437 protein-coding genes, 1 tRNA gene, 2 other RNA genes, 20 pseudogenes and 1 riboswitch (2 of these 461 running past the window's edge) are annotated in these 443,214 nt (G+C 59.4%); of the genes and pseudogenes, 232 read left to right on the top strand and 228 right to left on the bottom strand.

The features are described from left to right. Positions 1-987 carry the final stretch of a TonB-dependent receptor gene (locus HEQ17_RS10225; RefSeq protein ID WP_296293726.1) on the top strand. The gene continues 1,152 nt to the left of window position 1, outside the view, so 987 of the gene's 2,139 nt are visible here — the last part of the coding sequence; its start codon lies off the left edge, out of view; its stop codon occupies positions 985-987. A gap of 14 nt (positions 988-1,001) precedes the next feature. Further along, positions 1,002-1,868, top strand: a complete 867-nt coding sequence (locus HEQ17_RS10220; protein WP_296292644.1) for an alpha/beta hydrolase — start codon at positions 1,002-1,004, stop codon at positions 1,866-1,868. A 122-nt stretch (positions 1,869-1,990) separates the two neighbouring features. On the opposite strand, the pseudogene HEQ17_RS10215 reads toward HEQ17_RS10220, so the two are convergent. Next, positions 1,991-2,134: pseudogene (locus tag HEQ17_RS10215) on the bottom strand (pseudouridine synthase); the annotation flags it as partial. On the opposite strand from HEQ17_RS10215, the gene yaaA reads away from it, so the two are divergent. The 4 genes from yaaA to HEQ17_RS16050 all read left to right on the top strand — a co-directional run bounded on the left by yaaA (position 2,133) and on the right by HEQ17_RS16050 (position 4,533). Continuing rightward, on the top strand, positions 2,133-2,909 hold the full coding sequence (yaaA, locus tag HEQ17_RS10210; protein WP_296292643.1) for a peroxide stress protein YaaA: 777 nt from the start codon (positions 2,133-2,135) through the stop codon (positions 2,907-2,909). The pseudogene HEQ17_RS10215 and the gene yaaA overlap by 2 nt on opposite strands. Beyond that, positions 2,906-3,751: an NADPH-dependent 7-cyano-7-deazaguanine reductase QueF gene (gene queF / locus HEQ17_RS10205; RefSeq protein WP_296292642.1), complete on the top strand. Its 846-nt coding sequence runs from the start codon at positions 2,906-2,908 to the stop codon at positions 3,749-3,751. Before yaaA ends, queF begins: the two co-directional genes overlap by 4 nt. Before the next feature lie 87 nt (positions 3,752-3,838). Beyond that, entirely contained in the window at positions 3,839-4,090 is a 252-nt protein-coding gene (locus HEQ17_RS10200; RefSeq protein ID WP_296292641.1) for a YlcI/YnfO family protein, read from the top strand. Positions 4,091-4,191: 101 nt separating this feature from the next. Next, positions 4,192-4,533, top strand: coding sequence for a chlorhexidine efflux transporter (locus HEQ17_RS16050; RefSeq protein WP_366938063.1), 342 nt, complete (start codon positions 4,192-4,194; stop codon positions 4,531-4,533). On the opposite strand, the gene HEQ17_RS10195 is transcribed toward HEQ17_RS16050, so the two are convergent. Together HEQ17_RS10195 and HEQ17_RS10190 are read right to left on the bottom strand one after the other, a co-directional pair. Further along, the gene (locus HEQ17_RS10195) at positions 4,425-4,745 is read right to left on the bottom strand and encodes a type II toxin-antitoxin system PemK/MazF family toxin (RefSeq protein ID WP_296293725.1); all 321 of its coding nucleotides are present in this window, start codon (positions 4,743-4,745) and stop codon (positions 4,425-4,427) included. The genes HEQ17_RS16050 and HEQ17_RS10195 overlap by 109 nt on opposite strands. Continuing rightward, the gene (locus tag HEQ17_RS10190; RefSeq protein WP_053173840.1) at positions 4,739-4,993 is read right to left on the bottom strand and encodes an antitoxin; all 255 of its coding nucleotides are present in this window, start codon (positions 4,991-4,993) and stop codon (positions 4,739-4,741) included. The genes HEQ17_RS10195 and HEQ17_RS10190 overlap by 7 nt, the downstream gene beginning before the upstream one ends. Positions 4,994-5,076: 83 nt before the next feature. On the opposite strand from HEQ17_RS10190, the gene HEQ17_RS10185 reads away from it, so the two are divergent. Then, positions 5,077-5,325: a hypothetical protein gene (locus HEQ17_RS10185; RefSeq protein WP_296292640.1), complete on the top strand. Its 249-nt coding sequence runs from the start codon at positions 5,077-5,079 to the stop codon at positions 5,323-5,325. A gap of 76 nt (positions 5,326-5,401) precedes the next feature. On the opposite strand, the gene HEQ17_RS10180 is transcribed toward HEQ17_RS10185, so the two are convergent. Beyond that, positions 5,402-5,755, bottom strand: coding sequence for a helix-turn-helix domain-containing protein (locus HEQ17_RS10180; protein WP_090142112.1), 354 nt, complete (start codon positions 5,753-5,755; stop codon positions 5,402-5,404). Then, a complete protein-coding gene (locus tag HEQ17_RS10175; protein WP_296292638.1) occupies positions 5,736-6,125 on the bottom strand; it encodes a type II toxin-antitoxin system RelE/ParE family toxin in 390 nt (129 codons plus the stop codon). Before HEQ17_RS10175 ends, HEQ17_RS10180 begins: the two co-directional genes overlap by 20 nt. Before the next feature lie 241 nt (positions 6,126-6,366). Between HEQ17_RS10175 and HEQ17_RS16045 the strand changes: the two genes are divergently transcribed. From HEQ17_RS16045 to HEQ17_RS10165, 3 genes are all read left to right on the top strand, one after another. Next, complete coding sequence (locus HEQ17_RS16045) at positions 6,367-6,513, top strand: hypothetical protein (RefSeq protein WP_366938039.1); 147 nt, start codon at positions 6,367-6,369, stop codon at positions 6,511-6,513. A gap of 46 nt (positions 6,514-6,559) precedes the next feature. Continuing rightward, entirely contained in the window at positions 6,560-6,787 is a 228-nt protein-coding gene (locus HEQ17_RS10170; protein ID WP_296292637.1) for a CopG family transcriptional regulator, read from the top strand. Between the two features lie 191 nt (positions 6,788-6,978). Beyond that, positions 6,979-7,269, top strand: a complete 291-nt coding sequence (locus tag HEQ17_RS10165) for a hypothetical protein (protein WP_296292636.1) — start codon at positions 6,979-6,981, stop codon at positions 7,267-7,269. Between the two features lie 97 nt (positions 7,270-7,366). Here the strand turns inward: HEQ17_RS10165 and HEQ17_RS10160 are convergent, their stop codons facing one another. Genes HEQ17_RS10160 through HEQ17_RS10150 form a run of 3 tightly spaced genes read right to left on the bottom strand, consistent with a single transcriptional unit; the run spans position 7,367 to position 8,526 of the window. Beyond that, the gene (locus HEQ17_RS10160; RefSeq protein WP_296292635.1) at positions 7,367-7,768 is read right to left on the bottom strand and encodes a type II toxin-antitoxin system MqsA family antitoxin; all 402 of its coding nucleotides are present in this window, start codon (positions 7,766-7,768) and stop codon (positions 7,367-7,369) included. A 2-nt stretch (positions 7,769-7,770) separates the two neighbouring features. Continuing rightward, positions 7,771-8,073: a type II toxin-antitoxin system MqsR family toxin gene (locus HEQ17_RS10155; RefSeq protein ID WP_296293724.1), complete on the bottom strand. Its 303-nt coding sequence runs from the start codon at positions 8,071-8,073 to the stop codon at positions 7,771-7,773. A 45-nt stretch (positions 8,074-8,118) separates the two neighbouring features. Continuing rightward, a complete protein-coding gene (locus HEQ17_RS10150; RefSeq protein WP_296292634.1) occupies positions 8,119-8,526 on the bottom strand; it encodes a type II toxin-antitoxin system VapC family toxin in 408 nt (135 codons plus the stop codon). Positions 8,527-8,634: 108 nt separating this feature from the next. Here HEQ17_RS10150 and HEQ17_RS10145 point away from each other — a divergent pair, with 108 nt between their 5' ends. From HEQ17_RS10145 to HEQ17_RS10135, 3 genes and pseudogenes are all read left to right on the top strand, one after another. Next, a complete protein-coding gene (locus HEQ17_RS10145) occupies positions 8,635-9,840 on the top strand; it encodes a Fic family protein (RefSeq protein WP_296292633.1) in 1,206 nt (401 codons plus the stop codon). Then, a pseudogene (locus HEQ17_RS10140) lies at positions 9,837-9,956 on the top strand (transcriptional regulator); the annotation flags it as partial. The gene HEQ17_RS10145 and the pseudogene HEQ17_RS10140, both read left to right, overlap by 4 nt. Beyond that, positions 9,942-10,262 (top strand): helix-turn-helix transcriptional regulator, encoded by a 321-nt coding sequence (locus tag HEQ17_RS10135; protein WP_296293723.1) that lies wholly within the window; start codon positions 9,942-9,944, stop codon positions 10,260-10,262. The pseudogene HEQ17_RS10140 and the gene HEQ17_RS10135, both read left to right, overlap by 15 nt. Here the strand turns inward: HEQ17_RS10135 and HEQ17_RS10130 are convergent. Then, the gene (locus tag HEQ17_RS10130; RefSeq protein WP_296292632.1) at positions 10,191-10,469 is read right to left on the bottom strand and encodes a hypothetical protein; all 279 of its coding nucleotides are present in this window, start codon (positions 10,467-10,469) and stop codon (positions 10,191-10,193) included. The genes HEQ17_RS10135 and HEQ17_RS10130 overlap by 72 nt on opposite strands. After that, positions 10,441-10,731, bottom strand: coding sequence for a BrnT family toxin (locus tag HEQ17_RS10125; protein ID WP_296292631.1), 291 nt, complete (start codon positions 10,729-10,731; stop codon positions 10,441-10,443). The genes HEQ17_RS10130 and HEQ17_RS10125 overlap by 29 nt, the downstream gene beginning before the upstream one ends. A gap of 43 nt (positions 10,732-10,774) precedes the next feature. Here HEQ17_RS10125 and HEQ17_RS10120 point away from each other — a divergent pair, with 43 nt between their 5' ends. The 5 genes from HEQ17_RS10120 (at position 10,775) to HEQ17_RS10100 (ending at position 13,311) form a co-directional block, all read left to right on the top strand. Next, positions 10,775-10,918 carry a hypothetical protein gene (locus HEQ17_RS10120; protein ID WP_296292630.1) on the top strand — a complete coding sequence of 48 codons (144 nt, stop codon included), beginning with the start codon at positions 10,775-10,777 and terminating at the stop codon, positions 10,916-10,918. 10 nt (positions 10,919-10,928) lie between these two features. Beyond that, positions 10,929-11,063: a hypothetical protein gene (locus HEQ17_RS10115; RefSeq protein ID WP_296292629.1), complete on the top strand. Its 135-nt coding sequence runs from the start codon at positions 10,929-10,931 to the stop codon at positions 11,061-11,063. 180 nt (positions 11,064-11,243) lie between these two features. Then, positions 11,244-11,984, top strand: a complete 741-nt coding sequence (locus HEQ17_RS10110) for a type IV toxin-antitoxin system AbiEi family antitoxin domain-containing protein (RefSeq protein ID WP_296292628.1) — start codon at positions 11,244-11,246, stop codon at positions 11,982-11,984. After that, positions 11,981-12,901, top strand: coding sequence for a nucleotidyl transferase AbiEii/AbiGii toxin family protein (locus HEQ17_RS10105; RefSeq protein ID WP_296292627.1), 921 nt, complete (start codon positions 11,981-11,983; stop codon positions 12,899-12,901). The genes HEQ17_RS10110 and HEQ17_RS10105 overlap by 4 nt, the downstream gene beginning before the upstream one ends. Positions 12,902-13,038: 137 nt before the next feature. Beyond that, complete coding sequence (locus HEQ17_RS10100; RefSeq protein ID WP_296293722.1) at positions 13,039-13,311, top strand: C-terminal helicase domain-containing protein; 273 nt, start codon at positions 13,039-13,041, stop codon at positions 13,309-13,311. A gap of 162 nt (positions 13,312-13,473) precedes the next feature. Here HEQ17_RS10100 and HEQ17_RS10095 read toward each other — a convergent pair whose 3' ends face one another. The 3 genes and pseudogenes from HEQ17_RS10095 to HEQ17_RS16040 form a co-directional block, all read right to left on the bottom strand. After that, positions 13,474-14,979, bottom strand: coding sequence for an AAA family ATPase (locus HEQ17_RS10095; protein WP_296292626.1), 1,506 nt, complete (start codon positions 14,977-14,979; stop codon positions 13,474-13,476). 70 nt (positions 14,980-15,049) lie between these two features. Further along, positions 15,050-15,388, bottom strand: coding sequence for a type IIL restriction-modification enzyme MmeI (locus tag HEQ17_RS10090; RefSeq protein ID WP_366938062.1), 339 nt, complete (start codon positions 15,386-15,388; stop codon positions 15,050-15,052). Beyond that, positions 15,374-15,694: pseudogene (locus HEQ17_RS16040) on the bottom strand (type IIL restriction-modification enzyme MmeI); the annotation flags it as partial. The gene HEQ17_RS10090 and the pseudogene HEQ17_RS16040, both read right to left, overlap by 15 nt. An 81-nt stretch (positions 15,695-15,775) precedes the next feature. On the opposite strand from HEQ17_RS16040, the gene HEQ17_RS10085 reads away from it, so the two are divergent. Beyond that, complete coding sequence (locus HEQ17_RS10085; RefSeq protein ID WP_296292624.1) at positions 15,776-16,999, top strand: ISL3 family transposase; 1,224 nt, start codon at positions 15,776-15,778, stop codon at positions 16,997-16,999. A 15-nt stretch (positions 17,000-17,014) separates the two neighbouring features. Here the strand turns inward: HEQ17_RS10085 and HEQ17_RS10080 are convergent, their stop codons facing one another. Then, a complete protein-coding gene (locus HEQ17_RS10080; RefSeq protein ID WP_296292623.1) occupies positions 17,015-19,177 on the bottom strand; it encodes a DNA methyltransferase in 2,163 nt (720 codons plus the stop codon). A gap of 120 nt (positions 19,178-19,297) precedes the next feature. After that, positions 19,298-19,573: a HigA family addiction module antitoxin gene (locus HEQ17_RS10075; RefSeq protein ID WP_296293721.1), complete on the bottom strand. Its 276-nt coding sequence runs from the start codon at positions 19,571-19,573 to the stop codon at positions 19,298-19,300. Positions 19,574-19,774: 201 nt separating this feature from the next. Between HEQ17_RS10075 and HEQ17_RS10070 the strand changes: the two genes are divergently transcribed. Further along, on the top strand, positions 19,775-21,181 hold the full coding sequence (locus HEQ17_RS10070) for a Fic family protein (RefSeq protein WP_296292622.1): 1,407 nt from the start codon (positions 19,775-19,777) through the stop codon (positions 21,179-21,181). A gap of 269 nt (positions 21,182-21,450) precedes the next feature. Here the strand turns inward: HEQ17_RS10070 and HEQ17_RS10065 are convergent, their stop codons facing one another. The 4 genes and pseudogenes from HEQ17_RS10065 to HEQ17_RS10050 all read right to left on the bottom strand — a co-directional run bounded on the left by HEQ17_RS10065 (position 21,451) and on the right by HEQ17_RS10050 (position 24,009). Continuing rightward, positions 21,451-22,065 (bottom strand): phage virion morphogenesis protein, encoded by a 615-nt coding sequence (locus HEQ17_RS10065; RefSeq protein WP_296292621.1) that lies wholly within the window; start codon positions 22,063-22,065, stop codon positions 21,451-21,453. A gap of 73 nt (positions 22,066-22,138) precedes the next feature. After that, complete coding sequence (locus HEQ17_RS10060) at positions 22,139-22,618, bottom strand: PBECR2 nuclease fold domain-containing protein (RefSeq protein ID WP_296292620.1); 480 nt, start codon at positions 22,616-22,618, stop codon at positions 22,139-22,141. Between the two features lie 174 nt (positions 22,619-22,792). Further along, a pseudogene (locus HEQ17_RS10055) lies at positions 22,793-23,089 on the bottom strand (histone deacetylase family protein); the annotation flags it as partial. Then, on the bottom strand, positions 23,086-24,009 hold the full coding sequence (locus HEQ17_RS10050; protein WP_296292619.1) for an NYN domain-containing protein: 924 nt from the start codon (positions 24,007-24,009) through the stop codon (positions 23,086-23,088). The pseudogene HEQ17_RS10055 and the gene HEQ17_RS10050, both read right to left, overlap by 4 nt. Positions 24,010-24,280: 271 nt before the next feature. On the opposite strand from HEQ17_RS10050, the gene HEQ17_RS10045 reads away from it, so the two are divergent. The 5 genes from HEQ17_RS10045 (at position 24,281) to HEQ17_RS10025 (ending at position 27,720) form a co-directional block, all read left to right on the top strand. Next, on the top strand, positions 24,281-24,538 hold the full coding sequence (locus HEQ17_RS10045; protein ID WP_296292618.1) for a type II toxin-antitoxin system Phd/YefM family antitoxin: 258 nt from the start codon (positions 24,281-24,283) through the stop codon (positions 24,536-24,538). Between the two features lie 61 nt (positions 24,539-24,599). Then, a protein-coding gene (locus HEQ17_RS10040; RefSeq protein WP_296292617.1) for an IS3 family transposase occupies positions 24,600-25,795 on the top strand; the annotation gives its coding sequence in 2 pieces (ribosomal slippage) (positions 24,600-24,855 and positions 24,855-25,795; 1,197 coding nt in all). Positions 25,796-25,836: 41 nt separating this feature from the next. Then, positions 25,837-26,130, top strand: coding sequence for a hypothetical protein (locus HEQ17_RS10035; RefSeq protein ID WP_296292616.1), 294 nt, complete (start codon positions 25,837-25,839; stop codon positions 26,128-26,130). Position 26,131: 1 nt separating this feature from the next. Then, positions 26,132-26,458, top strand: a complete 327-nt coding sequence (locus tag HEQ17_RS10030) for a hypothetical protein (RefSeq protein WP_296292615.1) — start codon at positions 26,132-26,134, stop codon at positions 26,456-26,458. 66 nt (positions 26,459-26,524) lie between these two features. Next, a protein-coding gene (locus tag HEQ17_RS10025) for an IS3 family transposase (RefSeq protein ID WP_296292614.1) occupies positions 26,525-27,720 on the top strand; the annotation gives its coding sequence in 2 pieces (ribosomal slippage) (positions 26,525-26,780 and positions 26,780-27,720; 1,197 coding nt in all). Between the two features lie 148 nt (positions 27,721-27,868). Here the strand turns inward: HEQ17_RS10025 and HEQ17_RS10020 are convergent. From HEQ17_RS10020 to HEQ17_RS10005, 4 genes are all read right to left on the bottom strand, one after another. Next, positions 27,869-28,711, bottom strand: coding sequence for an enoyl-CoA hydratase-related protein (locus HEQ17_RS10020; RefSeq protein ID WP_296292613.1), 843 nt, complete (start codon positions 28,709-28,711; stop codon positions 27,869-27,871). Beyond that, positions 28,677-29,924, bottom strand: a complete 1,248-nt coding sequence (locus HEQ17_RS10015; protein WP_296293720.1) for a DNA polymerase IV — start codon at positions 29,922-29,924, stop codon at positions 28,677-28,679. The genes HEQ17_RS10020 and HEQ17_RS10015 overlap by 35 nt, the downstream gene beginning before the upstream one ends. A 123-nt stretch (positions 29,925-30,047) precedes the next feature. Next, entirely contained in the window at positions 30,048-31,205 is a 1,158-nt protein-coding gene (locus HEQ17_RS10010) for an alpha-hydroxy acid oxidase (protein ID WP_296292612.1), read from the bottom strand. Between the two features lie 138 nt (positions 31,206-31,343). Beyond that, positions 31,344-32,186: a class I SAM-dependent methyltransferase gene (locus HEQ17_RS10005; RefSeq protein ID WP_296292611.1), complete on the bottom strand. Its 843-nt coding sequence runs from the start codon at positions 32,184-32,186 to the stop codon at positions 31,344-31,346. A gap of 204 nt (positions 32,187-32,390) precedes the next feature. On the opposite strand from HEQ17_RS10005, the gene HEQ17_RS10000 reads away from it, so the two are divergent. Then, complete coding sequence (locus HEQ17_RS10000) at positions 32,391-33,407, top strand: metal-dependent hydrolase (RefSeq protein ID WP_296292610.1); 1,017 nt, start codon at positions 32,391-32,393, stop codon at positions 33,405-33,407. On the opposite strand, the gene HEQ17_RS09995 is transcribed toward HEQ17_RS10000, so the two are convergent. The 5 genes and pseudogenes from HEQ17_RS09995 to HEQ17_RS09975 all read right to left on the bottom strand — a co-directional run bounded on the left by HEQ17_RS09995 (position 33,404) and on the right by HEQ17_RS09975 (position 35,707). Beyond that, on the bottom strand, positions 33,404-34,030 hold the full coding sequence (locus tag HEQ17_RS09995; protein ID WP_296292609.1) for a pyridoxamine 5'-phosphate oxidase family protein: 627 nt from the start codon (positions 34,028-34,030) through the stop codon (positions 33,404-33,406). The two genes, HEQ17_RS10000 and HEQ17_RS09995, sit on opposite strands and share 4 nt — an antisense overlap. Before the next feature lie 113 nt (positions 34,031-34,143). Beyond that, a pseudogene (locus HEQ17_RS09990) lies at positions 34,144-34,492 on the bottom strand (DUF86 domain-containing protein). Further along, a complete protein-coding gene (locus tag HEQ17_RS09985; RefSeq protein ID WP_296292608.1) occupies positions 34,489-34,779 on the bottom strand; it encodes a nucleotidyltransferase family protein in 291 nt (96 codons plus the stop codon). Before HEQ17_RS09985 ends, HEQ17_RS09990 begins: the two are co-directional and overlap by 4 nt. A 51-nt stretch (positions 34,780-34,830) precedes the next feature. Then, positions 34,831-35,370: a DUF924 family protein gene (locus HEQ17_RS09980; RefSeq protein ID WP_296292607.1), complete on the bottom strand. Its 540-nt coding sequence runs from the start codon at positions 35,368-35,370 to the stop codon at positions 34,831-34,833. Between the two features lie 40 nt (positions 35,371-35,410). After that, positions 35,411-35,707 carry a helix-turn-helix domain-containing protein gene (locus HEQ17_RS09975; protein ID WP_296292606.1) on the bottom strand — a complete coding sequence of 99 codons (297 nt, stop codon included), beginning with the start codon at positions 35,705-35,707 and terminating at the stop codon, positions 35,411-35,413. A gap of 274 nt (positions 35,708-35,981) precedes the next feature. On the opposite strand from HEQ17_RS09975, the gene HEQ17_RS09970 reads away from it, so the two are divergent. Continuing rightward, positions 35,982-36,302: a type II toxin-antitoxin system Phd/YefM family antitoxin gene (locus HEQ17_RS09970; RefSeq protein ID WP_296292605.1), complete on the top strand. Its 321-nt coding sequence runs from the start codon at positions 35,982-35,984 to the stop codon at positions 36,300-36,302. Continuing rightward, entirely contained in the window at positions 36,295-36,681 is a 387-nt protein-coding gene (locus HEQ17_RS09965) for a type II toxin-antitoxin system RelE/ParE family toxin (RefSeq protein ID WP_296292603.1), read from the top strand. Before HEQ17_RS09970 ends, HEQ17_RS09965 begins: the two co-directional genes overlap by 8 nt. Positions 36,682-36,759: 78 nt before the next feature. Here the strand turns inward: HEQ17_RS09965 and HEQ17_RS09960 are convergent, their stop codons facing one another. Then, a complete protein-coding gene (locus HEQ17_RS09960; protein WP_296292602.1) occupies positions 36,760-37,755 on the bottom strand; it encodes a hypothetical protein in 996 nt (331 codons plus the stop codon). Further along, positions 37,752-39,644, bottom strand: a complete 1,893-nt coding sequence (locus HEQ17_RS09955; RefSeq protein WP_296292601.1) for a hypothetical protein — start codon at positions 39,642-39,644, stop codon at positions 37,752-37,754. The genes HEQ17_RS09960 and HEQ17_RS09955 overlap by 4 nt, the downstream gene beginning before the upstream one ends. Before the next feature lie 211 nt (positions 39,645-39,855). Here HEQ17_RS09955 and HEQ17_RS09950 point away from each other — a divergent pair, with 211 nt between their 5' ends. Then, complete coding sequence (locus HEQ17_RS09950; protein WP_296292600.1) at positions 39,856-40,827, top strand: IS481 family transposase; 972 nt, start codon at positions 39,856-39,858, stop codon at positions 40,825-40,827. On the opposite strand, the gene HEQ17_RS09945 is transcribed toward HEQ17_RS09950, so the two are convergent. From HEQ17_RS09945 to HEQ17_RS09920, 6 genes are read right to left on the bottom strand one after another with little or no spacing between them, the layout of a single operon-like run. Further along, complete coding sequence (locus HEQ17_RS09945; RefSeq protein WP_296292599.1) at positions 40,787-41,926, bottom strand: metallophosphoesterase; 1,140 nt, start codon at positions 41,924-41,926, stop codon at positions 40,787-40,789. The two genes, HEQ17_RS09950 and HEQ17_RS09945, sit on opposite strands and share 41 nt — an antisense overlap. Positions 41,927-41,934: 8 nt before the next feature. Further along, positions 41,935-42,729 carry a Dam family site-specific DNA-(adenine-N6)-methyltransferase gene (locus tag HEQ17_RS09940; RefSeq protein ID WP_296292598.1) on the bottom strand — a complete coding sequence of 265 codons (795 nt, stop codon included), beginning with the start codon at positions 42,727-42,729 and terminating at the stop codon, positions 41,935-41,937. A gap of 53 nt (positions 42,730-42,782) precedes the next feature. After that, positions 42,783-42,971: a hypothetical protein gene (locus HEQ17_RS16035; RefSeq protein ID WP_366938038.1), complete on the bottom strand. Its 189-nt coding sequence runs from the start codon at positions 42,969-42,971 to the stop codon at positions 42,783-42,785. A 21-nt stretch (positions 42,972-42,992) separates the two neighbouring features. Continuing rightward, on the bottom strand, positions 42,993-43,208 hold the full coding sequence (locus tag HEQ17_RS09930; RefSeq protein ID WP_296292596.1) for a DUF2283 domain-containing protein: 216 nt from the start codon (positions 43,206-43,208) through the stop codon (positions 42,993-42,995). Then, positions 43,205-43,438 (bottom strand): hypothetical protein, encoded by a 234-nt coding sequence (locus tag HEQ17_RS09925; RefSeq protein WP_296292595.1) that lies wholly within the window; start codon positions 43,436-43,438, stop codon positions 43,205-43,207. Before HEQ17_RS09925 ends, HEQ17_RS09930 begins: the two co-directional genes overlap by 4 nt. 3 nt (positions 43,439-43,441) lie before the next feature. Then, positions 43,442-45,346: a glutamine--tRNA ligase/YqeY domain fusion protein gene (locus HEQ17_RS09920; protein WP_296292594.1), complete on the bottom strand. Its 1,905-nt coding sequence runs from the start codon at positions 45,344-45,346 to the stop codon at positions 43,442-43,444. 163 nt (positions 45,347-45,509) lie between these two features. Between HEQ17_RS09920 and HEQ17_RS09915 the strand changes: the two genes are divergently transcribed. After that, positions 45,510-45,926 (top strand): hypothetical protein, encoded by a 417-nt coding sequence (locus HEQ17_RS09915; protein WP_296292593.1) that lies wholly within the window; start codon positions 45,510-45,512, stop codon positions 45,924-45,926. Positions 45,927-45,951: 25 nt separating this feature from the next. Here the strand turns inward: HEQ17_RS09915 and HEQ17_RS09910 are convergent, their stop codons facing one another. The 8 genes from HEQ17_RS09910 to HEQ17_RS09875 all read right to left on the bottom strand — a co-directional run bounded on the left by HEQ17_RS09910 (position 45,952) and on the right by HEQ17_RS09875 (position 52,788). Beyond that, positions 45,952-46,353 carry a type II toxin-antitoxin system VapC family toxin gene (locus HEQ17_RS09910; RefSeq protein WP_296292592.1) on the bottom strand — a complete coding sequence of 134 codons (402 nt, stop codon included), beginning with the start codon at positions 46,351-46,353 and terminating at the stop codon, positions 45,952-45,954. A gap of 2 nt (positions 46,354-46,355) precedes the next feature. After that, positions 46,356-46,562 carry an AbrB/MazE/SpoVT family DNA-binding domain-containing protein gene (locus tag HEQ17_RS09905; RefSeq protein WP_293750641.1) on the bottom strand — a complete coding sequence of 69 codons (207 nt, stop codon included), beginning with the start codon at positions 46,560-46,562 and terminating at the stop codon, positions 46,356-46,358. A gap of 127 nt (positions 46,563-46,689) precedes the next feature. Further along, complete coding sequence (locus HEQ17_RS09900; RefSeq protein ID WP_296292591.1) at positions 46,690-47,205, bottom strand: TIGR02281 family clan AA aspartic protease; 516 nt, start codon at positions 47,203-47,205, stop codon at positions 46,690-46,692. Positions 47,206-47,215: 10 nt separating this feature from the next. After that, entirely contained in the window at positions 47,216-48,556 is a 1,341-nt protein-coding gene (locus HEQ17_RS09895) for a M48 family metalloprotease (RefSeq protein ID WP_296292590.1), read from the bottom strand. A 99-nt stretch (positions 48,557-48,655) separates the two neighbouring features. After that, positions 48,656-49,471 carry a LytTR family DNA-binding domain-containing protein gene (locus tag HEQ17_RS09890; protein ID WP_296292589.1) on the bottom strand — a complete coding sequence of 272 codons (816 nt, stop codon included), beginning with the start codon at positions 49,469-49,471 and terminating at the stop codon, positions 48,656-48,658. A 123-nt stretch (positions 49,472-49,594) separates the two neighbouring features. After that, entirely contained in the window at positions 49,595-50,728 is a 1,134-nt protein-coding gene (locus HEQ17_RS09885; protein WP_296292588.1) for a histidine kinase, read from the bottom strand. Between the two features lie 39 nt (positions 50,729-50,767). After that, a complete protein-coding gene (locus HEQ17_RS09880; RefSeq protein ID WP_296292587.1) occupies positions 50,768-52,285 on the bottom strand; it encodes a carotenoid oxygenase family protein in 1,518 nt (505 codons plus the stop codon). A gap of 8 nt (positions 52,286-52,293) precedes the next feature. Next, positions 52,294-52,788 (bottom strand): DUF2141 domain-containing protein, encoded by a 495-nt coding sequence (locus tag HEQ17_RS09875; RefSeq protein ID WP_296292586.1) that lies wholly within the window; start codon positions 52,786-52,788, stop codon positions 52,294-52,296. Positions 52,789-53,025: 237 nt separating this feature from the next. Here HEQ17_RS09875 and HEQ17_RS09870 point away from each other — a divergent pair, with 237 nt between their 5' ends. Continuing rightward, on the top strand, positions 53,026-53,850 hold the full coding sequence (locus HEQ17_RS09870) for an undecaprenyl-diphosphate phosphatase (protein ID WP_296292585.1): 825 nt from the start codon (positions 53,026-53,028) through the stop codon (positions 53,848-53,850). Positions 53,851-53,956: 106 nt separating this feature from the next. Here HEQ17_RS09870 and HEQ17_RS09865 read toward each other — a convergent pair whose 3' ends face one another. From HEQ17_RS09865 to mutS, 3 genes are read right to left on the bottom strand one after another with little or no spacing between them, the layout of a single operon-like run. Continuing rightward, positions 53,957-54,757 carry an alpha/beta hydrolase gene (locus tag HEQ17_RS09865; RefSeq protein ID WP_296292584.1) on the bottom strand — a complete coding sequence of 267 codons (801 nt, stop codon included), beginning with the start codon at positions 54,755-54,757 and terminating at the stop codon, positions 53,957-53,959. Further along, entirely contained in the window at positions 54,757-55,584 is an 828-nt protein-coding gene (locus tag HEQ17_RS09860) for a proteasome-type protease (RefSeq protein ID WP_296292583.1), read from the bottom strand. The genes HEQ17_RS09865 and HEQ17_RS09860 overlap by 1 nt, the downstream gene beginning before the upstream one ends. An 11-nt stretch (positions 55,585-55,595) precedes the next feature. Further along, positions 55,596-58,268 carry a DNA mismatch repair protein MutS gene (mutS, locus tag HEQ17_RS09855; protein ID WP_296292582.1) on the bottom strand — a complete coding sequence of 891 codons (2,673 nt, stop codon included), beginning with the start codon at positions 58,266-58,268 and terminating at the stop codon, positions 55,596-55,598. 207 nt (positions 58,269-58,475) lie between these two features. On the opposite strand from mutS, the gene HEQ17_RS09850 reads away from it, so the two are divergent. Beyond that, on the top strand, positions 58,476-59,807 hold the full coding sequence (locus tag HEQ17_RS09850; RefSeq protein ID WP_296292581.1) for a hemolysin family protein: 1,332 nt from the start codon (positions 58,476-58,478) through the stop codon (positions 59,805-59,807). A 67-nt stretch (positions 59,808-59,874) separates the two neighbouring features. On the opposite strand, the gene HEQ17_RS09845 is transcribed toward HEQ17_RS09850, so the two are convergent. Further along, positions 59,875-60,840: an inositol monophosphatase family protein gene (locus tag HEQ17_RS09845; protein ID WP_296292580.1), complete on the bottom strand. Its 966-nt coding sequence runs from the start codon at positions 60,838-60,840 to the stop codon at positions 59,875-59,877. Positions 60,841-60,989: 149 nt separating this feature from the next. Between HEQ17_RS09845 and HEQ17_RS09840 the strand changes: the two genes are divergently transcribed. Both HEQ17_RS09840 and cysE read left to right on the top strand, forming a co-directional pair. Continuing rightward, positions 60,990-61,733, top strand: coding sequence for an RNA methyltransferase (locus HEQ17_RS09840; protein ID WP_296292579.1), 744 nt, complete (start codon positions 60,990-60,992; stop codon positions 61,731-61,733). Positions 61,734-61,744: 11 nt separating this feature from the next. After that, positions 61,745-62,512, top strand: a complete 768-nt coding sequence (gene cysE, locus HEQ17_RS09835) for a serine O-acetyltransferase (RefSeq protein WP_296292578.1) — start codon at positions 61,745-61,747, stop codon at positions 62,510-62,512. A 3-nt stretch (positions 62,513-62,515) separates the two neighbouring features. On the opposite strand, the gene dnaG is transcribed toward cysE, so the two are convergent. Further along, positions 62,516-64,576, bottom strand: coding sequence for a DNA primase (gene dnaG / locus HEQ17_RS09830; protein ID WP_296292577.1), 2,061 nt, complete (start codon positions 64,574-64,576; stop codon positions 62,516-62,518). Between the two features lie 128 nt (positions 64,577-64,704). Here dnaG and HEQ17_RS09825 point away from each other — a divergent pair, with 128 nt between their 5' ends. Then, positions 64,705-66,363, top strand: a complete 1,659-nt coding sequence (locus HEQ17_RS09825; protein ID WP_296292576.1) for an acyl-CoA synthetase — start codon at positions 64,705-64,707, stop codon at positions 66,361-66,363. 44 nt (positions 66,364-66,407) lie between these two features. Here the strand turns inward: HEQ17_RS09825 and HEQ17_RS09820 are convergent, their stop codons facing one another. The 5 genes from HEQ17_RS09820 to HEQ17_RS09800 all read right to left on the bottom strand — a co-directional run bounded on the left by HEQ17_RS09820 (position 66,408) and on the right by HEQ17_RS09800 (position 70,883). After that, positions 66,408-66,953: an NUDIX hydrolase gene (locus HEQ17_RS09820; RefSeq protein ID WP_296292575.1), complete on the bottom strand. Its 546-nt coding sequence runs from the start codon at positions 66,951-66,953 to the stop codon at positions 66,408-66,410. Positions 66,954-67,074: 121 nt separating this feature from the next. After that, positions 67,075-68,391 (bottom strand): TRAP transporter large permease, encoded by a 1,317-nt coding sequence (locus HEQ17_RS09815; protein ID WP_296292574.1) that lies wholly within the window; start codon positions 68,389-68,391, stop codon positions 67,075-67,077. After that, positions 68,388-68,795: a TRAP transporter small permease gene (locus tag HEQ17_RS09810; RefSeq protein ID WP_296292573.1), complete on the bottom strand. Its 408-nt coding sequence runs from the start codon at positions 68,793-68,795 to the stop codon at positions 68,388-68,390. The genes HEQ17_RS09815 and HEQ17_RS09810 overlap by 4 nt, the downstream gene beginning before the upstream one ends. Before the next feature lie 211 nt (positions 68,796-69,006). Further along, a complete protein-coding gene (locus HEQ17_RS09805; RefSeq protein ID WP_296292572.1) occupies positions 69,007-70,041 on the bottom strand; it encodes a TRAP transporter substrate-binding protein in 1,035 nt (344 codons plus the stop codon). A gap of 143 nt (positions 70,042-70,184) precedes the next feature. After that, positions 70,185-70,883, bottom strand: a complete 699-nt coding sequence (locus HEQ17_RS09800) for a fumarylacetoacetate hydrolase family protein (protein ID WP_296292571.1) — start codon at positions 70,881-70,883, stop codon at positions 70,185-70,187. A gap of 90 nt (positions 70,884-70,973) precedes the next feature. Between HEQ17_RS09800 and HEQ17_RS09795 the strand changes: the two genes are divergently transcribed. Continuing rightward, positions 70,974-71,411 carry a MarR family winged helix-turn-helix transcriptional regulator gene (locus HEQ17_RS09795; RefSeq protein ID WP_296292570.1) on the top strand — a complete coding sequence of 146 codons (438 nt, stop codon included), beginning with the start codon at positions 70,974-70,976 and terminating at the stop codon, positions 71,409-71,411. Positions 71,412-71,419: 8 nt separating this feature from the next. Here HEQ17_RS09795 and HEQ17_RS09790 read toward each other — a convergent pair whose 3' ends face one another. After that, positions 71,420-71,722, bottom strand: coding sequence for an antibiotic biosynthesis monooxygenase (locus HEQ17_RS09790; RefSeq protein ID WP_296292569.1), 303 nt, complete (start codon positions 71,720-71,722; stop codon positions 71,420-71,422). Between the two features lie 91 nt (positions 71,723-71,813). Then, a complete protein-coding gene (locus HEQ17_RS09785; RefSeq protein WP_296292568.1) occupies positions 71,814-71,987 on the bottom strand; it encodes a hypothetical protein in 174 nt (57 codons plus the stop codon). 30 nt (positions 71,988-72,017) lie between these two features. Between HEQ17_RS09785 and HEQ17_RS09780 the strand changes: the two genes are divergently transcribed. The 4 genes from HEQ17_RS09780 to HEQ17_RS09765 all read left to right on the top strand — a co-directional run bounded on the left by HEQ17_RS09780 (position 72,018) and on the right by HEQ17_RS09765 (position 75,708). Beyond that, positions 72,018-72,863 (top strand): GNAT family N-acyltransferase, encoded by an 846-nt coding sequence (locus HEQ17_RS09780; protein WP_296292567.1) that lies wholly within the window; start codon positions 72,018-72,020, stop codon positions 72,861-72,863. Continuing rightward, positions 72,860-73,084 carry a hypothetical protein gene (locus HEQ17_RS09775; RefSeq protein ID WP_296292566.1) on the top strand — a complete coding sequence of 75 codons (225 nt, stop codon included), beginning with the start codon at positions 72,860-72,862 and terminating at the stop codon, positions 73,082-73,084. The genes HEQ17_RS09780 and HEQ17_RS09775 overlap by 4 nt, the downstream gene beginning before the upstream one ends. Positions 73,085-73,156: 72 nt before the next feature. Then, a complete protein-coding gene (gene ppk1, locus HEQ17_RS09770) occupies positions 73,157-75,241 on the top strand; it encodes a polyphosphate kinase 1 (protein WP_296292564.1) in 2,085 nt (694 codons plus the stop codon). Positions 75,242-75,246: 5 nt separating this feature from the next. Next, the gene (locus HEQ17_RS09765; protein WP_296292563.1) at positions 75,247-75,708 is read left to right on the top strand and encodes a histidine phosphatase family protein; all 462 of its coding nucleotides are present in this window, start codon (positions 75,247-75,249) and stop codon (positions 75,706-75,708) included. 21 nt (positions 75,709-75,729) lie between these two features. Here HEQ17_RS09765 and HEQ17_RS09760 read toward each other — a convergent pair whose 3' ends face one another. The 6 genes and pseudogenes from HEQ17_RS09760 to HEQ17_RS09735 all read right to left on the bottom strand — a co-directional run bounded on the left by HEQ17_RS09760 (position 75,730) and on the right by HEQ17_RS09735 (position 80,923). Next, positions 75,730-76,188: a hypothetical protein gene (locus tag HEQ17_RS09760; protein WP_296292562.1), complete on the bottom strand. Its 459-nt coding sequence runs from the start codon at positions 76,186-76,188 to the stop codon at positions 75,730-75,732. 90 nt (positions 76,189-76,278) lie between these two features. After that, on the bottom strand, positions 76,279-77,781 hold the full coding sequence (locus HEQ17_RS09755; protein WP_296292561.1) for a Ppx/GppA phosphatase family protein: 1,503 nt from the start codon (positions 77,779-77,781) through the stop codon (positions 76,279-76,281). A 113-nt stretch (positions 77,782-77,894) separates the two neighbouring features. Beyond that, a pseudogene (locus HEQ17_RS09750) lies at positions 77,895-78,188 on the bottom strand (arsenical-resistance protein); the annotation flags it as partial. A gap of 83 nt (positions 78,189-78,271) precedes the next feature. Beyond that, positions 78,272-78,604: a helix-turn-helix domain-containing protein gene (locus HEQ17_RS09745; RefSeq protein ID WP_296293719.1), complete on the bottom strand. Its 333-nt coding sequence runs from the start codon at positions 78,602-78,604 to the stop codon at positions 78,272-78,274. 23 nt (positions 78,605-78,627) lie between these two features. Next, positions 78,628-79,878 (bottom strand): organoarsenical effux MFS transporter ArsJ, encoded by a 1,251-nt coding sequence (gene arsJ / locus HEQ17_RS09740; protein WP_296292559.1) that lies wholly within the window; start codon positions 79,876-79,878, stop codon positions 78,628-78,630. 1 nt (position 79,879) lies between these two features. Further along, the gene (locus tag HEQ17_RS09735) at positions 79,880-80,923 is read right to left on the bottom strand and encodes an ArsJ-associated glyceraldehyde-3-phosphate dehydrogenase (protein ID WP_296292558.1); all 1,044 of its coding nucleotides are present in this window, start codon (positions 80,921-80,923) and stop codon (positions 79,880-79,882) included. Between the two features lie 182 nt (positions 80,924-81,105). On the opposite strand from HEQ17_RS09735, the gene HEQ17_RS09730 reads away from it, so the two are divergent. The 10 genes and pseudogenes from HEQ17_RS09730 (at position 81,106) to phoR (ending at position 92,962) form a co-directional block, all read left to right on the top strand. Next, entirely contained in the window at positions 81,106-83,331 is a 2,226-nt protein-coding gene (locus tag HEQ17_RS09730; protein WP_296292557.1) for a PhoX family phosphatase, read from the top strand. 477 nt (positions 83,332-83,808) lie between these two features. Continuing rightward, positions 83,809-84,876 (top strand): annotated as a pseudogene (gene ltrA, locus HEQ17_RS09725) (group II intron reverse transcriptase/maturase); the annotation flags it as partial. 231 nt (positions 84,877-85,107) lie between these two features. Continuing rightward, the gene (locus HEQ17_RS09720) at positions 85,108-86,178 is read left to right on the top strand and encodes a PQQ-dependent sugar dehydrogenase (RefSeq protein WP_296292556.1); all 1,071 of its coding nucleotides are present in this window, start codon (positions 85,108-85,110) and stop codon (positions 86,176-86,178) included. A 206-nt stretch (positions 86,179-86,384) separates the two neighbouring features. After that, positions 86,385-87,407, top strand: a complete 1,023-nt coding sequence (pstS, locus tag HEQ17_RS09715; RefSeq protein ID WP_296292555.1) for a phosphate ABC transporter substrate-binding protein PstS — start codon at positions 86,385-86,387, stop codon at positions 87,405-87,407. A gap of 145 nt (positions 87,408-87,552) precedes the next feature. Continuing rightward, positions 87,553-88,506 carry a phosphate ABC transporter permease subunit PstC gene (pstC, locus tag HEQ17_RS09710; protein ID WP_296292553.1) on the top strand — a complete coding sequence of 318 codons (954 nt, stop codon included), beginning with the start codon at positions 87,553-87,555 and terminating at the stop codon, positions 88,504-88,506. Between the two features lie 54 nt (positions 88,507-88,560). Further along, entirely contained in the window at positions 88,561-89,418 is an 858-nt protein-coding gene (gene pstA / locus HEQ17_RS09705) for a phosphate ABC transporter permease PstA (RefSeq protein WP_296292552.1), read from the top strand. Between the two features lie 21 nt (positions 89,419-89,439). After that, positions 89,440-90,219, top strand: coding sequence for a phosphate ABC transporter ATP-binding protein PstB (gene pstB, locus HEQ17_RS09700; protein ID WP_296292551.1), 780 nt, complete (start codon positions 89,440-89,442; stop codon positions 90,217-90,219). 13 nt (positions 90,220-90,232) lie between these two features. Further along, the gene (gene phoU / locus HEQ17_RS09695) at positions 90,233-90,931 is read left to right on the top strand and encodes a phosphate signaling complex protein PhoU (protein WP_296292550.1); all 699 of its coding nucleotides are present in this window, start codon (positions 90,233-90,235) and stop codon (positions 90,929-90,931) included. Further along, positions 90,928-91,623, top strand: a complete 696-nt coding sequence (phoB, locus tag HEQ17_RS09690) for a phosphate regulon transcriptional regulator PhoB (protein WP_296292549.1) — start codon at positions 90,928-90,930, stop codon at positions 91,621-91,623. The genes phoU and phoB overlap by 4 nt, the downstream gene beginning before the upstream one ends. 13 nt (positions 91,624-91,636) lie before the next feature. Beyond that, a complete protein-coding gene (gene phoR / locus HEQ17_RS09685) occupies positions 91,637-92,962 on the top strand; it encodes a phosphate regulon sensor histidine kinase PhoR (RefSeq protein WP_296292548.1) in 1,326 nt (441 codons plus the stop codon). A 395-nt stretch (positions 92,963-93,357) separates the two neighbouring features. On the opposite strand, the gene HEQ17_RS09680 is transcribed toward phoR, so the two are convergent. From HEQ17_RS09680 to trxA, 4 genes are all read right to left on the bottom strand, one after another. Next, positions 93,358-95,103 carry a hypothetical protein gene (locus tag HEQ17_RS09680; protein ID WP_296292547.1) on the bottom strand — a complete coding sequence of 582 codons (1,746 nt, stop codon included), beginning with the start codon at positions 95,101-95,103 and terminating at the stop codon, positions 93,358-93,360. Positions 95,104-95,246: 143 nt separating this feature from the next. Next, positions 95,247-95,510, bottom strand: coding sequence for a type B 50S ribosomal protein L31 (locus HEQ17_RS09675; protein ID WP_296292546.1), 264 nt, complete (start codon positions 95,508-95,510; stop codon positions 95,247-95,249). 84 nt (positions 95,511-95,594) lie between these two features. Then, a complete protein-coding gene (gene rho, locus HEQ17_RS09670) occupies positions 95,595-96,857 on the bottom strand; it encodes a transcription termination factor Rho (protein WP_108352340.1) in 1,263 nt (420 codons plus the stop codon). A 246-nt stretch (positions 96,858-97,103) separates the two neighbouring features. Beyond that, positions 97,104-97,436: a thioredoxin TrxA gene (gene trxA, locus HEQ17_RS09665; RefSeq protein ID WP_296292545.1), complete on the bottom strand. Its 333-nt coding sequence runs from the start codon at positions 97,434-97,436 to the stop codon at positions 97,104-97,106. A gap of 104 nt (positions 97,437-97,540) precedes the next feature. On the opposite strand from trxA, the gene HEQ17_RS09660 reads away from it, so the two are divergent. Further along, the gene (locus HEQ17_RS09660; RefSeq protein WP_296293718.1) at positions 97,541-98,851 is read left to right on the top strand and encodes a TIGR03862 family flavoprotein; all 1,311 of its coding nucleotides are present in this window, start codon (positions 97,541-97,543) and stop codon (positions 98,849-98,851) included. 7 nt (positions 98,852-98,858) lie between these two features. Then, the gene (locus HEQ17_RS09655; protein WP_296292544.1) at positions 98,859-99,233 is read left to right on the top strand and encodes a hypothetical protein; all 375 of its coding nucleotides are present in this window, start codon (positions 98,859-98,861) and stop codon (positions 99,231-99,233) included. 81 nt (positions 99,234-99,314) lie between these two features. On the opposite strand, the gene ffs is transcribed toward HEQ17_RS09655, so the two are convergent. Then, positions 99,315-99,411, bottom strand: an RNA gene (gene ffs / locus HEQ17_RS09650) — signal recognition particle sRNA small type. A 153-nt stretch (positions 99,412-99,564) separates the two neighbouring features. Between ffs and dnaX the strand changes: the two are divergent. The 4 genes and pseudogenes from dnaX to HEQ17_RS09630 all read left to right on the top strand — a co-directional run bounded on the left by dnaX (position 99,565) and on the right by HEQ17_RS09630 (position 103,709). Further along, positions 99,565-101,533: pseudogene (gene dnaX, locus HEQ17_RS09645) on the top strand (DNA polymerase III subunit gamma/tau). A 42-nt stretch (positions 101,534-101,575) separates the two neighbouring features. Then, the gene (locus tag HEQ17_RS09640; RefSeq protein WP_100117600.1) at positions 101,576-101,899 is read left to right on the top strand and encodes a YbaB/EbfC family nucleoid-associated protein; all 324 of its coding nucleotides are present in this window, start codon (positions 101,576-101,578) and stop codon (positions 101,897-101,899) included. A gap of 10 nt (positions 101,900-101,909) precedes the next feature. Then, on the top strand, positions 101,910-102,500 hold the full coding sequence (recR, locus tag HEQ17_RS09635) for a recombination mediator RecR (protein WP_296292543.1): 591 nt from the start codon (positions 101,910-101,912) through the stop codon (positions 102,498-102,500). A 141-nt stretch (positions 102,501-102,641) separates the two neighbouring features. Further along, positions 102,642-103,709: an ABC transporter substrate-binding protein gene (locus HEQ17_RS09630; RefSeq protein WP_296292542.1), complete on the top strand. Its 1,068-nt coding sequence runs from the start codon at positions 102,642-102,644 to the stop codon at positions 103,707-103,709. An 8-nt stretch (positions 103,710-103,717) separates the two neighbouring features. On the opposite strand, the gene HEQ17_RS09625 is transcribed toward HEQ17_RS09630, so the two are convergent. Together HEQ17_RS09625 and gloB are read right to left on the bottom strand one after the other, a co-directional pair. Continuing rightward, entirely contained in the window at positions 103,718-105,319 is a 1,602-nt protein-coding gene (locus HEQ17_RS09625) for a transglycosylase SLT domain-containing protein (protein ID WP_296293717.1), read from the bottom strand. Then, positions 105,316-106,089, bottom strand: a complete 774-nt coding sequence (gene gloB, locus HEQ17_RS09620; RefSeq protein ID WP_296292541.1) for a hydroxyacylglutathione hydrolase — start codon at positions 106,087-106,089, stop codon at positions 105,316-105,318. The genes HEQ17_RS09625 and gloB overlap by 4 nt, the downstream gene beginning before the upstream one ends. Between gloB and HEQ17_RS09615 the strand changes: the two genes are divergently transcribed. The 4 genes from HEQ17_RS09615 (at position 106,088) to HEQ17_RS09600 (ending at position 111,954) form a co-directional block, all read left to right on the top strand. Beyond that, positions 106,088-106,906: a methyltransferase domain-containing protein gene (locus tag HEQ17_RS09615; RefSeq protein ID WP_296292540.1), complete on the top strand. Its 819-nt coding sequence runs from the start codon at positions 106,088-106,090 to the stop codon at positions 106,904-106,906. The two genes, gloB and HEQ17_RS09615, sit on opposite strands and share 2 nt — an antisense overlap. Beyond that, entirely contained in the window at positions 106,893-107,351 is a 459-nt protein-coding gene (gene rnhA / locus HEQ17_RS09610) for a ribonuclease HI (protein ID WP_296293716.1), read from the top strand. The genes HEQ17_RS09615 and rnhA overlap by 14 nt, the downstream gene beginning before the upstream one ends. A 126-nt stretch (positions 107,352-107,477) precedes the next feature. After that, positions 107,478-108,884 (top strand): efflux RND transporter periplasmic adaptor subunit, encoded by a 1,407-nt coding sequence (locus HEQ17_RS09605; RefSeq protein WP_296292539.1) that lies wholly within the window; start codon positions 107,478-107,480, stop codon positions 108,882-108,884. Further along, positions 108,871-111,954: an efflux RND transporter permease subunit gene (locus HEQ17_RS09600; RefSeq protein WP_296292538.1), complete on the top strand. Its 3,084-nt coding sequence runs from the start codon at positions 108,871-108,873 to the stop codon at positions 111,952-111,954. Before HEQ17_RS09605 ends, HEQ17_RS09600 begins: the two co-directional genes overlap by 14 nt. A 62-nt stretch (positions 111,955-112,016) precedes the next feature. Here HEQ17_RS09600 and glp read toward each other — a convergent pair. The 5 genes and pseudogenes from glp to HEQ17_RS09575 form a co-directional block, all read right to left on the bottom strand. Continuing rightward, positions 112,017-113,307: pseudogene (glp, locus tag HEQ17_RS09595) on the bottom strand (gephyrin-like molybdotransferase Glp). A gap of 46 nt (positions 113,308-113,353) precedes the next feature. Continuing rightward, positions 113,354-113,986 carry a molybdenum cofactor guanylyltransferase MobA gene (gene mobA / locus HEQ17_RS09590; protein ID WP_296292537.1) on the bottom strand — a complete coding sequence of 211 codons (633 nt, stop codon included), beginning with the start codon at positions 113,984-113,986 and terminating at the stop codon, positions 113,354-113,356. Positions 113,987-113,991: 5 nt separating this feature from the next. After that, positions 113,992-115,125 carry a GTP 3',8-cyclase MoaA gene (gene moaA, locus HEQ17_RS09585; RefSeq protein ID WP_296292535.1) on the bottom strand — a complete coding sequence of 378 codons (1,134 nt, stop codon included), beginning with the start codon at positions 115,123-115,125 and terminating at the stop codon, positions 113,992-113,994. A gap of 76 nt (positions 115,126-115,201) precedes the next feature. Continuing rightward, entirely contained in the window at positions 115,202-116,635 is a 1,434-nt protein-coding gene (locus HEQ17_RS09580) for an aldehyde dehydrogenase family protein (RefSeq protein ID WP_296292534.1), read from the bottom strand. 119 nt (positions 116,636-116,754) lie between these two features. Next, on the bottom strand, positions 116,755-118,824 hold the full coding sequence (locus HEQ17_RS09575) for a sodium-translocating pyrophosphatase (protein ID WP_296292533.1): 2,070 nt from the start codon (positions 118,822-118,824) through the stop codon (positions 116,755-116,757). 218 nt (positions 118,825-119,042) lie between these two features. Between HEQ17_RS09575 and ppa the strand changes: the two genes are divergently transcribed. Beyond that, complete coding sequence (ppa, locus tag HEQ17_RS09570; RefSeq protein ID WP_296292532.1) at positions 119,043-119,579, top strand: inorganic diphosphatase; 537 nt, start codon at positions 119,043-119,045, stop codon at positions 119,577-119,579. A 126-nt stretch (positions 119,580-119,705) separates the two neighbouring features. Here the strand turns inward: ppa and HEQ17_RS09565 are convergent, their stop codons facing one another. Then, positions 119,706-120,767, bottom strand: coding sequence for a DUF4325 domain-containing protein (locus tag HEQ17_RS09565; RefSeq protein ID WP_296292531.1), 1,062 nt, complete (start codon positions 120,765-120,767; stop codon positions 119,706-119,708). A 266-nt stretch (positions 120,768-121,033) separates the two neighbouring features. On the opposite strand from HEQ17_RS09565, the gene HEQ17_RS09560 reads away from it, so the two are divergent. After that, a complete protein-coding gene (locus tag HEQ17_RS09560) occupies positions 121,034-122,224 on the top strand; it encodes an ATP-binding protein (protein WP_296292530.1) in 1,191 nt (396 codons plus the stop codon). 118 nt (positions 122,225-122,342) lie between these two features. Here the strand turns inward: HEQ17_RS09560 and HEQ17_RS09555 are convergent. From HEQ17_RS09555 to HEQ17_RS09545, 3 genes and pseudogenes are all read right to left on the bottom strand, one after another. Next, positions 122,343-122,570, bottom strand: a pseudogene (locus tag HEQ17_RS09555) (hypothetical protein); the annotation flags it as partial. Between the two features lie 7 nt (positions 122,571-122,577). Beyond that, positions 122,578-122,985 carry an SNF2-related protein gene (locus HEQ17_RS09550; protein ID WP_296292529.1) on the bottom strand — a complete coding sequence of 136 codons (408 nt, stop codon included), beginning with the start codon at positions 122,983-122,985 and terminating at the stop codon, positions 122,578-122,580. A gap of 229 nt (positions 122,986-123,214) precedes the next feature. Next, on the bottom strand, positions 123,215-124,408 hold the full coding sequence (locus HEQ17_RS09545) for a GNAT family N-acetyltransferase (protein WP_296292528.1): 1,194 nt from the start codon (positions 124,406-124,408) through the stop codon (positions 123,215-123,217). A 4-nt stretch (positions 124,409-124,412) separates the two neighbouring features. On the opposite strand from HEQ17_RS09545, the gene HEQ17_RS09540 reads away from it, so the two are divergent. Both HEQ17_RS09540 and HEQ17_RS09535 read left to right on the top strand, forming a co-directional pair. After that, positions 124,413-126,086, top strand: coding sequence for an NAD+ synthase (locus HEQ17_RS09540; RefSeq protein ID WP_296292527.1), 1,674 nt, complete (start codon positions 124,413-124,415; stop codon positions 126,084-126,086). Between the two features lie 35 nt (positions 126,087-126,121). Then, positions 126,122-126,460, top strand: coding sequence for a P-II family nitrogen regulator (locus HEQ17_RS09535; protein ID WP_296292526.1), 339 nt, complete (start codon positions 126,122-126,124; stop codon positions 126,458-126,460). 44 nt (positions 126,461-126,504) lie between these two features. Here HEQ17_RS09535 and HEQ17_RS09530 read toward each other — a convergent pair whose 3' ends face one another. From HEQ17_RS09530 to HEQ17_RS09510, 5 genes are all read right to left on the bottom strand, one after another. Next, positions 126,505-127,116 carry a TIGR00730 family Rossman fold protein gene (locus HEQ17_RS09530; RefSeq protein WP_296292525.1) on the bottom strand — a complete coding sequence of 204 codons (612 nt, stop codon included), beginning with the start codon at positions 127,114-127,116 and terminating at the stop codon, positions 126,505-126,507. Positions 127,117-127,123: 7 nt separating this feature from the next. Further along, entirely contained in the window at positions 127,124-127,663 is a 540-nt protein-coding gene (locus HEQ17_RS09525; RefSeq protein WP_296292524.1) for an RDD family protein, read from the bottom strand. Between the two features lie 109 nt (positions 127,664-127,772). Then, entirely contained in the window at positions 127,773-128,273 is a 501-nt protein-coding gene (locus tag HEQ17_RS09520) for a DUF3106 domain-containing protein (protein ID WP_296292523.1), read from the bottom strand. A gap of 259 nt (positions 128,274-128,532) precedes the next feature. Further along, positions 128,533-128,973 carry a DUF3619 family protein gene (locus tag HEQ17_RS09515; RefSeq protein ID WP_296292522.1) on the bottom strand — a complete coding sequence of 147 codons (441 nt, stop codon included), beginning with the start codon at positions 128,971-128,973 and terminating at the stop codon, positions 128,533-128,535. Next, positions 128,970-129,536, bottom strand: coding sequence for an RNA polymerase sigma factor (locus HEQ17_RS09510; RefSeq protein WP_296293715.1), 567 nt, complete (start codon positions 129,534-129,536; stop codon positions 128,970-128,972). Before HEQ17_RS09510 ends, HEQ17_RS09515 begins: the two co-directional genes overlap by 4 nt. Positions 129,537-129,836: 300 nt before the next feature. On the opposite strand from HEQ17_RS09510, the gene HEQ17_RS09505 reads away from it, so the two are divergent. The 6 genes from HEQ17_RS09505 (at position 129,837) to HEQ17_RS09480 (ending at position 137,276) form a co-directional block, all read left to right on the top strand. Further along, positions 129,837-131,606, top strand: a complete 1,770-nt coding sequence (locus HEQ17_RS09505) for an acetolactate synthase 3 catalytic subunit (RefSeq protein ID WP_296292521.1) — start codon at positions 129,837-129,839, stop codon at positions 131,604-131,606. 133 nt (positions 131,607-131,739) lie between these two features. Further along, on the top strand, positions 131,740-132,231 hold the full coding sequence (ilvN, locus tag HEQ17_RS09500) for an acetolactate synthase small subunit (RefSeq protein WP_019429372.1): 492 nt from the start codon (positions 131,740-131,742) through the stop codon (positions 132,229-132,231). A 40-nt stretch (positions 132,232-132,271) separates the two neighbouring features. Then, a complete protein-coding gene (ilvC, locus tag HEQ17_RS09495; protein ID WP_296292520.1) occupies positions 132,272-133,288 on the top strand; it encodes a ketol-acid reductoisomerase in 1,017 nt (338 codons plus the stop codon). A 118-nt stretch (positions 133,289-133,406) separates the two neighbouring features. Further along, positions 133,407-134,216: a CDP-diacylglycerol--serine O-phosphatidyltransferase gene (pssA, locus tag HEQ17_RS09490; RefSeq protein ID WP_296292519.1), complete on the top strand. Its 810-nt coding sequence runs from the start codon at positions 133,407-133,409 to the stop codon at positions 134,214-134,216. 197 nt (positions 134,217-134,413) lie between these two features. Next, the gene (locus HEQ17_RS09485) at positions 134,414-135,952 is read left to right on the top strand and encodes a 2-isopropylmalate synthase (protein WP_296292518.1); all 1,539 of its coding nucleotides are present in this window, start codon (positions 134,414-134,416) and stop codon (positions 135,950-135,952) included. A gap of 118 nt (positions 135,953-136,070) precedes the next feature. Beyond that, positions 136,071-137,276: a serine hydrolase gene (locus tag HEQ17_RS09480; protein WP_296292517.1), complete on the top strand. Its 1,206-nt coding sequence runs from the start codon at positions 136,071-136,073 to the stop codon at positions 137,274-137,276. A gap of 43 nt (positions 137,277-137,319) precedes the next feature. On the opposite strand, the gene HEQ17_RS09475 is transcribed toward HEQ17_RS09480, so the two are convergent. From HEQ17_RS09475 to aat, 3 genes are all read right to left on the bottom strand, one after another. Continuing rightward, positions 137,320-138,099: an IclR family transcriptional regulator gene (locus HEQ17_RS09475; RefSeq protein WP_296292516.1), complete on the bottom strand. Its 780-nt coding sequence runs from the start codon at positions 138,097-138,099 to the stop codon at positions 137,320-137,322. Between the two features lie 74 nt (positions 138,100-138,173). Then, a complete protein-coding gene (locus tag HEQ17_RS09470; protein ID WP_296292515.1) occupies positions 138,174-138,911 on the bottom strand; it encodes an arginyltransferase in 738 nt (245 codons plus the stop codon). After that, complete coding sequence (aat, locus tag HEQ17_RS09465; protein ID WP_296292514.1) at positions 138,908-139,687, bottom strand: leucyl/phenylalanyl-tRNA--protein transferase; 780 nt, start codon at positions 139,685-139,687, stop codon at positions 138,908-138,910. The genes HEQ17_RS09470 and aat overlap by 4 nt, the downstream gene beginning before the upstream one ends. A 57-nt stretch (positions 139,688-139,744) precedes the next feature. Here aat and pgeF point away from each other — a divergent pair, with 57 nt between their 5' ends. After that, the gene (pgeF, locus tag HEQ17_RS09460; protein WP_296292513.1) at positions 139,745-140,533 is read left to right on the top strand and encodes a peptidoglycan editing factor PgeF; all 789 of its coding nucleotides are present in this window, start codon (positions 139,745-139,747) and stop codon (positions 140,531-140,533) included. On the opposite strand, the gene HEQ17_RS09455 is transcribed toward pgeF, so the two are convergent. Beyond that, entirely contained in the window at positions 140,441-140,764 is a 324-nt protein-coding gene (locus HEQ17_RS09455) for a hypothetical protein (protein WP_296292512.1), read from the bottom strand. The two genes, pgeF and HEQ17_RS09455, sit on opposite strands and share 93 nt — an antisense overlap. 88 nt (positions 140,765-140,852) lie before the next feature. Here HEQ17_RS09455 and phaC point away from each other — a divergent pair, with 88 nt between their 5' ends. The 12 genes from phaC to ccmI all read left to right on the top strand — a co-directional run bounded on the left by phaC (position 140,853) and on the right by ccmI (position 152,071). Beyond that, on the top strand, positions 140,853-142,568 hold the full coding sequence (gene phaC, locus HEQ17_RS09450) for a class I poly(R)-hydroxyalkanoic acid synthase (protein WP_296292511.1): 1,716 nt from the start codon (positions 140,853-140,855) through the stop codon (positions 142,566-142,568). Between the two features lie 23 nt (positions 142,569-142,591). Further along, on the top strand, positions 142,592-143,773 hold the full coding sequence (locus HEQ17_RS09445; protein ID WP_296292510.1) for an acetyl-CoA C-acetyltransferase: 1,182 nt from the start codon (positions 142,592-142,594) through the stop codon (positions 143,771-143,773). Positions 143,774-143,808: 35 nt separating this feature from the next. Next, positions 143,809-144,546, top strand: coding sequence for an acetoacetyl-CoA reductase (gene phbB, locus HEQ17_RS09440; RefSeq protein WP_296292509.1), 738 nt, complete (start codon positions 143,809-143,811; stop codon positions 144,544-144,546). Between the two features lie 228 nt (positions 144,547-144,774). Next, positions 144,775-145,440 (top strand): cytochrome c biogenesis heme-transporting ATPase CcmA, encoded by a 666-nt coding sequence (gene ccmA, locus HEQ17_RS09435; RefSeq protein WP_296292508.1) that lies wholly within the window; start codon positions 144,775-144,777, stop codon positions 145,438-145,440. A 20-nt stretch (positions 145,441-145,460) separates the two neighbouring features. Then, positions 145,461-146,156, top strand: coding sequence for a heme exporter protein CcmB (ccmB, locus tag HEQ17_RS09430; protein WP_296292507.1), 696 nt, complete (start codon positions 145,461-145,463; stop codon positions 146,154-146,156). A gap of 10 nt (positions 146,157-146,166) precedes the next feature. Beyond that, on the top strand, positions 146,167-146,925 hold the full coding sequence (gene ccmC, locus HEQ17_RS09425) for a heme ABC transporter permease CcmC (protein ID WP_296292506.1): 759 nt from the start codon (positions 146,167-146,169) through the stop codon (positions 146,923-146,925). After that, a complete protein-coding gene (gene ccmD / locus HEQ17_RS09420) occupies positions 146,922-147,161 on the top strand; it encodes a heme exporter protein CcmD (protein ID WP_296292505.1) in 240 nt (79 codons plus the stop codon). The genes ccmC and ccmD overlap by 4 nt, the downstream gene beginning before the upstream one ends. Beyond that, positions 147,158-147,604 (top strand): cytochrome c maturation protein CcmE, encoded by a 447-nt coding sequence (gene ccmE / locus HEQ17_RS09415; RefSeq protein WP_296292504.1) that lies wholly within the window; start codon positions 147,158-147,160, stop codon positions 147,602-147,604. Before ccmD ends, ccmE begins: the two co-directional genes overlap by 4 nt. 27 nt (positions 147,605-147,631) lie before the next feature. Then, entirely contained in the window at positions 147,632-149,632 is a 2,001-nt protein-coding gene (locus tag HEQ17_RS09410) for a heme lyase CcmF/NrfE family subunit (RefSeq protein ID WP_296292503.1), read from the top strand. Further along, complete coding sequence (locus HEQ17_RS09405; RefSeq protein WP_296292502.1) at positions 149,629-150,246, top strand: redoxin family protein; 618 nt, start codon at positions 149,629-149,631, stop codon at positions 150,244-150,246. The genes HEQ17_RS09410 and HEQ17_RS09405 overlap by 4 nt, the downstream gene beginning before the upstream one ends. Then, positions 150,246-150,752: a cytochrome c-type biogenesis protein gene (locus tag HEQ17_RS09400; RefSeq protein ID WP_296293714.1), complete on the top strand. Its 507-nt coding sequence runs from the start codon at positions 150,246-150,248 to the stop codon at positions 150,750-150,752. The genes HEQ17_RS09405 and HEQ17_RS09400 overlap by 1 nt, the downstream gene beginning before the upstream one ends. Then, on the top strand, positions 150,752-152,071 hold the full coding sequence (gene ccmI, locus HEQ17_RS09395) for a c-type cytochrome biogenesis protein CcmI (protein WP_296292501.1): 1,320 nt from the start codon (positions 150,752-150,754) through the stop codon (positions 152,069-152,071). Before HEQ17_RS09400 ends, ccmI begins: the two co-directional genes overlap by 1 nt. A gap of 98 nt (positions 152,072-152,169) precedes the next feature. Here ccmI and hemE read toward each other — a convergent pair whose 3' ends face one another. After that, on the bottom strand, positions 152,170-153,312 hold the full coding sequence (gene hemE, locus HEQ17_RS09390; protein WP_296292500.1) for a uroporphyrinogen decarboxylase: 1,143 nt from the start codon (positions 153,310-153,312) through the stop codon (positions 152,170-152,172). A 146-nt stretch (positions 153,313-153,458) separates the two neighbouring features. Here hemE and rfbA point away from each other — a divergent pair, with 146 nt between their 5' ends. Both rfbA and rfbC read left to right on the top strand, forming a co-directional pair. Further along, on the top strand, positions 153,459-154,331 hold the full coding sequence (gene rfbA / locus HEQ17_RS09385; RefSeq protein WP_296292499.1) for a glucose-1-phosphate thymidylyltransferase RfbA: 873 nt from the start codon (positions 153,459-153,461) through the stop codon (positions 154,329-154,331). Positions 154,332-154,469: 138 nt separating this feature from the next. Continuing rightward, complete coding sequence (gene rfbC / locus HEQ17_RS09380) at positions 154,470-154,994, top strand: dTDP-4-dehydrorhamnose 3,5-epimerase (RefSeq protein ID WP_296293713.1); 525 nt, start codon at positions 154,470-154,472, stop codon at positions 154,992-154,994. A 195-nt stretch (positions 154,995-155,189) separates the two neighbouring features. Here rfbC and HEQ17_RS09375 read toward each other — a convergent pair whose 3' ends face one another. Both HEQ17_RS09375 and radC read right to left on the bottom strand, forming a co-directional pair. After that, positions 155,190-156,188 (bottom strand): adenosine kinase, encoded by a 999-nt coding sequence (locus HEQ17_RS09375; protein WP_296292498.1) that lies wholly within the window; start codon positions 156,186-156,188, stop codon positions 155,190-155,192. 42 nt (positions 156,189-156,230) lie between these two features. Then, positions 156,231-156,902 (bottom strand): DNA repair protein RadC, encoded by a 672-nt coding sequence (radC, locus tag HEQ17_RS09370; protein ID WP_296292497.1) that lies wholly within the window; start codon positions 156,900-156,902, stop codon positions 156,231-156,233. Positions 156,903-157,032: 130 nt separating this feature from the next. Here radC and HEQ17_RS09365 point away from each other — a divergent pair, with 130 nt between their 5' ends. The 5 genes from HEQ17_RS09365 (at position 157,033) to HEQ17_RS09345 (ending at position 160,360) form a co-directional block, all read left to right on the top strand. Next, positions 157,033-157,476 (top strand): FKBP-type peptidyl-prolyl cis-trans isomerase, encoded by a 444-nt coding sequence (locus HEQ17_RS09365; protein ID WP_296292496.1) that lies wholly within the window; start codon positions 157,033-157,035, stop codon positions 157,474-157,476. Continuing rightward, on the top strand, positions 157,476-158,453 hold the full coding sequence (ispH, locus tag HEQ17_RS09360) for a 4-hydroxy-3-methylbut-2-enyl diphosphate reductase (protein ID WP_296292495.1): 978 nt from the start codon (positions 157,476-157,478) through the stop codon (positions 158,451-158,453). Before HEQ17_RS09365 ends, ispH begins: the two co-directional genes overlap by 1 nt. Continuing rightward, on the top strand, positions 158,446-159,753 hold the full coding sequence (gene serS / locus HEQ17_RS09355) for a serine--tRNA ligase (RefSeq protein WP_296292494.1): 1,308 nt from the start codon (positions 158,446-158,448) through the stop codon (positions 159,751-159,753). Before ispH ends, serS begins: the two co-directional genes overlap by 8 nt. A 28-nt stretch (positions 159,754-159,781) precedes the next feature. After that, positions 159,782-160,234, top strand: coding sequence for a hypothetical protein (locus HEQ17_RS09350; protein ID WP_296292493.1), 453 nt, complete (start codon positions 159,782-159,784; stop codon positions 160,232-160,234). Positions 160,235-160,270: 36 nt separating this feature from the next. After that, positions 160,271-160,360, top strand: a tRNA-Ser gene (locus HEQ17_RS09345). Between the two features lie 71 nt (positions 160,361-160,431). Here the strand turns inward: HEQ17_RS09345 and HEQ17_RS09340 are convergent. Further along, the gene (locus tag HEQ17_RS09340) at positions 160,432-160,797 is read right to left on the bottom strand and encodes a hypothetical protein (protein WP_296292492.1); all 366 of its coding nucleotides are present in this window, start codon (positions 160,795-160,797) and stop codon (positions 160,432-160,434) included. Positions 160,798-160,913: 116 nt separating this feature from the next. Beyond that, positions 160,914-163,169 carry an FAD-dependent oxidoreductase gene (locus HEQ17_RS09335; RefSeq protein ID WP_296292491.1) on the bottom strand — a complete coding sequence of 752 codons (2,256 nt, stop codon included), beginning with the start codon at positions 163,167-163,169 and terminating at the stop codon, positions 160,914-160,916. Positions 163,170-163,290: 121 nt separating this feature from the next. Between HEQ17_RS09335 and HEQ17_RS09330 the strand changes: the two genes are divergently transcribed. Beyond that, a complete protein-coding gene (locus HEQ17_RS09330; protein WP_296292490.1) occupies positions 163,291-163,959 on the top strand; it encodes a TetR/AcrR family transcriptional regulator in 669 nt (222 codons plus the stop codon). A gap of 285 nt (positions 163,960-164,244) precedes the next feature. Beyond that, a pseudogene (locus HEQ17_RS09325) lies at positions 164,245-164,610 on the top strand (integrase core domain-containing protein); the annotation flags it as partial. Between the two features lie 216 nt (positions 164,611-164,826). Here HEQ17_RS09325 and HEQ17_RS09320 read toward each other — a convergent pair. From HEQ17_RS09320 to HEQ17_RS09300, 5 genes are all read right to left on the bottom strand, one after another. Next, on the bottom strand, positions 164,827-165,207 hold the full coding sequence (locus HEQ17_RS09320) for a DUF2149 domain-containing protein (protein ID WP_296292489.1): 381 nt from the start codon (positions 165,205-165,207) through the stop codon (positions 164,827-164,829). After that, positions 165,200-165,733 (bottom strand): MotA/TolQ/ExbB proton channel family protein, encoded by a 534-nt coding sequence (locus HEQ17_RS09315; RefSeq protein ID WP_296292488.1) that lies wholly within the window; start codon positions 165,731-165,733, stop codon positions 165,200-165,202. The genes HEQ17_RS09320 and HEQ17_RS09315 overlap by 8 nt, the downstream gene beginning before the upstream one ends. 16 nt (positions 165,734-165,749) lie before the next feature. After that, entirely contained in the window at positions 165,750-169,853 is a 4,104-nt protein-coding gene (gene cobN, locus HEQ17_RS09310) for a cobaltochelatase subunit CobN (RefSeq protein WP_296292487.1), read from the bottom strand. 11 nt (positions 169,854-169,864) lie between these two features. Further along, entirely contained in the window at positions 169,865-172,000 is a 2,136-nt protein-coding gene (locus tag HEQ17_RS09305) for a TonB-dependent receptor (protein WP_296292486.1), read from the bottom strand. Between the two features lie 136 nt (positions 172,001-172,136). Beyond that, positions 172,137-173,378: a GTP-binding protein gene (locus tag HEQ17_RS09300; protein ID WP_296292485.1), complete on the bottom strand. Its 1,242-nt coding sequence runs from the start codon at positions 173,376-173,378 to the stop codon at positions 172,137-172,139. A gap of 59 nt (positions 173,379-173,437) precedes the next feature. Here HEQ17_RS09300 and HEQ17_RS09295 point away from each other — a divergent pair, with 59 nt between their 5' ends. Beyond that, positions 173,438-173,896 carry a transcriptional repressor gene (locus HEQ17_RS09295; RefSeq protein WP_366938037.1) on the top strand — a complete coding sequence of 153 codons (459 nt, stop codon included), beginning with the start codon at positions 173,438-173,440 and terminating at the stop codon, positions 173,894-173,896. Between the two features lie 104 nt (positions 173,897-174,000). Here HEQ17_RS09295 and HEQ17_RS09290 read toward each other — a convergent pair whose 3' ends face one another. Both HEQ17_RS09290 and HEQ17_RS09285 read right to left on the bottom strand, forming a co-directional pair. After that, entirely contained in the window at positions 174,001-175,215 is a 1,215-nt protein-coding gene (locus tag HEQ17_RS09290; RefSeq protein WP_296292484.1) for an IS256 family transposase, read from the bottom strand. Between the two features lie 187 nt (positions 175,216-175,402). Beyond that, positions 175,403-176,005, bottom strand: a complete 603-nt coding sequence (locus HEQ17_RS09285; RefSeq protein WP_296292483.1) for a TetR/AcrR family transcriptional regulator — start codon at positions 176,003-176,005, stop codon at positions 175,403-175,405. A gap of 98 nt (positions 176,006-176,103) precedes the next feature. Between HEQ17_RS09285 and HEQ17_RS09280 the strand changes: the two genes are divergently transcribed. Continuing rightward, positions 176,104-177,299, top strand: a protein-coding gene (locus tag HEQ17_RS09280) for an IS3 family transposase (protein ID WP_296292482.1) whose coding sequence is annotated in 2 segments (ribosomal slippage) — positions 176,104-176,359 and positions 176,359-177,299 — 1,197 coding nt in all. Because the reading frame shifts where the segments join, the coding sequence is not laid out codon by codon here. A 743-nt stretch (positions 177,300-178,042) separates the two neighbouring features. Here HEQ17_RS09280 and HEQ17_RS09275 read toward each other — a convergent pair. Beyond that, positions 178,043-179,017 carry a sodium-dependent bicarbonate transport family permease gene (locus tag HEQ17_RS09275; RefSeq protein WP_296292481.1) on the bottom strand — a complete coding sequence of 325 codons (975 nt, stop codon included), beginning with the start codon at positions 179,015-179,017 and terminating at the stop codon, positions 178,043-178,045. 126 nt (positions 179,018-179,143) lie between these two features. Here HEQ17_RS09275 and HEQ17_RS09270 point away from each other — a divergent pair, with 126 nt between their 5' ends. After that, positions 179,144-180,031: a LysR family transcriptional regulator gene (locus tag HEQ17_RS09270; RefSeq protein WP_296292480.1), complete on the top strand. Its 888-nt coding sequence runs from the start codon at positions 179,144-179,146 to the stop codon at positions 180,029-180,031. 409 nt (positions 180,032-180,440) lie between these two features. Here HEQ17_RS09270 and HEQ17_RS09265 read toward each other — a convergent pair. Next, positions 180,441-181,580, bottom strand: a pseudogene (locus tag HEQ17_RS09265) (IS630 family transposase). A 229-nt stretch (positions 181,581-181,809) separates the two neighbouring features. Between HEQ17_RS09265 and HEQ17_RS09260 the strand changes: the two are divergent. Then, positions 181,810-181,998, top strand: coding sequence for a hypothetical protein (locus tag HEQ17_RS09260; RefSeq protein WP_296292479.1), 189 nt, complete (start codon positions 181,810-181,812; stop codon positions 181,996-181,998). Between the two features lie 579 nt (positions 181,999-182,577). Here the strand turns inward: HEQ17_RS09260 and HEQ17_RS09255 are convergent. The 5 genes and pseudogenes from HEQ17_RS09255 to HEQ17_RS09235 form a co-directional block, all read right to left on the bottom strand. Continuing rightward, the gene (locus tag HEQ17_RS09255; RefSeq protein ID WP_296292478.1) at positions 182,578-183,183 is read right to left on the bottom strand and encodes a response regulator transcription factor; all 606 of its coding nucleotides are present in this window, start codon (positions 183,181-183,183) and stop codon (positions 182,578-182,580) included. Between the two features lie 87 nt (positions 183,184-183,270). Beyond that, positions 183,271-184,584 (bottom strand): tryptophan--tRNA ligase, encoded by a 1,314-nt coding sequence (locus tag HEQ17_RS09250; RefSeq protein WP_296292477.1) that lies wholly within the window; start codon positions 184,582-184,584, stop codon positions 183,271-183,273. A gap of 47 nt (positions 184,585-184,631) precedes the next feature. Then, positions 184,632-185,294: a site-2 protease family protein gene (locus HEQ17_RS09245; protein WP_296292476.1), complete on the bottom strand. Its 663-nt coding sequence runs from the start codon at positions 185,292-185,294 to the stop codon at positions 184,632-184,634. A gap of 102 nt (positions 185,295-185,396) precedes the next feature. Next, positions 185,397-185,768 (bottom strand): annotated as a pseudogene (locus HEQ17_RS09240) (M20/M25/M40 family metallo-hydrolase); the annotation flags it as partial. A 175-nt stretch (positions 185,769-185,943) separates the two neighbouring features. Next, positions 185,944-186,921, bottom strand: coding sequence for a GMP reductase (locus HEQ17_RS09235; protein WP_296292475.1), 978 nt, complete (start codon positions 186,919-186,921; stop codon positions 185,944-185,946). Between the two features lie 212 nt (positions 186,922-187,133). Between HEQ17_RS09235 and HEQ17_RS09230 the strand changes: the two genes are divergently transcribed. Both HEQ17_RS09230 and HEQ17_RS09225 read left to right on the top strand, forming a co-directional pair. Next, the gene (locus HEQ17_RS09230) at positions 187,134-189,560 is read left to right on the top strand and encodes a UvrD-helicase domain-containing protein (protein WP_296292474.1); all 2,427 of its coding nucleotides are present in this window, start codon (positions 187,134-187,136) and stop codon (positions 189,558-189,560) included. 26 nt (positions 189,561-189,586) lie between these two features. Beyond that, positions 189,587-190,063: a peptidylprolyl isomerase gene (locus HEQ17_RS09225; protein WP_296292473.1), complete on the top strand. Its 477-nt coding sequence runs from the start codon at positions 189,587-189,589 to the stop codon at positions 190,061-190,063. Positions 190,064-190,101: 38 nt separating this feature from the next. Here HEQ17_RS09225 and HEQ17_RS09220 read toward each other — a convergent pair whose 3' ends face one another. The 4 genes from HEQ17_RS09220 to HEQ17_RS09205 all read right to left on the bottom strand — a co-directional run bounded on the left by HEQ17_RS09220 (position 190,102) and on the right by HEQ17_RS09205 (position 193,428). Beyond that, complete coding sequence (locus HEQ17_RS09220; protein WP_296292472.1) at positions 190,102-190,896, bottom strand: BPSS1780 family membrane protein; 795 nt, start codon at positions 190,894-190,896, stop codon at positions 190,102-190,104. Positions 190,897-190,900: 4 nt separating this feature from the next. Further along, on the bottom strand, positions 190,901-191,863 hold the full coding sequence (locus tag HEQ17_RS09215; protein ID WP_296292471.1) for a homoserine kinase: 963 nt from the start codon (positions 191,861-191,863) through the stop codon (positions 190,901-190,903). 124 nt (positions 191,864-191,987) lie between these two features. Beyond that, positions 191,988-193,184 carry a type II toxin-antitoxin system HipA family toxin gene (locus tag HEQ17_RS09210; RefSeq protein WP_296292470.1) on the bottom strand — a complete coding sequence of 399 codons (1,197 nt, stop codon included), beginning with the start codon at positions 193,182-193,184 and terminating at the stop codon, positions 191,988-191,990. Then, positions 193,177-193,428 (bottom strand): helix-turn-helix transcriptional regulator, encoded by a 252-nt coding sequence (locus tag HEQ17_RS09205; RefSeq protein WP_296292469.1) that lies wholly within the window; start codon positions 193,426-193,428, stop codon positions 193,177-193,179. The genes HEQ17_RS09210 and HEQ17_RS09205 overlap by 8 nt, the downstream gene beginning before the upstream one ends. A 262-nt stretch (positions 193,429-193,690) precedes the next feature. Here HEQ17_RS09205 and polA point away from each other — a divergent pair, with 262 nt between their 5' ends. Continuing rightward, the gene (gene polA, locus HEQ17_RS09200; protein WP_296292468.1) at positions 193,691-196,543 is read left to right on the top strand and encodes a DNA polymerase I; all 2,853 of its coding nucleotides are present in this window, start codon (positions 193,691-193,693) and stop codon (positions 196,541-196,543) included. Between the two features lie 80 nt (positions 196,544-196,623). On the opposite strand, the gene HEQ17_RS09195 is transcribed toward polA, so the two are convergent. After that, the gene (locus HEQ17_RS09195) at positions 196,624-197,274 is read right to left on the bottom strand and encodes a glutathione S-transferase (protein ID WP_296292467.1); all 651 of its coding nucleotides are present in this window, start codon (positions 197,272-197,274) and stop codon (positions 196,624-196,626) included. A 104-nt stretch (positions 197,275-197,378) separates the two neighbouring features. Here HEQ17_RS09195 and HEQ17_RS09190 point away from each other — a divergent pair, with 104 nt between their 5' ends. Both HEQ17_RS09190 and HEQ17_RS09185 read left to right on the top strand, forming a co-directional pair. Then, the gene (locus tag HEQ17_RS09190; RefSeq protein WP_296293711.1) at positions 197,379-198,260 is read left to right on the top strand and encodes a dienelactone hydrolase family protein; all 882 of its coding nucleotides are present in this window, start codon (positions 197,379-197,381) and stop codon (positions 198,258-198,260) included. Between the two features lie 98 nt (positions 198,261-198,358). Further along, positions 198,359-199,192: a ZIP family metal transporter gene (locus HEQ17_RS09185; protein WP_296292466.1), complete on the top strand. Its 834-nt coding sequence runs from the start codon at positions 198,359-198,361 to the stop codon at positions 199,190-199,192. A gap of 60 nt (positions 199,193-199,252) precedes the next feature. On the opposite strand, the gene HEQ17_RS09180 is transcribed toward HEQ17_RS09185, so the two are convergent. From HEQ17_RS09180 to HEQ17_RS09170, 3 genes are read right to left on the bottom strand one after another with little or no spacing between them, the layout of a single operon-like run. After that, entirely contained in the window at positions 199,253-200,110 is an 858-nt protein-coding gene (locus HEQ17_RS09180) for a sulfurtransferase (RefSeq protein WP_296292465.1), read from the bottom strand. A gap of 17 nt (positions 200,111-200,127) precedes the next feature. Continuing rightward, the gene (locus tag HEQ17_RS09175) at positions 200,128-201,015 is read right to left on the bottom strand and encodes a DMT family transporter (protein ID WP_296292464.1); all 888 of its coding nucleotides are present in this window, start codon (positions 201,013-201,015) and stop codon (positions 200,128-200,130) included. A 13-nt stretch (positions 201,016-201,028) separates the two neighbouring features. Next, positions 201,029-202,156, bottom strand: coding sequence for an aromatic ring-hydroxylating dioxygenase subunit alpha (locus HEQ17_RS09170; protein WP_296292463.1), 1,128 nt, complete (start codon positions 202,154-202,156; stop codon positions 201,029-201,031). A gap of 266 nt (positions 202,157-202,422) precedes the next feature. On the opposite strand from HEQ17_RS09170, the gene HEQ17_RS09165 reads away from it, so the two are divergent. From HEQ17_RS09165 to HEQ17_RS09120, 10 genes are all read left to right on the top strand, one after another. Further along, a complete protein-coding gene (locus HEQ17_RS09165; protein WP_296292462.1) occupies positions 202,423-202,677 on the top strand; it encodes an exodeoxyribonuclease VII small subunit in 255 nt (84 codons plus the stop codon). Further along, entirely contained in the window at positions 202,674-203,579 is a 906-nt protein-coding gene (locus HEQ17_RS09160) for a polyprenyl synthetase family protein (protein WP_296292461.1), read from the top strand. The genes HEQ17_RS09165 and HEQ17_RS09160 overlap by 4 nt, the downstream gene beginning before the upstream one ends. Position 203,580: 1 nt before the next feature. Further along, positions 203,581-205,428 carry a 1-deoxy-D-xylulose-5-phosphate synthase gene (gene dxs / locus HEQ17_RS09155; RefSeq protein ID WP_296292460.1) on the top strand — a complete coding sequence of 616 codons (1,848 nt, stop codon included), beginning with the start codon at positions 203,581-203,583 and terminating at the stop codon, positions 205,426-205,428. Between the two features lie 185 nt (positions 205,429-205,613). After that, on the top strand, positions 205,614-206,693 hold the full coding sequence (locus HEQ17_RS09150) for a TRAP transporter substrate-binding protein (RefSeq protein WP_296292459.1): 1,080 nt from the start codon (positions 205,614-205,616) through the stop codon (positions 206,691-206,693). Between the two features lie 91 nt (positions 206,694-206,784). After that, positions 206,785-207,909 carry a substrate-binding domain-containing protein gene (locus HEQ17_RS09145; protein WP_296292458.1) on the top strand — a complete coding sequence of 375 codons (1,125 nt, stop codon included), beginning with the start codon at positions 206,785-206,787 and terminating at the stop codon, positions 207,907-207,909. A 128-nt stretch (positions 207,910-208,037) separates the two neighbouring features. Then, positions 208,038-208,637, top strand: a complete 600-nt coding sequence (locus HEQ17_RS09140; RefSeq protein ID WP_296292457.1) for a TRAP transporter small permease subunit — start codon at positions 208,038-208,040, stop codon at positions 208,635-208,637. Then, positions 208,637-210,436 carry a TRAP transporter large permease subunit gene (locus HEQ17_RS09135; protein ID WP_296292456.1) on the top strand — a complete coding sequence of 600 codons (1,800 nt, stop codon included), beginning with the start codon at positions 208,637-208,639 and terminating at the stop codon, positions 210,434-210,436. The genes HEQ17_RS09140 and HEQ17_RS09135 overlap by 1 nt, the downstream gene beginning before the upstream one ends. 129 nt (positions 210,437-210,565) lie before the next feature. Continuing rightward, positions 210,566-211,309, top strand: coding sequence for an ABC transporter permease (locus tag HEQ17_RS09130; protein WP_296292455.1), 744 nt, complete (start codon positions 210,566-210,568; stop codon positions 211,307-211,309). Then, positions 211,306-212,034 (top strand): ATP-binding cassette domain-containing protein, encoded by a 729-nt coding sequence (locus tag HEQ17_RS09125; protein ID WP_296292454.1) that lies wholly within the window; start codon positions 211,306-211,308, stop codon positions 212,032-212,034. Before HEQ17_RS09130 ends, HEQ17_RS09125 begins: the two co-directional genes overlap by 4 nt. A gap of 14 nt (positions 212,035-212,048) precedes the next feature. Beyond that, the gene (locus tag HEQ17_RS09120; protein WP_296293710.1) at positions 212,049-212,846 is read left to right on the top strand and encodes a substrate-binding domain-containing protein; all 798 of its coding nucleotides are present in this window, start codon (positions 212,049-212,051) and stop codon (positions 212,844-212,846) included. 12 nt (positions 212,847-212,858) lie between these two features. Here HEQ17_RS09120 and HEQ17_RS09115 read toward each other — a convergent pair whose 3' ends face one another. Next, positions 212,859-213,977, bottom strand: a complete 1,119-nt coding sequence (locus tag HEQ17_RS09115; RefSeq protein ID WP_296292453.1) for a helix-turn-helix domain-containing protein — start codon at positions 213,975-213,977, stop codon at positions 212,859-212,861. Positions 213,978-214,130: 153 nt separating this feature from the next. On the opposite strand from HEQ17_RS09115, the gene HEQ17_RS09110 reads away from it, so the two are divergent. From HEQ17_RS09110 to HEQ17_RS09090, 5 genes are all read left to right on the top strand, one after another. Further along, a complete protein-coding gene (locus HEQ17_RS09110) occupies positions 214,131-214,607 on the top strand; it encodes a 4Fe-4S dicluster domain-containing protein (RefSeq protein ID WP_019427650.1) in 477 nt (158 codons plus the stop codon). A 23-nt stretch (positions 214,608-214,630) separates the two neighbouring features. After that, positions 214,631-216,478, top strand: coding sequence for an aldehyde ferredoxin oxidoreductase family protein (locus tag HEQ17_RS09105; protein ID WP_296292452.1), 1,848 nt, complete (start codon positions 214,631-214,633; stop codon positions 216,476-216,478). A gap of 111 nt (positions 216,479-216,589) precedes the next feature. After that, positions 216,590-217,930, top strand: a complete 1,341-nt coding sequence (locus HEQ17_RS09100; RefSeq protein WP_296292451.1) for an FAD-dependent oxidoreductase — start codon at positions 216,590-216,592, stop codon at positions 217,928-217,930. Between the two features lie 15 nt (positions 217,931-217,945). Further along, positions 217,946-218,200 carry a MoaD/ThiS family protein gene (locus HEQ17_RS09095; RefSeq protein ID WP_296292450.1) on the top strand — a complete coding sequence of 85 codons (255 nt, stop codon included), beginning with the start codon at positions 217,946-217,948 and terminating at the stop codon, positions 218,198-218,200. Positions 218,201-218,226: 26 nt separating this feature from the next. Continuing rightward, positions 218,227-218,526 carry a hypothetical protein gene (locus HEQ17_RS09090; protein WP_296292449.1) on the top strand — a complete coding sequence of 100 codons (300 nt, stop codon included), beginning with the start codon at positions 218,227-218,229 and terminating at the stop codon, positions 218,524-218,526. Between the two features lie 89 nt (positions 218,527-218,615). Here HEQ17_RS09090 and HEQ17_RS09085 read toward each other — a convergent pair whose 3' ends face one another. The 7 genes from HEQ17_RS09085 to HEQ17_RS09055 all read right to left on the bottom strand — a co-directional run bounded on the left by HEQ17_RS09085 (position 218,616) and on the right by HEQ17_RS09055 (position 224,733). Then, a complete protein-coding gene (locus HEQ17_RS09085; protein WP_296292448.1) occupies positions 218,616-218,885 on the bottom strand; it encodes a BrnA antitoxin family protein in 270 nt (89 codons plus the stop codon). A gap of 363 nt (positions 218,886-219,248) precedes the next feature. After that, the gene (locus tag HEQ17_RS09080) at positions 219,249-220,133 is read right to left on the bottom strand and encodes a hypothetical protein (protein ID WP_296292447.1); all 885 of its coding nucleotides are present in this window, start codon (positions 220,131-220,133) and stop codon (positions 219,249-219,251) included. A gap of 225 nt (positions 220,134-220,358) precedes the next feature. After that, positions 220,359-220,748 carry a fluoride efflux transporter CrcB gene (gene crcB / locus HEQ17_RS09075; RefSeq protein WP_296292446.1) on the bottom strand — a complete coding sequence of 130 codons (390 nt, stop codon included), beginning with the start codon at positions 220,746-220,748 and terminating at the stop codon, positions 220,359-220,361. Between the two features lie 34 nt (positions 220,749-220,782). Further along, entirely contained in the window at positions 220,783-221,799 is a 1,017-nt protein-coding gene (locus HEQ17_RS09070) for a recombination-associated protein RdgC (protein ID WP_296292445.1), read from the bottom strand. Between the two features lie 105 nt (positions 221,800-221,904). Beyond that, positions 221,905-223,200 (bottom strand): TRAP transporter large permease subunit, encoded by a 1,296-nt coding sequence (locus HEQ17_RS09065; protein ID WP_296292444.1) that lies wholly within the window; start codon positions 223,198-223,200, stop codon positions 221,905-221,907. Continuing rightward, positions 223,193-223,693 (bottom strand): TRAP transporter small permease, encoded by a 501-nt coding sequence (locus HEQ17_RS09060; protein WP_296292443.1) that lies wholly within the window; start codon positions 223,691-223,693, stop codon positions 223,193-223,195. Before HEQ17_RS09060 ends, HEQ17_RS09065 begins: the two co-directional genes overlap by 8 nt. Before the next feature lie 65 nt (positions 223,694-223,758). Next, on the bottom strand, positions 223,759-224,733 hold the full coding sequence (locus tag HEQ17_RS09055) for a TRAP transporter substrate-binding protein (RefSeq protein WP_296292442.1): 975 nt from the start codon (positions 224,731-224,733) through the stop codon (positions 223,759-223,761). Positions 224,734-224,975: 242 nt separating this feature from the next. On the opposite strand from HEQ17_RS09055, the gene HEQ17_RS09050 reads away from it, so the two are divergent. Together HEQ17_RS09050 and HEQ17_RS09045 are read left to right on the top strand one after the other, a co-directional pair. Next, positions 224,976-225,509: a winged helix DNA-binding protein gene (locus tag HEQ17_RS09050; RefSeq protein ID WP_296292441.1), complete on the top strand. Its 534-nt coding sequence runs from the start codon at positions 224,976-224,978 to the stop codon at positions 225,507-225,509. A 31-nt stretch (positions 225,510-225,540) separates the two neighbouring features. Further along, entirely contained in the window at positions 225,541-229,203 is a 3,663-nt protein-coding gene (locus HEQ17_RS09045; protein ID WP_296292440.1) for a hydantoinase B/oxoprolinase family protein, read from the top strand. A gap of 83 nt (positions 229,204-229,286) precedes the next feature. Here the strand turns inward: HEQ17_RS09045 and HEQ17_RS09040 are convergent, their stop codons facing one another. The 10 genes from HEQ17_RS09040 to gyrA form a co-directional block, all read right to left on the bottom strand. After that, entirely contained in the window at positions 229,287-229,631 is a 345-nt protein-coding gene (locus HEQ17_RS09040; RefSeq protein ID WP_296292439.1) for a helix-hairpin-helix domain-containing protein, read from the bottom strand. Between the two features lie 114 nt (positions 229,632-229,745). Then, positions 229,746-230,915, bottom strand: a complete 1,170-nt coding sequence (gene lapB, locus HEQ17_RS09035; protein WP_296292438.1) for a lipopolysaccharide assembly protein LapB — start codon at positions 230,913-230,915, stop codon at positions 229,746-229,748. Beyond that, positions 230,905-231,213, bottom strand: a complete 309-nt coding sequence (locus HEQ17_RS09030; RefSeq protein WP_296292437.1) for a lipopolysaccharide assembly protein LapA domain-containing protein — start codon at positions 231,211-231,213, stop codon at positions 230,905-230,907. Before HEQ17_RS09030 ends, lapB begins: the two co-directional genes overlap by 11 nt. An 82-nt stretch (positions 231,214-231,295) precedes the next feature. After that, positions 231,296-231,622 (bottom strand): integration host factor subunit beta, encoded by a 327-nt coding sequence (locus HEQ17_RS09025; RefSeq protein ID WP_296292436.1) that lies wholly within the window; start codon positions 231,620-231,622, stop codon positions 231,296-231,298. Positions 231,623-231,716: 94 nt separating this feature from the next. Continuing rightward, positions 231,717-233,396 (bottom strand): 30S ribosomal protein S1, encoded by a 1,680-nt coding sequence (gene rpsA, locus HEQ17_RS09020; RefSeq protein WP_296292435.1) that lies wholly within the window; start codon positions 233,394-233,396, stop codon positions 231,717-231,719. A gap of 217 nt (positions 233,397-233,613) precedes the next feature. Continuing rightward, complete coding sequence (locus HEQ17_RS09015) at positions 233,614-235,617, bottom strand: bifunctional 3-phosphoshikimate 1-carboxyvinyltransferase/cytidylate kinase (RefSeq protein WP_296292434.1); 2,004 nt, start codon at positions 235,615-235,617, stop codon at positions 233,614-233,616. Between the two features lie 3 nt (positions 235,618-235,620). Continuing rightward, the gene (locus HEQ17_RS09010; protein WP_296292433.1) at positions 235,621-236,517 is read right to left on the bottom strand and encodes a prephenate dehydrogenase/arogenate dehydrogenase family protein; all 897 of its coding nucleotides are present in this window, start codon (positions 236,515-236,517) and stop codon (positions 235,621-235,623) included. Between the two features lie 7 nt (positions 236,518-236,524). Further along, positions 236,525-237,625, bottom strand: coding sequence for a prephenate dehydratase (gene pheA, locus HEQ17_RS09005; RefSeq protein ID WP_296292432.1), 1,101 nt, complete (start codon positions 237,623-237,625; stop codon positions 236,525-236,527). A gap of 36 nt (positions 237,626-237,661) precedes the next feature. Further along, positions 237,662-238,753, bottom strand: a complete 1,092-nt coding sequence (gene serC, locus HEQ17_RS09000; RefSeq protein WP_296292431.1) for a 3-phosphoserine/phosphohydroxythreonine transaminase — start codon at positions 238,751-238,753, stop codon at positions 237,662-237,664. Positions 238,754-238,756: 3 nt separating this feature from the next. After that, positions 238,757-241,456 (bottom strand): DNA gyrase subunit A, encoded by a 2,700-nt coding sequence (gene gyrA, locus HEQ17_RS08995; RefSeq protein ID WP_296292430.1) that lies wholly within the window; start codon positions 241,454-241,456, stop codon positions 238,757-238,759. Between the two features lie 230 nt (positions 241,457-241,686). Here gyrA and ompA point away from each other — a divergent pair, with 230 nt between their 5' ends. The 5 genes from ompA (at position 241,687) to HEQ17_RS08970 (ending at position 245,773) form a co-directional block, all read left to right on the top strand. Further along, positions 241,687-242,355 carry an outer membrane protein OmpA gene (ompA, locus tag HEQ17_RS08990; protein ID WP_296292429.1) on the top strand — a complete coding sequence of 223 codons (669 nt, stop codon included), beginning with the start codon at positions 241,687-241,689 and terminating at the stop codon, positions 242,353-242,355. Between the two features lie 91 nt (positions 242,356-242,446). Continuing rightward, on the top strand, positions 242,447-243,157 hold the full coding sequence (ubiG, locus tag HEQ17_RS08985; RefSeq protein WP_296292428.1) for a bifunctional 2-polyprenyl-6-hydroxyphenol methylase/3-demethylubiquinol 3-O-methyltransferase UbiG: 711 nt from the start codon (positions 242,447-242,449) through the stop codon (positions 243,155-243,157). 2 nt (positions 243,158-243,159) lie between these two features. Next, positions 243,160-243,825: an HAD-IA family hydrolase gene (locus HEQ17_RS08980; RefSeq protein WP_296292427.1), complete on the top strand. Its 666-nt coding sequence runs from the start codon at positions 243,160-243,162 to the stop codon at positions 243,823-243,825. A gap of 13 nt (positions 243,826-243,838) precedes the next feature. Next, positions 243,839-244,227, top strand: a transfer-messenger RNA (tmRNA) gene (gene ssrA, locus HEQ17_RS08975). A gap of 73 nt (positions 244,228-244,300) precedes the next feature. Then, the gene (locus tag HEQ17_RS08970) at positions 244,301-245,773 is read left to right on the top strand and encodes an amidase (protein WP_296292426.1); all 1,473 of its coding nucleotides are present in this window, start codon (positions 244,301-244,303) and stop codon (positions 245,771-245,773) included. Between the two features lie 42 nt (positions 245,774-245,815). Here HEQ17_RS08970 and HEQ17_RS08965 read toward each other — a convergent pair whose 3' ends face one another. Genes HEQ17_RS08965 through HEQ17_RS08955 form a run of 3 tightly spaced genes read right to left on the bottom strand, consistent with a single transcriptional unit; the run spans position 245,816 to position 250,213 of the window. After that, positions 245,816-247,090 (bottom strand): HlyD family efflux transporter periplasmic adaptor subunit, encoded by a 1,275-nt coding sequence (locus HEQ17_RS08965; protein WP_296292425.1) that lies wholly within the window; start codon positions 247,088-247,090, stop codon positions 245,816-245,818. Continuing rightward, positions 247,087-249,468, bottom strand: a complete 2,382-nt coding sequence (locus HEQ17_RS08960; protein ID WP_296292424.1) for an FtsX-like permease family protein — start codon at positions 249,466-249,468, stop codon at positions 247,087-247,089. The genes HEQ17_RS08965 and HEQ17_RS08960 overlap by 4 nt, the downstream gene beginning before the upstream one ends. Positions 249,469-249,475: 7 nt before the next feature. Further along, on the bottom strand, positions 249,476-250,213 hold the full coding sequence (locus tag HEQ17_RS08955; RefSeq protein WP_296292423.1) for an ABC transporter ATP-binding protein: 738 nt from the start codon (positions 250,211-250,213) through the stop codon (positions 249,476-249,478). Between the two features lie 174 nt (positions 250,214-250,387). Here HEQ17_RS08955 and HEQ17_RS08950 point away from each other — a divergent pair, with 174 nt between their 5' ends. Continuing rightward, positions 250,388-250,822, top strand: a complete 435-nt coding sequence (locus HEQ17_RS08950) for a host attachment protein (RefSeq protein ID WP_296292422.1) — start codon at positions 250,388-250,390, stop codon at positions 250,820-250,822. On the opposite strand, the gene HEQ17_RS08945 is transcribed toward HEQ17_RS08950, so the two are convergent. Both HEQ17_RS08945 and metK read right to left on the bottom strand, forming a co-directional pair. After that, entirely contained in the window at positions 250,817-251,449 is a 633-nt protein-coding gene (locus HEQ17_RS08945) for a phosphoribosyltransferase (RefSeq protein ID WP_296292421.1), read from the bottom strand. The two genes, HEQ17_RS08950 and HEQ17_RS08945, sit on opposite strands and share 6 nt — an antisense overlap. A 158-nt stretch (positions 251,450-251,607) precedes the next feature. Continuing rightward, complete coding sequence (gene metK / locus HEQ17_RS08940) at positions 251,608-252,789, bottom strand: methionine adenosyltransferase (RefSeq protein ID WP_296292420.1); 1,182 nt, start codon at positions 252,787-252,789, stop codon at positions 251,608-251,610. 188 nt (positions 252,790-252,977) lie between these two features. Between metK and HEQ17_RS08935 the strand changes: the two genes are divergently transcribed. Together HEQ17_RS08935 and HEQ17_RS08930 are read left to right on the top strand one after the other, a co-directional pair. After that, positions 252,978-253,199: a SlyX family protein gene (locus HEQ17_RS08935; RefSeq protein ID WP_296292419.1), complete on the top strand. Its 222-nt coding sequence runs from the start codon at positions 252,978-252,980 to the stop codon at positions 253,197-253,199. Between the two features lie 18 nt (positions 253,200-253,217). Next, positions 253,218-254,267 (top strand): RNA methyltransferase, encoded by a 1,050-nt coding sequence (locus HEQ17_RS08930; RefSeq protein WP_296293709.1) that lies wholly within the window; start codon positions 253,218-253,220, stop codon positions 254,265-254,267. Here the strand turns inward: HEQ17_RS08930 and HEQ17_RS08925 are convergent. From HEQ17_RS08925 to HEQ17_RS16025, 4 genes are all read right to left on the bottom strand, one after another. Continuing rightward, positions 254,248-255,144, bottom strand: a complete 897-nt coding sequence (locus HEQ17_RS08925) for an EamA family transporter (protein ID WP_296292418.1) — start codon at positions 255,142-255,144, stop codon at positions 254,248-254,250. The two genes, HEQ17_RS08930 and HEQ17_RS08925, sit on opposite strands and share 20 nt — an antisense overlap. Next, complete coding sequence (locus HEQ17_RS08920) at positions 255,141-255,671, bottom strand: methylated-DNA--[protein]-cysteine S-methyltransferase (protein WP_296292417.1); 531 nt, start codon at positions 255,669-255,671, stop codon at positions 255,141-255,143. Before HEQ17_RS08920 ends, HEQ17_RS08925 begins: the two co-directional genes overlap by 4 nt. Beyond that, complete coding sequence (locus HEQ17_RS16030; RefSeq protein ID WP_366938036.1) at positions 255,668-256,933, bottom strand: AlkA N-terminal domain-containing protein; 1,266 nt, start codon at positions 256,931-256,933, stop codon at positions 255,668-255,670. Before HEQ17_RS16030 ends, HEQ17_RS08920 begins: the two co-directional genes overlap by 4 nt. 111 nt (positions 256,934-257,044) lie before the next feature. After that, on the bottom strand, positions 257,045-257,194 hold the full coding sequence (locus HEQ17_RS16025; RefSeq protein WP_366938061.1) for an Ada metal-binding domain-containing protein: 150 nt from the start codon (positions 257,192-257,194) through the stop codon (positions 257,045-257,047). A gap of 211 nt (positions 257,195-257,405) precedes the next feature. Between HEQ17_RS16025 and HEQ17_RS08905 the strand changes: the two are divergent. The 3 genes and pseudogenes from HEQ17_RS08905 (at position 257,406) to HEQ17_RS08895 (ending at position 261,260) form a co-directional block, all read left to right on the top strand. After that, positions 257,406-258,810, top strand: a pseudogene (locus HEQ17_RS08905) (phosphomannomutase/phosphoglucomutase). Between the two features lie 23 nt (positions 258,811-258,833). Beyond that, positions 258,834-259,907 (top strand): glycosyltransferase family 4 protein, encoded by a 1,074-nt coding sequence (locus tag HEQ17_RS08900; protein ID WP_296292416.1) that lies wholly within the window; start codon positions 258,834-258,836, stop codon positions 259,905-259,907. A gap of 6 nt (positions 259,908-259,913) precedes the next feature. After that, positions 259,914-261,260 carry a 3-deoxy-D-manno-octulosonic acid transferase gene (locus tag HEQ17_RS08895; protein WP_296292415.1) on the top strand — a complete coding sequence of 449 codons (1,347 nt, stop codon included), beginning with the start codon at positions 259,914-259,916 and terminating at the stop codon, positions 261,258-261,260. A gap of 25 nt (positions 261,261-261,285) precedes the next feature. Here the strand turns inward: HEQ17_RS08895 and HEQ17_RS08890 are convergent, their stop codons facing one another. The 3 genes from HEQ17_RS08890 to HEQ17_RS08880 are packed head-to-tail and all read right to left on the bottom strand — an operon-like array spanning position 261,286 to position 262,837. Next, complete coding sequence (locus HEQ17_RS08890; protein WP_296292414.1) at positions 261,286-262,020, bottom strand: metal ABC transporter permease; 735 nt, start codon at positions 262,018-262,020, stop codon at positions 261,286-261,288. After that, positions 262,020-262,496 carry a zinc ABC transporter substrate-binding protein gene (locus HEQ17_RS08885; protein WP_296292413.1) on the bottom strand — a complete coding sequence of 159 codons (477 nt, stop codon included), beginning with the start codon at positions 262,494-262,496 and terminating at the stop codon, positions 262,020-262,022. Before HEQ17_RS08885 ends, HEQ17_RS08890 begins: the two co-directional genes overlap by 1 nt. Further along, positions 262,415-262,837: a hypothetical protein gene (locus tag HEQ17_RS08880; protein WP_296293780.1), complete on the bottom strand. Its 423-nt coding sequence runs from the start codon at positions 262,835-262,837 to the stop codon at positions 262,415-262,417. The genes HEQ17_RS08885 and HEQ17_RS08880 overlap by 82 nt, the downstream gene beginning before the upstream one ends. A gap of 87 nt (positions 262,838-262,924) precedes the next feature. Here HEQ17_RS08880 and HEQ17_RS08875 point away from each other — a divergent pair, with 87 nt between their 5' ends. After that, complete coding sequence (locus HEQ17_RS08875; protein ID WP_296292412.1) at positions 262,925-263,296, top strand: transcriptional repressor; 372 nt, start codon at positions 262,925-262,927, stop codon at positions 263,294-263,296. Between the two features lie 89 nt (positions 263,297-263,385). Here HEQ17_RS08875 and HEQ17_RS08870 read toward each other — a convergent pair whose 3' ends face one another. From HEQ17_RS08870 to HEQ17_RS08840, 7 genes are all read right to left on the bottom strand, one after another. After that, on the bottom strand, positions 263,386-264,699 hold the full coding sequence (locus HEQ17_RS08870; protein ID WP_296292411.1) for a TolC family outer membrane protein: 1,314 nt from the start codon (positions 264,697-264,699) through the stop codon (positions 263,386-263,388). A gap of 72 nt (positions 264,700-264,771) precedes the next feature. Next, positions 264,772-265,101 (bottom strand): rhodanese-like domain-containing protein, encoded by a 330-nt coding sequence (locus HEQ17_RS08865; RefSeq protein ID WP_296292410.1) that lies wholly within the window; start codon positions 265,099-265,101, stop codon positions 264,772-264,774. Between the two features lie 7 nt (positions 265,102-265,108). Beyond that, positions 265,109-265,768: a protein-L-isoaspartate O-methyltransferase gene (locus tag HEQ17_RS08860; RefSeq protein ID WP_296292409.1), complete on the bottom strand. Its 660-nt coding sequence runs from the start codon at positions 265,766-265,768 to the stop codon at positions 265,109-265,111. Between the two features lie 42 nt (positions 265,769-265,810). Then, positions 265,811-268,966, bottom strand: a complete 3,156-nt coding sequence (locus tag HEQ17_RS08855; RefSeq protein ID WP_296292408.1) for an efflux RND transporter permease subunit — start codon at positions 268,964-268,966, stop codon at positions 265,811-265,813. 13 nt (positions 268,967-268,979) lie between these two features. Then, positions 268,980-270,155, bottom strand: a complete 1,176-nt coding sequence (locus tag HEQ17_RS08850; protein ID WP_296292407.1) for an efflux RND transporter periplasmic adaptor subunit — start codon at positions 270,153-270,155, stop codon at positions 268,980-268,982. A gap of 27 nt (positions 270,156-270,182) precedes the next feature. Beyond that, positions 270,183-270,827, bottom strand: a complete 645-nt coding sequence (locus HEQ17_RS08845; protein ID WP_296292406.1) for a TetR/AcrR family transcriptional regulator — start codon at positions 270,825-270,827, stop codon at positions 270,183-270,185. 132 nt (positions 270,828-270,959) lie between these two features. Next, positions 270,960-272,147, bottom strand: coding sequence for an acyl-CoA dehydrogenase (locus tag HEQ17_RS08840; protein ID WP_296292405.1), 1,188 nt, complete (start codon positions 272,145-272,147; stop codon positions 270,960-270,962). 101 nt (positions 272,148-272,248) lie between these two features. Here HEQ17_RS08840 and HEQ17_RS08835 point away from each other — a divergent pair, with 101 nt between their 5' ends. The 3 genes from HEQ17_RS08835 to HEQ17_RS08825 are packed head-to-tail and all read left to right on the top strand — an operon-like array spanning position 272,249 to position 274,000. Continuing rightward, entirely contained in the window at positions 272,249-273,139 is an 891-nt protein-coding gene (locus HEQ17_RS08835; protein ID WP_296292404.1) for a LysR family transcriptional regulator, read from the top strand. Between the two features lie 28 nt (positions 273,140-273,167). Next, positions 273,168-273,701: a peptide-methionine (S)-S-oxide reductase MsrA gene (gene msrA, locus HEQ17_RS08830; RefSeq protein ID WP_296292403.1), complete on the top strand. Its 534-nt coding sequence runs from the start codon at positions 273,168-273,170 to the stop codon at positions 273,699-273,701. A gap of 59 nt (positions 273,702-273,760) precedes the next feature. Further along, complete coding sequence (locus tag HEQ17_RS08825) at positions 273,761-274,000, top strand: hypothetical protein (protein WP_296292402.1); 240 nt, start codon at positions 273,761-273,763, stop codon at positions 273,998-274,000. Positions 274,001-274,032: 32 nt separating this feature from the next. Here the strand turns inward: HEQ17_RS08825 and pdxH are convergent, their stop codons facing one another. Beyond that, the gene (gene pdxH / locus HEQ17_RS08820; RefSeq protein ID WP_296292401.1) at positions 274,033-274,665 is read right to left on the bottom strand and encodes a pyridoxamine 5'-phosphate oxidase; all 633 of its coding nucleotides are present in this window, start codon (positions 274,663-274,665) and stop codon (positions 274,033-274,035) included. Positions 274,666-274,738: 73 nt separating this feature from the next. After that, positions 274,739-275,362, bottom strand: a complete 624-nt coding sequence (locus HEQ17_RS08815; RefSeq protein ID WP_366938035.1) for a gamma-glutamylcyclotransferase — start codon at positions 275,360-275,362, stop codon at positions 274,739-274,741. Positions 275,363-275,461: 99 nt separating this feature from the next. Between HEQ17_RS08815 and HEQ17_RS08810 the strand changes: the two genes are divergently transcribed. The 3 genes from HEQ17_RS08810 to eda all read left to right on the top strand — a co-directional run bounded on the left by HEQ17_RS08810 (position 275,462) and on the right by eda (position 278,298). Then, positions 275,462-275,644 carry a hypothetical protein gene (locus HEQ17_RS08810; protein ID WP_296292400.1) on the top strand — a complete coding sequence of 61 codons (183 nt, stop codon included), beginning with the start codon at positions 275,462-275,464 and terminating at the stop codon, positions 275,642-275,644. Between the two features lie 168 nt (positions 275,645-275,812). Continuing rightward, positions 275,813-277,654, top strand: a complete 1,842-nt coding sequence (gene edd, locus HEQ17_RS08805) for a phosphogluconate dehydratase (RefSeq protein WP_296292399.1) — start codon at positions 275,813-275,815, stop codon at positions 277,652-277,654. Then, complete coding sequence (gene eda, locus HEQ17_RS08800) at positions 277,645-278,298, top strand: bifunctional 4-hydroxy-2-oxoglutarate aldolase/2-dehydro-3-deoxy-phosphogluconate aldolase (RefSeq protein ID WP_296292398.1); 654 nt, start codon at positions 277,645-277,647, stop codon at positions 278,296-278,298. The genes edd and eda overlap by 10 nt, the downstream gene beginning before the upstream one ends. Here eda and gloA read toward each other — a convergent pair. Together gloA and HEQ17_RS08790 are read right to left on the bottom strand one after the other, a co-directional pair. Next, positions 278,283-278,693: a lactoylglutathione lyase gene (gloA, locus tag HEQ17_RS08795; RefSeq protein WP_296292396.1), complete on the bottom strand. Its 411-nt coding sequence runs from the start codon at positions 278,691-278,693 to the stop codon at positions 278,283-278,285. The genes eda and gloA overlap by 16 nt on opposite strands. A 94-nt stretch (positions 278,694-278,787) precedes the next feature. Continuing rightward, a complete protein-coding gene (locus tag HEQ17_RS08790; RefSeq protein ID WP_296292394.1) occupies positions 278,788-279,582 on the bottom strand; it encodes an SDR family NAD(P)-dependent oxidoreductase in 795 nt (264 codons plus the stop codon). Between the two features lie 203 nt (positions 279,583-279,785). Between HEQ17_RS08790 and HEQ17_RS08785 the strand changes: the two genes are divergently transcribed. The 4 genes from HEQ17_RS08785 (at position 279,786) to HEQ17_RS08770 (ending at position 281,664) form a co-directional block, all read left to right on the top strand. Further along, positions 279,786-280,163, top strand: a complete 378-nt coding sequence (locus HEQ17_RS08785) for a VOC family protein (protein ID WP_296292393.1) — start codon at positions 279,786-279,788, stop codon at positions 280,161-280,163. A gap of 28 nt (positions 280,164-280,191) precedes the next feature. Next, entirely contained in the window at positions 280,192-281,070 is an 879-nt protein-coding gene (locus HEQ17_RS08780; RefSeq protein ID WP_296292392.1) for a pirin family protein, read from the top strand. Positions 281,071-281,141: 71 nt separating this feature from the next. Further along, a complete protein-coding gene (locus HEQ17_RS08775) occupies positions 281,142-281,387 on the top strand; it encodes a type II toxin-antitoxin system Phd/YefM family antitoxin (RefSeq protein WP_296292391.1) in 246 nt (81 codons plus the stop codon). Then, the gene (locus HEQ17_RS08770) at positions 281,377-281,664 is read left to right on the top strand and encodes a type II toxin-antitoxin system RelE/ParE family toxin (protein WP_296292390.1); all 288 of its coding nucleotides are present in this window, start codon (positions 281,377-281,379) and stop codon (positions 281,662-281,664) included. Before HEQ17_RS08775 ends, HEQ17_RS08770 begins: the two co-directional genes overlap by 11 nt. A 36-nt stretch (positions 281,665-281,700) precedes the next feature. On the opposite strand, the gene HEQ17_RS08765 is transcribed toward HEQ17_RS08770, so the two are convergent. The 3 genes from HEQ17_RS08765 to HEQ17_RS08755 form a co-directional block, all read right to left on the bottom strand. Continuing rightward, positions 281,701-282,342 carry a 2-dehydro-3-deoxy-6-phosphogalactonate aldolase gene (locus tag HEQ17_RS08765; protein WP_296292389.1) on the bottom strand — a complete coding sequence of 214 codons (642 nt, stop codon included), beginning with the start codon at positions 282,340-282,342 and terminating at the stop codon, positions 281,701-281,703. Positions 282,343-282,427: 85 nt separating this feature from the next. Beyond that, complete coding sequence (locus HEQ17_RS08760) at positions 282,428-283,354, bottom strand: 2-dehydro-3-deoxygalactonokinase (protein WP_296292388.1); 927 nt, start codon at positions 283,352-283,354, stop codon at positions 282,428-282,430. Further along, entirely contained in the window at positions 283,351-284,313 is a 963-nt protein-coding gene (locus HEQ17_RS08755; protein ID WP_296292387.1) for a sugar kinase, read from the bottom strand. Before HEQ17_RS08755 ends, HEQ17_RS08760 begins: the two co-directional genes overlap by 4 nt. Positions 284,314-284,394: 81 nt before the next feature. Between HEQ17_RS08755 and HEQ17_RS08750 the strand changes: the two genes are divergently transcribed. Then, complete coding sequence (locus HEQ17_RS08750; protein WP_296292386.1) at positions 284,395-285,675, top strand: alanine racemase; 1,281 nt, start codon at positions 284,395-284,397, stop codon at positions 285,673-285,675. 67 nt (positions 285,676-285,742) lie between these two features. On the opposite strand, the gene denD is transcribed toward HEQ17_RS08750, so the two are convergent. Both denD and HEQ17_RS08740 read right to left on the bottom strand, forming a co-directional pair. Beyond that, positions 285,743-286,747 (bottom strand): D-erythronate dehydrogenase, encoded by a 1,005-nt coding sequence (denD, locus tag HEQ17_RS08745; protein ID WP_296292385.1) that lies wholly within the window; start codon positions 286,745-286,747, stop codon positions 285,743-285,745. Positions 286,748-286,759: 12 nt separating this feature from the next. Continuing rightward, positions 286,760-288,508: an IlvD/Edd family dehydratase gene (locus HEQ17_RS08740; protein WP_296292384.1), complete on the bottom strand. Its 1,749-nt coding sequence runs from the start codon at positions 288,506-288,508 to the stop codon at positions 286,760-286,762. A 194-nt stretch (positions 288,509-288,702) separates the two neighbouring features. Here HEQ17_RS08740 and HEQ17_RS08735 point away from each other — a divergent pair, with 194 nt between their 5' ends. From HEQ17_RS08735 to HEQ17_RS08715, 5 genes are all read left to right on the top strand, one after another. Continuing rightward, the gene (locus HEQ17_RS08735) at positions 288,703-289,539 is read left to right on the top strand and encodes a FadR/GntR family transcriptional regulator (RefSeq protein WP_296292383.1); all 837 of its coding nucleotides are present in this window, start codon (positions 288,703-288,705) and stop codon (positions 289,537-289,539) included. Next, on the top strand, positions 289,523-290,074 hold the full coding sequence (locus HEQ17_RS08730) for a TRAP transporter small permease (RefSeq protein ID WP_296292382.1): 552 nt from the start codon (positions 289,523-289,525) through the stop codon (positions 290,072-290,074). Before HEQ17_RS08735 ends, HEQ17_RS08730 begins: the two co-directional genes overlap by 17 nt. After that, positions 290,071-291,369, top strand: coding sequence for a TRAP transporter large permease subunit (locus tag HEQ17_RS08725; RefSeq protein ID WP_296292381.1), 1,299 nt, complete (start codon positions 290,071-290,073; stop codon positions 291,367-291,369). Before HEQ17_RS08730 ends, HEQ17_RS08725 begins: the two co-directional genes overlap by 4 nt. Positions 291,370-291,409: 40 nt before the next feature. Then, positions 291,410-292,417: a TRAP transporter substrate-binding protein gene (locus HEQ17_RS08720; RefSeq protein ID WP_296292380.1), complete on the top strand. Its 1,008-nt coding sequence runs from the start codon at positions 291,410-291,412 to the stop codon at positions 292,415-292,417. Between the two features lie 66 nt (positions 292,418-292,483). Next, positions 292,484-293,674 (top strand): mandelate racemase/muconate lactonizing enzyme family protein, encoded by a 1,191-nt coding sequence (locus tag HEQ17_RS08715; RefSeq protein ID WP_296292379.1) that lies wholly within the window; start codon positions 292,484-292,486, stop codon positions 293,672-293,674. A gap of 48 nt (positions 293,675-293,722) precedes the next feature. On the opposite strand, the gene HEQ17_RS08710 is transcribed toward HEQ17_RS08715, so the two are convergent. Both HEQ17_RS08710 and HEQ17_RS08705 read right to left on the bottom strand, forming a co-directional pair. Then, positions 293,723-294,472, bottom strand: coding sequence for an SDR family oxidoreductase (locus tag HEQ17_RS08710; RefSeq protein ID WP_296292378.1), 750 nt, complete (start codon positions 294,470-294,472; stop codon positions 293,723-293,725). Between the two features lie 145 nt (positions 294,473-294,617). After that, positions 294,618-295,160, bottom strand: a complete 543-nt coding sequence (locus HEQ17_RS08705) for a gluconokinase (protein WP_296292377.1) — start codon at positions 295,158-295,160, stop codon at positions 294,618-294,620. Positions 295,161-295,464: 304 nt separating this feature from the next. Here HEQ17_RS08705 and HEQ17_RS08700 point away from each other — a divergent pair, with 304 nt between their 5' ends. Next, positions 295,465-295,848: a hypothetical protein gene (locus tag HEQ17_RS08700; RefSeq protein WP_296292376.1), complete on the top strand. Its 384-nt coding sequence runs from the start codon at positions 295,465-295,467 to the stop codon at positions 295,846-295,848. A 65-nt stretch (positions 295,849-295,913) separates the two neighbouring features. Here HEQ17_RS08700 and HEQ17_RS08695 read toward each other — a convergent pair whose 3' ends face one another. Continuing rightward, positions 295,914-297,716: a DEAD/DEAH box helicase gene (locus HEQ17_RS08695; protein ID WP_296292375.1), complete on the bottom strand. Its 1,803-nt coding sequence runs from the start codon at positions 297,714-297,716 to the stop codon at positions 295,914-295,916. 338 nt (positions 297,717-298,054) lie between these two features. Here HEQ17_RS08695 and HEQ17_RS08690 point away from each other — a divergent pair, with 338 nt between their 5' ends. From HEQ17_RS08690 to ettA, 13 genes are all read left to right on the top strand, one after another. Then, the gene (locus tag HEQ17_RS08690; protein ID WP_296292374.1) at positions 298,055-299,062 is read left to right on the top strand and encodes a tripartite tricarboxylate transporter substrate binding protein; all 1,008 of its coding nucleotides are present in this window, start codon (positions 298,055-298,057) and stop codon (positions 299,060-299,062) included. A gap of 192 nt (positions 299,063-299,254) precedes the next feature. Further along, complete coding sequence (locus HEQ17_RS08685; RefSeq protein ID WP_296292373.1) at positions 299,255-302,068, top strand: type I restriction-modification enzyme R subunit C-terminal domain-containing protein; 2,814 nt, start codon at positions 299,255-299,257, stop codon at positions 302,066-302,068. After that, positions 302,065-303,363, top strand: coding sequence for a restriction endonuclease subunit S (locus HEQ17_RS08680; RefSeq protein WP_296292372.1), 1,299 nt, complete (start codon positions 302,065-302,067; stop codon positions 303,361-303,363). Before HEQ17_RS08685 ends, HEQ17_RS08680 begins: the two co-directional genes overlap by 4 nt. Before the next feature lie 14 nt (positions 303,364-303,377). Then, entirely contained in the window at positions 303,378-304,772 is a 1,395-nt protein-coding gene (locus tag HEQ17_RS08675) for a P-loop NTPase fold protein (RefSeq protein ID WP_296292371.1), read from the top strand. Beyond that, a complete protein-coding gene (locus HEQ17_RS08670; RefSeq protein WP_296292370.1) occupies positions 304,769-305,641 on the top strand; it encodes a GIY-YIG nuclease family protein in 873 nt (290 codons plus the stop codon). Before HEQ17_RS08675 ends, HEQ17_RS08670 begins: the two co-directional genes overlap by 4 nt. Next, a complete protein-coding gene (locus tag HEQ17_RS08665) occupies positions 305,638-307,521 on the top strand; it encodes an ATP-binding protein (protein WP_296292369.1) in 1,884 nt (627 codons plus the stop codon). Before HEQ17_RS08670 ends, HEQ17_RS08665 begins: the two co-directional genes overlap by 4 nt. Before the next feature lie 35 nt (positions 307,522-307,556). Continuing rightward, positions 307,557-308,357, top strand: a complete 801-nt coding sequence (locus tag HEQ17_RS08660; protein WP_296292368.1) for a DUF3037 domain-containing protein — start codon at positions 307,557-307,559, stop codon at positions 308,355-308,357. Positions 308,358-308,608: 251 nt separating this feature from the next. Continuing rightward, positions 308,609-308,851 (top strand): AbrB/MazE/SpoVT family DNA-binding domain-containing protein, encoded by a 243-nt coding sequence (locus HEQ17_RS08655; protein ID WP_296292367.1) that lies wholly within the window; start codon positions 308,609-308,611, stop codon positions 308,849-308,851. 63 nt (positions 308,852-308,914) lie between these two features. Further along, entirely contained in the window at positions 308,915-309,484 is a 570-nt protein-coding gene (locus HEQ17_RS08650; RefSeq protein ID WP_296292366.1) for a nucleotidyltransferase domain-containing protein, read from the top strand. After that, positions 309,481-309,933, top strand: coding sequence for a DNA-binding protein (locus HEQ17_RS08645; RefSeq protein ID WP_296292365.1), 453 nt, complete (start codon positions 309,481-309,483; stop codon positions 309,931-309,933). Before HEQ17_RS08650 ends, HEQ17_RS08645 begins: the two co-directional genes overlap by 4 nt. Next, positions 309,930-311,435, top strand: coding sequence for a class I SAM-dependent DNA methyltransferase (locus tag HEQ17_RS08640; RefSeq protein ID WP_296292364.1), 1,506 nt, complete (start codon positions 309,930-309,932; stop codon positions 311,433-311,435). The genes HEQ17_RS08645 and HEQ17_RS08640 overlap by 4 nt, the downstream gene beginning before the upstream one ends. Before the next feature lie 8 nt (positions 311,436-311,443). Next, positions 311,444-312,394, top strand: a complete 951-nt coding sequence (locus HEQ17_RS08635; RefSeq protein ID WP_296292363.1) for a 3'-5' exonuclease — start codon at positions 311,444-311,446, stop codon at positions 312,392-312,394. An 83-nt stretch (positions 312,395-312,477) separates the two neighbouring features. Then, on the top strand, positions 312,478-314,139 hold the full coding sequence (gene ettA, locus HEQ17_RS08630) for an energy-dependent translational throttle protein EttA (protein ID WP_296292362.1): 1,662 nt from the start codon (positions 312,478-312,480) through the stop codon (positions 314,137-314,139). Positions 314,140-314,203: 64 nt separating this feature from the next. Here ettA and HEQ17_RS08625 read toward each other — a convergent pair whose 3' ends face one another. Next, positions 314,204-314,830, bottom strand: coding sequence for a response regulator (locus tag HEQ17_RS08625; RefSeq protein WP_296292361.1), 627 nt, complete (start codon positions 314,828-314,830; stop codon positions 314,204-314,206). A gap of 197 nt (positions 314,831-315,027) precedes the next feature. Here HEQ17_RS08625 and HEQ17_RS08620 point away from each other — a divergent pair, with 197 nt between their 5' ends. The 4 genes from HEQ17_RS08620 (at position 315,028) to HEQ17_RS08605 (ending at position 319,649) form a co-directional block, all read left to right on the top strand. Then, on the top strand, positions 315,028-316,746 hold the full coding sequence (locus HEQ17_RS08620; protein WP_296292360.1) for a long-chain fatty acid--CoA ligase: 1,719 nt from the start codon (positions 315,028-315,030) through the stop codon (positions 316,744-316,746). Then, on the top strand, positions 316,743-317,762 hold the full coding sequence (locus tag HEQ17_RS08615; protein WP_296292359.1) for an LLM class flavin-dependent oxidoreductase: 1,020 nt from the start codon (positions 316,743-316,745) through the stop codon (positions 317,760-317,762). Before HEQ17_RS08620 ends, HEQ17_RS08615 begins: the two co-directional genes overlap by 4 nt. A 27-nt stretch (positions 317,763-317,789) precedes the next feature. Next, the gene (locus HEQ17_RS08610) at positions 317,790-318,809 is read left to right on the top strand and encodes a methionine synthase (protein WP_296292358.1); all 1,020 of its coding nucleotides are present in this window, start codon (positions 317,790-317,792) and stop codon (positions 318,807-318,809) included. Between the two features lie 72 nt (positions 318,810-318,881). Continuing rightward, on the top strand, positions 318,882-319,649 hold the full coding sequence (locus HEQ17_RS08605; RefSeq protein WP_296292357.1) for a 2OG-Fe dioxygenase family protein: 768 nt from the start codon (positions 318,882-318,884) through the stop codon (positions 319,647-319,649). Between the two features lie 95 nt (positions 319,650-319,744). Here HEQ17_RS08605 and bktB read toward each other — a convergent pair whose 3' ends face one another. The 4 genes from bktB to HEQ17_RS08585 all read right to left on the bottom strand — a co-directional run bounded on the left by bktB (position 319,745) and on the right by HEQ17_RS08585 (position 323,895). Then, on the bottom strand, positions 319,745-320,929 hold the full coding sequence (bktB, locus tag HEQ17_RS08600; RefSeq protein ID WP_296292356.1) for a beta-ketothiolase BktB: 1,185 nt from the start codon (positions 320,927-320,929) through the stop codon (positions 319,745-319,747). Between the two features lie 140 nt (positions 320,930-321,069). Continuing rightward, positions 321,070-321,825, bottom strand: a complete 756-nt coding sequence (locus HEQ17_RS08595) for an SDR family NAD(P)-dependent oxidoreductase (RefSeq protein ID WP_296292355.1) — start codon at positions 321,823-321,825, stop codon at positions 321,070-321,072. A 34-nt stretch (positions 321,826-321,859) separates the two neighbouring features. Continuing rightward, entirely contained in the window at positions 321,860-323,227 is a 1,368-nt protein-coding gene (locus HEQ17_RS08590; protein WP_296292354.1) for a cytochrome c, read from the bottom strand. Beyond that, a complete protein-coding gene (locus tag HEQ17_RS08585) occupies positions 323,224-323,895 on the bottom strand; it encodes a c-type cytochrome (RefSeq protein ID WP_296292353.1) in 672 nt (223 codons plus the stop codon). The genes HEQ17_RS08590 and HEQ17_RS08585 overlap by 4 nt, the downstream gene beginning before the upstream one ends. 210 nt (positions 323,896-324,105) lie before the next feature. On the opposite strand from HEQ17_RS08585, the gene HEQ17_RS08580 reads away from it, so the two are divergent. Both HEQ17_RS08580 and HEQ17_RS08575 read left to right on the top strand, forming a co-directional pair. Then, complete coding sequence (locus HEQ17_RS08580) at positions 324,106-324,624, top strand: GNAT family N-acetyltransferase (RefSeq protein WP_296292352.1); 519 nt, start codon at positions 324,106-324,108, stop codon at positions 324,622-324,624. Positions 324,625-324,690: 66 nt separating this feature from the next. Then, entirely contained in the window at positions 324,691-325,647 is a 957-nt protein-coding gene (locus HEQ17_RS08575; protein ID WP_296293706.1) for a tRNA-dihydrouridine synthase, read from the top strand. 49 nt (positions 325,648-325,696) lie between these two features. On the opposite strand, the gene HEQ17_RS08570 is transcribed toward HEQ17_RS08575, so the two are convergent. Then, complete coding sequence (locus HEQ17_RS08570) at positions 325,697-326,068, bottom strand: Hpt domain-containing protein (RefSeq protein WP_296292351.1); 372 nt, start codon at positions 326,066-326,068, stop codon at positions 325,697-325,699. A 56-nt stretch (positions 326,069-326,124) separates the two neighbouring features. Continuing rightward, positions 326,125-327,003 (bottom strand): NUDIX hydrolase, encoded by an 879-nt coding sequence (locus HEQ17_RS08565; RefSeq protein ID WP_296292350.1) that lies wholly within the window; start codon positions 327,001-327,003, stop codon positions 326,125-326,127. A 154-nt stretch (positions 327,004-327,157) separates the two neighbouring features. Between HEQ17_RS08565 and HEQ17_RS08560 the strand changes: the two genes are divergently transcribed. The 11 genes from HEQ17_RS08560 to HEQ17_RS08510 all read left to right on the top strand — a co-directional run bounded on the left by HEQ17_RS08560 (position 327,158) and on the right by HEQ17_RS08510 (position 338,437). After that, positions 327,158-328,084, top strand: coding sequence for an SDR family NAD(P)-dependent oxidoreductase (locus HEQ17_RS08560; protein ID WP_296292349.1), 927 nt, complete (start codon positions 327,158-327,160; stop codon positions 328,082-328,084). Positions 328,085-328,316: 232 nt separating this feature from the next. Next, entirely contained in the window at positions 328,317-329,066 is a 750-nt protein-coding gene (locus HEQ17_RS08555) for a hypothetical protein (protein WP_296292347.1), read from the top strand. A 107-nt stretch (positions 329,067-329,173) separates the two neighbouring features. Then, a complete protein-coding gene (locus HEQ17_RS08550) occupies positions 329,174-330,292 on the top strand; it encodes a tetratricopeptide repeat protein (protein WP_296292346.1) in 1,119 nt (372 codons plus the stop codon). 50 nt (positions 330,293-330,342) lie between these two features. Beyond that, positions 330,343-330,651, top strand: coding sequence for a hypothetical protein (locus HEQ17_RS08545; protein WP_296292345.1), 309 nt, complete (start codon positions 330,343-330,345; stop codon positions 330,649-330,651). Next, complete coding sequence (locus tag HEQ17_RS08540) at positions 330,539-331,294, top strand: class I SAM-dependent methyltransferase (protein ID WP_366938034.1); 756 nt, start codon at positions 330,539-330,541, stop codon at positions 331,292-331,294. Before HEQ17_RS08545 ends, HEQ17_RS08540 begins: the two co-directional genes overlap by 113 nt. A gap of 508 nt (positions 331,295-331,802) precedes the next feature. Continuing rightward, positions 331,803-332,432: a uracil phosphoribosyltransferase gene (upp, locus tag HEQ17_RS08535; protein ID WP_296293705.1), complete on the top strand. Its 630-nt coding sequence runs from the start codon at positions 331,803-331,805 to the stop codon at positions 332,430-332,432. Between the two features lie 116 nt (positions 332,433-332,548). Further along, on the top strand, positions 332,549-333,550 hold the full coding sequence (locus tag HEQ17_RS08530; protein ID WP_296292343.1) for a BMP family protein: 1,002 nt from the start codon (positions 332,549-332,551) through the stop codon (positions 333,548-333,550). 65 nt (positions 333,551-333,615) lie between these two features. Continuing rightward, positions 333,616-335,184: an ABC transporter ATP-binding protein gene (locus tag HEQ17_RS08525; RefSeq protein WP_296292342.1), complete on the top strand. Its 1,569-nt coding sequence runs from the start codon at positions 333,616-333,618 to the stop codon at positions 335,182-335,184. Next, positions 335,181-336,242, top strand: coding sequence for an ABC transporter permease (locus tag HEQ17_RS08520; protein ID WP_296292341.1), 1,062 nt, complete (start codon positions 335,181-335,183; stop codon positions 336,240-336,242). Before HEQ17_RS08525 ends, HEQ17_RS08520 begins: the two co-directional genes overlap by 4 nt. Then, positions 336,239-337,162, top strand: coding sequence for an ABC transporter permease (locus tag HEQ17_RS08515; RefSeq protein ID WP_296292340.1), 924 nt, complete (start codon positions 336,239-336,241; stop codon positions 337,160-337,162). The genes HEQ17_RS08520 and HEQ17_RS08515 overlap by 4 nt, the downstream gene beginning before the upstream one ends. After that, the gene (locus tag HEQ17_RS08510) at positions 337,163-338,437 is read left to right on the top strand and encodes an amidohydrolase family protein (protein ID WP_296292339.1); all 1,275 of its coding nucleotides are present in this window, start codon (positions 337,163-337,165) and stop codon (positions 338,435-338,437) included. 51 nt (positions 338,438-338,488) lie between these two features. Here the strand turns inward: HEQ17_RS08510 and HEQ17_RS08505 are convergent, their stop codons facing one another. The 6 genes and pseudogenes from HEQ17_RS08505 to HEQ17_RS08485 form a co-directional block, all read right to left on the bottom strand. After that, positions 338,489-341,611 (bottom strand): efflux RND transporter permease subunit, encoded by a 3,123-nt coding sequence (locus tag HEQ17_RS08505; RefSeq protein WP_296292338.1) that lies wholly within the window; start codon positions 341,609-341,611, stop codon positions 338,489-338,491. A 92-nt stretch (positions 341,612-341,703) separates the two neighbouring features. Next, positions 341,704-342,885 carry an efflux RND transporter periplasmic adaptor subunit gene (locus tag HEQ17_RS08500; RefSeq protein WP_296292337.1) on the bottom strand — a complete coding sequence of 394 codons (1,182 nt, stop codon included), beginning with the start codon at positions 342,883-342,885 and terminating at the stop codon, positions 341,704-341,706. Positions 342,886-342,948: 63 nt separating this feature from the next. Continuing rightward, complete coding sequence (locus HEQ17_RS08495; protein WP_296292336.1) at positions 342,949-344,349, bottom strand: efflux transporter outer membrane subunit; 1,401 nt, start codon at positions 344,347-344,349, stop codon at positions 342,949-342,951. Beyond that, positions 344,346-345,083, bottom strand: coding sequence for a CerR family C-terminal domain-containing protein (locus HEQ17_RS08490; protein WP_296292335.1), 738 nt, complete (start codon positions 345,081-345,083; stop codon positions 344,346-344,348). The genes HEQ17_RS08495 and HEQ17_RS08490 overlap by 4 nt, the downstream gene beginning before the upstream one ends. Positions 345,084-345,218: 135 nt before the next feature. Continuing rightward, a pseudogene (locus HEQ17_RS16020) lies at positions 345,219-345,370 on the bottom strand (esterase-like activity of phytase family protein); the annotation flags it as partial. Then, positions 345,355-345,519, bottom strand: a complete 165-nt coding sequence (locus HEQ17_RS08485) for a hypothetical protein (RefSeq protein ID WP_296292334.1) — start codon at positions 345,517-345,519, stop codon at positions 345,355-345,357. The gene HEQ17_RS08485 and the pseudogene HEQ17_RS16020, both read right to left, overlap by 16 nt. Before the next feature lie 130 nt (positions 345,520-345,649). On the opposite strand from HEQ17_RS08485, the gene HEQ17_RS08480 reads away from it, so the two are divergent. The 3 genes from HEQ17_RS08480 to HEQ17_RS08470 all read left to right on the top strand — a co-directional run bounded on the left by HEQ17_RS08480 (position 345,650) and on the right by HEQ17_RS08470 (position 349,265). Then, positions 345,650-346,888, top strand: a complete 1,239-nt coding sequence (locus HEQ17_RS08480; RefSeq protein ID WP_296292333.1) for an FAD-dependent monooxygenase — start codon at positions 345,650-345,652, stop codon at positions 346,886-346,888. After that, entirely contained in the window at positions 346,885-348,090 is a 1,206-nt protein-coding gene (locus HEQ17_RS08475; protein ID WP_296292332.1) for a lytic murein transglycosylase, read from the top strand. Before HEQ17_RS08480 ends, HEQ17_RS08475 begins: the two co-directional genes overlap by 4 nt. Before the next feature lie 203 nt (positions 348,091-348,293). Further along, positions 348,294-349,265 carry a Bug family tripartite tricarboxylate transporter substrate binding protein gene (locus HEQ17_RS08470; protein ID WP_296292331.1) on the top strand — a complete coding sequence of 324 codons (972 nt, stop codon included), beginning with the start codon at positions 348,294-348,296 and terminating at the stop codon, positions 349,263-349,265. Between the two features lie 180 nt (positions 349,266-349,445). Here HEQ17_RS08470 and kynA read toward each other — a convergent pair whose 3' ends face one another. The 6 genes from kynA to HEQ17_RS08440 form a co-directional block, all read right to left on the bottom strand. Beyond that, positions 349,446-350,327, bottom strand: coding sequence for a tryptophan 2,3-dioxygenase (kynA, locus tag HEQ17_RS08465; protein WP_296292330.1), 882 nt, complete (start codon positions 350,325-350,327; stop codon positions 349,446-349,448). 10 nt (positions 350,328-350,337) lie between these two features. Then, positions 350,338-351,624, bottom strand: coding sequence for a kynureninase (gene kynU / locus HEQ17_RS08460; RefSeq protein WP_296292329.1), 1,287 nt, complete (start codon positions 351,622-351,624; stop codon positions 350,338-350,340). A 23-nt stretch (positions 351,625-351,647) separates the two neighbouring features. Continuing rightward, positions 351,648-352,286 carry an arylformamidase gene (gene kynB / locus HEQ17_RS08455; RefSeq protein ID WP_296292328.1) on the bottom strand — a complete coding sequence of 213 codons (639 nt, stop codon included), beginning with the start codon at positions 352,284-352,286 and terminating at the stop codon, positions 351,648-351,650. A gap of 63 nt (positions 352,287-352,349) precedes the next feature. Beyond that, positions 352,350-352,658, bottom strand: coding sequence for a YkgJ family cysteine cluster protein (locus HEQ17_RS08450; protein ID WP_296292327.1), 309 nt, complete (start codon positions 352,656-352,658; stop codon positions 352,350-352,352). 1 nt (position 352,659) lies between these two features. Continuing rightward, entirely contained in the window at positions 352,660-353,598 is a 939-nt protein-coding gene (gene argF, locus HEQ17_RS08445; RefSeq protein ID WP_296292326.1) for an ornithine carbamoyltransferase, read from the bottom strand. Further along, positions 353,595-354,797, bottom strand: coding sequence for an aspartate aminotransferase family protein (locus tag HEQ17_RS08440; protein ID WP_296292325.1), 1,203 nt, complete (start codon positions 354,795-354,797; stop codon positions 353,595-353,597). The genes argF and HEQ17_RS08440 overlap by 4 nt, the downstream gene beginning before the upstream one ends. Positions 354,798-355,008: 211 nt before the next feature. On the opposite strand from HEQ17_RS08440, the gene HEQ17_RS08435 reads away from it, so the two are divergent. Further along, a complete protein-coding gene (locus HEQ17_RS08435; protein ID WP_296292324.1) occupies positions 355,009-355,329 on the top strand; it encodes a DUF3579 domain-containing protein in 321 nt (106 codons plus the stop codon). A 294-nt stretch (positions 355,330-355,623) separates the two neighbouring features. Here HEQ17_RS08435 and rpsT read toward each other — a convergent pair whose 3' ends face one another. Further along, a complete protein-coding gene (gene rpsT, locus HEQ17_RS08430) occupies positions 355,624-355,926 on the bottom strand; it encodes a 30S ribosomal protein S20 (RefSeq protein ID WP_296292323.1) in 303 nt (100 codons plus the stop codon). 172 nt (positions 355,927-356,098) lie between these two features. Here rpsT and murJ point away from each other — a divergent pair, with 172 nt between their 5' ends. Together murJ and HEQ17_RS08420 are read left to right on the top strand one after the other, a co-directional pair. Beyond that, the gene (murJ, locus tag HEQ17_RS08425) at positions 356,099-357,664 is read left to right on the top strand and encodes a murein biosynthesis integral membrane protein MurJ (protein WP_296292322.1); all 1,566 of its coding nucleotides are present in this window, start codon (positions 356,099-356,101) and stop codon (positions 357,662-357,664) included. Positions 357,665-357,674: 10 nt separating this feature from the next. Next, entirely contained in the window at positions 357,675-358,541 is an 867-nt protein-coding gene (locus HEQ17_RS08420; protein WP_296292321.1) for a tetratricopeptide repeat protein, read from the top strand. A gap of 70 nt (positions 358,542-358,611) precedes the next feature. On the opposite strand, the gene purM is transcribed toward HEQ17_RS08420, so the two are convergent. Continuing rightward, positions 358,612-359,664: a phosphoribosylformylglycinamidine cyclo-ligase gene (gene purM / locus HEQ17_RS08415; RefSeq protein ID WP_296292320.1), complete on the bottom strand. Its 1,053-nt coding sequence runs from the start codon at positions 359,662-359,664 to the stop codon at positions 358,612-358,614. Positions 359,665-359,819: 155 nt separating this feature from the next. Here purM and HEQ17_RS08410 point away from each other — a divergent pair, with 155 nt between their 5' ends. From HEQ17_RS08410 to folK, 5 genes are read left to right on the top strand one after another with little or no spacing between them, the layout of a single operon-like run. Then, positions 359,820-360,911: an AI-2E family transporter gene (locus HEQ17_RS08410; protein ID WP_296292319.1), complete on the top strand. Its 1,092-nt coding sequence runs from the start codon at positions 359,820-359,822 to the stop codon at positions 360,909-360,911. After that, positions 360,908-361,594: a DnaA regulatory inactivator Hda gene (gene hda / locus HEQ17_RS08405; protein WP_296292318.1), complete on the top strand. Its 687-nt coding sequence runs from the start codon at positions 360,908-360,910 to the stop codon at positions 361,592-361,594. The genes HEQ17_RS08410 and hda overlap by 4 nt, the downstream gene beginning before the upstream one ends. Continuing rightward, positions 361,591-362,259 (top strand): HAD family phosphatase, encoded by a 669-nt coding sequence (locus tag HEQ17_RS08400; protein WP_296292317.1) that lies wholly within the window; start codon positions 361,591-361,593, stop codon positions 362,257-362,259. Before hda ends, HEQ17_RS08400 begins: the two co-directional genes overlap by 4 nt. Beyond that, positions 362,256-363,815, top strand: coding sequence for a polynucleotide adenylyltransferase PcnB (gene pcnB / locus HEQ17_RS08395; RefSeq protein WP_296292316.1), 1,560 nt, complete (start codon positions 362,256-362,258; stop codon positions 363,813-363,815). The genes HEQ17_RS08400 and pcnB overlap by 4 nt, the downstream gene beginning before the upstream one ends. Positions 363,816-363,829: 14 nt before the next feature. Next, positions 363,830-364,321 carry a 2-amino-4-hydroxy-6-hydroxymethyldihydropteridine diphosphokinase gene (folK, locus tag HEQ17_RS08390; protein WP_296292315.1) on the top strand — a complete coding sequence of 164 codons (492 nt, stop codon included), beginning with the start codon at positions 363,830-363,832 and terminating at the stop codon, positions 364,319-364,321. An 85-nt stretch (positions 364,322-364,406) separates the two neighbouring features. Here the strand turns inward: folK and HEQ17_RS08385 are convergent, their stop codons facing one another. Both HEQ17_RS08385 and HEQ17_RS08380 read right to left on the bottom strand, forming a co-directional pair. Continuing rightward, positions 364,407-364,853 (bottom strand): hypothetical protein, encoded by a 447-nt coding sequence (locus HEQ17_RS08385; protein ID WP_296292314.1) that lies wholly within the window; start codon positions 364,851-364,853, stop codon positions 364,407-364,409. Continuing rightward, the gene (locus tag HEQ17_RS08380; protein WP_296292313.1) at positions 364,850-365,368 is read right to left on the bottom strand and encodes a GNAT family N-acetyltransferase; all 519 of its coding nucleotides are present in this window, start codon (positions 365,366-365,368) and stop codon (positions 364,850-364,852) included. Before HEQ17_RS08380 ends, HEQ17_RS08385 begins: the two co-directional genes overlap by 4 nt. Positions 365,369-365,506: 138 nt before the next feature. On the opposite strand from HEQ17_RS08380, the gene rpsP reads away from it, so the two are divergent. From rpsP to rplS, 4 genes are all read left to right on the top strand, one after another. Beyond that, complete coding sequence (gene rpsP / locus HEQ17_RS08375) at positions 365,507-365,758, top strand: 30S ribosomal protein S16 (RefSeq protein ID WP_296292312.1); 252 nt, start codon at positions 365,507-365,509, stop codon at positions 365,756-365,758. 16 nt (positions 365,759-365,774) lie between these two features. Continuing rightward, the gene (rimM, locus tag HEQ17_RS08370; protein ID WP_296292311.1) at positions 365,775-366,386 is read left to right on the top strand and encodes a ribosome maturation factor RimM; all 612 of its coding nucleotides are present in this window, start codon (positions 365,775-365,777) and stop codon (positions 366,384-366,386) included. A gap of 26 nt (positions 366,387-366,412) precedes the next feature. Continuing rightward, positions 366,413-367,210 carry a tRNA (guanosine(37)-N1)-methyltransferase TrmD gene (trmD, locus tag HEQ17_RS08365; protein ID WP_296292310.1) on the top strand — a complete coding sequence of 266 codons (798 nt, stop codon included), beginning with the start codon at positions 366,413-366,415 and terminating at the stop codon, positions 367,208-367,210. Positions 367,211-367,326: 116 nt separating this feature from the next. Beyond that, positions 367,327-367,710, top strand: a complete 384-nt coding sequence (rplS, locus tag HEQ17_RS08360) for a 50S ribosomal protein L19 (protein WP_296292309.1) — start codon at positions 367,327-367,329, stop codon at positions 367,708-367,710. A gap of 171 nt (positions 367,711-367,881) precedes the next feature. Here the strand turns inward: rplS and HEQ17_RS08355 are convergent, their stop codons facing one another. Further along, positions 367,882-369,966, bottom strand: coding sequence for a DEAD/DEAH box helicase (locus HEQ17_RS08355; protein WP_296292308.1), 2,085 nt, complete (start codon positions 369,964-369,966; stop codon positions 367,882-367,884). Between the two features lie 260 nt (positions 369,967-370,226). After that, positions 370,227-370,811: an oligoribonuclease gene (orn, locus tag HEQ17_RS08350; RefSeq protein WP_296292307.1), complete on the bottom strand. Its 585-nt coding sequence runs from the start codon at positions 370,809-370,811 to the stop codon at positions 370,227-370,229. A 94-nt stretch (positions 370,812-370,905) separates the two neighbouring features. Here orn and HEQ17_RS08345 point away from each other — a divergent pair, with 94 nt between their 5' ends. The 3 genes from HEQ17_RS08345 to rsgA are packed head-to-tail and all read left to right on the top strand — an operon-like array spanning position 370,906 to position 373,472. Next, the gene (locus tag HEQ17_RS08345) at positions 370,906-372,165 is read left to right on the top strand and encodes a M48 family metallopeptidase (protein WP_296292306.1); all 1,260 of its coding nucleotides are present in this window, start codon (positions 370,906-370,908) and stop codon (positions 372,163-372,165) included. Continuing rightward, on the top strand, positions 372,162-372,473 hold the full coding sequence (locus tag HEQ17_RS08340) for a 4a-hydroxytetrahydrobiopterin dehydratase (protein ID WP_296292305.1): 312 nt from the start codon (positions 372,162-372,164) through the stop codon (positions 372,471-372,473). The genes HEQ17_RS08345 and HEQ17_RS08340 overlap by 4 nt, the downstream gene beginning before the upstream one ends. 6 nt (positions 372,474-372,479) lie before the next feature. After that, positions 372,480-373,472, top strand: coding sequence for a ribosome small subunit-dependent GTPase A (gene rsgA, locus HEQ17_RS08335; protein ID WP_296292304.1), 993 nt, complete (start codon positions 372,480-372,482; stop codon positions 373,470-373,472). Between the two features lie 30 nt (positions 373,473-373,502). Here the strand turns inward: rsgA and HEQ17_RS08330 are convergent, their stop codons facing one another. Together HEQ17_RS08330 and HEQ17_RS08325 are read right to left on the bottom strand one after the other, a co-directional pair. Then, a complete protein-coding gene (locus tag HEQ17_RS08330) occupies positions 373,503-374,465 on the bottom strand; it encodes a CobD/CbiB family protein (protein WP_296292303.1) in 963 nt (320 codons plus the stop codon). Continuing rightward, positions 374,462-375,166, bottom strand: a complete 705-nt coding sequence (locus HEQ17_RS08325; protein ID WP_296293704.1) for a CoA pyrophosphatase — start codon at positions 375,164-375,166, stop codon at positions 374,462-374,464. Before HEQ17_RS08325 ends, HEQ17_RS08330 begins: the two co-directional genes overlap by 4 nt. 209 nt (positions 375,167-375,375) lie before the next feature. Between HEQ17_RS08325 and HEQ17_RS08320 the strand changes: the two genes are divergently transcribed. After that, entirely contained in the window at positions 375,376-376,275 is a 900-nt protein-coding gene (locus HEQ17_RS08320) for a hypothetical protein (protein WP_296292302.1), read from the top strand. Positions 376,276-376,395: 120 nt separating this feature from the next. Here HEQ17_RS08320 and HEQ17_RS08315 read toward each other — a convergent pair whose 3' ends face one another. The 5 genes from HEQ17_RS08315 to HEQ17_RS08295 form a co-directional block, all read right to left on the bottom strand. Further along, positions 376,396-377,403 (bottom strand): class 1 fructose-bisphosphatase, encoded by a 1,008-nt coding sequence (locus HEQ17_RS08315; RefSeq protein ID WP_296292301.1) that lies wholly within the window; start codon positions 377,401-377,403, stop codon positions 376,396-376,398. A gap of 42 nt (positions 377,404-377,445) precedes the next feature. Beyond that, positions 377,446-380,157 (bottom strand): aminopeptidase N, encoded by a 2,712-nt coding sequence (gene pepN, locus HEQ17_RS08310; protein WP_296292300.1) that lies wholly within the window; start codon positions 380,155-380,157, stop codon positions 377,446-377,448. A gap of 33 nt (positions 380,158-380,190) precedes the next feature. Further along, positions 380,191-381,295 (bottom strand): peptide chain release factor 2 gene (prfB, locus tag HEQ17_RS08305; RefSeq protein ID WP_296292299.1). Its coding sequence is split into 2 segments (ribosomal slippage): positions 380,191-381,213 and positions 381,215-381,295, totalling 1,104 coding nucleotides; the frame shifts between segments, so codons are not numbered across the junction. A 105-nt stretch (positions 381,296-381,400) separates the two neighbouring features. Then, a complete protein-coding gene (locus HEQ17_RS08300) occupies positions 381,401-381,916 on the bottom strand; it encodes a hypothetical protein (RefSeq protein WP_296292298.1) in 516 nt (171 codons plus the stop codon). 39 nt (positions 381,917-381,955) lie between these two features. Beyond that, complete coding sequence (locus tag HEQ17_RS08295) at positions 381,956-382,870, bottom strand: alpha/beta hydrolase (protein ID WP_296292297.1); 915 nt, start codon at positions 382,868-382,870, stop codon at positions 381,956-381,958. Between the two features lie 142 nt (positions 382,871-383,012). On the opposite strand from HEQ17_RS08295, the gene HEQ17_RS08290 reads away from it, so the two are divergent. The 5 genes from HEQ17_RS08290 to HEQ17_RS08270 all read left to right on the top strand — a co-directional run bounded on the left by HEQ17_RS08290 (position 383,013) and on the right by HEQ17_RS08270 (position 387,382). Further along, positions 383,013-384,716, top strand: coding sequence for an AMP-binding protein (locus HEQ17_RS08290; RefSeq protein WP_366938060.1), 1,704 nt, complete (start codon positions 383,013-383,015; stop codon positions 384,714-384,716). Positions 384,717-384,808: 92 nt separating this feature from the next. Next, entirely contained in the window at positions 384,809-385,867 is a 1,059-nt protein-coding gene (locus HEQ17_RS08285; protein WP_296292296.1) for an aldo/keto reductase, read from the top strand. A 9-nt stretch (positions 385,868-385,876) separates the two neighbouring features. Continuing rightward, the gene (locus HEQ17_RS08280) at positions 385,877-386,368 is read left to right on the top strand and encodes an aminoacyl-tRNA deacylase (protein WP_296292295.1); all 492 of its coding nucleotides are present in this window, start codon (positions 385,877-385,879) and stop codon (positions 386,366-386,368) included. 28 nt (positions 386,369-386,396) lie between these two features. Further along, positions 386,397-387,026 (top strand): glycerol-3-phosphate 1-O-acyltransferase PlsY, encoded by a 630-nt coding sequence (plsY, locus tag HEQ17_RS08275; protein WP_296292294.1) that lies wholly within the window; start codon positions 386,397-386,399, stop codon positions 387,024-387,026. Next, complete coding sequence (locus HEQ17_RS08270; protein ID WP_296292293.1) at positions 387,023-387,382, top strand: RidA family protein; 360 nt, start codon at positions 387,023-387,025, stop codon at positions 387,380-387,382. Before plsY ends, HEQ17_RS08270 begins: the two co-directional genes overlap by 4 nt. Before the next feature lie 45 nt (positions 387,383-387,427). On the opposite strand, the gene HEQ17_RS08265 is transcribed toward HEQ17_RS08270, so the two are convergent. Further along, positions 387,428-387,913 (bottom strand): YajQ family cyclic di-GMP-binding protein, encoded by a 486-nt coding sequence (locus tag HEQ17_RS08265; RefSeq protein WP_296292292.1) that lies wholly within the window; start codon positions 387,911-387,913, stop codon positions 387,428-387,430. Between the two features lie 40 nt (positions 387,914-387,953). Between HEQ17_RS08265 and murB the strand changes: the two genes are divergently transcribed. Further along, complete coding sequence (gene murB, locus HEQ17_RS08260; protein ID WP_296292291.1) at positions 387,954-389,015, top strand: UDP-N-acetylmuramate dehydrogenase; 1,062 nt, start codon at positions 387,954-387,956, stop codon at positions 389,013-389,015. Positions 389,016-389,192: 177 nt separating this feature from the next. Here murB and HEQ17_RS08255 read toward each other — a convergent pair whose 3' ends face one another. Beyond that, on the bottom strand, positions 389,193-390,344 hold the full coding sequence (locus HEQ17_RS08255) for an IS4 family transposase (RefSeq protein ID WP_296292290.1): 1,152 nt from the start codon (positions 390,342-390,344) through the stop codon (positions 389,193-389,195). A gap of 66 nt (positions 390,345-390,410) precedes the next feature. Between HEQ17_RS08255 and HEQ17_RS08250 the strand changes: the two genes are divergently transcribed. The 3 genes from HEQ17_RS08250 to HEQ17_RS08240 all read left to right on the top strand — a co-directional run bounded on the left by HEQ17_RS08250 (position 390,411) and on the right by HEQ17_RS08240 (position 394,159). Continuing rightward, complete coding sequence (locus HEQ17_RS08250; protein WP_296292289.1) at positions 390,411-390,782, top strand: hypothetical protein; 372 nt, start codon at positions 390,411-390,413, stop codon at positions 390,780-390,782. A 293-nt stretch (positions 390,783-391,075) separates the two neighbouring features. Continuing rightward, entirely contained in the window at positions 391,076-393,073 is a 1,998-nt protein-coding gene (locus tag HEQ17_RS08245; RefSeq protein WP_296292288.1) for a gamma-glutamyltransferase family protein, read from the top strand. A gap of 237 nt (positions 393,074-393,310) precedes the next feature. After that, positions 393,311-394,159 carry an alpha/beta hydrolase gene (locus HEQ17_RS08240; protein ID WP_296292287.1) on the top strand — a complete coding sequence of 283 codons (849 nt, stop codon included), beginning with the start codon at positions 393,311-393,313 and terminating at the stop codon, positions 394,157-394,159. A gap of 90 nt (positions 394,160-394,249) precedes the next feature. Here the strand turns inward: HEQ17_RS08240 and HEQ17_RS08235 are convergent. From HEQ17_RS08235 to yjgA, 11 genes and pseudogenes are all read right to left on the bottom strand, one after another. Next, positions 394,250-394,521: pseudogene (locus HEQ17_RS08235) on the bottom strand (integrase core domain-containing protein); the annotation flags it as partial. A gap of 37 nt (positions 394,522-394,558) precedes the next feature. Beyond that, positions 394,559-394,813 (bottom strand): annotated as a pseudogene (locus HEQ17_RS08230) (transposase); the annotation flags it as partial. A gap of 148 nt (positions 394,814-394,961) precedes the next feature. Then, on the bottom strand, positions 394,962-397,589 hold the full coding sequence (locus HEQ17_RS08225; RefSeq protein WP_296292286.1) for an EAL domain-containing protein: 2,628 nt from the start codon (positions 397,587-397,589) through the stop codon (positions 394,962-394,964). A 1-nt stretch (position 397,590) separates the two neighbouring features. Continuing rightward, entirely contained in the window at positions 397,591-398,826 is a 1,236-nt protein-coding gene (locus HEQ17_RS08220) for an ABC transporter substrate-binding protein (protein ID WP_296292285.1), read from the bottom strand. Further along, on the bottom strand, positions 398,819-400,753 hold the full coding sequence (locus HEQ17_RS08215) for a glycosyltransferase (RefSeq protein WP_296292284.1): 1,935 nt from the start codon (positions 400,751-400,753) through the stop codon (positions 398,819-398,821). The genes HEQ17_RS08220 and HEQ17_RS08215 overlap by 8 nt, the downstream gene beginning before the upstream one ends. An 8-nt stretch (positions 400,754-400,761) precedes the next feature. After that, positions 400,762-401,217, bottom strand: coding sequence for an HlyD family efflux transporter periplasmic adaptor subunit (locus HEQ17_RS16015; protein ID WP_366938059.1), 456 nt, complete (start codon positions 401,215-401,217; stop codon positions 400,762-400,764). Then, positions 401,201-401,254 (bottom strand): annotated as a pseudogene (locus HEQ17_RS16010) (hypothetical protein); the annotation flags it as partial. The pseudogene HEQ17_RS16010 and the gene HEQ17_RS16015, both read right to left, overlap by 17 nt. Positions 401,255-402,017: 763 nt before the next feature. Then, positions 402,018-402,536 carry a Crp/Fnr family transcriptional regulator gene (locus HEQ17_RS08205; protein ID WP_296292282.1) on the bottom strand — a complete coding sequence of 173 codons (519 nt, stop codon included), beginning with the start codon at positions 402,534-402,536 and terminating at the stop codon, positions 402,018-402,020. 384 nt (positions 402,537-402,920) lie between these two features. Continuing rightward, positions 402,921-405,338, bottom strand: coding sequence for an RNA polymerase sigma factor RpoD (rpoD, locus tag HEQ17_RS08200; RefSeq protein ID WP_296292281.1), 2,418 nt, complete (start codon positions 405,336-405,338; stop codon positions 402,921-402,923). A gap of 262 nt (positions 405,339-405,600) precedes the next feature. After that, positions 405,601-406,197 (bottom strand): molybdopterin adenylyltransferase, encoded by a 597-nt coding sequence (gene mog, locus HEQ17_RS08195; protein ID WP_296292280.1) that lies wholly within the window; start codon positions 406,195-406,197, stop codon positions 405,601-405,603. After that, complete coding sequence (gene yjgA / locus HEQ17_RS08190) at positions 406,190-406,849, bottom strand: ribosome biogenesis factor YjgA (protein WP_296292279.1); 660 nt, start codon at positions 406,847-406,849, stop codon at positions 406,190-406,192. The genes mog and yjgA overlap by 8 nt, the downstream gene beginning before the upstream one ends. Positions 406,850-406,871: 22 nt before the next feature. On the opposite strand from yjgA, the gene pmbA reads away from it, so the two are divergent. Further along, complete coding sequence (gene pmbA / locus HEQ17_RS08185; RefSeq protein WP_296293702.1) at positions 406,872-408,374, top strand: metalloprotease PmbA; 1,503 nt, start codon at positions 406,872-406,874, stop codon at positions 408,372-408,374. Positions 408,375-408,387: 13 nt separating this feature from the next. Next, positions 408,388-409,278, top strand: a complete 891-nt coding sequence (locus tag HEQ17_RS08180) for a DMT family transporter (protein ID WP_296292278.1) — start codon at positions 408,388-408,390, stop codon at positions 409,276-409,278. Positions 409,279-409,320: 42 nt separating this feature from the next. Here the strand turns inward: HEQ17_RS08180 and HEQ17_RS08175 are convergent, their stop codons facing one another. The 5 genes from HEQ17_RS08175 to HEQ17_RS08155 form a co-directional block, all read right to left on the bottom strand. Beyond that, on the bottom strand, positions 409,321-409,767 hold the full coding sequence (locus HEQ17_RS08175; RefSeq protein ID WP_296292277.1) for a GatB/YqeY domain-containing protein: 447 nt from the start codon (positions 409,765-409,767) through the stop codon (positions 409,321-409,323). A gap of 116 nt (positions 409,768-409,883) precedes the next feature. After that, positions 409,884-410,096 (bottom strand): 30S ribosomal protein S21, encoded by a 213-nt coding sequence (rpsU, locus tag HEQ17_RS08170; protein ID WP_019428257.1) that lies wholly within the window; start codon positions 410,094-410,096, stop codon positions 409,884-409,886. 152 nt (positions 410,097-410,248) lie between these two features. Next, on the bottom strand, positions 410,249-411,490 hold the full coding sequence (locus HEQ17_RS08165; RefSeq protein WP_296292276.1) for an NAD(P)/FAD-dependent oxidoreductase: 1,242 nt from the start codon (positions 411,488-411,490) through the stop codon (positions 410,249-410,251). A gap of 94 nt (positions 411,491-411,584) precedes the next feature. Next, positions 411,585-411,812: a hypothetical protein gene (locus tag HEQ17_RS08160; protein ID WP_296292275.1), complete on the bottom strand. Its 228-nt coding sequence runs from the start codon at positions 411,810-411,812 to the stop codon at positions 411,585-411,587. Positions 411,813-412,067: 255 nt separating this feature from the next. Beyond that, positions 412,068-412,370, bottom strand: coding sequence for a hypothetical protein (locus tag HEQ17_RS08155; RefSeq protein ID WP_296292274.1), 303 nt, complete (start codon positions 412,368-412,370; stop codon positions 412,068-412,070). Positions 412,371-412,535: 165 nt separating this feature from the next. Here HEQ17_RS08155 and HEQ17_RS08150 point away from each other — a divergent pair, with 165 nt between their 5' ends. From HEQ17_RS08150 to HEQ17_RS08135, 4 genes are all read left to right on the top strand, one after another. Continuing rightward, the gene (locus HEQ17_RS08150; protein WP_296292273.1) at positions 412,536-412,784 is read left to right on the top strand and encodes a hypothetical protein; all 249 of its coding nucleotides are present in this window, start codon (positions 412,536-412,538) and stop codon (positions 412,782-412,784) included. Positions 412,785-412,796: 12 nt separating this feature from the next. Continuing rightward, entirely contained in the window at positions 412,797-413,126 is a 330-nt protein-coding gene (locus HEQ17_RS08145; protein ID WP_296292272.1) for a type II toxin-antitoxin system PemK/MazF family toxin, read from the top strand. A 346-nt stretch (positions 413,127-413,472) separates the two neighbouring features. Continuing rightward, positions 413,473-413,649 carry a type II toxin-antitoxin system CcdA family antitoxin gene (locus tag HEQ17_RS08140; RefSeq protein WP_296292271.1) on the top strand — a complete coding sequence of 59 codons (177 nt, stop codon included), beginning with the start codon at positions 413,473-413,475 and terminating at the stop codon, positions 413,647-413,649. 8 nt (positions 413,650-413,657) lie between these two features. Further along, a complete protein-coding gene (locus HEQ17_RS08135; protein ID WP_296292270.1) occupies positions 413,658-413,933 on the top strand; it encodes a CcdB family protein in 276 nt (91 codons plus the stop codon). Positions 413,934-413,989: 56 nt separating this feature from the next. Here the strand turns inward: HEQ17_RS08135 and cobA are convergent, their stop codons facing one another. Both cobA and ybiB read right to left on the bottom strand, forming a co-directional pair. After that, entirely contained in the window at positions 413,990-414,769 is a 780-nt protein-coding gene (gene cobA, locus HEQ17_RS08130; RefSeq protein WP_296292269.1) for a uroporphyrinogen-III C-methyltransferase, read from the bottom strand. Continuing rightward, a complete protein-coding gene (ybiB, locus tag HEQ17_RS08125) occupies positions 414,766-415,665 on the bottom strand; it encodes a DNA-binding protein YbiB (protein WP_296292268.1) in 900 nt (299 codons plus the stop codon). Before ybiB ends, cobA begins: the two co-directional genes overlap by 4 nt. Positions 415,666-415,773: 108 nt before the next feature. Between ybiB and HEQ17_RS08120 the strand changes: the two are divergent. From HEQ17_RS08120 to HEQ17_RS08085, 8 genes and pseudogenes are all read left to right on the top strand, one after another. After that, positions 415,774-416,565, top strand: a pseudogene (locus HEQ17_RS08120) (class I SAM-dependent DNA methyltransferase); the annotation flags it as partial. A 55-nt stretch (positions 416,566-416,620) separates the two neighbouring features. Further along, positions 416,621-417,658 carry an IS630 family transposase gene (locus HEQ17_RS08115; protein WP_296292267.1) on the top strand — a complete coding sequence of 346 codons (1,038 nt, stop codon included), beginning with the start codon at positions 416,621-416,623 and terminating at the stop codon, positions 417,656-417,658. 19 nt (positions 417,659-417,677) lie between these two features. Next, positions 417,678-418,433, top strand: a pseudogene (locus HEQ17_RS08110) (N-6 DNA methylase); the annotation flags it as partial. Further along, on the top strand, positions 418,423-419,721 hold the full coding sequence (locus HEQ17_RS08105) for a restriction endonuclease subunit S (protein WP_296292266.1): 1,299 nt from the start codon (positions 418,423-418,425) through the stop codon (positions 419,719-419,721). The pseudogene HEQ17_RS08110 and the gene HEQ17_RS08105, both read left to right, overlap by 11 nt. Position 419,722: 1 nt before the next feature. Beyond that, positions 419,723-420,484: a DUF3800 domain-containing protein gene (locus HEQ17_RS08100; protein ID WP_296292265.1), complete on the top strand. Its 762-nt coding sequence runs from the start codon at positions 419,723-419,725 to the stop codon at positions 420,482-420,484. 85 nt (positions 420,485-420,569) lie between these two features. Then, on the top strand, positions 420,570-420,791 hold the full coding sequence (locus tag HEQ17_RS08095) for a hypothetical protein (protein ID WP_296292264.1): 222 nt from the start codon (positions 420,570-420,572) through the stop codon (positions 420,789-420,791). 151 nt (positions 420,792-420,942) lie between these two features. Beyond that, complete coding sequence (locus HEQ17_RS08090; RefSeq protein WP_296292263.1) at positions 420,943-422,091, top strand: Fic family protein; 1,149 nt, start codon at positions 420,943-420,945, stop codon at positions 422,089-422,091. A gap of 23 nt (positions 422,092-422,114) precedes the next feature. Continuing rightward, positions 422,115-425,315 carry a type I restriction endonuclease subunit R gene (locus HEQ17_RS08085; RefSeq protein WP_296292262.1) on the top strand — a complete coding sequence of 1,067 codons (3,201 nt, stop codon included), beginning with the start codon at positions 422,115-422,117 and terminating at the stop codon, positions 425,313-425,315. Positions 425,316-425,317: 2 nt separating this feature from the next. Here HEQ17_RS08085 and HEQ17_RS08080 read toward each other — a convergent pair whose 3' ends face one another. Next, positions 425,318-426,007: a substrate-binding domain-containing protein gene (locus tag HEQ17_RS08080; RefSeq protein ID WP_296292261.1), complete on the bottom strand. Its 690-nt coding sequence runs from the start codon at positions 426,005-426,007 to the stop codon at positions 425,318-425,320. 88 nt (positions 426,008-426,095) lie between these two features. On the opposite strand from HEQ17_RS08080, the gene tsaD reads away from it, so the two are divergent. From tsaD to HEQ17_RS08060, 4 genes are all read left to right on the top strand, one after another. Then, positions 426,096-427,145: a tRNA (adenosine(37)-N6)-threonylcarbamoyltransferase complex transferase subunit TsaD gene (gene tsaD, locus HEQ17_RS08075; RefSeq protein WP_296292260.1), complete on the top strand. Its 1,050-nt coding sequence runs from the start codon at positions 426,096-426,098 to the stop codon at positions 427,143-427,145. A 156-nt stretch (positions 427,146-427,301) separates the two neighbouring features. Further along, positions 427,302-428,558, top strand: coding sequence for a branched-chain amino acid ABC transporter substrate-binding protein (locus HEQ17_RS08070; RefSeq protein ID WP_296292259.1), 1,257 nt, complete (start codon positions 427,302-427,304; stop codon positions 428,556-428,558). Positions 428,559-428,626: 68 nt separating this feature from the next. Beyond that, positions 428,627-428,736, top strand: a riboswitch (TPP riboswitch). Then, positions 428,726-430,111, top strand: coding sequence for a sodium:solute symporter (locus tag HEQ17_RS08065; RefSeq protein WP_296292258.1), 1,386 nt, complete (start codon positions 428,726-428,728; stop codon positions 430,109-430,111). It overlaps the preceding riboswitch by 11 nt. Before the next feature lie 156 nt (positions 430,112-430,267). Next, a complete protein-coding gene (locus HEQ17_RS08060; protein WP_296292257.1) occupies positions 430,268-430,678 on the top strand; it encodes an aldehyde dehydrogenase family protein in 411 nt (136 codons plus the stop codon). Between the two features lie 56 nt (positions 430,679-430,734). Here the strand turns inward: HEQ17_RS08060 and HEQ17_RS08055 are convergent, their stop codons facing one another. From HEQ17_RS08055 to HEQ17_RS08045, 3 genes are all read right to left on the bottom strand, one after another. After that, complete coding sequence (locus HEQ17_RS08055; protein WP_296292256.1) at positions 430,735-431,529, bottom strand: dienelactone hydrolase family protein; 795 nt, start codon at positions 431,527-431,529, stop codon at positions 430,735-430,737. 89 nt (positions 431,530-431,618) lie between these two features. Beyond that, entirely contained in the window at positions 431,619-432,005 is a 387-nt protein-coding gene (locus HEQ17_RS08050; protein ID WP_296292255.1) for a hypothetical protein, read from the bottom strand. Then, the gene (locus tag HEQ17_RS08045; RefSeq protein ID WP_296292254.1) at positions 432,002-432,679 is read right to left on the bottom strand and encodes a transglutaminase family protein; all 678 of its coding nucleotides are present in this window, start codon (positions 432,677-432,679) and stop codon (positions 432,002-432,004) included. Before HEQ17_RS08045 ends, HEQ17_RS08050 begins: the two co-directional genes overlap by 4 nt. 96 nt (positions 432,680-432,775) lie before the next feature. Here HEQ17_RS08045 and HEQ17_RS08040 point away from each other — a divergent pair, with 96 nt between their 5' ends. The 7 genes from HEQ17_RS08040 (at position 432,776) to HEQ17_RS08010 (ending at position 437,398) form a co-directional block, all read left to right on the top strand. Next, a complete protein-coding gene (locus HEQ17_RS08040; protein ID WP_296292253.1) occupies positions 432,776-433,669 on the top strand; it encodes an MBL fold metallo-hydrolase in 894 nt (297 codons plus the stop codon). 31 nt (positions 433,670-433,700) lie between these two features. Further along, a complete protein-coding gene (locus tag HEQ17_RS08035) occupies positions 433,701-434,516 on the top strand; it encodes a fumarylacetoacetate hydrolase family protein (RefSeq protein WP_296292252.1) in 816 nt (271 codons plus the stop codon). 99 nt (positions 434,517-434,615) lie between these two features. Next, the gene (locus tag HEQ17_RS08030) at positions 434,616-434,912 is read left to right on the top strand and encodes a type II toxin-antitoxin system RelE/ParE family toxin (RefSeq protein ID WP_291912309.1); all 297 of its coding nucleotides are present in this window, start codon (positions 434,616-434,618) and stop codon (positions 434,910-434,912) included. A gap of 3 nt (positions 434,913-434,915) precedes the next feature. Further along, positions 434,916-435,206, top strand: a complete 291-nt coding sequence (locus HEQ17_RS08025) for an addiction module antidote protein (protein ID WP_296292251.1) — start codon at positions 434,916-434,918, stop codon at positions 435,204-435,206. A 218-nt stretch (positions 435,207-435,424) separates the two neighbouring features. Continuing rightward, positions 435,425-435,856 (top strand): translesion error-prone DNA polymerase V autoproteolytic subunit, encoded by a 432-nt coding sequence (umuD, locus tag HEQ17_RS08020; protein ID WP_296292250.1) that lies wholly within the window; start codon positions 435,425-435,427, stop codon positions 435,854-435,856. A gap of 16 nt (positions 435,857-435,872) precedes the next feature. Next, the gene (gene cho / locus HEQ17_RS08015) at positions 435,873-436,748 is read left to right on the top strand and encodes an excinuclease Cho (RefSeq protein ID WP_296292249.1); all 876 of its coding nucleotides are present in this window, start codon (positions 435,873-435,875) and stop codon (positions 436,746-436,748) included. A 74-nt stretch (positions 436,749-436,822) separates the two neighbouring features. Then, positions 436,823-437,398, top strand: a complete 576-nt coding sequence (locus HEQ17_RS08010) for a pyridoxamine 5'-phosphate oxidase family protein (protein WP_296292248.1) — start codon at positions 436,823-436,825, stop codon at positions 437,396-437,398. Between the two features lie 6 nt (positions 437,399-437,404). On the opposite strand, the gene HEQ17_RS08005 is transcribed toward HEQ17_RS08010, so the two are convergent. The 8 genes from HEQ17_RS08005 to HEQ17_RS07970 all read right to left on the bottom strand — a co-directional run bounded on the left by HEQ17_RS08005 (position 437,405) and on the right by HEQ17_RS07970 (position 441,705). Beyond that, positions 437,405-437,821, bottom strand: a complete 417-nt coding sequence (locus HEQ17_RS08005) for a dihydroneopterin aldolase (protein WP_296292247.1) — start codon at positions 437,819-437,821, stop codon at positions 437,405-437,407. Positions 437,822-437,836: 15 nt separating this feature from the next. Further along, a complete protein-coding gene (locus HEQ17_RS08000) occupies positions 437,837-438,193 on the bottom strand; it encodes an HNH endonuclease signature motif containing protein (RefSeq protein WP_296292246.1) in 357 nt (118 codons plus the stop codon). A 129-nt stretch (positions 438,194-438,322) separates the two neighbouring features. Then, a complete protein-coding gene (locus tag HEQ17_RS07995; protein WP_296292245.1) occupies positions 438,323-438,643 on the bottom strand; it encodes a BrnA antitoxin family protein in 321 nt (106 codons plus the stop codon). Next, the gene (locus tag HEQ17_RS07990) at positions 438,636-438,947 is read right to left on the bottom strand and encodes a transcriptional regulator (RefSeq protein WP_296292244.1); all 312 of its coding nucleotides are present in this window, start codon (positions 438,945-438,947) and stop codon (positions 438,636-438,638) included. The genes HEQ17_RS07995 and HEQ17_RS07990 overlap by 8 nt, the downstream gene beginning before the upstream one ends. A 112-nt stretch (positions 438,948-439,059) precedes the next feature. Then, positions 439,060-439,587: a heme-binding protein gene (locus HEQ17_RS07985; protein ID WP_296292243.1), complete on the bottom strand. Its 528-nt coding sequence runs from the start codon at positions 439,585-439,587 to the stop codon at positions 439,060-439,062. Between the two features lie 180 nt (positions 439,588-439,767). After that, a complete protein-coding gene (locus HEQ17_RS07980) occupies positions 439,768-440,778 on the bottom strand; it encodes a DUF533 domain-containing protein (RefSeq protein WP_296292242.1) in 1,011 nt (336 codons plus the stop codon). 181 nt (positions 440,779-440,959) lie between these two features. Further along, complete coding sequence (locus HEQ17_RS07975) at positions 440,960-441,262, bottom strand: type II toxin-antitoxin system RelE/ParE family toxin (RefSeq protein ID WP_296292241.1); 303 nt, start codon at positions 441,260-441,262, stop codon at positions 440,960-440,962. After that, positions 441,259-441,705 carry a hypothetical protein gene (locus tag HEQ17_RS07970; RefSeq protein ID WP_296292240.1) on the bottom strand — a complete coding sequence of 149 codons (447 nt, stop codon included), beginning with the start codon at positions 441,703-441,705 and terminating at the stop codon, positions 441,259-441,261. Before HEQ17_RS07970 ends, HEQ17_RS07975 begins: the two co-directional genes overlap by 4 nt. Positions 441,706-441,884: 179 nt before the next feature. On the opposite strand from HEQ17_RS07970, the gene HEQ17_RS16005 reads away from it, so the two are divergent. Further along, a complete protein-coding gene (locus tag HEQ17_RS16005) occupies positions 441,885-442,226 on the top strand; it encodes a hypothetical protein (protein WP_366938033.1) in 342 nt (113 codons plus the stop codon). 371 nt (positions 442,227-442,597) lie between these two features. On the opposite strand, the gene HEQ17_RS16000 is transcribed toward HEQ17_RS16005, so the two are convergent. Further along, positions 442,598-442,774 carry a hypothetical protein gene (locus HEQ17_RS16000; protein WP_366938032.1) on the bottom strand — a complete coding sequence of 59 codons (177 nt, stop codon included), beginning with the start codon at positions 442,772-442,774 and terminating at the stop codon, positions 442,598-442,600. Here HEQ17_RS16000 and HEQ17_RS15995 point away from each other — a divergent pair. After that, positions 442,691-443,214, top strand: partial view of a DUF4113 domain-containing protein gene (locus HEQ17_RS15995; RefSeq protein WP_366938058.1) — the 5' portion only. The gene runs 40 nt beyond the window's last position; the window shows 524 of its 564 coding nt (coding positions 1-524); it begins with the start codon at positions 442,691-442,693; its stop codon lies off the right edge, out of view. The two genes, HEQ17_RS16000 and HEQ17_RS15995, sit on opposite strands and share 84 nt — an antisense overlap.

Here is a 443,214-nt window from a genome sequence, read left to right as displayed (position 1 = left end):
GCACGCACCCTCAGATGGGCCGCATACGCCCAAGACGAGTTCAAGATCAATCGCCATTGGTCAGCCTATGCCGGTTTGCGCCATGAGGCCATTTCCACCGAGGCCACCGATCTGACAGGCCTCAAAACCAACAACAGTTCGGTCTGGACGCCTTTGTTGCACGCTTTGTGGAAGCCTGACCCCGCCAAGCGCGATCAGGTGCGCATGAGCTTGACGCGCAGCTACAAAACCCCGACGCTGCACAACCTGATGGCACGCCCGATCAGTTCAGGTGAGGTCAACAGTCGACCCACACGGCCTGATCGCATTGGCAACCCCAACCTCAGGCCCGAGTTGGCCACCGGCATCGATGTCGCTTTTGAGCGCTATCTGACGGGTGGCGGTTTGCTCAGTGCAAATATTTTCCGCAGGGAAATCACCGACCTGATTCGCTACACCGTGAGCGAGCAAATCGGTCCTGTCTGGGCACCGAAACAAACCCGTTGGGTGTCTTCGCCCATCAACCTTGGCGATGCCTCTACCCAGGGTTTGGAGTTGGAAGCAAAGTTCCGGCTCGACCAGGCCTTGACCGACGCCTTGCCCATCGACATCCGCAGCAACGTCAGTTTCTTCAGCTCGCGAGTCAAGCAAGTGCCAGGCCCCAACAACCGCCTAGACCAACAGCCTGACATGACCGCCAACCTGGGCGCTGATTACCGAATTCGGCAGATCCCCTTGACCTTGGGAGGCAACCTCAACTGGAACCCCGATTACGACACCCGCCGCACCGAACAGCAAATGTTTTACCAAGGCATCAAACGGGTCGCTGACATCTATGGACTTTGGCGCATCTCGCCTGCCAGTGCCGTGCGGCTGACCGTGAGCAATTTGCAGCCGCGCGACTACATCACCGCCAGCACCTTTGACAATGGCACGTTCAGGGAGGCATCGCGCAACACCGACCGCAATTGGCGCAATGTTCAGTTGCGCCTGGAGCTCAAAATCTGAAAGCCACCAACCATATGCCTATCCAAGACGCTGCATGGCATGACCGGATGTACAACAACCGGGCGCTGGTCCCCGACTTTGCCGAGCATTTTGCGCATTGGCAAAACGCCTCTGAGCAAGCTCGCCAAAGCCTCAAGGCGCTGCTCAATGTTCGGTATGGCCATGGCCCGAACGAAACCCTGGACATCTTTCCGGCTGCGCGTGCCGATGCGCCAGTGGTGATCTTCATCCACGGCGGTTATTGGCGCAGCCTGGACAAGTCAGACCACTCTTTTGTGGCCCCGGCTTTGCGCGCCATGGGGGCTTGCGTGGTCGTCGTCAATTACGCCTTGTGCCCCGGCACACCCGAGCAACCCGTCACCATCCCCGACATCGCCTTGCAGATGACCAAAGCCACCGCCTGGGTCTGGCGGCACATTGCCGAGCATGGCGGGGACCGCAGTCGCATCACCGTGATGGGCCACTCGGCAGGCGGGCACTTGGCAGCCATGATGCTGGGCTGCGATTGGAAAAAAGCAGGCCGTGACTTGCCAGCAGGGCTGGTGCGCAAAGCGCTGTCCATTTCGGGGCTGTTTGATTTGGCCCCGCTGCGCAAGACACCTTTTTTACAGGCTGATCTGCGCATCACCCCGGCCCACGTGCGCATGGCCAGCCCCGCCCAATGGCAGCGCCCAAGGCAGGGCATTTTGTACACCGTTGCCGGGTGTGACGAGAGCCCCGAATTTTTGCGCCACAACCGCTTGATTCACCAAGCTTGGGGCCCCAAAACCGTGCCCGTGTGCGAAGACTTGGCGGGCCTCAACCATTTCAGCATCGTCACCGATCTGACGCGGCCAGGCACTCGCCTGAATGCATTGGCCCAGCAGTTGATCTCTGCTTAAAAAAAGCCCTGCACTTTCGGGGCTTTTTTCGATCCAGCTTGATGTTCGCGACCTTGATTTGCGCGATGTCGATCAGGCTCAGCTCGGTGGGCGACAACCATCACTGCCCTAACTCGGGCATTCCAGACGTGTTGCCCAATTTGGTCGCGCAGGGTTTGCAGCACAAAGCGGGTTTCGCCCTTGTCCAGTGGGGTGCGATGCACCAACCAGCCGGCGGGCTTGTTGACGATGGCGAGATAATCGTCCAAGTAAAGGATGTCGAGCATGTTGTTCTTATTGTCACCCGCCAAATCTCTGGACTACGAAACCCCCGCAGCAGGCGTGCCGCACACGCTGCCCCAGTTCGTGCCGCAATCGCAGGCCCTGATTGAGGTGCTGCGTCAAAAGTCGCCCCAGCAAATCGCCGAGCTGATGGACCTGTCGGACGCGCTGTCGGCCCTGAACGTGGCCCGCTACGAAGCCTGGACGCCCAAGTTCACCGCCCAAAACGCCAAGCAAGCCGTGCTGGCCTTCAATGGCGATGTGTACGAAGGGCTGGACGCCAAGACCTTGTCGGCGCAAGACCTGGACTGGGCGCAAACCCATGTGGGCATTTTGAGTGGCTTGTATGGCGTGTTGCGCCCGCTGGACTGGATGCAACCCTACCGCCTGGAAATGGGCACCACGCTGCAAACCGACAAGGGCAGCAACCTGTACAAGTTTTGGGGGCCGCAAATTGCCGAGTACCTGAACGTCCAGCTGGCCAAAGACAAAACCCCGGTCATCGTCAACCTGGCCTCGCAGGAGTACTTCAAATCGGTGGACCGCAAAACCCTCAAGGCGCGGGTCATCGAATGCGTGTTTGAAGACTTCAAAGGCGGCCAATACAAAATCATCAGCTTCAACGCCAAGCGGGCGCGGGGCCTGATGGCGCGGTTCGCCATCCAAAACAAGATCACCCATCCCGAAGGCTTGCTGGGCTTTGACCTGGAAGGCTACGCGCATGACGCGGCTGTGTCCGAGCCGGACCGTTTGGTATTTCGCAGAAAAGTACAAGCATGAACTCTCCAGAGCAATCGCAACTGGGCAAGTCCAGCGCCTATGTAGACCAGTACGATGCGGGTTTGCTGTTCCCCATTCCCCGCGCCACCAAACGCGCCGAGATCGGCGTCACCGGCCAGCCCGTGTTTTTTGGGGCCGACTTGTGGACCGCGTTTGAGCTGTCCTGGCTCAACACCAAAGGCAAGCCGCAGGTGGCGCTGGCGCACATCACCGTGCCTGCCGAGAGCACGCACATCGTGGAGAGCAAGTCCTTCAAGCTGTATCTGAACAGCTTCAACAACACCCGCTTGGACAGTGCCGACGTGGTGCGCGACATGATCCGCCGCGACATCAGCGCCGCCATCTGGCACGGCGGCGCGGTGCAAGCCAGCGTGGGGGTGAAGCTGCTGTTGCAAGAGCAATTTGACGCCGAACCTGTGCACGAGCTCGACGGCCTGAACCTGGACCGCATGGACATCGAGTGCACCCGTTACGAGCCTGCGCCGGACCTTTTGAGCGCCAAGACCGACGAACTGCCCGTGAGCGAAACCCTGGTCAGCCACTTGCTCAAAAGCAATTGCCTGGTCACCGGCCAGCCTGACTGGGGCAGCGTGCAAATCACCTACAGCGGCCCGCAGATCGAGCAAGCGGGCTTGCTGCAATACATCGTGAGTTTCCGCAACCACAACGAGTTTCATGAGCAATGCGTCGAGCGCATCTTCATGGACATCTGGACGCGCTGCAAACCCACCCAGCTCACGGTGTATGCCCGCTACACCCGGCGCGGCGGGCTGGACATCAACCCCTGGCGTACCAGCGCCCCGGGCAAGTTGCCACCCAATGTGCGCACGGCGCGGCAGTGAACTCGGGATTCATGGACACGGGCCAGCATTTGACCAAGTTCGGAATCGGTGTCATGACACCACGGCAATTTTTTCAAGGAGCCTGATATGGGAACTCAAAGCAATTACGCCCTGCGTTTGCCGCTGTCGTTAAAGGCAGGGGCAGAGCAACTAGCCCGTGAAGACGGCACAACCTTGAACCAATTCATTGTCAGTGCCGTGGCAGAAAAACTCTCGGCCATGAAAACAGCCGACTACTTTGCCCAACGTGCCCAACGTGGCGATGTGAATGCCGCATTGGCATTCTTAAGCCGTCAAGGCGGGCAAGCGCCTGAAGAGCAGGACGTGTTGCCTTCTTGAGGCCTGCACGCCTTGCCGCCCACCTCACCGCACTCTCCACCGCGTTCCCCATGATGACCCCCACCACCCGCCGTGTTCTTCAGGCCCTTTTGTAAGAGGCCATCGCCATCGCCGTGGTCGGACCCGTGTTGAGCCTGGCCTTTGACAAGTCGCCCGCTTCCACATTGGGCCTGGCGGTTGTTTTGTCGAGCATTGCGCTGACGTGGAATTACGCATTCAACTGGCTCTTTGAGCGCTGGGAGTCGCGCCAATCGGTGCGCGGCCGTTCCTTTGTCCGGCGGCTGGCCCACGGGGCCGGTTTTGAAGGCGGTTTGGTCATCATTCTGTTGCCCTCTTACTCCGCAAACACTTCTTGCAGCGTGGTCAATGCGGCAGTCAACGTCTTGGCTGACACAGCGCCCAGCCGCTTGACCAAGCGCAGCTTGTCAACCGTCCGAAGCTGATCCAACACGATCAAACCCTTGGTTCCAGCGTGGGTGACAGGCACCCGGAACGGCGCGGCAAAACCCTTGGAGGTCATGGGTGCCACCATCACGGTTCGCAGGTTGTCATTCAACTCCGCCGGTGACATCACAACGCAGGGCCGCGACTTCTTGATTTCGCTGCCCACGGTCGGGTCCAGGTTCACCAGCCAAATGTCGCCGCGCTTCACCAGCCCAACTCCTCATCGTCCAAGTTGCCGAACTCACCCATCAAAAGCGCATCACCACCTTTGGCGGAAACGGCTGCGGCAGCCGCTGCCCAGCCAGCACGCACGGACTTGGCCGGCTTTCGCAACACGATGGAGCCGTTTTCCACTTCGATGGTGGCTGTGGCCTGTCCGTCCAGCCCGACCTGGGCTAGAAACGGCTTAGGCAACACCACGCCTTTGCTGTTTCCGATGTTCCGAATTGCAATTTCCATGATAATCCTCCAGTTGCAACAATGTTAATCCATGCGAAGTGGATGGGCAAGACCTAGCGTTGTAACAATGTGACCACATCATTGTGACGAAAAAGTCCCTGCACTTGTTTCAGGTGGGCAAAAACGCTTGCGTGTTCAGCAATGCGCCCGGCTATTCGGGCACACATTCGGCATCAGACATCCGCCGCATGAACGTGGGCATGACCCGCGCACGGCGCAAGCTGCTGCAGGTGGGCGACTCGTCCACGCTTTGCAGGCATCCGTTTTTTGTGGAGATGCTGACGTATGTGAAGGGGGTGGGGGGCTACCGTACGGCGCATGAGATGGCCTAAAGGTGCCCGCTTTCGAGCTGTTTGCCGTCAGAGGCTTGCAGCGCAAGGGGGGTACAAGTTGTACCCCAGTTGGCAACTAGGCCGCTGCCCGTGATCGGCGAGCAGCACCTGCGCGCTTGTTGAGGGTGACTTCACCTCCCAAGTGGTCGATCACCACGGACGGGCGATCAGGAAACTTGGCCACCAGTTCCAGCTTACCGCCCATGCTCTCCACATAGTGGCGCATCGTTGAAAGCAGCATGTCGCTGCGCTTTTCCAAACGAGAAATGGTGTCCTGACGCACCCCCAAGGCGGCAGCCATTTGCTCTTGTGTTTGCTGAGCTGCATGGCGAAGGTCTTTGAGTGTCGCCAACTCCATGGCCCGATCCTCTACCCGTTTTTTGCGATCTTTGGGCAGCGCAGCCATCACGTCATCGAGTTTTCTTGCCATTTTTGGACTCCTTGGTTGATTGACTCAAAGTGCCCAGATGATCGTCGTAACGCGCATCGGCCACCATGAGTAAGCGCTTGTAAAACCTGCGCTGATCTGCCCCACCTTTATCTCCACCCACAAGCAAGATGGCTTGTCGGCGGGGATCGAAGGCAAAGGCCACTCGCCAAACCTGACCATTCCAGGAAAACCGAAGTTCCTTCATGTTGCTGTGTCGTGAACCCTTCAGGGTATCGACAGTAGGCCTCCCCAAATCAGGACCAAACGCAGCCAGCAACTTGGCATGTGCCAAAAGTTCGTCTTGAAGCTCCTCGACCAAAGCTTCGAACTCAGCGTCGAAGGCGTCGTGAAACAGAACAGTCCAAGTCATTGCAAAATTATGGACTTAAAGACATATGGTGTCAAATCCATCTTGAGCGGCAAACAGAACTTTCCGCTGGGTCAATACATTTGACGGCTGTGTGCTGACCCGCTGCTGCAACGCAGGCTCAGCGTGGGCACCGTCGATTCGTTTCAGGGCCAAGAGCGCGGCATCTCTGCCATCACCTTGACGCGCAGCAACCCCCAAGGCGAAATCGGCCGAGATTGGCTTCCTGTCTGACATCCGCCGCATGAACGTGGGCATGACCCGCGCACGGCGCAAGCTGCTGCAGGTGGGCGACTCGTCCACGCTTTGCAGGCATCCGTTTTTTGTGGAGATGCTGACGTATGTGAAGGGGGTGGGGGCTACCGTACGGCGCGTGAGATGGCCAAAATAAGCCCGCTGTGATACATTGAATACATGTATTCAGTGAAGGATTTGATATGGCAACTTCAATTCGTCTTGCCCCAGAGACCGAGCAAAGGCTTGACTACCTCGCATCCCAAACTGGTCGCACCAAGGCCTTTTACCTGCGCGAAATCATCGAGCAGGGCATCCAAGAAATGGAAGACTACTACCTCGCTGCCGATGTGCTTGCTCGTGTCCGTCAAGGGAAAGAACCGGTCCATTCCGCTCCCGATGTGAGACGAGACCTTGGCCTGGACAATTGAATACGCCGATACGGCCAAAGGTCAGCTGCGCAAGCTCGACAAACAGACGGCGCGGCGCATCGTTGACTTCATGGACGAGCGCATCGCCTGACTCACCCGAAGGCGCACGCCTAGATGTGCTCTCGACCTTGATTGAGGCCTATGAGCAAAAGCACCATGCGATTGATTCGTCAGACAAAGGAGGAGTCGACGTGAAAAGCCTGAAAGACCTGAAAGCCGAACGGCTGGCCAACCCCGCCGTTCGCCAAGCCTATGACGCACAAGCGTCCGAGTTTGAGCTGGCCCGTGAACTGATTGCAGCACGCACGCAAGGAGACCTGATGCAAGGCGATACCGATGTTGCCTCGATTCAAAAAGCGAGCAAAACGCTGGATCGTCTGCTTGCGGTTAAGGGTGTTGATGTGGACGCCGTCGTTGCTGATTTCAATGCGGCACGACAACGTGCCCAAACCCCCAAGAATCCCAAATCCAAAGCAACATGAGTTTTGAGCGATCGTTCAGGATCGACAACATCTTGATCCGTGCGGTGCTGCGCCAATCCACCAGTGCGCAAATCCTCTGCCAGATCAATGAAGGGCGTTACGCCGCTCTGACTTCGTTTAGCAAATCGGGGTGGCGATCCAGTACCTTGAGCAACTTAACCAAGGCCAGCGGTGGTTTGGTCTTGCCGTTCTCGTAGCGAGAAAACGCATTCACGCCACCGCCAAAAATATCGGCCGCTTCACGTTGGTCCAAGTCGAGCTTCTTGCGCACTTTGGCAATGTAGCTGGGGTCAACATAAGCAGCGTTCACTTGCCTTTGATGCACCGCAAGCAACTCGCTGTATCGGTCACCGTGTTCGCGGTTCAAGACGACTTCGCCGCAGGCAGGACAAAAATCACCCGTCACGTCGGGAATGGCGGTGCTTTCGCCCTTGTAGACATAGGGTATGTCGCGGGTATCGTGGATCAGTTCAGCCGCTCCACAGCATGGGCATTTCATGGTCACAGCTCCTTGAATGAAACAATTAAAACGTCGTCGATAACAGTCAGCTTGAGATACACCTCAGCGCCGTTGGGGGTCTTGGCGTGGTACACGTCCTGCCAAATCCGGTGATCCGCATGTGTCGTCATGCTCTTGTAGAAGTTGGCAGAGGTCAGAGACATGACGACTGCACACATTCCGGCCAAGTCGCTGATGCCAAGCTCAAGAGCACCACCGAACGCGCTTGTTGTCGCCCTGACATGACCACCCTCGACCAACGCATGGACAACGGCCAGCTTGCAGTGAGGGGTACTTTTCTCTATGGCAAATTATAACCAAGTAGGTTTATTTGGCAAATAGGTTAAAGATCAAGCCATCCAGTCTTCCAGCTTCAAACCCGCCACCCGCTTGAAGTGCCGTGTGTTGTGGGTCACCAAGGGCAGGCCCAGCGCCAATGCATGCGCGGCGATTTGGGTGTCCATTTCGCAAATGGGCTGCCCGGTTTGCTGCAGGTGGGCGGCAATGTCTCCATAGCGGTCTGCGGCCTCCAGTGTCCATGGCAACACGGGAATCTCATTGAGCAGCAAATCGATGGTTCGGCGTCGTTTGTCATCGACTTGCAGCAGTGCCAGCCCAAACCGTGTTTCGGCGCGGGTGATGGCGGAGATAGCCACTTCTTGCTTTTTGAGCGCCGTCAACATGCGCTTTTGCAGCGCGGCAGAGCTGTTGCGCGCAAAGTAGCCCAAGATGTTGGTGTCGACCAAAAACTTGATCACCCAGCAATTGATTCAGTCCAAGACAAAAACCCACAGCTGAATTGATCTTGACACCGTGCACGATACGATTTTTATTCCATTCAAATCATATATTGATATGATTAAGCCATGAAATCATATCAACGTTGGATTTGGCAGCTGCCAGAGTGGCCAGCATTGGCGTTCGACGCGCATCGAATCCAGGCGGCATTGGCGGCCGCAAGAACATCCCAAGGAATTCTTCTTGGCAAAGCCGAGGCGATTGGCCTGGAAGGCTTACAGCCCCACATCCGCGACTCTCTGACACAAGAGGCATTGACCACTTCAGCGATTGAAGGCGAGAAGCTGGACCCCGAAAGTGTTCGTTCATCCGTGGCCCGGCGCTTGGGGCTGGATACGTCTGGTGCCCCCGTGCGCGAAGGCTGGCGCAACATCGAGGGACTGATCGATGTGCTGCAAGACGCCACCCTCAACACCGACGCGCCATTGACGCTGGAGAGGCTGTGCAGTTGGCACGGGGCGCTTTTCCCGACAGGGTTTTCGGGCATGCAGCGCATTGATGTGGGCGAACTGCGCTCTGTGCCCATGGAAATCGTCAGCGGCGCCGTGGGCCACAGCAAGGTGCATTACGCCGCACCACCCGCTGAAGGCCTGGCTAGCCAAGTGGACGCTTTTTTGAAATGGTTCAACCAAACCCAGCCCAAAGTCGGGCCGCAGCCCATGGACGGCTTGGTGCGTGCCGCTGTCTCGCATCTGTGGTTCGAGACGCTGCACCCGTTTGACGATGGCAACGGTCGTCTAGGCCGGGCCATCTTGCAACTGGCACTGGGCCAAGACATGGGCCAGCCCGGACGCATCGTGACGCTGTCCAGGCAAATCGAGTCGTGCAAAGACCAGTATTACCGCGAGCTAGAGCGGGCACAACGCTCCAAAAGCATGGACGTGACGGCTTGGGTCGAATGGATGCTGGAGCAAGTCACGCTGGCCAGTGAGTTCGCCAACCGCACCATCGATTCGGCCATTCAGCGCATTCGGTTTCAGACCCAAATGTCATCGGTCTCGCTCAATGAGCGTCAGCAAAAAACCATGAAGAAGCTGCTGGATGCTGGCCCCAAGGGTTACGAAGGCGGCATGACGACGCGCAAGCACGAGCGGATTGCGCAAACCTCAACACCCACCGCCGCCCGAGACCTCATCGATCTGGAACGGCTGGGGCTGCTCACCCGGTACGGTGATGGTCGATCAACACGGTATTACCCCGCGATGGAAGGCTGGGCCGAGGACGATGCCAAGTTGGGCAAAGCCAGCATGGCAGCCGACAGACCGGTTGATTGAAAGTGGATCTAACTGAGGCCTATGAGCGCAAGCACCATCCGATTGATTTGCCCGACCCCGTAGAAGCCATCAAGTTCCGCATGGACCAAGCGGGGCTTTCAATCAAAGACCTGAAAGCCGAACTGCTGGCCAACCCCGCCGTTCGCCAAGCCTATGACGAACAAGCGCCCGAGAATGAGCTGGCCCATGAACTGATTGCAGCGCGCATGCAAGCCGGCCTGACGCAAGGCGATGTGGCCGCACGCATGGGCACGACCCAAAGCGTGGTGGCACGCATCGAAAGTGGCAGGGGCACGCCATCCATGCGAACAGTCCAACGTTTTGCCAGTGCGGTGGGCGATTCGTTAAACCTAGATCGCTGCGCGCTTGTGCACTGTGCGTTTCGCCTTGCTTGCAGCGGTGCCCTGAGCTTCGACGTATGAATCCAGCAACCGGCGGATCATGCGCTGGTACTGGGTGTGGTGCTTGGTCGCCTCAGACTTGAAAAACTCCACGCTGCTCTTGCTCAGGGCCAGCGTGACTTTCACGCCATCTTCCTTGAACGCCAGCTCGGCAGGTGACGGCAGAAAATCCGCAACCACCTCAACATCGCCCATGGGCTCATCCGTGTAAACGATCTTCTTTTTCATAAATTGCCTTTCCTTTACGCCAATAGCCTGCCCCAATGATTCGAATGACTTTGCGTCTGTAGGTGAAGCGCACCGTCAAGATGCCGCCACCCGCTTTGCCGATGCAGTAAAAACGCTCTTCGGTTTCACTGTGCGCCAAGTCTTTTGCGATCACGCGGTGCGGATCAGCAAATGCCGCCTGCGCGTCCCGGAATGACACCTGATGCTTGGCCTGGTTTTCAGCATCCTTGATGTCATCCCATTCGAATTGAGCTGCAGTCATGATTCATCGTAGCATTAAGCCATAAAAAAAACCATACGTTCGTATGGCTGATATCCTGATTCTGAAACGCAGGCTCAGCGTGGGCACCGTCGATTCGTTTCAGGGCCAAGAGCGCGGCATCTCTGCCATCACCTTGACGCGCAGCAACCCCCAAGGCGAAATCGGCCGAGATTGGCTTCCTGTCTGACATCTGCCGCATGAACGTGGGCGTGACCCGCGCACGGCGCAAGCTGCTGCTGGTGGGCGATTCGTCCACGCTTTGCAGGCATCCGTTTTTTGGGGAGTTGTTGGCTTATGTGAAGGGCGTGGGGGGGCTACCGGACGGCAGTTGAGATGGTCAAACGGATCTGAAGGAAGCCAGACAGACTGGCCTGGTTGAATGCAGACTCGACATCAGATGTTTGAGATACTTCAAGAAATTCACTTCTAATGATGTTTTTCTAAAATATTTCAAACAAATGTCCTGCAGAACTCTTGCCGATGTTTGAAATATTTGAGATAGTTCACTTTAAATGAGAGTTTCTAAAAATATTTCAATCAAAGAGCTGCTGAGCCAACTCGAATGGGACACGCCATACAGTTCCCGCGAGTTGCAGACGCTGGGCTTGGATTCGACGGCTGCGGCCCGTTTGGCCCAGGCAGGCTGGCTCAAAAGATTGGGACGCGGCGTGTACCAAGTGCCCAACGCCAAATTGGACATGAACAAAACACTGGCGCACCTGTCGCTTGAGGTTCCGCAATTGCATGTTGGCGGCAAAACCGCTTTGGCCTGGCGCGGAACACGCCACAACCTCGCCCATCAGGAGCGCTTGAACTTATGGGGCCACAAAGCGGCACGGCTACCCGCATGGTTCACAGAACTGTTCAACGCCAACTACCAGTCAACCCGGATTTTTGACGACGCACTGCCCAAAGGGTTCGGCCTGGCACCCCTACCCGCAGGACACCCCAAAGTGATGGTTTCTGTTCCGGAGAGAGCGTTGCTGGAACTCTTCAGTGACACGGGCAAGCTCCAGTCTCTGGAAGAAACCTTGAACGTCGCTGAAAGCGCTCGGCACCTGCGCCCGGAAGTTATGGACACATTGCTGACCCACACCAAACGTGTCAAGGTGGTGCGACTGGCCAAGGCCTTGGCCGAAAGCCTTGATTTACCTTGGCTTGAGATCGCCAAGAAACACAACGAACGGCTCGGAAGTGCAAGCCGCTGGGTTGCTGTGACCAGGGACAAAAAAATTCTTCACCTCAAAAAATGAACCCCGCCTACGTACAAACGGTCAACCTGCTGCTGGACATCGCACCCGCCGTGTTTCAAACCCCGCGATTTGCGATGAAGGGAGGCACGGCACTGAACTTGTTCGTTCAGGACTTGCCACGACTGTCAGTAGATATCGACGTCGTCTTCATCAACCACCAAGCCGACAGGGACAACGCACTGAAAGAAATCGCCCAAGAGCTGCAGCGCATTGAGGCAGCAATTGCTGCAATGGGTTATGAAACCCGAACCAGGAAAGTCCAAGGGGGTGACGAAGTGAAGCTTGACATCTTCAGCGCAGAAGCTGCAGTCAAGGTTGAAGTGAACTTCGTTTTTCGGGGAACAGTGCTACCGATACAGACACGTTCACTGTCAGAAAAAACACAAGCCCTGTTCTCCAAAAATATCCAGGTTCCAGTCCTCTCCCCCTCTGAACTCTATGGCAGCAAACTGGTCGCAGCGATGGACAGACAGCATCCACGCGATTTTTTCGACGTTCTCAAAATGTACGAAAGCCATGGCTTAACGCAAGAAATTTTGGACTGCTTTGTGGCCTATCTGGCTGGGCACAACAGACCCGTGCACGAGGTCTTGTTTTCCAATGCTCAACCAATGGAAGCGCCTTTCAAGAACGAGTTTGTGGGAATGACTTCAGACCCCATCCACTTGGATGATCTGCTCCAAACCCAACAACGATTGATGGCCGAACTTCCTCGGGCGCTCACGCAAAATCACAGAAATTTCCTTCTGTCGCTGCTGGAAGCCAAACCGGATTGGTCGCTCCTGCCGTTCAAGCATTTGCAAGAATTGCCTGCCATCCAATGGAAACTGCAGAATTTGACCCAACTGAAGTCAAAAAACCCTGCGAAATTCCAGCTTCAACGCGAAGCGCTTGATGAGCGATTCAAACGGCAATAGCCGTTTTTCAATCCATGCTTGTGGATAGCCCTTTGCCTGATCCCTGATGTCTGAGGCCGCCAGTTTCGACCCGTGACAAAACGTCACAGGTTGGCCGCCCTCCGCATTGAGCCGCTGTTTAAGTTTGCGCCAATACCCTGCAACGCAGGCTCAGCGTGGGCACCGTCGATTCGTTTCAGGGCCAAGAGCGCGGCATCTCTGCCATCACCTTGACACGCAGCAACCCCCAAGGCGAGATCGGCTTCCTGTCTGACATCCGCCGCATGAACGTGGGCATGACCCGCGCACGGCGCAAGCTGCTGCTGGTGGGCGATTCGTCCACGCTTTGCAGGCATCCGTTTTTTGTGGAGTTGTTGGATTATGTGAAGGGGGTGGGGGGCTACCGCACAGCCTATGAGTGTCTGTCCTGAATGGTTTAGGTTGCTAACCAGACAAGGTGATGGGCCCTTGATGCGGTATTGCCAAGCGAGTGCAGGATGGGATAGGAAAATCCCATATTCAAGAAGTTCAGTGAGATATCTGATGGACCGGCTGGATTTAGGGTAAGGGCAAGGGTATGGCTGATCCGACAGCTAGTCTGGCAGGGCGGTGAAATGGGCAATTGCCCGTTTTATTAAAGCCTGTAGATCCTCTGAATGCTTTTGATACTCCGGAGAATTGCTAAACGCTTCAAAACAACGATTCCTCGCATCATTTGCATCCGCTGCAAGACCAAGTTCTACCATTGTGCTGAAAAGAGTGTGGTGATCAATATGGCTTAGAGCCGCCTCTAGATTTCCGTTTGGATTTGTCGACAAATAGGCACGAACTAGAAATTTCTCTGGTTTGTCGTAGGGGTAAATGAACACCGAAAATTCATTATCATTCTCGTGAAAATTTGAGTATGCCGAGTCATTTTTGTAGTCACCATCAAAGACTGCACAGAATCCGAGCTTTGCTCTAAGGTGTTTAAAGTTCCGTTGATGCCTTGTGTAGTCATTCTTAACCTGATCAATTGGACCTGAAGGAATCACATTAATTAATCGCTGTGCATGAGACTCGGATTCTGTAATCGCTAAGATTTGCTTAGTGATCAAGAATTGAGCGAGATCGTCCTCGCAATAGAGTTGGACAAGAGGGTGAGCTACCGAGTCCATCTTGCTACTCGCCGCTTGCATCGAAATCCCAGATGAGCATCTCCATTGGTCATTAACGCTCTCAATAAAACGGCGGGATTTTGCATCCACGGCTGAAAAAGCTGTTGGTGAATGCGTGGTAAAAATTATTTGTTTTTTGTCGATCCATGACACTATATGGACGATGTCTAGCACCTTTCTCAAAACAGAAGGATGAATTCCCGCCTCTATTTCCTCAATCAAGATGAGGCTGTTCTTCGGGCTTTCAATTAGATCCTTAAGTAAGTAGATCACCGCCTCCTCACCAGTGGCAGCGTTGTAAGTTGAGTACACCACTCCAGGACGCTCAATGACGAAACAACGTCGATTTAGGTGCCACCCAGCCTCAGAAATCGAGGTGACTGGCGTGTCGAATATGTATGAGAACGCTTGGGCAATGTCTTGCCTGAGTGGAGTGGCTGCTGCTGTGTTTGCTTTTCTAAGTAGTGAGTCCGAAAATGCACGCGCTGGTAGTAAGCGTTCCAAGTCAATGAATCGTACTTCACGACCACGGATTTTTGCATTCGAGCGCTTATTGTCTGAACTCTTTTTTCCGATGCCACTCCATGCACGAGAGGTATGCAGGCGTTTTCCAGTACCTTGAAAAATTCTTGCAGCGTGCCTCCATTCCATTCCATATTGGTAGTCAGCGTTGATAGTTTCATGTGAGGTGAAGGATAGGACATCATTCCATCCATGCTCACGTATACCAATACTTGACGATGTTGCATCTGGACGTAGAAAATTTTCGTGGCTGCATGCCATTAGTAAGAGTAGGCTTGTTTTGCCTGATCTGTTGACTCCGGCAATAGCTGTAATTGGATGAGTGAACTCGATATTGAGATTAACAATATGTCGAAAACGAGTAACGTGAATAGACTGGGTAAACCAAGTAAAACTTTTATTTGGATTATCAAATGTCATTACGTCACACTCCATAAGCTTTTGCTTCGTTGTACGTAGGTTTTGTATCTGCAATGCCACTTTTAACTCCCTATGGTTTTCGTGTTTTTTTGGCTGCTGGCGCGGGCAGCAAGCTGGTGACGCGTTGGTACAGCTCGAACAGGAAGGCCACGCGTTCGGCGTCGGAGGCGTAGGTCTTTTTGCCGCCGCTGGGTTGGTAGGCGGCGTCTACTGCGGCGTCTAGTTTTTGGTGGGCCTTGAGCAGGGCCGGGGGCATGGTCAGTGGGTCGTACAGGTCGGCGAGGGACGCGTCTGCAAATTGGGCGCGGGCGTCGAGCACGCCTTTTGCGGCTTGTTCGATGGCGTTGCGGTGTTTGTCGCTGAGTGCCTCACCTGCGAAGCCGGGCCAAGGGTAGTTGTTGTAGACGATAGTGTTGGAGTACCGGAAATCACTTTTCAGTCGCCCGCAGGTGAAGCGCATGAAGGCGTTGTGCATGGCGCTGGTCATGACGCCGAAGTGAAACAGCGATGCAGATGGAATGATCAAGGTCGCATCGCTGGCGATGGTGGAATGTTCAATAAATCCGATTGGTAAATAGGCTCTTTTCTCCGATGAAACGCGGGGAATCAATAGGTAGCTACCGTATTCCGGCTGACGAATCTCACCAAATAAGGTCGGGGTACCTGCCAGATCTTGCGTGGCTTTTCTTGTGCTGGCCGAACGAAGTGTTTTTACTCTTTGGGTTCTTCATCAATTGCACTGTGATTTTCCCCTTGCTGCAGGACAATCCAGCGATTCACTATTTCCGACTTGAACATGAAAGATAACGCACTGTATGAGCATCTTCTCGGACTGAAGGCCCCATGGTCGGTCAAGAAGGTGGACCTGTCCTTGGCCGACCAGCGCGTGGTGGTTGAAGTGGTCTTGAAGAAAGGCCAGGTCTGGGGCGACCCCACCGATGCCACCAAGAGAGCGCACATCAATGGCTGGACCGAGCGCCAGTGGCGTCACCTGGACACCTGCCAGTTCGAGACCATCATTAAGGCGCGTATTCCCCAACTTAAGTTCAGTGACGGTACGGTCGAAGAACTGACGGTGCCATGGGCACAGCGCTACAGCCGTGTGACCACCTTGATGGCAGCCTTCGTTATCAAGCTGCTTGAGGCCTGTCCCACTACGCAAGCAGTCTGTACGCTGACCCGGTTGTCCTGGAGTACGGTCAATGCCATCATGGTCAGCGCCGTGGAGCGCGGCATGTTGCGACGTACGGAGCAAGAGATTACGTACCTTGGCATAGATGAGAAGAGCTCTGAGAAGGGCCACACCTACGCCAGCATCCTGACCGACATTGACCGCTCGCGCGTACTGGACTTGGTGCCTGAGAGGAAACTGGTGGCGGCCGTGAGCCTGTTGGAGACACTTACTCCAGCGCAACGCGCGTCGGTCAAGGCGGTGGCCATGGACATGTGGCCAGCGTACATGAGTGCAACCAGGCAATGCATGCCGCAGGCAGACATCGTGCATGACAAGTTCCACGTCTCCAAGTACCTCGGTGAGGCGGTGGATGCGGTCAGAAAGCAAGAGCACCGCAAGCTGTCCCAGACAGGTGACTCGCCTTTGAAGGGCAGCAAGTGGGCCTGGTTGAGGAAATACCCAGATGGTCGAAGTGCTGAGGCTGTTTCGTTTCGGGTCTTGAACCAGCTTAACTTGAAGACGAGCAGGGCCTGGCGCATCAAGGAGAACTTCGGCCAGTTCTGGAGCTACAGCTACAAGGGCGCTGCCAAAAGATTCTTCAAAGCCTGGTCGAGCAACGCGATGAGAAGCCGTCTGGCGCCTGTGAAGAAGGTCGTCAAGATGCTGCGCCGCCACGAGGAAGGACTGCTCAACTACAGTCAGCATGGAATTAGCAACGCCTGTGCAGAAGGCTTCAACAGTGCCATCCAACTGATCAAGGCCAATGCCCGAGGGTTTCGTAACTTCACCAATTACCGGGCGAGGATTTTGTTTCATTGTGGCAAGCTGAACTTGGCTATGGCTTGAATAATCACAGTGAATTCAACGAAGCTCCACTCTTTGAACGCGATCCATCACCTGTGGCATCTTCCGCAATGCGGCTGGTGGACAATTTTTGAGCCACAAACACCAGCGCGGAATTTTGTTGATGAACTCTTCAGCACCAAGGAAAGGCCGTATCCAAGGCGCAGCGTCGGGACATTCGATCAGCAGTTGTTCTTTTTCTGGATCTGTGAGGAAAAAATTACCCCCGTCGTTGGCCATGGAGCCAAACACGATCGGTGCAACATTACAGATGGGCGTACGACGAGATGGCAGCACCACGTCTGGTGCATCGACCAGGTATGGGTTGATGTTTTTCACCTCGACTGCCAAAGGCTCACCATTGACGATTGCATATTCATAAATGGTTTTAGGTGTTGAGTTGGTGAGTGAGAAGCCTAGGATGACGCAGTGCACAGCAGCATTGCCGGACGCTTCGTTGCTCCATTTGAATGTGCGATGAGCGAAATTGATCTTTATCCCTTGCGCGATCAACCAGCCCCAAAGTACGCCAACTTGTTCTCCTTGGACGATGCTGTTGGTAGATACAAAACCAACGTTGAGCATTGGATTTGCCTTGGCGTAGTTGGCCGACTTGATGTACCAAGCTGCAACGAAATCCAATACGCCGCCGCTTTCAAGCGGTTGGTATATCGGTGCAACATCGGCTTTTTGTTCTGGTGTTTGGTATTGCTTGCCAAGAAACGGCGGATTGCCCAACACATAACTGCACCGCTCCGCAGGCAGCACCTCGTTCCAGTCCAGCCGCAGCGCGTTGGCGTGGCGGATGCCGGGTGTGCTTTTGAGCGGGATGCGGGCAAAGTACTGGCCAAACTCCACGCTCACGCGCAGGTTCATTTGGTGGTCCACCAGCCACAGGGCCACTTGCGCAATCTGCGCCGGAAACTCTTCGATCTCGATGCCGTAAAACTGGTCCACGTTCACGCCAATCAGGGCGTGCACGTCCACCGTCATCTGGCCTTTGTGGGCGCTCAGTTCGTGGCTGGCACGCAGCACTTTCAGCTCCAGCTCGCGCAGTTCGCGGTAGCTGATGACCAAGAAGTTACCGCACCCACAGGCGGGATCAAAAAACGTCAGTTGCCGCAGCTTTTTGTGAAACTCAAACAGCTTGTTGCGGTGGCCCTTCACGCGTTCAAACTCGGCGTGCAGCTCGTCCAAGAACAGCGGCTTGATGAGCTTGAGGATGTTGGCCTCTGACGTGTAGTGCGCCCCCAGGTTGCGGCGGGCCTTCTCGTCCATGATGCTTTGGAACAGGCTGCCAAAGATGGCGGGGCTGATGGCCGACCAGTCGAGCGCACAGGCGTCCAGCAGGGCTTCGCGCATGGCGGTGCTGAAGTCGGCCATGGGCAGGGTTTCTTCAAACAGTTTGCCGTTGATGTACGCAAACTGGCCCAGTTGCTCGTCGATGTTTTTGCTGCGTTGGCCCTCGTGCGTGTTGAGCACCTGAAACAGTTGCCCCAGGCGCGGCCCCAGGTCCGAGCCGTCGGGCGCGGTGCGTTCTTCGACAAAGTCGCGAAACGATTGCGCGGGCTGAAAGATGCCGGTGTCGTCGGCAAACAGGCAAAACAGCAGGCGCACCAGCAGCACCTCCAGCGCGTGGCCGCTGTAGCCGCTGGCTTTCAGGGCGTCGTGCAGGCGGCCCATGCGTTCGGCGGCCTTGATGTTGACCGGGTCTTCGGCCTGGATGTCTTGCACCTTGTAGCCCGCCAGCAGGCCAAAGAGCTTGACGTGTTTGTGCAGGTGCTGGAGTTCAAACTCCACCGTCTCGTGGGTCTTGCCTGAGGCCAGGCGGCACACCCGAAAGCGGGCAAAGTCGCAGACCACCACCAACTGGGGCAGGTCGCGCTCGGGCAGGTTGTGCAGGTAGCCAATGGCCTGGTCCAGCGCGTCGTCAAGGCTTTTGCCGCGTGACTTGTGCTCCACCAGCAGCACGCCGGGCCAAAACAAATCCACAAAGCCTTGCGCACCGCCGAGCTTTTTGACGTTCAGCTCGAAGGTGGCCACGCGTTTGTTGGTGATGCCAAAGATTTCAAAGAAGTCGATCCAAAAGGGCTTGGCCTGGCTGTCTTCGTTGTAGGCGTCGGCCCAGGTCTTGCTAAAAAGCAATGCCCTGGATTTGATTTCGTTCCAGTTAAGACCCATTTGGTACTCACAAAGTGAGATTGGATCGTAACTGAAAGTTTTTTTATTTTTATAGGTGGTAGCGCTATGGAAGTGACGGCATGCTCATTTCCCGGCCTGAGGGCCGGGGATTCTTGCGGATCAAGCGGCCAAGCGCTCAATCTTGGGGCGCTTGACCTTGCCCGCTTGATAAAGGTCGTGTTGCATCTGCATGCCTGCCCACATTTCGGCACTGGTGCCGAAGGCTTGCGCAAGGCGATAAGCCATGTCGGCAGAGACTCCGGATGCGCCAGACACCACACGCGAGAGCGTGACTCGGTTGACGCCCAGCTTGACGGCGGCCTCGGTGATGGTGATATTGCCCAGATATTCCCGAAGGACTTCCCCTGGGTGCGGGGGGTTGTGCATGCGAGTCATGATGGCCTCAAAAAAGCGTTGCAGGCTATTGTGACGAACTGTGATGATCATTTGTGGCGCTTTGGAGTGTGTAGCGCTTTGCGCTACAACTTGATCAATAAACCGCATCCGTCACGATATCAAGTTTGTTGATGTACAAATCAAGGGTGGCTTGCTGCACCAACTTGCAAAGTTGGCGCGATTATTTATAATCGCGCCAACATGTCAGACTTCAACCATCAACTTTTAACCGCCATTCAGGCTCAGCCGGAGGGTTTATCGCTTGCGCAAGCCAGTGCGGCATGGCCCGATGTGCCGCGCCGCAGCTTGCAAAGGGCCTTGGCGCAAGCGGTGGCTGGTGGTCAAATTGCGCCAATTGGCAAGGCCCGCGCCACCCGATATGTGGCCAATTTAGAAATCGCGCCAAAAGTGTTGGCTTACGCTTTGCCCACTTCCGTGGGTTTGTCAGAGTCGTCCGCTTGGCGCGCCGAAGAGGAACTCTCCACGGGCCAGTGGCCGCTGTCGCCTGACAGCAAAGACATTCGGGCTTATCTGGCCAAGCCCTGGGGCACGCGCCAGGCGGCGGGTTACCAGTCCGAGTTTTTGCAGGCCTACCAACCCAACGCCACGTTTTATTTGCCCCAGCCTGTGCGGGCGCAGTTGCACCGCATGGGCCGCACCGGGCCGGGGCCGCAACCTGCGGGCACTTATGGCCGTGCCGTGCTCGACCGTTTGCTGATCGACTTGTCTTGGGCATCCAGCCATCTGGAGGGCAACACCTATTCGCGCCTGGACACCCGCGCCCTGATCGCGCACGGGCAGCAGGCCCAAGGCCACGGCGTGACCGAAACGCAGATGATCCTGAACCACAAGGCCGCCATCGAGCTGCTGATGGACAACGTGGCCGCGCCGCAGTTCAGCCGCTATTTGTTGATGAACTTGCACAGCGCTTTGTCAGAAAACCTGCTTGAAAGCCCCGAGGACGAAGGCCGTCTGCGCTTGCATCCGGTGCAAATTGGGCAAAGCCCATACCAGCCGCCATCGGGCCAGTCGCTCATTAGCACTTTGCTCGATGAAGCGCTGGCCAAATTCAACGCCATCGAAGACCCATTCGAGCAGTCGTTTTTTGCCATGGTGCACTTGCCGTATTTGCAGCCTTTTGCCGACTGCAACAAGCGCACGTCGCGCCTGCTGGCCAATTGGCCGCTGCTGCGGGCTAATTTGTGCCCGCTGACGTTTTTGGGCGTGTCGCAGGCTTGGTACACCGCCTCGGTGCTGGGCATTTACGAGATGAACCGTGTGGAGCTGCTGCGCGACATGTTCATGTGGGCGTATGAGCGATCGACCAAGGAGTATTTGACGGCCAAGTCCAGCGTGGTCGAGCCCGATGTGCTGCGCTTGACTTACCGCGAGGCCATTCGCCAGATCGTCAAAGACGTGGTGCAAAACCCCGAGCAAGACCCGCTGAAGCGGGTGGCCAGCCAAGTGGATTTGGCCGCGCCTGGCCCGGATCGTGAAAATGTTCGGGCCTTGGTCATGCAAGAGCTGCGCCGTTTGCACGAAGGCGTGTTGGCCCGCTATGGTTTGCGCCCGCAAGAGCTGGAGCGCTGGCGCAGCATTCAGGGTTAAGCCGCTGACTGGCCAATGCCTTTTGCAGGAGAGTAGGGAGGCAGGAGAAACTGGACGGCGGCTGGAGGGAAAAATTGGCCTCAAAGCCGCATGAATACTAGGATTGCGGCTTTTGAATGAAATCCTTGAATTCTGGACAGTTTTGGGAGGTCTGTGGGGATTTTTGATGGAAAAGAGCGGGAAATTGTTTTCAGGGGTGAGTGAAAAATCCCAGTTGATGTGTCTTTGAATTGGGTTTGAAGGAAGTTAGAAGGCCGCTTGTGCGGCCTTTATTTTTGGGCGGCCGCAGTTGCCAAGTGTTCGGCCACGATGCGGGCGGCAATGGATTGGTCGCTGGCCGGAAAACCGATCAAGCGGCGGGCCGGGACGCCCGGATGTGTGACCCGGGAAAATACGCCGCCACCAAACGCCAGCGCTTTTCGGTTTTTTGGGCGGATGGTGTACGAGCCTTTGCCCTCGCCGTGGGTGCCGGTACCGAAGTGGTGCCAGGCGGCTTTGTGGTCGTTGGTGCCGACTCGCAGCTCGCCGCCGGTCACTTGGTAGCTGAAGCGGAGCAAGTCCCCATATTGATAGAGGATGCGGGCAGCTTTGTTGGCCATGATCTTTTGGCCTGCCGCGATGTTTGAGCTGGCCCCGCGTTTTTTGTTGCCGATGCTTGTGACGCGCTGCTGTTTGGCTTCGACCGCACGGTACAGCGTGGACTTGGCCAGCGGTGCCCACGGGTTGCCGTCCGGGTCCAGGCCTTTGGCGTGGCGGTCCTGGTTGGCATTGAGCAGCGACTCGCCCACGCTGGACAAAATGAGGCCGGGTTGGGCGATGGTCTTGCGCAGCGACTTCAAGACGTTGGCGTAGGGTTCAATTTGCAGGTCGATCACATAATGCATACAATCTCCTTGTGGTGGCACCAGACTCGGCTATGCACCGTACTGCACAACGCGGTCACCACACGACGGCCCCTCACGGGGCCGTTTTCTTTTGGTGAATCAGTTTGCCGAGGCGTACTTTGTCCAAGTAGCCCATGGTGTTTGGGGTGAAGGTGGTCGCACCTGTCCAGCCGTTACCGCCCCATTCAAAAATGGCGATCCCAGTCTGTTCTTTGCCATCGACCTCAAAAACTTTGATGTAGCGGCGCTTCAGACGCCACTGGCCGGTGGCCCGGCCTTCGGGTGACCAATCAGGTGCCCAGTGCCACCACACTTCGTCGGGTTCGGCCAGCGCGTAGGCCAGCAGGTTGAGGTCTTCAATGCGTGCGCCTTTGCCCGAAGACGCCAGCCATTTGAACGGGCCGTTTTCTTTGTCGGCCCCAGCCGTAAAAAGCGCCCGGCTCACGGTGATGGGGGTGCCGGTGACGTCTTCAAAGATGGCCCCTTGTGCTTTTGTGGCACCAAGGAGCGCACCCCTGTGCGCGATGGTCTTCGGGGCGTGTGCCACGCCCATCGCCCACGGGGTGGGCTCCTACAAAACCTGTGAATGCTCAGCCTTTCAAACCTTGCAGCATATTCACGGTGTTCACGCCCACCTCTTCCGCTGCGTAGCCGCCTTCAAACGTCAACACCGTGGGCAACCCCAGTTGCGCGGCGGCGAGTCGGTGCGAAAAGCGTGCTTAGAGGCCAGCGGCCAAACCGAGGGCAGGGCGTCGCGCTCGGCATTGGCTGGGTCCTGCGCCACCCAGTCGTCCCAGGCCCGCGCCAAAAAAGCCAGATAGTCCGGCGCATGAACGCGGGCCATGGCGGCGTGCACATCCAGCGCTGCATCGGGGCTCATCAACTGCCCCACCGGGCGACGCTGCAGTTCATCGAGCACATAGCGCAAACGGTCGGGCACTTCATGGCAATCGACCAAGCGGCCCCGGAACATTTCCTGGCGGCCTGCGTGTTGGGCGTGGTGCGTGTTGTGGAAGATTTTCATGAGGGTGATGGGTCAAAGGGTGTTGATCTGCTGCCATGCCACTGGGTCATGAAATCCAGAACTTTCTGGCCATTTTCTTCGTCGCTGAGCATATCCAGGGGCAGTGCGTTGCCCCAGTAGGCATTGGGTTGCTGTAGCCACTTGTAAACGTCGCTCGATCTCATGCCGTTGGCGTTGCTGATTTGCAGCGCCTGCGCGATGCGATCAGGACGCGGATACCAAGAGATGGGCTTGGTGTAAGGGCGTCTGGCGGGGATGACGCGAGGCAGCTCGCAGCTTGCCAACTCATCTTCGGTGATGTGGCTTCGTACCCACAGGGCTTGGTCGTTCAATTCCTGATTGGGGGTGCGTTGGTGATGACGAGTTGGGACCACAAGTCCAATTTTCACGGGGGTTAACGTGTTGATCATCTCCAGCGCAGGCTGGATGTCGGTGTCATTGGTGACGATCACGGCATGGTCAATCTCGCCTAGGATCGCATCTTTGAAGGCGTGCAATGCCAGGCTGACATCGCTCTTTTTTTCTTCAACTTTCCAGATGTTCACTCTTTGACAGTCTCGCGGCCATCGCTCTGGGTTTTGAGGGTCAACGCGTTTGGCGTGGGCCTCGTTCAAGGCGTAGTTGCCTTTGATGATTTCAAGTGAATCTTGGGAGTGCTTGGCAAGAGCCCCCAAGTAGCTTCTTTGGCTGGTGCGACTGTCAGGGTCTTGGGCTACTTTTTCCAGAATTTCGGCGGTGAAATACTTGATGCTCAGATTCTCAAGGTCAAGCCGTAGTTGCACGCCGTTTGACTGGGCTGTGATGGATGGAAGCACCTTGTATTTGAACAACTTCACCAGGTCAAGCCATTTGTGGCTTGTGCCCTTCAGGCAGCCGTAATAGAAGTTGTAGCCGTCGATGTAAACGCGGGTACGAAGCAAAAGGACCCCCTGAAACGAAAAAACCGGCTTTCGCCGGCTTTTTCCCCCGTGCCCCAGATGGTCATGCCACGCTAAGAGCTCGGGTTAGTTGTTGACGAAATTATGCCGCAATTTTTGATGATGTCTTCCTGGGTGTGATCATCCTTTAAAAAATAAACTTATAGTGTATTTTTTATGCTCAATAAGACCAATTTAGAGGTGTTAACGCCCGGTTTGACAGGCGTGGGAATTGCGATCAAATTGGACAGATGATCAGTTGAAGGGGGGCGAGATGCAGACATGGCCAGTACAAGACGCGAAAGAGCGGTTCAGTGAATTTTTGGATGCTTGCCTGCTTGAAGGGCCCCAAATGGTCACGCGGCACGGTACCGAAGCGGCCGTGCTGGTGTCTGTACAAGAGTGGCGGCGGTTGCAGTCGGTTGCGCGGCCTTCCTTAAAAGAACTACTGCTTTCTGACCAGACCCGCGCTAACATGGTTGTTGCGCCACGCGGGCAAGCCAAGCGTCGATCTGTAAAGCCGATGCTGTGACCTTGCCCCCGAAAAACGTACTGCTTAGCTGATGGTTAAAAATCAGTTCAAGGAGAACGAAATGAGTGAAACGAGAAAACGGGCCAAGTACACGCTGGAATTCAAGATGGAGGCGGTCAGGCTGGTCAAAGGCGGACAGGCGGTATCGGTCACGGCCAAAGTGTTGGGCATCCCCAAAGCAAGCTTGGACAACTGGGTCAAGCTCAGTGCCAAGGGCCAACTTAAAGGCGCGGGGGATAAGCCTGTCAGTGCGGAGCAAATGGAGCTGGCCCGCCTTAGAGCGCAATTGGCCCGCGTGACCATGGAGCGCGACATCCTAAAAAAAGCCACGGCGTACTTCGCTCGGGAATCACTGTGAAGTACGCCTGGATAGCCAGCAACAAAGCCCATTGGCCCATCTCCTTGGCCTGCGAAGTGCTTGGCGTGAGCGCCAGCGGCTACTTTGAACATGGCCGACGCAAGAAGTTCCCCAAACCCAGTAAGCCCGGTGCTCACAAACGCATGAGCGACGAAGCACTATTGGCGCACATGCGCGCCATCCATGCAGAAGTCAAAGGGGAATACGGCTGGCCCAAGATGTGGAAGGAATTGGTGGCGCGTGGGCATCGGGTCGGCAAAGAGCGGGTACGCCGCTTGATGCAGTTGCACGGCATCCGTGCCAGGTGCAAACGCAAGTTTGTCGTTACCACGGATAGCAAACACCATCTGCCCATTGCGCCTGACTTGGTCAAACGCAACTTCACCCCGACAGCGCCCAACCAGGTCTGGACGGGCGACATCACCTACATCGCCACGGACGAGGGTTGGTTGTACCTGGCAGCTGTCATTGACCTGTTCAGCCGCCAGGTGGTGGGATGGAGCATGCAGCCGCACATGCAAAGCAGCCTGGTGACAGACGCGTTAAAGATGGCATGGTTCCGGCGTCAGCCAGCGCCAGGCCTGATCTTCCATTCGGACCGAGGCAGCCAATACTGCGGGCATGAGTTCCAGGGCACGCTGGCGGGTTACAAGATGAGAAGCTCCATGAGTCGCAAGGGAAACTGCTGGGACAACGCACCCACGGAGAGTCTGTGGGGCCGACTCAAAGTGGGCAGGCTATACGGGCAGAGGTTTGCAACCCGCAGACAGGCGATGGATGAGGTGATTGACTGGCTGACGTTCTACAACCACCGGCGGTTGCACTCCACGTTGGGCTACGTCAGTCCGATGCAGTTTGAGAAACGCTGGGACGCGGCACAGCGATTGAAGGCCGCATAATAAAGCGGCTAAGAGGTACGTCAAACAGGGGCAGGTTCAAGGTGCAACAAAATCCCCCAACGTTGCCGAATGGCAAAAATCCCGACTACATCGTCAATGGGCAAGTGTTTGATAACTATGCGCCCTCTACAAGCAGTGCGCGAAATGCTGCGTCGGAGATACAAGGCAAAGTTGCCAAAGGACAGACCGAAAATGTAGTCGTCAATTTGTCGGATACGACAATTACGCCTGCTCAGTTGCAAGCGCAACTTACCAGCTATCCAATCCCTGGGCTTAAGCAAGTAGTTGTCATCGACCAAGCTGGCAAGGTTGTTGTTGTTAAGGTGCCGAACTAATATGTCAGTTGATCTATTTTGCTATTCGTCGTTGCCCGTAGTGCATGTGGCAAAGGTGCTTGATTCGTTGATAGCCGAGCATCCTGGCCTCTTCTATTCCAGAACCTCTGCCTGCCAAACTCGATTCATCGTTTACGAAGTGTCTGAGGCCAACGAAGTTCAAAAAGAGATTGCTCTTGAGCATGGTCTTGTTGCAGCTTCTGAATTCATGATCAGTCTTAACGATAAAGGCTCGTCAAACTTGGTTCGGACAGTGTTGGTACTTGTAAGGGCTGCGCTCGGTACTGAAAACGTAATCATCATGTCCGATGGTGTGTTGCGACCCTGACCTGACCTTGCCCCCGAAAAACGTACTGCTTAGCTGATGGTTAAAAATCAGTTCAAGGAGAACGAAATGTGTGAAACGAGAAAACGGGCCAAGTACACGCTGGAATTCAAGATGGAGGCGGTCAGGCTGGTCAAAGGCGGTCAGGCGGTATCGGTCACGGCCAAAGTGTTGGGCATCCCCAAAGCAAGCTTGGACAACTGGGTCAAGCTCAGTGCCAAGGGCCAACTTAAAGGCGCGGGGGATAAGCCTGTCAGTGCGGAGCAAATGGAGCTGGCCCGCCTTAGAGCGCAATTGGCCCGCGTGACCATGGAGCGCGACATCCTAAAAAAAGCCACGGCGTACTTCGCTCGGGAATCACTGTGAAGTACGCCTGGATAGCCAGCAACAAAGCCCATTGGCCCATCTCCTTGGCCTGCGAAGTGCTTGGCGTGAGCGCCAGCGGCTACTTTGAACATGGCCGACGCAAGAAGTTCCCCAAACCCAGTAAGCCCGGTGCTCACAAACGCATGAGCGACGAAGCACTATTGGCGCACATGCGCGCCATCCATGCAGAAGTCAAAGGGGAATACGGCTGGCCCAAGATGTGGAAGGAATTGGTGGCGCGTGGGCATCGGGTCGGCAAAGAGCGGGTACGCCGCTTGATGCAGTTGCACGGCATCCGTGCCAGGTGCAAACGCAAGTTTGTCGTTACCACGGATAGCAAACACCATCTGCCCATTGCGCCTGACTTGGTCAAACGCAACTTCACCCCGACAGCGCCCAACCAGGTCTGGACGGGCGACATCACCTACATCGCCACGGACGAGGGTTGGTTGTACCTGGCAGCTGTCATTGACCTGTTCAGCCGCCAGGTGGTGGGATGGAGCATGCAGCCGCACATGCAAAGCAGCCTGGTGACAGACGCGTTAAAGATGGCATGGTTCCGGCGTCAGCCAGCGCCAGGCCTGATCTTCCATTCGGACCGAGGCAGCCAATACTGCGGGCATGAGTTCCAGGGCACGCTGGCGGGTTACAAGATGAGAAGCTCCATGAGTCGCAAGGGAAACTGCTGGGACAACGCACCCACGGAGAGTCTGTGGGGCCGACTCAAAGTGGGCAGGCTATACGGGCAGAGGTTTGCAACCCGCAGACAGGCGATGGATGAGGTGATTGACTGGCTGACGTTCTACAACCACCGGCGGTTGCACTCCACGTTGGGCTACGTCAGTCCGATGCAGTTTGAGAAACGCTGGGACGCGGCACAGCGATTGAAGGCCGCATAATAAAGCGGCTAAGAGGTACGTCAAACAGGGGCAGGTTCAGGCGCAGGTGCTCGTCGAGCAGCGCATACACATCTGGCCGAGCGGGATCGTCGGGTGCAATGGTCATGGGCATGGCAGGTGGTGTTCTCGCGTTGTGGCTCAACTCGCTTCAGCCAAATTCCCGAAACCCCTTGAGCGCTGGCAGCGGCGCAAAGTTCGCCTCGCGTTTTTGTTGCATGGCGCTGATGGCCTCGCGCACGTTGGCGTTGCTCCAGATCGCGCCTTGCAGCCAGCCCATGTGGCGCAGGCTGTCTTCGGTGCTGTGGTCGCGGGCGTAGTGCAGCACTTGCTTGGTGCCCCAGATGGCCACGGGTGGTTTGCTGGCGATTTCTTTGGCGGCTTGCAGGGCAGCGGCCACGGTGGCTTCGTGGGTGGGCAGCACCTCGTTCACCAGGCCGTGGGCCAGGGCTTTGTCGGCACTCAGGCGCCTGCCGGTGTAGGCCAGTTCTTTGACCAAGGCCATGGGCAGCAGTTTGGGCAGGCGCTGCAAGGTGCCCACGTCGGCCACCATGCCGATGTTGATTTCTTGAATGCAGAAGAACGCATCGGCCGAGGCATAGCGCATGCAGCAGGCGGTGACCATGTCCACCGCGCCGCCAATGCAGCCGCCGTGGATGGCTGCGATCACTGGGATGCGCAGTTCTTCGAGCAAGGTGAAGGTGTGCTGCATGTCGGTCAGCAGGTCATAAACGGCCGAGCGGCCTTCGGCGCTGGTGTCGTCCATCTGGATGGCGCTGCCAAAGGTCTGCAGGTCCATGCCTGCGCTGAAGTGTTTGCCCGTGCTGGAGATGACCAGTGCCCGCGCCGTGCCTGCCCTGTGGATGTCGGTCAGCACCTCGTGCAGTTCGCGCCAAAAGGTCGGGTGCATGGTGTTCATCGCCTCGGGGCGGTTCAGCACCAGGTGGGCAATGTGGTTTTCAGTCGAGAGGGAAAAGCAGCTGAGTTTGTCCATGGTCATTCACTTGAGGGGGGTCTTGGTCGGGTGTTTGACTATAAGCGGCGTCGGGGGTCTGCGCTGTCCCGGCTTTGACCAACGAGCCCACCCGCACCCCCAACAGCCGCAGGCGGCGTGAAAGGTCCACCCGCTTGAGGCATTGGCCTGCGATCAGCCGGATGTGTTTGGCGTCTGCCGTGTATTTGGTCAGGGTCTGGTCTCGCGTCACGGCCTGAAAATTGTCGTACCGCAGCTTGATGCCGATGGTTTTGCCTTCGTAGCCTTTGCGCTGCAAGTCGGCGGCCACTTGCTCGCACAGGCGGGTGAACACCGCACTCAACTCGGCGCGGTCGCGCACGGCGTGCAGGTCGCGCTCAAAGGTGGTTTCGCGGCTCATGCTGACGGGTTCGCTCTCGGTTTCCAGCGGGCGGTCGTCGCGGCCCCAGGCGGCATCAAACAGCCAGGCGCCGTAGCTTTTGCCAAAGTTTTCCACCAGCCAGTGCGGCTCACGCGCCGCCAGCTCGCCAATGGTGTGGATGCCAAAGCCCTTGAGCTTTTCATCGGCCTTGGGGCCCACGCCGTTGATCTTGCGGCAAGCCAGCGGCCAGATCAGGGTTTGCAAATCGGCCTCGTGCACGATGGAGATGCCCTTGGGTTTGTTGAACTCGCTGGCCATTTTGGCGATGAGTTTGTTGGGCGCCACGCCGATGGAGCAGGTCAGGCCCGTGGCCTCAAAAATGCTTTTTTGGATCAAGCGTGCCAGCACCCGCCCGCCTTCGCGCTGGCCGCCGGGCACGTCAGTGAAGTCGATGTAGACCTCGTCCACGCCCCGGTCTTGCATGATGGGGGCGATGTCCAGAATGATGCTTTTGAAGGTGCGCGAAAAGTGCCGATACCGCTCAAAGTCCACCGGCAACAAAAGGGCCTGCGGGCACAACTTGGCGGCTTTCATCAGGCCCATGGCCGAGCCGATGCCGAACTGCCGCGCCGCATAGGTGGCGGTGGTGATCACGCCGCGCCCGGTGTAGCCCTCAAGGCGCGGGAAAAAGTCGACCGGGATGCGGTCCAGCCGCTTGGCAAAGCTCTCTTCGGTCCATTCGCCATCCGGGTAGGCCGCTTGCAGTTTGGCCAGCAGGTCGTCTTCTTTGCGGCGGCCACCACCGATGACCACCGGCAGACCCTTGAGCTGTGGGTAGCGCAGCAGCTCGCAGGACGCGTAAAACGCGTCCATGTCGAGGTGGGCAATGCGGCGGATGGGCGGGGCCACGGCGCTTGAAACGGGTGAATCAGTCACCCGTCAAGCATAGCGCGCCCCCAAGGGGTTTTGCGCTTGCCAAACCCCTGCCGGGCTTGTTTATTGGCCCGTAGGAAAGGTGCCTGGCAGCAAGATGCTTTTGTCCACCGTGTCCATTTGCGTGCGACCGCAAAAGGCCATGGTCAGGTCGAGTTCTTTGTGGATGATTTCCAGCGCTTTGGTCACGCCCGCTTCGCCCATCGCGCCCAGGCCATACAGCATGGAGCGGCCAATGTAGACGCCCTTGGCACCCAAGGCGCGGGCTTTGACCACGTCCTGGCCGCTGCGGATGCCGCCGTCCATGTGCACTTCAATGTTCTGGCCCACGGCATCCACGATGGCGGGCAGGGCTTCGATGCTGGACTGTGCGCCGTCGAGCTGGCGGCCGCCGTGGTTGCTGACGATCAGGGCGTCCGCGCCCGATTGCACCGCCAGGTGGGCATCATCCACGTCCTGAATGCCCTTCAAAATCAGCTTGCCACCCCAGCGTTTTTTGATCCATTCGACATCGCCCCAGTTCAGGCCGGGGTCGAACTGCGAGGCGGTCCACGAAGACAGGCTGCTCATGTCGGCCACGCCTGTGACGTGGCCCACGATGTTGCCAAACTGGCGGCGCGGTGTGCCCAGCATGCCCAAGGCCCAGCGGGGCTTGCTGGCGATGTTGATCATGTTGGCGAGCGTCAGCTTGGGCGGTGCAGACAGGCCGTTTTTCAGGTCCTTGTGGCGTTGACCCAAAATTTGCAAGTCCAGCGTGAGCACCAGCGCGCCGCAGTTGGCGGCTTTGGCGCGGTCAATCAGGCGCTCGATGAAGCCCTTGTCTTTCATCACATAGAGCTGAAACCAAAAGCCTTCACCGGCATGCTGGGCCACGTCTTCGATGGAGCAGATGCTCATGGTGGACAGGGTGAAGGGCACGCCAAACTTTTTGGCCGCGCGGGCGGCCAGGATTTCGCCATCGGCGTGCTGCATGCCCGTCAGGCCCGTGGGCGCAATGGCCACGGGCATGGCGACTTTCTCGCCCACCATGGTGCTGGCGGTGCTGCGGTTTTCCATGTTCACGGCCACGCGCTGGCGCAGCTTGATCTTTTGAAAATCGCTTTCGTTGGCCCGGTAGGTGCTCTCGGTCCAAGAGCCGCTGTCCGCGTAGTCATAAAACATGCGCGGCACGCGCTTTTCGGCCAAAACGCGCAGGTCTTCGATGGTGGTGATCACGGACATTGGGGGGCTCCTGGGTTTTTATCAAGCAGAACTGACCCGCATCGTAGCGGTTGACTTGCTGCCCAGCTTGTGAAACGCGGGACAGTGCAGTTGAAATTTATTCAGGCTCTGCCGCCCACAGCCAAGCCCTGTGACGCTTCAGGGCTCGCTCAGTTGCAGGTGGGCCACGCCGTACATGGGGCCACCGGTCCAGGGTGTCATGCACATTTCGGTCCAGCAAGAGACCCAGCCATAGGCTTCGGCCAATGTGTGCTGCGACAGCAGCTCCAGCCTGGGGTGCAAATGCGCCACATCCAGGGCATTGCGGGCTCCCCACAAAAATTCTGCCCCCGTGCCCGCCACGCTGGGGACCAGGTCGGCATGGCCGATGCCCAGCGGTGTCATGAAGTCGCAAACCAGCTCCGAGCCTTCGGGGGCGTTTTCGCCAATTTCGCGCATCACAGCCTTGACTTGTGTAGGTGTCAGGTACATCAGCACACCCTCGCACACCAGCAGCAAGGGCTGGTGTTTGTCGATATCGTTCAAGGGCAAGCGTTGCCACCAGCCCGGTTGGGTCAGGTCCAGGCTGCCATCGTGGGCCGCCTCGGAATGGCAGCGCAGCAGCGCATGGCGCAGCGTCACCACATCCTCCAGATCCACGTCCAGCCAGCGGTTGTGGCCGTTGTTGAACCACTGAAAATAATCCGACAAGCCGGCCCCCAAGTTGATGCCATGCGCTTGCGGGTAATGTGCAAAAAATGCGGTGCCAATTTTTTTGATGAGCTGGGTGCGCCACAGGACGTTCAAGACCGAAGGGTGGTCCTGTAAAAGCGCCAGGGCTTGCTCCTCCATGTTTTGCAACATTTGCTGGGCCTGGGTGTCGCAGGGGTCCAACCACGGATAAATGGAAGACCCGCGTGCACGGGCCACCAGCGGAATCAGCAAAGTGCTGGGTACTGCGCCCAACAAGGGAGCGGCGTCGAAGTGGACATCTTCTTTCATGCTGAGTCTCCTGTGGGCTGGAACCTTTCTTTGTAGGCCTCTTGCAGACCCTTGTGTCTGATGTGCATCAAACGTTTTCTCTAAAAGTGGAGGGGTATACCGCAGGGTATGGGTCTCAACGGCCCCCCCAGCGATCAGGATTTGCAAAAGCCATTAACCTCTTGACTTTCACCAAGCCAGCAATCCCCTTTTTTCCTTCGCGCCATGGATTCCGTCACACAAGTTCTTTTGGGCGCCTCGATTGGCGTGGCCGTCATGGGGCGGCGCACCGCGCTTTGGAAATCTGCCTTGTGGGGCGGTGTGGCAGGTTTGCTGCCCGACCTGGACGTGTTGCTCGACCACGGCGACCCGATCCTGAACATGATTCGGCACCGTGCCGAGACGCATGCCTTGTTGTTGCTGACGCTCTTTGCTTTTCCGATGGCTTGGGGGGTCAGCCGCATCCACCACCAAGCCCGCTTGTATGGCCGCTGGTGCTGGGCGCTGTGGCTGGCCCTGGTGACACACCCTTTGCTGGACCTGATGACGATTTACGGCACCCAGGTGTTTCAGCCTTTTACGGACGAGGCCTATGGGCTGGGCAGCATGTTCATCATCGACCCGGCGTATTCATTGCCCTTGCTGGTGGGGGTGGTGGCCGCGTGCCGTGTCCAAAACGTGGGCAGGGCTTTGCGCATCAATGGCTGGGCCTTGGCCTTGAGCACCGCTTATTTGGCGTGGAGTGCGCTGGCGCAGTGGGGCGTGACACAGCACGCCCGCCAATCGCTGCAGGCGCAGGGTTTGCCCAGCCAGCAACTGCTGGTCACGCCCGCGCCATTGAGCACTTTGCTGTGGCGCGTGGTGGCCATTGACGGTGATCAATTCCATGAAGGCTTTTATGCGCTGATGGACGGCAGCAGGCCCATGCGCTTTGTGGCCCATGACCGGGGTGCCGCCTTGGCCGCGCAAAACGCCGACCACCCGCAGTTGCAGCGCCTGGCGCGGTTCACCGATGGGTTTTACAAGGTGGCTGATGTCAACGGCCGCTTGGTGATCACCGACTTGCGCATGGGGCAAGAGCCTGCCTATGTGTTTTCTTTTGACATAGGCCCGCCCCTGCAAGCGGGCCAAACCCACACCGTGGCGCAACAGCAAAGCCGCCGCATGGATGTGGGCGCGGGTTTGACATGGCTGGGCCAGCGGCTGTGGGGGCACGATGTGCCGCCGCCGGGCGGGCCTTAGAGCGTTTGCCGGTAGCGCTCCATCAGCTGGGCGTGGGTTTCGGATTCGATCTCTTCGCCTTTGAAGGCGCGGATTTGGTCGCGCAGCATCTCGGTCATGTTGGGCATTTGCGCTCGGTCCACCTGTCGAGAAGCGTCCCAGAGTTGCGAGCGCATGAAGGCCTTGGCGCAATGCAAATACACCGACTCCACCGCCACGCGAATGACCACAACCGGCGCACGCCGCGCATCGGCGCACAGCGCCAGATCGGCCAGGTCGGTGGACAACACGGCGCGGCCATTGACGCGCAAGGTCTCGTCAAAACCCGGCACCATGAACAGCAAGCCCAAACGCCCGGTGGCGATGATGTTCTCCAGCGTGTCCAGCCGGTTGTTGCCCGGTGCATCCGGCAGCAGCAGCGTGTGCGCGTCGGGCACCTTGACGAAACCCGGCTCGCCCCCGCGAGGCGATGCGTCCATGTGCCCACCCGCATCGCTGCTGGCCAGCACCACAAAAGGCGACAAGCCTACGAACTGCTGCGCATGCGCGTCCAGCGCGGGGATTTCTTTTTTGAGTGCACGCTCTCGGGCGGGGCCGTAGAGCTGGCGCAGGGCGGTGAGGGTGGTGATGTGTGGGGCAGCCATAGGTGGGTTGCTTCTGTGTGGCGATGTACCCAAATTGGGTTGGTTCATACCCATTTTGGGTATTTGGCAAGGGCGAGCTATGGATATTTAGGCCACCACGGTTGGGTACGCGCTTATTTGTCCTGTATCAGTTCCAGCTGGACTTTGAGTGTGGGCAGGGCTGTTTGCAACGTGCCCCAAACCACGGCAAGGTCGATGTCGAAATAACCGTGTGCAATGCGGTTGCGCATGCCGCGCATGCTTCGCCATGGAATTTGCCGCATGCTCTGCGGCAAATTCAGGGTGCTGGTCCATGACCTTTGTGGCCGCTTCACCCAACACAATCAGGCTCATCACCACCGCCTGCTGGGTGCGCTTGTCCTGCTCGAAATCGGGTTGCGCCATACCTTCTGTGAACGCCTGTGCGTCAGCGATCGCTTGGCGCATGTGACCCAAATAATCGGGCAAACGGTTGATCGTCATAGCGGCCGGGCTTCTTGCACTACAGCATCCCGAAACTTGGCGGGCAAGTCTTTGGGCGTGAGCACATCCACGGACACGCCCAACAAGGTTTGCAACTCGTCTTGCAAGCCACCGAGGTCAAAAAGCGTGGTGCCGGGCAGAGGGTCGACCAACAAATCCAAGTCACTGCCCTCAATGTCATGACCATGCAAAGCCGAACCAAACACGCGCGGGTTGGTCACGCGGTAGCGTGCTGCGGCTTGGCAGACGGCGTCGCGATGTTGGCTGAGTGCTTGGGAGGGGCGCATGGGCGGTAGTTTAAAGCGATTGACCGCCGCTGCCCACTCAGGGTGGCTCGTCTAAAACCCCGACCCCGGCTCACTCAAAAACGCCAGCTCCTCAGGCGTGGACTCGCGGCCCAGGATGGCGTTGCGGTGGGGGTAGCGGCCAAAGCGCTCGATGATGGCTTGGTGGCGCTGCTCGAAGCGCAGGGTGTCTCCCATGCCCAGCTGATCAAACAGGACCACCGCTTGCGCATGCACCAGGGCGGACTCGCTGTGCATGTAGGGCATGTACGCAAAGCTGCGCTGCGCCAAGGGCAGGCTGCGGTCTTGCCCGCTGGCCACCAGCTCTTGTGCCAGCGCCAAGGCCAGCGCGTCTTGCGCAAAGGCGCGTGGCGTGTCGCGGTACACATTACGCGAGAACTGGTCGAGCACCAAGACCTCGGCCAAGCGCCCCTCGGGTGTGGCGCGCCAGGCAAACAACTCACACCGCGCCGCAGCATCCAGCGTGGCACCGAAGCGGGTGCGGATGGCTTCATCCAATGCGGCGTCTTTGGCGAAGTGGTGCTTGGGGGTGAGTTCGGTGAACCAGAAGTGGAGGACAGTTTGTGGGTTCATTGCGATAGCGCTGTTGGACGCAGCCAGAACAGCCATTCCATCAAGCCGCCCGCTTCACAGACAGCTTGACGGTGTAACCCAATTTCGCCGCCACGTTGACGAGTGCGTCAAGCGTGAATTTATGGGTGCGGCCCTTCACCAGATCGTTCATGCGCGGTTGGCTGATGCCAGCGCGTTGTGCGGCTTCGGCTTGGGTGATGTCGAGTTTGAGGATGACCTTGCGGATGTGCGAGACCAAATCGGCACGCAGCAACAGGTTTTGTGCTTCGGGTTCGGCAAAGCCAAGATCGTGAAAGACGTTGTCTCTGCCAACGACCATGTTCAATTTGTTGCTCATGACTGTTTGCCTTCTCGACACTGGGCGCGTTTCATTTTATATCCGTTTTGATAATTTCATAAGGACGGTGGCGTGCTTCCGACCATACCCCTCCATCCCCCAAATAAGGCAAAAATGAACCCAAAGGCAATCTATTTGCGTGATGCTTTTGCCTTTTATGAGTGCTGTATGCTTCGCTGCGTGAATGGGCTTCCACCGTCCAAATTCAGTTTTCAGGTTGGTCACGTATTCGCTTTAAAATGCGCAGAATTCTGCAATGTCCAAGGAGACAGTCATGGGTTTTTCTGCCAGCGATGTCGTGCCATTCACGCAAGCACGTTCCCATCTGTCCGAACTGGCCGACCAGGCCAAGGCTGGCGCAGAAAAGATCATCACCAAAAACGGCGAGAGCTACGTCGCATTGATCGATTCGGACCGACTGGACTACTACCACCGGCTGGAGCGCGAACGCATCCACCTGCTGTTGATCGACGACGCCAAGCGCGGCTTGGCCGACATCGCAGCGGGCCGCACGGTTGAAGCAGACGCGGCCCTGGCCCAGCTGCAACAGCGGCGCAAGACCGCCACCAAACTCCCCGCCAAGCAACGTGGCTGACCCGCTGTACCGGGTCGAGCTGACCGCCAGTTTCTTGGAGCGCCTGGACGCCATTGAGGCGTTCTTGGTGGAAGCGGATGCTGGCTTTGCGTTCGATGACTTGCTGGCCGAGATTCGCGCCACTGTCATCCCCAACCTGCGGCGCTTTCCGCGCATCGGGCGGCGCTACCTGGCCAACCCACCGCAGTCAGCCGAAGCGCTGGCGCTGCTGGCGGCCATGCCTGCGGGAGCGCCGGACGCGCTGCGCGAATACCTGCACGGCGACTTTCTTGTGCTCTACGCAGCCATGGAAGCCCAAGAGACGGTGGTCCTGCTGACCATTCGGCACCACCGGCAACTCTCGTTTGACTTTGTTCGGCTGTGGCCGAAAGCGCCTTGACTAGGGTGGACTCGTTTTTGGGCAAATGGAAAGATTTGACATCGCCGGTGTATGCCGCGTCGGTGTAGCCGCGCATCTTCAGGATGGGTGAGGTAATTCGGCTTGGTCAGAGGTGTTCGCAGCAACTGGCAGTGAAGGAAAGACAATTTGAAGTCCTACCTCGACGTGACTTGCAATTCGCTCGCAGGCCTTAATTCCGCTGCCTTGACTGACGCGCCATACAGCCACTTCTTTTTTCATTGCGGCAATTAATAGTGAACAAAGAACGAATATCTTGGGGCCAAATGGGACTAAGACAACACTGTGCGAATCACCTAATCCCCGCACAACTGACTCTAGTCGAGAGATGATTGACGTTGGTGAGCAAACATCGTAGTCTAAAACTTGGCCTGAATTCATTTCTGATAGCAGTAAGTTATTTGCTTCTCGAACTGCAATTTTGTATTTTTCTATAGGGGAGCTTGGTGAAAAAGCCCATACTTCGCCAGCCTGTAGATACTCTACAACGCCTATAGCTTGGTCCTGTTCATAACCTAATCCGAGAACGGCGGCAGTAGAAGCGTATCCACCTTGAGACCATCCAGCAAATGCACTATGAGCAGGGCCAACGACCGTGTTTGGATATCTTGTGGTGATTGGCTTTTCAAACTCAGCAAGGGAGTAAGCGAAATCGACAGCAAGTTCGCCCTGCATGTGCTTTGAGTAAAGGAATATTTGATTGACTATTGCCGCAAGTCGAAATCGAGTAAAGCAAGATACGTCGATGAAGATCGACTTAGTAGAATATCCATCAAGGGCGTGGAGTTCATTGTGAATAATTAATTCAAAATCAGAATCAAGAATATCCTCCTTGACTTCAACTTTTGAGGCGATGAATCTATCAAAATTAGATTTGTATGACAGTTCTTTTCCATAATTGAAACCTAGCGCGATGCCATTTTTTGGAAAATTATTAATTCCTTTTAGAATATGTGTGGCCCGCGATTCAAACCCTAATGCAAAAATTGTTAAGTCATACTGTTTTTCCGACCAATCTTCTTTAGAGAGGTTGTAAAATTTCAATTTTTGATTCATTGAAAAAGTCCTAGTTGTTGAGCTGGTGTTATTTCCTCGGTTAAATGTTGTGGACGAAATTTCTCAAGAGGACTAATTTGATTGATGAGAATCGTTGATAGTTTACGGGGTTTCCCCTTTCTCATCGGTAAACTAAAATGAGGTGCAAGTAGGTGAACAATTCGGAAAGTTCTGCCTACAGGGGATGCTGAGGTAAAGTTTACATCATCATCGAAAATAACAACTGCTCCGATATTTAGAGCAGCCATAATTAATCTTCTGATCTGTATGGGAGTTGCCTCGTCGACTGTGAAAGCAAGGACTGGGTCTGCGGTGAAATTCTTGCCGAGAGCACTATTTTCAAATTCTTTTGCAATTGCAGAAATCAGATCATAAAGACTAAGTCGGGTAGTTTCGTATTCGGTTAAATCGACAGGAATAGCATTGATCCACGCTAGAAACTTATTGGCTGCTGATTCAAGTTCTTGGGTCTGCTGCTCTCGCGTAAGCTCCTTTCCACTTGGACTTCCAGACCATTTTAGAATGAGTCGAGATGCAATCCCGCTAAACCAACGCGGATTCCCTTCTGTTGCTGTGCATACCGCTTCCCAGCCAGAAAATATTTCAGTTGGAGCTTTTTTTAGTAATTTCCTTACTGGTGTGTGACTATTTTCATTTTTGGAATAACCGAAATAGGCATTTCGAAAACCAACCAAAGGTGCAACTTTTCGCACGACGGAATTCATTTTTTCTGGTGAGGTGGCATTGAGAGCATCACTATTGATACCATTTTTTCTGAGATACTCCGCAAAGGATGAATCTTTAAGCTCTAACTCTTTGAAATCCTTCTTCCAGCTATCGCGCCCCTGATAGCGTCTCGAACCGTAGTCGGCTTCTGACTTAGAATATTGAAAACGAGAACGTTGCAGTATTGCGTGCGGGAAAAGGTGTTTTGCAGGGGTGCCTGCCGATTGCTTCTCCCAAAGGAGTGAGCAGAACAGCTCACGTTCACGTTGATCTGTAAACCAGAGCGGGATAGGATCGTAGTCGTTGCCAGCTGATGCAGCACCTTCTGAGTTCAGTAGCCCAGATGCATCGTTTGATGGGCTGATAGCTAACTTAAATATGAATCTTTGGTCGGTCGATCTTAGATATTCGAACAGATCTCTTTGAATTTGCGGTGGTGCGATTTCCAATTCATCAAAGCACAACGCCCATCGTGATGAATAAAGACCTGTGACTTGAATAAAGTGCTCGGCGATTTCCCTTGCCACTCCGAGCAAATTCATACCCAGAAGTCTGAGCATGTAGGGTGAAAGTCTGTCCTGTGTTGCGGCCCTCCCTAAACGGGCTAATTCCTCGACAATACCAACTTTCAGCCCATCAAGTGATGGAATTTCTATTTGCAACCCCCAGGTTTTTGCAAGAGCAATACAAAGGCTTATCTCATTTTCTTTTGATAGATTGACTGAAAGGTTAATCTGACCGGAATCATTTCTAGGTCGATCCCGGGTTAGTTGCAATAGGCAAGTAATAAACGATTCTCTAAAATGCGACAAAAAAACAGCATTTGAGAATTTTTGTCCAACTTCTTCATTTAAAGTTATTGCTTTCTGATCGACTTGCATCTTCCAGTTGATATCGGCAGGAGTGAAAACACCCCAATACTCAACTAAACTTCGTGCTCTTTCTGCCTCTGGTGCCTGCCACGCAGCAAGTGCCTTGGGTTGAAGCATTTTTAGCAGGTGAGTCTTGCCACTTCCCCTTGGACCAATCAAAAGGGAGTTGCGCAATGCAATGAGTTCCCAAAACTTGCCTGAAGGGACAAACTGGTTTGCTACTTCTTCTGCATTAATATGGCGTGCATTGTAAGCGCCAAAGAATGGTGAAGGTGCATTGCTTACGCTCATGAAGATCTCCCTATTTGGGAAAGTTTGCCGTCTCGCGTGCGATGCATTTTTACTTTGTTTGCTTCGAGTAACTGTTCCACTTGTCTAAGTGTCGCGTCCCGGATGATTGCATTGACTCAAAACGGTATCCGCTGTTCATGGCCAGAGAGGTCATGCGGCAGTTGATAGACAATCTTTGCGTCACCTCAGCAGTCCACCCGGGAGCCTTGTCATGATGATTGCCTTGCACAAAAACGCACGTACTACGCCCGCCACCCGTGCGGAGATGGCGGCCAGCACGGAGACTGCTGCCACTTTGGCGTTGCGCTTCGGCGTGAGTGAAGGCACTGTTTACAAGTGGAAGGGTCGAGTCAGCTTTCATGACGCGTCCCACACCCCGCACAAGCTTCAAACCACGCTCACACCGGCGCAAGAACAGATCGTGGTCGAACTCAGAAAGACGCTGCTGTTGCCCCTGGATGATTTGCTGGCCGTCACCCGCGAGTTTCTTTGCCCCCAGGCCACACGCTCGGGTCTGGACCGTTGCTTGCGTCGCCACGGCGTTGGCAACCTCAACGCGCTCAGGCCCAAAGAGCCCACTGAGCCTCATAAAGCCTTCAAAAGCTATGAGCCGGGGTTCATCCACATCGATGTCAAATACCTGCCCCAGATGCCCGACGAGACCAGCAGGCGCTATCTGTTTGTGGCCATCGACCGCGCCACACGCTGGGTGTTTGTGCAGATCAAGAGCCACAAGACGGCAGCGGCAGCCCGAGCGTTTCTCAATGCCCTGCACAAGGCGTGCCCGATCAAGATGCAGAAAATTCTGACCGACAACGGCAAGGAGTTCACTGACAGGTTGTTTGCCAGCCGTGAGCGCCAGGCCACGGGCAACCATGAGTTTGATCAACTGTGCCAAGCCTTGAACATTGAACACCGCCTGACCAAACCACGCACGCCGCGCACCAATGGCATGGTCGAGCGCTTCAACGGGCGTATCGCTGATGTGCTCAAGACACACCGATTCACCAGCGGTGAAGATTTGGAGCAAACGCTCATGCGTTACGTGGCTCTGTACAACCATCAGTTACCCCAGTCAGCGCTCAAAAGCAAAACACCGATGAGGGCCATGAAAGACTGGTACGCTTCTCATCCTCATTTGTTTATAAAACGGCCTTACGATCATCCGGGATGCGACATCTAAGTTGTGCCGGGGTTAGATATTCAACGTCTGGAAGGTGGGAAACGATTTCTTCCCAGTTTTTGAAATTTGGTGTGTTGCCGATTAGAGCAACTAGACTGTCGGCAGTTGCTCTTGGTTGGTATCTTGATCCGAAACCACATTGCGGAGGAAACCCTTCGTCTTCACTACGTACCTCTAAGCTTTGCCAGCCAGACGGTTGAGTCCAACTCCAAGTTTCAATTTTTCCCTTCAGTGGTTGTTCGGCGCTAATGTCTACTTCGATGTCGAGAATGTGAAATTGGTTTAATTTCCCATGTGATTGACTAGAAAAACTTGATGCACCAATAACAACATAATCCGGATCTCTGCTGTGCTCAAGATTCGGTATGTGGCGGTGGCCGTGCAGCACTAACCAGGGCGAAGCTGTTCTGGTGGATAACATACTAATTAGTTCCGATCCTTTTTGCATGTATTCCCCATCAGGTGTAGTTCCCCAAAGTCCCTTTAGCGGCCTAACGTGATGATGGCAAAGTAATATATTAAGTGCTGCGTTTTGTTGATTTTTGATTTTCTTCTCAATCGCATCTATTGTTCTTTTTGATACTCTCCCATGGTCCAATTCCTGATCTTTGCCGCCGTGAAATGCGCTTGTATTTAATACAAGTACTCGTACTTCTGGGTAAGGGTGGGATATTGCAAAGTTACGAGACCAAAAGTGGTTAGTAAGATCATCTGAGTCAAATGGAAACTGCGGCGCAATAGTCTGGAGGGCGCCTTTTGGATCAGGGTCTTCATGTGATTCGATGTGGCGCGAATTAAGATCATGGTTTCCGCAAGTGGCAATAAGTTCGGTGGCGCCTAGAGCGGACTTAAGCTGGTGAAGCTTTGACCAAGCGTATTGAAATCCTCTTATGTCTGCCTTATCGCAGATGTCGCCAGCACAAAGTAGTAGGTCAACAACTATTCGCTCTTTCTTAATTAAATCGTCAAGGGTGCCGAAGGGGTCAGGATCAGATACCTGCGGATTGGAAGGCAAAAATGAAACATCCTTCCGTGAAGGTGTTGGATGGAATGCGTGGAGATCACTCAGCAAGGCGATCCTGAAAGTTTGCTTCGGCATAGTGTTTTTTAGTAGTTTGAAGCAAGGATTTCGTTTGCTTTACATCTTGAGTGAGAGAACCCAGCGACACTTCGCGCTACTGTTATTTTCCTTAGCGTCCATCCCTTTAAGGCATCACAGAGTACATCACACTCTCGGAATGATAGCAATACTTTGGTACCACGATCTGTGAGGCCTCTGCATACCTCCACCAGTCTTTCTTGATCAGTTTTTACAAATGAACCCGCGTATCCGTACTCACCTCTAAACCTAGTCCCATCGCTGTATGGTGGATCAATGTAGACAAAATCATTTTCCGTAGTGTTCTTGATGCTTTGTTCAAAATCTCCGCATGTCAGAGTTACTCCTGATAGAGCTGAGGAAAGCTGTCTGAGTTGATTCAGATCAGGTAGTGAGTAGATCCTGCTGCCGATCGGTACATTGAACTGTCCCGACTTATTGGTCCTGTACACGCCATTGAAACATGCTTTCATCAAATAGATGAGCCTAGCTGCTCTCTCTGAAGCCTTGAGGCAGTTTGTGTTGAGACTTCTCAAGAGGTAGTACGCTTCACTATTTAGTGGAATAGAATTTAACAGTTCAAAAACCTCATGCGGATCATCCCGAATTGCTTCATATGTCGCAATGATTTCGGGATTTAAGTCCCCTAGAACAGCTTTCTCCGGAAGTAAGTCGAAGAACAGAACTGCCGATCCTGCAAACGGTTCAATATACCTTTCAAAGGTTGGAGGTAGGGCGCTCCGTAAATTGGGAAGGAGCTTGCGTTTGCTACCGGCCCACCTAAGCACGGGTTTTAGTGACATTGCTTCAATCGATTCTTAATTCGGTAATCTTCAATTAGAGCAGTTGTCTTGCTTCACTTTCCCCAGCTGTCCTTCAACCCCGTCACCCGGTTAAACACCGGCTTCCCTCCAGCCACATGATCCGCACGATCCGCCACAAAATACCCAAACCGCTCAAACTGGAACTTCTGGTCCGGCTGCGCAGCGGCGCGAGGGTCGCCGGATGGGAGGAAGATTTGGATGGTTTGTGGGCGTGGTTTCAAAGGAATGACTCTTGAAATTCTTCAAGCCGCTTGCAGATGGCCCAGTGGTAGCTTGGATACAGACAGGTTGTTGAGGTCCACACGTTGGCTGGCGTGTTGCAGATCAATGCCGACGAGTGCGCCGTTGGTGTCGAAGTCCAGCACCACGCCGTCTTGGACTTCATCAGATTCGACGGACGCACGGTCAGCCAGATGAATGTAGAGAGAATCTGTGGCTTGGTCGTAGCTGATTTTCATGGTTTGAATCTCCTGTCTGGAAATGCATTGTGAACGGTTTTACCGTCATCGAGTGTGACGACGCGCAGGTAACGCTCAAGTTCTGTGATCCATACCCAGTGCCGAACGCGTCCATCATCGGGTTGAACTTCCTTGCGGTAAGGTTTCTCAAGGGCCAGCAACAGCCATTCTTGTCGCAAATACGGTCGTTTGACCAATACGTCGTTGCGAAAATAGTCGGTGGTCAGCATGGATCATTTGCCCCAGCTGTCCTTCAACCCTGTCACCCGGTTGAACACCGGCTTGGCCCCCGCCACATGATCCGCACGGTCCGCCACAAAGTACCCAAACCGCTCGAACTGGAACTTCTGGTCCGGCTGCGCTTGGGCCAGTGATGGCTCCACATACGCCGTCACCACTTTCAGGCTGTTCGGGTTGAGCGACTGCAAGAAGTCTTTGCCGCCCGCGTCGGGGTGCGCGTCGGCAAACAGGCGGTCGTACAGGCGCACTTCGGCCTGCACGCCGTCGGCCACGCCAACCCAGGTGATGGCGGCTTTGGCTTTGACGCTGTCGGCGCCGGGGGTGCCGCTCTTGGTGCCGGGGATGACTTTGGCGTGCACCTCGGTCACATGGCCCGCCGCGTCGCGTGCGCAGCCGGTGCATTCGATCACGTAGCCGCCTTTCAGGCGCACCACAGCGCCGGGGGACGTGGACCCGTCAGGGTTCACCTTTGGCGGGCTCAGGCGCTTGTAGCCCTTGGGCGGCACTTCTTCAAAGTCTTCGCGCTCGATCCACACTTCTTTGCCGATCTTGAACACGCGGTCAGAGGGGGTCATGGCGCCTTCAGTGCCATCTTTCCCATCCTTGCCTTCGGCGATGGCGCTGTGGGGCAGGGCGGGTTGGGTGCAGTCTTCGGTGTAGGCATCTGAGCCAAAGGCCTCGGCCCAGTTGGTGAGCACCAACTTGACGGGGTCGAGCACGGCCATGCCGCGGTGGGCTTTGTTTTCCAGGTCTTCGCGCAGGCAGCCTTCGAGCGTGCTGTAGTCGATCCAGCTGTCGCTCTTGGTCACGCCAATGCGGTCGGCAAACAGGCGCAGGCTTGTCGGGGTGTAGCCCCGGCGGCGAAGGCCCACGATGGTCGGCATGCGGGGGTCGTCCCAGCCGCTGACTTTGCCTTCATTGACCAGTTGCGCCAGCTTGCGTTTGCTGGTGATCACATAGGTCAGGTTCAGGCGGGCAAATTCGTATTGCTTCGGGCTGGGCGCGGCCAGCAGCTGGCACTCGCACAGGCGCTCCATCAGCCAGTCGTAAAACGGGCGCTGGTCTTCAAACTCCAGCGTGCACAGGCTGTGGGTGATCTGCTCCAGCGCGTCTTCGATGGGGTGGGCATAGGTGTACATCGGGTAGATGCACCAGGTGTCGCCCGTGTGGTGGTGGGTGGCGCGGCGGATGCGGTAGATGGCCGGGTCGCGCAGGTTGATGTTGGGGGACTGCATGCTGATCTTGGCGCGCAGCACGGCCGCGCCGTCGGCCAACTTGCCGTCGCGCATCTCGCGAAAGCGGGTCAGGTTCTGTTCCACCGTGCGGGTGCGGAAAGGGCTGTCCACGCCGGGCTTGCCAAAGTCGCCCCGGTTGGCGCGCATGTCTTCGGCGCTTTGCTCGTCCACATAGGCGTGACCGGCTTGGATCAGCGCCTCGGCTGCGCGGTACATGAAGTCGAAGTAGTCGCTGGCCTGGTAGGGCGCGGCGCTGCAGTCCTCGGATGCGGCTGCGCCTTGGGCCTGGCCCATTTGCGCCCAGTCAAAACCGAGCCATTTCACGGCGTCGATGATGCTGTTGACGTATTCGGTGTCTTCTTTTTCGGGGTTGGTGTCGTCAAAGCGCAGGTGGCACACGCCGCCGTACTCTTGGGCCAGGCCAAAGTTGATGCAGATGCTCTTGGCGTGGCCCACATGCAAATAGCCGTTGGGCTCGGGCGGAAAGCGGGTGCGGATCTTGGCCGGGTCGGGCTGGCCAGCAGCGTGGTGCGCGGCGTCGCCGGGGCTGCCTGCCCAGCGGCGGCTGGCATACGTGCCCTGCTCGATGTCTTTGTCGATGATCTGACGCAGGAAGTTGCTGACCTTGTGGTCGGCGCTGTTGTCTGGGGTGGGGGAAGTCATAGCGCTTGATTTTAGGGGCTGGCGCGGGTCGGGCTGCGTGCGCGCCGTTACGACTGGAAACCACTGTAAAGCAGTGGCGGTGCACCAAAGCCCAGGCTGGCGCGCTAAAGGGGGCAAGGAGCCTGCTTTCAAGAAAAGCCAATGTCACCAGAGGAACTTTGTCATGCTTTTTCCGTTCAAGTCGTCGTTTTCAAGGCCACTGGCCTTGTTCGGGTTGTTGGGTCTGACTTTGATGCAGGGGGGCTGCGCGCACCCGGTGTTTGTGGAGCCGTCGGTGTCGGTGCATTCGCGCATCGGCCATGCCCAGGTTTACGGCCATGTGGGTGTGCCTGGTCCGGTCTATTACGGCCCGCCCCGTGTCATTTATGCCCCGCCCCCACCACCGCGTGTGATTTATGTCCCGCCACCCCCGCCTCGTGTGGTGTTCGTGCCCCGGGCTCATCCCCCTGCTCAAATTTGGGGCCACGGGCACGACCGTGGGCAGCGTGGCCAAGAGCGCAGGCAGTTCCGCGAGGAGGAGCAGGAGCGCGGTGGCAGGCGTGGGAAACGTGATCAGCGCGATCAGTGGCAGCGGCACTGAGCGGCTGCGTTGTTTGTTCAGGTGCTCACTTGGCTTTGAACAACACATGCGGCATGTGGCGCAAGCCCGCATCCTGGGTGTAGAGCATGGCGGTGTGCACTTGTGCGGTTTGCCAAATGATGGCGTCGCCCATCGACAGTTTGTGCTGGGTGGCCGTCTTGGCGGCTTCAAACAAGTCGGCGGGTGCCAGTTGGACCACCCGGCCTTTTTGCATCACGGCCAAAGCCTCCAAGGCGGCATCCTCGCCGCGCTCTTGCAGCATGCGCTTGCCCACTTCATAAAGGGTGAGGGCCGGCACGATCAAGACGTCGGGTTTGGCAAAAGCGGCTTCAAAAAACGGGGCATTGGCCTCGCCTCCAAAAAAGGCCAGCCAACCGCAACTGTCCACCACATGCCATGGCCGTTCTGGCCGGGTGATGGGTGCCATGCTCACACCCGATCGGCGTCGCGCACCACGGTGCTGTCGATGCCGGGCCAGCGCCCCTTGTAGGACAGGATCGACTGCTCGGGCACAAACTCGACTTTGCCGTCGTTGAGCCGTACCTCCATGCGCTGCCCTGCAAAGAGCTGCAGCGCTTCGCGGATCTCTTTGGGGATCACCACTTGGAATTTGGGGGAGACGGACACGGTGGTCATGGTTTTACATCCTGATGGGTTGTACGGATTTGCAACCGTAGCACGGTTGGCAATGTAAAACAAGTGGCCGCCTGTCCTTATCTCTGCGACCCCAGTCTGCACGGATCAAAAACACATCACCGATGCTTCAGGGCCTCTGGCGCAGCACCATCTCGTCGCGCCGGATTTCCACGTCGAAGTGTTTGAGGAAGGCTTGGCCCAGCAGGGCTTGGTTGGGCTGCAGGCCGCTCAGGCCCACGGTGACGCTGGCGTCGTTGAGCACCAGGTGGCCCGCCCGCACGGGCACGCTGCGCACCAGTTGGCCGGGGCGCTGGCCGTTGGCGGTGTGCAAGGTGATGCTTTGGCCCGCAGGCAGCCCAGCTTGTGTGGCCAGCGCCTGGCTCACGCTCACATGGCTGGCCCCGGTGTCCACCAAAAACGTGACGGGCTGGCGGTTGACTTCGCCCTCGACATGAAAATGCCCGTCGCGCTGGCGCGGGATGACCAGGTCGCCCGAGCTGAGCGCATAGGGCTTGAGGCTGGCTTGGCGGTTTTGCTCGATGCGCTCAAACACCAAATACAGCACCCCGGCTACGGCCAGCCATACGGCGGCGATGGCGAAGGCGCCGAAGCGGGCGATTTTTTGGAGGGATGGATCAGACACCGGGGGCTTTTTATCTGACGCCCCAAGCTTGCAAACGGGTGGCGGCGTATTGCGCGGCCTGCCCTTGGTTGCTGGCTTGTAAAAAGCGGCGGTACAACACAGCAGCGTCTTGCCGGTTACCGGTGCCCTCAAGGGCAACCCCGCGCAAGAACGTGATGCCAGGGTCGCCCGGTAGCGTTTGGTCGAAGCGGGTCAGGTCTTGGTAGGCCTGCTGGGGTTGCTTGAGTTGCAAGGCCAACACACCCGAGATTTTTTGCGCTTGGGCTTCTTGCGGATAAATGCTTTGGCCAGTTTGTGCGTAAGCACGCGCCTCTTGGGGTTTGCCCATGGCCTGCAAGCATTGGGCCATGCGGATGTGGGCGGCGTAGTCTCTGGGTGTGGCTTTGATGGCTTGGGCAAACGCCGCTTGGGCTTGGGGCAGTTGTTTGCGGCTCATCGCGGTTTCGCCGCGTTGGCAGGCTTCGATGGTGGGTTGGATGCGGCGCACGCTGGCCGTGCTGTCCATGAAGCGTTCGCGCCGGGTGGGCAGGCCGCTGGTGTTGGCGTATTGCGTGCTGGCCAAACGCTCGGCGGTGGCGACGCGCTCGGCGCTCATGGGGTGCGAGCTGAACATGGTTTGCAAGAGGCTGGGGGCTTGCTTTTCTTCGTTGAGCAGGAGTTGGTGCAAGCGCACCATGCCACTGGCCGGATAGCCGCTGCGCACCATGTAGGCTTGGCCCAAGGCATCGGCCTCGCGCTCGTTGTCGCGCGAATACGAGGCCAACAGCGCGCTGGCCCCAATTTGTCCGCCCAGCATGGCCAAGTTGCCCCATTGTTCGTTGGCCGTCAACGCCACGCCCATCAAGGTCACGTTGGCCAACAAACCTTGTCCGCTGCGCTGTGCGGAGTGGCGTGCGGTGACGTGGCCAATTTCGTGACCCAACAGCGCAGCGAGTTCGGCTTCGTCCTTCATGGCCACCAAAATGCCACGCGTCACACCCATGGCGCCTGCGGGGAATGTGTAGGCATTCACGTAATTGGCGTTCAGCACCCGGTAGTTGTAGGGCATGTCGGGGCGGTGTGAGCGGGTGTGCAGTTCGCGCCCGAGTTCGCTGACGTAGCGGTTCACAGCAGGGTCTTGGATAGCACCGAGGTCTTCAGAAAATTGGTGCGGAGCCTGTTGTGCATCGATGGCACGCTCTTGCACCTCGGACATGCCGACCAAGATACGTTCACCCGTGATGGGCGATTGAGCGCAACCTTGCAAGGCCCCAAGACTGGTGGCCGATACGCTGGCACCGAGCAACCACAAAGCGTGGCGACGGGTGAGTCGTTGACGAGATAAGGCGAGGGAGAGGGGTGCGTGATGCATGGGGCTCTGTTGGCAATCAGTTGCTGGGTGCTGTTGAATTATTCAACACTTTGTATTTGCCTCTGTAAGCTCACCCCGCTTTTGCACACTGTTACAGGTTCACATCGCTTTGAACAAATGCGCGTAAAGGCGGCTCACGCTCAGCCGTGTAGGCAGGCCCTTCAGGCGCAAACTCAAACGCCCCGATTCGTCGCGGGTGACCGATTCGATGGCGGTGGCGCGCACCACAGAGCCCCGATGGATTTGCCAGAACACTTGCGCATCGAGCCGCTGCATGAGTTCCTTCAATGGGGTGCGCAGCAGCACTTCTGCGCCGTCGGTGGTGAACACGCGCACGTATTTGTCGGCCGCTTCCAGGTGCAGCACATCGGCCACGGGCACCATGCGCAGTTGGTTGCCCACGCTGGCTTGCAGCAGCTGCAAGGGCGCTGCGGGTTTGGCGGCGTCGGTGGGCGCGCTCAGCAAGGCGCGCAGTTGCTGGAGCACCGGGTCCAGTTGCTCGCTGGTTTGGGGACCGGGCTGGCGCTGGCGCAGGCCGTATTGCAGCCGCGCCACGGTTTGGGCCAGCCGGTCAGCACGCACGGGTTTGAGCACGTAGTCCACCGCCTGCGCATCAAACGCGGCCAGGGCGTATTGGTCATAAGCCGTCACAAACACCAACAGCGGAAAAGGCTTGGTTTCGGGCCATTCTTCGGCCAGTTCGGCCGCAGCCTCCAGCCCGGTTTGGCCCGGCATGCGGATGTCAAAAAACAGCACGTCGGGGCGGTGTTGCAGCGCCAGTTGCACAGCGCTCAGGCCGTCGCCCGCCGTGGCCAGCACGCGCAGCGCGGGCCACAGGGCGTGCAGTTCGTTTTGCAGGGTTTGGGCCAGCAGCGGCTCGTCTTCGGCAATGAGTGCGGTAGCGGGGGTGTTCATGGGGTGGCTATTTTGTCTTTGTAGGAGCCCACCCTGTGGGCGATGGTTTTCAGGGCGTGTGCCACGCCCATCGCCCACAGGGGTGGGCTCCTACAAAAAGAACGCGCAGTGGGGGGCCGCATTTCATGCTTTGTCATGCGGGTTGTCTAAAGGCAATGTCAGCACCACGCAGGTGCCCCCCGTGGGCAAGGGGCTGATGTGCATGCCGGCGCGTTCGCCATACAGGGTGTGCAGGCGCTGGCGCACATGGCTCAGGCCCCAGGATGCGCTGGGGCGGTCGGTGATGAGCGTCAAAGGGCGGGCCGATTCGGCCAGCGTCAGTTCGCTGATGCCCAAGCCGTTGTCTCGCACCGTCAGCAGCAGCAGCGCACCCTCAGCGCGGGCCTGTACCTCGATGCGGCCACCGCTGACCTGTGGCTCCAGGCCGTGGCGGATGGCGTTTTCTACCAAGGGCTGCAGGATGAAGCGCGGCACGGGCGCTTTGGTCAAGGCATCGGGCAAGTCCAGCTCAAACGCCATGCGTGGCCCCATGCGGATCGCCATGAGGCTCAGGTAGTCGCCCAGACGAGAGAATTCGTCGCCCAGCGGGTGCAGCGCTTGGTGCACGGGCAGTCGCGTGGCCTGCAGCGTGGTGCGCAAATAGTCGTTCAAGTGGTCGAGCATGGCGTGGGCGCGCGCGGTGTCTTGCCCGATCAGTGCCCGCAAATGCGCCAGCGTGTTGAACAGCATGTGCGGCTCCAGCTGCGATTGGAGCAGCATGAGTTGCGCCTGTGTCACCTCGTTGGCCAGCGATTCGGCCTTGCCGCGTTGGGTGAAATACGCGACGAAGGCAAAGCTGATGGCGATGGCGGTGACCATCAGGCCCACAAAACGGCTTTGGTTGTGTTCAAGCAAATCCCAGGTGGACCTGCCCGAATAGGCATCGCCCAACAGTCTGCCCAGCACAAAGCCCAGCGGAATGCCCACCAACAGCATGAGTGTGGCGGGCAGCGCAGGCGGCCAGTAGTAGGGCGCTTGTGAGCGCAGCAGGCGTTTGAAGGCAAAGCGCGGCACATCGGTCAGCAGCCAAACGAAGGTGGAGATGGCGTAGGCGTAAACCAGCGACACATCCAAGGTGCTGGGGTGCCCGTCGGCCCGGCTACTGATCCAGGTGCCCAAGCCGATCAACAAAGCCACGCCCCACACGATCAGCAGGCGCTGCAGCAAGGGGCGTCGGTGATGGGGCGGGAGCCAGGCAAGAAGGGTGTTTGTGTTCATGGCCGAGAGATCTTTTGCCTAAAGAATAACGCGATCTGCTCAGGTGCGCTGAGCTGAAAGGGCGACAAATTGCCCGTGTAAACCCAGCGGCAAACCATAAGGCAGTTGCACCCGGGCCACGGGGCCGGCGCTGATCTGACCTGCATTGAAGACCGAGAGCGTGGTTTTTTCGGTGGGCCAGTGGTAGGCGGTGCCCAGCACCCAGCCCGCGTTTTCATCGGTCTTGTGTGGGTGGGGCACATAGACATGTTCTTCGGCCAGCCAGTCTGTGCCGTAGTCGTGGCGCTGGGTACGCTGGCCGTCGGTGGTCAGCACGGTGCTGAAGCCCAATAGGAGCCCCGGAGCCTGGGTGTATTGAAGCATGACCGTGAGTTTCTGGGGCAGGCCTACGCGGCGCGGATCAAAGCGAGGAAACTCGACCAGCCGCAGGTCTGTGGGGCGTACGGTGGCGCGGCGGCGGGCGGTGTGCAGTTCGACCTCGGTCCACGTGGTGTCCAGCGGTTCTTGGCGTGGCAATCCAGGCGATACGTCAAAGCTGCGCATGCGCAGGATGTCTTTGTGGTGCACATAGCTCAGGTGGATGCGATCGCCGCGCTCAAAGGCGTTGCCCAGATGGAAAAGGCCGCTGTTGGGCATCTCGATCAGTGTGGTGTGCCAGTCGGCCATGGCAACAACGCAGGCGATCATGGGTGCTTGTGGGTCCCAGCGCATGCCTGCCAGCAAGTTGGGCAGGCCAGATGCGGGGCGTTCATATTTCAGCGGCTGCAACAAGAAGACCAGATGCCGCTCGGTGATGGCAAAGTCGTGCACCATGTCGGCATTGGGCACGGTGATGACTGTTTGGCGTTGCAGTTGGCCGTTGGATGCGATCTGGTAGATCAGCAGTTTGCCGGTGCCGGGCATGTAGCCAAAGTTCCAGACTGTGCCGTCAGGGGCCACCCGGGGGTGGGCCGAAAACGGTGCGCCTGCGGTTTCGGGCGACCAGACCTTGAAGCCCACGCTTTTCAGGGTGTCTGGGTAAACCTCCAGTGCTGAACCCGCTTCCCACAGGGCATAGAGCTTGCGTCCCTGGTCCATGGACAGCAAGTTGATGTTGGCGGGGTTGATGACATCGGGCTGCGTCACGGGCAGTGAATGGGCCACGGTGCTGCCAAAACCACCATACAAAAAGCGGCCCGCAGCGAGTTCTTGTGCGGCCTTGGGGGTGTCCAGCAGTTGGCCTTGGTGGCTGACCTGGCCGCCATCGATGCGCAGCGCTTGCAGCATGCCGTCGCCGTCAAACCAGTGCGTCAGGCGGCTGCTGCCATGTCCAAAGCGGGCGGGTCCGTTGCGGTACAGCGTGCCGCGCAGTTCGGCGGGTAGCTGGCCCTGCACCGGCAGGCGCTCGGTTTGCAGACTGCCCTTGAACCCGGGCGCATCGAATGGCGCGTAGCTGCTGTGCCAGGCTGTTTCGGCGGTGGCGGCATGGGCGCGAGGGCTGGTCAGACTGCCCAGTCCCAAGGCTGCCAAAGCGCCTAGCCATTGGCGTCGGTTCCATGAGGTGTTTGTGGATTGCATGGCGGTCCTCATTGCAGTGTCAGATTGACGCGGGCACCTTGCGGGCCGACTTCAAATGCCGCGCTGTCAAAGCTGGGCTGGCCAAACGAGGCCTTGGCGTTGTTGGAAAAGCCAACCGGCTCGTTGGGTATGCCCATCAGGTTGGTGTTGAGCTTGCCGTTGCCGTCTTTGTCCTGGTAGGCCGAGAGGGCATATCGCCCGGGCTGCAGCTGGGTGAACACCAACTGGAGTGGCTGCCCCGCCACTTGACGACTGGCCGCGATTCGCTGGCCGTAGCGGATGTTATGAGGGTAGTCAGCCGAACGCTCAAACAAGGAAACCATGACCCAGCCCTCGCTGCTGGGCAAGGGCTGGATATCGACGGTGATGTCGGCGGCCTGGGCGGGTAGAACGCTGGCGGCCAGGGCGAGGAGGACGCAGCCTTGGCCCAGCAGCACAGTCAGACTGCGTGGTGACTGGGGGCGTGTGTGGGGTGTGATGGGACGGATGGTCTGGTTGTTCATGGTTTTTCCATTGTTCGGAATTGACACAACGGCCACCTCAGTGGGGTGGCCCCTCACGGCGCTGCATTCGGGATAGGGGCGCTGTGATGGGGTGAAATATCGATCCAGTCAGACCTTGTGAAAAGCGGGATGCGATGAAACGCTGATTGGGCTGCGTGAAATGCATGGATCGCGGCGTGTGCGGACAACGGTGCGCGAATGTCGCGATAATCCCCCCAGATTTTTCGAGGAGCGTTTGTGGACCTGATGTTGTTGTTGAAAGCCGCCGTGATGGGCGTGGTCGAGGGGCTGACCGAGTTCTTGCCGATCTCGTCCACCGGGCATTTGATTTTGGCCGGGGCCTTGCTGGGCTTTGACGATGACAAGGCCAAGGTGTTCGATATCGCCATCCAGACGGGCGCTATTTTGGCGGTGATCATTGTGTATTGGCAAAAGATCAGCAGCACGGTGCGCGCTTTGCCGCACAGTGCCGATGCCCAGCGCTTTGCGCTGAATGTGTTCATCGCCTTTGTGCCTGCCGTGATCCTGGGCTTGATGTTTGGCAAGGCCATCAAGGCGAACCTGTTCACGCCCGAGGTGGTGGCCACCAGTTTCATCATTGGCGGTTTCATCATTTTGTGGGCCGAGCGCAGGCAGGCCGTGGCGGTGCACATCGGCGAGGTGGAAGACATGCGTTGGCAAGATGCGCTCAAGGTGGGCCTGGTGCAGTGCCTGGCCATGATTCCGGGCACCAGCCGAAGCGGCGCAACCATCATCGGCGGCATGTTGCTGGGCATGTCGCGCAAGGCGGCGACCGATTTTTCTTTTTACCTGGCCATCCCCACGCTGATTGGCGCGGGGGCTTACAGCCTGTACAAAGACCGCGCATTGCTCAGCATGGCCGATGTGCCCATGTTTGCGGTGGGTTTGGTGTTTTCGTTTTTGAGCGCCTGGGTCTGTGTGCGCTGGTTGCTCAAATTCATCTCGACCAACAGCTTTGAGGTGTTTGCCTGGTACCGGATCGTGTTCGGTCTGGTGGTGCTGGGCACCAGCTACACCGGCTTGGTGACCTGGGCGGCTTGACTCTGGCTGTAGACAGGGCTTTTCCGTGTTGGAGCGCACCCTGTGCGCGATGGTTTTTGGGGCACGCGTCGCGCCCAATCGCCCACGGGGTGGGCTCCTACAAGATTCAGGCGTCGATATTGCGCAAAGTGGCTTCGATGGCCGCAGCAGTGGCCAGAGGTTTTTCCATCGGAAACAGGTGGGAGCCGTCGAGCATCATGATGCGGCCTTGGACGACTTGATGCGTCAGGTCGGTGCCGGCTTGGCGCATTTCTGCAGAGTGGGTGCCACCGATGAAGGCGACGGGGCATTTGAGTGGGTGCCGCTTGAGTAGGCTGTCGAGTTTGTGCGGCAGGTTGTTGTAAATGGCAGTTTCTACATCACGGTCAAAGCTGAGCACGCGTTGGCCACCTTCGTCGTGGGTGCCGTGGTCTATGTAGTCGCGCAAGACCTGAGGGTCCCAGCGGGCAAAGGATTTTTTGTGCTGAAAATTCTCGAGCGCCGCTTGGGTGCTGGGCCAGTGGTTGCGCCGCTTTCGGCTGATGCGCCCAGGCGAGACCGAGCCTACTAAAGCGGTGCGCTTGGCCAGGCCGAGGGTGGTGGCGCGCCAGCCGCCGAGCACGGGCGAGTCGATCAGCACCACGCCCCGCGCCAGCTCGGGGTGGCGTGCGGCGCACATGAGGCTCAAGATGCCGCCCAGCGAATGGCCCACCAAAAAAGCGGGTTCGCCATCGCCTTGTAGGTCACGCGCAAAGTCGGCCAGTTGCTGCACCAGATGCGGCCAGTTGTTGGTGACGGGGTATTGCGGGTCGTGGCCGAATTTTTCGACCGCATCCACGACAAAGCCCCGCTGGCGCAGGTTGTCGAGCAGCACTTGGTAGGTGCTGGCCGGGAAGCTGTTGGCGTGCGAGAAGATGATGCGCGCCATCAGATCAGCTTCTCTTCAGGCGTGGTGATTTTCTTGAGCAGGGCGTTGCGCTGGGCGGGTACCATGAGCGGGACAGCGGTCGCGCCACCGTGCCACATCGGGTCTTCGATGCTGTCGAACATCTGGCGCAGCTTGTCGCCCCAGCTGGAGCGCAGCATCTGAAAGTAAGGGTTGTGCTCGTCGATGCACATGATGCGGTCGGTGTGCAAGCTGCCCGCTTGGTACACCACCATGTCCAGCGGCAAGCCCACCGACAGGTTGGACTTGAGGGTGGAGTCCATCGACACCAGGGCGCATTTGGCCGCTTCGTCCAGCGGGGTGTGGGGGGTGATCACGCGGTCGAGCACCGGCTTGCCGTATTTGGATTCGCCAATCTGGAAGTAGGGCGTTTCGTCTGTCGCCTCGATGAAGTTGCCGGGCGAATACACCTGAAACAGGCGCATGCCTTCGTTGCCGATTTGCCCGCCAAAGATCATGGACACGTTGAATTCCACGCCCGAGGCGCGCAGGGCGACGGCGTCGCGTTCGTACACGCGGCGCACTGCCGCGCCCAGCACACGGGTGGCGTCGAACATGCTTTTGGCGTTCCAGATGGTCAACGGCTCGTCTTGGCCGGGTTCGACCAGTTTTTCGATCTGCAGCACTTCGCGCACCGACTGCGAAATGCTCAGGTTGCCCGCCGACAACAAGGTCATGAAGCGGTCGCCTGCTTTTTCATAGACGATCATTTTGCGGAAGGTGCTGATCTGGTCCAGACCCGCGTTGGTGCGGGAGTCGGATAAAAAAACCAGTCCGGCGCGGGTTTTGACGGCAACGCAATAAGTCATGAGTCAGCTCTTCAGTTTTTGGGCAGCAGGCGCTGCAAGGCATAAAGGGCATCGAGTGCCTCGCGGGGGCTCAATGCATCGGGGTTGATTTGGGCCAGCGCCACTTCGATGGGGCTGGGGCCAGTGGTTTCGGCCTCGGGCGGGGCGGCAAACAGGTCTACCTGTTGTCGGCTTTCGCTGGCACCGGCTTCCAGGGCGCTCAGCGCATGGCGGGCGTGGTTGAGCACGGCGGCAGGCATGCCTGCCAATCGCGCCACCTGCACGCCATAGCTCTTGCTGGCGGGGCCGGGTTGCAACTCGTGCAAAAACACAATCGACGCGCCGGACTCTGCCGCGCTCACGTGCATGTTGACGGCGGCGGTGTGCGTGGCCGGGAATTCGGTGAGTTCGAAATAGTGCGTGGCAAACAACGCAAAGGCCTGCGTTTTGTTGTGCAGGTGCGTGGCGATGCCGCTGGCCAGGGCCAGGCCGTCAAAGGTGGAGGTGCCGCGCCCGATCTCGTCCATCAACACCAAGCTGTGCGGCGTGGCGCTGTGCAAGATTTGCGCGGCTTCGGTCATCTCCAGCATGAAGGTCGATTGGGCGTTGGCCAGGTCGTCGGCTGCACCGATCCGGGTGTGGATGGCGTCAATCGGTCCGAGTCGGCAGCGGCTGGCGGGCACGTGGCTGCCGATGCTGGCCAAAAGCACGATCAGTGCCACCTGGCGCATGTAGGTCGATTTACCGCCCATGTTGGGGCCGGTGATGATCTGCAAACGCTGTTTGGGGCCGAGCACCGTGTCGTTGGCAATGAAGCTGGCCCCCGACATTTGGGCCAAGCGCGCCTCGACCACCGGGTGGCGGCCCTGGCGAATCTCGATGCAAGGCTCATGGGTGAATTCGGGCGTGCACCAATTCAGGGTGAGCGAGCGCTCGGTCAGTGCGCACAGCGCGTCCAGGCTGGCCATGGCCTGCGCCAATTCGGTGAGCGCGGGGACAAAGGGCTGCAATTGGTCGAGCAGGCCTTCATACAGCCATTTCTCTCGGGCCAGCGCCCTTTCTTGCGCCGACAAAGCTTTGTCTTCAAAGGTTTTGAGCTCGGGCGTGATGAAGCGCTCGGCGTTTTTCAGGGTCTGGCGGCGGCGGTAGTCGCCCGGCACTTTGTCGAGTTGGCCTTGCGTGACCTCGATGTAAAAGCCGTGCACTTTGTTGAACTGCACCCGCAGGTTGGCGATGCCGGTGCGCTCTTTCTCGCGGGTTTCCAGGTCGAGTAAAAACGCGTCGCAATTGGTTTGAATGCCGCGCAACTCGTCCAGCTCGGCGTCCAGGCCGTCGGCGATGATGCCGCCATCGCGTACCAGGGCGGCGGGCTCTTCGAGCAGGGCCATTTGCAGCAATTCGGTGCAATGCGTGGGCGGGGTCAGCCAGCGGGCCATGCCCGCCAGCAAACTGCCGGGCTCGGGGTTCAGGGTCTGCAATTGGGTCGACAGCGCCGCCGCACGCGCCAGCGCATGGCGCAGGGCCACCAGCTCGCGTGGGCGCACCTGGCGCAGCGCGGTGCGGGCGGTGATGCGCTCCACGTCGCTTGCGCCTTTGAGTTGTTCGCGTAGGCTGCTCCAGGCCCCTCGGCTGCCTTCGCCGCTCTCGCCACGCAACACGGCTTGGGCTTGCAGGCGTTGCTGCGCCACTTGCCGATCTCGCGGCGGGCTGAGCAGCCAGCTTTTGAGCAGGCGGCTGCCCATGCCGGTCATGCAGGTGTCGAGCAGGGCAAACAGCGTGGGCGAATCGGCAGCGCTTTCGCCGCGCAGGGTTTGCGTCAGCTCCAGGTTGCGGCGTGTGCTGGCGGGCAGGTCAATCAGCGCGTCCGAGCGCTGCACCTGCACCCGCTGCACGTGCGGCAGGCTGCGGCCTTGGGTGTGTTCGGCGTACGTCAGCAGCGCAGCGGCGGCCGCATGCGCGTCGGCCAACGCATCGGCGCTCCAGGCGGCGAGTGAAGCGGCTTGCAGTTGTTCGAGCAGCTTGCGCTGACCCAGGCCTGCGTCAAATTGAAAGTCGGGCCGCAGAGCGAACGACCAGCTGCCCCGGCCAACGGTTTTGATGCCGCGCAGTTTTTGCTCAAACGTGGGCGTCATGCCCGCGCTGGCCAACAGCTCGCTGGGGCTGATGCGGTCGATCCAGTCGGCCAATTCATCTTGCGCGCATTCGGCCAGGTGCACCACGCCTTGGGTGACGCTGAGCCACGCCAGGCCGCAGCGGTTTTTGGGGGCCTGGTGCACAGCCAGCAAGATGGCTTCGCTTTTGTCGGAGAGCAGCTCGGTGTCGGTCAGTGTGCCGGGGGTGACCACGCGCACCACTTTGCGCTCCACCGGGCCTTTGGACGTGGCCACATCGCCCACTTGTTCGCAAATGGCCACCGACTCGCCCAGTTTGATCAGGCGGGCCAGGTAGCTTTCAACCGAATGAAAAGGCACGCCCGCCATGAGTACGGGCTGCCCTGCCGATTGGCCCCGGCGCGTCAAGGTGATGTCGAGCAGGCTTGCGGCTTTTTCGGCGTCGTCATAAAACAGCTCGTAAAAGTCGCCCATGCGGTAGAACACCAACGTGTCCGGAAACTCCGCCTTGATGCCCAGGTACTGGGCCATCATGGGGGTGTGGGCCGAGAGGTCGGCCAGGCGCTTGGGGGCGGTGGTCATGTCGTTGGGCATCAAGGGCAGTGCCGATTTGGGGAACAGTCACCAATTTGTGGGGTGGGGTTCATGGGTCAGCTGACTTTGGCCTGAGGCCCTGTGATTGAAAGAAACAATACAGCGTTGAAGTGGGGACCTTGATTTTAGAGGGAGCACGGCGACCCTGTTTTGCAATTCTCTACAATCTTGTCAACGAAACTTTCAGGGCTCCAACAGGCCCCTTGTATGGAAATAGCGATACTGATTGCCCTCATCCTCTTGAATGGTTTGTTTGCCATGTCCGAGATTGCACTGGTCACCGCCAGAAAAGCAAGGCTCCAGAAGTTGATTGATGAGGGCGACAGCGGTGCTGCTGCTGCTGTCAAATTGGGCGAAGACCCTACCCGTTTTTTGTCCACCATCCAAATCGGTATCACCTCGATCGGTGTGTTGAACGGTATCGTGGGCGAGGCCGCTTTGGCCACGCCGCTGGCCACTTGGCTGGTCAGTTTGGGCATGTCCGAGGTGTATGCCAGCTTTGGTGCCACTGCATTGGTGGTCATCACCATCACCTATTTCTCGATTGTGGTGGGGGAACTGGTGCCCAAGCGCATCGGGCAGTCTTATCCAGAAACCTTTGCTCGCCTGGTGGCCAGACCCATCCACCTGCTGGCCTTGGCTACCAAGCCTTTTGTCCTCTTGCTGTCGGCCTCTACCCGCGCCTTGCTGCGCCTGATGGGTGTGAAGGAGACCAAGGGCACGCCCGTGACCGAGGAAGAAATCCACGCCATGCTGGTGGAGGGCACTTCAGCTGGCGTGATCGAGTCGCACGAGCACACCATGGTGCGCAACGTGTTTCGTTTGGACGACCGCCAGATTGGTTCGCTCATGGTGCCGCGTGCCGACATTGTGTGCCTGGATGTGGACGACTCGTTTGAGGACAACCTGCGCCACATCGAAGAGTCGGACCATGCCCGCTTTCCGGTGGTGCAAGGCGGCATAGAAAACATCCTGGGCGTGATCAACGCCCGCCAGTGGCTCGCGCGTGCTCTCAAAGACAAGTCGCAGTCGCTGCGCGAGCAAGGGCTACAAAGCCCGTTGTATGTGCCCGAAACCATCACCGGTATGGAGTTGCTGGACAACTTCAGGCTGTCCGATGTGCACATGGCGTTTGTGATCGACGAGTACGGCGAGGTGCAGGGCATCATCACGCTGCAAGACCTGATCGAGGCCATCACGGGCGAGTTCCAGCCCCGTGACCCTGAAACCTCTTGGGCGGTGCAGCGCGAGGATGGCAGCTGGCTGCTGGACGGCCACATCCCCGTGCCCGAACTCAAGGACCGCCTGAACCTGGACACCGTGCCCGAAGAAGAGCGCGGCCGTTACCACACGCTCAGCGGCATGATCATGCTGCTGACCGGCACCTTGCCCAAGGTGGCCGACGCGGTGGAGTGGGAAGGCTGGAAGCTGGAGATCGTGGACATGGATGGCCGCGCCATCGACAAGGTGCTGGCCATGCGCCTGCCGCCCGCCGACCCTGAGTGCGAGGCCGAAGGGGTCATGTTGCTGGGCAGCTGATCTGCCTTCAGGCACAAAAAAGCACCCGGCGAGGGTGCTTTTTTCATGGCATGGGCCTGCGGCCCGCTTAAAACGGCGCGTCCTTGCGCACTTCCTTGGCCTCGCTGCTGTCGTCGCTGCTGGCTGGGGCCGCATCACCTTCGGCGTCGGGGTTGTGCGTGTCGCCTGTGCGTTCGCGGCTCAGGGCGTCCACGGCGGTGCGCACGTTGGCCTTGTCGCCCGCGCTGGCAAATTTGCTGTACTTGCCCAAGATGCTGACCAGTTGGCCATAAATGCGGGGCGCACCGGCCAGGCATTCTTTTTGTTCCAGAAAGTCGGACTCGCCGGTGAAGTTGCCGATCAGGCCTCCGGCTTCGGTGACCAAGAGCGAGCCCGCAGCCACATCCCAAGGCGACAGACCGGTTTCAAAGAAGCCATCGGTAAAGCCTGCAGCCACGTAAGCCAAATCCAGGGCCGCAGCGCCTGGGCGTCGCAGGCCGGCGGTGCGTTGCATCACGTCCCCCATCATGCGCAGGTACTGGTTGAAGTTGTCGCCCTTGCGGAAAGGAAAACCGGTGGAAATGATGCACTCTTCCATCCGGATGCGCTTGCTCACGCGCAGGCGGCGGTCATTCATGAAGGCGCCACGGCCTTTGGTGGCGGTGAACAGGTCGTTGCGGGTGGGGTCGTAAATCACGGCTTGCTCGATCTTGCCGCGCACTTGCAGGGCAATGCTCACGCAGTAAACAGGAAAGCCATGGATGAAGTTGGTCGTGCCGTCCAGCGGGTCGATGATCCAGATGTGGTCAGCCAGCGGGTTGCCGAATTCGCGGCCAGACTCTTCGGCCAGGATGCCGTGGTCTGGGTAGGCGGTCAGCAAGGTCTCGATGATGATTTTTTCGCTGGCGTGGTCAACTTCGGTGACAAAGTCGTTGACCTGCTTTTGCGAGATGCGAACCGCTTCAACGTCGAGCGCGGCACGGTTGATGATGGCGCCAGCGGCGCGCGCAGCCTTGATGGCCACGTTGAGCATGGGGTGGAGATTGGACGACATGAATTGTGTGAAGAACTGAACTGGCCCACGCACGATCGCGGCGGCGAAGGGCGGATTTTCTCACGAAAAGTGGGGACATTCGCCATTCGGGCGTCCTGAGCCGAGTGTGCCTGCCCATGGCCGGGCTTGGGAGCGTGGACAATCACGGCATGCAAACGCGATTCATTTTGATAGAAACCAGCCATGCGGGCAATGTGGGCGCTGCCGCCCGGGCCCTGAAAGTCATGGGTTTTGACGACTTGGTGCTGGTGGCGCCTCGCTGGCCCAATGTGCTGCGCAAAGAAGAAACCATCCAGCGTGCCAGCGGAGCCAACGACGTGCTGACCAAGGCGCGGGTGGTGAACACACTCGATGAGGCCTTGGCGGGCGTGACCCATTTGTGCGCCACCGCCATGACGCCGCGCGACTTTGGCCCGCCCACCCGTTCGCCCCGTGATCATTTTGCAGAGCTGACGAAGCCCGGTGCGCCCGAGCAGAGCGTGGCGTTTTTGTTTGGCTGCGAGCGCTTTGGCATGAAAAACGAGGATGTTTACCGCTGCCATGTGGCGTTGTCGATCCCCACCCATCCGCAATTTGGCTCGCTCAACCTGGGCTCAGCCATTCAGGTCATTGCCTACGACTGGCGCGTGGCTTTGGGCGGCTTTGCGGTGCAAGATGTGATCGCACCCGCTGACAAAGCCGATGCCCAGCAAGTGGCCGGCATGCTGACCCATTGGGAGCAAGCGTTGACCGATATCGGATTTTTGGACCCGGCTGCGCCCAAAAAGCTCATGCCGCGTCTGAACCAGTTGTTCAACCGGGTGGACTTGAGCCCCGAAGAAATCCACATCCTGCGCGGGGTGGCCAAGGCCATGATTCAGACCGCTGAATCCAAAAGCCCAGCCAAGCGCTAGACTTGCAGCCTATGTTTTCTCGCCTTCGCTCCGACATCCAATGCATCCTTGACCGGGACCCCGCCGCCCGCACCGCTTGGGAGGTGCTGACCTGTTACCCGGGCCTGCACGCTTTGGTGCTGCACCGCCGTGCGCACTGGTGCTGGAATCATGGCTTCAAGTGGCTGGGGCGCTTCATCTCGCAGGGGTCTCGTTGGATGACGGGCATCGAAATTCACCCCGGTGCCAAGATCGGTGAACGTGTCTTTTTTGACCATGCCATGGGCGTGGTGGTGGGCGAGACTGCTGAGATTGGTGATGGTTGCACGATTTACCAAGGCGTGACTCTGGGCGGCACCTCGCTTTACAAAGGTGCCAAACGCCACCCCACTCTGGGCAAGGATGTGGTGGTGAGTGCCGGGGCCAAGGTGCTGGGTGGTTTTGAGGTGGGTGATGGGGCCAAGATCGGCAGCAACGCGGTGGTGATCAAGCCAGTGCCTGCCGGGGCCACAGCGGTGGGCATCCCGGCGCGCATCATCCCTTCCAAGGTGGGTGAGAGCGCCGATGTGTCGGGCACCGAGCGCAAATTCAGCGCCTATGGCATCACGCAAGACGATGACCCGGTGAGCCAGGCTTTGCGTGGCTTGATTGACAACGCGGCTGGGCAGGAGCAACAAATTTCAATGATCTGGAAAGCCCTGGAGCTGTTGTGTGCACAGCAACAAGTGCAGATGCCCGAGGGCGGCGCCGTCCGCGAAAGTTTTGAAGCCGAAAAATTCAATCAGCTGGTGGGCAAGTGAGCCTCAAGGCAGGTTGGCCAAATGGGCCGAGGCTTTGAGTTCGCGCCAGCGTTTGTCCAGGCTGCTGTAACGGGCCAGTGCTTCAGGGTCTTGGTCACTTTGGTATTGGGCCAAGGCCTCGTTCTTGAGCTGTTGCAAGTGGTCGATCATCAGCATGTTCACCAGTCTTCGCAGCTCTTGACGTGCCTCTTGCGGATCGGGTGGGGTGGCGTTTTCGCTGCCCACCACGTTGTTGATCCTGTCCTGGGCCACCCAGCGCTGGGCATCTTCTGCAAAGGGCTGGCCTTGCATGTGCTGGCTCAATGTGGACCAGCTCAGTGCCCCTTGTTCATGGAACACAGATTCGAGCCAGGCAAACAAAGGTCCATGCGGTGCCGGCAGGGCGCACAGCATGGCGTGGTCTTGTCCGGCCAATGACTCCCACAGCGCCATGTTGCCCAGCAGCAGTCGGGCCGCGTGGTCGGCCCGACTGGCGGGCACGGTGCGCGGGCCGGTGTAGACCGGAGGCTGCTCACGTTTGTATTTGCTGTTGCCCAACTTGCTGCCCGGCGTCCAGTTGGGGTTTTTGTTTTTCCAGCTGCTGTTGCCGTTGGACGGCACGAAAGTGTTGCTTCCCGACCAGGCCTGTGGATCGCCGTAGTGCGGCTCGAATTGGGGGTACGCATCATGCCCTGCACTGGCAGCCTGACTGAAGGCCGTGTTCGCCGACTGGGGTTGGGGTGCTGCTGCACTGCGCGCAGCGGGTGCATAGCGCTGCTCACTGGCCGCTTGTTGGCCCCACAGTTTTTCAAGGCCTGCGGTCTCTAGCTGAATCAGTTGCGCCAGCTCCGACAGCAATTGCTGCTTGAGCGCACCGTCGGGCAGCAGCTGCCACAGCGGGCGGGCTTGGCTCGACAAGCGTGCACGTCCTTCAGCCGTTTGCAGGTCGCAGTCGGCGCTGGCCGCTTCGATCAAAAAGCGCGACAGCGGCATGGCTTGCTTGATCTGCTCGGCAAAAGCTTCTTGGCCAAATTCGCGCACATAGCTGTCGGGGTCGTGCTCGGCAGGCAAAAACAAGAACTTGATGCTGCGCACATCGGTGGCGTAGGGCAAGGCACCGTCGAGCGCTTTGCGGGCGGCGCGGCGGCCTGCGCCGTCGCCGTCAAAGCTGAAGACCACCGAGTCGGTGAAGCGAAACAGTTTTTGCACATGGTCGGGTGTGCAGGCTGTGCCCAGCGTGGCCACCGCATTGGCAAAGCCCAGTTGTGCCAGCGCCACCACGTCCATGTAGCCTTCGGTCACCAGCACGTAGCCCGCGCTGTGCAGGGCTTCGCGGGCTTCGTACAGGCCATACAACTCGCGGCCTTTGTGGAAGACCGGGGTTTCGGGCGAGTTCAAATATTTGGGCGTGCCCGAGCCGATCACCCGACCGCCAAAGCCGATGCATTCGCCTTTGATGTTGCGGATTGGGAACATGATGCGGTCGCGAAAGCGATCGTAGCGTTTGTCGTCTTCTTCGTTCACGATCACCAGGCCCGATTCGGCCAGCAGCGGGTCATCGTATTTGGGGAAGATGCTGGCCAGCGAGCGCCAGCCTTCGGGCGCGTAGCCCAGACCAAAGCGCTTGGCAATTTGGCCTGAGAGGCCCCTGCCTTTGAGGTAATCGATGGCGTGCGGGGCGATTTTGAGCTGGTCGCGGTAGGCGTCACCGGCTTTTTCGAGCACATCGCTCAGGCTGTCTTGTTTGGCCTTGGCGGCGGCGGCTTTGGCGCGGTCTTCGGGCGACTGTTGCTCTTCGGGCACCACCATGCCGGTTTGCTGGGCCAGGTCTTTCACCGCTTCGATGAAGGTCATGCCCGCGTGCTCCATCAGGAAGCCAATGGCATTGCCGTTTTTGCCGCAGCCAAAGCAGTGGAAAAACTGTTTGGTGGGGCTGACGCTGAAGCTGGGGGATTTCTCGCCATGAAAAGGGCACAGGCCCATGAAGTTGGCACCGCCTTTCTTGAGCTGCACGTACTTGCCCACGATGTCGACCACGTCGACGCGGGACAGCAACTCCTGGATGAAAGACTGGGGGATGGCCATAAGAGGGCTATTTTCGTCGATAAGGACGGTTCATTCCGTGCGGGTTTCGGGGCGAACCAGCATGGATTTCAGCGCCGGGTCAGGCAAACTGGTGAACATCTGAGCGTCAGCCTCAACAGGACCCCTCCATGACCGATACCAAAGTCAGCATCTTTGACCAAGACTTGCCCCAAACCCCCGCCAACCACGCGCCGATCTCACCCCTGAGCTTCATCGAGCGCACGGCCGAGGTCTACCCGACCCGTTTGGCCATCGTGCACGGCGATTTGCGCCAGGATTGGGCCACCACCTACCGCCGCTGCCGCCAATTGGCCAGTGCGCTGGCGCAGGCGGGCATTGGCAAGAACGACACGGTGGCCGTGATGCTGCCCAACACGCCGCCCATGGTCGAGGCGCACTTTGGCATTCCCATGGCGGGGGCTGTCCTCAATGCGATCAACACCCGCCTCGACCCGGAGACTGTGGCCTTCATGCTGGACCACGGCGAGGCCAAGGCGGTGATCGTGGACCCTGAGTTTGCGGGGGTGATGAAAAAAGCGCTGGCGCTGCGCCAGTCCACACGGCCACTGTTGGTGATGGATGTGGAGGACGCGCTGTACACCGGGGCCACCGAGCCGCTGGGTTCGCTCACGTACGAGGCTTTTGTGGCCCGTGGTGATGCGAACTTTGCGTGGAGCCTGCCCGGCGATGAATGGGACGCGATTGCCCTGAACTACACCAGCGGCACCACCGGAAACCCCAAGGGCGTGGTCTACCACCACCGGGGCGCGGCCACCAATGCGATCTCGAACATTCTGGAATGGGACATGCCCAAGCACGCGGCCTATTTGTGGACGCTGCCCATGTTCCATTGCAACGGTTGGTGCTTTCCTTGGACCGTGGCGGCGCGTGCGGGCGTGAACGTGTGCTTGCGCAAGGTCGATGCGCAGGCCATGTTCGACGCCATGCGGGACCAGGGTGTCACGCATTACTGCGGCGCGCCCATCGTGCACGGATTGCTGGTCAATGCCCCGGCGGCCATGAAGGCGGGGGTGCCTGCGGGCATCAAAGCCATGGTGGCAGGCGCTGCGCCGCCCGCCTCGATGATCGAAGGCATGGAGCAAATGGGTTTTGATTTGACCCATGTGTATGGCCTGACCGAGGTCTATGGCCCCGCCACCGTGTGCCCCAAGCATCCCGAATGGGATGCGCTGGACATTGGCGATCGGGCCCGGTTGAACGCCCGCCAAGGCGTGCGCTATCACTTGCAGCGCGATGTGCGGGTGCTCAACCCTGAAACCATGCAGCCCGTGCCGCAAGACGGCGAAACCATGGGCGAGATCATGTTCAAGGGCAACATCACCATGAAGGGTTACTTGAAAAACCCCAAGGCCACACAAGAGGCTTTTGCGGGTGGGTGGTTTCACAGCGGCGATTTGGCGGTGCAGTACCCGGACGGTTACTTCAAGATCAAGGACCGCAGCAAAGACATCATCATCTCGGGTGGTGAAAACATCTCATCGATCGAGGTGGAAGACGTGCTTTACCGCCACCCTGCCGTGCTGGCCGCGGCCGTGGTGGCCAAGCCCGATGCGCGCTGGGGCGAGACGCCTTGCGCCTTTGTGGAGCTGAAGGCCGATGCGCAGGTCACGGCCGAGCAGATCGTGGCGCATTGCAAGCAGCACTTGGCGGGCTTCAAGGTGCCGCGTGCGGTGGTGTTTGGCGAATTGCCCAAGACCAGCACGGGCAAGATTCAGAAGTTTGAGCTGCGCAAGCAGGCGGGGTCGGCTGAAGCGATCGACGTTTGAGCGTGAAGCGGGGAGGGGCTGGCGGTTGGCGTTGAGCGCTGCGCTCAGGCGATGTCAAAAGCGTGTGTGCCAAAGTGGCCGGCGCGGCGGTCGGCGAAATAGTGCTCCAGCGTTTCCTTGACGGTGCGAAAGGCCAATTCGTCCCATGGGATTTCTTCTTCGGTGAACAAACGCGCTTCCATGGTTTCGTGGCCGGGGTCAAACACGTCACTGGTCAAGCGGGCGCGGTAATACAGGTGTACTTGGCCTACACGGGCGACGCTCATCACCGTCAGCAGGTCTTCCATGATGAACTGCGCACCCGCCTCTTCGGTGGTCTCCCGCGCAGCACCTTCGGAGGTGGTTTCCCCCAGTTCCATGAAGCCTGCGGGCAAGGTCCATTTGCCCTTGCGTGGTTCGATGTTGCGTTTGCACAGCAGCACCTGGTCGCCCCAATGGGGCACGGTGCCCACCACGTTCAGCGGGTTTTCGTAGTGCACCGTGTGGCAGACGGTGCAGATGGCGCGCAGCTTGGTGTCGCCGTCATCGGGCAAGCGGTAGGCCACCGCTGCGCCGCATTGACGGCAATGGCGAATGGTGCGGTCATACATCATGGGTGAGATTGAGGGGCGGAGTGATGGGTGTGGTGCAAAGACAGAGTCTAACCAGTTCCCCATGGAAAAAGCCTCCGGGCTTGGGTAACCCGGAGGCTTGTCTGGTTGGTGTGGCCCGTCAGGTCAGGTATTGGATCAGGAAGAGCGATATGCCTGGGAAGAACAGCAACAACAGGGTGCGCACAGTGTCGCTGATCAGGAAGGGCATGATGCCTTTGTAGCTTTCGCTCAGTGGTACGTCTTTGGCCATGCCGTTGACCACATAGACGTTGAGCCCGACGGGCGGTGCCAGCATGCCAAAACCCACCGTCATCAGCACCATGATGCCGAACCAGATCGCGGTGTATTCCGGCGTCATGCCGAAGTCCAGCTTCATGATGATCGGAAAGAAGATCGGGATGGTCAACAGCAGCATGGACAGTTCATCCATCACCGCGCCCAGCACCACATACAGCAGCAGAATGCCGCCGACCACGAGTAAGGGTGCCATATTCATGGCCACCACCATTTCGGCCAGTTGGGCCGGCACTTGTGTGCGAGCCAGGGCGGCGTTCATGACATCGGCCCCCATGAAGATCATGAAGATCATCGCAGAGCTGATCGCAGTAGCATGGAAGCAATGCAAAAATTTGTCCCAGGTCAGCTCACGCTTGAGCAAGGCCGCCAAAAAGGTGGATGCCGCACCCACGGCAGCCCCTTCGGTCGGGGTGAAGAAGCCTGCATAGATGCCGCCAAAGACCAGAATAAAAATGAAGGCGATGGGCAAAATGCCTTTAAGTGCTTCGAAGGTGAGTTCTTCTCGGTCTTCTTGGTCAGGGGCCTGACCCGGCACGAGGCGCACATAAATGGCGATGGCGATCATGTAGCCCACCATGGCAATCAGGCCGGGCACCATGGCGGCAGCAAACAACTTGGCGATGTTCTGTTCGGTCATGATGGCGTAAATGACCAGCGGCACCGAAGGCGGAATCAAAATGCCCAATGTGCCGCCAGCTGCCAGAGTGCCTGTGGACAGACGACCTGAATAGCCATGGCGTTTCATTTCCGGCAGAGCCACACCTGTGATGGTCGCTGCTGTGGCCACAGATGACCCGCAAATGGCTCCAAAGGCTCCACAAGCGAGCACGGCGCCCATGGCCAGACCACCCTTGAAGCGGCCCATCACGGCGGCGGCAAACTGGAACAAGGCCTTGCTGATGCCACCTTGCGTTGCAAAGTGCCCCATCAAGATGAAAAGAGGAATGACCGATAGGTCGTAGTTGGCCAGTCTTGCAAAAGCCAAGTTGTTAAGAAAGTTCAAATAGGTTGGAACACCTGTTTGCAGGATGAATCCGGATGTGCCTGCCAGGAACATGGCGCCCGCAATGGGCACGCGGACCACCATCAGCAGCAGCATGATCCCGAAAATCATCAAAGCCAGCGTGATCGGGGTCATGGTGCAACCTTGTTTTTGTCAAATTTGGTGATCACTTGCATCGCAGCGATCACCGCTGTGATGCCGAACGGAATGCACATGCTGGTCAAAACGATCCAGTCGGGGAACTCCAGCAGCATGGAGGCGCCCATGTTTTCTTTGGCTTTGATGGCTGCAGCACCGCAACGCCATGCAAGCAGGGAAAAAATCGCCATCATCACCAGATCACCCAGTCGGTCCAGTTTGAAGTTGAACTGCCTGCTGCACTTGGCCGTGAAAAAATCCACAATGATGTTTTCACGCTTGAGCTGACAAAGTGGCATGAACAGGGCAATGGCCGCGCCGACACCCACACCCGTCAATTCAAAGTCGCCAATCAGGGCCGAGTTGAAAAAATTGCGTCCGATCAGGCTGTAGCAGGTCATCAGCATCAGTCCAATCAGGAGCAACCCGCCCAATATGCTGCAGAGACGGGCAATCCGCTCAAGTGGATTTAAGAACATCATGGTTTTGAGGGGTGTCAATGAAGATGAGATCGTAGCTTGAGAGACCCGTCACTGAGGGCATCAGCGTGCGCCATGCATAAAAAAACCTGAGCAGACCATGAGGGCTGCTCAGGTTGATGTCATCCAGTGCTTACTTGGTGTATTGCTTGATCAGGTCTTGAGCGTCTTTGAGCAAAGCCGCGCCATTGAGGCCGCGTTTGTTCATCGATTGGACCCATTCGTCGTCCTGCTCGTCGGTGGCCTTCTTCCAGCGTGCCAGTTCAGAGGGCGGGATCACGGTGATGGTCTGGGTTTTGGTTTCTTCAAACACTTTACGTCCTGGTACATCGTTGCCTGCTTGCGTGGCACCCAGGAATGCCGACAATTCACGACCGGAGTTCTTGTCAATGACGGCCTTCAGATCAGCGGGCAGAGAGTCGTACTTGGCTTTGTTCATGGGCATGACAAACACGGTGGTGTACAAAGCCGGATAGCTCTTGTCTGTTTCTGCGCTGAACTTGGTCAACTCGTGAACCTTCAGACCTGGAGCGACTTCGTAAGGAATCACCGCACCATCGATCACGCCTTTGGACAGGGCTTCGGGCACCTGGGGTACGGGCATACCCACGGGGGTGGCACCCAGCTTGGCCAACATTCTGGTGACGTTGGCTGTAGGTGCACGCATTTTCAGACCCTTGAAGTCTTCCATTTTGGTGACTTGTTTGTCTTTGGTAAAAATCACGCCAGGGCCGTGCACATGAACGGCCAAAAGCTTGACATCCTTGTGCTCATCCATGGCGTGCTTTTGCACAAAGTCCCAAGCGGCACGGCTGGTCGCTGCAGCGTTGGTCATGGTGAAAGGCAACTCAAACACCTGTGTCTTGGGGAAGCGACCTGCCGATGAACCGGCCACGTGCCAAACCACATCGGCCACGCCGTCTTTGGCCTGGTCATACAGCTGAGGTGGCGTGCCGCCCAATTGCATGGCGGGGTAGATTTCGCACTTCAGGCGGTCTTTGGAGTCGCGTGCAATGTTCTTGCACCAGTCGCCCAGCATGGTGGTGTGCTGGATGGACTGTGGGCCCAAAAAGTGGTGCACCTTCAGGGTGATGGTTTGGGCGTTGACGCCAAAACCAACGGCCATCAGGCCTGCGGCCAAGGCCGTTTGTTGCAGGAATTTCTTCATCGACTTGTCTCCATCATGGGTTGAAAAAGGGATGATAAACCAACCATGCGGTCGGTTAATAGGTTAAACATGAATTATGTTGCGAGTTGGTGAGGGCTGGCTCAGGGTAAACGCCATGATCAAGAAGACTTAAGAATTTTTATTCATCCATCGATCCGGATTGGAAGTGGGTCTAGGCCGGTGATTTGCCCTGCCAGCACATCGCCTTTGACCACGGCGGCCACACCCTCCGGAGTGCCCGTGAAAATCAGGTCACCGGGTCGTAGCTCCCAGGCAGCGGACAGGTGTTCAATGGTTTCAGCCACATTCCAGATGAGTTTGGCCACGTTGCTGCGCTGGCGGTCTGCACCGTTGACTTGCAGGCTGATCTCGGCATTGTTCACATCACCAGCTTGCCCTTTGGGGGTAATGGGGCCGATGGGGGCCGAATGGTCAAAGGCTTTGCCGATGCACCAGGGGCGGCCTTGTTTTTTCATCTCGTTTTGCAGGTCGCGGCGCGTCATGTCAAGGCCCACGGCATAACCATAGATGTGTTGCGCCGCGTTGGCTGCCGAAATGTTGCGCCCACCTTGGCCAATGGCCACCACCAGTTCGATTTCATGGTGCAGGTTTTGCGTGAGGCTGGGGTAAGGCATGGCACCGGTCTGGCCAGCTTCAACCACCACCAGGCTGTCGGTGGGCTTGAGGAAGAAGAAGGGCGGCTCGCGCCCAGTGAAGCCCATCTCTTTCGCGTGTTCTTCGTAATTGCGGCCCACACAATAGATGCGGTGCACTGGAAAACGTTCGACGTGTCCCCGCACTGGCACCGAGACCACCGACATGGGTGAGAATACAAAAGTCATGACTTTTTTTCCAAAGCAATGAAAAATCAGATGGTAATCCGTATAGCTGAGAGCAGTCACTTGCTAGAAACCCCGAAACACGACACGCACATGATCCAAAGCATCGACCTGCAGGCCACGCCGGGTCACCTGATTCGACGGGCCCAGCAAATTGCCGTGGCCATTTTTGCCGAGCAACTGGCCAGCGCCGACATCACGCCCGTGCAGTTCGCCATCCTGAACGCCTTGCTGGACAGCCCGGGCATTGACCAGGTGAGCCTGGCCAAGCGCGTGGCTTTTGACCCGGCCACTTCGGGCTCGGTCATTGGGCGGCTGGAAGCCAAGGGTTGGGTGGTGCGCGAGGCCGATCCGTCTGACCGCAGGCGCAAGCTGTTGGTGGTCACGCCGCAGGCTGTGCAGGCTTTGGCCCATATCCAAAGTGATGTGGCCCGGGTGCAAGAAAAAATTCTGGCCCCGCTGACGCCGCAAGAGCAAAGCCAGTTTGTGCATTTGCTCTCGCGCCTGGTGCAAGGCCATCAAGCCGATTGAAGCCCGGCTCAGGCCGAGGTGTAGGTCAGCTCGAAATGCTCCACATGCGGGGGCGCGGCAAAGAAGGGGCCGACGATGGCGCGCCATTCGGTGAACAGCGGTGACTGGCGAAAGCCCACGGTGTGGTCTTCCAGCGTGTCCCAGAAAATCTGCAACACAAAGCGCTCGGGGTTTTCAATGCAGCGGTTGACCTTGGCCCCTCGAAAGCCCTTGGCCCTTGAGGCCACGGTGTTCAGACCCAGTTCAATGGCTTGTTCAAAGGCAGCTTGCTGGCCTGGCTGGATGCGGATGTCGGCGAGTTCGAGGATCATGGTCTAGTCCAAAAGAAGGCGAATAAAACACCACGATATCCGATTCCTGACCCATCAGGCGTCACGGGCAGGCCATACTTTAGCCCCGTGATCAGCGCACTTTGCCGTTTGCGGTGTTGGCGTCAGAAGCGGCCATCAGCCAGGCCAGACTTTGGGCCAATGAGGCGCAAGCGTCCACTGTGAATTGAAACGATTGCACGCGCGAGACCACGTCACTTAAATTTAACAAAAAAGTCACTTCTTTGACATGGGAGAGGATCAGCATTCGTCGCAGGATGAAAAAGGAGCTGAAGTCATGAAAGAGTTACCTAACCCCACCTTCCCACTGTCCCCTGTTCAATTGCCCAGGGGGTCACTTCATCCGGCGTCCTCTGTCACCGGTTTGGATTTTTTGCCTCGGCGTGTGCAAGGCACCATTCAAGTCAGCTGGGCGCAGCATCTCGACGAAGTTCGGGAGGCGCAGCGCCTGAGGTATCAGGTCTTTGCCAACGAGTTGGGTGCGCGGTTGCCCATCACCCTGCCAGACCACGACATCGATTTGTTTGATGATTATTGTGAGCACTTGCTGGTTCGGGACAGTGCTTCGGGGCAGGTCATTGGCACTTACCGGGTGCTCACGCCTGCTCAAGCCAAACGAGCGGGCAGCACTTACAGTGACACCGAGTTTGACCTGACCCGTCTGCGCGATCTGCGCACCCGCATGGTGGAGTTGGGCCGCAGCTGCGTGCACGCAGATCACCGCCATGGTGGTGTCATCATGGCCTTGTGGGGCGCCTTGTTTGAATTCATGGACCGCAACCGCTTGGACACCATGATCGGTTGCGCCAGCATCCCGATGCTGCACAACGGTCTGGTCACGGGTGATGTCGCAGCGAGCATCTGGCATCAGTTGCGGCATACGAATTTGGCCGATATCCAGTTCCATGTGCGACCCCGTTTGCCACTGCCAGTGGAAGATTTGGACCATGGTTTGGCCATTGATCCGCCAGCGCTGATCAAAGGCTACTTGCGCTTGGGAGCCAAGGTGTTGGGTGCACCCGCATGGGATCCGGATTTCAACACGGCCGATCTGCCCATGATGATGCGAACTGCTGATTTGCCCATGCGCTACCGCAAGCATTTTTCGGCCGGTGCTGCATGAATTCAGCCACCGGGGCAGGTCCTGATGCGGTGCATTTCAAAACCTCTGGTGCAGGCCTTCAGAACACATTCACAAGGGATTTGGAAAAAGCGGTATCGCATGCCTTGCGGTTGCCACGACAAGAGGCCAGGCGCAGGGCTGAAGCCTTTGGCTGGCCCCACACGGTGGCGCTGTTCAAGTCTTACTTGATGCCCATCAAAGGCAAGGGCAAAAAAGCCTAGGATTTTCACGGCATTGTCATCAAAATGACTTAATGAATTTATAAGATGAGTTGAATTCATCGACGTTAAGCCATGGACCATCCAATTTCACAGACCGTTTCGCCAGAGTTGCCCCCTGAGTTTTTGGATCGTGATCTGAGCATTTTGGCTTTCAATGAGCGCGTGCTCGATTGGGCGCACCGACCCGAGGTGCCCGTGCTCGAACGCCTGAGGTATTTGTGCATCGTGTCCTCCAACTTGGACGAGTTCTTTGAGGTGCGGGCCGAGCCGCATGTGATGGGCAGTTTGCAGGCGATCACATCCGGGCAGTACACGAACGACAGCTTGAAGGCCATTACCGACAAAACCAATGCCATGGTGGCGCGGCAGTACGCTTTGTACAACGATGATTTGCTGCCTACATTGCAGCGCCATGGCTACCGTTTGTTGTCACATGGCGAGCGCAATGCCGAGCAACGCCGTTGGGTGCGCAGTTACTTCCAGCGCGAGGTGCAGCCCCTGCTCGTGCCCGTGGGCCTGGATCCGGCGCACCCCTTTCCTCAAGTGGCCAACAAATCGCTCAACTTCATTGTGCAGTTGTCGGGCAAGGACGCTTTTGGGCGGTCCAACGAAATCGCCATCGTCAAGGTACCGCGCGTGTTGCCGAGGGTGATTGCCTTGCCGGACCGGGTGTGTGAGGGCAGCAAGGCTTTTGTACTTTTGTCCAGCGTGATCCGTGCCCATCTGGCCGAATTGTTCCCGGGACGTGAAGTCGGGCAGTTTTCTCAATTCAGGGTCACCCGCCATTCGGACCTGGCGGTGGACGAGGACGAAATCGCCAATTTGCGCATGGCCCTGCGCCAAGGCCTGCAGCACCGCCACTATGGTCAGGCAGTTCGCCTGGAGGTCTCGTCCAACTGTGCGCCCCGTTTGGCAGAATTTTTGCGCAAGGAATTTCGACTGCCCGAAGCCTCAGTGTTCCGGGTCAATGGCCCGGTGAACCTGGTGCGCCTGATGCAGTTGATAGATTTGGTGCCTGCACCAGACTTGCTGTTTCCGCCGTTCAAAGCCAGCTTTCCTGTCCAATTGCCGCAACACGGCTCGATTTTTAACCGGCTCAAAGCGGGCGATGTGGTGATTCACCAACCCTTTGAAAGCTTTGACGGCGTGCTGGCCTTTTTGCGCGAAGCCGTGATGGACCCGAATGTGTTGGCCATCAAGCAAACCATTTACCGCGCAGGCAGCGACACCACCTTGATGGATTTGCTGCGCGAGGCGGTACGCCGGGGCAAGGAAGTCACGGCCGTGGTAGAACTCAAGGCCCGTTTTGACGAAGAGGCCAACATCAACTGGGCCGAGCAACTCGAATCGATCGGCGCGCAAGTGGTCTACGGCATCGTGGGCCTGAAAACGCACGCAAAAATGCTCTTGGTCACCCGCCGCGAAGGCCGCGTGCTGCGGCGCTATGGTCATCTGTCTACGGGCAATTACAACCGCCGCACGGCTGCGCTTTACACCGACATCAGTTACCTCACGGCCGATGCCGACATCACCGCCGACATGGACCAGTTGTTCGGGCATTTGGCCAGCCAAAGCCGGTTGCCCAAAATGAGACGCATGCTGGTTGCACCGTTTAATTTGCATGCCCAAATGCAGGCCCGCATTGAGGCGGTCGGCGAGGCAGCTGCACGTGGCGCGAACGGGCGCATTGTCATCAAGATGAATGCCTTGACCGACCAGCCCTTGATGGAGGCTTTGCTGACGGCCGGGCAAAAAGGTGCCAAGATCGATTTGATTGTGCGCGGTGCCTGCATGTTGCCCGCCGGGGTGGCTGGTTTGAGCGAGAACATCCGTGTGCGCTCGGTCATCGGCCGTTTTCTGGAGCACTCGCGGGTGTTTTACTTTTGCGCTGACCAGGACGAATCTCTGTACCTGTCGAGCGCTGACTGGATGAGCCGCAACATGACGCGCCGCATTGAGTTGGCTTGGCCCGTGACCGACCCGTTGCTGCGCCAGCGCATCATTGATGAATGCCTGATCGCTTACCTGCACGACGGGCGCGACGCCTGGGACTTGGCCTCCGATGGCCAATACCACCGTGTCGGCTTGACCGCACCGGGGCCTGGGGCCCAAGAAGCGCTGATGCAGCGCTATGACGCATCGCCTGTTCAGGAGTGAGGGCCATGGATTTGATCGTGTGGCGGCATGCAGAAGCCCATGAGGCCGAGCCAGGCGAAGACGACATGCAAAGGGCCTTGACGCCCCGTGGGCGCAAACAGGCCGAGCGCATGGCCGCCTGGCTGGACGCCCAGTTGCCACAAGGGACCCGTTTGCTCAGCAGCCCCGCCGTGCGTGCCGAGCAAACGGTGCGTGCCCTGGGCCGCAAATACAAGGTCCGCGACGCCTTGTCGCCTGGCGCCAGTGTGGCGGATGTGCTGGAAACCTCGGGCTGGCCCGAGGCGCGTTACCCGGTCTTGCTGGTAGGTCACCAACCGGCGCTGGGCGGCATGGTGGCGCAATTGCTGGGCATGCCCGAGGCTGCATGCGCCATCCGAAAAGGCGCGGTGTGGTGGCTGCGCCACCGCATCCGCGAGGGCCAAGCTCAAACCGTTTTGATGGGGGTGACTTGTCCTGAGCGCTTGTGAGCTGCGCCTGAGTCAGCGCCTTCAGTCTTTGGCAGGCCGCCCGGTTTTGATGGTGGGCACGCTGGCCATGGCCTTTTTGAAAGCGGTGTCGGCCATGCCTGCCAGGGCCTGCAGGCCGGCGCGGATCAATTCACTTTTTTTGACTTCCACGCCCAAAGTCATGGCGCGTTTTTTCATTTCGGTGATTTGCAGCAACTCGGTCTTGGGCAGTGTGAAACTGTCGCGCACGACTTTGATCTTTTTCTCTTTGGGCGCCTTGGCAGGGGCGGCCGTATTTTTATTGTCCGAGGCTTTGGGCTGAGGCGCCTTGGCCGGGCTGGTCTTGGCTTTGGCGGCGGTTTTGCGCGGTGCTTTGGCAGGTGTTTTGGAGGCGGAAGCTGCCTTGACAGCAGGTTTGGTGTGGGCTTTGCCAGAAGATGCGGCGCTGCCGGTGCTGGCAGCGTTTGCGCCTAGGGCAGAGGAAATGATGGCGTCGTTCATGGTGTATCGACTTTAAAAAATAACGGTGCATACAGTTTATACCGTTGTTTTTTATTCGCCAAGACATCTACCCTAAAAAATCCGGGGAATTTAGTCCGCCGATACCTGTAAAACCCAATCTGTCTTTTGCCAGGCGTTTTTTTCTTCGCGCAACAAGTGCGCCGATTGGGGCCAGAGCTCGGCCCAGTCGCTGTCCATTTGCAGGCTGGCGGTGCGCCTGTCCACATCGCACTGGATGTGCAAGCCCGACAAATCCGGATCGCGCCGGGCATGGCACAAAATGACTGCCAAGCGCAGCGCCATGAGTTGCTGCACGAATCGGGTGCTTTGCAGTTCGGCCTCGAGCTTGCGCAGCTTGCCCCGGTGGCCCAGTACCAATTGGCTCAGGCGATGCAGCTCGTCCAGGGTGAAGCCGGGCAGGTCGGTGTTGTCCAGGATGTAGGCGCCATGCTTGTGGTAATCGCTGTGCGAGATGCGCATGCCGGTTTCGTGCAGCTGGCAGGCCCAGTGCAGTTTTTGCAAATGGCGTTGGCGTTCGTTTTGGGGCTGGTCGGCCCCCGACCCAATCATGGCTTCCAGCAGGCCCTGGGCTGTGCGTGAGACCCGATCGGCCTGCTGGGCATCGGTGCCAAAGCGTTGGGCCAACCAGCTGACCATGGACGAGCGGACATCCTGGGGGCTTTCACGGTCGATCAGGTCGTACAGTGCGCCGTGGCGCAGGGCCCCTTGCGCGGCATCCATCTCATCGATTTGCAGCAAATCAAACACGGCTTGCAACACCGCCAGGCCGCCACCGATGACGGGTTTGCGGTCTTCCTTGACGCCTTCGAGGCGCAAGTTGTCCAGCTTTTGGGCCTTGAGCAAACGCTCTTTGAGCCAAGCCAGGCCCTCGCGTGTGACACGCCCCTCGGGCCAGCCGGATTGGGTCAAGATATCGGACACCGCGCCCACCGTGCCCGAGGAGCCGTAGCACTTGTCCCAGTGCTGGCGGTTGAAGAGGATGTGGGCCTCGTCGAGCACCGCCAGGGCCGCGATCTCGGCGGCCTTGAAGGCTTGGGCAGTCCACAGACCATCGGGAAAATACTTCATGGACCAGCCCACGCTGCCCACACGGTAAGACTCCAGCGTACTGGCGGTGACGTGCCGGCCCAAAATCATTTCGGTCGAGCGCCCGCCGATGTCCACCACCAGGCGGCGCTCATCCGATTGCGGCAGCAGGTGCGACACACCCAGGTAAATGAGTCGGGCTTCTTCGCGCCCGGCAATCACCTCGATCGGAAAGCCCAAAATCTGTTTGGCCTTGACTAAAAACACCTCCCGGTTGCGGGCCTCGCGCAGGGTTTGGGTCGCCACAGCCCGGACTTGTTGGGGCTGGAAGCCCGCAATCCGTTCGCCAAAGCGGGCCAGGCATTCCCAACCCCGTGCCATGGCTTCTTCGCTCAGGTTGCGTTCGCTGTCCAGGCCGCTGCCTTGGCGCACGGTTTCCTTGATGTATTCCACGCGCCGCAGCTGGCCCGCATCCATCTGTCCGATTTCAAGGCGAAAACTGTTGGAGCCCAGGTCAATGGCGGCGTACAGGGAATGGGTTTGCATGGCGAGGGGTGGGGCGAGGGCAGACGGGCAAAGTGTGAATTATGTGACCGAATTGTGAAAGCCGGATGACATGGGCACCTATCTGACGAGGTCAGCGGGCCTGGCCTGCTCGCTCAAGCTTCGGTCTGCACGCCCTTGGACGGTGCCCAGCGGTTGATCAAGGCCACCAGCGTCAGCATCACGGGCACTTCCACCAGCACGCCCACCACGGTGGCCAAGGCTGCGTCCAAATTCAGGCCGAACAGTGAGATGGCCACCGCCACCGCGAGTTCAAAAAAGTTGGATGTGCAGATCAGGCAAGTGGGCCCGGCTACGTTGTGCGGCAATTTGAGCCAACGCGCGCCCCACCAGGCGATGAAGAAAATGCCATAGGTCTGCAGCACCAGGGGCACGGCAATCATGGCGATCGCTTGCAGGGCGTGTGCCACGCCCATCGCCCACGGGGTGGGCTCCGACAGGGGGTGAAGCCTCTGCGTAGCGATGGGCAGGCTCAGCAGCAGCCTGGTTCGCAAGCCAGATTGAGCACATCACCACAGGGCACACCCTGGCAGCAGTGCGCGGTCAAAAAGTCCATCAGGCTTTGCATGGCGCTCAGGTCGGCGCGGTAGCGCAAAAACCGGCCTTCGCGCTGCACACTGACCAAGGCCGAGTGGTGCAGTTCCTTGAGGTGAAACGACAGTGTGTTGGCGGGAATATCCAGAGTTGCAGACAACTGCCCTGGCTGAATGCCTTCGGGCCCAGCGCCCACGATGGCGCGAAACACCTTGAGGCGTGAACTTTGCGCCAACGCCGCCAAGGCCTTGACGGCCACGTCCTCGTCCATGACGCTGAAAAGAGAAACGGGGTTCATGGTGTGACCTCTTTTTCAGTTGTGTGCGTGAGCAAGCCCATGGGCAAACGCAGTGTGGCCAGCCAGCACAAAAGCAGCATCAGCGCCGAGCCCAAGAGCGCATACATCAACCCGCCCCACTGGTACAAAAGGCCCGACAGCAGCGTGCCCATGAAGCGGCCCAATGCATTGGCCGCGTAATAAAAACCCACATCTTCGGCCGCTTTTTCAGAGCCCGCATAGGCCAGCACCAAGTAGCTGTGCACCGAAGAGTTGATGGCAAAGGCAAAGCCGAACAAACTCAGACCGCCCACCACCCACCACTGCAGCTGCGGCGCTTGCAGGTACATGGCCGCGGCAATGCCCAGCGGCATGAAGGTGAGCACCGCCGACCACCAGCGGGCTGCAGGCACTTCGCGGCTCAGGCCATCGGCGCTGCGGCGTACGATCTGTGGTGCCAAGGCCTGCACCAGGCCGTAACCAATGGTCCACGCCGCCAAAAAGCCGCCCACCATGGTGAAGGTCCAGCCCACGGAGTACAAAAACACCGGCACGCCCACCACAAACCACACGTCACGCGCACCAAACAAGGCCACACGGGCAGCCGCCAGGGCGTTGATGCCTGGGTTTTTGGCGAACAACTCTTTGGCCGAGCTCGAAGGCTTGCTCTTGCCCATCATGGGCGGCAGGCTGCTCACCACGCCGATCAGCACCAAAGCCAAGAGGCCCGCCATGGCCCACAGCGAGCCCTGAAAACCCAGCGTCTCTAAAAGCAAACCACCCAAGAAAAATCCAAAGCCCTTCATGGCGTTCTTGCTGCCGGTGAACCAGGCCACCCACTTGAACAATTGGCCGTTGCCTGTGTCCTTGGCTTGCGCTTGCGTGATCTTGATCGCCGATTTGCTGGCGGTTTTGGTCAGGTCTTTGGCCACACCACACACCCCTTGCGCCAGCACCACCCAGGCCACCGACATGGCGGCTGTCCACTCGGGTTGCAGGGCCGAGAGCAAACCAAAGCCGATGATCTGCGTGACCAAGCCCACCGTGAGCATGCTTGCAATGCCAAAGCGCGTGGCCAGCCAGCCACCGATCAGGTTGGCCAGCACGCCCGCGCCTTCGTACAGCAAGAACAAAAAGGCCAGCGTGAACGGCGAGTAACCCAACTTGTAAAAGTGCAGCAACACCAACATGCGCAAAGCGCCGTCGGTCAGGGTGAAGCCCCAATAGGCGGCGGTCACGATGCCGTAATTGCGTTCAGCGGCGTTCATCTCAGATGCCGACGTCGTTCATGTGGCAAGCCAAGTCCACCATGCGGCAAGCGTAGCCCATCTCGTTGTCGTACCAGGCGTAGACCTTGAGCAGGGTGCCATCGGTCACCATTGTGGACAGCGCGTCCACAATGGCGCTGCGCGTGTCACGGGCGTAATCCACGCTCACCAAAGGGCGCTCCTCGTAACCCAAAATGCCGGCCAGTGGGCCTTGGGCCGCAGCGGCAAACATGGCGTTGACTTCTTCGGCGCTGGTTTCGCGCTTCATCTCAAACACGCAATCGGTCAGCGACGCATTGAGCACCGGCGCGCGTACCGCGTGGCCGTTGAGCTTGCCCTTGAGTTCGGGATAAATCAGGGCAATCGCTGTGGCGCTGCCGGTGGTGGTGGGAGCCAGGCTCACCATGGCGCTGCGGGCTCGGCGCAGGTCTTTGTGTGGCGCGTCCACCACCAAGTTGGTGTTGGTCGGGTCGTGGATGGTGGTGATCTGGCCGTGCTTGATGCCAATGGCTTCGTGCACGACTTTGACCACCGGGGCCAGGCAGTTGGTGGTGCACGATGCCGCCGTGACGATGCGGTCTTTGGCGGGGTTGTACAACGTGTGGTTGATGCCCACCACAATGTTCAGCACATCGCCCACCTTGATGGGCGCGGCCACGATCACGCGCTTGGCGCCCCGGTCCAAGTGGCCTTGAATCGTTGCAGGCGTCAAAAACTTGCCTGTGCATTCGAGCACCAGGTCCACACCCATGTCACCCCACGGGATGTCAGCCGGGTTGGCGAGCGATGAAAAGCCGAGGGTCCGTTCACCGATGCGGATCTGGCTGTCGCCCTCGGCTTCGATGCGCTCGCGCCATTTGCCTTGCACGCTGTCAAACGCCAGCAAATGCGCGGTGGCCGCTGCGCCGCCTTTGAGCTCGTTCAGGTGCACCACCTCCAGGCGGTTGCCTGCGCGGGGGTCGTCCGACTGGCGCTCTGCCGCACCCATGGCCGCACGCAGGGCCAAACGGCCGATGCGGCCCATGCCGTTGATACCGACTTTCATGCTGGATCCTTCGATGATTCTGGAAATGTCAATGTCATGACTTTGCCACTTCTGCGTGACAAAACCATGACAAGTCTGCAACCCAGCCCCATCGTGGGCGTGATGCCCTCGCAGAAATGGGTTTTTTGACATCAAGAAGTCACACAAAGCCCTTTCAATCGTTGAATTTTTAAGGAGTTTTCATGTCGCATCACGATCACGATCCCGTCTTCAACACTTCCAACAATCCCCATTTCCAAGACGTATTGGCCCAATTGCTGCAAAACCCTGCACGCCGTGGTTTGTTGCGCGGTGGTCTGGGCTTGGCCGGTTTGGCCATGCTGCCCGGTTGCGCCAGCATGATGTCGGGCATGGCGGCAGCACCTTCGGCGCTGGGCTTTCCTTCCTTGGGCAAAAGCTTGCTGGACAACGTGATATTGCCGCCCGGTTACCAGTACACGGTATTGCACGCCACCGGCGATGCACTGGATTCAACACTGCCCGCTTACTCCAACAAAGGCGCGGAGACCGATGACTGGTCGCGCCGCATTGGTGACCACCACGACGGCATGGACATCTATTACATCGATGCCAATGGCCGCTACACCGAGAACGAAACCGGCCGCGCCGTGCTGTGTGTCAACCATGAAAGCTCGGCCGATGCGCACTTCATGCACCCCAACGGTCAAACGAGTAACGGTGTGAGCGGTAAAAAATTCTCACAATTTGGTGATTGGGATTTGGGTGTCCGCCCCGAGTTGGAAGTGCTCAAAGAAATCAACCACCACGGTGTGTCGGTGGTCGAAATCGTCAAAACCCCACAAGGCTGGCGCATCAAGCAAGACTCTCCGCTGAACCGCCGCATCACCGCGCAAACTCCGGTGCGCATCAGCGGTCCACGCGCCCACATTGAAAACATCCGCAGTTTCATGGTCACCAGCTGGGAGCCGGCGGGGGGCATGGCCCGAGGTACGCTCAACAATTGCGGTCACGGCAAAACCCCATGGGGCACTTATTTGGGTTGCGAAGAGAACTGGGCCTTTTATTTTCAAACCACGGGCGCGGGTGCTGCGCTTGCCGCCAAAGAGGTGGCTTCGCGCAGACGATATGGCGTTCCTTTTGCGGTATCAGCAGCCGGAGCTACCCGCGCTGCCAGCCAGGGGTGGCACACCGTATCGTCGACCGACGACCGTTTCGCTCGCTGGAATCTGGCGGCCACAGGTGCCAACGCTGAAAAAGATTTCCGCAACGAAGCCAACACCTTTGGTTATAACGTTGAGATTGATCCGTTGGACCCCAATTCCACACCGGTAAAACGCGTAGCCATGGGGCGTTTTGCCCATGAGGCAGCGGTTTGCAGCTTGCCCAAGGCGGGCGAGCCCTTGGCCTTTTACATGGGCTGCGATGCACGCAACGAATACATTTACAAATTTGTCTCAATAGCCGTGTGGGACCCGCGCGATGTCGGTGGTGGTTTGCTCGCTGGCGACAAATACCTGAGCGAGGGCAAACTTTACGCCGCTCGCTTTGACGCCACAGGCCAAGGCCAGTGGCTGGAATTGACCATTGCCGATCCACGCATTGCCAACCACAGTGCCTATAAATTTGCCAACCAGGCTGATGTGTTCGTCAACGCACGCCATGCAGCCGATGCTGTCGGTGCCACCAAGATGGACCGTCCAGAGTGGGGCGCTGTCAACTACCGCAACGGCGAGGTGTATTTCGCCCTGACCAATAACAACGCTGCCAACCGCACTCCCGCCAAGGTGGACCCGGCCAACCCCCGAGCCTACATGGACATGGATGGAAAAAAAGGCACGGGCAACCCGCACGGCCACATCATCCGTTTCAACGAAACAGGTCAAAAATCCACGGCCAAAGCCTTTGCTTGGGACATCTTCCTGTTCGGTGCAGAAGAAGACTCGGGCGATGCCAACTTGTCCGGCTTGAGCGCCAAAAACGCGTTCTCATCGCCTGACGGCCTGTGGTTCAGCAAGGCCACAGGCATCTGCTGGATTCAGACCGACGATGGCGCCATGACCGACGAAAGCAACTGCATGATGCTGGCTGCCATTCCTGGCCAAGTGGGCGACGGCGGCAAAGTCACCGTGAAAAACAAAATGGTGGTCGGTGGTGTTGAGCAAACCGGCACACAAGAAACTTTTGTGGGCGCCGCTTTGGGTGATGCCAAACTGCGCCGCTTCTTGGTCGCCCCCAAGGGCGCTGAGGTCACCGGCATCACCGAAACCGCCGACGGCCGCACTTTGTTTGTCAACATCCAGCACCCTGGCGAGTTGTCCAAGCCGCTGGCTTCGGGCGAAGCCCCGGAAAGCGTCTGGCCCGGCAACCAGGGTTACGGTGTCCAAGGCCGTCCACGCTCGGCCACGATCGTGATCACGCGCAAGGATGGTGGTGTGATCGGCCTTTAAGGTCCGACCATTGCGCAGCCCCTCAAGCCAGGTCTTCGGACCTGGCTTTTTTCATTGTGCGCCCAGCATGGGCGCGCACCTGCGGGTGCATGTCCCGCTGCGAGCTGGTCACAGTGAGCAAAGTCAAGCGCAACTGCGTGAGGGCGACCGAGCGTGGGAAGGAAGCGTGGGAAGGAAGCGTGGAGCGTAAATCGCGAGCCGATGAACAAGAACCGCATAGAAGGCGCTGCCAAGCAGGGCGAGTGGGCAAAGAACCGCAAAGCTCTTGTGACCAAGGCGAGGTGGCGTAGATGCGGCGGTTGTGCGATGAAGGTGTGCGACCCTTACCTGGGGAGATCTCGCCTTGCGTCTGAAAGGGCGACGGCATTGCCGGAGTGAGAAGTCAGCACAGGTCGTAGTAGTGCAAGCCCGAAACCTGAATGGGAGGTGCGGCCAGCACGAAGGACCGAACGAGAGTGAGTGAGCGAGGACAAGAAGATGTCAAAGGCCATGCGTCAGATGCCGGGGCAACCTGGGCGGGCAAGCGTAGCAAGGGGTGAAGCCGCCAGTGATCTTGCCAGCGGCGAAGCCTGCGGCCCGCCTCTTGAGCACCCGCGCACAGGGTCGGCAAAGCAGCTGGCAGGCACTGGTGGCCTGCTGGAGGCGGCGCTGACGAGACAGAACCTGCAGGCGGCATGGAAGCGGGTCAAGGCCAACAAGGGTGCAGCAGGGGTGGACGGGCTCAGCATTGAGCAAACGGCCCAATTGCTGCGCCAAAGCTGGCCAGACATCCGTCAAGCGCTGCTGGCAGGACGCTACCGGCCCAGCCCGGTACGCAAGGTGATGATTCCCAAACCGGACGGCAGCCAGCGAGAGCTGGGCATCCCGACGGTGACAGATCGACTGATCCAGCAGGCCCTTTTACAGGTGCTGCAACCGCTGATCGACCCCACCTTCAGCGACCACAGCCACGGGTTTCGACCGGGCAGGCGTGCACACGATGCGGTCAAGGCCGCACGGGCGTACGTCCAATCGGGCAAACGCGTGGTGGTGGACGTGGACCTGGCCAAGTTCTTTGACCGGGTCAACCACGACATCCTGATCGACAGGCTCAAAAGGCGCATCGACGACGCTGGAGTCATCCGGCTGATTCGGGCTTACTTGAACGCTGGGATCATGGATGGCGGGGTGGTGGTCGATCGCCATCTGGGCACGCCGCAAGGCGGACCGCTCAGTCCGCTGTTGGCCAACGTGCTGCTAGACGAAGTGGGCAAGGCGTTGGAGGCGCGCAGCTACTGCTTCGCGCGCTACGCCGACGATTGCAACGTCTACGTGGGCAGCAAGCAGGCGGGCGAGAGGGTGATGGGCTACCTCAGGAAGCTGTACACGGGCTTGAAGCTTCAGATCAACGAAGCCAAGAGTGCAGTGGCCAGCGCCCTTGGGCGCAAGTTCCTGGGGTATGCGTTGTGGATGGCCAAGGGCAAAGAAGTCAAATGTGCGGTGGCCTACAAGGCACTGGACAACTTCAAGGCTCGCATCCGGCAACTCACGTGCCGCTCGGGCGGCTGCAATAATTGCGGCCCCCCTATGCCGATTACCTTGGCGAAGTTTGCTTGCCAGTTGTCAACGCTGCGATGAGCACTGCTGCCGTCTAAAATCTCCAGCTTATTCCATTTTTTTGACGGAGACGCCATGGCCATAAAGGACAGACAAGGATGTTTGGGCTTGGCGGCCCTGCTTTTGCATTGTGTCGCTTGGGCCAGCGCACCGGAACCGCTTCCCACGCAGTCCAAAGACATGGTGAGAAACGCGCCTACACCCGCGACGTTTCAGGTGCAAACCTTGGTCAAGGGCTTGAGCCATCCCTGGTCGCTGGCTTGGTTGCCCGGTGGCGACATGCTGATCACGGAGCGCGAAGGGCACTTGCGCCGCATCAGCCGCGACTTTCAGCTCGACCCTAGCCCGATCGAGGGGCTGCCTGTCGACATCGTGGCCGACGGGCAGGGGGGGTTGTTGGACGTGGCTGTGCACCCCGACCACGCCCGCAATGGCTGGGTTTACCTGGCGTATGCGCAGGCGCCCAAAGACGGTGCACGCGGCGCATCGGCCACGGCCCTGGTCAGGGCGCGCCTGCAGGGGCACCGGCTGGTGGATCTTCAGCCCTTGTTTGCCATGCGGCCCGCATCGCGGGGTGGGCGGCATTTTGGTGGGCGCATCGTGTTTGATCGTCAGGGCCATGTCTTTTTGACCTTGGGCGACCGGGGCGATGATGCGCGCGCCCAAAAACCGCGCGACCATGCCGGGTCGGTCATCCGCCTGCATGACGATGGCCGCGTGCCTGCGAGCAACCCCTTTGTACAGCAAGCTCAGCAATTACCCGAAGTGTTCAGCCGGGGCAACCGCAACATCCAGGGCGCGGCCATTCACCCGCAAACCGGCGAATTGTGGACGCACGAGCACGGCCCGCAAGGCGGGGACGAGCTCAACATCATCCGCAGCGGGCGCGATTACGGCTGGCCCACCATCACCTATGGCGTGAACTACGTGACGGGAACGCGAATCGGTGTGGGCACGCACCAGACAGGCATGGAGCAGCCCCTGCATATTTGGGTCCCCTCGATTGCGCCCTCGGGCATGGCGTTTTACGAGGGGAATGCTTTCCCGGCTTGGCGCGGCAGCCTGTTTCTGGGGGCTTTGCGGGGGCAAAGCCTGGTGCGCTTGGTGCTGGAAGGCGAGAAAGTGGTGGCCGAGGAGCGTTTGCTGATGCAGCAGGTGGGGCGCATCCGCGATGTGCGGGTCGGCCCGGACGGTCTGGTTTACCTCTTGAGCGACTCGCCGGATGGCGCTTTGTGGCGCTTGAAGCCCTGAACACCCCATCGTTTGCGTTGGGCATTTGATGCGGCTGACACTTGAATGCAAGATTTTTGTCCCAAAGGGTCTGTGGCAAATTCCCGTGTTGCCCAAAGAAAAGCATTTTTGACACAAATTTGTCACAATTCGGGATTAGAGTCGGAGTGGTCAACAGCAAACAGGCTGTTGGCAAGAATTCTTTTGACCCTGAAACAGGAGCTGAAATGCTGAAATTCAAATGCCTTGTCGCCGCAGTCGGACTGAGCGCTGTGGCAGCCACCACTTGGGCGGCTGACATCACTGGCGCTGGCGCGACTTTCCCTTTCCCTATCTACGCTAAATGGGCTGAAGCCTACAAAAAAGAAACGGGCATTGGTTTGAACTACCAATCGATTGGCTCTTCTGGCGGTATCCGCCAAATCCGCGCCAAAACCGTTGCCTTTGGTGCCACAGACGCACCTGTCAGCGGTGCTGACCTGGACAAGGATGGCATGGTCCAATTTCCGGCCATCATTGGTGGCACCGTGCCTGTGTTCAACCTGGAAGGTTTTGGTAAGGGCGAGCTGCGCGTGACAGGCCCTGTATTGGCCGAAATGTTCATGGGCAAGATCAGCAAGTGGAATGATCCCAAGCTGGCAGCTTTGAATCCTGGCAAAAAACTCCCCGACACCACCATCACTGTGGTGCACCGAGCTGACGGTTCTGGCACCACCTTCAACTGGACCGATTACCTGGCCACCGTCAGTAAGGAATGGTTGGACACCGTGGGCCGTGGTGCCGCGGTCAAGTGGCCTGCACCCACCTCGGTGGGTGGCAAAGGTAACGAGGGTGTGGCAGCCAATGTGGCGCGTACCAAAGGTGCCATTGGCTATGTTGAATACGCTTATGCCAAGAAGAACAACATTGCTGTGATGGCTTTGCAGAACAAAGCCGGCAGCTTCGTGATGCCTGACGACGAGACCTTTGCCGCAGCCGCTGCTGGCGCGGATTGGTTCAGCGTTCCTGGTATGGGTTTGTCCATTGTGGACCAGCCTGGTGCCAAGTCTTACCCTGTGACCACGGCTTCTTTCATCCTGATGTACAAGACGCCTGTCGATAAAGCGCAGTCTGCTGAAGTACTGAAGTTCTTTGACTGGTCTTTCAAGAATGGCAAGAAAATGGCGCTGGAGTTGGAATACGTGCCTCTGCCCGATGCGCTGACCAAGCAAATTCGTGAGCGCGTCTGGAATCAGATCAACATCAAGTGATGTCTGCAAAGGGTCGATTGATTTGACCCTTGTCCACCGGCACTTGCGTTGAGTGTCGGTGGTCTGTTTTTCTGATGCTTTGAAACTTTGTATGTCTGCCGTTTAGATCATGAACACACCTCAATCACCGACTCAGACGGATCCCATGACCAGTGTCAACAGGGCTGAGATCGCCAAACGTCAACGCGTGCAGGACATCATTTTTCACCGCACAACTCAAACGTTTTCCTTGCTGGTGTTGATTGCGTTGATGGGCATCATTGTTTCCCTGTTCATCAATGCTTGGCCAACTTTTGCCAAATTTGGTGCTCACTTTCTTTGGTATGTTGAGTGGGACATCATCAACAAAGAGTTCGGTGCGGCTATATCCATTGTCGGTACTGTGTTAAGCGCCGGTCTTGCCATGCTGCTGGCGGTGCCCCTGGCTTTTGGCATTGCAGTTTTCCTGACCGAAACCTGCCCGGTCTGGTTGCGTCGCCCATTGGGCACTGCCATTGAACTGTTGGCGGCTGTGCCCTCCATCATTTACGGCATGTTTGGGTTGTTTGTATTTGCCCCTGTGTTTGCCGATTACATGCAAGTGCCTTTGCAGTCAGTTTTGGGAGGGATGCCCCTGGTGGGCTGGCTTTTTGGTGGCGCGACCAATGGCTTGGGCATCATGGCAGCGGGCATCATTCTGGCTTTCATGGTGTTGCCTTTTGTGGCGGCCGTCATGCGTGACGTGTTCGAGATCACCCCGCCCATTTTGCGTGAGTCGGCATATGGCCTGGGCTGCACCACTTGGGAAGTGGTGCGCAAGGTTGTGCTGCCCTACACCCAGACGGGAGTGATTGGCGGCATCATGCTGGGTCTGGGGCGGGCTTTGGGTGAGACCATGGCGGTGACTTTTGTCATTGGCAATGCGAATCGCATGCCCAACTCATTGTTTTCTCCTGGTACATCCATTGCCTCGGTGTTGGCCAACGAGTTTGGTGAGGCTGAGGGCTTGCACTTCAACACGCTATTTGCGTTGGGCTTTCTTCTGTTTTGCATCACTTTTCTGGTTTTGGCCTTGGCCAAATGGTTGATCGTCCGAACAGAAAAAGCCAAGGGCCATTGATGAAATTGTTGATGGCCTCCAGGCTCCTTAAGACCTCTTGAAACGAGCAATATCATGTTGATGCAATCCTCGCCTCTTTACCTCCAACGCAAACGCATCAATTTGGTGGGTTTGACCATGTCCATGATTGCGATGAGCTTGGGTCTTGTCGCATTGCTCTGGATTTTGTTTGTCCTGTTTTCCAACGGTCTGGCTGCCCTGGAGTTGACACTGTTTACCCAAGACACCCCCGCTCCTGGCTCTGAGGGCGGCGGTTTACGTAATGCCATTGTGGGTAGCCTGATGATTGTGGGCCTGGCTGTGGCGGTCTCGACGCCTATCGGAATTCTGGCGGGCATCTATTTGACCGAGTACGGTGATACCAGCAAAACGGCAGAGTTCACGCGCTTTGTGACCGACATCATGTTGTCAGCACCATCGATCGTGCTGGGCCTTTTTGTGTACGCGATCGCTGTGGCTACTGTTGGCAACTTTTCGGGTTATGCCGGTAGTCTTGCCTTGTCCTTGATTGCGATTCCAGTAGTGATGCGAACCACTGAAAACATGTTGCGCTTGGTTCCTGGCAGTTTGCGCGAGGCGGCATTTGCATTGGGAGCACCCCGCTGGAAGGTGTCAACCATGGTGACTTTGCGTGCTGCCAAAAGTGGTGTGATCACGGGCTTGTTGCTGGCCTTGGCCCGCATCAGTGGTGAAACTGCCCCTTTGTTGTTCACTGCCTTGAATAACCAGTTTTACAGCACCAATATGGAGGCACCCATGGCCAATCTGCCTGTGGTGATCTTTCAGTTTGCCATGAGCCCATACGAGAACTGGATCCAACTGGCTTGGGGTGGTGCTCTCTTGATCACGTTGACGGTGCTGGCACTGAATATTCTGGCTCGCGTTTTCTTCCGCGAAAAAGTCAAAGTTTGATCGAATAACAAGGTTTTCAAAATGTCCAATGCACCTCAAACCTCCCTCAAAAATGCGATTGAAATCCGCAACCTGAGTTTTTATTACGGTACCTTCAAGGGTTTGAAGGACGTGAACCTGAACATCGCAGAGAACAAGGTCACTGCCTTCATTGGGCCATCCGGTTGCGGCAAGTCAACCTTGTTGCGCACACTCAACCGCATGTACAGTTTGTATCCGGGCCAGCGTGCCGAGGGTGAAATCAGACTGTATGGCACCAACATCCTCGATAAGAAGCAGGATCTGAATTTGTTGCGTGCACAAGTTGGCATGGTTTTCCAGAAGCCCACGCCTTTCCCCATGTCGATTTACGACAACATTGCTTTTGGAGTTCGTCTCTATGAAAACCTGAGTCGTTCGGACATGGACGACCGCGTCGAGTGGGCCTTGTCCAAGGCTGCAATATGGAATGAAGTGAAGGACAAGCTGGGCCAAAGTGGTTTGTCGCTTTCTGGTGGCCAGCAACAGCGTTTGTGCATTGCTCGTTCGGTGGCTGTCAAACCCAAAGTCATCTTGCTGGACGAGCCAACATCGGCGCTGGATCCAATCTCGACCGCCAAAGTTGAAGAGCTTGTCAGTGAGTTGAAGAAGGATTACACCGTGGCCATCGTGACCCATAACATGCAACAGGCGGCGAGGGTTTCTGATTTCACCGCTTATATGTACCTGGGTGAGTTGGTTGAATTTGGCGTGACCGAGCAAATTTTCATGAAGCCCGTTCGCCAGGAAACCGAAGACTACATCACTGGCCGTTTTGGCTGATCAGGAGACCCACATGGACAAGCATATTTCAAGTCAATTTGATGCCGAACTCACTGGCGTTTCATCCCGTGTGCTGGAGTTGGGTGGGCTGGTTGAAGCCCAGACCCGTCATGCTGTGTATTCGCTGGCTCAATTCAGCTCCGAAGTGGCCGATCAAGTGGTCGCTACTGAAAAACAGGTCAACGCGCTGGAGGTCGAGATCGATGCTGAGTTGGCCTCCATCATTGCGCGTCGTCAGCCCACGGCGCGTGATCTGCGGTTGCTGATGGCCATCTCCAAAATCACCGGAAATCTCGAGCGTGCGGGCGATGAGGCCGAGCGCATCGCGCGTATGGTCAAGCTGATTTTGGAGCAGGGCAGTCCACGCAATTTGCCATCATCCGAGTTGCGGGTGGCGGCCGATTTGGCCACTGGCTTGTTGCGCAAGGCGCTCGATGCCTTTGCCCGTCTGGATGTGAACACGGCGTTGGTCATTTTGAAAGAAGATGATTTGATCGATGCCGAATTCAATGGCTTTCTGCGAAAACTGGTTACCTACATGATGGAAGACCCGCGCACCATTTCAGCCAGCCTGGACTTGCTTTTTGTAGCCAAGGCGATCGAGCGCATTGGCGACCATGCCAAAAACATTGCCGAGTTTGTGATCTATGTAGTCAAGGGTGCCGATGTGCGCCACACCGCGTTGACCGAGATTGAAAAAGCGGTGCAATGAGAACCATCCCACGCATTCTGATTGTCGAGGATGAGCCAGCCATCGCCGAGTTGATTGCGGTCAATCTCAGGCACAACGGATTTCAGCCGGTTTGGGCCATTGATGCCGAATCAGCCCAGCGCGAGCTCGACGAAATTCTGCCTGACGTGATCTTGCTCGACTGGATGTTGCCCGGCGAGACTGGCTTGGTACTGGCCAGAATGTGGCGTACATCGTCAAGAATCAAGACCGTTCCCATCTTGATGCTGACCGCCCGGGGTGACGAGTCTGATCGGGTGGCTGGCCTAGATGCGGGCGCCGACGATTACATCGTCAAGCCATTTTCACCGCGTGAGTTGCTGGCTCGCATTCGCGCAGTTCTTCGTCGCCGCGTGCCTGAGTCTTCCGGGGGCATTGTCAAAATGGGCGACTTGCAGCTCGACGCCGACACGCATCGGGTTAGCCTAGCCGATAAGCCAATCAAGGTGGGGCCTACCGAGTTCAAACTCTTGCAATACCTGATGCGTCACCCTGAACGGGTGCATAGCCGAGGTAGCTTGCTTGACAAGGTCTGGGGCGACCATGTCTACATTGAGGAGCGCACGGTGGATGTGCACGTCAAACGCCTGCGCGAGTCGCTGGGCGAGGCGGGCCACATGATCGAGACCGTGCGCGGTGCAGGTTACCGTTTCACCTCTAATCCCACCGTTTGAAACCAGGTTCATCATGTTTTTTTCGATTCTCGAAATGCTCCTTTTGGCGGGCTTGGCGGGAACAATGGGCTGGTTTTTGGGCGGGGCTCTTGGGGCCTTTCTGGGGGCCTTGTTGGCTTTGCTCATTCACGGCACCATGCTGCAGTGGAAGCTGGACCGGCTCGAGCAATGGCTGAGTACGCCGGTTTTGCGCCAAGACCCGCCTTGGCAGGGTGTTTGGCGCGAGATCGCTGAGCGCGTCCAGCGCTTGCTGCGCCAGCAGCAAAGGCTGGCCGCCGTGCACCAAAAACAGCTGCAGGATTTTTTGCAGGCCATTCAGGCTTCGCCCAATGGCGTGATTTTGCTGGACGAAGAAGCCCGCATCGAATGGTGCAATGACACCGCTGCGGTGCATCTGGGTCTGGATGTACAAAGAGACCGTCTGCAGCACATCGTGCACCTGGTGCGAGACCCGGTGTTTGCGCGGTATTTTGCGCAAGACAACCACGCTTCAGAGGTGGTCATTGAGGGCCGCGCCAGTTCGGCCTTGAGCCTCCAGAAACTGTCGGTGCAGTTGCATGCCTACGGTGAAGGGCGTTCGCTGCTCTTGACGCGCGACATCACGGCCGTTGCGCAGGCCGATGCCATGCGCCGTGATTTTGTGGCCAATGTGTCGCACGAAATCCGCACGCCCTTGACGGTGCTCAGCGGTTTTGTGGAAACCCTGCGATCGCTTCCCCTGGACGCACAGGAAACTAAGCATTACTTGCAGCTCATGTCGGCTCAAGCGGATCGCATGCAATCCTTGGTGTCTGATTTGTTGATGTTGTCGCAACTCGAGGGCAGCCAATTGCCCAGTACCCAGGATAAAGTGTCTTTGGCAGCGTTGATGCTTCAAGTGACGACCGAAGCGCAAGCCTTTTCTGATTGGTTGGCCTGCAAAGGCGAGGGACCCGTGCATCAATTGGAATTCGCTCCGGTGCCCGATGTGTATTTGCTGGGTGCGCGTTCGGAGTTGTTGAGTGCGTTCTCCAATCTGGTCAGCAATGCGATCCGCTACACCCCTTTGGGTGGCCGCATTCAGATCCACTGGTCCAGCACTGCAGAGGGCTTGGCGTTTGCCGTCCATGACACTGGGCCAGGCATCGCGGCCGAGCATTTGCCCCGTTTGGCCGAGCGTTTTTACAGAGTGGACCGTAGCCGGTCCAGAGAAACCGGCGGCACTGGTCTGGGGCTGGCCATCACCAAGCATGTCATGCAACGCCACGGCGGAGAGTTGCGCATCGAGAGCGTTTTGGGGCAGGGTTCCACATTCAAATTGTGTTTTCCAAGAAGCCGTGTCGTGTTGGATGCCAACTGAAGTCGAATAAATCGTCCCTTCACACACCATCAAGGTTTTCATGATGAAAAAGGATCACAAAAACCTTCGCGTCTTGGTCAGTGCCTGAGCTTGACACGGCATCAAGTCTGGAAATGCTCTTGGCCAGAAGCTGCGATTTTCTGGAGCACGTGGCGCGAGTGATGCAGCATCTGGGGCGCTTGATCCAAGGATCTGAAAAGGTGTGTCAGATGCGTTTCGAGGCGCAGGTCTTTGGTTCGCCTGGCCAGGCGCTCCTGTAGGTCCTTCAGTCAATAGCCGGTGTGGGTTGTAGCCGCCCAAGATCAGCGTGTCTGCGACTCCAAACGACATCACGGCCAATTGCCCTGGTGGCAGTTGGCTGCATGGCGGGAGATGCTGCGCAGCCCCAACAAGGCTTAGTTTTTGGCCGCCTCTGGCAGGGTCGTTGTGTGGTCTGGGGCCGGATTTTTGGCGCGGAAGATCAGCAGTCGGTCGCTACGCTCACCCAGTCGGTCGGCTGTGGCCTCTGGCGTCCAGCCCAAGGCGCCGAGCCGATCACCCAGCAAGGGCAGGTTCTTTTCGTCCATGACCAGCCAGGGACACTCCGCGCTGGGCTGGGTGGCCGCTTGCAGACGCACCTGGGCGTGAAACAACAGGGCCGCGCCTTGGGCCTGACTGATGCCCGCGTATTGCAAGCAACGGGCGGTGCCGGTGACGACTTGCACTTTTTGCACCGTGGGGCCGTAGCTGCGGGCAAAGTTGAGCAAGGGCAGCCACAGGCTCATGAGCAGCAGCCAGCACAGCACAGCACCCGAGGCCGGCAAGACCATGCTTTTCCAGATGGCAGCGCGGTGGTGGCCAATGCGCCACTTGACCAGGCCAGCCCAGGCCAGGGTAGCCAACAAGGCCAATGCAAATGCCGGGGCCGAAAACGCCGGTAAAAAGCCGGGGGCCAGTTTGGCCACGTTGGCCGCAGGTTGGGCCGGAAAGCCTGTTTGCATGGCGATCCAGACCACCCAGATGGTGAGTGCGCAAATGCTGAAAAACAGCAGGGTGAACCAGTCGATCAAGGCCCCGAGGCTGCGCCGCAAAGTGGGCAGCGCAAAAGCGGCCAGTGCGGCAACACCGGGCAAAGCCAAGAGCAGGGCCCGGTCAGAAAAGCCGGTGAACCAGGTGGCCCCCACCGTGACGGTGACGAACCACAACGGCAAAGCCAAGTGCGGATAGCGCCAAACTTGCGACAGCTGGCCCCGCCAGCGCCACAAGGACCACAGCGCCAAAGGCCAGGCTGGCCAGGTGAACCACAGCATGAGCTTGGCCAGGATGTGCACATCCAGCAAGGTGTGAGGCACCACGCGCCAGCGCCACAAATCGAGGACCCCTGCGGTGGTGATGCACAGCAGGCACAGCAAAGCCAGCAGCCCCAAGTCGAGCATGCGCAGGCGGCCCTGTACGGGGTCGATGGTCGCCACGGCACGAATCAGCGAGCCACCCACGCCCAGCCACAGGGCCACACTGGGCGCCCCTGACAGCGTCAGGCCCATCATGCCCACAACCACGGCCAGTCCACTGAGCAAGCGCCAGCGCGGCAAGGTGGACAGGCCCACAAAAATCAGCGATGAAAAACACAGTTGGCTGAGCGCTGGGGTGGCTTCATGCGCCAGCCGAGCCAAGCCCAGACAGGCCAGCAAAGCCAGCAGTCCGCCGTCCGCCAAAGCGCGGGCATAGTCGCCTGGTTTGGCCTCGCCACCAAAGGCAAAAGCCACTGGCTGAGCTGCGGGGTGCCGTGCCAGGGCGTACACGGCGTACCAGGTGGCGGCCAATGTCAGGCCCAGCATCCCGATAAAGGGCAGTCGGGAAAACGTGACTTCCCATCCCGCAGGTGCCCATTGAAGGAAGCCGGCCCCTAGCCAAAAGGGCAGCAAAGCCAGTTGCGGGTCGTGCTGACCCAACAAGCTGGGCCTGAACCAATTGGCCGTTTCTCCCAACGCAGGCTGGGCCAGTTGCAGCATGTAGCCCAAGGCTTCCAGGTCTTGCGATTTCCAGGGCGCACGGTCCCAAAAACCAGCCAAAACATAGACCACACACAGCAAGAGCAAGGCTGGGCGCGGCAGTCTGCGCACAGCACTTTGGGCAACGATGGCGGGGGTGGGCAGGTTCACGGTGGCAAGGGAAATCAGGTGTGGGTCAAAGGCTGGGATGCTGGATTTTGTATTTTAGAAAAGCCATGCGGGCGGGTGCGGGCCCATGCAAAAAGGGCAGGCCGGTTGCCCGGGCTGCCCTTGGGGGTTCACCGATTCGCGAATTACTTGTCGATGGTGGTGGTTTTGCCGAAACGGTTGCGGAACTTCTCGACGCGGCCGCCCATGTTGTCGACCGACTTTTGCGTGCCGGTGTAGAAGGGGTGCGATTCGCTGGTCGTGTCCAGCTTGTACAAAGGCAGCTCGCGGCCGTCTTCCATTTTGATCATCTCTTTGGTGTTGGCGCATGAACGGGTCACGAACTTGAAACCATTGGACATGTCTTGGAAGCAAACTTCACGGTAGTTGGGGTGAATGCCGTCTTTCATGGGGAAATCCTTTTATTTTTGCTACGGCAGCCACTCCTCAGCCTATCCGGGAGCACTTTCCGCAAAACCGTGAATTATAGGGTATCAACCGCCGCGTCGCATCATGTCAAAGAACTCGGAGTTGTTCTTGGTGGCTTTCATGCTCTTCAAGACCATCTCCATCGCCTCGATTTCGTCCATGTTGTACATGAACTGACGCAGGATGCGGGTTTTTTGCAGCACTTCGGGCTGGAGCAGCAACTCTTCGCGGCGCGTGCCGCTGCGGTTCAGGTTGATGGCTGGGAACACCCGCTTTTCGTACAAACGGCGTTCCAAATGGATTTCGCAGTTGCCGGTGCCTTTGAATTCTTCAAAGATCACCTCGTCCATGCGGCTGCCGGTGTCGACCAAGGCTGTGGCGATGATGGTGAGGCTGCCGCCTTCTTCCACATTGCGGGCCGCGCCAAAAAAGCGCTTGGGGCGCTGCAGGGCGTTGGCGTCCACGCCACCCGACAACACTTTGCCCGACGAAGGCACCACGTTGTTGTAAGCGCGGGCCAGGCGGGTGATCGAGTCCAGCAAGATCACCACGTCTTTTTTCAGCTCCACCAAACGCTTGGCGCGCTCGATCACCATCTCGGCCACGTGAACGTGGCGCGAAGCGGGTTCGTCGAAGGTGGAGGAGATCACTTCGCCACGCACATTGCGTTGCATTTCGGTCACTTCTTCAGGGCGCTCATCGACCAGCAAGACCATCAGGTGCACATCGGGGTAGTTGGCGGTGATGGCATGCGCGATCTGCTGCATCATCACCGTCTTGCCCGACTTGGGCTGCGCGACGATCAAGGCGCGCTGGCCGCGGCCGAGTGGGGCAATGATGTCGATCACACGGCTGGTGATGTTTTCTTCGCCCTTGATGTCACGCTCCAGGCGCATTTGTTCTTTGGGGAACAAAGGCGTCAGGTTCTCGAACATCACCTTGTGTTTGTTGTTCTCGGGCAGGTCGTCGTTGACCTTGTCCAGCTTGGTCAGGGCAAAGTAGCGCTCGCCGTCTTTGGGGATGCGCACTTCGCCTTCGATCATGTCGCCCGTGTGCAGGTTAAAGCGGCGCACCTGGCTGGGGCTGATGTAGATGTCGTCGGTGCTGGCCGTGTAGCTCGAGTCGGGGCTGCGCAGAAAGCCAAAACCGTCGGGCAATATCTCGAGCACGCCGTCGGCAAAGACCTGTTCGCCCCCTTTGGCGCGTTTTTTGATGATGGCAAACATCAGCTCCTGTTTGCGCATGCGGCCCGTGTTTTCGATTTCGAGCGTGTCGGCTTGCTTCAGGAGTTCGGACACATGAAGTGCCTTGAGTTCGTTCAAATGCATGGGATGGGGCCTGTGGCGAATCGGTTCGTTGTGAACCGTTTTAGGAGATAACCAGGAGGAATGTTATGAACCGAAAGACGCCTCAATCTGGGGGCTGTGTCTTGCGGTAAGGGTGGCGCTGATCCCTGTTTGGGCAGCCTGAAAGAAATTATGACAGGTTTTGTGGCTGTCCAAAAAACAAAAAACCGGACCCGGTGGACCCGGTGGGTGCTGGTCTCCCCTGATGGGTCCAGCCGGATCGGCACCTCATGCCAGTTGCTGGTTGATGAAGTCCGTGAGTTGGGACTTGCTCATGGCACCTACTTTGGTGGCCACCAGTTGGCCGCCCTTGAAAATCATCAATGTCGGGATGCCGCGAATACCGAATTTGGCAGGGATGTCACGGTTGTCGTCCACGTTCATCTTGGTGATTTGCAGTTTGCCCTCGTAGGCGTTTGCGACTTCGTCAAGAATCGGGGCAATCATTTTGCAAGGCCCGCACCATTCGGCCCAAAAATCGACCACCACAGGTTGACCGGACTGAAGTACATCGGCTTCAAATGTGGCATCGGTAATATGCTTGATCAAATCGCTGGCCATGGCCTTTTCCTTGTGAACAATGAAGACAGAACTAAAGTGAATGCTATTTTGACAGAAACAGGCCGCTCTCGTTATGTGGAACGCTTTGCCTGGGGCCCATGCAGATGACACATTCGAACTCGCCTTCCCTTTTTGTGAACTCTCCAGTGTTGTGTGTGGACGTAGCCATTGTAGGTGGGGGGCCCGCAGGGTTGATGGCGGCTGAAGTCTTGTCCAGTGCAGGTGTTTCGGTGCACTTGTTTGATGCCATGCCCTCGGTAGGACGTAAATTTTTGCTGGCCGGAAAAGGGGGGCTGAATTTGACCCATTCTGAGTCCTGTGAAGTGTTTCGAACCCGATTTGGGCGACGCCAATCGGTCGTTGGTTCGTGGTTGGACGCCATGGATGCTCAGGACATCCGAGATTGGGCCCATGGTTTGGGTGTCAAGACCTTTGTTGGGACGTCTGGTCGTGTTTTCCCTGAAGAGATGAAAGCCGCGCCTTTGCTCAGGGCCTGGTTGCACCGCTTGCGACATCCTGTGGCGGGGGTGCCTGTGCAATTTCACATGCGCCATCGTTGGCGGGGGTGGTCGGATGAAGTTTTGGTGTTTGAGCCCACGGGTATTGCAGGGGTTCATCGGGTGCAGGCCAAGGCGACGCTACTCGCTTTGGGAGGTGCCAGTTGGCCACATTTGGGGTCGGACGGTGCTTGGGTGGCGTTACTGGCTGAAAAAGGCGTGCCGGTTGCGCCTTTGCAAGCGGCCAACTGTGGTTTTGATGTGCTGGGTCGAGAAGGGCAAGGCTGGACGGCCTGGTTTGCCAAAAGGTTTGCCGGTCATCCCATGAAGTCAGTGACTTTGAAAGTAGAAGCTGATGCCGAACAGCCTGACCATGCCGCTTCCAGGTTTTTCAGGCAGGGAGAATTTGTCATCACCCAGACCGGGGTGGAGGGCAGCTTGGTCTATGCCGCCGGGGCCAGTCTGCGGGATGACTTGAAACGTGGTGCCGCCCATTTTTCGCTGGATTTGTTACCCCACCTGTCGCCTGAGCGGGTGTTGAAAGAGCTCAGCTGGCCGCGTGGCAGCAAGAGTCTGTCCAGTCATCTCAAAAGCCGCCTGCGCATGGAGGGCGTCAAAATGGGCCTGGTCTATGAGTTGTGCTCTGCAAGGCAGTTGGCTGACCCACAAGCGCTGGCCCTGGCTCTCAAGAACCTGAGGGTTTCCCTGAAAAAAGCCCGCCCGGTGGCGGAGGCCATCAGCACGGCAGGAGGGGTGATGTTCGAGGCTTTGAGTCCGGACTTGATGGTTTGCGCTCAGCCAGGGGTTTATTGCGCCGGCGAAATGCTGGACTGGGACGCGCCCACTGGGGGTTATTTGTTGACGGCCAGCTTGGCCAGCGGCTGGCGGGCAGGACAGGGTATTTTGGCAAATTTTTAACAAATTCATGCAATTCTTGTCGGCGGGCTGGATCACTGCTGCGTTGTTGTCGTGTGAATTCATTCATTCCAACAAAGAGGTCGACATGACGCCAGAAGCCACTCAGGAATACCAGCGTGCCATCGAAGAAGCAGCCAATGCCTTTATGAAAGTGATGAGATTGCGGGGATTTTCCGTCAGGGATTACCCGCACAATTTTGTCGCGCAAATGGCCACAAACACCCGATTGGCTTTCGAGACCGATCGACAAGGCCCTCATCTTCGAGCCGATGTTCTGGTGGCCGACATGCTGAAAAGCGCGGCACACTCAGCAGCACCGTTGGTGGCCGTTAACCCTGAGAAGAAACGCCCCTTTGTCTCGCTCAGCCCTCGCATGGCCTGATTTTTTGGGGTATGCGACGAGTTTCGCTCAACACGGGGTTTGTGCCGCAACGCGCTTCCTTGCAAGCGTTGACAAAAACAGGGTGACGAGCCTTGACCCCGGCACTGGATTCACAGTTAGGGCTGCTTGGTTCCCCACCTGACCCGGTTGGCCGCTTCACCATGCGGGAAGGCCCGTCGGTTGACATTGTAGGCCAGCTTGGCGGGGCAGAAGTAGCCCATCGGGGGTTTCCCTGCGCCAGCGTACCCTGACTTGACGACCCATTTGTCCCAGCGGGTTGGTCCTTGTCGTCAATGAGGAACCGAGGACGAGCCCGATAGAATCAGTCCCTATGTCCTATCTTGTCCTCGCGCGCAAATACCGCCCCCGCAATTTCACCGAAATGGTGGGGCAAGAGCACGTGGTGCAGGCCCTGACCAATGCCCTGGTACAACAACGCTTGCACCACGCGTATTTGTTCACCGGCACACGGGGCGTGGGCAAGACCACGGTGTCGCGCATATTGGCCAAGTCGCTCAACTGCCAGGGGGCCGACGGGCAGGGCGGCATCACCGCCGAGCCCTGCGGCGTATGCCAAGCTTGCCGCGACATCGATGCCGGGCGTTTTGTGGACTACACCGAGCTGGACGCAGCCACAAATAGAAAAGTCGAAGAGATACAAACCCTACTAGAGCAGGCGGTTTACAAACCGGTGCAGGGGCGCTTCAAGGTCTTCATGATCGACGAGGTGCACATGCTTTCGGGAACAGCCTTTAACTCAATGTTGAAGACCCTCGAGGAACCCCCCGAATATTTGAAATTTGTGTTGGCCACGACCGACCCGCAAAAAGTGCCTGTGACGGTGCTCTCGCGTTGCCTGCAGTTCAACCTGCGGCCCATGGCCCCCGAGACTGTTTTTGAGCACCTGACACAGGTGCTGGCCGCAGAACAATTGAGCGCCGAGCCTTTGGCCTTGCGTCTGCTGGCCCGCGCAGCACGTGGCTCCATGCGCGACGCGCTGAGCCTGACCGATCAAGCGATCGCTTTTGGCAATGGCTTGGTGCAAGAAGCCGGTGTGCGCCAGATGCTGGGCAGTGTGGACCGCAGCCATGTGTTGCACATGATCCGCGCCCTGACCGAAGGCGACGGTGCGGCGGTGGTGAACCAGGTCAACGCCCTGCGCCTGCAAGGCGTGTCAGCCGCCGCCACCTTGGAAGACATGGCCATGCTGCTGCAGCGCATGGCCGTGATGCAAATGGTGCCCGGCATGGCGCAGGGCGGTGAAGACCCCGACACGCAGGGCCTGGCCGAGCTGGCCGCTGCCATGCCCGCCGAAGAAACCCAATTGCTCTACAGCCTGTGCCTGCACGGGCGAACCGAGCTGGGCTTGGCGCCTGACGAATATTCGGCGCTGACCATGGTGCTGCTGCGCTTGCTGGCTTTTAAGCCCCAGTCGGGATCGGCGGAAAAAAAAAGCCCGCTGACCAGCCCTCGGGCCACCCCTGAGCCCGCCCGAGCTGCCGCGCCAGTCGCTGCCGACCCGCAGCCCAAGCCAGCCCCGCAAGCCACCCTGCCCAGCGAGGTCACGCCACCCAAGGTTGCTCCCATGGCTGCGCCCATCGATGCGCCCATGGCTGCGCCCATCGCTGTTCCCATGGCCAGGCCTGAGCTGTCCGCGCCGTCCGCGCCGTCCGCCGAGCCGGTCATCGGCCATGGGCAAGCCGTGCCGACCCTGTCCGAGCCGCCCCCTTGGGAGGACTGGCCCGACACCACCGACTACGCCGATGTCCAGGCCATGCACACGCCTGTGGAACACGCTGCTGTGCCCGAGCTTCGTCAAGCCAATCCCGCTTTGCGCGTTTTGCCGGTGCGCGAGGCCCCGTCTGGGCGCGCCGATGTGCCCACGCTGGCCGCACCGCCGGCTGTGCAGGCCACGCCCGAAGGCGATGTCTGGCTGGAGGTGGTGCAAGGCCTGATGGCACAAGAGGCCATCACGGCCTTGGTGCGCGAGCTGGCGCTGCAGTCGCAGCTGTTGGCCCGCGACGCTGACCACTGGCAACTGCGTGTGGAGCGCGAGACACTCAACCACCCGGCCAGCCGCGAGCGTTTGCAAGCGGCTTTGCTGGCCGCCGGCCATGGCTGATGTCCAACTGGGCATCGAAGTGGGCCCCGTCACCGACAGCCCTGCCAGGCGTTTGGCCGTCAAAGCGGCCGAGAAAATGGTGGCCGCCAAGGAGCTGATTGAAAACGACCCGCTGGTGCAGGCCATGGTGCGCGATTTCGGGGCCAAAATCGTGCCAGGCAGCATTCAGATCATCTGATTTTTCACCTCCCCCCTACCCACTCTGACTGAAGGAAACCCCATGTTCAACAAAGGACAACTCGCTGGCTTGATGAAACAAGCCCAGGCCATGCAGGACAACCTGAAAAAAGCCCAAGACGAATTGGCATTCGTTGAGGTCGAAGGCCAAGCTGGCTCCGGCATGGTCAAGGTGCTGATGACCTGCAAACACAGCGTGCGCCGCGTGACCATCGACCCCAGCTTGCTGGCCGACGACAAGGACATGCTGGAAGACCTGGTGGCCGCCGCCTTCAACGATGCCGTGCGCATGGCCGAAGAAGTCTCGCAGCAAAAAATGGGCAAGCTCACCGCCGGTTTGCCTCCGGGCATGAAGCTGCCTTTCTGAGCGCCTGAACATGGCCGACACCCACGCCCTTGCCACATTGGTGCAGGCCCTCAAGGGCTTGCCGGGGGTGGGCATCAAGTCGGCCCAGCGCATGGCTTTTCAGCTGCTGCAAAACGACCGGGCCACGGCCCGGAAATTGGCTGCGGCACTGGACAATGCGGTTCAAAAAATCCGCCACTGCGCGTGTTGCCACACCTTCACCGAGGCCGAGCTGTGCGACACCTGCCTGGACGACACCCGTGACCGCACGCTGCTGTGCGTGATTGAAACCCCGGCCGACCAGTCGGCCATCGAGCGCACAGGCACTTACCGGGGCTTGTACTTTGTGCTCATGGGCAAGCTCAGCCCGCTCGACGGCATCGGCCCGCACGACATTGGCCTGGCCAAGCTGAAAGCACGCGTGGCCGATGGCGTGCTGACCGAGGTGATCTTGGCGACGAATTTCACCGCCGAGGGCGAGGCCACCGCCCATGTGATTTCTGAAATGATCCGCCAGCAAGGGCTGAAGGTCACGCGCCTGGCCCGTGGCGTGCCCGCAGGCAGCGAGTTGGAATACGTGGACTTGGGCACCATCGCCCACGCCTTGGTCGACCGGCGCTGATGACCGGTCATGGCCAACCTGGCAGGGCTGATGGGCACTGCCAGGCTGCAGGCTCCGTGAAAACCCGCTTGGGAACACTCCCGATGTCAATAACAGGGCATCTGCTTATGCTGGGAAAAACCACTTATAGGAGCATTTCCCGTGTCGTCAGTTCATCGCACCCGTCGTTCCATGCTGCTGGCGGCACTGGGCTCGCTGGCGACAACATCGGGCCTGCCAGCCTTGGCATCGGACATGGGGCGACACTTGCCGCGTGTCAAGTTGGCTTTGGCAGCAAGCCAGAGTCTTTATCACTTGCCCCTGACGGTGGCCGAGCACATGGGCTTCTTTCGCCAGAAGGGTATTCAGGTCGAATGGTTGCCACAAGAGTCAGGTGCCCAAGCCCTGCAAAGTGTGCTCAATGGGCAAGCCGAAGTCATGGCCGGAGCCTATGAACATTTGTTTGGCTTGCATCAAAAAGGATTGCCGTACCAAAGTTTTGTCCAGATGAGCAGAACTCCTCAAGTCTGCCTGGGGGGTAGCACGCGCACCGGCAAGTCGTGGCAGTCAATGACCGATATCCGTGGCGCTCGGTTGGGTGTCTCTGCGCTGGACTCCACCACACACTGGATGGCGTGTCAGTGGCTCAGGCGCAATGGCATGTCTCAAGAGGAAGTCGTGTTTGTCGAAGTAGGTTCGTCGGCCGGCGTCACGGAAGCCCTGCGCAGTGGCAGCATTGATGCCCTGTGCAATCCTGACCCGATCATGCATTGGCTGGAGCAAAAGAACGAAATACGATTGCTCTGTGAAACCCGGACCCTGACAGGAACGCGTAAAGTCATGGGCGGAGCGGTGCCGGGTGCCAGCTTGATGGCCCATGCGGATCTCTTGCAGCGACACCCAGATCGGGTTCAAGCCCTGACAGATGGCCTTGTCTTGGCGCTCAAGTGGTTGCCAACCGCTGGCCTTACCGATATTTTGAAAACAGTGCCTTCCAGCCATTGGTCTTGGGATCGAGCCGCTTACCTGGGTGCTTTCGAAAAACTCCGCGAGTCTTATGCCGTGGACGGTTTGGTGCGCAGCGCGGAGGTTATCCGGGCTTGGCAAGTTCACGCACATTTGAGGCCGCCAGCATCGCGCGCTCGGGTTTTGCCCGAGCGAACATTTACCAATGCATTCGTCCAGGCAGCCAACACTGCCCAGCGACTCAGAGGCCGCGCGACGGGTTGAAAGCGGTCTCAGCGCTGCGCCACGCGAGGCGCAGGCTTTCGGGCAGGCTTGTCTGACCTCTTGGCTGGTTTACCAGATTGGGCTTTGGGCCTGCTTTTGCCCGCGGCTTGAGGTCCGGGCGGTGCCTTGCTCAAGCGTCGGCTTTCCTTGGAGGGGACAAACACCGCCAGCTTTTTGCCGGCCGTCAACTTGCTGTTCGTTTGAAGGTCGTTCCAGGTGGCCAAGTTGGCGGCTGTGACGCCGTGTCGCGCAGCCAGCAAGGCCATGTTGTCACCTTGACGTGCGGTGACAAAAATCTTGCGCAGCACCACTTCCGGGGCCAGCAACAGGCGGCCATTGTCAGCCAGATGCTCTGTCACGTTGCTGTCTTTCTGGCTGGGACGCGGCACCAGCAAAGTGGAGCCAGCTTTGACCAGCATGCGCGGCGGTATGCCATTGACAGCACGCAACTTCTCGGCCGTCATACCAACTTCTTTGGCCACTTCTTCGGCTTTCATGGTGCGCGGTGCCTGCCAGGCCGTCCAGGACGACAAGCGGCCATCCGAGTTTGACTGCAGGTTGTTTTCAAACATCGTCGCATTGTCCCAGGGCAGCAGAATAAGCGGGGTGCCCGCTGCCAGGATGACCGGACGGTTCATGGCCGGGTTCAGAGCCTTGAAATCTTTGAGGCTGACGTTGGCCATCTTGGCTGCCAACTCTACATCGATGTCCTTGTTGATGGGGACACTCTTGAAGAACGGGTGGTTCTGGATCAAGGGTAGAACTGTTTTGAAAGAATCGGGTTGGGCGATGATGTTTTTCACAGCTTGCAGCTTGGGTACGTAATACCGTGTCTCATCCGGCATCCGAAGCTCGCTGTAGGTCAGGGGCTTGCCCTGAGCCCTGTTGCGCGCCAGAGCACGGCCCACACTGCCTTCACCCCAGTTGTAGGCCGCCAGGGCGAGGTGCCAATCGCCGAACATGTTGTACAGCTTTTGCAAGTAATCCAGGGCAGCGCGGGTGGATTCCAGGACATCCCGTCGCTCATCCCTGAACAGGTTTTGTTTCAGGTCGAAATACTTGCCAGTGGCGGGCATGAACTGCCACATGCCGGCGGCCTTAGCGCTGGAGACAGCTTGCGGGTTGAATGCCGACTCGATGAAGGGTAAAAGCGCCAACTCGGTCGGCATCTTGCGGCGTTCCAATTCCTCAACAATATAAAAGATATAGGGTCTGGAGCGCTCCGTCATGCGCAAGAAATAGTCTGGGCGACTGGCATACCAGACTTCCCGGTTGCGCACCAAATCGTTGTCCAGGTCGGGCATGGCAAAACCCATGCGGATGCGTTCCCAAATGTCAAAATGGGCTTGCAGCCCAAGCACTGCATTGGGCTTGAGATCGACCTGCTTGATGGCGGGCAGGTCTTCAGAGGGCTTGGCGCTGGAAGTGACCGGTGCCGGCGGCGATGGTGCTCGATCAGGTGTCTGAACTGCAGGTGGTGTCAGTTGAGCTGGTGTGCGCTCAGACTCAGGGATGGGCAAGGTAGCAGCACATCCTGAAAGTAGCACAGCCAAAAGAGTGCCTCCCAGTGTGCGGGTGAAGTGTGCAAAGCTGAAGGAGGGCGAGTTCATCGAAATTCGTTTTTCCATTGACGAAGTGCTGCAAAGGTAGAAACAGCGTCGACAGCCTGCTGGTTGTGCAGCCGCACAGCAGCGCTGATGCTGTTTTCCCGGCTTCGCAAAAAAGGGTTGATGGCCCGTTCAGTGTGCAGTGCAACGGGCAGTGTGGGCAAGCCTTGTTCGCGTAGACGGGTGCAAAGTCCGGCGTGCGAAACCAAAGCCGGGTTCCCGGGCTCGACGGCCAGCGCGAACCTCAGGTTGGACAGCGTGTATTCATGCGCACAGCAAACCCGGGTGTTGCCCGGCAAAGCGGCCAAGCGGTCCAGTGAGTCCAGCATCTGGGCTGGCGTGCCCTCGAACAAGCGACCGCAGCCGCCCGAAAAAAGCGTGTCCCCGCAAAAAAGGACAGCGTCCTGACCTGGTGGCTGTGTCCAAAAAGCGATGTGTCCCAAAGTGTGGCCGGGAACTTCATGCACATCAAACGACAGTTCGTGCCAGTCAACAACATCGCCTTGTACAAGACCCTGCGCTGTGACGGGCATTTCTTCCAGTGCAGGCCCCAGCACCCGCGCCCCGGTGCGGTTGACCAGTTCGAGCAAGCCCCCAGTGTGGTCGGCATGGTGGTGCGTGACTAAAATCGTATCCAGCTGCACACCGGGGTGTTTCTGCATCCAGGCAAGCACAGGCGCACTGTCACCCGGGTCTACCACCAAAGCGTGGTGGTCCTTGTGCATCAACCAAATGTAGTTGTCTGCGAAAGCGGGCAGGGCAATGAGTTCCATGGAGCACTCGATTATAGAAAGCCAGAACCGCACACCCGCCTGGTTGGCCCCCTTGGGGCAACCGGCGGCTTCGCGTCTGCTGTCCTGGGAACAAGCCCAGGCCGACGAATTGCTGGCCGATGTCTTCGGATACCATGCGGTGCAATTGGGTTGGCCCGATTTGCAGGCATTGCGACAAAACCGGATGCCTCACCGCTGGCAAGCCTGCGCCGAGTTCGAGTGGCCTGACGATCCCAAGGCAACAACTCAAACCGATGTGTGGCTGGACAGCCGCGCCTGGCCTTGGCCTGCCGACAGTCTGGACTTGGTGGTTTTGCCCCACACACTGGAGCGTTCGGCAGACCCGCACGCTTGTTTGCGCGAAGTCGAGCGGGTGCTGATTCCCGAAGGCCAAGTGTTGATCATGGGTTTGAACCCCTTAAGTGGCTGGGGTTGGCGGCAAAAGCGCGGGGGGTATCATCGTGGTCTGGCGGGTCCCGCGCAGACCCTGATTGGCTACCAGCGCATGCGCGATTGGTTGCGATTGCTGGGTTTTGAGGTCCAGGTCAGCCGTTTTGGCGGCTGGACGCCGGCCCTTGCCAGTGAGCGCTGGATGCAGCGCCTGAGCTGGATGGAAGTGGCGGGACAACGTTGGTGGCCGATTTTTGGAGGGGTTTATCTCTTGATGGCCACCAAGCGAGTGGTTGGCGGACGCCTGTTGTCAACCCGCGCCTGGCGCACGGTACGATCGCCCGCAACCGCCGCTGCACCCGTCACCCGCTCTGACACCCCATTGAGCCAGCCATTGACTGAGCAAAATGCCATTGACTCCCGTTGAAATTCACACCGATGGTGCCTGCAAAGGCAACCCAGGCCCGGGAGGTTGGGGCGTGCGTCTGCAATCGGGGCAACACGTGCAAGAGTTGTTTGGGGGTGAGCTCAACACCACCAATAATCGTATGGAAATGACCGCTGTCATCGAGGGCCTGTTGGCACTCAAGCGACCTTGTCACGTCACGCTTTATCTGGACAGCGAATATGTGCGCAAAGGCATCACGGAGTGGATCCATGGCTGGAAAGCCAGGGGCTGGCGAACCGCCGCCAAGCAACCCGTCAAAAACGCCGACTTGTGGCAGAAACTGGACAGCGTAGTGTCTTCTTCGGGACACCAAATCGACTGGCGCTGGGTCAAGGGACACAACGGCGATCCGGGCAATGAGCGCGCCGATGCCTTGGCCAATCAGGGTGTGGACAAGGCCTTGGGCCGACCCGCCACGGCCTGAAGGCCTTGTTGAGGCCTCCAAAAACCATTCTGTGCGCGGGATCAATGCCCCAAAAAATATGGGGAAATGTCGTTTGCGCTGTTACATTGAGACGGTCTTGCGGCATGCAATCTGAGAGAAATCCGAATGGCTTACAAAAAGAAATACGCAGTATTGGCCCTTTTGGGCATTTCCGTGGCTTCTGTTGTGGCTTGGTGGTGGCAAAACAAAGCCCCGGCCGAAGGTCAAGGCAAGCCTGATACAACTGTTTCAGCCGGGTCTTCCGCGCCCGCTCCAGTGGCCGGTGGTGGACCCGCGCGCACGCCTGCTGTCGAGGTGGCCAAAGTCGAGAGCATGACCCTGGTGGACGAGACCCAGGCGGTGGGCAGCTTGCGCTCACGTCAAGGGGTGATGCTGCGCCCCGAAGTGGGTGGTCGCGTTAAGCAAATATTGTTCAACGATGGGCAGCGTGTGCGCAAGGGGCAGTTGATGGTTCAGTTTGATGACCAGTTGCCGCAAGCCCAATTGGCGCAGAGCGGCGCGGAGTTGTCGATTGCACAAGCCAACCACAAGCGCAACCAAGATTTGGTGGCGCAAAACTTCATCAGCCAAAGATCTTTGGACGAAAGTGCTGCGGCCCTGCAGGTCTCACGTGCCAAACTCGCCTTGGCCCAAGCCACGCTGCAGCGCCTGCAGGTACTGGCCCCTTTTGATGGCATCGCGGGCCTCAAGCAAATCAATGTGGGTGATTACCTGAAAGATGGTGCAGACATGGTCAACGTTGAGGACATCGACGCCGTACTGCTCGATTTCAGGTTGCCTGAACGTTTTCAGACCAAGATCCGTGCGGGTCAAAAAGCCCAGCTGACAGTCGATGCTCTGCCGGGGAGACCTTTCACCGCGATCATCCAGGCGGTGGACCCGTTGATTGAACCCAATGGCCGCTCGGTGGGGGTTCGCGGTTGCATTGACAATCGGCAACAGCAACTGCGCCCGGGCATGTTTGCCCGTGTCAATGCCGTCTTTGGATCGCGCGAAAATGCATTGGTCATTCCGGAGGAAGCGATCATTCCTCAAGGGGGGCGAACCTTTGTGGTCAAGATCGTGCAAGGCGACAAACCCGAGATCAAAGTGTCGGAGCGGGTGGCTGTCAAAGTGGGCCTGCGTTTGCCGGGCAAGGTTGAAATCCTGGAAGGTTTGTCGGCCGCAGACACCGTGGTCACTGCCGGTCACCAGCGTTTGCAAAAAGATGGCACTGCCGTTCGGGTGGTTGACCTGTCTCAGCCCGGTGGGGGCAGACCTGCTGGCGGGCCGCCCGGTCAGCCTGGCGCAGGTGGCCCAGGTGCAGGTGGTCCCGGTGCAGGTGGTCCCGGTGCAGGTGGTCCCGGTGCAGCGCCCTCTGGTGCATCGCCCGCAGCCGCTGCGGCCCAAGGCGCGGGCCAAACAGGGCCACGCCCAGCAGCTGCGGCAGGCAAGCCCGGTGCGGCCGCAGCCAATAACATGGCCCTGGCTGGCCCCAACCCATGCCTGAGGGGCGCTGATGCAGCTCGCTGAAGTTTCCATCCGCCGGCCCGTGCTGGCCGTGGTCATGTCCTTGCTGATCGTGCTGATTGGCGCGGTCAGTTTCAAGAGTCTGTCCCTGCGCGAGTACCCCAAAATTGACGAGCCCACCGTCACGGTGACCACGCGCTATGCGGGTGCCTCTGCCGAGGTGATCGAGTCGCAGGTGACGAAACCGCTCGAAGACTCGATAGCCGGCATTGATGCGGTGGACGTCATCACCTCCATCAGCCGTGCCGAGCAATCGCAAATCACGGTGCGTTTTCGCCTCGAAAAAGACGCTGATACTGCGGCCGCTGAGGTACGCGACCGGACTGCGCGGGTGCGTAACCGATTGCCGCAAACGATTGACGAGCCCGTCATCGCCAAAGTCGAAGCCGACGCTTTCCCGGTCATCTGGTTGGCGTTTTCCAGCGACACACTGGATGCCTTGCAAATCAACGATTTGGTCAATCGGGTGGTCAAGCCGCGTTTGCAGACCGTGACGGGTGTGGCCGATGTGCGGATTTTTGGTGAGCGCAAGTACGCCATGCTGGTGCTCCTGGACCACGCCCGGCTGTCGTCCTATAAATTGACGCCGCAAGATGTGGAGGATGCCATACGGCGTAACAACCTGGAGTTGCCGGCGGGTCGGATCGAGTCGACCAACCGCGAATTCAGTGTCTCCTCTCAAACCGATCTGAACCGGGCAGGGCAATTTGGTGAGATCGTGATCCGCAACATCAATGGCTTTCCCGTCAAGCTGCGCGATGTGGCGCAGATTCGTGAAGGGGCCGCCAATGATCGCAGTGTCGTCCGCTTGAATGGGCAGTCTGCCATTTCGGCCGGGGTGATTCGGCAAGCCACGGCCAATCCGCTTGAGTTGTCTGCGGGGGTGCGCGAAATGATCCCTAAGCTCAAGGCAGACTTGCCGGGTGACATGGTCATCAACATCGCCAATGACAATTCCGTGTTCATCGACCGGTCGATCAAGAGCGTTTTCAACACCATTGTGGAAGCTGTCGTTTTGGTGGCGCTGGTGATTTTTGTGTTCTTGCGCACCTTCCGTGCCTCTATCATTCCGATCATCACGATCCCCGTCAGTTTGATCGGCGCTTTCGCCATGATGGCTTTGGCGGGCTTCACCATCAACACCTTGACCTTGTTGGCCCTGGTCTTGGCCATTGGTTTGGTGGTGGACGATGCCATCGTGGTGCTGGAAAACATCTACCGTCACATTGAAGAAGGGCTGGACCCTTTTTCTGCCGCCATCAAGGGTGTCCGCGAAATCAGCTTTGCTGTGGTGGCCATGACCCTCACCTTGGCCGCTGTATTTGCACCCTTGGCGTTCACGCCAGGTCGAACGGGTAAGTTGTTTGGTGAGTTTGCGCTGGCTTTGGCTGGTGCCGTGTTGGTGTCGGGTTTTGTGGCACTGACCTTGGCACCCATGCTCAGTGCCCAATTGCTCAGACACAACCCCAAGCCTGGCTGGTTCGACCGTTCTATGGAAAAGTGGCTCACAGGTCTGTCCTCGGGTTATGAGCGCCTGTTGACCCTGATTTTGAGCCGGGCGCGTTGGGTGGTGGTGTTGGTCATGTTGGCTTCGGGCATCGGCATAGCCGTGATTTATCCCACCATGAAACAAGAATTGGCTCCTCTGGAAGATCGTGGCACCATTTTGGCCACCATCAATGCCCCGGATGGCGCGACGCTCGACTACACAGACCGTTACGCAAAATCGCTCGAAAGAATGGGGCAGGCTTATCCAGAGTTCGATCGCATTTTTGCCAATATGGGTAACCCCACCGTTGGTCAAGGCACTGTGGTTTACCGGGCGGTGGATTGGGACCAGCGGCAAAGAACAACGCTCGAAATCGCACGCGAGTTGGGCGGCAAGTTCAATGGATTACCGGGCATCAATGCTTTTCCCATCACTCCACCCTCATTGGGCCAGGGTTTTCGTGAGAGGCCCCTGAATTTCGTGATCCAAACCTCGGAAAGTTATCAGAACCTGAATTCGATCGCACGGCAGATGATGGATGAAATCGCCCAAAACCCTGGCATTTTGTCGCCCGATGTGGATTTGCGGCTGAACAAACCCGAGTTGCGGGTCGAGGTGGACCGGGTCAAGGCAGCAGAGTTGGGTGTCAGTGTCGATGTTGTGGCCCGCACCATCGAAACCATGCTCGGGGGCCGGGTGGTGACGCGCTACAAGCGGGATGCCGAGCAGTACGACGTCATAGTGCAAACCCAGCCTTCGGCCCGCAACACACCCGACGACATCGACGTGATCCAGGTGCGGGGCCGCAACGACACCATGATCCCCTTGTCCAGTTTGGTCAAGGTGCGGGAGAGCGTGTCGCCGCGCGAACTCAACCATTTCGGTCAAAGACGGTCGGTGACGATCACCGCCAACCTGGCCCCCGACTATTCGCTGGGTGAGGCACTCAAGTTCATGGACGCCACGGCCGCCAAAGTGCTCAAACCGGGCTACACCACCGAGCTCAACGGCACATCGCGCGAATTCAAGAACTCGCAGGGCGCTTTGGTGGTCGTCTTCGTGCTGGCGCTGCTGTTCATCTTCTTGGTCTTGTCTGCCCAGTTTGAGAGTTTCATCGACCCCTTTGTCATCATGCTGTCGGTGCCCTTGTCCATGATCGGGGCGCTGCTGGCGCTCAAATTCACGGGCGGGTCGCTCAACGTGTATTCGCAAATCGGCCTGATCACCCTGGTGGGCTTGATCACCAAGCACGGCATTTTGATTGTGGAGTTCACCAACCAGCTGCGCGAAAAAGGGATGGATATGCAAGAGGCCTTGATCAAGGCGTCGGCCCAGCGTTTGCGCCCGATCTTGATGACCACTGGGGCCATGGTGCTGGGCGCGGTGCCGCTGGCCTTGGCCACCGGAGCAGGTGCTGAAAGCCGCACGCAAATCGGCTGGGTGATTGTGGGCGGCATGAGCTTGGGCACTTTGCTGGCCGTGTTTGTGGTGCCCACCATGTACTCGTTGCTGGCCCGCAAATCGGTGCCAGGGGCGAACAAGGCGGTGGCGCATGAGTCACCGCCCGAGACAGTTGTGCATTGATCGCCTGAGTCATGAAAAAAGCGGCCTCGGCCGCTTTTTTCATGCAGGGGAAGTTCCCCGGCTCAAAGGTGCCCGTCAAACATCATCACATCCACCGCGTCGCCCACGGCCACGTTGCCTTGGGCATGGCCCAGCACGATCAGGCCGTTGGCCTGCACCATGGAGCTGAGCACGCCCGAGCCCTGGTTGCCGGTGATGCTGACCTGCAACTCGCCTGCCGAATTGGTGCTGACGATGCCGCGCTGGTATTCGGTGCGGCCGGGTTTTTTGCGCAGGGCTTCGGTGCTTTTGGCCTGGAGCAGGGGCAGCGCGGGCGCTTGCCAGCCCATGAGCTGCTGCAGGGCAGGGCGCACAAAAGCGGCAAAGGTCACCATCACCGCCACCGGGTTGCCGGGCAGGCCAAACAGCACGGCCGAGCGCTCACCCTGCGTGATGCGGCCCACCGCCATGGGGCGGCCGGGGCGCATGGCGATGCGCCAAAACGCCACATCGCCCAGCTTTTTCATCATGGCCTTGGTGTGGTCGGCCTCGCCCACGCTCACCCCGCCGCTGGTGATGATGGCGTCGGCCTGCGCAGCGGCATCCACAAAGGCCTGCTCCAGTGCCGCCGGGTCGTCGCGCACCACGCCCATGTCGATCAACTCGCAGCCCAGCGCCTGCACCAGGCCCGCCACGGTGTAGCGGTTGCTGTCGTACACCGCGCCTTCGCGGGGCGCTTCGCCCAGGCTCAATATTTCGTCGCCGGTAGAAAAGTAAGCCACCTTGAGCCTGCGCCAAACGGTGACTGTGGGCAGCCCCAGGCTGGCCAGCAGGCCGCAGGCGGCGGGTGTCAAGTTCACCCCGGCCGACAAGGCGGCTTGGCCCGCCATCAGGTCTTCGCCCAACAGACGGCGGTTGTCGCCCGGCTGCAGCAAGCCCTGCGGCACCAGCACCGTGTCGCCAGTCCACCTTCACCAGTTCTTGCGGTGCCACGGTGTCAAGCCCTGTGGGCATGATGGCCCCGGTCATGATGCGCACGCATTCACCGGCACCCACGGCGCCTTGCCAGGCGGCACCGGCAAACGCCGTGCCGACCACCTTGAAGCTGCCGACCTGTCCAGCCGCCAGGTCAGCGCCGCGCAAGGCGTAGCCGTCCATGGCCGAGTTGTCGTGCGGCGGCACGCTGATGGGCGAGACCACGTCGTGCGCCAGGACGCGGCCATGGGCCTGCATCAGCGGCACGGTTTCTTGTTCGCGCACCGGCTGCACCAGTTGGGCTAAAAATGCGTTCACCTGGCTGGCCGACAAGGCCTGCGGGTCGTAGCCTTGCATGCGCTCGGCGATCTGATCAAGGCTCAGGGCAGGGGTGGTCATGGCAATGGCAATGGCGATGGGGCACGGCGCTGCCGTGCGGCACGGTTCAAAGGGATTCGAGATGTTGCAGTTCGGCCAGCGTGTTGGCATTGGCAAAGGCTTGCGGGCTGTCAACGCTTTGGTCAAAGGGCACGATGGCGCAGCGGTGCTGGCCCGTCCAGGCGTCGATCTTGCGGCCGCCGCTCTGGGTGAACTTGACCAGACTTTCGAGCAACTCGGTCTTGAGCAGGCAAAACACCGGTTGTGGGCGCACCGTGCCATCGGCTTCAGGGGCTGCGGCCATGGCCAGGTCGGCGTCTTGGTTGTGCAGGGCTGTGTACAAGCGCTCCACCAGGTCCAGCGGCAACAGCGGGGAGTCGCAAGGCACGGTGAGCAAGAGCGGCGTTTCGCAGCGCTCCAGCCCCGTGAGAAAGCCCGCCAAAGGCCCGGCAAAACCGTCGATGCTGTCGGGCCAAACCGGCACGCCCAGCGACTCGTAAGCGGCCAGGTTGCGGTTGGCGTTGATCAGAATTTCTTGGGGCGGCAGGCTTTGCAGCTGCAGGCGCATCAGGGTTTGCAGCGCCAGAGGCATGCCACGAAAGTTCTGCAGGCCCTTGTCGGCGCCACCCATGCGCGAGCCGCGCCCACCTGCGAGGATGAGGCCGGTGATGCCCGGTGCATTCTGGGTATGGGGGTTCATGGCCTTCAGCCTCCGATGTAGCTCATTTCCACCCGGCGGCCGGGGCCGCTGGCGGTGTCGGGGCCGCGCAGCACCGAATATTGGTTGGTGCGCCCGCGCCAGATGGCGTCCACCGTCTGGGCCAGCGCGTGGTCGCTTTGCGCCGGGTCGCGCAGCAGCTGGCGCAGGTCATAGCCCTGGCTGGCAAACAGGCACAAATACAGGCGGCCTTCGGTGGACAAACGGGCGCGGTTGCAGTCGCCGCAAAAGGCCTGCGTCACGCTGCTGATCACACCCACCTCGCCCAGCGACGGGTCGTGCTCGCCTTGGGCGTTGGCGTAACCCCAGCGCTCGGCGGTTTCGCCCGGCGCAGCGGGGTCGAGTTGCACCAAGGGCAACTCGGTTTGCAGCAGGCGGATCACGTCGGCGCTGGGCAGCACCTCGTCCATGCACCAACCGTTCGTCGCACCCACGTCCATGTATTCGATGAAGCGCAGCACAATGCCTGTGCCCTGGAAATGCCGGGCCATGGGCAAAATTTCGTGCTCGTTGGTGCCGCGCTTGACCACCATGTTCACCTTGATCGGCCCCAGGCCCGCAGCCCGCGCCGCTTCAATCCCGGCCAGCACATCGGCCACCGGAAAGTCCACATCGTTCATCTGGCGAAAGATGGCGTCGTCCAGCCCGTCCAGGCTCACCGTCACGCGTTGCAGCCCGGCGTCTTTCAGGCTTTGGGCTTTGCGCGCCAGCAGCGAGCCGTTGGTGGTCAGGGTCAAATCGAGTGGCTGGCCGTCTGGCGTGCGCAGCGCGGCCAGTTGTTCGATCAGGATCTCGATGTTCTTGCGCAGCAGGGGCTCACCGCCCGTCAGGCGAATCTTGCGCACGCCCCGGCCCACAAACACTTTGGCGATGCGGGTGATTTCTTCAAAGCTCAGCAAATGGCTTTGCGGCAGGTAGGCGTAGTCCTTGTCAAAGACTTCTTTGGGCATGCAGTAACTGCACCTGAAGTTGCAGCGGTCGGTCACGCTGATGCGCAAGTCGGTCAGCGGGCGGCGCAGGCCGTCCAAGGGCAGGGCGCTCAAGTCTTGACCCGCCAGCAAGGTGGGCAAAGGCAAGCTGGGATGGCGCTGGTCAACCAGCGCAATGACGCGTTCAGACATGGGGGTTGATTGTGCCCGAGCCGCCACGCCTTTGCAGGCCGCATGGTCAAGACAGGCCAGCACCGCTGCGGGCGCTTTAACCGTGCTGGATCGCCACGGTTTTGAGGGTGGTGAAACCCAGCAGCGCTTCAAAGCCTTTTTCGCGGCCGTAGCCCGACGATTTGACGCCGCCAAAGGGCAGCTCCACACCGCCGCCTGCGCCGTAGTTGTTGATGAACACCTGGCCGCTGCGCACGCGCTTGGCCATGCGGAATTGACGTCCGCCGTCACGCGTCCAGATGCCCGCCACCAATCCAAACTCAGTGGCATTGGCCAACTCCACGGCGTGGTCTTCGTCGGTGAAGGACATGGCCGACAGCACCGGACCAAACACTTCTTCTTGCGCCAGGCGGTGCATCACCGGCACGTCGCGCAGCAAAGTGGGGGCTTGGTAAAAGCCGCCCGCAGGCACGCCCGCAGCAATTTGCCCTTGGGCCACAGTGGCGATGCCATCGGCGCAGGCCTGGTCCAAAAAGCCGGTCACGCGCTCCAACTGGCTGGCGCGGATCAAAGGCCCCAAGTCCAGGTTCATCGCGGCCGATCCCACTTGCAGGCGGCCAAAGGCTTCGCCCAGGCGCTTCAAAAGTGGCTCGTAAATGCCCTGCTGAATCAAGACGCGCGAGCCCGCGCTGCAGGTCTGGCCGGAGTTTTGCACGATGGCGTTGACCACCACCGGAATGGCCGCGTCCAGGTCGGCGTCGTCAAAAATGATCTGCGGGCTTTTGCCCCCCAGCTCCAGCGTGACGGGGCAATGGCGCTCGGCGGCCACTTGCTGAATGAGCGTGCCCACGCGGGGGCTGCCGGTGAAGCTGATGTGGTCAATGCCGGGGTGGCGGGCCAGCGCATCGCCCACCTCGTGGCCGTAACCGGTGACGATGTTGATGGCACCGGGCGGAAAGCCCACCTCGGCCGCCAATTGCGCCACCCGGATCAAACTCAGGCAAGCGTCTTCAGCGGGCTTGACCACGCAGGCATTGCCGGCGGCCAAAGCGCCGCCCACGCTGCGCCCGAAAATCTGCATCGGGTAGTTCCAGGGGATCACATGGCCCGTCACGCCGTGTGGTTCGCGCCAGGTCAGCACGCTGTAGCCGTTTTGGTAGGGCAGGGTCTCGCCGTGCAGCTTGTCGCACGAGCCTGCATAAAACTCGAAGTAGCGGGCCAAAGCCAGTGAATCGGCAGCGGCCTGTTTGGTGGGCTTGCCGCAGTCGCGCTGCTCCAGCGCGGCCAGCTCGGCGGCATGCTCGATCACTTTTTGCGACAGCTTCATGAGCAAACGACCACGCTCCATGGCGCTCAGCTTGCCCCAGGGGCCGTTGAAGGCGGCTCGCGCCGCCACAACAGCGGCATCGATGTCGGCCGCTTGGCTGCGCGGGATCTGATCGAACACCTGCCCGTCAGACGGGTCGAGCACGTCAATGGTTTGGCCTGCCAGGGCGGGAACGGATTGGTTGGCGATGAAATTCATTTGCATGGGCTATTGTGAACCCGGGCAGGATTTTGAAAATCACCCACGGGACATCGACCTTTGCGGCTCAGTCGGGCACAAAAAAAGGCCCGCCAAAGCGGGCCTGTCAAACCTTGCAAAGAAGATCAGGTGCCGTGAACCTGCATGACCAGAGGCACGATCAAAAGCGCCACGATGTTGATGATCTTGATCAGCGGGTTGATGGCCGGGCCAGCGGTGTCCTTGTAAGGGTCGCCCACCGTATCACCGGTCACGGCTGCCTTGTGGGCGTCTGAGCCCTTGCCGCCGTGGTGGCCGTCTTCGATGTATTTCTTGGCGTTGTCCCACGCGCCGCCGCCGGTACACATCGAAATGGCCACAAACAGGCCGGTGATGATGGTGCCCATCAACAAGCCGCCCAGCGCCTTGGGGCCCAAGATCAGGCCCACCAGCACCGGCACCACCACGGGCAACAGGCTTGGAATGACCATTTCCTTGATGGCGGCCGTGGTCAGCATGTCCACGGCCTTGCCGTATTCGGGCTTGGCCGTGCCTTCCATGATGCCGGGGATCTCCTTGAACTGGCGACGCACTTCCACCACCACGCTGCCTGCAGCGCGGCCCACCGCTTCCATGGCCATGGCCCCAAACAGGTAGGGGATCAGCCCGCCGATGAACAGGCCAATGATCACCAGAGGATCGGACAGGTCAAAGCTGATGGCCTTGCCGTAGGCCTCGAGTTTGTGGGTGTAGTCGGCAAACAGCACCAGCGAGGCCAGGCCTGCCGAGCCAATGGCGTAACCCTTGGTCACGGCCTTGGTGGTGTTGCCCACGGCATCCAGCGGGTCGGTGATGTCGCGCACACTGCTGGGCATTTCAGCCATTTCGGCAATGCCGCCCGCGTTGTCGGTGATGGGGCCGTAGGCGTCCAGCGCCACCACGATGCCGGCCATGCTCAGCATGGAGGTGGCTGCAATGGCGATGCCATACAAGCCGCCCAAGGCGTAAGCCGTCCAGATGGCCAGACAGACAAACATCACAGGCCAGGCCGTTGAGCGCATGGACACGCCCAGGCCAGCGATGATGTTGGTGCCGTGGCCAGTGGTCGATGCTTGCGCGATGTGCTGCACCGGGGCGTATTGCGTGCCGGTGTAGAACTCGGTGATCCACACCAGTGCCGCGGTGAGCACCAAACCGACCGCGCAAGCCCCAAACAGCCGAATCTGCGCCCCACTGCCACCCAAGGCGTTGTCGGGCATCAACCAGGTGGTGACAAAGTAAAAGGCGATCAAGGACAGCACGCCCGAGATGGCCAGGCCTTTGTAGAGCGCGGGCATCACATTGGTCATCCCCGGCGTGGCCTTGACGAAGAAGCAGCCAATGATGGAGGCGATGATCGACACCGCGCCCAGGGCCAGCGGGTACAGCACAGCCTGACCGGGTGCTGCGGAGATCAGCAATGCACCCAGCACCATGGTCGCGATCAGGGTCACGGCATAGGTCTCGAACAAGTCGGCGGCCATGCCGGCGCAATCGCCCACGTTGTCGCCCACGTTGTCGGCGATCACGGCCGGGTTGCGCGGATCGTCTTCGGGGATGCCCGCTTCCACTTTGCCCACCAGGTCGGCCCCCACGTCAGCGCCCTTGGTGAAAATGCCGCCGCCCAGTCGGGCAAAAATGGAGATCAGCGAGGAGCCAAATGCAAAACCGATCAAGGGGTTGAGCAAGGTCGCCAGATTTTTATCAGGCGTGAGGTTGCCGTTGCCCACCAAAAACCAGTAAAAACCGGACACACCCAACAAACCCAAGCCCACCACCAGCATGCCGGTGATGGCACCTCCCCGAAACGCCACGTCCAGCGCCGGGCCAATGCCTTTGGTGGCGGCTTGGGCCGTGCGCACGTTGGCTTTGACCGACACATTCATGCCGATGAAGCCGCACGCGCCCGAAAGCACCGCGCCGATCACGAAACCGATGGCGGTGATGCCATCCAGAAAGATGGCCATCAGGATGGCCAGCACCACGCCGACGATGGCGATGGTTTTGTATTGCCGGGCCAGATAGGCCGCAGCACCATCCTGAATGGCCGCTGCAATTTCCTGCATCCGGGCATTGCCGGCATCTTGAGAAAGGATCCACCCTCGGGCCCAAATGCCATAACCCACGGCAATCAGACCACACACGAGCGCCAGAATGAGCGCTGAATTTCCTGTCATCGTTGTACTCCTCGATGGTTGTCGCTGAACAGAGGGGCAACGCACTGGAGACCCCTCCATGGCGTTGCTTCCTCGATCACCGAAACCGGAGAACGATTGGCCAACGGCACATTAAAGAGGCTGGATCACGATCTGCGCAAGCCTTGTGAAAGTAAAATCGGGGTTAATCCCTAGAGATCTTCGTTTTTTATTTAACTTTTCACCCCGAGACCTGCAAGATGTCCCTCGACAACGTCACCCCCGGCAAACAAGCACCCGAGACCTTCAACGTGATCATCGAAATCCCGATGAACGCCGATCCGATCAAGTACGAAGTGGACAAGGAAACCGGTGCCCTGTTCGTGGACCGTTTCATGACCACGGCCATGCACTACCCCACCAATTACGGCTACGTGCCCCAAACCCTGTCTGGCGACGGAGACCCGGTGGACGTGTTGGTGATCACCCCTTACGCCTTGCACCCCGGTGTGGTGGTGCCCTGCCGCGCTTTGGGCATTTTGATGATGGAAGACGAGGCCGGTATCGATGGCAAAGTGGTTGCTGTGCCGACCAGCAAAATTTTGCCGATGTACGACCACTGGCAAGACATTGCGGATGTGAACGCGATGCGCCGCAACGCGATCGCCCACTTCTTTGAGCACTACAAAGACCTTGAAAAAGGCAAGTGGGTCAAAGTGCTGGGCTGGGAAGGCAAAGAATCCGCCCACAAGGAAATCCTGGATGGCATCACGGCTTACAACAAAACCAAGGCCTGATGCGGCTGGCTCAAGGGCTTCTGCCGGAAGCCGTTGAACCCCCAAAAAACGCCTGCCTGGTTTGCGCCGTGCAGGCGTTTTTTTATGGGTGGGCATTCAGCGCTTGTTGCTGCGGGTGGTGGTGCTTTAACCCCTCTCGCCCCCAAACAAACGCACCAATGTGGCCACCTCGGGAATCATGCCCATGGTTTTCAGGCGGACGTTGGGGTGGGCTGTTGCAAACACGCGGAACACCTCGTCCACAAAAGCCTGGCCCACATGGACCACGCCTTCAAAGTCGAGGATCACCGTCTTGAACTGGGTGGCGCGGTTCATCACCCATTTGGCTTGCGAGCGCGACACCAGCTCACTGCTCAGTTGGGCCAAGCGCACCGGGATTTCTGTGGTGTGAAAGGCCTCGCCGGGTTCGGCATCGCCCACGTTGCTGGACTCAAAATATTTGAAATACACATCATTGCCCGTGCGGGTGCTGTCCAGCGCAATGGCCATGCGCACCACCGTTTGCGCTTGGGCGGGCTTGAGCTGCGCGCTGGCATCGATCCAGTCAAAACGGGGCAGTGGTGCACGGGCCTCATTCGGGTCAAAACGCAAGCCGAACGACTCGATGGCAAAGCCGTCCATCATGCGCGACGACACAAAAATGCCCATGCCCGAATGGCCCAAGGGCGCGGTGGTGTACTTGCCCTTGGCCAACTCCAAAATGGCCAGGCGCGGGTCAAACAAATCGGCGGCTTTGGCGATCTTGCGGAAGATCCCTTCGCCGTCATCACCCACCAACATGTGCAGTTGCCCGCCCTGCACATGCATGCCCATCACCACCTGCTGCCCGTTGGAATGGTCAAGGGCGTTGTTCAGCATTTCGGTGAACGCGGTGTAAGCCAGGTTTTTGACGTTGGGCTGCAGGTCTGCCAGCAAAGCCGCCAAATGCTGTTCCCACACCACCATCTCACCGCCGCGCCGCACGATGTCGGCAAGAGGTTCCACCCGCAGCCAAAACCGCTTGTCGCCCAGGCTGTAAGTTGGCCGGGTGCCCGTGCCGTGGCGCTGCAGATAGCCCGCATCGGCCAGCTTCTTGATGCGCCGCGAAACCGCCACCCGCGTCAAGCCCGTTTGCTCGGTCGCTGCGGTCGCCATGGCACCGCCTTGGGGCGCACAGCTCAGGATGATTGCATCGTTGATGTCCGGCATTTGTATAGCAATTAGAAAATTTAAAGATTTTCATTGTATATCACGAGTATTTTTATTGAGTATTAATGGTGTGAATTCACGGTTTTAACCCAAGATCCCCACATCGCGCATGAAAAAACTCAGCCTGCTTGCCTCGTTATTTTCCCAAATTTACGCCACTTAATACCCGAATTTTTGAAGTAATTTTCCCGAATTTCCGCTAGCATCTGGGCATGACTGATCCTGAAATATTCCCGCGACGCGTTGCGCCTCACGTCCTTGAAGCCATGAGCGACACCCCAGTGGTACTTTTGGTGGGACCACGGCAAGCGGGCAAAACGACGTTGGTCAAGCAGATCGCTGCCGACAGCGGCCAATTCCGTTATCTGACCCTTGATGACGCGCTCACCCTTTTGTCGGCCCAAGAAGATCCGGTGGGCATGGTCCGCAGTTTGGACCGTGCGGTGATTGACGAGATTCAACGCGCCCCAGGCTTGTTGTTGGCCATCAAGAAAAGCGTGGACGAAGACCGTCGTCCAGGGCGTTTTTTGCTCACAGGCTCAGCCAACCTGATGGCACTGCCTGCAGTGGCCGATTCTTTGGCCGGGCGAATGGACACTTTGTCACTCCTGCCTTTGTCACAAAGCGAAATTTCTGGGCAGACCGCCAACTGGCTAGACCGCGTGTTTGCGGATCGCCTACCGGCTGTAGGCTCAAGCGTCCGAGGCGATGACTTGGTGGCTCGTGTGCTGCGCGGCGGTTACCCGGAGGCGTTGACGCGATCCACCGACAGGCGTCGCACTGCCTGGGCGCGTCAGTACCTCGCGGCCATGGTGGTGCGCGATGTCCGCGACATCGCCAACATTGACAAACTGGATCAATTGCCACGTTTTTTGCGTGCCCTGGCTCAGATGGCTGGGCAAATATGCAACTACTCGCAGCTCGGCGGCCAAGTGGGCATCGACCACAAGACAGCCGCCAAATATCTCGGCATCTTTGAGCAAATGTATTTACTCAAACGCGTGGATGTTTGGGCGCGCAATCGCCTCAAGCGAATGGTCAAAATGCCCAAACTCCAATTCATCGATGCCGGTCTGCTGGCCACGCTGCTGGACTTGACCGCTGAAGAAACCCAAAAAGACAAAACACGCTTTGGGCATGTGCTGGAAACCTTTGTCTATGCAGAATTGCTCAAGCACGCCAGCACGGCCGAGGGCGACTACCAACTGCTGTACTACCGGGATGCCGACCAGGTCGAAGTCGATGTGGTGATTGAAAACGCCGCAGGTCAGGTGGTTGGGGTTGAAATCAAGTCATCGGCCACCGTCAAAGCAAGCGACCTGCGCGGACTGCGAAAACTCGCCGGACTGGCAGGGGCTGATTTCAAAATGGGCGTGCTGCTTTATGACGGCGATGAAACCCTGCCGCTGGGCGACAACATCTGGGCGGCCCCGTTGTCGACACTTTGGGGGACGTGATATTTCTCACACACGCATGGCCAGTTGCCTAATTGTCGCATCCCATGTTTATTTTTATTTTTTCGAATCAAGGGTAAGAACTTTTAGCCATTTAACAAATCAATTTGCGGGGTGCAACTCAAGCCACCAACGCATCCAACGCCGTCACATCCCTGAACACCACATCCTTTGACAATGCAAAGTGTTTGCGGCCGCAGGCGATCTTCAGGTTTTCGGCTTGGCGGCGGTCCTGTTCCACGGTGCTCGATTTGGTTTCGGCCACGAAGTACACGCGGGCATCGCCTTCAAACACCACCGCCCAGTCGGGGTTGTAGGTGCCCAGCGGGGTCGGGATTTTGAAGCGGCCCCGATGGTCAGTTTTCGGTCGGCGGCAACAGGCTCAGGCCTTGGCGCTGCGCTTCGCGCCAGGTTTTGGAGTCCAGCACCACGGCGGGCAGGTTGAACTTTTCTTTCAGCTCCAGCGCCCATTGCTTGCGCAGCGATGCGGGGCAGATGACCAGCAGTTGCCGTTTGCGCTCGGCCCAGTATTGGCACAGCACGATGCCCGCCTCGATGGTTTTGCCCAAGCCCACTTCGTCGGCCAACAGCACGCCTTTGCTCAAAGGCGACTGGAGCGCAAACACAGCCGCCTCGATCTGGTGCGGGTTCAGGTCCACGCTGGCGTTGAACAGGGCCTGACTCAAGCGGTCGATGCCGCCACCTGCGTGCTGCAGGGTCAGGTCGTGCGCGATGTATTTGGCTTGGTGGGGGGTGAGAAGCATGTCACGGCTATTCGCCAGAAGAATGGAACCAGAGGTCCGTATCCTAATGTTTGAATGCGCGTTATCTTACAGATGTGCATATTTTTTTGTTAGAAATAGCACGGCGGCAAAGTCGCCAGGGCTCAGGCGGGTGAGGGTGTGCACTTGGGCCAGCTCGGCGGGGCTGGGTTTGGGCAGGTGGCGTTGTACCGAGGGAACTGTCGGTCAGGTCCACATGAATCCGGTAGCTTCAAGGCGGCGGGAGTTTCTTCAGCGGCGAGTGCTGGTTCAGCGCTTCGAGGTAGTTCTCCACCCCCGCTTTTTCCCGCTCCAGAAATCGGGCCACCGCCTCAGAAAACGCCGGGTGCGCCAGCCAGTGGGCGCTGTGGGTGGGGGTGGGCAGCAGGGCGCGGGCCATTTTGTGTTCGCCTTGTGCGCCGCCTTCAAAGCGTTTCAGGCCGTGCTGGATGCACCATTCGATGGGCTGGTAATAGCAAGCTTCAAAGTGCAGGCAGTCCACCCGCGCCAGCGCGCCCCAATAGCGGCCATAGGCCACTTCGGGCTGGCCTTGGGCGTCCAGGTGCAGGCCGATCAGGCTGATGCCAATCGGCTGGCCCGCGTGTTCGGCCACAAACAAAAGCCAGTTGGGGGCCATGTCGGTGCGCATGGCTTCGAAGAACGCCGGGGTCAAATACGGCGCATTGCCGTGTTCCCAATAGGTTTGCTGGTAGCAGCGCAGCAGGACGGCCCAGTCGCCTTCCGTCATGTCGGGGCCGCGCACGGCGCGAAATGTCACGCCCGCCTCCTGCACTTTGCGGCGCTCTTGCCGGATTTTTTTGCGCTTTTCTTGGGTCAGGCTGGCCAAAAAGTCATCGAAGTCGCGCCAGCCTTGGGTTTGCCAATGGAACTGCACTTGGTCGCGTTGCAGCAGTCCGGCGTGTTCGCAGGCTTGCAGGTCGTGCGGGCTGCCAAACAAAATGTGCAAAGACGGGATGTCGTTGGTTTGGCAGATGTCCAGCAAGGCGGCCAGCAGGGCCTGGCGGGCGGCGTCGGATTCGGCCAGCAAGCGGCTGCCCGGCACGGGGGTGAAGGGCGAGGCGACCAGGGCTTTGGGGTAATAGTCGAGGCCGTGGCGCTGGTAGGCGTCGGCCCAGGCGTGGTCAAACACGTATTCGCCGCGTGAGTGGGTCTTGATGTAGAGCGGGCAGGCGGCGGCCAACACATCGCCTTGATGCGTGTTGCGCCACAGGCTGATGACTTGCAGCGTCCAGCCGGTCTCGGGCGCGGCCGATTGGCTGGTCTGCATGGCCGACAAATAGGCATGCTGCATGAAGGGGGATGGGGCGTCTTGCCGGGCGAGCAGGCTGTCCCAGGTTTCAGGCGCGATGGCACTCAGGTTGTCTTGCACCCGGGTGACATAATTCAAGCTCACATTTTCCAGCACCTGTATGACTCTCCAAATTCGTGTGGCCCAGCTCAACTTTGTCGTCGGAGACATGCCGGGCAATGCCCGAAAAATCATCGACTTCGCCACCCGGGCGCATGCCGAGGGTGCGCGCCTGGTGCTGACACCCGAGCTGTCGATTTGCGGTTATGCGGCCGAAGACCTGTTCTTGCGTCCGTCCTTCATCGACGCCTGCGATGATGCCCTGAAAACGGTGGCCCGCGAACTGGCTGGGTTAAAAGGCCTGCATGTGGTGGTGGGCCACCCCGAGGGCGGCGGCCTGCGCACCCGCAGCGTGGCGGTGACGCGCCGCCACAACCGCGCGAGCGTGCTGTGCGAGGGGCAGGTGGTCTGCGCTTACGACAAGCGCGAGTTGCCCAATTACCAGGTGTTTGACGAGCGCCGCTACTTCACGCCCGGCAACGGTGTAGGCGTGTTTGAGGTCGAGGGCGTGCGGGTGGGCTTGCTGATTTGCGAAGACGCCTGGTTTGACGAGCCTGCCCGCCTGGCGCGTGATGCGGGCGCGCAAATGCTGGCGGTGTTGAACGCCTCGCCTTTTCACGCAGGCAAGGGCCCGGAGCGCGAACAGCGCATGCGCGAGCGGGTGGCCGATGGTGGCTTGCCCCTGATTTACGCGCATTTGGTGGGTGGGCAGGACGAGGTGATTTTTGAAGGGCGCTCGTTTGCCCTGAACGCCCAAGGCCAAGTGGTGGCGCGCGCCGAAGGCTTTCGCGAAGCGGCCATGACGGTGCAGGTTCAGGCCGCAGCCCTGGGCGTGGACTTGAGCGCTGCGCCCGAGGCCTTGGTGCCCATGGCCAGTGCCGATGCCGAACTGTGGGACGCGCTGGTGCTGGGCGTGCGCGATTATTTGGGCAAGAACGGTTTCAAAGGCGCGATTTTGGGCCTGTCGGGCGGCATCGATTCGGCGCTGGTGCTGGCGATTGCGGTGGACGCGATCGGGGCCGACAAGGTCCACGCGGTGATGATGCCTTCGCCCTACACGGCCGACATCAGCTGGATCGATTCGCGCGACATGGTCAAGCGCCTGAATGTGCGTTACGACGAGATCTCGATTGCGCCGTTGTTTGACGGCTTCAAGCAGGCGCTGTTGGCGCAGTTTGAGGGCTTGAAAGAAGACACGACCGAGGAAAACATCCAGGCCCGCATTCGCGGCACCCTGCTGATGGCGCTGTCCAACAAAACCGGGGCCATTGTGCTGACGACGGGTAACAAGAGCGAGATGGCCACCGGTTATTGCACGCTGTACGGCGACATGGCGGGCGGTTTTGCGGTCATCAAGGACGTGGTCAAGACCCGCGTGTTTGACCTGGCGCGCTGGCGCAACCAGAACGATCCGTATGGCACGGGCAGCCAACCGATCCCCGAGCGCATCATCACCCGGCCGCCCAGCGCCGAGCTGCGCCCCGACCAAAAAGACCAGGACAGCTTGCCCGCTTATGAGGTGCTGGACGCGATCATTCAGCGTTACATGGAAAACGACGAGGGCGTGGAGGCGCTGATTGCCGACGGTTTTGAGCGCGCCGATGTGGAAAAAGTCACGCGCCTGATCAAGCTCAACGAGTACAAACGCCGCCAATCGCCCGTGGGCATTCGCGTGACGCACCGCAGTTTTGGCAAGGATTGGCGTTATCCTATGACCAACAAGTTTCGGGCCTGAATCCAGGCGCTCTCTATCTTTCGAGGACATTTCACATGAAGCAGATCACCGCCGTCATCAAACCTTTCAAATTGGAAGAAGTGCGCGAAGCCTTGGCCGAATGTGGCGTGACGGGCCTGACCGTGACCGAAGTCAAGGGTTTTGGCCGTCAAAAAGGCCACACCGAGTTGTACCGCGGCGCAGAGTACGTGGTCGACTTTTTGCCCAAGGTGAAGGTCGAGGTGGTGGTCAAGGACCAAGACGTGGACAGCTGCGTGGACGCCATCATCAAGGCGGCGCGCACCGGCAAGATCGGTGACGGCAAGATTTTTGTGACTTCGGTCGAGCGCGTGATCCGTATTCGCACCGGCGAACAAGACGAAACCGCGGTTTGATGGGAAAGCCGGGCGGCGCACCCCGGCTCAGCTCGCGTCCAAGGTCAGAGCAGTTCGATTTTGGCGCGGGGTGAAAAGCCTGCTTTTTGCACCAAGTTTTGCAGCAGCGCTTCAGGTTCGTGGCCCAGGGTGACCAGATCGGTCTGCCAATCGCCCATGAAACCGTCTTGCACCACTTGGCCGATGAAGGCCATCAAGCCATCGTAATAGCCCAAGCTGTTCAGGATGCCGACAGGCTTGTCGTGGTAGCCCAGCTGTCGCCAAGTCCACACCTCAAACAACTCTTCAAACGTGCCGATGCCGCCAGGCAGGGCCAAAAACGCGTCGGCTTTGTCGGCCATGAGGCGCTTGCGCTCGTGCATGGTGTCCACCACATGCAGTTCGGTGCAGCCGTGGTGCGCCCATTCTTTTTCGACCAAGGCTGTGGGGATGATGCCGACCACCGTGCCGCCTGCGGCCAGCGTGGCTTCGGCCACCAGGCCCATCAGGCCGTTGCGTCCCCCGCCATAGACCAGTTGGCCACCGTGTGCGCCGATCCAGGTGCCCACTTGCACCGCGATTTGCGCAAATTCGGGCTTGTTCCCGGGCTTGGAGCCGCAGTAAACGCAGACCGAGAAGGCCGGTTGGGCTGCTTGGAGGGGGTGGGGCGTGTTCATGGGGTGTTCATTTGGCAGAAACCAGCCGGGTGCCGGCCCAGGCGTCGTGCCAGAACTGGCGCTGGGGGTGAAAGCGGCTGAGCAAGGCCCAGACCAGGACCCAGACCAAGCTGAGCAGACCCATCGAGCCGGCGGGCAGGCCCAAGGGAATGGTCAGCAGCAGCGGGGGCAAAAACCACATCCAGCTCAGCAGGTAGCGCAGCAGGGCGCGGCTTTGGCTCAGCGGCAGGCCTTGCGCGCTGACGACTTTGACATGCCAGGTTTTCATGGCCAGGGTTTGGCCCCGGTGCCAAAACCAGGTGAAGTAAATGCCCAATATCAAAAACAGGAAGGCTTGCAAGCCTGAGCGGTTGTCCAAGGCGTGGCGGGTCTGGCTCAGCGTGCCAAACAAGTAGCCCGCGATGAACACAACACCGAACAGCAGCATGCCTTCGTAAAGCCAGCAGGCCATGCGCCGTTTGAGCGAAGGTGTTTGGAGTGGGCTGCCAATGGGCGGGGTGGTGTCCGTGGCCTTGGATGTGGATGGGGCGTGCGTGCGCGGGGTCATGAAAGAGTGTTTTTGGCGTCAGATAGAAAAAGCCCATGGTAGATAACAGCCAGGCAGGGTGCTGCAGCAGCCGGGGACGCCTCAATTGTCGCTGACCAGCAGAGCCCTGTTAACCAGCGGGTTGCGGCAGCAGGGTTTTGGGGTGGACCGGCTGGCGGGGAGCAATGGTCTCGAAAATGCGGTTGCTCTCGGCTGGCATGGGCGGAGGTTTTACTAAACGCTTGCTGGGCGCAGCCGTGCTGCGCGCACCGCTTTTCAAGGGGGGCTTGATCCCGGTGCTGAGTTTGTCTTTTTCGGCCTCTGACAATTGCTGGTAAGCCTCCCATTGCGCACGTTTGTCCTCAATGGGTAGGGACAGGGTGGTGTTGAAATTGAAGCGGGCGAGGTTGCGCTGACGAGGACTGAGCGCAGCCCAATCCCGCATGCGTCCATGCAAGACCATTTGCTCGGGGTCACTGAGCTGGTAAAAGCCCCGGGCCAGGATCAACCATTTTTGTTTTTGTTGGGGGGTCAATTCATCCCATTTGTCGTTCAGCGGCAGCAGGGCTTGTTTTTGTCTCTTGCTCAGTGAAGACCATGCGCGTGACTCTTCGGCGGCACTTTTGGACACCGGCGCTGCAAGCTGTTGTGGCGCACTTGACGGCTCTGTGTGAGGTGTTGCTGATGTATAGGGTACAGGGTCAGCGGCTGACGTTTCTGTCGCTGGGGCAGACGCTGGCGCGGAGGACGGGGGTGCGATGGTTTGCGCCAGCGACGGCAGGCATGCCAACACCAAGCCCCATGCCACCCAACCATGAAGCATCAGGGGGTGGCGTTGGGGTGGTGAGGAGATCGGCTTTTTGGCCGTGCCAAGCCGAAGCGAACCCAAATCAATCATGTCGGCCTGGCTGGACCAGTTGGACTTTCAAGAATTGCAGAAAGCCCGGGTCGGTGTAAGCGTCAGGAGGAAGATCGTCCAGCAAAAGCGCAGAGTCAATGGAGGCGATGTCCGATTCAATCAGTTCTTTTTGAATTGTCTGTATCAGAACGAGGCCCATGACCATGGCCACCAAGGGCAAGGCAGAAATCAGAATGCGCCACAGGTTCAAGCCTTCATCGCCAGGGCCGGTGAGCGAGCCATTGGTTTGAAATGCCGTGCGATAACTCAGTAGGTGGATGGGGGCGGGGCGAGATGCGAGCGCGTGGTCGCGCGCAATCCGCAGGCGCTCGCTGATGTCATGGCCCATGTTTTGGGTGGCCAAATCGAGTTGCTGCGTCAGTTGCTGGCCCTGGAGGTCCATGTCGGCGGTATGTGTTGTAGGTTTTTTCATGGGTTCATGCCTTGTTCTGACAAGGTTTTACTCAGTGCCAAAATGGCGCGTGAGCAATGGGTTTTGACGCTGCCCTCTGAACACCCCATCACTGCAGCGGTTTCGGACACGTCCAGTTCCTCCCAATAACGCAGCAGGAAGGCTTCTCGTTGACGTGCAGGCAAATTCATGACGGCCTTTTCAATTTGCGCAACGGTTTGCATGCGTGACACCCAAATCTCTGCGCTTTGGTGGGATGGTAAATCGGTATCCCCCTTCAGGATATCTATAGACTCAAAATATCCAGGATTTTCATCGATTTCAAAGTCATCCCGATTTAAAAACAGAGCGCTTCGGGTCTTTCTGCGACGGAACCAGTCCAGGACAGTGTTCGACAAAATCCGCTGAAACAACAAGGGGATCTCGGTGAGCGGTTTGTCCGCATAGTTGGTGCACAGTTTGATCATGCTGTCTTGGACGATGTCTAATGCTGCTTCTTCATCGCGGACGTGGTAATAAGCTCTCTTGAAAGCTTTTTTCTCCGCGTTTTTCAGAAAGTCAGACAGTTCTAGATCCGAGGCCAACTTGATGAACAGCGATGCTGTGTCCTGTGGTGATGGGGCTTGTGGGTGTGAATTTGAGCACCCTTTGGCGGCTGTGATTATGGCACCGAGTAGTTGGCTGTGAAAGGGGGCAGACCATCGACTCTTCAACAGTGCGATAATGCGCGATTGCAATTGAAACAAAAGCAAACGGATCACCGTCCGGCACTTTTACAGTGAGGTGCCCATGTCTGTGGTCTTAAGTCCCAAAGTCACTTCAAAAGAGTCGCGCCCAGGGGCACCCAAGGTTTTTCGTTAGAGAAATTCACAAAGGTTGAATATATGGAAATCAATAAAGCCGAAATGGCGTCTGCTGCGTCCGCTGCGGCCACATCTCAAGAGTTGCGCGGGGCCGAAATTCTGGTCAGAGCGCTGCAAGCCGAAAACGTTCAGTTCGTTTGGGGCTACCCCGGTGGGGCCGTGCTGCACATCTACGACGCTTTCTATAAACAAGAAACCATTCAGCACGTGCTGGTGCGCCACGAGCAAGCGGCGGTGCACGCGGCCGATGGCTACGCTCGTGCCACGGGCGAAGTAGGTGTGGCGCTGGTCACCTCGGGCCCCGGCCTGACCAATGCCGTGACCGGCATCGCCACTGCCTACATGGACAGCATCCCCATGGTCATCATCAGCGGGCAAGTGCCCACTGCGGCCATTGGCCTCGATGCCTTCCAGGAATGCGACACCGTGGGCATCACGCGCCCCATCGTCAAGCACAACTTCCTGGTCAAAGACGCCAAGGACATGGCCGAGGTCATGAAAAAAGCCTTCCACATTGCGCGTACCGGTCGCCCTGGCCCGGTGGTGGTGGATGTGCCCAAGGACGTGTCTTTCAACAAAACCCCGTACACCGGCTACCCCGACAAGGTCGAGATGCGCTCGTACAACCCGGTGCGCAAAGGACACGGTGGCCAGATTCGCAAGGCCATGCAGCTGCTGATGTCGGCCAAGCGACCTTACATCTACACCGGTGGTGGCGTGCTGCTGAGCAATGCCAGTCCCGAGTTGCGCGCTTTGGTAGACCTGCTGAACTTCCCGGTCACCAACACCTTGATGGGTTTGGGCGCTTTCCCGGCCAATGACCGCCGTTTCCTGGGCATGCTGGGCATGCACGGTACGCTCGAGGCCAACAACGCGATGCAAAACTGCGACGTCTTGCTGGCCGTCGGTGCCCGGTTTGACGACCGCGTGATTGGCAACCCCAAGCACTTTGCGCAAAACGAACGCAAGATCATCCACATCGACATCGACCCGTCGAGCATTTCCAAGCGCGTCAAGGTCGATGTGCCGATCGTGGGCGACGTGAAAGACGTGCTGATCGAATTGATGGGCATGATCCGCGAATCCGGTCTCAAGCCCGACAGCCAGGCGCTGGCGCAGTGGTGGGAAACGGTCGAAGGCTGGCGCAGCCGCGATTGCATGAAGTACGACAGCAGCAGCCTGGTCATCAAGCCGCAAAAGGTCATCGAGACCTTGTGGGAAATGACCAAAGACGCCGACGCGTACATCACATCCGATGTGGGCCAGCACCAGATGTGGGCCGCCCAGTACTACAAGTTCAATGAGCCGCGCCGCTGGATCAATTCCGGTGGCTTGGGCACCATGGGCGTGGGCATTCCTTACGCCATGGGCATCAAGCTGGCCAAGCCCGACAGCGAGGTGTATTGCGTGACCGGCGAAGGCTCGGTGCAAATGTGCATCCAAGAGCTCTCGACCTGCTTGCAATACAACACGCCCATCAAAGTCGTGGCCCTGAACAACGGTTACTTGGGCATGGTGCGCCAGTGGCAGGAAATTGATTACTCCGGTCGTTACAGCCACAGCTACATGGATGCGTTGCCCAACTTCGTGAAGTTGGCCGAGGCCTATGGCCACGTCGGCATCTTGGTGGAAAAGCCCGAGGATGTGGAGCCTGCTTTGCGCGAAGCACGCAGGCTCAAGGACCGAACGGTTTTCTTGGACATCCGTACGGATCCGACTGAAAACGTGTTCCCCATGGTCAAGGCTGGCAAAGGCATCACCGAGATGCTGATGGGCGCTGAAGATCTTTAATTAATCCCACTGGACGAATCTATTGCCCGCCAAGCCTGCGCATGACCGTGTGCAGGGGAGGGCGGCGAAAAACGGCAGTTTTCTGCGGCCCAATTTTCCTGGTTGCATGCCGTCGCAAAAAGAGGAATCACACATGAAACACATCATCGCTGTACTGATTGAAAACGAAGCGGGCGCTTTGTCCCGCGTGGTGGGGCTGTTTTCGGCCCGTGGCTACAACATCGAGTCACTCACGGTGGCACCGACCGAAGACCCCAGCTTGTCACGCATGACCATCCAGACCGCTGGCTCCGACGACGTGATCGAGCAGATCACCAAGCACCTGAACCGCCTGATCGAGGTGGTGAAGGTGGTTGACCTGACCGAAGGTGCCTACACAGAGCGCGAGTTGATGCTCGTCAAAGTGCGTGCCGTGGGCAAGGAACGCGAAGAAATGAAACGCATGGCCGACATCTTCCGAGGCCGTGTGATTGATGTCACCGACAAGAGCTACACCATCGAGCTCACCGGTGACCAATCGAAGAACGACGCCTTTTTGGAGGCGATCGACCGCAGCGCCATTTTGGAGACCGTGCGCACCGGTGCATGCGGTATCGGGCGCGGCGAGCGCATCCTGCGCGTCTAAACTCACCCCTTGAACCTGTTTTATTCCTAAGGAGAATCCTGTGAAAGTTTTTTACGACAAAGATTGTGATCTGAGTGTCATCAAGGGCAAGACCGTTGCCATTCTTGGTTATGGCTCTCAAGGCCACGCCCACGCCCAAAACCTGAACGACAGCGGCGTCAAAGTGGTCGTCGGTCTGCGCAAAGGCGGCGCATCGTGGGACAAAGTCGGCAAAGCCGGCTTGACCGTGATGGAAGTCAACGATGCCGTCAAAGCCGCTGACGTGGTCATGATCTTGTTGCCCGACGAGCAAATCGCCGAGGTCTACAACCACAACGTCGCTCCACACATCAAACAAGGCGCTTCGCTGGCTTTTGCCCACGGCTTCAATGTGCACTACAACCAGGTTGTGCCCCGCGAAGACCTGGACGTGTGGATGGTCGCGCCCAAGGCCCCAGGCCACACCGTGCGCAACACCTACACCCAGGGTGGCGGCGTGCCCCACTTGGTGGCCATCCACCAGGACAAGAGCGGCAAAGCCCGTGCGATGGCCCTGAGCTACGCCATGGCCAACGGCGGCGGCAAGGCCGGCATCATCGAAACCAACTTCAAAGAAGAGACCGAAACCGACCTGTTCGGCGAGCAGGCTGTTCTGTGCGGTGGCGCCGTTGAGCTGATCAAGATGGGTTACGAGACCTTGGTGGAAGCCGGTTACGCCCCAGAAATGGCTTACTTCGAGTGCTTGCACGAGTTGAAGCTGATCGTGGACCTGATCTACGAAGGTGGCATCGGCAACATGAACTACTCGATCTCGAACAATGCCGAATACGGCGAGTACGTGACTGGTCCTGAGGTGATCAACGAGCAGTCACGTGAAGCCATGCGTAACGCCTTGAAGCGCATCCAGACGGGCGAATACGCCAAGATGTTCATCCTGGAAGGCCGCACCAACTACCCGAGCATGACCGCGCGTCGTCGCTTGACTTCCGAGCATTCCATCGAAGTTGTGGGTGCCCAATTGCGCGCCATGATGCCTTGGATCGCCAAGAACAAGCTGGTGGACAAGACCCGCAACTGATCGGGCTCTTGGGCAAGTTTGAAAAAGGCCACTTGGGTGGCCTTTTTCTTGGACGCTCGCGCTGGCTTAAACTTGGTTGACACGGGATGGCTGCGAGCAGTTTCAACAGGAACGGACGATGAACAACGACAAAGTCGAAGACGCCGAGGTGAGTGCGCCGGTGCGCAAACGCTCCAAAGGCATTTACATGCTGCCCAATATGATCACCTTGGCTGCTTTGTTTGCCGGGTTCTATGCGGTGGTCATGGCCATCAACGGCCGCTTTGAACTGGCGACGATGGGTATTTTCAGCGCCATGGTGCTCGATAGTCTGGATGGGCGTGTGGCGCGCATGACCAACACCCAGAGCGCCTTTGGCGAGCAAATGGATTCTTTGGCTGACATGGTGTCCTTTGGTGCAGCTCCTGCCTTGATTGCTTACGTCTGGACCTTGAAGGAGCTGGGGCGTTGGGGCTGGATCGCCGCATTCGTGTACTGCGCCTGTGCAGCCTTACGTCTGGCACGCTTTAACGTCAACACGGCTGTGGTGGATAAGCGTTACTTTCAGGGCCTGCCATCGCCAGCGGCAGCGGCTTTGGTGATGGGTTTTGTGTGGATCATGTTTGACAATGCCGTCCCGGCCAAAGCTGTGTCCTGGGGCATGTTTGCCGTATGTCTGTTTGCGGGCCTGACGATGGTGACCAATGTCCCGTTTTACAGTTTCAAGGACATGCATATGAAAAAGAGCGTGCCCTTTGCCACACTGGTTTTGGTGGCCTTGGGCATCGCGGTGGTCAACATTGATCCGCCGATTGTGCTGTTCGCCTTGTTTATGGGCTATGGTCTGAGTGGTTATGTGATTTATGTCTGGCGCAAGGCCAAGGGCCAGCCTACCAGCATGATCAGCACATCCACCGACGAGCCCGATGAGCGGGGCTTGCACCAGTGATGTGCGGGGCAGGGCAGGTTCTCCTTCGAACTGTGCTACAGTGATTCCATGAATTTTTCCTTGTTTGCTCTACTGCTAGCGCCCCACGGGCGGGATGTGTAGCGAACGCAAACATTTTCCCAAAAGGCCCGTATGCCATCCGCAACGGGCCTTTTGCATTTTTTGCTTGGACTTGCGGGTTTTGACCAGGAGTGAACATGGCTGACAAACTGATTATTTTTGACACCACTTTGCGCGATGGCGAGCAGTCGCCCGGTGCCTCCATGACCCGCGATGAAAAGCTGCGCATTGCCCGTCAGTTGGAGCGACTGCGAGTGGATGTGATCGAAGCTGGTTTTGCCGCCAGTTCCAATGGCGACTTTGAAGCCGTCAAGACGATTGCCGACGCCATCAAGGATTCGACCATTTGCTCTTTGTCTCGCGCCAACGACCGCGATATCGCGCGCGCCGCCGAAGCCCTCAAGGGGGCCAATAGCGGGCGTATTCACACCTTCATTGCCACGTCGCCCCTGCACATGGAGAAAAAGCTGCGCATGACACCCGACCAGGTGTTTGAGCAAGCCAAGCAGTCCGTGCGCTTCGCACGCAATCTGGTGAGTGATGTCGAATTTAGTCCGGAAGACGGATACCGCAGCGATATGGATTTCTTGTGCCGAATTCTGGAGGCCGTGATCGCCGAAGGGGCAGGCACCATCAACGTGCCTGACACGGTCGGCTATGCGGTGCCCGAGCTGTATGGCGAGTTCATCCGCACCTTGCGCGAGCGCATTCCCAACTCCGACAAAGCGATTTGGTCTGTGCATTGCCACAACGATTTGGGGATGGCGGTGGCCAATTCCCTGGCGGGTGTCAAGATTGGCGGCGCGCGTCAGGTCGAATGCACCATCAACGGTCTGGGTGAGCGTGCGGGCAATTGCTCGCTCGAAGAGGTGGTCATGGCTGTCAAGACGCGCCGCGATTACTTTGGTCTGGACGTGGGCATTGACACCAGCCACATCGTGGCGGCCAGCCGCATGGTCAGCCAGACCACTGGCTTTGTGGTGCAGCCCAACAAGGCTGTGGTTGGGGCCAATGCCTTCGCCCACGCCTCGGGCATTCACCAGGACGGAGTGCTCAAGGCACGTGACACCTATGAAATCATGCGCGCCGAAGACGTGGGTTGGACCACCAACAAGATTGTTTTGGGCAAACTCAGCGGCCGCAATGCCTTCAAACAGCGTTTGCAGGACCTTGGCGTCACACTCGACAGCGAGACCGAGATCAACAATGCGTTTGCCAAGTTCAAGGAATTGGCCGATCGCAAGAGCGAAATTTTTGACGAGGACATTCTCGCTTTGGTCAGCGATGAGAGCGTGACCAGCGAAAAAGAGCAGTATGGTTTTGTCTCCATGTCTCAGTGCAGCGAAACGGGAGAGCGGCCCCATGCATCGGTGGTTTTCACCATTTCAGGTAAAGAGGTGCGCAGCCAGTCCGATGGCAATGGGCCTGTCGATGCCTCGCTCAAAGCGATTGAATCCCAAGTCAAGAGTGGCGCTGAAATGGTTCTTTACTCGGTCAATGCCATCAGTGGTTCCACAGAGAGTCAGGGTGAAGTGACCGTACGTCTGCAAAACAGTGGCCGGGTTGTGAATGGGGTTGGATCCGATCCCGACATCGTGGTGGCCTCAGCCAAAGCCTACCTGAGTGCACTCAACAAGTTGCAAAGCAAGGCAGATCGGGTCGCTGCACAAGGCTGAAAACAATACTTTTGGATATTATTTTGCTTCAATAAAGTCCCGCAAGTTATTGTTCTTGCGCGACTTTTTATTATTATATACACTCCACCGCTTGAACCAATCCCTGACCTGACTGGATATGCCATTGAACTCCACCCTGTTTCACTGTCTGTTTGCCAAGAGCCCTAAATTGCTGTTTTTGGGCTTGACATTGCTGGTCTCATTGAGCTGGGTTTTGCCAACCAGTGTGGCCCAGGCACAAACCACCAATCAGTCAGTTAAATCGCCGGATAAATCGGGGAAAAAGAAGGACAAACCGCCTACCGTGAGCAAGGCGGCAAATGCCAAGGATAAAAACAAGCCTCGGGACAAGGCCCAGCAAAAATCGCTTCCCAACCGTTCTGTGCAGCAAGCCAAATCCAGGCCTGCCCCTGGATCTGCCAAGAAGCCTTCGGTACCCGTCAAGCACGCCCGCCTGGAGCGAAAACAGAATGCAACACAACAGGCTCGACCTGTACGTGCTTCTTTTGGAAAATTGGCGGGTTTGCATGCCACCACGGATGAGCTGGACCTGCACTCCAGCGTGGCGCTGGTGGTTGACCAGGATACGCACGAAATTTTGTACCGCAAAAACGACCATGCCGTTTTGCCTATCGCCTCTTTGACCAAGTTGATGACGGGACTGGTGATTGCCGAGGCCAAATTGCCGATGGATGAGCCCATCAGAATCACGCAAGCGGATGTGGACACAGAAAAGGGCAGCTCTTCTAGGTTGGCCGTGGGCACGGAGCTGAGCCGGGGTGATTTGATGCATTTGTCGCTGATGTCCAGCGAGAACAGGGCGGCCAATGCTTTGGGTCGGTCCTATCCGGGTGGGTTGGCTGTTTTTGTTGAGCGCATGAACCAGCGGGCTGGCTCATTGGGGATGAAAGACACGCGGTATGTAGAGCCTACAGGCTTGTCGAGTCGCAACCAATCCAGCGCCAGTGATTTGGCAGTCTTGGTGGCTGCCGCCTACAAAGAACCGATGTTGCGAGAGTGGTCAACATCCCAGGGGCGGGAGGTCGAAGTCGGCCGTCGCACCTTGCAGTACAAGAACACCAACTGGCTGGTTAAAAACCCATCCTGGGATATCGGCTTGCAAAAGACGGGATACATCTCTGAGGCCGGTCGGTGCTTGGTCATGCAAACCCAGGTCGCTGGTCGCAAGTTGATCATGGTGTTTCTGGATTCGGCGGGAAAACTCAGCCGACTGGGCGATGCCGAAAGGGTTCGTCACTGGCTGGAAAGCAAGCCTGCCTTGCATTCGGGGCAACCCTTGCTGCGGCAGTACCTGCCAGGTTGATAACTCAAAGCGTGCAGGTTCCCGCGCTGTGACGAAGCGGGGGTCAAGGGCCCGTGGGGTAGCCCAAGGTGGCAGAGATGGCTTTTGCGGTTTCCTGCAGTTTGTCAAGCCAGCTGTCATCCAGCCGGTCTGCAGGGGCCGAGATGGACAATCCTGCCAGAAGTTTTCCTTGGTCATCGTAGATGCCAGCTGCGATACAGCGAACCCCCAGCTCCAATTCTTCGTTATCCCGGGCAAAGCCTGATTGCTTGACGCGCGTCAGTTCTCGCTCCAGCACTTGCAACTGGGTGATGCTGTTGCGCGTTTGACCGGCTAGACCGGTCCGGGTGGCGTAAGTACGAACGCGCAAAGGGTCGTCTGCAGCGAGGAAAAGCTTGCCCACAGAGGTCAGGTGCAAGGGTGCACGACCGCCAATGGCACGTACCACCTGCATGCCGGAGCGTTCGCTGAAGGCGCGTTCGATATAGACGATTTCATCGCCCTGCCGCATGCTGAGGTTCACAGGTTGTTGAATGAGCTTGTGCAAATCGCGCATCGGTGCCAAGGCTGCATCACGCACATTCAGGCGCCCCTTGACCAAGTTGCCCAATTCAAGCAAGCGCATGCCCAAGCGGTAACTGCCAGCTTCCGGCCGGTCCACAAAACGGCCCGAGGCCAAATCGTTGAGGATGCGGTGAGCGGTGGAAGGGTGCAATCCGGTTTTCTGACTGATCTCTTTGAGAGAGATGGCCTCTTCGCGGGAGGCCAGTATGTCGATCAAGCTGAACATCCGTTCAATGACCTGAATGGTCGGTGTGGTCGTGAGGCTGGGATCTTTTTTCATCGTACAGGTGGAATGCGATTCAATTTTACACTGTGAAACGAGGTGCCGCGCTGGGTTTGTCCGACAGATTGAAATCACGCCACAGGGACCCATTGCCCTTGAGTCTTCAACTCGCAGGGTCTGAACCGGGATTTGTAATTCATTTTTGGGCTTTGTTCGATCCAGTAACCCAAGTAGACATAGTCCAGCCCCAATTGTGCGGCTTGTTGAATTTGCCACAAAACGCCGTAAGTGCCGTAGCTGGCTTTGTCATCGGGTTCATAAAACGTGTACACCGCAGACAGGCCATGGTTGAGCACATCGACAATGCTGACCATTTTCAGCACACCCGGCTCGTTGTCTGCGGTGGGCTCCCTGAACTCGACGATGCGAGAGTTCACTCGGCTTTGCAATAAAAATTGGCTGTATTGGTCGATGCTGTCCTGGTCCATTCCGCCGCCCGGGTGCCGGGAGTTTTGGTATCTCAAATACAGCGCGTAATGCTCGGCATGGAAGTGCAAATCCAGAACCCGAGCCCTCAGGCTTTGGTGCAGGCGAAGCGCTCGGCGCTGACTGCGGTCAGGAAGAAATCGGGCCACTTGGACACGCAGTGGTTGACAGGCTTGGCAGCTATCGCAGTAGGGGCGGTAGGTGAACAAGCCGCTCCGGCGAAAACCTTGTGACACCAGGTCAGAATAGACCTCGTTGTGAATCAGGTGGCTGGGCGTGGCCACTTGAGAGCGGGCCGAGCGTTCGGGCAGATAGCTGCAAGCGTAGGGGGCTGTGGCATAAAACTGCAATGCCTGAAGAGGCAACTCTTGGGGATGGCTCATTCAAAACCTGCCAGTGATTGCAGTGCAGGCCAATTCAGGGATTGCTCTGGCCAATCAAGGCCAGGGGCACCCAAGGCCTGTGCCATATCGAGCAAGAATTCTCTGCGCGGCATTTCTCGCGCACCAAGGGAAGCCATATGCCGGGTGTTTTGTTGGCAATCAATGGTGTGTATGCCGTGCTGCAAACACACGCTGACCAAGCTGGCCAAAGCCATTTTGGAGCCATCCGTGATGGTGGTGAACATGGACTCGCCAAAAATCGCACGCCCCAGGCTCACAAAGTAAAGCCCTGCCACCAATTGACCCTGGACCCAGACCTCACTGCTGTGGGCAAAACCTGAGCGATGCAGGTCTTCGTAGGCCTCCACCATTTGCGGCAAGATCCAGGTGTCGTTTTGCCCATTTCGCGAGGAAGAGGCGCATCGGCGGATCACTTGTGCAAAGTCACGGTCGAAACACAACTCAAAACCAGGTGTCAAAGACCATCGGTGGAGCGATTTGCGCAAGGAGCGGTGCAGCCGGAACTGCTGCGGCATCAAAACCATGCGAGGGTCTGGGCTCCACCAGAGCACGGGTTGGCCATTGCTGAACCAAGGAAAGATGCCTTGACTGTAAGCTTCCATGAGTCGTTCGGACGACAAGTCACCGCTGGCCGCCAGCAAACCGGGGGCTGGCGAGGACGCTCCCCAGGCGAAAACAGGAGGAGGCAAGGCTTGTCCTTGCGCAATCCAGGGCAGCTCAGGGGATCGGTTTTGAGCTTGAGCGACTTTGATCATGCTGCAATTACACAATAAAAGAGCATCTTGCGCTGGCGCTGCCCTTATGATTTCCGCATGAGCATCCACCCTCCCCATTGGATCCGTCCGGATTGGCCAGCACCCTCCAGGGTCCAGGCCATCATGACACGTCGACACCGTGGTGTGTCTGGCCAAGCCTGGAGCAGCCTGAACCTGGGTGGCCATGTGGGTGATTCACCCGATCATGTTCAGACCAATCGGACGCAATTGGCCGTCTGGATGGGGCGGCGCCCCGTTTTCTTGAACCAGGTCCATGGTGTCGTCTCGGTCAGGTTGACCCCATCGTCCCCCGATGGGCAAATCGCCGATGCCGCTTGGGCATCAGATGGCCAAGTGGCCTGCGCCATCCTGGTTGCTGATTGTTTGCCAGTACTTCTGTGTGATGCGGCAGGTCAATGGGTGGCCGGTGCCCATGCCGGATGGCGTGGACTGGCGGGAGTGCAGGGCAGGGGCGTCCTAGAGTGCTTATTGTCAGATTTGCAATGCGCTGGCCATAATGTCTCAAATGTTTTGGCTTGGCTCGGACCTTGCATTGGCGCGCAAGCCTTTGAGGTGGGTCCTGAAGTCAAGTTCGCCTTCGATGATGGTTCGCCCGCAGTCCAATCGATGTTCCAGGCAAGGACCCGCAACAAGTTCATGGCCGATTTGGTTGGTTTGGCTCGCTTGCGCCTGAAGCACCTGGGGGTGACGCGCCTGTTTGGTAACGATGGCACCACGACATGGTGCACGGCCTCACAGCCTCATATCTTCTTTTCTCACCGCAGGGACAGCCGTACTTTGGGGCAGACCGGTCGCATGGCTGCCTGTATCTGGCTGGATGTCTGAATCGCTGGATGAGCCAGAAGCTGCCCGCTCTTCTTTCGCCAATTGTTCCGACTTTCGAATCGCTTTGCGCCTCAACGGGGAGCTCATCAAATAAATCACCAGGGCCATGGGCAACAGACCGTAGAACACAAAAGTGATGATGGCCCCCAGGACGCTGCCTTGAGTGCTGAATGCTTCTGCCAAGGCCATCAGCAGTGTGACGTAAAGCCAGGCAATGACAATCAAATACATTTTTTCTCGCTTGAAATTCAGGTCACAATAAGTTCGAAGATACTCTGATCAACAGATTCATGAAAAAAACCGAAACAGGAGACCATGCATGAGTGCTTCGACCCCCGAATTCTGGTCCCAAATGGGAGAGGGTTTTCAAGGCCAACTCTCGAAAAGCTGGGGTGAAGCCATGCGACATTTTCAGGCCATTGATCTCGGTGGCCTGAAACCGGTCCAAGAAGGGGCGGCTGCGCTCAGCTGGATCCCAGAAAAACTTCAGGCCCTCCAAAGTCAGTATTTCAAAGATGCCACCGAGCTGTGGAACCAAGGCTTGCATAACAGTTTGCAGGTCAAAGACCGCCGTTTCTCGGGAGAGGCCTGGGCCTCCAGCCCGGTCGCTGCTTTCAATGCTGCCACCTATTTGCTCAATGCCCGCACCCTGATGGGGTTGGCCGAAGCGGTGGATGCCGATGACAAAACCCGCACCCGCATTCGGTTTGCTGTCGAGCAATGGGTGGCTGCCGCCGCGCCCAGCAATTTTTTGGCCTTCAATGCCGAAGCGCAAAAGAAAGCCATCGAAACTCAGGGTGAAAGCATCGCCAAGGGTGTGAAAAACCTGATGCACGACCTGCAGCAAGGCCATGTGTCGATGACCGATGAAAGCCTGTTTGAAGTCGGCAAAAACGTCGCCACCACTGAGGGGGCAGTCGTTTTTGAAAACGATTTTTTCCAGCTCATCGAATACAAACCGCTCACGGCCAAGGTCTATGAAAAACCGTTCTTGCTGGTGCCCCCTTGCATCAACAAGTTCTACATCCTCGACCTGCAGCCTGAAAATTCGCTGATCCGTTATGCGGTCAGCCAAGGCCACCGCACCTTTGTGGTCAGCTGGCGCAACCCCGACGCGTCGATGGCGCAAAAAACCTGGGACGACTACATTGAGCACGCGGCCATGGAGGCCATCCACACGGTGCAGGCCATCACCGGCGCTCCCAAGATCAATGCTTTAGGTTTTTGCGTGGGCGGCACCATCTTGTCCACTGCGCTGGCCGTACTGGCCGCACGCGGCGAAAAGCCGGTGGCCAGCGCCACGTTTCTCACCACGCTGATCAACTTCACCGACACCGGCATTCTGGATGTGTTCATTGACGAGAACTTCGTCAAATTCCGCGAGCAGCAATTGGGCAAGGGCGGTTTGCTCAAGGGTCAGGACTTGGCGTCCACCTTCAGCTTTCTGCGTCCCAACGACCTGGTCTGGAACTATGTGGTGGGCAACTACCTCAAGGGCGAAACACCACCACCGTTTGACTTGCTTTATTGGAACAGCGACTCGACCAACTTGCCGGGTCCTTTTTATGCCTGGTACCTGCGCAACACCTATCTGGAGAACAACCTGGTCAAACCCGGCAAAACTCAGGTTTGTGGTCAGCGACTTGATTTGCGTCAATTGGATTTGCCGGTCTACGTGTATGGTTCGAAGGAAGACCACATCGTGCCGATCGGAGGTGCTTATGCCAGCACCCAGGTACTGCCTGGCAAGAAGCGTTTTGTGATGGGGGCCTCGGGCCACATCGCCGGCGTGATCAACCCGCCAGCGGCCAAAAAGCGCAGCCACTGGTTGCGCGAAGACGGAAAGTTTCCGGCCGATGTGAATGAGTGGATGGGCGGCGCCAAAGAGGTGCCAGGCAGCTGGTGGACCGATTGGTCCAACTGGCTCAAAGGTCATGCGGGCAAGCAAATTGCCGCCCCCAAGACCTTTGGGAAAGCTGGCAAGTTCAAGGCCATCGAAGTGGCGCCGGGCCGCTATGTCAAGGCCAAGGCCTGATTGATTTTTTATTGGAGACCAAAATGGAAGACATCGTCATCGTTGCAGCCGCTCGCACCGCCGTGGGCAAATTTGGCGGCACGCTCGCCAAGACCCCTGCCACCGAGCTGGGCAGCATCGTCATCCAGGGTTTGCTGGCGCGCAGTGGCCTGCCCGTGGATGCCATCGGAGAAGTCATCATGGGCCAGGTGCTGGCCGCAGGCGTGGGTCAAAACCCCGCCCGCCAAGCCATGATGAAAGCCGGTGTGGCCCAGGAAACACCTGCTTTGACCATCAACGCCGTGTGCGGCTCGGGCCTCAAGGCCGTGATGCTGGCCGCGCAAGCCGTGGCTTGGGGTGACAGCGAAATCGTCATCGCTGGCGGTCAGGAAAACATGAGCGCCAGCCCGCATGTGTTGAACGGCAGCCGCGACGGCCAGCGCATGGGCGACTGGAAAATGACCGACACCATGATCGTGGACGGCCTGTGGGACGTGTACAACCAGTACCACATGGGCATCACCGCCGAAAACGTGGCCAAAGCCCACGGCATCACCCGCGACATGCAAGACGCCTTGGCCGCAGGCAGCCAGCGTAAGGCTGCGGCCGCGCAAGACGCGGGCAAGTTCAAGGACGAAATCGTGGACGTGCTGATCCCTCAGCGCAAGGGCGATGCGCTGGTGTTCAACACCGACGAGTTCATCAACAAGAAAACCACCGTGGATGTCTTGGCAGGGCTGCGCCCGGCGTTTGACAAGGCGGGCAGTGTGACCGCTGGCAACGCCTCGGGCATCAACGACGGCGCTGCCGCCGTCATGGTCATGAGCGCCAAGAAGGCCGTTGCTTTGGGCCTCAAGCCGCTGGCCCGCATTGTTGCTTTTGGCACCAGTGGCCTGGACCCGGCCACCATGGGCATGGGCCCCGTGCCAGCGTCACAAAAAGCGCTGGCCCGCGCGGGCTGGAAAGCCCAGGACGTGGACTTGTTTGAGTTGAACGAAGCCTTTGCTGCACAAGCTTGCGCCGTCAACCAGGCGCTGGACATCGATCCGGCCAAGGTCAACGTCAATGGCGGTGCCATCGCCATCGGTCACCCCATCGGCGCGTCCGGTTGCCGCATTTTGGTGACCTTGCTGCACGAAATGCAGCGCACACAGGCCCAAAAAGGTCTGGCCGCCTTGTGCATTGGTGGCGGCATGGGCGTGTCCCTGGCCATCGAGCGCGTTTAAACGGTTTCATTCATCACACACAACAGGAGACATCCATGAGTCAAAAACTAGCGTACGTCACCGGCGGAATGGGCGGCATCGGTACCGCGATCTGCCAACGCCTGCACCAAGAGGGCTTCAAGGTCATCGCCGGTTGCGGACCCACCCGTGACTACAACAAGTGGTTGGACGAGCAAAAAGCCCTCGGCTTCACCTTCCATGCCTCTGTGGGCAATGTGGGTGACTGGGACTCGACGGTGGCGGCCTTCACCAAGGCCAAGGCCGAGCATGGCTGTGTGGACGTGCTAGTCAACAACGCCGGCATCACCAAGGACCGCATGTTCCTGAAGATGACCCGCGAAGATTGGCAAGCCGTCATGAACACCAACCTGGACTCCATGTTCAACGTGACCAAGCAAGTGGTTGCCGACATGGTCGAAAGAGGCTGGGGCCGCATCATCAACATCAGCTCGGTCAACGGCGAAAAAGGCCAAGCCGGGCAAACCAACTACTCGGCTGCCAAAGCCGGTATGCACGGTTTTTCGATGGCCCTGGCGCAAGAGCTGGCCACCAAGGGCGTGACGGTGAACACCGTCAGTCCTGGTTACATCGGCACCGACATGGTCAACGCCATCCGCCCTGACGTGCTGGAAAAGATCGTGGCCACCGTACCCGTCAAGCGCTTGGGCAAGCCCAGCGAGATCGCCTCCATCATCGCCTGGATGGCCAGCGAAGATGGTGGTTACACCACGGGTGCCGACTTTGCAGTCAACGGTGGTTTGCACATGGGCTGATGCTGGCTTCTTGCCAAGTTTGGTAACGCCAAGCCAGGCAAGGCCAGCTCGTAGCATCCGCAAAAAAACCGCCTTCGGGCGGTTTTTTTGCGTCGCAGCGGGTCCTTGGCAGGCGACTGACTCAGGGCTTACCCTGATTTGCCCCGGTTATCCAGGCCTTTGACGTACACAAAGTGTCAATCTGTCGTTACACTTCGCTCTGTCTTTAACCGACCAGAAAGCCCTGTCATGGCGTCTTGGGTGCTCAAAGCGATGGACCTGGCCTGCCAAAAGGCCCAGCGGACCTTGTTCGAGGGCGTGAGCTTGGGTGTGCCAGCAGGTGCTTGGTTGCACATTGAAGGCGCTAATGGCTGCGGCAAGACCAGTTTGCTGCGCATCCTGTGTGGGCTGTCGCCGGCAGCACGGGGTCAGGTGATCTGGCCCGCAGCGAACTCCGAAGCCCGTATGGCCACTTCTGGTGCATCCATGCATCGCCCCGATCGCACGGTGCTCCATTACATCGGGCATGCCCTCGGACTCAAACCCGATTTGACCGCTTGCGAGAACCTGTGCCTGGACGCCCGGGTCAGTGGTTTGTCCCTCAGCCGCGACCAAGCCTTGTGGGCGTTGACGGCCCAAGGCCTCAAAAGTCGAGCCCATTTGCCGGTGCGCGTGCTCTCGCAAGGCCAGCGTCAAGGCGTTGCCTTGGCCCGCTTGCGCACCAGCCCGGCGCGGCTGTGGGTGCTGGACGAGCCTTTGGTGGGTCTGGACGCCGATGCCACCGCCACGGCCCGTGACCTGTTGCAATCGCATGTGGACGCTGGCGGCGCCTTGGTCCTGACCAGCCACCACGACGTGCAGTTGCGCGGTCCGGGCGCGCGATTGCAGTTGAATGGCGGGGGGCGCGCTGCATGAACAGCCAGGCCCTTCCTGCCATGAGCAGGCCTTTGGTGTTGCCCAGCCCCTGGCAAGCCATGTGGGGCTTGCTGCGGCGCGATCTGCGACTGGCCTTGCGGCGCAAGGCCGAGTGGTTGGGGGTGGTGTTTTTTTTCATGCTTGTGGCCGCTTTGTTTCCGCTGGCCATTGGCCCCGAGCCGGATTTGCTGCAAGCCATCGGGCCGGGCGTTTTGTGGGTGGCAGCTTTGCTGGCCAGCATGCTGAGCCTGGGCCGCTTGTTCGAGGCTGATCACCTGGACGGCAGCCTGGAGCAAATGGCCTTGTCGGCTGCGCCCTTGTCTTGGCTGGTGTCGGCCAAGGTGGCTGCGCATTGGTTGATGTCGGGTTTGCCTTTGGTGCTGCTGTCGCCGCTCTTGGGCATGCAGTTCGGGCTGAACCCACAGGCGTTGGCCATGCTGGCCTTGACGTTGTTGGTCGGCACGCCGGTCTTGTCTTTGTTGGGCGCGATTGGCGCAGCCCTCACTTTGGGGGTGCGCGGCGCAGGGGTGCTGCAGTCGCTCTTGCTCTTGCCTTTGTATGTGCCGGTGCTGGTGTTTGGCGCTGGCGCGGTCGATGCACAACTGCGAGGCCTGGGGGCGCAAGCCCATGTGTCGGTGTTGCTGGCTTTGTTGTTGGCCACGGCAGCATTCAGCCCTTGGGCGTGTGCGGCGGCTTTGCGCCTGGCACTGGAATGAAGGTCCCGGCATGAAGCTCTTCCATTACGCCGCACCGCAAAATTTTTATCCCTTGGCGGGGCACCTGTGGCCTGTGCTGGCGCTGTTGGCCACTGTGCTGGCTCTGGCGGGTTTATGGGTGGGCTTCATGGTGGCCCCACCCGATGCGCAGCAGGGGCAGGCCTACCGCATCATTTACATCCATGTGCCGGTGTCCTGGATGGCCATGCTGATTTACTTGGCCATGGCGTTCTGGAGCGTGCTGGGTTTGGTGTTCCAGACCCGCTTGTCGGGCCTGATGACCCGCGCACTGGCACCCACCGGGGCTTTACTGGCCTTTTTGTCGCTCTGGACCGGGGCCTTGTGGGGCAAGCCCATGTGGGGTACCTACTGGGTGTGGGACGCGCGGCTGACTTCGATGCTGATTTTGCTGTTCTTGTACCTGGGTTACATCGCACTGACATCGGCGATTGAAGAGCCACATCGCGCGGACAAGGCCGGTGCATTGGTCGCTGTGGTCGGGGCTGTGAACGTGCCCATCATTTATTTTTCGGTGCAGTGGTGGAACACCTTGCACCAGGGGGCTTCGGTCTCGTTCACGCAGTCGCCGCGCATGGCCAGCGTGATGCTCACGGGCATGCTGCTGATGAGTCTGGCGATGTGGTTGTACGCGGCAGCCATCGCGCTGTGGCGGGTGCGCAGTTTGATTCTGTTGCGCGAGAGCCATGCCAGCTGGGTACAGCAATTGCCCGAGGTGCTGACCTATCGCTTGACCAGGGGGGCTGCATGATCTGGCAGAGTGCCTCCGAGTTTTGGGCCATGGGCGGCTACGGTGTTTACGTGTGGGGCAGCATGGGCGTGAGCGCGGCCTTGCTGGTGCTGGAAGTGTGGCTGGCCCGTGTGGGCAGGCAGCAGGCGATGGACGCTGTTTGCGAGGCCATGGACGCCGATGACGAAGACATGACGGCGGCGCAGTCAACCGGCGGCTCACCCCCTTCCAAATGGTCCTCAGGAGTTGACTCATGAAAAACCGTCACCAGCGATTGTTGGGCATCGGACTGGGCCTCTTGCTCTTGTGCGGCGCGCTGTTTTTTGTGCTCAACGCCTTTCAGAGCAATCTGGTGTTTTTCTTCACGCCCACCCAGGTCGCTGCGGGCGAGGCGCCCAAGGAGGGGAATTTTCGGGTTGGGGGCTTGGTCAAGGCAGGCAGCATTCAGCGCGACGGCATGGCTGTGGTCTTTGTGGTGACCGACACGCTGCGCGAGGTGCCGGTGCGCTATGTGGGCCTGCTGCCCGACTTGTTCAAGGAAGGCAAAGGCGTGGTGGCGCAGGGCCGTCTGGACGGGGGGCAGATGTTCGTGGCCAGCGAAGTGCTGGCCAAGCATGACGAAAACTACATGCCACCTGAGGCCCAGCACGCGCTGGACGAAGCGGCCAAGGCCCGTGCGGGCGCGGCGTTGGTGCGATGACTTGCGCTGAATGGTTCGGAGCTGGGTATGTGGCCTGAAGCGGGTCTCCTGGCATTGATCATGGCGGCCTGGGTCGCCTTGGCTCAAGCGGTGCTGCCGCTGTGGGGTAGTTTGTCGACACGACGCGCAAGCTGGCAAAGGCTGGCGAGGCCATTGGCGCAGTTGCAATTGATCCTGATCGTGTTGTCTTTTTTGGCGCTTTGGCAGGCTTTTTATGTGTACGATTTCAGCGTGGTGTACGTGGCCCATCATTCCAATACCTTGCTGCCCGCGCCGTATCGCTTGTCGGCGATTTGGGCCGGGCACGAAGGCTCGTTGCTGCTGTGGGTGCTGATGCTGGCGCTGTGGTCGGTGGCGGTGGCCACGTTTTCCAGGCACCTGCCGCAGGCCCTGGTGGCGCAGGTGCTGGGCGTCATGGGCGCTGTGTCGGTGGGTTTTCTGGCCTTCATTTTGGCCTTGTCCAATCCGTTTGCACGCCAGTTTCCGGCCCCGGTCGAAGGGCGTGACCTGACGCCCTTGCTGCAGGACCCGGGCCTGGTGATTCATCCGCCCATGCTCTACATGGGCTATGTGGGGCTATCGGTGGCGTTTGCTTTTGCCGTGGCGGCGTTGCTGTCCGGGCGGCTCGATGCTGCGTGGGCACGTTGGGCGCGGCCCTGGACGGTGGCTGCCTGGGGTTTTTTGACTCTGGGCATCGCTTTGGGTTCGTGGTGGGCGTATTACGAACTGGGCTGGGGCGGTTGGTGGTTTTGGGACCCGGTCGAAAACGCTTCACTCATGCCTTGGCTGGTGGCCACGGCGCTCATCCATTCCCTCATGGTCACCGACAAGCGCGGGCAGTTCAAGGCCTGGACGGTGCTGCTGGCCATTGGAGCGTTTTCGCTCAGTTTGCTGGGTACCTTCCTGGTGCGCTCGGGGGTGTTGACTTCGGTGCACGCCTTTGCCACCGATCCTGGGCGGGGCATTTTCATCTTGTTGTTTTTGGCCGTGGTGGTGGGCGTGTCATTGGCCTTGTTTGCCTGGCGTGCGCCGCAGTGGGCCAATGCCTCGCAGCCGGTGGCAGGTTCGCGCGAATCGTTTTTGCTGCTCAACAGCGTGCTTTTGGTGGTGGCCATGGCGGCGGTGCTGCTGGGCACCTTGTATCCGCTGATCATCGACGCACTCAACCTGGGCAAGTTGTCGGTTGGGCCGCCATATTTTGACCGTGTGTTTGTGCCGCTGATGGTGCCGCTGCTCTTGGCCATGGTGCCGGGAACGGTGGTGCCTTGGCATGTGGCGCGCTGGGCTGCTTTGCGTCAATTGATGGTACCCGGTGCCTTGGCGCTGCTGGCAGCCAGTGCATGGGCCAGTTGGGGCGGTCCGCCACAGGACGCCGACGCTCCCATCGCCACTGCGGGCGGCTGGCTCACGGTGATGGGCGGTACGCTGGGCGGCTGGATTGTTTTGTCGGGCGTCTGGCAAATCGTGCAGCGCCTGCGCCTGTCCGGTTCGCCGGGCCTGGCCTGGTGGGGCATGCATGGCGCGCACCTGGGCGTGGCGGTGCTGGTGCTGGGCATCACGGGGGTGAAGTCTTTTGAAGTGGAGCGCGATGTGCGTTTGGGTCTGGGTGATGCGGTGACGGTGGCCGGTGTGCGCTACCAGTTGATCAGCGTGGACAATCACCTTGGGCCCAACTATTTGGCATTGCGGGCCAACCTAAAGCTATTCGAGGGGGAGCGCATGGTGGGCACCTTGCAGCCCGAAAAACGCCGTTATGTGTCGAGTGCCATGCCCATGACCGAAGCGGCGATTGACCGTAATCTGTGGCGTGACCGCTATGTGTCTTTGGGTGAGCCTTTGGCAGGCGATCCGCCGCAATGGAGTTTTCGGGTGTACCACAAGCCTTATGTGTCGTGGATCTGGCTGGGCGCGGTGTTCATGGTTGTGGGCGGTGGGCTGGCGGCTTTTGATCGGCGATACCGACAGGCCCGGGCCAATGTCCAGCGGCCATTGCTTGGGACAGGTTCTGCCCTGGGTGTGGAGCCATGAGCGCGCGATCCTTTGTCAGGCCCGCCGCTCAGCGCATGCCGCGTTGGGTGTTGGTGCCGCTGGCGCTTTTTTTGGGCTTGGTGGCTTTTTTGGCCGTGGGTTTACAGCGTAACCCGCAAGAGATTCCTTCACCCCTGATCGGTCAGCCTGCACCCACTTTCCGCTTGCCGGTGGTGGGCGGCTCAGACACTTTCGGTGTGGTGCAATTCAAGGGGCAGCTCACGCTGGTCAATCTGTGGGCGACCTGGTGCGCGGGTTGCCGCGAAGAGCACCCGATTTTGATGGCGCTGTCGCGCCAGCCGGGACTTCAGATGGTGGGCCTCAACTACAAAGAACTGCAGGCCTCGGAATTGGCCGGCCAGGACCCGTTGGGTGCGCCCGCGGTGCAAAAAGCCTCCGAGCGCAGCCAGGCCTGGCTGCAAAAACACGGGCAGGCCTTTGATGTGAATTTGCTGGATCTGGATGGTCGAGTCGGTATGGACTTTGGTGTGTATGGTTTGCCCGAAACCTATTTGGTGGACCGTGCGGGCGTGGTGCGCTTCAAGCACGCAGGGCCTTTGACGCCCGATGTGGTGCAGCACAAATTGCTGCCCTTGCTGCGGAGTTTGCCTTGATGCGCGCTGTCCTGAAAATCAGCTTGATGCTCGTGTGTCTTGGGGCTCAGGGCTTGAGCGCATGGGCTCAGGCTTCGCCATCGCCTGCGGGCCTGCCACCTGTGCAAACCGTGATCACCGCACAGGCTGAATCGCCCATGTCGCCCGCCGTGAAAGCGCGCTGGGACCGCATCGCGGCCGAGCTGCGTTGTCTGGTGTGCCAAAACGAAACGCTGGCTTCTTCGCACGCCGAACTGGCCCTGGATTTGCGCCGTGAGCTGCGCAGCTTGATCGAACAAGGCCAAAGTGACACCGACATCCGCAGTTTCATGGTCAGCCGTTACGGGGACTTTGTGCTCTACAAACCCGAGATCAAGCCCGTCACCTGGTTGCTCTGGTTTGGCCCCTTTGTGTTGCTTTTGCTGGCTTTGGCCGGTGCCCTGCGTTTGATGCGCCGTGGGCCGGTTGCGCCTGCGTCCTTGACCGAGGGCGAGCGCGAGCGCGTTCGCCAATTGCTGGAGTCCTGATGTCTGATGTGCCGCCTTGGCTGGGTTTGGGGGTGAGCTGGTTGCTTTTAAGTGCGCTGGCCTCAGGGTTCTTGTGGCGCGGGCTCACGCAGCAAGCCGGTGCAGCTCAGACCGCTGCGGGCACAGACGATGGCGCGGATGTGCAGGCCTTGGCCAATCGCCGCATCCAGCAGCAGCACTTGGCCGATCTGGACCGCGCTTTGGCCGAAGGCCGACTGGGCCGCGCACAACACGCGGCTGCCCGCGACGAGTTGATGCGTCATGTGCTGGACGATGCGGCCATGGCCATGCCTCGCGGGGCGGGGCAGCCCGCTGTTGGTGCGCTGCGCTGGGGCTTGCTGGCGGCAGGTTTGGCACTCCTCAGCGGCTTAAGTTACCTGCAACTGGGCGCGCCACAAACTTGGTGGCCCGTTCCCCTGAGTCAGCGGGTGCAAATCAGCGCCACCACGCCCGAACAATTGGCCGAACAAACCCGGGTGTGGCAGCAGGTCACGCAAACCAAGCCGGATGACGCACGCGCCTGGCTGACCCTGGCACGTTTACATGCCGCGCAAAATGCACATCCCCAAGCCGAGCAAGCCCTGGCCCGTGTGCTGGCCTTGTCGCCCGAGCCCGATCTGTGGATTGAGCGCGCACAAATGAAAGCCTTGAGCGAGGGTGGCACTTACACCGGGGAGCCCTGGCAATGGATTCAAAACGTGTTGCGCGAGCAGCCTCAGCACCTGAACGCGCTGGTGTTGGCGGGTAGCGCGGCCTTGTCTGAGCAACGGCAGGCAGCAGCGCAAACCTATTGGCAGCAAGCGCTGGCTTTGGTGCCTGCTGACAGTGAGGCTGCACAAGGCCTGCAACAAGCTTTGGCACAACTGACCGACATGAAGCCAGTCGCCGCGCCACCCGCGGGTGGGCAAGCCGTGCTGGCTGAAACACTGGCGTCGCCGAAGACGCCGACGCCTGCCAGCTTGCACGCATCCGGCAACAGCCGCCCCCTTATTCAGGGTGAGGTGCGCGTCTCGCCGCAGGTGCAAAGCCAAATCGAATCCGGCGCGACCTTGTTCGTGTACGCGCTGGCCGAAGAGGGCACACGTCGCCCCGTGGCGATTTGGCGCGGTACACCCAGCGCATGGCCCGTGACGTTCTCTTTGAGCGACCGCATGGGCATGGGCGCACCGCCTCATTTGTCAGACTTGCAGCAAGTGCGGCTGGTGGCGCGTATTTCCAGAACAGGCGCAGCCCAAAGGCAGCCAGACGATTGGCAAGTGGAACTGGCCGGCGTGATGATTGGCGTACAAGGCGTGGTGATGAACATCACCGGACGCTGAGCTGCTGTGCCGGCAAAGGCCAACTTGCACAAAACCGAGCACACCGTTCAGTGGTGATTCCCTATAGGTCGGACCTGGCGGGTCCAATGAGAGGTGGCTCAGCCGTGCCGTAACTTCTTCGAATGGCTGTGCACCGCCTCGACCAGCGCCGTCACATGCTCGGGCGGGGTGAATTGGCTGATGCCGTGGCCCAGGTTGAAGATGTGCGTGGGGCCTGTGGTGCTGCGGTCGGTGTGCGGCGTGCCAAAGCTGTCCAGCACGCGGTGCACCTCGGTGGCGATCTGCGCGGGCGGTGCAAAGAGGATGTTCGGGTCGATGTTGCCTTGCAGCGCTTTGCCGGGGCCACCCACAGGGCCACCCACCAGGGCGCGGGCGCGGCCCAGGTTCATGGTCCAGTCCAGGCCCAGCACATCGCAGTTCAAACCCGCCATCTCGGGCAGCCACAGGCCGCCGCCCTTGGTGAAGACGATGCTGGGGATGCGTTGGCCGTTGTGCTCGGTTTTGAGCTGGCTCAGCACGCGGGCCGTGTAGGCCAGGCTGAACTGCTGAAAGGCCCCATCGGCCAGCACGCCGCCCCAGCTGTCAAACACCATGACCGCTTGGGCACCGGCTTCGATTTGGGTGTTCAGGTACAGGGCCACGGCGTCGGCGTTGATGGCCAAAATGCGGTGCATCAAATCCGGGCGGCTGTACATCAGGGTTTTGACGTGACGGTAGTCGTCAGAGCCCGCGCCTTCGACCATGTAGCACGCCAGCGTCCAGGGGCTGCCGGAAAAGCCAATCAGGGGCACGCGGCCGTTCAGCGCTTTGCGGATGCTGGTGACGGCATCGAAGACGTAGCGCAGCTTGTTCATGTCGGGCACGGCCAGCTCGGCCACGGCGGCTTCGTCGCGCACGTTTTTGGCAAAGCGGGGGCCTTCGCCCTGGGCAAACGACAAGCCCAGGCCCATGGCGTCGGGCACGGTCAAGATGTCGCTGAACAGGATGGACGCGTCCAGCGGGTAACGGTCCAGGGGCTGCAAGGTCACTTCGGTGGCGAAGTCCACGTTGGTGGCCAGGCCCATGAAGCTGCCGGCTTTGGCGCGGGTGGCGCAGTACTCGGGCAAATAGCGACCGGCTTGGCGCATGAGCCAGACGGGGGTGTGGTCAGTGGCTTGGCGCAGGCAGGCGCGCAAGAAGCTGTCGTTTTGCAGGGGGGTGAAAGTCGACGAGGAGGATGTGGCGTTGGGGCTTGACATCATTCAGGCATTTTCGCAGGCGGATTAGGTCTGGTCCAGCACAAGTCGTCACGGACGTTCGAGCCTGTGCGATAGTCTTGCATCTTGAATAAGAGCAGTCTGTGCCTGCATGATTTTTCGGTGCCGGATGAGGTCACCTAAAATAAGCCATGAACAAGCGCAAAGGCATCATCCTCGCAGGCGGCTCCGGCACCCGCCTGTACCCCGTGACCCAGGCGGTGAGCAAACAGCTCATGCCGGTGTACGACAAGCCCATGGTGTATTACCCGCTCACCACCTTGATGTTGGCGGGCATTCGCGATGTGTTGCTGATCAGCACGCCGCAAGACACGCCGCGTTTTGTAGAGTTGCTGGGCGACGGCAGCCAGTGGGGCATGAACATTCAATATGCGGTACAAGCCAGCCCTGATGGGCTGGCGCAAGCCTTCATCATCGGCAAGGAATTTGTGGGCCATGACCCAAGCGCTTTGGTGTTGGGCGACAATATTTTTTATGGTCATGACTTGGTCAAACTGCTGGGCAGCGCCAACGTGCGTGACCAGGGAGCCAGCGTATTTGCCTACCATGTGCACGATCCCGAACGTTATGGCGTAGTTGATTTTGATGGCCAGTCGCGCGCCTTGTCGATCGAAGAAAAGCCCAAGGCCCCCAAGAGCAATTACGCGGTCACAGGCCTGTATTTTTACGACAGCCAAGTGTGTGACATCGCCGCCGACATCCAGCCTTCAGCCCGTGGCGAATTGGAGATCACCGACGTTAACAAACGCTACCTGGAACTGGGTCAGCTCAATGTCGAGATCATGGGGCGCGGCTATGCCTGGTTGGACACAGGCACCCACGACAGTTTGCTGGAGGCTGCGGGCTTCATCGCCACCCTGCAAAAACGCCAGGGTTTGATGGTGGCTTGCCCTGAAGAAATTGCTTTTCATCAACAATGGATAGACGCCGCTGCCCTGCAAAAACTGGCTGCGCCTTTGACCAAGAATGGCTATGGGCAATACCTGCTCGGCTTGCTTAAGTGAGTTCGCCGGCATTGCACTGAGGGGCGTTGCTTACAGGGGCCTCTTGTCGGGCAAGTTCCGGATTTTTAACTCTTTTTTGAGCCTTTAGGCCGACCTGCAGAACACCAATTTATGCCTTATTAAGTCACACCCACTGCCATTCCTGAAGTTTTATTGTTGGAGCCACAGGTCTTTGGTGATGCGTGTGGGTTCTTTTTTGAGTCCTTCAATCAACGCGACTTTGCCGTTAAAACAGGCGTTGACTTGCCCTTTGTGCAGGACAACCACAGCAAGTCGGCCCAAGGCGTGTTGCGCAGCTTGCATTACCAGATCCAGTGCCCGCAGGGCAAGCTGGTGCGGGTGGTGCAAGGCCAGGTGTTCGATGGGGCGGTGGACCTGCGCCAAAGCTCGGCCACTTTTGGCCAATGGGTTGGGGTGTATCTGGATGCCCAAAAACACCAGCAGTTGTGGGTGCCTCCGAGTTTTGCGCACGGCTTTGTGGTGCTCAGTGAATCGGCTGAATTTTTGTACAAAACCACCGATTACTGGTACCCCGCCCACGAGCGCAGTTTGCGCTGGGACGACCCCTTGGTGGGCATTGTTTGGCCGATGACAGGACAACCGCTGCTGGCAGCCAAGGACGCAGCAGCCGTGGGCTTGGCCGAGGCCGACAAGTTCGCCTGAAGACCGATCAACGAGGCCTCAAGCAGCTCAGATGGACCCAGTTTCTGGCTGATCGGTGAGAGCCAAGCCGCAACCGTTCGGGCGATAGCTATGGCATGGCGCTCGCCGACCATCGAATGACGGCCCAGTCGCTTGGCGCTGATGACGAATGCTTTATCGAGATCACCGGAGACCAGAAGGAGGATTTGGTGATGCTCAGGCCTTCAGGAAGTCGGCGTGGATTTGCTGCATCTGAACCGCCGTCAAGCGGTTGCCATGTTGGCTGACCACGGCGGCGGCCGTGCGGTTGGCCAGCGCAGCTGCCTCGGATGGCGTTTGGCCATGCGTGATCCCGTACAAGAAGGCCCCGGCAAACATGTCGCCAGCGCCGTTGGTGTCCACCGCTTGGGCGGGCACGGCGGGCACTTCGATGCGCTGGTTGCCTTGAATCACGATGCAGCCTTTAGCGCCTCGCGTCAGGCACACGGTTTTGGCCAAAGCCGAAAGCTGGCCAATGATGGCGTCCAGCTCGGTGGTGCCACACCAGGTTTGCGCTTCTTCTTCGTTGGCAAACAAATAGACCAGGCCGTTGCCGATCATGGCTTCTAGGCCTGCGCGGCAGAAGTTGATCATGCTGACATCACTGAGGGTGAGGGCCGTGGCCACTTGGTGCTCGATGGCAATCTGGCGACCTTGAACAGCGGCTTCGAGGCCACTGGGCGATGCGGCCAGATAGCCTTCCATGTAATAAATTTTGGACTTGGCGATGTCTTGCGGATGCAAAGAGCTGGCGTCCAGCTGCGAGGTGGCACCTAAAAAAGTGCACATGCTGCGCTCGGCGTCGGGGGTGACCAGCACCATGCAGCTGCCGGTTTGGCCTTCTTTCGCCTGTGTGTGGGTCAGGTTGGTGGCCACGCCGTTGGCTTGCAGGTCTTGGCTGTAAAAAGCGCCCAGTTCATCGTCGGCCACACGGCACGAATAAAACGCTTTGCCGCCCAATTGGGCCAGTGCCACCACGGTGTTGCCCGCTGAGCCGCCACCGGTGCGCCGGGCGTGCAGGCCTTGCACATGGGTGAGCAGTTCGGCGCGTTGGGGGGTGTCGATCAGGGTCATGTGGCGTTTGCTCACGCCCATGGTGTGCAGCAAGGCGTCAGAGACTTCGTATTCGGTGTCGACCAGGGCGTTGCCGATGGCGTAGAGGTGGTAGTGGGACATGGGCCGCAGGGTGTTGGTGTAAATCCATGAGTTTACCGACCCTCACATCAATCCTGATTCGGCCATCGACAGTGCCTGTCCTTGCCCCACGATGATGTGGTCGAGCACGCGCACATCCACCAGTGCGAGTGAAGCTTTGAGGGTCTGGGTCAGGTGCTCGTCGGCCCGGCTGGGCTGGACCGAGCCGCTGGGGTGGTTGTGCGACAGCACCACAGCGGCGGCCTGGTGGTGCAGGGCGCGCATGACCACTTCGCGCGGGTAAACGCTGGTCTGGCTGAGCGTGCCCCTAAAAAGCTCTTCCATGGCCAGCATGCGGTTTTGGCTGTCCAGAAACAGCACCGCAAAGACTTCGTGGTTTTTATGGGCCAGTTGCAGCTGCAAATACTGTTTGACGGCGTTGGGCGTTTGGAATGCCTCGCGCTCTTTCAGGCGCTGGCTCAAGGCCCGGCGGGCCAGCTCGAACACGGCCAGCAGCTCGGCCTGTTTGGCCGGACCCAGACCCTTGACCAATTGGAGTGACTGCGCCGTGGCCTGCAGCAAGCCCGCGATGCCGTCCGGCCCCAGCAGTTCTTCGGACAGCTGGAACACGTTTTTGCCCGCCATGCCGGTGCGCAGCAAGATGGCCAGCAACTCCACATCGCTCAGGGCCTGCGGGCCACGGGCGAGCAGTTTTTCGCGCGGCCGCGCATCGGCTGGCAAGTCTTTGATGCTCATGTTGAGGCCCCTCCCAGGTCCCGCATTCGGCCAAGCTTGCCCCTTTGACGGGACGGGTTGGCCGGACTTTTTACAATAGCCCCTTCTTTATGCCTGTTTCGCCGCCCTGGTGGCATTCCAGAAAACCCTTATGCCCATTGTCGAACCCGCCTCTTTTTTGACGCTTCACTACCGCCTGGCCGGGCCGCAGGGCGACATCATCAACACTTTCCATGAAAAGCCCGCCACCCTGTCGCTGGGCTCGGGCACCTTGTCGCCCGCCCTCGAGCAGCGCTTGTTGGGCTTGGCCGAAGGCACCCGAGTGGTGATGGAGATTCCGGCCGGCGAAGCTTTTGGCGAACGCATTGCCGACATGCAGCAATGGGTGGCCCGCAAGTTGCTGAACGAATTGGGTGATCCGACTGAAAAATATGTGGCAGGCGATGTGGTGCAATTCCCCACGCCCGATGGCTTGGGTTCGTATGCGGGCACGGTGCTGGAAGTGAACACGGAGGGTGCGGTGAAGTTTGACTTCAACCACCCCTTGGCCGGTCAGCCTGTGACCTTTGAAATTGAACTGATTGGAGTGCTGTGATGACATCCGAAGTGCTGTTGGCCGAGCCGCGTGGCTTTTGCGCCGGGGTGGACCGTGCGATCGACATCGTGGAGCACGCGCTCAACAAATTCGGCCGGCCAATTTATGTGCGCCACGAGATCGTGCACAACACCTATGTGGTGGACGATCTGAAAAAAAAGGGCGCGATCTTCATTGAAGAGTTGTCTGATGTGCCGCCCGGGGCCACGCTGATTTTCAGCGCCCACGGGGTGAGCCGGGCGATCCAAGACGAAGCGGTAGAGCGCGGATTCAGGATTTTTGACGCCACCTGCCCCTTGGTGAGCAAGGTGCATGTGGAGCTGGCCAAGCTGCACAAAGAGGGTTATGAGTTCATCATGATCGGCCACAAGGGCCACCCCGAGGTGGAGGGCACCATGGGCCAGCTCGACAGCGGCATCCACTTGGTGGAGGACGTGCAAGACGTGGCGCATGTGCAACCTGCGCAGACCGAGTTGCTGGCGGTGGTGACGCAAACCACCTTGAGCGTGGACGATGCGGCCGAGATTGTGGCCGCCGTCAGGGCGCGCTTTCCGCAAGTGCGCGAGCCCAAGCAGCAAGACATTTGCTACGCCACCCAGAACCGGCAGGACGCCGTCAAGCTGATGAGCCCGATGGTGGACGTGGTGATCGTGGTGGGCAGCCCCACCAGCTCCAACAGCAACCGCCTGCGCGAGCTGGCCGACCGTTTGGGCACGCCCGCCTACATGGTGGACAGTGCGGCCGACCTGGACCCCGCTTGGTTTGAAGGCACGCTGAAAGTGGGCTTGACCGCCGGCGCGTCGGCCCCGGATGTGCTGGTGCAAGATGTCATTCAGCGCCTGCGTGCCATGGGCGCAGTGTCGGTGCGCACCTTGGACGGCATTCAGGAAACCATCAAGTTCCCGCTGCCCAAGGGCTTGAAGCTGGACGCTGCAGAAAACCCAGAACCCGGCTCACTACAATCGCCCCATGCTTGATATTGTTCTTCTCCGCAAAGATCTGGACGCTGTTGTGGCGCGTTTGCAGACCCGTAAAAATCCCCAGCTCTTTCTGGACGTGGACGCTTTTCGCGCTTTGGAAGGCGAGCGCAAAACGCTGCAAACCCGCACCGAAGAGCTGCAAAGCCAGCGCAACAGCTTGTCCAAGCAAATTGGCATGCTCAAGGGCAAAGGCCAACACGCCGAGGCCGATGCCGTGATGGCGCAAGTGGGCGCGATCAAAGACGAGCTCGATGCTTCGGCCCAGCGCTTGGAGGTGCTTCAGGCCGAACTGCAAGACCTGCTGCTGGCCGTGCCCAATTTGCCGCACGAAAGCGTGCCGGTAGGTGAGGGTGAAGAAGGCAACGTTGAAGTGCGCCGCTGGGGCACGGTGCGCAGTTTCGACTTTGAGCTCAAGGACCATGTGGACATCGGCGAAAAGCTCGGCCTGGACTTTGCCACCGGCACCAAGTTGACCGGATCGCGTTTCACCTTCATGCGCGGCCCGGTGGCCCGCTTGCACCGGGCGCTGGCGCAGTTCATGCTGGACGTGCAGACCTCAGAGCACGGGTACACCGAGTGCTACACGCCCTACATCGTGAACGCCGACACGCTGCGTGGCACGGGCCAGCTGCCCAAGTTCGAAGCCGATCTGTTCGCTGCCAATAAAGGCGGCCAAGAGGGCGAAGAAAGCCAAGCGCTGTACCTGATCCCCACGTCGGAGGTGACGCTCACCAACGTGGTGCGCGACGAAGTGTTGGCCGAGGCGGATTTGCCCATCAAGCTCACGGCACATACCCCGTGCTTCCGGTCCGAGGCGGGCAGCGGCGGGCGTGATGTGCGCGGCCTGATCCGACAACACCAGTTCGACAAAGTCGAGATGGTGCAGATCGTGCACCCTGAGCAAAGCTACGAAGCGCTCGAAGCCATGACAGGCCACGCCGAAGCCATTTTGCAAAAGCTGGGCCTGCCCTACCGCGTGATGAGTCTGTGCACCGGCGACATGGGTTTTGGCGCGAGCAAGACCTATGACCTGGAAGTCTGGGTGCCTGCGCAAAACACCTACCGTGAGATCAGCTCGGTGTCCAACTGCGAGGCTTTCCAAGCCCGCCGCTTGCAAGCCCGCTTCAAAAACGCGCAAGGCAAAAACGAGCTGGTCCACACTTTGAACGGTTCGGGCCTGGCCGTGGGCCGTGCCTTGGTGGCGGTGCTGGAGAACTACCAAAATGCCGACGGCTCGGTGACGGTGCCTGAGGTGCTTCGTCCTTACTTGGGCGGCTTGGCGCGGCTGAGCGTTTGATTTTTCTAAATTCACCAGGAGTGCGTTGATGAATGGCATGCATCGTGTTTTGTGGACTCTTCTGGTGACTGCAGCCTTGGCAGCTTGTGCCAACACGGGCAGCTCGACTTCAGTGGCCGTGGGGCCTGACGGTAAGCTGCAAAACCCGGTGCAATTGCTCGGGCAATTGCCTTTGCCTCCAGGTGCTGTCATCCGTGCGGATCAGTCCTTGATCATTGGCGCTGGCGACAATTGGGTGGGCCGCGTGATGTTGGATGTGGGGCGTGATGTGGATGCGGCCTACCGATTTTTCCTAGAAACTTACCCAGCGCAGGGCTGGACCGTGGTGTCGGCGGTGCGTGGCAAAAACAGTTTCCTGGTCATGACCCGGCAAGAGCGCACGGCGACATTCGAGTTGGTGGACGGCGGCATGATGGGCGGCAGCGTTTCTTTGACGATGGCACCACGCAATGCAGCGGTCATGGTGCCGAAAAAGCCCTGAAGGGCTCTGCTAGAATCACTTCTTCGACAAATCTCAGGAGGGGTGGCAGAGTGGTCGAATGTACCTGACTCGAAATCAGGCGTAGTGGCAACACTACCGAGGGTTCGAATCCCTCCTCCTCCGCCAAGATTAGTTCGAACTGAATCTAAGTCGTTCGAACAATTTCCAATCCGTTCGGGGCCTGCCAGGGGGTACGCCTAGAACACCTTCCGGACCAAGCTGGCTTCCTCGTAGGCCTCAATGTCTTTGGTCCGGTACAACACCTTCCCCACGATCTTCAAATATGGCGGCCCTTCGCCGACAGTGCGCCAGCGCTGAAGCCGCGCGACGGAGCACACCCAGCGATCGGCAAGCATTTTTTCGGTCAGTAGTTCTCGGCGGGGTTCAGCCGGCACTTCTGCAAATCTGGGGAGTGGCTCTGGCTCGGTCTCCTTGGCTCCCGTTTTGGCGATGCCGTTCTCAAGGACATCCAGCACGTCGCGGGTGCTTTCAGACCGCGGCGTCGCAGTAGAGTTAGTTGGGCGATGGGCTTGTGCCTTGATGTCTGTACGTGGTGATTTCATACAGGTTCATACCGGCGGCTTGAGCGCTTTTCTCAGCAGGGTGGGCCGCTGGATGCAATCAACCCCGACTGAGGCGGGGTGCATGCCAAGTTGGGCAGCCTGGGTATGCGCGCCAGTCAGAAGCTCTCCGCATGCAGATGTCTCGCTCCACGGGCCTCCAGTACAGCTCTGCCATCTGCCACCATCCCCGATGACCCACAGAGGTAGAAGTCCGTGGTCTCGGGATCGAAATCCAAGTTCTTCAGCGCCGCTGTCACCCGGCCACGGTATCCGTCCGCAGGAGCTTCGTCCTGACTGACGCAACGGATCACCCTGCCTGGTAGCACTGTGCCCTCGGCGGTGATGTCCTCTTCCCGGGTTCGGTAGCCGAACAGCAGAACAGCTTCGTCGAGCGTACCTGCCGCTTGGAGCGACTCGAACATTGGTAGAAACGGCGCCAGTCCCGTGCCAGTGGCGATGAACACCCGCCGTCTGCCCGATCGCTCAAGCGTGTACTGCCCCAACGGAAGCTCGACTTCCGTGGCGGTGCCAACAGAGGCACCTTGAACAAACCGCGAGCCATGGCCGCCGGTACGCGTGCTGATCAGAAAGCGCACCCGCTGTCCCTCGAGCCCCGCGATGGAGTAGTCGCGCCATTCGCCGCTCCCCACATGCAGTCTCGCGAACTGGCCGGGGGCATAGCCTTCGACCGGGCCCGTCACCTCGAACTCCAGATGCCAAATGGAAGGCGTCAGGGCACGCTTGGCGGTGAGCACCGCGCGCTTTTTCTGTGGCGGCAACGAAGAACTGGGGGTGCTTACAGGGCCGGACTTGATGGCCGCCTGAATCATCGGAAATCCTTTGGTCCCCAGCGCTTGGCAAGCCGCCCCAACGCCGCCCATCATGGCGCCGAAGATGCCCAGGCAGCCGGCATCCTGCCCTGCCAGGTACAGGCCTTCGATGGGCGTGCTGGGCCCCAATTGCGTGGAGCGATAGCGCTGCGGGCTGGCCGCCAAACCGTAGAAGCGCCCGCCTGGATGCGAGGTGTAGTGCTCCACCGTCAGCGGTGTGGCCAGTTCTGTGTACGACACCAGCGCGGCCAGCCCCGGAATGTGGGCATCGGCTAGTCTCAGCAGACCGTCCCCGATTCGTTGCTTGAGCGCTGAGTAGTCAGCCCCCCGATTACCCTTGGGCCGATCGCGCCACTGGGCAAAGGCACGCTCATCGACGAAGGCAATGATCTCGGCCGTGTGGAACTGTTCGTCCTTCGCCTTGATCGACGGAAACGACACATAGATGCTGCGCGGGGAGCCCTCCAGCACGCTGCGGGATTGGGCTGTGGTGTCGTCGTGTTCGAAGGTGGTGTTGATCCAGTGGTTTTCGCCCTGCACGCCGATACTCCGCGGATCGGCCTTGAGTCGCAGGTACAGCGTGACCGCCGAGAGCCCGCCGCTTAGCTGCTGGATGTCCCCGCGCAAGGCGGCTGTCCTGGTCCCGATCTCGCCCTCCGTCGGCAAGAGCCGCTCGAAGGTGATGGCCGCACCAGCGCCAGAGATCACGATCGGGGCCTTGTAGACGCGCTCCACCGGCAGCGGGCCACGCCGATCAAGTACCCGCACACCGATCGCCTTGCTGCCGTCGGTGAGGATCTCCAACACTTCCTGCGCTACCAGGATCGATCCACCGGCCCGCTCGATGCCTTTCTCGAAGGTCCTCGCAATTCGCGCGGCACCGCCCTCGGGGTACCAGGCGCCTTGCAGGTAGTGCGAGACGATCTGGGCATGCACGGCAAACGCGCTTTGTGAGGGCGGCAGTCCATAGTCGCCCCATTGGCTGGCCAGCACGGCGCGCAGTTCCGGTGATCGGAATCTTGCGGCCAGCACGGCACCCGTGGTGCGCTTGGCGAGCCTGCCTGTGAGTCGCTGTGTCCAACGAAGCAAAGGCTCCACGGGCCGAGGCACCATGCCGCGCATGAAGCCCAGGATCGCCCAGCGTCTGGCTCGCTTAACATCCTTGAAGTACCGACGAATCGCTGCTGCTTCCTGCGGAAACCTATCGCTCAGGACGCGCTCATAAGTCGCAGGATTCGAGGGTACCGAGATATCAATGCCGGGATAGACGAAGCGCTCGAAGCGATCCGGCATGCGGGTCCACAGCAGTTCGCCACCGGAAAGGTAATCGAAGAACGCCCGCCCTTGGGAACCCGGCTCCACCTCCCCAACGTAATGCAAGCCCACGTCCCAGGACGCACCGTCGCGCCTGAACACGTGCGTTAGGCCGCCGGGCTCCGTGTGCTTCTCCAGCACCAGCACCTTCTTCCCGGCCACACCCGCCAGTAGACCTGCGGCGGTCATGCCGCCGATACCCGAGCCGATCACGATCGCGTCATGCATGTTCATCTCCTTCGAGTCGGCCCGGCGCCCGCCGAGCGATGTTTGGCACAGTCAAGTTGACAGTGTCCATTAACTGTACCAAATAAATAGACGATGTCAAGCAAATGGGGTACCATGCTTTATGACTACTAGAAAGCGTGGCCGCCCGAAAGCCGATGCCGACCGGGATTTGCGTGGTGAGTTGCTCCGCACCAGCCGCCTGCTGCTCGACGAGGGCGGCGTGGCTGCGTTGAGCATGCGAGAGGTGGCGCGCCGCGCCGGATGCACCCACCAGGCGCCGTACCACTACTTCGAGGACCGTGAGTCGATATTGGCCAGACTGGTTGCCGACGGATTCGATGCGCTTGCTGGTCGCCTGAAGGCCGCAAACGACCTAGTGATACAACAAAGTGTTCGGACCGCCCTGATCATGTCAGGCCGTGCCTACGTCGATTTCGCACTGTCGCAGCCGGGCGTGTTCAGGGTCATGTTCCGACCTGACGTCTGCAACCCAATGCGGTTCCCTGCCGTCCTGGAGGCTGGAGGCCGTGCACGCGCCGAACTGGATCGACTCACCCGAATCGTCCATGGCAGCCAGGCAACATCCGAACAGGCCAGCATCCTGTGGGCCCACGTGCACGGCTTGGCATGCCTGTTGATCGACGGCCCGCTAGCGATGGCCTTTGGGACGGAGCAGGAGAGGCAGCGCCACCTGGAAGGGGTGGCGGATGGATTCGCCGATATGCTTCTCGCTTCCGGAGCAGGGGGAAGTTCGAATCCCGGACGCCGACGAAAGAAGGATGTGTCTTGACTGAGCGAGTTGGTGCTACGAATACTGCTGCCCCGCCAATCAAAAGACCTCCAACCTGCTCAGCAGGCCTTGAGGCAGCCTCAGGCCCCGCACCACGCGGGACTTTTTGTTTTGGGCTCCTGACTGCCACCTGCGCCAAGGGGGCGGGAAAGGCGTCTCAAACTCCGTTTGTCTCAAAACCTCATGACTTTTTCGGACTTGGTTCCGAGCCTTGAATTTGCGGATTTCAGTAAAACAGGCTGTGAACCTAGTTGAATGAAATTTCGTTGTTCAGGGGGTCCTGAGTGCCAAGCCTTGAACATTGAACACCGCCTGACCAAACCACGCACGCCCCGCACCAATGGCATGGTCGAGCGCTTCAACGGGCGTATCGCTGATGTGCTCAAGACACACCGATTCACCAGCGGTGAAGATTTGGAGCAAACGCTCATACGTTACGTGGCTCTGTACAACCATCAGATACCCCAGTCAGCGCTTAAAAGCAAAACACCGATGAGGGCCATGAAAGACTGGTACGCTTCTCATCCTCATTTATTTATAAAACGGCCTTACGATCATCCGGGATGCGACAGTTGGGCTCCGGGTATTGAGGACATGAAAGAATCCTGGAAGAAGCCTTGCGCAGAGTCCCTCGCCATGGTCTGCGCGTAACGAATGCGTGCGTTGCAATCTATCGCCTTCCCTGGTACGTGTTCAGTACGCCCAACGGCTTGATCGATGGGAGATGAAAGAAATAGCGATTCCTTTATCCAATTGACCGTTGCGGGGGGTAGCACAGGTGGAGCCGCAGGGCGTAAAGCCCCAGTGTCCTCTTGCTTCCCGTTGAACTGCAGCGATGTCAACCATGCCGCAAACACCAACGAAGGGCTAATGTTGAATTGGGCCATTTGCGCCGCTCTCGACTTCTGGCACATAGACCATGGAGCCGTTCTTGAGACGATAGGCTGTTCCTGCCTTCGCACCCTGACCCTCGCCAATCTGGCCGGAGGATTTGTACTCCTTGAGTTCCTGCCCTTCCTTGATGACCATTGCCATATCCGGTTTGCCCGGATTCTTGATCACGATGACGTCCTGCGTAGCAAACGGGTTGAGCGGGTTTTCTATCACCGCAATCAGCAGAACCGCGATGATTACCAGAAACACATCGACGATGTTGACCACACTGAGGATCGGGTCATCCCCATCGTCGTCATCCAGAATATTGATGCCAATGGGGCGACGCTTGGCCGGCAAAGCAGATTCATGCATGTGCCGCTCCCAGGGTATGCACAGTTTCCGTGTCAGCTGCGTTATGCATGTCGGTGCGACGATCCAGCACCTGGCCAAGCTCCTCCAATAACCAGCGTTTGCGCACCAACTGCACAACGTAGGTGATAGCGGCGGACAACAGCGCCACGATGACGGCTGCGAACGCCACCACCAGATCTTGTGCCATGCCTTGGGCGTTGCCTGCCGAAACCGCTATTAACGCCGGTCCCATCGGGATCATGGTGGCGACCAGACCCAGCATGGGGGCAATTCGGCTGACGATGCGCTGCAACTCGATCTGTTTGAGGACATGCAATTCCAGATCGTCCTGGCTTGCAGTGGGTCTGGACCGTAGGAACTGGTGTATCGGTTGCCGACCCTGACCGCGGAATGTACGCAGAGCCACATCAAACAAAAGCATGCCCATGCAGAACAAGGCATATACAAACATTGCACACAGCAGTACGAGCACGGGTGCGAGGAAAAACTTGGATATTTCGTACAGGAAACTTTCGATGCCGTTCATTTATGTGTTCTCACAATTAAAGGGGTTGACCTGGTGTTCGTGTGCCGAACTCTTGTCGGGTGCGCCATGCCTGGAACCCGATTCCTCCCAGCACAACCAGCGCGATCAACCCGGCATAAGTCCAGATCAACTGCTCCATGCGCTGTTCTTTTTTCACTTCGCGCATTTCTTGGCCGCGCACCACGTCTGGCGTCGGGAGTGGGTTGGCTGATTGCATCTGGCTTACTTTGGTGGGCGGGGGAGTGGTTGCCCTAGATTGCTGTCGCTGATTCGCACCAAGGCCAAATCCTTGCGAGAGTTCCTTCACATACGCCTTAAAGGTTTCATTACTCGTATGCACATCGTGGGTGCGTGCGACTTGCTGGTACACCGCGACCAACTCCCGCTTGGTTTGTTCGTCGGCTTTCCAGAAGTCCTTGCGTATCGCTTCCAGCATGCGTTCGGTCATCTGTGCCAGTGCGGTCGGGTTGGACTTCTCAAACCACTCCCGCATTCCCAACTTGTAGCGGTCTTTCACGTAGGTCTCATGAAATTCCTGCCACTGGTCGTCACGCACAACATTCCTGTCCATGACTTGCCAGCCCCAGAAGTTGTTAACCGCGTTGAGCATCTGCAATGTGCCAGCGTAGCCCTCTTTCTGCATCTCTTTCATCCAGTTGGGGTGCTGGTAGACGGAGCGCAGTTCGGTTGCCAGGAACTTCTCGGCAGTCTCCAGTTTGGCCTTGCTTGGGTCTCGCATGTTGGAGACATACAGCTGCGGACTCTTGCCATCCAGGTATTTCACTGCCATGGAAATGCCGCCTAGGTATTCAAACGGATGGTCCGTGTCCAGTAGACCGCGCAAATTGGATGATCGGGAGAACACGGCAGCGCTGGTGCCGCGCAAGTGTTCTGCATAGGTGTTGATCTCCCTGCCGCCAGCTTCAAAAAGCTTGCCGCTCCAATTGGCTGTGTCGGGTCCGTAGGCCCAGGACATGCGCGAAAGGTACAGCTTTTCCAGCCTACCATCCCCCTCATCCCAAGTGTCAGAAGCCAGTGTGGCATCGGTCAGCTTGGTGCCGTACTCCCCGCTTTCATTGCCAAAGATGCGGGTCAATGCAAACCGATTCGCCACATCGGGTGCGATGCCTTTTGCCATCAATGTGGCCTTGATGCGTTCCGTGTTGGTCTTGATGTGGTTCTGCTCTTTACCCTCGTTCAGTCCGGCCAACATGCCGATGGCTTCGTTGAAACGCTCCATGACATTGGGAAACTGATCGCGGTATAGACCCGTGAGGGAAATCACCACGTCAATGCGCGGACGCCCCAGTTGTGCAAGCGGGATGGTTTCCATGCCAACGACCCGTCCTCCCTCATCCCACCGGGGCTTGACGCCCATGGCATACAGAATCTGCGCCTCCAGCATGCCCAGGTGGCGCATGGTTTCTGTGCTCCACATCGTGAAGGCCAGTTTTTCGGGAAATTTGCCGTGAGAAAGTTGATAGGCAGCAATCAACTGCTCTACCGATTGTTTGCCAGCCTCAAAGGCGGAACGGGTGGGGATGCGGGAGGGGTCGAACCCGTACATGTTGCGACCTGTGTGCAGTGCATCCGGGTTGCGGATAGGGTCACCGCCGTACGAGGGGTCTATCCATCGTGCTGACAAGGCCTTGCTAATTCCTTCAATCTCCCAGTCGGCGCGCAGATCAACCAGGAATTTTCGCCCCCGCACCGCGAGAGCCTGCAGTTGTGGGTCATTCAGATCGTCCAGTGACCGGTTGGAAAAAACATAATCTTCCACAAACTGGTAGGGCCTGGTTTGCTGCAGGTTTTTGTAGTCACCCTTAAAGGCTGACTTTGCATTCTTTACACCTGTCTTCTCATACAAGGGCGATCCGAGCATCTGCATAACGTTGCTGATCTGGTGTCCACGTTCCGCGTCTTTGCCCAAGGTGTGCAAGCCTAGCGGTTGCATGGTTGCGCCCAGTTCCTCGAGATAGTCTTCGATGTCGCGCATGAACGTGTCGAAGTCCCGGTCCAGGTCAGCGACCTTCATACCGAGGTCTCTGTGGATATTCATCCTCACCGCCTGCTCAATGATCAGCTTCTTGTTGCTGTCCTTGACCAGTCCACTGTCCAGCGATTGGTATTCGCGGATCAGATCATTGATCCTGACAAAATCATCGGACAGGCCGGCAGGCGCAAAGGCCGGCGTCTGGTGACTAACGATGACACCACGGCCTCTGCGTTTGACGTGGAGTGCTTCCCCAATGTTGTCCACGATGTAGGGGTACACAACGGGTGTATTGCCAACCAGAAGATTGGGTTCGTCATAGGCCCACAGTCCACGCTCTTTTCCGCTTGTCCACTCCTGACTGCCGTGGGTCCCGAAGTGGATGATGGCGTTGGCCTTGTACTGTTCGCGTACCCACAGGTAGGTGGCAAGGTAAAAGTGGTTCAGCGGCACCTTCGTGTCGTGGTAGATCTTCGTTTCATCCCGCCCTGCTGCCGCACTTTCACTGCGCATCGGTTGTGGCATCACCAGAAGACTACCCAGCTTCATGCGTGGAATGACGAAGCCTGTGACCCCGTCCTTCCTTGCAATCCAGTAACTCTTCTCCGGTTCGCCCCAATACTTGTCCACACTTTGTCGCACCGCATCGGGCAGAGTGGCGAACCAGCGTCTGTAGACATCCAGTGGGAGGAAGTCCCAGTGCGCCGTTTTCATCAACGCGTGCAGTGTTCCGGGGCGGTAGCCGGGGCGCAGCATGGTGCCTACTGCGGCGATGACGTCGGCCTCCATGGTGCTGCTTAGCGCATAGCCTTCGGTTTTCAGGCGCTCCACCAAGTGTGTGATGGACCGTGGCACATTCAAATTGGAGGCGCCCTGGTTTTTTTCGCCTGGCGGGTGGTTCCAGAAAAACAAGGCTAGTTTTTTGTCTTTGTTGGCCATGGTCTGCAGGTGCGCCAGATTGATCGCCTTGCCCACCAACATCTGCATCTGTTCCGGCATCGGGACCAGCTCGCCGCCGTCGTTGGCTGTCAATACCACCGGATCCTGCAGCCCTATGTATTCGGCGTTGGTCAGTGTGAAAGGCAGATAGAAGCTGTTCACACCAGCGGTATTTTTCATGTACTCGGCCCTGGTGCCACTACGGTACGACAGTACATTGATGACCGGTATGCCCATGGCCTGATGCCATGCCTTGCGGGCCTCCGGATCAATGCCAAGAAAGGTGTTAACCAGCAAGACCTGCAGTATGGATTTACCATTTACCGCAATAAGCGGCTCGTTCAAGTCGGCTGCTTGCGGCGGATTGGCGGGATTGGGAAAGCCGTCAGCACCTGCACTGGGCGTTGTGCCCCCCGTTGGCCGGGTAGCAAGGCGCTCGCGGCCGACGCGCGATGCCCGATAGAACACCAGCGGTACGGCACCTGCCTGCTCCAGGGCCTGTGCGGTTTCATCGAGCATGCGGGTTTGGCCGTCGGAGATGTAGGACGAAGAGATCTCCATGCCAATCACCGGGGAATCCCGCCACTTCTTGCCCGTGCGGGCCTCCCACCAGGCCAGGTACTGGCGCAAATCAGGGAAGACCAGTTGGCTGTAGGCAGGGTGGTAAATGCCGCCGTTGGGCAAGGGTTCTGGCCCAGGCACCACGGAGAGGTCGTCGCCATGTATCACCGCACGCAGGTATTGAAACAGCCGCTCGCGGTTGGTGGGGGTGCCGCCAGCATAGTATTCATAGACGCGCTGGGCCTGGGCCATGCCCAGTTTGGTGGCCCTGGACCCGGCTGCAAAACGCAGGGCATTGTTCACACTTACCGCGGGCACGCGTAGTTCACGGAGCCGTTTCCCGGCAAAGCGCTCGATCAGGACTTCATCGCTCACGGTGTGCGCATCCAGCAGCACAAGGCGCGCACCGGACAACACGCGTTCAACCCCGGCTTCACCTTCGATGTCCACCTGTGTCCACGCCAGTTCAACCCCTTGCTTAGCAGCGATGTCCCGCATCAATTTGTACCGGTGCTCAAGCGCGAACTTCGTGGACAACAACGCTACCTTGTCCGCGCCCCAACTGGGTAGTGTGGCGATCGAAAGCAATATGAACCAGAGAAACCGGTGCCGAATAAATGTGTTCATGTCGGAATCCGTTACATCCTGAACACCAGCTCAGTGCTCCAGGTACGGCCGGGTAACCGAACGGACTGGTACACCTGACGGTCCATCAGATTGTTCACTGACAATTGGAGCTGTAGATTGCGGCTGAATTGGTAGCCGACGCGAGCATTGGCCCACGTATACTTGTCGAATGCCCCGGGCACGTTCTGTGCCGTATCTGAGTTGTCAGTGTTTCCAAACACTTTTCCTGTGTAGCGTACATCGAACGTGCTGCTCCAGGGGCCGCGATTCGCGCTAAGTCCAAAGTAGGCGAGCGTGTCCGGCACAGCTGTTAAACGCTTGCCAACACTGCCAAGGTCCGCATCGTTGCGAACGGTTGTCGCCTCAATCCAGCTGTAGTTGGCATCGAGCCGAATACCAGGCATCAGCTGTACCTTGCCCGTCAGTTCAATTCCTCGCACTTTGGCTTCCCCAATATTCACGTACTGCCGCGTTGTGGGCGTCAGTTGTTTGAGGGTGATCATGTCGGTCAAGCGCGATTCAAAATAGGTTGCGCCTGTCTTTACATGTGACGTGGCCTGCACTTCACCGCCGATCTCCCAACTCGTACCACGCTCGGGCTTGAGTGCCGGATCGTTCATAAACACTGTGGGTCCATGAAATGATCGTGAGTACAGATCTTGATTTCCTGGCGCCAGGAAAGACTGGCCAAGTGATGCCCGCAGCGTGAGGTTGTCCACGGGCTTGTAGACGCCCGATACCTTGGGGCTGAACGCCGACTCGTTTCGCTCGGAGTAAGCGGCATTGATGGCTGGTGCTGGTGTATTGCGGAAATAGCTGCCGCTGGTGCGCCAATCATCCCAGCGGCCGCCTAGGTACAGCGTGAGAGGGGCCGTGACCTGCCACTCGAACAGGCCAAACAGTGAGATCGTGCTGGATCGGCCATCGTAGCCTTCATTCAAGCTTGTGCGACTTGCGGTGTTGTTCCAGTTGGACAGGCCCCAATGCCGCTGCGCAACCTGCGCATTGCGGATGGAAAGACCCGTGACGAGGAACTGGCGTTCGCCAAGTGGTTGCCCGACTTGTAGCAGCGCATCGGTAACCTCGGAGGGGGTGAGCGTCAGGCGCCCCGGGCCAGTTGCAACGGCCGAGCCACTGGTGATCACCTGTGAGGTGGGTTCATCCGCGATTTGTGCGATGTTGATCTTGAGTTGCCTGTCGGAACCCCACATCCCGTCGTAGCCTGCGAAGTAGCGTTTGGTGGTCTGTGTGGATTGCGTGTTGACAAATGCGCTCTCCAGCAGGGTCACCCTTTGGCCATTGATTCCAAGAGTGCCGCTGGTCACGATATTCCCGCCGGCATTGCGTAACCAGCTCTCGTAGGGCAGGCGCGACTCGCTGAAGTCTGCCTGCGTGTAGCCGGCATAGAGTTGGCTTCTGGCATCTAGATCGTAAGTAAGCTTGACACTGGCGTTGTCCTGTTGCCAGGGTGAAGCACCTTTGTATCCCACCACATACGCTGGCAAACCGGCTGCGGTAGTCGTGGGAACGGCACCGGTTACTGCAGTCCCTGCCGCCCCAGTGACTGGGCTAACAACGACGGCGTCGCTGCGGTAGTCCTCGCGACGGATACGGCTGGCACTGGCCATGATTCCGAGTCCGTTATCCAAGTGCTTGCGGAAGAAGGCGCTGGTGTCGTCACCGGCAGCATCACCAAAACCGTGCTTCCAGCGCGCAACGAACTCGTCGCGATCCGGCTTTTTGGTGACCATGTTAATCACACCCCCCACCGCGCCACTGCCGTATAGGGAAGAGAACGATCCCGGGATGACTTCAATGCGTTCGAGTTCATCGACATTGATGGTCCGCCAATTGATGGCGCCTGAATTGGGGCCCAGTACCGATTGCCCGTCGAGCAGCACCAGCGTGCGCGCGCCGGGAATACCGCGCAAGCTTACGGTGCCTGTGCCGCCGGCACTGCGGTTGACTTGTCCATCCGCTTGTGAGCCGGTGTAGAGGCTGGGAACGGTTTTGAGCGCATCCGCAGGACGCGTGACATTGCGTTGATCGATGTCGCGGCGTTCAATCACCGTCACGGCCGCCGGTGCGTCGGAGACTTCAATCGGCTTTTTTGTGGCACCGACGACCACAGTGGACAGTGTTTCCACAGAGGCTTCTGTATCTTTTTCGATGGCATTCTGAGCCCAGGCAGCAGGCACAGTACATGCCATCGCAACCGCCCAGGCGGTTGGATTGAGGCGAGTAGGTCTAATCATGGTCTGTAAATTCGGCTGTGTGTGGGCATCAGGTGCCTTGGGTTTCTTCGGTGCGCTCCCAGCTCGGGAACGGATCTTTGAAATCGGCCCAGCCCTTCATGCCTTTGCGGGTTTCGGTGAAGTTCAGGTGCATGGCCTTCCAGGCCTGCTCGATGGCGGCGCGGTCCATATGGGTGCCGATGAAGACGACCTCATTGATGCGGTCGCCGTAGGGTTCTTTCCAGTTCTTCTCGATGCCGGCGCGCGCGGATGTGCCCTTGGCGGGCCAGCGTTCGCGCGGTGCAGCGGCCCACCATTGGCCCATCGGTTCGTGGGTGGCCACATTGCCTGCGCGCGAATAGCTCAGCACCCAGCTCGGGCGACTGGCCAGCCAGATGTAGCCCTTGGCGCGCAGCAGCCCGGGAAGCGGCATTTCCATGAAGTCGGCAAAGCGCTGGGGATGCAAGGGGTCGTGGCTGCGCAGCACGAAGCTGTGGATACCGTATTCCTCGGTTTCCGGGGTATGGCGGCCCTCCAGCTCATGCGCCCAGCCCGGCATGGCACTGGCGCGCTCCAGGTCGAACTTGCCGGTGCCCAAAATGGAAGTTAGCGGCACTGCGCCATGGTCGGCATACACAATCTCAGCCACCGGGTTCAGGGCCTTGATGACACCGGCAACCTCGGCGCGCCGCTTCACGTCCACCAAATCAATCTTGTTGACCACCACGACATCGGCAAACTCGATCTGCTCCATCAGTAGGGTGGCCAGGCTGCGGTTGTCGTCCTCACCCGCGGTTTCACCGCGCTGGGCCAGCAGGTCTTTGCTACTGTAGTCGCGCAGCAGGTTGAGCGCGTCAACCACGGTCACCATGGTGTCGATGCGGGCCACATCGTTGAGCGAGTCGCCGTCTTCATTGGTGAAGTCAAAGGTGGCGGCCACCGGCATGGGCTCACCGATGCCGGTGGACTCGATCAGCAAGTAGTCAAAGCGCCCTTCGGCGGCAAGCTTGCGCACCTCCAGCAGCAGGTCTTCGCGCAGGGTGCAGCAGATGCAGCCATTGCTCATCTCCACCAGTTTTTCTTCGGTGCGCGAAATGCCCGCGCCCGCGGCCTCGGCGTGTTTGTCGACCAGCGAGGCGTCGATGTTCACCTCGCTCATGTCGTTGACGATGACTGCCACCCGCAGACCTTCGCGGTTGGCCAGCACGTGGTTGAGCAGAGTAGTCTTGCCAGCGCCAAGGAATCCGGAAAGAACGGTCACAGGCAAGTGAGACGGTTTTATGTTGGTCATCAAGATGTAGCTTTGGTCGAAGTCAATGTTGCTATTGCAATTGTATTCTCAATAAGATGATGACACAATACCCCTACAGATTTGAAAAAATCTACCGATCAACAAAGAAAATTGGTACCTGCATGGAAAGAAAAACTCGGCAATTTCATGCGATCTTTGAGGTGATCGCTCATGAAGGACGCCCGTTGCTTGCTCAAGAAATTTTGGAGATTGCTGCCAGAGCCGTGCCACAACTGTCGCTGGCCACGGTGTACCGACAAATCAAGTCTTTACTGGAAGACAGTTCAATTCGACAAGTGCAACTGCCAGGGCAAAACCCGCGCTACGAGATAGGCAGCCATGAACATGATCCTGGACATCACCACTACTTTCAGTGTCGTCGCTGCGAAAAGGTATTTGATGTGCCAACTTGTCCTGGAAATCTTGACCAATTGGCTCCATCAGGATTCATGGTGGAGGATCACGAGATCATTTTGTACGGGCGCTGTGGTGCCTGCGTGGGTCAGACAACAGAGTGAATTGAAATCGCTATTTCACAAGCTCGAACTAAGCGGCCATGCCAGACGATGATCCTGTCACGAACGCCGAGGGTGTACAGAGTTTTGTGTAAACGGGGCTGCGATCAGTCCTTGGGCATCCTGCCTTCGAACTGAATGGTAAACCGGGTCAATGCGGCTTTCCAATCTCTGAGCGGCATCGTCCACTTCTTGCTGATGTTGTTCAGCGCCAGGTAGAACAATTTCAGCAATGCCTCATCGCTGGGGAACGAGCCCCGGCTCTTGGTCACCTTGCGCAGACTCATGTTCACCGACTCGATGGCGTTGGTCGTGTAAATGATCCGCCGAATCTCCGGCGGATATTCAAAGAACGGCACGATCCGCTCCCAGTTGCTGCGCCACGATTTCACAATGGTCGGGTAGTCAGCGCCCCATTTTTCTTCGAATTCCTGCAGCCGCAGCACGGCCTCATCCGCAGTTGCCGCGCTGTAAATGGTCTTCAGGTCTGCGGCCACCACTTTGCGCATCTTCCAGCTCACATAGTTCAGGCTGTGGCGCACCATGTGCACCAGACACAGCTGCACCGCCGTTTGCGGGTACACCGCCTCTATCGCCTCGGGAAAGCCCTTCAAACCATCCACGCAGGCAATAAAGATGTCGGCCACGCCCCGGTTCTTGAGCTCCGTGACCACCTGCAGCCAGAACTTGGCCCCTTCGGTCTGGGCAATCCACAGCCCCAGGATTTCCTTCTCGCCCGCCATGTTGATGCCCAAGGCCAGATATACGGCCTTGTTGCGCACCACGCCTGAGTCACGGGTTTTGACGTGGATGCAGTCCAGGTAAACGATCGGGTACAGCGCATCCAGTGGACGCGCCTGCCAAGCCTTGACCTCGTCCATGACGGCATCCGTAACCGATGAGATCAGCGTGGGCGACACCTCGGTGCCATACATTTCCTGGAGATGCCCCTGAATCTCACGTACCGTCATGCCTCGGGCATACAGGGACAAAATCTTGTCATCAAAACCCGTCCAGCGCGTCTGGTGCTTGGGCACGATCTGCGGCTCAAAGCTGGCGTGGCGATCACGGGGGATATCAATGGGCAGCTCGCCAAAGTCGCCTTTGAGGGTCTTTTTGCTTTTGCCGTTGCGGGCATTGCCAGCGGCGTTGGCCACGCTGGCATTCTTGGTGTGACCCAAGTGCTCGGTCATCTCGGCTTCCAAAGCGCGCTCCACAAGGCGCTTGGTCAGCTGCTTGAGCAGGCCGTTCTCGCCGATGAGGTCTTCAGGTTTTTTATAGCCAGCGAGCAGCTGGTCGATCAATTCGTTGCTGACGGTCATGGTTCATCTTTCTGGATGTTCGGCAGTTTCCTGCCATTTGACCGTTTACACAAAATTTAGGACACCCTCTCTTCTGCCCCGCCAGAATTTAGCCCTGTATTGTGTGGGGCTAAATTCAGGATCTCAAGGTCCGCGAGGGTGGTTGGCCTAGATGCGATCACTCCCGGGGCGGACATGACTCTGGGGATCAGCGCTGATTTTTCTTCGATTTGCCCAGCGCCTCAAGTCCCCCGATCATCATGGTCACGTAGATTTCGACTGCGGATTCGATGTCGTGATTGGTGCGAGACAGGTGCCGAGCTGTCGCTTCTGTGAGCACCATTTGCATGTCGACTGCGGTCAAGGCAGTGTCATCCGACAACCCGTATTCCTTGGCAACGCGGCGCGCCAAATAGCTTTTTGCCTGCTCCTGATCTTCCAGATATTGGATGGCAATGGAGCGGGCAACTGAAGACTCAGACAAGAGTCGCTGCAGCAAGGCGCCACGTTCCTTGACATGCTCAACGTAGGTGCGTGTGGTGCGCAGCAAAAGATCGGGGACATCCTTGGCCTGCCTGGCTTGTTCAAGTTGGCGCTTGTTCAAGACCTCGATCTCGCGCTCGAGCAGCGATTTGAGCAGGTCGTTTTGATTGGGGAAATAGTTGTAGACCAACGCCTTGCTTACGCCAGCCTCCCGGCCCAAGCGCTCCATGGAGACCTCGTTGAACCCTTCTTCAAGAATAAGCTTGGCCGCAAACTCCAGAATCTGTCCGGCACGCTCCTGCGGCGCAAGACGTCGACGAAGTTTCACGGGCTTAGTCGGTTGAGTGGTCACTACCTTGGACTGACCTTGCCCCCGAAAAACGTACTGCTTAGCGGATGGTTAAAAATCAGTTCAAGGAGAACGAAATGAGTGAAACGAGAAAACGGGCCAAGTACACGCTGGAATTCAAGATGGAGGCGGTCAGGCTGGTCAAAGGCGGACAGGCGGTATCGGTCACGGCCAAAGTGTTGGGCATCCCCAAAGCAAGCTTGGACAACTGGGTCAAGCTCAGTGCCAAGGGCCAACTTAAAGGCGCGGGGGATAAGCCTGTCAGTGCGGAGCAAATGGAGCTGGCCCGCCTTAGAGCGCAATTGGCCCGCGTGACCATGGAGCGCGACATCCTAAAAAAAGCCACGGCGTACTTCGCTCGGGAATCACTGTGAAGTACGCCTGGATAGCCAGCAACAAAGCCCATTGGCCCATCTCCTTGGCCTGCGAAGTGCTTGGCGTGAGCGCCAGCGGCTACTTTGAACATGGCCGACGCAAGAAGTTCCCCAAACCCAGTAAGCCCGGTGCTCACAAACGCATGAGCGACGAAGCACTATTGGCGCACATGCGCGCCATCCATGCAGAAGTCAAAGGGGAATACGGCTGGCCCAAGATGTGGAAGGAATTGGTGGCGCGTGGGCATCGGGTCGGCAAAGAGCGGGTACGCCGCTTGATGCAGTTGCACGGCATCCGTGCCAGGTGCAAACGCAAGTTTGTCGTTACCACGGATAGCAAACACCATCTGCCCATTGCGCCTGACCTGGTCAAACGCAACTTCACCCCGACAGCGCCCAACCAGGTCTGGACGGGCGACATCACCTACATCGCCACGGACGAGGGTTGGTTGTACCTGGCAGCTATCATTGACCTGTTCAGCCGCCAGGTGGTGGGATGGAGCATGCAGCCGCACATGCAAAGCAGCCTGGTGACAGACGCGTTAAAGATGGCATGGTTCCGGCGTCAGCCAGCGCCAGGCCTGATCTTCCATTCGGACCGAGGCAGCCAATACTGCGGGCATGAGTTCCAGGGCACGCTGGCGGGTTACAAGATGAGAAGCTCCATGAGTCGCAAGGGAAACTGCTGGGACAACGCACCCACGGAGAGTCTGTGGGGCCGACTCAAAGTGGGCAGGCTATACGGGCAGAGGTTTGCAACCCGCAGACAGGCGATGGATGAGGTGATTGACTGGCTGACGTTCTACAACCACCGGCGGTTGCACTCCACGTTGGGCTACGTCAGTCCGATGCAGTTTGAGAAACGCTGGGACGCGGCACAGCGATTGAAGGCCGCATAATAAAGCGGCTAAGAGGTACGTCAAACAGGGGCAGGTTCAGTCTTTGTTTTTGTAACCATCAGATTTTTGCTATCTGGGAAGATTCCAATGTGTCAGTATGGAATGCCGTCACAGCCAGCAGCGTGGATCTTTCAGCATGACGAGATCTGTTTTGAACGGCAGCAACCAGACGAACGCTGGTGCGACGTTCGGCCTTCCATTAGAGGATGAAGACATTTTCTGAGTTTGCGCATGTTGATTCTTACCGGGGGCTAGATGGTACTGCAAAAAAAGTGCTAATTCGATAAAAATGATCTAAGCACATGTGTCATGCCGTGCCGGTGTTCTGGTTCGGTGTATCGGTCACGGGGCCTGGAATCACCGATCACGTTGATCCGGATCGCCTCGGGCGACCTCGATAGTCCTAATGTCAGGAGCCTGGCTGCAAGAGGGTTGCGAGAGCTGTGTAGGTGCTCGGCAGCGCTTGTGCAGCAAAGGCTTCAGCCTTGGACCCCGGATAAGAGTTGATAACCAGCCAGGAATTTTTGATTTAATTCATAAAAATTCATTATCTAACTCCATCACACATCACGGCTTAAGAGGGTGCAGCTAAATTTTGGGACTGGTTTATGCCGTAAGTCCCAAGCCCTTTCGGTATTGGGTGTGACTGAGGGTAAACCGTTTCCACATTTTCAGATGGTCTTGAGCGGTCTGAATCACCCTAGGGTGATTCAGACTCATTGCTTGCATGTCCAGAAAATTCCTCAAACTGCAAGCCACCTAGCATATTCGTAATAAAGGGGCAAGCCTAACAGCAAGTTGAAAGGAAGCGTAACGCCCAGTGACGAGGTCAGGTAGATGCCGGGGTTGGCCTCAGGCAGCGATGCTCTGCAGGCAGCGGGCGCGTCAATGAAGGAGGCGCTGGCGCAGATGGCTCCGAAGACAAAGGCCCCACCAACGGTCAAGCCGGCGACATGCCCCAGGGTCACCCCCACCAAGCCGTGTAACAGGGGCATCAGTACCCCGAAGCCGGCCATGAACACACCTACTTGGCGGAAGGCCTTGATTTGGCGCGCAGCTGTGATGCCCATTTCGAGCAGGAACAACATCAGCATGCCCCGGAACAGACCCTCGTAGAAAGGCGAGATTTGCTGCCATTGCTTGTCAGTTGCGATGTAGCCGATGAGCATGCCGCCGACCAGCAGAAGGATACCGCGACCGCGGATGACGCTAAGGAATAGTTCTGAAGCCTGCACCCCGCCGCTCTTGGTGCGTCCCATGGCCACTCGCGCGATGACGAGGGAGTAGATGACGCCGAACTCCATCAGGGCGACCATGGCGGCCATATAGCCCTCTGCTGGAGTTCCCATGGCTGTAGCGAAGCTCATCGAAGCAAAAAAAGTTGCGGTGGAGACCGAGCCGTAATGGGCGGCAATGGCAGCGGAGTTGCTAATGTCCATGCGGCCCAGGCGACGCGTCACGATGTAGGCCAGCGTAGGAATGGCAAAGGTCATGAGCACCGTGATGCCCAGCAGTGGCCATAGGCTATCCATCTCAGCCTTGGCCAGTTCACGGCCGCCAGTCATGCCCAGTGAGAAAAGCAAGTAGATCGCCAGCAGCTTGACAACGGCTTCGGGAAGCTCAAGCTCGCTTTTGACGGCTCCAGCGAGGGTACCCAGCAGAAAGGCCAGCACGATAGGTTGAAGCAAATTGGTGAGAAGTAGGTCAAGACCTGGCATATCGAATCCTTGATGGATGGCCCTTAAGAAGACCGGATTTGTGAAGTAACTGGACTTTAAGAAAGGCTATTGTTTACGTCTAGTTCATATTTCCGCACAATATGTTTTATTTAATCAAACAATAAAATGGCAGATCTGAACTTTCACCACCTGCGCTACTTCTGGGCTGTAGCGCACTACCGGCAGCTCACCAAAGCCGCTGAAGCACTTCACATCTCTCCCTCTGCGCTGTCGATACAACTGCGACAGTTGGAGGATCGACTTGGCCATGCGCTCTTTGAGAGAAAAAACCGACGATTGGAATTGACCGAGGCTGGACGTATTGCGCTGGAGCATGCCGACGCTATCTTCAAGACCGGTCAAGAGCTTCTGAACACGCTTAAAGGAGTGCCTACACAATCCCGTCCAGTCTTGCGTGTCGGCGCGGTAGCGACCTTATCGCGCAACTACCAGATAGGCTGGTTGCTCCCTCTGCTTAAGGAAGAAAGCCTTGGCATCAGGCTTGTTTCAGGGCAGATGCGTGAATTGCTCTCGCAACTGGCCAACCATTCTTTGGATGTGGTGTTGGCCAATGAGGCTGCTCCCCGCGACACTGCCGCCGGCTGGATCAGTCGCCGGATCGCGCACCAGTCGATGAGCCTGGTCTCTCGTCCAACAGACGCTGGGCGGCGCAAGGTAAGGGTGTTGAGGTTTCCCGATGACCTTCAGGATCAGCCGCTGATACTGCCCAGTCAGGATAGTGCAGTCCGACTCGCTTTTGATCTGATTTTGGAGGAAGCTGGGGTTCGCCCCCAGATTCTGGCCGAAGTCGATGACATGGCCATGTTGCGATTGCTGGCTAGGGAGACTGGTGCTCTGGCTTTGGTGCCGCCTGTGGTTGTCACGGATGAACTCAAAAGCGGCCTACTGATTGAGCGTTGTACGCTGGGTCAACTCCAGGAGAATTTCTATGCCATCACGATGCGCAGGCGTTTTGCTCACCCTGCGCTGCGTTCTATGCTTGGATTCGCATGACTTGTTTCCCGATCTCAAACTCCAAATTTCGGCAGATTGGGGAACCCATCAGCAGCAGCTACTGGTGAACCGATTCGATTCATTTGCAGATCAAATGGGTTATTGACCTGTGCGACTCTCAAGCTGCGTGCCGACAACTTTCAAAGCCATTGAGCGGGCATGCTGAGTTCGGTTCCAGGGCGGCGAATCATGACGATTTCGCGGCTAAATACTGGGCCAGTTAATTAACGCATGACCAGGTCTGGGGCTCGGGCATCCAGTGCCATACGTGGCAGAACGCCAACCACTTGTGCGTTGCGCAGAAACCCGATCATCTTCGACAAGAGCACTACTTCATCGAACCACGCAGGCTTCAATGATCTGAAAGATCCCGTACCTAGTACATAGTTCCATTAAAAACCAATACATATTAGGCGACACCGAGGTCGAACTTGTTCCAACGAAACACCACTGGCGATGCATTGATCTCTGCTATGCCTTTGAGGATGCGCTGTTTCAGATCGTCTTTGGATGTGACCCGGATGTGCCGCAGGAATGTGCGCGCCATCTTGGAGAAGGCGCACTCGATCAAGTTGAGCCAAGAGCCATGCTTGGGCGTATGAACATACTCGAAGCGCCCGGGGCGCGTGCTGAGATAGGCCATAGTCTCCTTGGAGATGTGGGCCGAGTGGTTGTCCAGCACCACGCGGATGATGGCATCCTGCGGGTAGTGGGCATCAATCTGCTTGAGCAAAGCGATGAACCCAATGCTGCGGTGACGGTCCTCGACGTTGGCAAAGATGTGCCCAGAATGCAGGTCGATGCCGGCCATGATCGACACGGTGCCGTGGCGAACGTACTCATAGTCACGCCCGACACCGGGCGCCTTGCCCGGAACTGGCGGCAAATCGGGCGCGGCCAGTCCGATGGCTTGAACACCGGGCTTTTCATCGACGCTGACGGTGTAGATGGGGTTGGGCCGCGCATCGTGAACAGCGCCTTCGCTGTAGAGCGAAACGTCCCGATAGACCATCAGGACTTCTTGCATCTTTCGGTCGAAGTCGGGGTCGCGTTTTTACAGGTAGTAACGAATCTTGTGCGGCTTGATGTCGTTGTCGTCCAAGATGCGCCAGACGGTGCTTTTGCCCGGATTGGCCAGGCGGGGAAAGCCGGCAGCCTGCGCGCGCTCACCAACAAACCGTGCCAGCGCGGAGATCGACCACAACTCGGCCGCTAACCCATGATCCTTGGGTTTGGTGCATGCGATGCTGACCACCCAAGCCTTGGCTTCGTCGCTGATTTCGGGTTCATGTGGCCGATGGTATTTGTCCTTGAGCCCCATTTGGACACCTGCGGCCAGCGCCTTGTCCACGCATCGGTAGATCATCGGTCGACTAAACCCAAGTCGGCGCTGCAGCTCCGTGATAGAGACGCCATCAGCGTAGCCCAGCATCACCTTGGCGCGTTCCACCTCGCGAGTGGCCGCCACCCGCGATGCAGCAAGTTCTTGGAGCGTGGCCCGCTGTTCTTGCGTCAGCACCAACGACGGCCGTTCAGATTTTCTCGCCATGATCACCGCCTTCATGAGTTGAAGAAGAAGCATAGCGATTACATCTATTTAGTAACTGTATTGATGGAACGAACTACTAGACCTTCGTCAGTGGGTGAGATAATTAGACGCAGTCAGGCAGAGCAAGCTCGTATGGCAACCATCGCGGTTTTCTGACTTGTATCCGTGCAGTTTGCCCTGAAGAGCAGTGCACATACACACACATCGTTGAATGCGAGATGAAAGAATGATGAAAACCAGAGCCTGGATGGTTGCCTTCGGGGTCTTGCCTTTGTTACAAGGATGCACAGTACTGGCCATCGCCGATGTCGCTGCATCGACCGTGATTTATGGCGTCAAGACGGCCGTCAATGTGGTCGATGCTGTCACGCCGGACATCATCAACCGGGATAAAGACAAAAGCAAAAAGAAGGATTGATGTTGGGCTAAGGCCTTGCGGTGCTTGGCCAGATCGTTCCATGCATCTTGGCGGGCGAACTGACCACCGCGCTGCTCCAACCGGTCGATGAACCTAAATCCGGATGCCCTCAAAGGACTCGCCTTGAAGCCAAGAAACCTGCATGGTGCCATGGTAAAAGATCCCCGTGACATCACCTTGCCAACTTTCTTCAAATTGTTCGCAATGCTTGCCGATGCGCGTGTGGCGTTGAGTGGCCGAAGTTGTCGGTTTTTGCAGCGTGTGAGTGACCACAGCTCAGCAAAAGAACATGCGGAAGTCAGGTAACCAAAAAGTTTGGCGTGGGCCAAGTCACCAGTTTGCATGGCTTGCAAAAGATCACGCCCCCAGTCAGAAGCCGCCGGATGCGCTGCACGGCCTTCTTTGAAAACCTTGCCGTCTCGACGGTAGGTGTCGACTTCGTTGACGAACGCCGTGGTCCCAGCCTCGGCGGGTATCGATCACAGACCGCACTGCCTGAGCCAGACGATTGACCATGCAGTGCGGGGTCTCTGCAACATAACCCGGCAGCTGAGTGATCGAAACGACCGACGTGGAACGTCAGATGCCCAGCCAACCGTTGGTGCGGGCAAAGTGCAAGGCCTGCGTGCGGCTGTTGACACCTAGGCGGCGAAACAGCCGCCAGAAGTGCACCTTGACGGTGTGTTCGCTGATGTCGAGTTTTTCGGCGATGTCGCGGTTGGACAGGCCCTGGTCCAGCATCAGAAGCAGTTGTTTTTGACGCTTGGAAAGTTTGGTAGGACCTGTGGGAGCGGCTGCGTCCTCTGCCGCTGCATCCTCTTTGGTGAGCAGCAAACTGCGCAGGGCAGCGATGATTTGTGCAGGGCTGTTCGATTTTTCGATGAACGCATCTGCACCAGCATCCAAACAGCGCCTTTCAAATTCAGTGGCGCTGGAGCTGGTGAACACAGCCAAAGGTACATCGGGAAATTTCTCATTGAGTGTCTGAACCCCCGACATGCCCGTGGTGTCGGGAAGCTGCAAGTCCAAACTGAAAAGCTCAGCGGGGCCGTTCTTTTCAACGGTTGATTCGACCAGGCTCAATGTGCGGATGGGAATGATCTTCAAGCCAGGTTTGACCCGGTGGATCAGCATGGTCAGCGCATCGCGCATCAAGGGGTGATCGTCAATGACATAGACAGTCATGGTGGACTCTCATGTGGTGGAAAACTTCAGTGTATCATCATTCCAATACTTTTGCTATATATTATGATAAAAATATCAAAAACATTTCTATGATGGTTTTGAAATTGACTGCAATATGTCTAAATTTGACATCATCTGTGCATGCGCAGGTGCCGATAAGGTTTCTAAGGCATCGGCCAAACTGGCCAGAGCCCGCGGGCCTTCTGTTTGCAAAAGAGCAATCGCCTGAGCTGCTTCTTGGGGGGTGGCGAATCCCAGACTTTGCAGCAGTGTCTGACCTTTGGGGTCAACCATCTTGAAGTAAAAACGGCCGTCTTTTTCGCGGTATTGCTTGAAACCAGGCAAAGTCAACCGGTTCGGCTCAGGCTGTTTCGCAGGTGTCACAGCGCTCAGGTTACGCAAGCCCACGGCATGGCGCAATTCACGCATGAAAGGCGTGGCCAGTTGGCGGGCCTTATCGGCACCGGCCAGCAGGATCTTGTCCATCTGTGCGGGGTTGTTGATCAGGTTTTGGTAGTGCTCGCGCATGGGCGCGATTTCGTGGTCGATGCGCTCGAACAGCATTTGCTTGGCATCGCCCCAGCCGATGCCCTCGGTATAGGCGCGGGCCATGGCCGCGGTTTCTTCGGCATTGGCAAAGGCCTGGTAGATCTGGAACAGGGCAGAGCCATCGGTGGCCTTGGACTGCCCCGGCGCTTTGGAATCGGTCACGATGCCTGCGATTTGCTTGCGCATTTGCGCAGCGGGTGCAAACAGCGGGATGGTGTTGTCGTAGCTCTTGCTCATTTTGCGGCCGTCCAGCCCCGGCAGCAGGGCCACCGATTCTTCGATCACGGCTTCGGGCAGCACGAAATGCTCGCCATACAAGTGGTTGAAGCTGGACGCCATGTCGCGCGCCATCTCGATGTGCTGAATCTGGTCGCGTCCCACAGGCACTTTGTGTGCCTTGAACATCAAAATATCTGCGCCCATGAGCACCGGGTACATGAACAGGCCCGCCGTCACGTCGCTGTCCGGGTCGTGTCCTGCAGCGTTGTTTTTGTCCACCGCCGCTTTGTAGGCGTGGGCGCGGTTGAGCACGCCCTTGCCGGTCACACAGGTCAGGAGCCAAGTGAGTTCGGGGATTTCAGGAATGTCCGACTGGCGGTAGAAGGTGACTTTGTCCGGGTCCAGACCCGAGGCGATCCAGCTGGCGGCGATCTCGAGCGTGGAGCGCTGGATGCGGGCGGGCTCGTCGCATTTGATGAGCGCGTGGTAGTCGGCCAGGAAGTAAAAACCATCGGTGCTCAGGTCGCGGCTGGCTTGCACGGTGGGACGGATCGCCCCCACGTAGTTGCCCAGGTGGGGGGTGCCGGTGGTGGTGATGCCGGTGAGGACGCGGGTGCGGGATGGAGAAGTCATAGGGTCAAAAACAAAAAACCAAAAAAAGGAAATCAGTGCAACCGAAGTCAGCGCAACACAGCGGCCAGAGGGCTGAGGGTGAGTTTCAGAAAGTCAAAGGTCAGGCCCATCAGGGGCTGCATCCACCAGGCACTGATGAGGCCGGTGAGCACCAAACCCATCACGATGAAAAAGCCCCAGGGCTCCACACGGGACACCAGCACCGCCTGACGCCAGGGCAGCACGCCCACCAGGATGCGCCCGCCGTCCAGCGGGGGCAGTGGAAACAGGTTGAAGACGAACATGACCACATTGGTCAGCATGCCGGCTTTGCACATCTCGATGAAAAAGCGCTCGGTGACGCCGCTGCCACTCAGCACATAAAACAACACCCCCCACAGCAGGGCTTGAAACAGGTTGGCCCCGGGGCCTGCCAAAGCCACCCAGACCATGTCGCGTTTGGGGTGGCGAAGCCGGTCAAAGCGCACCGGCACGGGCTTGGCGTAACCGAACAAAAACGCGCCGCTGGTGCTGAAGTACAGCAGCAGCGGCAGCAAGATGGTGCCCACCAGATCGATGTGGGGAAAAGGGTTGAGGGTGACGCGCCCCAACACCGAGGCGGTGTTGTCGCCCAGGCGCAGCGCGGCGTAGCCGTGGGCGGCCTCGTGCAAGGTGATCGCGAAGATCACCGGCAGGGCGTAAATCAAAACGGTTTGGACGAGGTCAGACATATTCACCCCCCATTGTCTCAGACCCGTCTTGACGGCGGCACAGGCCATGTGCCTGGCTTGCCGCCAGCGCCCGGCCAGGCCCCAAGGCCCGGCCGGGGCGTTTTACACCTGCGCAGGCAAAAAGCGCTCCACCAGCAAGGACCAATAGGCCGAACCCACGGCCACGTTCTGGTCGTTGAAGTCGTAGCCGGGGTTGTGCACCATGCAAGCGCCGTGGCCATCGCCCGAGCCATCGCCATTGCCATTGCCATTGCCAATGAGCAAGTAACAGCCTGGCACCTCTTCGAGCATGAAGGCAAAGTCTTCACTGCCCGTCAGGGCGCGGCCTTGGCGCACGACTTTGTCAGCGCCCACCAATTCTTCGGCCACATCGCGGGCGAGCGAACGCACACTCAACTTGAGCGTGGCGGTCTGCGGGATCACGTTGTTGGCCACGCCTGCATTGAACGCGCCGACCGTGATGATGGCCATTTGCTGGTGGTCAGTGGTTTGATGCTGGCGCTGGGGGCCTTGCGCTGATGGGGGTCTTGCAGCTCGGCAGATTCAGCCCCAACAACAGGCGAGAGACCCAAGTGCATGTCGAGGCTCAAGCCACCGACCTACAAAAAAGGGCGCACATGGCTCCCCTCGGTGTGAACGCGGTGATGCCTTACATCAGCAGGTGTTCTCCCGCGTTGTCCCCGCCCAGGATCACATAGTTCACCTTGCGGATGTCCATCAGCTTGGCACCGCCTGAATAGCTGATGGAGCTTTGCACGTCTTGCTCCATTTCAATCAGGGTGTTGGCCAGCTTGCCCTTGATCGGCTCCAGAATGCGCTTGCCTTCAACGTGCTTGTATTCGCCCTTGTTGAAGTCGCTGGCCGAGCCGTAGTACTCCTTGCACATCTCGCCATCGACCTCTACCGTTTTGCCAGGCGACTCTTCGTGGCCCGCAAACAAGGAGCCGATCATCACCATGCTCGCGCCAAAGCGGATGCTTTTGGCGATGTCGCCGTGGCTGCGGATGCCGCCGTCGGCAATGATGGGCTTGGTGGCCACGCGGGCGCACCACTTGAGCGCCGACAACTGCCAGCCGCCGGTGCCAAAACCGGTCTTGAGTTTGGTGATACAGACCTTGCCGGGGCCCACGCCCACTTTGGTCGCGTCCGCGCCCCAGTTTTCCAGGTCGATCACGGCTTCGGGCGTGGCCACGTTGCCTGCGATCACAAAGCTGGTGGGCAGCTTGCCTTTGATGTAGCGAATCATGTCGCGCACGCTGTCGGCGTGGCCATGGGCGATGTCGATGGTGATGTACTCGGGCACCAGGTTTTCAGCTGCCAGCTGGTCCACCGTGGCACGGTCGGGGGCTTTGACGCCCAGCGAGATCGAGGCGTAAACGCCCTTGCCGTGCATGTCGCGCACAAACTGGACGTTGTCCAAGTCAAAGCGGTGCATGACGTAAAAGTAGTTGTTTTGCGCCATCCACAAGCAGATGGACTCGTCCACCACGGTCTTCATGTTGGCGGGCACCACCGGCAGGCGGAAGGTGCGGCTGCCCAATGTGACGCTGGCGTCGCACTCAGAACGGCTTTCCACGCGGCACTTGCGTGGCAGCAACAAGATGTTGTCGTAGTCAAAAATTTCCATGAGAAAACCAAGCTCCAAAAAAGGATTCGTTGAAAGAACGAGTGAGCGCTTGGCCTGGCCGGTTTTTTGGCTCCTGTGGTGAACCCATTGCAGGTTCAGGGCAAAAAAAAACCGGGCGCAAGAATCTTGGGCCCGGTGTCTGATTCTACCCGCATTGCCTGACGCCAAATTCTGGCCGCTTTGTCGGTGATGGGCTCCTACAATCTCACCCTATGCTGTCAGACCCCCCATCGAACACTTCCTCTGCGCTGCTGGCCCAATTGAACGTCGAGCAGCACCGTGCGGTGGCCCTGCCGCCCGAGCATGCGCTGATCCTGGCGGGGGCGGGGTCTGGCAAAACCCGGGTGCTGACCACGCGCATCGCCTGGCTCTTGCAAACCTCGCAGGTTTCGCCCGGCGGCATTTTGGCGGTGACTTTCACCAACAAGGCCGCCAAAGAGATGAAGCTGCGCTTGCAGTCCATGCTGCCGGTGAATGTGAACGCCATGTGGATCGGTACCTTCCACGGGCTGTGCAACCGGTTTTTGCGGGCGCATCACCAATTGGCAGGTTTGCCGCAGACTTTTCAAATTCTGGACACGCAAGACCAGCTGTCGGCCATCAAGCGGCTGTGCAAGCAGTTCAATGTGGACGAAGACCGCTTTCCGCCCAAGCAAGTGCAGTATTTCATCTCGGGCTGCAAGGAAGACGGCCAGCGCCCCGGTGACGTGCCGGTGCGCGACGACGAAACCCGCCGCAAGGTGGAGCTGTACCAACTCTACGAAGAACAATGCCTGCGCGAAGGCGTGGTGGATTTTGGCGAGCTGATGCTGCGCTCGTATGAGTTGCTGCGTGACAACGTGCATGTGCGTGAACATTACCGCCGCCGGTTCCGTCACATTTTGGTGGACGAGTTTCAGGACACCAACAAGCTGCAATACGCCTGGCTCAAGCAGCTGGCGGGTTTGCCGGGTGAGGGCGGACAAGCATCAAGCGGTGGCGCCATCTTGGCCGTGGGCGACGACGACCAGAGCATCTACGCCTTTCGGGGTGCCCGCGTGGGCAACATGGCCGACTTTGTGCGCGAGTTTCAGGTGCAGCACCAAATCAAGCTGGAGCAAAACTACCGCAGCTTCAGCAACATCCTCGACTCGGCCAACCACCTGATCAGCCACAACAAGACCCGTTTGGGCAAAACCCTTCGCACAGACCAAGGCGCGGGTGAGCCGGTGCGGGTGGTGGAGTCGCCGTCTGACTTTGCCGAGGCGCAATGGCTGGTGGAAGAGCTGCGCCAATTGGTCAAGCAAGACGGTTTTGAACGCAAAGAAGTGGCCCTGCTGTACCGCAGCAACGCGCAAAGCCGTGTGCTCGAAACCGCACTGTTCAACGCCGGGTTTCCGTACCGCGTGTACGGCGGCTTGCGCTTTTTTGAGCGCGCCGAGATCAAGCACGCGCTGGCTTATTTGCGCCTGATGGAGAACCCCAACGACGACACCAGCTTTTTGCGGGTGGTCAACTTTCCGCCACGCGGCATTGGGGCGCGCAGCATCGAACAATTGCAAGACGCGGCGCGTGCCGCTGGCTGCTCGCTGCACGATGCGGTGAGCGCCACCACCGGCAAGGCCGGTGCCAATCTGGCCGCCTTTGTGGCCATGGTCGATGTGCTGCGTGAGCAGACCGAGGGCATGACCTTGCGCGAGATCATCGATTGGGTGCTGGACAAAACCGGCTTGGTCAACCATTACCGCGCTGAAAAAGAAGGCGCGGACCGGGTGGAGAACTTGGAAGAACTGGTCAACGCGGCCGAGAGCTTTGTCACCCAAGAAGGCTTTGGCCGCAGCGCGGTGGCCATGCCGCCAGCTTTGTCGCAAAGCCCAGCAAGCCAGGGTTTGAGCGCTGCGCCAACATCAGACCTGGGCACGATCGACGAGTTCAGCGAAGACGGCGTGATCATGAGCCCCTTGGCGGCATTCCTGACCCACGCTTCGCTGGAGGCGGGCGACAACCAGGCGCAGGCCGGTGAAGACGCGGTGCAGCTCATGACGGTGCACGCCAGCAAGGGCTTGGAGTTTGACGCGGTGTTCATCACCGGGCTGGAGGAAGGCCTGTTTCCGCACGAAAACGCGATGAACGACTTTGACGGCCTGGAGGAAGAGCGCCGCCTGATGTATGTGGCCATCACCCGCGCCCGCCAGCGGCTGTACCTGAGCCATTCGCAAACCCGCATGCTGCACGGCCAGACCCGCTACAACCTGAAAAGCCGCTTTCTGGAAGAGCTGCCCGACGAGTGCCTGAAGTGGGTGACGCCCAAAAGTGCCGGGTTTTCGAACCTGGGCAGCGCGGGCGGTGGGAGCGGCCATGGCGCTGGGGCTTCGGGTGGCGGCTGGCCGCAAACCCCGGCCTTCAACCGCCACGTCCGTCCTGCCTGGGGTCAAAGCAGCCTGAGCACCGAGACCTACAAAAGCCCGCCCGTGCCGGTGCAAAAAGCCGAACCCGAGCACGGCATCAGCGCAGGCAAAAATGTGTTTCACGCCAAGTTTGGCGAGGGCAGAGTCTTGGCGGTTGAGGGCGTGGGCACCGATGCCCGCGCCCAGGTCAACTTCCCGCGCCATGGCATCAAATGGCTGGCGCTGAGCGTGGCCAAACTCACCGTGGTTTAACCCCTATTCCTGTTCTGAAAGTTCCGATGAAAATCACCCAAGACACCGTTGTCACCATGCACCACAAAGTGGTGAACGCCCAAGGACAGTTGCTCGACAAGACACAAGAGCCCACCGCTTATCTGCATGGGGGCTACGACAACACTTCCCCCAAAATTGAACAAGCGCTGGAAGGCCAAGAAGTGGGCTTCAGCACCACGCTCAAGCTGGCCCCGGCCGACGCCTTTGGTGAGCGCGACGAGAGCCTGGTTCAGACCATCCCCAAAAGCGAATTTCCACCGGGTGTGAAGGTGGGTGGGCAGCTGCGCGGGCGCTCTGCACAGGGGCAGGAGCAGGTCTTCAATGTGGTGAAGATCAAGGGTGACAAGGTGATTCTGGACGCCAACCACCCCTGGGCAGGTCAACACCTGACGCTGACGCTCAAGGTGCTGGAGGTGCGCGCCGCCAGCGCCGATGAGGTGACGCACCGCCATGCGCACGGTGCGCACGGCCACCACCACTGATCAGCCCCGGGCCCGTTGCCCCGGTTGTGCCGAGCGCCTCAGTTGATCGGCTCGGGTGCCGCTTCGTCCAGCACGTCGGTGGCAAAGCAGTCGCGCACCGAAAACAACATCGAGCTGAAGAACATGGCCGCCACCATCAGGGCCATGGGCATGAAGGTGGCCATCATCAGCTGGGGGTTGCCCAGCAGGCTGGTGATCAACAAGGCCAGCACGCCCGAGGCCAAGAAAATCACGGCCCAAACCGCCACGTAAACCAGGAATGCCTTGAGGTTGCGCCAGCAGGCCACAAAGCTGAAAAACAGGCTTTTGACAGCAGGCATGCCGTACCAGTGCACCAGCGCTGGCGCATGCCAGAACATCATCGACAACGGCACATAAAAAAGCATCGACACCCACAAGGCGGTCTGGAACGATTCGGCGGTGACCACTTCGGGTGTCATGGGTGCGCCGCCAAAGTAGACCTTGGCAAAAGTGCCCCCATCGACCACCGTCGACACGCCCATCACCAGCAAGAAAATGAGTGCGTACAGTCCGCCCAGCTGGAGCATGTTTTTGCGGTGCGGCCCCGCCTTGAATGCCACAAACAGCACGCTGGGCATGGGGAATTTGCCCTCAGAGGCCACTTGTGTGGCCGCCATCATGCCCAGTGTGAGCGCGGGCAGCACCACCAAGGCCAACGCGCCGCCGATGAACGGCACCACCGAGATCAGCGACACGGTGATCATGAAGATGAAAAACAGCCCCGACATGGCCAGCGGCTGACGCCAGAAGGTGCGCATGCCTTGACGGGCCCATTTCAGGCCAGCGCTGGCGGTAACAATTTGCAGGTTCATGGTGTCAAAAGAGCTCGGAAGTGCAGACAGGGTGATGGACGCGGCCCAGCAGCACGCGTTCGAAATGGGTCGGGTCGTGCGGCTTGAGCATGGCCGCTTCGCGGGGCAGATGGTAGTCCCACAGGCGCGAAATCCAAAAACGCAAAGCCCCCGCACGCAAAAGGGCTGGCAACAAGGTGCGCTCGGCCGCGCTCAAAGGGCGCGCGCGGTTGTAGGCCTGCACCAAGGCCCGGGCACGTTCGGCGTCGTGTTGCCCGCTGGGCAAGTCGGTGCACCAGTCGTTCAGACACACAGCCAAGTCAAACAGCCAGGTGTCCTCGCCTGAAAAGTAAAAGTCAAAAACCCCCGTCAGCTGCTCGCCTTCGAACATGACGTTGTCGCGAAACAGGTCGGCATGCACCGGGCCCCGGGGCAGGGCGGCATAAGCTGCGCCCTGAGCGATGTGGTTTTGATAAGCCAGCTCGCTGCGCAACAGGCCCGCCTGGATTTTTTCCACAAAGGGCAGTACCACCGGCACGGTTTCGTTCCACCATGGCAAACCGCGCAGATTGGGCTGGCTGCGGTGGTAGTCGGCCCCCGCCAGGTGCATGCGCGCCAGCATGTCGCCTACAGCCGCGCAATGCACGGCCTGGGGTTGCAGCTGGCTCTTGCCCGCGAGCTTGTTGACCACCGCGGCGGGTTTGCCGTTCACGGTGTGCAGCACATCGCCGTCGCGGTTGGCCGCCGGGTCAGGCACCGGGATGCCGCGCCCAGCCAAGTGTTTCATCAGAAACAGGTAAAAGGGCAGCTGCTCGTGTGTCAGGCGCTCAAACAGGGTGAGCACGTACTCACCCTGATCGGTGGTCGCAAAGTAGTTGGTGTTTTCAATGCCGCCCTCGATGCCGCGCAAAGCAGTGAGCTGGCCCAGATTCAGGGCTTGCATCAGGTCGTTGGCCTGGGTTTCAGAGACTTCGGTGTAGACCGCCATGGTTGCAATTGGGGGCCTGAAGTGAGGCCTGTAATGGGACAAAGATGAGATTGTAGGCGGGGGAGACGGGCTGATTGCACTGTCCACAAGGAAGCCGTTGGTCAGCAATGGGCCTGTATGGGCGTCATGTCTGCGTTGAAAGTGCCAGTCCCTTGCGCCATTCTTCCAGCATCGTCGCCCCGATTTTCTTGAATGCGGTGCGTTGCGCCATGTGCTGCCGGGCTTCTTCGCTGGCCAGTTGCATGCCTTGAGCCACTTGGGCCAGCAGGGCCTGGGCGTGCGCTGGCGTCATGTGGCAATGGGTGCGCGCAAAGTTGATCAGGGTTTTGGCGTTGGGCCAGCGTTTGGTGCCGCCCAAGGTCAGGGCCAGGATGTCGGCAGGTTTGTAGGCGGTGGTGGTCACCAGATCGTAAATCGGGGCCAGCCGGACTGCGCTTTCGGCGTTGTCGTAAAGCACGCCAAAATTCTTCAGATGGGCATCGCCATTTTTCAGGGCGCAAGACAAGGCCAGTGCCTTGAAAAAGCTTTCCAGAGCCGGGCGCACGTTTTGGGATGAAACAAAGTCTTGGATACGCCGGGTGATGTTTTCGTAAGAGCCGTCGTATTTCTGGAGGGCGGTTTTGCCATTGAGCACGCAAAAATCCTCAAAACCCAAGTAGCCGCAGTCGGTCAGGTCAAAGCGCTTGACCACCAAAAATTGTCCGCCTTGCGAGAGTTCGAACTCGGGCACTTCCAGCCCCGCATGCAGGGCCGCTCGCATGCAGAAATACTCGTTTTCAGCCAGGCGAGGGTGTTCGGGTGTCCAGGCCTTGACGATGTGTGTGGCTCCCCGATGGGTGACTCGGCCGAGGTCTGCGCTGCGCACCAGCACTTTGGGCATGGCCCCAGAAATGCCGGAATGCACGACGTAGCGGCTGAGCAGGCTTTCAAACAAGCCTTTTGTGCCATCGTGGGCCAGCAGCTCGTTCAGATTTTCGCTGGGTACATCGAAAGCGCTGTCACCCGGCAGAAAAAAACGCAGGCGGCCAATTTGGGATCGGCCAACGATTTTGAGCAAAGCCAGGGCATCGAAGCGGGGGATGACTTTGCTGAACTCCAAGCGCAGGCGCTCTGCCAGTGCGCCTTCGGGCAGGTTCATGTCAAAGATGGGGTGCAGGGATTTGTTGGCCGAGGCATAGTGTTCGCGCACCACGGGCATGCTGAGCGACACGGCCATTTCTGCCGGGCAGGCGGCTTCATAAACAAAGTGGCATTTGTCCGGTTCGGACTCGGGCTTGAAGACACTGCCTACTTTTTGAGAGGCCACATGAACGTCAAGCATCGCTTTGCTCTTTCATGAGTTGTTGCAAGGTGGGGCGGCGGGGTTTTTCTTGGGCCACCAACTCCAGACCCAGCGCGGCGCAGACAGAAAGCACTTTGCGGATGCCAATTTCAGACACGGTGCCGTTTTCGATGCCCGACAAGGTGGCGCGGCTCATGCCCAAAGAAGCCGCGAGGCTGGCCTGGGTGATTTTTTTGCGTTTGCGCGTGCGGGCGATGGTTTGGCCGATGTCTTGGAGTGTCATTTTTGCATCCTATGCAGTGCATTGGTAGTTTAAATCATTTTATGCATTGCATGCAGTGCATTTTTTGGGGCGATGGTGTGGGGGGCCTGCGCCGAGGCTCAGAGGCGCTTCGCTTTGCCACATCGCCTCAGCGCAGGCCCCCCACACCATCTGAGGGTTCATCGGTGGTCACAGCGCTTCGCTTTGCCGCATCACCCTGACACAGGCCCAGCCCCCAATCCTCATGGGTCACTTGGGTGTCAACCCGGTACACAATCGAGGGATGAGCTACAACACCCCCGAAACATCCCAACCGACCCTCTTGCTGGTCGACGGCTCCAGCTACCTGTACCGCGCCTTCCACGCCATGCCCGACTTGCGGGCTGTGCCTGGCGACCCGACAAGCCCCGCCACAGGGGCCATTCGCGGCATGATCAACATGATGGAGCGGCTGCGCAAGGATGTGCCCGCCGTCTATGCGGCTTGCGTGTTTGACGCCAAAGGCCCGACTTTCCGGGACGCGCTGTACCCCGCGTACAAGGCCAACCGCAGCCCCATGCCCGACGATTTGCGCAGCCAAATCGAGCCGATCCACGAGTTGGTGCGCCTGATGGGCTGGACGGTGCTGGATGTGCCCGGCGTGGAAGCCGACGATGTGATCGCCACGCTGGCGCATGTGGCCGCGCAGCAGGGCATCACCGTGACCGTGTCGAGCGGCGACAAGGACTTGAGCCAATTGGTGAACGAACACATCACCATCATCGACACCATGAACGGCAGGCTACGCGATGTGGCCGGCGTGACGGCCGAGTTTGGCGTGCCGCCCTCGCTCATGATCGACTACCAGACTTTGGTGGGCGACACAGTGGACAACGTGCCCGGCGTGGCCAAGGTGGGCCCCAAGACCGCTGCCAAGTGGCTGATGGAATACGGCTCGCTCGACAAGCTGATGGAAAACGCCCACGACATCAAGGGTGTGGCCGGCGAGAACCTGCGCCAAGCGGTGGACTGGCTGCCCAAGGGCCGGGCGCTGGTGACCATGAAAACCGATTGCGACTTGAATGGCTGGGTGCCCGACTTGCCGTCGTTGGCCAGCTTGCACCTGCACGCGCCCGACAAAGACAAATTGCTGAATTTTTACCAGACCTATGGCTTCAAGGGGCTGGTGCAGTCGCTGGGCGGGGCCATGCCTGCGCCCGCACCCGCACCCGCACCCAAAGCCAAAACTGCCAAGCCCAAAGACACGGGCATGGGCGACTTGTTCGCAGAGGCTTCAGGTGACGAACCTGCGGCCTTGCCCGAGTTGGACAGCGCCGTCAGTGCCGTGCAAGGTCATTTGAAATACGACACGGTACTCGACTGGGCCGCGTTCGATGCATGGCTCGCCCGCATCGAGCAAGCGCCGCTCACGGCCATCGACACCGAAACCACTTCGCTCGACGCCATGCGAGCCGAGATCGTGGGCATTTCGCTGAGCGTCACACCCGGCGAGGCGGCCTACATTCCGCTGGCCCACAACGGACCCGGTGCGCCCGAGCAATTGCCGTTGGCCGAGGTGCTGGCCAAGCTCAAACCCTGGCTCGAAAACCCGGCCCGCCTGAAATTGGGCCAGAACGTCAAATACGACCGCCATGTGCTGGCCAACCACGGCATCGAGGTGCACGGCTATGCCCACGACACCATGCTGGAGAGCTACGTGCTCGAAGTGCACAAACCGCATGGTCTGAGTAGTCTTGCCGAGCGCCATGTGGGCCGCCGGGGCGTGACCTACGAAGACCTGTGCGGCAAGGGTGCGCACCAGATCCCGTTTGCACAGGTGGACGTGGACAAAGCCGCGCACTATTCGTGCGAAGACTCGGACCAGTGCCTGGACGTGCACTTGGCGCTGTGGCCGCAGATCGAAGCGCATGCCGGTCTGAAGTACGTTTACGACCTGGAAATCCAGACCAGCGAAGCGCTCTACCGCATCGAGCGCAACGGCGTGCTGATCGACGCGCCCACGCTGGCCGCGCAAAGCCAGGCGCTGGGCGAGCGCATCGTGCAGCTCGAAACCGAGGCCTACGAGATCGCGGGCCAGCCCTTCAATCTGGCGAGCCCCAAGCAGATGGGCGAGATCTTTTTTGACAAGCTGGGCCTGCCCGTCATCAAGAAAACCGCCACCGGCGCGCGCAGCACCGACGAAGAAGTGCTGGAAAAACTGGCCGAAGACTACCCGCTGCCCGCCCGCATTCTGGAGCACCGTAGCCTGAGTAAGCTCAAGGGCACCTACACCGACAAGCTCGCGCAGCTGGCCTTGCCGCGCACGGGCCGGGTGCACACGCACTACGCGCAGGCCGTGGCCGTGACAGGCCGCTTGTCGAGCAACGAGCCGAATCTGCAAAACATCCCGGTGCGTACCGCCGAGGGGCGCAAGGTGCGCGAGGCCTTTGTGGCCCCCGCAGGCTGTGTGATCGCCAGCGCCGACTACAGCCAGATCGAGCTGCGCATCATGGCGCACCTGAGCGACGATCCAGCCTTGCTCAAAGCCTTTCACGACGGCCTGGACGTGCACAAGGCCACCGCCGCCGAAGTGTTTGGCGCAACGCCCGACACCGTGAGCAGCGAGCAGCGCCGCTACGCCAAGACCATCAACTTTGGCCTGATCTACGGCATGAGCGCGTTCGGTCTGGCCAAGGCGCTCTCCATCGACAACACCGCAGCCAAGAACTACATCACCCGCTACTTCGAGCGTTTTGCCGGCGTCAAGCATTACATGGACGCCACCCGTGAACAGGCCAAGGCGCTGGGTTATGTCGAAACCGTGTTTGGCCGCCGCCTGGTTCTGCCCGAGATCAACAGCCCCAACGGCCCACGCCGCGCCGGGGCCGAACGCGCCGCCATCAACGCGCCCATGCAGGGCACCGCCGCCGACCTGATCAAGCTGAGCATGGTGGCGGTGCAAAAAGCGCTGGACGAACAAGGCAAGGCCACCAAAGTCATCATGCAGGTGCACGACGAACTGGTGTTCGAGGTGCCCGAATCAGAAGTGGAATGGGTGCGCACCGAGGTGCCGCGCCTGATGGCGGGCGTGGCCGACCTGAAGGTGCCGCTGCTGGCCGAAGTGGGCTTTGGGCCGAACTGGGAGCAGGCGCACTGAGCCTGACTTCGTGGGAGCCCACCCCGTGGGCGAATGGTTTCAAGGGCGTGTGCCACGCCCATCGCCCACGGGGTGGGCTCCTACAAAATAGGTGCGGGTTCTGGCCAAGGCGCATGCTTGTGCATGATGGCCTGGAACAGATCTGATGCTTCAAATTGGGTCAGCCAAAACGCCAATGCAGGCCAGGGCTGCGCTGCAAACCAGGTCGGATCGGTGTGGGCGTATTGCCGTACAAAGGGGGCCACGGCCGCATCGGCCATGCCGAAGTGCTCGCCAGCCAATTCAGGCTGTTTGCGAAGCCGCGCATCCAGTGTGCGCAACCAAATTGCCGCCTCATCGCGGTCGGCCACACCGCTCTCCAAGCCCCAACGGCTGGGGTATTTGTAGCGGTCCAGTTGCTGCTTGAAGGGCCCGTCGTTGTGCGCGATCAGCGCCTGCGCATCGGCCATGCCCGCATCCGACGGAGGCAGCCAGCCCAGCGGGTCGTGCTGGCGCAGGGCCCAGAGCATGATGTCCAGGCTCTGGTCCAGCAACCGGCCCTCCTCAGCCCCAGGCAGCCACAACACCGGCACTGTGCCTTTGGGTGAGAGGGCCAGCAGGTGGGCGGGTTTGTTTTTCAATACCACTTCGCGGTGTTCGGTGGCAATGCCGCTGGCGTGCAGCGCCAAGCGAGCCCGCATGGCGTAGGGGCAGCGGCGAAACGAGTACAAAACGGGCAGGGTAGAGGCCATGGCGGCAGTTTAATTCGGCAAACCCGTGCAAAGCCGTGGCGCATGTGTCAAGATCAGTGTCCTCTTATATCCGGACATGGAGACCTGCCTTGAACAACGATCTGATGAACGATGCCCAAGCCCTTTTGGGAGGTCGGGTAGACGCCAGTGGTACCAACCGCCGAGTGGCCTTGAAAGCAGCTTTGGGGGTGGGGTATGCCGCCGCCGCAGCCCCCATCATGGCTCAAACGGCCATCAAGACCCCTGCCACAGGCTTGGTAGCAGGAGAGGTGACCATTGACGTCAAGGGTTTCAAGATGCCGGCTTACCGGGCTGCGCCAGCGGGCAAGACCGGCTTGCCGGTGGTGCTGGTGATTTCCGAGATTTTTGGCGTGCACGAGTACATCGCTGACACCACACGCCGTCTCGCCCAAGCGGGCTATTTGGCGATTGCCCCAGAACTTTTTGTGCGCCAGGGCGACCCCAGTGAATACGGCGAAATTGCCAAGCTGCAGGCCGAAATCATTGCCAAAGTGCCCGATGAGCAGGTCATGGGCGACCTCGACGCCGCCGTGGCCTGGGCGACAGTCAATGGTGGCCATACCGATAAATTGGGCATCACCGGCTTTTGTTGGGGTGGTCGCATCACTTGGCTTTATGCCGCCCACCAAGCCAAGCTCAAAGCGGGCGTGGCATGGTACGGCCGACTGGTGGGCAACACCACTCCTCAAACCCCCAGGCATCCGCTGGCTCTGGCGGGCAGCCTGAAGGCCCCAGTGCTTGGTTTGTATGGCGGCGCAGATACCGGTATCCCTCTTGACAGCGTTGATAAGATGAAAGCTGAACTGGCCAAAGGACCTGCTGAGGCCAAAGCCAGTGAATTTGTGGTCTATCCTGATGCCCCGCACGCTTTCCATGCCGACTACCGATCCAGCTACCGCAAGCCGGCAGCCGAAGATGGTTGGCAGCGCATGTTGGCTTGGCTCGGACGCCACGGTGTGGCCTGACTTATAGAATCTGATAACTGCCTTTCGGGGCGAGAGCGCTGAAAAACCGCCCTTCGGGGCGGTTTGTTTTGGGGTGGTCAGCAACCTGGGGTGAAACGATGACTTTATTGGCAATTTTGGTGGGAACTTTGGTGGCAGGCATTGGCAGCGTTTGGCTGGCCGCCTGGTTGAGCTTTGGTGTGCTCAACCGCTACACCCAGCACATGCTGAGCCTGGCCGCAGGGGCATTGCTGGCCACGGCATTTTTGCACCTGTTGCCCGAGGCTTTCGAGAGTGAGGCGGGGGCCCACGAATTGTTTCTGACCCTGCTCATCGGTCTGGTGTTTTTCTTTCTGCTTGACAAGGCCCAACTGTGGCATCACGGGCACGAACATGGCCAGGCTTATCACCACGGTCACGCTCCGGGGCAGCTTTCGGGACATGACCACAAAGCGCGTGACCACGGCCACCTTCATGACCATCATGCCAAAGACAAATTAGGCGGCCAGTGGGCCGTGTTAGCGGGCGACAGCGTGCATTGCTTTGGTGACGGCATTCTGATTGCCTCGGCTTTCATGGCCGACATGCGCTTGGGGGTGATCGCGGCCCTGGCCGTGTTGGCGCACGAGGTGCCGCACCACATGGGCGATCTGGCCGTGCTGCGCCAAGGCAGCAGCAGCCGCAAGGCGGCCATCGTCAAAGTGTCCATGGCTGGTGCCGTCACCGCTTTGGGTGGTGCCCTTGGCTATGTGCTGGTCGATGCCCTGCACGACTGGCTGCCTTACTTTTTGGTGGTGGCCAGCAGCAGCTTTGTGTATGTGGCTCTGGCCGATTTGATTCCGCAGTTGCAAAAACGCCTTTCAGCTCGGCAGACCGCCGAGCAAATCTTGTGGCTGGCCGTGGGCATGGGCATGGTGCTGGTGGTCAGCGTCTTGGCGGGGCATCAGCACTGAAGGCGGTGTTCAACGGGCGTGTGCCCAGCCCATCGCGCAAGGGGTGCGCTCCCACAAGGGTCACCCCTTGGCGCAGGGCAGGCCGGGGGTGCGGCACCATTCGCTCCAGCTGCCCGCATACAAGGCGGTGGGGCCGTAACCGGCTAGTTCCATCGCGATCAGATTGGGCACCGCGGTCACACCGCTGCCGCAGTGGTGCACCACGCTGCCGACAGATCGACCAGCAAGCACCTGTGCCCATTCGGCTTTGAGCAATTCGGGGCTTTTGAAACGGCCGTCCTCGGTGAAGTTCTCGGCAAAAGGCCGGTTGAGTGCGCCTGGAATGTGGCCTGCTACGGGGTCCAGCGGTTCCACTTCGCCCCGGTAACGGGCTCCGGCGCGGGCATCGACCACGGTTTGCGCGGGCTGACCCAAATGGCTTGCGATCGTGTCGGTGTGCACCAGTTGGCGCAGCGGTGTGTTCAACTCAAATACCGTGGGCGCAAGGGCTTTGAAGGTGCCTGATTGGGTGGCGCCACCGGCGGCTTTCCAGGCCTGTAAGCCGCCGTCGAGTACGGCCACGGCCTCGTGGCCCAACCATTTGAGCATCCACCACAAACGCCCGCAGTACTGGCTTTTGTTGCGGTCGTACACCACGATCTGCATGCCGTTGTGCACCCCCAGACGGCCCAGCCATCGGGCAACGGCTTCACGCTGAGGCAAGGGATGGCGTCCGCCATTCACGGCTTGGCCAGCTTCGTGCGTGCTCAAGTCTGTGTCGAGGTTGGCAGGTAAGGCACCAGCAATGCGCTCATCGGCAAAAAAATCACCCGCCAACTCGGGTTTTGTCAGATCAAAGCTGCAGTCGAATACAGCGTTGGGAGTGCCTTTTTGTTGCAGTTTTTGCAATTGAGTCGGGGTCATGAGCAAGGGGTACATGGCAGGGTCTCTGTTGGTCAGTGGTCTTCTGCGGGGCCGCGTGGCAGAGCGCGGTTGCGCAAGGCGGTGGCAGCAATACCGCTGGTGATGATGAGCAGCATACCGACCCAGCCAATCGGCGGGATTTGATCACCAAACAAGAGCAGGCCATACAGGGCTGCAAACACAATGCCCGAGTATTGCAAGTTGGCAACGACCAAGGTGGCCCCACGGCTGTAGGCCTTGGTCATGCACAGTTGACCCAAGGCGGCCAGCAAACCAATGGGCAGCAGCCACCAAGCGTGGGGCCAGACCCAGTCGCTGGGTCCGACAAAGCCCATGGTCAATGCGCCCGCCAAGGTGGTGCCGATCGAAAAATACAATACGGTACGGGCTTCAGGCTCGGCCATGCGACCCAGTGCCGCGACCTGCATGTAAGCCAGTGCCGAGCCCAGGCCTGAGAGCAAACCGATGACACCCGCAAATAACTGGTTTTGCTCTATCGTGGGTCGCAAGATCATCACCACGCCTGCAAAACCGGCGATGACGGTGAGCACCAACGGGCCTTGCCGCGCCATATCTTGTACCCGGCCCACGGCGAGCGTGCCGCACACCAAAAACGCGGCCACCCAGATGCCGCTCATGTAGTTCAGCGTCATGGCGGTGGCCAGGGGTAGGTAGGCAATGGCGTAAAACCAGGCGGTCAGCGATGACACGCCGACCACCGATCTCCAGACGTGCATCAGGGGGATGGGGGTTTTCAAAGGCACGTTCTGGCTTCGGCACAGCATCAGCATGAACGCGATGCCAATCAGACCCCGGTAAAACACCAGCTCAAAGGTGTGGAAATGAACCGATGCGTACTTGATGCAAACACTCATCGTCGCAAAAAACAGCGACGCCAAAATCATCCAAGAGGCTTGCATCTTTGGCCGATGGTCAAGGCGTGTTCATCTGTCTGCGGTACCACTCGTGAAAGTGCTGCATGCCGTCTTCCATGGGGCTTTGGTAGGGGCCCACTTCGTTGTCGCCGCGTGCCAGCAGCGCTTTGCGCCCTGTGTCCATCCGTTCGGCGATCTCATCGTCTTCGATGCAGGTTTCCATGTAGGCGGCCTGCTGGGCTTCGACAAATTCGCGCTCAAAGGCCACGATTTCTTCGGGGTAGTAAAACTCCACCATGTTCAGCGTTTTGCTGGGGCTGATCGGTTGCAAGGTGGACACCGTGAGCACATGCGGGTACCACTCGACCATGATGTGCGGGTAGTACGTCAACCAAATGGCGCCGCGTTCGGGCAATTGTCCGTTGCGGTATTTCAGCAGCACTTCGTGCCACTTTTTGTAGGTGTCCGAGCCAGGTTTGCCAAACCCCCGCGATACGCCCACGGTTTGCAGCGAATACTGCTCTTGGAATTGCCAACTCAGGTCTTCGCAGGCCACGAACTGGCCCAGCCCGGGGTGAAAGGGGCCGACGTGATAATCCTCAAGGTAAACCTCGATGAAGGTCTTCCAGTTGTAGTTGCACTCGTGCAGCTCGATGCGATCCAGTGCGTAGCCCGAAAAATCCAGCTCGGCACGCTGGCCCATGCCGGTCAGATCGGCAGCAATGTCGCGCCCGTTGTCTTCGAAGATCAGGCCGTTCCATTCCTGCAGCTTGTAGTTGTTCAGGTTCAGGCAGGGGTCTTGGTCAAAGTGGGGGGCGCCCAGCAATTGGCCGCCAGGTGAATAAGTCCAGCGGTGCAGCGGGCAAACAATGTTGCCGCCTGCACTGCCTTTTTGTTGGGTTTGCAAATTACCCCGACCATTCAGCATCACGGCCTGGCGGTGGCGGCAGATGTTGGAGACCAGCTCGACCCCACCGTGGGCGTTGCGCACCAAGGCCCGGCCTCCAGCCTCAAGAGGCAGGACGTGATAGTCGCCGGGGTGGGGCACAGCCAGTTGGTGGCCCACATAGCGCGGGCCTTGCTGGAAGAGCGTGTTCAATTCGCGCTGAAACAGCGCTTCTTCGAAATAAGCGGAAACTGGTAGTTGGCTTGCGGCCTGCTGCAGTTGAAGACTTAAATCAGACATGGGTGACCTGACCTAGAGACTCCCCCTATGAAGGGGCAGGAACAAAGCGCTGAATTCATAGAAAACGGCGCAAAAAAATGACAGGAAATTTCCTGTCGATGAGTCGTGATTCTACCCCGGGGGTTCGGGGCCGCCGTGCGTCCTTGCACAGGTCGTGAAGAATCAGGGTCTGCACGCCCATGACCGTCTGGTGGGATGGACTCTGTCCAGTGTCAGTTTGCACAGTGCTTAAGGCCTAGAATCTGGTTTTTTCCTCGGAACAATTCATGCCCAAGGCCGCCCCCACCGAAACAGCAGACTGCCCTGCAGCACCTTTGCCCGCCACTTATGAGGCAGCTTTGTCGGAGTTGGAGTCGCTGGTCGGGCAACTCGAATCGGGACAAATGCCGCTGGACCAATTGCTCTCGGGTTACCAGCGCGGCGCGGCTTTGCTGGCCTTTTGCCGAGACAAACTCAAAGCCGTGGAAGACCAGATCCAGGTGCTGGACGGTGGCCAACTCAAACCCTGGAGCGGTGCATGAGCGGTTTTGAGTTGCATGACTGGATGCAGCCACACCTGGCGCGCGTCGAACACGCTTTATCGGCAGGCATCGAGGCCGAATCGCCCGCGCATTTGGGCCAAGCCATGCGCTATGCCGTGCTCGATGGGGGTAAGCGCCTGCGCCCCTTGCTGGTGCTGGCCACGGCAGAGGCGGTGGGCGAAGCCCCGCAAAGCGCGGCGGCCTTGAATGCGGCCTGTGCGATTGAACTCATTCATGCTTATTCGCTGGTGCACGACGACATGCCCTGCATGGACAACGATGTGTTGCGGCGCGGCAAACCCACGGTGCATGTGCAGTTTGGCGAGGCGCAAGCCCTGCTGGCGGGTGACGCCTTGCAGACCTTGGCGTTTGAAATGCTGACCCCCCAAGATGCCAGCGTCAGTGCTGCGCAACAAGCGGCCTGCGTGGGCTTGTTGGCCCGGGCTTCGGGCTACCAAGGCATGGCCGGGGGCCAGGCGATCGACTTGGCCAGCGTGGGCCAGCGACTGAGCGAAGACCAACTGCGCCAAATGCACCGCCTCAAAACCGGGGCACTGCTGTTGTGTAGCGTGCAAATGGGCGCGGCCTGTGTGCCCAACCTGTCGATCCCCGTTCAAGCGGCGCTGCAGCGTTTTGGTCAGGCCTTGGGCCTGGCCTTTCAGGTGGTGGACGATGTCCTGGATGTGACGGTCGATTCGGCCACCCTGGGCAAAACTGCTGGCAAGGACGAAGCCGCCAACAAGCCAACCTATGTGGCCCTGATGGGGCTGGCAGCGGCCAAAGCCTATGCCGAGGCGCTGGCCGACCGGGCGCTGCAGGCCCTGACCGACACCGGCTTGCCTGAGGCCCGTTTGGTCGCTTTGCGTGCACTGACCGCCATGGTGGTAGAAAGAAGCAACTGACATGACCGATTTGCTCAAGAACATTGACCAGCCCGCCGATTTGCGTCGCCTGACGCGAACCGAACTGCCGCGCCTGGCCGATGAATTGCGCCAGTGTGTGCTGGACAACGTATCCAAAACCGGCGGACACCTGAGTTCTAATCTGGGCACGGTGGAGCTGACGGTGGCTTTGCACTATGTGTTCAACACCCCCGAAGACCGCATCGTCTGGGACGTGGGTCACCAGACTTACCCGCACAAAATCCTCACCGGGCGTCGTGACCGGATGCCCACACTGCGCCAGTTTGGTGGCCTGTCGGGTTTTCCTCGCCGCGATGAAAGCGAATACGACACCTTTGGCACAGCCCATTCATCCACCAGCATTTCTGCCGCTTTAGGCATGGCCGTGGCCGCGCGTCAAAAAGGCGAGTCACGCCATTCAATTGCGGTCATTGGAGACGGCGCCATGACTGCCGGCATGGCCTTCGAGGCGCTGAACAACGCGGGCGTGGAAGACTGCAAACTGCTGGTGATCCTCAACGACAACGACATGTCGATCAGCCCGCCCGTGGGCGCGCTCAACCGTTACCTGGCCCAACTGATGAGCGGGCGTTTTTACTCGGCTGCGAAGGCCGGTGCCAAGAATGTGCTGAAAAACGCACCGCCCTTGTTTGAGCTGGCCAAGCGACTGGAAGAACACGCCAAAGGCATGGTGGTGCCCGCCACGCTGTTCGAGAAATTCGGCTTCAATTACATCGGCCCGATTGACGGGCATGACCTCGATTCGTTGATCCCAACGCTAGAAAACATCAAGCACCTGGACGGCCCGCAGTTCTTGCATGTGGTGACCAAAAAAGGCCAAGGCTATGAAAAGGCCGAAGCCGACCCGGTGGCTTACCACGGCCCCGGCAAGTTTGACCCCAGCGTGGGCCTGGTGCCTGCCGCCACGCCCGCCAAAACCACCTTCACCCAGGTGTTTGGCCAGTGGCTGTGCGACATGGCCGAGCAAGACCCGCGCTTGGTCGGCATCACGCCCGCCATGCGCGAAGGCTCGGGCATGGTGGCGTTTCATCAGCGCTTTCCCAAGCGCTATTACGACGTGGGCATTGCCGAGCAGCACGCCGTGACCTTTGCCGCCGGCATGGCCTGCGAGGGGCTCAAACCTGTGGTGGCGATTTATTCCACCTTTTTGCAGCGCGGCTACGACCAGCTCATCCACGATGTGGCGCTGCAAAACCTGCCCGTGGTGTTTGCCCTGGACCGCGCGGGCTTGGTAGGGGCCGACGGTGCCACCCATGCGGGAGCCTACGACATGGCCTATATCCGCTGCATCCCCAACATGAGCCTGGCTTGCCCAGCCGACGAGCGTGAATGCCGCCAGTTGCTGAGCACCGCTTACGCGCAAAACCACCCGGTGGCGGTGCGCTATCCACGCGGTGCGGGCGTGGGCACGGCGGCTGGGCGCGACTTGGACACCTTGCCCTTTGGCAAAGGCGAAGTGCGCCGCCAAGGTGAGAAGCTCGCTATTTTGGCCTTTGGCACCCTGCTGACGCCCGCACTGGAGGCGGCAGAAAAGCTCAACGCCACCGTGGTCAACATGCGCTGGGTCAAACCGCTGGATGTCGATTTGCTTGTGCAAATTGCGCAAAGCCACGAGCACCTGGTGACGGTGGAAGAGGGCTGCATCATGGGCGGCGCTGGCAGTGCGGTGGCCGAGGCTTTGCAGCAGTTGAACTTGCAGCGCTCTGTGCTGCACCTGGGTTTGCCTGATGCTTTCATCGAGCATGGCGACCCGGCCAAATTGCTGGCTTTGCAGGGGTTGGATGCCGCAGGCATCGAGGCTTCGATTCGCCAACGTTGGGTTTATTGAAGAGATTTCAGTGGGGCTTTGAATTCATTTCATGGAGGCGGCGATTTTGCAAAAAAACCGTCTCAATTTGCAGACTGAAAAGGGTAAACCCGCACGGTTTCGCTCGGGTTCGCTTCCTACAATACGGCCAGCTTGTTCAAGCTGCCCGTCAATGGGTTTAAGTTTTTTTCACAAGGAGTTCCCCTATGGATCGTCGTTCCATCATTAAAAACGCAGGTATTGCCGGTGTTTTGGCTGCCGGTGCAGCACCTGCTGTTCACGCCCAGGCCGCCATCCGTTGGCGTCTTGCCTCCAGCTTCCCCAAAGCCCTGGACACCATCTTCGGCGCAGCCGAAGTGTTTGCTGAAAAGGTCAATGCCATGTCTGGCGGCAAGTTTGTCGTCACTGTGCATGCTGCCGGCGAACTGATGCCCGCTTTTGGTGTGGTGGACGGTGTGCAGCAAGGCACAGTCGAAGCGGCTCACACAGCCCCTTACTATTTCTTCGGCAAGGATGACACCTTCGCCATTGGCACGGCCATTCCGTTTGGTCTGAACAGCCGCCAGCTCACCTCTTGGTTCTATGACGGCAACGGCATGAAGCTGTTCCGCGAGTTCTACGACAAGTACAACATCGTGAACTTCCCCGGAGGCAACACAGGTGCCCAAATGGGTGGCTGGTACCGCAAGGAAATCAAGACTCTCGCGGACATCAAGGGCCTGAAGTTCCGCGTCGGCGGTTTCGCTGGCAAGGTCTTGTCACGCATGGGTGCTGTGCCCCAAAACATTCCTGGCGGCGAAATTTACCAAGCCCTGGAAAAAGGCACGATTGACGCCGTCGAATGGGTGGGCCCCTACGATGACGAAAAGCTGGGCTTCCAGAAAGTGGTCAAGAACTATTACTACCCAGGTTTTTGGGAAGGCGGCGCACAGCTGGACTTCTACATCAACAAGACCGCCTTCAACGCCTTGTCCAAAGAGAACCAGGCCATTGTGGAAGCGGCCGCTTCATACGCACACACCGAAATGCAGGCACGCTATGACAACCGCAACCCTGCGGCGCTGCGTCGCTTGGTGGCCGGGGGCGTCAAGTTGCGGCCTTTCCCCAAGGTGGTGATGGACGAGGCTTTCAAGCAGTCCATGGCCCTGTATGAAGAGCTGCGCCAGTCCAACCCGAACTGGAAAAAAATCTACGACGACTACTCTGCTTTCCGCAAGGAACAGAACCAGTGGTTCCGTTTTACCGAAGCCACCTACGATCGCTACATGCAATCGGCCAAGCTGTAATCAGCGGGCATGCTTGCATGAAAAAAGGCCCTCCGGGGCCTTTTTTCATGCGTTTCTCTTTTTGACCAAGTTGTCATGCAAACTCGCCACCATGCAACACATCGAGATTTCTTACCAATGGACAACGCAGGGCGCTGAGCGGGTGCGTAACCGCCAAAGTCCGCTGCGCAACCCGCTCATGGACTTGTTGCAAGCGGTGCGCGATGCCGGGTCGATTGGCGGGGCTGCCAAGGCCATGGGCTTGTCTTACCGCCATGTTTGGGGTGAACTCAAACGTTGGGAGCAAAGTTTGGGTCAAGCCCTGATTCTTTGGGAAAAGGGCCAGGCGGCCAGACTTACAGGCTTTGCCGACAAGCTGCTGTGGGCAGAGCGCCAAGCGCAGGCGCGGTTGTTGCCTCAAATCAGTGCGCTGCACGCCGATCTGGAAAAAACATTTGCGGTGGCATTTGACCCTGCTCACTTGGCCCTGCCGATTTTTGCGAGCCATGATGCGGCCATGGACTTGCTGCGCGAAGAGACGGCATCCAGAGCTTTGCATCTGGACCTGCGGTTTTGCGGCAGTGTGGACGCGATTCGCGCCTTGAACGAGGGGCGGTGCCATGTGGCGGGCTTTCATGCCCCTTGGCAGCCGGATGCCCAATCCTTGGTCGCCCGTACCTACAAGCCCTTACTCAAGCCCGGACAGCACAAATTGATCGGTTTTGCCAAACGTGAGCAGGGACTGATGGTTGCCAGGGGTAACCCGCTGGGTCTGCGGGATTGGGCCGACCTGAGCCAAGCGGGGGTACGTTTTGTCAACCGCAGCTCAGGGACCGGAACCCGTCTGCTGCTCGACGAAAACTTGCATCAAAGAGGCCTTTTGCCCGCATCGGTGAACGGCTATGGGCTTGAAGAAAACTCGCATTCGGCTGTGGCGGCCCGCATTGCGGCGGGGCAAGCCGATGTGGGCTTGGGTATTGCGCATGCGGCCCATGGGCATGGGCTCGACTTTGTGCCGCTGTCGCAAGAGTTTTATTGGTTGGTGTGTCTGGCATCTGCGCTTGACACTGCGCCGGTCCTGCAGTTGAGGCAGTTGTTGGGCAGTGCCTCTTGGCGGGCCAGCTTGCAGGCCCTCAAGGGCTATAGCCTCATCGATCAAGCGGGTCAGGTTCAGTCTTTACGCAGCATGTTGCCCTGGTGGCGATTTCGGTCTGATCAGCACAAACCCTTGATCTGATGCGATGCGCTGAGAGGCATTGAAGAGTTTTCAAACCGGGCTCCAAATATATCAAAACGAGTTCTCCCTGAAATGACCTGAAACAGCCAACACAGACTTAAAATCGCACGAATTCAATTGGAGGAAGCATGTTTTTTTTAATGAAGATTTCACACGGCATTGACCGGGTAAACCAAGCGGTGGGCAAATTCACCACTTGGTTGATTTTGATCGTGACGATCATCAGCGCGGGCAATGCCATTGTCCGCAAAGCTTTCAATGTCGGCTCGAACGGTCTGTTGGAAATTCAGTGGTACCTGTTTGCCGCCGTGTTTTTGTTGGGGGCTGGCTATGGCTTTCTCAAAAATTCGCATGTGCGCATTGACTTTGTCTCGGGCATGCTCAGTGCCCGTACCCGCAACTGGATCGATGTGGGCGGCATAGCGTTGGCCCTGTTTCCGTTTTGTTTCTTGTGCATTTATTTGTCTTGGCCCTTGTTCATGCAGGCTTACAACACCGGTGAAATGTCGTCCAACGCGGGCGGCCTCATCCGGTGGCCGGTGTACGCCTTGGTTCCCCTGGGTTTTGGATTGCTCATGTTGCAAGGCGTGTCCGAGTTGATCAAGCGTCTTTCTTTCTTGACCGGTTCGGGTGAAGACCCACTGTCTTCTGAAGACACCATGTCAGACGAAGAAAAAGAACTGCTGGAACTTGAAAAAATCGCGCAGCAAGCGCAGGGAGCACGTTGATGGAAGCGACTTTTCTGGCACAGAACTTTGTGCCCATCATGTTTGCGGGTTTGTTTGTGCTGCTGCTGACCGGTTTTCCGGTGGCTTTCGCTCTAGCGGCCTGCGGTTTGGGCTTTGGATTCATCGGCATGGAGGCCGGTCTGTTTCCGCCCTCCTTGTTCCAGGCCCTGCCGCTGCGCATTTTCGGCATCATGCAAAACGACACTTTGCTGGCCATCCCGTTTTTCACCTTCATGGGCATCATCTTGCAAAAATCCGGCATGGCCGAGGATTTGCTGGAGACGGTGGGTCAGGTGTTTGGTCCTGTGCGTGGTGGCGTCGCCATCGCGGTGATTTTGGTGGGCGCCTTGCTGGCAGCCACCACCGGCGTGGTGGCTGCGGCCGTGATTTCCATGGGCTTGATTTCTCTGCCCATCATGCTGCGCTATGGCTACAGCCGTGTCATTGCCACAGGAACCATCACGGCCTCGGGCACCTTGGCCCAGGCCATCCCGCCTTCGTTGGTGCTGATCGTGCTGGCCGACCAATTGGGCCGTTCGGTGGGTGACATGTACGCCGGTGCTTTGGTGCCCGGTTTGTTGCTGGTGGGGCTGTACATCTTGTTCATTGTGGTCGTGGCCATTTTCAAGCCGGCCATGGTGCCTGCGCTGCCGGTAGAGGCCCGCATTTACCGTGAGGCCAATGGCAAATCAGGCCATGTGTCCTTGCTCTTGCTTTTGCTTTTGTGCACTGTGGTGGGCTACGCCTGGGCTACTTTCCACGATGGCATCATGACCGCTTGGCTCGAACGTACCTTGCCCTCTCCTGATGACGAAATCGTGATCATGTCGATGACGGTGGCTTCGCTGGTGGCCTTGGCCTTGGCCATCGTGAACCGCATCACCGGCATGGGCTTGCTGTCGCGCTTGGCCGAGCAAGTGACCTTTGTGCTGATGCCGCCCCTGATCCTGATCTTTTTGGTGTTGGGCACGATTTTCTTGGGTGTCGCGACACCCACAGAGGGCGGTGCGATGGGCGCTTTGGGCGCTTTGATCCTGGCTGTGAGCAGAAAGCGCCTGGACAAAAAATTGATGAACCAGGCGTTAGAGAACACGGCCAAGCTGGCGTCGTTTGTGCTGTTCATCTTGATCGGCTCCACCGTCTTCAGCTTCACGTTCAACGCAGCCGATGGCCACATCTGGGTGGAGCACCTGTTCTTGGACATGCCTGGCGGCGCGATCGGTTTCTTGATCGTTGTGAACATTCTGATTTTCATCTTGGGCATGTTCATCGATTTCTTTGAAATCGCCTTCATCGTGATCCCGATCCTGGCCCCCGTGGCCGAGAAGATCTTGCCGGGCATGGTGCCGGGCATGACAGCCGACCAAGCCATGATCTGGTTTGGGGTGATCGTGGCGATGAACCTGCAGACCTCGTTCTTGACGCCGCCTTTTGGCTTTGCCCTGTTTTATTTGCGCAGCGTGGCACCCAAAAACGATTACAAGGACCGCATCACGGGCGAAAACATCCCGGCTGTTAAGACTTCGGAAATCTACAAAGGCTCGATCGCGTTCATCGTTTTGCAGTTGATCATGGTGGCCTCCATCATCGTCTTCCCCAACTTGGTGACAGGCGGCCTCAAGGAAGGCGTCAAGATCGATGCCGACGCCGCATTCGAGCAAATGCTCGACCGCGCCGGGGAAGAGACTGGCAAAGACGATGAAGTGAACATGGATGACATGAAGCCTGCAACAGATGCGCCGGCCGAAGAGGACCCCGCCAAGGCCTTGGAAGCCGAGATGAAGGCTGGCAAGAAGTAAGCTTCTGCCGCCCCAAGAAGAGCCCGGTTCGCCGGGCTTTTTCATTGGCGCTGACCTATGCAAACTTGTTCATAGTGGACACCCCTCATGCCTTGGAGGGTGCTTGTGCCGTAGCATCCAAAGCGCTGTATGAACACCTTCTCCGACAGCGTCTTGACGGCGCTGAACCTCGTCACTTCTTTCGATCCTGCCCTGTGGGTGGTGGTCACTCGCTCCTTGGCCGTGAGCGCCACAGCATGCCTGCTCGCTTATGGCGTGGGCGTGGCCTTGGGGGCTTGGTTGGCCGTGTCGCGTTTTGCCGGCCGTGATGCGGTGCTGGTGGGTCTGAACACCTTGCTGGCGCTGCCCTCCGTGGTGGTTGGCCTGGTGGTGTATTTGCTGCTGTCGCGCACCGGGCCTTTGGGTTTTTTGGGCTGGATGTTCAGTTTTCAGGCCATGGTGCTGGCCCAGTTCATTTTGGTGGTGCCGGTGGTGGCCGCGCTCACGCGCCAGGTGGTCGAAGACGTGGAGCGCCAGCACGGCGAACAATGGGCCTCGCTGGGTGCGGGTCCTTGGCTGCGCAGCTTGCTGCTGGCCTGGGACGAACGCCTGGCCTTGCTGACGATTGCCGTCACAGCCTTTGGCCGCGCCATCTCGGAAGTGGGCGCGGTCATGATCGTCGGCGGCAACATCGATGGCTTCACCCGCGTCATGACCACCGCGATTGCATTAGAGACCAGCAAGGGCGACTTGCCGCTGGCGCTGGGTCTGGGCATGGTGCTGCTGGCGGTGGTGTTGCTGCTCAATGCGCTGGTGGCAGGCCTGCGGCGTTGGGGTGAGGCACGCCATGCGCGGCCCGCTGCGGCCGATGGTCTGGTGGGTGTGCAGCCATGAGCGCCGTGCAGATCACGCTGGACGCGGTGAGCCTTCAGCTGGGGGCGCAACAGGCCCTGAAGGATGTGAGCTTGCGCATGGCGGCGGGTGAGCGCGTGGCACTGGTGGGGTCCAACGGCTCGGGCAAAAGCAGCTTGCTGCGCACACTGCATGGCTTGGTGCCGCCCACACAAGGGCAGGTGACTCAAGCGCCGGGTGTGCGTCAGGCCATGCTGTTCCAAAGACCGCACATGCTGCGCCTGTCGGCTCTGAACAATGTGGCGCTGGGGGTGTGGCTGGACCGTTCCTTGGCTTTGAAATGGCGCGCTGCGCAGGCCTTGGCCCTGCAGGCGTTGCGGCGTGTGGGCTTGCAGGCGGTGGCGGGGCAAAGTGCACGCCAGTTGTCGGGCGGGCAGCAGCAGCGCCTGGCCATGGCCCGCGCTTGGGTTCGACAGCCTGATGTGTTGCTGCTCGATGAACCCACGGCCAGTCTGGACCCGCACGCCAAACGCGAGGTGGAGGCTCTGATGGCCGAATTTGCTGCAGGCCAAGCGACCGGCAAGCCTTTGACCCTGGTCTGGGCCAGCCACAACCTGGGGCAGGTCAAACGCCTGGCCACCCGCGTGGTTTATTTGGAGTTCGGTCGCGTTTTGGCCGACCTGCCTGTTGCTGATTTTTTCAACCCCGTCCTGCTGGCTGAGTGCAGCCCGGCAGCCCATGCTTTTGTTCAAGGAGAACTTTCATGACTTTCAAAATTTTCATGACCCGTCGCGCTTTGGTGTGTGCCGTTTTGGCCACCACCTCGGTGTGGGCGCAAGCCCAATCGATCGTGATGTCGTCCACCACCTCCACCGAGCAGTCGGGCTTGTTCGCGCACTTGTTGCCCGCCTTCAAAAAAGCCAGTGGGCTGGACGTGAAAGTGGTGGCGCTGGGCACAGGCCAGGCCCTGGACATGGCGCGCCGGGGTGACGCCGATGTGGTGTTTGTGCACGACCAGGCGGCCGAAGAAAAGTTTGTGGCCGATGGCTTTGGCATCAAGCGCTTGCCCGTGATGTACAACGACTTTGTGCTGATTGGTCCCAAAGCCGACCCGGCAGCCACCAAGGGCAAAGACATCGTGGCGGCTTTGACCAAATTGTCTGCAAGCACCGCGGCCTTTGTGTCGCGCGGTGACAAGAGCGGTACACATGCCGCCGAGCTGCGATTCTGGAAAATGGCCAATCTGGCGGACAAAAAAGGCAGCGGCTACAAAGAATGCGGTTGCGGCATGGGCCCGGCTTTGAACATCGCGGCGTCTTCAGGCGGGTATGTGCTGGCCGACCGAGCCACTTGGCTCAACTTCAAAAACCGCGCCGATCTGGCCATTTTGGTGGAGGGCGACAACCGCTTGTTCAACCAGTATGGCGTCATGGTGGTCAACCCCGCCAAACATGCGCACGTCAAACAAGCCGACGCGCAGAAGTTTGTGGATTGGATCACCTCTGCCGCAGGGCAGGGCGTGATTGCCGATTACAAAATTGGCGGCGAGCAGTTGTTTTTCCCGAACGCGGGCAAGTAAAGCGCAGCCTGATCAGGCTTTGGGAATGCCGAGCTTGCGGTAGACCGTGGCGCGGCTGATGCCCAAGCTGCGGGCGGCTTCGGCCACATTGCCGCGTGCCTGGTTCACCGCCTCGCGGATCATGTTGGTTTGCACATCCTTGAGCGGTTTGGGCGCGATGTCTGGGGTAGGCCTTGGCGCTGTGGGCTGAGTTGCCGACTGGCCGGGCTGCAAGGCCTGGGTTTGCAGGCGCAGGCCTGACCACAGCGGCAGTTCCTGGGTGCCACTCTGGCGGCTGGCCGCATCGAACAGACTTTCCCAAGATGAGGCAAATACATCGCTGGCGTGCATTGTTTGGCCGTCGGTTCCCGGTGACATGGACAGCATTTGCCGCGCTGTCGGGTTAGCCCCCACGATGTGACCATCGATGTCCAGCGTGAGCAAGCCGTCGCTGTCGTCGCCGGGCTGGTTACCGGGCCAGTTCAGGCGCAGCACCAGGGCATGCGTGGTGGACAGCAACCAGCAGTTTTCAATGCTGCGGGCTGAGCGACGCACCAGGTGTTTCAGGGCTGGGCGCTCGCTGGTCTCGATGCCCGTGAGGTCAAGCATGCCCGCGCACAGGCCATCGGGCCCGAACACGGGGGCACCTGCACAGCTGTAAACACTGTTGTTCTGGAAGAAATGTTCGCCCCGGTGCAGCCAAACGGGTTGCAGCTCGGTCAGTGCGGCGCTGATGGCGGTGGTGCCTACGGCTTTTTCGGACAAATCGACGCCCACGCGGGCAACCACCCCGGCGCGACGGTCTTGCCGGTCCACATGCCCATGCACGTCCACCACGATGCCTTCGGCATTGGTCAGGATCGCGAAATAACGGATGTCGGCAATGGCCCGCGCCAGTTCGGCCAGCACTGGCTGGGCCGCTTGCACCAGCGGGCGGCTGGCCTCTTGTACCCGGCGCATGTGTTGGGCTGAAATGGCGTCAAAACCCACGCGTTGGCCAGGATGTAAACCCCTGTCGATGCAGCGCTGCCAGGACCGTGTGATCCAAGGCGACAAACCGACGTCCACGCCCTGAGCACCACCCTGAAACACCAGTTCACGGGCTTGTTCAATCCGCTGCAGGCGGTCGTTGAGGTGGGCAGTCAGGGGCATGTCAGATGTGTATCAAGCTGAGAATTTTTGGTGTGACCCTGCATAACCTAGGGTTAATACGGATCATTTTGCTGGGCTGTGGGCCAACAATGGCTATGCATTCTGATTCATAAGCGCGGGCTTGAACAGTCCGTCACCTCACAGGAGATACACATGCAGAAAGTCCTGCACATCAACCCGGACAAATGTACCGGCTGCTTGCAGTGCGAAATGGCCTGTTCTTTCGAGAACTACGGCACATACGCCACGTCCAAATCGCGCATCAAGGTGTTTGATTTCCATCACACCGGCAAAAAAGTGCCTTACACCTGCACCCAGTGCGACGAAGCCTGGTGCCTGCACGCCTGCCCTGTGGAAGCCATCACCGTGGACAAAGCCACCGGCGCCAAAGTGGTCAACGAATCCACCTGTGTGGGCTGCAAGGTCTGCACCATCGCCTGCCCATTCGGCACCATCAACTATGTGCAAGAGACCGGCAAGGTGCAAAAGTGCGACCTGTGCGGTGGCGATCCGGCTTGCGCCGACGCCTGCCCAACCGGTGCGATCACATTTGTGGATGCCAACTGGACCGGCATTGACAAGATGAAGCAGTGGGCCGACAAGTTGGGCAATCAGCCCTCGGCCTCTTAAATCCCCCCATAAGGAGCATCTACATGTCTTGGGCTGGAAAAATCCTCCGCGTCAACCTCACGGCTGGCACCGTCAAATCCGAACCGCTGAACATGGAATGGGCCAAAGCCTACCTTGGCTCACGCGGTCTGGGCAGCAAATACCTGATCAGCGAGATCGACCCCAAAGTTGACCCGCTGTCGGCTGACAACAAACTCATTTGGGCCACCGGCCCACTGACCGGCACCATGGCCTCCACCGGTGGCCGATACACCGTCATCACCAAGAGCCCGCTCACCGGCGCGATCGCCTGCTCCAACTCGGGTGGCTATTGGGGCGCTGAGCTCAAAATGGCCGGTTGGGACATGGTCATTTTTGAAGGCGCATCGGCCAAGCCGGTGTACCTGCACATCAACGACGACGAAGCCGAGTTGCGCGATGCGAGACACCTCTGGGGCCAAAGCGTCTGGAAGACCGAGGAAATCCTCAAGTCCAGCTTGCAAGACCCCTTGCTGCGCGTTTGCAGCATCGGCAAGGCCGGTGAAAACGGCGTGCTTTACGCTGCCGTGGTGAACGACCTGCACCGTGCGGCTGGTCGCTCAGGCGTGGGCACCGTCATGGGCAGCAAGAACCTCAAAGCCATTGCGGTGCGCGGCACCAAAGGCGTGGGCAACCTGCAAAACCCCAAGGCGTTCATGGCTGCGGCCAAGGCCGCCAAAAAGGTGCTGGCCGACAACGCCGTCACGGGTCAGGGCCTGCCAGCGTATGGCACCCAGGTGCTGATGAACGTCATCAACGAAGTCGGTGGTTTGCCCACACGCAACCACCGCGATGTGCAGTTTGAAAGCGCCAAAGACATCTCGGCCGAAGCCATGGTCACGCCCCGTGAAACCGATGGCAAAAAGCACCTGGTGACCAACCAAGCTTGCTTTGGTTGCACCATCGCTTGCGGCCGCATCAGCAAGATGGACGAAGGCCACTTCTCGGTCAAGAACAAGCCTGAGTACTGGGGCGCCAACGGCGGCCTGGAATACGAAGCGGCTTGGGCGCTGGGCGCAGCCAACGGCGTGAAAGACCTGGAAGCCCTGCAATACGCCAACATGATTTGCAACGAAGAAGGCTTCGACCCGATCAGCTTTGGCACCACCATTGGCGCCGTCATGGAGCTGTATGAAATGGGTGTGCTGACCAAAGAGCAACTGGGCATCGAAGCGCCTTTTGGCTCGGCGCAAGCGCTGTGCGAGTTTGCCGACATGACCGCCAAGGGCATTGGTTTTGGCAAGGAAATTGGCATGGGCTCCAAGCGCCTGACCGCCAAATACGGCCACCCCGACCTGTCCATGAGCGTCAAGGGCCAAGAGTTCCCGGCCTATGACGGTCGCGTGATCCAGGGCATTGGCTTGGCTTATGCCACCTCCAACCGGGGGGCTTGCCACCTGCGCGGCTACACCATCGCCTCTGAAGTGTTGGGCATCCCGGTCAAGACCGAGCCCACCGAGCACGAGGGCAAGCCCGAGCTGGTCAAAGCCTTCCAAGACGCGACAGCCGCCTTTGACTCGGCAGGCATTTGCGTCTTCACCAGCTTTGCCTGGACTTTGGCCGACGTGGCCCCTCAGGTGCAAGCGGCTTGTGGCGAAGAGTTCACCATGGAGCACTTGAACCACATCGGCGAGCGCATCTGGAACATGGAGCGCGAGTTCAACAACGCCGCCGGCTTCACCAAGGCCGACGACAACCTGCCCAAGCGCCTGATGACCGAAGCCGCCAAAACCGGCCCCGGCAAAGGCATGGTCAGCAAGTTGGACGAAATGCTGCCCAAGTACTACGAGGCGCGCGGCTGGGACGGCGAAGGCCACCCCACATCGGCCACCCGGGAACGTCTGGGTTTGTGATCTTGCCCCTGTAGGAGCGAGCCCCTGCTCGTGAAGCCTTCACCGTAGGGGTGCGCTTCTACAGGAATCCAAGCGGCCTGCGGGCCGCTACCTGTTTCTGGAGTCCGATTCATGACCCACCACGTCATCTTGGGCGCAGGCCCCGCCGGTGTCATCGCCGCCGAAACCCTGCGCAAACACGCCCCCGCCGACACCATCACCTTGGTGGGTGACGAGCCCGATGCGCCTTATTCGCGCATGGCCATTCCTTATTTGCTGATCGGCAACATCGAAGAGCAGGGCACCTACCTGCGTAAGAGCGCCACCCACTTTGACGATTTGCGCATCACGCAAGTCAAGGCCAAAGTCACCCGCGTCGATGCAGCGGGCAAAACGGTGCACCTCGATAACGGCCAGTCGATGGCCTTTGACAAGCTTTTGATCGCCACCGGCTCGCACCCCGTGCGCCCACCGATTCCCGGCATGGACCTGCCTGGCGTGCACCCGTGCTGGACGCTGCAAGACGCCCGTGCCATCCAAGCGCTGGCCAAGCCCGGTGCCCGTGTGCTGCAAATGGGCGCAGGCTTCATTGGCTGCATCATCATGGAAGCGCTGGCGGCGCGTGGCGTCAAGCTCAGCGTGGTGGAGATGGGCGACCGCATGGTGCCCCGCATGATGGGCCCGGTGGCGGGCGGCATGATCCGCGACTGGTGCGAGGCCAAAGGCGTGCAGGTGTTCACCGGCACCAAGGTCGAAGCCATCAGCCAAGGCGCAGAAAAAGGCTTGCTCGGCAAGTTGGCTTCCGCGGTGGGCTTGGCCTCTGACGATGCCAGCGGTGCGCTGCAGGTGCGTTTGTCCAATGGCCAAACCGTCGAGGCCGATCTGGTCATCAGCGCCACGGGTGTGCGCCCAGCGATTGGCTTTTTGAAGGACAGCGGCATCACCTGCCTGCAAGGCGTGTTGACCGACCAGCACCTGCAAACCAATGTGCCCGGCATCTTCGCGGCAGGCGACTGCGCCGAAGCCTTTGACATGGTCAGCGGCAAAACGATTGTGAGCGCCATCCAGCCCAACGCCGCTGAGCAAGCCCGTGTGGCTGCGCTCAACATGCTGGGCCAAAAAACCGAGCTCAAAGGCGTCACGCAAATCAACGTGCTCGACACCCTGGGTTTGATCTCCACCAGTTTTGGCAACTGGGAGGGCGTGGCCGATGGCCAGTCGGCCGTGTTGACCGACAAGGCCGCAGGCCGTCACCTGAGCTTGCAGTTCAAGGACGATGTGATGATTGGCTGCAACAGCGTGGGCTGGACCGAACATGTGGGCGTGATGCGTGGCTTGGTCGAAGGGCAGGTGCATTTGGGCGACTGGAAAGACCGCCTGATGCACGACCCGACCAAGCTGGTGGATGCTTATTTGGACTGCGCTCAGGGCCAGGGCCGCTGGAGTGGTGCCGCCGATGCGCGTCGCCGCTGAAGCGACAATCTGCGCATGAACATCACTTTCAAACTGTTTGCCACGCTGACCGACTACTTGCCTGCCGAGGCCCGGCGCAGCAACCAAGTCACGCTGGATGTGGCGCAGGACACCAGCATCAGCCAGATCATCGAACCCTTCGGCATGCCGCCGAAGCTCGTGCATCTGGTGCTGGTCAACGGCAAATACATCAAACCCGAAGACCGGGACACCACCACCTTGGTTGAAGGCGACGTGCTGGCCATCTGGCCGCCCGTGGCGGGCGGCTGAAGTCTGCCCACGCAGGTATTGTTTTCGTGCAGTTCTTCTACCCCGAGCGCTTTGAACGCGACATGGGCACCAGCGAAACCGAATGGTTGACGGCCTTGCCCCGCGCACTGGGCCAGCATGCCTTTGTGCTGGGCACCGGTCAGGTGCGTGTGCAAATCGGTGAAGGCCATCTGCAACTGCAATGGCACACCCTGCCGCCACGCGTGATCGCGCTGCTGCGCTTGCAGCGCTTGGCGGTTTCTTTTGTGTTTGAAGGCGTAGAAGAAGAAGCGCGCCAGCGCTTCATGAAGCACTTTGATTTGACGATGCAGCGGGGTGGGGGGTGAGGCCGCAGCCACGCGTAAAGGTCAACGATCGAATTTACTGACCTTCAGAACGCAAGTCTTGGCGGTTTGGCGGTTTGGCTTGGGGTCCTTCAGAGCTGCCCGGCCAATCTCAAGGAAGCGCGCAATGCCTCGTTGATGCGCGTTTGCCAGCCCTCGCCACTGGCACGCAAGGCGGCCAGGACATCTGCATCCAAACGAAGCTTGACGGGCTCTTTGGTCATGGCGGCCTTGGGGCGTCCTCGGGATTTGAGTTGCTTGCCTTCGTAAAGTTCAGCCGATTTGAAAAATTCGGCCGTCAAAGGCGGCGCGTCATCCGGATCAATCCAGGGCGCGGGCGTAGAGCGCTTTTTCTCGGTCATTGGCTTTCCTCATGCTGATGATGCGGCGCACTTTGCCGCGTAGAACTCAATATTCATATGATTTACTGTACACCCATTAAATGGGTTTCGTGAATTGACAAGAAGGCCGTTTGTCCTTCAGTCAACCACTAAGCGAACCCATTAAAGAAGGTGCGCGCCAGCGCTTCATGAAGCACTTTGATTTGACGATGCAGCGGGGTGTAGGGTGAGTTTGGGCGAGTGGCTGAAATAGGCTGGTTGCCGTCACTCGCGGTAAGTGGACGTCATAGTTGCGACGACCCACAGCGGACGGACGCCCACCAGAGAAAGCAGACTTTCAACTTGAAGGGGACCGACACGTAGCGGGAAGCCGAAGTGCGACCCTCACAGTTCGGCGTCTAGCTCAATCGATTTGATAGCAATCGGTTGTCGAACAATCTGCCCAGACATTCGATGCCTGACCTTGAATTTAAGCATCACCGTCTCAGACCTCCCGTCCCTCTGGACGTCTTGCTCTGAGACGTGAAGTTCGGGGTCGACAAGTTCAATATTGAACCGAGGAGCGATCCTCATCGGCAAGGAAAAGATCATTCGAATCACGCCCTCACCGTTTGGTGCGTAGAGGATCGCGTCCTGCACCCCCGTCATGGCTTGATGGTAGGAGATCATTGCTTGAGGCTCTTCCATCTGTTGCTGTGGAAACAGGCCTCTGTCTGGTGTCAATGTGATGAAGTGATGGTCCAGATCCGACGGTACAGCGAACGTGACAGGGTCGACTTGAAGTGTCACCGAGTAGCCTTCGGTTTCATATGCCAGCTTCACAGCTCGTCCGTGTGGGGTGAAATTCCCTGGGCCAAGGATTACGGAGAAGGAGACTGGCCCCTCAGGTAGATCGGTCAGATCGAATACAGCATCTTCTTCCGCTATGTCTTCGTCATGTACATCCAACCTATCGAGCGCTGGTACACGGTACCCGTAGATGGTGAAAGGCTGAGTAGTTTGAGTGAGTGGGGCGACGAAGATGGTGTGTCCATTCTCGTGGTAGTTGATCCCGCCAGATTGATGAATCGTGATCCGCTTGTTCTTTGGGCGCGGCGGATCAAACTCAGTGGTCTTTGTCTCTTGCTCTCCTGTTCTGGTGCTCCATGCCGTTCGTGACGTGCTAGCGCCGTCTCTTCGGACGATCAGGCTTAGGGAACCGTCTCGGTCGCTGGTTACCAAGACAATGAACTTACGAATGATGGAACCGGAACGAATGAGAATGCGCATGGACTTGGCGTTCTAAAGATTGAAACAAGCCGACACTGTAGGCGGCCCACGATTGAATGTCCGGCGACGCTGATTCTAGGAAAGTAGGTCACTCAGTCCTATCCCCCATATGGAGAAATATTTGCTTCTTGGCTACTGAAACTAATGACTGTTCCTGGCAGATTACCAACATTGGTTACCACGAATTGGCTGCCTGCTATCGCTGCAAACCCGCCCCTCGTTCGCTCAGCGCACCCAGATCAGACCCACAGTTTTGAGTCCCAGCACCGTGAGGGCCAGCGAACCGAACAAGTGCAAACTGGCCGTGCCTGCCGCCAGCGCAAAGCGGCCTTGCTGCAGCATGGCCACCACTTCGGCTGAAAAGCTGGAAAACGTGGTGAGTGCCCCCAGAAAACCAGTGACCAGGGCCAAGCGCCAAACCGGGTCAAGCTCGGGCAGTTGCTGGAACACGCCCACGCACACACCCACCAGATAGCCACCGATCAGGTTGGCCGCCAAGGTGCCCCAAGGCAGCAGGCCAGCGCTTGCGGTGCTGGGGTTGAGCCACAGGCCCAGCTGCCAGCGCGACAGCGCACCCACACAAGCACCCAGGCAAATCGCGATCACCGTGAGCATGGCGGGGGTCCTTTCGCTTGGGGTTTACCGACGATTAAAACGGCGGGTCTTCGTCGGTCGCCGCTGCGCCCGTTGCGCCCGTTTGAAGGGTCGAATTCATCACAGTGCGCGTCGGGTTCGGCTGTGCTGGGTCGGCAGCCGCTGCGCCCAGTTCCATCTCGCCGCCCAGGGCTTCGAGCAGGCTGTCGATCAGCGGGCCCAGCAAGCCGGTGGACAGGGCCACGTCGGCGTCAAAGCGGTCTTCGTTTTTGTCGGTGCCCGACTCGTCCATCACGCCATCCAGGTACTGCACTTTTTTCAGCTGCAGGGTCTCGGTCAGCACAAAGGCCACGCGGCCATCCCAGCTCAGCGCCAGTTGCGTGGGCAGCTTGCCTTCCATGACATGCTTGCGCACATCGTCATTGGCCAGGTGGTGGCGGGTGAAGCGCACGCTGGCCGCGTCTTCGCCGGTGGACTTGAGCACGGTTTCGCGCTCCACGGTCAGATCGGCGGGCCATTCGTCGGGTGTGGGAGCCAGCAGCCATTGGGTCATGGCCGCTTGCGGGGAGGTCACGGTCTGGATCAAGGACACAGACAAGCCGCCCATCACGTTCATCAGCGCCGACATGACTTCGTCGGCCTTGCCTTGGCTGCCTGCATTGAGCACCAAACGGCGGTTTTCCAGGTCCATCCACACCAGCACAGTGGATTGGCGTGCAAAAGCCTGCGGCAACAGCGACAACAGCACGTCGTCCATCAGGTCGCGTTTTTCTTTTTTGCCGGGTTTGCGGCCGGTGGCAGCCTCGATCTCGGCGATGCGCTCGTCCACCTTGCGGCGCACCACATTGCCGGGCACGGCCTTGGATTCGATCATGAGCTTCATGATCCACTGACCCGAAACCGATTCGACCAGTGGACCATGGGCTTCGCCCCGGGGCGGAATCCAGCCAATAGACTTGTCCTGGCTGGCGCCACACTCCACAAATTGCACCGGCTCCAGCGCCGCTTGCACATCGGCCAATGTGGGCGCAAAGCCCTCGCCGATGCGGTAAACCATCACATTTTTGAACACAGCAATCCTCTGAGACTTCGGCGCAAGCATAGGCCGAACAAGGGGCTATCTTAGAGGATCAAGCAAGTGCAATTGGATGATTTTTCCGGTGGGGCAACAACTTCTTCACATGCGCGAAGGCAGCCAAGTGACCAAGCCCGGAAACCACCAAAGCAGCGCCAAAGCCAGGGCCATGATGAAAAAGTAGGGCATGCAGACGCGGGCGATCCAGGTGATTTCTCTCTGGGTCATGCTTTGCAGCACAAACAGGTTGAAGCCGACCGGGGGCGTGATCTGCGCCATCTCGACGACGATGACTACAAAGATGCCAAACCAAATCAGGTCAATGCCTGCGGCCGTGACGGTGGGCAAGATCACACCCATGGTCAGCACAATCATGGAGATGCCATCGAGAAAGCAACCGAGCAGCATGTAAAACAAGGCCAACGCCACGATCAGCACCACTGGCGAGAGCTGCAGGGCTGTGACGTATTCGGCCAAATGCCGTGGCAAACCGATGTAGCCCATGGACAAGGTCAAAAAGGCAGCACCCGTCAGGATGAGCGCGATCATGCAGTACAGCCGGGTAGCGCCCATCAGCGCCTCGCGGAAGGTGGCCCAGTTGAGCGAGCCCTGCGCAGCCGACAGCAGCAAGGCACCCACCACGCCCACGGCCGCTGCTTCGGTGGCGGTGGCGATGCCGGTGTAAATGGTGCCGATCACCCCGCCGATCAGCAAAACCACGGGGATCAGGTGGCGCGATTCACGCAGTTTTTCGCCAAAGCTCATTCGCTCGTCGGCAACTGGCACCTGATCGGGGTGACGCAAAGCCCAAATCACCAAATAGCCACTGAAGAGAGCCGCCAGCATCAGGCCTGGAATCACACCCGCTACAAACAGTTTGGCAATCGAGACCTCAGCGGCAACGCCGTATACGATCATGATGATGGAGGGCGGAATGAGCAGGCCCAAAGTGCTGGCGCCGCCCAAAGAGCCGACAATTTTGTCGGCCGGATAGCCGCGCTTCGTCAGTTCCGGAATGCTCATCTTGCCAATGGTGGCGCAAGTGGCCGCCGAAGAGCCCGAGACTGCCGCAAAGATGGTGCTGCCCAAAATATTGGTGTGCAGCAAACGGCCAGGCAAGGCATTGACCCAGGGGGCCAGCCCACGAAACATACTTTCGGAGAGCTTGGTCCGGAACAGAATCTCGCCCATCCAAACGAACAAGGGCAAGGCCGTGAGGGTCCAGCTGCTGGCCGAGCCCCAAATGGTCAAGGCCATGGCATCGCCCGCCGAGCGGGTGGAGAAAAGCTCCATGCCGATCCAGGCCACACCGGCCAGGGTCAGTCCGATCCAGACACCGCTGCCCAGCAAGGCGAACAGCGACACGATCAGCAGAGAGGTGATCAGCAAGTCATTCATGGCCAGCCTCCTGGCCGTGTGCGCGTTGGCCGCGCCACTCCATCCACCATTCGTCCAGAAAAGCCAGCGACAACAACGAGCTGCCCAGACCCATCAAAATTTGCGGAATCCACAAGGGTGTGGCATCGCTGCCCGTGGAGATGTCGTGAAACAGGTGTGATTGCCAGGCCAGTCGCCAAGCAAAAAAACTCAGCAACAAAGACAGCACCGATGCGACCGTCAGCGCCCAAAGCTCCAGCCGGTGCCGTGCCACGCCCTTGAGTCGACCCAAAATCAGCGTCACCCGGATGTGCTCGCCGCGTTTGAGTGTGTGCGCCAAGGCCATGAAGCCGGCCCCCGCCATGGCATAACCGGCATAAGCATCGGTGCCAGGCACATGAAAGTGCAGCAAACGGCTCACGAGGGACAACAAGATCATCAGCAGCACGCCGATCATGAGCAAAGCCGCCACCCATTCTGAGGCTTCGTAGATGGTATTCAGAGTTTTTCGCATGTCATGGTTTTTCGGTTCAAAGAAAAACCCCTGAAGCGAGATGGCCGCTTCAGGGGGGCTCGCGCTTATTTGCGGAAAGCGTCCAGCATGGCCTGGCCTTCAGGACCGGCTTTGGCCAGCCACTCCTTGATCATGGTCTCGCCGACCTTTTGCATGTCCGCCTTCAGTTGGGCGGATGGCGGCGCGATGGTCATGCCGTTGGCCTTGAGCACGGCCATGGTGTCGGTGTTGACCTTGCGCGAAGCAGCCCAGCCACGGGTCTCGGCCTCGGCGGCGGCTTTGACTACGGCGTCTTGGGTGGGCTTGTCGAGCGCGTCAAAGGCTTTTTTGTTGACGATGATGGCGTTCTTGGGCAGCCAGGCTTGCACGTCGTAGTAGAACTTGAGGTGTTCGTAGAGCTTGCTGTCCACGCCCGTCGCCCCAGAGGTCATGTTGGATTCGACCACGCCAGTGGCCAGTGCCTGCGACAGTTCGGCCGCTTGCACCGTCACGGGTTGCGCACCCACCAGTTCAGCAATGCGCGAGGTGGAGGGGCTGTAGGCGCGCCACTTGATGCCCTTCAGATCGGCCGCGCTGTTGAGCGGCTTCTTGCTGTAGATGCCTTGTGGAGGCCAAGGCACTGCGTACAGCAGCATCATGCCTTGCTCGGCCAGCTTTTTCTCCATCATGGGTTTTTGTGCCTTGTACAGCTTCATGCTCTCGTCGTAGCTGTCGGCCAGAAAGGGCAGGCCGTCGGCCGCATAAATGGGCCATTCGTTGCTGAAATTCGCCAGCAAAATTTCACCGGCCTGGGCTTGTCCGCCTTGCACGGCGCGCTTGATTTCGGGGGCCTTGAACAGCGAGGCATTGGCATGCAAGGTGATTTTCAGCTTGCCCGCCGTGGCTTTGTCCACATCGGACGCAAACTGGGCCAAGTTGACCGAATGGAAGTTGGTCGCGGGGTAAGCCGCAGGCAGGTCCCACTTGGTTTGGGCCGACACAAAGCCGGAAACTGCGAGCAGGCCAGCCAACAGGCTGAGGTGAAGAGTGCGACGGTGCATGAAAACTCCTGTGAGGTGTTGGAACAAGCGGTGGGTGAACGGACAGTTCATGGATCTAAGCAAGAGGCGAGTCCGCTACAAGCGCGCACTGAAAGCCTCTGGCAGGTGCAGACTGTAGATAATTTGGCGACAATTTGTGATAGGTACTTTCCCTTATAGTCAACAAATTGTTGGCAAATCGTCGGCATTTGGCCTAAACTCTCTCATCTTTTTCCCAAACACCAACTGCCCCATATTCACCTATGCCGCGTAAATCCTCCATGGCCGCCAGCGTGGCCAGCCCCATCGTGTCTTCGGCCCATCTGGTCTCGCCCGACAGCGCTGAGATGAGCGAGTTTGAGTTCGGCCTGATCGTGGCGGGCAATGCCTTTCACCGCTGGATCATCCACTGCATGGCGGCCGCAGGCCTGAAGGATTTAACCCCGCTGGATGTGCTCGTGCTGCACCACGTCACGCACCGTGCCCGCGACAAACGCCTGGCCGACATTTGTTTCATCATGAACATCGAAGACACGCATTTGGTGAATTACGCCCTGAAAAAATTACAAGGCCTGGGCGTGGTGGTGTCTCAAAAAAATGGCAAAGACGTGACCTACGCGGCGACCGACGAAGGCCGCCAATATGTGCAGCGCTACCGTGACATCCGCGAAAGCTGTTTGATTGACGCCCTGAAAGCCGACGATGGCTTGAACCGCGACATTGGCGAGCTGGCCCGGTTGCTGCGCGTGCTCTCGGGCATGTACGACCAGGCGGCGCGTGCCGCCGCTTCTTTGTGATCCCTTTTTTTCAAGCTTCTTCTATCACTTTATGACTGACTCCAACAGCACCCTCTCTGGCCAACAACGCTGGCAATTCTGGATCGATCGAGGCGGCACTTTCACCGACGTGGTCGGCAAACGGCCCGATGGCAGCCTGGTCACGCACAAGCTGCTCTCCGAAAACCCCGAGCAATACCGCGATGCGGCGGTGGCGGGCATCCGGCATTTGCTGGGCTTGAAACCCGGCGAGCCGGTCACGCCCGAGCAGGTCGAGTGCGTGAAGATGGGCACCACGGTGGCCACCAACGCGCTGCTCGAGCGCAAGGGCGAGCCGACCCTGTTGGTGACCACCCAAGGCTTTGGCGACGCGCTGCGCATTGCGTATCAAAACCGACCGCGCTTGTTCGACCGCCAGATCGTCTTGCCCGAGTTGCTCTACAGCGCGGTGGTCGAGGCGCAAGAGCGTGTGTCGGTGGATGGCGAAGTCTTGCAGCCTTTGGACGAAGCGCATTTGCGCACCCAATTGACCACGGTGTACCAACAAGGCGTTCGATCGGTGGCCATCGTCTTCATGCACGGCTGGCGTCACACGGCGCACGAGCAGGCGGCGGCCCGCTTGGCCCGCGAAGTGGGCTTCTCCCAGGTCAGCACCTCACACCAGACCAGCCCGATGATGAAATTCGTCAGCCGGGGCGACACCACGGTGGTGGATGCGTATTTGTCACCCATTTTGGGGCGGTATGTGAACCAGGTGGCCAGCGAAATGCCGGGTGTGAAGCTGATGTTCATGCAATCTTCTGGCGGCCTCACGGACGCGCAGGTGTTTGCGGGCAAAGACGCGATTTTGAGCGGCCCGGCGGGCGGTATTGTGGGCATGGCCCGCACGGCGCAGTTGGCGGGTCACGACAAGGTGATTGGTTTTGACATGGGCGGCACATCCACCGATGTGTCGCACTTTGCCGGACAGTTCGAGCGCGAGTTTGAAACCCAGGTGGCCGGGGTGCGCATGCGCGCGCCCATGATGAGCATCCACACCGTGGCGGCAGGCGGCGGGTCTTTGCTGGCTTATGACGGTGCGCGTTTTCGGGTGGGGCCACAAAGCGCGGGGGCCAATCCCGGCCCGGCCAGTTACCGCCGGGGTGGGCCACTGGCCGTGACCGATGCCAACGTGATGGTGGGCAAGGTGCAGCCGAAGTTTTTCCCTTCGATGTTCGGGCCTGAGGCCAACCAGCCGCTGGACGCCGAGGTGGTACGTGGCCACTTTGAGCAACTGGCCGCGCAAACCGGCCGTGCGGCCGAAGACGTGGCACATGGTTTCATCCAGATCGCGGTGCAGCAAATGGCCAACGCGATCAAGAAAATCTCGGTGGCGCGAGGTTACGACGTGACGCGCTACACCCTGCAGTGTTTTGGCGGCGCGGGAGGTCAGCATGCGTGTTTGGTGGCCGATGCTTTGGGCATGTCGCAGGTGCTGGTGCACCCGCTGGCGGGTGTGTTGTCGGCCTATGGCATGGGCCTGGCCGACCAGAACGTGATGCGCGAAGAATCGATTGAACGGCGCTTGGATGCAGCGGCCATGCCTTTGATGGCCGAGCGCTTGCAGGCTTTGGGCGAGACCACACGCCAGGCCTTGTTGGCGCAAATGGGCGTGGATGCCGGAGGTGCCGACCGCATCGAGCTGCGCCAACGCGCGCATTTGCGCTACGAAGGCACCGACTCGGCGCTGGTCGTGCCTTGGGGCGATCAAGCCCAGTTGGTGGCCGGGTTTGAGGCGGCATACCGACAGCGCTTTGCGTTCTTGATGCAGGGCAAGGCCCTGGTGGTTGAGGCCGTGTCGGTCGAGGCGGTGTTGCCCGGCGACGCACCCGAAGAAGCGGTGTTGGCCGTGCACCCGCCGCGCGATGTGCCGCGCCGCGACACGGTGCAGGTCTATGCCGCCAATGCCCAAGGCGTGGCACAGTGGCAGGACGCGGCGCTGGTGGTGCGCGAAGACATGCGCCCTGGCGATGTGATCGACGGCCCCGCCATCATTGCCGAGAAAAATGCCACCACGGTGGTGGAAGCCGGTTGGCAAGCGCGCCTCACAGCGCTGGACCATTTGCTGCTGGTGCGCGTACAAGCGCGGGCTGTGCAGCACGCCGCAGGCACGCAGGCCGACCCGGTGCTGCTGGAGGTGTTCAACAACCTGTTCATGAACATTGCCGAGCAAATGGGTCTGCAGCTGCAAAACACGGCCTACTCGGTCAACATCAAAGAGCGTTTGGACTTCTCGTGTGCGCTGTTCAGCGCCGAAGGCCATTTGATCGCCAACGCGCCGCACATGCCGGTGCATTTGGGCTCGATGGGCGAGAGCATCCAGACCGTCATTCAAAAAAACAAGGGCCGCATGCAGCCCGGCGATGTGTTCGTGCTGAACGACCCCTACCACGGCGGCACGCACTTGCCCGACATCACCGTGATCACGCCGGTCTATTTAGACGGTCACTCAGCCCCCGTGTTTTATGTCGGCTCACGCGGGCACCACGCCGATGTGGGCGGCTTGACGCCGGGCTCCATGCCGCCGTTTTCGACGCGCATCGAAGAAGAGGGTGTGCAGATCGACAACGTCAAGTTGGTCGATGCCGGACACCTGCGCGAGGCTGAGATGGTGGCCTTGCTGCAAAGCGGCGAATACCCCTCGCGCAACCCAGCGCAAAACATGGCCGACCTGAAGGCGCAGATCGCTGCCAATGAAAAAGGCGTTCAGGAGCTGCGCCGCATGGTCGAGCAGTTTGGCCTGGACGTGGTGCAGGCCTACATGCGCCATGTGCAGGACAACGCCGAAGAATCGGTGCGCCGCGTCATCACCAGCTTGAAAGACGGGCAATTCACTTTGCCGCTGGACAACGGTGCGCAAATCCAAGTGGCGGTGCGTGTGAATGCTTCTGAGCGCACGGCCGAGATCGATTTCACCGGCACCAGTGCTCAGCTGCCCAACAACTTCAACGCCCCCCGGGCGGTGTGCATGGCCGCTGTGCTTTATGTGTTCCGCAGCCTGGTGGACGACGACATCCCGCTGAACGCGGGTTGCTTGAAACCGCTCAAGGTCACCATTCCCCAAGGCTCCATGCTCAACCCCAACCCCCCGGCTTCGGTGGTGGCGGGCAATGTGGAGACCTCGACCTGCATCACCAACGCGCTGTTTGGCGCTTTGGGCGTGATGGCGGGCAGCCAGCCGACCATGAACAACTTCACCTTCGGCAATGCGCGGGTGCAGTACTACGAAACGATTTCAGGTGGCAGCGGGGCGGGCGGCCGCTTCGATGCGCAAGGCCAATTGGTGGGTGGTTTTGATGGCACTTCGGTGGTGCAAACCCACATGACCAATTCACGCCTGACGGACCCGGAAGTGCTGGAGTTCCGCTTTCCGGTCAGGCTGGAAAGTTTCGCGATCCGCCAGGGCTCGGGCGGCGCGGGGCGTTGGCATGGCGGAGATGGCGGGGTGCGCCGCGTGCGCTTTCTGGAGCCGATGACGGCCAGCATCCTGTCCAACGGGCGGGTGCATCCAGCTTTTGGCATGGCAGGCGGGCACAGTGGTTTGCCGGGCATCAATCGCGTGGTGCGCACCGATGGCAGCGTGCAAGAGCTCGCGCACATAGGCCAAGTCGAGATGCAGGCGGGGGATGTGTTTGAGATCCACACGCCTGGCGGTGGGGGATTTGGCAAGGCCTGAACACAGAAGGCAGCGCTTGGTCGTCCGGGTGCAGCACACACCCGCCGACCCGCTCGCATCGGCCGTCAGGCCATGAGCGCTTTTCAGTTTTTGGCGGGTGCCGACTTGGCAGCGGCGTCGGCTGCTTTGGCGTTGGGCTTTTGATCAGCCCCTGTCAAGGCATATGCACTGCCTTGCACCCGCACACCCTGCTCTGAAAGCTTGCTGGCCTTTTGCGGGCCGAGGCCTTTGACTCGGCGGATGGCATCTTCCCAATCCTTGAATGGGGCTTTTTTGCGCTCGTCCATCACGGCCTTGGTCAACACCGGTCCGACACCTTTGATGGCGTCGAGATCGACCTCGGTGGCTTTGTTTAAATCAATTTGTTGGGCCCAGGTGAGGCCCGCAAATCCGAAAGCCAGCAATGCACCTGTGATGCTCTTGAACATGTCTTCGCTCCTTGGGTTGACTGCAAAAAAATGCTGCAAGTTGCATTCTTTGGCAGTTGACCTGAAAGAAATGACCGTGAAAACCCTTGAATTTGCTTTTAAAAGTATTGGTTTTCAAATTTCTTCAATCCGTCGGGGGGGGTAGCTGTCCCAGGCCTGGCAGCCAGGGCAGTGCCAATAATGCTCTTTGGCTTCGAAGCCGCATGCAGCACAACGGTACCTGGCCAAGGGTTTGGTGGCGTGGTCCAAAGCCTTTTGCACCGGCTCGGGCAGCGGTGTCTGGCCCGGCTTGACGGTAGACAACCAACGACTGGCGGCCATCAAGGAGGGATGCTTTTGCAGGTGGCTGAGGTAACGATGCAAAGACGGAGTGCCCGTCTCGCCGTTTTGAGTTCCATTAACGACAGCCAACTCCGTGATGGCGTTCAGCACATCGATGGAGGCTTGGCTCTGGTAATGGGCTTCGAGCAATTGATGGGCTATGGCTGTCATGTCACAAGCACCTGCAGCTTTGACCAGGTTACTGGCTGCAAGGGGGGCAGCAACGTCATGACGCTCAAACAAAACCGCCAGAGTGTCAAACGCAGCCCGAAACTGCCCTTGGCCCAGTTGGATTTGGCCCAACAGAATACGGGGTCGCGCAGCGTGAGGCTGATCGTCAAGGCAGGCAAGAAGCAGTTCTTGGGCTGATGCCCCATCGCCTTTTTGCAGCGATTCTTTGGCTTGTTCACACTGGTAGTGCGCCATTCGAACACTGAAATCCACTTCACCTGAATTCTCGAGCAAGCGGGCAACCGCGGCAGCTTCGTGCCACTCTCGCGATCGTTCATAAATGGCCATTCGGGCTTGGCGCGCCTGACCCTCAAAGGAAGTGCCTTCGAGCTTGCGAAGTGCTTCCTCTGCGCGATCGAGCAAGCCAGCTTTCAGATAATCCATCGCCAGACCGTGTTGTGCTCTTTGCCTGTCAGCGCTGCTGAGATCGGCTCTTGAAAGCAGATGCTCGTGAACCCTCACGGCGCGGTCATACTCGCCCCGACGGCGGAATAAATTACCCAACGCAAAATGCAGCTCGGAGGTGTCGGGATCGTTTTGTACGGCCTCAATGAAGGTGTCAATGGCCTGGTCCTGCTGTTCGTTCAGTAAATAGTTCAGGCCCTTGAAGTAAGCCCGAGGCGCTTGCCGATTGGCCAATCGCATTTGACGCAAATCCAGTCGTGAGGCAATCCAGCCCAAACCAAAAGCGATGGGCAAGCCCAACAAAATCCAGGTCAAGTCAAATTCCACGCGGCACCTCTGAAGCTGGCGAAGAGCCGGACGAATGGGCCGAGGGTGGCGTTGCAGTGTTCAAATTGAGTTTGACAGCCTGACGCTCACGCCACCATTTGGGCACCATGCCCAAAACGCCCACCACCACACCCAAGGTGAAAGCCGATAACACCACCAATACGGTGGGGGCAGACCAATGGGTGCTGAAAAAGAAGTTCACACGGGTTTCTTGCTGGTTATTCAGCGCGAATGCAAACAGGGTGAAAAAAACAGCTGCTTTCAGTAGCCATTGAAGCAGCCGGAGCAGACGTTTCATGGTGCAACCTCACAGCATGATTTCATTCTAACGGTGTGCAGTCGCTCAAGAAAAAAGGCTGAAAAATCAAACTCAAAGCGCCTCATGCTTTGGATTTGGGTTTGGCTTTTTTGGGAGATTGGACCACAGTGCCGGTATCCACAGCCTCGCGCAAGGCTTTGCCGGGTTTGAAATGGGGGACCCGTTTTTCAGGGATTTGAACGCTCTCGCCCGAGCGCGGATTGCGGCCCACACGCGGCGGACGGCGGTTGATGGAAAAGCTGCCAAAGCCACGGATCTCAATGCGGTGACCTTTGGCCAGCGCATCGCTCATGGCGTCGAGCACCGTCTTGACGGCCAATTCGGCGTCACGGTGGGTCAGCTGCGCAAAGCGTGCAGCCAGTTCTTCAACCAGATCGGAGCGGGTCATGGACGTGCTGCGTTAAGCGTTTTGCGTTGAGTGAAACAAGCCAGGAAACCTGGCTTGTCGCTCAACATTAGACGCCTAACGCACAAGTTTCAGATCAGTTGTTGTCGAGCTTGGCGCGCAACAAGGCGCCCAGACTGGTCGTGCCAGCGTTCTCGGTCTTGGATTGCTGCGACAGCGAAGCCATGGCTTCTTGCTGGTCAGCCTGGTCCTTGGCCTTGATCGACAACTGGATGTTGCGGGTCTTGCGGTCCACGTTCACCACGACTGCAGTGACTTCGTCGCCGACTTTGAGTACGTGGCTGGCGTCTTCCACGCGGTCACGCGAGATTTCGGACACACGCAGGTAACCAATGATGTCTTCGCCCAAGTCGATTTCGGCGCCCTTGGCATCCACGGTCTTGACCTTGCCCGTGACGATCTGGCCTTTGTCGTTGATGGAGGTGAAGGTGGTGAAAGGATCGGAGTCGAGCTGTTTGATGCCCAAGCTGATGCGCTCACGGTCCACGTCCACAGCCAAAACCAAAGCCTCAACTTCTTGACCCTTCTTGAATTCGCGCACGGCGTTTTCGCCGGACTCGTTCCAGGACAGGTCAGACAGGTGCACCAGGCCGTCGATACCGGCAGCCAGGCCCACGAACACGCCGAAGTCGGTGATCGACTTGATCGGGCCCTTCACGCGGTCACCACGCTTGGTGTTTTGCGCGAACTCTTGCCATGGGTTGGCGCGGCACTGCTTCATGCCCAAGCTGATGCGGCGCTTGTCTTCGTCGATCTCGAGGACCATGACTTCGACCTCGTCACCCAATACAACGATCTTGGAAGGCGCCACGTTCTTGTTGGTCCAGTCCATCTCGGAGACGTGGACCAAGCCTTCGATGCCTGGCTCCAGTTCGACAAACGCGCCGTAGTCGGCGATGTTGGTGATCTTGCCGAACATGCGGGTGCTTTGTGGGTAGCGGCGGTTCACGCCCATCCAGGGGTCATCGCCCATTTGCTTGAGACCCAAGGACACGCGGTTTTTCTCGGTATCGAACTTGAGGATCTTGGCGCTGATTTCCTGACCGGCCGTGACCACTTCGGAAGGGTGACGGACACGGCGCCATGCCATGTCGGTGATGTGCAGCAAGCCGTCAATACCGCCCAAGTCCACAAAGGCACCGTATTCGGTGATGTTCTTGACCACGCCGTGCACGATGGAGCCCTCGCGCAGGTTTTCCATCAGCTTGGCGCGCTCTTCGCCCATGGATGCTTCCACCACAGCGCGGCGTGACAGTACGACGTTGTTGCGCTTGCGGTCGAGCTTGATGACCTTGAATTCCAGGGTCTTGTTCTCGTAGGGTGAGAGGTCTTTGGTGGGACGTGTGTCGACCAAAGAGCCGGGCAAGAAAGCGCGGATGCCGTTGACCAGCACCGTGAGCCCGCCCTTGACTTTGCCGCTGGTCACGCCAGTGACGAATTCGCCCGATTCCAGGGCTTTTTCCAGTGACATCCAGGAAGACAGACGCTTGGCCGTGTCACGGGACAGGATGGTGTCGCCGTAGCCGTTTTCGATGGAGCCGATGGCCACCGAGACAAAGTCGCCGACCTGGACTTCGACTTCACCCTGGTCGTTCTTGAACTCTTCTAGGGGGACATAGGACTCGGACTTGAGACCGGCGTTGACCACGACGAAGTTGTGTTCGATGCGCACCACTTCGGCGGTGATGACTTCACCGGGGCGCATTTCGGTACGTTGCAGGGATTCCTCAAAGAGGGCGGCAAAAGATTCAGACATGTGATTTCCTCATCCACAAGGGCAGGACTGACGAGCGCGACATGCGTCGTTTCCAGGAGCTGACCGTGGCGATTGGTTTGCGGCGTGAGCCGTGGTTGGTTTTTAAAAAACCACCTGGCCAGTGTGCAAGCTGCACGATGAGAGCCGGGTGGGACTTTGGGTCAGCCTGCACAGGGCGGGCTGGGGTGGCTGTTTTCGGTGGGTTAACTTGCGTCGATCAACTGAAAACCTGCCGGTTTTGCCACCAGACCAGCACTTGCTCCACCGAGGCTTCGATGGTCAAGGACGAGTTGTCCAGTTGCAAAGCATCTTGCGCGGGCAATAAAGGCGCCACGCTGCGGGACATGTCCCGGGCGTCGCGTGCTTCCAAGTCAGCGCGAAGAGCGTCGATATTAGCCGAAAAACCCTTCAAAATCAATTGCTTATGCCGTCTTTCGGCGCGTTTTGTGGCGCTGGCGGTCAAAAACACCTTCAAAGGGGCGCTCGGGAAGATCACCGTGCCCATGTCGCGCCCGTCGGCCAGCAGGCCCGGCAGACACTGGAAACTGTGCTGAAAATCGATCAGGGCCTTGCGCACGGCGGGCAGCATCGAGACTTTGGAGGCGTTCATACCACCTTGTTCGCTGCGGATGGCATCGGTCACATCCACCTCGTTCAGCAGCACTTGCTCGCCTGAAAAACGCACGGGCAGTTGACGCGCCAAATCGGCCATGGCGGCTTCGTCGGCGGCTTCCAGCGTCAGTCCCGCTTGCAAAGCGGCATGGGCCATGACGCGGTAGAGCGCCCCCGAGTCGAGGTAGTGGTAACCCAATGCAGCCGCCACTCGACTGGCCAGGGTGCCTTTGCCCGAGGCGGTGGGTCCGTCGATGCAGATCACCGGGATGTTCTGTCTGCTGGTGTACGCCACCGAGAACAAGGCCTCGAAATAATCGGGAAAGGTCTTGGCCACGCACTTGGGGTCTTCGATGCGCACCGGCACCTGGTCAGCGTTGAAGGCGGCCAGCGAAAAGCACATGGCCAACCGGTGGTCGTCGTAGGTGTGGATGCTGGCGCGTTGCCATTTCCCGGCGGGCAGGGGGTGGATGGTGATCCAGTCGGGGCCTTCTTCCACAGTGGCACCCAACTTGCGGCTTTCGGTGGCCATGGCCACGATGCGGTCGGTTTCCTTGACGCGCCAGCTGGCAATGTTGCGCAGCGTGGTCGGGCCGTCGGCATACAGCGCCATCACGGCCAGCGTCATGGCGGCGTCGGGGATGTGGTTGCAGTCGAGCGTGATGCCTTTGAGTGGCCAGGCCCCGCGCTGGATTTCAAGCCAGTTCGGGCCGCTGGTAATTTTGGCGCCCATTTGGGCTGCGGCGTCCATGAAGCGGATGTCGCCCTGGATGGAGTCGGCACCTACACCCTGAATGCGGATGCCGTCGCCTTTTGCGATGGCACCCAACGCAATGAAATAGCTGGCCGAAGACGCATCGGCTTCGACGTGGATGCTGCCTGGCGACTGGTAGCGGCTGCCTGCAGGAATGACAAAGCGTTCCCAGCCCTGACGTTCAACTGCGATGCCGAAGCGGGCCAGCAGGTTGAGGGTGATTTCGATGTAGGGCTTGCTGATCAGCTCGCCCACCACCTCGATGGTGATGGCGCAGCCAGATGGCAGGTGTTCAGCGGCCAGCGGCAGCGCCATCAGCAGCGCGGTAAGGAACTGGCTGGACACATCCCCGCGAACAGGGATGGGTTTGTCGAGTTGGAGCGTGGGTCTTCGAATGCGCAGGGGCGGGTAACCTTTGTTTCCTAGGTAATCAATAGCGCAGCCCAGTTCGCGCAGCGCGTCCACCAAGTCGCCGATCGGGCGCTCGTGCATGCGGGGCACGCCCTTGAGGGTGAAGTCGCCGCCTTGAACAGCCAACGCTGCCGTGAGCGGGCGCATCGCCGTGCCCGCGTTGCCCATGAACAACTCAATTGCCTCGACAGGCCAGGCGCGGCTGCCGAGACCAGTGATGGTCACCGTGGTGCCCTGAACCTGCACACCGCAGCCCAGTTGGCGCAGCGCCGCCAGCATCACGCGGGTGTCGTCCGAGTCCAGCAGGTCGTGCACTACGGTGGTACCCCGGCAAAGCGCCGACAACAGCAGTACACGGTTGGAAATGCTTTTGGAGCCTGGCAAGGTGACGGTGCCGGATGCGCCTTGCAGCGGAGGAAGGTCGATGAAAGCAGTGGAGAACATGGTTCAGTTTTCTGGGGCTTGGTTGCAAGCGTGACTTGCTTGCAGCGTCCAGGCCGAGCGCACATCGCTGGCTTGTTGAATCAGTTGTTGCAGCGCGGCGGTGTCGCCTTGCTTCAGGGCGTTTTCAAATTGGTCGAGGGCACTGCGAAAGTGCGCCAATTGCGCGAGGACTTCCGCATGGTTGGCGCTCAAGATGTCTCGCCACACCGAGGCATCTGAAGCGGCGATGCGGGAAAAATCCCGAAATCCCGGACCTGCCATCTCCAAAAACGCAGGGCCTTGCGGTTGGGCCGTCAGCGCATTCACGGCGGCAAAGGCCAGCAAATGCGGCAAGTGGCTGACGGCGGCAAAAGTGGCGTCATGGGCCTGCGCTGTCATCTGGCTCACATGGCTACCGATGGCAGTCCATACTGCGCTCGCTGTTTTTATCTGGCCGATGCTGTTTTGCGGCAAGGGCGTGAGGATGGTGCGTCGCGCTTGGTAGAGCGAGCCTTCGGCATGCTCAATGCCCGCGACTTCTTTGCCCGCAATCGGGTGGGCAGGCACAAAGCAGCTCAGGCGTTCACCCAGGGTGGCAATTGCCGCGGCAATCACATCGCCCTTGGTCGAGCCCACGTCCATCAGCAAGGCATTGGGGTGCAGTGCTTGGCGCATGGCGGCAAAGCTGCTTTGCATCGCGCCCACAGGAACGGCCAGCAAAACAAGATCTGCGCCTTGCACCGCATCGGCCACGCTGGAGCAGGCGTGGTCGATGACTTGAAGTTCCACCGCAAGTTGACGGGTTTTTTCAGAGGCGCTGAAGCCGACAATGGTTTGCACAAGACCTGCCTCGCGCAGCGCGAGCGCAAACGAGCCGCCCATCAGACCGCAGCCGATCAGGGCCAAGCGTTCGAATTTCACCGCGCGCTCACTCGGGCACCGGGTATGAACCCAGCACCTTGTAAAACGCGCACAAGCCTTGCAACTCTTGCAAAGCAGCGGCCACATGCGGCTCGTTGATGTGGCCTTGCAAGTCGATGTAGAAGTAATACTCCCACTGGCCCGATTTGGCGGGGCGCGACTCAAAGCGGGTCATGGACACACCGTTGTTTTTGAGCGGCACCAGCAAATCGTGCACCGCACCTGGGCGGTTGGGCACCGACACCACCAGGCTGGTGCAGTCTTTGCCAGACGCTGGTGGCGTGGCCAAGGTCTGCGGCAAAGCGATCACGGCAAAGCGGGTGCGGTTGAAGGCTTCGTCCTGAATGGCGTGGTGCACGATGTGCAGACCAAACTGGCTGGCGGCACGTTCGCTGGCCAAGGCGGCCCAATTCGGGTTGGTGCTGGCTAGACGTGCGCCTTCGGCGTTGCTGGCCACGGCGCGACGTTCGGCCAGTGGAAGATGCTGATTGAGCCAGCCTTGACACTGGGCCAAGGCTTGGGGGTGGGCCATGACCACTTCGATGCCAGCGTCGGCGTTGATCTGGCGCAGCAGGTTGTGGCGCACCAACAGGCTGACCTCGCCCACCACATGCACGGGCGAGCGCAGGAACAAATCGAGCGAACGGGCCACCACGCCCTCGGTGGAGTTTTCCATGCCCACCACGCCATATTGGGCAGTGCCCGCAGCGGTGGCGTGGAAGACTTCGTCGAAGTTGGCGCAGTAAATCAGGTTGGCCGCACTGCCAAAAAACTCAATCGCTGCCTGTTCGCAAAACGTGCCCTGAGGGCCGAGGACCGCCACGCGTTGTGGTGCTTCGAGCGCCAGGCAGGCTGACATGATTTCGCGCCAGATGGATGCCACATGTTCGTTTTTGAGTGGCCCGGGGTTGGCCTGGGTGATCTTGTCGATGACTTGCGCCACGCGGTCGGGGCGAAAGAAGGGCGAGCCTTCGGCGCGTTTGATCTCGCCCACCTGCTCGGCCACATGGGCGCGTTGGTTCAGCAGGCTCAGCAGCTGTTTGTCCAGCGCGTCAATCTGCACGCGCAAAGCGCCCAGGGCATCCGACTGAATGGGTGGTTGGCTCATGTCTCGTGTTCTTTCTGGCGGCCTGTTGGGCGGGCTTCAGGCCTGTGTTTTTTCAAATGCGCGCATGTAAGCCACCAGCGCCTGCACGCCTTCGAGGGGCATGGCGTTGTAAATGCTGGCCCTCATGCCGCCCACCGATTTGTGCCCTTTGAGCTGCAGCAAGTTGGCTGCTTTGGCACCGGCCACGAAAGCATCATTGCGCGATTCGTCGCGCAAGAAAAAGGGCACGTTCATGCGCGAGCGGCAGTCCTTGGCCACACGGTTTTCAAACAAACTGGAGCTGTCCAGAAAGTCGTACAGCAGCTGCGCTTTGGCAATGTTGCGCTGTTCCATGGCTGCAATACCACCATGCTTTTTGAGCCACTGAAACACCAAACCTGCGATGTAAATACTGTAGGTGGGCGGGGTGTTGTACATGGACTGGTTATCTGCCACCAGCTTGTAATCAAAAGCGCTGGGGCAATGCGGCAGGGCATGGCCGATCAGGTCTTCGCGCACGATGACCAAGGTCAGCCCGGCGGGACCCAGGTTTTTTTGTGCGCCACCAAAGGCCAGACCCACACGGGACCAGTCTACCGGGCGCGAGGCCACATGCGAAGAAAAATCCACCACCAGAGGGGCATCACAGCCCAAGGCTTTGAGGTCCGGCAGTTCGGAGAACTCGACACCGTGAATGGTTTCATTGCTGCAAATGTGCACATAGCGGCTGTCCGCGCCCACCTGCCAAGTGGCAGGGGCGGGCAGGGTGGTAAAGCCTTCCACCTGACCCGAAGCGGCCACACGGGCTGGGCCGTATTTGCCAGCTTCCTTGAGCGACTTTTGGCTCCAACTGCCCGTGAGCACAAAGTCCATGGCCCCGCCTTGCGACAGGTTCAGCGGCACGATGGCGTTTTCGGCCAAGCCCCCGCCTTGCATGAACAAAATCTTGAAGTGGGTGGGCACCGCCAACAATTCGCGCAAGTCGGTTTCGGCTTGCTCGTAAATGCTGATGAACTCCTTGCCGCGGTGGCTCATCTCCATCACGCTCATGCCCGAGCCATGCCAGTCCAACATCTCGGCCGCAGCTTGTTGCAGCACGGCTTCGGGCATGACGGCGGGACCCGCTGAGAAGTTGAAAGCGCGGCCCATCACTTATTGCGCTGCCGGTGCACTGTCATCCGGAGCGGCGTCGGCACCTCCCGCTTCACCGTCCGCCACTTCGCCTTCCGTCACATTCGCGTCATTTTCCACGATGCGTTGCAGGCCTGACAGCTTGGCACCTTCGTCCAGACCGATCAGCGTCACGCCTTGTGTGGCGCGGCCCATCTCGCGGATTTCGGACACGCGGGTGCGCACCAACACACCGGTGTCGGTGATCAGCATGATTTCGTCGTCGGCATGGACCAAGGTGGCGGCCACCACTTTTCCGTTGCGCTCGGATTGCTGGATGGCGATCATGCCTTTGGTGCCACGGCCATGACGGGTGTATTCGCTGATGTTGGTGCGTTTACCGTAACCGTTTTCGGTGGCAGTCAAGACGCTGGCGCGGGCTGCGGTTTCGTCTGCGACAGCGGCCGGGTCTTCTTGTTCGGACACCAGCATGGCGATCACGCTTTGGTGGTCTTCGATCATCATGCCTCGCACGCCACGGGCGCTGCGGCCCAGGGGGCGCACATCGTTTTCGTCAAAGCGCACGGCCTTGCCGCCGTCGCTGAACAACATCACGTCGTGCTTGCCATCGGTCAGAGCCGCACCGATCAAGAAATCGCCTTCGTCCAGGTTCACAGCGATGATGCCGCCCTTGCGCGGGTTGCTGAATTCGTCGAGCGAGGTCTTCTTGACGGTGCCCATGGACGTGGCCATGAACACATATTGGTTGTCCGGGAAGGTGCGTGCTTCGCCGGTCAGGGCCAACACCACGTTGATTTTTTCGCCTTCTTGCAGCGGGAACATGTTGACGATGGGGCGTCCGCGTGAGCCGCGTGAGCCCGCAGGCACTTCCCAGACTTTCAGCCAGTACAAGCGGCCGCGGTTCGAGAAGCACAGCAAATAGTCGTGTGTGTTGGCGATGAACAGCTGGTCGATCCAGTCGTCTTCTTTGGTGGCGGCGGCTTGTTTGCCACGCCCGCCGCGTTTTTGCGAACGGTACTCAGACAGGGGTTGGCTCTTGATGTAGCCGCTGTGCGAGAGCGTGACCACCATGTCGGTGGGTGTGATCAGGTCTTCGGTCGACAGGTCTTGCGCGCTGTGTTCGATTTCGCTGCGGCGTGCGCCGATCTTGGTCTGGCCAAATTCCTGGCGCACGGTGCCCAGCTCATCACCAATGATGGTGGACACGCGCTCGGGCTTGGCCAGGATGTCCAGCAGGTCTTCGATCTCGGACATGACCTCTTTGTACTCGGCCACGATCTTGTCTTGTTCCAGACCGGTCAGGCGCTGCAGACGCATCTGCAAAATCTCTTGCGCTTGCGTGTCCGACAAACGGTACAAGCCGTCTTGGCCCAAACCGTATTCACGCTCCAGTCCTTCGGGGCGGTAGTCGTCGGCGTTCACCACCGAGCCATCGTCGCGGGCGCGGGTCAGCATGGTGCGCACCATCTGGCTGTCCCAGGCGCGGGTCATCAGCTCGGCCTTGGCCACAGGGGGTGTGGGCGCGCCACGGATGATGGCGATGAAGTCGTCGATGTTGGCCAAAGCCACGGCCAGGCCTTCCAGCACATGGCCACGGTCGCGTGCTTTGCGCAGCTCAAACACCGTGCGGCGTGTCACCACTTCGCGGCGGTGCTGCAAGAAGACCTGGATCAGGTCTTTCAGGTTGCACAGCTTGGGCTGGCCGTCGATCAAGGCCACCATGTTCATGCCAAAGGTGTCTTGCAGCTGGGTCTGTTTGTACAGGTTGTTCAGCACCACCTCGGGCACAGCGCCACGCTTGAGTTCGATCACCAGGCGCATGCCTGATTTATCGGACTCGTCCTGGATGTGGCTGATGTCTTCGATTTTCTTCTCGTGTACCAACTCGGCCATGCGCTCTTGCAAGGTCTTTTTGTTGACCTGGTAGGGCAACTCATCGACCACGATGCACTGTCGTTGGCCTTTGTCGATGTCTTCAAAGTGGCACTTGGCCCGCATGACCACGCGGCCGCGGCCCGTGCGGTAGCCGTCCTTGACGCCGGTCATGCCGTAAATGATGGCACCCGTTGGGAAGTCTGGCGCAGGGACGATTTCCATCAGTTCATCAATCGAGGCTTCGGGGTTGCGCAGCAAATGCAGGCAGGCGTCCACCACCTCGTTCAGGTTGTGCGGCGGGATGTTGGTGGCCATGCCCACCGCAATACCGCCCGAGCCGTTGATCAGCAAGTTGGGCAGGCGCGAAGGCAGCACCAGAGGCTCTTTTTCTGAGCCGTCGTAGTTCGGGCCGAAGTCAACGGTGTCCTTGTCGATGTCCCCCAGCATCTCGTGGGCGATCTTGGCCAAGCGGATTTCGGTGTACCGCATGGCGGCAGCATTGTCGCCATCGACCGAGCCAAAGTTGCCCTGGCCATCCACCAGCATGTGGCGCATGGAAAAGTCTTGCGCCATGCGCACGATGGTGTCGTACACCGACTGGTCGCCGTGCGGATGGTATTTGCCGATCACGTCACCCACGATACGGGCCGACTTTTTGTAGGGGCGGTTCCAGTCGTTGTTCAGCTCGTGCATCGCGAACAAGACCCTGCGGTGCACGGGTTTCAGGCCGTCACGGGCATCGGGCAGGGCACGCCCGACAATCACGCTCATGGCGTAATCGAGGTAGCTGCGCCGCATTTCCTCTTCCAGACTGATGGGCAGTGTTTCTTTGGCAAACTGGGTCATATACAAGGAGTGGAGTGGCGCGGTGGAAAATTGTCATTTTAGTTGCAAGCCATTGTGGCGTCCATGCAACATTTGTGAGGCATTTGAAAGACAGCCTTGCAGTCCGTCCTGCAATTGACAGACGGGTGCACGGTCTATGGCACAATAAATCTCAACGCAGCAGATGACGGTCATCTGATGCGTCATTTTTACGCAGCGAGTCTGCGGCTTTATCCCTCAAGAGGAAGACCATGAAGAAACTGAACAAAGTGGCGATGTTGTTGGCCTCCGCAGCTCTCGCAACCGCCGCTGGCGCACAAACTGTTGACAACTGGCGCAATGGGACTGGTGACCTGGTTTGGAAAAACGGCACCAACGAACTGTGCTGGCGCAATGCCAACTGGACACCTGCTACTGCTGGTGCCGGTTGTGACGGTGCCATCGTTGCCCCCAAGGCCGCTGCACCAGCACCAGCACCAGCACCAGCACCAGCACCAGCGGCTGCGCCTCGTCCAGCTGCACCTGCTGCCCCGGCTGCACCAGCATTGCCGCCAGCAGCTGCCACCAAAGTCACTTACGCAGCCGATGCTTTCTTTGACTTCGACAAGTCAGTGCTCAAAGCCGAAGGCAAAGCCAAGTTGGATGACCTGATCGCTAAAGTCAAGGGCATCAACCTGGAAGTCATCATCGCCGTGGGTCACACCGACTCCGTGGGCTCTGATGCTTACAACCAGAAGCTGTCGGTCAAGCGTGCTGACGCTGTCAAGGCTTACTTGGTGACCAAGGGCATCGAAAAGAACCGCGTCTACACCGAAGGCAAGGGCGAGAAGCAAGCCGTTGCTGACAACAAGACTGCTGCTGGCCGTTCCAAGAACCGCCGCGTTGAAATCGAAGTGGTCGGCACACGCCCTAACCGCTGATCCCTCACCGGACCCGAAAAAAGCCCCAGCAATGGGGCTTTTTTTCGTCTGTCGTTCTTGCCCGGTGCCTGTTCACCGACAATCTGACCCCATGAATACAAGCAATTCCAACGTCGATCCGGCCGAACTGGCCAAGTTTTCTGACCTGGCACACCGTTGGTGGGACCCCGAAAGCGAATTCCGCCCCCTGCACCAGATCAACCCGCTGCGCCTCGAGTGGATCAACGGCTTGGTACCCTTGAACGGTTTGAATGTGGTGGACGTCGGCTGCGGTGGCGGCATTTTGGCCGATGCCATGGCCCGCAAAGGCGCCCAGGTGCTCGGCATTGACCTGGCCACCAAATCTCTCAAAGTGGCCCAGCTGCACGCACTCGAAGCGGGCACCCAGGGTGTGCAATACCGCGAATCCAGCGCTGAAGCTCTGGCCGCCGAGCAGCCCGCGCAGTTTGACGTGGTCACCTGCATGGAAATGCTCGAACACGTTCCTGACCCCTCGGCAGTCGTCAAAGCCTGCGCCCAAATGGTCAAGCCTGGCGGCTGGGTGTTCTTTTCGACGCTCAACCGCAACCCCAAGTCCTTTTTGTTTGCCATCGTCGGGGCCGAATACATCCTCAATTTGTTGCCCAAAGGCACACACGAATTTGCCCGCCTGATCAAGCCCAGCGAATTAACTGCCTGGGCACGCGAAGCCGGGCTGGACGCCCAAGGCTTCAAGGGCATGGAATACAACCCCTTCACCAAGCGCTATTGGCTGAGCCAAGACACCAGCGTGAACTATTTGCTGGCCTGCCGGAAAGCCTGACCATGTTCCAAAGCGCACAAGCCGTCTTGTTTGACCTGGACGGCACCCTCATCGACAGCGCGCCTGATCTGGGCGCCGCAGTGGACCAAATGCGTGTGGCACGCGGTTTGTCGTCTCTTCCGCTTGAGCACTACCGGCCCATGGCCGGTGCTGGAGCCCGTGGCATGCTGGGCCTTGCCTTTGGCATGACACCCGAGCACCCCGACTTCGAGGCGATGAAAGAAGAGTTTTTCGTCACCTACGAAAACTGCATGACCGAACGCACCCGCATCTTCGACGGCGTGGTGGACATGATCGAGCGCCTGGTGGCCTTGGGGCTGCCTTGGGGCGTGGTCACCAACAAATCCAGCCGATTCACCGACCCGCTGACCGCGGCCATGCCTTTGTTTGCCTCAGCCGGCGCCATCGTCAGCGGCAACACCACCCCCCACGCCAAACCGCACCCTGAGCCTTTGTTTGAGGCCGCACGGCGTTTGGCCATCGACCCGGCGCGTTGTGTGTACGTGGGCGACGACGAGCGCGACATCGTTGCAGGCCTGGCCGCAGGCATGGGCACGGTGGCTGCCACCTACGGTTATTTGGGCCAACAGAGCGATATTTCGCGCTGGAATGCCCATTTGCACATCGATTCACCGATGGACCTCTTGCAATTCCTCAAGAGCGCCTAAAATAGGTCCCTCAGGGGCTGCACTGGTTTCGACATGGGTTCGGACGCGTGGCAGGGCATGTCGAGGTTCTGATCCTCGTTAATCTTCGGAAAAAAAACTAACTGCAAACGACGAACGTTTCGCACTCGCCGCTTAATCCGGTGAGCCTTGCAACAGTTGGCCGATAGGCTGGGTTAGGGTGATGAGGGGGTTAAACCCCTCAAAGTCCTAGCTGCAAGGTAAAACATATGGGCTGGCATCACCTCGGGTACCTTGGGGTGGTGTGAGAAAAAAGGGTGCTGGCTGGGTGTTCAGCGTGTCGCTGCGCGGTTCATTTGGCGAGACTCAAATCAGACGACTACACATGTAGAACTGTACGAAAAAGACTTATGGACGGGGGTTCAAATCCCCCCAGCTCCACCAAACCTTAAAAAGCCAACCTCAACCGGTTGGCTTTTTTTTGGCTGAATGGGCCCATCCGACTTGGAGAACGGCGATGACTTTGGCAATGACTTGGCAAGAGTGGGTGCAGCACGATGCGGTGGCTTTGGCCGAGCGGGTGCGCCGTGGCGATGTGACGTCGGCTGAACTGGCCGCACAGGCCGCAGCCGGGGTGGCCAAAATCAACCCGGCGGTGCACGCGGTGGTCGAGGTGTTTGACGATGTGGTGGCCGACCCGCTCAAGGACGGCTTGAACCTGGACGGTCCTTTTGCAGGCGTGCCGTTTTTCATGAAGGACCTGGGGCCCACGATGAAGGGGCGCTTGCAAGAGATGGGGTCCTTGATGATGCGCGGCAACCGGGCCAGCGCTGACACCTTCCTCACCAGCAAGATGCGCCAGGCGGGCCTGAACCTCATGGGCCGCACCACCACACCCGAGTTTGGCGTCTGCAGCTCGGCCGAAAACCCTGCGGTTTATGTCACGCGCAACCCCTGGAACCCGGCGTACACCAGCTATGGGTCTTCGGCGGGCACGGCGGTGGCGCTGGCTGCCGGCGTGCTGCCGCTGTCGCACGCCACCGACGGAGGCGGCTCGATCCGCATCCCGGCGGGCACCAACGGCAACATTGGCCTCAAGCCTTCGCGGGGTGTTTTTTCGATCGCGCCTGCAGCTTCAGATTTGACCGGTCTGGTTTCGACCCAGGGCTGCCAAAGCCGCACGGTGCGGGACACGGCCGCTTTTGTGGACCATTGTCGGGGCGGTGCGCCGGGCGAGTTCATGCCCTACTGGATGCCGTCCGAGCCTTACAGCCGACTCATCGAACGCGATCCGGGACGCCTGCGCATTGCCTTGTCGCACGAGTGGGGTGACTTTCGGGCCGCGCCGCATTTTGTGGCCGAGCTGGAGCGGGTGGGGCGCTTTTTGGAGGGGCTGGGCCATGAGGTGGAGTGGGCCTTGCCCGAGGTGGATTTTCGGGCCGCGTTTGAGGCGCAGACGACGTGCTACATCAGCAACTTCGCGCAAACCATCTCCAACTTGCTGACCCCCAGGGGCCTGGTCAGGCCCTTGCCCGATCTGGTGGAGCCCATCAACATCAAGATTTGGGAGGCGGGCCTGAAAACCAGCTATGCCGATCGAGCCCGGATGCAGGCGGTGTTTAACAATACTTCGCGATCGTTTGGTCGGTTCTTTGAGGACTGGGACATCATCCTGACGCCCATCACCGCCTTGCCCACGCCCAAAATCGGCACGGTGGAATATTTGACAACCAGCGACAACTCTTCGGTGCTCGATTGGTTCCATCACCTGTGGTGCAACTTTGCTTATACCCCTTTGACCAATTTGTGTGGCATGCCGGGCATCTCCATGCCGATGGCCTGGCAAGACAATGGTTTGCCCTTGGGTATCCAGGCCCAGGCCTGCCAAGCCAACGATGGCTTGCTGCTGCAACTGGCCGCGCAGGTCGAACGTGCCTTGGGTGGTCAGTGGCACGCGGATCGTGTGCCCCAGGTGCATGTGAGTCACTGACCGTGTCGTCGGACTCCGATCCGTCAGGAAGACGTGGGGGGCCTAGGGGCTGCGCTTTTGGATGCGTTGACCTTCGCGCAGCGGGGCAGGGTAGAGCACCACTTGGTTGCCCGCCTGCAGGGTGCCGGTTTCGATCCAGGCGTGTTCGGCGTTGCGGTCTTTGAGCACCACTTGGCGGGCACGGGCTCGGCCCTGGTCAAACAGCCAAACCCGCCACTGGCTGCCGTCGCGCACCAAGGCTGCGGTAGGCACGCGCAGGGCTTGCTCGGTGCGTGCACTCACGATGCGGGCATCGACCCGAAAGCCGTCACCCAGGCCAGGTGCAGAGGCTTCGGGGGTGGGCAGCAGGTCCACCCGTACGTTCACGCGTTGCTCTTCGATGCCCAGGGCCGAAATTTTGGTGAAAGCGATGGGCTCGATGTGTCTGACGTGGCCCTGCAGTGGCACATCCTGTGCGCTCAGTGAGAGGCTCACGGGGGCACCCACGGGGATCTGCCGGGCGTCTGCAGACAGCACATCGATCACCGCCTCCAGCGAGCGCAGGTCGCCCAAAGTCAGCAAAGCTTGCCCAGCGGTCACGGGTCCGGCGCTGCTTTGGTGAATCTGCAGCACCTGGCCGTTCACAGGGCTGGTAATGGCCAGCAGATCGGGACGGGTGGCTGGGGCAGGAGGGGCTGGTGTGGCAGCGCTCGGGTGCAGCGCCGCCTGGGATTCGGCCAGACTGAACCGGGTCGCAAGCAGCTCGGCCAGCCCGGCTTGCAGCGCTTGTTCGGCGGCGCGCTCGGACAGTTGTGCCTGGTCCAGCGCGGCCTGGGCCATGAAATTTTGCTGCGCCAATTGCGCGGTCCTTTGGGTTTGCAGGCGGGCTTGGTCAAGCGCGGTTTGCAGTTGCTGCACTCGGGCGCTGGCGGCCTCCTGTGTGGCTTGGTCACGGCCCACACGCTGGCGCAAGACCGTTTGCTGTCGGGGGTCGATCATGGGTGAGGTCACGGGGGCCAGCCAGGCCACCGTTTGGTGCGCTTGCACCGGGTCACCGACTTGCAGGTCTGACCGTTGCAGGTGGCCAGCCAGGGGTGCGGTGACAAGGTAGCGTTGTTTCAGGCGCAGCTGGCCGTCTTCTTCGATGCTTTGCTCAAAGAGACCTACGGTGACCGCTGCCAGATCCACATTCACCGGACGCGGCGCAAAGGCCCACCACAGACCAGTGGCCGCGCCCAAGCCCGCGAGTGCCCAGACCAGCCACTGCCAGTGGGGGCGGTATGCACGCTCGGCAGGTGTGTCCGGGATGGAAAGGGGTGTGGGGTGCTTGTCGTTCATTCTCTGACTTTCAAAACGGCGACCAAGTCCAGTTGGTCAATCTGGCGGCGCACCAAAAGCGCGCTGAGCAAGCCGGCGGCCAGTACGATGAGGACGGCCCAGCCATAGGTGGGCGGGGCAATGACCACAGGAAAATCGATGTTCTCGGAGGACATCAGTTGCATCAGCCACGAGGCCAGCGCCCAGCCGCCTGCTGCACCCAGCGGCAAGGCCAGCAGCAGTTCGGCTCCCAGCGGCCCCAGCAGCAAAACCGAGACTTCTGCCCGCGTCATGCCCAGCACGCGCAAGCTGGCCAGTTCCCAGGCGCGCTCGGACAGGCTGATGCGCGCCGCGTTGTACACGATGCCCACCGCCATGGCCACGGCAAACAGGGTCAGGATGGCGCTGAACACGCCCATGTTGCGTGAGGTGGTTTCCTGAAAACCGGCCAGCGACGAGGCCTTGTCGAGCACCGCGACGATGACCGGGGCTCCCTTGACCGCTTGCCAAAACGCGGGCATGGCCAGGGGGTCCACCTGCAAGCTCGCTTCGGTCACACCCGCACCTTCGCGGGTCAGACGGTGCATGGCGTCCAGGTCCATGAAAGCTTGCTTGCCGATCAGGGTGCGCACAATGCCCACCACTTCGACGCTGGCGCGTTGTTGTCGGCCCGTCAAGAATTCCACCTCGACCCGTTCGCCCACTTGCGCGCCGAGTCGCTGTGCCAACAGGGCAGACAGCACCAGCCCTTGCGGCGGCATTGTCAGGGGGCCTTGCTCGGTGTCGATGGCACGCATCAAACGCGCGCCTTGGGGCAGCCCGAGCATCATGCCTTCGTCGTTTTGGCCGGCCCGGTGCAGGCGAACCGAGCTCGTGCGTTGCGCTTCGGCATGCAGCACGCCCGGTAAGCGCTGCAGGTCTTGCTGCACCGAGGGCCTGAGCTCGTGCTGAAAATAAACCACCACATCGCCACGCTGCACTTGCCGGTATTGCACATCCATGATGTGTGCCACCGCGTCCAGCCAGAAGGCCCCCGAGATTTGCAAAGCCACCGCCAGCGCGATGCCGGTGACCGTGAACAGGGCGCGCCAGGGGCTGTTTTGCAGGTGGCGCATCGCCATCAAGGTCGCGGTGGGCACATGGCGGCTCAGTCCCATGCGTTCCAGCAGGCTGCGCTGTTGGTGCGCAGGCAGCGGCGCTTGCATGGCCACGGCAGGGCGCAGGCGCACCACCGCCTCGATGGACCGCCAAGTGCCTGCGGCGGCGGCTGCCATCACCAGCGCCACCGAAGCCAACACCAGCCAGGGGGTGGTGGCGTAGTCCAGACGCTCAAAGCGAAAGCTCTCGCTATACAGGCCCAGCATGGTACGTCCGATCCATTGGCTCAGCGCCAGCCCCGCCAGCAGACCCAGGCCTGCGATGGCCAGGGCCAGCCCCATGTAGTGCCAGGCGATGCGGCTGTCCGGATAGCCCAGCGCTTTGAGTGCCGCAATCGGGTGGCGCTGCGTGGCCACTTGGCGTCCAATGACGCCGTTCAGGATGAACACCGACACCGCCAAAAAAATCGCGGGCAGCACGGTGCCCATGACTTGCATTTGCGACAACTCGTCGTTGACGATCCGGGCAGAAATTTGTTGGTCTTGACGCATGGCCCCACGTGTGCCGTAAGGCCCGAGTAAGGCGTCGATCTGTGCGAGGGTGTGCGCCAGGGTCGCCGGACTGGGTGCACGCTCGTCCAAGCGGAAGAATGCCTGGTTGAACGCGCCTTGCATATCAAACACCTGGGCCATGCGCTGGTGGTCGATCCACCATACGCCAAAGCCCTTGTCGTCAGGCGCGCCCCCGCGCGAGGCAAACACATACTCGGGTGATATCACTGTGCCCACCAGATGCACGGTTTGCAGTTGGCCATTCAGGAGGGTCTGTACCCGGTCACCGAGCCGCATTTGGCGCGCCTGCGCAAAGCGCTCGTTGACCACGGCTTCCAGCAAGCGACCGGGTTCGGGCCAGCGGCCACTGCGCAAGCTCAGGGCGTTCAGGCCCTGGCTTTGGGCTTGCACACGTGCCAGTTCCAGGCCCACAAAGCGCGCCGTGACGGGGGCTTGCGCGTCGGGCAGGGCCAGTTGGGCGTCATGCACCACGTTCAGTTGGATGTCGGCCACCCCCGGCACGGCCCGCAAGCGCCCTTGCAGTTGCAGCGGGGCGCGCTGCACGCGGATGAATACATCGGCCATGTGGTTGTCACGGTAAAAGTTGTCTCGGGCCTCCTTCAGCGAGGCGTGTACCGAAAACATCCCCACAAAACCGGCCACCCCAATGGCCACCACCACGGCAATGGTCAGTACTTGCGCCCACAGTCTGTGCAGGTCGCGCCAGAGTTTGGTGTTCAGGGCGCGCATGGGGTGCCTACCAGTGCAGTGTGGCCGCCGCCACTTTGTGGGGGTTGCGCTCGATGCCTGCGATGCGGCCATCGGCCATGCGCATCACCCGGTCGGCCATGTTGGCAATCGGGGCGTTGTGGGTGATGACCACGGTGGTGGTGCCCAGCTCGCGGTTGACTTTCTCAATGGCTTGCAACACCACGATGCCAGTGGCGCAGTCCAGGGCGCCGGTGGGTTCGTCGCACAGCAACACCTGCGGCCTTTTGGCTATGGCCCGTGCAATCGCCACACGCTGCTGTTCACCGCCTGACAGTTGGGCCACAAAATGGTCCAGCCGATGCGCCAGCCCCACCAGTGCCAGGGCCTCTTGCGGTGGCATCGGGTCGCGGGCCATATCGGTCACGAGGGCCACGTTTTCACGCGCCGTCAGGCTGGGAATCAGGTTGTAGAACTGAAACACAAAACCCACATGCTCGCGCCGGTACTGCGTCAGTTCCGCGTCGCTGGCTCCGGTCAGCTCGTGCCCTTGGCCGTGCTCGAACCATTGCGCCGTGCCCGAGCTGGCGCTGTCTAGTCCGCCCAAGATGTTGAGCAAAGTGGATTTGCCGCTGCCCGAGGCCCCCAGCAACACGACCAGCTCGCCTTGCACGATGCACAGGTCCACCCCGCGCAGCGCATGCACCGCCGTGGGCCCCGCACCATACACTTTGCTCAGTTGGCGGGCCATGAAAACGCAGTCGGCAGGAACGGGTGTTTCAGGCATCTCAGCGATTGGCGCACGCCTTGACCGCTGGCCTTTTGATGTCTGTCAACCCCGCGCAGTGCAGCCGGTGCGCTGGTGCACCATAGGCCAAAAGGTGCAGACCCTTGGATGGATGGCTACACACGCCTGGCGTTCGGAAAATCGGATATTTCCGGGCTTTTATAAGGATGGGACATGTTGCAAGAACACTGGATTTTGGTGGCCAACGCTGGGCACGCCCGGCTGTGGGAGCGACGCTCGATGACCGAACCCTTGGTCGAGTTGGCCAACTGGGCCAACCCTGCAGTCCGCATGAAGGCCAGCGCCACTGAGCGCGCACCGCTGGGGCATTCGGAGTATGGGCGCACTGGTTTGGCCCCTCACACCGAATTGCAGCAGCGCCACCGCAACGACTTTGCCCAGACACTGGCCAGGCATTTGCGCCAAGCTGCTTTGGGCGAGCGCATGAAAGCGCTGGCGCTGGTGGTGTCCAACCCCTTTTTGGGCGATTTGAACCGGCACCTGGATGCCTCGGTAAAGAAAACCGTGTGCGCCATGCACGCGCTGGATTGGACGGCTTTGAAGCCTGAAGAGTTGGCGCAGCGTTTGCGACAGGATTTGCGTTTATGACTTGGCCGGGGCAGTCAGCAGGGCCAGCACCTGGGCATCGCTCACGGGTTGAAAATCGCGGTAAAACTGCCCAACTGCCATGAAGTCATCGGGGACTGACAAGCACACGGTGTCGTCCGCCAGAGCCTGCACCTGGCGTAAGGCTCCGTGGCTGGCCACCGGCACCGCGCAGACCAGGCGGAGTGGCTCTTGTTGGCGTGTGGCGCGCAGTGCCGACAGCATGGTGGCCCCTGTGGCCAGGCCATCGTCCACCACGATCACCAGCCGGTCTTTGACATCGGCACGCGGCAGCACCTGACGGTATTGCTTTTGGCGGGCTTTCAGGGTTTTCATCTGACGCTGGATTTCGGCCCGGATAAAGTTTGCCTCCAGGCCCATTGTGGCCGCCTTGGGTAACCAAGTGGCCAAGCCGGTTTCGTCCACCGAACCGATGGCCAGTTCGGGCTGCAGAGGGGCGCACAGTTTTCGCACCAGCACCACATCGAAGGAGCCATCCAGCGCCTTGGCCAAGGCCAACCCCATGGGCACCGCACCGCGTGCAATGGCCAACACCAAGGGGTGCTGTCCCCGGTATTTCTGCAGAGCCTTGGCCAGTTGTTGGGCGGCGTCCAGGCGGTTGAGGTACATGTTGCAGAGGTTTCTGAATGGATGAACAACCATTGTCAGAAAAACCGCGACACCCTTCGGTGGCAGGACGCACGCAACAAAAAAATGCCGCTCAATCGGTGTTGAGCGGCTGTCTGGCCGCCCCGCCTGCTGCGTGGCAGGCGGGGCGAGGGGCTTGATTACAAACCGGCGGCGGCCTTCAGTGCAGCGGCGCGGTCAGTACGCTCCCAAGTGAAGTCGGGCTCGTCGCGGCCAAAGTGGCCGTAGGCGGCTGTCTTGCTGTAGATCGGGCGCAGCAGGTCCAGCATCTGGATGATGCCTTTGGGGCGCAGGTCAAAGTGCTCGGCGACCAAAGCGGCCAGCTTGTCGTCCGAGATCACGCCTGTGCCTTCGGTGTTCACCGTGATGTTCATGGGGCGTGCCACGCCGATGGCGTAAGCCACTTGAATTTGGCACTTCGTTGCCAGGCCCGCAGCCACGATGTTTTTGGCCACGTAACGTGCAGCGTAAGCGGCCGAGCGGTCCACCTTGGAGGGGTCTTTGCCGGAGAACGCGCCGCCACCGTGGGGGCAAGCACCGCCGTAAGTGTCGACGATGATCTTGCGACCTGTCAGGCCGCAGTCACCCTGGGGGCCGCCGATGACAAAACGGCCTGTGGGGTTGATCAGGTACTTGGTGTCTTGCAGCCACTCTTTGGGCAGCACGGGCTTGATGATCTCTTCGATGATGGCTTCGGTGAAGCTGGCCTTCATCTTGGTCGATGTTTCCGATTGGTCAGGGCTGTGCTGGGTGGACAACACCACGGTGTCGATGCTGTGGGGCTTGCCGTCCACATAGCGCATGGTCACCTGGCTCTTGGCGTCGGGGCGCAAGAAAGGCAGACGGCCGTCTTTGCGCAACTGGGCTTGGCGCTCGACCAGACGGTGGGCGTAGTAAATGGGGGCGGGCATCAGCTCGGGTGTTTCGCTGCAGGCGTAGCCGAACATCAGTCCTTGGTCGCCCGCGCCGATGTTGAGGTGGTCGTCAGACGCGTGGTTCACGCCCTGGGCGATGTCGTTGGATTGTTTGTCGTAACACACCATCACGGCGCAACCCTTGTAGTCGATGCCGTAGTCGGTGTTGTCGTAGCCGATGCGTTTGATGGTGTCGCGGGCGACCTGGATGTAGTCGACGTGTGCGTTGGTGGTGATCTCGCCGGCCAATACGACCAAGCCGGTGTTGGTCAGGGTTTCGGCGGCCACGCGGCTGCGGGGGTCTTGCTCGAAAATGGCATCCAAAATCGCGTCAGAAATCTGGTCTGCGACTTTGTCGGGATGGCCTTCGGAGACGGATTCCGAGGTGAAGAGGAAGTTCTGAGACATGAAAAAAGCTCCTTGGTTAAAGTGGATTTCGGCGTTGCCGACCCTTTAATTAACTTTGGAGCCTGGCGAACGCTTTAGCAGAATTTATGAGTCGCCCTGCAAGTAGTTCAGATAACTCGGCGACAATAAATTATAAAAGATGATCAAACCCCTTTTAAATCATGTCCAATAATCATGTCCAATAGGGCATGGATATCCCAACCCCCATTGAAAATCGTTTGGTCGAGCTGGAGATCAAGGCCGGCTTCACCGAAGACCTGCTGGACCAGCTCAACGCTCAGGTGTACCGCCAACAGCAACACATTGACGCACTCATTCAAGAGCTGCGCCTGCTGCGTGACCGCTTGCCTGAATCGGGCGGCGGCGCCGAGACGCGCAACCCGCGCGACGAGATTCCGCCGCATTACTGAAAGCGGTTGATGACGACCATGCACAGCGTTCAAGACATCCGCGACCATTTGCGCGCCTTGGGTGCCAATGCGCTGCATGAGCAGCGCGTGTTGCGCCTGTGGGCTCAGGCCAAGCCCCAAGACAGTGGGCGCAGGCCGCTGCACAGCTTCATGCCCACGGCGGTGCGCGAGGCTTTGCCAGCACTCAGCGCCACGCTTGCAGGCCTGGCCACCCTGCGCGAGCAGCACCCGGGGCAAGACGGCTCGGCGCGCTTGCTGGTGGGCCTGCAAGATGGCCAGACGGTGGAAAGCGTGCTGCTGCCGCGTGACGGCCTGTGTGTTTCTAGCCAGGTGGGTTGCGCGGTGGGCTGCGTGTTTTGCATGACCGGGCGCGAAGGCCTGATACGGCAGGTGGGCAGCGCCGAAATCGTGGCCCAAGTGGCTTTGGCGCGCATGCTCAGGCCGGTCAAAAAAGTGGTGTTCATGGGCATGGGCGAGCCCGCGCACAACCTGGACGCGGTGATGGAGGCCATTGAGCTGCTGGGCACGGTGGGCAACATCGGTCACAAAAATTTGGTGTTTTCCACCGTGGGCGATGCGCGGGTGTTCGAGCGTTTGCCGCAAGGCCTTGTCAAGCCTGCACTGGCTTTGTCGCTGCACAGCACGCGGGCCGAGCTGCGGGCGCAGTTGCTGCCTCGAGCCCCGCGTTTTGACCCGCAAGATTTGGTGGAGGCGGGCGAGGTCTATGCCCGCGCCACCGGCTACCCGATCCAGTACCAATGGACCTTGATCGAAGGTGTGAACGACAGTGATGAAGAAATTGATGGCATCGTGCGCTTGCTGCAAGGCAAATACGCGCTGATGAACATGATCCCTTACAACGCGGTGCCCGACTTGCCTTATGCACGCCCGAGCTGGGACAAGGCTGCGGCCATCGCCCGCACGCTGCACCAGCGCGGCGTGCTGACCAAGTTGCGCCAGTCAGCCGGGCAGGATGTGGATGGAGGGTGTGGCCAACTCAGGGCGCGCGATGTGCAGCGCGAAAAAACCATGACTTTTCATCGGCCCATCAACGCCCCGGCAGCTTGATCAAGCCGCTGGACAAAGAAGTCCCCAGCAAAATTACCGCGCCGCACAGCAGCATCCAGGCCGTGACGCTTTCGCCCAAAAACAGCACGCCGTAAGCGATGGCAAACACCGGCACCAAAAAGGTGACGGTCAGGGCCCGTGCAGGCCCCGAGTTCTCGATCAGCTTGAAGTACAGGATGTAGGCCACCCCGGTGCACAACACCCCCACCACCAGCAAGGACCACCAGACCGAGGCGCTGGGCATGTGATCGGGGCGGTACCACAGCGCGGGCAATGCCAAAACCAAAGTCGCCCCGATCTGGCTGCCGGTGGCGGTGACCAGTGGCGGCAGGCTGGGAATGTGTTTTTTGGTGAAACTCGCTGCGAGCGCATAGCAAGTGGTCGCAGCCAGGCAAGCGGCGACTGCCCATGCAGGGGCGATGCCCGAGTCGTTGGGTTTGAAGCTGGCTTGTCCACCCGCCAGCAGCAGCACCCCCCCAAAGCCGATGCCCAGGCCCACGATCCGTGAGAGGGTCGGTTTGTCCCCCAGCCACATCCAGGCGACGACCGCGCCAAACAAGGGCACCGTCGCGTTCAGGATGGAGGACAAACCGGTGGTGATGTGCAGGACGGCAAAGGCATACAAGGCAAAGGGGACGCCGCTGTTGAGCGCCCCGACAAAGAGCACCGGCTTCCAATGCCTGCGCAATTGGGCCCAGTGGCCTTTGGCCAGCATGATCGGCAGCAAAAAAGCGGCGGCAATGGCCACCCGGATGGCGGCCGTGGGCAGGGGACCCAATTCGACGGCGGCTATGCGCATGAATAAAAAGGATGAGCCCCAAATGGCGGCCAGGATCAAAAAATCGGTCAGCCAGCCTTTGGCGTGAGAAGAGGTCATTCAGGAAAGAGGGGAACAGTCGATGTCAGGGCGAGCGGGTAGCCTTCCAGTTTGAGCAGCGCCTGTTTGCGCCACAACCCGCCTGCATAACCCGTGAGTTGGCCACCGGCACCCAGGACGCGGTGGCAAGGCACGATGATACTCACCGGGTTACGTCCCACCGCCGCGCCGACGGCACGAACGGCCTGGGGGTTGTTCAATTGACGGGCCACATCGCCATAGCTTTGATGTGCACCAGAGGGGATGGACAGCAAAGCGCGCCAGACCGATTGTTGAAAGGGCGTGCCTGCCGACAGGTCCAAAGGCACGTCAAACGATGTCAAATCGCCTGCAAAGTAGGCCAGCAGTTGCCGGGAGGCGCTTTGGAGCAGCGTGTGGTCGCTGTCGTTCGTCCAGCTTTGCATTCCGGCCTCGGTCGGGCCATGGCGCTGGCCTTCAAACCACACGCCGCACAGGCCTTGCGGCGATGCGGCCAGGATCATGGGCCCCAAAGGGCCGTTCAGTGCTTGCGTGGTGATGGTTTTCATGGCGTTGTGTGGGTTGAGGATGACAGGCGCTGCCAAGCGGCAATCAGGGCATAGCTGCGAAAAGGGCGCCATGGCTGCCCGAGTTGTTCCAATGCCTGCGTGGGGCGGGGGTGTTGGCGCACGCCCAAGGCGGTTTGCAAGGCCACATCCTGCACCGGCCAGGCATCCAGCCAGCGCAAAGCACGCATGGCGATGTAATGCGCCGTCCAGGGGCCGATGCCGGGCAAGGCCATCAGTGCCTGCAAAGTGGGCTCCAACGGGGCTTTGGGGTGCAGCTTTAGCGCGCCCGATTCAACCGCCCGTGCCAGTGCCTGAATCGCTTTTTGCCTTTGGCGCACCACACCCAGGCTTCCCATGAGCGCGGCGTTTTCCTCCAGCGCCAGGCACGCCGGGCTGGGAAAGGTTCGGTTCAGTTCAGGCCAAGGTGTTTCGCAAGGCGTGCCCAGCGCTTGGACCAAGCGCTGCCCCAGCGTGCGTGCGGCCTTGACGGTGATTTGCTGACCCAAAATGGCGCGCACGGCCAGCTCGAATCCATCCAGGCCCCCCGGCAAACGCTGGCCCATGGCGTGTGGAAATGCGGGCTCAAGCACCTGGGCGATGGCGGCGGGCTGGGCATCCAGGTCCAGCCAGTCCCGCACCTGCGCCACCAGAGCGGGCAGCACGGGCAGCAAGTTGGGGCTGACGCGAAGATGGACCCAAGGGTGCAGGTTGTCCCAGCGGACCGTCAACCAGCCGTTGATCACGCTGGGGCCATGGGGCCAGCGCACGGTGCGACGCAACTGGGCTTGCGTGCCTTCGCCGCGCCAGCTCTCCATGCCCTCCAGCGAACGGGTTTTGAAAAATTGCCACAGCTGCGCGATCTGGCACGGTGGCCGGTAGTGCAGTTCCATGGCCAATGGCGCGCCGCTAACGGATGCGGCCTGGCGCTGCGTGCGGGCCGGGCGAAGTTGTCCTGGGCTGAGTCGGTAATGCTTTGAAAACGCCGCATACATGCGCCGGGCCGAGCCGAATCCGCTGGCTTGGGCCACCTGGGCCACGGACATCGGGCTGTCGTGCAGCCACTGTTTGGCCCGCAGCAGGCGTTGGGTTTGCAGGTATTGCAGCGGCGAGACCTGCCAATGCAGCGTGAACATGCGGCGCAGGTGCCGGTCGCTCACGCCCAGTTGTGCGGCCAAGGTGCTCAGGGTGGGTGGTTTGCGGCCATGGTCGATGGCCATGTGCAGTTGCTGGGCCGCGAATTCAGGCCACAAGGGCCTGCGCATCGGTGGTGGACCAAGTAGCGCCGCGCGGGGGCCATCTCCGGGCGGCAAGCGCAAACAAGGTCTGAAGCCATGGGACTCGGCTTGCGCTGCCGTTTCAAAAAACTTGGCAATTCACGTGGCACGCGGCAGTTTCACCCGGCAGACCGGGCGGCAATAAATACCGGTGGACGTGACGCCGGTGAAAAAAAGACCGTCCCAGGCGGCATCTCTTTCAGGACATGGCCTGGTAGCAGCGCTCCGAGGATCAAGCCTTTTGCCGATTCAGGGCCGAACTTGTGGGGGAGGCATGCTGATGGCGTTTCATGAAGGGCATGTTAGCCATAAATGGCGCTGTCCTGAACGCTTAGGAATGTGCCGTTTTCGGACCCGTGATTTCGGCTGGTGGGCGGGCCTCAGCACCTACAATACAAGGACGCTCACCTTCCCAGCGGCCAGGCTGGAGCCTCTCCTACCCAGACCAATCCCAGACGCCATGCAAGTCACCTCTACGATCTTCAAAGCCTACGACATCCGCGGCGTGGTGCCGTCGACCTTGAATGAGCAAGTGGCCGAAGGTCTGGGCAAGGCCTTTGGCACGCATGCTCATGGCCCAAGGCCAGAGCGCGGTGGCTGTGGGGCGCGACGGCCGCCTGAGTGGCCCCGCATTGTCGGCCGCGCTGATCCGTGGTCTGGTGGCGGCTGGCATCCAGGTCATCGACATTGGCTTGGCCACCACGCCCATGCTGTATTTTTCGGCCAACACCGCTTGCCAAAGCGGCATCCAGGTGACGGGCAGCCACAACCCCAAGGACTACAACGGCTTCAAGATGGTGCTGGGCGGCCGCGCCATTTATGGCGATGAAATCCAGGCGCTGCGTCAGATGATGGAGACTGAGACTTGGCAACTGCAAGGCGGCGGCAGCGTCAGGCCGCTGGACGTGCTGGCCCAATACACCCAGCGCATTGTGGGCGACGTGAAGTTGTCGCGCCCCATGAAAATCGTGATCGACTCGGGCAACGGCATTGCGGGCGCCTCGGCCCCCGGCATCTTCCGCGCTCTGGGCTGCGAAGTGATCGAGCTGTTCAGCGAGGTGGACGGCCACTTTCCCAACCACCACCCCGACCCGAGCAAGCCGGAAAACCTGCAAGACCTGATTGCGGCCCTGAAAACCAGTGGGGCTGAATTGGGCCTGGCCTTTGACGGCGACGGTGACCGATTGGGCATTGTCACGAAAGACGGCAACAACATTTACCCCGACCGCCAGATGCAGCTGTTTGCACAAGACGTGCTCAGCCGTGTGCCGGGCGGCGCCATTTTGTTTGACGTCAAATGCTCACAGCGCCTGGCCCCGGCCATTGAGGCTGCGGGCGGTCAGCCCTTGATGTACAAAACAGGGCATTCGCTGATCAAAGCCAAGATGAAGGCCATCGAGGTCGCAGGTGGCCAGGCCCCCCTGGGCGGCGAGATGAGTGGCCATATTTTCTTCAAAGAGCGCTGGTACGGTTTTGACGACGGCACCTACGCCGGTTGCCGCTTGCTCGAAATCGTCAGCCAATCGCCCGATGCCAACGCCGTCTTGAATGCCCTGCCCGCCAGCTTCAGCACGCCCGAGCTGAACGTGGCCTGCACTGAAGGAGAGCCCCACAGCGTGACAGCTGCGCTGCAGGCGCTGGCCGGCGAGGCCTTCAAGGCACCTGCCCAGGTTTGCACCATCGACGGCCTGCGTGTGGACTGGCCCGATGGCTTTGGCCTGATCCGCGCCTCCAACACCACGCCGGTGCTGGTGTTGCGCTTTGAAGGCCAGACCAACGCCGCCTTGCAGCGCATAGAAGCCGAGATGCTGGCGCTGCTGCGCTCGGTCAAGCCCGATGCGCAAATTCAGGCTGCGGCGCATTGAGCATGGGTGCTCGAAAGCCTGCCATGAACAAGGACACTGCCGCGCTGAGCTCAGACCCAGAGGTCATTGTTTTTAACCTGAAAAAGCGGTACACCGGTGTGTCCGCCACCATCAACGCCTTGGTGCCCTTGCAGGCGCTGCAATGGCGTTTGGGTTTTTGCGGCAACCGCATGTCCAACGGCATTGAGGGCATGGGCTTGTGGCAGGCCATTCGCCTTTCGCGACATGCGCCCAGCGGTCGCGCTTTTCGCATCTGGCATGTCCGACGTGACCCCGAGATGATGGCTGCTATTTTTGCCCGCGACGTCCTGCGGCTGCCGATCAAGTTGGTCTTCACCTCGGCTGCCCAGCACTTGCATGGTGCATTTCCGCGGTGGTTGATTTCCAAAATGGACGCGGTGATTTCGACCACCTCCTTGGCAGCATCTTTTGTGCCCAACACCACGGCCGTGGTGCCCCATGGCATCGATTTGTCACGTTTTTCGCCAGCGGCAGACAAACTCAGCGCCTGGAAAGAGTCCGGCTTGCCCGGCGAGTACGGTATCGGTGTGTTTGGTCGGGTCAGGCCCGACAAAGGCACCGATGTGTTTGTGGATGCCATGATCGAAGTTCTGCCCCGGTTGCCCGGGGCCACAGCTGTGATTGCCGGTTTGGCCCAAGCCAGGCATCAGGCCTACCAAGAGGCGCTGAAGGCCAAGATTGAGGCGGCTGGCTTGTCCGAGCGCATGTTCTTTTTGGGTGAGGTGCCTGCCGGGCAGGTCCACCTTTGGTACCAGCGCTGTCTGGTGTGTGTGGCCTGCCCACGGTATGAGCCTTTTGGTTTGACTCCGTTTGAGGCTGCTGGCACAGAGTGCGCCCTGGTGTGTTCGCGAACGGGTGCGTTTGACCAGTTGAGCATTCCCGGTTTGACGGGTGAAATGGTCGACACAGGAGATGCTCGCGGCTTGGCACAAGCGCTGGAGCGGATTTTGTCTGACCGCGAACAAGCCCGGCGCATGGGCAAGGCGGCCCGCCAGCGTGTGCTTGACCAATTCTCTTTGGCCCGCGAGGCCGAAGGCATTGGGCGTGTCTATGCCCAGTTGTTCGCTCAATCCTGAAACGCCATGGTGGCCCAGAAACTCAAGCGGGGATTGGAGCGAAGTGCCCTGTGGGTCTATGGCGGGTTGATGCGTTGTTTGCAACCTTTGCTTTTGCGCAAAATCCGACGCCGAGGGCAACAGGAGCCCGTTTATTTGTACCGCCTACCGGAGCGTTTGGGCATGTATGACACCCCCCCTTTGTTACCCGGGGCTGTCTGGGTGCATGCCGTGTCCTTGGGGGAGACCCGGGCCGCAGGGCTGTTGATCGATGCGCTGCGGCAACAGTGGCCAGACATGCGCTTGCTGCTGACCCACAGCACCGCGACGGGCTGGGTCCAGGGCCAGGCTGTGATGCGCTCAGGCGACTTGCAAGCCTGGTTTCCTTGGGACACACCTGCGGCCACGCGGCGGTTTTTGACGCACCATCAACCGAGATGCGGCGTACTCATGGAAACCGAGGTCTGGCCAGCCATGGTGCAAGCCTGCCAAGACGCCGATGTGCCCCTGTTTTTGGCCAATGCGCGATTGAACGACAAGTCCTGGCGCTCGGCGCTGCGTTGGTCCTGGTTGTCCGGGCCTGCTTACCGTGGTTTGCGCGCTGTGTGGGCCCAATCGGACCCCGATGCCCAGCGGTTGAAGGCTCTGGGTGCCCGGGTCGAGGCTGTGTTGGGCAACCTCAAATTTGATGTGCAAGACCAGCCAGAGGCCCAAGCGCTGGCACAGCGTTGGCGGCGGGGCTGGACCGTGGGTGATCGCGCTCCTCCGGTCGTCATGCTGGCCAGCAGCCGGGAGGGTGAGGAGCTTCTTTGGTTGGACGCTTTGCTGGCTCACAAAGCTCGGCTTCAGGCCCTGACGGATGCGGGGGTGCTGTGGTTGTTGGTCCCCAGGCATCCTCAGCGCTTTGACGAAGTCCATCAATTGTTGCAGTCACGGGGACTCTCGGTTTACAGGCGCAGCGCGCTGCCCTCAAACGCATTGAGTTGGCCCGCCGAAGCAGTGCAGGCGCAGGTTTTGCTGGGCGACAGTGTGGGGGAGATGCCGGTGTATTTTCAGGCCTCAGACATGGCTTTGCTGGGGGGCAGTTTCGAGCCCCTGGGGGGGCAGAACCTCATCGAAGCTGCCGCATTCGGTTGTCCGGTGGTCATGGGTCCTCACACGTTCAATTTTGCACAAGCCGCAGAGCTGGCCGAGTCGATTGGCGCTGCCCGCCGTGTCCACGACATGGAAGGTGCCTTGGACCAAGTGTTGGCGTGGCTGAGGCAGCCTGGCGAATTGGCTGAAGCACAAGCACAGGGCCGGCAGATGGTGGCGCAAAGCACAGGCGCTGCCGAACGTCATGCCCAGGCGCTTGCCTCGGCTTTGAGGAAATAGTGCGCTCCGTACCATGCACGTTGGGTCAGGGCAGGTGGACTTTCTGTGGCAAAAACAAGCTGGCCATGCCCCACAGCGTGAGGGTCAGCCCGATGGAGGGACCGCTGGGGGTGTCCATGAGCCAGGACAAAAGCAGCCCCACCAAGGCGACTGCCCAGGCACTGAGACAGACGGTCCAATGGCCATGGCCTCGCTCGATCCACAAGGCGGGCGCGATCAGACAGCCGAACACCAGAAACAAACCCATTGCCGGCACAGCCAAGCTGGTGGCCAAGGCAAACGACACATAAAAGACGGTGTCCTGCTCAAAACTTCGGGTTTGACGCAGCAGTGTGATGACCGCCGCACACAGCACCAAGGCCAGCACGCTGCTGGTGTTGACCCACAGCACATCGGCAGCCAACAGTTGGATCAGTTTTTCTTTGCCGTGGGGGTGTGAACTGGCACCCAGGATGGCGCTGCAAGCCGTTGCCACATACAGCAGGCCGATCAGCGCTTCGCGTTGGCTCGGCCAACGCCGTGTCATGCCTGCGATGGCCAGACTCACCCCCAGCGCTCCGGCGCTGGCGGCCAACTGGTCCCACCAAAAGGACTCGAGCTCGACCACCCAATGGATCCAGATGACCGCCGCGGTGGCGGCTTGAGCCACTGCCAAGTCAATGAAGACCACGCCCCGGCGCAGCACTTGGCAGCCCAACGGCGTCAGTGCCAGCAAACCCGCGAGCAAGGCCACCATCGGCAGGGCTAGCCAGTCCAGCATCAGGGGGCCGCCTGCACCAAACGGCTGATCAGCAGATCAAACCAGCGGAACCAGGCGTCGGCTTGTACATCGGTGACGGTGGCTGGCAAGATCAACAAGGCTGGCGAGTTGCTCATTTGGCCACTGAGCCATTTGGCAGGTTTGGGGTCTTGATGCTGCGCGATGACGATGGCCATGGGGCGCTTGCTTTGGCCCAGTTGCAGTGTCTTGGCCAAGTGCGCTGGTGTGGGCGGAATTCCGGGCTTGGGTTCCAGGTCGGCCACAGGCGTGATCCCCAGCCAAAGCCAGAGGTAGCCAAAACTCGCATGTTGCGTGATCACTGTGCGCCCTTTCAGGGGTCTGGCCAATTGTTCCCAAGCCTGGATTTTGCCGGTCATCGTGGATTCGAACGCTTTCAGATTGTGCTCAATTCTGTTTTTTTCCAGCGGGGCAAGGGCTGCGAATCTGGAGGCCAAAGCCCTGGCCACCAGCAGCATGCGCTGGGGATCGGCATGGACATGGGGGTTGCCCTTGTCTGGAACCAGGCGTTCTCGATGTGGTGTTCCAGTTTGCGCTCAGCGCTGTGAAAGCCCAGGATCGCTTCACCACTCAGATGCTCATTCAAGACACCACGCAGGAGGACATCACTGTGGCCCAGACTTGCACCCTGATCGCGCGCACCCAGCCCCAGTTTTCTGGAGGTGCTGGCGGCATCCAGCACCACACCGGCTTGCCAGCGCCCGGCTTGAGGCGCGGGCTGGTCCCACGAATGGCCTGAGACCGCACATAACGCAAGCTGCAGGGCATGAGAAAACAGTGTTGGGGTTTGCAATGGCATGGTGGATCGTTTGGCAAATGGAAAGTGCCTTTGCGATAATGGATTATCAATAGCAAAACAAGGTTTTTTTGCAGTAACCTTAGACCCATGGAAAGATCAACCCGACAACGAACCGCGATTGCGCGAGCCTTGGCCGCCGTGGGTCAGCCCTTGTTGCCTCAGGAGTTGCTGCTGGAGGCGCAAAAAAACGTCCCCAGCTTGAGCTTGGCGACCGTGTACAGAAATCTCAAAGGCTTGGTCGAAGATGGCGTGGTGGATGTCGTGTCTTTGCCCGGGGAGGCCACCCGTTACGAGTCACACCGACACCAACACCATCACCATTTCCATTGCAGCACTTGCCAAAAGGTATTTGACATCGACGCCTGCCCAGGTGATTTGGGCCATTTGCTGCCTCCAGGCTATGTCCTGGAAGAGCATCAGCTGACCTTTTATGGCCGCTGTGCTGTCTGCGCGGCTTGAGCAGCTTAGGCCGTCCAGCATTTTTCTGAGTGTCAATGCCGTTGGGCGGTGCCAGATCTGTGCCTGATCACCGCCCGACCACTGTCTCCTCAGGGGCGCAGCAAGGCATCCAGGTTTTTCAGATCGTCCGCTTTGAGCACGCCAGCTGCTTGGCGCAAGCGCAGCTGACCCAGCAGCAGATCGTGACGGGCTTTGGCCAGATCCCGTTTGGTTTGGAACAGCTGGCTTTGGCTGTTGAGCACATCGATGTTGATTCGCACGCCCACTTGGTAACCCAGCCTGTTGGCATCCAAAGCGCTTTGGCTGGAGGCTTCGGCCGCTTGAAGGGCCTTGATTTGACTCAGGCCGGACTCCACCCCGAAAAACGCGGTGCGTGTGGACTGGGCCACATTGCGTTGCGTGGCTTCCAGGTCATTGCGTGCTTTTTCTTCCAGGGCCACCGTTTCACGGATCCGGTTTTGGCTGGCTTGCCCGGTGTACAGCGGCATGTTGAAGGCCAAACCGATCGTGGCTGTGTTCGAGTTCACTTGGATTGGAGTGCCGTTTTGGAATCTGGAGAGGCCATAGCTGGCATTGAGGTCCAAGGTGGGTTTTTCGGCAGCTTTGGCTCTGTCTATTTCGAGGCGTGCCACTTCCAGGATGATGCGGGCCGCCGTGAGGTTGCCATTGTCTTGGCTCGATTGCGCCACCCAAGACTGCACTGTGCCGGTTTGCAAACGGTCGATATTGGCGGCTATCAGCAAGGGTTGCGGTTTGACTTGGGGTTGTCCCACGGTGTCGTCCAAGATGCCTTGTTTGACACGCAAATCGTTTTCAGAGGCGATCTCTTGGGCGGTCACCAGATCAAAGCGGGCTTGGGCTTCGCGGGTGTCGGTGATGGTGGAGGTGCCGACCTCAAAATTACGTTTGGCTGCAGCCAGTTGTTCAGACACCGCCGATTTTTGAGCCTTCACAAAGCTCAGGCTTTCTTGGGCTGTCAACACGTCAAAGTAAGCCAGGCTCAAGCGCACGATCAGGTCTTGTTCGGCGATCTTGAGTTGGGCCTCACCCAGCGCCACTTGTTTCATGCCTTGCTCGTAGCTGGCTTTGTTTCCAGGGCGAAACAAGGGTTGGCTGCCGCTGAAGGTCAGGTTGCGGGCATCGGTTTGACGGCTGAGCAAAGGGTTGGACAGGTTATCCACATCGCTCTTGGACAAACCCGCTCCCAAGTTAGCCGTGGGGCGAAGCAGCGCTTTGGCTTGCTCTGCACGGGCCAGGTTGGCATCGAACTGCGAACGAGCCGATTTGTACGTGGCGTCGTGCCCTTGGGCCGCTAGGTAAAGCTGTGCCAAGCTCTGAGCATGGCCAGGGCCCGAGAGGGCGGCCATCAAGGCCAAAGTCAGGGACAGGGGGTGCAGTTTCATGGCAATCCTTTCGACAAAAGTTGGAGCAGCAGTTGCTCGGCGGTCAGCCCGATACGGGCTTCACCGACCAGCTCAATAAAGGGGAATAAGGGGATCGACTTGTGTCGACCAAGCATGGATGCCGCCAGCCACATTCACGACCTGAAAGCCGTGTTGTTGCAAGAAGCTGGCCACCTGCATGCTGCGTCCACCATGGTGGCAAAGGCAAGCGATGGGACGTGACTTGTCGAGCTCGTCCAGACGTGCCGGTATCGACTGCATCGGCATATGCACCCAGTCCAGACCTTCCGGATGGGCGCTGGCAGTCTGGACTTCCCAACCCTCACGCACATCGAGCAAGACGGGGCGTTGGGCTTGCTGGCTAGCCCATTCGGCGATTTGGGCGGGGTAGAGCTGTTGCATGGCCATCTCAAAATTGAAAGCGGGAGGGCTCGGCGAAGCCGGACAGGCGGGGGGCGGTGCAGTCCCAGGGTTCGGTGGTGGTCCAGCTGTTGTCACCGTTGCGTGTGATCAAATTGACACGCATCATGGGTTCATCGCCCACCATGGCAACCAAGCGGCCGCCCACACGCAGTTGCTGCAACAGGGCAGCAGGCACATCGGCCACCGAGCCGCTGAGCAAGATCACGTCAAAGGGGCCGTCTGCTGGTGCACCCTGGCTGCCATCGGCCTGGCGTACTGTGACGTTGTGTACACCGAATTTTTGCAGATTGACCCGGGCTTGTTCGGCCAGCCTTGCATCGCTTTCGAGGCTCAGCACACTGGCAGCTTGGTGGCCCAACAGCGCGGCCATGAAACCCGAGCCGGTGCCGATGTCCAGCACCTTGTCGGTGGGTTGCACGGCCAGGTCTTGCAGCAGGCGTGCCTGCACGCGCGGAGCCAGCATGACCTGGTTGGGCGCTGAGCCCAGAGGGATGTCCATGTCCACAAAAGCCAAAGCCTTGTGCGCCAGGGGCACAAAGTCTTCGCGGCGAACGGTGGACAGCAGCGCCAGCACGTGCGGGTCCAGCACTTCCCAGGGGCGGATTTGCTGCTCAATCATGTTGAAGCGGGCCTGGTTCAGATCCATTTATTTACTCCTGCGGGGGACTGTATCAAATATCCATAGATTTTAAGCGGCGGGCGTGTCGTGACCCTGACGGGGCTGGCCAAGGCCTGCTTTTGAGCGCAACCATTGCGCCAGGTCATCCATGTAGCAGTACACAACCGGCACCACCACCAGCGTCAGCAAGGAGGAGGTGATGACCCCGCCAATCACCGCCTGGCCCATGGGCGCGCGTTGCTCGGCGCCTTCGCTCAGCGCAAAGGCCAGCGGCACCATGCCAAAGATCATGGCCAAAGTGGTCATCAAGATGGGGCGCAGCCGCACCTTGGCCGCCAGCAGCAGCGCTTCGCTGCGCTCTAGGCCGTCCTCGCGGGCGCGGATGGCAAAGTCCACCAGCAAGATGGCGTTTTTGGTCACCAGGCCCATGAGCATGATCACGCCGATGAGGGAAAACATCGACAAGGTCGAGCGAAAAGCCATCAAGGCCAGCACCACGCCAATCAAGGTCAGTGGCAAGGAGGTCATCAAAGCCAAGGGCTGCAAGAAGCTTTTGAATTGGCTGGCCAAGATCATGTAAATGAAGATCACCGCCATGGCCAGGGCTGACAAAGCGTAGCTGAAAGACTCGCCCATGTTTTTGGTCGAGCCACCAAAGCTGTAGCGGTAGCCGGGCGGCAGGTTCAGGCTGTCCATGGCTTTGCGTACATCGGCCGAGACCTCGCCCGCGGAGCGTCCGAACACGTTGGCGTTGATGGCCACTTCGCGCATCATGTCGCGGCGGTTGATCTGGTTGGAGCCGGTGGTTTCGCTGACCTTGGCCACCTGGCCCAGGCGCACGATGCGTGGGCTGCCATCGGCAGCGGGTGCCACCATGAAGGGCAATCGTTCCAGGTCTTGCGGGCTGTTGCGGGCCTCGGGTGCCAGGCGCACGTTCACGTCGTAGGTCTGATCGTCGGGGGCACGCCAGTTGCCCACGGTTTGCCCCGCCACCAAAGTGCGCAAAGGCCCCGCCAATTGCGCCGTGCCCAGGCCCAGGTCCGATGCCGCGTCGCGCAGCACCTCGACGCCGATGACGGGCTTGTTGGGTTTCACGCTGGAGTCCAGGTCCACCAAGCCGGGGATGCCCTGCACCTTGGCCAAGGCCAGCAGCGCCAGGCGCTCCAGCTCTTTTTGGTCGGGGCCTTGCAGCGAAAACTCCACTTGCTTGTTGCCGCCAATCGCGTCGAGCAAACCGGCGTGCGTGACCGCGATGCCGGGCACTTGTTTCAGGCGTTCGCGCAGAACGGCCGACATCTGGTCGGCGTTGCGGTTGCGGTTTTTGCGGTCCACCAGTCGGATGTACAGGTTGACGTTGTTCTTGCCCTGCGCATTGGCGGTGTTGATGGTGCTGACGGTGTAGCGCACTTCCGGGAAGTCACGCAGGATGGCCTCGACCTGGCGAGTTTTGGCCTCGGTGGCTTCGAGCGAAGTGCCCACCGGAGTTTCGAACTTGACCGAGGTTTCAGAAAAATCAGCTTTGGGCACGAACTCGGTGCCCAGCAGACGGACCATGAACACGCTGGCTACAAAAATACCCAGCGCCAGAAACACGGTGGACTTTCTGTGCACCAGCGCCCAGCGCAAGATGCCCTGGTAGCCATCGGCCAAGCGTTCGGTGCCTCGGTCAAACCAGCCGGTCACGCGGCCAATGCTTTTGTCGTACCAGTTGACAGGCGTTTGGTTTTTGCCATGCGCGTCGATGGCCGGGTCGTGCCAGATGCTCGAGAGCATGGGGTCGAGCGTGAAGCTCACAAACATCGAAATCATCACGGCCGCCACGATGGTGATGCCGAACTCGTGGAAGAACTTGCCGATGATGCCTTCCATGAAACCGATCGGCAAGAACACCGCCACGATGGACAAGGTGGTGGCCAGCACGGCCAGGCCAATTTCTTGGGTGCCCTCCAAAGAGGCCTTGTAGGCGTTCTTGCCCATTTGCACATGGCGCACAATGTTTTCGCGCACCACGATGGCGTCGTCGATCAGCAGGCCCACGCACAGGCTGAGCGCCATCAGCGTGATCATGTTGATGGTGAAGCCGAACATCTGCATGAACATGAAAGTGCCGATCAGCGAGATCGGCAGCGTCAGCCCCGTGATGACCGTCGAGCGCCAGGAGTTGAGGAATAAAAACACGATCAGCACCGTGAGGATGGCCCCCTCGATCAGGGTCTGGCGCACGTTGTTCACCGACACGCGGATGGGCCGCGAGTTGTCGGTGATGGGTTCAAGCCGCAGGCCCGGCGGCAGCTGGCCTTTCAACTCGGCCACGGCCTTGACCAAGCCATCGACCACCTGGATGGTGTTTTCATCTTGCGACTTTTGCACCGACATCAAGAGCGTGCGCTGGCCGTTGTAGAGCGCCAGGTTTTCCAGCTCTTGTGCGCCGTCTTTCACCGTGGCCACTTGCGACAAGCGTATGGGGGTGCCGTTTTTGCGGGCTACGATGATGCGGCCAAAGTCCTCGGGCCGCTCCATGCGCGAGCTGATCTGCACCATGCGCTCTTGCTCCAGCGAGCGGATCGCGCCCACGGGCAAGTCCTGGTTCTCGTTGCGCACAGCGGCCACCACCTGCTCGGCGGTCACGCCCAAGGCCTCCATGTTGGCCGGGTTCAAATACAGGTTGATTTCGCGTTTGCTGCCGCCCACCAAGGTGACCGAGCCCACACCACGCACGTTTTCCAGACGCTTTTTGAGCACTTGCTCGGACCAATTGGTCAACTCCACTGCGCTGAGTTTGTCACCCTCCGGTATGACGGCCAGCGACCATACGGCGCGGCTCGAGGGATCAAAACGCAGCACCCGGGGTTCTTTGACCTCGGTGCGCAGCAGGGGGCGCAGCGAGGCGACTTTTTCGCGCACATCTTCCGCCGCTTTGCGGCCGTCGATTTGCAGCTGGAACTCCATGATCACCACCGACTGGTTTTCGTAACTGCGCGAGGTCAGGGTGCTGATGCCGGCGATCGAGTTGACGCCTTCTTCGATCTTTTTGGAGACTTCGCTCTCCACAATCTCTGGCGAGGCCCCGGGGTATTCGGTGCTGATGACCACCACCGGAAAGTCGATGTTGGGGAATTGATCGACTTTGAGGCGCTGGAACGAAAAGATGCCCATCACCACCAGGGCCAACATGACCATGGTTGCAAACACTGGGTTTTGCAAACTGACGCGGGTGAACCACATGCTGTCAACCCTGTTATTTCGCTGCGCTGGCGGCTGTGGCCTGCGCTGCAGCCGGGGTCAAATCTGGCTTGGCCGCAGCCGTGAAGCGGACTTGAACCCCCTCGCGCAAGGCCCCCACGCTGCCCGACAACACTTGCTGGCCTTCGGACACGCCGGCCACGGCCACCAGGTTTTGTCGCTCACCTTCGCTGCGCTCGCCGGTCCGTACCGTGATGTGCGCGACCTTGCCTTCCTGCACCACCTGCACATAGGGCTGCGGTTTGTCGGTGCGCACGCTGCTCACGGGCACGGCCAGCACTTGCAGGCTTTGCGTGCCCAAGCTGCCCTGTGCAAACAAGCCTTGGCGCAAGCCTTCACGGCCTTGGATGCCCAAGTAAACCACGACGCTGCGGCTGCCCGTTTGGGCGCTGGGGTTGATGCGCAAGACTTTGGCCGACACCGGCTGGGCCACGCCTTCCACCTGCAACTGCGCTGTCATGCCCACCCGCACGCGGCTGGCGTCTTCGGCTGTCAAGGCGGCTTCCATCTCCAGTTGCGAGAGGTTGATCACCTCGACCAGCCGGGCCTCGATGGCCACGCGCTCGCCAGGTTGGACCAGGCGCTGCGCCACCACACCCGTCAGGGGCGAGCGCAACGTGGCGTCGGCCAGTGACTTGTCGGCCAAGTCCAGCGCCGCCAGTGCCGCTGCGTGCGTGGCCTTGGCCCCGTTCAGGCTGGCCTGGGAGTTGAGCAGGGCGGTTTGCGAAATGAAGCCTTGGTTCACCAGGGCCTGGTTGTTGTCAAACTGGCGCTGGGCAATGTCCACTTGGGCTTTGGCCGAATCGGCTTGCTGCTGCGCCTGGCGCACACGCGCTTGGTACTCGTTCGGTTCGATACGGGCGATCACCTGGCCAGCTTGCACCCGGTCACCTTCGCGCACGCTCAGTTCTTGCAGCTCACCGGCCACACGGGCCTTGACCACGGCGCTTTGGGTGGCCTTGAGGGCGCCTGATACGGCGATGCCCAAGCTCAGGGTTTGGGTCTGGGCTGTGAACACGTCGGAGGCGGCCAGCTCGATGCTGGGCACCGCGGCGGCTGTGGGCGCTGTCGGGGCGGTGGCGGTTTGGCGCTGGCTGGCCCAGCGGGCACCGCCTGCAACGAGTGCGGCCACAGCCACGGTCGAGAGGATCCAGCGGGTTGATTTTTTCATGGTGAGACGGGTGTGATCCGGTGAGGATCAGGGTTTTGAAAGGCCTCGGGCCAACAATTGTGCATGCTGTGAAATGAAGGCTTCCGGGTCAATTTGCTCATGGCTGGGGTAGCACGGCCCCATGGAGTGCTTCCACATGACCAAAAACAGCAAAGGGGACATGACCGAGTGCAGTGCCAGTTCTACATGGACGGCGCGGAACTCACCCCGGTCAATGCCACGCTGCAGGGCGCTGCGCACCAAAGCGTGGGCGGGCGTGATGACTTCGGTGCGAAAAAAATCAGCCAGGTCCGGAAAGTTGTTGGCCTCGCTCATCACCAGTTTAGAAATGCCCGAGGCCTTGGTCGCGCCGTAGCGCCGCCACCACTGCAGCATCATCCACTCGATCAATTCGCTGGCGCTGCCTTGAAACTGTGCCACCTCGGCCGCGCCTTGGGCCACGGGGGCGACCACGTTCTCGCGGACCACGGCCTTGAACAGTTCTTCCTTGCTGGGAAAGTACAAAAACAAAGTCCCTTTCGACACGCCAGCCCGCAAGGCGACCTCTTCGACACGGGTGGCGGCAAAGCCTTTTTCCACAAACAAGTCCAGCGCTGCTTCAAGCAATTCGCCCGGGCGGTCTTGTTTGCGTCGTTCGCGTTTGTGGGGGGCGTGGGGGTTGGCGTTGCTCACGGGTGATTTAATGACTGAGTGGTTAGTAATGTACGGTTTGTGCGCGTCTTCGTCAAGGCGCAAGCGCACTTTGGGCCCGCAACAAAAAAAAGGCTGCCCATGCGCAGCCTTTTGCTTGTTGAAAGCCAAGCCTCAGTTTGAGAAAGCAGGAATCCCGGTGATCGCGCGGCCCAAAATCAGGGCGTGCACATCGTGTGTGCCTTCATAGGTGTTGACCACTTCCAGGTTCACCAGGTGGCGGGCCACGCCGTATTCGGCGCTGATGCCGTTGCCGCCCATCATGTCGCGCGCCATGCGGGCGATGTCCAGGGCCTTGCCGCAGCTGTTGCGCTTGAGGATGGAGGTCAGGTCCACCGAGGCGATGCCTTCGTCCTTCATGCGGCCCAGGCGCAGGCAGCCTTGCAGGCCCAAACTGATTTCGGTCAGCATGTCGGCCAGCTTCTTCTGGATCAGCTGGTTGGCGGCCAAGGGGCGGCCAAACTGTTGGCGGTCCATCACGTACTGGCGGGCGCGGGTGTAACAGTCTTCGGCAGCGCCCAGAGCGCCCCAGGCGATGCCGTAGCGGGCGCTGTTCAGGCAAGTGAACGGGCCTTTCAAGCCGCGCACTTCGGGGAAGGCGTTTTCCTCAGGGCAAAACACTTCGTCCATGACGATCTCGCCGGTGATCGAAGCACGCAGGCCGACCTTGCCGTGCACGGCCGGGGCGCTCAGGCCTTTCCAGCCCTTTTCCAAAATGAAGCCGCGGATCTGGCCGCCGTCGTCCTTGGCCCAGACGACGAACACATCGGCGATCGGGCTGTTGGTGATCCACATCTTGGCACCGGACAGGCTGTAGCCGCCGGGCACCTTCTTGGCACGGGTGATCATGCTGCCGGGGTCGGAGCCATGGTTGGGTTCGGTCAAGCCAAAGCAGCCGATCCACTCGCCACGGGCCAGCTTGGGCAGGTATTTTTGTTTTTGCGCTTCAGAGCCAAAGTCATGGATGGGCAACATCACCAAAGACGACTGCACGCTCATCATCGAGCGGTAACCCGAGTCCACACGCTCGACTTCGCGTGCCACCAGGCCGTAGCAGACGTAGTTCAGGCCCGCGCCGCCGTACTGCTCGGGGATGGTGGCACCCAAAAGGCCCAGCTCGCCCATCTCGCGGAAGATGGCCACGTCGGTGGTTTCATTCAAAAAGGCATCGGTCACGCGGGGCAGCAGGCGATCTTGGCAATAGGCGCGGGCGGCTTCTTGCACCTGACGCTCGTCAGCGGTGAGTTGAGCGCTGAGCTGAAAGGGGTCTTCCCAGTTGAAGGTGTTTTTGGTGGCGGCCATGGTGGGTGTCTCCGTGAAAAAAATCCAGAAGCCGATTGTCAGGCTGAGATGAATAGTTGTCTAATATTGATTCCCTATTCATCAATACATTATTTTAATTCATGGAATTTCGTCACCTGCGCTATTTCCTCATGCTGGCCGAAGAGCTGCACTTTGGCCGGGCGGCCCAGCGCCTGTCCATCTCGCAGCCGCCGCTCAGCCTGAACATTCAGCAGCTCGAAGCCTCGGTGGGGGCGCAGCTGTTCACCCGCAACAGCCGGGGTGTGCAGCTCACGGCGGCGGGGTCGGCGTTTGTGCCCGCTGCCCGTGCCTTGCTGGCGCAGGCCAGCGCCGCAGCACGAGAGGCGCGCGATGTGGCCGAGGGTCAATCGGGCCAGCTGCACATCGGTTTTGCCGGGACCATGTTGTATTGCGGCCTGCCGCAAATCCTCAGCCGCTTTCAAGTCAGCCACCCGCGTTTGCGTTTGGTGCTGCGCGAGCTGAGCTCGTCCGAGCAGTTGTCAGACTTGCTGCGCGAGCGCCTGGATGTGGGCTTTGTGCACACGCCCCGCGTGCCGCAAGGTTTCGAGCAAATTTTGGTGGCCAGCCAACCCTTGGTGGCGTGTTTGCCACTGAACCACCCGTTGGCGGGGGCGGCCAGCATCGGCCTGGATGAGCTGGCCGGGCAAGATCTGGTGGTGGTGTCCCGCACGGTGTCGCCCGATTACCACGAGCGCATCCTGATGCTGTGCGAGCAGGCTGGCTGGATGCCGCCTGTGGTGCACGAGTTGCGCCATTGGCTGAGCGTGGTGTCTTTGGTCTCCCAAGGCCTGGGCGTGGCCCTGGTGCCGCACGCCTTGCAGCAGTCGGCACTGGCAGGGGCGGTGTTCGTGCCGCTGCGTGATGTGGATGTGCGCTACGACACGCGCTGCCTGTGGCGCACCGACCGAGACCAGACGGCGCTGGGGGACTTTGTGCAAGCGGTGCAGAGCGGGCTGGTTCCCCACGGATAATTCAATGCTTGTTTTAAAAGGAACCCACATGACCCAAACCCTGATCTTAGGCGGCGGCTGCTTTTGGTGCACCGAGGCGGTGTATGTCAAGGTACGCGGTGTGACCGATGTGGAGTCGGGTTACTGCAACGGCCAGACTGTCTCGCCCACTTACGAGCAGGTGTGCACCGGGCGCACCGGGCACAACGAGGTGGTCAAGCTTGAATACGACCCCGCGCAGGTCAGCACCCGCGAGTTGCTGGAAATCTTCTTTGTCATCCACGACCCGACCACGCTGAACCGCCAGGGCAACGACGCGGGCACGCAATACCGCAGCGGCATCTACTTCACCACGCCCGAGCAGGCCGAAGAGGCGCGGGAGATGATCGCCGAGTTGACGGTTGCCCGTGCTTTTGGTCAGCCTATCGTGACCGAGGTGCTGGCGCTCGCCAACTACAGCGCGGCCGAGGAATACCACCAAGACTTTTTTGAGCGCAACCCTTACCAGGGCTACTGCATGGCGGTGGCCGCGCCCAAGGTGGCCAAATTCAAGAAAACATTCGCTCGGTTGATGAGACCTTGATGCCCCGTTGTGGCATCCTCCAGGTTCACCCCATGTGTTCAGAAGGAGTCAGGAACAATATGCGTCGCATTGCTTTATTCATCATGGCCTTGAGTTTGAGCGGGGCCGCACTGGCACAACACGGTGCCAAACAAATCCAGGAAGACATTGCGCGTCACCGGGCCATGGCAGAGGCCCATGAAGCTGCCGCGCGATGCCTGGAGTCTGGTAAGAAGCCAGCACAGTGCACCAAGGAATTGCAAACAGCTTGCAGAGGCTTGGCGGTGGGCAAGTACTGCGGCATGAAGCACGTTCACTGATTCAACCCGGGCTATGCTCGGTAACTTGTTGCTCAGGGCGCCAAGCGCTCGCGCAGCCATTGACTGCCGTTGCGGGTGTAACGCAGCCGGTCATGCAGGCGGCTTTTGCGGCCTTGCCAGAACTGCCATTGGTCGGGCACCAGGCGGTAGCCGCCCCAGTGCGGCGGGCGAGGCGGGTTGAGCATGAATTGCGCCGCATATTTGGCAGCATGGGTCACCAGCACCGAGCGGCCCTCAATCACCTGACTTTGTGGCGAAGCCCAGGCACCAATGCGCGAATCGAGCGGGCGGCTGTGAAAGTAGGCGTCGCTTTCTTCGGCGCTGACCTTCTCGACCCGGCCTTCGATGCGTACCACGCGTTCGAGCTCAACCCAATGAAACTGCAGGGCGGCAAAGGGGTTGCCTGCCAACTCCTGGCCTTTCTGGCTGTCGTAGTTGGTGTACCAGACGATGCCGCGCGCGTCCAGACCTTTGATCAGCACCACCCGCGTGCTGGGGCGCAGGTTGCTGGACACGGTGGCCAGCGTCATGGCGTTGGGCTCTGGCACTTCGGCAGAGATGGCTTCATTGAGCCATTGCTCAAATTGCTGGAGTGGGTCAGCATGCGAGGCGGTTTCGTTGAGCTCGGCTTTTTCGTAGCTCTTTCGCAGGTCGGCGATATTCATGGCAACAAGTATAGGCGTCTGTCGTGCACTGTTGGAGGCGTGATCAGATGAGGCCACCCGGCGCTGGGTCGTCTCATTCGGCATGGCGCAACACCTCGGCCAAAGTCCGGTCTTCGATGCCGTGGGCGAGCAAGCTGGTGTAGGTTTGTCGTGCGTAGTCGAGTGTGGTGCCAAAGCGGCCTTGCGCATGCCGGAAGATTTGCCGGTAAGTTTCGGGTGATAACTGCCCGGTGAAGCTGGGGCTGCTGCCGGGCAAGGTGAAGGCCAGCGCCTTGACCGGGCCCTTGGGTGTGGCGCAGCTCAGCCAGCTCGGGGTGTACGCGTCCAGGGGCATTTCGCGCGCCCACAGCCGGGTCAGCACCTCATCGGCGAGTTCGGGCGCGACACGGTAAACCACTCCCCGGCAGCTGCCACCACGCACCAGGGCAAAGACCAGACCGGGGCATTCAGGGCTACCACGGTTCAGGCGGCTCCACATCTTCAAGGCCCGATGCCAGCCCCAGACCTGGCTGAGGTGCTGCTCTTGTGCTTCAAATTCGGGACGCCAGAGCAAAGAGGCATAGCCAAACACCCATAAATCTTGTCCCGCTGCGCATTGCGCCCTGAAACGGTCGAGCAATCCGTCCTGGAGGGTATATGTCTGTTCAGGTGCTGGCGCATCTTTGTCATCAGCAGGGCAAGAGTCGTTCGTGTGCAAGCGGGTCCCTTTACAATCGTGCCATTATTTTCGGAGAAAACAAACATGTCCAACACTCAAGATGACAATCAAACCGTGGTCTGGGCCATTTAGGTCGCCGTGATTGTGCTGGCCATTGGCCTGGCTGTGGGTTTTGGCATCGCCAAAAGCAAAAAAGCAGCGCCTGCGGCCCCGGCAGCGGTGGCTGCACCTGCAGATCAAGCTCCAGCGCCCGCATCGGCTGCAGATGCCGCTGCTTCGAATGCCCCGGCGGCCAACACGGCTGCTCCAGCGGCCAAGTGAGGCACTCTGCGGCCATGGATGAACCCGCTTCGGCGGGTTTTTTTACACCTTCAAATATCCCTCGGCGCCTCGTACCCTTTTGGTAACTTGGCCATTGCCTCCCAAGGCTGGAACACGGTTACCATTGCTGATGTAATTTAGTTACCAAGTGCAGCCAGGAGTCCAGACATGACACTTCACCCCACCGTGGCCGCGGTCACGGCCCGCATCACCGAGCGCAGCCGCCCGACACGGCAGGTCTATTTGCAACAGCTCGACGCTGCGGCCAACCAAGACCCAGGCGCCCAACGCTTGGGCTGCGCCAACGTGGCCCATGCCTTTGCCGCGATGCCCCAGGCCGACAAAGACCGCGCCACCGCTTTGGACAAAATCCAAGTGGTGGCCCCGCGCGCACCCAACATCGGCATCGTCAATGCCTACAACGACCTGCTCTCGGCCCACGCCCCGCTGCAGCACTACCCCGACCTGATCAAAGACGAAGCCCGCAAGCTGGGCGCCACGGCCCAGGTGGCTGGGGGCGTGCCCGCCATGTGCGATGGCGTGACGCAAGGCACACCCGGCATGGAGCTCAGCCTGTTCAGCCGAGACGTGATCGCCATGGCCACGGCGGTGTCGCTCAGCCACGATGTGTTTGACGCCGCGCTGATGCTGGGTGTGTGCGACAAGATCGTGCCGGGTCTGTTGATCGGGGCCTTGCACTTTGGCCACTTGCCCACCGTGTTTGTGCCCGCAGGCCCCATGGGCAGTGGGCTGTCCAACACCGATAAATCCAAGGTCCGAGAGCAAGCCGCACAGGGCTTGGTGGGTCGCGCCGAATTGCTGGAGGCCGAGTCAAAGGCTTACCACGGTGAGGGCACCTGCACCTTTTATGGCACGGCCAACAGCAACCAGATGTTGCTCGAAGCCATGGGACTGCATGTGCCGGGCACCGCTTTTATTCACCCGGCCCAAGGCTTGCGACAAGACCTGACCCGCGAAGCTGCGCGCACCGTGTTGGCGCTGGTCAAAGACAAAAACTTCACGCCCATCGGCCGCTTGGTGGATGAGCGCAGCATCGTCAACGCCATGGTGGCGTTGTTGGCCACGGGCGGCTCCACCAACCACCTGATCCACTGGGTGGCGGTGGCGCGTGCAGCGGGCATCGTGATCGACTGGGACGACTTCTCAGCCCTGTCGGATGTGGTGCCGCTGCTCAGCCGCGTGTACCCCAATGGCACGGCCGATGTGAACCAGTTCCAGTCCGCAGGCGGTCCTGGCTTCGTCATTCGCGAGTTGCTCGACGCTGGCTTCATGCATGCCGATGTGCTCACGGTCCGCCCAGGCGGTCTGCGCGAGTTCACGCGCAAGCCCAGCACAGCCGATGGGCAATTGGTCTGGCATGAGATTGGAGCCAGCCAAGACGACACCGTGGTGCGCCCGACTTCCAGACCGTTCAGCGCAACGGGTGGCCTCAAGCTGTTGCAAGGCAATTTGGGCCGCAGCGTGATCAAGGTCTCAGCCGTGCCAGAAGCTTTGCATGTGATCGAAGCCCCCGCACGGGTGTTCAATTCGCAAGAAGCCTTGCTGGCCGCGTTCAAGGCCGGTGACATGGACAAAGACATGGTCTGCGTCGTGCGCTGGCAAGGCCCGCAAGCCAACGGCATGCCCGAGCTGCACAAGCTCACGCCGCCGCTGGCCGTGCTGCAAGGCAAAGGCTTCAAGGTGGCTTTGGTCACCGATGGCCGCATGAGCGGTGCCTCGGGCAAAGTGCCGGCTGCCATCCATGTGTCCCCCGAAGCGGCTGCCGGTGGTCCACTGGCCAAGGTGCAAGACGGCGATCTGATCCGTTTGGACGGCATAGCGGGCAGCTTGCAAGTGCTGGTGACTGAAACCGAGTGGGCCGCCCGTCCGCTGGCCGCCATGCCCGCCGAGCTGCGCGCCGCCAACGGCGTGGGCATGGGCCGTGAACTGTTTGCCAACCTGCGCCGCAATGCGCTCAAAGCCGAAGAAGGAGCCTGCACATGGCTGTGAATCTGAAGGGTCGATTGACCGCCCTGCAAGTCATGCAGGACGCCCCCGTGATCCCGGTGATCGTGCTCACCGATGTGGCCCATGCCGTGCCCACGGCCCGCGCCCTGGTGGCGGGCGGCATCCGCATGCTCGAAGTCACGCTGCGCACCCCGCAGGCGCTGGCTTGCATGGAAGCCATTGCCAAAGAAGTGCCCGGAGCCGTGGTCGGTGCGGGCACCGTGCGCAGCGCCGCCGATGCGGCCGCAGCGGCCAAAGCGGGTGCCCGTTTTGCGGTGAGCCCCGGTTACACCAAAACGGTGGGCCAGGCCTGCCGCGACCATGGTTTGTCATTGCTGCCCGGAGTGGCCACTGGCAGCGAAATCATGATGGCCCAAGAAGACGGTTACACCGAACTCAAGTTCTTCCCCGCCATGCAAGCGGGTGGCCCCGCCATGCTCAAGGCCTGGAGCGGTCCGTTCTTTGATCTGAAGTTTTGCCCTACGGGTGGCGTGACCGCAGCCAATGCGCAAGACTTTTTGAGTCTGCCCAATGTGGCTTGTGTGGGCGGCTCATGGCTGGTGCCCGCCGATGCACTGGCCCAAGGCGATTGGGCACGCATTGAAGTGCTGGCGCGCGCGGCCAGCCAGATTCAGCGCAAGCCCTGACCCGCTGCGTACTCGGCCCGTTGGATCAGCTCGACCTTGTAACCATCCGGGTCGGTCACAAAGGCGATCACGGTGGTACCGCCTTTGACCGGTCCGGCCTCGCGCGTGACCTTGCCGCCTGCGGCTTTGATTTTTTCGCAAGCGGCATAGGCATCGGGCACGCCCAGCGCGATGTGACCATAGGCTGTGCCCATCTCGTAGCTTTCCACGCCCCAGTTGTAGGTCAATTCCAGCTCGGCGTGGTCGGGGTTGCTGCCAAAGCCCAGAAAGGCCAGCGAGTATTTATAAGCGGGGTTCTCGGAGGTACGCAGAAGTTTCATGCCCAGCACTTGGGTGTAAAAGTCAATCGAGCGCTGAAGGTTGCCCACGCGCAGCATGGTGTGAAGAAGTCTCATGGTCGGAGTCCTGGAGGGTGAATAAAACAGTTTGCACACCGCATTGTCACCAACGCTGCTGGGCAGGGCAATAAGTGCATGAAAGGGTTTGGACTCATACAGGTACGGTGTAGTTCAGTGCCATGCGCCCGCCGTCCACGGTGACGATCTCGCCCGTGATGTAGCTGGCCGCATCGCTGGCCAAAAACGCCACCACTGTGGCCACTTCGTCGGGCTCGCCCAGGCGTTTCATGGGGGTGCGCATCATGATTTTTTTCTCGGCCGCTTCGCTGGTCAGCACCGCCTGGCGGGCCAACTCTGTGGCAATCGTGCCGGGGGCCACCGCGTTGACCCGAATGCCAAAGTCGGCCAGGGCCAGCGACATGGCGCGGGTGAGCTGGTTGATGCCGCCTTTGCTCACGTTGTAGCTGGCGATGTTAGGGATGGCCAGCACCGCGTTGACCGAGCTCATGTTGACGATTGAGCCGCCCCCGGTGCTTTTCATGGCGCGGGCTGCGGCCTGGCCCATCAGGAACGAGCCCTTGATGTTCACGTTGATCACGGCGTCGAAGTCTTCTTCGGTCACGTCCAGAAAGTCGGCGGCCCGGAAGATGCCTGCGTTGTTGACCAGCACGTCCACGCGGCCAAAGGCCTGCAGCACATGGTCCACCAGGGCGTCCACATCGGCCTTGCGCGAGACGTCGCAGGCCATGAATCCCGCGCTGTGGCCTGCGCTGCGCAATTCGGCGGCTACGGCAGCGCCGCGCTCGCTGTTCACATCGGCCAGCACCACAGGGGCGCCTTCGGCGGCAAAGCGCCGGGCACAGGCCTCGCCAATGCCGTTGGCCGCGCCGGTGACGATGACCACGCGGCCTTGCAGGCCGAGAGAAATGGCGTTGTTCAGGGGCATCAGGGGGTCTCCTTCGCAGATTTTTGAAATTCAGGTTGCGATGCTGCCACAAGGCGACCAAGGTGGCAGTCGCAGATGGCACCTTTGGGAGGCAGTCCGGGGTGGCCATGGCTTTGAGGGCCAGCGCCAACAGCAGCACAACATCTCAAGTACCATTGACCGCAATTGAATTCGCTCACTTTAGGGTTTTAACGGAGAAAGCAATGTTCAGTCATGTGATGCTGGGTGTGAATGACCTGGAAGTTTCCAAAAAGTTTTACGACGCGGTGTTGGGCACCTTGGGCCATGGCCCGGGCGTGGCCAACAAAAACCGCTATTTCTACCGCAGCCCCACCGGCACTTTTGCCATCACCACGCCCATCAACGGCGAGCCGGCTTGCCACGGCAACGGCAGCACCATTGGCTTTGCCGTCAAATCGCCTGAGCAGGGCGACGCCTTCCACGCGGCCGGTGTGGCCAACGGCGGCACCACTTGCGAAGACCCACCCGGTTTGCGTGAAGGCCCCGCAGGCAAGCTTTACCTGGCCTACCTGCGCGATCCCGACGGCAACAAAATCTGCGCCTTGCACCGTCCCGGTTGATCGTTTGGGTTTTTGAAAAGGATCGGTTGTGTCTGAAGCTGCCCACCCACACGCCGTGAACGTCTCGCGCACCATCGAACGCCTGGTCACCGGCCAGGCCACGTCGGATGGCGCGGGCGTCAAGCTCAGCCGCATCCTCACGCAAGACCTGCAGCACCGGCTCGACCCGTTTTTGATGCTCGACGCCTTTGGCAGCGACAAGCCGGACGACTACATCGCCGGGTTTCCGGACCACCCGCATCGGGGCTTTGAAACCGTGACCTACATGATCGCCGGGCGCATGCTGCACCGCGACAGCGCGGGCAACGAAGGGCTGCTGCAAAACGGCGGCGTGCAATGGATGACAGCAGGCCAAGGAGTGATCCACTCCGAAATCCCGCAGCAAGCCGACGGCGTGATGGAGGGCTTTCAGCTCTGGCTGAACCTGCACAGCTCCGAAAAAATGCAAGCGCCCTGGTACCGCGATTTCCAGAACGCGCAGCTGCCGCAGTTTCAGACACCCGAAGGCGTGGCCGTCACGGTGATCGCAGGCAGCAGCCACGGCGTGCAGGGTGCCGTGACCCGTGAGATCACGCAACCGGTTTATCTGGACGTGCACATGCCGCAGGGCGCACGTTTTGAGCAAACACTGCCCGAAGGCCACAACGCCTTTGTGTACGTGTACCGGGGCGAGGTGCGCATCGCAGGGCAGGCCGTGCCCCTGCAGCGCATGGCCATTTTGAAAAACACACCGCAGGCCGATGGCGTGGTGATCGAAGCCAGTGCCGATGCCAAGCTGATCCTGGTGGCGGGCCAACCGCTCAAGCAACCCATCGTGCAGTACGGCCCATTTGTGATGAACACCAAGGAAGAGATTTACCAGGCGTTGGCGGATTTCAGGGATGGGCGACTGGGGGAGCGGACCTGAATATAAAAGGCATTCAATTTGGCGTCTTTGAAAATGTCATTTAAAATGTCTTTTACGAACTGGAGGCCGTTATGGACACGATTCTCAGCAAGAGCAGCATCAGCGTCACCGAACTCAAACGCCATTACGCCAGCATCTTGGCGCAAGCCGACGATGAACCGGTAGCGGTACTCAACCACAACCGGCCAGAGGCCTACTTGGTGCCTGCGGCGTATTTTGAGCGGTTGCTCAACCAACTCGAAGATTTGCAAGACGCACAGCTGGTTCGACAGCGTGCCAATGGCCCTTTCATCGAGATCAACCCCGATGACCTTTAAGCTGCGATTTCACGAGCTGGCCTGGGCCGAATGGCAAAAGTTGGATGGCAGCGTCAAAGCGCCGATCAAGAAAAAACTACTGGAACGATTGCAAGAGCCTCGGTTGCCATCGGCGGCTTTGTCCAACATGCCCGACTGCTACAAGATCAAGTTGCGACAGGCGGGTTACAGGTTGGTGTACAGGGTGGATGACGATACTGTTTTTGTCACGGTCATCGCCGTGGGAAAACGCGATAAAAATTTGGTCTACGACACGGCCATGACCCGGTTGCCCTGATCTTCAAAGACCCAGACCCTGTGCCTTTCAACGGCCTCAGGTGGCTTGCCAGGTCCGCGCAAATGCCGCTGCCTTTTCGTGCACCAGCTCAGCACTGCGCCCCGGCGCGTACAAAGCCGAACCCAAACCAAAACCGCTCGCGCCTGCGGCGCGGTAAACGGCCATGTTGTCGGGCGTGATGCCGCCCACGGGCAAGAGGGCAGCGTCTTTCGGCAACACGGCCCGCATCGCTTTGACGGTGGCGGGTGAAATCATCTCGGCCGGGAAGAGCTTGAGCCCATGGGCTCCTGCATCGAGTGCGGCAAAGGCTTCGGTGGGTGTGGCCACGCCGGGCAGCACCACCATGTTCAGGGCCAAGGCCTGCGCGACCACGGCCGGGTTGAAGTTGGGTGCCACAACCAAGCGACCACCTGCCGCGTGAACCTCCTTGACCTGCTGCGCGTTCAGCACGGTGCCTGCGCCGATCAGGGTTTGCGGAAATTGCTGAGACAGTGCGGTGATGCTTTTGAAGGGCTCGGGCGAGTTGAGGGGCACCTCGATGATGGCAAAGCCGCTGCTGACCAGCGCCTCACCCATGGCCGGAGCTTCGGCAGGAGTCAGGCCGCGCAAGATGGCGATCAGGGGCAGTTGGGCCAGGGCTTGGGCCAAGATCGAGGCGGGGTTTGAGGATGGTGTCATGGTGGGGTGTAGTTGAATGTTTCAGGGCGTGTGCCACGCCCATCGCCCACGGGGTGGACTCCTACAGGGGGGTGATTTGCGAGGCTCAGCATGTTGATGCCAGTGCGAACAGGCCCGCCCAAGTGGCTTCAGCGCCGTGGCTTTGGCAGGCGACGCCCAGATGTTGCAGGGCCAGGGTGTAGCGCAGGGTCAGGGCTTCGCTGCCGATCAGGATCACGGGCTCCTCCTGCGATGGCGACAGACTTTGGGTGCGCAGCTCTTCACCAATCAACAGGCCCGACAAGTAACTGGGCAATTGGGCCGCGCTGAGGCGCTCAAACAAGCCCAGCGTGCGCACGGCAAACAGGTGGTGCAGCACGCTGCCCGTTTGCTGGCTTTGATCCACGCCTTGCAAAAATGTCGCTTCGTCGAAGGCCCCGTTCAGGTCAAGGGTCTTGCCCAAAATCGAGTGCTGACTCATCAGCGCAAACACCTCGCCGGTCATGAAGGTCTGGAACTGCGTGACGCGGCCACCCTGCACCTGCCCCCATTTGCTGTGCGTGCCGGGCAGCACCAGGGTGGCGCTGTCGCGTCCTGCCAGTTGCAATGCACCAAAAATTTGCACCTCTTCGCCGCGCATCACATCGGGGGTGTTCAGCGTGTCGGCGTTCGTGCAGCTCAGGCCCGGTACCAGGGCGATGCGATCGGGCTGCAGCCACAGCAGGTGCTGGCCCAACTCGGCAAAGCCTGCGGGACAGGGGCAGTAGGGCGCTTCTTGCCAGCCCTGGCGGCTGCCCGCCATGCCCGAGATCAGGCACAGCGCACCTGGGGCTTGCATCCAGTCGCCAAAGAGTTCGAGGAAGACCGCTTCAAACTGGCCGGGGGGCACCGTGAGGATACCGCGTGGCCAGGCGCGTGACTCCAGCACTTGGCCCGTGGTCCCCAGCCGCGCACCACGCAGCGAAGAGGTGCCCCAGTCGATGGCGATCACCGGCCGTTGGGAAGAAGACGGGTGTGAAGCGGAGGTCTTCATGTGTGTGAGCCTTTATCGAGCAGGTCCAACACCGCATCGCGCCCAGGCAAAGGGCTCACTGCCCCGATGCCCTGCACCGACAAGGCGGCTGCGGCGTTGGCGTAGGCCGTGGCGTCCCACAGGTTGTGGCCCGAAGACAGTTGCGCCAACAAGTTGCCCGCAAAGCAGTCGCCTGCGCCAGTGGCGTCGCGTGCCTGCACGGCATAACCCGGCACGCTGCGGCGCTGGGTGCCGTCGCTGGCCAAAGCGCCATCGGCCCCCAGCTTGAGCACCACCTGCGCTGCGCCGTGGGCATGGCTCCAGTCGATGATGTCTTGCGCTTGCGTGAGGCCCGTGAGGGCGGTCATGTCTTCGAGGCTGGGCAAGAACAAATCGCACAAGCTCACCGCATGGCGGATGCAGGCCTGCGCCCGGGCCAGCGGCCACAGCGACAAGCGCAAATTCGAGTCGAGCGCCACGCGTGTGCTGACGTTGCGGGCATGCTCCATGGCGGTAAACGCGGTGTCGCAGGCCGAGATTGAGATCGCCAGTGAGATGCCCGACAGGTGCAGCCAATGGCTGCTGGCGATGGCGTCTTGCCAGTGCGCGAGGTCTGTCGGTTGCATGCGGCTGGCCGCCGACCCCGCACGCGCATAACTGAAGTGGTGGCCTTGAGCGTCGTGGCTCACAAAGTACATGCCGGTTGGCGCTTGTGCGTCATGCAGTACCTTGGTGATGTCCACGTTTTCGCGCTGCCACAAGTCCATGAGTCGCTCGCCCCAGCGGTCGGTGCCCAAGCGGCTCAGGTAAGCCACGCGTGCGCCTGCCCGCGCTGCGGCAATGGCGGCGTTGCTGGTGTCACCGCCAAAGCCTTGCAGGTACATGGGGGGCTCGTCGGGGGCTTGGCCAGGGGTTTGGTTGAACTCGACCATGGCTTCGCCCAAGGCCACGATGTCGAGGGTTTTGGCGGGCTGTGTCATGTGAACAAAAAGAGCAAGGGCTCAGTGTGCGGTGGGAGAATCAGCGCAAAACGGTCCACGCGGTGAATGGAGCAAAGCGACATGAAAGACGATTTTGTACTGAATGCGGCTTGCAAGGGCTTTCCCTTGGCGGCCGAGCCCTGCGCGGTGTCGCAGTTGGGCGCACGCGGCTGGAATTTGCTGGATGATGCGCTGGCCTATCCTGTGGCCGTGTTGCGCCGCCCAGCCCTCACGCACAACTTGGCCTGGATGCAAGACTTTGTGCAGCGCAAAGGCGTGGCCTTGGCGCCGCACGGCAAGACCACTTTGTCGCCCGAACTGTTTCGCATGCAACTGCAAGCGGGTGCCTGGGGCCTGACCTTTGCCAACGTGCACCAGCTGCGCGTGGGTCTGGCGGCGGGGGTGCAGCGCGCCATCATCGCCAACCAGTTGGTGACCGATGCAGACCTGGACGGGCTGGACCTTTTGTTGCGCCAGAACCCTGGGGCGCGGGTGTGGTTTTTGGTTGATTCTTTGGCCCAACTCGCTGTGTTGGCCGATTGGGGCCAACGCCGTGGCAACACCCGCCGTTGGGATGTGTTGCTCGAGCTGGGCATTGCCGGTTACCGCACCGGTTGCCGCACGCACGAGCAAGCCTTGGCTTTGGCGCAGGCCATGGCTGCATCGCCAGTGGTGCGTCTGGGCGGGGTGGAGTGTTACGAGGGTGGGCTGGGCAAGTGCGACAGCGCCCACGACATCGAAGCCGTGAGTGGCCTGGTGCGCAGCGTGCAATCGCTGGTGCAGCAAATCGATGCGCAGAACCTCTGGGGCGGTGATGAGGTCTTGTTGTCGGCAGGTGGCTCTGCGGTATTCGATTTGGTGATCCCTATGCTCAAAACCCAAGTCAAAAGTCGTTCGGTGCAAGGCGTGTTGCGCTCGGGTTGTTATGTGACGCACGACCACTGGAACTACGCCCGTTACCTGAAACTGGTGGAGGCGCGTGAGGGCTTGAGCGAATCGCTGCAGCCCGCGCTGGAGGTGTGGGCCAAGGTGCAGTCGGTGCCCGAGCCGGGGCTGGCGATTTTGACGGCGGGGCGACGCGACCTGTCCTTTGACCAGTGCATGCCGATGCCGGTGCGCTGGGCGGCACGCGGTCAACGTGGCGAGGGTGCCATGCAGACCACGCCCGAGTCCTGGAAAGTCAAGGCGCTCAGCGACCAGCACGCGCACATGGTGTTTGCTGCTGAAGGTGTCTGGCCGCAAGTGGGCGACCGTGTGGCCTTGGGCATTTCTCACCCCTGCACCACCTTCGACAAATGGCGCTGGATGGCCGTCATCGAAGACGATGGCCGCATCAGTGGGGCGATCAGCACGCATTTTTGAGGGGTGAAGCCGTGTGAAAAAGAAAAGGCCGCCACGCAGCATGAGCGTGGCGGCCTTTTTTCAAAGCTCACTTCAAACCGTTCAAGGCCTCGGCCGGGTAGCCCGGGCGGGTTTTGCAGTCCTCGATGTACTGCTCGATGATGGCTTCGTAGCTGGCATCGGCCCTGAGGCCCAATGCTTGAGCACGCTCAAAGGTGCAGCCTTTGGCCCAGTTGTCCACGATGGCGGCGATGCGTTCGTCTTTTTCAAAAGTCACGCGGGCACGCACGGCGGGGCCAGCCACTTTTTCCAGAGCGGCCAGCATGTCGCTGACCTTCACATTCAAGCCCGGCAGGTTCAGTGCCATGCGGCCACCAAAGGCTTCGCGGCTGGCCTCGAACACGGTGATCAGGCCATGCACGGTGGTGCCCGGCGAAGAGATGGGGTGCGACACATGCGCGTCCACAGGGCAGGTGGTGGCCGTGCCTGCCAGCGGCTCGCGGATGATGCCGCTGAAGAACGAAGACGCGGCACCATTGGGTTTGCCGGGGCGCACGGCCACCGTCATCAGGCGGGCGGCGCGGCCGTCGATGTAGCCCTTGCGGGTGTAGTCGGCCACCATGTACTCGATCATCAGCTTGTGCGTGCCGTATGACGTTTGCGGCGTCGGCAATGTGGTGTCGGCCACCAGCGCAGGCATGGGGTTGGCCGCATCGGGGCCGAACACCGCGACCGAGCTGGCAAACACCAAGCGCGTGGCTTTTCCCGAGGCTCGGATGCTGTCGAGCAGCAAGCGCGAGCTGTCCACGTTGGAGCGCAGGCCCAAGTCAAAGTCGAGTTCGCACTCGCCCGACACGGCTGATGCGAGGTGGAACACGCCATCAAAGCCGCTCTTGAACAAATCGCCTTGCGCCAGCATGGGGCCTGCATGGCCTTTCACGCGTGGGTCGGCCAGCAGGTCGGCAGGCGTGGGGAAGAGGTCGGCAATCACCAATTCGCTCACGCTTTGCCCGTTGAGTTGGCCGCGTTTCAAAATCTCGCGGGCCAGGCGTGCGCCCAAAAATCCGGCACCGCCGGTGATCAAAATACGCATGGGGGTCCTTGTTCAGTGGTTGTCTTTGGGCACGGCAGAACCGCGCTGGCCGACCAAAAAGTCCATGTCTGCGCCTTCGTCGGCTTGCAGCACATGGTCAATGTAAAGCTTCCAGTAACCCGAGTTCATGGCCGGTGCCGGTTTTTCCCAGAGGTTCAAGCGGCGTGCCAGTTCTTCGTCGCTGATCAGCAGTTGCAATGTGCGCTCAGGGACGTTGAGCGAGATCATGTCACCGTTTTGCACCACAGCCAGTGGTCCACCTGCGGCGGCTTCGGGGCTGGTGTGCAACACCACCGTGCCATAGGCGGTTCCGCTCATGCGGGCATCCGAGATGCGCACCATGTCGGTGATGCCTTTGCGCAGCACCTTGGGTGGCAGCGGCATGTTGCCCACCTCGGCCATGCCGGGGTAGCCCTTGGGGCCGCAGTTTTTCAAAACCAGAATGCAGCTCTCGTCCACGTCCAGGCTTTCGTCGTCGATGCGTTTGTGGAAATCGTCGCTGTCTTCAAACACCACGGCACGGCCCGTGTGCACCATCAGTGCAGGGGTGGCTGCGCTGGGCTTGATGACCGCGCCGCGTGGCGCCAGATTGCCGCGCAAGATGGCGATACCGGCTTTCTCTTTGAAAGGCGCGTCGTATTTTTTGATCACGCGGGGGTCGTAGTTGACGGCAGCTTCGTTGTTTTCGCGCACGCTCTTGCCACTCACGGTGATGATGTTGGCGTGCAGAAGGCTTTCGATTTCTTTCATCACAACCGGCAAACCACCTGCGTAGCAAAAGTCTTCCATCAGGTGCTCGCCAGAAGGCTGCATGTTCAAGATGCAGGACATCTCACTGCCCAAGCGCTCAAAATCGTCCAGGGTGAGTTTCAGGCCCAAACGACCGGCGATGGCGATCAGGTGAATGACGGCGTTGGTCGAACCGCCAATGGCCGCCAGCGTGCGGATGGCGTTCTCGAAGGCCTCGCGGGTCAGCACTTTGCTGATGGTTTGGTCGGTGTGCACCATCTCGACGATGCGACGACCCGATTCGCGTGCCAAGACGTTGCGGCGACCATCCACGGCAGGGAAGGTGGCATTGCCCGGCAAGCCGATGCCCAAGGCCTCGACCATGCAGGCCATGGTGCTGGCGGTACCCATGGTCATGCAGTGGCCATGGCTGCGGTGCATGCAGCTTTCAGCATCGAAAAAATCGGCCAGCTTGAGGGTGCCCGCGCGCACTTGTTCGCTCATGCTCCATACACCGGTGCCTGAGCCGAGTTCTTGCCCACGCCACTTGCCGTTGAGCATGGGGCCGCCTGACACGCCAATCGTGGGCAGGCCCACGCTGGACGCGCCCATCAGCAAGCTGGGGGTGGTTTTGTCGCAACCCATGAGCAACACCACGCCGTCAATCGGGTTGCCACGGATGCTCTCTTCCACGTCCATGGACGCCAGGTTGCGGTAAAGCATGGCGGTGGGGCGCAGCAGGGTTTCGCCCAGCGACATCACGGGAAACTCCAGTGGAAAACCGCCGCCCTCGTAAACGCCAATCTTGACCTGCTCGGCCAATGCGCGGAAATGTGAGTTGCAGGGGGTCAGTTCGCTGAAGGTGTTGCAGATGCCGATGACGGGACGGCCGTCAAACTGGTCGTGCGGCACGCCTTTGCCCTTGACCCAGCTGCGATAAGCAAAGCCGTCGCGGTCCTGGCGGCCAAACCATTGTTGGCTGCGCAGGTCTTCAGGTTTTTTGCGGGGAGGGCTGCCGTTGTTGTCGCTCATGGTGTGCTTCCGGTGAAGGGTCAAAAAGCCAAATATGCAGAAATACTATCGTATGACGATTAAAAAGCAAGAGGATCTTGTAAAAACAATGACACGCAGGAAAACCCTATGTGGATAAATAAATTCACTAGGGTTTACCAGAGTGGCGAAGGGCATCTCAATCATCATATGATAAGTCTATTGCCAACATTGCCATGACCAAAAATTTTCACAAACGCACCCTCGACTTGTTGGGTCACGCCATCCTGTCAGGTCGTTATACGGTTGGGGCCAGTTTGCCGCCCGAACCGTTGCTTTGCGAAGAGTTTGGCGTCAGCCGCACCGTGGTGCGCGAGGTCATCAAATCCTTGGTGGCCAAAGGTTTGTTGTCCACTGGTCCCAAGGTTGGTACGCGTGTGCTGCCAGATGCCGACTGGAACTGGTTTGACCCCGATGTCGTTTCCTGGCAAGCCCAATGCGGCTTGACACCTGGTTTTTTAAGAGACTTGCAAGAGCTTCGCCGCGTGGTGGAGCCTGCCGCTGTGCGTTTGGCTGCTGAGCGGGCCACGTCTGAAGACATTGCTGTGATTGAAGCTGCTTATTCCGGCATGAAAAAAGCAGTGGAAGAGGGCGGTGATTACGTGACGCACGACATGCGTTTTCACCAAGGCTTGCTACAGGCTTCACACAACCGCATGCTGGTGCAAATGAGCAAGGCCCTGAACGCATTGCTGCGGACCAGTTTTGAAATTTCCACCCGCATTAAGGATGGTCCGAAAAATTCGTTGCCGTTGCACCGTGCAGTGCTCAATGCGGTGATTGCCCGCGATCCGGTTAAGGCCGAGCGGGCCATCATGGTCTTGATTGAAGGGGCCAAAGACGACATTGACTTGGTGCTGTCCTCGCGCAAAAAATTACCCACGGTGTCTGGCATGGCCACACCCATCAAGACCCAAGCAAAACGGACACCAGTCAAAACAAAAGGATTCTCCAAAGTCATGAGCAAAATCAAAAATCCAAAATCAGGGGCGGCACTTGCGAAAAATCATTGATCCCTTTTTTAAGCTCCTTGAGTTCCTGGTCGTGGCCTGCCTGGTGGCCATGGTCATCATGGTTTTTGGCAACGTGGTGCTGCGCTACGGTTTCAACTCGGGCATTTCCATCTCGGACGAGATGTCGCGCTACTGCTTCATTTGGCTGACCTACATCGGGGCCATGGTGGCCATGCGCGAGAAGGGCCATTTGGGCGTGGACACGCTGGTGCGGCGCTTGCCCTTGGGCGGCAAAAAACTGTGCTTTTTCTTGAGTGAGGCGATGATGCTCGGCTGCAACATGCTGTTCTTTTGGGGCACTTGGAAAATGCACGATCTGCAAGTGACCAATATTTCGGTGGTGGTGGGCATTTCCATGATCTGGATTTATGGCATTGGGTATGTCACGGCCGCTGTCATGGGCATCATGAACGTGCACAAGTTGTTCCAATTGTTGACTGGACAATTGGCTGAGGCGGATCTGGTGCTGGTGGTCGAGTCGGAAGACAAAGTGGTCCTTGCCGAGATCGAGCCTGAAGTGCGAGGCCGCGCATGACCATCGCTGTTTTTGTCTTCAGCTTGCTGGGGGTCATGGCCCTGGGCATGCCCATTGCCTACGCCTTGCTGGTGTGCGGCTTGAGCCTGATGGCCTACATGGCCAGCAACGGCATGATCAACGCGTTTGACAGCCAAATCTTGGCGCAGCGTTTTGTGGACGGTGCGGACAATTTCCCCTTGCTCGCGGTGCCGTTTTTCTTGTTGGCCGGAGAGTTCATGAACGCGGGCGGATTGAGCCGCCGCATCGTGAATTTGGCCATGGCCTGGGTTGGCCATTTCCGTGGGGGCTTGGGTTACGTCGCCGTCATGGCCGCCGTGATCATGGCTTCGCTCTCGGGTTCAGCCGTGGCCGACACGGCGGCATTGGCGGCCTTGCTGATCCCGATGATGAAGCGGGCGGGCTACAACGTGGGCCGCTCGGCCGGATTGATCGCCTCGGGCGGCATCATCGCGCCGGTGATTCCGCCTTCCATTGGCTTCATCATCTTCGGTGTGGCCGCCAACGTGTCCATCACCAAATTGTTCTTGGCGGGCATCGTGCCGGGCCTTTTGATGGGCGTGGCGATTGGCTTGACGTGGTGGTGGGTGGCCAAGCGCGAAAACGTGCAGCCGGGACCGCGCATGAATCTGTCTGAGAAACTGAAAGCCACGCGTGAAGGCATCCTGGCGCTGGGTTTGCCGGTGTTCATCATCGGCGGTATGAAATTTGGCGTGTTCACCCCCACCGAGGCGGCCGTGGTGGCTTCGGTCTACAGCTTTGTGGTGGGCGCTTTCATTTACCGCGAATTGCAATGGTCCAAGCTCTACAGCCTGATTTTGGCAGCTGGCAAGACCACATCGGTGATCATGTTTTTGGTGGCAGCGGCCATGGTCAGCGCCTGGCTCATCACCGTGGCCAACATCCCGGCCGAAGTGGCCCGCATGATGGAGCCGCTGATGGGCAACAAGACCTTGCTCATGGTGGTGTTGATGCTCTTGGTCATTGTGGTGGGCACTGCGCTGGACTTCACGCCCACGGTGCTGATTCTCACGCCGGTGCTGATGCCCTTGGTCAAGCAAGCGGGCATTGACCCGGTTTATTTTGGCGTATTGTTCATCATGAACAACGCCATTGGTTTGATCACCCCACCCGTGGGCACCGTGCTCAATGTGGTTTGCGGTGTGGCCAAGATCAACATGGATACCGCGTTCAGGGGTGTCATGCCATTCTTGCTGGCACAGTTGGGTGTGTTGGCCTTGTTGATCGCTTTCCCGGCCATCGTCATCGAGCCGATGAAGTGGATGCTGAGATGATTTCTTAACCCTGTGTGTATTTTTTTAAAAGGAGACAGTCATGTTGAAACGCAGAAATCTGGTAGCCCTGATCGCGGGCACTTTCCTGGTGGCATCGAGCGCCATGGCGCAGTTTGCCGACCGCAACATCAAGTTCACCAATGGTGTGAACGAAGATCACCCGGTGGGCGTGGGCGTCAAGAAAATGCAAGAAGTCCTGGCGGCCAAAACTGGCGGCAAGATGAAGATCACCGCCTTTTGGGGCGGTGCTGCGGGCGGCGACTTGCCCGCCACTCAGGCCTTGCGTGCAGGCACCCAAGAGATGGTGTGCACCTCCAGCTCGCCTTTGGTGGGCATTGTCAAGGAGTTGGGCGTGTTTGACCTGCCTTTCCTGTTTGCCAACGAAAAAGAAGCCGACGCCGTGCTGGATGGCGCAGCCGGCAGGTATTTCAATGCCAAACTCGAAGCCGCAGGCCTGGTGAACCTGGCGTATTGGGAAAACGGTTTCCGTAATCTCACCAACAGCAAGCGTCCGGTCACCAAGCTGGAAGACTTCGATGGCGTGAAAGTTCGCGTCATGCAAAACAACATCTTCCTCGACACCTTCAGGACGCTGGGCACCAATGCCGTGCCCATGGCCTTTGGTGAGGTGTTCACCGCCTTGGAAACCAAGACCATCGACGGTCAGGAAAATCCTTTCGTGACCATTGAGACCTCCAAGTTCAATGAGGTGCAGAGGTTCCTGAGTGTCACGCGCCATGCCTATACGCCATTCCTGATTCTCTACAGCAAGAAGCTGTGGGACCAACTCAACCCACAAGAGCAAGCTGTTTTGCGTGAAGCCGCCATGGAAGGCCAAAAAGTCCAACGTGCTGCTAACCGTGCGCTGAATGAAAGGTCTCTGGCTTCGCTCAAAACCAAGGGCATGCAGGTCAACGAGGTGAGCGCTGCCGAGCAAAACCGCATCCGCGCCAGGGTGGCTTCGGTGTACGACAAACACAAGGACTCGATTGGTCCTGACGCCATCAAGGTGGTGCAAGACGAGCTTCGGAAAGCGCGCGGCGGCTGATGCGCAGCCTTCGGCCCCACAGTGCAACACTGTGGGGCTTTTTTAATGTCCGATTTTTGAGTCGCCATGAAAATCACGCAACTCGAAACCATCCTCTTGGGTGAATTTCCCAACATCATCTGGGTGCGCCTGCACACCGACGAGGGCCTGGTGGGCCTGGGCGAAACTTTCATGGGGGCGCAAGCAGTCGAGGCCTATTTGCACGAGTGGGTGGCCCCCAAGTTGGTGGGGCAAGATCCGCTGGCCATCGAGTCGCGCCAGCGCGACATCACGGGCTACTTGGGCTGGCGCGGGTCTGGTGTGGAGACACGCGGCAACTCGGCGGTGGACATTGCGCTGTGGGACATTTTTGGCAAGGCCGCTGGCATGCCGGTCTACACCGCCTTGGGTGGCAAGAGTCGCGACGACATCCGCGTGTACAACACCTGCGCGGGTTACCAGTACATCCGCAGCAACGTCAACCAGACCAGCAGCAACTGGGGGCTGGGCAACAACGCAGGGCCTTACGAAGACCTGCAGGGCTTTTTGCACCGCGCCGACGAGGTGGCCGAATCGCTTTTGAGCGAGGGCATTACCGGCATGAAGATCTGGCCTTTTGATGTGGCCGCAGAAAAGTCGCACGGCCAGTACATCAGCCCGCAAGACCTGAACACCGCGCTGGAGCCTTTCCGCAAAATCAGGAATGCGGTGGGCGACAAGATGGACATCATGGTCGAGTTCCACAGTCTGTGGCGCTTGCCCATGGCCCAAAAGATTTCATGCGCCTTGCAAGAGTTCGACACCTTTTGGCACGAAGACGCGATCCGCATGGACAGCCTCGACTTGCTCAAGCAGTACGCAGTGGACTGCAAAGCCTTGATTTGTGCCAGTGAAACGCTGAGCTACAAATGGGGATTCAAGGACTATTTGCAAACTGGTGTGGCAGGTGTGGCCATGCTCGACTTGAGTTGGTGCGGCGGCCTGACCGAGGCCCGCAAGATTGCTGCCATGGCCGACGCCTGGCAACTGCCCGTAGCCCCGCACGACTGCACCGGGCCGGTGGTGTGGGCAGCGTCCACACACTTGTCGCTGCACGCGCCCAATGCGCTCATTCAGGAAAGCGTGCGGGCCTTTTACAGCGGTTGGTACAAGGAGTTGGTGACCGAGTTACCGCAGGTGAAGAACGGCATGATCAGCTTGAACGACAAGCCGGGCTTGGGGCTGGAGTTGCTGCCTGATCTGCACAAGCGGGCTGATGCCGTGGTGCGTGTGAGCTGATGGAAAAAGGGGACCTGCGTGGCCCCCTTTTACATGGGTCTTGAAAAATCAACCGCGTCCGACAAACGGCATATTGGTCGCCATCACGGTGGTGAACAAAATATTGGCCGACAGGGGCAGGCGGGCCATGGTCAGGAAGGTCTCGACCACGGCGCTCATGTCCATGCGCGGCTCGGCTTTGATGCTCAGGTCGGCTTGGTGCACGCCCGAGGCCATTTTGAGCGTCATGTCCGAGGCCACGTTGCCAATGTCGATTTGGCCCACGGCGATGCTGTACGGGCGGCCATCCAATGAGGCCGCCCGGGTCAGGCCCGAGATGGCGTGTTTGGTGGCGGTGTAGGCAATCGAGCCGGGGCGTGGCACATGTGCCGAAATCGAACCGTTGTTGATGATGCGGCCGCCTTGCGGGCTTTGCTCTTGCATCAGCTTGAAGGCATACGACAAGGTGTAAAAAGCGCCATTCAGGTTGATGTCCACAGCCCTGCGCCATTCGTCTCCCGACAGGTCGCCCGGCAAGGTGTAGGGCAGCGAGATACCGGCGTTGTTGAACACCAGATCGAGGCGACCAAAGCGCGAACGGATCTGCTCGAACAAGGCCTTGACTTCGGGTTCTTTGGAGAGGTCGGTTGGGATGGCGTGGGCGTGGCCAGCGTTGGGGCCGGCTTCGGCCACTGCAGCGGCCAGTGCGTCGGCACGGCGACCGACCAGGACCACTTGCCAGCCTTCTTTGAGCAGGGCCAGGGCGCAGGCTTTGCCGATGCCGGAGCTGGCACCGGTGACGAGGGCGATTTTGGACATGGTGAGAACTTTCTAGAGAGGTCTGGAAACAGCCAGATTTTCAGGCGTTTTGAAAACAAACCTGTACTTTGAGCGACTGAATCCCGCCAGCGGCCAGCGCCCCGGCGTGGGGCTTTGGCTTCGTGGCGAACAAAGGTGCCCAGGGTCAGGTCCGGGGTGGGCCATGAGCCGTGTGCTGATGGTGCGCCTGCGCCGCAGTCCGTGCCCGTCGCACCAGATCGTCAATTGCTTCGGTGATGGGCAGTTCAATGACATCGGATTCATCCGCCTGCGGTCGCTCAAGAGTGCGAAATTGACTCTCGAGCAAGTCCAATGGCATGTAGTGGTCTTCGCGCTGGCGCATGCGCTGTCGAATCAGCTCAAAGTCACCGTTGAGAAAAATAAAAAACACTTCGCCTGTGTGTGCCCGAATGCGGTCACGGTAGGCGCGCTTGAGGGCCGAGCAGGCGACCACACGGCCGTGGGCTTGGGCCTGGGCCAAATGAGCCCCGATGCGGTCCAGCCAGGGCCAGCGGTCGCTGTCTTGCAGGGGAATCCCGACGCGCATTTTCTCTACACTGTCGGGCAGGTGCAGGTCGTCTCCATCGACCATCTCCAAGCCCAGGACTTGACTCAAAGCCCTCGCCAGGGTGGTCTTGCCGCATCCGGAGACACCCATCACGATCAGACGCAAAGGCGGGGTCTTCATGCCGACTTGTCGATCGCCATGGCGGTGCAAAGCGTTTGCAGGGCGTCTGGATAAAAAGGGTGCAGTTGGGCTACAGCCAGCAGAACGGTTGGGGGCATTGATTTTCCTGACGGGTGAATGACGGGGCAGTGGTGTTCGGCAATCAGAGTCCTGTTTGAGGGCTTGCGTTTACCCAAACTTGCGACTGTCCTTGGTGTGATCATCACATCATTGTGGCCCGATTTTCTGCTGATTAGCCCTGTTGGGGTGTTGGCTCGGTGACAATGTCCGCCTGATCATCCCGATGCCTTTGGCTAAAGACCTCATGACCGCACTGACAAAAGTCATTTTGTTCACCGACACCGATGGCCGCGCCCGTTTCAGGGACGCGTTCGTTCCCTTGACCGAGGGCACGCCCCAAAGCCAGTTGTCGGCGCTGATGGCTGCAACAGGATGCCAGTTGCGACAAAGCCCGGTGGGTTTTTGCAGCTCATTTCATTGCACCGGCCACCCGCAGTGGTTGTTTGTGTTGAGTGGACAGATGGAGATTTTTTTGCAGGACGGCAGCTCGCGCGTTTTTGGTCCGGGCGAGTTTTTTTATTCGGCCGACACTTTGCCCGAAGGCGTCATTTTTGACCCCGCTGTGCACGGTCACTGGAGCCGCCAAGTGGGCCCCGATCCTCTGGTGACTTTGTTCGTGCGTGACTGATTTGCATGCACACAAGAAAAGAGCCCGACTGTGCGGGCTCTTTTCAGTTGGGGGCAGTGTGTGGTTCAGCGACCAAAGCCACGGCCACCGCCGCCGTTGCCACCGCGCTTGCCGCCGCCGTAGCCACCACCGCCACCGCCACCGCCACCGCCACCGCCACCGCCACCATGGCGGCGACCGCCGCTGGCCAGGCTGTCGATGCTGGTGCGGGTCGGGTCAGGTTGGCCACTGGTGCGTACGGGCTTGCGGTTGGGCAAGTCCAGGCGTGCAAACTGCGTGGTCTTCAAGGGGTCGATGTGTCGTGGCAACTCGTCGCCATCGCCACGTCGATGGTCCTGACCACCCCCTTGACCAACACGGTTGGGGTTGGGGCCCCGGCCATCGCCACGACCTTCCGGGCGTGGACCGTTGCGCGGGCCGCGACCCTGACCGTCGCCACGGTTTTCAAAGCGACGGCCCTGGCCCTCGCCCTGGCCTTCAAAGCGGCCTTCACCCTGCGGGCCATGGCGGCGCGATGGGCGGTGCTGGCCCTGACCCGGGCCCTCGGCGCGCGGCTGGCGTTGACCCTGGCCGCCACCAGCAGCCTTGTTGTCGCGAATCCGTTGCACCATGTCGCTGCGTGCGGCCTTGGCGGCTGCGGCCATCACATCGCGGCTGGGGGGCTTGCCTGCGCCACCCCACAAGGTCTGGCGACCCATGGCGATGGGCTCGGCCACTTCGCCGGGCTCGGGGCCAAAACCTTCGAGCAACTGAACTGGAATCTCTTGCTTGGTGAAGCGCTCGATGTCCATCATGAAGCCTTCTTCGTCCAGGCACACCAGGCTCACCGCCTCACCGCTGGCGCCTGCGCGGCCTGTTCGGCCAATGCGGTGCACGTAGTCTTCAGACACGTTGGGGATTTCGAAGTTGACGACGTGCGGTAAGTCTTCGATGTCAATGCCGCGTGCAGCAATGTCAGTCGCCACCAAAGCGCGGATGTCGCCGCTTTTGAAGCCCGCCAGCGCTTGCGTGCGGGCAGTTTGGCTTTTGTTGCCGTGCAGGGCCATGGCCTTCACACCGTTTTTGGTCAAGAAGTCGGCCACATTGTTCGCGCCAAACTTGGTGCGCGTGAACACCAGCACCTGGCTCCAGTCGTGCTTTTGGATGATGTGCAGCAGCACGTCTTTTTTCTTGCTGCGGCCCACGGGGTGGATCACTTGCGAGATGCGCTGCACCGTGGTGTTGCTGGGCGTGACCTGGATGCTCTGGGGGTTCTTGAGCAAGTTGGCTGCCAGTTCGCGGATCTCGTCGCTGAAGGTGGCCGAGAACAGCAGGCTTTGCTTGTCTTTGGGCACCAGGGCCAGCACTTTTTTCACGTCATGGATGAAGCCCATGTCCAACATGCGGTCGGCTTCGTCGAGCACCAGAATTTCGATGCTGGACAAGTCCAGGAAGCCCTGGCCTTGCAGGTCGAGCAAACGGCCGGGTGTGGCCACCAAAATGTCCACGCCGCGCTTGATCTTGCTGATTTGCGGGTTCATGCCCACGCCACCAAAAATCACGGTGGAGTCGAGTTGCAAGTATTTGCCATAGTCGCGCACCGACTCTTCGACCTGGGCGGCCAATTCGCGGGTGGGTGTCAGCACCAAAGCGCGGATGGCTTTGCCGCCAAAGCGGTTTTTGCCCGGCTCACTCAGGCTCAACTTGTGCAGCATGGGCAGGGTGAAGGCGGCGGTTTTGCCGGTGCCGGTTTGGGCACCCGCCAATAAGTCTTGTCCAGCCAGAACGGCAGGAATGGCTTGGGCCTGGATGGGGGTGGGGGTGTCGTAGCCGAGCTCGCGCACAGCTTGCATGAGGGCAGGAGCCAGATTCAATTCTTCAAAGTTCATTTTTACAGAGCGCCATGTCCGGCGCGGGTATCGGCTCATTCAACTGCTGTTGGCAGTGTCCAGTGTTGGCCGATAGTTCTTAAGATGGGCATGGAAACCGCAGGCGCTTGTTTTGAGCGTTTCCTGGGTCAGGCCCCAGCAGAAGTGCTGATGTTGCGGCAACTGGAGGCCACAACGGGGTGTATTGTCGCACAAAGCCAAGCAAGCGCATTGCTGCCGCACTGCTTTGGCTGCTCATCGCTGTCCTGTGTGTGTCATGGGTTCAAACCCCAATTCAAAGATGGGCCCCGCGCCTCTAGACTGCCGTCAGCCATTTCAATAACACCCAGGGGAACCCCATGTCCGCTCATACCTCGCCTTCACGCCGCCATTTTTTGTCAGCTTCCACAGCCCTGGCCGTCGGTCTGGCCAGCATGGCCTTGTCGGGGCCAGCCCATGCCCAGACGGCCTCGTGGCCTGCCAAGCCCATCAAAATCGTGGTGGCTTTTCCGCCCGGTGGTTTGACAGATGCCATCGCGCGCAATTACGGTGAATTCCTCAGTGGCCGTTTGGGTGTGCCGGTGGCCATTGAAAACAGGCCAGGTGCGGGCGCCATCATTGGCATTGACGCAGTGGCCAAGTCCCCCGCCGACGGCTACACCTTCGTCATGAGCACATCGGGCACCTTTTGGCAAAACCGCGTTTTGTACGCCAAGTTGCCCTACAACCTGGACAAAGACCTGACCCCGGTCACGGTGTTCCCCTCCGGCCCGCTGGTGGTGGGCATCAATGACAAGATTCCGGCCAAAACCATGGCCGAGTTTGTGGCCTGGGCCAAAAAGAACAACAGCTCTATGGGCACCTATGCCCCGGGTTCTTACCCGCACATGTTGGCCGACCAGACCAACCGACAGCAGGGGACCACGATCCAGTCGGTGCACTACCGGGGTGAAGCGCCCATGTGGCTGGACGTGGCCTCGGGGCAATTGCAAATCGCCGTGGGCAGTTTTCAGGCCTTCAACGCTGTGTCCACCCGGGGCGTGCGCGCCATTGGCGTGACCGGCAGCTACCGCTCGCCCAAGCTGCCCGATGTGCCCACCTTGACCGAACAAGGCAACACCGAAAAGCTGGTCACGCTCGAGGGCGGTTTACCTTTGGTGGCCCCAGCAGGCACGCCTGAAGCCGTGCTCAAACGCATGGCCGATGAAGCAGTGGCCTGGTCCAACACCGACAAAGCCGCCAAGCTGCGCGAAACCTTCGCCATCCCCAACAAGCCCAAAAACCTGGCGGCCACCCGCAAAGACTGGGAGGCCGAAGTGCCCGTCTGGATCAAGCTGGCAGTGGACCTGGGCATCAAGCTCGACTGAAATGAGACGCTGGGTGGCATGGGTGCGTTGCATTTTGTAGGAGCCCACCCCCGTGCGCGAAGACTTGCACACCGATGACCTGAGCCCCAGCCATTGAGGTACAAAGCCCCGGCATTTTTAAAAGTGCCGGGGCTTTGCGCCATTTGGCCCCCTAGAATGGACACCTTGGAATTAAAAATAGCCGCCCGCTGAATGACACCAGAAGCCCGAGCCCGCGTTCAGATCGACCAACTCCTGCAAGCCGCTGGCTGGCACGTTTGCAACATCGACCAAGTCAATCTGCATGCGGCGCAGGGCGTGGCCATCCGCGAGTTCCCGCTCAACACTGGCCACGGCTTTGCCGACTACCTGCTGTATGTGAACGGCAAAGCCTGCGGCGTGATCGAGGCCAAAAAAGAAGGCACCACTCTCAAAGGCGTTGAAGTCCAGTCCGAGCGCTACGCCCAGGGCTTGCCAGTCGCCTTGCCTGCATGGCGCAGGCCGCTGCCGTTTTTGTTTGAATCCACCGGGGTCGAGACCCAATTCACCAACGGGCTGGACCCCCATCCGCGTTCGCGCCGGGTGTTTGCGTTTTTCAGGCCCGAGTTGCTGGCGCAGTGGTTACAAATGGTGCCCTCCGCAGCAGGTCCGTTGGCAGCCAACGATGCGCCCTCCACCTTTTTGGCCCGCATGCGCGACATGCCCCAACTCATCACCCAATGGGGGCAGGGCGGGGCCAACTACCAGCTGTGGCCCGCGCAAATTTTGGCGGTGCAAAACCTCGAACAAAGCCTGGCCGCCAACAAACCCAAAGCCCTCATCCAGATGGCCACGGGCAGCGGCAAAACCTTCACGGCCATCAGCTTCATTTACCGCCTCATCAAGTTTGGCGGTGCGCGGCGCGTGCTGTTTTTGGTGGACCGTGCCAACCTGGGCCGCCAAACCAAAAAAGAGTTTGACCAATACGCCAGCCCCTACAACAGCTACAAGTTTGGCGAAGAGTTCATCGTGCAGCACCTGCAAGGCAACCAGGTGGACACCAGCGCCCGCGTGGTCATCTGCACCATTCAGCGGATGTTCAGTTTGCTCAAAGGCAAAGAGCTGCCGCCCGAGGCCGACGAAGAAAGCACCGAGGGCGCAGAGAGCCTTTTCAAAGACCCCGAGCCCATTGGCTACAACCCGGCCTTTCCCATTGAGCTGTTTGACATCGTGGTGACCGACGAAGCGCACCGCAGCATCTACAACCTGTGGCGGCAAGTGCTGGAGTATTACGACGCTTATCTCGTGGGCCTGACCGCCACGCCCAACAAACAGACCTTTGGTTTCTTCAACCAAAACTTGGTCATGGAATACGGTCACACCCAGGCCGTGGCCGATGGCGTGAACGTGAATTACGACGTGTACCGCATTCAGACCGAAGTGAGCGAGCGCGGCGCCAAGGTCGAAAAAGGTTTTTGGCTGGAAACCGTGGACAAAGCCACCCGCCGCAAAAGCGCTTGGCAGTTGGACGAAGACTTTGAATACGACCCCAACGAGCTGGACCGCAGCGTGCAAACGCCCGACCAGATCCGCAAAGTCATCACCACCTTCCGCGACCGCCTGCACACCGAAATTTTCCCCGGCCGCACCGAGGTGCCCAAGACCCTGATCTTTGCCAAAGACGACAACCACGCCGAGAAGATCGTGGAAATCCTGCGCGAAGAATTTGGCAAGGGCAACGAGTTTGCGCAAAAGATCACCTACAAAACCAGCGGCACCAAGCCCGAGGACTTGATCAGTGCGTTTCGCAACAGCTACTTTCCGCGTGTGGCCGTGACGGTGGACATGATCGCCACCGGCACTGACATCAAGCCAGTGGAGATTGTGGTGTTCATGCGCTCGGTCAAAAGCCGCAGCTTCTTTGAGCAGATGAAAGGCCGTGGCGTGCGCGTGTGCAACCCGGCCGACCTGCAAGCCGTGACGCCCGACGCCAAAGTGAAAGACCACTTTGTGATCGTTGACGCCGTGGGCGTGTGCGAGCGCGACAAAACCGACAGCCGCCCCATGGACACGAAGAAAACCGTGCCCCTGGACAAGCTGCTGCAAGCCGTGAGCCTGGGCAACGTGGAAGATGAAGTGCTGAGCAGCGTGGCCGCCCGCTTGGCCCGGCTGGACAAAGACCTGAGCCCCGCCGACCACGCCAAAGTGCTGGAGGCCAGCGGCGGCAAAAGCCTGCGCGACCTGGCCAGCGGCATTGTGCAGGCCCTGAACGTCGACCCCGACGACCCAACCAATGTCATTCCCGCGTACGCGGGAATCCAGTCTGCTGTGCGCCCCTTTGCCAACCCCGCGCTGCGCAACCTGATATTGCAGCTGCGCCAAAAGGCCGATTTGGTGGTGGACATCGTCACGCAAGACGAGCTGATTCATGCGGGCTTCAGCGAAGCCGCCAGCGAACGCGCCAAAGGCCTGGTGCAAAGCTTTGAAGCATTCATTGCCCAGCACAAAGACGAAATCACCGCGCTGCAAATTTTGTACAACCGCCCCAGCCGCGCCCCGCTGAAATACACCGACGTGAAAGCGCTGGCCGACGCGCTGCACGCCCCGCCGCATTTGATAGACGAAGGCCAGCTGTGGCAAGCCTATGCCGCGCTCAACAAGACCAAGGTGAAAGGCACCAGCCAACGCCGCCTGCTGACCGACTTGGTCAGCCTGGTGCGCTTTGCCATGCAGCAAGACAACGAACTGGTGCCGTATCCTGAGCGGGTGCGGGGCAACTTTGATGCGTGGCTGGCTCAGACGAATCAAGCCCGTGTTTCTGGTCATTCCCGCGAAGGCGGGGATCCATCCCTGCCCCCATTCACCCCCGAACAACTGCACTGGCTAGAAATGATCCGAGACCACATTGCCGCGAACTTAGGCATAGAGCCCGACGACTTTGAATACGCCCCCTTCAACAGCGAAGGCGGCCTGGGCAAAGTGCACCAGCTGTTTGGTGCGGAGTTGGGGCAGGTGATTGAAGCGATGAATCGGGAGTTGGTGGCGTGACCAAATTGCAAGAGCGAATCAAGGGGCTTTTGGGTGATCTGCTGCCGCTGAAATACGGAAAGAGCCTGCCCGCCACTGTACGTGACAGCGCCGGTTCTGTGCCCGTTTATGGCTCCAGTGGTGTTGTCGGCAGTCATTCAGCTGCTTTAACCAATGGCCCCGTGATCATTGTTGGCCGCAAGGGTAATGTCGGTGCCGTGCATTATTCGGCAGTGCCTTGTTGGCCGATTGATACAGCGTATTTCGCTGAGCCACCAATTGGTCACGATCCCCGTTACTACCGATATCTGTTGGATTCATTGGGTCTTGCTCGGCTTGATAAATCGACGGCCATCCCAGGGCTGAGCCGAGACGACTACAACGCAGTCGAAGTCGTGATCCACCCGCCAGAGCAACAGGCGGAGATCGTCGCCGAGATCGAAAAACAGTTCTCCCGCCTCGACGAAGCCGTCGCCAACCTCCAGCGCGTCAAAGCCAACCTCAAACGCTACAAAGCCTCCGTCCTCAAAGCCGCCGTCGAAGGCCGCCTCGTCGAAACCGAAGCCAGCATCGCCCAACGCGAAGGCCGCAGCTACGAAACAGGCGAAAAACTTTTGCAGCGGATTCTTGAAGAACGGCGGGCCAAGTGGGCGCTTAAGAAAAAATATGTTGAGCCCGAAAGCGCTGAATGCCCCATGCTTGAAAGCCTTCCTGAAGGATGGGCAAATGCGACGGTCGAGCAACTTTCACAGCTCGTGGAATACGGCTCGTCTTCAAAAACCTCAGATGACGCAACAGGTATTCCTGTCCTGCGCATGGGCAACATCTTTGAAGGCGAATTGCGATTTGATGACTTGAAGTACCTGCCCAAGGAACATGACGAATTTCCGAAGCTTCTTATGAACGATGGCGACCTTCTGTTCAACCGAACGAATAGCCCTGAGTTGGTAGGGAAGGTTGCCGTCTTTCAAGCAAAGTCGACAAGCTATTCCTTCGCGTCATACCTTATTCGCGTTCGCACAGTGACTGGTGTATTGCCAAACTTCTTAGCCGCGTATATCAATTCAAATTTTGGGAGGCAATGGGTCAAGAGCGTAGTGACACAGCAGGTGGGGCAGGCCAACGTGAACGGTACAAAGCTACAAGCACTTGCAGTTCCATTGCCGCCGCTCGCAGAGCAAACTCGAATCGTTGCTGAACTTGACCGCCATATGACCATCATCCGTGAAGTCGAGTCCGAAGTTGACGTCAACCTCCAGCGTGCACAGGCACTGCGGCAGGCGACTTTGTCGAAAGCTTTTGGAACTGGCCAATAAATAAGGGGATATAGATGAAATTCCGACTGGCTGAGATTGAGGTTTCTGACGATGATCCATTCAAGCATGATTCCCTGCAGCGCGAAGACGTTGTCGAGTTCGTCGGCAATCTGATCAAGCAACTTGAAGGCCCGTTCGTTCTGGCTTTGGATTCTCCTTGGGGCACAGGTAAGACAACCGTGGTCAACATGCTTCGAGCTGTACTTAAGAAAGACGAATACACCACTGTTTATTTCAATGCATGGAAAGAGGATTACGTCAGTGATCCTTTGATTCCTATGGTTGCGGTAATTGATGACATAAAAATCGAACAAGCCGGCGTGTTTCAGCAGCGTATGGCTAAGGTTAAAAAGGTTGTATCAACCGTAGCCAAAAGAGGTTTGGTTGCGGGCGTCAAAGTCGGCACGATGGGCGTGTTAGATCTGGACAAGGTTCAAGAGGATGTCCTATCGAACGAGTCAGGTAAAGCAGCTGAGGATTTGATCGAGTCTTTCAAAAAAGAAAAAAGGTCACTTGAAACATTTCGCGAGACTCTTGAAGATGCCGTTCAGGCTATTGGTGAGGGTGAGCTGCAGCGTCCATTGGTCTTCTTCATTGACGAGTTGGATCGTTGCCGCCCAAGCTTTGCAATTGAACTCCTTGAGAGGGTGAAGCATCTGTTTGATGTGAAGAACATCGTGTTTGTTCTTTCGGTAGACAAAAAACAACTGGAGGCTATTACTGCGGCGGTTTATGGTGAGCGGATAGATGCACTCGAATATCTGAGACGCTTCATTGACCTTGATTTTTCTCTACCACTGCCACATACCAAGGCCTACACCAGAGAGCTGATCAAACGGTTTGATTTAAAGGATTTTTTTGAAGCGCGAAGGAAGCACTCTTCACTTGCATACGATCATGACCATTTTGTAGAGGCCTTTACGTTATTGGCTGCTACTTTTGATTTGTCTTTGAGAGTTCGTGAAAGGTGTTTGACTCGCTTGGCAGTCGTATTGATGCAGACACCCGATGATCATTATTTAGACCCAATTGTTCTGTCGCTGCTGATCGTGCTCCGTCTGAAACGTCTGGATTTGTATGAGGGCTTGATTTCGGGTGTTACAGCGCCCCAAGATTTCATGGAAACATTGAGGTCTATACCCACTTCTCGGAAATTTTTTGAATCACGATTTGCGAAATCTTTAGAAGCGTATTTGATTATTGGAGATGTGATTTCTGAGCGGTCGCAACAGCTTTTGAAACAAGCAGAAGAGTTTTCCAAGCTTAGCCCTGACACAGAAAAAGGGCGACGTGCGCGTACATTGCTTGAGATGAGTCGAACAGTTGGGGGTGATTGGGGACGTGATTTTTCACTCAAGCATGTTGCAAATAAAGTTGATTTGTCGGCTCGAATTGGCGATCTACTGTGATCCCTTTCTCCCTTCGAATCTTCGTCGCCGATGGTGACCCCGATGGCCTGCGCATCGTCGAGCGGTCCAACTGGGTGGGCCGCGCGCTGGTGTTTCCGCGTGCGGCCTGGGCGCAGCCCAGCGTGGCCGATCGGTCCGAGCTGCAGCAAACCGGCGTGTACTTGCTGTTGGGCCCGCGTGAAGACGGCGAGGGCGACCGGCTCTACATTGGCGAGGGCGATCCGATCAAGCCGCGCCTGGCCTCGCACCACAGCGGCACCGCCCAAAAGGATTTCTGGACGCGGGCAATCTGTTTTGTCTCTATGGGGCAGGCGCTCAACAAGGCGCATGTGCAGTTTTTAGAGGTGAACCTGATCCGCCTGGCCAAGCAGGCCAAGCGCGTGCCTTTGGACAACGCCAACCAACCCACCGAGCCTACCCTCAGCGAGGCCGACCGCGCTGACATGCAGGTGTTCTTGCAGCACATGCTGGGCATGCTGCCAGTGCTGGGCGTGCATGCCTTCGAACAACCACCCCAAGCCCTCGCCGCCAGCGCGCCCGAACTGATGTGCACAGGCAAAGGTTTGGAGGCCAGGGGCTACGAATCTACGCAAGGGTTTGTGGTTAAGGCGGGGTCACAGGCGGCAGCCATCTTGGTGCCATCGATGCACAAGCATTTCCCTGGCTTTGTGGCTTGGCGTGAAGAGCTCATCGGCATGGGCGTATTGGCACAACAGGGCGCGCATTATGTTTTTACGCAAGACTACGTGTTCAGCTCCCCCAGCGCTGCCAGCGATATGGTGCTGGGCCGCAGCTCCAACGGGCGGGTGGAGTGGAAGGATGCGCAGGGGCGAGCGCTTAAGTCTTTGCAGGAGAATGGGGCAGCATGAGACAACTTGACCTCTTCTCCGCCCTGCAGTCCAGCACCGAAGGCATAGACACCGAATTCAAGTCGGCACGCGGTGGCATGCCCGGCAGTTTCTGGGAGTCGTATGCCGCCATGGCCAACACCCAGGGCGGCACCATTGTTTTGGGCGTGGCCGAAAAGGCGTCTGGCCTGGTGTGGGAGGGCGTGCCCGATGCCGCGCAGTTGCGCACGGTGCTGTGGAGCCAGCTGAACGACCGGCACAAGATCAGCGCCAACCTGCTGCGCGACGACGATGTGCGCACGGTGGAAGACGAGGGCCGGCAGTTTGTGGTGGTGAACGTGCCGCGTGCCTCGCGCCTGCAGCGCCCGGTGTTTGTGGGGCCCAACCCCATGACAGGCACTTATCGCCGCGCCGAAGAGGGCGACTACCGCTGTTCAGACGATGAGGTGCGCCGCATGCTGGCCGACCAGTCCGACACGCCAGCCGATTCCCAAATCGTGGAGCATTTTGGCCTTCCAGACTTTGACCCCGACACGGTCAAGCAATACCGCAACCGCTTTGCATCCCGTGCGCCAGACCATCCGTGGCTGTTGTTGGACGATGCCGCTTTGTTGACCAAGCTGAGTGCCTTGCGCCGTGACCGGGCCACAGGTCTGGAAGGTGCCACCGTGGCGGGCCTTTTGATGTTCGGCCGTTTTGAAGCACTGCGCGATGCGCTGCCAGGTTTTCATGTGGATTACCGCGAGCGCATGTCCGATGACCCCGCTGTGCGCTGGACCGACCGCGTGGTGCCCGACGGCACCTGGGAAAACAACCTGTTCCAGTTTTATGTGCGGGTGATGCAACGTTTGTCGGGCGACTTGAAGATTCCTTTTCAGCTGGACCGTGAGCTGTACCGCAAAGACGACACCGCCGTACACGAGGCTTTGCGCGAGGCGGTGGTGAACGCTTTGGTGCATGCCGACCACCGTGGTCAGGGCGGTGTGGTGATGGAGCGCTACCCGGATCGGATTGAACTGTCTAATCCTGGCTCGCTGCTGGTGTCGCGGGTGCAGTTGCTGCAAGGCGGCGTGAGCGAGTGCCGAAACAAGAGTTTGCAGCTGATGTTTCAGCTCATGGGCGGTGGCGACAAGGCGGGCTCGGGCATGGACAAAATTCGGGCAGGCTGGCGTGCGCAGCACTGGCGTTCGCCCCGGCTGGAAGAGTCTTTGCAGCCTGACCGCGTGAAGCTGGTGCTGCCCATGGTGAGCCTGATCCCGCAAGAGGTGGACCAAGCACTGCGCTTGCGCTTTGGTGACCGGTTTGCCAAGTTGGACAAAACAGCGGTTCAGGCGGTGGTGACCGCCCAGGTGGAGGGCAGTGTGACCAACGCCCGCATGCAGGAAATCACAGGGGAACACTCGAAAGACATCACCGGCGTGTTGCAAACTTTGGTACGCGATGGCCTGCTGACGCAGCAAAACCAGCGGCGCTGGGCCAGCTACCGCGTGGCGGGGGACTCCCCCCAATTGGGCGAGGACTCCCGTCATTTGGCGGGGGACTCCCCCCAAAGCTCCCCCCAATTGCCCGGGGACTCCCCCCAATTCGGCGTGGACTCCCCCCAATTCGACCGATTGGCTGGTTTGTCAGCCGAGGTATTGGCGCTTTTGCCATTAGCAGAACCTGCCAGGAAAAACAAAAAACTGGCAGTGCCACAACTGAAAATCGTTATCGGGCAATTGTGTGCCGGTCAATGGTTATCGACATCCGAACTTGCTGCGCTGGTTGATCGAGACGCGGATAAGTTGCAAACCCGTTTCTTGACGGCGATGGTGAAAGACGGGATGTTGGAGCTGCGGCACCCAGATGTGCGCAATCGTCCGGATCAGGCCTATCGCGCCGTTGCCAAACGCACGCCATGAATGTCACTTTGTGCCCGGCTTGAGAGAGGTTTTCAATGACACACGTCGCTCGTTATTCCTTTATTCGTTTTCTGCCCTATGCAGAAACGGAGGAGTTCGCCAACGTGGGCATCGTGATCCATGCGCCTACAGCACGCTATTTCGACTTTCAGCTGTCCAACAAGTGGCGTCGTCTGAGTGGCTTTTTTGACAAGTTGGATCGGCGTGTCTTTGCTCAGGGTGTAGCAGCCTTTGCCGAAGAATTGGCCCGCACCCGTGATATGGCTGCCAAAGTGGCAGAGCCGTGGATATTTGATGATTTGGTGCGCCCACGCGAGGCCTTGTTTCGGTTTTCTGCCGTGCGTGCCGTGATGACGGAGTCTCCCCAAGCTAAGCTGCAAGAGTTGTTCGATCACTATGTTGATCACGACTTTGCAACGCCCGAATATCAGGAAAAACTGATTGAGAAGGCGATTCGCGGCGTGCTGCGGCGTGAGGGCTTGGGCGGCCGGTTCCAAAGCGCCAAACTCGGTATGGACGGCCTGCAATTCAAGGTGCCGTTTGCCGAACTGGATGCTGATGGCAAGGCCTTGCGCGTGATTAAGCCCATGCACTTGGCCTACGAAGAGCCCCTACGCATACTGGACCATGGCAACCAATGGCTGGGCCGCTTGCGTCATTTGGAGCGTGTGAACGCCATGCCCAAGTCCATGCTCTTGGCTGTGACCCAACCGCCTGTTGAGTCTGACCGCTTTGGCGCGTTTGAGGAAGTTCGACGCGATCTCGCCAACATGGGTGCAGTGTTTGCTGCGTCCAATGACGAAGAAGCCTTGCTGCGCTTTGCTCAGGCGGCATAAACCCGGTTCTGTGGCTCTCGACTCCCGTCATTTGAAGAGGGACTCCCCTCATTTGATGCGGAACTCCCATCATTTGACGGGGAACTCCCGTCATTTGACGGGGGACTCCCGTCATTTGAGACCCGAACTCCTGTCATTTGCAGGGATGGCACGACTCAAAGCCCAGGTGTGCCCAATCGACCAGATCAGGCGTATCGCTCGGTTGTCAAACGCGAACCATGAATTTTTCACTGAGCCCAGGAGATGCTCCCATGCTGACCAAACTCAATGCCAAAAACCAGATCACGCTGCCCAAGAGTCTGATGCAAGCGGTGGGGCCGACCGACTACTTTGATGTACAAGCCAATGGCGGGCAGATCGTTTTGACGCCTGTGCGCTTCGTCGCGGCCGATGCAGTGCGTGCGAAGCTGGCCGAACTGGGCATCACAGAGACCGACACGACCGCTGCCGTTAATTGGTCGAGAACGCAAGCGCCCAGGCTCATGGCGGGTTGATGAGGTCAGCAGCACTTCCATGATTGTTCTTAATATTGCTTCATTTGAAGCTAAAATTGCTTCATGACCAGTTTGGCACATTTTTTATTGGGGCAGTCACGCTCTGCGGTGCTCAGCGCTTTGCTGCTGCGGCCAGAGGTGGCGTTGCATGTGCGTGAGCTGGCGCGGCTCACGAACGTATCGCCGGGTTCGCTGCACCGAGAACTTCGCAATCTGGCCGATATGGGTTTGCTGCTGCGTCAAGAAACGGGCCGACAGGTGTATTACCGGGCCAATGTGCAATGCCCCATTTTTCAAGAACTGGCTGGCTTGCTGCGCAAAACAGCCGGGTTGGTCGATGTGCTTCGTCAGGCATTGGTGCCGCTGGCGGGAAAGGTGGAGATGGCTTTTGTTTATGGCTCCATGGCCAGAGGACAAGAGCATGCACACAGCGATGTGGATGTCATGCTGGTGGGGGATTTGGACTTTTCTGAGGTGGTCTTGGCTTTGTCAGACGCTCAGCAAGCCATTGGGCGAGAGGTCAACCCCACCGTGCTTTCAAGGGACGAATTTGATGGCAAGTTGGCGCAGCCAGACAGTTTCGTGGCTCAAGTCTGGCGCGGCAGCAAGCTTTGGCTGGTGGGGGAACCATGAGCCTTGAAAATCTGCTCAAGATCAATCAGCTGCAGCGGCACACGGCCACTGCGGATGAAGTTCAGCGCTTGTTAGCTGCTGCACAACGCAATTTGGCTGACAGTGCTGTGCAGGGTTTGAGCGATGAAACCCGGTTTGACGCGGCCTACAAAGCCATCATGCAATGCGCCATGGTGGGTTTGATGGCCAACGGCTATAGGCCTTCCACCACCACACCAGGGCATCACCAAACCATGATCCAGACGCTGGGTTTGACGTTGGGTGTTGATAAAGCTGTTTGGATTGTTCTAGATTCACTTCGCAAAAAAAGAAACCTCAACGACTACTCGGGTGACTTGATAGAACCGGCTGCAGTGCGCAGCTGTGTGTCACATGCACAGCAACTGCTGAGTCAAACGCGGCAGTGGCTCAGTGCACGTCGACCAGACCTTCTCAATACTTCAACATGAACACCACCACCCACACCCTCGTCCAGAAGCTTTGGAACTATTGCAGCGTGCTGCGCGACGATGGCATGAGCTATGGCGACTATGTGGAGCAGCTCACCTATTTGCTGTTCCTCAAGATGGCCGACGAGCGCAGCCAGCCGCCCTACAACCAGACCAGCATCGTGCCCGCCGCTTATGCCTGGCCTACGCTGCTGGTGCGCGATGGCGATGACTTGTTTGACCATTACCGCCACGCACTCGAAAAGCTGGGCCTCGAAAAGGGCACGCTGGGCCTGATTTTTGCCAAGGCGCAAAACAAGTTCCAAGACCCGGCCAAGCTGCGCCGCGTGATCGTGGACCTGATCGACGCCGAGACTTGGACGGTACTGGGTGCGGATGTGAAGGGCGATGCCTACGAGGGTTTACTGGAGAAAAACGCGCAAGACACCAAGAGCGGCGCGGGCCAATATTTCACGCCGCGCGCGTTGATTGCGGCCATGGTCGAGTGCATCGACCCCAAGCCCGCCGAGCGCGTGTGCGACCCGGCCTGCGGCACGGGCGGCTTTTTGTTCAGCGCCCACCAGCATGTGGTGGACCGCCACCCCAACCTGACCAAGGACGAAAAGAAGCACCTGAAAGAAAGCGCCTTTGTGGGCTTTGAGCTGGTGCAGGCCACAGCCCGTGTGTGCGCCATGAACATGCTGCTGCACGGCATCGGCTCCGAAAAGTCGGTGCCCGTGCGCGTGGGCGATGCGCTGGGCTCAGACCCTGGCGAGCGCTTTGAGGTGGTGCTGGCCAACCCGCCGTTTGGCAAGAAGAGCAGCACCGTGATCGTGGGCGAGGACGGCCGCACCAGCACCGAAAAAGACACGATCGAGCGCGACGATTTTTGGGCCACCACCAGCAACAAGCAGCTGAACTTTGTGCAGCACATCAAAACCCTGCTGGCCATTCATGGCCGTGCGGCGGTGGTGTTGCCCGACAACGTGTTGTTTGAAGGCGGCGCGGGCGAGACCATTCGCAAAAAGCTGCTGCACGAGTGCGATCTGCACACGCTGCTGCGCCTGCCCACGGGGCTGTTTTACGCGCAGGGTGTGAAGGCGAACGTGCTGTTTTTTGACAAGAAACCCGCGTCCGAGACGCCATGGACGAAAAAGCTCTGGATTTACGACCTGCGCACCAACAAGCATTTCACGCTCAAGACCAACCCGCTGCGCCGGGCCGATCTGGACGAGTTTGTAGAGCTGTACAAGGTGGGCAAGCGCCACGAACGGGCCGAGACCTGGAGCGCCGACAACCCCGATGGCCGCTGGCGTGCGTATGGCTACGACGAGCTGATCGCCCGCGACAAGACGAGCCTGGACATTTTTTGGCTCAAAGACGACAGCCTGGCCGACAGCGACAACCTGCCGCCGCCTGCCGTGATCGCGCAGGAAATTGTGGAAGACCTGCAAGCGGCGTTGGAGCAGTTCAAGCTGATTGCGGGTGATTTGGGGGCCGAAGTGCCCGAAGAGGCGGTTTAATAACGCCTATGACCAAAACCCAACAAATGAGTTTTTTCGACGCGCCTGTCGATTCGCCCACCAACCCCGAAGCCATGGCCCAGGCGCTGGCGCAGCACCCCGACTTTCGCGTCTTGCGCCGCTTGGTGCCGCACAGCGATTACGGGCCTGTGAGTGGGCAGACCACCCAGCGCGTGATCGTGCTGGACACCGAGACCACCGGGCTGGACAGCAAAACCGAAAGCATCATCGAGCTGGCCATGTTGTCGGTGCTGGTGGACACCGTGACCGGTTTGCCCGCAGGTCCGGTCACCATTTACGAATCGTTTGAAGACCCGGGCAAGCCGATTCCGGCCCAGATCACCGAGATCACCGGCATCGACGACAGCATGGTCAAGGGTTTGCGGATCGACGATGCGGCCGTGACCGCGCTGGTGCAGCAGGCCGATTTGATCGTGGCGCACAACGCTGGCTTTGACCGGCCGTTTGTCGAGGCGCGTTTGCCGGTGTTTGCAGGCAAGGCCTGGGGCTGCTCCTTCATGGGCATCGACTGGAAAAAAGAGGGCAGCGGCTCGGCCAAGCTGGAGTTTTTGGCGTCTGAGCGCGGCTGGTTTTACGACGCGCACCGGGCGCAGGTGGACTGCCATGCCTTGTTGCAGGTGTTGGCCTCGCCCTTGGCCGATGGGCAGACGGGTTTGGCGCGCCTGTTGGCGGGGGCAGACCAGACGCGCTACAAATTGCGTGCCACGGGTGCGCCGTTTGAATCCAAAGACAAACTCAAAGCCCGCGGGTACCGCTGGGACGGCGAGGGCCGAGTGTGGTGGTGCAGTTTGGCCTCGGAGGTTCTGCTGGACGCCGAGTTCGAATGGCTGCGCGATGAGGTTTATGGCCGCCGCAGTGCCCGGGTGCAACTGGAGGCCCTGGACAGCCGGGTGCAGTATTCGGCGCGATCAGGGCGCTTGATGGAGCGGACCGTCTGAGTTTTTTACCTTCAAACCCTGGCAAGCGGGGATAATGTCAGGTTGCACGCGCTGCAACCGCGCTTTTATATTCAGGTTTACACATGGCTCAATACGTATTTTCGATGAACCGGGTTGGCAAGATCGTGCCCCCGAAGCGTCATATTCTCAAAGACATTTCGCTGTCTTTCTTCCCCGGTGCCAAGATTGGCGTGCTGGGCACCAACGGCTCGGGCAAGTCCACTTTGCTCAAGATCATGGCGGGCATCGACAAAGAAATCGAAGGCGAAGCCATTCCGATGGCGGGTCTGAAGATCGGTTACCTGCCGCAAGAACCCATCATGGACCCAGAGCAGACCGTGCGTGAAGCCGTCGAAAGCGGCATGGGCGAAGTCAAGGCCGCGCAAGCCCGATTGGAAGAGGTGTACGCCGCTTACGCCGAAGAAGACGCCGACTTTGACGCATTGGCCGCCGAGCAGGCCAAGCTCGAAGCCATCATTGCCACCGCTGGCGATGCATCAGAGCACCAACTCGAAATCGCGGCCGACGCGCTGCGCCTGCCCGCTTGGGACGCCATCATCGGCAAACTGTCTGGCGGTGAAAAACGCCGAGTGGCCTTGTGTCGTTTGCTGCTCTCGCGCCCCGACATGTTGTTGCTGGACGAGCCCACCAACCACTTGGACGCTGAAAGTGTGGATTGGCTGGAGCAGTTCCTGTCGCGTTTTTCGGGCACCGTGGTGGCCATCACCCACGACCGTTATTTCCTGGACAACGCCGCCGAGTGGATTTTGGAGCTCGACCGCGGTTCCGGCATTCCTTACAAGGGCAACTACTCCAGTTGGCTGGAGCAAAAAGAAGCCCGACTGGAGCAGGAGCAACGCACCGAAGATGCGCGCTCCAAGGCCATGAAGAAAGAGCTGGAGTGGGCGCGTGCCAACCCCAAAGGCCGACAGGCCAAAAGCAAGGCGCGTCTGGCCCGCTTTGAAGAGTTGTCTGACTACGACTACCAAAAACGCAACGAGACCCAGGAGATCTTCATCCCTGTGGCCGAACGTTTGGGCAACGAGGTGTTCGAGTTCAAGAACGTCAGCAAGTCCTTTGGTGACCGTGTGCTGATCGACAACCTGAGTTTCCAGGTGCCTGCGGGCGCCATCGTGGGCATCATCGGCCCCAACGGTGCCGGTAAGTCGACCCTGTTCAAGCTGATCGCGGGCAAAGAGCAGCCCGACAGCGGCGAGGTGAAGATTGGCCAAACCGTGCGCATGGCCTTTGTGGACCAGAACCGCGATGACCTGGACAACAACAAAACCGTGTGGGAAGACGTCTCGGGCGGTCTGGACATCATCAACGTGGGCAAGTTCCAGATGGCCAGCCGCGCGTATTGCGGGCGCTTCAACTTCAACGGCGGCGACCAGCAGAAAAAGGTGGGCATGTTGTCGGGCGGTGAACGCGGCCGTTTGCACCTGGCCAAAACCCTGATCGAAGGCGGCAACGTGTTGCTGCTGGACGAACCCTCCAACGACCTGGACGTGGAAACCTTACGTGCTTTGGAAGATGCGCTGCTGGAATTTGCAGGCTCGATCATGGTCATCAGCCACGACCGCTGGTTCCTGGACCGCATTGCCACGCACATTCTGGCCGCCGAAGGCGACAGCCAGTGGGTGTTCTTTGATGGCAACTACCAGGAGTACGAAGCCGACAAGAAAAAGCGTCTGGGCGAAGAAGGCGCCAAACCCAAGCGCGTGCGCTTCAAGGCTTTGAAGTAAGTGGTAGCCTGCATGCTCTGAAAAAAAACGGGCCGCATGGCCCGTTTTTTGGAAGGCGTTGACCTCAACTCAAAGCGACGGCGTGGTCCATTTTTCGGCCTGCAACGAGGGCGGTGAAAAAACCATTTAACCATTGAGTGCTCACTGGTTTTGCCATGAAAATGGTGCCCTCGGGCAAGCCCCCTTTGGCCGTAATTTCATCTTGGGACAAGGCTGAAATGACCAGGCAAGTCATGCGCTGAAACTGTTCGGATTGTTTGAGCGTTTTGAGCAACTCAAAGCCATCCACACCTGGCATGTTCAAGTCGGCGATGAGTACATCGGGCTGAATGCTGGCCATGTCGATCAAGGCTTCCAGACCCGAGGACATGGCTGTGCAATCGACAGGCATGTCGCAGCGGTTGCAAAAGTCGCGAATCATGTCGCGGGTTACGGGGTCGTCCTCCACCAGCAAAACACGCAGTCGGTTTTCCTTGGTCTCCAGTGGATTGAGCAGCATGTTGTGCTTTTTCTGGTAGTCACGGATGGAGGGCATGGAGATGCGTCGGTGGCCACCTTGCGTCTTCCAGGCTTGGAGTTCGTTTTTTTCCACCAAAGTCTGAATCGTGCCCACGGACAAACCCAGTAACTTGGCAGCATAGGTGGTACCACAGTAGTCTTCAGGGGTGTCGGGGTTGAGACGTGTTTGCATGGTGATATCTTAGTGACAAAAATAACAATAATAAATTCTATTGCCAATTCGCGATGATAAAAACAACATTTTGAGACATATTTGTGATCACCGAATGGATGGCGGCCGGGGGTCTCGCTTGCGACAAACGCGACAAACAGACCGGGCGCAGACGCTCAGCACCTGATTAACATGGTGAAAAACACAGGAGACCCTCGATGCCCGTTCATGCTGCTGTATGGCCTGCCCGTTTGCCCGCCGCAATCAGCGCGCCCACCACATCCTTGTGGATGAATCTGTCCATCAGCGCCACGCGGTATCCCGACAAGGCTGCGTTGGTCTTCATGGGGCGGGTGTGGACTTACTGCGAATTGATGGCCAGCGCCGAGCGCCTGGCGGATCGGCTGCGCGGCCTGGGCGTAAAGCCGGGTGACCGGGTGGTGTTGAACATGCAAAATTGCCCGCAACTGGTGATCACGCACTTTGCCATCTTGCGCATCGACGCTGTGGTGGTGCCCGTGAACCCGATGAACCGGGTCGAGGAGCTCAAGCACTACATCACCGACCCTGACACAAAAGTAGCGGTGACCACAGCCGATTTGGCACCTGATCTGGCGCAGGCCAGCGCTGAGCTGATACCTGAGCAACGATTGAAGCACCTGGTGGTGACGCAGTTTACCGATGTGTTTGACCCCGAGACATTGGGGACACAAGACATGCCGCAGACCTGGCGGTCCTGGTTGTTGCCGATTCGGGCCATGCCCACGCTCGTGGATGGACAGGTGCATGCTTGGGCCGACTGGATGGCTGCTCCAGCGCTGGATTTGCCGACGCCCCAGGCCAGGACGGACGATCTGGCGATCTTGCCTTACACCAGTGGCACCACCGGCTTGCCCAAGGGTTGCATGCACACGCACGGCACCATCATGCACAACGCCATGGCCAGTGGTTTGTGGGGCAATGGCACGCCTGAAAACGTGACCTTGTGTGTGGTGCCCATGTTCCACATCACGGGCATGGTCAGCGTCATGCACACCAGCATTTTCCTTGGGGCCAGTCTGGTGCTGATGCCGCGCTGGGACCGCGATGTGGCAGGTCATTTGATTTCCAAGTGGCGCGTCACGCACTGGACCAACATCCCGACCATGGTGATCGACTTGCTGGGCAGTCCGTTCATGGACCGTTATGACCTGAGCAGTCTGGTCTACATCGGCGGCGGCGGTGCGGCCATGCCCGAGGCGGTGGCCCAGCGCTTGCGTGATCAGTTCGGGCTGCGTTATGTCGAGGGTTATGGCCTGACCGAAACCGCCGCCCCTTCGCACACCAATCCGCCCGACGCGCCCAAGAAGCAGTGCCTGGGCATCCCTTTCATGAACGTGGAGTCGCGCATCGTCGATCCAGAGACGCTGGTTGAGTTGCCGCCTGGTGAGCCCGGCGAGATCGTGATCAGCGGCCCGCAGGTGTTCAAGGGTTACTGGAAGCGGCCCGAGGCCACAGCGGCGGCTTTCTTCGAGCGCGATGGCTTCCGGTTTTTCCGCTCGGGCGACATGGGTCGGGTTGACGAAGAGGGTTACTTTTTCATGACCGACCGCTTGAAGCGCATGATCAACGCCAGCGGCTTCAAGGTCTGGCCTGCCGAGGTCGAGGCGCTGATGTTTCGCCACCCGGCGATTCAAGAGGCTTGCATCATCGCCACCCGCGACGCTTATCGGGGCGAGTCTGTCAAGGCGGTGGTGGTTTTGCGGCAAGACCACAAGGGCAAAGTCAGCGAGCAGGACATCATCGACTGGTGCCGTGAGAACATGGCGGTGTACAAAATGCCCCGCACCGTGAGTTTTGTTGACGCCTTGCCCAAAAGCGGCAGTGGCAAAGTCATGTGGCGGGCACTGCAAGAGGCCGAAATGGCCGCTTTGGCCCCCGAAACAAAAACCACATGAGCTTGAAACTTTCCGTCCTTGACCAGTCTGCCGCCGCCGAAGGGTGCGGGCAAGACGCCACCATTCGCCAGACCCTGGCGTTGGCCGAAAAGGCCGAAGCCTTGGGCTACCACCGCTTTTGGGTGAGCGAGCACCACAGCCATCCCAGCATCGTGGGCAGCGCCCCTGAAGTGCTGATGGCGGCCATTGCCGCCCGCACCCGGCGCATTCGCATTGGCAGCGCGGGCGTGATGCTGCCGCATTACGCGGCCCTCAAGGTGGCCGAGCAGTTTCGTGTGCTCGATGCTTTGGCCCCGGGTCGCATTGATCTGGGTGTGGGCCGCGCGCCGGGCAGCGATGGGCGCACCGCCCAGTTGCTCAACCCCGACCGCAACGCCTCCGAGCGCTTTCCGCAGCAGGTCATGGAAATCCAAGCCTGGGTGAGCGGGCACAACTTGCCGCCAGGCCACCCGGGACACAACGTCTACGCCTACCCGCAGTCGGCCACTTCGCCCGACGTCTGGATGCTGGGCAGTTCGGACTACGGTGCTCAGTTGGCGGCGCACTTGGGGCTCCCTTATGCGTTTGCTTACTTCATCACCGATGGGCAAGGCGCTGACGAGGCCCTGCAGATTTACCGCGAAACTTTCCGGCCCAGTGCGGGCCTGCAAAGGCCATCCGCAGCCCTGTGTGTTTGGGCCTTGGCCGCCGATACCGACGAAGAGGCGCTGCGCCTTTTTGAAAGCCGTGCTCGCTGGAAGATGGACCGCAACCTGGGCCGCATCGGTGCGCTGCTGCCACCCGAAGAAGCGGCGCGCGCCTACAGCCCGGCCGAGCAGTTTGCGCTGGAGCGCTTGCGCGAGTCGGCCTTGATCGGCTCGGCCGCCACGGTAGGCCGCAAGCTGCGCCAATTGGCGGCCCGGCTCGAAGTGGACGAGTTGGTGGTCATCACCTGGACGCATGACCCTGCCGCGCAAATGCGCTCTTACGAGTTGCTCGCCCAAGAATTTGGATTGACGGCAAACTCCACGCTTTGATTTGTTTAATCCCTCAAGATTTTTGACATGTTCACCACTGCAATCGCTGGCAGCTTGCCCAAACCCGCCTGGCTGGCCGAAACCGAAAAACTCTGGCCCCAGTGGACCACCCAGGGCCCTGAGTTACAGCAAGCCAAGGCCGACGCCACGCTGCTGTGGATCAAGGCCCAAGAAGACGCGGGTCTGGATGTGATCGGTGACGGCGAACAAGCCCGCCAGCACTTTGTGCACGGCTTTGTCGAGCAGATCGAAGGCATCGACTTTGAGAACAAGGTCACCATGGGCATCCGCAACAACCGTTACGACGCGCAGGTGCCGCAGGTCGTTGCGCCGCTGCGCCTGAAGGGCCGCGTGCACGCTTTCGAAGCCCAGCTGGCCCGCGCCCATACCAAGAAAAAACTCAAATTCACCTTGCCTGGCCCGATGACCATTGTTGACACCGTGGCCGACCGCTTTTATGGCGACAAGGTGAAGATGGCCATGGCCTTTGCCGAGTTGCTGAACCAAGAGGCGCTGGCGCTGCAAGCCGACGGCGTGGACATCATCCAGTTTGACGAGCCCGCCTTCAACGTCTACATGGACGACGCGGCCGACTGGGGTGTGCAGGCGCTTGAAATCGCCGCGCGGGGCCTGACTTGCACCACCGCCGTGCACATTTGCTACGGCTACGGCATCGAAGCCAACAACAACTGGAAAAAGACGCTGGGCGACGAATGGCGTCAGTATGAAAAGGTGTTCCCGGCCCTGGCCAAGAGCAGCATCCAGCAAGTCAGCCTGGAGTGCATGCACTCGCATGTGCCGATGGAGATGATGAAGCTGCTCGAAGGCAAAGACGTGATGGTCGGCGTGATCGACGTGGCCAACCCGGCCATAGAAACACCCGAAGAAATCGCAGATGCGATTGGTCGCGCCTTGCAGTTTGTGCCCAAGAACCGATTGATCGCCTGCACCAACTGTGGCCTGGCGCCCATGAGCCGAGCTGTGGCTGAGGCCAAGATCAAGGCTCTGGCCGAGGGTGCCAAGCTGGCCAGCCAGCGTTACGCCTGAGAACCCTTGTCCAGAGGCAAGGAGTGGGTGAGCGGGTTATGCTTGCCCCTTGCCTGATTTTGCGACTTTCACATGCCTCAACCAGTACTTCAGCCACCATTGACCGCCCCCGATAGGCTCAATGCCACGTTGTCAGAGCAGGGCTTTGCCGTGCTGGACGCCGCCAGTGTTTGCGCCATGGCAGGGATTGCGCTGGGTAAGCTGCAAGCGCTGCAAGCAAGCTGGAATGCCTTGCCGCCCGATCAGTTCTTGAAGGATGGGGGGCGCTACCGTCGCCGCCGTCACGCCAGCTTTGAATTGATCGATCAACAGGTCAAGCAGGTACCCCACCGAGCCCATTGGCAACCGCTTTCTTACAACGCCTTGCACGGTGGCATGCAGCGCTGGTTTGAACCCATGGACAGCGCAGTGCTGCAACAAGATGCATGGCAAAAACTGCTGTCTTGGCTGGCCCGTGTGGCTTCAGCGGCCCAGGGTGAGCAGACCTGGTTCGCTGAAGCGCACCAGTTTCGCATCGATACCACCGACGGTATTGGCCGCCCCACCCCGGAAGGGGCGCACCGCGACGGCGTGAATTGGGTGGCGGTTTTCCTGATCGGGCGCCACGGCATCAAGGGGGGCGAAACCCGCGTGTTCGACATGGACAGTCCCCATGGTCAGCGTTTCACATTGATCGAACCTTGGTCGTTGTTGCTGCTTGACGATGCCCGTGTGATCCACGAAACCACGCCCATCCAGCCCGAGACGGCAGGGGGCTGGCGAGATACGCTGGTGATCACGCTGCGTTCTGGCGGTTTTTTGGATGAGCCGGAGTTGATCGCCCCGCAAGCTGCCGTCTGAACGGCTTCAGGACCCTTGTCCATCAAGCGTCCGATCAGGGCGCAGCGAGCGTTTTTTGGGGGGGCGCGAACCCGGTGCAGCGCGATCAGCTCGGGTCAGATGCGTTCAAAAATCGCTGCGATGCCCTGACCGCCACCGATGCACATGGTCACCAGTGCGTAGCGGCCATTCACGCGTTGCAGTTCGTACAGGGCCTTCACCGTGATCAGTGCGCCAGTGGCACCAATCGGGTGGCCCAGCGAAATGCCCGAACCGTTGGGGTTGACCTTGGCCGGGTCCAAGCCCAGTTCGCGGGTCACGGCGCAGGCCTGCGCAGCAAAGGCTTCGTTGGCCTCGATCACGTCCAGTTCATTGACGGTCAGGCCAGTCTTTTTGAGCACGGCATGAGTGGCCGAGATCGGACCCACCCCCATGATCTTGGGGTCCAGACCTGTGTGGGCATAGCCCACCAGGCGGGCCATGGGCTTGGCACCACGGGCCTTGGCGGCGCCGGCTTCCATCAGCACCAGGGCAGCAGCCGCGTCGTTGATGCCCGAGGCGTTGCCCGCGGTCACGGTGCCGTTTTCCTTGACGAAGACGGGCTTGAGTTTGGCCATGTCTTCGAGCTTGCAACCGGGGCGAAAATGCTCGTCGGTGGCGTAGGCCACGTCGCCTTTTTTGCTTTTCAGCATGACCGGCATGATCTGGTCCTTGAAGCGGCCCTCCAGGGTGGCGCGCTCGGCGCGGTTGTGGCTTTCCAGGGCCAGCGCGTCTTGCATGTCACGGGTGATGCCGTATTTGGCGGCCACGTTTTCAGCCGTCACGCCCATGTGGATGTTGTGGAAGGGGTCGTGCAGGGCACCGATCATCATGTCGATCATCTTGGTGTCGCCCATGCGTGCGCCAAAGCGGGTGGCCAGGCTGGCGTAAGGCGCGCGGCTCATGTTTTCTGCACCGCCGCCGATGGCGATGTCACAGTCGCCCAGCAAGATGGACTGGCTGGCGCTGACGATGGCCTGCAGGCCCGAGCCGCACAGGCGGTTCACGTTGAAGGCGGGCGTGCCTTCGGCGCAGCCGCCGTGGATGGCTGCCACGCGCGACAAATACATGTCTTTGGGTTCGGTGTTGACCACATGGCCAAACACCACATGGCCGACATCCTTGCCTTCGACGCCGGCGCGTGCCAGCGACTCGCGCACGACCAGCGCGGCCAACTCGGTGGGAGGGATGTCCTTCAGGCTGCCGCCAAAGGTACCAATGGCGGTGCGCACACCGCTGACAACAACAACTTCACGGCTCATAAGGGGTCTCCAGTTTAAAAAATCGTGTTTCAGCCGAGTCATCCACCGCCTGAGGGCGGTGGCTGTCAGTGTCAGCTTTGAAAGCTGCAAGCACCTGATAGATTTTGGTCACCAAGAGGCAGCAGCGCTGGCATGGCCGATCAGCCCCGCACGTCGCCAATGGGCTGCTGCCCGAAGTCAGGGCGGGCCAGATAAGCCAACACTTGCGCAGCGGCATGGGCGGGCGAGCTCAACAGGCCTTGCGCCTTGAGACCCAGGAACTTGGCTTGGTCAGGGAAAGCCTGGCCAGCGGCACCGCGCAATTGCACCTGCATGTCGGTGTCGATCACACCGGGGGCCAAAGAACAGACCTTGGCCCCATTGGGACGCAGTGCTTCGTCCAGCGCCATGCAGCGGGTGAAGTGGTCCATGCCCGCTTTGGCCGCACAATACCCGGCCTGCGAGGCCATGGGAGAGCGTCCCAGGCCCGATGAAATGTTGAGCACTTTGCGCGGGATGCTCCAGTCGGCTGTGGCCCCTAAAAACGCGGCGCAAAGCTGCATGGGCGCTTCCAGTCCCACCCGCAGGGCCTGGGCCAGATCAGCGGGTTTGGACTGGCTAAGCGGCACGATGGGCGGGATGACCCCGGCGTTGTTGATCAGATGCACGCTGACCAGCTCGGTCGGGTTTTGTTTTTGCAGCCAGGCTTTCAGACGTTCACTGGCCGCTTGGCCGTCAGCCAGGTCTTGGGTCCACTGGGTCAATTGGGCTCCTGTTTGCGAGGCCAGGCTACTCAGGGCTGGGTTGGCGTGGCGGGCGATGCACAGCAGGCTGTGGCCCGCTTGCAGCAGTTGTTCGGCCATGGCCAGACCCATGCCACGCGAAGCCCCGGTAAGAATGTAAAGCGGTGTGTTCATGGGCGTCATGTTAGCGGTGTTGGGGGGCGGCCCGTCAAGGCCCCTGCGCTGCCCGAATGCGGTTGACTTGCAGCGGCGTGACTTCGCCCGCCCGGTTGCCCCAGTGGCTGCGCAGGTGGGTGAGCACGGCCGCGATGTCGCGATCCTGGAGCTCCAGCACGGCGGGCGGCATGCCAAAGGGGCGAGGGTGGCCTTGCGTTGCGGGGCCGTAGCCACCGTACAGCACCAGTTGCACCAAATTGGTAGGGTCGCTCAGCAGCACGGCGCGGTTGCCGGCCAAGGCGGGGTAGGCCACCTCGCCCGAGGCGGTTTTGACGCCTTCGCCTTGCTCGCCGTGGCATTGCAGGCACTGGTTTTCATAGACTTTTCCACCCAAGGTGGCCACTTGCAGGCTGATGCGGGGGGGAGGGGCCTTGCCAGGCGCGGGCTGGGGTGTACTTTGGGCGCGTGACTGCAGGTAGATGGCCATGGCTTGCAAGTCGGGTTCTTTCAGGTGCTGAAGGCTGTGCTGCACCACTTCGCCCATGGGGCCGCTGGTCTGCGCCGTGGTCGAGCCGCCGGTGCGCAGCAGACGCACGATCTCGGGCAAGGGGGTGCTGGCCAGGCCCGATTCGGCATCGTGCGTCAGGTCGGGGGCGTACCAGTTGACCACCGGCATCAGGCCGCCGGACAAATCGCGGACGGGTCCGCTGGCCCCCAGCGCGTTGCGTGGGCTGTGGCAGGCGGCGCAGTGGCCCAGGCCTTGCACCAGATAGGCGCCCCGGTTCCATTCAGCGGTTTGGGACTTGTCGGCCTGAAAAGGGCTGGGCTCAAAAAACAGGCTGCGCCACACGGCCAGCGCGGGCTGCGTGCCCACGGGCCAAACCAAAGTGTGGGCCGGTTGGGCCTGTACCACGGGGGGCAGGGTGTTCAGCCAGGCAAAAATCGCGTCGCTGTCTGGGCGGGTGATGACGCTGGTGTGGTTGTATGGGAAAGCCGGGGCCAGCAAACGTCCGTCTTTGGAGCGGCCACGGTGCAGGGCTTTCCAGAAGTCTTGCGCTGTCCAGCGGCCCAGGCCGGTGTCAGGGTCGGGTGTGAGGTTGCTGCTGTACACCCCGCCAAACGGTGTGTCGGTGCGGCGCCCTCCTGCCCAGGGGGTGCCGCCCCGGGTCGTGTGGCAGGCCATGCAGTTGCCCGCCAGCGCCAGATAGCGGCCTTGTTCGATTTGCTCAGGAGTCAGAGGCGCTGAAGAAGAGTGGGCTGTGTTGGCGGCGGGTGCGCTGCGGTCCCGCAGCAGGTCACCCCAGTTGTCTGCAACGACCCACATGGACAAGGCCAGGCCAGTGGCCAAAAGCCATTTCAGGGCGCGTACCCCATGCGATTTGGGTTGAGCGCTGTTGGTGGTGTCTGTGACGCGGCTCATGGGCGGCTTCCGGTGGCGGTGGGCTGGCTCGCTGCATTGGACAGTTCAGGCGCACTGCCGCAGCGCATCGCCTCGGGCAGCGCAGGGCCAGCTGGCATTTGAGCCGCAGGCCGGGTGTCGGCGGGCAGGGGTTGGCGTGCCAGCCAGCTGGAGACGGCAATCAGGTCCGCAGCAGGCATGCGGCGGACGATTTCGGCCATGCAGTCGGGGCCATGGGCGCGTCGCTGCCCAGTTTGCCAGGCACCCAGTTGGGCATTCAGGTAGTCCAGCGGCAGGCCCAGCAGCCCCGGCACATTCGGCTGCACACCGGTCAGACGCACACCGTGGCATTGTGTGCAGGCGGGCAGGCCGCGTGCGGCGTCACCCAGCTTCGCCAGTTGCTGGCCTTTGGCCAGGCGTTCGTTGCTGATGGCGTTGCGGGCCGTGGGGGCGGGATAGGGTAGTTGCAGGTTGGCAAAGTACTGCGCCATTTCGCCCAGGTAGGCGTCGGTCAAAGGGTCCACCAAGCGCGTCATCAGCTCGTAATGGCGGCGGCCCTGCGCAAAATTACGCAGCTGGTTGTGCAAGTAACCTGCGGGTTTGCCCGCCAGTCGGGGGTAATAGCCGTCAGGTCCAGCGCGTCCCTGCTCGCCGTGGCAGGCGGTGCAAGCCCGGGTGCGTTCGGCCATGTCATCGGTCCAGCGGGTGGGGGTTTGGGCCTGGGCCCAACCGAGGCTGAACCCCCAAAAAATCGCCTTTCCGAAGCGGAGGAGGGGCCTCAGAACATTCCGTAAAAAAACTCGCATCCGCAGAAGATAACCGAAGCGGCGACAATGTCGGGCTTTGCACCGAATGCCCGGGTTTTGCGGTGCGCTGTTATTTCTTTTCACTTTTCAACCATGTCCGATATCCAAGTCCGATTTGCCACCCTCCAAGACGCTCCCGCTGTGGCCGCCTTGCACCTGAACGCCTGCCGCATGGCTTACGCCGGTCAGGTGCCCGATGCCCATTGGGACACCACGCCCATGCCCAAGCGTGTGTCCTTCTGGAAAGAGGCCATCGAGTACGGTGAGCCCCAGGTCATGGTGGCCACTTCGGGCCGAGAGATCGTGGGCTTTGTTGGCTTTGACCGCTCGCGCGACCCCAAATCCAAAAACACCACGGGCGAGATTTGGGCCATTTATGCTGCCCCCGAACGCATCGGCCAAGGGGTGGGCCTGGCCCTGTGGGATGCGGCACGCGAGGGTCTGGAGGATGAAGGCTGCACCGACGTGACGGTGTGGCTGCCTTTGTTGCATGAGCGCACTTTGCGTTTCCATGACCTGGCTGGCTTTAAGCGCGAGATGAACACCGCCCGCACCGTACCCTTGGGTGGCGTGAAGGTGGAAGAGGTTCGCCTCAAGCGCAAGTTGGGCTGAGGAGCGCCGCACTTGGCTCAAGCCACCAACTTGGCGACATTCAAGCCGCAAATTTTGCTGGCCCCGATGGAGGGCTTGCTGGACCATACTTTGCGCGATGTGTTAACGCGGGTGGGCGGAGTGGACGTCTGCGTGTCCGAATTCATCCGGGTCACCCACACAGTGTTGCCGCGTCGGGCCTTTGTGCGCGTGGTGCCTGAATTGCTGAACCAAAGCCGCACGCCTGCCGGGGTGCCGGTCAAAGTGCAGTTGCTGGGGTCTGACCCGATTTGCCTGGCGGACAACGCCGCTGCCCTGGCCGAATTGGCGCCTTACGGCATTGACTTGAACTTTGGCTGCCCTGCCAAAACCGTGAACCAGCACCGGGGCGGTGCGGTGTTGCTCGACGAGCCCGAGTTGGTAGGCCGAATAGTGGCGGCAGTGCGACGGGCGGTGCCGGCGCACATCCCGGTGTCGGCCAAGATGCGCTTGGGCTATAACGATGACGCCCGCGCAGAGGACTGTGCCATGGCCATCGAAGCGGCAGGCGCCAGTGAATTGGTTGTGCATGCCCGCACCAAAGCCCACGGTTACCGGCCACCCGCTTATTGGGACCGCATTGCCGATTTGCGCCAGCATGTGCGCTTGCCCATGGTTGCCAATGGTGAAATCTGGACCGTGACCGATGCCCTGCGCTGCCAGGAAGTGACCGGTTGTGACCGGCTCATGATCGGGCGAGGCATGGTCACTGACCCTGGCTTGGCCTTGGCGATTGCCCGTCACCGATCAACCGGGGAGAGTTTGCTGCCGGGTCAAGGCGTCGCATGGTCGACGCTGTTGGCTCTGATGCAGGTCTTTTGGCGGGGTGTGAGCGCGCGAGTGGCTACCCGACACCGCGCAGGGCGTCTCAAGCAGTGGCTCAATTACATGCGGCGGGTGTACCCGCAGGCGCAGTTGGCGTTTGACACATTGCGGTGGGTGCATGACGCGCACAAAATCGACCAATGGTTGGCCGAACAGCAGCCCCTGCACACCCCTGTGTAGAAGTGGGGAAAAATGGTGTTTCGCTGGGTGGCGAGGCCCAGCCAGGTCATCAAGCCGGTTTTTGATGGGCCAGATGAGCCAGCACTTCCTGCCGCAGGGCTTCGAGTTGGGGTGCCAAGAGGCTGTAGGCGACGCTCAATTCGGCCGCATCGGCGTGTTTGCTCATCTCTTCCACCCGCACCACATGCTCGACCAGACTGTCCACGCAAAAAACCGGCGTGAAGCCCTTGAGTTGATGCAGGATGCGATAAGCACCATGGACATCCCCTTTTTCGAGCAGGGCTTGCAGGCGAGGCAAATCTTCGCTGAGGGTTTGCTCAAGGGTTTTGAGCAAAGACAGAATGCCTCGGGTATCCCCGATGAATTCCATGGCCCTTTCGATGGACAGGTAAAGATGCGTCGGTGCTTGGTTTGAGGGCATGATGGGGATGGGGTGTAGAAATTCATTGAGCAAAAGCCCAAAAAACAACAGTCATTTTAGTCAAGCAGGGCTGCCAAACCCAATGCGGGTTCAAAGCGTTTGTTTTTGAACATCAAGCGGCTGGGGCCGGGAAAGGCTGGTTGTCTGACCGAATGACGCGGGTCGCCCGGGTAGCAAATGGTGCGCACGCCGTCCTGGTCAAAAGGTTCGGGTTCGATCACCGGAGGGCAACGGTTTTGGGCCTCGGTCAGCACGCTGTTGGCATCGGAGTGCCGACTTAGGTGCACCAGGCTCATGATTTGCGGCGGGGCCAGCTCAATCTCGCGGTCCCAATAGCGCTGCAGCGCTTGGCGCGGCTGGATCCACAGCGCTTCGGTGGCCTCGTGGTTATCGTGTTCAGCCAACTGGTCATCGGGCACCTGGGTGACAAAAAACCGGGTGTCAAAACGCTTGTTGGTCACCGACGCCTGGCGCGGCGTGATCCATCGGCACCAGGGCACCAGCGGCTCGGTGCACAAAAGCAGGTTTCGTGAATGGAAGGCTTCATGCCAGACATGGCCGCTGCGCAGGGCCTGGAGCACATGGCGGGCTTCTGCCGTATCGCGTGGATCGCAGCCCAGCAGCACGCGGCACTCCTCGTAAGCCTCTCGCATGGCCGCCACAAAAAGCCCGGCGGCACGTTCATTGTCCAGCTCGGGCTCGTTCAGTCGTCGATGCAGGGTGGCGCTGTCCTGGCTCAGGCGTTGTTGCCATATGGGTTGTTCGTCTTGCGGGTCGAGTTTGCCGCCAGGAAAGACATGGACGCCACCCAGTACGTTCGAGGCCTGGTGTCTGCGCATCAGCAGCACTTGCAAACCACCCGGGCCGTCGCGCAACATCACCACGGTGGCGGCGTCCAAAGGCGGGGCGGTCAACAGTTCGGTGTTCAGTTCCATGAGGGTGTCAATCGGGTAACAGCCAGCGCCAGGGTGCTGGATTAAAGTGCGGCAAACAACCATCGCGGGTGGATTTTGGCCCAGATTAGCAGATGCACCGGGGCACTGTGAGCCTGTGGTTGTCACTGGTTTGTCAATTTCAAAAGGAAAACACATGAGCATCGATTTCAAAGGCCGTGTGGCCCTCGTCACGGGGGCCGGCGGCGGTTTGGGCAAGGAGCACGCGCTGGCGCTGGCAGCGCGTGGGGCCAAGGTGCTGGTCAACGACCTGGGCGGCGATGTGCATGGCGTGGGCGGCTCGGTGTCGGCGGCGCAAGCGGTGGTCAATGAAATCCGCGCGGCGGGCGGCGAAGCCTTGGCCAATGGCGCATCGGTCACCGACTTTGAGGCCGTCAAAGCCATGGTTCAGCAAGCGGTGGACGCCTGGGGCCGGGTGGACATTCTGGTCAACAACGCGGGCATCTTGCGCGACAAAAGCTTTGCGAAGATGGCATTGGCCGACTTCAAGCTGGTGATGGATGTGCACGTCATGGGCGCGGTGCATTGCACCAAAGCCGTCTGGCCCCTCATGCAGGCGCAAAACCATGGGCGCATCGTCATGACCACCTCGTCCAGCGGGCTCTATGGCAATTTTGGCCAAGCCAATTACGGCGCGGCCAAGATGGCGCTGACGGGCCTGATGCAAACCCTGTCGATCGAGGGTGAAAAACACAACATCCGCGTCAACTGCCTGGCCCCCACCGCGGCCACCCGCATGACCGAAGGCCTGATGCCCGAAGCCGTGTTGCAAGCCCTGGCCCCCAGCGCCGTGGTGCCCGCCATGCTGGTCATGGCCAGCGACGACGCGCCCAACCGCACCATCATTTGCGCAGGCGCAGGCAGCTTTGAGGTGGCGCATATCACGCTCACGCAAGGTGTGTATTTGGGCATCGGCCCTGATACCGCCGAGCGCCTGGCCGAGGCCATGGCGCAGGTGACTGATCGCGATGGAGAGACCGTACCGCGTTCAGGCTCTGAGCAGGGCGCTCTGGAGGTGGGCAAGGCGATGCATGACCAGCAAAGAGCGCAAACAGGGGGGTGATTGCAGGCGGTGACATCAGCGACCTGGCCGCTGCTGTGGCTTGTGCACAGCGCGGGGCAGGGCGGTTCGCAGCCAAAGTGTTGATAAACTCTAGAGCCCGTTGGGTCGTGGACAGGACATGCTTGACGGTTCGGGGTCCAGACCCATAAGACGGTTGAACACGGACATTGGGTTTTAGCTGTGCTCAATCATTCTGCCAGCACCACAATCAAACCATTCACTGGAAACCAATATGAAAAATCCCCATCAAAACTTCAATCGTCGCGACGCATTGCGCCTCCTCAGCCAGGCATGTGCAGTGTCTGCGGGTGGAATGGTCACAACCAACCTGCTGGCAGCAAAAGGTGACTGGCAAAACACCTTGGGCACCGCGCTCGATTTGGTGCCCTCGGATGTGACTGTGGCGGCAGCGCAGTTTGGCGGCCGCAACTGCGTGGCCGTCAACCTGACCCCGGAAGCCCAGGCCAGGTCCTTGCGCATCGGCGGCAATGCTGCGACGTTTGCCGCCCTTTCTGCCGGTTTTTCCGATGGCTCGCTGCAGGTCGATCTGGCAGGTGTGCTCAACGGCAAAGGCGACCCTGACGCACGCGCCTTTCTTGGTTTGGCTTTTCATGTCGGCGTCCAAGCCAAGGAATTCGAGGCTGTTTACCTTCGCATGGCCAATGGCAGCAAAAATTCGCCACCGCCGCCTGCTCCTCGCAACGTGCGCGCCGTGCAATACATTGCCCATCCGGACTTTCACTTCGATGTCTCGCGCAGCCGTTTCCCTGGTCAATACGAGGCCGGTGCGCCGGTTGCACTGAACACCTGGCACACACTGCGCTTGGACATTTCAGGCAAGAAACTGCGTGCATTTATCGATGGCACCGAGATACTGGCGGTCGATGACCTGCGCTTGGGCGGAAAATCAGGCGGCATCGGACTGTGGGTTGACGACGGCACAACCGGATACTTTTCAAATTTGAGAATTCGCCCCGCGTAAGGCTTGCTGCATGACCTTCTTGCATTGATTCCTGACCCAGACGCGCCGGAATGCATTGGGGTTATGCAGACAATCTCTCGCTCTCAGCCATCAAGCCCCAAAACAACATGCCTGCCCCCTCCCTGACCGTTGTCCAACTGATCCAACAAGCTGACCAACTTCAGTCGGCAGGCAAGCTGCAGCAAGCGGTGGACCTCTACAACGACTGGCTTGCCGTGCATGGTGAAGAGCCGCAAGCCGCCCCTGTGTACTTCAACCACGGCATTCTGAACAAACTCAACCAGCCTGCCATCGCCAAAGCGTCATACCAAAAAGCCCAAGCACTCAACCCCATGCTGTACCAAGCCGCAGTCAATCTGGGGCTGATGACTGAGGCCAGCGGCGACGACGCACAAGCGCTGCAAATTTGGAACCAAGCCCTGAGCGACCAACTGCCCGTTGAAGGCCAATGCATGTTGCTCAACCACATAGGCCGCCTGCATGAAAATCTCAAGCGCTACCCCGAAGCCGAAGCCGCGCTAGAGCGCAGCCTTCGGCTCAACCCCCAACAAGCCGACGTGGTCCAGCACTTTGTCGGCATTCGCCGCCGTCAATGCCTCTGGCCCAGCATACCCAACTGGCTGCGCGAAGCACGCCCGGGTGAAGACGTGGCACTCGACATCGGCCCCTTCATGGGAATGGCCGAACTCGACACCCCGCAGCGCCAACGACAAGCCGCACAGGGTTTCGTTGAGCGCAAACGGAGTCCCATCACCCCGCTGCCGCCTGTGCGCTGGCAACACGACAAGCTGCGTATTGGCTACTTTTCTGGCGACTTCAAGCACCACGCCGTCAGCATCTTGATGGCCGAAGTGCTTGAGCTGCATGACCGCAGCCGCGTGCAGGTGTATGGGCTGGACTACAGCGACACCACCCCCTCGGCCATGCGCCAACGGGTACTCAAGGCGTTTGACCACCATGTCCCCTTGCACGCGCTCACCGACGCACAAGCGGCCCTGCGCATCCGCGAACTCGAAATTGACGTACTCATCGATCTGACCGGGCTCACGTCTGGCTCGCGTTTTGATGTGTTGGCCTACCGCGCCGCGCCTGTCCAAGCCAGCTATCTGGGTTATATGGGCAGCTGCGCCATCCCTGGGGTGGACTACATCCTGGCCGATCGCCACCTGATGCCGCCTGAGCTGACGCAGCACTTCACCGAAAAACCCATCTACCTCAACAGCTAGCAGGCCAATGACCGCCAACGGGTGATTGGCACCGCACCAACACGCGCCGAATGCGGCTTGCCCGTCAAAGCCTTTGCGCCTTCAACAACAACTACAAATTCACGCCCGACGTTTGGGCCACCTGGATGCGCATCCTCAAGCGCAGCCCCAACAGCGTGCTGTGGGTGCTGGAAGACAACCCGCAAGCCAAAGAAAACCTCACAGCCAACGCCAAAAACCAGGGCATCGCCGCCAACCGATTGATCTTTGCGGGCCGCGTCATGCCCGAGCAATACCTGGCCCGCTACCACTGCGCCGACTTGTTTTTGGACACCGCACCTTACGGCGCAGGCACCACCGCCTGCGTACACCATTTTTAATCGCGAATTACTGGCCTTGATGCCCGAAAAAGCACGCCAAGTCGTTGAGATCGGCTGCATGCTTGGTAACTTCGCGCAGGCCTATCGCCAAATCAACCCCGAATGTCATTACACCGGTATCGACATTGATGCCGACTATGCCCACGAAGCCAAAAAGCACTGCAACGTCGCCATAGCGGCAGATGTTGAACGTCTTGATGACGGCATGTGGGCACAACTGGAAAAAGCCGACTGCTGGGTCTTTGGCGACACGCTTGAGCATCTTCGTGACCCATGGAAAGTCCTGCGTCGAATCAACGAAAACATGAAGTCTCATGGCGGCGGCACATTGGTGGCATGCGTACCCAATGCACAGCACTGGAGTATTCAAATGCGACTGAACAATGGCGCATTCCGATATGAAGATGCAGGACTGCTGGACCGAACGCATCTGCGCTGGTTCACCCGCACCACCTTGATCGAATTGTTTGTGTCCACAGGGTTCAAAGTCATCAAAGGTACGGCACGGTTTCTGCCTCAACCTGCACCAGAAAAAATCATACAAGCAATTGGTACGCTGGCCGAAGCTTCCGGGGCCAACGCAGAACAAGCCCAGCAAGACGCCAAAGTCTTTCAATTCGTTTTGCAAGTCACCGCCAGCTAGCTGCAGAAGTGGCTCGCTTATTTTGAACAGTTAAACCCCGATGGATAAGTGGTGAGGGGATGGTTTGAAGAGATGCAGAACTGCTCACACCATTGAGCAACTCGGGGCGCACCTATGAAGACTTTCTATACAGCCTCTTGGAGTTGTGGCAGCCCAGGCATCGACAACTTGGCACCAGCCTCAAAGACGGTATCGACAAACTCTGAAGCCGTGAATTGACTGCATTGGTCGGTGTTGACTTTTTTTGCACCTGCTTTTGTCCAACGGTTTGGGGGATCTGGGCCACCAATTGCGGCAGTTTTTTGTGGGACACTCGGTCAAGTCCGGATCAATGGCCTTGGCCCTGGTCTGAAAGTGAATTTTTCAGGGACAACTACCGAACTGGCGCACATCGCCCACTTGCACTCAGGCAAGGCCCGACTGGGGGCCTGTAACGCCCATGGCCTGGGTCATAATCGAGCACATTCGTTTGGATTTTTTATCCACAACTCTGACAGGGGCTGCCATGCTGGACCAACTTACCGTCGTCAAACACCCGCTGGTGCAGCACAAGCTGACCCTGATGCGGGAAAAGGACACCTCGACCGCCTCCTTCCGACAGCTCTTGCGCGAGATCAGCCTGCTGCTTGCCTATGAAGTGACGCGCGAATTGCCCATGACGACGAAGCGGATTGAAACCCCGCTGGTAGAGATGGATGCCCCCGCCATCGAGGGCAAGAAGCTGGCACTGGTGTCGATACTGCGGGCCGGGAACGGGCTTCTGGACGGCATCCTCGAACTGATTCCCGCCGCGCGGGTAGGCTTCCTGGGGCTTTACCGCGACCCCGCCACGCTGCAGCCGGTGCAATACTATTGCAAGCTGCCCGAACAACTTGAGGACCGGGTGTCCATCGTGGTCGATCCCATGCTGGCCACGGGCAATTCAAGTGTGGCTGCTGTTTCCATTTTGAAGGAGGCGGGGGCGAAGAATATCCGCTTCCTGTGTCTGCTGGCTGCGCCCGAAGGCATCAAGCGGATGCAAGCGGCGCATCCTGACGTGCCGATCGTGACAGCCTCTGTGGACAGCCATCTGAACGACCACGGCTATATTGTCCCGGGCCTGGGGGATGCAGGCGACCGGATGTTCGGCACCAAGTGAGGCACTCTCGCGTGAATTTCTGGTCCGCAAACAGGCACCTGCCCATGTCCAGCAACGATGGTTTGCTGTGAATTTTGTAAGATCGTCGTTTTTAACCCCCCTCACCGGAGAACCCCATGTCAGCCCACCCCCTGAACCGCCGCCATGCGCTTGTGCTGGCCGCCGCCCTGACCGCTGCTGCCCCGACCCTGAGTTTGGCCCAGGCCAAGATCAAGGTCGCCGGCATTTACACCGTGCCGTTTGAACAGCAGTGGGCCGGGCGCCTGCACACCGCGCTGATAGCGGCGCAAGCGCGCGGCGAGATCGAGTACAAGGCCAGCGAGAACGTGTCCAACGCTGACTACGAGCGTGTGATGCGCGAGTACGCTACGGCCGGCAACACACTGATCGTGGGCGAGGCCTTTGCGGTAGAAGCTGCCGCGCGCAAGGTGGCCAAGGATTTCCCCAAGGTCTCTTTCCTGATGGGCTCCTCGGGCAAACCGCAGGCGCCCAACTTCAGCGTGTTTGACAACTACATTCAGGAGCCTGCCTACCTGACCGGCATGATCGCCGGCGGCATGAGCAAGACCAACAAGATAGGCATGGTGGGCGGTTTCCCGATTCCCGAAGTCAACCGCCTGATGAACGCCTTCATGGCCGGTGCCAAAGAGGTCAACCCCAAGGTGACGTTCAGCGTGAGTTTCATCAACAGTTGGTTTGACCCACCCAAGGCCAAGGAGGCCGCTTTTGCCATGATCGACAAGGGCGCTGACGTGATGTATGCCGAGCGCTTTGGCGTGAGCGATGCCGCCAAAGAAAAGGGCAAGCTGGCGATTGGCAACGTGATCAACACACAGGCCCAGTACCCCGACACTGTGGTGGCCTCGGCCATTTGGCATTTCGAGCCCTCGGCCGACCGCGCCATCAAGCTGGTCAAAGAGGGCAAGTTCACCGCCGAAGACTACGGCCCCTATTCGATGATGAAGCACAAGGGCTCTTCACTGGCACCGCTGGGTACCTTTGAAAAGAAGGTGCCGCCCGAGCTGGTGGCCAGGGTGCGCGCCAAGGAAAAAGCCATTCTGGACGGCAAGTTCAATGTCAAGGTCGATGACAACCAGCCCAAATCCTCGGCCAAATAAACATTTTTTAGCGAGTCACAAGACAAGACACCCCGGCAGCGGTGTGTCTTTGTGTTGGCCCTGCCATGTCCGCCCCCGTCCTGCAACTTAGCCACATCAGCAAGCGCTTTGGTGCGTTGCTGGCCAATGACGACATTTCGCTGACGCTCGGTGCCGGCGAGGTGCTGGCCTTGCTGGGCGAGAACGGTGCCGGCAAGTCGACCTTGGTGTCCATTCTGTTCGGGCATTACACGGCTGACGCTGGCAGCATCACGGTGTTCGGCCAGGCGCTGCCACCTGGCGACCCCAACGCCGCACTGGCCGCTGGCATTGGCATGGTGCACCAGCACTTCACGCTGGCTGACAACCTGAGCGTGCTCGACAACGTGATGCTCGGCTCGGAGTCGCTGTGGCAGCCCTTCACCCGACGCCTGGCGGCGCGCGAAAAGCTGCAGGCGGTGGCGCAGCGCTTTGGCCTGGGCGTGGACCCGGACGCTCTGGTGGGTCGGCTGTCGGTGGGGGAGCGCCAGAGGGTGGAGATTCTGAAGGCCCTTTATCGGGGTGCGCGCATCCTGATTCTGGACGAACCCACGGCGGTGCTGACGCCTCAGGAGAGCGAGGCGCTGTTTGCGGTGCTGCGCCAGATGGTGGCCCAGGGCCTGTCCATCATTTTCATCAGCCACAAGCTCGGAGAGGTGCTGCGGGTGTCGCACCGGATTGCGGTGCTGCGCGCTGGCCAACTGGTGGCCCAGGCCGAGTCCGCCGACACCAGCCAGGCCCAACTGGCGCTGTGGATGGTGGGCCATGCGGTCGAGGCGCCGCAACGCCGCCCGGCCAAGGCGGTCGGCGACGCCGTGTGCGAGCTGGACAACGTGAGCACAGCGCCAGCGCGCGAGCGCCTGCTGGATGCCAATCTGCGCCTGCATGCCGGCGAGATCGTGGCGATTGCTGGCGTTTCGGGCAATGGCCAAGTAGCGCTGGCCGAGTTGCTGTGCGGCACCCGCGCCGCCAGCGCCGGCCGGGTGCAGTTGTTGGGCCGGCCACTGCCGCCGCAGCCGGCCCGGCTGGTGCCACTGGGCGTGGCCCGCATCCCGGAGGACCGCCATGCTGTGGGTGTGGTGGGTGACTTGCCGGTGTGGGAGAACGCCGTGTCCGAGCGGTTGCGCAGTTCGGCGTTTTCACGCTGGGGCTGGGTGCGCCGGGCTGCAGCCCGGGCGTATGCCGAGCGCGTTCTGCGCACCTTTGACGTGCGCGGTGGCGGCCCGGCCGTGCCGGCACGCTCGCTGTCGGGCGGCAATATGCAGAAGCTGATTCTGGGCCGGGCTCTGAGCCAGCCTGACGATGTGGCTGCAAGCACCGGGGCAAATGGCGCTGCTGCAGTGCCCCGCCTGATCGTAGCCCACCAGCCGACCTGGGGCCTGGACATCGGCGCCGTGGCCTATGTGCAAGCTCAACTGATCGCGGCGCGCGATGCCGGTGCCGCGGTGCTGTTGATATCGGACGACCTGGACGAGGTGCTGACCCTGGGCGACCGGGTGGCGGTGATCCATGCAGGCCGGCTGGGTACGGCCAGACCGGCGACCGACTGGAGCCGTGAGGCGATCGGGTTGGCAATGGCCGGCATCACTGAGGCTGCAGCGCAGGCCCACGCATGAGGCTGGAAAAGCGCAACCAAAGCTCGCGCCTGGCGCTGCTGCTGGCACCGGTAGGGGCAGTGTTGTTCACGCTGTTGGTGAGCGCGTTGCTGGTGTGGTGGGCGGGTGCTGGTGTGGCGCAGACCTACGGCCTGCTGCTGCGCGGCGGCTTTGGCTCGGTGTTTGCACTGAGCGAGACTTTCACCCGCGCCATTCCGCTGATGCTGACCGGGCTGGCTGCGGCGGTGGCGTTCCGGGCCCGGCTGTTCAACATCGGTGCCGAGGGTCAGCTTTATGTGGGTGCGCTGGCAGCGGTGGCTGTGGGCGGCCTGCACGGCGGCACCGGCTTCGACCTGCCCTCGCCACTGCTGTTTGGCCTGATGTTGCTGGCCGCCGCCCTGGCCGGCGCGTTGCTGTTGCTGGGGCCGGCGCTGCTCAAAGCGCGGCTGGGGGTGGACGAGGTGGTGACCACTTTGCTGCTGAACTTCATCGTGCTGCTGATGGTCTCGCTGATGCTGGACGGCCCGATGAAAGACCCGACCGCCATGGGCTGGCCGCAAAGCGTGGCGCTGATGGGCGAGCTGGAACTGTCCAAGCTGGTCGAACAGACCCGGGTGCACAGCGGGCTGCTGATTGCCGCTGCGCTGGCCGTGGCGGTCTGGGTGCTGATGAAGTACACCGTGCTTGGTTTCGACATCCGCGCTGTGGGTGCCAACGTCCGGGCCGCCGCCTTTGCCGGGGTGCCGGTGACGCGCACTGTGGTGCTGGTGGCGCTGCTGTCAGGCGCGCTGGCCGGGCTGGCCGGTGCCATCGAAGTGGCCGGTCGCACCAGCTATCTGACGCTGGACATGTCGCCAGGCTATGGGTATTCGGGCATCGTCATCGCCATGTTGGCTGGGCTGCATCCGCTGGGCGTGGTCGCCGCCAGCGTGTTCGTGGCCGGGGTGTTGGTCGGCGCTGACAGCATGAGCCGCGCCATTGGCGTGCCGACCTACATCGCCGACGTGATCGTGGCCGCCTCGCTGATCTCGGTGCTGGTGGCCACCTTGTTGACGCAGTACCGGGTGCGCTGGCAATGAGCGAATTTCTGGACATCCTGGCCAACCCGTCGTTCTGGGCGGCGGTGCTGCGCATTGCCACACCTCTGATCCTGGGCACGCTGGGGGTGCTGTTGTGCGAGCGCGCCGGGGTGTTGAACCTGGGCATCGAGGGCATCATGGTGGCCGGTGCCTTGACTGGCTGGCTGGCGGTGTACAGCGGCGCGCCGCTGTGGGGTGGGGTGGCGGTGGCGGCGCTGACCGGCGCGCTCCTGGGCGGGCTGCACGCGCTGCTGACCGTGACGCTGGCGCTTTCGCAACACGTCGCCGGCCTGGGCATCACGCTGCTGGCGACGGCGCTGAGCTACTACGGTTACCGGGTGAGCTTTCCAAAAGTGAACACCCCGCCCACCATCACCCCGTTCCAGGAAATGGGCTGGCTGGGCATTCCCGTTCTGGCGCAGCAAACGCCGCTGACGCTGCTGGCGCTGGTGTTGGTGCCGCTGATCGGTTACTTGCTGTACCGCACCCCGGTCGGGCTGGCGGTGCGCATGGTGGGCGAGAACCCTCAGGCCGCCGAAGGCCAGGGCGTGTCGGTGGCGGCGGTGCGCAGCGGGGCGATCGTGGCCGGCTCGGCGCTGATGGGCGTGGCGGGCGCGTTCCTCACGCTGTCGGCCTTCAATGCCTTCTTCTTCAACATGGTCAACGGCCGCGGCTGGATTTGCGTGGCGCTGGTGGTGTTTGCTTCTTGGCGGCCGGGCAAGGCGCTGCTGGGCGCTTTGCTGTTTGCTTTTTTTGACGCGCTGCAACTGCGCCTGCAGCAGGCCGGCGACGCCGTGCTGCCCTACCAGATGTACCTGATGCTGCCCTATGTGCTGTCGATCGTGGCGCTGGTGCTGGTGGCGCGCCGGGCCAGCTACCCGCAGGCCCTGATGAAACCTTACCGCAAGGGAGAACGCTGAATGCTGGACTTGCTCATTCACAACGCCACGCTGCCCGATGGCCGCACCCGGATGTCGGTTGCGGTGCAAGACGGCCAGATCGTCGAAGTCACAACCGGCCTGCAGGCCCCAGCCGCCGAGACGCTGGACGCGCGGGGCCTGCTGCTGAGCCCGCCCTTTGTCGACGCACACTTTCACATGGACGCCACGCTGAGCTACGGCCTGCCACGCGTCAACCAGTCGGGCACGCTGCTTGAAGGCATTGCTCTGTGGGGTGAACTCAAACCGCTGTTGACGCAGGAGGCGCTGATCGAACGTGCACTGGCCTATTGCGACTGGGCGGTGGCCAAAGGCCTGTTGGCGATCCGCAGCCATGTCGACATCTGCGACCCTCGGCTGCTGGCGGTGGAGGCGCTGCTGGAGGTCAAACGCCGGGTGGCACCCTACCTCGACCTGCAATTGGTGGCCTTCCCGCAGGACGGCTTGTTGCGCAGCCCCGGCGCACTGGCCCAACTGCAGCGCGCGCTTGACCTGGGGGTGGACGTGGTTGGCGGAATTCCGCAGTTTGAACGCACCATGGCCGATGGCGCCGAGAGCGTGCGCCTGCTGATGGAGATCGCCGCCACGCGCGGCCTGCGCGTGGACATGCACTGCGACGAAACCGACGACCCGCTGTCGCGCCATGTCGAAACCCTGGCCTATCACGCCCACCGCCTGGGCCTGCATGGCCGGGTCAACGGCTCACACCTGACTTCCATGCACAGCATGGACAACTACTACGTCAGCAAGCTGCTGCCGCTGATGGCCGAGGCCGGCCTGTCGGCCGTGGCCAACCCGCTGATCAACATCACCATCCAGGGCCGGCATGACAGCTACCCCAAGCGGCGCGGCATGACGCGGGTGCCCGAGCTGCTGGCGGCCGGCATCCGTGTGGCCTTTGGCCAGGATTGCGTGATGGACCCCTGGTACTCGCTGGGCAGCGCCGACATGCTCGAAGTCGCCCACATGGGCCTGCATGTGGCGCAGATGACCAGCCAGGCGGCCATGCGACAGTGCTTTGAAGCGGTGACCGTCAACCCGGCAGCCATCTTGGGCCTGGAGGGTTACGGCTTGCAGCCTGGCTGCCATGCCGATTTTGTGCTGCTGCAGGCACGCGACCCGGTAGAGGCGCTGCGCCTGCGTGCCACCCGGCTCAAGGTGTTCCGGCGTGGCCGCCTCATCGCCGAGACCCCGGCCGCCACCAGCGCGCTGCATTTGTCTGGTCGGCCAACCCACACCCAATGGATGACCCCATAAACGCTCCGCCCCCAAGATCAGCTGCAACACCCGTCCGCAGTACCAGAGTGGCTATTGCCTGGGCATAGCCTGCGCCGCTGGTTTTTCGCGCAGCAACCGGCGTTGGATGCGGCCCAACCAGTGCTCCAGATCGTCCACCACGGTAAAAACGGACGGAATCACCAGCAAGCTCAGCACGGTGGACGTGATCAGTCCGCCAATCACTGCCACCGCCATTGGGCTGCGGAAGCTGTTGTCTGCAGCGCCCCAGCCTACCGCCAGCGGCACCATGCCCGCGCCCATGGCGAGGGTGGTCATGACGATAGGGCGCGCGCGTTTGTGGCAGGCATCCATCAGGGCGTCAAACCGGCTCATGGGAGCCGCCACAGGATGACCGTCACGGCCATCGTTGCCCCGGCATGCCAAGATCGCGTACTCCACCAGCAAAATGGAGTTCTTGGTCGCAATGCCCATCAGCATGATGAGTCCGATGAGCGATGGCATGGAGAAACTCTGGTTCACCACCAGCAAGCCCACAAACGCACCACCCAGGGACAGCGGCAAGGCCGCCAAAATGGTGATGGGCTGCAAGAAGTCCTTGAACAACAAGACCAGCACAATGTAGATGCACAGCACACCGGTCAGCATGGCAAGGCCGAAGCTGGCAAACAGCTCACCCATGAATTCGGCATCGCCCAAAGCCAATTGCTTCACGCCGGGCGGCAGGTTGGCAATCGAGGACAGCTTTTGCACCGCCTCGGTCACATCCCCCAGCGGCGCGCCGGAGAGTTCCACTTCAAAGGTGATGTTGCGCGAGCGGTTCAGGCGGTCGATCACCGCCGGTCCACCGCTCACTTCGAGCGTCGCAACCTGGCTGAGCATGACCGGGCCTTTGACGCCGGGCACCGCCAAGCGGCCGAGCAGGTCCAGGTCCTGGCGCGCGGAGTCGTCCAGCTTGACCAGGATCGGCACCTGGCGCTGGCTGAGGTTGAGTTTGGCCAGCGAGGTGTCGTAATCACCCAGGGTGGCAATGCGCAAGGTCTCACCGATGGAAGCGCTGGTCACGCCCAAGTCTGCCGCTTTGGCAAAGTCGGGGCGTACTGCAATTTCAGAGCGGATCAGGCTCGCGCTGGAGGTGATGCTGCCCAGGCCGGGGATGGTGCGCAAGTCACGCTCCACCGCTGCCGCAGCGCTGGCCAAGGCCATGGGGTCTTCGCCGGTGAGCACCAACTGGTACTTCTCGCCACTGCCGCCCAGGCCTACTTTGCTGCGGATGCCGGGCACTTCGGCCATGGCCGCGCGGATGGCGTTCTCAATGCCCTGCTTGCGCGGGCGCTGGCCGCGCTCGGTCAACAGCACGGTGAGCGTGGCCTTGCGGACTTCAGTAGTGCCCGGAGGCGCAAAAGGGTCGGAACCCGCCGCACCACCACCGATGGTGGTGTAGATGCTCTGGATGTGATCGACCTTGTCCAGCAACTGGCGAGCGTGCTCGGCTGCATCGCGCGTTTGCTTGAGCGTGGAGCCCGGTGGCAGCTCGATGTACACCTGCGTCTGGGAGTTGTCGTCCGGCGGAATGAAGCCAGTCGGCAAAAGGGGAATCAGCAGGATGGACCCCACAAAGAATGCAGCGGCTGCGCCGATGGTGATCCAGCGGTGGTTCAAGGCCCAACGGCTGGCGCGCATGTAGGTGCCCATCCAGAACGGGTCTTTGTGTTCGCGCGGGCTGCGCTTCATGATGTAGGCGGCCATCATGGGTGTAAGCACCCGGGCCACCACCAACGAGGCGAACACGGCCAGTGCTGCGGTCCAGCCGAACTGTTTGAAGAACTTGCCGGGGATGCCGCTCATGAACGCAGTGGGCAAAAACACGGCAATCAGGGTGAAGGTGGTGGCTACCACGGCCAGGCCGATTTCATCTGCCGCTTCCATGGCGGCCTGGTAGGGTGTCTTGCCCATGTGCAGGTGACGCTCGATGTTTTCGACTTCCACAATCGCGTCGTCCACTACCACGCCGATCACCAGCGACAGCGCGAGCAGTGTCACCGTATTGATGGAGAAGCCCAAGTAGGCCATGCCGATGAAAGCCGGGATCACGGACAAAGGCAAGGCCACGGCCGACACAAAGGTTGCACGCCAGTTGCGCAGGAACAGCCACACCACAATCACCGCCAGTACCGCGCCCTCATAGAGCATATTCATGGATGCATCAAACTCTTCGGCCACCGGCTTGACGAAGTCAAAGGCCAGGGTGAGCTCAATGTCGGGGTGCTGGGCTTTGAGTTCGTCCATGGCCGCATTCACGGCTGCACCCACTTCCACCTCGCTCGCCCCTTTGCTGCGGGTGATCTCGAACCCCACCACCGGCACACCGTTGAGCAGCGCTGCCGCACGCGGCTCGGCAATCGTGTCTTTGACGGTGGCTACTTGATCCAGCCGCACACGCTGGCCGTTGGACAGCGTCAGCTCCAGATTGGCCAACTCTTCGGCGGTCTTGACAGTAGCCAAGGTGCGCATGGGCTGCTCGCTGCCGCCCAAGTCGGCACGGCCGCCAGCGCTCTCGGTCTGCACTTGCTTGAGCTGGCGCGAAATGTCAGCCGCCGTAACACCCAGACCTTGCAGCTTGATGGGGTCGAGGGCAACATCCACCCTGCGGGTGACCCCGCCCACACGGACTACCGAGCCCACACCCTTCACGCCCAGCAGGCGGCGCGATACCGTGTTGTCCACGAACCAGCTCAAGGCCTCGTCGTCCATCTTGGACGAGCGGATGGTGAGCGCCAGAATGGGCGCGCCCGAGAGGTTCACCTTGTTGATGACCGGGTCGCGCACGTCATTGGGCAGCTCACTGCGCACGCTCTGCACGGCGCTGCGCACTTCGTCCAGCGCTTCCTGCGCGGGTTTTTCCAAGCGGAACTCGGCGGTGATGGACACGCCACCATCCTGCACCTTGGTGTAGATGTTTTTCAGTCCCTGGATGGACGCAATCGCGTTCTCCAGCTTGCGGGCCAATTCGGTTTCCAGTTGGGCCGGCGCCGCACCGGGCAGGCTGGCCGAGATGGTGATGTTGGGCAGCTCCAGGTCAGGGAACTGCTGCACCTTCATGCTGCTGAAAGCCAGCATGCCGGCGAAGGACAGCATCACAAAGAGCATGCCCGCCGGTATGGGGTTCTTGATCGACCACGAGGAGACGTTCATACCGCCTCCTGCCGAGCCGCATCAAAGGAGGCGGGCGCCCCCTTGGGGGGGCATGAACGCAAGTGAATGTGGGGGCGCATGTGCTTTGCTCCTTATTTCGTAGCCGCTATGGGCGCTGCAGCCGGTTTGGGCTTGGAATCTGCAGCGTCCACCACCTTCACGGTGTCGCCTTCACTCAGAAAGCTGCCGCCGCTGGCCACCAACTTGTCCTCTGGCTTCACGCCACTCAGGATTTCGATTTGATCACCCACCACACGGCCGGTCTGCACTTTGAGTTGACTGACCTTGTTGTCGATGCCCACGCGGTAGACATAGCTGAAGCCGTCGCGCACCACCACCGCGGTTTGTGGCACGCTCAGTGCCCAGGTGCTGCCCAGCTCGAACTCGCCACGTGCATACATGCCGGGCTTGAAGGCTGCGCTCAGCGACTGGCCGGCAGACGATGCAGCCAGCAAGTCCACATAGACCAAACCGTTGCGGGTGGTGGTATCCACTGTGGGGGCCAGCATGCGCACCTTGCCCTTGGCCTGCACGCCGCCGGGCGAGGTGACCAGCACGGCCATGCCAGGGCGTATGCGGCCAAACTCGGCCGATGTCACTTCACCACGCCACTCCAGCCGCCCCTGGCGGATGAGCTTGAACATCTCGGTTCCGGCGCTCACCACCGCACCCAAACTGGCGCTGCGGGCGGAGATGATGCCGCCGTCCGGTGCGAGCAGTTGGGTCTGCTTCAGGCGCAGCAATTGGGCATCCAATTGGGCTTGGGCCGATGCCACACGCGCCTTGGCGGTGGCCTCTTGGGTGAGGTACTGGTTGATCTGCTGGGCGCTGACAGCCCCGGTGCCCTGCACGGCGCGCGCGCGGTCGCCGTTGGCCAGCGCTTCGGCTGCATTGGCCTGCGCCTCGTTCAGACTGGCTCGTGTCAGCGCCACGTCGGCCTGCACGCTTTCTGATGCAAAGGTGGCCAGCACCTGGCCGCGCTTGACGCTATCGCCTACCCCGACGTGCAGCTCGGCCACACGCAGGCCGCTGGCTTCCGAGCCCACACTGGCTTCCTGCCAGGCGGCCACGCCACCGTTGGCCGACAGCTTCACGGGCAACTGGCTGCTTTTGGCCTGCACCGAGGATACGGTCAAGGCTGCCTTGGGTGCAGTGGCGGCCTTGGGGGCGTCTGCCGCCTGGGTGCGGCTGGCAAAAAGGCCGAGGCCGGCGAGGGTCAGCACACAGGCGGTCAAAAGACCCAGGGTCAGGGGTTTGAATTGAACTTGGTTCATGGCTTTGCGCTCAAAGAGGTGACAACAAAAAATACGTCGTGATCAGGGGTGGGTCTGGTCGGCTTAAAAACCGCCACCCAGGGCGCGGTAGAGCGAGACCCAGGCGCGGTTGCGTTCCAGTCCCAGCGAAAGCTGGGCCGACTCGGCGGTCAGCGCATTGCGGCGTGCTTCTTCCAGTTCCATCAAGCTGGCCAGGCCTTGGCTGTAGCGCGCCTGAGTGGCTGACAAGGACTGGGCATAGCCAGCGGTGGCCACGACAGCGTCCTGCTTGCGGGCATCGGTGCTTTGCAGGTTGACCAGCGCCTCTTCCACCTCGCGTACGGCCTGGCGCACCTTGCCGCGATAGACCGACACACTCTGCGCATACGCAGCTTCGGCAGACCGCACATTGGCTTGGCGCTGACCGCCATCAAACAAAGGCAGCGTCACGGCCAAGGGGCCAAAGGACCAGGTGTCCAGATTCGCCTCCCGGCCCATGCTGCTAAATCGCAGTGCGCCGACCGAACCGCTCAGGGTCAGGCGCGGGTAGCGCTGGGCCTTGGCACTGCCCACCTGGGCGCTGGCGACCACCACATCGCGCTCGGCGGCAAACACATCAGGGCGTTGGGTCAGGGTTTGGGCAGGCACACTGGCTATGGAAACAGGCGCTGCTTGCGCACGTTCGATGGGCGCTGCAGCCAGTTTCTTTCGCAAATCCTGCTCGGGCAAGCCGGTCAGGGCCACCAGGGCTTTCACATCCAAGTCGCACGCCGCTTGTTGTTGCGTCACACGGCTACTGCCATCGGCGGCGCTGGCGCGTGCCAGGGCGGCATCCGAAGGCGCGACAAAACCGGCTGTGGCTTTGAGTTCGGTCAGGCGCGATGTCTCCAGGCGGGAGGCAGCGTCTTTGCGCGCCACACCCAGCAACTGGGTGCAGGTGGCGTAGCCATAGTAGGTGGTGGCCACTTCGGCGGCCACCGACACGCGGGCATCGTGCCACTGCGCCTGGGTGCCCCGGAACTGGGCGTCTGCAGCATTGCTGACTGCGCGGTTGACGCCCATGAGGTCCAGCTCCCAACTGGCTTGCAGGGTCGCCGATTGGATGGTTGCCACTGGCACTTGTGGCAGGCTCAGAGCACGGCTGGCACTCACATCTCGGTTGGCGCTCACACCCGCATCCAGCTTGGGCAGCAACGCTGCATTGGCGGCGGTGCGCCGCGCGCGGGCGGATTCCACACGCGCCAGCGCTTGGGCCATGTTGGGGCTTACCGCCTGGGCCGCATCGATCAGCGCCACCAAGAGCGGGTCGCCCTGCTTGTGCCACCACTGGGCCAGCGAACCTACGGCTCCCTGGTGAGGCAATGGGGCCTGCCACTGCAAGGCAGGCGTGGCATCTGGTTTGGCAGGTGGCATGACGATGGCGCAACCGTTGAGCGCCAGTGCCACTGACGCGGCCGTGAGGGTTCGTAAATGCAGGGGCTTCATGGGGCGTGGAGTGGGGCGGATGCAGGGAAATCGGTGGCTTGCGCACGGCGGCGCAGTGCTTCGGCGTCCACGAGCGCCAGTGCGTAGGACACCAGGCGGTCCAGATACACATCGATCGTCTGCGGCGTGTTGACCAGGCTGGGGCGGATCTGGGTGTACAGGTCATTGCCCACATGGAGCATGACTCCCAGGCCACTGATGGAAAAGGCGAGCCGGTGGATGTCGTCATCGGCCTCTGCGAGCCCGACATGCAGGCTTAGCCTGCGGGTCAGGGCCAGGTGGGTGGGCGCAATGTCGGTGTCAATTTCGTGCTGCCAGGCACCGGTGGGCTCCAGCATTTCGCGAAAGCACAGCTTCAAGTACTGTTGCTGACGCACATGCCCCTGCTTGAGCGGCTCCAAAAAACTGGCCAACAAACGGCGGATCGCTTGCTCCAGCGACACTTCTGCCCCCTCCAGTGCCTCGGGCGGCAAAGGCGGATTGGTGCGCGGGTCAGAGAACACGGCACGGTACAAACCCGCCTTGTCGCCAAAGTAATAGCTGATGGAGGCCACATTGGCCTGCGCAGCCAAGGCAATCTCGCGGATGGAGGTTTTGGCAAAACCTTGCTCCGCAAAAAGTTGCAAAGCAGCGTCCAGCAGGCGGTTGCGCGCCTGCGCCCCATCACTGCGCTTGGGCTTGGCACTCAAGGTTTCAGGCAAATGCATCGACATGGGTGCCGATTTTAAACTCATAAATCAATCGTTTGATTGAATTATGAAGTTCGGCAGGGTTTTCGGCTCCACCAAACAAGGATTCGAGGAAAACGCCCGACGGACTCCTTGTGGGCGATGCCTGAAGGGGCCGAATCTGATGGCACCCCAGGGCCATCACTTGGGTCGCACCTCATACGCCAAAAACTGGGTCACTTGATCGTCTGCAAAGTTGTTGTCGGCCACCAGAACCAGGGTTCGCTTTCCGTTCGCTGGGCGTGGACCCCAGTGATGCCCTCGATGTTGTCCAGCTTCACGCCGTTGTAAGAGCCAACGCTGTTGCTTTCTGCGTCGCTGCTTCCGCCGCAGGCACCAAGGCCAAATGCGAGGAAAACCAATTTTTGGCCAGGTCAACTTTGCAGTTGGGGTCAACCGCGCCGAATTTGGCGTTGTCCGACGCGTTGACGAAGCCGGACACGATATGGGTGCGTCTCGTGCGGGGCACCCCCGAGAAGTAGATCGAAAATCGCTTGTTGATTCGTTTTTCATGCAACAAACAGGGTCTGGGTCAGGGCCATTTGATCCCTTCGCCGGGGCACAATGGACGCATGACAAGCAACATGGCCCAAGCAGGGCTTTGGCAGGTGGTGATTGCAGGCGGCGGTATTGGCGGCCTGGCCGCTGCTGTGGCGTGTGCGCAGCGCGGGGTGCCGGTGCAGTTGCTCGAGCGCGCAGCGCAGCTGAGCGAGGTGGGCGCGGGCATTCAGATTGGGCCTAATGTGACGCGCATTTTGCAGGCCTGGGGCTTGGGTGCGGCGCTGTCGCAGGTGGCGGCTTTCCCTGAGCAGTTGCAAGCGCGTGATGCCCAAACCGGGCAGGTGCTGGGCACGCTGAATTTGGGCGCGCGGGCGCAAGCACGGTATGGCGCGCCTTACGCCACCATCCACCGGGCCGACCTGCAAAGCTTGCTGCACGCAGCGGCCCAGGCTGCGGGTGTGGATGTTCGTCTGAATCAGACTGTGAAGGGCTGGCGTGAAGCCCCAAAAGGTTTGAAAGTGGATACGGCCAATGGCGCCAGCCTGCAAGCCAGCGCCTTGATCGGGGCCGACGGCGTGTGGAGCGGGGTGCGTCAGCAGTTGCTCGGCGATGCCCCAGCGCGCTTTACTGGGCACTTGGCGTATCGGGCGCTGGTGGCGCAGGCCGATTTGCCCGCGCATTTGCGCAGCGACCAAGTCACCGTGTGGATGGGGCCGCGACTGCATGTGGTGCATTACCCGGTGCGCAGCGGGCAGTGGCTCAATTTGGTGGCCATCGTGCAGGGCGACAAACCTGCGCAGGCCGAAGCTTGGGACGCAGCCGGGCACGCGCAGGCGCTGATGCAGGCCATGGGCGCGGTGGGCCATGATTTGCACGAACGACTGGCGTCGGTGACGGTCTGGCGCCAGTGGGCGCTGCACGACCGAGCGCCCATGGGTGCACCCAGCCAAATGGCCCAGGGACGTGTGGCTTTGCTGGGGGATGCCGCTCACCCCATGCGGCCCTATTTGGCGCAGGGCGCGGGTATGGCCATCGAAGACGCTCAGGTGCTGGCGCAGAGCTTGAGCACAGGCAGCGCATCGGTCGTCCAGCATTTGCAGGCCTATGCGGAGCAACGCTGGGCGCGCAACGCCCGCGTGCAAGCGCGCGCCATCCGCAATGGCCGCATCTTCCACGCGACTGGCCCTGTGGCGCTGGGGCGCAACCTGTCGATGCGGCTCATGGGGGAGCGGGTCATGGATGTGCCATGGTTGTATGGCGATGGGCCGATTTCGGGCAATCCATCCACTTTCAGGGACTTTTCTTCATGACACCACGCCCATCCAACCCATTCACCACTGCCCTTGTGCTGGCCAGTGCTTTGCTCGCACCCGCCGCTTGGGCGCAAAGCACCGATTTGTCGGCCTGCATGGCCGAGCTGCGTTCGGCTGCGCGCACGGGCCGGGTGAACGACACCACCTGGGCGCGCCACACGGCGGGGCTGCAGGCCGATTTCAGCGTGATCGAGAAGCTGAACTTTCAGCCCGAATTTCGCACCGCCATTTGGGACTACATGTCGGCCCTGGTGGACGAAGAACGCGTGGCCGATGGTGCGGCGCGGTTGACCCAACACCGTCAGGCGCTTGAAAGAGCCGAAGAGCGCTTTGGCGTGGACCCGGCCACGGTGGTGGCGGTGTGGGGTGTGGAGAGCAATTTTGGCCAGACCTTTGGCAAATACCCACTGGTGCAGGCGCTGGGCACACTGTCTTGCCACGGGCGGCGGCAAGCTTTTTTCAGGGGCGAGTTTTTCGCGGCGCTGCGCATTTTGCAAGCCGGGCACATCGCGCCCGAGCGCTTGGTGGGCTCGTGGGCGGGGGCCTTTGGCCACACCCAGTTCATGCCCACCACCTTCGAGCGCTTGGCGGTGGACTTTGACGGCGACGGCCGCGCCGACCTGATGGACAGCAGCGTGGATGCGCTGGGGTCAACGGCCAACTTTTTGGCCCGAGCAGGCTGGCAGCGCGGCTTGCCTTGGGGCATTGAGGTGAAGTTGCCAGCAGGCATCTCTTTGGCCGGAGAGGGCAGGCGCAGCAAGCGTCCGGTGTCTGAATGGTCCGCCCGTGGCGTGCGCCGCATCGATGGCGCTGCTTTGCCAGAAAGTTTGGGCAACGTGGGCTTGCTGACGCTGGCTGGGGCCAACGGCCCGGCGTTTTTGGTGACGCGCAACTTTGACGCGCTCTACAGCTACAACGCCGCTGAAAGCTATGGCCTGGCCATTGCCCACCTGAGCGACCGGCTGCGCGGCGGTGGCCCATTCGCCACACCTTGGCCCACCGATGACGCAGGTTTGTCACGTGCCGAGCGGCGCGAGCTGCAGGGCTTGCTGACGATGCGCGGCCACGACATCGGCCCCATCGACGGCATGTTGGGCGACAAATCGCGCGAGGCGATCCGCGCCGAACAAAAGCGTCTGGGTATGGATGCCAGTGGTCGCGGGGGGCAAAAAATCCTCAAGACGCTGCGAGGGGGGTGAGCGCCGTTCAGGTTGCTTGTGATGCCCGAGACCTGGGCCATAATCGTCTCCATGTGCTTTGGTTTAACGTCTGCTCAAGATCATGGACGGCATTCCAACCGCTTTGTTTGTCGCCACCGTCGAGGCCCCGGGTCAGCGGGCAAGGTGCGACGCAGTGGCCGTTGACTGGATTGATTTTTCTTCATTCACTTAGGAGTTTTGCCATGTTTTCATTGGTTTTCACAAGCCGTCGACTGCTGCTCAGCGCCCTTGCGGCTTTTAGCTTGGCTTGCCCCAACGCCCACGCGCAAAACACGGTGCGTCTGATGGTGGGCTTTCCGCCCGGCGGTGGCACGGACGCGATCGCGCGCTTGTTGGCTGAAAAACTCAAAGACCAATTGGGCGTCAACGTCTTGGTGGACAACAAAGCAGGAGCGGGCGGACAACTCGCCGCCCAAGCGCTTAAGGCCGCACCCGCTGATGGCTCGGTGTTGTTCCTCTCGCACGACCACAGCATTTCCATCTTGCCGCAAGTGGTCAAAAACCCGGGCTTTAACCCGGCACAAGATTTCACGCCCGTGGCGGGCTTTGCCACTTTCGTCAATGTGATGGCCGTCTCTGGCGGTACACCCGCCAAGTCGCTCAATGAATACATCGCCTGGGTCAAGACCAAGGGCAAAGACACGGTGGGTGTCCCCGCACCGGCTTCGGTGCCCGAGTTTTTGGTAAAAGTCGTCGCCGACAAATTCCAGTTAGACCTTAAATCTGCTCCTTATCGCGGCAGTGCCCCGCTGATGGCCGACATGCTGGGCAACCAAATTGCCGCAGGCGTGGCCTCGGTGCCCGACTTCATCGAAAACCACAAAGCGGGCAAGCTGCGCATAGTGGCCGTGCTGGGTGCTAAACGCCAAGCCCTCTTGCCCGAAGTGCCCACGTTCTCGGAGCTGGGCATGAGCGGCTTTGAAGACTTGCCCTACTATGGCATCTGGGCGCCGCAGGGCACGCCCAAAGCCCAAATCGACCGCCTCGCCGAAGCCGTCTCCAAAGTGGTGGCGCAAGCCGACGTCAGAGAACGCCTCACCGCGATGGGTCTGAGCGTTGGCTACCTCAGTCCACAACAACTGGATGCTCGCGAAAAAGCCTATACCGCCACGTGGACGCGCATCATCAAAGCCAGCGGCTTTCAGGCGCAGTGAATTGTAAAAACTTGTCCTCACAAGGCACACATCACACAGCCCTTTTGGCTCAGGCCAGCCCCTTGCCAAATCACAGCCAACATGCGTCGTGCAGCCAAGGGGCTTCAGTCAGCTGCCTGCACGATGCGCTCGCCTGGCCCTGCGCTGTCGTTGGCCTTGCCGTTCTGGTGGTGAAGCCATTCACAGCTGCGTGCGCAGCGTCCAGATTTCCGGGAAGAGCACAGTGTCCAGCATCTTGCGCAAATAGCTCACGCCGCCTGTGCCGCCCGTGCCGCGCTTGAAGCCGATCACGCGCTCCACCGTGGTCACATGCCGAAAGCGCCACAAGCGGAAGGCGTCTTCCAGATCGGTCAGTTCTTCGCCCAGTTGGTACAGGTCCCAATGTGCCTTGGGGTTTCGGTAAACCACGAGCCAGGCGTTCTCGACCGCAACGCTTGCTGGGTAGGGTTGACGCCAGTCGCGCTGGGTGTGGGTGCCCGGCACATCCAGGCCACGGCGCTTCAAAAGGCGCAAGCACTCGTCGTACAGCGACGGCGCTTCGTAGGCCACCTGCACGATGGCCGACAGGTCGGGGCGGTGCGCGTGGGGCTGCAGCATGGCCGCATTTTTGTTGCCCATCGCAAATTCGATGCAGCGGTATTGCCAGCTTTGGAAACCGCTGGACTGCGCCAGGTAGGGGCGGATGGCGCTGTACTCAGGCGGCGTCATGGTGGCCAGCACGTCCCAAGCGTGCACCAGTTGCTCCATGATGCGGCTGACGCGGGCGAGCTTTTTGAAGGCATCGGGCAGTTCGTCCGCTGCGATGTTGCCCATGGCCGCTTGCAGCTCGTGCAGCATCAGCTTCATCCACAACTCGCTGGTTTGGTGCTGCACGATGAACAGCATCTCGTTGTGGTCGGGCGAGAGCGGTTGTTGTGCATTCAGGATCGCATCGAGCTGCAGGTAGTCGCCGTAGCTCATGCGACCGTCAAAGTCGAGCTGGGCTTTTTCTTCTTGCACGATGCGCTCGCCGGGCACTGCGTTGACCGTGTTGGGTGCGGAGGAAAAAGGGCAGGAACTCATGGGGTGTCTTTCAGGTCACGGCGTTTTTCTGGGCGAAGCGGGCGTCTTGCCATTCGCCGCTTTCCATGACTTGGACCAAGTGATCTGCAGCGTGCCACACATCGGCGTAACCGATGTACATCGGCGTGAATCCAAAGCGCAGGATGTCTGGGTGCTGGCCGCCGTCGCCCGCGCGGAAGTCGCCGATCACGCCGCGTGCGATCAAGGCTTGCACGATGGCGTAGGCACCATCGGAGCGGGTCAGGCTCACTTGTGAGCCGCGCAGGGCTTCCTCAGTCGGTGTGGCGATGCCAAAGCCGTGGCCGTGCAAGCGCGTGCGCACCAGTTGCATGAACAGGCCCGTGAGCGCCAGCGATTTTTGGCGCAGCGCGGCCATGCCGCCCAGCGCTTGGGCACTCAAAAAAGCGTCCAAGCCGCAGTCCAGCGCCGTGAGGCTCAAGATGGGCTGCGTGCCGCACTGGTAGCGGGTGATGCCCTTGGCGGGTTGGTAGTCGGGCGTGAAGGCAAAGGGTGCGGCGTGGCCCCACCATCCCGCCAGCGGTTGCCAAAAGCGGTCGGTGTGTTGCGGGTGTACCCACACAAAAGCCGGCGCGCCGGGGCCGCCGTTCAAGTATTTGTAGCCGCAGCCCACCGCAAAGTCGGCCCCTGAGCCGTTCAGGTCCACCGGCACCGCGCCTGCACTGTGTGCCAGGTCCCACACCGTCAGGATGTCTTGCGCGTGGGCCTGCGCGGTGACGGCCTGCATGTTGTGCATGGTGCCGGTGCGGTAGTTCACATGGGTGAGCATGAGCACCGCCACATCGGGTTGGAGGGCGGTGGCGATGTCGTCGGCTTCGACCAGTTGGAGGGTGTAGCCGCGTTCTTTGCACAGGGCTTCGGCGATATAGAGGTCTGTCGGAAAGTTGCTGCGTTCGCTGACGATTTTGGTTTTGTGCGGGTGGTCGGCGGCGGCGATGTGCAGCGCGGCGGCCAGCACTTTGAACAGGTTGATCGAGGTGCTGTCAGCGGCGATCACTTCGCCGGCTTGGGCTCCGATGACGCGGGCGATTTTGTCGCCCACGCGTTGGGGCAGGTTGAACCAACCGGCGCTGTTCCAGCTTTTGATCAGGTCTTGCCCCCATTCGTGGGTGACGGCATGGGCCACGCGGGCCGGGGCGGTTTTGGGCAATACGCCCAGCGAATTGCCGTCCAGGTAAATCACCCCTGTGGGCAGGTCAAATTGCGCACGCAGGCTTCGCAAAGGGTCTTGCGCGTCCAGCAGTTCGCAGTCTTGCAGGGTGGGGGTGAGGTTCATCATGGGTGAGTCTTTCAAATGGCGTTTCAAAGTTCGCGCAACACCGCTCGCACCGGGCTGGCGTCGGCGGTCATGAGTTTGAGGGGCAGGGCGATCAGTTCGTAATCGCCTTCCGGAACGTCATCAAGCAGCAGGTTTTCCAGCACGCGCAAGCCGCGTTGGCGGATGGCCTGGTGGCTGGGCAGCAGCTTGCTGTCGGCCGGGTCGATGCTGGCGCTGTCGGTGCCGATCAGCAGCACGCCCAGATCGGCCAGGTGCTGCACGCAGGCGGGGTCAAAACCGGTGAGTTGGGGGTCGAACTGCGCGAGTGGAAACTGGCGGTAAGTGCGCACCAGCACGCGTGGGGGCAGATCGGCCAGGGCGTGCTGCAGGTGGGCGATGGTGATCAAGGGGCCTGCGTCCAGCGAATGGATCACGCGGCAATGGCCCAGAAAAGGCTGCAGGTCCAAAGCGCCAACGGTCGCGCCTTGCGGGTCATAGTGCAGCGGCGCATCGGCATGTGCGCCCACATGCGGCGACATCGTGATGGCACTCACGTTGACCGGGCAGGTGTCCGACAGCGTGGCGGCCCATTGCTGGGTGTAATGCGTGTCGCCCGGAAAGACAGGGCTGTGCGCGTCAACAGGCGGGGATATATCCCAAAGTTTGTCCCAAAGTTTTTTCATGGTGTTCGAAGGTAGCACCCCAGAAAAAACCGTGGTGTCGGTTATTTCCAACACTCGTGAAATTCAGGCGTTGAGCGCAGGCAGGCCGTGGCGGCGGCGCGCTTGTTCGCAGGCGGGGCTGCCTTCTTCAAACTCACGGCAGGGTGAAGGTCGCCATTCGTAAATGCCGCAGATCGCTTTTTCGCCCGTTTTGCCATACAGGGCTGCACAGCGTGGCGGGCTGTGGTCGGTGCCGCGCATGCGGCAGGTGTGCTCGGTGATGGGTGAGGCCAGCCCGGCGGGGACATCGCCGCCGCCTTCTTCGTATTCGGAAACAGAAAAGTCCACCCTGAAGCTGACGCAGCAAGCGCCGCAGGTGGTGCAGGCAGACATGTCAGGCGTTCACGCGACCCAGCAGCAAAAATTCCATCAGCGCTTTTTGTGCATGCATGCGGTTTTCGGCTTCGTCCCACACGACCGATTGCGGGCCGTCAATGACTTCGGCGCTGACTTCTTCACCCCGGTGCGCGGGCAGGCAGTGCATGAACAGGGCGTCGGGCTGGGCCACTTGCATCATGGCTTCGTCCACGCACCAGTCGGCAAAGGCTTTCTTGCGCGCTTCGTTTTCAGCCTCAAAGCCCATGCTGGTCCACACGTCGGTGGTGACCAAATCTGCGCCTCGGCAGGCATCTTCGGGGTCTTTGAAAATTTTGTAGCTGTCGGCGCTGCGCAAACCGGCCACGGCCTGGTCCACTTCGTAGCCGCTGGGCGTGCTCAGGTGCACCGTGAAACCCAGCAGTTCGGCCGCCTGCAGCCAGGTGTTGGCCATGTTGTTGCCGTCGCCCACCCAAGCCACGGTTTTCCCCTGAATGGAACCCCGGTGTTCGATGTAGGTGAAGATGTCGGCCAGGATTTGGCAGGGGTGGAACTCGTTGGTCAGGCCGTTGATGACCGGCACACGCGAGTGCGAAGCAAAGCGCTCGATCTTGTCCTGGCCATAGGTGCGGATCATGACGATGTCGGTCATGCGGCTGATGACGCGGGCGCTGTCTTCGATGGGCTCGGAGCGCCCCAGTTGGCTGTCGCCGGTGGTCAGGTGCACCACCGAGCCGCCGAGCTGGTACATGCCCGCTTCAAAGCTCACGCGGGTTCGGGTGCTGGCTTTTTCAAAAATCATGGCCAGCGTGCGGTCGGCCAGCGGGTGGTATTTTTCGTAGGCCTTGAACTTGCGCTTGATTTCGGCGGCGCGTGCAAACACATGCGCGTACTCTTGAGCCGAGAGGTCGGTGAACTGCAGGTAGTGCCGCACGGGAACAGGTGGGGTCAGGCTCATGGGGTTTCTGCCAAAAAAGTCTTGATCAAGGGCACCAAAATCGCGACCACTTCATCAGCCTCGGCTTCGGTCATGACCAGCGGTGGCACCAGGCGGATCACGCTGTCGGCCGTCACGCTCAGCAGGAGCCCAGCTTCGGCCGCGCGGGTCCAAATGGCACCGCAGGGGCGGTCCAGTTCAATGCCCAACATCAGGCCTTGACCGCGAACCTCTTTCACGCCCTGAACGCCCGCCAGGGCTTTTTCAAGGGCACCGCGCAGATGGTCACCCACCCGTTCTGCATTGGCCATCAGGCCGTCTTTTTCCATGATGCGGATGGTCTCGACCCCGGCGCGCATGGCCAGCGGGTTGCCACCAAAGGTGGTGCCGTGGTTGCCGGGTTGGAAGATGTTGGCGGCATTGGGGCCCGCCACCACCGCGCCAATCGGCACGCCCGAGCCCAGGCCTTTGGCCAGCGGCATCACGTCGGGCACGATGCCTGCCCACTGGTGGGCAAACCATTTGCCCGTGCGGCCCATGCCGCACTGCACCTCGTCGATCATCATCAGCCAGTCTTTTTGGTCGCACAGGGCGCGCACTTGCTGCAGGTATTCGATGCGCATGGGGTTGATGCCGCCTTCGCCCTGGATCGTTTCCATGAACACGGCCACCACATTGGGGTTGCCTTCGGTCGCTTTTTTGAGGGCTTCAATGTCGTTGACCGGCACGCGCACAAAGCCTTCAAGCATAGGGCCAAAGCCTTTTTTCAGCTTCTCGTTGGCCGTGGCGCTCAGGGTGGCGATGCTGCGGCCGTGGAAGGCTTTTTCGTAGACCACGATCTCGGGTTTGTCGATGCCCTTGTCGTGACCGTATTTGCGCGCCAGTTTGATGGCCGCCTCGTTGGCTTCCAGGCCGGTGCAGCAGAAAAATACATTCGTCATGCCCGACAACTCGACCAGCTTGGCCGCCAGCACTTCGGCGTTGGGCACATGGAAGTAGTTGCAGCTGTGGATCATCTTGGCCAGCTGGTCCTGCAGCGCAGGCACCAAATCGGGGTGGTTGTGCCCCAGGGTGTTCACGGCAATACCGGCCAATGCGTCGAGGTACTCCTTGCCATTGACGTCCCAGACTCGGCAACCTTGACCATGGCTGAGTGCGATCGGCAGTCGGCCATAGGTGTTCATGGTGTGCGGTGAGGCGGCTTCAATGTGAGCGGTCATGCGTGAACTCCGGAAATAAAAAGCGGCTCAACATGGAGAGCCGTTGAAGTGGGATTTTAGAGGCAGAAAGGGCGGGCGGGCGGCCTGTTCTCACCAGCCTTTCGCCAAGGCGTTTTGAATGGCTTCAAGTCTTATATAAGATAGAATACTTGGGTAAACCCGCGGGTGGCGATCCCGCCCTGCGGGTCCGACCGACTTACACCTCTATCCGATGGTTTCCCACAACGCCAAAGAAGTTTTCATCCAGGGCATCACCCAGGACGGCAAGCCTTTCAGGCCCAGCGACTGGGCCGAACGCCTGGCGGGCGTCATGAGCCCCTTTCGCCCCGGCGGCGCTGTTCCGGGCAGCCACTTGAGTTATTCGCCTTGGTGCATTCCCACCACCTTGGCGGGGGTGAAGTGCGTCATCGTGAACCACGATCTGCGTGATCACAACGTCATGGCCTGGGATTTCGTGATGAACTTCGCGCGCGATAACGGCTTGCAAGTGGCTGAAGCTTGTTTGTTGCCTGACCCACCTCCCAAAAAATAAGAACCAAGAACCGACCGCCCCCAAGGGCGGTTTTTTGTTTCCAACGAGGTTGGTTAGACAGATTGCAATGCGCCTCGCTGAGTTGGGGCCATCGCCGGGTGACGATTTTTACGAGCGAAGCGAGTCATGAGGAGCCCGGCGATGGCCCCAACTCAGCCTTCGTCCAGTGGACAAAAAGACATGAAAAAACCGCCAAGGTTTGCACCTGGGCGGTTCAGTGTTCGCGGACAGCGCACCCGTTTCAAACGGCAGCGAGTACTAAGCCTCGCCGGGCTGTTGATCTGGTGGAGCGGATCAGGCTGCAGCGAGAGCCAAAGTCTTGACTTTGGCGCTCAGGCGGCTCTTGTCACGAGCTGCCTTGTTCTTGTGGAAGATGCCCTTGTCGGCAATGATGTCCACCACGGTTTGCATCTTGGCAAACAACTCGGTGGCTTTGGACTTGTCGCCTGCTGCAACGGCTTTTTCGACGTTTTTCACGGCGGTGCGGTATTTGGAGCGCAGCGAAGAGTTCGCAGCATTGATTTTGACGTCTTGACGGACGCGTTTACGACCGGATGCAAGACGGGGGTTTTTCTTTTTGGGTTTAGCGGATGCCATGTATAAGTTCTTTCAATGTCTGAGGATGATGTCCGGCGAACCGGGCATTCTAGCAGACCTGCAGCGGGTTTTCGGCTCTGCGGGATGCGCGTCTGCCTTGATTTGCGCGTCAACCCCCGCCGCAGCCATGGCCTTGCGGGTCAGGGGGGCGTGAGCGCTACACTCGCAGACTGTGAGTCTCCTTAAATCTGCTTCTGTCGTGTCGATTTTTACCCTGGCCTCGCGGGTCACGGGTTTGGTGCGCGAGTTGCTCATGGCGTCGATGTTCGGGGCCAGTGCCCTGACGGACGCTTTCAATGTGGCTTTTCGGATTCCTAATTTGTTTCGCCGCTTGTTTGCCGAGGGGGCGTTCAGTCAGGCGTTTGTGCCAGTGCTGGCCGCCAGTCGTGCCCAGCATGGCGACGAAGCCACCAAGGAAGTGATCGACAGCGTGGCCACGGCCCTGGCCTGGTCGGTCCTGGCTTTGTCGGTCTTGGGTGTGCTGGCTTCACCTTGGCTGGTGTGGGCTTTGGCCAGTGGTTTGCAGCAAGATGCCCGGGGTTACGGCGCGGCGGTGACCATGACGCGCTGGATGTTCCCCTACATCGCCTTCATGTCGATGGTGGCGCTGTCGGCGGGTATTTTGAACACCTGGAAGCGGTTTGCCGTGCCCGCGGCCACGCCCGTGCTGCTCAATGTGAGCGTGATCGTTGCCACTTGGTTTTTGTCGCCTTGGCTTGCTCAACAAGGCCTGGAGGCCATTTATGCCTTGCCCGTGGGCGTGATGGTGGGCGGTGTTTTGCAGTTGGCGGTGCAGATTCCGGCCTTGGCCCGGCTGGGTTTGTTGCCCCGCCTGGGTGTGCGGCCCCGCGCCGTCAAAAAGGCCTGGACCAGCCCCGCCACCTTGAACATCCTGCGTCTGATGGGGCCGGCCTTGCTGGGCGTGGGCGTGGCCCAAATATCCCTGCTCATCAATACCCAAATTGCCTCGCATCTGGCTCCGGGCAGCGTCAGTTGGCTGACTTATGCCGACCGTTTGATGGAGTTTCCGACCGCCATTTTGGGTGTGGCGCTGGGCGTGGTGCTGATGCCGCAATTGGCCGCGGCCAAAGCCACGGGCGACAGTCAGCGCTATGCCGCGATGCTTGACTGGGGTTTGCGATGGGTGTTGTTGCTGGCCTTGCCGTGTGCAGCGGCTTTGTTGGTGTTTTCTGAGCCATTGGTGTCGGTGCTTTACCACTATGGGGCCTTCACCGACCGCGATGTGCAGCAAACCACTTTGGCCCTGACGGGCTACGGCGTGGGCTTGCTGGGGCTGGTGGCCATCAAGGTGCTGGCACCCGGTTATTACGCCAGCCAGGATATCCGCACGCCGGTGCGCATTGCCATCGTGGTGCTGGTGTTGACGCAGTTGTTCAATGTGTTGCTGGTGCCTTATTTGGCCCATGCCGGGCTGGCGCTGTCGATCGGCTTGGGGGCCTTGGTCAATGCCGTCTGGTTGTTGATGGGTTTGTTGCGCCGGGGCAGTTACAGGCCGCAACCCGGTTGGTGGCGTTTTGCCGCGCAGGTGTTGTTGGCCACCGGTTTGCTGACGGCGCTGTTGTGGATGGCCGCGCAGCACCTGCCCTGGGTGGCCATGCGCGCCGAGGCCTGGACGCGCATCGGTTGGATGGCCCTGATACTGCTGGGCTCGGCGCTGCTGTATTTTGGTGTCTTGTGGGCCACGGGTTTAAGGCTCAAGTCTTTTCTTAAGCATTGAAGCATTTCAAATGCCTTTGAATTTGTCGCCATTGACGCCTTTGAATTACTTTGCCAGTCTGGTGCAAAGCGATGAGCACTTGCCCTTGCTGGAGGCTGCGGCCAGTCTGGCGCAAGATGAAGAGCCCTTGCTGGATGTGCAGCAAGTGCTGGACGATGTGGCGCGATTGTTAAAAAAGATCATGGCGCGGATGCCCGATGATGCAGATGATCTGACCCGCTTGGCCGTACTCAGTCAGGTGTTCTTCAAGGATTTGGGCTTTGGGGCCAATGCCAATGACTATTACGCGCCCGAAAACAGCTATCTCAGCGAGGTGCTGCGTACGCGGCGGGGCATCCCGATTTCATTGGCGGTGATTTGGCTGGAATTGGCCCAGGCCCTGGAGTTGCAGGCGCAAGGGGTCTCTTTTCCGGGCCATTTTTTGGTCAAGGTGGCTTTGGAGGGGGGGGTGGTGGTGTTGGACCCGCTGACTGGTGAATCTTTGGGGCTGGATCATTTGGCTGAGCGCCTGAGACCCTTTCGTGCCCCCGTCGATCTGGTGGGCCAGGCGGATCTGGACCAAGGAGAAACGCCCTTGGGCTTGTTTTTGCAAGCTTGTCCGCCGCGCGATATCTTGGCCCGAATGCTGCGCAATCTGAAGGAGATTTTTCGCTCCCAGGAAGACTGGCCTCGCATGTTGCAAGTGCTGGATCGCCTGGTGGTTTTGCTGCCAGAGGTCTGGACCGAGAGGCGAGACAGGGGCCTGGTTCACGCCGAGTTAGGGCAGGTGCACGATGCCTTGCAGGATTTGAGGCTCTATCTGGAGGCCGTTCCCTCAGCCCTCGATGCTGCGGCGCTGAGAAGTCGCGTGAGCGAACTCTCTGGGCAAGGGTCGTGAGTTTGCCAAGCTCAAGCAGGGGCGGCTATTGAGTCCAGGGTTTGCAAGGGATGTGGCCCGGCAGCTCAGCTCAGACAACCACCACTTGGGCGCCATCGCCTTGGGCGGCGATTTGCCCGATCGTGAACACTTGTTCGCCCGCTTCACGCAGAGTTTGGGCGCAGGCTTGAGCAGTGGCTGCGGCCACCACCAGCACCATGCCGATGCCGTTGTTGAAGGTGCGGTTCATCTCGCTGTCGTCGATGCCTGCTGTGGCTTGTAGCCATGCAAACAATTCGGTCTGGGGCCAACTGCCTTTTTGCAGGTGAGCGGCCAGGCCATGGGGCAGCACGCGGGGGATGTTTTCGAGCAAGCCGCCGCCGGTGATGTGGGCCAGGGCCTTGATGCCAGAGCCTTCTTGCGTGTTGGGGTGCTGGGCCAGTGCCGTCAGTACGCTTTTGACGTACAGACGGGTGGGTGTCATGAGCGCTTGTTTGAAGGGTTTGCCGTCCAGGCTGGCGGGAGCATTGGCACCGGCGCGCTCGATGCATTTGCGTACCAGGGAAAAGCCGTTGGAGTGCACGCCGCTCGACGCCAGGCCCAGCACCACATCTCCGGCTTTCACGTTCTGGCCGGTTAGGATTTTGGATTTTTCGACCACACCAACGGCAAACCCGGCCAGATCGTATTCGCCTGTCGGATACATGCCAGGCATTTCAGCGGTTTCGCCGCCAATCAGGGCGCAGCCGGACAATTCGCAGCCTTTGGCAATGCCGCCGACCACTGCGGTGGCGGTGTCCACGTCCAGCTTGCCGCAAGCGAAATAGTCGAGGAAGAATAGCGGCTCGGCACCTTGCACCAGCACGTCGTTGACGCTCATGGCCACCAGGTCGATGCCCACGGTGTCGTGCATGCTCCATTCGAAGGCGAGTTTGAGCTTGGTGCCCACGCCGTCGGTGCCGCTGACCAGCACGGGTTCCGTGTAGCGCTTGGGCACTTCAAACAAGGCCCCAAAACCACCAATACCGGCCAGCACCCCTTCGCGCATGGTCTTCTTGGCCAGTGGTTTGATGCGCTCGACCAGGGCGTCGCCCGCGACGATGTCAACACCGGCGTCTTTGTATGAAAGGGGAGTTTGGCTCATGGTTTGGGCCCGGATCGGGCAGTAATTGGGGTATGGAGGCCCATAAAAGGGCTGACAGACTAAAATCAGGGTTTATTTTAAGGCTTGACCTTGAGCCCTTTAACCCGCCCTCCGCAAAATACGAGGCCTATTTGCAAACTCCCCTGCCTTTTTTCATGACCCGTTTGGCTACCTGGCTGGGCGTGGGCTTGCTCGCGGCCTGGGTGTTCTGGTTGTTGGCCCCGGTGTTGGCACCTTTTGTGATTGCTGCCGTCATGGCTTATGTGCTGCATCCTTTGGTTTTGCGCCTTGAGGGTGTCGCCGGTGGGCGTTTGCCGCGTGCCCTGGCTGTGGTGCTGGTCGAAGCTTGGGCGCTGTTGGCGCTGCTGGGCTTGTTTTTGTTGTTGTTGCCGATTCTGTTGCGCGAGTGGCCTTTGCTTGTGCAACAACTGCCACTGCTGCTGGACCGCCTGGACGATGTGGTCAATCCTTTGCTGGCTCAGTTGGGGCTGGATGTTTCGCTAGATCTGGGTGACCTGAAAGCCCAGTTGATGGCGTACCTGAGTGCCAACCGTGATGACTGGTGGGCCCCGCTCATGTCCTCACTCAAGCTGGGGGGCAGCGTAGCCCTGGCTTTGGCGGGCTATGCGGTGTTGGTGCCGGTGGCGTTGTTTTTCTTGCTCTACGACTGGACCCGCTTGGTGAATCAGGTGGTCGAGCTGGTGCCGCCTGCCTGGCGTGGCAGCTTTGACAGCTTCATGCATGAAAGTGACGATGTTCTGGGTGAGTACCTGCGCGGGCAACTGCTGGTGATGCTGTCTTTGGCGGTGTTTTATGCCGTGGGTCTGGCCTTGTTCGGACTGGACTTGGCGCTGCCCATTGGTGTGTTCACCGGTCTGGCGGTGTTTGTGCCTTACCTGGGGTTTGGTTTGGGGCTGGTGTTGGCTTTGCTGGCAGGATTGTTGCAAATGACCCCGATGGATGCGGTCATCATGGTGGCCGTGGTGTATGGCCTGGGCCAGTTGATCGAGAGTTTTATCCTCACGCCCCGCTTGGTGGGGGAGCGCATTGGCTTGCATCCGCTGGCCGTGATTTTGGCGCTGATGGCCTTTGGTCAATTGCTGGGTTTTGTGGGGGTGCTGATCGCCTTGCCCGCCAGTGCGGTGCTGTTGGTGGCCTTGCGCCGTTTGCGCCGCCAATATTTGCAAAGTGACCTGTACCGCAAAAGCGGCACGTGCCAGTCAGAGCAGGATTCGAACCGGGCATGAAGCAACTGGCTTTGGACATCGGCTTTGCCAGCATGCCTTCGCTGGACAATTTTTTTGCAGGCCCGAACCTGGAGGCGGTGAACCATTTGCGGTTATGGACTGCCTCCCGCAGCCGCTCGCCGGTGCCCACTTATTTGTGGGGGGAAAGCGGTGCTGGCAAAACTCATTTGCTGCACGCGGTGCACCGCGCATTGAAAGAGCAGGGCGATCAGGTGGGGTGGCTGGATGCCCAAACCATGCGTTCAGCCGAGTTCAACGAAGATTGGACTGCCGTGCTTATGGACAATGTGCATCTGTACAACAGCGAGCAACAGTACTGCGCCTTCAATTGGTTTGTCAATGCGCTAACCCCCCGCAGTGGCTCGCCGCGCTGGGTGCTGGCAGCAGGGGATGCGCCCCCTGCCGATCTGAAGCTGCGTGACGACCTGCGTTCGCGCCTGGGCTGGGGGCATGTTTATGCCTTGCAGGTTTTGCTTGAGTCTGAGCGTCGCGCCGTGCTGCGCCAGGCGGCCGAGGCGCGGGGTCTGTTTTTGAGCGACGAAGTGATGTCTTACATGCTCAATCGATTTTCGCGCGATCTGGGCAGCTTGATGCAACTGCTGGACAACCTGGATCACTTCGCTTTGCAGGCGCAGCGCACCCTGACCATTCCGCTGGTTCGCGCCATGCTGGAGAACACATGAAGCTCGCGCTGTTCGACCTCGATCACACCTTGCTTCCGCTGGATTCTGACCACACCTGGGGCGTCTTTACGACCGAAATGGGCTGGACCGATCCGCTCGTGTTCAGTCAGCGCAACGATGAGTTTTATGCCCACTACCAGGCGGGTTCGCTCGATATCCATGATTACGTGCGCTTTGCCACCCTTGCAGCGCGTGAGCGAGGCGCAGTTGCGGCGGCACAGGCGCACGCTCGCTACATGGATGAGGTGATCCGCCCTCGCATCACGCCCGAGGCGTTGGCGCTAGTACGATCGCACCAACTCGCGGGCGAGACGGTCATGATCGTGACCGCCACCAATGAGTTTGTGACCCGTCCGATTGCCCAGGCTTTTGGTGTCAGTGAATTGATTGCTGTGGAGCTTGAGCGCGACGCCAGCGGCTGGATCACCGGCGAGATCAAGGGCACGCCCTCATTTCGCGAAGGCAAGGTGACCCGTGTCGCGCAGTGGTTGGAGACGCGGGGTCTGGGATGGGATGATGTGGAGATGAGTTTTTACTCCGACTCCATGAATGACCTGCCGCTTCTGGCAAAAGCCCACCATCCGGTGGCAACGAATCCTGACACTCGGTTGCGCCAACTGGCCACAGAACGTGGCTGGCGCATCCTCGAATTGTTTCAAGAATGATCAAAAATCTCATCGACAAGTTGATGGGCAAATCGCCCAAAAGCAACAAGCCCCATTTTGGCCGGCGCACCGAGGTGCCTGCTTCGGTGCATCGCATCGACCCCGCCTTGGTGGACGAACGTGCCATTCAGGTGACCCGCACTTTGCAGCAAGCCGGGTTTGAGGCCTATATCGTGGGCGGTGCAGTGCGCGACTTGCTGTTGGGCTTGCGTCCCAAAGACTTTGATGTGGCCACCGATGCCACGCCCGAGCAGGTCAAGGCCTTGTTTCGCCGTGCCTTCATCATTGGTCGTCGCTTTCGCATCGTGCACGTGGTGTTTGGCCGAGGCCGTGACAACGAGGTGATTGAGGTGTCCACCTTCCGGGCATATCTGGACAATGCGGCGGCCGAGCAGGTCAAAGGCAATGAACGCACGAGCAAGCGTCAACTCGAAGGGGTGCAGCATGCTGTCGATTCGAGTGGCCGCGTGTTGCGCGATAACGTTTGGGGGCCACAGGACGAAGATGCCACGCGCCGAGATTTCACCGTCAACGCCATGTATTACGACCCCGCATCGCAGATTGTGGTCGATTATCACGGTGGCATTCAGGATGCCAACAAGCGGGTGCTGCGCATGATCGGTGACCCGATGGCACGTTACCGCGAAGACCCGGTACGCATCATCCGTGCCGTGCGTTTTGCCGCCAAGCTGTGCTTCTTGGGTTTCAGGCTCGATGCCAAAACCGGCAAGCCGCTGGTTCAAGCCAGTACTTTGCTGGCCGATGTGCCGCAAAGTCGCTTGTTTGACGAGATGCTCAAGCTGTTGCAAACAGGCCATGCGCTGGCTTCGATCGAGCAGCTCAAAAAGCTGGACCTGGTCACTGGAATTTACCCCCTGCTCGATGTGGTGGTGGAGCGGGCCGAAACCCCTTTTGTGCAAGTGGCATTGGCCGACACCGATCGGCGTGTGGGTGAGGGCAAGCCGGTCGCGCCCAGCTTCTTGTTGGCCTGTGTGTTGTGGGCCGATGTGCGGGAGGGTTGGTCCAGGCGCCTGGCCCGCAAAGAGCACCCGCACCCGGCCCTGCAAGACGCGATCGATGAGGTGTTTGATGCCCGCATCGGCGATGTGTCCGGGCGCGGCAAGCTCGCGGCTGATATGCGCGAGATCTGGATGATGCAGCCGCGCTTTGAAAAGCGGGTGGGCAGTACCCCGTTTGGCCTGGTCGAGCAGCCACGCTTTCGCGCAGGCTTTGACTTTTTGCGTTTGAGAGCAGACATCGAGGAAGTGGACATTCGCTTGGCCGACTGGTGGCAAGAGTTCAGCATGGCCAGTGATTCGGAGCGTGAAGACCTGGTGCAAGCGGCCAAATCTGAACAGCAGGCCCTGCAAATTGCTAGGCCTCGTGTGCGCCGGGCACCCCGGCCCGACGGGGCGGCGGCGCTTGGTTCGGCCTTGCCGCCCAGAGATTCAGCGCCTGCTGCACCGGCCGATTCGGTGGATGGGGTTGCGCCCAAAAGACGCCGCCGACGTCGCCGTACAACCGGCGCTGGGGGCGAGTCGGGCAGCGCCGAATAACCGATTGGCAGACCATGCAGTCCGCTGTGCGCGAGCCCGTTACCGCCTGGGTGGCGCTGGGTGCCAACTTGGGCGATGCCCGGCAGGCCGTGTGGCAAGCCTTTGAAGCGTTGGGCCGCTTGCCGGGCACGCAATTGATGGCCCGATCGCGCTTGTACCGCAGCGCTCCTCATTTGGCCCAGGGTCCCGACTTCGTGAATGCGGTGGCCCGGCTGGAGACCCGTTTGAGCGCGCCCGATTTGCTGGACGCCCTGCAGGCGCTTGAAACCCGGGCAGGGCGCGAGCGGCCTTATGTGAACGCCCCGCGCACACTGGACTTGGACTTGATCTTGTTCGGTCAGTCCCGCATCGACAGTCCGCGTCTGCAAGTGCCTCATCCGCGTTGGCGCGAGCGTGCTTTTGTGCTGCTGCCCTTGGCCGATTTGTGGCCCGACTGCGTGAGCGCAGATGATTGGGCGGGTGTGGCCAACCAGCAGATTGAAGTGTGGCCCGAGGACGGGCCATGACTTCTCTGACGCGTTTGCCTGTTTTCTGGCAGATCAGACTGATGTTGCTGACCCTGTGACCCGCTGTGGCGATGGATCGCTGGACTCACTGGCTGATCAGGCGTGCCGCTTCGATTTGGTATTCAAAATAGCGCTGAAAGCTAAAGACCAGACTGGACATCATGACGGTCGTGCCCAAGAGCAAGGCCGTGACGATGCCAATGATGGTGGACCATTGCGTCCGTCCAGCAGGGTTCAAGACGTCGGTCTGTGGATTGAACCGGGCATTCCATTTTTCAATGGACATGAGCCCATAAAAAATCGCATTCATGGCGCAACCAGCCAACGTAAAGCCCAACAATGGGATCAACACCCAACTGAGCGTGTCGTCTTGACCAAACTGTTTGACCCGTTCCAAACCATAAAACCCCAGCGCGGTCGGTATCGGCAATACCCAGGCCAGCATGTCTTTGGAACCGTGAAGGTAGAACCGGTGCAGACCCAGCGGTCCACCCCAAAAAGTCAGCCAAGTGGCAATTGTTTTGTTTTTCATGGTGCGGTGCTGTCGCCAGCGCCCAAAGACTTTTGCATCAGCACGACATCCAGCCAGCGGTCGAATTTCCAGCCGCAGGACTTGAGGATGCCTGCATGGCTAAAGCCTACACACGTGTGGACGCCAATCGAGCCGGCGTTGGCCGAATCACCAATAACGGCCAGAAATTTGCGTACACCTGCACGTTCTGCCTGGGTGCACAGCTCGGCCAGCAGGGCTCGCCCCAGGCCTTTTCGGTGAGCATCAGGAGCCATGTAAATAGAGTCTTCTGCAGAGAATCGGTATGCGGGGCGTGGTTTGAACCAGTTGCAATAGGCAAAACCCATCACACGGCCTTGGTCTTCTACCACCAGGTAAGGCAGGCCCTTGGACAGCACATCGGCGCGGCGGCTGGCCATGTCGGCCTCGGTGGGCGGGTCGATCTCGAAGGTGCCTGTTCCGGTGAGCACGTGGTGGCGGTAAATGGCGGTGATGGCGACAATATCTTCGTCGCGGCTGGGGCGGATCAAAGGCAAGACATGGCTCCCGTTGTACAATCTTGGGCTTTTCAGTGTGTCACTGGCCGGGTGGTCAGTTGCGTGTCTCAAACGCTGAAGGATACCGGGCGTTTCGGCAATTTGCTCCGAAGATACCCAAGCACCCAAGGATAAATCATGGTTGTTATTCGTTTGAACCGCGGCGGCTCCAAAGCACGTCCTTTTTTTAACATTGTTGTGGCCGATAAGCGCGTGCGTCGCGATGGCCGTTTTCTGGAGCGCATCGGTTTTTACAACCCCACAGCCAAAGGCGGCGAAGAAGGTCTGCGTATCGCTCAAGACCGCCTGACCTACTGGAAGGGCGTTGGTGCCCAGGCTTCTCCCACCGTGGAGCGCCTGATCCGTCAAGCGGGCAAAGCCACCGCCTGATTGTCCCGCTGTGGTCATGCTCCCACCTTTGGAAACAGCCCCATTGCCGGCTGACGCCATCGAAATCGGGCGCATCACCGATGCCTGGGGCATCAAAGGCTGGTTCAAGGTCATGCCCTACAGCGCCTCGCCTGAGGCGCTTTTTTCTGCCAAAAGCTGGTTTTTGTTGCCTCCCGATCGGCCCATGAAGCCTGCCCGGGTGACGGCCAACACGACACCCGCCCAGGCTGCCTGGAGCGAGCCTTTGCTGCTTGAGGTCAAAGAAATCAAGGATCATTCCGATAACTTGGTGGCCAGTGCAGAGGGGGTGCCGGATCGCAACACGGCCGAAGCCTTGCGTGGTTCTCGTATATTTGTGTCGCGCTCGAGCTTTCCGGCCGCGTCTGAGGGTGAGTACTATTGGGTCGATCTGATCGGGTTGCAAGTGATTAACCGCGAAGGTGTGGTTCTGGGTCAGGTGCGCGACCTCATGTCCACCGGACCACAAACCGTGCTGCTCATAGAAGCGGCCCCCGAAGCCGAAGGCGGCAAGCCGGTCGAGCGCATGATCCCGTTTGTCTCGGTTTTCGTCGATGGTGTGGACTTGCCCGGCCAGCGCATCACGGTCGACTGGCAACCCGACTACTGATCTGCCCCGGCCGTGGAGGGCCATCCATGCGCTTTGACATCATCACCCTGTTTCCGGAGCTGTTTGCGCCGCTGTTGACTGGCGGCATCACGCGTCGTGCCTACGAGACTGGCTTGGTCGAGGTGCATTTCTGGAATCCCCGCGACCACGCCGAGGGCAATTACCGCCGTGTCGACGACCGGTCTTTTGGTGGTGGACCCGGTATGGTCATGTTGGCCGAACCTTTGTTCAAATGTCTCGCCGCCGTCCGTGCTGCGCGCCAGGAAGTCATTCCCGCGCCTTTGGTGCTGTTTTCTCCCATTGGTACGAAGCTGAACCATGCTGTTGTCGAGCAGTGGTCGGGCAGCGCGGGTGCTGTGTTGTTGTGTGGTCGCTATGAAGGCCTGGACCAACGCTTCATCGACCACCATGTCGACCAGCAAATCAGTCTGGGTGACTTCGTGCTTTCGGGAGGCGAAATTGCCGCCATGGCGATGCTCGACGCTGTGGCCCGTTTGCAGCCCGGGGTGCTCAATGACGAGGGTAGTCACCGGTTGGACAGCTTTAACCCAGCATTGCATGGTTTGCTGGACAGCCCGCACTTCACTCGCCCCGAGGTTTGGCAGGGCCATGCCGTGCCGGCCGAATTGCTGTCGGGACATCATGCCCAGATTGCTCGCTGGCGGCGTGAGCAAAGCCTGCGCCTGACCGCCGCGCAGCGTCCGGACTTGCTGGTGCAAGCCCGTCTGTCGGGCTATCTGAGCCGTCAGGATGAAGCCTTTCTGATGCAGATTTCGCTGGACCCGCCTGCAGCCGACGGCGGAGCGGGTTCGAAAAAGCTATAATCTAGGGCTTTTCGATCCTCTACCCGCCGCGATCTGGTTCAGTTGTGCGCTTGCATGGCCTTTACAACACAGAACGCCCCTTGTGTAGCGAGGCATGATCGGACGGAGTTCAAAAAATGAATTTGATTCAAACTCTTGAGCAGGAAGAAATTGCCCGTTTGGGTAAAGTGATTCCTGAATTTTCCCCCGGCGACACCGTGATCGTCAGCGTCAACGTGGTGGAAGGTGCGCGCAAGCGCGTCCAGGCCTACGAAGGTGTTGTCATCGCCAAACGTAACCGTGGCTTGAACAGCGGCTTCACCGTGCGCAAGATCTCCAGTGGCGAAGGCGTAGAACGTACCTTCCAAACCTACAGCCCCGTGATCGCCAGCATCGAAGTCAAGCGCCGTGGTGATGTTCGCCGCGCCAAGCTGTACTACCTGCGTGACCGCAGCGGCAAGTCGGCACGTATCAAAGAAAAGTTGCCTCAGCGCAAAGCAGCTCCTGCTGTCAAAGCGTAAAGCCTTTTCGGTCATGCGAAAAAACCGCCCGGGTTTGCGCCCAGGGCGGTTTTTTTATGGGCGCCTCAAACGGTCACCGATTCATCCGTTACCCCATGAAAAAAGGCCTTGCCTGTGAGGGCAAGACCTTTGAGAGGCTATTGAAGTTCTGGGGTCTACCCTGGAGAACCCTTAACCGCGCGTGATTTTCAGCACGCGGGTGCTGCCACGCTTGCCTGCAGGGCCTTCACCTGCGGCATGGGGCTTGAAGTTGCTGGCACCAAACTGCTTGGGGCCCCGGGCAAACTTGTCACCGGCTGCGCCGCGTGGGGCAGGGCGGGCGGCGTTCCGGTTGTCGCTGCCACGGTCTTCCCAGCGGCCACCTTGACGTGGGCCATCTTGGCGCGCGTCTTGGCGCGGGGCAGGGCGGCTGTCGCCCTTGTCCCAGGGGTGTGCGGGTGCGGCACGTTGCTCAAAGCGGTTGCCGCCACGGTTGTCACCACGGGGAGCGTCAAAACGGCCCCCTTCTTTGCGCTGGTCGAAGCGGGGTTCTGCGCGTTGTTCAAAGCGGGGCTGCTCGTCGCGGAAGTTGCCACGCGGGGCGCGGTTGTCAAAACCACCGCCCGCATTGTCGCGGTCACGGTTGCCACCGAAGTCGCGGCCACCGGGGGCGGAACGGCCACCACGGAAACCACCGCCTGCGTTGGCGTAATTGCGCTCGCCACCAAAGCGGTCACCGCCACGGCCCATGGGCTTACGGGCTTCGGGCACGCGCACTTTGGGCTCCAGGCCTGGAATCACTTCGGCCTTGAACGGCTGGCGTGTGTAGGACTCGATGTCACCGATTTTGCGGCGGTCACGGATTTCGGCAAAGGTCACGGCCAAGCCATCGCGGCCAGCGCGGCCTGTGCGACCAATGCGGTGGGTGTAATCCTCGGCCTTCATCGGCAAGCCGAAGTTGAAGACGTGGGTGATGGTGGGCACGTCGATGCCGCGAGCGGCGACGTCGGTCGCGACCAGAATCTGGACCTGGCCGTTGCGCAGCGCCATCAGTCGGCGGTTGCGCATGCCTTGGCTCAAAGCGCCGTGCAGGGCCACGGCCGAGAAGCCGTCTTGCTGCAGGTCGGCAGCCAAGCCGTCGCATTCGATTTGGGTGCTCGAGAAAACGATGGCCTGGTCGATCGTGGCGTCACGCAACCAGTGGTCAAGCATCTGGCGCTTGTGTTGGACGTTGTCGGCCCAGAACAGCACCTGTTTGATGTTGTGGTGCTTTTCTTGGGGGTTGTCGATCTGGATTTTCTGGACCGAAGAACCGCCGTCGTGCATCACACGCATGGCCAGTTGCTGAATGCGTGGCGCGAAGGTGGCGCTGAACATCATGGTCTGGCGGCGCTGGCTGGTCATGTCGTTGATGTCGGCCAGGTCGTCCGAGAAGCCCAGGTCGAGCATGCGGTCGGCTTCGTCCACCACCAAAAACTGCACCTTGTCCAGCTTGATTTGCATGGAGCGCTGCAGGTCGAGCAAACGGCCAGGTGTGGCCACTACCAGGTTGGCGTTTTGCAGCTTGGCAATTTGCAATTGGTATGGCATGCCGCCGACCACGTTGGCCACGCGCAGACCGCGCGTGTGCTTGACCAACTCGATGGCGTCTTGCGCCACCTGTTGGGCCAATTCACGTGTGGGGCACACGATCAGGGCGCCGGGGGCGGGAGCCTTGAAGTTGCGTGGGTTGGTGGGGTCTTTGCGCTTGGCGCGTTTGGGTGCGGGCTCGCCTTTGGCGGCAGCGTCGGCGCAGGCTTGGTCAAATTCAGCCCGTTCAGTGGCTTCTTGCTCGGCCATTTGCTGGATCAGCGTGTGCAGCACTGGCAACAAGAAGGCGGCGGTTTTGCCGCTACCAGTCTGGCTTGAGACCATCAGGTCGGTGTAGCCATTGGATTGGCCATCTTTGGAGCCACCCGCTTTGGGCAGGGCCAAAGGAATGGCGCGCAATTGGACGGCGGTGGGCTGGGTGTAGCCCAGATCGGCTACAGCTTGCACCAGCTCAGGGGCCAAGCCCAGCTCAACGAAGCCGTTGGGCACATCTGCGATGGCTTCAATTTCTTCGGCCTCTTCGGCGTCGACTTCAGGTACTGCGTCGGCGGTGATTTCAGCCGCTGCAGCGACCATGATTTCAGTGGCCAAATTGGTCGGGGCTGCTTGTGCAGTTGACTCGGTGGCGATGGATGTGATTTCGGCAGGCGACAAGTCGTCCTGCACTGTGTTCAAAGTGTCGGTCATGTGTATGTATAAAACTCGCACGGAACAACGGCCGCTAACAGAAAACTGTTGCTGATGGCCGCAGGCACCGCAAGGTTGAAAAAACATCAACCATCAAACGGTGCTCGCGAGTGGCGCTGGGCGTGGAGCCTGGCCGCTGTGAGTGACCCTATCGTTGGGTCAAGGCATGAAGGGAGATGTATGAAACGCTGCACCTTTGTGCAGCGATCCCGCCATTATGGCACGGATCAGAAAAATCGCTAGGGTTTTCCCTGAAAAGATCACAAACGGATGAAATGCTCGCGGTAATGTGCCAGCTCGTCGATCGATTCGTGCACGTCGGCCAGGGCGGTGTGCTTTTGCTGCTTTTTGAAACTGGCATACACCTCGGGCTTCCAGCGGCGAGACAACTCTTTGAGGGTGCTCACATCCAAATTGCGGTAATGGAAAAACGCATCCAGCTTGGGCATGTACTTGACCAAGAAGCGCCGGTCCTGGCTGATGGTGTTGCCGCACAGCGGTGAACTGTTTTTGGGCAAGTACATTTTCAGAAAGGCCAGGATCTGGGCTTCGGCATCGGCTTCGCTGGTGGTCGAGGCCTTGACCTTGTCGATGAGCCCACTTTTGCCGTGGGTGCCTTTGTTCCACTTGTCCATTTGGTTCAGCAGTTCGTCGCTTTGGTGAATCACCAGCACAGGGCCTTCTATGCGGGGCCTGAGGTGCGGGCCGGTCACGATGACGGCGATCTCCAGCAGACGTTCTTTTTCAGGGTCCAGGCCCGTCATTTCGCAATCGATCCAGACCAGGTTCTGGTCGGATTTGGGCAGCTCTGCGGCTTCAGGGGTGTGGGAGTTCGCATCAGACATCCAAGGATTGTCGCCGATGCCATGAGCCCTTGGCTATGGGCTTGAATCGCGGTGCCCCTCACGGCACCCAAGGTGCGGCTTCTACAATGGCGGCATGAATGCATCCCTGACTTTGACCCTGACGCTGGTGGTGGCCTTGTTGGCCCATGTGGCGCTCAAGTTCTGGCTGAACGTCCGCCAGGTGCGGCATGTGGCCTGCCACCGCGGTGCGGTACCTGTGGCTTACGCCGACACCATGGCTTTGGCCGACCACCAAAAAGCGGCCGATTACACCTTGGCCAAAGCCAGGTTGTCGCAAATCGACATCGCGCTGGATGCCTCCGTGCTGTTGGGCTGGACACTGCTGGGCGGGCTTGATGCGCTCAATCAGCTGCTTTTGGACTGGATGGGGCCCAGCATGGCGCAGCAAATCGCGCTGGTGCTGTGCTTCATGCTGGTCGGTGGCCTGATCGGGCTGCCTTTGTCGCTGGTGCAAACCTTTGGCGTGGAGCAGCGATTTGGCTTCAACAAGATCACGCCTGCCTTGTGGTTGGCCGATTTGGCCAAGGGACTGGTGTTGGGTTTGGCGTTGGGCCTGCCGCTGCTGTGGGTGGTGCTGTGGCTCATGCAAGCCGGGGGCGCGTGGTGGTGGCTTTGGGCCTGGGGTGTGTTGGTGATTTGGCAATTGTTTTTGATGGCGATTGCCCCCAATGTGATCATGCCGCTGTTCAACAAATTCACGCCCCTGGAAGACGAGTCGCTCAAGACCCGCGTGCAGGGCCTGATGCAACGCGCGGGCTTCACCGCCAAAGGGTTTTTTGTGATGGACGGCAGCCGCCGCTCGGCGCATTCCAATGCGTTTTTCACAGGCTTCGGAGCCAGCAAGCGAGTGGTTTTTTTTGACACCTTGCTCAAGCAACTGAGCCCAGCCGAAATGGAAGCGGTGTTGGCCCATGAGCTGGGCCATTTCAAGCACAAGCACATCGTCAAAATGATGATCACCAGTTTTGCCATGACGCTGGCGGGGTTGGCGCTGCTCGGCTGGTTGGCGCAGCAGGTCTGGTTTTACACCGGCTTGGGCGTGATGCCCAACCTGTCGGGCAGCAACGATGCGCTGGCGCTGGTTTTGTTCATGTTGGTCACGCCTGTCTTCACTTTGTTCTTCGCGCCCGTGTCGTCCTGGCGATCGCGTCAGCAAGAGTTCGAGGCCGATGCCTATGCGGTGTCGCAAACGCCAGGCCAAGACTTGTCTTCGGCCTTGCTCAAGCTCTACCAAGACAATGCTTCGACTCTGACACCTGATCCGTTGTACGTGAAGTTTTACTATTCGCACCCGCCGGCCAGCGAACGTCTGCTGAGGATGAAAACTGGATGAGTGCCCCGGAAGTTCGTGCCCTCAAACCTACCGAGGTGATCATGGCGCTGAGTCAAATTTCGGGCTGGGGCTTGTCGGGTGATGGTGAAAACGTCACCATCGAAAAGACCTTTGAGTTTGCCGAGCACACACACGCGCTGTTGTTCGTCAACAGCATGGGCTGGTTGTCTGAAAAGATCCACCACCATCCCGAATTGTTGCTGACCTACCGCCGCTGCGTGGTTCGTTGGAGTACACACGATGTGTGCGGCTTGAGTCGGCTGGACTTTGAGGCGGCAAGCCAAACCGATGCTTTGTTACCGGCATGAACGGGCATGAATAAACCCCAAGCTTGTCCGGTTCTCACGCAGGCGAACGATCTGGAGCCCGGTCTGGTGGTGGCCACTTATGGCCGCCATTGCCTGGTCGAGACCCCCGAGGGCAGACGCCTGATTTGCCACCCCCGAGGCAAGAAGAACCAGGTGGTGGTGGGCGATCAGGTGCTGTGGCAAATCGCAGGCGATGAGGGCAGCATCGAAAAACTGCAAGAGCGCCGCAACCTGTTTTACAGGCAAGACGAAATCCGCACCAAATCCTTTGCCGCCAATCTGGACCGCGTGCTGATCCTGATCGCGGCCGATCCTGAGTATTCGGAGAGTCAACTCTCACGTGCCTTGGTGGCGGCCGAAGCCGAGCGCATCACACCGATCATCGCGCTCAACAAAAGCGATCTGGCGCAGCCCTTTGCCCAAGCCTGGGAGCGCCTGGCCCCTTACCGCGCCATGGGCTACAAGGTTATGCCCACCAGCCTGAGCCCCCGCAGCCCCGTGGCCGACGATGGTGTTGCGACTTTGAGTGCTCACCTCCAAGGCCTGACCACCTTGGTGTTGGGGCCATCGGGCAGTGGCAAGAGCACGTTGATCAACCGCCTGGTGCCCGATGCACAGGTGGAAACCAGTGAGATTTCGCTGGCGCTCAACTCGGGCAAGCACACCACGACAAGCACGCGTTGGTACTGGGTGCCTGTGCTCGATGGGGTTGCTCAAATGGGTACAGAAACCGGCGTTGCACGCACGGCCTTGATCGACTCCCCCGGTTTTCAGGAATTTGGCTTGCACCACATTGAGCCCACCCGCTTGGCCGATTGCATGCCCGATTTGCGAAAGCATTTGGGCGGCTGCAAGTTCTATAACTGCACGCATTTGCACGAACCCGGTTGTGCCGTGCTGGCGCAGGTGCAAACCGAACAACATCCCGGCACCATCAGCTTACGGCGATACCGTATTTATGCACAGTTGTTTGAGGAATTGAGTCGGCAGCGCTGGTAAAGGGCAGGGCGTAGCGCCTCAAGGCGGGTTTCAACCGATCAAATTGGCCATGGTGAGCAAGGCAAGCAGCAAAAGCCACATGATCATGGTGCGCCAAACCAGGCCCACCACTTGTGCAAAATGAGACTGGCTGGCGATGCGACCTGGAGTGCTGCTGCTGCCGGATAAGGTCTCGTCGTCCTCTTCTTCAGAAGAGGTCAACGCCGCGCCGCCTAGACGGATGTTGATGGCGCCAGCGGTGGCGGCAAGGATCACTCCATCGTTGTCTTGAGGGAAGTTCTGAGCGTGGTGCCGCCATCCGTCCATGGCGTCTTCAAAGCTGCCCACGATGGCAAAGCCCAATGCGGTCATGCGCGATGGCAGCCGATCCATGAATTGCCACGCCCGCAAGCTGACAGCCCCCAGCACATCACTGGCAGATGCGCCATCAGCAGCAGCCCGCTGCCAGCGGCGTTGAGCAAATTCAGTCAGGCGGTAAATGACAGCACCCACAGGGCCCAGTCCAATGATGGACAAGATCACATACCAAAAAAAGACCCCGAACACGTGGCGATGTGCGGCGATCACCGAATATTCGATCACATGCCGCACAATTTCGCTGCGGGGAATTTGCCCCACTTCCACTTGTTGCCATTGCGCCAGCAGTTCGCGGGCTTTGTTTTCGTCGCCATTGTCCAAGGCTTCCCGAATACCAGTGAAATGGTGGCTGAATTGACGGAAACCCAAGGTGGCGTAAAGCAGAGCGACGTTCCACAAAAAAGCCATCCACCAACCGAGACCCCATGCCAGCAGCCAGTGCACCAGCATGACCAACAAGGCAGGCCCCAAAATGGTCACACCCCAGGTGATCCAGGCCTGCGAACGGGCACCGGCGTCCAGGGTGCGTGCGGTCCAGATGACCCAGCGTTCGGTGTACGAAAAAACCAGGTGATCGGTTTTGAGAGGACGTACCTGCTCGAGGATAAGAGCCAGCAAGATGGCAAAAAAACTCATGTTTTTTCTCTCCTGGTTGGGTTGGCCGCCAGAAATCGGTAAAGGTTACGCAGCATGCCAGCAGTGGCACCCCAAATAAAACGTTCGATGGCTTTCACATCCCCTCGGGCATTGAACCTGTTCTCCAGATAGGGCATGGAGAACCAATGACGCTGCTGGCCTTGCCAATCCATGGTATGCCGTTGGTGGTTGGCGGGATTCATCAGAAAAGACAGTGGAACTTCAAATATGTCGTCCACCTCATCCCTGTTGGCTTGAAGTTGGCAGTCCGGCGAGACCAGTCCAATCACCGGGGTGACCCAAAAAGAAGTGCCCGTGACATAAGTGGGCAATTCACCGATGACTTGAACATGCCGCGCTTGCAGGCCCACTTCTTCTTGAGCTTCGCGCAATGCTGTGGCTTGTATGTTGGCATCATCAGGGTCGACTTTGCCCCCCGGAAATGCGATCTGGCTGGAGTGCGTTTTCATGTGAGCTGCACGTTGCGTCAATAAAACCGTTGGTGAGCACGCCTGGGGACCACGCATGACAATGGGTACCAGAACAGCCGCTTGGGCGGGGGGGCGTCCGGAAAGAAAGCTTTCCCGCACCACCTCCGGTTGCCAATCGGGCGGCTCCAAGAACCTGGCCTTCAGGGCTTGAGGCGAAAGAAGCGAGGACGCAACCGCTGGCAAATCATGGTCGATTTGGCAAATCGGCACTTGACGGGGGTCGAAGGGGGAGATTGGAGACACAGTGGGTATTTATAACCGAGATGGGTGGTTATTTTTGCTTTGCTGCAATCGACATTGTCTGACCATGATCAGACAAAACCCCTGGTTCAAGGATGATCCTGTCCATGCTCAGCCGTAAAATGAAAGTCGTTGCACTATCTAGCGACGCTATTTTTGATAAAGATACGGGGTAATTCATGAAGCGATCTATTTTTTCCCACGATGCCAGATTTGAGCGCCGATTTGGCGACCACCGCAGCGGCACTTGCATGGCTTTGATCGATGGCCGGTTTTTGATTTGGCTGGCACAGCATGGCGCCATGGGTACCACGGGCGAGTCCGTCAACAGGCAAGGTTTGCTCAGTTTGTTGTCCTTGGCCTTGTCCCAATCCGGGCTGGACGTTGATTTGCGTCGCATCTATTGGTACAGCGATCGCTCGGATGGCTTGGTGATCGACGATCAGATTGTTCGCCTGGTCCAAGCGCACGATGCCGATGGTGGTGCTTCCTTGCTGAGGTCTTTGGGACACGACCTCAAGCAATTGGCCGAACATCATGCGTGTGATCATGTTTTGGTGGCCAGCGATGATGAGCGTTTTTTGACCACCATTGATGAAGCTCAGCTTAGTGGTGTGAGTGTCCACCTGTTGGCCGATGAGTCTGCCCGCAACATGCCACAAATGGTGCGTACCGATCCAGGCTGGGCTCGCTTGTTGACCCAGGCTGATCGTCGTGTGGTGGTCAATCCCCAGGGTTTGGCCGACATGTTGCAAGGCAAGTCGCCCATCGGTATGGGCCTGGCCGTGGAGGACGTGGAAGAGCTTCGTAAATCGATGCACGAGGTGGTCGCCGCCTGGTGGTCGGAAGAACCTGAAGATTTGCGCGAAGATTTGCGAGAAGCCTTGCAGATCAGCCGGGGCATTCCCCAGGAAGTTGATCGACAGCTTTTGTTGCGCATGCGTCAGCGTCTGGCCCGTGCCTTGAGCTTGCCCGAGAAAAAAATGTTGCGCGAAACCCTTCGTGCTGTGGTCTCTGAGTCTGCCGATGCGGCGGCTGTCGTGGCGGGTGGTGCCCTTGTACAGGAAGGCGACGATTGATTGACCCGACAGGCTGTGACTCATGGCCACGGGTGCCAAAAGGCCTGAAGCAAGGGAGTGCCGAAGGTCTTTTGCAGGGTTGACAGCGGCAGCATGGCCGCAAGCGTGGTGCGTTGAGGGTTAAGTCCTGGCGTGGTATTGGGTCACGCGCTCAACTTCGTTTTTAGAGCCCAGGATCACGCTCACCCGCTCGTGCAGCTGGCTCGGTTGCAGGTCCAAAATGCGTTGCTTGCCATTGGTTGAGGCACCACCTGCTTGCTCCATCAGCCAGCTCATGGGGTTGGCTTCGTACAGCAGACGCAGCTTGCCGGCTTTTTTCGGTTCGCGCTTGTCCCAGGGGTACATGAAGACGCCGCCACGGGTCAGGATGCGGTGCACGTCGGCCACCATGCTGGCGATCCAGCGCATGTTGAAGTCCTTGCCGCGCGGGCCTTCCTTGCCTTGAAGGCATTCGTCGATGTAGCGGCGCACGGGCTCGTCCCAGTGGCGCATGTTGCTCATGTTGATGGCGAACTCTTGGGTGTCGGCGGGCACATGCACATTTTCTTGCGTGAGCACAAATGAGCCTTGCTCGCGGTCCAAGGTGAACATGGCCACACCATCGCCCACAGTCAGCACCAGCGTGGTTTGCGGGCCGTACACGCAGTAGCCAGCTGCCACTTGCTGTTTGCCGGGTTGCAAAAAGTCTTGTTCGGTGACGCCCTGCTCACCCTCCGTCTTTTTGAGCACACTGAAGATGGTGCCAATGCTGACGTTGACGTCGATGTTGGACGAGCCGTCCAGTGGATCAAACAGCAGCAGGTATTCCCCCTGCGGGTAGCGGTTGGGCACCAGGTAGATGCTGTCCATCTCTTCGGAGGCCATGGCCGCGAGGTGCCCGCCCCATTCGTTGGCTTCGAGCAGCACCTCGTTGGCAATGATGTCGAGCTTTTTTTGCACCTCGCCTTGCACATTTTCGCTTTCGGCCGTGCCCAGCACACCGCCCAAAGCGCCTTTGTTGACAGCGTGGCTGATGCTTTTGCAAGCCCGGGCCACCACTTCGAGCAGCAAGCGCAAGTCGGCTGGGATGTGGCCTTTGTCGCGTTGCTGTTCTACCAGGTAACGGGACAGGGAAATTTTGCTGCTCATGTTCATTCCTTGGGTTCGTGCGTCGAAGTCAGGAGGTGCACTTCAAGCCGCACTCAGGGCGCGGCTGATCACTTCGCGCACATCGTTCGACAAGTCGGCTTTGGCGGCCACGCGCTCGATGGCGACTTGGGCCGCGCTGCGGTAGGGCTCTGCCAGGCGGCTCCAGCGGTCCATGGCGCGGGCCAGGCGTGCTGCAACCTGCGGGTTGATGGCATCGAGCGCCAGCACCTGCTCGCTCCAATACACATAGCCTGCCGCATCGGCGCGGTGAAAACCTGCCGGGTTGGCGCTGCAGTAGCTGAAGATCAGACTGCGCGCGCGGTTGGGGTTACGCAGGCTGAAGTCGGCATGTTGCATGAGCTGACGCACACGTGGCAACACGTCGCCAGCACGGTCGGGCGCACCGGCTTGCAGGGCGAACCATTTGTCGATGACCAGCGCTTCGTGTTGGAACATTTTGTGGAACAAGGCCAAAGCATCTTGCACCAAGGCATGGCCGCTCACCACCAGTGCCGACAAGGCGTTGAAGCGGTCGGTCATGTTGTCCGCGTCCTTGAACTGCTGGAAAACGCGGCCGGGCGTGACGGCGTCACCGCTGTGCACAGCAGCCACGCACAACATGTTCATGGACAGGCCTGCCAAGGCACGGCGGCCGTTGGATTGGGCGTCGGGTGTGTAGGTGCCGTTGTGCTTGTGCGCGTCCCAGGCCCATTGCCAGTCGGCCTGCAAGACCGTGGCCAGTTTCAGGCGCATGCTCTCGCGCAGCGCATGCACGCGTTGCGGGTCCACCACGTCCAGCTGGTCGGCAATGTAGTTCTCGGACGGCAGCGTCAGCGCCAGGTCTTTGAAAGCCGCGTCCAGTTCGGGGTGGCGCAACACATTGCGCAAGGCTGCAAGCAAGGCGTCGGACAGCACAGGCTGGCCCGTCATGTCCTTGTTTTGCTGAATGGCAGCGAGCGCGCTTTGCAGCATCAGGCGCTGGCCAGCTTCCCATTGGTTGAAGGGGTCACTGTCGTGGGCCAACAAGATGAGCAGGTCGGCCGCGGACAAACCGTCTTCCAGCACCACGGGGGCGCTGAAACCGCGCAGCAAGGAGGGCACGGGTTCGCTGTCGATGTTGGCAAAGGTGAAGCTGGCGCTCTCTTCGGTCAGCACCAGGGTTTGCTGCAGGACGCTGTCGTTGGCGCCAGCCAACTGCAAGGGCAGGGCAGCGCCATCTCGGCTGAGCAAGCCCAGAGTGACTGGAACCACAAAAGGTTTTTTTTCGGTTTGGTCAGGTGTCGCTGGGCAGCTTTGGCGCAGGGTCAGGGTGTAGCTGCGTTCGTCAGCGTTGTAGTCACCGCTCGCTTGCAGGCGGGGGGTACCTGCTTGGCTGTACCAATTCTTGAAAGCGCTCAGGTTCTGGGCCAGCGCCGAGCCGGGGTTGGCGTCGGCAATGGCTTGCGCAAAGTCGTCGCAGGTCACGGCTTGGCCATCGTGGCGCTCAAAGTAGAGCTTCATGCCTTTGGCAAATCCATCGCGGCCCAGGTTGTCAGCGGGGGTGGCCACCAGCGTTTGCATCATGCGAACGACTTCCGAGCCTTTTTCGTAGATGGTGACGGTGTAAAAGTTGTTGATCTCGACATAGCTGTCTGGCCGCACCGGGTGGGCCATGGGGCCGGCGTCTTCGGCAAACTGCACCGTGCGCAGCACGCGCACGTCTTCGATGCGCTTGACGGCGCGGGCGCTGGCCTCGCCCGCCATGTCCTGGCTGAATTCCTGGTCGCGAAATACCGTCAGGCCCTCTTTGAGTGAGAGCTGAAACCAGTCGCGGCAGGTGATGCGGTTACCCGTCCAGTTGTGGAAATACTCGTGGCCGACAACACTTTCGATGTTGCCGAAATCCATGTCGGTGGCGGTGTTCGGGTTGGCCAGCACGTACTTGGTGTTGAAGATGTTCAGGCCCTTGTTTTCCATCGCGCCCATGTTGAAGTCGCTGGTGGCGACGATCATGAAGCGTTCCAGATCGAGCGGCAGGCCAAAGCGGGCTTCGTCCCAGGCCACGCTGGCCATGAGGGAGTTCATCGCGTGTTCGGTCTTGTCCAGATCGCCGGGGCGCACAAACACTTGCAGCAAGTGCTCTTTGCCGCTGCGGCTGACGATGCGTTGCTCTCGTGCGACCAGCTGACCGGCCACCAGGGCAAACAGGTAGCAGGGCTTTTTGTGCGGGTCGACCCACTTGGCAAAGTGCCGCCCATCGTCCAGCGCGCCTTGCTCAACCAGGTTGCCGTTGGACAGCAGCACCGGGTATTTGGCTTTGTCAGCGCGCAGCGTGGTGGTGTAGCTGGCCATCACGTCCGGGCGGTCCATGAAGTAGGTGATGTGGCGGAAGCCCTCGGCTTCGCATTGGGTAAAAAACGAATCGTTGCTGACGTAAAGACCCATCAGTTGGGTGTTTTTCTCGGGGTTGCAGGTGGTGAAGATTTCCAACTCGAAAGGCTCGTGGCCTTCGGGCAAGTTCTCCAACACCAGTTGGTTGCCGTCCATCTTGAACGAGGTGCCACCGCCGTTGACCAGCACACGCGACAGGTTGAGGTCTTCGCCATCCAGACGCAGGGCTTGTGCCGCCACGTCGGGGTTGCGGCGCAGGCGAATTTTGCTCAGCACGCGGGTTTTCGCTGGGTCCAGATCAAAGGTCAGATCGACCGTGTCGATCCAAAACGCCGGGGCGGCATAAGCTTCCCGGTGAATCGCGGTGGGTTGTCCTTCACGCATCACTAACTCCGTTTTTGTTGAGGTCTGAGCAGATCAGAGGCCTTGTTTCAGTGAGGCTTCGATGAACGCATCGAGGTCGCCATCGAGCACTTTTTGGGTGGCCGAAATTTCGACGTTGGTGCGCAAATCCTTGATGCGGCTGTTGTCCAGCACGTAGCTGCGGATCTGGTGACCCCAGCCCACATCGGTCTTGGTGTCTTCCAGCTTTTGCTGCTCTTCCATGCGTTTACGCATCTCAAAGTCGTACAGGCGCGAGCGCAGGCGTTGCCAAGCCACATCGCGGTTGCTGTGCTGACTGCGGCCGTCTTGGCACTGCACCACGATGCCGGTGGGGATGTGCGTCAGGCGCACAGCCGAGTCGGTCTTGTTGATGTGCTGACCACCCGCGCCGCTGGCACGGAAGGTGTCGGTGCGCACGTCAGAGGGGTTGATGTTGATCTCGATCGAGTCATCGATCTCGGGGTACACAAACAACGAAGCAAACGAGGTGTGGCGGCCGCCCGACGAGTCAAACGGGCTCTTGCGCACCAAGCGGTGCACACCGGTTTCGGTGCGCAGCAAACCAAACGCGTATTCGCCTTCGATCTTGATGGTCGCGCCTTTAATGCCAGCCGTATCGCCTGGGGTTTCGTCTTCCACCGTGGCCTTGAAGCCTTTGCGTTCGGCGTACTTGATGTACTGGCGCAGCAGCATGCTGGCCCAGTCACAGGCTTCGGTGCCTCCGGCGCCGGCCTGAATGTCAACAAAACAGTTGAGCGGGTCGGCCTCATGTCGGAACATCCGTCGAAACTCGAGGTCTTCCACCAGCGCGGTCAGTTTGGCGGCTTCGGCTTCGATGGTCATCAGACCATCGTCATCGCCTTCTTCCTTGCTCATTTCGAAGAGTTCAAGGTTGTCGGCCAATTCGCTGGTCAGGTTGGTGATGGTCACCACCACGCCGTCGAGGGCTTTTTTCTCTTTGCCCAGTTCCTGGGCTTTTTTCGGGTCGTTCCAGACCGAGGGATCTTCGAGCGATGCGTTGACGGTTCTCAGCCGTTCAGATTTGGCATCGTAGTCAAAGATACCCCCGTAACTCGTGGGTACGAGCGGTCAGGTCTGTGAGGGATGTGCCGATTTGGTTGATTCGTTCTGCGTCCATGGGGAAAGTGTCCGGTTCGGTAAACGGGGCATTTTCTCATGAGTTGTCAAGACTTGGCGTTGCGTATGTTCAGGTGCTGGTCATCGATCATTAGAAGAGACGACCTCAGGAAAAAATCAAACCCGCACTGCCCAGAATTTTCATTTGCACCGAGTCCCGGGTATTGATCTTGTAGCCAAGGGAGGGAATAAGGGCAGGCGAAAAACCATTGTGGCTCAGGGGCACTTTGTCCTGATAGGGTGCCACATAGCCGTAAAGGATGCCTGCTGTGACCTTCAGAAACACTTTGGGAGAACCCAGCAGCCCGGTGAATTGTTGACCAGCGTAAAGATATACCGTGGGTTGACCAAAGGAATTGCTGAAAACACTGACGCCGCAAAACCTGTTGCCAGGCAGTGCTTCGTCCAAGGCCAAAAGCAGTACAGGTTTGTGCTGGGGATTGTGACTCCAGTGGTGGGTGTAAGGAGAAAACGTGATCTCACCGCGTTGCTGGGGGACTTGGCCACCTGGCGCGCCCAAAAAAAAGGGGCGGTAGTGGGTGTTATCGGCCAGCGTTGGCATGGCTGCAAAAGCCAAAGCACACACCAAGCACCAAAATTTGCATTGGGCCAGCAGCTTCATGTGAGATGGTGGAAAGAAAGCGCGATTGTAAAACTTGCTTCAGGTCAGAAAATTTTCCAGCAAGCTTGCAAGGGCTTGGGGTTGGTCATGCTGCAGCATGTGCCCCGCTTCTTGGAGGGTTGCCTTTTCCAATCGGGGTACCGACTGGAGACGTTCGTGGAAATCGGCGAGGGTGTAGCGGCCCTTCCACCATCGGCTCAGCGATTCGTCAGCTGCCTCGACGACCAGCACGGGTGCCGCAATGGATTGGTACATGGCCAATGCCTCTTCGACGCGGAACAGGTACGGGTTGATGACCTTGTGCGCCGAGTCCCCCAGGATGCGCCACTGTCCATCCGGTCCGGGGCTGGCCCAGTGTTGGGCCAGCCAGCCGGCCTTGTCCTGGCTCAGACGGCGGTTGGTTTTCATCAGGCGCGCTGCAACGCCCACTGCATCGGCATAGGGTTTGAGGTCGTTGCTGCCTGCACGCTGCGCCTTGAGTTCGTCCAGCCACTGGGCCATGCGCGTGGGCGCTTGGCTCGTTTGGGTGGCGGGCATGCCAAAACCTTCCAGATTGACCAGGCGGCGAATCCGCTCGGGCCGGGTCCCCGCATACATCATGACCACGTTGCCGCCCATGCTGTGGCCCACCAAGTCGATGCTCTGACCGGGGTACAGCGTGTCCAGCAGCGCATCCAGATCGGCCAGGTAGTCGGGGAACCAATAACTGTCAGTGGCGGGTGTTTCGGTCAGTCCATAGCCGCGCCAGTCCAAGGCGATGATGGGGCGCTGGCTGACAAAGGCCTCGCTGAACGCGTCCACCATGAACTGCCAGGAGGCGGCCACATCCATCCAGCCATGCGCCAGCACCAGCGGCGTGGTGCCGGGTGTGGGCGTGCCCCATTGGCGGACATGAAAACGACAGCCGCGCAGCGGCACCCAGAGACTTTTTGAGGGGCGTAAAACTTGGTACATACTTTCGATCATAAGGAGAGACACCGTGAACATCAGTCGCCACCAGGACCGGCCAATCGCCCCCCCGGAACCCTTCGGCTCGCAGCCTTCCCCAGCAGCCAAGCAGCCGACCCGAAGTCGGGCCGCCGACCGCTATGCGGCCATCCACCAGAGTTTTGGCTGGAAAGTGCCCAAGCGCTTCAACATGGCACAGGCCTGTTGCGGGCAATGGGCAGGGCAAGCGGCCACGGCCAAGCGCCAGGCCGTGCGCGAGCACGTGGCAGGGCAGGGCCTGGGGCGCAGCTGGACCTTCGGGCAGCTGCAGCAAGACGCCAATCGGCTGAGCCGGGTGCTGCGTTCTCACGGCGTGCAGCGTGGTGACCGCGTGGCCATCGTCATGCCCCAGCGCTATGAGACGGCGGTGGCCTACATGGCCGTGCTGCAGATGGGTGCGGTGGCCATGCCTTTGTCGATGCTGTTTGGCCCCGAGGCCTTGTCATTTCGCATCAACGACAGCCAAGCGTGCGTGGCGGTGTGCGATGAGTCCACCGTGCAGGCCTTGCTGCAGGCCAGAGCCGATTGCCCCGGTTTGCAGACGCTGTTGGGGGTGGGCGAAGCGGGCACTTTGGCCGATCTGGACCTGAACCAAGCCATGGCAGCCAGCGCGAGCACGTTCAAACCCGTGTCCACTTGGGCTGAAGACCCGGCGGTGCTGATTTACACCAGCGGCACCACCGGCAACCCCAAGGGTGCGCTCATCCCTCACCGGGCAATGATCGGTAATCTGACGGGCTTTGTGTGCAGCCAAAATTGGTTTGGCTTTGACCCTTTCAAGGCAGAAAAGCCCTCGAAAGCCGTGTTCTGGTCGCCTGCCGACTGGGCCTGGACGGGCGGGCTGATGGACGCCTTGCTGCCTAGCCTCTACTTTGGCCGTCCCATCGTGGCCTTCAATGGGCGGTTTTCGCCCGAAGCGGCCTTCGAGATTTTGCAAAGCCACGGCGTGACACACACCTTTTTGTTCCCCACCGCGCTCAAAGCCATGATGAAGGCCGTGCCCGAGGTGAAGGGGCGTTACAGCCTGAAGCTGCAAGCCATGATGAGCGCGGGCGAGGCGGTGGGTGACGCGGTGTTTGGCTATTGCCAGCAACAGTTGGGCGTCACGGTGAACGAGATGTTCGGCCAGACCGAAATCAATTACGTGGTGGGCAACTGCGCCCGCTTGTGGCCTGCCAAGCCTGGCAGCATGGGCAAAGGGTATCCAGGGCACCAGGTGGCGGTCATCGATGATGCGGGGCAGTTGTGCCCGCCCGGCACGCCCGGCGAAGTGGCGGTGAACCGCTTCGATGTGCACCGCCAACTGGACCCGGTTTTCTTTTTGGGCTACTGGAACAACGACAAGGCCACGAAGGCCAAATACACCGGCAACTGGTGCCGCACAGGCGACATGGCCGTTTGCGACGAGGACGGCTACCTCTGGTACCAAGGGCGTACCGACGACATGTTCAAGGCGGCGGGTTACCGCATTGGCCCGGGTGAGATTGAAAACTGTTTGGTCAAGCACCCCGCCGTGGCCAACGCCGCTGTGGTGCCCAAGCCCGACAAAGACCGTGGAGCACTGGTCAAAGCCTATGTGGTCATGTCGCCCGACTGGCAAGGCCGCAGGCCCACTGGGCCAGGGCAGACGGCTTTTGACGACGAGGTGCGTCGCGAACTGCAAGCCCATGTGCGCGGTTTGCTCGCCCCTTATGAATACCCCAAAGAGATCGAATTCATCGACCAGTTGCCCATGACCACCACCGGCAAGGTGCAGCGCCGCGTGCTGCGCCTGCAAGAAGAGGCGTGTGATGAGAAGCGCATTGAGCCTTGAGGGTGTGGCCGAGCAAATGCACGTTCAACGCATCACCCAATACGCCCAACATGCCAAAATCAGTCTTTTAAGTCGCAGCCAAAGACAAGCCCATGAAAAAAGTACAACTTGGTCAATCCGACCTGCACGTCACGCCCATTTGTCTTGGCACCATGACCTTTGGCCAGCAAGTGAGCGAAGAGGGGGCTCACGCCATCCTTAACCACTCTTTGGCTGCTGGCATCAATTTCATTGACACCGCTGAGATGTATGCCGTACCCGCCACGGCCGACACCTGTGGTCTGACCGAAACCTATATTGGTCACTGGTTTGCCAAAAACCCCGGCGTGCGCCAAAAGCTGGTGCTGGCAACCAAGGTGGCGGGCCCCTCACGCAGCATGCCTTGGGTGCGCGAAGGCGCGGGCATGACGGCACAAGACATCCTGACCTCCTGCGAAGGCAGTTTGCGTCGCCTGCAGACCGACGTGATCGACCTGTACCAGATCCATTGGCCCGAGCGCCATGTGCCGGTGTTTGGCCTGACCTATTTCGATCCGAGCAAAGACAAGCCCCTCACCCCGATTCACGAGCAACTGGAGGCCCTGTCCAAATTGGTCAAGGCGGGCAAAGTGCGTTACGTCGGCCTGTCCAACGAAACACCCTATGGTTTGCACGAGTTTGTGCGCCTGGCCGAGCAACATGGTCTGCCGCGCGTGGCCACCATTCAAAACCCGTATTGCCTGGTGAACCGCACGTACGACAACGCGCTGGACGAAACTTGCTACCGGCTGAACGTGTCCATGCTGGCTTACTCGCCACTGGGCTTTGGATTGCTCACGGGCAAATACGACCAAACTGGTTTTGAAGACCAAGGTGCGCCCAATGGCCGTTTGTCCCGCTACGAGTCGGTGCGCAAGCAGCGCTGGGGCCGCCCTGAGGCCTTGGCGGCAGCGCGCCGGTACAACCAGTTGGCTCGTGACCACGGCCTGACACCCACGCAGATGGCGCTGGCCTTTTGTTACCACCGCTGGAACGTGACCAGCACCATCATCGGCGTGACCTCGGTGGCCCAGCTGGACGAAGATCTGGCCGCTTGGGCGGTGCAACTCTCGCCCGAGGTGCTCGAGGCGATTGACCAGATCCGCTGGGAAATCCGCGACCCGGCGTTGTGATGCAGGCCCATGGGCAAAAAAGACAAAGTCAGTGAGACCCCCGCCACGGCGCTTTTGCGCCAGCAGGGGGTGAGCTTCACAGAGCATCCCTATGAATACCTCGAGCACGGTGGTGCCCAGCACAGCGCGCAGGTGCTGGGCATGGACCCGTTTGCCGTGGTCAAGACCCTGATCATGCAAGACCAGGACGCCAAGCCCTTGGTGGTGTTGATGCACGGCAATCGCAAGGTGTCTACCAAAAACCTGGCGCGTCAGATCGGCTTGAAGTCGGTCGAGCCTTGTGCGCCCGAGGTGGCCAACCGCCACAGCGGCTACTTGGTGGGCGGCACCTCGCCTTTTGCCACCCGTCGGAACATGCCGGTTTACATCGAAGAAAGCATCTTGGCCCTGCCGCGCATTTGCATCAATGGCGGCAGGCGCGGTTACTTGGTGGGCATCGACCCCCAAGTGTGTGTGCAACTGCTGCAAGCCAAGGCGGTGAACTGCGCGCTGGCAGAATGACGCCCTTACAAGAGCAAGGAAGATGTTGATGGACCTTTGGATTCAAGGGGTTGTGGTGCTGGCCAGTTACCTGCTGGGCTCGCTCAGCTTTGCGGTGATCGTCAGCCGCCTGATGGGCCTGAACGACCCGCGCAGCTACGGCAGCAAAAACCCGGGAGCGACCAATGTACTGCGCTCGGGCAGCAAAAAAGCGGCCATCCTGACCTTGCTGCTGGACGCCTTCAAAGGCTGGTTGCCGGTGGCACTGGTGCTGGCCTATGGCCCCGAACACGGTGCGGGCGCTGGTTTGGCCGCGCTGGCCGGGTTGGCCGCCTTTTTGGGGCACCTGTACCCGGTATTTTTTGGCTTTACCGGGGGCAAGGGCGTGGCCACGGCAGTGGGTGTCGTGTTGGGCGTCAACGGCAGCTTGGCGCTGGCGGTGGTGTTCAGCTTTGCCATCGTGCTGTTTTTCTCGCGCTACGTGTCCTTGGCCTCGATGGTGGCTGCGGTGTTTGCGCCTGTTTTTTACCTGTTCGGCGATGGGGTGGCCTGGCAAGCGTCTTGGCCCGAAGTGTTGAGCCTGGCGGTCATGGCCTTGCTGCTGGTCTGGCGGCACCGAGAAAACATTCACCGCCTGATGGCGGGCACCGAGTCACAACTGGGAAAGAAAAAAGCATGAGTCAGGACATTCAGCGTTTGCATGTCGCAGCACGTTACAGCGAAGCGGCTGTTTTCAATGGGGTGGTGTACTTGGCGGGCATGGTGCCCGAGTGCGAGGCCACCGACATCCGCAGCCAAACGGCCGATGTGTTGCAGCAGATCGATCGGCGGTTGGCAGAAGCGGGCAGCGACAAAACCCGCATTTTGCGGACCCAGATTTACCTGAAAGACATCACCGACATCGCGGCCATGAACGAGGTCTGGGACGCTTGGGTGGTCTCAGGCAGCGCACCGCCCCGCGCCACGGTGCAGGCCGCCCTGGCCAATCCGGCTTATTTGATCGAGGTGGTGGTGACGGCGGCCGCCAAACCCTGAGGCACTTTGAGTCTGGGGCTTCGCCAGAGGCAAACCCTCCAGCGCTCAATCCCTGAAGTTGTCGAAAGACAAGGGCAAATCTGGCATGTCTTTGCGCAGCATGGCCATGGCGGCCTGCAAATCGTCGCGCTTGGTGCCCGTCACGCGCACCGCATCGCCCTGGATAGAAGCCTGCACCTTGATCTTGCTTTCCTTGATCAGCTTGGTGATCTTTTTGGCATCTTCGGTCTCTATGCCGTTTTTGACCTTGACCACTTGCTTGACCTTATCGCCGCCGATTTTTTCGACCTTGCCAATGTCCAGAAAGCGCACGTCCACGTTGCGCTTGGTGAGCTTGTTGCGCAAGATGTCTTCGACCTGCGTGAGTTGAAATTCGGCATCACCGAACATCGTGATCTCTTTGTCTTTGAGCTCGATCTTGGCCGAGGTGCCTTTGAAGTCAAAGCGGGTGCCGATTTCTTTGGCAGAAGTGTCAACAGCGTTGCGCACTTCGGCCATGTTGGGTTCGCAAACGGTATCAAACGAGGGCATGGCGGTAAAAGTCAGAGGTTGAGGATGCGACAATTCTCCCATGTTCCTTGAGAAAAATGTCCCCCTGCAGCCCTACAACACCTTTGGCATCGCCGCCAAGGCGCTGGCGTTGGTGCGCGTGCGCTGCGAAGCCGACCTTTTAGCGGTGCTGGCCGAGCCCCAATTGGCCACTTGGCCCCGGCAAGTGCTGGGCGGCGGCAGCAACATCTTGCTGACCGGGGACGTCAAGGCGCTCGTGCTCAAAATCGAGGTGCCGGGCATGCGATTGGCGACAGAGACTGCCAAACACTGGGTGGTCGAGGCGGGCGCAGGCGTGGACTGGCACGCCTTGGTTGCTTGGACACTGGACAATGGTTACCCTGGCCTGGAAAACATGGCCCTGATCCCCGGCACGGTGGGCGCATCGCCCGTGCAAAACATCGGTGCCTACGGCGTGGAGTTGCAAGACCGCTTTGACTCGCTCGATGCGATGGACATGCTGACGGGCGAGTTGTTCAGCCTCAATGCCGCGCAGTGCGGCTTCAGCTACCGCGATTCGGTGTTCAAGCACGCATCCATCGGCTCTGGCGGCCCGGATGGCCTGGGCCTGGCGGGCAGGGCGGTCATTTTGCGGGTGCGCTTTGCGCTGCCCAAGCGCTGGAAGCCCGAGCTGGGTTATCTGGACTTGGCACGCAAGATGGCGGAGACCGGTATTTCCAACCCCGATGCCCGGCAGATTTTTGACTGGGTTGTGGCGATTCGCCGCGCCAAACTGCCCGACCCGGCGGTGGTTGGCAACGCAGGCAGTTTCTTCAAAAACCCCACCGTTACGCCCGAGCAATGCGCCGACATCATCGCCCGCGAGCCCAAGGTGGTGCATTACCCCATGGCCGATGGCAGCATCAAGCTGGCGGCAGGCTGGCTGATCGACGCCTGCGGCTGGAAAGGCAAGTCCGTGGGCCATGCCGGGGTGTATGAAAAGCAGGCGCTGGTGCTGGTCAACCGAGGCGGACGCGACAACCCCTGTACCGGGGGCGAGGTGATGACGCTGGCCAAGGCCATTCAGACCAGCGTGTACGAGCGCTTTGGCATTCGGCTGGAGCCGGAGCCGGTGGTGATTTGAATGGCGTCTGCCCGATGTTCCACATCGGATTGAGTCGCCCCTGTGTCAAGCGGCTTGGGTTCAAAACGCGCCAACAAGTGCTTCACGCCAACCTCTGGTGCGCAGCATTTCAGAAGTGCATCCACTGAAGAAATGGTGTCCACCGTTTAAAAAATAAAAGTGTGCAGTAGTGTCCGGTTAAAAAGTGAATAAATTCAACTGGTTACCGTCGTCTGGGCTATCGCTAGTGTTTCTTTCGAGCTGTAAGGCGCTTGAAACCTCAGTTTTCTCGAAAAGCGAGACCGACAAAATCTGTAGCAATGTGTAGAGCGAGACGTTCAATTGAAGTTCCTTCTTAACGATTGCAATGAGCACGTAGGTGGACACGGCGCACCAGATTTGCGTCTTGACTGCGTTTTCGCTGTTGCCCAGAAACTTCTTGATTCGCAGGTGCTGCTTGATCCACTTGAAAAACAACTCGACCTGCCAACGGCTCTTGTACAAAGCGGCAATCGTCAAGGGCGGCAAGCTTGTGTTGTTGGTCAAAAAGGCCAGCGTCTTTTGGGTTTCGGGGTCTTTGAGGCGGATACGGCGCAAGTGCTCCGGGTAGTCTTGGGCAGCATAGTGCCCGTTCAACGCAATGGTCTGATCGCAGATGATGCCGCTGCTCCCGTCCACTTTGGCCGAGTACACGCGCCTGGCGTTCATATTGCTTTTGGCGCGGGTCACAAAGAAGGCGCCCGCCTGATGCATTTGGAACAGGCGAGCAAAGTTCAAGTAGCCCCGGTCCATAACGTAGAACGCGCCGGGCTCCAGAACCAAGATGTCCAGCACATTGACCTCGTGCATCTTGCCATCGCTGATGTGGATGAAGGCTGGAATAGAGCCTCGCAAGTCCAACAGTGTATGGAGCTTTACAGCAGCCTTGGTTTTGCGAAACGGGGCCCAGTCGAACAGGCTCAGGCAAAGATCGATGGTGGTGGCATCCAGCGCGTAGACCGTGTTCTTAAGTTCGAGCCCCAGGTCCTCGTCCAAATAAAGTTTGCGAGCGCGCCGGATCAAAACTGCAGCCAAGTCGGCCCAAATGCGCCAGTTGCGCGACTCGTTGGCATCGGCCAGGGTGGAGCGATGGATGCTGTGGCGAAAGCCCATGGCGTAAAGCTTGCTGGCGTTCGCACCCAGCGTCACCTCGATGTCTCTCAGGCTCTCGCGCCAAGTCAACTGGGCAAAGGCCATAACGCGAAACTGCTCGGAGCAAGTCAAGCGGCGCACGCCCGCGTCGCCGCCGTAGCGCTGAACGATTCGAGAAAAGCTTGTCCATGGAATGAACCTATTTCCGGCAGTTGACATTGCGTAAACCGGCTGCAAGCTAGACTAGACGCCAATTTCAATGGATTTATTGGAGTCACCAAATGGGTGAAGCAAAAAGGCGTCAACTTGCGGTCCAAACGCAGGCACTGGAGGCCATGGTGGTGGATACGCCGGGCGGCCAAGCCGGGTGCACGCATGGAAGCCATCACCAGCCGAGCGTTATTGCTTGCCAGTGTGGGGCGCGCTGTCAAACATGCGGGACAGACAACGCTGTATCTGACACCGATGCATGCTGCCAAGGACAAGTTGCTCGCGCTCATCGCCAACATTCGTGCGGCTTTAAGTCATGTCAGGGATGTTGCGGAGCAGTTGCCTTTTGCGGATCGATGGCAGACATTTCTGGACTACGTGGTGGCCAAAATCACGCGCCCACTGCCACCTTGGCTACCGTCAGCCCAACTTACAGCGGCAGGGTAACTGCCGGATTTAGGATGAATTCCATGATCTGCGCAAACAAGGTCTTGCCGACATTCATGGGAAATCTCCAAGGGGCTTGAGCCTTGAAAATTACACGGGAATGGGAAAACAAGTTTCAAATCGGCACCAAAAAAAATCGGCTGCTAGGCCACGCCAGGATTGGCTTTCTCTACAAATCAACCCGGTTTAACCGGACACTACTGAAAGTGTGCACCTTTGTTGACATATATCGGCTGTGAGGCGTATATTGGGTTGTCAATGTTTCAAACACCAACAGCCTCAAAAGGGCACCCATGAAAAATCCGAGGGCAAGCAGGTTTCGCCGATTGCAATCTGTCATTTTGCTCAGCGCTTCAGCTTTGTTTTTGTCGGCCTTTGGCGGTAATGCTGAATTGAAAGCATGTTTACAGGGCACCACTACTGGCGGAGTTTCCGTGGGTTCCGGTTTGCCTGGAGACCCGTCAATTCCTGAAAAATCATCAGGCTACAAGCTTGGCAACAAGGTTGTAAACAGCACAAGTTACATGGCTGTGACGGCCAATCCCCGCGCAACGCAAGCCGGTTGCGAGGTTCTCAGTGCAGGCGGTACTGCTGCAGATGCCGCAGTGGCGATTCAAATGGTTCTTGGCCTGGTCGAGCCACAATCGTCGGGTTTGGGTGGCGGTGCTTTTGCGCTTTATTACAATGCAAACAGCAAGCAGGTTTTTTCCTACGATGGTCGTGAAACAGCCCCCGCAGCCGCGACAGAAAACTACTTGCGACACATCAGTGCCAGCAACCAAACCACCCCATTGCCCAATTTAGGCAGCGCCTTTGCAAGCATTCGCGCAAGTGGTCGATCCATTGGCACACCCGGTGCCGTCAAGATGTTGGAACTTTTGCACCAAGATCATGGGCAAAAGTCATGGGGCACGCTTTTTGATCCTGCGATTCAATTGGCCACCAATGGTTTTGGCATCAGTGGGCGCATGGCCGATGCCATTGCAGGTGCCAAAAACGATCTGCTTCGTGATCCAGAGGCCGCGGCTTACTTTTTAAATGCGGATTCCACTCCCAAGGCACTTGGCACACTCATCAAAAACCCCGAGTATGCGCAAACCCTGGGTTCAATTGCAAAGGGCGGTGCCAATGCTTTTTATACCGGCCCCATCGCGCAATCCATTGTTGACAAAATTAAGGTTACAAGTTCCGGGGGGGCAAATCCAGTTGCCATCACGCCGGGTTTAACCGAGTTGAGTGACCTGGCCAATTACCGCGCCATCAAGAGAGAACCTGTTTGCACCACTTACCGCAATTATTGGGTTTGTGGCATGGCGCCACCTTCTTCCGGCGGTATCGCCGTAGCGCAGTCACTGGGCATTTTGGAAAATTTTGATTTATCCGCTGGCCAATATTTGCCAACCTTGGTCAATTCGGATGGCGGCAAGCCGTCCATTGCTGCCGTTCATTTGATCAGTGAATCGCAAAGGCTGGCTTATGCAGATCGCAACAAGTATGTTGCGGACACCGATTTTGTCCCTCTCCCAGGCAATGGCGTGAGTTCGATGGTTGCCAAAGACTATCTGAAAGCAAGAGCGGGTTTGATTTCAACGACCAAAAGTATGGGAACGGCATTGCCCGGTGTCTTTCCGACAGCTCCGGCCTCTGGCAGCAGCGCTACCGAGGGAAAGGGAACTACCCACATGTCCATTGTTGACAAATACGGTAATGCACTCGTCATGACAACGACCATTGAGTCTGGAATGGGGTCATTTCGTTTCACACGCGGATTTCTTCTGAACAATCAGCTCACGGATTTTTCACCTGACCCTTCAGATTCTTCAGGTTTGATTGCGAATCGAATTGCGCCACTGAAAAGACCGCGCAGTTCAATGGCACCGACTTTGGTGTTCAGCAAGAACTTAGAAGGCGGTCGCGGAGATTTTGTCATGGCAACAGGCTCACCCGGTGGCGCAACCATTATTCAGTTTGTTGTTAAAACATTGGTCAGCGCCCTGGACTGGAAGCTCGACGCGCAGCAAGCAACTTCGATGGTCAATTTTGGTGCGGCAAACAGCGTGACGACTGGTGTTGGCGGTGAGCATCCTTCCATTGACGTTTCAAACAGCGGCTTGAACGATCCTTTGTTGGTTGGATTGCGCTCGTTAGGCCACACCGTGTCTTTTGCGGCGCAGTCCAGCGGCGTATCCACCATCATTCGTGCCCCGTCTGCAACGACCGGAGCACAGACCTTGTGGGGCGGTGCGGATCCACGTCGAGAAGGTCTTGCACTGGGGGACAATCCTTTTTAATATAAGGACTCAGTTTGAAATCAAAGGGGGCGGCGACACACTGACCCCGATCAGCAAAAAAACACCTTCGCTGCCCACTTTGACTGCCAGGTGTGCTCATTTCGCGTGAAAGAGGGGTGACCAATTTGCCCCTAGAATGACGCAGGCGTGCTTGAGAGGCCCCTTCAGCGCGACCTGAGCCCAAAAGGGGTGTGGATCAAAACGAACTCAGCCAAGCTCAAAGCAAAGGAGAACATCATGTTTGATATCGATGCAGTCAGAAAGACCTTCACCACCAGCGACGGGGTAAAGCTCAGTTACTTGGAGGCCGGCAAAGGCCAGCCCTTTGTCATGATCCCGGGCTGGTCGCAAACGGCGGATCAATGGCATCACCAGATCAACCATTTTTCAAAAAAATATCGCGTCTTGGCGCTGGATATGCGTGGCCACGGCGAATCCGAAAAACCGGGACATGGCTATCGGATTTATCGCCTTTCGAAGGATGTCAAAGAATTCATCGAAGGTCTTGATCTGCAAAACGCCATCCTGATGGGGCATTCGATGGGCTGTTCAGTGCTTTGGGGACTTTACGATCTCTACGGTGCCAGTCGGGTCTCGAAATTCGTCTTTGTCGATGAGCCTGCCTACCTCTCCAACAACCCAACACTGTCGCCAGAGGGATTGGTTCAGGCCGGGGCTATTTTTACGCCCGAGGCCGCCTTCAGTACCGCTGTGGCGCTCGCTGCCGATGCAGATGGCTCAGTGACGACCGGCTTTGTCTCGGGCATGTTCACCCCCGAATGCCCGAAGGACATTGTCCAGAAATCAATCGCGCTCAATTTCAAATTTCCGCGTGACAAGGCAGCCCAACTGGTCATCGATCATGTGCACAACGACTGGCGTGATGTGATGGCACGGATCACGGTCCCGGCCCTTTGCATCGGTGGCAGGGCAAGCTTCGTTCCATGGACATGCGTGGTCTGGCAAGCAGAACAGATACCGAATGGTCAGCATGAAATCTTTGAAGCGAACGAGGGTGGCTCCCATTTCATGTTCATGGAGAATCCTCAAAAGTTCAATGCCAGGGTGGAGCAATTCCTGAACTGATCAGAACATTGCAAAGCCGATGGCTTGACTGCAGTCGCTTCAAAGGAGGCCTGAACCTGCCCCTGTTTGACGTACCGCTTAGCAACTTCATTATGCGGCCTTCAATTGCTGTGCCGCGTCCCAGCGTTTTTCAAACTGCATCGGACTGACGTAGCCCAACGTGGAGTGTAACCGCCGGTGGTTGTAGAACGTCAGCCAGTCAATCACCTCATCCATCGCCTGCCTGCGGGTTGCAAACCTTTGCCCGTACAGCCTGCCACTTTGAGTCGACCCCACAGACTCTCCGTGGGTGCGTTGTCCCAGCAGTTTCCCTTGCGGCTCATGGAGCTTCTCATTTTGTAATCCGCCAGCGTGCCCTGGAACTCATCCGCGCGTGTCAAGGTAGTTGTCGCCTGAGTCCTGGGGCACCTCAAAGGTGATTTCTCCCAGACGCGTGAGCATTGTCTTGGGCTTGTAGCCGTTGGCTTGGCCGACACGCTGGGCGCTGCGCTCGTAGGGTATGGCCTGCAGATGTTGGGCGCGTTCGATGCGCGAGGCTTCGTTAACCAAAATTCGCAGGGCTTCGCCTGCGCCGTCCAGGCCATTGGAGAGTAGGCATGCATAGGCTTCATGCAGGGGGTTGGGTGCTTCTTCAGAATTGGATCGTTGGGACATGATATTTCTTTCTGTCGTGAGTCTTGCAGGGGAGCCTCCGGCGGCCTGGCAGGGGCCTATTGAAAAATTCCCAGAACCAAAAACCGCCAAGTTCAATGCTCCGGAAAATTACAGAAAGGATGTTGCACTCACCAATAAAAGGCGGGTGTCACGCGACTTTCGCCGGTGCCAAATGGGTGGGCAGTGCGAGCAAGTCCTGCAGTTTCAGAGGCTTGGAAAAAAAGTAACCCTGTGCTTGCTGGCAACCGAGACTGATCAGTATGTCTTGCTGGAATCGCGTTTCCACGCCTTCAGCAGTCACCTCCAGATGCAGTGATTGCGCCAACGCCAGAATTCCTGAAATGATTTTGATGTTTTCTTCGCGCTCCATGCCTGCAGTAAAAGACATGTCAATTTTCAATTTCTGAATGGGCATACTCGCCAGTCGGAAAAGGGAGGAGTAGGACTTGCCGAAATCATCGATCGCGATTCGCACGCCCAGGCCCATGATGGCCTGGAGTTGGCTGGCCAGCTCTTGTGGGCTCAAGGCGAAATCCGTTTCGGTGATTTCCAGCACAAAGCCATCCAAGCCATTTTCAAGCTCAGACGCCAGGCGCGAAAGCATGGTCAAAAGACGCGTGCCAGACAGCAACTGGGGTGACGAATTCAAGGCGATGCTTGCGTTGGGAAAGTGGGCGCGAATCGCTTGGCTGTCTTGGACCACTTGGGTGAATAAATGCTCTGTCAAGGGGTCAATGGCCCCTGATTGCTCGGCCAAAGGGATGAATTCGGCGGGGCTGACCATGCCGAGTTCTTCGTCGTGCCAACGGGCCAATGCCTCAAACCCGATGATTTTTCCGGTCAAGAGATCCACTTCGGGTTGGTAATGCGGGAAGATTCGACCTTCACGAATGGCCACGGCCAACTTGCTGTCGACTTTGGTTTTTCGCATGGAGGCCGCCATCATCTGGGCATTGAGCCATTGAATCTGATTGCGACCGGACTCCTTTGCGCTCAGCAGTGCTGTATCTGCGTAAATGAGCAGTTCATGGATCGATTGTGTGTGATCAGGATACAAGGCCGCCCCTGCACTGAAAGTGGCCGTGATCTGAACTTTCCCCATGTGATTGACACTGAAAACAGCGGGTTTGAACATCAGTTTTAACTTGGCTTGAAAAGCAGCGATCGGTTCATCGATGTCCAATACAGCAATGAACTCATCGCCCGAGCGGCGACATAAAAAATTGCCAGCAGGTAATGTGGCATTGAGGTGTTGTGCGATTTGCCGAATCACTTCATCGCCTTGGTCGTGACCAAAGGTGTCATTGATGTTTTTGAAGTTGTCCAGGTCTATGAACAACATGGCAAATTGGGAGCCATTAACTTTTTCCTGGATATATTTCAGAAATCCTCGGTAGTTGGGTAAACCTGTCAGTTGGTCTTCGTGGAGAAGATCCTGGAGCTTTTTTTCCGCTTCACGAATCGCCCGGATATCCGCAAAAACAGAAACATGGCCTTGGCTCATGCCATCGGCATCCAGCAAAGTTGACACCGAGAGCAGCACGGGCAGCTGGGTATGTTGCTTGCTCAAAAAATAGGTTTCGCCTCGCCAGCCGCCGTGCTTGCGGACGCTTTCGGCAATGATCGGAAAATCAACGCCTTTCTCGTCCTGGATGTAAAGCCGCCCGGCAGGTTGGTTAATCAACTCGTCTTTGGTGTAACCGGTCATGTCTGTCAATGCAGCATTCACATCGACCACCAGTCCTTGCTTGTTCGTGATCAAGATGGCTTCGGCCGCTGTCTCGAACACCCTGGAGAAAATCGCTTGTTTTTGTGCAGCAAGTCTTTGCTTTTGAAGCATGCTGTGCAAGGCGTTCGATACCTGGGCCAGTTCATCTCCAGTGTTGTCAATCAGCGAATCATCGCCGCGTCCTTCAACCGTATCGGATGCCAGTTGCACAAGGTCATCTAATCGGCGTGTGGTGTTTTCCGAAAAAATCCGAGTCCAGCGTTTGAGCCCCAGGAACAGCAAGCCACCGGATACCAATGAAACCGCCAAACCCGTCATGACAAACAGAAAGGCCGAAAAATAGCTGTGTTGGAGTTGAATATGAATGGTGTGGTTTTTTCCAGCATCGTCCCATTCAAATTTGAATACTTCACTGTGTTTGGAAAGATTCGATGCAGAGTCCACAAATGGGGTCAGGCTGTAATTGATCATCAGGTCAGCAGGAAAATTCAGTGTGGCGATGACCTTGCTCAGATCAAGTTGAAGCCAAACGATGCCGATGGTGCTGTCTGTGAAGCTGGCCTTTACAGGAACGCTGACTGACAGATACACTGATTGTTCGATGGTGATCAGATCCAGGTGGAGCTGGTTGTCCTCGATTGTTTTTTGGATGTTGTCCGGGACATCTGGAAGCAAACTCGCTGAACTGCCGCTCTGGATGAAAAATCGGCCCAAATAATCCAGCAGTTCAAATTTGTAAATTTTGCTCTGATTGGATTTCTCCAGAAGTGGCAGGAGATACGATCCCCGTCCTTCCGAGTCCGTCAGTCCGGTCCAGACCTCTGTCGAAAGGGCCAAATCATTGGCTTGGCGGAAGGAATTGCTGATTTCGGAGCTTAGCCGTGTGGCGATCAGCGCCTTGTAATGTTTGAACTCTTCTTGCTGGTAGAAAAAAATACCATAGAGGGCCAAGAGCATGCACAGCGATGTAACGCCCAGGGCGTAGGCGCCAAACAGCCTGAAAACATCATGGCTGATCTGGGCTTTGATCGATTTCAATCGATCCATGTCAGTCTTGCGGGATCAAGTGACCGGAGGGTGTCAATTTGACAAAAAGGACTTGCGATTTGTCCAAGGCATCATGTCGGTGATTTGTGAACGGTTGGGTGTAATGCTTGACGGCGCCATTGAATGCGGGCAATTTTTCCAGGGTATCCCTGATTTTTGGGGGCGATGTGGTTTTCGCTGTGTCAATGGCCTTGGCCAGAAGATGGACCGTGTCATAAGCATGAGCTGCGCCAACGGGACTGGGAATCTCGTGCGTGCCTTTCAGGCCTTTGTTTTTCAATATCCAATCGGCAAGGTATTTGGCACGAGGGCGCTTGTTGTTGATGAAAGAGAAGGTCTGGATGAAATCGATGCGCACCATGGACAGTTCTTCATTGACCAACTCGTGCAAGGTTCCGCCCACAGCACCCCAATGCGCCACCACGGGCATGCGCATGAGCGAGTCCTGTGCCGCGATTTCTTTGACCAACATGGCACCTTCCTTTTCATTGCCAACAAACAGCAGGCCTTGGGTGCGTGATTCCAGGCAGGCCCGGTAGTGTTCCTTCAGCGATGAGTCTCCCCAGTTGTACCAACGCACCACTGGAAATCGCACGGTTCTTGAACCGGACTTTTCCTGGATCACTTTTTCTGCAGAACGACCCCAAGCCGTGTTGGGCAATATGGCGCAAGCTTGCCTAACCTTGTATTTGGAGGACAGGCGTTTTATCATTGCATCAACACCCCACTCGTCCTTGAGTGAAACACGAAACGAGTAGGACGGTTTGTAGTCGTGGTCTGTGATGGGGTCAGCCGATCCCCAGACGCTGATCATGGGGACCTGCAGTCGGTGCGCCTCGGGCAGCATCTCTACACTGATGGGACTGAATTTGCCTGTCAATACAGCCACCAAATCTTTGGTGCCAGCCAGTTGCACAAAATTGTCTTTGCCTCGGGCGGCAACTCCTTTGTTGTCGGTGGTCATGAGTTTCAGGGGTCGACCGTTGAGCACGCCGCCGTTGTTGTTGATTTCCTCCATGGCGGCCTGGATTCCCCATTCGATGGCCATGGCTGAGGTGTTGGTTTTTAGGCCATAGGCATCATCAAAGCCAATCCACACCGGTGGGAGTTGGGGATGGGTTGGGGTCTGGGCAAAAGCCTGTGCGGCGCATGCGAAGACGATGAAGGCCAGGGTCTGGGCCGCACGTCGACGTCTGTTATGGATGAACCACAGGGTTTGCAAAGGGTGTTTAGCCATGGAACGTTTTCTCCCATAAAGACGAAATTAACTGTCGGGTTGAATGGCTTGTAAGAGGCACCGTGGTGTAGCGCCCTGAAAAAAGTTTGCAAATCATGGCGTGGCGCTGTGCCTTGCTGCTGTACGCAAAAGTGGCTGCCAGATGGCCTTGGTCTTGCCGCACGGGTTGGAGCATCACGCGTCCAACGCCTTGCACCGTCAGGCTGGACATCCCTTTTTTGAAAATCCCATGGCCTGTTTGTGGCAAGGCCAATTTGCACCCATCGACGCTGGCATCGATGATCTCAACGGGGATGTTGAATTCGCCATCGTGGGCGGTGGCCGATTCAGTTATCAAAAAACGCTCTTCCTTTCTCATGCGAGGGCCTTCAAAACAGAGCAAAGCCGCCAGTCCCAGCGTGACCACGTTCAACAGGGACCAAAAGATGGCGATGGGGAAAAATTCGTCGTGCGGCACCACAGCCAGCTCCGGCACGACATTCAGCAGCAAGCCCACCAAGGTCAGTGTCATGCACAGCAAAATCATGCCCAGACTGAAAAAATCCACCTGCCGACCATGGACGGCATCCGAGCCTTTGGGGGTGACCTTGAAGGCTTTGCCAAAGGGTTTGAGGAGCGAGGCCACCACCGTCGGGCCCAACCTGAAACTGGCGAACAAGCCGACTGGCCCGGAGACCAGCGGTGAAAAATGGCCGCCGACCAGCCAACGCATGGCCAGAAATAAAGACATGAAAACAGGCAGTTGGTAAAACACCATGTCGGCTGTGTCCGTGAAGTGAAAAGGCAACCAGCCCAAAAGCAGATAGGCCAGGGGAATTGCTATTAGCATCAGGCGGACAGCGTATTGCGTGAGCCAACTGGTGGGGAAAAACAAGATTCTTTGGATGGCGCTCATGCCGGGACCCAAGGGGCCATCGCTCAGGAACAGGGACTGAATGGCCCCACGGCACCAGCGTTCGCGCTGGACGAAAAAGCCTTCGATCGATTCGCAAGCCAGGCCCATGCTCAGGCGTTCGTTGAGGTAAATCGTTTGGTAGCCCTTGCGCAACATGACCAAGGTGGTCAGCAGATCCTCGGTGATGCTTTGTGTGGGAATGCCACCGATGGCATGGACGGCTTGGCGGCGCATGATGCTGCAAGAGCCACAGCAAAATGCGGCCTGCCACGCGTCGCGTGAAGCCGCCATCTGGTCAAAAAACAAGCGCTGCTCGTCTGGGTAAATTTGCATCAGGCCCAGGTTGGTCTGGATCGGGTCCTTGTTGTAGAAGTGTTGGGGCGTCTGAACAATGCCAATCGCCGGGTCGCTGAAAAAGCCCAGGGTGCGCCGAATGAAGTTCTTGGAGGGCACAAAGTCCGCATCAAAAACGGCAATGAACTGGCCCTTGGCATGCGCCAATGCGTGGTTCATGTTGCCGGCCTTGGCGTGTGCGTTGTCGGCCCGAGTCAGGTAACGCACGCCCGTCTCTTCGCAAAATGTGCGCAACCAATCGCGCTTGCTGTCGTCCAGCACCCAGACTGTTTTGTGCGGGTAGTCCACGGCGGCTGCAGCGACGATGGTTTTTTCCAGAACGTCCAATGGCTCGTTGTAAGTGGGAATGAAGATGTCCACTTCGGGCAAGGGGCTGGGCATCTGGTGTTGGTCGGCTTGCTGGCTTCGGGTGTTGGTTCGGCTCATGATCAACAAAAAGACGGCCACTTCGATGAAGGCCAATATTTCAACGCCCCAAACTCCCCATATCCAGGACTGAGCCCATGCACTGTTGTCGCTTTCGGGCCACACGGTGCTGAACAAACGCCATGACAGGTATTGCACGCACAGCACAACGGGTATCAGGCACACCATTTGTCTGATCCTGAGGTTGGTTCGCTGTGCATCCCAGACCAGCAGAAAGAAAACCGTGACCAGCAACAAGGGGATGTATGCCATGTGCGGGGTCACACGAGAAATGAGCTGACCCGGCTCAGCCAGACCGAGGGCCGCCATTCGCGGGGCACTTTGACATCCACTTTGCGGCCTGCAAAGCACAAATTTTCCTGCGGTTTGTCCAGGTCAGCCGCATTGATCTTGACGAATATTCGGGCGTCTTTTTTTTCAGGCTGCAGTTGTGCGACCAAGGTCGTATCTTGCAAGTTGTTGCCACTGCCCGTGACAGCCTGGATGTGTCCTGTCAGCCATGCGGTGCTGCCAATCAGGCGGTACTGCACCGGTTTGCCGATTTGGAAAGATTCCAGCGAGGATTCCGGAACGGCCACATCGAGAAACAGGTGGTCGCAGGTGATCACATGGGCCAGATCCGTGCCGATCACGACTTCGGTGCCGTTGCTGCCGAACTTGCGCCACAAAACCCCTTTGTTGGGTGCATTCAGGAACACCTCACGAGATACGGCCATGTTGTCCCGCTCCTTGTCGATCTGCAATTGAATATCCGCGCTGCGTTGCTCGTTTTCGCGCAAACGGGCTGCAACGTCTGTGATTTGCAGCCGCACGTCATCGAGCCGCTGCTGTGTGTAGGGCACGTCGTTGCGTCCTTCTCCAAGGTAGACAAAGCGCTGAACCGCTTGCTTTTCGGTTTCCAGCAGCCGGATGCGGGCCTGGAAAATGTCGAGCCGGCTTTGCGTGACCTCCAGGGCGTATTGCGCCGCCTCGTTTTGGGCCGAGGAGATGAAGTTTTCCTTCACCAAAAGTGCATTGCGCTGCGCCAGCATTTGCTGCTCCCGGATCAGGCTTTCCTGGGCTTTTTTCTCAGATTTGGCTTGGGCCAGTTGGTCTTCCAGTCGGAGAAATTCGTGCGTGCGATGGATGGCGACCCGGTTTTGCAACTCTTTTTGCAACTGCTGCAGATTTTTGAGGTGCTGCTGCAGGCCCAGGCTTCTTTCGGCCAGGGTTTTTTGCTCCACCTCCATCTCATTGACGGCACTTTCCTTGAATCGGGTGTTGCTGATTCTGACCAATTCCTCCCCTTGCTCGATGGGCTGGCCGGGCATTTTCGAAAATCCGTCCAAAGTACCCTCTATGGGCGACTTGACCACCACATAGTGCGTGTTCACGATGGCGTTGATGCTCTGAAAGCTGGCCATCGCCGGCACCAGGACCACGGCAGCAATGAGGACGATGACAATGCCCAGGGCACGTTTGGAGTTTTTCAATGAGGTGAACATGCCGATGGTCCGAAGTCTTGGGTTCTTGCTTTTCAATGTTGTTTGGCCGGGTGCATCACCCGATAGCATTCACAGGCCCTGACCTCCAGCTTGGGGCGGTCCAGGATTTGCAATTGCCCCCGTGTGACTTCGATCAAGCCTTCGTGGCTCAATTTGCCTGCGGTCAGAGTGACCGACTCCCGCCGAATGCCCAGTGTGTCGGCGATTTCTTGATGAGTGATTTGAAGCGTTTGCCCTTGGGTTTTGTCCAGGGTGTTCATGATCCAGCGAATGATCTGTTGCTCATTGCTGTGTTTGCTGCTGCAGACGGTGGGCATGGCGATTTGCAAGATCATTTGCCGCGTGGTCGCCATCCAGATTTTCAGGAATGCGCTGTCCAGGGCCAGCTCAGACTGGAAAACACTCAAGGGCAACTTGTAGGCAAATCCCGCAAACTTCACACGTGCCCGGCTGAAGTTCTGGTTGCCGCCCATGACGCCGCTGCCGACCATGCCTTCTTTGCCGATCAAGACAATGTCGGCCGACGAACCATCCGAGATGTCAATTTGCATCGCAATGATGGCGCTCACCGGGAAAAAGACAAATTGAATAATTTCGTGGGGCCGGAAGATCAACTGACCTGCTTCCAGGCATACCAGTTGGAAAGACTGAAGCAATTTGTCATATTTCTCGGCATCAAATTGCTTAATCATCAGATTGTTGGTTGGATTTAACATTTTTACAACTTTATGTGGATATTGATGATTATTTTAATCAAAAGATCAATTTTTAATGTTCGGTAGCGTACAAAAAGGAAAAAACGACCTTTCCCGCTTCGAATGGGATCAGTCCATGGCCGTTGGACGGTTATTGAGCGGTGTTCAGGGCCAAATGGGCAAAAAAAAGCCCCCCGACTTCGCAGCCGGGAGGCTTTGCCGCATGCAGGGCAGGGTGTTTTACATCGTGTCGATGAAACTGCGAAGTTTGTCGCTGCGGCTGGGGTGCTTGAGCTTGCGCAGCGCCTTGGCTTCGATCTGGCGGATGCGTTCGCGGGTCACGTCGAACTGCTTGCCCACTTCTTCCAGGGTGTGGTCGGTGGACATCTCGATGCCAAAACGCATGCGCAGCACTTTGGCTTCGCGTGGGGTCAGGCTGTCCAGGATGTCCTTGACCACGTCGCGCAGACCCGCTTGTAAGGCCGCATCCATGGGGGCGGTGTGGGTGTTGTCTTCGATGAAGTCGCCCAAGTGGCTGTCGTCGTCGTCACCGATCGGCGTCTCCATGGAGATCGGCTCCTTGGCGATCTTCATGATCTTGCGGATTTTGTCTTCCGGGATCTCCATTTTTTCGGCCAGGATCGAGGCGTCGGGCTCGAAGCCGAACTCCTGCAGGTGCTGGCGTGAGATGCGGTTCATCTTGTTGATCGTCTCGATCATGTGCACCGGAATGCGGATCGTACGGGCCTGGTCCGCGATGGAGCGGGTGATGGCCTGGCGGATCCACCAGGTGGCGTAGGTTGAAAACTTGTAGCCCCGGCGGTATTCGAATTTGTCGACCGCCTTCATCAGGCCGATGTTGCCTTCCTGGATCAAGTCGAGGAACTGCAAACCACGGTTGGTGTACTTCTTGGCGATGGAGATGACCAGGCGCAAGTTGGCCTCGATCATCTCTTTCTTGGCGTCGCGTGACGAGCGCTCGCCGGCGTTCATGCGCTTGTTGATGTCTTTCAGTTCATCGAGCGGCACCACCACTTGCGATTGCAAGTCCATCAGTTTTTGTTGCAGGTCCTGCACAGGCGGGATGTTGCGGCCCATGACAGCGCTCCAGCTCTTGCCCGCAGCAGCTTGTTTTTCGATCCACTTGAGGTTGAGTAAATTGGAAGCCACGCGCTTGCCGTTTTTATCACGGCCACTGAACTCGGCGATGAACAGCTCTTGCGGGTAGCCACATTTGTCGACAATGATGCGGCGCAGTTCGCGCTCTTTCTTGCGCACGTCGTCCACCTGACCGCGCACCATGTCGCAGAGTTTCTCGATGGTCTTGGCGGTGAATCGGATGGTCATCAGCTCTTCGGACAGGGTTGATTGCACCTTGATGTAAGACGGAGTCCCCCAGCCTTCCTTGAGGTAAGCCTTGTGCACTTTATCGAAGTAAACGGTGATGCGGTCAAAGCGTTCCAGGGCCTGATTTTTCAGTTCTTCGAGCTTCTTGGTCAGGGCTTTGGAGCCGCCTTTGCCGTCGTCGTCGTCGGCTTCGTCGAATTCGTCGAAGTCTTCTTCGGCCACGTAGTCGTCGGCTTCGTTCAGGTTGGCGAAACCGTCCACCACGGTGGAGATGACGATTTTTCCTTCGCGGATTTCGTTGGCCAGGCGCAGGATCTCGGCGATGGTGGCCGGTGATGCGCTGATCGCGGCCATCATGTCCATCAAACCGCCTTCGATGCGCTTGGCGATTTCGATCTCGCCTTCACGGGTCAGCAACTCTACCGTGCCCATCTCGCGCATGTACATGCGCACGGGGTCGGTGGTGCGGCCGAATTCGCTGTCCACGGTGGAGAGGGCGGCTTCAGCGGCTTCCTCGGCTTCTTCTTCGGTTGAGCCGGAGGGCGCATTGTCGGTGATGATCAGGCTTTCGGCGTCGGGCGTTTGCTCGTACACCGCCACACCCAGGTCATTCAATGTGGCAATCACCACTTCCAAGGTTTCGGCATCGACCAGCTTGTCGGGCAGGTGGTCGCTGATTTCGCCGTTGGTCAGGTAGCCACGGGTTTTGCCCAGCTTGATCAGCGCTTTCAGACGGTCACGGCGCTGCTTCATTTCGGCTTCGGTCAGGACGGTTTCGTCCAGGCCGAATTCTTTCATCAAGGCGCGTTCTTTGGCCTTGCTGATCTTCATGCGCAGGGGTTTGGCTTTTTCGGCGGTCTCGGATCCGGCTTCGACGACCGGCTCTGCTTCGAGCTCGTCTTCGAGCTCCGCCAATTCGTCTTCAAGGCTGGGGGGGGCGATGCTGCCTTTTTTCTTGGGGCCTCGTTTGGCACCGGTCACAACTTTTTTGGCCGCGGGTTTGTTGTCTTGTGCCGGGACAGCGGTTTTGGCTGCTTTGGCAATGGGTTTTTTCTCGGTCAATTCGGTTTTCTTGGCGGGCACGGAGACGGCTTTCTTCACAGGCTTGGCAGCGTTTGCCGGGGTCGCCGTTGCTTTGACCTTGCTGGGGACTGCTTTGGCTGCTGGTTTCGCTGCCGGTTTGGCAGGCACTTTGGCAGGCACTTTGGCCTTGGCGACGGGCGCGGCGGCTTTTTTTGCAACAGCGGGCTTGGCAACGGGTTTGGCTTTGGCAGCGGCCTGGGCGGGCTTCTTCGGCTTTTGAGCGGGCATGGAACAACCTCAAGACATCAAAACAGACAAGGAAACGGAACCAGTCAGCGCCAAATACATCCCGGCGCGGGCGTGGGTTGAGACACAGACGAACAACCTGCTGGGGCGTTCAATCTGCTATGGCAAGATGTGGGGCGAACATTTGGTGTGCAGTCCTTGCGGAACGGTGACCGGCCCACATGGGGACATTGCGCTATTGGCGTTGGTCGGGCCGGAGGTGCTGCTGTCGCTCTTGCCGAAACTTGGATTATACCCAAACACGTCAGCGTGCTGGCTGGATGGCGGTCTTGGGGCGAAAGGCTTTGCACACCTCGCCCTTGGTTTCCATGTACGGGCCGCCAATCAAATCCACGCAATAAGGCACCGCCGCAAAAATGCCGTGCACCACGGCTTTGCCATCGGCGTCTTTCAGACCTTCCAGCGTTTCGGCAATCGATTTGGGCTGCCCGGGCAGGTTGATGATCAGGCTTTGGCCCCGGATCACGGCCACCTGGCGCGACAGGATGGCGGTGGGCACAAATTTCAGGCTGATCTGGCGCATTTGCTCGCCAAAGCCAGGCATTTCCTTGTCGGCCACGGCCAGCGTGGCTTCGGGCGTCACGTCGCGCAGGGCAGGGCCGGTGCCGCCGGTGGTCAGCACCAAGCTGCAACCGGCATCGACCAACTCGATCAGGGTGGCACTGATGCGGTCTTTTACGTCGGGGATCAGGCGCGGCTCAAACGTGATGGGGTTGTGCAGCGCACGGGTCAACCAGTCTTGCAATGCAGGCAAGCCTTTGTCTTCGTACACACCGGTGCTGGCCCGGTCGCTGATGGACACGATGCCGATCTTGATCGGGTCAAACTGGGATTCACTCATCTTCGGTGTCCTCGTCGGGGGTGTGGTCACTTTCGCCGCCGGTGAGCACGCTGCGCACCAGCTTGAACAGTTCGCGGTAAGCGCGGCCTTGGCGGGGGGCCAAGCCTTGTGAAACGGCTGCGTTGCTCACGGGCACCGCGTCCTTGCGTGCTTGGCGCACCAAGGCGCGCAGCTGCTGCATGTCGGTTTGAGGGTGGTGCGCGATCCATTCGCCCACGGCCTCGTCATTGGCGATCAGGCGGTCGCGCCAGGCTTCGGCCAGGTGCAGGGCTTGGGTGTCCTTGGCACTGCCCAGGCGCTGGATGTCCAGGGCCTCGCGCACGGTCTGCAAGATTTCAGGGCTGAGCAGGCGCATTTGCTTGCCAATGAACTGCATTTGGCGGCGCTTGCCTTCAAAGTTGGTGATGCGCTTGGCTTCGGCCAGGCCATCCACCAGTTTGTCAGGCAGGGCCAGGCCCTCCATCAGGTCTTTGCGCAAAGTCAGCAGATCGGTGCCAAGGTCTTGCAATTCGGTGCTTTCACGCTTGAGTTCGGTGCGGCTGGGGCCATCTAGGCCGCCTTTGAGCTCGCGCTTGTACTCCAGGTCCAGCTCGCTGCCTTCGGCAACAAATTGACCGCGCACGAAGTAGCCTTTTTTGGGTTTACGGGACATGAATGGGGGAACTCGTTTTCAGATGCAACGCTGGGGCTGGGTGGCAAGTATCATAGCGGCCACTGCGGGCCTGGTGCCCGCCATTTTTTTCGAGACCCTCCTCGTGAATATTTCTGTGAAAAGCGCCGTGAAAAAAAACGCCCCTGCCCCCGCCTCCCATGCACACGCCCACGACGGCTTCAGCTACTCGCGTGATCATTTTGAGGGGTTGGTCGACATCGCCCTGCACCACGCCAAAAAACTGGGGGCCACCAACGCGGGGGCCGAAGCGTCGGAAGGTTGCGGCCTGTCGGTCAGTGTGCGCAAAGGCGAGCTGGAAAACGTGGAGCGCAACCGCGACAAATCGCTGGGTGTGACGGTCTATGTGAAGCACCGCCGGGGCAATGCCAGCACTTCGGATTTTTCCAAAGCCGCGATCGAGCGCACGGTGCAAGCAGCTTTCGACATTGCCCGCTTCACGGCCGAAGACCCCACGGCCGGTTTGCCCGACGAAGCCGACATTGAAACGAACCACCGCGACCTGGACTTGTTTCACCCGTGGTCCATCAACAGCGAAGAAGCCGCCCGCATCGCCTTGCAATGCGAGGCCGCTGCCCTCAAAACCAGCCGCCGCATCACCAACAGCGACGGCGCTGCCGTGTCGGCCCAGCAAAGCCATTTCTTCAGCGCCCACACGCACGGTTTTCGCGGCGGTTATGCCAGCTCGCGCCACAGCGTTTCGGTGGCCCCGATTGCCAAGCTGCCCGGGCGCAATGCCGAGATGCAGCGCGACGCTTGGTACACCTCGATGCGCTCAGCCGAAGAGTTGGCCTCGGTCGAGGCTGTGGGCCGCTATGCCGCCGAACGCGCCTTGTCGCGTTTGGGGGCCCGCAAGATTGCCACCACCGAATGCCCCGTGTTGTTCGAGTCGCCCGTGGCCGCTGGCTTGCTGGGTGGTTTTGTGCAGGCCGTGAGCGGCGGGGCGTTGTACCGCAAGAGCAGCTTTTTGCTGGACTCTTTGGGCAAAAAGGTGTTTCCCAAGCACATCGACATCGAAGAAGACCCGTTTGTGCTGCGCGGCAAAGGCAGCTCGCCTTTTGACGACGAAGGTGTGCGCTCGGTGCGCCGCAAAGTGGTCAAAGGCGGACGGGTGGAGGGCTATTTCCTCTCCAGCTATTCGGCCCGCAAGTTGGGCATGAAGACCACCGGCAATGCGGGTGGCTCGCACAACTTGGCCATGACGTCTCGCCTGACCCAAGCGGGCGACGACCTGAACGCCATGATCCAAAAGCTGGGCACCGGCCTGTTTGTGACGGAGTTGATGGGCCAAGGCGTGAACTACGTGACAGGCGACTATTCACGCGGGGCCAGCGGCTTTTGGGTGGAGAACGGCCAGATCGCCTACCCGGTGCACGAGATCACCATCGCGGGCAACCTCAAAGACATGTTTCTGGGCATCGAGGCGGTGGGCTCGGATGCTTACAACATGGGTGCCAAATCCACAGGCTCTATCTTGGTCAACCGCATGAAGTTGGCGGGCAGCTAAGGCCTGCTGCGCTGTGCAGGCAGAACTTTTGGCGGCGCTGGCCGCTTTGTCTTGGGCGGTGGGCAGTTTGTTTTCTGCCGCCGCTTCAAGCCGCATGGGCGCGTTTGCGTTCACCCGCTGGCGCTTGTTTTTTGCCCTGACCTTGCTGTGGGCCTTGGCCGCGTTCACCGGGCAGTGGCGCAGCCTCGATGGCGCGAGCGTGGGCTTGCTGGCTTTGTCCGGCTTGATTGGTATCTTCATTGGCGATACGGCCCTGTTTGCCTGCATGAACCGGCTGGGGCCACGCCGCAGTGGCGTGCTGTTTGCCACGCACGCCATTTTTTCGACCATGCTGGCTTGGTTGATTCTGGGGGAGACCCTGTGGGGCTGGACTTTGGTGGGCGGCAGCTTGTTGGTCTCGGGCGTGATGGTGGCGATTGTGTGGGGCCGCCGCGAAAGCGAAACCCATGTTTGGGAAAACACCCAAGGGTCTTTGTGGACGGGTATTTTGCTGGGGTTGCTGGCCGCCGCCAGCCATTCGGCCGCGACCTTGATGATCAAGCCTTTGATGGTGGCAGGGGTGGACGCGGTGTCTGCTTCGGCCGTGCGCACATCGGCCAGTTTTCTGGCGCACTTGGCGCTGCTGTGGGCAGGGGCCAAAGTGGCACGGCTGCAAAACCCGTTGAACCCCAAAACCTTGTTCAATACGGCGGCCAGTGCGGTGGTGGCGATGGCCTTGGGCATGACGCTGGTGTCTCAGGCCCTGAAAACGGGGCAGGCCAATTTGGTGGGAATTTTCTCGTCGCTCACCCCGATCTTATTGCTGCCGCTGCTGTGGGTGATTTACCGTCGCCACCCCGCTTGGGGGGCTTGGGCTGGGGCGGTGATGGCGGTGGCCGGGGCGGCTTTGATCTTGCAAGCCTGAAGCCCTGACTCCAAGCTTTGTAGGAGCGGTCTGCGACCGCGATCAGCCCGCCAGCGCCGCCTTCACAGCAGCAGACACCTGACCCATGTCGGCCTTGCCAGCCAATTGGGCTTTGACCGCACCCATCACTTTGCCCATGTCTCCCGGCCCCTTGGCACCGAGCTCTGCCACGATAGCCTGCACGGCCGCAGTGACTTCTTCGGCCGACATGCGGGCTGGCAGGTAGCCCACCAAGACAGCCATTTCGGCCTTTTCCTTGTCGGCCAGGTCTTGACGGGCGGCTTGCTCAAAGGCGGCGATCGAGTCTTTGCGCTGCTTGATGAGTTTGTCCACGATGGCCACCACGGCGACATCGTCCAGTTCGATCCGCTCGTCCACTTCTTTTTGCTTCAAGGCCGACAGCAGCAAGCGGATGGTGCCCAGGCGCTCAGCGTCTTTGGCGCGCATGGCGTTTTTCATGTCTTCGGTGATTTGTTCTTTCAGGCTCATGAGAGGCTCCTGCAACGGGGTTTCAACAAAAAAGGAAATCAAGAAAAAACAAAGCCCGCCTGAGCGTCCTCCAGCGGGCTTGTTTGCAGACCTTGACGGTCGTACAAATCAGAAGATCAATACATCTTCTTGGGCAGCTGCATGCTGCGCACGCGCTTGTAATGACGCTTGACGGCAGCCGACTTTTTGCGCTTGCGCTCAGTGGTGGGCTTTTCGTAGAACTCGCGGGCACGCAGGTCGGTCAGCAGGCCGAGTTTTTCGATGGTGCGCTTGAAGCGACGCAGGGCAACGTCAAACGGCTCGTTTTCTTTCACGCGGATGGTGGTCATTGAATCAAAGTTTCCAAAAATGTGCCGACTGCGGTAGCAAGGGAGATCGGGCCCTTGAAACCCAGTTTCGGCGGATCCCCATCATGAACTGGTATTTGGCAGACGGGGGGTTGCCAGTAAAGCCTGCGATTATAGCCATGAAATTCAGTTGTTCAGCCCCCGCTGGTGCGAGGTTGAGGGCCTCGTTGGTTGGCCAGTGCTGTAGCGCACGCATGACCGCTGGCCCAGGCCCATTGGAAGTTGTAGCCGCCCAGCCAGCCCGTCACATCCACCACTTCGCCAATGAAGTACAGGCCCGATTGTTTGGATTCCATGGTTTGCGAAGACAGGTCTCGCGTGTCCACGCCGCCCAGGGTGACTTCGGCTTTTTTGTAGCCTTCGCTGCCAGTTGGCGTGAGCGTCCAGTTCGACAGCGCCTCGGCCAACTGGTTCAGGGCTTTGTCTGGCACCTCGGCGGATGTGCGTTGCAAGGCCGGGACCTGGCTGACCCAGGCCTCGGCCAGGCGACTGGGCACCAGGGTGGCCAATTCGTTGCCCAACAGTTTCTTGGACCGTGACTTGGCGTCTTGCAGGCGGACTGGCAGGTTGACCTCGGGGGCCAGATTCAGTCGAATGGGCATGCCTGGCAGCCAATAGCTCGAAATTTGCAGCACCCCTGGGCCTGACAAACCCCGGTGGGTGAACAGCAGGTCTTCGTCGAAGTGCATGCGTATTTTCTTCTCGCCTGTGCTGATGCCCACGGGCAAAGCCAGTCCGGCCAATTGCGCATAAGGTGCCCAGGCGGCGCCGTCAAAAGTCAAAGGCACCAGGCCGGCCCGGCGTTCCACCAGGCGCAGGCCGAACTGCGTGGCCAATTCGTAGCCCCAGCCAGTGGCCCCGATCTTGGGGATGGACAAGCCGCCTGTGGCCACGACCAACGCTCGCGATTGCAATGGGCCTTGTGAGGTGTCCAATTCGTAGCCGCCATCTGCCAAGTGCCGCACAGCTTGCACGCTGCAGCCCATTTTCAGGGTCACACCCCCCGCTTCACATTCGGCCAGCAGCATGCGGATGATGTCTTCGGCCGAGTGGTCGCAAAACAGTTGGCCCTTGTGCTTTTCGTGAAAAGCGATGCCGTGCTTTTGCACCAAATTAATAAAGTCTTGTGGGGTGTAGCGTGACAGGGCCGAGCGGCAAAATTGCGGGTTTTGGCCGATGAAGTGCTTTTGTGGGGCGGATGCGTCGAGCAAGCGGTTGGTGAAATTGCAACGCCCTCCGCCCGAGATGCGGATTTTTTCGGCGATCTTGTCGCTGTGGTCCAGCACCAGCACCTTCAAGCCGCGCTGGCCTGCCACGCCTGCGCAAAACAAACCGGCCGCTCCGGCGCCGACGATCACAACATCCCATGTACTCATGGGGTGTGAGTTTAGTGGGTCAGGTCTTCAGGCCTGACATGGTCTGAGAGCGCGCAGTGTTCAAAGTTGGCACTGTTGTCGGTGGGCGAGTGCCTTAATCCGTGCGGAGCATCACGCCCACCAATTGCCTTACCAGCCGCTGATCGCGTTTGCTCAAACTGGCCATGTCAGAAAAAAGCGCCAACTCCTGTTTGTCAAATGCTGTTGGCGTTGTTTGCTCCATCAGCCGCGTGGAGTCACCAAAGCTCAGCCAGTCAGACGTGACCCCCAGCATCCCGGCCAGCACCACCAACTTTTCTTGGGTGGGAATGGCATCGCCCATAAGCCACTTGCGGCAAATGCTCAGGTGCACTCGCGGTCCGGAAAACCGTGCGTTGAACTCCACCGCCAGCGCCGACGGGCTGGTGCTGCGCCCAGATTTCTGGAGGGTTTCGCTGAGTCTTTGCGCAAAGCTTTGATGGGCTTCTTGCTTGTGAAAGGGAGCTGGCGCAGGTATACAGGGATTTGTGACTTCTGGTTATCGCAGGGCTGCGACAAGGTATCAAGTCAGCATAAGAATTCGTGCAACATATTTATCCTAAATCCGGCAGTTTCCTGCCATTTGACCGTTTACACAAAATGCCGTACACCCTCGACTTTGGCGGACATCAAGCATGCCTTCGATTATCCCGATCCTTATTGCAACAGAACCGCTATCGACCCAGGAGCTGTACACACCCGTGGTGGCCAAGAACTCGGAGAAGAAGGTCAACTGTGCATTCGGTGTGGCGCTGGCACCATGGTCCCACTTCACATGAATTCGCCCGCCCGGCGTATCCACGACCATGGCCTCCAGTGCCTGCGTTTGGACAGCAAGTTGACGCCTTTTTGCTTCACCCATTTGGTGACTCCAAAAAATCCATTGAAATTGGCGTCTAGTCTAGCTTGCAGCCGGTTTACGCAATGTCAACTGTCGGGAATAGGGTGAATTCGAGTTCACTCGGCGAGTGCTCTATACTGTGTTCCATGTTCAGTAATACTGCGCTCTATGTCAGGAGTCTCCGCCATGCCTTCCACCACACTTCGAGCGTCGTACACCATCGCAGCCCCGATCCTGCAGCGCTTCAATGCGGCCGTGCCGCATGGCGAGCGCAGCCGCGTCATGGAAGGGCTCATGATGCAAGCCTTGGCCACACGCGAAGCGGAGCTGGAGCGCATCGCAGAGGCCTACATGACCGATCCGGCGTTTGCCGAGTGCCGTGATGATGAAAAACGCTGGGATGTCACCGTGGGTGATGGTCTGGACAACCTCTAACCCAGCAGCACCATGGATTTCGAACGCGGGCACATCTTTCGGGTCAACCTCGAACCCACACAAGGCAGTGAGCAACAAGGTACAGCGCGGCCATGTGTCATTTTGTCGATCACACCACTCAATGCCAAGTTACGCCAAGTGGGCGTTGTGCCCCTTTCGACATCGGCGCGAGCGCTGCCGCCGGTGGTGGTGGCGGTACCTTCCGCCGGCGTTTCATCGGTCGCCCTGTGTCATCAGTTGCGCACCATAGACAAGGCGCGCATCGGCAAGCACCTCGGTGAAGTGTCTGCGGCCGACTTGACGGCCATTGAAAACGCGGTGCGTCAGGTGTACGCCCTGTGACCCTGCTCGTGACCCAGGCCACAAGCGGCGCTCGGCAACGGCTTGGGGTGATTGATGCGTAGTGCAACACATCGCTTGGTGCACTCCACTGGCTCCCGCCATCCAAGTGAAGGGCGTCGGCCACGCCTTGCATGACGCAGTAGCCATGCATGCCGTACCTGATCCGGCATTCATGGATTCCCGCTTGCGCAGGAATGACGCCAAAAAAAGCTGCTACGGCCAGCGGCCCGAGTGACTGACATGCGCATAAAATGCGCACAAAAGGAGTGATCCATGCCAAATCTTGAGGGTGCCACCAAAAAACCTGTCAACCTTTCTCTGAACGAAGCGCTGGTGCAGGAGTCTCGTGCGCGCGTATTGTGGCAACCTGTCAGCCAAGGTTGAAGAAATGTTGCAGGCCTATGTGGTTTCTGAGCGTCAATTACGGCAACAACACCGCCAGCAGGCGCAGCAAGCGGTGGTCAGTTGGAACGCCTTGTACGAAGCGGAGGGCTCTTATGCCGACGCGCATTCCACCCTTTAAGACAGGTCATGCCCCAGTACGACGTGCATTTGAACCCAGGTCCCATGCGAGCCACGGTGCCCATGGTGGGGGTGGTTCAGTCGGCTCTATTTGAAGGCTACAGGCGGCGTGTGGTGGTGCCGCTGGTTTTGCGATCGGCCTTGCCAGTCAGTGCCAAAGTGGCAGGCACGCGCATGAACCCGGTGTTCAAAATCAAAGGCCAGATGCTTGTGCTGCACCCGCTGGACATGGTGTCTGTCGCCTGTGAGCAATTCGGCCCATGTGTGGGCAGTCTGGCAGACTAGGGCCAAGTGATTGCAGATGCGCTCGATGAATTGTTGACACGCAGTTGGGGCTGAATTCAGGCCGCTCTCTGCGAGCTTTGAGTCTGCGCTGCCCAAGCCCGTGCACCCTGCACCACATCGCCCACCACGATGATGCTGGGGCTTTCCAGCTGTTCGCGTTGTGCGGTGTGCACCAGTTCACCCAGCGTGGTCAGGGCCTGGCGCTGAGTGGGCAAGCTGGCGTTTTGCACCACTGCCACAGGCGTTTGGGCAGGCAAGTTGCAGAGCAAGCCTTGGCCGATGTGCTCCAGGCTGCTCACGCCCATGTAAATGACCAGCGTCAGTTTGGCCTGCCGAGCGGTGGCCGCCAGCTGCGCCCAATCGGTTCCGGTATCGCCGGGTTTGGCATGGCCCGTCACAAACACCACGCCGTGCGCGTGCTCGCGGTGCGTCAGCGGCGCACCTAAGCTGCTCATGCCTGCCAGGCCCGAGGTGATGCCATTGACCACCTCGACGTCGATGCCTGCTGTGCGCAGATGCTCGACTTCTTCACCGCCCCGACCAAAGATGAAAGGATCGCCGCCTTTGAGGCGCACCACCTGCTCGCCTTCTTGCACGGCGGTGATCATCAGTTTGTCGATGAAGGCCTGCGGCGTGCTCTTGCAGCCACCGCGCTTGCCCACATGCACGATGCGGGCGTTGGGCGAGGCGTGTTCGAGCACGTCGTCGTTGACCAGGTCGTCGACCAACAGCAAGGTGGCATGGGCAATCGCTTTGACGGCTTTGAGGGTCAGCAGTTCAGGGTCACCCGGGCCTGCGCCGACCAAGGTGCAGCGGCCTGAGGTGGGAGTGTTCATGGCTTGACCTCTTGCAGGATGTGTTGGACTTGCAGCGCTAACGCCAGCGGCACGGGCAATTCGCCGCGTAAAACGCGCTGGATGTAAGCCGCCGTGGCCGCAGCGTCTGGACTGGGCAGGTCGGGCACTTGCAACAGGGCGCCTTCTTGTGGGGTCTGCACGCGCCGCGTGTGCCCGTCTTTGAACACATCCATTGCAGGCGTGCGCCGCGCATCGGCCACGCTCTCGCCTTCGGTGCCGCGCAGCAGCAGGGCGTGCTGGCCGGTCAGGGCAAAGGTGGCCGACATGGACAGCAAATATTCGGGGTGGGTGTAGCTGCTCACCACCAGGGCTGGACCATCGCAAGGGTTCATGAGCTTGACCAAGCTGTGCCCGGGGTTGCGCAGGCCCACCACGCGGCGCACCGAAAGCAGGCGCTCCAGCCCCGCGTTTAAAACGCCCGTGGGCACAAACACCACTTCGCCGGCATTCACTTGCGGCGAGGGGCCAGAAGCAGCCATGCCCAACTCGGCCAGTACCGCTTGGCTGCTCACCCGCTTGTCTTCGGTGGCCGTGCCGTGCATGACCACCGCCACGCCTTCGCGCGCCAGCAGCAGGGCCAGCAAGGGCGTGAGCACTGGCAGCTTGCGAGCGCCGTTGTAGCTGGGCAGCACCACGGTGGGTGCTTGGCCTGTGCCGACTTTGTTCAGGCGTGTATGTGTGGCGTCTAAAAAGCCGGCCATTTCCTCAGCAGTCTCGCCCTTGATGCGCATGGCGATGCAAAACGCGCCCAGCTCCAGATCGCTGACCTGCTGGTCCAAGATCATGCCCATCAGGTCAGCCGATTGCGCGCGGCCGAGCGCACGCGCACCGTCTTTGCCGCGTCCGATGTCCTTGATGTAGTGGTCGATTCCCATGACAAGAATTGTGGCGGATTCCATCTAACCGTTCGTTATATGTGTATGCCCAGGCCGGAGTGCCTCAAAGATTGTTATTCTTCTGGGTGTAACCAAATTCACTACAAAATGCTCGACGACATCAAAAAGACCCTCTGGGCATCGGCCGACAAACTGCGCGCCAACATGGACGCCGCCGAATACAAGCACTTGGTGCTGGGCCTCATCTTCGTCAAATACATCTCTGATGCCTTTGTGGCCCGTCAGTCTGAGCTGAAGCTGCGCTTGCGCGACCCCGCCGATGAACTCTTTTATAGTGACGCCGCTGACGAAGACATTGCCGCCGAGCTGGAGGACCGCGACTACTACACCAGCGAAAACGTGTTTTGGGTGCCCGAGGGTGCCCGCTGGGAAGCGCTGCGTGCCGCCGCGCCTCAGCCCGACATTGGCAAACGCATCGACGACGCGCTGAGCCTGATCGAAGCCGACAACCCCAAGCTCAAAGGCATCCTCGACAAACGCTTTGCCCGCGCCCAACTGCCCGACGGCAAGCTGGGCGAGCTGGTCAACCTGATCTCCACCATCGGCTTTGGTGACGACCCCTCCAAGGCCCGCGACATTTTGGGCCAGGTGTACGAATATTTCTTGGGCATGTTTGCAAGCGCCGAAGGCAAGCGGGGCGGGCAGTTCTACACGCCCGCCAGCATTGTCAAAACACTGGTGGCGGTGCTCTCGCCCAGCAAGGGCCAGATTTATGACCCCTGCTGCGGGTCGAGCGGCATGTTCGTGCAGTCTGAAAAGTTCATCGAGGACCACGGCGGCAAGCTGGGCGATGTGTCCATCTACGGCCAAGAGGCCAACCCCACCACCTGGCGCTTGGCGGCCATGAACCTGGTCATTCGGGGCATGGACTACAACCTATAGATTCGGCCCATTGAAGTCTTGAATTCCAGGTGATTGACCCCATGTTCAGATCATGGAAAAAGAAGACGCAAGATACCAAACACTGGAGCAACTGCACGAGCGGCGCAAGCAAGTCATTCGGTTGCACAAGAAGGGCATCAAGGTGATGCAAATTGTGGCGATGACTGGACTGAGTCATCCGACAGTGCGATCAACGATTGATCTGTTCGAGGCCGGCGGTTGGGCAAACGTGCGGCCTACTCCTCGCGGACGGATTAAAGGCGACGGACGCGTGCTCAGCTCAGCCCAAGAAGATGCCATCCAGCGCATGATCATCGACAAACGACCTGAGCAGTTGAAGATGGACTTCAGCCTTTGGAGTCGAGCTGCGGTGGGGCAACTCATTGAGCAAGAATTTGGCATCAAGCTGCAGGTGCGCAGCATTGGCAAGTACCTCGCGCGCTGGGGTTTTACGCCGCAAAAGCCGATCAAACGCGCCTACGAACAAAGCCCGGCTGCTGTGCAGGCCTGGCTTGAGGGTGAATACCCCGCCATAGAGCAGCGCGCCAGAGCTGAAGGGGGCGAAATTCACTGGGGTGATGAGACCGCACTGGTCAACACTGATGTGCGCGGCAGGAGCTATGCCCCTGCAGGCAAAACACCCGTGACCATGGCGGTGGGTGGCACGCGCCAAAAGCTGTCGATGATTGCCACGGTGACCAATCAGGGCAAGACAAGGTGGATGATCATTGATGAGGCATTTGATGCAGAAAAGCTGATTGAGTTTTTGCAGGCCTTGATCAAAGATGCGAGCAAAAAGGTCTTCCTGATCCTGGACAACTTGCGCGTGCACCACAGCAAACTGGTCAAGGCGTGGGTAGCTGAGCGCAAAGAACAGATCGAGCTTTTTTACCTGCCCAGCTACAGCCCGCAACTGAACCCAGAAGAGCGGCTGAACGCGGACTTGAAGCAGGAGATGGGCAAGCGCGTTCCAGTGCGAACCAAAGCCAAATTACGCGAAGCTGCCAACGAACATATGTTGATGTTGGAGAAAACACCCGCGCGGGTTATTGGCTACTTCCAGGACCGTCGGGTTCGATATGCTGCTTAAACTTCAAAGGGCCGGAGCAATAGGCAAAGAACCCGCCGACACCTTCACCCGCAATCAACACCCCGACCTGCGTGCCGACTTTTGTCTGGCCAACCCACCCTTCAACATCAGCGAATGGTGGCACCCCAGCCTGGACGGCGACGCCCGCTGGGTCTATGGCACGCCGCCGCAAGGCAACGCCAACTACGCCTGGTTGCAGCACATCCTGCACCACCTCAAGCCCACAGGCAGGGCGGGCATTGTGCTGGCCAACGGCTCAATGAGTTCCAGCCAAAACAGCGAAGGCCAAATCCGCGCCGCGATGGTGGACGCCGACGTGGTCGAGGTCATGGTGGCCCTGCCGGGCCAACTGTTCTTCAACACACAAATTCCCGCGTGCTTGTGGTTCTTGGCCAAGCAGAAAAAGCGCAAAGGCGAAGTGCTGTTCATCGACGCTCGCAAACAAGCCACCATGATCAGCCGCGTGCAAAGTGAGCTGACCGACGAAGTGATCGAGCGCATCAGCCAAACCGTGGCCGCGTGGCGATCAGGGACTGACGACTACCAAGACAATGCAGGCTTTTGCCGCAGCGTGCCCCTGGCCGAGATTGCACAACACGGTCATATGCTGACACCCGGCCGATACGTGGGTGCGGAAGAAGTGGAAGACGACGACGAAGCCTTTGCCGACAAGATGCAAACGCTCACTGCCAAACTGGGCGAGCAAATGGCCAAAGGCGCAGAGCTGGACGCGCTGATCCGCCAGAAGCTGGGGGGGCTGGGGTATGAGTTCTGAGTGGCCGATAGAAAAACTGGGCGACCTCACGATCAATCTTGATACCAAGCGGAAACCTGTTAAGGAGGCTGACAGAAAGCCTGGTCCGTACCCCTATTACGGCGCTTCCGGAATAGTTGATTATGTTGATGGTTACATCTTCGATGGTGAGCATTTGCTCATTGCTGAGGATGGTGAAAACTTGCGGACACGACATACCCCAATTGCGTTTCGAGCATGCGGTCAATTTTGGGTCAATAACCACGCGCACATCGTTGTGGGTAATGAACGAGCCAGTACGCGATATTTGGAATACGCAGTATTGGCATCAGATATCACCTCGTATCTGACGGGTGCGGTGATGCCCAAGTTGACCCAGGGCAATATGAATCGCATAGAGGTTCCATGTCCACCCCGTGATGTGCAGGATCAGATCGTTGGCGTTCTCGGCAGTCTCGACGACCGCATCACCCTCCTGCGCGAAACCAACACCACTCTCGAAGCCATCGCCCAAGCCCTGTTCAAGTCCTGGTTCGTGGACTTCGACCCCGTCCATGCCAAGATGCAAGGCCGCGCCCCCGAAGGCATGGACGAAGCCACCGCCGCCCTGTTCCCCGACAGCTTTGAAGAGTCGGAGTTGGGGGCTGTGCCGAAGGGATGGAAACTCGTTCCGTTTGGTCAATTGCTGAGCCACACGATTGGTGGCGATTGGGGCAGTGATGTGGCCGACGAAAAGAATGACACCCGTGTAGCCATCATTCGCGGAACAGACATTCCTGATTTGCAGACCAATGCCAGCAGCCGAGTGCCAGTTCGCTACACCTCACAGAAAAAGTTGGCGGTTCGAAAGCTGGAAGACGGTGACCTTTTGTTAGAGGTGTCCGGTGGTAGCAAAGATCAACCGACGGGTCGCTCGTTGTTTATCTCTGCGGCTTTGCTGAGTCAATTTGATTGTCCCGTTGAGCCAGCGAGTTTTTGTCGTTTATTGCGTCCCATGAACAAAGAAGTCGGCGTGCTACTGGCTCAACACCTGACATTTATCTATGCTCAAGGTAAAACGTGGGAGTACCAAAACCAAAGCACGGGAATTGCCAATTTCCAGACAACGCATTTCCTAGAAACTGAATTGGTGGCATGTCCACCTGACGATGTTTTGAGTGCATTTGTGGAGACTGTCCGACCACTGCTTGCTCGTTCACATCTGACGCAAATTCAAGTGTTGGTATCGCTTCGTGACACCTTGCTCCCCCGCCTAATTTCTGGCCAGTTGAGAATCTCCGAGGCGCAGAATGAAATGGAAAACGTGTGACATGACCGCCAAACCATTCAGCAACTATCTGGTGTTCGTTGATGAAAGCGGCAGCCCGTCCATGGGGCGGATTGACCCGGATTTTCCCTTGCTGGTGTTGGCTTTCATGATCGTGCGCAAGGACGAATACGCGCAGCAGGTTGTTCCTGCGGTTCAGGCGTTCAAGTTTCAGCACTTTGGGCATGATCAGGTCATCTTGCATGAGCGAGACATTCGCCGCGATTTGGGGCCATTTTCTTTCCTCAAGACCCGTGCTCTGAAGCAAGCCTTTCTGGATGAGCTGACGGTCATTGTTGAAAAGGTGCCGTTTCATCTGGTGTCGGTGGTGATTCGCAAAGATGCCCTGCAAAAGCGTTATAACCAGCCAGAAAACCCCTATCACCTGGCATTGCAATATGGTTTGGAGCGCATCAGTGCTTTTCTGCAGTCTCAGGGTGAATGGCAAGCTGGGTCAAACGCGAACCCTAAAGTGCATTTGGTGGTGGAGCAACGCGGACGCAATGAGGACGACGAATTGGAACTGGAGTTTCGCCGTATTTGTGATCGTGGCAACTACAACCAGGAGTCGTTCGCGTTTGAGGTGGTGTTTGCCGACAAGCAATCGAACTCATCGGGTTTGCAGTTGGCCGATTTGATGGCGAGGCCCATGGGCATGTCCGTGCTCAAACCTGAGCAAGCCAATCGTGCGGTGGATGTGATCAAGCGCAAGCTGGTTCAGGTCAATGGCCGTGCTGCAGGGTGGGGCTCGAAAGTATTTCCGTGAGCACAAAAACAAAGGCCCCCGACAACCGCCGGAGGCCAATGCCGACCGAGAATCCCCAGTCCGTGCGCAAATTATTGCATAAAAAATGAAAAAACCACTCAGCAAACTCGAACGCGTCCCACTGCGCGAAGCCTGGAAGCACGAAGCCAACGACTTCACGCCCTGGCTGGCCGAAGAGGACAATCTCAACACGCATGGCCGATGCGCCGGGTTTGGCAGACCTGGAGCTGGTGGCCGCCGAGCATTGGGTGGGGTGAGTTTGATGGGCCAGATCCTCACCTACGCAGAGGGCATGGGGGCCAAGTGATTTAGGCGCAGGCTTGACGGGACAGCTCCGGAGGAATGATGGCTGGGTGGGTGATCGCCATCCGTTTTCAAATTAAAGCCGGCTTTAAAAGCATTGACTGTTATTAAAGAATTCTTTAATATCTTTTCTCTGTATTTAAAAAACTCTATTTATGAAGCGCATCACTGGTACTTATGTCGTATCAACGACCTTGGGTGAGCCCGTGAGTGCGTTTGTTCCGCATGCACTGCCCCCTGCGGAGCCGGCACTCGCTGATTCAGTTTGGGCCACACACAATGATGCGGCGGTCATGGCTTTGCAGCGCCTGTCAGCGGTGGCTGGACTGGTGCCTTCCGTGGACTGGTTGCTTTACAGCGCCATTCGCCAAGAGGCGTTGATGACATCGCAAATCGAGGGCACTCAGGCCACCTTGGTTGATTTGTTTGACGAAGAGGCAGGCCTTGCAATCAGCAACACAGACGATGTGGAAGAGGTGACCAACTACTTGCAGGCGTTTCAGTGGGTGCAAACTCAGCTGAGAAGTCAGCAGGGCTTACCCATCAGTGTGCGGCTGCTCAGCGAGGCGCATCTCCGCTTGCTGGATGGCGTTCGCGGTTCAGGCAAGCAGCCCGGTGAGCTGCGAAAGTCGCAAAACTGGATTGGTGGCACTCGGCCGGGCAATGCAGTGTTTGTGCCGCCGCCCGCCGATCAAGTGCCCGCTTTGTTGGGTGATCTGGAGCGGTTTATTCATGCAGAACAAACAGCGTTGCCTGCCTTGGTGCGCGTGGCTTTGGTGCATGCTCAGTTTGAAACCATCCACCCATACCTCGATGGAAATGGCCGTATTGGGCGTTTGTTGATTGCCGCGTTATTGGAGCATTGGCAGTTGTTGCCTGAGCCCTTGATGTACTTGAGTGGTTACCTCAAGCAGCACCAGTCAGAGTATTACCGCCGTTTGTCGGCCATCCGTACGGATGGTGATTGGGAGGGATGGGTGCAGTTTTTCCTGGAAGCGGTGCAAAACGCCGCTGCACAGTCAGAACGCGCCGTGGTGGCACTGGCCAGCTTGGTCGCCAATGACCGTCGGCGTTTGTTGGCACACCCCAGAGCCAATGCCGTGAGTTACCGCTTGTTTGAACTGCTGCCCACGATGCCACGCCTGTCTGTGGATCGGGTGTGCGAGGCGGTGCAGACCACGTTTCCAACGGCAAATACAGCGATCAAGCTACTGGAAGAATTGGGCATATTGACCGAGCTGACGGGTCAAAAAAAGAACCGTACTTTCAGTTACGCGGCTTACATCCAATTGCTCAGTCAATAAGTCAGCAGAGTGCGGATCAAATCATGACTGAAGACCAACTCGAACAAGAAGCCCTCGGCTGGCTGGCCTCTGTCGGTTACACGCCGCTCAACGCCCGTGATCTGGATAACCTGGACCCGCGCCTGGCGCGCGCCAGCACCCGCGAGGTGGTATTGGCCGTCAGTTTGCGTGCGGCCATTGACCGGCTCAACCCTGCAGTGCCCGCCATCGCTCGCGAGGACGCTTTTCGTCAGGTGCTCGATTTGGGGCAGCCTGCTTTGCTGTCGGGCAACCGGGCGTTTCACCGGGTGCTGGTCACGGGCGTGCCGGTTCAGTACCAAAAGGATGGCGAGACGCGTGGCGACTTTGTGCGCCTGATCGACTGGCAAGACGCCCAGCGCAACGAGTGGCTGGCGGTGCAGCAGTTCACCATCAAGGGGCCGCGCCATACGCGCAGGCCCGACATCATTTTGTTCATCAACGGTTTGCCGCTGGTGCTGATTGAGCTGAAGAACCCCGCAGACCTGAATGCCGACATCTGGAAGGCCTACGACCAGATTCAGACTTACAAAGACCAGGTGGCCGATGTGTTCATCTACAACGAGTTGTTGGTGATCTCGGACGGTACCGAGGCGCGCATGGGCTCGCTCTCGGCCAATGCCGAGCGCTTCATGCAGTGGCGCACGATTGACGGCGTGGCGCTGGACCCGCTGGGCAAGTTTCAGGAGCTGGAGACTTTGGTGCGCGGCGTGCTGGCCCCGGCTTATCTGCTGGATTACCTGCGATTTTTTGTCCTGTTTGAGGATGACGGCACCTTGGTCAAAAAGGTGGCGGGTTACCACCAGTTTCATGCGGTGCGTGCCGCCGTAGAGCAGGTGGTGACCGCCGCCAGCACACACGAGGCCACACGCCGAGGCAAGGGTGGTGTGGTTTGGCATACGCAAGGCAGCGGCAAGAGCATCACCATGACGTGCTTTGCCGCCCGCGTGATGCAAGAGCCCCGGCTAGAAAACCCGACCATTGTGGTCATCACCGACCGCAACGATTTGGACGGTCAACTGCTTGGCGTTTTCAGCCTGAGCCAAGACCTGCTGCGCGAGCAGCCCCAACAAGCCACCACGCGCCAACGGCTGCGCGAGTTGCTGGACAACCGGCCTTCGGGCGGCATTGTGTTTGCCACCATTCAGAAGTTCATGCCCGGCGAAGACGAAGACACCTTCCCGGTGCTGAGCCAGCGGCGCAACATTGTGGTGATTGCCGACGAGGCGCACCGCACGCAATATGGCTTTGAGGCCAAGCTCAAGTCACGCAAGTTCAATGGTGGCGCGAGCCCTGCGGTGGCTTACACCACGGGCGACAGTCAGACGGTGGCCAGCACAGCTGACTTTGCGCCACCCGAATACCAAGTCAAATACCAGGCGGGCTATGCTCAGCACCTGCGCGATGCATTGCCCAACGCCACCTTTGTGGCGTTCACCGGTACCCCCGTGAGCAGCACCGACCGCGACACGCGCTCGGTGTTTGGCGAGTACATCCATGTGTACGACATGCAGCAGGCGCAAGAAGATGGCGCGACGGTGGCCATTTATTACGAAAGCCGCCTGGCCAAGCTGGGCTTGAACGAAGGCGAGCTGAGCCACCTGGACGACGAGGTGGACGAGCTGGCGGAGGACGAAGAAGAGAGCCAGCAAACCAAGCTCAAAAGCCATTGGGCGGCTTTGGAAAAAGTGGTGGGTGCCGAGCCGCGCATTGCCAGCGTGGCCGCCGACTTGGTGGCGCACTTTGAAGAGCGCAACAACGCCCAAGACGGCAAGGCCATGGTGGTCGCCATGAGCCGCGAGATTTGTGTGCACCTGTACAACGAGATCACCCGCCTGCGCCCCGACTGGCAAAGCGACGACCCGGAGCAAGGCGCGATCAAGGTCGTGATGACGGGCAGTGCAAGCGACAAAGCCTTACTGCGCCCGCACATTCACAGCAGTCAGGTCAAAAAGCGGCTCGAAAAGCGCTTCAAAGACCCGAAAGACCCGCTCAAACTGGTCATCGTGCGCGACATGTGGCTCACAGGTTTTGATGCGCCGTGCGTGCACACCCTGTATGTGGACAAACCCATGAAGGGCCACAACCTGATGCAGGCCATTGCCCGCGTGAACCGCGTGTTCAAGGACAAGCAGGGTGGCCTGGTGGTGGACTACATCGGTATTGGCGAAGACCTGAAAGCCGCGATGAAGGAGTACACCGCCAGCAAAGGCCGGGGCAAGCCCACGGTGGACGCTCGCGAAGCGCTGGCCGTGATGCTGGAAAAGCTCGATGTGCTGCGGGCCATGTTGCACGGCTTTGACTACTCAGGCTTTTTGACGGGCGGACACAAGACGCTGGCCGGTGCTGCCAACCATGTGCTGGGCCTCCAATCAGACAAAGAGCGCGACGGCAAAAAGCGTTTTGCCGACCACGCGCTGGCCATGAGCCATGCGTTCAGCCTGTGCTGCACTTTGGCCGAGGCCAAAGACCACCGCGACGAGGTGGCCTTCATGCAGGCGGTCAAGGTGATCCTGACCAAGCGCGAAGCCAGCGCCCAGCGCAAGACCGATGAACAGCGCGATCTGGCGATTCGCCAGATCATCAGCTCGGCTGTGGTGTCGGGCGAGGTGGTGGATATTTTTGCGGCCGTGGGGTTAGACAAGCCCAACATCGGTTTGCTGGACGACGACTTTTTGGCGCAGGTGAACAACCTGCCTGAGAAGAATTTGGCGGTGGAACTGCTGGAGCGTTTGTTGCAAGGCGAGATCAAAAGCCGCTTTGCCAGCAACGTGGTGCAAGACCGCAAGTTCAGCGATTTGCTGGCCGATGTGATTCGCCGTTACCAAAACCGCAGCATCGAAACCGCGCAGGTCATGGAAGAGCTGATCGCCATGGCAAAAAAGTTTCGCGAGGCGGCCAATCGGGGTGACCAGCTGGGTTTGCGTGAAGACGAAGTGAAGTTTTACGACGCGCTGGCCAACAACGAGTCGGCCGTGCGCGAGCTGCAAGACGAAACCCTGAAAAAGATCGCCCAAGAGCTGACCCAAAGCCTGCGCGAGAACCTGACGGTGGACTGGTCAGAGCGCGAAAGCGTGCGGGCCAAGTTGCGGCTCATGGTTCGCCGCATCCTGCGTAAATACAAATACCCGCCCGACCAGGCAGATGCAGCTGTGGAGCTGGTGCTCGAACAAGCCCAGACTATTGGGGAAGACTGGGCTCTTTGAGTTCAGGCCGGCGCCATGCCATGCTGGCGCTTGAGCGCGTCACAGGCAGGCGAATGCCAGAAGGCCAGCAGCGCACGCATAGCCTCAGGCTGTGCGCAAGACGCCGCCACCGAGCCCGAGAAAGTGGTGATGATCTCCACCGCCGGGGGCAGGCCGCCCACGATGGTGATGCCTTGCACGCCCAGCATTTCGCTCAGCTGCTGAAAGCCCAGCGCCACTTCGCCCAACGCCACCAGCGAGCCCACCGGCACGCCGGGTTTGGCTTGAACGAGGCGGTCCTTGATTTGTTCGGCGATGCCCCAGGCCTCAAACTGTTTGGCCAGTTGTACGCCGCTTGGGCCCGTGGAATAGCCCAGCGTGGGCGCGGCCAGTACAGCGGCTTTGAGCGCGGCTTCGGTCGAGATGTCGGGCACGGGCTGGCCCGCAGGCACGGCCACCGCCACACCCGAGCGCACCAGATCGACTCGGCTGCCCGCCAGCACATGGCCGCTGGACACAAGTTTGTCGATGGCGTCGCTGGCCAGCACCACGCCGTCAAAGGCTTCACCTGCCTGTACACGCTTGGCGGCATCGACGCCGCCGACCGACTCGACCAACACCTGAACGCCAGGCGCTTGCGCTTGGTAAAGCGCCACCAGATCGGCCAGCAGGGGCTTGGTGGCCATGGAGGAAATGAGTCGCAGTGTGGTCATGTTGGGCGCTTTGAAATGATGCTTCGTTGACCTTTGGATTATGGCCAAGAGCGAGGCCCGCGCCCGTGCGCCGCTTAAACTCACGGTCATGAGAATTTTGGGAATCGAATCTTCTTGCGACGAAACGGGCGTGGCCTTGGTGGAGACCATGGGCAGTGCCATGCCGCGCCTGATGTCACACGCGCTGTTCAGCCAGATCGAGATGCACCAGGCCTACGGCGGTGTGGTGCCCGAGTTGGCCAGCCGCGACCACATCCGCCGGGTGTTGCCGCTCACGCGCCAAGTGTTGGTCGAGGCGGGCGCCACTTTGGGTGATATCGACGTGCTGGCCTACACCCGGGGGCCGGGGCTGGCCGGGGCTTTGCTGGTGGGCTCGGGCGTGGCTTGTGCTTTGGCCGCGGCCTTGGGCAAGCCGGTGCTGGGCGTGCACCACCTGGAAGGGCATTTGCTCTCGCCGTTTTTAAGTGCCGATCCGCCCGAATTTCCCTTCATCGCCTTGTTGGTGTCGGGCGGGCACACCCAGCTCATGCGGGTGGATGGCGTGGGCCGTTACGAATTGCTGGGCGAGACGATCGATGACGCCGCAGGCGAGGCCTTCGACAAATCGGCCAAGCTCATGGGCTTGCCTTACCCCGGCGGCCCGGGCCTGTCGCGTCTGGCCGAGCATGGCAACCCGGCCGCTTACAAGCTGCCGCGCCCGTTGCTGCACAGCGGCGATCTGGACTTTTCCTTTGCAGGCCTCAAGACGGCGGTGCTCACCCAAAGCCAGAAAATCGGCCCTGCCGCCCACACCGAAGGCGCGCCCGAGCGGGCCGACCTGGCCGCGTCGACCCAAGCCGCGATTGTCGAAGTGTTGGTCAAAAAGTCGATGACCGCACTCAAAACATCCGGCATGAAGCGCCTGGTGGTGGCTGGGGGCGTGGGGGCCAACCGCGAACTGCGTGCGCAGCTCAACGCCGCTTGCGCCAAAGCCCAGGTGCGCGTGCACTACCCCGAGTTGCACCTGTGCACCGACAACGGCGCCATGATCGCCATGGCCGCGGCCATGCGTTTGCAAGCCGGGGTGCAAACTGCCGAAGCGCGTTACAGCTTCGATGTGAAACCGCGTTGGCCGCTGCACGAGTTGGCCGGCGCTTGAAGCTTCAAAACGCCCGGTGAACAAGCCCCACTTGAATGCGGGTTAACCCTAGTTTTTGCAACTCGTCTGGTTAAACTCTGCTTCTTTTTTTGTGCGGGCCGGACCACGGTTCTTTTTGTTATGCAGTCATTGAGCTCTTTTTCGCGTCGCAATTGGATGGCCTATTTGGCGGCCTTGTGTTTTGTTCCAGCGCTTGCCCAAGCCCAAGCCCAGTTCCCCGCGCCCATCAAGCTGGCCCTGATCGAAGGCATGAGCGGCCCCTTTGCCAACACCGGCGAAGCGGTGGTCCGCAACATCGCCTGGGCGGTCGAGCGGGTCAATGCGCGTGGCGGCGTCAAAACCGCCCAAGGCATGCGGCCCATGGTGCTCGAGCGGTACGACAGCAAAGGCCAAAGCGAAGAGGCTTTGTCGGCCCTCAAATCGGCCATCGACGACGGCGCGCAGGTCGTGTTGCAAGGCAACTCATCGGCCAATGCGGCGGCCCTGATCGATGCCATCAACAAGCACAACGAGCGAGAGCCTGCCAAGCGCGTGCTGTTTTTGAACTACTCCGCCGTGGACCCGATTCTGACCAACGAAAAGTGCAGCTTTTGGCATTTTCGATTTGATGCCCATGCCGACATGCGCATGGCGGCCTTGATGCAGGTGGTCAAAGGTGACACCTCGGTCAAATCGGCCTATTTGATCGGGCAGGACTACAGCTTTGGCCAAGCGGTGCTGCGTGAGGCCCGCAGGCAATTGGGCTTTCAGCGCCCGGATGTTCAGATCGTGGGGGACGAGCTGCACCCCATGGGTCGGGTGAAAGACTTTTTGCCCTACGCGGCCAAGATCAAAGCCAGCGGTGCTCAGGCCGTGATCACGGGCAACTGGGGCAATGACCTGACGCTCTTGGTCAAGGCCGCGCGGGAGGCCGGATACGACGGCAAGTTCTACACCTTTTATGGCAATGCTTTGGGCGCGCCGGCCGCCATTGGTGAATCCGGTATCAACCGCGTGATCGCCGTGGCCGATTGGTTGCCCAATGTGCCGGGTGCCGCCAGCGAGCAGTTTTACCAGTCGTTTCGCCAGCGCTTTCCCAAGCCGTCTGAGGACTACGTGCATGTGCGGATGCAGTTGATGATCGAAGCTTTGGCCCAAGCAGTTGAGCGGGCAGGGGGCACCGATCCAGTGGCCGTGGCCTTGCAGCTCGAAAAAGCCCGCGTCACCATCGCTGGGCAAACCGGCACGATGCGCGCCGAAGACCACCAATTCCAGCAGCCCTTGGTGGTGGGCGTGATGGCGCGCCAAGGCACGCCCGGTGTGCCCTTTGATGTCGAGGGCTCCGGCTACGGTTTCAAGGTGGTGCGCCAGATCAAGGCCGAGCAGGCCCGCATGCCCAGCAGCTGCAAGATGGTGCGCCCCAGTGGCGCTTGAGTCTGGCCTGGCCCACATGACCTAGAATCCAACGTCCCTTTCAAGGGGACATCGCATCATTTTTATCAACCCGTCGCCAGGGGAGCTCCGAAAAGAGCTGAGATTGCGTCTGACTCGACGCTGACCCTGGAACCTGATCCGGCTCATACCGGCGGAGGAAGCGCGACATGCTGTACGTCACTGCAGCCGCTATTTTTGCGGCACTTGTTTTTTTCATCTGGGTCGCCCTGCGCGATCGCACACCCGTGGCCAGTCTTGACGACTACCTCACCGCCAGGGGCTCACAAAATTCAACCGCCTTGGGTTTGTCATTTTTGGCATCCGGCATGGGCGCATGGATTTTGTTTGTACCGCCCGAGATCGGCGCGTTTGTGGGGCCTATTGCTTTGGTGGGTTACGCCTTGTCGGCGGCGCTGCCATTTCTGCTCTTGGCTTGGTTGGGTCCCGCCATACGCCAGCAAATGCCCCACGGCCGCACCATTGCCGAATTTGCCCAAGAACGTTTTGGCCAGAGCTTGCGTTTGTGGGTCAGCGCCTTGTCGGTCTTGTACATGCTGTGTTTCATCACGGCCGAATTGACCGCCATTGGGGCCATCACCGGCTTGTTGTCCGAGTTGCCCGGCAGCGTGGTCATCGTCGCCGTGGCGGTCACCACCTTGGTCTACACCACCTGGGGTGGCTTGCGTGCGAGCATGGTCACCGACCGTTGGCAGGCTTGGTTGCTGCTGGCTTTGCTGGCCATCGTGATCGGCGTCACGCTGTTCAGCTTGCCCCAAAACGCCGTGACCCAAGCTTGGCCTGCGGCACCGATCGAGGTGTCCCTCAACGTGGCTTTGACGCTCGTGATTGCGGTGACAGCCGCCAATATTTTTCACCAAGGCTATTGGCAGCGTGTGTGGTCGGCTCGCAGCGACACCGAGTTGCGCAAAGGCGCGTTGCTGGGCGGGGCGCTCACCGTGCCGGTGATGTTGGCCATGGGCGCTTTGGGCATGCTGTGCATGGCCATGGGCAAAAACCCAGGCTCGCCACCCATTCCCTTCTTTGCTTTGTTGTCCGATGCGCCAGCTTGGTTGGCTGTGCCCGTGTTGTTGCTGGCGGTGGCTTTGGTGGCCTCGTCGGTGGACACGCTGCAAAGCGGCATTGCTTCCTTGGTGGTCACGGCCCGGCCGCAAGTTTCGCTGGGCGCTGCCCGCTGGATCACGGTGTTGCTGATGCTGCCGGTGGTGTGGGTGTCGCTGCAAGGCTTGTCGGTGCTGAGGCTTTTCTTGATTGCCGATTTGTTGTGCGCCACCGCGGTGGTGCCGGTCTTGTTGGGCCTTTGGCAACGCATGACCCCAGTCGCCGCAGTGGCTGGATCTGTCGCCGGTTTGTTGGGAGCGGTGCTGCCCGGTTGGTTGAGCGAAGGAAGTCTGAGTGCAGGTTTGCTGGCTGCGAGTTTTCCCAATAGCGTGCCGACGCTGGCGCCTTTTGCCGGTGCCTTGCTGGCGTCCACCCTGGTCAGCTTGTTGCAGGCTGGGCTGCGGCAGGGCTCACCCGTTCGAATCAAGGTTTAACCTTGGACGAGACGGGCCCACAGTAGCTGGTTTTTGCCAAGTTTCTTGGTTGGCATGCTGACCATTGCTGGCTTCATGGTGGCGTTGCCTGCCTCAACTGGAGTTGGGCTGCCAACGGGCGAGCCACGGCAAGTCGATTGATGAAAGCCTGACGCGATGCAAACTGCAAAAACCGACATCCACGGCCAATGGGTCAAGGGTCATGAGGCCCATCGTCGAGGCGACTCCATCGACCCCGCCACCCGCTACGGCTGGGCGGCATCGGTTTGGACGCAGGACTTTCGGGCAGCTCGCCAACTGGCGCGGCGCATCAAGTTCGGTAATGTATGGGGCAACTCGCACAACCGCCCTTTTGCCGAAATCGAAAGCAGGGGCTATCGCCAAAGCGGCTTTGGCCGCTTGTATGGCGTGGAAGGGCTGAACGATTTCATGGAAACCAAGCATGCGACTGCCGCTGAACATCTGACTGACTTGGCTGGTGCCGTGCGGCGTTCGCTGGTCCCGCTGGCCCGGCTCCGGCAAGTATGCGCTGGCCAGGCTGCTGCTGCCCATGCAAGCCGGGTTTGACGCTGAACCTGCAGATGTGTGCTGGCCTGTACCTTGACACGCTGCTCTCATCGAGATCAAGGCGGGGCAGGATCAGGCCATCGCTGCTTGAGCCAGTCCAGCACATCCTGCCAAGCCTGAGGGCCTGTCACAGGGTGGCGTCCGGCGTGAACGCCCAGACCCGGATGTGGGCCATTGGGTACGCGGGGCAAGTGCTGAACTTGCCCTACCGGGTTGTCAAAACCGTGGTGGCTGTCCGGGTACAGCTTGAAGCTCATGCCAGATCGCTGGCCCAAGGCCACACAGGGCGCGGCAGGCGTCCAGTCGTCTGCCGCCCCCAGCAGCATGTGCACGGGCCAGCTCGGCTGATAAGCCCGCCCAAGTGCGTCGGCGCAGCCTGGGTAAAAGGCCAGCGCCACGTCGGGTGTCACACTGGGTTGAGGGAGTTTATGCTGGCTGTCCGAGCTGGCCAGCACGGTGTTGCCGCCATGGGACCAGCCCAGCAAGGCCACGCGTTGGCGATCCGTCCAGGCTTGTTGGGCAAGCCAAGCCAAGGTGGCGTGAACGTCGCTGCGCCGATGGCTTTGCCTGACTTGGCGCGACGCCATGCTTTGTTCGCACAAACTGGTTTCTTGCCTGGGTGTGAGGCTGTCGGGCCAGACCACGCTGTAGCCTTGTGCCAGCAACAAATCGGTCATGCCTTGATGGCGCGCACTGAGCTGGCCTTTGCGCGAGCCGACAGTGGAATAAATGCCGCCGCACCCGTGCAAAGCGATCACCACCGGGCGGGGGGTGGCATGGGTCTTTTGTGCCGGATGAAACACCCAGGTTTTCAGCGCCAGACCGTTGACACCGGGCACAAGCTCGGACACGGGTTGAGCCTGTGCCGATGGCCCCAGCCCCAACCCCAAGCACAGCCAAAGACCGCAGCGACGCAGGAACTGAAGCAGGTGCACAGCGCTTACCGTATGCCGTGTTGACCCAGGTGCCGCACCGCGTCTGACACACGCATGCCCAACTGCAGGCCCTGCGCCAGAGCCAGCGCGTTCAGGCCATTGACCACGCCGTTGTCCAGCCCGTCTTGCGCCTCGCCAATGCGCGCCGAGGTGTGGGCATACAAAATGGCCAGCACGCCCACCGCCTGCAATTCATGCAGCGCCACGCGACCAGCGTCGTCCTTGCCGCCACCGGCGTCGTTGAAGGCCACGGCGTAGGGTTTGTGGGTTTGCGCTGTCACAAAATGCGAGGCCGACAAACCCCCGTGCGAGCCCGACACGATCACCGCGCCGGCATGGCTGGCGTTGACCAGCGCAATCGAGTCGAGCAAAACCAGTGCGCGCTGCGTCATCGCATTTCCTTTGCCACATCTTGCTCGAAGCTGGCTTCCTTTAAAGGGGCTTTTTCGGCCATCCAGCCGCTGTACACGGTTTGGAAATCCGCCACGATTTGCGCCAGCGGCATGTCGTCAAAGGTGCCGCGCTGGTTCACGTACTCCATGTGCCGGTTGCCTGCCTTGTCAAACGGGTGGTAGATCGAGTCGTTTCGTCCGTCAAACTCCAGCGGCAGCAGGCCGAACTTGTCGCACAGCTCGATGTTGAAGGCGGGCGTGGCCTTGACCCATTGGCCGTCCAGCCAGATGTCGGCATAGCCGTGCCAGATGAACACATCGGTCTGCATGGTCTGGCGCAAGCGCTCGGTGCTCAGGTGGTTGCGCACATCGGCGTAACCCAAGCGGGCATGCAGACCGGCGGCGCGGCAAGCCGCCGCCATCAAGGCCGCCTTGGGCACACACCAACCCGAGCCTTGGGTAATGACCGAGCTGGCGCGCATGCCTTCGGTGGACAGCTCGATCCGGTAGGGGTCGTAACGGAACTGGTCGCGCACCGCCAGGTACAGCGACACCGCACGTTCGCGGTCGGTGGCGCCTTGCGCGTGCTGGCGCGCCAAGGCGATCACGTCCGGGTGGTCGCTGTCGATCAAGGCCGTGGCGGCCAGCGTGGCGGGGGAGGGCAGGTCGGTCATGCGGATCACTGTAGCGCGTGTGCCAGCGCGGGGCTGTCACGCTGGCTATAGTGGCTTGTCGCGCTCTGGATGGGGCGCTGTTCAGGAAGGACCTTCATGGCGTCGGTGTTGAATTTCGGAGCGGTGCGGGTGCACCTGGGCGAAAAATCGGGCAAATACCCCGACGGCAACCAGCTCATCGTGCAGGGGGCCGACATGCGCGTGGCCTTTGACACCCCCGAGGTGGCCAACCGCATCGGCCCCGAGCTGGACACGGTGGACCTGGTCATCTTGGGCCATGTGCACGAAGACCACATGGCGGGGTTGCACCGCCTGCCGCACGCCCCTGTGCAAGTGCACGAGGCCGATCTGGCCGCCGCGCAATCGTGGGACGGCTTGTGCCAACACTACGGTTACCCCGCCGAGGTGCTGGACGCCATGCACGCCATCGTGCAAAAGGATTTCCATTACCAGCCCCGGCCCGACGCCACCGGCTACACCGACGGCGCGGTCTGGGACTTGGGCGGCGGCGTGCGGGTGCGAGCACACCACCTGCCGGGCCACACCGCAGGCCACTGCGCCCTGGTGGTCGAGAGCGAAGGCCTGGCCTTCATTGGCGACATCGACCTGAGCGGCTTTGGCCCGTATTACGGCGACGCCACCTCCAGCCTGAGCGATTTCCGCCAGACGTTGAAGAAGGTCGCCGAGTTGGACGCCCGCATCTGGGCCACCTCGCACCACAAAGCGGTCATCACCGACCGGGCCCAGTTTTTGGCCGACTTGGCGCGCTTTGCCAGCAAGATCGACGAGCGCAGCGCGCAATTGATGGGCTATTTGCAGACCCCGCACAGCCTGGACGAGCTGGTGGACCGCCGCCTGCTGTACCCACAAGGCTACGACGTGCCCTTTGTGCCCTGCGCCGAGCGCAACACCATCGGCATGCACCTGGCCGAGCTGCAGGAACAGGGACAGATCCAAACCTTGGAAGACGGCCGCTTTGTGGCGGTGTGAAGCCTTTTCACCATTTCATCAGGAGACTTCTATGACCCCCGAACAACTCTTGCAGCACCACGACCAAGCCCGTTTGTGGGGCCAGGCCCCCGGCGTGGTGGGCGGCCCCGACACGGCGGCGGCCTACCAACAAGCCCTGGCCGTGCGCCAGTTGCGCCAGCAGCGTGGCGAAGTGGCCAAGGGCTACAAAATTGGCTTCACCAACCGCACGCTGTGGCAGCGCTACGAGGTGTTTGGCCCCATGTGGGGCACGGTCTGGGACACAGGCCTTGGCTTTGCCGAGCCCGCCGCATCGGGGACTGCTGAAGGGCAAATCGACCTGACCCACACCTGCCAGCCCCGGCTGGAGCCCGAAATCGTCTTCGGCATGAAGGCCACGCCAGCGGCCAACGCCAGCATGCAGCAGTTGTTCGAGGCCATCGACTGGATCGCACCGGGTTTTGAGGTTGTGCAGTCGCACTGCCTGGACTGGAAGTTCACTGCCACCGACACCATGGCCGACAGCGGCTTGCACGCCCGCCTGCTGGTGGGCCAACGCCTGCCCGTTCAGCAACTGGCCGCCGATGCGCAGGCCCTTCACACCCTGCTGGCGCAGGCCCAGGTCACGCTGTTCAAAAACGGCCAGGCGGTGGAGCAGGGCACCGGCACCAACGTGCTCGACAGCCCGCTGAATGCCTTGCACCACTTTTTGAAAGAACTTCGCCAATGCCCCGGCGCGGTGGACCTGCAAGCGGGCGACGTGATCACCACCGGCACCTGGACCGACGCTTGGCCGCTGCAAGTGGGCGAAAACTGGCGCGCCGAGTTTTCTGCGCCGCTGGGCAGCCTGAGCGCCCACACTTGTTGAGATGCTGTGAAGTTTTGAGCAACAGGGCAAAGATGGATTTTTTGTAGGAGCCCACCTGCGAGGGGTTAATATTTGTATTCGATCGAATACAATTGAAGCATGTACCAAGTAGAGACCACAAAAGACTTTGATGCTTGGCTGGATGGACTCAAGGACAGTCTGACCCGCAAGCGCCTTGGGATGAGGTTGCGCAAAGCTCAACTTGGAAACCTGGGCGACGTGAAGCCCGTAGGCGAGGGCGTCTGGGAAATGCGCGAATTTTTTGGACCAGGCTGGCGCATGTATTACATCCAGCAAGGTTCTGTGTTGATTGTGATGCTTGGCGGTGGCGACAAGTCCACTCAAGCGGTTGACATTGCCGCGTCCGTTCAGTTGGCCCGTTTGTTCAAGGAGTGAACCATGAAACCCCATACCCGACCCTTCGACATCACCGAGATGCTGCAAGACGATGAAAGCATTGCCGAGTACCTGACTTTGGTGATGGAAGATGGTGATCCTGCTTTGTTGGCCGCCACTTTGGGCGACATTGCTCGCGCCCGTGGCATGACACAGATTGCGAAAGACGCTGGCATCGGCCGCGAGGCTTTGTACAAAGCGCTTCGTCCGGATGCCAGCCCTCGGTTTGATACCGTCGCCCGCGTGTGCAAGGCCCTGGGCGTGAAGTTGGTGGCGCAGCCGGTAGCGGGGTAAATCCATCCTGTCGGCTGGCACCACAGCCGCAGAGCACCTGCAGGACCTTGAGGGTCCGACATCACAGGGCATAAAAAAACGCCCCGAGCCGCAAGGTCCGGGGCGTAAATCAACAAAAATGTCAGGCAACTGCAGGAAGCATGACCAGGTCAGTATACTGTAAATATAAACAGTATTTTGATCTCTCCATTGCCACTCCTGCAGCCAAAGCGTCCCTCATGCATACCCCAGACACCCCCCAAGCCCTGCCCCCCGGAAACTGGTGGCTGCAGGCCTTGCCCGCCAGTATTGCAGCGGGTTTCCCGTCGCCCGCTGAAGACCACCAGGTCGAGCGCATCGACCTCATGCAGCAGCTGGTCAAGCACCCACAGGCCACGTTTTACATCCGCGTACGCGGCGAAAGCATGCGCGATGTGGGCATCTTGGATGGCTCTGTCGTGCTGGTGGACCGCGCCATCACCCCGGCCGATGGCCAGATCGTGCTGGCCGTGATCGACGGCGACTTCACTTGCAAAATCCTGCGCCTGCCAAGCGAGGGCCTGCGCTTGCAAGCAGCCCACCCCGACTACCTCGACATCGTGCCCAAAGACGGCCAAAGTGTGGACATCTGGGGCGTGGTGGTGGCGACCATCCACCAACACGCCACCTGATCTGATCGAACCTGACATGGCCAGCATTTCCCCCCGCCGCCGCCGCGATGACTTCGAGGCCGAGCGCGTCTACGAATACCCCCAGCATCTGCGGGGCGCCATCGAAGACGCGCCCACCGGGGCGGGTGTTTACATCTTCCACGGCCAAGAAGGCGACTTGCCGCTGTACATCGGCAAAAGCATCAACATCCGCGCCCGGCTGCTGTCGCACCTGCGCACGCCCGACGAGGCGCGCATGCTGCGCCAAACCCAACGCATCAGCCACATCCGCACGGCGGGCGAGATCGGCGCGCTGCTGCTGGAGGCGCAAATGATCAAGGCCCAGCACCCCTTGTTCAACCAAAAACTACGCCGCAACCAGCAGTTGTGCAGCCTGCAACTGACGGGCGAAGTGCCGCAAGTGGTCTATGCCCGCGACATCGACTTTGCCAGCCAGCCCGAGCTGTATGGCCTGTACGCCAGCCGCCACGCCGCACTCGGTGCGCTGCGCGCCATCGCTGACCAAAACAAGCTTTGCTATGGCCCGCTGGGCCTCGAAAAATTGCCCCTAGGCAAAGCTTGCTTCAGGGCCGCCATCCGCCAATGTGCGGGTGTGTGCCGGGGCGACGAAACCCCCGAGGCCCACCGCGAGCGCCTGTTCACCAGCCTGCTGGCGATGCGTGTGGAATGTTGGCCTTATCCGGGCGCGGTGGGTTTGGTGGAACGTGATGCCGAACTCACGCAAATCCACGTGGTGAAGCACTGGTGCTATCTGGGCAGCGCCCCCACCCCCGAAGCGGCCCGCCAACTGAGCCAAACGGCCAGCCAAGTAGCCGCCAACTTTGATGCCGATGGCTACAAGATTTTGTGCCGCCCGGTGCTCACGCACAGTGTGGACATTGTGTTGTTGTGAGCCCCAACGACATGTCAGACCATTCGGTTGAAGCCCCTACCCAAGGCACCCCAACGCAACCTAACCCCATCATCATGAAAATCCACCTGCAAACGCCCGAAGAAATTCGCCTGCAAATTTGGAAAGAACTGGCCCGGGCCAGTCTGGACCGGCACCACGAATGGCGCACGCCGGTGCTCGCCTCTGCCGACGCAGACGGCTTGCCCGATGCACGCACCGTGGTGCTGCGGCAGGTGGACGCTGTAGTCGGGCAACTGACTTTTTACACCGACAGCCGCAGCCCCAAAGTGGCTCAACTGCAATCACAAGCTTCAGCGGTTCTGGTGTTTTGGAGTGCGCGTTTGAGCTGGCAATTACGGGTGCGCGTGGCCTGCTCGGTTATTACCGCTGGGCCGGAGGTTGATGCGCTTTGGCAAGGGGTCAAGCAGTCGGCGGCTGCGGGTGATTATTTGTCGCCACGGCCGCCGGGGGCGGTGTTGCCACCAGGCAGTGGCACGGCAGATGCAACCAAGGCCAGCGCCTCCGCGCCCACACACAGCTTTGCCTTGCTGCGTGCGCAAGTGCTTCAGATGGACTGGCTGGAGCTGTCGCGCGACGGGCACCGCCGGGCGCAGCTGAGCGCTAACAGTTGGGAGTGGCTCACGCCCTGAATGCTTTCAGCCCCGGTCGTCTCGCATGCGCTGCAGTTGTGCGCCGTCCACCACCAAACGCACGCCCAAAGAACCGCTGCCCGTACGCACCGGGAATTTGCGCAGAGCCATCTCAAGCGCCTCGATGGCTGGGTAAGCCGCGCAGGCCTGCACGATGCGCGTCATCAGCCGTTCTTGGGTTTCATACAGCCCATCTGCCGCCAGCCGTTCGATCTCGATCACCAAAGGGTCGTAATCGAACACATGCGCCATGCCGTCTTGGGCGATCAGCACCAGATCGGGGTCAATCCACAGCGTCAAGTCCAGCGCGTGGTACTCGGGCACGGTGTCGCCAGGCGCATAGGTGCCGATGCGGGTGGCCAGGTGAAAGTCTTTCAGTTCGATCCGGCTGGGCGTGGGCTGTGTGGGCATGGATAAAGGCATGGTGGTGGGCAGGGTTCAGTGCCGGTTTTGGAGCCGTTGGCTCTTGCGGCTTTTTTCAAAAAATGCGTTGGGTTTGGTTTGCACCCAACGGATGAAGCGGGCCATTTCTTCGGGCTGCTTCAAGGCGTCGACCGTGGCATAGGTGCGGGCCAATTCGGTCTCGGTGAACAGCGCATGGATCTGGCGGTGGCAAATGCGGTGCAGCAGCACGGTGTGCGCGCCCCCATGTGACTTGGGCACCAGATGGTGCGCATCTTGTTGGCTGGGCGGAATGGGGCGCTCGCAAAGTGGGCACAACACGTCGTCACTGCGCGGTGCGGGCAAGGCTTCAAGCTGTGCTTGAATGAGTTTTTTTCGAATGCGCCCTGTCACGGCTGCAAGATTGTGTGACCATCGCCCAAGGCTACAACAGACCGCCTGCGGCACAGGCCGCACCGGGCGATTGATCCCAGTCGCTTTCAGGGCATCAAGTCGTGTTGGGTGGTCGTTGTTTGGCCAGGCTCAATGTCCGGCTTCAGCCGATGGTGAATGCGTGCGCAGCCAATCCTTGAGCGCGGCATCAATGCGGGTCTGCCAACCATGACCGGTGGCACGAAAAGCCGACGACACCTCGGGCGACAAGCGGATGGTGGTGGGCACTTTGCGGTCTGGCTTGACGCTGCCCACGGGGCGGCCTGCACCACGCGCCCGAATTGCTTGAGGCGTGTGGCTTGCGGCCAGTTCACCCTTGAGCGCCTGATCGACCGAGCGCAGCAGCGCCGCTTCAAATTCGAGCATTTCGGGGTCCACAGGGGCCGCTTGAGTGGTTTTGGATTTAGGCATCGAATCGCTCCTTCAGTTTCAGCAGCAGTTCAGGTCTCAGGTTGTCAAATTTGGCTTTGGCGTAAACCAACAAAAGAACGATCTCTCCGTTGGACAAGCGGTTGAAATAAATCACCCTAGCACCGCCGCTCTTGCCCATGCCTTGGCGTGTCCACCGTACTTTTCGCAAGGGACCAGCCCCAGGAATCACATCTCCAGCCATTGGGTTTTCGCTGATCCACGCAATGAACTCAAACCGTTCGGAATCAGCCCAAACCTTGGCTGACCAAGCGATGAACTCTGGGGTTTCGTGGACGGTCAACATGAATTAATTGTACTAGCAAAAAATTAGTTGACTGAATCATTGCTGATGAGGGAGGCAGCAGATGCTCGGGGCTCGAGCATCTGCTTATGAAGCCGCGTGGGCCCAGTCGCTTTCAGGGCATCAGGTCAATCAAGATCTCGTTGCGGCGGTTCCACGGCAAGGTGAACGGATCGTCGTAGCGGGCCACTTGGGCCGTGGGGCTGAGCTTGAGGTTTTTGGTTTTGGCCCAAGCCTTTAGCCGCTCAGTTTGCTCTTGAATGCTGGTCTGCGTGGTGAAACCACTAAAGCGCACGGCCACCGTCTCGTGCTCGGCCACAGGGCGCAGCTGAATCTGGGGGTTCAGTGGCTTGGGCAAGGTTTGCATGCTTTCGGCAGATGGCATCACAAAGTGCACGCGCCAACCCTCTGACTCGGGGGCAACGGTGACGGGTGCTGTCATCGAGATCTTGCGCTGAGCGCCCACCTCGGCCTGGACGTTGTCGCCAAAAATATAAGACGCGATGCGCCGAAAGCCGTTGCGGCTGGCAGCGTCAAAGTCGCCAGTGATTTGGGTTTGCGCCACCGTGAAGGCGGCGTAGCGGCGCACCTCAAAAGGTGGCTCAGAGACCAGCACCGTGTAACGCGGTTCTTCAACGGCCATGGCAGCTCCACAAAAAAGAAACAGAACAGAAAAAAACCAGCGCATAAAAACTCGCTTGAAAAGAGGGTGTGAGGGCTTATTAAAGCAAAGGCAGGGCCCAGACGTCGGTCCGCTGGCGCACGCCCGCAGGAGGTGAAGTCTTCGGTGGTGTGACCGGTGTGCCCGATGTGGGTCGCTCACTCAGCCCCGGACCATGCGCATCACCTCGCCTGCGTCCAAAGTGGACGCGCGGGCCCGGATGTCACCCAAGTGCTGTTGTTGCAGTGTTTTGCCACTGCCCAAAAGGCCTTGGTAGGTTTGTCGCAGCAAGTCGGTGGACATGACGCGACCGCCTGCGTAATAGCGTTTGGCCAAATGGCCGAGCGCGTAGGTGCTGGCAAACGAAAACGCCATGCCCGTGGCTTGGCTGGTCAGGCCACCCAGCAGTTTGCCGCCAGCCTTGCCGATCAAACCACCCAATAGCTTGCGGCCAAACTCTTCGATGTATTGCGAAGTCAGGCCCACGCCCGCAGCGGCAATGAACTCTTTGATGTGGCCTTGGTCGAGTGACACGCCATGGGCCTGGCCCATGCGGTAAACCATTTTGATTTGCAGCGGAATGATGGCCATGGACGCCCACGACTGGGGCAGCAACTCCAGTGCGCCGTTCAAGATGGCGTAGTTGAGGATGGAGCGGTCGATGGCGGCGTTGTCTACGGCAGGCGCAGCGGGGGCTGCAGCAAGTGCGGTGGGGGCGGTAGGTGCACTGGGCTGGGCAGCGACGGCGGCCGGGGCGTGCAGCGGTGCGGCGGCTTCTTCGGCATAAGCGGCTCGGGCCAAGGCCTGGGTGTGCGTTGTGGCCTCGGGCTCGGCTTCGGACTTGCCCATTTGCAGGTCGGTTTTGAGGCGCTGCAAAAACGCGGCTTCAGCCGGGCTGCACAAGCCGTCGGCATGGCACACGGCGGTGGCCCATTCATAGGCCAGTTGGCGGTGCATCGGGTCTTGCAGTTGCGCGGCGGCTTGCTGCGCTGACAAACGCCCCAACAGCGCCGCCTGCACGGCTTGGGCCAGTTGCTTGGCACCGCCTTGCTCGTCGAGCTGCAAAGACAGGTCGCGCACAAAGTCGCGCTCGGCTTGAGACTTGTCGCCATCGGCCATGGCGGCGTGAACCATGATGGCCAAAAGTGCTTGTTGGGTGGGGGCGTTGATCATGTGAATTGGAAGAGGCAGAAGAAAAAAAACCAATTCAAGCACATGAGGCAAAGAAGGTACCCGCTGAAGATGGGCAATGACCTGTTGCTGAAGGGGATTGGCAACATGCTTTGCGCGGACGCTGCGCTTTGGGCAACGACGCGCCTCATGGCGATAGGTGAAAAAGAAGAGGGCACGCCCCTCACGGCATTCGTTGTGCTGCGTGTTTCACCCGCAAAATTTCGACGGTTCGGCTCTCGGTCAGCACGCGGTAAAACACGATGTAGTTCGGGTGCACCACCAGTTCGCGCAACCATTCTGGCAAACCCGGCCGGCCTTGTCGGCCAAGCTGTGGGTGCTGTGCCAGCATCCCGGTTTTGTCGCGCAATTCTTGGCCGAAGCTCTGGGCTCGCGTGGGGTTGTCCTTGCCGATGTAGCGCACGATGGCGCGCAAGTCTTCGCGGGCCATCGGACGCCATTCAACGCGAAAAATCGGCTGCGTCATGCTCGTATTTTCTGACTCAAGGCATCCAGCTCGGCGGCCATGTCGGCCATGACTTCATCGTGCGCAATGCTCTGTCGCGGGTCATCCAGCGATGCCTGGATTTCGCTGGCCAGCCACTGGTTATAGGCGGCGGCTTCGTGTGCGCCGCGCATGGCGTTGGCCCTGCCTCGGTTGCCCGCACTCGGTTCTTTGTCGGCCGGGTCGTAGTCGGTCGCGTCGAAATGGCCCACTGTGATGCCAATTTCACGCAACACATTGAAGGCCGCCAAAGGATTGCCAAAGCGGCGCGGCTCGGTGCTGCGGGCCTTTGACAGCAGGGCACTGGAGCCGCTGCGGGTGTCGATCTGAACCAGAAACGCCCCGCCTTGCCCCTTCAAGGTCACGCCCGACACACCGCCGGCGTCGTTTGCAGCACGCAGCTGCTCCAGGGTTATGCTTTGCATGATGGGCTCCTTAAAAGGTTCTCTTGAAAAAAAGGTCGATTGTGCAGGCATTCAAGGAGGCATGCAATCTTGGGAGGTCTGTAAGTATGTGATGCGGGGTTTTCAGTGCCTACTCGGTATACTGTTCATTCATACAGTATCCGGCGACCCATGCCCCCCACCCCCACCTCACTCAACCCATGCTCGCCCTCATCGACGGCAACAACTTCTACTGCAGCTGCGAACGCGTCTTCCAGCCCTGGCTGCAAAACCGCCCGCTCGTCGTCCTCTCCAACAACGACGGCTGCGCCATTGCCCGCTCTGACGAAGCCAAAGCGCTGGGCATCAAGATGGGCGCGCCCTGGTTCAAGATCCGCCACCTCGAAGGATGCAAGCCGGGACTCGTCGCCCTCTCGGCCAACTTTGCGCTCTACGGCGACATGAGCGACCGCATGATGAGCCTGGCCGCAGGCCTTGGGCCACAACCAAGAGGTCTACTCCATCGACGAAAGCTTTGTCGACCTCAGCGGCATCCGCGGTGACCTGGTGCGCCGCGCCCGCACCATCCGCAGGCGCATCCACCAATGGATCGGCATCCCCGACCTGCATCGGCATCGGCCCCCACCAAGACCCTCGCAAAACTGGCCAATGCGATTCGCCAAAAGCGCCGAACGCAAACCCGGCAGCTACCCCGCCCACCATGCGCAAATTTGCCACCTGGGCGCATGCAGCCCGCAAGAACTCGCCGCCCTGCTGCAAGCCACCGACGTGGGTGAGGTGTGGGGCGTTGGCCCCCGCATGGGCGCACAACTGCGCGCCCAAGGCATCCACACCGCGCTCGACCTGCAGCGCATGAACCCGGCCGCCGCCAAAGCCGGATGGTCCGTCGTGCTGGAAAAAACCGTGCGCGAACTCAACGGCGTGCCCCTGCATCGAGTTCGAAGACGAACCCCCGGCCAAACAACAAATCGCCTGCACCCGCAGCTTTGGCCAGCCCATCACCGAACTGCACGAACTGCAAGAAGCCATCACCGAATTTGCCTGCCGCGCCGCCGAAAAACTGCGCAAACAAAACAGCCACACCGGCCAACTGATGGCCTTCATCCGCACCAGCCCCTTCCGAGAAAAAGACCCCCAATACAGCCGCAGTGCCAGCATCCCCCTGCCCAGCCCCACCAGCGACAGCGCCCACATCACCCAAACGGCCTGCGCCATCCTGAAACACATCTACCGCCCCGGCTACCCATACGCCAAAGCTGGCGTGATGCTGATGGACCTGCAACCGGCCACCCGCCAACAACTGACGCTGGACCTGGATGCCGACATGCCCGAAAACCGCATCCGCCTGATGCAAGCCATGGACCAAATCAACCGCCGCTATGGACGCGGCAGCCTGGTGCTGGGCAGCGCGGGGGGCATTGGGGCACAGCCGGTTTGGGGGATGAAGCAAAACTTCAAGACCCCCGCGTACACCACCGATTGGCAGCGCCTCTTGACCGTGCAAAACGACGTGCGCCTGCCCCCTGCGGC

The organism is Limnohabitans sp., from assembly GCF_023910625.1.
Taxonomy (GTDB): domain Bacteria; phylum Pseudomonadota; class Gammaproteobacteria; order Burkholderiales; family Burkholderiaceae_C; genus Limnohabitans_A.
This window is presented reverse-complemented; position numbering and strand designations above follow the sequence as displayed.

Bases quoted from the DNA above. Each gene is read 5' to 3' on its own strand.
- HEQ17_RS10220 (WP_296292644.1), top strand. From the start codon at position 1,002: ATGCCTATCCAAGACGCTGCATGGCATGACCGGATGTACAACAACCGG.
- yaaA (WP_296292643.1), top strand. From the start codon at position 2,133: ATGTTGTTCTTATTGTCACCCGCCAAATCTCTGGACTACGAAACCCCC.
- queF (WP_296292642.1), top strand. From the start codon at position 2,906: ATGAACTCTCCAGAGCAATCGCAACTGGGCAAGTCCAGCGCCTATGTA.
- HEQ17_RS10200 (WP_296292641.1), top strand. From the start codon at position 3,839: ATGGGAACTCAAAGCAATTACGCCCTGCGTTTGCCGCTGTCGTTAAAG.
- HEQ17_RS10190 (WP_053173840.1), bottom strand. From the start codon at position 4,993: ATGGAAATTGCAATTCGGAACATCGGAAACAGCAAAGGCGTGGTGTTG.
- HEQ17_RS10180 (WP_090142112.1), bottom strand. From the start codon at position 5,755: ATGGCAAGAAAACTCGATGACGTGATGGCTGCGCTGCCCAAAGATCGC.
- HEQ17_RS10175 (WP_296292638.1), bottom strand. From the start codon at position 6,125: ATGACTTGGACTGTTCTGTTTCACGACGCCTTCGACGCTGAGTTCGAA.
- HEQ17_RS16045 (WP_366938039.1), top strand. From the start codon at position 6,367: ATGAACGTGGGCATGACCCGCGCACGGCGCAAGCTGCTGCAGGTGGGC.
- HEQ17_RS10170 (WP_296292637.1), top strand. From the start codon at position 6,560: ATGGCAACTTCAATTCGTCTTGCCCCAGAGACCGAGCAAAGGCTTGAC.
- HEQ17_RS10160 (WP_296292635.1), bottom strand. From the start codon at position 7,768: ATGAAATGCCCATGCTGTGGAGCGGCTGAACTGATCCACGATACCCGC.
- HEQ17_RS10145 (WP_296292633.1), top strand. From the start codon at position 8,635: ATGAAATCATATCAACGTTGGATTTGGCAGCTGCCAGAGTGGCCAGCA.
- HEQ17_RS10130 (WP_296292632.1), bottom strand. From the start codon at position 10,469: ATGAAAAAGAAGATCGTTTACACGGATGAGCCCATGGGCGATGTTGAG.
- HEQ17_RS10125 (WP_296292631.1), bottom strand. From the start codon at position 10,731: ATGACTGCAGCTCAATTCGAATGGGATGACATCAAGGATGCTGAAAAC.
- HEQ17_RS10120 (WP_296292630.1), top strand. From the start codon at position 10,775: ATGGCTGATATCCTGATTCTGAAACGCAGGCTCAGCGTGGGCACCGTC.
- HEQ17_RS10115 (WP_296292629.1), top strand. From the start codon at position 10,929: ATGAACGTGGGCGTGACCCGCGCACGGCGCAAGCTGCTGCTGGTGGGC.
- HEQ17_RS10110 (WP_296292628.1), top strand. From the start codon at position 11,244: ATGAGAGTTTCTAAAAATATTTCAATCAAAGAGCTGCTGAGCCAACTC.
- HEQ17_RS10105 (WP_296292627.1), top strand. From the start codon at position 11,981: ATGAACCCCGCCTACGTACAAACGGTCAACCTGCTGCTGGACATCGCA.
- HEQ17_RS10095 (WP_296292626.1), bottom strand. From the start codon at position 14,979: ATGACATTTGATAATCCAAATAAAAGTTTTACTTGGTTTACCCAGTCT.
- HEQ17_RS10085 (WP_296292624.1), top strand. From the start codon at position 15,776: ATGAAAGATAACGCACTGTATGAGCATCTTCTCGGACTGAAGGCCCCA.
- HEQ17_RS10080 (WP_296292623.1), bottom strand. From the start codon at position 19,177: ATGGGTCTTAACTGGAACGAAATCAAATCCAGGGCATTGCTTTTTAGC.
- HEQ17_RS10075 (WP_296293721.1), bottom strand. From the start codon at position 19,573: ATGACTCGCATGCACAACCCCCCGCACCCAGGGGAAGTCCTTCGGGAA.
- HEQ17_RS10070 (WP_296292622.1), top strand. From the start codon at position 19,775: ATGTCAGACTTCAACCATCAACTTTTAACCGCCATTCAGGCTCAGCCG.
- HEQ17_RS10065 (WP_296292621.1), bottom strand. From the start codon at position 22,065: ATGCATTATGTGATCGACCTGCAAATTGAACCCTACGCCAACGTCTTG.
- HEQ17_RS10060 (WP_296292620.1), bottom strand. From the start codon at position 22,618: ATGGGCGTGGCACACGCCCCGAAGACCATCGCGCACAGGGGTGCGCTC.
- HEQ17_RS10045 (WP_296292618.1), top strand. From the start codon at position 24,281: ATGCAGACATGGCCAGTACAAGACGCGAAAGAGCGGTTCAGTGAATTT.
- HEQ17_RS10030 (WP_296292615.1), top strand. From the start codon at position 26,132: ATGTCAGTTGATCTATTTTGCTATTCGTCGTTGCCCGTAGTGCATGTG.
- HEQ17_RS10020 (WP_296292613.1), bottom strand. From the start codon at position 28,711: ATGGACAAACTCAGCTGCTTTTCCCTCTCGACTGAAAACCACATTGCC.
- HEQ17_RS10015 (WP_296293720.1), bottom strand. From the start codon at position 29,924: ATGGACGCGTTTTACGCGTCCTGCGAGCTGCTGCGCTACCCACAGCTC.
- HEQ17_RS10010 (WP_296292612.1), bottom strand. From the start codon at position 31,205: ATGTCCGTGATCACCACCATCGAAGACCTGCGCGTTTTGGCCGAAAAG.
- HEQ17_RS10005 (WP_296292611.1), bottom strand. From the start codon at position 32,186: ATGAAAGAAGATGTCCACTTCGACGCCGCTCCCTTGTTGGGCGCAGTA.
- HEQ17_RS10000 (WP_296292610.1), top strand. From the start codon at position 32,391: ATGGATTCCGTCACACAAGTTCTTTTGGGCGCCTCGATTGGCGTGGCC.
- HEQ17_RS09995 (WP_296292609.1), bottom strand. From the start codon at position 34,030: ATGGCTGCCCCACACATCACCACCCTCACCGCCCTGCGCCAGCTCTAC.
- HEQ17_RS09985 (WP_296292608.1), bottom strand. From the start codon at position 34,779: ATGCGCCCCTCCCAAGCACTCAGCCAACATCGCGACGCCGTCTGCCAA.
- HEQ17_RS09980 (WP_296292607.1), bottom strand. From the start codon at position 35,370: ATGAACCCACAAACTGTCCTCCACTTCTGGTTCACCGAACTCACCCCC.
- HEQ17_RS09975 (WP_296292606.1), bottom strand. From the start codon at position 35,707: ATGAGCAACAAATTGAACATGGTCGTTGGCAGAGACAACGTCTTTCAC.
- HEQ17_RS09970 (WP_296292605.1), top strand. From the start codon at position 35,982: ATGGGTTTTTCTGCCAGCGATGTCGTGCCATTCACGCAAGCACGTTCC.
- HEQ17_RS09960 (WP_296292602.1), bottom strand. From the start codon at position 37,755: ATGAATCAAAAATTGAAATTTTACAACCTCTCTAAAGAAGATTGGTCG.
- HEQ17_RS09955 (WP_296292601.1), bottom strand. From the start codon at position 39,644: ATGAGCGTAAGCAATGCACCTTCACCATTCTTTGGCGCTTACAATGCA.
- HEQ17_RS09950 (WP_296292600.1), top strand. From the start codon at position 39,856: ATGATGATTGCCTTGCACAAAAACGCACGTACTACGCCCGCCACCCGT.
- HEQ17_RS09945 (WP_296292599.1), bottom strand. From the start codon at position 41,926: ATGCCGAAGCAAACTTTCAGGATCGCCTTGCTGAGTGATCTCCACGCA.
- HEQ17_RS09940 (WP_296292598.1), bottom strand. From the start codon at position 42,729: ATGTCACTAAAACCCGTGCTTAGGTGGGCCGGTAGCAAACGCAAGCTC.
- HEQ17_RS09930 (WP_296292596.1), bottom strand. From the start codon at position 43,208: ATGAAAATCAGCTACGACCAAGCCACAGATTCTCTCTACATTCATCTG.
- HEQ17_RS09925 (WP_296292595.1), bottom strand. From the start codon at position 43,438: ATGCTGACCACCGACTATTTTCGCAACGACGTATTGGTCAAACGACCG.
- HEQ17_RS09920 (WP_296292594.1), bottom strand. From the start codon at position 45,346: ATGACTTCCCCCACCCCAGACAACAGCGCCGACCACAAGGTCAGCAAC.
- HEQ17_RS09915 (WP_296292593.1), top strand. From the start codon at position 45,510: ATGCTTTTTCCGTTCAAGTCGTCGTTTTCAAGGCCACTGGCCTTGTTC.
- HEQ17_RS09910 (WP_296292592.1), bottom strand. From the start codon at position 46,353: ATGGCACCCATCACCCGGCCAGAACGGCCATGGCATGTGGTGGACAGT.
- HEQ17_RS09905 (WP_293750641.1), bottom strand. From the start codon at position 46,562: ATGACCACCGTGTCCGTCTCCCCCAAATTCCAAGTGGTGATCCCCAAA.
- HEQ17_RS09895 (WP_296292590.1), bottom strand. From the start codon at position 48,556: ATGCATCACGCACCCCTCTCCCTCGCCTTATCTCGTCAACGACTCACC.
- HEQ17_RS09890 (WP_296292589.1), bottom strand. From the start codon at position 49,471: ATGAACACCCCCGCTACCGCACTCATTGCCGAAGACGAGCCGCTGCTG.
- HEQ17_RS09885 (WP_296292588.1), bottom strand. From the start codon at position 50,728: ATGAACACAAACACCCTTCTTGCCTGGCTCCCGCCCCATCACCGACGC.
- HEQ17_RS09880 (WP_296292587.1), bottom strand. From the start codon at position 52,285: ATGCAATCCACAAACACCTCATGGAACCGACGCCAATGGCTAGGCGCT.
- HEQ17_RS09875 (WP_296292586.1), bottom strand. From the start codon at position 52,788: ATGAACAACCAGACCATCCGTCCCATCACACCCCACACACGCCCCCAG.
- HEQ17_RS09865 (WP_296292584.1), bottom strand. From the start codon at position 54,757: ATGGCGCGCATCATCTTCTCGCACGCCAACAGCTTCCCGGCCAGCACC.
- HEQ17_RS09860 (WP_296292583.1), bottom strand. From the start codon at position 55,584: ATGACTTATTGCGTTGCCGTCAAAACCCGCGCCGGACTGGTTTTTTTA.
- mutS (WP_296292582.1), bottom strand. From the start codon at position 58,268: ATGCCCAACGACATGACCACCGCCCCCAAGCGCCTGGCCGACCTCTCG.
- HEQ17_RS09850 (WP_296292581.1), top strand. From the start codon at position 58,476: ATGGAAATAGCGATACTGATTGCCCTCATCCTCTTGAATGGTTTGTTT.
- HEQ17_RS09845 (WP_296292580.1), bottom strand. From the start codon at position 60,840: ATGTCGTCCAATCTCCACCCCATGCTCAACGTGGCCATCAAGGCTGCG.
- HEQ17_RS09840 (WP_296292579.1), top strand. From the start codon at position 60,990: ATGCAAACGCGATTCATTTTGATAGAAACCAGCCATGCGGGCAATGTG.
- cysE (WP_296292578.1), top strand. From the start codon at position 61,745: ATGTTTTCTCGCCTTCGCTCCGACATCCAATGCATCCTTGACCGGGAC.
- dnaG (WP_296292577.1), bottom strand. From the start codon at position 64,576: ATGGCCATCCCCCAGTCTTTCATCCAGGAGTTGCTGTCCCGCGTCGAC.
- HEQ17_RS09825 (WP_296292576.1), top strand. From the start codon at position 64,705: ATGACCGATACCAAAGTCAGCATCTTTGACCAAGACTTGCCCCAAACC.
- HEQ17_RS09820 (WP_296292575.1), bottom strand. From the start codon at position 66,953: ATGTATGACCGCACCATTCGCCATTGCCGTCAATGCGGCGCAGCGGTG.
- HEQ17_RS09815 (WP_296292574.1), bottom strand. From the start codon at position 68,391: ATGACCCCGATCACGCTGGCTTTGATGATTTTCGGGATCATGCTGCTG.
- HEQ17_RS09810 (WP_296292573.1), bottom strand. From the start codon at position 68,795: ATGACCTGCTACAGCCTGATCGGACGCAATTTTTTCAACTCGGCCCTG.
- HEQ17_RS09805 (WP_296292572.1), bottom strand. From the start codon at position 70,041: ATGAAGAAATTCCTGCAACAAACGGCCTTGGCCGCAGGCCTGATGGCC.
- HEQ17_RS09800 (WP_296292571.1), bottom strand. From the start codon at position 70,883: ATGACTTTTGTATTCTCACCCATGTCGGTGGTCTCGGTGCCAGTGCGG.
- HEQ17_RS09795 (WP_296292570.1), top strand. From the start codon at position 70,974: ATGATCCAAAGCATCGACCTGCAGGCCACGCCGGGTCACCTGATTCGA.
- HEQ17_RS09790 (WP_296292569.1), bottom strand. From the start codon at position 71,722: ATGATCCTCGAACTCGCCGACATCCGCATCCAGCCAGGCCAGCAAGCT.
- HEQ17_RS09785 (WP_296292568.1), bottom strand. From the start codon at position 71,987: ATGCTGATCCTCTCCCATGTCAAAGAAGTGACTTTTTTGTTAAATTTA.
- HEQ17_RS09780 (WP_296292567.1), top strand. From the start codon at position 72,018: ATGAAAGAGTTACCTAACCCCACCTTCCCACTGTCCCCTGTTCAATTG.
- HEQ17_RS09775 (WP_296292566.1), top strand. From the start codon at position 72,860: ATGAATTCAGCCACCGGGGCAGGTCCTGATGCGGTGCATTTCAAAACC.
- ppk1 (WP_296292564.1), top strand. From the start codon at position 73,157: ATGGACCATCCAATTTCACAGACCGTTTCGCCAGAGTTGCCCCCTGAG.
- HEQ17_RS09765 (WP_296292563.1), top strand. From the start codon at position 75,247: ATGGATTTGATCGTGTGGCGGCATGCAGAAGCCCATGAGGCCGAGCCA.
- HEQ17_RS09760 (WP_296292562.1), bottom strand. From the start codon at position 76,188: ATGAACGACGCCATCATTTCCTCTGCCCTAGGCGCAAACGCTGCCAGC.
- HEQ17_RS09755 (WP_296292561.1), bottom strand. From the start codon at position 77,781: ATGCAAACCCATTCCCTGTACGCCGCCATTGACCTGGGCTCCAACAGT.
- HEQ17_RS09745 (WP_296293719.1), bottom strand. From the start codon at position 78,604: ATGGACGAGGACGTGGCCGTCAAGGCCTTGGCGGCGTTGGCGCAAAGT.
- arsJ (WP_296292559.1), bottom strand. From the start codon at position 79,878: ATGAACGCCGCTGAACGCAATTACGGCATCGTGACCGCCGCCTATTGG.
- HEQ17_RS09735 (WP_296292558.1), bottom strand. From the start codon at position 80,923: ATGAAAGTCGGTATCAACGGCATGGGCCGCATCGGCCGTTTGGCCCTG.
- HEQ17_RS09730 (WP_296292557.1), top strand. From the start codon at position 81,106: ATGTCGCATCACGATCACGATCCCGTCTTCAACACTTCCAACAATCCC.
- HEQ17_RS09720 (WP_296292556.1), top strand. From the start codon at position 85,108: ATGGTGAGAAACGCGCCTACACCCGCGACGTTTCAGGTGCAAACCTTG.
- pstS (WP_296292555.1), top strand. From the start codon at position 86,385: ATGCTGAAATTCAAATGCCTTGTCGCCGCAGTCGGACTGAGCGCTGTG.
- pstC (WP_296292553.1), top strand. From the start codon at position 87,553: ATGACCAGTGTCAACAGGGCTGAGATCGCCAAACGTCAACGCGTGCAG.
- pstA (WP_296292552.1), top strand. From the start codon at position 88,561: ATGTTGATGCAATCCTCGCCTCTTTACCTCCAACGCAAACGCATCAAT.
- pstB (WP_296292551.1), top strand. From the start codon at position 89,440: ATGTCCAATGCACCTCAAACCTCCCTCAAAAATGCGATTGAAATCCGC.
- phoU (WP_296292550.1), top strand. From the start codon at position 90,233: ATGGACAAGCATATTTCAAGTCAATTTGATGCCGAACTCACTGGCGTT.
- phoB (WP_296292549.1), top strand. From the start codon at position 90,928: ATGAGAACCATCCCACGCATTCTGATTGTCGAGGATGAGCCAGCCATC.
- phoR (WP_296292548.1), top strand. From the start codon at position 91,637: ATGTTTTTTTCGATTCTCGAAATGCTCCTTTTGGCGGGCTTGGCGGGA.
- HEQ17_RS09675 (WP_296292546.1), bottom strand. From the start codon at position 95,510: ATGAAAGACGGCATTCACCCCAACTACCGTGAAGTTTGCTTCCAAGAC.
- rho (WP_108352340.1), bottom strand. From the start codon at position 96,857: ATGCATTTGAACGAACTCAAGGCACTTCATGTGTCCGAACTCCTGAAG.
- trxA (WP_296292545.1), bottom strand. From the start codon at position 97,436: ATGGCCAGCGATTTGATCAAGCATATTACCGATGCCACATTTGAAGCC.
- HEQ17_RS09660 (WP_296293718.1), top strand. From the start codon at position 97,541: ATGACACATTCGAACTCGCCTTCCCTTTTTGTGAACTCTCCAGTGTTG.
- HEQ17_RS09655 (WP_296292544.1), top strand. From the start codon at position 98,859: ATGCAATTCTTGTCGGCGGGCTGGATCACTGCTGCGTTGTTGTCGTGT.
- HEQ17_RS09640 (WP_100117600.1), top strand. From the start codon at position 101,576: ATGTTCAACAAAGGACAACTCGCTGGCTTGATGAAACAAGCCCAGGCC.
- recR (WP_296292543.1), top strand. From the start codon at position 101,910: ATGGCCGACACCCACGCCCTTGCCACATTGGTGCAGGCCCTCAAGGGC.
- HEQ17_RS09625 (WP_296293717.1), bottom strand. From the start codon at position 105,319: ATGAACTCGCCCTCCTTCAGCTTTGCACACTTCACCCGCACACTGGGA.
- HEQ17_RS09615 (WP_296292540.1), top strand. From the start codon at position 106,088: ATGGAGCACTCGATTATAGAAAGCCAGAACCGCACACCCGCCTGGTTG.
- gloB (WP_296292541.1), bottom strand. From the start codon at position 106,089: ATGGAACTCATTGCCCTGCCCGCTTTCGCAGACAACTACATTTGGTTG.
- HEQ17_RS09605 (WP_296292539.1), top strand. From the start codon at position 107,478: ATGGCTTACAAAAAGAAATACGCAGTATTGGCCCTTTTGGGCATTTCC.
- HEQ17_RS09600 (WP_296292538.1), top strand. From the start codon at position 108,871: ATGCAGCTCGCTGAAGTTTCCATCCGCCGGCCCGTGCTGGCCGTGGTC.
- mobA (WP_296292537.1), bottom strand. From the start codon at position 113,986: ATGAACCCCCATACCCAGAATGCACCGGGCATCACCGGCCTCATCCTC.
- moaA (WP_296292535.1), bottom strand. From the start codon at position 115,125: ATGTCTGAACGCGTCATTGCGCTGGTTGACCAGCGCCATCCCAGCTTG.
- HEQ17_RS09580 (WP_296292534.1), bottom strand. From the start codon at position 116,635: ATGCAAATGAATTTCATCGCCAACCAATCCGTTCCCGCCCTGGCAGGC.
- HEQ17_RS09575 (WP_296292533.1), bottom strand. From the start codon at position 118,824: ATGACAGGAAATTCAGCGCTCATTCTGGCGCTCGTGTGTGGTCTGATT.
- ppa (WP_296292532.1), top strand. From the start codon at position 119,043: ATGTCCCTCGACAACGTCACCCCCGGCAAACAAGCACCCGAGACCTTC.
- HEQ17_RS09565 (WP_296292531.1), bottom strand. From the start codon at position 120,767: ATGCCGGACATCAACGATGCAATCATCCTGAGCTGTGCGCCCCAAGGC.
- HEQ17_RS09560 (WP_296292530.1), top strand. From the start codon at position 121,034: ATGAGCGACACCCCAGTGGTACTTTTGGTGGGACCACGGCAAGCGGGC.
- HEQ17_RS09550 (WP_296292529.1), bottom strand. From the start codon at position 122,985: ATGCTTCTCACCCCCCACCAAGCCAAATACATCGCGCACGACCTGACC.
- HEQ17_RS09540 (WP_296292527.1), top strand. From the start codon at position 124,413: ATGACTCTCCAAATTCGTGTGGCCCAGCTCAACTTTGTCGTCGGAGAC.
- HEQ17_RS09535 (WP_296292526.1), top strand. From the start codon at position 126,122: ATGAAGCAGATCACCGCCGTCATCAAACCTTTCAAATTGGAAGAAGTG.
- HEQ17_RS09530 (WP_296292525.1), bottom strand. From the start codon at position 127,116: ATGAACACGCCCCACCCCCTCCAAGCAGCCCAACCGGCCTTCTCGGTC.
- HEQ17_RS09525 (WP_296292524.1), bottom strand. From the start codon at position 127,663: ATGACCCCGCGCACGCACGCCCCATCCACATCCAAGGCCACGGACACC.
- HEQ17_RS09515 (WP_296292522.1), bottom strand. From the start codon at position 128,973: ATGAAAAAACCTACAACACATACCGCCGACATGGACCTCCAGGGCCAG.
- HEQ17_RS09505 (WP_296292521.1), top strand. From the start codon at position 129,837: ATGGAAATCAATAAAGCCGAAATGGCGTCTGCTGCGTCCGCTGCGGCC.
- ilvN (WP_019429372.1), top strand. From the start codon at position 131,740: ATGAAACACATCATCGCTGTACTGATTGAAAACGAAGCGGGCGCTTTG.
- pssA (WP_296292519.1), top strand. From the start codon at position 133,407: ATGAACAACGACAAAGTCGAAGACGCCGAGGTGAGTGCGCCGGTGCGC.
- HEQ17_RS09485 (WP_296292518.1), top strand. From the start codon at position 134,414: ATGGCTGACAAACTGATTATTTTTGACACCACTTTGCGCGATGGCGAG.
- HEQ17_RS09480 (WP_296292517.1), top strand. From the start codon at position 136,071: ATGCCATTGAACTCCACCCTGTTTCACTGTCTGTTTGCCAAGAGCCCT.
- HEQ17_RS09475 (WP_296292516.1), bottom strand. From the start codon at position 138,099: ATGAAAAAAGATCCCAGCCTCACGACCACACCGACCATTCAGGTCATT.
- HEQ17_RS09470 (WP_296292515.1), bottom strand. From the start codon at position 138,911: ATGAGCCATCCCCAAGAGTTGCCTCTTCAGGCATTGCAGTTTTATGCC.
- aat (WP_296292514.1), bottom strand. From the start codon at position 139,687: ATGATCAAAGTCGCTCAAGCTCAAAACCGATCCCCTGAGCTGCCCTGG.
- pgeF (WP_296292513.1), top strand. From the start codon at position 139,745: ATGAGCATCCACCCTCCCCATTGGATCCGTCCGGATTGGCCAGCACCC.
- HEQ17_RS09455 (WP_296292512.1), bottom strand. From the start codon at position 140,764: ATGTATTTGATTGTCATTGCCTGGCTTTACGTCACACTGCTGATGGCC.
- phaC (WP_296292511.1), top strand. From the start codon at position 140,853: ATGAGTGCTTCGACCCCCGAATTCTGGTCCCAAATGGGAGAGGGTTTT.
- HEQ17_RS09445 (WP_296292510.1), top strand. From the start codon at position 142,592: ATGGAAGACATCGTCATCGTTGCAGCCGCTCGCACCGCCGTGGGCAAA.
- phbB (WP_296292509.1), top strand. From the start codon at position 143,809: ATGAGTCAAAAACTAGCGTACGTCACCGGCGGAATGGGCGGCATCGGT.
- ccmA (WP_296292508.1), top strand. From the start codon at position 144,775: ATGGCGTCTTGGGTGCTCAAAGCGATGGACCTGGCCTGCCAAAAGGCC.
- ccmB (WP_296292507.1), top strand. From the start codon at position 145,461: ATGAGCAGGCCTTTGGTGTTGCCCAGCCCCTGGCAAGCCATGTGGGGC.
- ccmC (WP_296292506.1), top strand. From the start codon at position 146,167: ATGAAGCTCTTCCATTACGCCGCACCGCAAAATTTTTATCCCTTGGCG.
- ccmD (WP_296292505.1), top strand. From the start codon at position 146,922: ATGATCTGGCAGAGTGCCTCCGAGTTTTGGGCCATGGGCGGCTACGGT.
- ccmE (WP_296292504.1), top strand. From the start codon at position 147,158: ATGAAAAACCGTCACCAGCGATTGTTGGGCATCGGACTGGGCCTCTTG.
- HEQ17_RS09410 (WP_296292503.1), top strand. From the start codon at position 147,632: ATGTGGCCTGAAGCGGGTCTCCTGGCATTGATCATGGCGGCCTGGGTC.
- HEQ17_RS09405 (WP_296292502.1), top strand. From the start codon at position 149,629: ATGAGCGCGCGATCCTTTGTCAGGCCCGCCGCTCAGCGCATGCCGCGT.
- HEQ17_RS09400 (WP_296293714.1), top strand. From the start codon at position 150,246: ATGCGCGCTGTCCTGAAAATCAGCTTGATGCTCGTGTGTCTTGGGGCT.
- ccmI (WP_296292501.1), top strand. From the start codon at position 150,752: ATGTCTGATGTGCCGCCTTGGCTGGGTTTGGGGGTGAGCTGGTTGCTT.
- hemE (WP_296292500.1), bottom strand. From the start codon at position 153,312: ATGATGTCAAGCCCCAACGCCACATCCTCCTCGTCGACTTTCACCCCC.
- rfbA (WP_296292499.1), top strand. From the start codon at position 153,459: ATGAACAAGCGCAAAGGCATCATCCTCGCAGGCGGCTCCGGCACCCGC.
- HEQ17_RS09375 (WP_296292498.1), bottom strand. From the start codon at position 156,188: ATGTCCCACTACCACCTCTACGCCATCGGCAACGCCCTGGTCGACACC.
- radC (WP_296292497.1), bottom strand. From the start codon at position 156,902: ATGAGCATCAAAGACTTGCCAGCCGATGCGCGGCCGCGCGAAAAACTG.
- HEQ17_RS09365 (WP_296292496.1), top strand. From the start codon at position 157,033: ATGCCCATTGTCGAACCCGCCTCTTTTTTGACGCTTCACTACCGCCTG.
- ispH (WP_296292495.1), top strand. From the start codon at position 157,476: ATGACATCCGAAGTGCTGTTGGCCGAGCCGCGTGGCTTTTGCGCCGGG.
- serS (WP_296292494.1), top strand. From the start codon at position 158,446: ATGCTTGATATTGTTCTTCTCCGCAAAGATCTGGACGCTGTTGTGGCG.
- HEQ17_RS09350 (WP_296292493.1), top strand. From the start codon at position 159,782: ATGAATGGCATGCATCGTGTTTTGTGGACTCTTCTGGTGACTGCAGCC.
- HEQ17_RS09340 (WP_296292492.1), bottom strand. From the start codon at position 160,797: ATGAAATCACCACGTACAGACATCAAGGCACAAGCCCATCGCCCAACT.
- HEQ17_RS09335 (WP_296292491.1), bottom strand. From the start codon at position 163,169: ATGCATGACGCGATCGTGATCGGCTCGGGTATCGGCGGCATGACCGCC.
- HEQ17_RS09330 (WP_296292490.1), top strand. From the start codon at position 163,291: ATGACTACTAGAAAGCGTGGCCGCCCGAAAGCCGATGCCGACCGGGAT.
- HEQ17_RS09320 (WP_296292489.1), bottom strand. From the start codon at position 165,207: ATGCATGAATCTGCTTTGCCGGCCAAGCGTCGCCCCATTGGCATCAAT.
- HEQ17_RS09315 (WP_296292488.1), bottom strand. From the start codon at position 165,733: ATGAACGGCATCGAAAGTTTCCTGTACGAAATATCCAAGTTTTTCCTC.
- cobN (WP_296292487.1), bottom strand. From the start codon at position 169,853: ATGAACACATTTATTCGGCACCGGTTTCTCTGGTTCATATTGCTTTCG.
- HEQ17_RS09300 (WP_296292485.1), bottom strand. From the start codon at position 173,378: ATGACCAACATAAAACCGTCTCACTTGCCTGTGACCGTTCTTTCCGGA.
- HEQ17_RS09295 (WP_366938037.1), top strand. From the start codon at position 173,438: ATGACACAATACCCCTACAGATTTGAAAAAATCTACCGATCAACAAAG.
- HEQ17_RS09290 (WP_296292484.1), bottom strand. From the start codon at position 175,215: ATGACCGTCAGCAACGAATTGATCGACCAGCTGCTCGCTGGCTATAAA.
- HEQ17_RS09275 (WP_296292481.1), bottom strand. From the start codon at position 179,017: ATGCCAGGTCTTGACCTACTTCTCACCAATTTGCTTCAACCTATCGTG.
- HEQ17_RS09270 (WP_296292480.1), top strand. From the start codon at position 179,144: ATGGCAGATCTGAACTTTCACCACCTGCGCTACTTCTGGGCTGTAGCG.
- HEQ17_RS09260 (WP_296292479.1), top strand. From the start codon at position 181,810: ATGAAAACCAGAGCCTGGATGGTTGCCTTCGGGGTCTTGCCTTTGTTA.
- HEQ17_RS09255 (WP_296292478.1), bottom strand. From the start codon at position 183,183: ATGACTGTCTATGTCATTGACGATCACCCCTTGATGCGCGATGCGCTG.
- HEQ17_RS09250 (WP_296292477.1), bottom strand. From the start codon at position 184,584: ATGACTTCTCCATCCCGCACCCGCGTCCTCACCGGCATCACCACCACC.
- HEQ17_RS09245 (WP_296292476.1), bottom strand. From the start codon at position 185,294: ATGTCTGACCTCGTCCAAACCGTTTTGATTTACGCCCTGCCGGTGATC.
- HEQ17_RS09235 (WP_296292475.1), bottom strand. From the start codon at position 186,921: ATGGAAATTTTTGACTACGACAACATCTTGTTGCTGCCACGCAAGTGC.
- HEQ17_RS09230 (WP_296292474.1), top strand. From the start codon at position 187,134: ATGCTGTCAGACCCCCCATCGAACACTTCCTCTGCGCTGCTGGCCCAA.
- HEQ17_RS09225 (WP_296292473.1), top strand. From the start codon at position 189,587: ATGAAAATCACCCAAGACACCGTTGTCACCATGCACCACAAAGTGGTG.
- HEQ17_RS09220 (WP_296292472.1), bottom strand. From the start codon at position 190,896: ATGAACCTGCAAATTGTTACCGCCAGCGCTGGCCTGAAATGGGCCCGT.
- HEQ17_RS09215 (WP_296292471.1), bottom strand. From the start codon at position 191,863: ATGGCGGTCTACACCGAAGTCTCTGAAACCCAGGCCAACGACCTGATG.
- HEQ17_RS09210 (WP_296292470.1), bottom strand. From the start codon at position 193,184: ATGCTTGACGTTCATGTGGCCTCTCAAAAAGTAGGCAGTGTCTTCAAG.
- HEQ17_RS09205 (WP_296292469.1), bottom strand. From the start codon at position 193,428: ATGACACTCCAAGACATCGGCCAAACCATCGCCCGCACGCGCAAACGC.
- polA (WP_296292468.1), top strand. From the start codon at position 193,691: ATGAGCTACAACACCCCCGAAACATCCCAACCGACCCTCTTGCTGGTC.
- HEQ17_RS09195 (WP_296292467.1), bottom strand. From the start codon at position 197,274: ATGGCCTCTACCCTGCCCGTTTTGTACTCGTTTCGCCGCTGCCCCTAC.
- HEQ17_RS09190 (WP_296293711.1), top strand. From the start codon at position 197,379: ATGAACGATGCCCAAGCCCTTTTGGGAGGTCGGGTAGACGCCAGTGGT.
- HEQ17_RS09185 (WP_296292466.1), top strand. From the start codon at position 198,359: ATGACTTTATTGGCAATTTTGGTGGGAACTTTGGTGGCAGGCATTGGC.
- HEQ17_RS09180 (WP_296292465.1), bottom strand. From the start codon at position 200,110: ATGTACCCCTTGCTCATGACCCCGACTCAATTGCAAAAACTGCAACAA.
- HEQ17_RS09175 (WP_296292464.1), bottom strand. From the start codon at position 201,015: ATGCAAGCCTCTTGGATGATTTTGGCGTCGCTGTTTTTTGCGACGATG.
- HEQ17_RS09170 (WP_296292463.1), bottom strand. From the start codon at position 202,156: ATGTCTGATTTAAGTCTTCAACTGCAGCAGGCCGCAAGCCAACTACCA.
- HEQ17_RS09165 (WP_296292462.1), top strand. From the start codon at position 202,423: ATGCCCAAGGCCGCCCCCACCGAAACAGCAGACTGCCCTGCAGCACCT.
- HEQ17_RS09160 (WP_296292461.1), top strand. From the start codon at position 202,674: ATGAGCGGTTTTGAGTTGCATGACTGGATGCAGCCACACCTGGCGCGC.
- dxs (WP_296292460.1), top strand. From the start codon at position 203,581: ATGACCGATTTGCTCAAGAACATTGACCAGCCCGCCGATTTGCGTCGC.
- HEQ17_RS09150 (WP_296292459.1), top strand. From the start codon at position 205,614: ATGGATCGTCGTTCCATCATTAAAAACGCAGGTATTGCCGGTGTTTTG.
- HEQ17_RS09145 (WP_296292458.1), top strand. From the start codon at position 206,785: ATGCAACACATCGAGATTTCTTACCAATGGACAACGCAGGGCGCTGAG.
- HEQ17_RS09140 (WP_296292457.1), top strand. From the start codon at position 208,038: ATGTTTTTTTTAATGAAGATTTCACACGGCATTGACCGGGTAAACCAA.
- HEQ17_RS09135 (WP_296292456.1), top strand. From the start codon at position 208,637: ATGGAAGCGACTTTTCTGGCACAGAACTTTGTGCCCATCATGTTTGCG.
- HEQ17_RS09130 (WP_296292455.1), top strand. From the start codon at position 210,566: ATGAACACCTTCTCCGACAGCGTCTTGACGGCGCTGAACCTCGTCACT.
- HEQ17_RS09125 (WP_296292454.1), top strand. From the start codon at position 211,306: ATGAGCGCCGTGCAGATCACGCTGGACGCGGTGAGCCTTCAGCTGGGG.
- HEQ17_RS09120 (WP_296293710.1), top strand. From the start codon at position 212,049: ATGACCCGTCGCGCTTTGGTGTGTGCCGTTTTGGCCACCACCTCGGTG.
- HEQ17_RS09115 (WP_296292453.1), bottom strand. From the start codon at position 213,977: ATGCCCCTGACTGCCCACCTCAACGACCGCCTGCAGCGGATTGAACAA.
- HEQ17_RS09110 (WP_019427650.1), top strand. From the start codon at position 214,131: ATGCAGAAAGTCCTGCACATCAACCCGGACAAATGTACCGGCTGCTTG.
- HEQ17_RS09105 (WP_296292452.1), top strand. From the start codon at position 214,631: ATGTCTTGGGCTGGAAAAATCCTCCGCGTCAACCTCACGGCTGGCACC.
- HEQ17_RS09100 (WP_296292451.1), top strand. From the start codon at position 216,590: ATGACCCACCACGTCATCTTGGGCGCAGGCCCCGCCGGTGTCATCGCC.
- HEQ17_RS09095 (WP_296292450.1), top strand. From the start codon at position 217,946: ATGAACATCACTTTCAAACTGTTTGCCACGCTGACCGACTACTTGCCT.
- HEQ17_RS09085 (WP_296292448.1), bottom strand. From the start codon at position 218,885: ATGACCGAGAAAAAGCGCTCTACGCCCGCGCCCTGGATTGATCCGGAT.
- HEQ17_RS09080 (WP_296292447.1), bottom strand. From the start codon at position 220,133: ATGCGCATTCTCATTCGTTCCGGTTCCATCATTCGTAAGTTCATTGTC.
- crcB (WP_296292446.1), bottom strand. From the start codon at position 220,748: ATGCTCACGGTGATCGCGATTTGCCTGGGTGCTTGTGTGGGTGCGCTG.
- HEQ17_RS09065 (WP_296292444.1), bottom strand. From the start codon at position 223,200: ATGAATGACTTGCTGATCACCTCTCTGCTGATCGTGTCGCTGTTCGCC.
- HEQ17_RS09060 (WP_296292443.1), bottom strand. From the start codon at position 223,693: ATGCGAAAAACTCTGAATACCATCTACGAAGCCTCAGAATGGGTGGCG.
- HEQ17_RS09055 (WP_296292442.1), bottom strand. From the start codon at position 224,733: ATGCACCGTCGCACTCTTCACCTCAGCCTGTTGGCTGGCCTGCTCGCA.
- HEQ17_RS09050 (WP_296292441.1), top strand. From the start codon at position 224,976: ATGCCGCGTAAATCCTCCATGGCCGCCAGCGTGGCCAGCCCCATCGTG.
- HEQ17_RS09045 (WP_296292440.1), top strand. From the start codon at position 225,541: ATGACTGACTCCAACAGCACCCTCTCTGGCCAACAACGCTGGCAATTC.
- HEQ17_RS09040 (WP_296292439.1), bottom strand. From the start codon at position 229,631: ATGTTCAAGAGCATCACAGGTGCATTGCTGGCTTTCGGATTTGCGGGC.
- HEQ17_RS09030 (WP_296292437.1), bottom strand. From the start codon at position 231,213: ATGAAACGTCTGCTCCGGCTGCTTCAATGGCTACTGAAAGCAGCTGTT.
- HEQ17_RS09025 (WP_296292436.1), bottom strand. From the start codon at position 231,622: ATGACCCGCTCCGATCTGGTTGAAGAACTGGCTGCACGCTTTGCGCAG.
- rpsA (WP_296292435.1), bottom strand. From the start codon at position 233,396: ATGTCTGAATCTTTTGCCGCCCTCTTTGAGGAATCCCTGCAACGTACC.
- HEQ17_RS09015 (WP_296292434.1), bottom strand. From the start codon at position 235,617: ATGTTCTCCACTGCTTTCATCGACCTTCCTCCGCTGCAAGGCGCATCC.
- pheA (WP_296292432.1), bottom strand. From the start codon at position 237,625: ATGAGCCAACCACCCATTCAGTCGGATGCCCTGGGCGCTTTGCGCGTG.
- serC (WP_296292431.1), bottom strand. From the start codon at position 238,753: ATGGGCCGCGCTTTCAACTTCTCAGCGGGTCCCGCCGTCATGCCCGAA.
- gyrA (WP_296292430.1), bottom strand. From the start codon at position 241,456: ATGACCCAGTTTGCCAAAGAAACACTGCCCATCAGTCTGGAAGAGGAA.
- ompA (WP_296292429.1), top strand. From the start codon at position 241,687: ATGAAGAAACTGAACAAAGTGGCGATGTTGTTGGCCTCCGCAGCTCTC.
- ubiG (WP_296292428.1), top strand. From the start codon at position 242,447: ATGAATACAAGCAATTCCAACGTCGATCCGGCCGAACTGGCCAAGTTT.
- HEQ17_RS08980 (WP_296292427.1), top strand. From the start codon at position 243,160: ATGTTCCAAAGCGCACAAGCCGTCTTGTTTGACCTGGACGGCACCCTC.
- HEQ17_RS08970 (WP_296292426.1), top strand. From the start codon at position 244,301: ATGACTTTGGCAATGACTTGGCAAGAGTGGGTGCAGCACGATGCGGTG.
- HEQ17_RS08965 (WP_296292425.1), bottom strand. From the start codon at position 247,090: ATGAACGACAAGCACCCCACACCCCTTTCCATCCCGGACACACCTGCC.
- HEQ17_RS08960 (WP_296292424.1), bottom strand. From the start codon at position 249,468: ATGCGCGCCCTGAACACCAAACTCTGGCGCGACCTGCACAGACTGTGG.
- HEQ17_RS08955 (WP_296292423.1), bottom strand. From the start codon at position 250,213: ATGCCTGAAACACCCGTTCCTGCCGACTGCGTTTTCATGGCCCGCCAA.
- HEQ17_RS08950 (WP_296292422.1), top strand. From the start codon at position 250,388: ATGTTGCAAGAACACTGGATTTTGGTGGCCAACGCTGGGCACGCCCGG.
- HEQ17_RS08945 (WP_296292421.1), bottom strand. From the start codon at position 251,449: ATGTACCTCAACCGCCTGGACGCCGCCCAACAACTGGCCAAGGCTCTG.
- metK (WP_296292420.1), bottom strand. From the start codon at position 252,789: ATGTCTCAGAACTTCCTCTTCACCTCGGAATCCGTCTCCGAAGGCCAT.
- HEQ17_RS08935 (WP_296292419.1), top strand. From the start codon at position 252,978: ATGGATATCCCAACCCCCATTGAAAATCGTTTGGTCGAGCTGGAGATC.
- HEQ17_RS08930 (WP_296293709.1), top strand. From the start codon at position 253,218: ATGCACAGCGTTCAAGACATCCGCGACCATTTGCGCGCCTTGGGTGCC.
- HEQ17_RS08925 (WP_296292418.1), bottom strand. From the start codon at position 255,144: ATGACCTCTTCTCACGCCAAAGGCTGGCTGACCGATTTTTTGATCCTG.
- HEQ17_RS08920 (WP_296292417.1), bottom strand. From the start codon at position 255,671: ATGAAAACCATCACCACGCAAGCACTGAACGGCCCTTTGGGGCCCATG.
- HEQ17_RS16030 (WP_366938036.1), bottom strand. From the start codon at position 256,933: ATGCGCAGGCCCTTGTGGCCTGAATTCGCGGCCCAGCAACTGCACATG.
- HEQ17_RS08900 (WP_296292416.1), top strand. From the start codon at position 258,834: ATGAACAAGGACACTGCCGCGCTGAGCTCAGACCCAGAGGTCATTGTT.
- HEQ17_RS08895 (WP_296292415.1), top strand. From the start codon at position 259,914: ATGGTGGCCCAGAAACTCAAGCGGGGATTGGAGCGAAGTGCCCTGTGG.
- HEQ17_RS08890 (WP_296292414.1), bottom strand. From the start codon at position 262,020: ATGCTGGACTGGCTAGCCCTGCCGATGGTGGCCTTGCTCGCGGGTTTG.
- HEQ17_RS08885 (WP_296292413.1), bottom strand. From the start codon at position 262,496: ATGCTGCTGGTGGCCAGGGCTTTGGCCTCCAGATTCGCAGCCCTTGCC.
- HEQ17_RS08880 (WP_296293780.1), bottom strand. From the start codon at position 262,837: ATGCCATTGCAAACCCCAACACTGTTTTCTCATGCCCTGCAGCTTGCG.
- HEQ17_RS08875 (WP_296292412.1), top strand. From the start codon at position 262,925: ATGGAAAGATCAACCCGACAACGAACCGCGATTGCGCGAGCCTTGGCC.
- HEQ17_RS08870 (WP_296292411.1), bottom strand. From the start codon at position 264,699: ATGAAACTGCACCCCCTGTCCCTGACTTTGGCCTTGATGGCCGCCCTC.
- HEQ17_RS08865 (WP_296292410.1), bottom strand. From the start codon at position 265,101: ATGCAACAGCTCTACCCCGCCCAAATCGCCGAATGGGCTAGCCAGCAA.
- HEQ17_RS08860 (WP_296292409.1), bottom strand. From the start codon at position 265,768: ATGGATCTGAACCAGGCCCGCTTCAACATGATTGAGCAGCAAATCCGC.
- HEQ17_RS08855 (WP_296292408.1), bottom strand. From the start codon at position 268,966: ATGTGGTTCACCCGCGTCAGTTTGCAAAACCCAGTGTTTGCAACCATG.
- HEQ17_RS08850 (WP_296292407.1), bottom strand. From the start codon at position 270,155: ATGAAAAAATCAACCCGCTGGATCCTCTCGACCGTGGCTGTGGCCGCA.
- HEQ17_RS08840 (WP_296292405.1), bottom strand. From the start codon at position 272,147: ATGGCCGCCACCAAAAACACCTTCAACTGGGAAGACCCCTTTCAGCTC.
- HEQ17_RS08835 (WP_296292404.1), top strand. From the start codon at position 272,249: ATGGAATTTCGTCACCTGCGCTATTTCCTCATGCTGGCCGAAGAGCTG.
- msrA (WP_296292403.1), top strand. From the start codon at position 273,168: ATGACCCAAACCCTGATCTTAGGCGGCGGCTGCTTTTGGTGCACCGAG.
- HEQ17_RS08825 (WP_296292402.1), top strand. From the start codon at position 273,761: ATGCGTCGCATTGCTTTATTCATCATGGCCTTGAGTTTGAGCGGGGCC.
- pdxH (WP_296292401.1), bottom strand. From the start codon at position 274,665: ATGAATATCGCCGACCTGCGAAAGAGCTACGAAAAAGCCGAGCTCAAC.
- edd (WP_296292399.1), top strand. From the start codon at position 275,813: ATGACACTTCACCCCACCGTGGCCGCGGTCACGGCCCGCATCACCGAG.
- eda (WP_296292398.1), top strand. From the start codon at position 277,645: ATGGCTGTGAATCTGAAGGGTCGATTGACCGCCCTGCAAGTCATGCAG.
- gloA (WP_296292396.1), bottom strand. From the start codon at position 278,693: ATGAGACTTCTTCACACCATGCTGCGCGTGGGCAACCTTCAGCGCTCG.
- HEQ17_RS08790 (WP_296292394.1), bottom strand. From the start codon at position 279,582: ATGCCCCTGAACAACGCCATTTCTCTCGGCCTGCAAGGCCGCGTGGTC.
- HEQ17_RS08785 (WP_296292393.1), top strand. From the start codon at position 279,786: ATGTTCAGTCATGTGATGCTGGGTGTGAATGACCTGGAAGTTTCCAAA.
- HEQ17_RS08775 (WP_296292391.1), top strand. From the start codon at position 281,142: ATGGACACGATTCTCAGCAAGAGCAGCATCAGCGTCACCGAACTCAAA.
- HEQ17_RS08770 (WP_296292390.1), top strand. From the start codon at position 281,377: ATGACCTTTAAGCTGCGATTTCACGAGCTGGCCTGGGCCGAATGGCAA.
- HEQ17_RS08765 (WP_296292389.1), bottom strand. From the start codon at position 282,342: ATGACACCATCCTCAAACCCCGCCTCGATCTTGGCCCAAGCCCTGGCC.
- HEQ17_RS08760 (WP_296292388.1), bottom strand. From the start codon at position 283,354: ATGAAGACCTCCGCTTCACACCCGTCTTCTTCCCAACGGCCGGTGATC.
- HEQ17_RS08755 (WP_296292387.1), bottom strand. From the start codon at position 284,313: ATGACACAGCCCGCCAAAACCCTCGACATCGTGGCCTTGGGCGAAGCC.
- HEQ17_RS08750 (WP_296292386.1), top strand. From the start codon at position 284,395: ATGAAAGACGATTTTGTACTGAATGCGGCTTGCAAGGGCTTTCCCTTG.
- denD (WP_296292385.1), bottom strand. From the start codon at position 286,747: ATGCGTATTTTGATCACCGGCGGTGCCGGATTTTTGGGCGCACGCCTG.
- HEQ17_RS08740 (WP_296292384.1), bottom strand. From the start codon at position 288,508: ATGAGCGACAACAACGGCAGCCCTCCCCGCAAAAAACCTGAAGACCTG.
- HEQ17_RS08735 (WP_296292383.1), top strand. From the start codon at position 288,703: ATGACCAAAAATTTTCACAAACGCACCCTCGACTTGTTGGGTCACGCC.
- HEQ17_RS08725 (WP_296292381.1), top strand. From the start codon at position 290,071: ATGACCATCGCTGTTTTTGTCTTCAGCTTGCTGGGGGTCATGGCCCTG.
- HEQ17_RS08720 (WP_296292380.1), top strand. From the start codon at position 291,410: ATGTTGAAACGCAGAAATCTGGTAGCCCTGATCGCGGGCACTTTCCTG.
- HEQ17_RS08715 (WP_296292379.1), top strand. From the start codon at position 292,484: ATGAAAATCACGCAACTCGAAACCATCCTCTTGGGTGAATTTCCCAAC.
- HEQ17_RS08710 (WP_296292378.1), bottom strand. From the start codon at position 294,472: ATGTCCAAAATCGCCCTCGTCACCGGTGCCAGCTCCGGCATCGGCAAA.
- HEQ17_RS08705 (WP_296292377.1), bottom strand. From the start codon at position 295,160: ATGAAGACCCCGCCTTTGCGTCTGATCGTGATGGGTGTCTCCGGATGC.
- HEQ17_RS08700 (WP_296292376.1), top strand. From the start codon at position 295,465: ATGACCGCACTGACAAAAGTCATTTTGTTCACCGACACCGATGGCCGC.
- HEQ17_RS08695 (WP_296292375.1), bottom strand. From the start codon at position 297,716: ATGAACTTTGAAGAATTGAATCTGGCTCCTGCCCTCATGCAAGCTGTG.
- HEQ17_RS08690 (WP_296292374.1), top strand. From the start codon at position 298,055: ATGTCCGCTCATACCTCGCCTTCACGCCGCCATTTTTTGTCAGCTTCC.
- HEQ17_RS08685 (WP_296292373.1), top strand. From the start codon at position 299,255: ATGACACCAGAAGCCCGAGCCCGCGTTCAGATCGACCAACTCCTGCAA.
- HEQ17_RS08675 (WP_296292371.1), top strand. From the start codon at position 303,378: ATGAAATTCCGACTGGCTGAGATTGAGGTTTCTGACGATGATCCATTC.
- HEQ17_RS08665 (WP_296292369.1), top strand. From the start codon at position 305,638: ATGAGACAACTTGACCTCTTCTCCGCCCTGCAGTCCAGCACCGAAGGC.
- HEQ17_RS08660 (WP_296292368.1), top strand. From the start codon at position 307,557: ATGACACACGTCGCTCGTTATTCCTTTATTCGTTTTCTGCCCTATGCA.
- HEQ17_RS08655 (WP_296292367.1), top strand. From the start codon at position 308,609: ATGCTGACCAAACTCAATGCCAAAAACCAGATCACGCTGCCCAAGAGT.
- HEQ17_RS08650 (WP_296292366.1), top strand. From the start codon at position 308,915: ATGACCAGTTTGGCACATTTTTTATTGGGGCAGTCACGCTCTGCGGTG.
- HEQ17_RS08645 (WP_296292365.1), top strand. From the start codon at position 309,481: ATGAGCCTTGAAAATCTGCTCAAGATCAATCAGCTGCAGCGGCACACG.
- HEQ17_RS08640 (WP_296292364.1), top strand. From the start codon at position 309,930: ATGAACACCACCACCCACACCCTCGTCCAGAAGCTTTGGAACTATTGC.
- HEQ17_RS08635 (WP_296292363.1), top strand. From the start codon at position 311,444: ATGACCAAAACCCAACAAATGAGTTTTTTCGACGCGCCTGTCGATTCG.
- ettA (WP_296292362.1), top strand. From the start codon at position 312,478: ATGGCTCAATACGTATTTTCGATGAACCGGGTTGGCAAGATCGTGCCC.
- HEQ17_RS08625 (WP_296292361.1), bottom strand. From the start codon at position 314,830: ATGCAAACACGTCTCAACCCCGACACCCCTGAAGACTACTGTGGTACC.
- HEQ17_RS08620 (WP_296292360.1), top strand. From the start codon at position 315,028: ATGCCCGTTCATGCTGCTGTATGGCCTGCCCGTTTGCCCGCCGCAATC.
- HEQ17_RS08615 (WP_296292359.1), top strand. From the start codon at position 316,743: ATGAGCTTGAAACTTTCCGTCCTTGACCAGTCTGCCGCCGCCGAAGGG.
- HEQ17_RS08610 (WP_296292358.1), top strand. From the start codon at position 317,790: ATGTTCACCACTGCAATCGCTGGCAGCTTGCCCAAACCCGCCTGGCTG.
- HEQ17_RS08605 (WP_296292357.1), top strand. From the start codon at position 318,882: ATGCCTCAACCAGTACTTCAGCCACCATTGACCGCCCCCGATAGGCTC.
- bktB (WP_296292356.1), bottom strand. From the start codon at position 320,929: ATGAGCCGTGAAGTTGTTGTTGTCAGCGGTGTGCGCACCGCCATTGGT.
- HEQ17_RS08595 (WP_296292355.1), bottom strand. From the start codon at position 321,825: ATGAACACACCGCTTTACATTCTTACCGGGGCTTCGCGTGGCATGGGT.
- HEQ17_RS08590 (WP_296292354.1), bottom strand. From the start codon at position 323,227: ATGAGCCGCGTCACAGACACCACCAACAGCGCTCAACCCAAATCGCAT.
- HEQ17_RS08585 (WP_296292353.1), bottom strand. From the start codon at position 323,895: ATGGCCGAACGCACCCGGGCTTGCACCGCCTGCCACGGCGAGCAGGGA.
- HEQ17_RS08580 (WP_296292352.1), top strand. From the start codon at position 324,106: ATGTCCGATATCCAAGTCCGATTTGCCACCCTCCAAGACGCTCCCGCT.
- HEQ17_RS08575 (WP_296293706.1), top strand. From the start codon at position 324,691: ATGGAGGGCTTGCTGGACCATACTTTGCGCGATGTGTTAACGCGGGTG.
- HEQ17_RS08570 (WP_296292351.1), bottom strand. From the start codon at position 326,068: ATGCCCTCAAACCAAGCACCGACGCATCTTTACCTGTCCATCGAAAGG.
- HEQ17_RS08565 (WP_296292350.1), bottom strand. From the start codon at position 327,003: ATGGAACTGAACACCGAACTGTTGACCGCCCCGCCTTTGGACGCCGCC.
- HEQ17_RS08560 (WP_296292349.1), top strand. From the start codon at position 327,158: ATGAGCATCGATTTCAAAGGCCGTGTGGCCCTCGTCACGGGGGCCGGC.
- HEQ17_RS08555 (WP_296292347.1), top strand. From the start codon at position 328,317: ATGAAAAATCCCCATCAAAACTTCAATCGTCGCGACGCATTGCGCCTC.
- HEQ17_RS08550 (WP_296292346.1), top strand. From the start codon at position 329,174: ATGCCTGCCCCCTCCCTGACCGTTGTCCAACTGATCCAACAAGCTGAC.
- HEQ17_RS08545 (WP_296292345.1), top strand. From the start codon at position 330,343: ATGCGGCTTGCCCGTCAAAGCCTTTGCGCCTTCAACAACAACTACAAA.
- HEQ17_RS08530 (WP_296292343.1), top strand. From the start codon at position 332,549: ATGTCAGCCCACCCCCTGAACCGCCGCCATGCGCTTGTGCTGGCCGCC.
- HEQ17_RS08525 (WP_296292342.1), top strand. From the start codon at position 333,616: ATGTCCGCCCCCGTCCTGCAACTTAGCCACATCAGCAAGCGCTTTGGT.
- HEQ17_RS08520 (WP_296292341.1), top strand. From the start codon at position 335,181: ATGAGGCTGGAAAAGCGCAACCAAAGCTCGCGCCTGGCGCTGCTGCTG.
- HEQ17_RS08515 (WP_296292340.1), top strand. From the start codon at position 336,239: ATGAGCGAATTTCTGGACATCCTGGCCAACCCGTCGTTCTGGGCGGCG.
- HEQ17_RS08510 (WP_296292339.1), top strand. From the start codon at position 337,163: ATGCTGGACTTGCTCATTCACAACGCCACGCTGCCCGATGGCCGCACC.
- HEQ17_RS08505 (WP_296292338.1), bottom strand. From the start codon at position 341,611: ATGAACGTCTCCTCGTGGTCGATCAAGAACCCCATACCGGCGGGCATG.
- HEQ17_RS08500 (WP_296292337.1), bottom strand. From the start codon at position 342,885: ATGAACCAAGTTCAATTCAAACCCCTGACCCTGGGTCTTTTGACCGCC.
- HEQ17_RS08495 (WP_296292336.1), bottom strand. From the start codon at position 344,349: ATGAAGCCCCTGCATTTACGAACCCTCACGGCCGCGTCAGTGGCACTG.
- HEQ17_RS08490 (WP_296292335.1), bottom strand. From the start codon at position 345,083: ATGAGTTTAAAATCGGCACCCATGTCGATGCATTTGCCTGAAACCTTG.
- HEQ17_RS08480 (WP_296292333.1), top strand. From the start codon at position 345,650: ATGACAAGCAACATGGCCCAAGCAGGGCTTTGGCAGGTGGTGATTGCA.
- HEQ17_RS08475 (WP_296292332.1), top strand. From the start codon at position 346,885: ATGACACCACGCCCATCCAACCCATTCACCACTGCCCTTGTGCTGGCC.
- HEQ17_RS08470 (WP_296292331.1), top strand. From the start codon at position 348,294: ATGTTTTCATTGGTTTTCACAAGCCGTCGACTGCTGCTCAGCGCCCTT.
- kynA (WP_296292330.1), bottom strand. From the start codon at position 350,327: ATGAGTTCCTGCCCTTTTTCCTCCGCACCCAACACGGTCAACGCAGTG.
- kynU (WP_296292329.1), bottom strand. From the start codon at position 351,624: ATGATGAACCTCACCCCCACCCTGCAAGACTGCGAACTGCTGGACGCG.
- kynB (WP_296292328.1), bottom strand. From the start codon at position 352,286: ATGAAAAAACTTTGGGACAAACTTTGGGATATATCCCCGCCTGTTGAC.
- HEQ17_RS08450 (WP_296292327.1), bottom strand. From the start codon at position 352,658: ATGTCTGCCTGCACCACCTGCGGCGCTTGCTGCGTCAGCTTCAGGGTG.
- argF (WP_296292326.1), bottom strand. From the start codon at position 353,598: ATGAGCCTGACCCCACCTGTTCCCGTGCGGCACTACCTGCAGTTCACC.
- HEQ17_RS08440 (WP_296292325.1), bottom strand. From the start codon at position 354,797: ATGACCGCTCACATTGAAGCCGCCTCACCGCACACCATGAACACCTAT.
- HEQ17_RS08435 (WP_296292324.1), top strand. From the start codon at position 355,009: ATGGTTTCCCACAACGCCAAAGAAGTTTTCATCCAGGGCATCACCCAG.
- rpsT (WP_296292323.1), bottom strand. From the start codon at position 355,926: ATGGCATCCGCTAAACCCAAAAAGAAAAACCCCCGTCTTGCATCCGGT.
- HEQ17_RS08420 (WP_296292321.1), top strand. From the start codon at position 357,675: ATGCCTTTGAATTTGTCGCCATTGACGCCTTTGAATTACTTTGCCAGT.
- purM (WP_296292320.1), bottom strand. From the start codon at position 359,664: ATGAGCCAAACTCCCCTTTCATACAAAGACGCCGGTGTTGACATCGTC.
- HEQ17_RS08410 (WP_296292319.1), top strand. From the start codon at position 359,820: ATGACCCGTTTGGCTACCTGGCTGGGCGTGGGCTTGCTCGCGGCCTGG.
- hda (WP_296292318.1), top strand. From the start codon at position 360,908: ATGAAGCAACTGGCTTTGGACATCGGCTTTGCCAGCATGCCTTCGCTG.
- HEQ17_RS08400 (WP_296292317.1), top strand. From the start codon at position 361,591: ATGAAGCTCGCGCTGTTCGACCTCGATCACACCTTGCTTCCGCTGGAT.
- pcnB (WP_296292316.1), top strand. From the start codon at position 362,256: ATGATCAAAAATCTCATCGACAAGTTGATGGGCAAATCGCCCAAAAGC.
- folK (WP_296292315.1), top strand. From the start codon at position 363,830: ATGCAGTCCGCTGTGCGCGAGCCCGTTACCGCCTGGGTGGCGCTGGGT.
- HEQ17_RS08385 (WP_296292314.1), bottom strand. From the start codon at position 364,853: ATGAAAAACAAAACAATTGCCACTTGGCTGACTTTTTGGGGTGGACCG.
- rpsP (WP_296292312.1), top strand. From the start codon at position 365,507: ATGGTTGTTATTCGTTTGAACCGCGGCGGCTCCAAAGCACGTCCTTTT.
- rimM (WP_296292311.1), top strand. From the start codon at position 365,775: ATGCTCCCACCTTTGGAAACAGCCCCATTGCCGGCTGACGCCATCGAA.
- trmD (WP_296292310.1), top strand. From the start codon at position 366,413: ATGCGCTTTGACATCATCACCCTGTTTCCGGAGCTGTTTGCGCCGCTG.
- rplS (WP_296292309.1), top strand. From the start codon at position 367,327: ATGAATTTGATTCAAACTCTTGAGCAGGAAGAAATTGCCCGTTTGGGT.
- HEQ17_RS08355 (WP_296292308.1), bottom strand. From the start codon at position 369,966: ATGACCGACACTTTGAACACAGTGCAGGACGACTTGTCGCCTGCCGAA.
- orn (WP_296292307.1), bottom strand. From the start codon at position 370,811: ATGTCTGATGCGAACTCCCACACCCCTGAAGCCGCAGAGCTGCCCAAA.
- HEQ17_RS08345 (WP_296292306.1), top strand. From the start codon at position 370,906: ATGAATGCATCCCTGACTTTGACCCTGACGCTGGTGGTGGCCTTGTTG.
- HEQ17_RS08340 (WP_296292305.1), top strand. From the start codon at position 372,162: ATGAGTGCCCCGGAAGTTCGTGCCCTCAAACCTACCGAGGTGATCATG.
- rsgA (WP_296292304.1), top strand. From the start codon at position 372,480: ATGAATAAACCCCAAGCTTGTCCGGTTCTCACGCAGGCGAACGATCTG.
- HEQ17_RS08330 (WP_296292303.1), bottom strand. From the start codon at position 374,465: ATGAGTTTTTTTGCCATCTTGCTGGCTCTTATCCTCGAGCAGGTACGT.
- HEQ17_RS08320 (WP_296292302.1), top strand. From the start codon at position 375,376: ATGAAGCGATCTATTTTTTCCCACGATGCCAGATTTGAGCGCCGATTT.
- HEQ17_RS08315 (WP_296292301.1), bottom strand. From the start codon at position 377,403: ATGAGCAGCAAAATTTCCCTGTCCCGTTACCTGGTAGAACAGCAACGC.
- pepN (WP_296292300.1), bottom strand. From the start codon at position 380,157: ATGCGTGAAGGACAACCCACCGCGATTCACCGGGAAGCTTATGCCGCC.
- HEQ17_RS08300 (WP_296292298.1), bottom strand. From the start codon at position 381,916: ATGAAGCTGCTGGCCCAATGCAAATTTTGGTGCTTGGTGTGTGCTTTG.
- HEQ17_RS08295 (WP_296292297.1), bottom strand. From the start codon at position 382,870: ATGTACCAAGTTTTACGCCCCTCAAAAAGTCTCTGGGTGCCGCTGCGC.
- HEQ17_RS08285 (WP_296292296.1), top strand. From the start codon at position 384,809: ATGAAAAAAGTACAACTTGGTCAATCCGACCTGCACGTCACGCCCATT.
- HEQ17_RS08280 (WP_296292295.1), top strand. From the start codon at position 385,877: ATGGGCAAAAAAGACAAAGTCAGTGAGACCCCCGCCACGGCGCTTTTG.
- plsY (WP_296292294.1), top strand. From the start codon at position 386,397: ATGGACCTTTGGATTCAAGGGGTTGTGGTGCTGGCCAGTTACCTGCTG.
- HEQ17_RS08270 (WP_296292293.1), top strand. From the start codon at position 387,023: ATGAGTCAGGACATTCAGCGTTTGCATGTCGCAGCACGTTACAGCGAA.
- HEQ17_RS08265 (WP_296292292.1), bottom strand. From the start codon at position 387,913: ATGCCCTCGTTTGATACCGTTTGCGAACCCAACATGGCCGAAGTGCGC.
- murB (WP_296292291.1), top strand. From the start codon at position 387,954: ATGTTCCTTGAGAAAAATGTCCCCCTGCAGCCCTACAACACCTTTGGC.
- HEQ17_RS08255 (WP_296292290.1), bottom strand. From the start codon at position 390,344: ATGTCAACTGCCGGAAATAGGTTCATTCCATGGACAAGCTTTTCTCGA.
- HEQ17_RS08245 (WP_296292288.1), top strand. From the start codon at position 391,076: ATGAAAAATCCGAGGGCAAGCAGGTTTCGCCGATTGCAATCTGTCATT.
- HEQ17_RS08240 (WP_296292287.1), top strand. From the start codon at position 393,311: ATGTTTGATATCGATGCAGTCAGAAAGACCTTCACCACCAGCGACGGG.
- HEQ17_RS08225 (WP_296292286.1), bottom strand. From the start codon at position 397,589: ATGGATCGATTGAAATCGATCAAAGCCCAGATCAGCCATGATGTTTTC.
- HEQ17_RS08220 (WP_296292285.1), bottom strand. From the start codon at position 398,826: ATGGCTAAACACCCTTTGCAAACCCTGTGGTTCATCCATAACAGACGT.
- HEQ17_RS08215 (WP_296292284.1), bottom strand. From the start codon at position 400,753: ATGGCATACATCCCCTTGTTGCTGGTCACGGTTTTCTTTCTGCTGGTC.
- HEQ17_RS16015 (WP_366938059.1), bottom strand. From the start codon at position 401,217: ATGGCCGTATCTCGTGAGGTGTTCCTGAATGCACCCAACAAAGGGGTT.
- HEQ17_RS08205 (WP_296292282.1), bottom strand. From the start codon at position 402,536: ATGCAAATTGACATCTCGGATGGTTCGTCGGCCGACATTGTCTTGATC.
- rpoD (WP_296292281.1), bottom strand. From the start codon at position 405,338: ATGCCCGCTCAAAAGCCGAAGAAGCCCGCCCAGGCCGCTGCCAAAGCC.
- mog (WP_296292280.1), bottom strand. From the start codon at position 406,197: ATGAGTGAATCCCAGTTTGACCCGATCAAGATCGGCATCGTGTCCATC.
- yjgA (WP_296292279.1), bottom strand. From the start codon at position 406,849: ATGTCCCGTAAACCCAAAAAAGGCTACTTCGTGCGCGGTCAATTTGTT.
- pmbA (WP_296293702.1), top strand. From the start codon at position 406,872: ATGCAACGCTGGGGCTGGGTGGCAAGTATCATAGCGGCCACTGCGGGC.
- HEQ17_RS08175 (WP_296292277.1), bottom strand. From the start codon at position 409,767: ATGAGCCTGAAAGAACAAATCACCGAAGACATGAAAAACGCCATGCGC.
- rpsU (WP_019428257.1), bottom strand. From the start codon at position 410,096: ATGACCACCATCCGCGTGAAAGAAAACGAGCCGTTTGACGTTGCCCTG.
- HEQ17_RS08165 (WP_296292276.1), bottom strand. From the start codon at position 411,490: ATGAGTACATGGGATGTTGTGATCGTCGGCGCCGGAGCGGCCGGTTTG.
- HEQ17_RS08160 (WP_296292275.1), bottom strand. From the start codon at position 411,812: ATGGGCGATGCCATTCCCACCCAAGAAAAGTTGGTGGTGCTGGCCGGG.
- HEQ17_RS08155 (WP_296292274.1), bottom strand. From the start codon at position 412,370: ATGGGTGAAGCAAAAAGGCGTCAACTTGCTGTCCAAACGCAGGCACTG.
- HEQ17_RS08150 (WP_296292273.1), top strand. From the start codon at position 412,536: ATGCCTTCCACCACACTTCGAGCGTCGTACACCATCGCAGCCCCGATC.
- HEQ17_RS08145 (WP_296292272.1), top strand. From the start codon at position 412,797: ATGGATTTCGAACGCGGGCACATCTTTCGGGTCAACCTCGAACCCACA.
- HEQ17_RS08135 (WP_296292270.1), top strand. From the start codon at position 413,658: ATGCCCCAGTACGACGTGCATTTGAACCCAGGTCCCATGCGAGCCACG.
- cobA (WP_296292269.1), bottom strand. From the start codon at position 414,769: ATGAACACTCCCACCTCAGGCCGCTGCACCTTGGTCGGCGCAGGCCCG.
- ybiB (WP_296292268.1), bottom strand. From the start codon at position 415,665: ATGGGAATCGACCACTACATCAAGGACATCGGACGCGGCAAAGACGGT.
- HEQ17_RS08115 (WP_296292267.1), top strand. From the start codon at position 416,621: ATGGAAAAAGAAGACGCAAGATACCAAACACTGGAGCAACTGCACGAG.
- HEQ17_RS08105 (WP_296292266.1), top strand. From the start codon at position 418,423: ATGAGTTCTGAGTGGCCGATAGAAAAACTGGGCGACCTCACGATCAAT.
- HEQ17_RS08100 (WP_296292265.1), top strand. From the start codon at position 419,723: ATGACCGCCAAACCATTCAGCAACTATCTGGTGTTCGTTGATGAAAGC.
- HEQ17_RS08095 (WP_296292264.1), top strand. From the start codon at position 420,570: ATGAAAAAACCACTCAGCAAACTCGAACGCGTCCCACTGCGCGAAGCC.
- HEQ17_RS08090 (WP_296292263.1), top strand. From the start codon at position 420,943: ATGAAGCGCATCACTGGTACTTATGTCGTATCAACGACCTTGGGTGAG.
- HEQ17_RS08085 (WP_296292262.1), top strand. From the start codon at position 422,115: ATGACTGAAGACCAACTCGAACAAGAAGCCCTCGGCTGGCTGGCCTCT.
- HEQ17_RS08080 (WP_296292261.1), bottom strand. From the start codon at position 426,007: ATGACCACACTGCGACTCATTTCCTCCATGGCCACCAAGCCCCTGCTG.
- tsaD (WP_296292260.1), top strand. From the start codon at position 426,096: ATGAGAATTTTGGGAATCGAATCTTCTTGCGACGAAACGGGCGTGGCC.
- HEQ17_RS08070 (WP_296292259.1), top strand. From the start codon at position 427,302: ATGGCCTATTTGGCGGCCTTGTGTTTTGTTCCAGCGCTTGCCCAAGCC.
- HEQ17_RS08065 (WP_296292258.1), top strand. From the start codon at position 428,726: ATGCTGTACGTCACTGCAGCCGCTATTTTTGCGGCACTTGTTTTTTTC.
- HEQ17_RS08060 (WP_296292257.1), top strand. From the start codon at position 430,268: ATGCAAACTGCAAAAACCGACATCCACGGCCAATGGGTCAAGGGTCAT.
- HEQ17_RS08050 (WP_296292255.1), bottom strand. From the start codon at position 432,005: ATGACGCAGCGCGCACTGGTTTTGCTCGACTCGATTGCGCTGGTCAAC.
- HEQ17_RS08045 (WP_296292254.1), bottom strand. From the start codon at position 432,679: ATGACCGACCTGCCCTCCCCCGCCACGCTGGCCGCCACGGCCTTGATC.
- HEQ17_RS08040 (WP_296292253.1), top strand. From the start codon at position 432,776: ATGGCGTCGGTGTTGAATTTCGGAGCGGTGCGGGTGCACCTGGGCGAA.
- HEQ17_RS08035 (WP_296292252.1), top strand. From the start codon at position 433,701: ATGACCCCCGAACAACTCTTGCAGCACCACGACCAAGCCCGTTTGTGG.
- HEQ17_RS08030 (WP_291912309.1), top strand. From the start codon at position 434,616: ATGTACCAAGTAGAGACCACAAAAGACTTTGATGCTTGGCTGGATGGA.
- HEQ17_RS08025 (WP_296292251.1), top strand. From the start codon at position 434,916: ATGAAACCCCATACCCGACCCTTCGACATCACCGAGATGCTGCAAGAC.
- umuD (WP_296292250.1), top strand. From the start codon at position 435,425: ATGCATACCCCAGACACCCCCCAAGCCCTGCCCCCCGGAAACTGGTGG.
- cho (WP_296292249.1), top strand. From the start codon at position 435,873: ATGGCCAGCATTTCCCCCCGCCGCCGCCGCGATGACTTCGAGGCCGAG.
- HEQ17_RS08010 (WP_296292248.1), top strand. From the start codon at position 436,823: ATGAAAATCCACCTGCAAACGCCCGAAGAAATTCGCCTGCAAATTTGG.
- HEQ17_RS08005 (WP_296292247.1), bottom strand. From the start codon at position 437,821: ATGCCTTTATCCATGCCCACACAGCCCACGCCCAGCCGGATCGAACTG.
- HEQ17_RS07995 (WP_296292245.1), bottom strand. From the start codon at position 438,643: ATGCCTAAATCCAAAACCACTCAAGCGGCCCCTGTGGACCCCGAAATG.
- HEQ17_RS07990 (WP_296292244.1), bottom strand. From the start codon at position 438,947: ATGTTGACCGTCCACGAAACCCCAGAGTTCATCGCTTGGTCAGCCAAG.
- HEQ17_RS07985 (WP_296292243.1), bottom strand. From the start codon at position 439,587: ATGGCCGTTGAAGAACCGCGTTACACGGTGCTGGTCTCTGAGCCACCT.
- HEQ17_RS07980 (WP_296292242.1), bottom strand. From the start codon at position 440,778: ATGATCAACGCCCCCACCCAACAAGCACTTTTGGCCATCATGGTTCAC.
- HEQ17_RS07975 (WP_296292241.1), bottom strand. From the start codon at position 441,262: ATGACGCAGCCGATTTTTCGCGTTGAATGGCGTCCGATGGCCCGCGAA.
- HEQ17_RS07970 (WP_296292240.1), bottom strand. From the start codon at position 441,705: ATGCAAAGCATAACCCTGGAGCAGCTGCGTGCTGCAAACGACGCCGGC.
- HEQ17_RS16005 (WP_366938033.1), top strand. From the start codon at position 441,885: ATGCTCGCCCTCATCGACGGCAACAACTTCTACTGCAGCTGCGAACGC.